General features: G+C 61.1%; 417 protein-coding genes, 20 pseudogenes and 1 riboswitch (2 of these 438 running past the window's edge). Of the genes and pseudogenes, 203 read left to right on the plus strand and 234 right to left on the minus strand.

Going from position 1 to position 455544, the window contains the following annotated elements; all coding sequences use genetic code 11:
• Positions 1-143, plus strand: partial view of a non-homologous end-joining DNA ligase gene (gene ligD, locus AC245Y_RS28735; RefSeq protein ID WP_017996637.1) — the end only. 922 nt of this gene lie to the left of the window's left edge; the window shows 143 of its 1065 coding nt (coding positions 923-1065); its start codon lies off the left edge, out of view; its stop codon occupies positions 141-143.
• A gap of 375 nt (positions 144-518) precedes the next feature.
• Here the strand turns inward: ligD (AC245Y_RS28735) and AC245Y_RS28740 are convergent, their stop codons facing one another.
• The 9 genes from AC245Y_RS28740 to AC245Y_RS28780 are packed head-to-tail and all read right to left on the minus strand — an operon-like array spanning position 519 to position 6148.
• On the minus strand, positions 519-1589 hold the full coding sequence (locus tag AC245Y_RS28740; RefSeq protein ID WP_017996636.1) for a GlxA family transcriptional regulator: 1071 nt from the start codon (positions 1587-1589) through the stop codon (positions 519-521).
• Positions 1590-1591: 2 nt separating this feature from the next.
• Entirely contained in the window at positions 1592-1912 is a 321-nt protein-coding gene (locus tag AC245Y_RS28745; RefSeq protein WP_017996635.1) for a hypothetical protein, read from the minus strand.
• Positions 1909-2634 carry a CbtA family protein gene (locus tag AC245Y_RS28750; protein WP_017996634.1) on the minus strand — a complete coding sequence of 242 codons (726 nt, stop codon included), beginning with the start codon at positions 2632-2634 and terminating at the stop codon, positions 1909-1911. The genes AC245Y_RS28745 and AC245Y_RS28750 overlap by 4 nt, the downstream gene beginning before the upstream one ends.
• Before the next feature lie 11 nt (positions 2635-2645).
• Positions 2646-2834: a CbtB domain-containing protein gene (locus tag AC245Y_RS28755; protein WP_017996633.1), complete on the minus strand. Its 189-nt coding sequence runs from the start codon at positions 2832-2834 to the stop codon at positions 2646-2648.
• Between the two features lie 56 nt (positions 2835-2890).
• A complete protein-coding gene (locus AC245Y_RS28760) occupies positions 2891-3217 on the minus strand; it encodes a nitrile hydratase accessory protein (RefSeq protein WP_012763449.1) in 327 nt (108 codons plus the stop codon).
• 10 nt (positions 3218-3227) lie between these two features.
• The gene (gene nthA / locus AC245Y_RS28765) at positions 3228-3845 is read right to left on the minus strand and encodes a nitrile hydratase subunit alpha (protein ID WP_017996632.1); all 618 of its coding nucleotides are present in this window, start codon (positions 3843-3845) and stop codon (positions 3228-3230) included.
• Positions 3846-3872: 27 nt separating this feature from the next.
• Positions 3873-4613: a nitrile hydratase subunit beta gene (nthB, locus tag AC245Y_RS28770; RefSeq protein ID WP_003554331.1), complete on the minus strand. Its 741-nt coding sequence runs from the start codon at positions 4611-4613 to the stop codon at positions 3873-3875.
• A gap of 29 nt (positions 4614-4642) precedes the next feature.
• Positions 4643-5140: a DUF1097 domain-containing protein gene (locus AC245Y_RS28775; protein ID WP_003554329.1), complete on the minus strand. Its 498-nt coding sequence runs from the start codon at positions 5138-5140 to the stop codon at positions 4643-4645.
• 33 nt (positions 5141-5173) lie between these two features.
• Positions 5174-6148 carry a CobW family GTP-binding protein gene (locus tag AC245Y_RS28780; RefSeq protein ID WP_003554327.1) on the minus strand — a complete coding sequence of 325 codons (975 nt, stop codon included), beginning with the start codon at positions 6146-6148 and terminating at the stop codon, positions 5174-5176.
• 521 nt (positions 6149-6669) lie between these two features.
• Here AC245Y_RS28780 and AC245Y_RS28785 point away from each other — a divergent pair.
• Positions 6670-7056: a DUF983 domain-containing protein gene (locus AC245Y_RS28785; protein WP_003554325.1), complete on the plus strand. Its 387-nt coding sequence runs from the start codon at positions 6670-6672 to the stop codon at positions 7054-7056.
• Positions 7057-7853: 797 nt separating this feature from the next.
• Here AC245Y_RS28785 and AC245Y_RS28790 read toward each other — a convergent pair.
• Positions 7854-8168, minus strand: coding sequence for a BrnA antitoxin family protein (locus AC245Y_RS28790; protein ID WP_003554323.1), 315 nt, complete (start codon positions 8166-8168; stop codon positions 7854-7856).
• Positions 8165-8410, minus strand: coding sequence for a BrnT family toxin (locus AC245Y_RS28795; RefSeq protein WP_003554321.1), 246 nt, complete (start codon positions 8408-8410; stop codon positions 8165-8167). The genes AC245Y_RS28790 and AC245Y_RS28795 overlap by 4 nt, the downstream gene beginning before the upstream one ends.
• A 95-nt stretch (positions 8411-8505) precedes the next feature.
• Between AC245Y_RS28795 and AC245Y_RS28800 the strand changes: the two are divergent.
• A pseudogene (locus AC245Y_RS28800) lies at positions 8506-8578 on the plus strand (spike base protein, RCAP_Rcc01079 family); the annotation flags it as partial.
• 287 nt (positions 8579-8865) lie between these two features.
• On the opposite strand, the gene AC245Y_RS28805 reads toward AC245Y_RS28800, so the two are convergent.
• A complete protein-coding gene (locus AC245Y_RS28805) occupies positions 8866-9075 on the minus strand; it encodes a hypothetical protein (protein ID WP_003554319.1) in 210 nt (69 codons plus the stop codon).
• A gap of 19 nt (positions 9076-9094) precedes the next feature.
• Complete coding sequence (locus AC245Y_RS28810; RefSeq protein WP_017996628.1) at positions 9095-9793, minus strand: SOS response-associated peptidase; 699 nt, start codon at positions 9791-9793, stop codon at positions 9095-9097.
• Positions 9794-10194: 401 nt separating this feature from the next.
• Between AC245Y_RS28810 and AC245Y_RS28815 the strand changes: the two are divergent.
• Positions 10195-10626, plus strand: a pseudogene (locus AC245Y_RS28815) (hypothetical protein); the annotation flags it as partial.
• Between the two features lie 84 nt (positions 10627-10710).
• On the opposite strand, the gene AC245Y_RS28820 reads toward AC245Y_RS28815, so the two are convergent.
• Positions 10711-11037 (minus strand): hypothetical protein, encoded by a 327-nt coding sequence (locus AC245Y_RS28820; protein ID WP_003554317.1) that lies wholly within the window; start codon positions 11035-11037, stop codon positions 10711-10713.
• A gap of 110 nt (positions 11038-11147) precedes the next feature.
• Between AC245Y_RS28820 and AC245Y_RS28825 the strand changes: the two are divergent.
• Positions 11148-11267 (plus strand): annotated as a pseudogene (locus AC245Y_RS28825) (ATP dependent DNA ligase); the annotation flags it as partial.
• Positions 11268-11424: 157 nt separating this feature from the next.
• On the opposite strand, the gene AC245Y_RS28830 reads toward AC245Y_RS28825, so the two are convergent.
• Both AC245Y_RS28830 and AC245Y_RS28835 read right to left on the minus strand, forming a co-directional pair.
• Positions 11425-11664 carry a hypothetical protein gene (locus AC245Y_RS28830; RefSeq protein ID WP_003554314.1) on the minus strand — a complete coding sequence of 80 codons (240 nt, stop codon included), beginning with the start codon at positions 11662-11664 and terminating at the stop codon, positions 11425-11427.
• 198 nt (positions 11665-11862) lie between these two features.
• A complete protein-coding gene (locus AC245Y_RS28835) occupies positions 11863-12111 on the minus strand; it encodes a hypothetical protein (RefSeq protein ID WP_003554311.1) in 249 nt (82 codons plus the stop codon).
• A 135-nt stretch (positions 12112-12246) separates the two neighbouring features.
• Between AC245Y_RS28835 and AC245Y_RS28840 the strand changes: the two are divergent.
• Positions 12247-12470 (plus strand): annotated as a pseudogene (locus AC245Y_RS28840) (spike base protein, RCAP_Rcc01079 family).
• Positions 12470-12733 (plus strand): hypothetical protein, encoded by a 264-nt coding sequence (locus tag AC245Y_RS28845; RefSeq protein ID WP_020487110.1) that lies wholly within the window; start codon positions 12470-12472, stop codon positions 12731-12733. The pseudogene AC245Y_RS28840 and the gene AC245Y_RS28845 overlap by 1 nt, the downstream one beginning before the upstream one ends.
• Positions 12734-13273: 540 nt before the next feature.
• Here AC245Y_RS28845 and AC245Y_RS28850 read toward each other — a convergent pair.
• Genes AC245Y_RS28850 through ku (AC245Y_RS28860) form a run of 3 tightly spaced genes read right to left on the minus strand, consistent with a single transcriptional unit; the run spans position 13274 to position 15629 of the window.
• Positions 13274-13870, minus strand: a complete 597-nt coding sequence (locus tag AC245Y_RS28850) for an SOS response-associated peptidase (protein ID WP_026157636.1) — start codon at positions 13868-13870, stop codon at positions 13274-13276.
• 28 nt (positions 13871-13898) lie between these two features.
• Entirely contained in the window at positions 13899-14726 is an 828-nt protein-coding gene (gene ku, locus AC245Y_RS28855; RefSeq protein WP_017996624.1) for a non-homologous end joining protein Ku, read from the minus strand.
• Between the two features lie 9 nt (positions 14727-14735).
• Entirely contained in the window at positions 14736-15629 is an 894-nt protein-coding gene (ku, locus tag AC245Y_RS28860; RefSeq protein ID WP_017996623.1) for a non-homologous end joining protein Ku, read from the minus strand.
• 76 nt (positions 15630-15705) lie between these two features.
• Between ku (AC245Y_RS28860) and AC245Y_RS28865 the strand changes: the two genes are divergently transcribed.
• From AC245Y_RS28865 to AC245Y_RS28875, 3 genes are all read left to right on the plus strand, one after another.
• Positions 15706-15960 (plus strand): hypothetical protein, encoded by a 255-nt coding sequence (locus AC245Y_RS28865; RefSeq protein WP_017996622.1) that lies wholly within the window; start codon positions 15706-15708, stop codon positions 15958-15960.
• A 354-nt stretch (positions 15961-16314) separates the two neighbouring features.
• A complete protein-coding gene (locus tag AC245Y_RS28870) occupies positions 16315-16629 on the plus strand; it encodes an EamA family transporter (RefSeq protein WP_017996621.1) in 315 nt (104 codons plus the stop codon).
• A gap of 149 nt (positions 16630-16778) precedes the next feature.
• Entirely contained in the window at positions 16779-17528 is a 750-nt protein-coding gene (locus AC245Y_RS28875) for a sulfite exporter TauE/SafE family protein (RefSeq protein ID WP_017996620.1), read from the plus strand.
• 500 nt (positions 17529-18028) lie between these two features.
• Here the strand turns inward: AC245Y_RS28875 and AC245Y_RS28880 are convergent, their stop codons facing one another.
• The 6 genes from AC245Y_RS28880 to AC245Y_RS28905 form a co-directional block, all read right to left on the minus strand.
• Positions 18029-19471 carry a DUF1254 domain-containing protein gene (locus tag AC245Y_RS28880; protein WP_017996618.1) on the minus strand — a complete coding sequence of 481 codons (1443 nt, stop codon included), beginning with the start codon at positions 19469-19471 and terminating at the stop codon, positions 18029-18031.
• A 30-nt stretch (positions 19472-19501) separates the two neighbouring features.
• Complete coding sequence (locus tag AC245Y_RS28885; protein WP_026157635.1) at positions 19502-19879, minus strand: hypothetical protein; 378 nt, start codon at positions 19877-19879, stop codon at positions 19502-19504.
• 113 nt (positions 19880-19992) lie between these two features.
• Positions 19993-21795, minus strand: coding sequence for an adenylate cyclase (locus AC245Y_RS28890; protein WP_012763443.1), 1803 nt, complete (start codon positions 21793-21795; stop codon positions 19993-19995).
• 228 nt (positions 21796-22023) lie between these two features.
• A complete protein-coding gene (locus tag AC245Y_RS28895) occupies positions 22024-23301 on the minus strand; it encodes an alpha/beta hydrolase (protein ID WP_012763442.1) in 1278 nt (425 codons plus the stop codon).
• Positions 23302-23402: 101 nt separating this feature from the next.
• Positions 23403-24419, minus strand: coding sequence for an Lnb N-terminal periplasmic domain-containing protein (locus tag AC245Y_RS28900; protein ID WP_017996617.1), 1017 nt, complete (start codon positions 24417-24419; stop codon positions 23403-23405).
• Between the two features lie 51 nt (positions 24420-24470).
• On the minus strand, positions 24471-24737 hold the full coding sequence (locus AC245Y_RS28905; protein ID WP_012763440.1) for a hypothetical protein: 267 nt from the start codon (positions 24735-24737) through the stop codon (positions 24471-24473).
• Between the two features lie 189 nt (positions 24738-24926).
• Between AC245Y_RS28905 and AC245Y_RS28910 the strand changes: the two genes are divergently transcribed.
• The 9 genes and pseudogenes from AC245Y_RS28910 (at position 24927) to xth (ending at position 31521) form a co-directional block, all read left to right on the plus strand.
• The gene (locus AC245Y_RS28910) at positions 24927-25265 is read left to right on the plus strand and encodes a DUF2147 domain-containing protein (protein ID WP_012763439.1); all 339 of its coding nucleotides are present in this window, start codon (positions 24927-24929) and stop codon (positions 25263-25265) included.
• Positions 25266-25472: 207 nt separating this feature from the next.
• Positions 25473-26990: a DUF1254 domain-containing protein gene (locus AC245Y_RS28915; RefSeq protein WP_026157633.1), complete on the plus strand. Its 1518-nt coding sequence runs from the start codon at positions 25473-25475 to the stop codon at positions 26988-26990.
• A 157-nt stretch (positions 26991-27147) separates the two neighbouring features.
• Complete coding sequence (locus tag AC245Y_RS28920) at positions 27148-27633, plus strand: hypothetical protein (protein ID WP_026157632.1); 486 nt, start codon at positions 27148-27150, stop codon at positions 27631-27633.
• Positions 27634-27782: 149 nt separating this feature from the next.
• Complete coding sequence (locus AC245Y_RS28925) at positions 27783-28205, plus strand: cysteine rich repeat-containing protein (RefSeq protein WP_017996614.1); 423 nt, start codon at positions 27783-27785, stop codon at positions 28203-28205.
• A gap of 24 nt (positions 28206-28229) precedes the next feature.
• Positions 28230-28799, plus strand: coding sequence for an OmpA family protein (locus AC245Y_RS28930; RefSeq protein WP_017996613.1), 570 nt, complete (start codon positions 28230-28232; stop codon positions 28797-28799).
• A gap of 18 nt (positions 28800-28817) precedes the next feature.
• Complete coding sequence (locus AC245Y_RS28935; protein WP_017996612.1) at positions 28818-29504, plus strand: hypothetical protein; 687 nt, start codon at positions 28818-28820, stop codon at positions 29502-29504.
• Positions 29505-29524: 20 nt separating this feature from the next.
• On the plus strand, positions 29525-30247 hold the full coding sequence (locus AC245Y_RS28940; RefSeq protein ID WP_017996611.1) for an LssY C-terminal domain-containing protein: 723 nt from the start codon (positions 29525-29527) through the stop codon (positions 30245-30247).
• Positions 30248-30540: 293 nt separating this feature from the next.
• Positions 30541-30717 carry a DUF3606 domain-containing protein gene (locus AC245Y_RS28945; protein ID WP_003554271.1) on the plus strand — a complete coding sequence of 59 codons (177 nt, stop codon included), beginning with the start codon at positions 30541-30543 and terminating at the stop codon, positions 30715-30717.
• Positions 30718-30720: 3 nt separating this feature from the next.
• A pseudogene (gene xth / locus AC245Y_RS28950) lies at positions 30721-31521 on the plus strand (exodeoxyribonuclease III).
• A gap of 471 nt (positions 31522-31992) precedes the next feature.
• On the opposite strand, the gene AC245Y_RS28955 reads toward xth, so the two are convergent.
• Positions 31993-32205 (minus strand): hypothetical protein, encoded by a 213-nt coding sequence (locus tag AC245Y_RS28955; protein ID WP_003554263.1) that lies wholly within the window; start codon positions 32203-32205, stop codon positions 31993-31995.
• Between the two features lie 202 nt (positions 32206-32407).
• On the opposite strand from AC245Y_RS28955, the gene AC245Y_RS28960 reads away from it, so the two are divergent.
• Entirely contained in the window at positions 32408-32710 is a 303-nt protein-coding gene (locus tag AC245Y_RS28960; RefSeq protein ID WP_128405710.1) for a hypothetical protein, read from the plus strand.
• Positions 32688-33054 (plus strand): annotated as a pseudogene (locus AC245Y_RS28965) (GNAT family N-acetyltransferase); the annotation flags it as partial. The gene AC245Y_RS28960 and the pseudogene AC245Y_RS28965, both read left to right, overlap by 23 nt.
• A 96-nt stretch (positions 33055-33150) precedes the next feature.
• Here the strand turns inward: AC245Y_RS28965 and AC245Y_RS28970 are convergent.
• Entirely contained in the window at positions 33151-33363 is a 213-nt protein-coding gene (locus AC245Y_RS28970; RefSeq protein WP_012763433.1) for a hypothetical protein, read from the minus strand.
• Positions 33364-33983: 620 nt separating this feature from the next.
• Here AC245Y_RS28970 and AC245Y_RS28975 point away from each other — a divergent pair.
• On the plus strand, positions 33984-34247 hold the full coding sequence (locus tag AC245Y_RS28975) for a DUF982 domain-containing protein (protein ID WP_003554259.1): 264 nt from the start codon (positions 33984-33986) through the stop codon (positions 34245-34247).
• 273 nt (positions 34248-34520) lie between these two features.
• On the opposite strand, the gene AC245Y_RS28980 is transcribed toward AC245Y_RS28975, so the two are convergent.
• From AC245Y_RS28980 to AC245Y_RS29000, 5 genes and pseudogenes are all read right to left on the minus strand, one after another.
• Complete coding sequence (locus tag AC245Y_RS28980; RefSeq protein WP_003554257.1) at positions 34521-34775, minus strand: hypothetical protein; 255 nt, start codon at positions 34773-34775, stop codon at positions 34521-34523.
• Positions 34772-35086, minus strand: a complete 315-nt coding sequence (locus AC245Y_RS28985; protein ID WP_003554255.1) for a hypothetical protein — start codon at positions 35084-35086, stop codon at positions 34772-34774. The genes AC245Y_RS28980 and AC245Y_RS28985 overlap by 4 nt, the downstream gene beginning before the upstream one ends.
• A gap of 80 nt (positions 35087-35166) precedes the next feature.
• Entirely contained in the window at positions 35167-35367 is a 201-nt protein-coding gene (locus AC245Y_RS28990; RefSeq protein ID WP_017996609.1) for a hypothetical protein, read from the minus strand.
• A 118-nt stretch (positions 35368-35485) separates the two neighbouring features.
• Positions 35486-35887: a response regulator gene (locus tag AC245Y_RS28995; RefSeq protein ID WP_003554251.1), complete on the minus strand. Its 402-nt coding sequence runs from the start codon at positions 35885-35887 to the stop codon at positions 35486-35488.
• Between the two features lie 97 nt (positions 35888-35984).
• A pseudogene (locus AC245Y_RS29000) lies at positions 35985-36128 on the minus strand (sensor histidine kinase); the annotation flags it as partial.
• 79 nt (positions 36129-36207) lie between these two features.
• Between AC245Y_RS29000 and AC245Y_RS29005 the strand changes: the two are divergent.
• Positions 36208-36628 (plus strand): annotated as a pseudogene (locus AC245Y_RS29005) (ATPase domain-containing protein); the annotation flags it as partial.
• A gap of 64 nt (positions 36629-36692) precedes the next feature.
• Entirely contained in the window at positions 36693-36986 is a 294-nt protein-coding gene (locus AC245Y_RS29010; protein WP_026157629.1) for a DUF982 domain-containing protein, read from the plus strand.
• Between the two features lie 51 nt (positions 36987-37037).
• Here AC245Y_RS29010 and AC245Y_RS29015 read toward each other — a convergent pair whose 3' ends face one another.
• Together AC245Y_RS29015 and AC245Y_RS29020 are read right to left on the minus strand one after the other, a co-directional pair.
• Positions 37038-37463, minus strand: a complete 426-nt coding sequence (locus AC245Y_RS29015; protein WP_003554248.1) for a response regulator — start codon at positions 37461-37463, stop codon at positions 37038-37040.
• Positions 37460-38587, minus strand: coding sequence for a PAS domain-containing protein (locus AC245Y_RS29020; protein WP_017996607.1), 1128 nt, complete (start codon positions 38585-38587; stop codon positions 37460-37462). The genes AC245Y_RS29015 and AC245Y_RS29020 overlap by 4 nt, the downstream gene beginning before the upstream one ends.
• Positions 38588-38788: 201 nt before the next feature.
• On the opposite strand from AC245Y_RS29020, the gene AC245Y_RS29025 reads away from it, so the two are divergent.
• The 5 genes from AC245Y_RS29025 (at position 38789) to AC245Y_RS29045 (ending at position 44561) form a co-directional block, all read left to right on the plus strand.
• Complete coding sequence (locus AC245Y_RS29025; RefSeq protein ID WP_017996606.1) at positions 38789-40255, plus strand: PAS domain S-box protein; 1467 nt, start codon at positions 38789-38791, stop codon at positions 40253-40255.
• Positions 40256-40693: 438 nt separating this feature from the next.
• Positions 40694-41089: a DUF1236 domain-containing protein gene (locus AC245Y_RS29030; protein WP_003554242.1), complete on the plus strand. Its 396-nt coding sequence runs from the start codon at positions 40694-40696 to the stop codon at positions 41087-41089.
• A 99-nt stretch (positions 41090-41188) separates the two neighbouring features.
• Entirely contained in the window at positions 41189-42067 is an 879-nt protein-coding gene (locus tag AC245Y_RS29035; protein ID WP_003554240.1) for a DUF1236 domain-containing protein, read from the plus strand.
• A 763-nt stretch (positions 42068-42830) separates the two neighbouring features.
• Positions 42831-43382, plus strand: a complete 552-nt coding sequence (locus AC245Y_RS29040; protein ID WP_026157628.1) for a hypothetical protein — start codon at positions 42831-42833, stop codon at positions 43380-43382.
• A gap of 477 nt (positions 43383-43859) precedes the next feature.
• Positions 43860-44561 carry a DUF899 family protein gene (locus AC245Y_RS29045; RefSeq protein WP_003554235.1) on the plus strand — a complete coding sequence of 234 codons (702 nt, stop codon included), beginning with the start codon at positions 43860-43862 and terminating at the stop codon, positions 44559-44561.
• 25 nt (positions 44562-44586) lie between these two features.
• On the opposite strand, the gene AC245Y_RS29050 is transcribed toward AC245Y_RS29045, so the two are convergent.
• The 6 genes from AC245Y_RS29050 to hutI all read right to left on the minus strand — a co-directional run bounded on the left by AC245Y_RS29050 (position 44587) and on the right by hutI (position 51288).
• The gene (locus tag AC245Y_RS29050) at positions 44587-45216 is read right to left on the minus strand and encodes a J domain-containing protein (protein ID WP_003554233.1); all 630 of its coding nucleotides are present in this window, start codon (positions 45214-45216) and stop codon (positions 44587-44589) included.
• 175 nt (positions 45217-45391) lie between these two features.
• Positions 45392-45967 carry a HutD/Ves family protein gene (locus AC245Y_RS29055; RefSeq protein ID WP_003554231.1) on the minus strand — a complete coding sequence of 192 codons (576 nt, stop codon included), beginning with the start codon at positions 45965-45967 and terminating at the stop codon, positions 45392-45394.
• A gap of 5 nt (positions 45968-45972) precedes the next feature.
• Positions 45973-47646, minus strand: a complete 1674-nt coding sequence (gene hutU, locus AC245Y_RS29060; RefSeq protein WP_017996604.1) for a urocanate hydratase — start codon at positions 47644-47646, stop codon at positions 45973-45975.
• Positions 47647-47670: 24 nt separating this feature from the next.
• Entirely contained in the window at positions 47671-48492 is an 822-nt protein-coding gene (gene hutG / locus AC245Y_RS29065) for an N-formylglutamate deformylase (protein ID WP_017996603.1), read from the minus strand.
• A gap of 1 nt (position 48493) precedes the next feature.
• Positions 48494-50029: a histidine ammonia-lyase gene (gene hutH / locus AC245Y_RS29070; RefSeq protein WP_017996602.1), complete on the minus strand. Its 1536-nt coding sequence runs from the start codon at positions 50027-50029 to the stop codon at positions 48494-48496.
• Positions 50026-51288: an imidazolonepropionase gene (hutI, locus tag AC245Y_RS29075; protein ID WP_017996601.1), complete on the minus strand. Its 1263-nt coding sequence runs from the start codon at positions 51286-51288 to the stop codon at positions 50026-50028. The genes hutH and hutI overlap by 4 nt, the downstream gene beginning before the upstream one ends.
• A gap of 122 nt (positions 51289-51410) precedes the next feature.
• On the opposite strand from hutI, the gene AC245Y_RS29080 reads away from it, so the two are divergent.
• Both AC245Y_RS29080 and hutC (AC245Y_RS29085) read left to right on the plus strand, forming a co-directional pair.
• Entirely contained in the window at positions 51411-52757 is a 1347-nt protein-coding gene (locus AC245Y_RS29080; protein WP_017996600.1) for a formimidoylglutamate deiminase, read from the plus strand.
• 118 nt (positions 52758-52875) lie between these two features.
• The gene (gene hutC, locus AC245Y_RS29085; protein WP_017996599.1) at positions 52876-53595 is read left to right on the plus strand and encodes a histidine utilization transcriptional repressor HutC; all 720 of its coding nucleotides are present in this window, start codon (positions 52876-52878) and stop codon (positions 53593-53595) included.
• A gap of 321 nt (positions 53596-53916) precedes the next feature.
• Here the strand turns inward: hutC (AC245Y_RS29085) and AC245Y_RS29090 are convergent, their stop codons facing one another.
• The 3 genes from AC245Y_RS29090 to hutC (AC245Y_RS29100) form a co-directional block, all read right to left on the minus strand.
• Entirely contained in the window at positions 53917-54684 is a 768-nt protein-coding gene (locus tag AC245Y_RS29090) for a Crp/Fnr family transcriptional regulator (RefSeq protein WP_020487107.1), read from the minus strand.
• A gap of 109 nt (positions 54685-54793) precedes the next feature.
• Complete coding sequence (locus AC245Y_RS29095; protein ID WP_026157627.1) at positions 54794-55030, minus strand: DUF6894 family protein; 237 nt, start codon at positions 55028-55030, stop codon at positions 54794-54796.
• A gap of 124 nt (positions 55031-55154) precedes the next feature.
• Positions 55155-55910: a histidine utilization transcriptional repressor HutC gene (gene hutC / locus AC245Y_RS29100; RefSeq protein WP_017996595.1), complete on the minus strand. Its 756-nt coding sequence runs from the start codon at positions 55908-55910 to the stop codon at positions 55155-55157.
• Between the two features lie 197 nt (positions 55911-56107).
• Between hutC (AC245Y_RS29100) and AC245Y_RS29105 the strand changes: the two genes are divergently transcribed.
• From AC245Y_RS29105 to AC245Y_RS29125, 5 genes are all read left to right on the plus strand, one after another.
• Complete coding sequence (locus tag AC245Y_RS29105) at positions 56108-56950, plus strand: transporter substrate-binding domain-containing protein (protein WP_012763417.1); 843 nt, start codon at positions 56108-56110, stop codon at positions 56948-56950.
• Positions 56951-57167: 217 nt separating this feature from the next.
• Positions 57168-57893 (plus strand): ABC transporter permease, encoded by a 726-nt coding sequence (locus AC245Y_RS29110; RefSeq protein WP_003554213.1) that lies wholly within the window; start codon positions 57168-57170, stop codon positions 57891-57893.
• Between the two features lie 10 nt (positions 57894-57903).
• Positions 57904-58608, plus strand: a complete 705-nt coding sequence (locus AC245Y_RS29115) for an ABC transporter permease (RefSeq protein ID WP_017996594.1) — start codon at positions 57904-57906, stop codon at positions 58606-58608.
• A 27-nt stretch (positions 58609-58635) separates the two neighbouring features.
• Positions 58636-59412 carry an ABC transporter ATP-binding protein gene (locus AC245Y_RS29120; RefSeq protein ID WP_017996593.1) on the plus strand — a complete coding sequence of 259 codons (777 nt, stop codon included), beginning with the start codon at positions 58636-58638 and terminating at the stop codon, positions 59410-59412.
• Complete coding sequence (locus AC245Y_RS29125) at positions 59409-60896, plus strand: HAL/PAL/TAL family ammonia-lyase (RefSeq protein WP_017996592.1); 1488 nt, start codon at positions 59409-59411, stop codon at positions 60894-60896. Before AC245Y_RS29120 ends, AC245Y_RS29125 begins: the two co-directional genes overlap by 4 nt.
• A 7-nt stretch (positions 60897-60903) precedes the next feature.
• On the opposite strand, the gene AC245Y_RS29130 is transcribed toward AC245Y_RS29125, so the two are convergent.
• Positions 60904-61446: a hypothetical protein gene (locus AC245Y_RS29130; protein WP_017996591.1), complete on the minus strand. Its 543-nt coding sequence runs from the start codon at positions 61444-61446 to the stop codon at positions 60904-60906.
• 702 nt (positions 61447-62148) lie between these two features.
• On the opposite strand from AC245Y_RS29130, the gene AC245Y_RS29135 reads away from it, so the two are divergent.
• Both AC245Y_RS29135 and AC245Y_RS29140 read left to right on the plus strand, forming a co-directional pair.
• Positions 62149-63750, plus strand: a complete 1602-nt coding sequence (locus AC245Y_RS29135) for a DUF1254 domain-containing protein (protein WP_017996590.1) — start codon at positions 62149-62151, stop codon at positions 63748-63750.
• A gap of 294 nt (positions 63751-64044) precedes the next feature.
• The gene (locus AC245Y_RS29140; protein WP_017996589.1) at positions 64045-65697 is read left to right on the plus strand and encodes a DUF1254 domain-containing protein; all 1653 of its coding nucleotides are present in this window, start codon (positions 64045-64047) and stop codon (positions 65695-65697) included.
• Between the two features lie 175 nt (positions 65698-65872).
• Here the strand turns inward: AC245Y_RS29140 and AC245Y_RS29145 are convergent, their stop codons facing one another.
• The 5 genes from AC245Y_RS29145 to AC245Y_RS29165 all read right to left on the minus strand — a co-directional run bounded on the left by AC245Y_RS29145 (position 65873) and on the right by AC245Y_RS29165 (position 72884).
• Complete coding sequence (locus tag AC245Y_RS29145; protein ID WP_032996928.1) at positions 65873-66688, minus strand: hypothetical protein; 816 nt, start codon at positions 66686-66688, stop codon at positions 65873-65875.
• Positions 66689-66888: 200 nt separating this feature from the next.
• A complete protein-coding gene (locus AC245Y_RS29150; protein ID WP_017996587.1) occupies positions 66889-67677 on the minus strand; it encodes a DUF481 domain-containing protein in 789 nt (262 codons plus the stop codon).
• A gap of 90 nt (positions 67678-67767) precedes the next feature.
• A complete protein-coding gene (locus AC245Y_RS29155) occupies positions 67768-70008 on the minus strand; it encodes a tetratricopeptide repeat protein (protein WP_017996586.1) in 2241 nt (746 codons plus the stop codon).
• A gap of 109 nt (positions 70009-70117) precedes the next feature.
• The gene (locus AC245Y_RS29160; protein ID WP_017996585.1) at positions 70118-71128 is read right to left on the minus strand and encodes an HAD family hydrolase; all 1011 of its coding nucleotides are present in this window, start codon (positions 71126-71128) and stop codon (positions 70118-70120) included.
• Between the two features lie 85 nt (positions 71129-71213).
• Complete coding sequence (locus AC245Y_RS29165) at positions 71214-72884, minus strand: arylsulfatase (protein ID WP_012763409.1); 1671 nt, start codon at positions 72882-72884, stop codon at positions 71214-71216.
• 295 nt (positions 72885-73179) lie between these two features.
• Between AC245Y_RS29165 and AC245Y_RS29170 the strand changes: the two genes are divergently transcribed.
• The 9 genes from AC245Y_RS29170 to AC245Y_RS29210 all read left to right on the plus strand — a co-directional run bounded on the left by AC245Y_RS29170 (position 73180) and on the right by AC245Y_RS29210 (position 81914).
• Positions 73180-75075, plus strand: a complete 1896-nt coding sequence (locus AC245Y_RS29170) for a sensor histidine kinase (protein ID WP_017996584.1) — start codon at positions 73180-73182, stop codon at positions 75073-75075.
• Positions 75072-75704 carry a response regulator transcription factor gene (locus tag AC245Y_RS29175; RefSeq protein WP_017996583.1) on the plus strand — a complete coding sequence of 211 codons (633 nt, stop codon included), beginning with the start codon at positions 75072-75074 and terminating at the stop codon, positions 75702-75704. Before AC245Y_RS29170 ends, AC245Y_RS29175 begins: the two co-directional genes overlap by 4 nt.
• Positions 75705-75805: 101 nt before the next feature.
• Complete coding sequence (locus tag AC245Y_RS29180) at positions 75806-76177, plus strand: response regulator transcription factor (protein ID WP_017996582.1); 372 nt, start codon at positions 75806-75808, stop codon at positions 76175-76177.
• 363 nt (positions 76178-76540) lie between these two features.
• The gene (locus AC245Y_RS29185; protein ID WP_017996581.1) at positions 76541-78178 is read left to right on the plus strand and encodes an arylsulfatase; all 1638 of its coding nucleotides are present in this window, start codon (positions 76541-76543) and stop codon (positions 78176-78178) included.
• 56 nt (positions 78179-78234) lie between these two features.
• On the plus strand, positions 78235-78759 hold the full coding sequence (locus AC245Y_RS29190; RefSeq protein ID WP_017996580.1) for a hypothetical protein: 525 nt from the start codon (positions 78235-78237) through the stop codon (positions 78757-78759).
• Positions 78760-78886: 127 nt separating this feature from the next.
• Positions 78887-79834 carry a formylglycine-generating enzyme family protein gene (locus tag AC245Y_RS29195; protein WP_020487106.1) on the plus strand — a complete coding sequence of 316 codons (948 nt, stop codon included), beginning with the start codon at positions 78887-78889 and terminating at the stop codon, positions 79832-79834.
• Between the two features lie 325 nt (positions 79835-80159).
• On the plus strand, positions 80160-80885 hold the full coding sequence (locus tag AC245Y_RS29200; protein WP_017996578.1) for a phosphatase PAP2 family protein: 726 nt from the start codon (positions 80160-80162) through the stop codon (positions 80883-80885).
• Between the two features lie 55 nt (positions 80886-80940).
• Positions 80941-81693, plus strand: a complete 753-nt coding sequence (locus AC245Y_RS29205; protein ID WP_017996577.1) for a COG4280 domain-containing protein — start codon at positions 80941-80943, stop codon at positions 81691-81693.
• Complete coding sequence (locus tag AC245Y_RS29210) at positions 81690-81914, plus strand: hypothetical protein (RefSeq protein WP_017996576.1); 225 nt, start codon at positions 81690-81692, stop codon at positions 81912-81914. Before AC245Y_RS29205 ends, AC245Y_RS29210 begins: the two co-directional genes overlap by 4 nt.
• 10 nt (positions 81915-81924) lie before the next feature.
• Here AC245Y_RS29210 and AC245Y_RS29215 read toward each other — a convergent pair whose 3' ends face one another.
• Positions 81925-83445 (minus strand): mechanosensitive ion channel family protein, encoded by a 1521-nt coding sequence (locus AC245Y_RS29215; protein ID WP_026157624.1) that lies wholly within the window; start codon positions 83443-83445, stop codon positions 81925-81927.
• 361 nt (positions 83446-83806) lie between these two features.
• Here AC245Y_RS29215 and AC245Y_RS29220 point away from each other — a divergent pair, with 361 nt between their 5' ends.
• Positions 83807-84139, plus strand: a complete 333-nt coding sequence (locus AC245Y_RS29220) for a sunset domain-containing protein (protein ID WP_026157623.1) — start codon at positions 83807-83809, stop codon at positions 84137-84139.
• A gap of 337 nt (positions 84140-84476) precedes the next feature.
• Here the strand turns inward: AC245Y_RS29220 and AC245Y_RS29225 are convergent, their stop codons facing one another.
• The 5 genes from AC245Y_RS29225 to AC245Y_RS29245 form a co-directional block, all read right to left on the minus strand.
• Complete coding sequence (locus AC245Y_RS29225) at positions 84477-87038, minus strand: GcvT family protein (protein WP_017996573.1); 2562 nt, start codon at positions 87036-87038, stop codon at positions 84477-84479.
• Between the two features lie 103 nt (positions 87039-87141).
• Positions 87142-87375, minus strand: coding sequence for a hypothetical protein (locus AC245Y_RS29230; protein ID WP_017996572.1), 234 nt, complete (start codon positions 87373-87375; stop codon positions 87142-87144).
• A 33-nt stretch (positions 87376-87408) separates the two neighbouring features.
• Positions 87409-87648, minus strand: a complete 240-nt coding sequence (locus tag AC245Y_RS29235; protein ID WP_003554151.1) for a hypothetical protein — start codon at positions 87646-87648, stop codon at positions 87409-87411.
• Between the two features lie 10 nt (positions 87649-87658).
• Positions 87659-87919 carry a hypothetical protein gene (locus tag AC245Y_RS29240; protein ID WP_032996996.1) on the minus strand — a complete coding sequence of 87 codons (261 nt, stop codon included), beginning with the start codon at positions 87917-87919 and terminating at the stop codon, positions 87659-87661.
• Positions 87920-87922: 3 nt separating this feature from the next.
• On the minus strand, positions 87923-88243 hold the full coding sequence (locus AC245Y_RS29245; RefSeq protein ID WP_003554144.1) for a helix-turn-helix domain-containing protein: 321 nt from the start codon (positions 88241-88243) through the stop codon (positions 87923-87925).
• A gap of 246 nt (positions 88244-88489) precedes the next feature.
• Between AC245Y_RS29245 and AC245Y_RS29250 the strand changes: the two genes are divergently transcribed.
• Positions 88490-89551: a class I SAM-dependent methyltransferase gene (locus tag AC245Y_RS29250; RefSeq protein WP_017996570.1), complete on the plus strand. Its 1062-nt coding sequence runs from the start codon at positions 88490-88492 to the stop codon at positions 89549-89551.
• Between the two features lie 29 nt (positions 89552-89580).
• Here AC245Y_RS29250 and AC245Y_RS29255 read toward each other — a convergent pair whose 3' ends face one another.
• The gene (locus tag AC245Y_RS29255) at positions 89581-90606 is read right to left on the minus strand and encodes an AraC family transcriptional regulator (RefSeq protein WP_017996569.1); all 1026 of its coding nucleotides are present in this window, start codon (positions 90604-90606) and stop codon (positions 89581-89583) included.
• A gap of 60 nt (positions 90607-90666) precedes the next feature.
• Here AC245Y_RS29255 and melA (AC245Y_RS29260) point away from each other — a divergent pair, with 60 nt between their 5' ends.
• The 7 genes from melA (AC245Y_RS29260) (at position 90667) to AC245Y_RS29290 (ending at position 100153) form a co-directional block, all read left to right on the plus strand.
• Positions 90667-92133, plus strand: a complete 1467-nt coding sequence (gene melA / locus AC245Y_RS29260) for an alpha-glucosidase/alpha-galactosidase (RefSeq protein WP_017996568.1) — start codon at positions 90667-90669, stop codon at positions 92131-92133.
• Positions 92134-92257: 124 nt separating this feature from the next.
• Complete coding sequence (locus tag AC245Y_RS29265; protein ID WP_012763388.1) at positions 92258-94345, plus strand: ABC transporter substrate-binding protein; 2088 nt, start codon at positions 92258-92260, stop codon at positions 94343-94345.
• Positions 94346-94463: 118 nt separating this feature from the next.
• Entirely contained in the window at positions 94464-95471 is a 1008-nt protein-coding gene (locus AC245Y_RS29270) for an ABC transporter permease (RefSeq protein ID WP_012763387.1), read from the plus strand.
• Between the two features lies 1 nt (position 95472).
• Positions 95473-96606: an ABC transporter permease gene (locus tag AC245Y_RS29275; RefSeq protein ID WP_017996567.1), complete on the plus strand. Its 1134-nt coding sequence runs from the start codon at positions 95473-95475 to the stop codon at positions 96604-96606.
• A 10-nt stretch (positions 96607-96616) separates the two neighbouring features.
• Positions 96617-98284 (plus strand): ABC transporter ATP-binding protein, encoded by a 1668-nt coding sequence (locus AC245Y_RS29280; protein ID WP_017996566.1) that lies wholly within the window; start codon positions 96617-96619, stop codon positions 98282-98284.
• Positions 98285-98306: 22 nt separating this feature from the next.
• Complete coding sequence (melA, locus tag AC245Y_RS29285; RefSeq protein ID WP_003554125.1) at positions 98307-99677, plus strand: alpha-glucosidase/alpha-galactosidase; 1371 nt, start codon at positions 98307-98309, stop codon at positions 99675-99677.
• A 254-nt stretch (positions 99678-99931) separates the two neighbouring features.
• Positions 99932-100153 (plus strand): hypothetical protein, encoded by a 222-nt coding sequence (locus AC245Y_RS29290; RefSeq protein ID WP_017996565.1) that lies wholly within the window; start codon positions 99932-99934, stop codon positions 100151-100153.
• A gap of 108 nt (positions 100154-100261) precedes the next feature.
• Here AC245Y_RS29290 and AC245Y_RS29295 read toward each other — a convergent pair whose 3' ends face one another.
• Entirely contained in the window at positions 100262-100759 is a 498-nt protein-coding gene (locus AC245Y_RS29295) for a DUF995 domain-containing protein (RefSeq protein WP_026157622.1), read from the minus strand.
• Positions 100760-100827: 68 nt separating this feature from the next.
• Here AC245Y_RS29295 and AC245Y_RS29300 point away from each other — a divergent pair.
• A pseudogene (locus AC245Y_RS29300) lies at positions 100828-101027 on the plus strand (LysR family transcriptional regulator); the annotation flags it as partial.
• Positions 101028-101447: 420 nt separating this feature from the next.
• Here the strand turns inward: AC245Y_RS29300 and AC245Y_RS29305 are convergent.
• Both AC245Y_RS29305 and AC245Y_RS29310 read right to left on the minus strand, forming a co-directional pair.
• Positions 101448-103334, minus strand: a complete 1887-nt coding sequence (locus AC245Y_RS29305; RefSeq protein ID WP_409565702.1) for a potassium transporter Kup — start codon at positions 103332-103334, stop codon at positions 101448-101450.
• A gap of 118 nt (positions 103335-103452) precedes the next feature.
• Positions 103453-103923: a hypothetical protein gene (locus tag AC245Y_RS29310; protein WP_210162549.1), complete on the minus strand. Its 471-nt coding sequence runs from the start codon at positions 103921-103923 to the stop codon at positions 103453-103455.
• Between the two features lie 460 nt (positions 103924-104383).
• Between AC245Y_RS29310 and AC245Y_RS29315 the strand changes: the two genes are divergently transcribed.
• The 4 genes from AC245Y_RS29315 to AC245Y_RS29330 all read left to right on the plus strand — a co-directional run bounded on the left by AC245Y_RS29315 (position 104384) and on the right by AC245Y_RS29330 (position 106659).
• Positions 104384-104833, plus strand: coding sequence for a DUF2383 domain-containing protein (locus AC245Y_RS29315; RefSeq protein ID WP_003554116.1), 450 nt, complete (start codon positions 104384-104386; stop codon positions 104831-104833).
• 150 nt (positions 104834-104983) lie between these two features.
• Positions 104984-105559, plus strand: a complete 576-nt coding sequence (locus tag AC245Y_RS29320; RefSeq protein ID WP_003554114.1) for an alpha-ketoglutarate-dependent dioxygenase AlkB — start codon at positions 104984-104986, stop codon at positions 105557-105559.
• Positions 105560-105895: a hypothetical protein gene (locus AC245Y_RS29325; RefSeq protein ID WP_157628366.1), complete on the plus strand. Its 336-nt coding sequence runs from the start codon at positions 105560-105562 to the stop codon at positions 105893-105895.
• Positions 105895-106659, plus strand: coding sequence for a metallophosphoesterase (locus AC245Y_RS29330; protein ID WP_017996558.1), 765 nt, complete (start codon positions 105895-105897; stop codon positions 106657-106659). The genes AC245Y_RS29325 and AC245Y_RS29330 overlap by 1 nt, the downstream gene beginning before the upstream one ends.
• 867 nt (positions 106660-107526) lie before the next feature.
• On the opposite strand, the gene AC245Y_RS29335 is transcribed toward AC245Y_RS29330, so the two are convergent.
• Positions 107527-109515 (minus strand): AI-2E family transporter, encoded by a 1989-nt coding sequence (locus AC245Y_RS29335; protein ID WP_172643740.1) that lies wholly within the window; start codon positions 109513-109515, stop codon positions 107527-107529.
• A gap of 328 nt (positions 109516-109843) precedes the next feature.
• Between AC245Y_RS29335 and AC245Y_RS29340 the strand changes: the two genes are divergently transcribed.
• Positions 109844-112141 carry a PBP1A family penicillin-binding protein gene (locus tag AC245Y_RS29340; RefSeq protein WP_017996556.1) on the plus strand — a complete coding sequence of 766 codons (2298 nt, stop codon included), beginning with the start codon at positions 109844-109846 and terminating at the stop codon, positions 112139-112141.
• A gap of 766 nt (positions 112142-112907) precedes the next feature.
• On the opposite strand, the gene AC245Y_RS29345 is transcribed toward AC245Y_RS29340, so the two are convergent.
• The 5 genes from AC245Y_RS29345 to AC245Y_RS29365 all read right to left on the minus strand — a co-directional run bounded on the left by AC245Y_RS29345 (position 112908) and on the right by AC245Y_RS29365 (position 121373).
• A complete protein-coding gene (locus AC245Y_RS29345) occupies positions 112908-114203 on the minus strand; it encodes an epoxide hydrolase family protein (protein WP_017996554.1) in 1296 nt (431 codons plus the stop codon).
• Positions 114204-114388: 185 nt separating this feature from the next.
• Positions 114389-117391, minus strand: a complete 3003-nt coding sequence (locus AC245Y_RS29350; RefSeq protein WP_017996553.1) for a PAS domain-containing protein — start codon at positions 117389-117391, stop codon at positions 114389-114391.
• Positions 117392-117529: 138 nt separating this feature from the next.
• A complete protein-coding gene (locus AC245Y_RS29355; protein ID WP_012763370.1) occupies positions 117530-117904 on the minus strand; it encodes a response regulator in 375 nt (124 codons plus the stop codon).
• Positions 117901-120561 carry a PAS domain-containing sensor histidine kinase gene (locus AC245Y_RS29360; protein WP_017996552.1) on the minus strand — a complete coding sequence of 887 codons (2661 nt, stop codon included), beginning with the start codon at positions 120559-120561 and terminating at the stop codon, positions 117901-117903. The genes AC245Y_RS29355 and AC245Y_RS29360 overlap by 4 nt, the downstream gene beginning before the upstream one ends.
• Before the next feature lie 140 nt (positions 120562-120701).
• Positions 120702-121373, minus strand: coding sequence for a response regulator transcription factor (locus AC245Y_RS29365; RefSeq protein WP_026157621.1), 672 nt, complete (start codon positions 121371-121373; stop codon positions 120702-120704).
• Positions 121374-121621: 248 nt separating this feature from the next.
• Between AC245Y_RS29365 and AC245Y_RS29370 the strand changes: the two genes are divergently transcribed.
• Positions 121622-122554 (plus strand): LysR family transcriptional regulator, encoded by a 933-nt coding sequence (locus AC245Y_RS29370; RefSeq protein WP_017996550.1) that lies wholly within the window; start codon positions 121622-121624, stop codon positions 122552-122554.
• A gap of 236 nt (positions 122555-122790) precedes the next feature.
• On the opposite strand, the gene AC245Y_RS29375 is transcribed toward AC245Y_RS29370, so the two are convergent.
• On the minus strand, positions 122791-123459 hold the full coding sequence (locus tag AC245Y_RS29375; protein WP_017996549.1) for a VOC family protein: 669 nt from the start codon (positions 123457-123459) through the stop codon (positions 122791-122793).
• A gap of 214 nt (positions 123460-123673) precedes the next feature.
• Here AC245Y_RS29375 and AC245Y_RS29380 point away from each other — a divergent pair.
• The 4 genes and pseudogenes from AC245Y_RS29380 (at position 123674) to AC245Y_RS29395 (ending at position 127474) form a co-directional block, all read left to right on the plus strand.
• A pseudogene (locus tag AC245Y_RS29380) lies at positions 123674-124917 on the plus strand (epoxide hydrolase family protein).
• A gap of 38 nt (positions 124918-124955) precedes the next feature.
• On the plus strand, positions 124956-125765 hold the full coding sequence (locus AC245Y_RS29385) for an SDR family NAD(P)-dependent oxidoreductase (protein WP_012763364.1): 810 nt from the start codon (positions 124956-124958) through the stop codon (positions 125763-125765).
• Between the two features lie 35 nt (positions 125766-125800).
• Positions 125801-126829, plus strand: coding sequence for a D-cysteine desulfhydrase family protein (locus AC245Y_RS29390; protein ID WP_017996548.1), 1029 nt, complete (start codon positions 125801-125803; stop codon positions 126827-126829).
• Between the two features lie 51 nt (positions 126830-126880).
• On the plus strand, positions 126881-127474 hold the full coding sequence (locus tag AC245Y_RS29395; RefSeq protein WP_017996547.1) for an NADPH-dependent FMN reductase: 594 nt from the start codon (positions 126881-126883) through the stop codon (positions 127472-127474).
• Positions 127475-127528: 54 nt separating this feature from the next.
• Here AC245Y_RS29395 and AC245Y_RS29400 read toward each other — a convergent pair whose 3' ends face one another.
• The 6 genes from AC245Y_RS29400 to AC245Y_RS29425 all read right to left on the minus strand — a co-directional run bounded on the left by AC245Y_RS29400 (position 127529) and on the right by AC245Y_RS29425 (position 132782).
• A complete protein-coding gene (locus AC245Y_RS29400; RefSeq protein ID WP_012763361.1) occupies positions 127529-129076 on the minus strand; it encodes an aldehyde dehydrogenase (NADP(+)) in 1548 nt (515 codons plus the stop codon).
• Positions 129077-129284: 208 nt separating this feature from the next.
• Positions 129285-129920 carry a cysteine hydrolase family protein gene (locus AC245Y_RS29405; RefSeq protein ID WP_012763360.1) on the minus strand — a complete coding sequence of 212 codons (636 nt, stop codon included), beginning with the start codon at positions 129918-129920 and terminating at the stop codon, positions 129285-129287.
• 16 nt (positions 129921-129936) lie between these two features.
• Entirely contained in the window at positions 129937-130485 is a 549-nt protein-coding gene (locus AC245Y_RS29410; RefSeq protein WP_012763359.1) for a hypothetical protein, read from the minus strand.
• An 85-nt stretch (positions 130486-130570) separates the two neighbouring features.
• Positions 130571-131560 (minus strand): enoyl-CoA hydratase/isomerase family protein, encoded by a 990-nt coding sequence (locus AC245Y_RS29415; RefSeq protein WP_017996546.1) that lies wholly within the window; start codon positions 131558-131560, stop codon positions 130571-130573.
• Positions 131557-132063, minus strand: a complete 507-nt coding sequence (locus AC245Y_RS29420; protein WP_017996545.1) for a RidA family protein — start codon at positions 132061-132063, stop codon at positions 131557-131559. The genes AC245Y_RS29415 and AC245Y_RS29420 overlap by 4 nt, the downstream gene beginning before the upstream one ends.
• Positions 132057-132782, minus strand: a complete 726-nt coding sequence (locus AC245Y_RS29425) for an SDR family NAD(P)-dependent oxidoreductase (protein ID WP_012763356.1) — start codon at positions 132780-132782, stop codon at positions 132057-132059. Before AC245Y_RS29425 ends, AC245Y_RS29420 begins: the two co-directional genes overlap by 7 nt.
• A gap of 289 nt (positions 132783-133071) precedes the next feature.
• Here AC245Y_RS29425 and AC245Y_RS29430 point away from each other — a divergent pair, with 289 nt between their 5' ends.
• From AC245Y_RS29430 to AC245Y_RS29440, 3 genes are all read left to right on the plus strand, one after another.
• Positions 133072-134157, plus strand: coding sequence for an NAD(P)H-dependent flavin oxidoreductase (locus AC245Y_RS29430; RefSeq protein ID WP_017996544.1), 1086 nt, complete (start codon positions 133072-133074; stop codon positions 134155-134157).
• Positions 134158-134303: 146 nt separating this feature from the next.
• Complete coding sequence (locus AC245Y_RS29435; protein ID WP_012763354.1) at positions 134304-135530, plus strand: YbfB/YjiJ family MFS transporter; 1227 nt, start codon at positions 134304-134306, stop codon at positions 135528-135530.
• 202 nt (positions 135531-135732) lie between these two features.
• Positions 135733-136194, plus strand: a complete 462-nt coding sequence (locus AC245Y_RS29440; RefSeq protein WP_017996542.1) for a YybH family protein — start codon at positions 135733-135735, stop codon at positions 136192-136194.
• 48 nt (positions 136195-136242) lie between these two features.
• Here the strand turns inward: AC245Y_RS29440 and AC245Y_RS29445 are convergent, their stop codons facing one another.
• The 3 genes from AC245Y_RS29445 to AC245Y_RS29455 form a co-directional block, all read right to left on the minus strand.
• Positions 136243-137280 (minus strand): LLM class flavin-dependent oxidoreductase, encoded by a 1038-nt coding sequence (locus AC245Y_RS29445; RefSeq protein ID WP_017996541.1) that lies wholly within the window; start codon positions 137278-137280, stop codon positions 136243-136245.
• A 164-nt stretch (positions 137281-137444) separates the two neighbouring features.
• On the minus strand, positions 137445-138482 hold the full coding sequence (locus AC245Y_RS29450; RefSeq protein WP_017996540.1) for an alpha/beta fold hydrolase: 1038 nt from the start codon (positions 138480-138482) through the stop codon (positions 137445-137447).
• A gap of 148 nt (positions 138483-138630) precedes the next feature.
• Positions 138631-139299: a response regulator transcription factor gene (locus AC245Y_RS29455; RefSeq protein WP_017996539.1), complete on the minus strand. Its 669-nt coding sequence runs from the start codon at positions 139297-139299 to the stop codon at positions 138631-138633.
• Positions 139300-139548: 249 nt separating this feature from the next.
• Between AC245Y_RS29455 and AC245Y_RS29460 the strand changes: the two genes are divergently transcribed.
• Positions 139549-142389: an ATP-binding protein gene (locus AC245Y_RS29460; protein WP_017996537.1), complete on the plus strand. Its 2841-nt coding sequence runs from the start codon at positions 139549-139551 to the stop codon at positions 142387-142389.
• Between the two features lie 704 nt (positions 142390-143093).
• Here the strand turns inward: AC245Y_RS29460 and AC245Y_RS29465 are convergent.
• The gene (locus tag AC245Y_RS29465) at positions 143094-145385 is read right to left on the minus strand and encodes an FdhF/YdeP family oxidoreductase (RefSeq protein WP_017996535.1); all 2292 of its coding nucleotides are present in this window, start codon (positions 145383-145385) and stop codon (positions 143094-143096) included.
• Positions 145386-146153: 768 nt separating this feature from the next.
• Here AC245Y_RS29465 and AC245Y_RS29470 point away from each other — a divergent pair.
• From AC245Y_RS29470 to AC245Y_RS29515, 10 genes are all read left to right on the plus strand, one after another.
• Positions 146154-146696, plus strand: a complete 543-nt coding sequence (locus AC245Y_RS29470) for a VOC family protein (RefSeq protein WP_017996534.1) — start codon at positions 146154-146156, stop codon at positions 146694-146696.
• 174 nt (positions 146697-146870) lie between these two features.
• The gene (locus tag AC245Y_RS29475) at positions 146871-147584 is read left to right on the plus strand and encodes an SDR family NAD(P)-dependent oxidoreductase (RefSeq protein ID WP_012763344.1); all 714 of its coding nucleotides are present in this window, start codon (positions 146871-146873) and stop codon (positions 147582-147584) included.
• Between the two features lie 70 nt (positions 147585-147654).
• Positions 147655-148287 (plus strand): DsbA family protein, encoded by a 633-nt coding sequence (locus tag AC245Y_RS29480; protein WP_017996532.1) that lies wholly within the window; start codon positions 147655-147657, stop codon positions 148285-148287.
• Between the two features lie 36 nt (positions 148288-148323).
• Entirely contained in the window at positions 148324-148560 is a 237-nt protein-coding gene (locus AC245Y_RS29485) for a tautomerase family protein (protein WP_012763342.1), read from the plus strand.
• Between the two features lie 311 nt (positions 148561-148871).
• Entirely contained in the window at positions 148872-149261 is a 390-nt protein-coding gene (locus tag AC245Y_RS29490; RefSeq protein WP_012763341.1) for a tautomerase family protein, read from the plus strand.
• Between the two features lie 148 nt (positions 149262-149409).
• Entirely contained in the window at positions 149410-150111 is a 702-nt protein-coding gene (locus tag AC245Y_RS29495; protein ID WP_012763340.1) for a type 1 glutamine amidotransferase domain-containing protein, read from the plus strand.
• Between the two features lie 776 nt (positions 150112-150887).
• Positions 150888-152336 carry a hypothetical protein gene (locus AC245Y_RS29500; RefSeq protein ID WP_017996531.1) on the plus strand — a complete coding sequence of 483 codons (1449 nt, stop codon included), beginning with the start codon at positions 150888-150890 and terminating at the stop codon, positions 152334-152336.
• Positions 152314-153138, plus strand: a complete 825-nt coding sequence (locus tag AC245Y_RS29505; RefSeq protein ID WP_003554102.1) for a hypothetical protein — start codon at positions 152314-152316, stop codon at positions 153136-153138. The genes AC245Y_RS29500 and AC245Y_RS29505 overlap by 23 nt, the downstream gene beginning before the upstream one ends.
• Positions 153138-154340, plus strand: a complete 1203-nt coding sequence (locus AC245Y_RS29510) for a membrane protein (protein WP_017996530.1) — start codon at positions 153138-153140, stop codon at positions 154338-154340. Before AC245Y_RS29505 ends, AC245Y_RS29510 begins: the two co-directional genes overlap by 1 nt.
• On the plus strand, positions 154325-155299 hold the full coding sequence (locus AC245Y_RS29515) for an OmpA family protein (protein WP_026157620.1): 975 nt from the start codon (positions 154325-154327) through the stop codon (positions 155297-155299). Before AC245Y_RS29510 ends, AC245Y_RS29515 begins: the two co-directional genes overlap by 16 nt.
• On the opposite strand, the gene AC245Y_RS29520 is transcribed toward AC245Y_RS29515, so the two are convergent.
• The 3 genes from AC245Y_RS29520 to AC245Y_RS29530 form a co-directional block, all read right to left on the minus strand.
• Positions 155300-156043: a thermonuclease family protein gene (locus AC245Y_RS29520; protein WP_017996528.1), complete on the minus strand. Its 744-nt coding sequence runs from the start codon at positions 156041-156043 to the stop codon at positions 155300-155302.
• A 210-nt stretch (positions 156044-156253) separates the two neighbouring features.
• Positions 156254-156559 carry a hypothetical protein gene (locus AC245Y_RS29525; RefSeq protein WP_003548855.1) on the minus strand — a complete coding sequence of 102 codons (306 nt, stop codon included), beginning with the start codon at positions 156557-156559 and terminating at the stop codon, positions 156254-156256.
• Positions 156560-157013: 454 nt separating this feature from the next.
• Positions 157014-157448, minus strand: a complete 435-nt coding sequence (locus tag AC245Y_RS29530) for a hypothetical protein (RefSeq protein ID WP_012763335.1) — start codon at positions 157446-157448, stop codon at positions 157014-157016.
• 206 nt (positions 157449-157654) lie between these two features.
• On the opposite strand from AC245Y_RS29530, the gene AC245Y_RS29535 reads away from it, so the two are divergent.
• Complete coding sequence (locus AC245Y_RS29535; protein ID WP_017996527.1) at positions 157655-158551, plus strand: GGDEF domain-containing protein; 897 nt, start codon at positions 157655-157657, stop codon at positions 158549-158551.
• Positions 158552-158890: 339 nt separating this feature from the next.
• Positions 158891-159811, plus strand: a complete 921-nt coding sequence (locus AC245Y_RS29540; RefSeq protein ID WP_017996526.1) for an ArdC family protein — start codon at positions 158891-158893, stop codon at positions 159809-159811.
• A gap of 43 nt (positions 159812-159854) precedes the next feature.
• Here the strand turns inward: AC245Y_RS29540 and AC245Y_RS29545 are convergent, their stop codons facing one another.
• The gene (locus AC245Y_RS29545; RefSeq protein WP_017996525.1) at positions 159855-160100 is read right to left on the minus strand and encodes a WGR domain-containing protein; all 246 of its coding nucleotides are present in this window, start codon (positions 160098-160100) and stop codon (positions 159855-159857) included.
• Between the two features lie 407 nt (positions 160101-160507).
• Between AC245Y_RS29545 and AC245Y_RS29550 the strand changes: the two genes are divergently transcribed.
• Together AC245Y_RS29550 and AC245Y_RS29555 are read left to right on the plus strand one after the other, a co-directional pair.
• Complete coding sequence (locus AC245Y_RS29550; protein ID WP_017996524.1) at positions 160508-160837, plus strand: helix-turn-helix domain-containing protein; 330 nt, start codon at positions 160508-160510, stop codon at positions 160835-160837.
• Positions 160830-162086 (plus strand): type II toxin-antitoxin system HipA family toxin, encoded by a 1257-nt coding sequence (locus tag AC245Y_RS29555; RefSeq protein ID WP_017996523.1) that lies wholly within the window; start codon positions 160830-160832, stop codon positions 162084-162086. The genes AC245Y_RS29550 and AC245Y_RS29555 overlap by 8 nt, the downstream gene beginning before the upstream one ends.
• Before the next feature lie 184 nt (positions 162087-162270).
• Here AC245Y_RS29555 and AC245Y_RS29560 read toward each other — a convergent pair.
• A pseudogene (locus AC245Y_RS29560) lies at positions 162271-162687 on the minus strand (hypothetical protein); the annotation flags it as partial.
• The gene (locus tag AC245Y_RS29565) at positions 162687-163001 is read right to left on the minus strand and encodes a hypothetical protein (protein ID WP_017996521.1); all 315 of its coding nucleotides are present in this window, start codon (positions 162999-163001) and stop codon (positions 162687-162689) included. The pseudogene AC245Y_RS29560 and the gene AC245Y_RS29565, both read right to left, overlap by 1 nt.
• Positions 163002-163281: 280 nt before the next feature.
• Here AC245Y_RS29565 and traA (AC245Y_RS29570) point away from each other — a divergent pair, with 280 nt between their 5' ends.
• Entirely contained in the window at positions 163282-166581 is a 3300-nt protein-coding gene (traA, locus tag AC245Y_RS29570) for a Ti-type conjugative transfer relaxase TraA (RefSeq protein ID WP_017996520.1), read from the plus strand.
• A gap of 69 nt (positions 166582-166650) precedes the next feature.
• Here traA (AC245Y_RS29570) and AC245Y_RS29575 read toward each other — a convergent pair whose 3' ends face one another.
• From AC245Y_RS29575 to AC245Y_RS29615, 9 genes are all read right to left on the minus strand, one after another.
• Positions 166651-168894, minus strand: a complete 2244-nt coding sequence (locus tag AC245Y_RS29575) for a bifunctional diguanylate cyclase/phosphodiesterase (protein WP_017996519.1) — start codon at positions 168892-168894, stop codon at positions 166651-166653.
• A 148-nt stretch (positions 168895-169042) separates the two neighbouring features.
• The gene (locus AC245Y_RS29580; RefSeq protein WP_017996518.1) at positions 169043-169855 is read right to left on the minus strand and encodes an ABC transporter ATP-binding protein; all 813 of its coding nucleotides are present in this window, start codon (positions 169853-169855) and stop codon (positions 169043-169045) included.
• Positions 169852-170841 (minus strand): ABC transporter ATP-binding protein, encoded by a 990-nt coding sequence (locus AC245Y_RS29585; protein ID WP_003554069.1) that lies wholly within the window; start codon positions 170839-170841, stop codon positions 169852-169854. Before AC245Y_RS29585 ends, AC245Y_RS29580 begins: the two co-directional genes overlap by 4 nt.
• 1 nt (position 170842) lies before the next feature.
• Entirely contained in the window at positions 170843-171700 is an 858-nt protein-coding gene (locus AC245Y_RS29590) for an ABC transporter permease (protein ID WP_003554066.1), read from the minus strand.
• A gap of 3 nt (positions 171701-171703) precedes the next feature.
• A complete protein-coding gene (locus AC245Y_RS29595; protein WP_003554064.1) occupies positions 171704-172708 on the minus strand; it encodes an ABC transporter permease in 1005 nt (334 codons plus the stop codon).
• Between the two features lie 113 nt (positions 172709-172821).
• The gene (locus tag AC245Y_RS29600) at positions 172822-174726 is read right to left on the minus strand and encodes an ABC transporter substrate-binding protein (protein ID WP_017996517.1); all 1905 of its coding nucleotides are present in this window, start codon (positions 174724-174726) and stop codon (positions 172822-172824) included.
• Between the two features lie 203 nt (positions 174727-174929).
• Positions 174930-176438 (minus strand): arabinosylfuranosidase ArfA, encoded by a 1509-nt coding sequence (gene arfA, locus AC245Y_RS29605; protein WP_003554061.1) that lies wholly within the window; start codon positions 176436-176438, stop codon positions 174930-174932.
• A gap of 210 nt (positions 176439-176648) precedes the next feature.
• A complete protein-coding gene (locus AC245Y_RS29610; protein ID WP_017996516.1) occupies positions 176649-177575 on the minus strand; it encodes an ArsR/SmtB family transcription factor in 927 nt (308 codons plus the stop codon).
• A gap of 276 nt (positions 177576-177851) precedes the next feature.
• Positions 177852-178610 carry an IclR family transcriptional regulator gene (locus AC245Y_RS29615; protein WP_003554058.1) on the minus strand — a complete coding sequence of 253 codons (759 nt, stop codon included), beginning with the start codon at positions 178608-178610 and terminating at the stop codon, positions 177852-177854.
• Between the two features lie 157 nt (positions 178611-178767).
• On the opposite strand from AC245Y_RS29615, the gene AC245Y_RS29620 reads away from it, so the two are divergent.
• The 4 genes from AC245Y_RS29620 (at position 178768) to AC245Y_RS29635 (ending at position 181950) form a co-directional block, all read left to right on the plus strand.
• Complete coding sequence (locus AC245Y_RS29620) at positions 178768-179475, plus strand: 3-oxoacid CoA-transferase subunit A (protein ID WP_003554056.1); 708 nt, start codon at positions 178768-178770, stop codon at positions 179473-179475.
• Positions 179472-180176: a 3-oxoacid CoA-transferase subunit B gene (locus tag AC245Y_RS29625; RefSeq protein ID WP_017996514.1), complete on the plus strand. Its 705-nt coding sequence runs from the start codon at positions 179472-179474 to the stop codon at positions 180174-180176. Before AC245Y_RS29620 ends, AC245Y_RS29625 begins: the two co-directional genes overlap by 4 nt.
• Positions 180177-180185: 9 nt before the next feature.
• Positions 180186-181391, plus strand: a complete 1206-nt coding sequence (pcaF, locus tag AC245Y_RS29630) for a 3-oxoadipyl-CoA thiolase (RefSeq protein WP_017996513.1) — start codon at positions 180186-180188, stop codon at positions 181389-181391.
• A 76-nt stretch (positions 181392-181467) separates the two neighbouring features.
• Positions 181468-181950, plus strand: a complete 483-nt coding sequence (locus AC245Y_RS29635) for a GNAT family N-acetyltransferase (RefSeq protein WP_017996512.1) — start codon at positions 181468-181470, stop codon at positions 181948-181950.
• Here AC245Y_RS29635 and AC245Y_RS29640 read toward each other — a convergent pair whose 3' ends face one another.
• On the minus strand, positions 181951-182859 hold the full coding sequence (locus tag AC245Y_RS29640) for a LysR family transcriptional regulator (RefSeq protein ID WP_003554047.1): 909 nt from the start codon (positions 182857-182859) through the stop codon (positions 181951-181953).
• 245 nt (positions 182860-183104) lie between these two features.
• On the opposite strand from AC245Y_RS29640, the gene AC245Y_RS29645 reads away from it, so the two are divergent.
• The 12 genes from AC245Y_RS29645 (at position 183105) to ligD (AC245Y_RS29700) (ending at position 200323) form a co-directional block, all read left to right on the plus strand.
• On the plus strand, positions 183105-184397 hold the full coding sequence (locus AC245Y_RS29645) for an ABC transporter substrate-binding protein (RefSeq protein ID WP_017996511.1): 1293 nt from the start codon (positions 183105-183107) through the stop codon (positions 184395-184397).
• A 2-nt stretch (positions 184398-184399) separates the two neighbouring features.
• Positions 184400-185362 carry a carbohydrate ABC transporter permease gene (locus AC245Y_RS29650; RefSeq protein WP_017996510.1) on the plus strand — a complete coding sequence of 321 codons (963 nt, stop codon included), beginning with the start codon at positions 184400-184402 and terminating at the stop codon, positions 185360-185362.
• The gene (locus AC245Y_RS29655; RefSeq protein ID WP_003554040.1) at positions 185359-186216 is read left to right on the plus strand and encodes a carbohydrate ABC transporter permease; all 858 of its coding nucleotides are present in this window, start codon (positions 185359-185361) and stop codon (positions 186214-186216) included. The genes AC245Y_RS29650 and AC245Y_RS29655 overlap by 4 nt, the downstream gene beginning before the upstream one ends.
• Before the next feature lie 38 nt (positions 186217-186254).
• A complete protein-coding gene (locus AC245Y_RS29660; protein ID WP_003554037.1) occupies positions 186255-187748 on the plus strand; it encodes a sulfatase in 1494 nt (497 codons plus the stop codon).
• A 175-nt stretch (positions 187749-187923) separates the two neighbouring features.
• The gene (locus AC245Y_RS29665) at positions 187924-189138 is read left to right on the plus strand and encodes an MFS transporter (RefSeq protein WP_003554035.1); all 1215 of its coding nucleotides are present in this window, start codon (positions 187924-187926) and stop codon (positions 189136-189138) included.
• Between the two features lie 443 nt (positions 189139-189581).
• A complete protein-coding gene (locus tag AC245Y_RS29670) occupies positions 189582-194213 on the plus strand; it encodes a caspase family protein (protein ID WP_487762872.1) in 4632 nt (1543 codons plus the stop codon).
• Positions 194200-194667: a hypothetical protein gene (locus AC245Y_RS29675; RefSeq protein WP_026157616.1), complete on the plus strand. Its 468-nt coding sequence runs from the start codon at positions 194200-194202 to the stop codon at positions 194665-194667. Before AC245Y_RS29670 ends, AC245Y_RS29675 begins: the two co-directional genes overlap by 14 nt.
• The gene (locus AC245Y_RS29680) at positions 194664-195254 is read left to right on the plus strand and encodes a DUF4760 domain-containing protein (protein WP_017996506.1); all 591 of its coding nucleotides are present in this window, start codon (positions 194664-194666) and stop codon (positions 195252-195254) included. The genes AC245Y_RS29675 and AC245Y_RS29680 overlap by 4 nt, the downstream gene beginning before the upstream one ends.
• Positions 195255-195369: 115 nt before the next feature.
• On the plus strand, positions 195370-196164 hold the full coding sequence (locus AC245Y_RS29685; RefSeq protein WP_012763320.1) for an SDR family NAD(P)-dependent oxidoreductase: 795 nt from the start codon (positions 195370-195372) through the stop codon (positions 196162-196164).
• A gap of 104 nt (positions 196165-196268) precedes the next feature.
• The gene (gene glgX / locus AC245Y_RS29690) at positions 196269-198425 is read left to right on the plus strand and encodes a glycogen debranching protein GlgX (RefSeq protein WP_017996504.1); all 2157 of its coding nucleotides are present in this window, start codon (positions 196269-196271) and stop codon (positions 198423-198425) included.
• Positions 198426-198440: 15 nt separating this feature from the next.
• Positions 198441-199448, plus strand: coding sequence for a DNA topoisomerase IB (locus tag AC245Y_RS29695; RefSeq protein WP_003554023.1), 1008 nt, complete (start codon positions 198441-198443; stop codon positions 199446-199448).
• Positions 199445-200323, plus strand: coding sequence for a non-homologous end-joining DNA ligase (gene ligD, locus AC245Y_RS29700; protein WP_017996503.1), 879 nt, complete (start codon positions 199445-199447; stop codon positions 200321-200323). The genes AC245Y_RS29695 and ligD (AC245Y_RS29700) overlap by 4 nt, the downstream gene beginning before the upstream one ends.
• A 131-nt stretch (positions 200324-200454) precedes the next feature.
• Here ligD (AC245Y_RS29700) and AC245Y_RS29705 read toward each other — a convergent pair whose 3' ends face one another.
• The 3 genes and pseudogenes from AC245Y_RS29705 to AC245Y_RS29715 form a co-directional block, all read right to left on the minus strand.
• The gene (locus tag AC245Y_RS29705; protein ID WP_017996502.1) at positions 200455-201180 is read right to left on the minus strand and encodes a glutathione S-transferase; all 726 of its coding nucleotides are present in this window, start codon (positions 201178-201180) and stop codon (positions 200455-200457) included.
• A 6-nt stretch (positions 201181-201186) separates the two neighbouring features.
• Positions 201187-201477 carry a DUF3175 domain-containing protein gene (locus AC245Y_RS29710; RefSeq protein WP_017996501.1) on the minus strand — a complete coding sequence of 97 codons (291 nt, stop codon included), beginning with the start codon at positions 201475-201477 and terminating at the stop codon, positions 201187-201189.
• Between the two features lie 53 nt (positions 201478-201530).
• Positions 201531-201844 (minus strand): annotated as a pseudogene (locus tag AC245Y_RS29715) (plasmid stabilization protein).
• 134 nt (positions 201845-201978) lie between these two features.
• Here AC245Y_RS29715 and AC245Y_RS29720 point away from each other — a divergent pair.
• Positions 201979-202356, plus strand: a complete 378-nt coding sequence (locus AC245Y_RS29720) for a hypothetical protein (RefSeq protein WP_017996500.1) — start codon at positions 201979-201981, stop codon at positions 202354-202356.
• Positions 202357-202385: 29 nt separating this feature from the next.
• Here the strand turns inward: AC245Y_RS29720 and AC245Y_RS29725 are convergent, their stop codons facing one another.
• The 4 genes from AC245Y_RS29725 to AC245Y_RS29740 form a co-directional block, all read right to left on the minus strand.
• Positions 202386-205103 (minus strand): hybrid sensor histidine kinase/response regulator, encoded by a 2718-nt coding sequence (locus AC245Y_RS29725; protein WP_017996499.1) that lies wholly within the window; start codon positions 205101-205103, stop codon positions 202386-202388.
• Between the two features lie 172 nt (positions 205104-205275).
• On the minus strand, positions 205276-205449 hold the full coding sequence (locus AC245Y_RS29730; RefSeq protein WP_003554009.1) for a hypothetical protein: 174 nt from the start codon (positions 205447-205449) through the stop codon (positions 205276-205278).
• 315 nt (positions 205450-205764) lie between these two features.
• Positions 205765-206019, minus strand: a complete 255-nt coding sequence (locus AC245Y_RS29735; protein ID WP_026157615.1) for a DUF2934 domain-containing protein — start codon at positions 206017-206019, stop codon at positions 205765-205767.
• Positions 206020-206161: 142 nt separating this feature from the next.
• Positions 206162-206803 (minus strand): UdgX family uracil-DNA binding protein, encoded by a 642-nt coding sequence (locus tag AC245Y_RS29740; protein ID WP_003554004.1) that lies wholly within the window; start codon positions 206801-206803, stop codon positions 206162-206164.
• A 161-nt stretch (positions 206804-206964) separates the two neighbouring features.
• Between AC245Y_RS29740 and AC245Y_RS29745 the strand changes: the two genes are divergently transcribed.
• The 3 genes from AC245Y_RS29745 (at position 206965) to AC245Y_RS29755 (ending at position 210438) form a co-directional block, all read left to right on the plus strand.
• Positions 206965-208428, plus strand: coding sequence for a phospholipase D-like domain-containing protein (locus AC245Y_RS29745; RefSeq protein WP_026157614.1), 1464 nt, complete (start codon positions 206965-206967; stop codon positions 208426-208428).
• A gap of 93 nt (positions 208429-208521) precedes the next feature.
• Positions 208522-209337, plus strand: a complete 816-nt coding sequence (locus AC245Y_RS29750) for an endonuclease/exonuclease/phosphatase family protein (protein ID WP_017996496.1) — start codon at positions 208522-208524, stop codon at positions 209335-209337.
• Positions 209338-209547: 210 nt separating this feature from the next.
• Positions 209548-210438, plus strand: a complete 891-nt coding sequence (locus AC245Y_RS29755) for a LysR substrate-binding domain-containing protein (protein ID WP_017996494.1) — start codon at positions 209548-209550, stop codon at positions 210436-210438.
• Between the two features lie 7 nt (positions 210439-210445).
• Here the strand turns inward: AC245Y_RS29755 and AC245Y_RS29760 are convergent, their stop codons facing one another.
• Positions 210446-211351 carry a LysR family transcriptional regulator gene (locus tag AC245Y_RS29760; protein WP_017996493.1) on the minus strand — a complete coding sequence of 302 codons (906 nt, stop codon included), beginning with the start codon at positions 211349-211351 and terminating at the stop codon, positions 210446-210448.
• A gap of 110 nt (positions 211352-211461) precedes the next feature.
• Between AC245Y_RS29760 and AC245Y_RS29765 the strand changes: the two genes are divergently transcribed.
• Positions 211462-212292 carry an SDR family oxidoreductase gene (locus AC245Y_RS29765; RefSeq protein ID WP_012763307.1) on the plus strand — a complete coding sequence of 277 codons (831 nt, stop codon included), beginning with the start codon at positions 211462-211464 and terminating at the stop codon, positions 212290-212292.
• 77 nt (positions 212293-212369) lie between these two features.
• Here the strand turns inward: AC245Y_RS29765 and AC245Y_RS29770 are convergent, their stop codons facing one another.
• Entirely contained in the window at positions 212370-213995 is a 1626-nt protein-coding gene (locus tag AC245Y_RS29770) for a carboxylesterase/lipase family protein (RefSeq protein WP_012763306.1), read from the minus strand.
• Positions 213996-214371: 376 nt separating this feature from the next.
• Positions 214372-214650 (minus strand): hypothetical protein, encoded by a 279-nt coding sequence (locus AC245Y_RS29775; protein WP_026157613.1) that lies wholly within the window; start codon positions 214648-214650, stop codon positions 214372-214374.
• Between the two features lie 221 nt (positions 214651-214871).
• Here AC245Y_RS29775 and AC245Y_RS29780 point away from each other — a divergent pair, with 221 nt between their 5' ends.
• The 8 genes and pseudogenes from AC245Y_RS29780 to pepT all read left to right on the plus strand — a co-directional run bounded on the left by AC245Y_RS29780 (position 214872) and on the right by pepT (position 223148).
• Positions 214872-215594: a FadR/GntR family transcriptional regulator gene (locus tag AC245Y_RS29780; RefSeq protein WP_003553952.1), complete on the plus strand. Its 723-nt coding sequence runs from the start codon at positions 214872-214874 to the stop codon at positions 215592-215594.
• Positions 215591-216763, plus strand: coding sequence for a PLP-dependent transferase (locus AC245Y_RS29785; protein ID WP_017996491.1), 1173 nt, complete (start codon positions 215591-215593; stop codon positions 216761-216763). Before AC245Y_RS29780 ends, AC245Y_RS29785 begins: the two co-directional genes overlap by 4 nt.
• Positions 216764-216798: 35 nt before the next feature.
• Positions 216799-218058, plus strand: coding sequence for an ABC transporter substrate-binding protein (locus AC245Y_RS29790; protein WP_003553948.1), 1260 nt, complete (start codon positions 216799-216801; stop codon positions 218056-218058).
• 97 nt (positions 218059-218155) lie between these two features.
• Positions 218156-219091: a carbohydrate ABC transporter permease gene (locus tag AC245Y_RS29795; protein WP_026157612.1), complete on the plus strand. Its 936-nt coding sequence runs from the start codon at positions 218156-218158 to the stop codon at positions 219089-219091.
• A gap of 4 nt (positions 219092-219095) precedes the next feature.
• A complete protein-coding gene (locus tag AC245Y_RS29800; protein ID WP_003553943.1) occupies positions 219096-219926 on the plus strand; it encodes a carbohydrate ABC transporter permease in 831 nt (276 codons plus the stop codon).
• Positions 219927-219930: 4 nt separating this feature from the next.
• Positions 219931-220989 (plus strand): ABC transporter ATP-binding protein, encoded by a 1059-nt coding sequence (locus AC245Y_RS29805; protein WP_017996489.1) that lies wholly within the window; start codon positions 219931-219933, stop codon positions 220987-220989.
• Between the two features lie 70 nt (positions 220990-221059).
• Positions 221060-221811: pseudogene (locus tag AC245Y_RS29810) on the plus strand (metallophosphoesterase).
• Positions 221812-221915: 104 nt separating this feature from the next.
• Positions 221916-223148 carry a peptidase T gene (pepT, locus tag AC245Y_RS29815; RefSeq protein WP_020487097.1) on the plus strand — a complete coding sequence of 411 codons (1233 nt, stop codon included), beginning with the start codon at positions 221916-221918 and terminating at the stop codon, positions 223146-223148.
• Between the two features lie 55 nt (positions 223149-223203).
• On the opposite strand, the gene AC245Y_RS29820 is transcribed toward pepT, so the two are convergent.
• The 5 genes from AC245Y_RS29820 to AC245Y_RS29840 all read right to left on the minus strand — a co-directional run bounded on the left by AC245Y_RS29820 (position 223204) and on the right by AC245Y_RS29840 (position 228066).
• Complete coding sequence (locus AC245Y_RS29820) at positions 223204-224040, minus strand: cell wall hydrolase (RefSeq protein WP_017996487.1); 837 nt, start codon at positions 224038-224040, stop codon at positions 223204-223206.
• A gap of 221 nt (positions 224041-224261) precedes the next feature.
• Positions 224262-225302, minus strand: coding sequence for a sulfate/molybdate ABC transporter ATP-binding protein (locus tag AC245Y_RS29825; protein WP_017996486.1), 1041 nt, complete (start codon positions 225300-225302; stop codon positions 224262-224264).
• Between the two features lie 10 nt (positions 225303-225312).
• Complete coding sequence (gene cysW, locus AC245Y_RS29830) at positions 225313-226185, minus strand: sulfate ABC transporter permease subunit CysW (protein ID WP_012763299.1); 873 nt, start codon at positions 226183-226185, stop codon at positions 225313-225315.
• Positions 226175-227032 carry a sulfate ABC transporter permease subunit CysT gene (gene cysT, locus AC245Y_RS29835; protein ID WP_003553931.1) on the minus strand — a complete coding sequence of 286 codons (858 nt, stop codon included), beginning with the start codon at positions 227030-227032 and terminating at the stop codon, positions 226175-226177. The genes cysW and cysT overlap by 11 nt, the downstream gene beginning before the upstream one ends.
• Positions 227033-227040: 8 nt before the next feature.
• Positions 227041-228066, minus strand: a complete 1026-nt coding sequence (locus AC245Y_RS29840) for a sulfate ABC transporter substrate-binding protein (protein ID WP_012763298.1) — start codon at positions 228064-228066, stop codon at positions 227041-227043.
• Between the two features lie 360 nt (positions 228067-228426).
• Between AC245Y_RS29840 and AC245Y_RS29845 the strand changes: the two genes are divergently transcribed.
• On the plus strand, positions 228427-229443 hold the full coding sequence (locus AC245Y_RS29845; RefSeq protein ID WP_012763297.1) for a porin: 1017 nt from the start codon (positions 228427-228429) through the stop codon (positions 229441-229443).
• Between the two features lie 115 nt (positions 229444-229558).
• Here the strand turns inward: AC245Y_RS29845 and AC245Y_RS29850 are convergent, their stop codons facing one another.
• From AC245Y_RS29850 to AC245Y_RS29880, 7 genes are all read right to left on the minus strand, one after another.
• Entirely contained in the window at positions 229559-230014 is a 456-nt protein-coding gene (locus AC245Y_RS29850) for a PTS sugar transporter subunit IIA (RefSeq protein WP_003553925.1), read from the minus strand.
• Between the two features lie 56 nt (positions 230015-230070).
• A complete protein-coding gene (locus AC245Y_RS29855; RefSeq protein WP_017996484.1) occupies positions 230071-230763 on the minus strand; it encodes a response regulator transcription factor in 693 nt (230 codons plus the stop codon).
• Positions 230760-233468 (minus strand): sensor histidine kinase, encoded by a 2709-nt coding sequence (locus AC245Y_RS29860; protein WP_017996483.1) that lies wholly within the window; start codon positions 233466-233468, stop codon positions 230760-230762. The genes AC245Y_RS29855 and AC245Y_RS29860 overlap by 4 nt, the downstream gene beginning before the upstream one ends.
• Before the next feature lie 112 nt (positions 233469-233580).
• The gene (kdpC, locus tag AC245Y_RS29865; protein ID WP_003553920.1) at positions 233581-234150 is read right to left on the minus strand and encodes a potassium-transporting ATPase subunit KdpC; all 570 of its coding nucleotides are present in this window, start codon (positions 234148-234150) and stop codon (positions 233581-233583) included.
• Positions 234151-234183: 33 nt separating this feature from the next.
• Positions 234184-236244, minus strand: coding sequence for a potassium-transporting ATPase subunit KdpB (gene kdpB / locus AC245Y_RS29870; RefSeq protein WP_017996482.1), 2061 nt, complete (start codon positions 236242-236244; stop codon positions 234184-234186).
• Positions 236245-236453: 209 nt separating this feature from the next.
• Entirely contained in the window at positions 236454-238157 is a 1704-nt protein-coding gene (gene kdpA, locus AC245Y_RS29875; protein WP_017996480.1) for a potassium-transporting ATPase subunit KdpA, read from the minus strand.
• A 69-nt stretch (positions 238158-238226) separates the two neighbouring features.
• Complete coding sequence (locus AC245Y_RS29880) at positions 238227-238316, minus strand: K(+)-transporting ATPase subunit F (protein WP_003547774.1); 90 nt, start codon at positions 238314-238316, stop codon at positions 238227-238229.
• Between the two features lie 489 nt (positions 238317-238805).
• On the opposite strand from AC245Y_RS29880, the gene AC245Y_RS29885 reads away from it, so the two are divergent.
• Entirely contained in the window at positions 238806-239849 is a 1044-nt protein-coding gene (locus AC245Y_RS29885; protein ID WP_012763290.1) for an NAD(P)-dependent alcohol dehydrogenase, read from the plus strand.
• Between the two features lie 128 nt (positions 239850-239977).
• Here AC245Y_RS29885 and AC245Y_RS29890 read toward each other — a convergent pair whose 3' ends face one another.
• From AC245Y_RS29890 to AC245Y_RS29905, 4 genes are all read right to left on the minus strand, one after another.
• The gene (locus AC245Y_RS29890) at positions 239978-240547 is read right to left on the minus strand and encodes a DedA family protein (protein WP_003553910.1); all 570 of its coding nucleotides are present in this window, start codon (positions 240545-240547) and stop codon (positions 239978-239980) included.
• A 43-nt stretch (positions 240548-240590) separates the two neighbouring features.
• Complete coding sequence (locus AC245Y_RS29895) at positions 240591-241952, minus strand: FAD-containing oxidoreductase (RefSeq protein WP_017996479.1); 1362 nt, start codon at positions 241950-241952, stop codon at positions 240591-240593.
• Positions 241949-242410, minus strand: a complete 462-nt coding sequence (locus tag AC245Y_RS29900) for a DUF4126 family protein (RefSeq protein ID WP_003553906.1) — start codon at positions 242408-242410, stop codon at positions 241949-241951. Before AC245Y_RS29900 ends, AC245Y_RS29895 begins: the two co-directional genes overlap by 4 nt.
• Before the next feature lie 190 nt (positions 242411-242600).
• Positions 242601-243788: an acyl-CoA dehydrogenase gene (locus AC245Y_RS29905; RefSeq protein WP_003553904.1), complete on the minus strand. Its 1188-nt coding sequence runs from the start codon at positions 243786-243788 to the stop codon at positions 242601-242603.
• A gap of 163 nt (positions 243789-243951) precedes the next feature.
• On the opposite strand from AC245Y_RS29905, the gene AC245Y_RS29910 reads away from it, so the two are divergent.
• A complete protein-coding gene (locus AC245Y_RS29910; protein WP_003553902.1) occupies positions 243952-244290 on the plus strand; it encodes a cupin domain-containing protein in 339 nt (112 codons plus the stop codon).
• Here AC245Y_RS29910 and AC245Y_RS29915 read toward each other — a convergent pair whose 3' ends face one another.
• On the minus strand, positions 244291-245244 hold the full coding sequence (locus AC245Y_RS29915) for a LysR family transcriptional regulator (protein WP_003553900.1): 954 nt from the start codon (positions 245242-245244) through the stop codon (positions 244291-244293).
• A 174-nt stretch (positions 245245-245418) separates the two neighbouring features.
• On the opposite strand from AC245Y_RS29915, the gene AC245Y_RS29920 reads away from it, so the two are divergent.
• The 7 genes from AC245Y_RS29920 to mmsB all read left to right on the plus strand — a co-directional run bounded on the left by AC245Y_RS29920 (position 245419) and on the right by mmsB (position 252615).
• Complete coding sequence (locus AC245Y_RS29920; RefSeq protein ID WP_003553898.1) at positions 245419-246624, plus strand: ABC transporter substrate-binding protein; 1206 nt, start codon at positions 245419-245421, stop codon at positions 246622-246624.
• 5 nt (positions 246625-246629) lie between these two features.
• Entirely contained in the window at positions 246630-247412 is a 783-nt protein-coding gene (locus AC245Y_RS29925; RefSeq protein ID WP_017996477.1) for an ABC transporter ATP-binding protein, read from the plus strand.
• Positions 247412-248113 (plus strand): ABC transporter ATP-binding protein, encoded by a 702-nt coding sequence (locus AC245Y_RS29930; RefSeq protein WP_012763272.1) that lies wholly within the window; start codon positions 247412-247414, stop codon positions 248111-248113. The genes AC245Y_RS29925 and AC245Y_RS29930 overlap by 1 nt, the downstream gene beginning before the upstream one ends.
• A 4-nt stretch (positions 248114-248117) precedes the next feature.
• Entirely contained in the window at positions 248118-249005 is an 888-nt protein-coding gene (locus AC245Y_RS29935; RefSeq protein ID WP_003553893.1) for a branched-chain amino acid ABC transporter permease, read from the plus strand.
• A 1-nt stretch (position 249006) separates the two neighbouring features.
• Entirely contained in the window at positions 249007-249996 is a 990-nt protein-coding gene (locus tag AC245Y_RS29940) for a branched-chain amino acid ABC transporter permease (protein ID WP_017996475.1), read from the plus strand.
• Between the two features lie 132 nt (positions 249997-250128).
• Positions 250129-251724: a GMC family oxidoreductase gene (locus tag AC245Y_RS29945; protein WP_003553887.1), complete on the plus strand. Its 1596-nt coding sequence runs from the start codon at positions 250129-250131 to the stop codon at positions 251722-251724.
• Between the two features lie 9 nt (positions 251725-251733).
• On the plus strand, positions 251734-252615 hold the full coding sequence (gene mmsB / locus AC245Y_RS29950) for a 3-hydroxyisobutyrate dehydrogenase (RefSeq protein WP_017996474.1): 882 nt from the start codon (positions 251734-251736) through the stop codon (positions 252613-252615).
• A 7-nt stretch (positions 252616-252622) separates the two neighbouring features.
• On the opposite strand, the gene AC245Y_RS29955 is transcribed toward mmsB, so the two are convergent.
• From AC245Y_RS29955 to AC245Y_RS30020, 14 genes are all read right to left on the minus strand, one after another.
• Entirely contained in the window at positions 252623-253672 is a 1050-nt protein-coding gene (locus AC245Y_RS29955) for a DUF2218 domain-containing protein (RefSeq protein ID WP_017996473.1), read from the minus strand.
• A complete protein-coding gene (gene fhuB, locus AC245Y_RS29960; RefSeq protein WP_026157611.1) occupies positions 253669-255657 on the minus strand; it encodes a Fe(3+)-hydroxamate ABC transporter permease FhuB in 1989 nt (662 codons plus the stop codon). Before fhuB ends, AC245Y_RS29955 begins: the two co-directional genes overlap by 4 nt.
• Positions 255650-256525, minus strand: coding sequence for an ABC transporter substrate-binding protein (locus tag AC245Y_RS29965; protein WP_003553879.1), 876 nt, complete (start codon positions 256523-256525; stop codon positions 255650-255652). The genes fhuB and AC245Y_RS29965 overlap by 8 nt, the downstream gene beginning before the upstream one ends.
• Positions 256526-256528: 3 nt before the next feature.
• Complete coding sequence (locus tag AC245Y_RS29970) at positions 256529-257308, minus strand: ABC transporter ATP-binding protein (RefSeq protein ID WP_017996471.1); 780 nt, start codon at positions 257306-257308, stop codon at positions 256529-256531.
• Positions 257309-257401: 93 nt separating this feature from the next.
• Positions 257402-259561 (minus strand): TonB-dependent siderophore receptor, encoded by a 2160-nt coding sequence (locus AC245Y_RS29975; RefSeq protein ID WP_026157610.1) that lies wholly within the window; start codon positions 259559-259561, stop codon positions 257402-257404.
• 164 nt (positions 259562-259725) lie between these two features.
• The gene (locus AC245Y_RS29980) at positions 259726-260610 is read right to left on the minus strand and encodes a helix-turn-helix domain-containing protein (protein WP_026157609.1); all 885 of its coding nucleotides are present in this window, start codon (positions 260608-260610) and stop codon (positions 259726-259728) included.
• Between the two features lie 125 nt (positions 260611-260735).
• Positions 260736-261494, minus strand: a complete 759-nt coding sequence (locus tag AC245Y_RS29985) for a fumarylacetoacetate hydrolase family protein (protein ID WP_003553872.1) — start codon at positions 261492-261494, stop codon at positions 260736-260738.
• 79 nt (positions 261495-261573) lie between these two features.
• On the minus strand, positions 261574-262953 hold the full coding sequence (locus AC245Y_RS29990; RefSeq protein WP_017996468.1) for an FGGY-family carbohydrate kinase: 1380 nt from the start codon (positions 262951-262953) through the stop codon (positions 261574-261576).
• Entirely contained in the window at positions 262950-263270 is a 321-nt protein-coding gene (gene rhaM / locus AC245Y_RS29995) for an L-rhamnose mutarotase (RefSeq protein ID WP_003553870.1), read from the minus strand. Before rhaM ends, AC245Y_RS29990 begins: the two co-directional genes overlap by 4 nt.
• Positions 263267-264274, minus strand: a complete 1008-nt coding sequence (locus tag AC245Y_RS30000; protein ID WP_017996467.1) for an ABC transporter permease — start codon at positions 264272-264274, stop codon at positions 263267-263269. The genes rhaM and AC245Y_RS30000 overlap by 4 nt, the downstream gene beginning before the upstream one ends.
• On the minus strand, positions 264271-265272 hold the full coding sequence (locus AC245Y_RS30005) for an ABC transporter permease (RefSeq protein ID WP_017996466.1): 1002 nt from the start codon (positions 265270-265272) through the stop codon (positions 264271-264273). Before AC245Y_RS30005 ends, AC245Y_RS30000 begins: the two co-directional genes overlap by 4 nt.
• Before the next feature lie 59 nt (positions 265273-265331).
• On the minus strand, positions 265332-266867 hold the full coding sequence (locus AC245Y_RS30010) for a sugar ABC transporter ATP-binding protein (RefSeq protein WP_020487095.1): 1536 nt from the start codon (positions 266865-266867) through the stop codon (positions 265332-265334).
• A 73-nt stretch (positions 266868-266940) separates the two neighbouring features.
• Positions 266941-267936 carry a rhamnose ABC transporter substrate-binding protein gene (gene rhaS / locus AC245Y_RS30015; RefSeq protein ID WP_026157608.1) on the minus strand — a complete coding sequence of 332 codons (996 nt, stop codon included), beginning with the start codon at positions 267934-267936 and terminating at the stop codon, positions 266941-266943.
• Positions 267937-267984: 48 nt separating this feature from the next.
• The gene (locus AC245Y_RS30020) at positions 267985-268797 is read right to left on the minus strand and encodes a DeoR/GlpR family DNA-binding transcription regulator (protein WP_011655152.1); all 813 of its coding nucleotides are present in this window, start codon (positions 268795-268797) and stop codon (positions 267985-267987) included.
• Between the two features lie 198 nt (positions 268798-268995).
• On the opposite strand from AC245Y_RS30020, the gene AC245Y_RS30025 reads away from it, so the two are divergent.
• Entirely contained in the window at positions 268996-271092 is a 2097-nt protein-coding gene (locus AC245Y_RS30025) for a bifunctional rhamnulose-1-phosphate aldolase/short-chain dehydrogenase (protein WP_012763260.1), read from the plus strand.
• Between the two features lie 44 nt (positions 271093-271136).
• Here AC245Y_RS30025 and AC245Y_RS30030 read toward each other — a convergent pair whose 3' ends face one another.
• Entirely contained in the window at positions 271137-271295 is a 159-nt protein-coding gene (locus AC245Y_RS30030; RefSeq protein WP_003547831.1) for a YqaE/Pmp3 family membrane protein, read from the minus strand.
• 78 nt (positions 271296-271373) lie between these two features.
• On the opposite strand from AC245Y_RS30030, the gene rhaI reads away from it, so the two are divergent.
• The gene (rhaI, locus tag AC245Y_RS30035) at positions 271374-272666 is read left to right on the plus strand and encodes an L-rhamnose catabolism isomerase (RefSeq protein WP_017996463.1); all 1293 of its coding nucleotides are present in this window, start codon (positions 271374-271376) and stop codon (positions 272664-272666) included.
• Positions 272667-272759: 93 nt separating this feature from the next.
• Here the strand turns inward: rhaI and AC245Y_RS30040 are convergent, their stop codons facing one another.
• A complete protein-coding gene (locus AC245Y_RS30040; RefSeq protein WP_017996462.1) occupies positions 272760-273218 on the minus strand; it encodes a carboxymuconolactone decarboxylase family protein in 459 nt (152 codons plus the stop codon).
• 107 nt (positions 273219-273325) lie between these two features.
• Between AC245Y_RS30040 and AC245Y_RS30045 the strand changes: the two genes are divergently transcribed.
• On the plus strand, positions 273326-274195 hold the full coding sequence (locus AC245Y_RS30045; RefSeq protein WP_017996461.1) for a sigma-70 family RNA polymerase sigma factor: 870 nt from the start codon (positions 273326-273328) through the stop codon (positions 274193-274195).
• A gap of 214 nt (positions 274196-274409) precedes the next feature.
• Positions 274410-275618, plus strand: a complete 1209-nt coding sequence (locus AC245Y_RS30050; RefSeq protein WP_003553851.1) for an amidohydrolase/deacetylase family metallohydrolase — start codon at positions 274410-274412, stop codon at positions 275616-275618.
• A gap of 23 nt (positions 275619-275641) precedes the next feature.
• On the opposite strand, the gene AC245Y_RS30055 is transcribed toward AC245Y_RS30050, so the two are convergent.
• The gene (locus AC245Y_RS30055) at positions 275642-276490 is read right to left on the minus strand and encodes an IclR family transcriptional regulator (protein ID WP_017996459.1); all 849 of its coding nucleotides are present in this window, start codon (positions 276488-276490) and stop codon (positions 275642-275644) included.
• Positions 276491-276739: 249 nt separating this feature from the next.
• Here AC245Y_RS30055 and AC245Y_RS30060 point away from each other — a divergent pair, with 249 nt between their 5' ends.
• Complete coding sequence (locus tag AC245Y_RS30060) at positions 276740-277597, plus strand: SDR family oxidoreductase (RefSeq protein ID WP_003553847.1); 858 nt, start codon at positions 276740-276742, stop codon at positions 277595-277597.
• An 82-nt stretch (positions 277598-277679) separates the two neighbouring features.
• Here AC245Y_RS30060 and AC245Y_RS30065 read toward each other — a convergent pair whose 3' ends face one another.
• Positions 277680-277895, minus strand: a complete 216-nt coding sequence (locus AC245Y_RS30065) for a hypothetical protein (RefSeq protein WP_003547846.1) — start codon at positions 277893-277895, stop codon at positions 277680-277682.
• 127 nt (positions 277896-278022) lie between these two features.
• Here AC245Y_RS30065 and AC245Y_RS30070 point away from each other — a divergent pair, with 127 nt between their 5' ends.
• Together AC245Y_RS30070 and AC245Y_RS30075 are read left to right on the plus strand one after the other, a co-directional pair.
• Positions 278023-278646 carry a TetR/AcrR family transcriptional regulator gene (locus AC245Y_RS30070; RefSeq protein WP_003553843.1) on the plus strand — a complete coding sequence of 208 codons (624 nt, stop codon included), beginning with the start codon at positions 278023-278025 and terminating at the stop codon, positions 278644-278646.
• Between the two features lie 82 nt (positions 278647-278728).
• Positions 278729-278917, plus strand: coding sequence for a hypothetical protein (locus AC245Y_RS30075; RefSeq protein ID WP_017996458.1), 189 nt, complete (start codon positions 278729-278731; stop codon positions 278915-278917).
• Positions 278918-278965: 48 nt separating this feature from the next.
• On the opposite strand, the gene AC245Y_RS30080 is transcribed toward AC245Y_RS30075, so the two are convergent.
• The gene (locus AC245Y_RS30080; protein WP_017996457.1) at positions 278966-279406 is read right to left on the minus strand and encodes a DUF1810 domain-containing protein; all 441 of its coding nucleotides are present in this window, start codon (positions 279404-279406) and stop codon (positions 278966-278968) included.
• Between the two features lie 72 nt (positions 279407-279478).
• The gene (locus AC245Y_RS30085; RefSeq protein WP_017996456.1) at positions 279479-279757 is read right to left on the minus strand and encodes a hypothetical protein; all 279 of its coding nucleotides are present in this window, start codon (positions 279755-279757) and stop codon (positions 279479-279481) included.
• A 275-nt stretch (positions 279758-280032) separates the two neighbouring features.
• Here AC245Y_RS30085 and AC245Y_RS30090 point away from each other — a divergent pair, with 275 nt between their 5' ends.
• Together AC245Y_RS30090 and AC245Y_RS30095 are read left to right on the plus strand one after the other, a co-directional pair.
• Positions 280033-281403 carry an amidase gene (locus tag AC245Y_RS30090; protein WP_012763256.1) on the plus strand — a complete coding sequence of 457 codons (1371 nt, stop codon included), beginning with the start codon at positions 280033-280035 and terminating at the stop codon, positions 281401-281403.
• 66 nt (positions 281404-281469) lie between these two features.
• A complete protein-coding gene (locus tag AC245Y_RS30095) occupies positions 281470-282330 on the plus strand; it encodes a sugar phosphate isomerase/epimerase family protein (RefSeq protein ID WP_017996455.1) in 861 nt (286 codons plus the stop codon).
• A 138-nt stretch (positions 282331-282468) separates the two neighbouring features.
• Here the strand turns inward: AC245Y_RS30095 and betC are convergent, their stop codons facing one another.
• Positions 282469-283977, minus strand: a complete 1509-nt coding sequence (betC, locus tag AC245Y_RS30100) for a choline-sulfatase (RefSeq protein WP_017996454.1) — start codon at positions 283975-283977, stop codon at positions 282469-282471.
• A gap of 142 nt (positions 283978-284119) precedes the next feature.
• Here betC and AC245Y_RS30105 point away from each other — a divergent pair, with 142 nt between their 5' ends.
• From AC245Y_RS30105 to AC245Y_RS30115, 3 genes are all read left to right on the plus strand, one after another.
• On the plus strand, positions 284120-285022 hold the full coding sequence (locus tag AC245Y_RS30105; RefSeq protein ID WP_017996453.1) for a choline sulfate utilization transcriptional regulator: 903 nt from the start codon (positions 284120-284122) through the stop codon (positions 285020-285022).
• A 121-nt stretch (positions 285023-285143) separates the two neighbouring features.
• Positions 285144-285347, plus strand: a complete 204-nt coding sequence (locus AC245Y_RS30110) for a hypothetical protein (protein WP_026157607.1) — start codon at positions 285144-285146, stop codon at positions 285345-285347.
• Positions 285348-285446: 99 nt separating this feature from the next.
• Positions 285447-286238, plus strand: a complete 792-nt coding sequence (locus AC245Y_RS30115; RefSeq protein WP_012763251.1) for an HpcH/HpaI aldolase family protein — start codon at positions 285447-285449, stop codon at positions 286236-286238.
• A 3-nt stretch (positions 286239-286241) separates the two neighbouring features.
• Here the strand turns inward: AC245Y_RS30115 and AC245Y_RS30120 are convergent, their stop codons facing one another.
• From AC245Y_RS30120 to AC245Y_RS30210, 19 genes are all read right to left on the minus strand, one after another.
• Positions 286242-286922, minus strand: coding sequence for a spermidine synthase (locus AC245Y_RS30120; RefSeq protein ID WP_017996451.1), 681 nt, complete (start codon positions 286920-286922; stop codon positions 286242-286244).
• A gap of 70 nt (positions 286923-286992) precedes the next feature.
• Positions 286993-287892, minus strand: a complete 900-nt coding sequence (locus tag AC245Y_RS30125; protein ID WP_017996450.1) for an ABC transporter ATP-binding protein — start codon at positions 287890-287892, stop codon at positions 286993-286995.
• Positions 287889-288692 (minus strand): ABC transporter ATP-binding protein, encoded by an 804-nt coding sequence (locus AC245Y_RS30130; protein WP_017996449.1) that lies wholly within the window; start codon positions 288690-288692, stop codon positions 287889-287891. Before AC245Y_RS30130 ends, AC245Y_RS30125 begins: the two co-directional genes overlap by 4 nt.
• Positions 288689-289567, minus strand: coding sequence for an ABC transporter permease (locus AC245Y_RS30135; protein WP_017996448.1), 879 nt, complete (start codon positions 289565-289567; stop codon positions 288689-288691). The genes AC245Y_RS30130 and AC245Y_RS30135 overlap by 4 nt, the downstream gene beginning before the upstream one ends.
• Before the next feature lies 1 nt (position 289568).
• Positions 289569-290546, minus strand: a complete 978-nt coding sequence (locus AC245Y_RS30140) for an ABC transporter permease (protein WP_017996447.1) — start codon at positions 290544-290546, stop codon at positions 289569-289571.
• Between the two features lie 56 nt (positions 290547-290602).
• Positions 290603-292249, minus strand: a complete 1647-nt coding sequence (locus AC245Y_RS30145) for an ABC transporter substrate-binding protein (RefSeq protein WP_017996446.1) — start codon at positions 292247-292249, stop codon at positions 290603-290605.
• Between the two features lie 43 nt (positions 292250-292292).
• Entirely contained in the window at positions 292293-293315 is a 1023-nt protein-coding gene (locus tag AC245Y_RS30150) for a glycoside hydrolase family 3 N-terminal domain-containing protein (RefSeq protein WP_017996445.1), read from the minus strand.
• Between the two features lie 24 nt (positions 293316-293339).
• A complete protein-coding gene (locus AC245Y_RS30155; protein WP_017996444.1) occupies positions 293340-293819 on the minus strand; it encodes a GNAT family N-acetyltransferase in 480 nt (159 codons plus the stop codon).
• A gap of 220 nt (positions 293820-294039) precedes the next feature.
• Positions 294040-294849, minus strand: coding sequence for a bifunctional hydroxymethylpyrimidine kinase/phosphomethylpyrimidine kinase (gene thiD / locus AC245Y_RS30160; protein ID WP_017996443.1), 810 nt, complete (start codon positions 294847-294849; stop codon positions 294040-294042).
• Complete coding sequence (thiE, locus tag AC245Y_RS30165; protein ID WP_017996442.1) at positions 294846-295481, minus strand: thiamine phosphate synthase; 636 nt, start codon at positions 295479-295481, stop codon at positions 294846-294848. Before thiE ends, thiD begins: the two co-directional genes overlap by 4 nt.
• Positions 295478-296281 carry a hydroxyethylthiazole kinase gene (gene thiM, locus AC245Y_RS30170; RefSeq protein ID WP_017996441.1) on the minus strand — a complete coding sequence of 268 codons (804 nt, stop codon included), beginning with the start codon at positions 296279-296281 and terminating at the stop codon, positions 295478-295480. The genes thiE and thiM overlap by 4 nt, the downstream gene beginning before the upstream one ends.
• Before the next feature lie 50 nt (positions 296282-296331).
• Positions 296332-296428, minus strand: a riboswitch (TPP riboswitch).
• Positions 296429-296571: 143 nt separating this feature from the next.
• Positions 296572-298260 (minus strand): ABC transporter ATP-binding protein, encoded by a 1689-nt coding sequence (locus AC245Y_RS30175; protein ID WP_017996440.1) that lies wholly within the window; start codon positions 298258-298260, stop codon positions 296572-296574.
• Positions 298257-299201: an acetamidase/formamidase family protein gene (locus AC245Y_RS30180; RefSeq protein WP_017996439.1), complete on the minus strand. Its 945-nt coding sequence runs from the start codon at positions 299199-299201 to the stop codon at positions 298257-298259. Before AC245Y_RS30180 ends, AC245Y_RS30175 begins: the two co-directional genes overlap by 4 nt.
• A 67-nt stretch (positions 299202-299268) precedes the next feature.
• Complete coding sequence (locus AC245Y_RS30185) at positions 299269-300888, minus strand: ABC transporter substrate-binding protein (protein ID WP_017996438.1); 1620 nt, start codon at positions 300886-300888, stop codon at positions 299269-299271.
• A gap of 25 nt (positions 300889-300913) precedes the next feature.
• Positions 300914-301834 carry an ABC transporter permease gene (locus AC245Y_RS30190; RefSeq protein WP_017996437.1) on the minus strand — a complete coding sequence of 307 codons (921 nt, stop codon included), beginning with the start codon at positions 301832-301834 and terminating at the stop codon, positions 300914-300916.
• Positions 301834-302682 carry an ABC transporter permease gene (locus AC245Y_RS30195; RefSeq protein ID WP_017996436.1) on the minus strand — a complete coding sequence of 283 codons (849 nt, stop codon included), beginning with the start codon at positions 302680-302682 and terminating at the stop codon, positions 301834-301836. Before AC245Y_RS30195 ends, AC245Y_RS30190 begins: the two co-directional genes overlap by 1 nt.
• Complete coding sequence (locus tag AC245Y_RS30200) at positions 302682-303263, minus strand: ANTAR domain-containing response regulator (RefSeq protein WP_017996435.1); 582 nt, start codon at positions 303261-303263, stop codon at positions 302682-302684. Before AC245Y_RS30200 ends, AC245Y_RS30195 begins: the two co-directional genes overlap by 1 nt.
• Positions 303260-304393 (minus strand): transporter substrate-binding protein, encoded by a 1134-nt coding sequence (locus AC245Y_RS30205; protein ID WP_017996434.1) that lies wholly within the window; start codon positions 304391-304393, stop codon positions 303260-303262. The genes AC245Y_RS30200 and AC245Y_RS30205 overlap by 4 nt, the downstream gene beginning before the upstream one ends.
• A 224-nt stretch (positions 304394-304617) precedes the next feature.
• Complete coding sequence (locus AC245Y_RS30210; RefSeq protein WP_017996433.1) at positions 304618-305202, minus strand: DUF1349 domain-containing protein; 585 nt, start codon at positions 305200-305202, stop codon at positions 304618-304620.
• A 228-nt stretch (positions 305203-305430) separates the two neighbouring features.
• Here AC245Y_RS30210 and AC245Y_RS30215 point away from each other — a divergent pair, with 228 nt between their 5' ends.
• From AC245Y_RS30215 to AC245Y_RS30250, 8 genes are all read left to right on the plus strand, one after another.
• Entirely contained in the window at positions 305431-306957 is a 1527-nt protein-coding gene (locus AC245Y_RS30215; protein WP_026157606.1) for an ABC transporter substrate-binding protein, read from the plus strand.
• 80 nt (positions 306958-307037) lie between these two features.
• Positions 307038-307979, plus strand: a complete 942-nt coding sequence (locus tag AC245Y_RS30220; protein ID WP_026157605.1) for an ABC transporter permease — start codon at positions 307038-307040, stop codon at positions 307977-307979.
• Positions 307979-308848 carry an ABC transporter permease gene (locus AC245Y_RS30225; RefSeq protein WP_017996430.1) on the plus strand — a complete coding sequence of 290 codons (870 nt, stop codon included), beginning with the start codon at positions 307979-307981 and terminating at the stop codon, positions 308846-308848. The genes AC245Y_RS30220 and AC245Y_RS30225 overlap by 1 nt, the downstream gene beginning before the upstream one ends.
• A gap of 50 nt (positions 308849-308898) precedes the next feature.
• Positions 308899-309411: a RidA family protein gene (locus AC245Y_RS30230; RefSeq protein WP_017996429.1), complete on the plus strand. Its 513-nt coding sequence runs from the start codon at positions 308899-308901 to the stop codon at positions 309409-309411.
• 68 nt (positions 309412-309479) lie between these two features.
• Complete coding sequence (locus AC245Y_RS30235) at positions 309480-310676, plus strand: aminotransferase class V-fold PLP-dependent enzyme (RefSeq protein ID WP_017996428.1); 1197 nt, start codon at positions 309480-309482, stop codon at positions 310674-310676.
• Positions 310677-310708: 32 nt separating this feature from the next.
• Positions 310709-312544, plus strand: coding sequence for an ABC transporter ATP-binding protein (locus AC245Y_RS30240; RefSeq protein WP_017996427.1), 1836 nt, complete (start codon positions 310709-310711; stop codon positions 312542-312544).
• A gap of 202 nt (positions 312545-312746) precedes the next feature.
• The gene (locus AC245Y_RS30245; RefSeq protein WP_017996426.1) at positions 312747-313565 is read left to right on the plus strand and encodes a bifunctional allantoicase/(S)-ureidoglycine aminohydrolase; all 819 of its coding nucleotides are present in this window, start codon (positions 312747-312749) and stop codon (positions 313563-313565) included.
• Between the two features lie 19 nt (positions 313566-313584).
• A complete protein-coding gene (locus AC245Y_RS30250; RefSeq protein ID WP_012763226.1) occupies positions 313585-314118 on the plus strand; it encodes a GNAT family N-acetyltransferase in 534 nt (177 codons plus the stop codon).
• Positions 314119-314300: 182 nt separating this feature from the next.
• Here AC245Y_RS30250 and AC245Y_RS30255 read toward each other — a convergent pair.
• A pseudogene (locus AC245Y_RS30255) lies at positions 314301-314510 on the minus strand (inorganic diphosphatase); the annotation flags it as partial.
• Between the two features lie 4 nt (positions 314511-314514).
• Between AC245Y_RS30255 and AC245Y_RS30260 the strand changes: the two are divergent.
• Positions 314515-315306: pseudogene (locus AC245Y_RS30260) on the plus strand (SIS domain-containing protein); the annotation flags it as partial.
• 244 nt (positions 315307-315550) lie between these two features.
• On the opposite strand, the gene AC245Y_RS30265 reads toward AC245Y_RS30260, so the two are convergent.
• The gene (locus AC245Y_RS30265) at positions 315551-315811 is read right to left on the minus strand and encodes a helix-turn-helix domain-containing protein (protein ID WP_017996421.1); all 261 of its coding nucleotides are present in this window, start codon (positions 315809-315811) and stop codon (positions 315551-315553) included.
• Positions 315812-315914: 103 nt separating this feature from the next.
• On the opposite strand from AC245Y_RS30265, the gene AC245Y_RS30270 reads away from it, so the two are divergent.
• Entirely contained in the window at positions 315915-316805 is an 891-nt protein-coding gene (locus AC245Y_RS30270) for a LysR family transcriptional regulator (protein ID WP_017996420.1), read from the plus strand.
• 266 nt (positions 316806-317071) lie between these two features.
• Positions 317072-317992 (plus strand): ArdC family protein, encoded by a 921-nt coding sequence (locus AC245Y_RS30275; protein WP_017996419.1) that lies wholly within the window; start codon positions 317072-317074, stop codon positions 317990-317992.
• A gap of 63 nt (positions 317993-318055) precedes the next feature.
• On the opposite strand, the gene AC245Y_RS30280 is transcribed toward AC245Y_RS30275, so the two are convergent.
• The 3 genes from AC245Y_RS30280 to AC245Y_RS30290 all read right to left on the minus strand — a co-directional run bounded on the left by AC245Y_RS30280 (position 318056) and on the right by AC245Y_RS30290 (position 320432).
• Positions 318056-318301 carry a WGR domain-containing protein gene (locus tag AC245Y_RS30280; RefSeq protein ID WP_017996418.1) on the minus strand — a complete coding sequence of 82 codons (246 nt, stop codon included), beginning with the start codon at positions 318299-318301 and terminating at the stop codon, positions 318056-318058.
• 137 nt (positions 318302-318438) lie between these two features.
• Positions 318439-320124, minus strand: coding sequence for a type IV secretory system conjugative DNA transfer family protein (locus AC245Y_RS30285; protein WP_017996417.1), 1686 nt, complete (start codon positions 320122-320124; stop codon positions 318439-318441).
• Complete coding sequence (locus AC245Y_RS30290; protein WP_017996416.1) at positions 320121-320432, minus strand: hypothetical protein; 312 nt, start codon at positions 320430-320432, stop codon at positions 320121-320123. Before AC245Y_RS30290 ends, AC245Y_RS30285 begins: the two co-directional genes overlap by 4 nt.
• Before the next feature lie 286 nt (positions 320433-320718).
• Here AC245Y_RS30290 and traA (AC245Y_RS30295) point away from each other — a divergent pair, with 286 nt between their 5' ends.
• Together traA (AC245Y_RS30295) and AC245Y_RS30300 are read left to right on the plus strand one after the other, a co-directional pair.
• Positions 320719-324015: a Ti-type conjugative transfer relaxase TraA gene (traA, locus tag AC245Y_RS30295; RefSeq protein ID WP_017996415.1), complete on the plus strand. Its 3297-nt coding sequence runs from the start codon at positions 320719-320721 to the stop codon at positions 324013-324015.
• Positions 324016-324278: 263 nt separating this feature from the next.
• Positions 324279-324614: pseudogene (locus AC245Y_RS30300) on the plus strand (methyl-accepting chemotaxis protein); the annotation flags it as partial.
• 170 nt (positions 324615-324784) lie between these two features.
• Here AC245Y_RS30300 and AC245Y_RS30305 read toward each other — a convergent pair.
• Positions 324785-325636 carry a sugar phosphate isomerase/epimerase family protein gene (locus AC245Y_RS30305; protein WP_017996413.1) on the minus strand — a complete coding sequence of 284 codons (852 nt, stop codon included), beginning with the start codon at positions 325634-325636 and terminating at the stop codon, positions 324785-324787.
• 345 nt (positions 325637-325981) lie between these two features.
• Here AC245Y_RS30305 and AC245Y_RS30310 point away from each other — a divergent pair, with 345 nt between their 5' ends.
• From AC245Y_RS30310 to AC245Y_RS30325, 4 genes are read left to right on the plus strand one after another with little or no spacing between them, the layout of a single operon-like run.
• Complete coding sequence (locus AC245Y_RS30310; RefSeq protein WP_012755374.1) at positions 325982-326869, plus strand: sugar phosphate isomerase/epimerase family protein; 888 nt, start codon at positions 325982-325984, stop codon at positions 326867-326869.
• A gap of 59 nt (positions 326870-326928) precedes the next feature.
• Positions 326929-328098 carry a mandelate racemase/muconate lactonizing enzyme family protein gene (locus AC245Y_RS30315; protein ID WP_003562969.1) on the plus strand — a complete coding sequence of 390 codons (1170 nt, stop codon included), beginning with the start codon at positions 326929-326931 and terminating at the stop codon, positions 328096-328098.
• Positions 328099-328100: 2 nt separating this feature from the next.
• Positions 328101-328790, plus strand: coding sequence for a FadR/GntR family transcriptional regulator (locus AC245Y_RS30320; protein ID WP_003562968.1), 690 nt, complete (start codon positions 328101-328103; stop codon positions 328788-328790).
• A gap of 25 nt (positions 328791-328815) precedes the next feature.
• Positions 328816-329790: a hydroxyacid dehydrogenase gene (locus tag AC245Y_RS30325; RefSeq protein WP_017996411.1), complete on the plus strand. Its 975-nt coding sequence runs from the start codon at positions 328816-328818 to the stop codon at positions 329788-329790.
• Between the two features lie 79 nt (positions 329791-329869).
• Here AC245Y_RS30325 and AC245Y_RS30330 read toward each other — a convergent pair whose 3' ends face one another.
• The 7 genes from AC245Y_RS30330 to AC245Y_RS30360 form a co-directional block, all read right to left on the minus strand.
• Positions 329870-330946 (minus strand): ABC transporter ATP-binding protein, encoded by a 1077-nt coding sequence (locus AC245Y_RS30330; RefSeq protein WP_017996410.1) that lies wholly within the window; start codon positions 330944-330946, stop codon positions 329870-329872.
• The gene (locus AC245Y_RS30335) at positions 330946-332055 is read right to left on the minus strand and encodes an ABC transporter ATP-binding protein (RefSeq protein ID WP_012755377.1); all 1110 of its coding nucleotides are present in this window, start codon (positions 332053-332055) and stop codon (positions 330946-330948) included. Before AC245Y_RS30335 ends, AC245Y_RS30330 begins: the two co-directional genes overlap by 1 nt.
• Positions 332052-332255, minus strand: coding sequence for a hypothetical protein (locus AC245Y_RS30340; RefSeq protein ID WP_003562960.1), 204 nt, complete (start codon positions 332253-332255; stop codon positions 332052-332054). Before AC245Y_RS30340 ends, AC245Y_RS30335 begins: the two co-directional genes overlap by 4 nt.
• Complete coding sequence (locus AC245Y_RS30345; protein WP_017996409.1) at positions 332252-333211, minus strand: carbohydrate ABC transporter permease; 960 nt, start codon at positions 333209-333211, stop codon at positions 332252-332254. Before AC245Y_RS30345 ends, AC245Y_RS30340 begins: the two co-directional genes overlap by 4 nt.
• Before the next feature lies 1 nt (position 333212).
• The gene (locus tag AC245Y_RS30350) at positions 333213-334118 is read right to left on the minus strand and encodes a carbohydrate ABC transporter permease (protein ID WP_003562956.1); all 906 of its coding nucleotides are present in this window, start codon (positions 334116-334118) and stop codon (positions 333213-333215) included.
• Positions 334119-334273: 155 nt separating this feature from the next.
• Entirely contained in the window at positions 334274-335584 is a 1311-nt protein-coding gene (locus AC245Y_RS30355) for an ABC transporter substrate-binding protein (RefSeq protein WP_003562954.1), read from the minus strand.
• Between the two features lie 368 nt (positions 335585-335952).
• Positions 335953-336591: a TetR/AcrR family transcriptional regulator gene (locus tag AC245Y_RS30360; protein WP_017996408.1), complete on the minus strand. Its 639-nt coding sequence runs from the start codon at positions 336589-336591 to the stop codon at positions 335953-335955.
• Between the two features lie 99 nt (positions 336592-336690).
• On the opposite strand from AC245Y_RS30360, the gene AC245Y_RS30365 reads away from it, so the two are divergent.
• The 4 genes from AC245Y_RS30365 to AC245Y_RS30380 are packed head-to-tail and all read left to right on the plus strand — an operon-like array spanning position 336691 to position 340402.
• On the plus strand, positions 336691-337887 hold the full coding sequence (locus AC245Y_RS30365) for a Tm-1-like ATP-binding domain-containing protein (RefSeq protein ID WP_003562950.1): 1197 nt from the start codon (positions 336691-336693) through the stop codon (positions 337885-337887).
• An 11-nt stretch (positions 337888-337898) separates the two neighbouring features.
• The gene (locus tag AC245Y_RS30370; RefSeq protein ID WP_003562947.1) at positions 337899-338741 is read left to right on the plus strand and encodes a phosphoenolpyruvate hydrolase family protein; all 843 of its coding nucleotides are present in this window, start codon (positions 337899-337901) and stop codon (positions 338739-338741) included.
• Between the two features lie 24 nt (positions 338742-338765).
• Positions 338766-339179, plus strand: coding sequence for a cupin domain-containing protein (locus AC245Y_RS30375; protein WP_003549741.1), 414 nt, complete (start codon positions 338766-338768; stop codon positions 339177-339179).
• A gap of 32 nt (positions 339180-339211) precedes the next feature.
• Positions 339212-340402, plus strand: a complete 1191-nt coding sequence (locus AC245Y_RS30380; RefSeq protein WP_003562945.1) for a M24 family metallopeptidase — start codon at positions 339212-339214, stop codon at positions 340400-340402.
• Positions 340403-340473: 71 nt separating this feature from the next.
• On the opposite strand, the gene AC245Y_RS30385 is transcribed toward AC245Y_RS30380, so the two are convergent.
• Both AC245Y_RS30385 and AC245Y_RS30390 read right to left on the minus strand, forming a co-directional pair.
• On the minus strand, positions 340474-341067 hold the full coding sequence (locus tag AC245Y_RS30385; protein ID WP_003562944.1) for a DJ-1/PfpI family protein: 594 nt from the start codon (positions 341065-341067) through the stop codon (positions 340474-340476).
• 56 nt (positions 341068-341123) lie between these two features.
• A complete protein-coding gene (locus AC245Y_RS30390; protein WP_003562942.1) occupies positions 341124-341822 on the minus strand; it encodes a GntR family transcriptional regulator in 699 nt (232 codons plus the stop codon).
• A 96-nt stretch (positions 341823-341918) separates the two neighbouring features.
• Here AC245Y_RS30390 and AC245Y_RS30395 point away from each other — a divergent pair, with 96 nt between their 5' ends.
• The 4 genes from AC245Y_RS30395 to AC245Y_RS30410 are packed head-to-tail and all read left to right on the plus strand — an operon-like array spanning position 341919 to position 346541.
• Complete coding sequence (locus AC245Y_RS30395) at positions 341919-342953, plus strand: Ldh family oxidoreductase (RefSeq protein WP_017996407.1); 1035 nt, start codon at positions 341919-341921, stop codon at positions 342951-342953.
• Positions 342950-344179, plus strand: a complete 1230-nt coding sequence (locus AC245Y_RS30400) for an iron-containing alcohol dehydrogenase (protein WP_012755383.1) — start codon at positions 342950-342952, stop codon at positions 344177-344179. Before AC245Y_RS30395 ends, AC245Y_RS30400 begins: the two co-directional genes overlap by 4 nt.
• A gap of 14 nt (positions 344180-344193) precedes the next feature.
• The gene (locus AC245Y_RS30405) at positions 344194-345681 is read left to right on the plus strand and encodes an NAD-dependent succinate-semialdehyde dehydrogenase (RefSeq protein ID WP_017996406.1); all 1488 of its coding nucleotides are present in this window, start codon (positions 344194-344196) and stop codon (positions 345679-345681) included.
• Positions 345682-345692: 11 nt separating this feature from the next.
• Complete coding sequence (locus tag AC245Y_RS30410; RefSeq protein WP_487762873.1) at positions 345693-346541, plus strand: alpha/beta hydrolase; 849 nt, start codon at positions 345693-345695, stop codon at positions 346539-346541.
• Positions 346542-346654: 113 nt separating this feature from the next.
• On the opposite strand, the gene AC245Y_RS30415 is transcribed toward AC245Y_RS30410, so the two are convergent.
• On the minus strand, positions 346655-347980 hold the full coding sequence (locus AC245Y_RS30415) for an NAD(P)/FAD-dependent oxidoreductase (protein ID WP_017996405.1): 1326 nt from the start codon (positions 347978-347980) through the stop codon (positions 346655-346657).
• Between the two features lie 233 nt (positions 347981-348213).
• Here AC245Y_RS30415 and AC245Y_RS30420 point away from each other — a divergent pair, with 233 nt between their 5' ends.
• Complete coding sequence (locus AC245Y_RS30420) at positions 348214-348690, plus strand: Lrp/AsnC family transcriptional regulator (RefSeq protein ID WP_003562931.1); 477 nt, start codon at positions 348214-348216, stop codon at positions 348688-348690.
• Between the two features lie 330 nt (positions 348691-349020).
• On the opposite strand, the gene AC245Y_RS30425 is transcribed toward AC245Y_RS30420, so the two are convergent.
• The 10 genes from AC245Y_RS30425 to ltnD all read right to left on the minus strand — a co-directional run bounded on the left by AC245Y_RS30425 (position 349021) and on the right by ltnD (position 360587).
• On the minus strand, positions 349021-350676 hold the full coding sequence (locus AC245Y_RS30425) for an ABC transporter ATP-binding protein (protein WP_017996403.1): 1656 nt from the start codon (positions 350674-350676) through the stop codon (positions 349021-349023).
• Complete coding sequence (locus AC245Y_RS30430; RefSeq protein WP_003562928.1) at positions 350673-351539, minus strand: ABC transporter permease; 867 nt, start codon at positions 351537-351539, stop codon at positions 350673-350675. Before AC245Y_RS30430 ends, AC245Y_RS30425 begins: the two co-directional genes overlap by 4 nt.
• Positions 351536-352486 carry an ABC transporter permease gene (locus AC245Y_RS30435; protein ID WP_012755388.1) on the minus strand — a complete coding sequence of 317 codons (951 nt, stop codon included), beginning with the start codon at positions 352484-352486 and terminating at the stop codon, positions 351536-351538. The genes AC245Y_RS30430 and AC245Y_RS30435 overlap by 4 nt, the downstream gene beginning before the upstream one ends.
• A gap of 89 nt (positions 352487-352575) precedes the next feature.
• Positions 352576-354186 carry an ABC transporter substrate-binding protein gene (locus AC245Y_RS30440; RefSeq protein ID WP_017996402.1) on the minus strand — a complete coding sequence of 537 codons (1611 nt, stop codon included), beginning with the start codon at positions 354184-354186 and terminating at the stop codon, positions 352576-352578.
• Between the two features lie 63 nt (positions 354187-354249).
• Positions 354250-354963 (minus strand): HAD-IA family hydrolase, encoded by a 714-nt coding sequence (locus AC245Y_RS30445; protein WP_017996401.1) that lies wholly within the window; start codon positions 354961-354963, stop codon positions 354250-354252.
• Between the two features lie 222 nt (positions 354964-355185).
• Positions 355186-356562 (minus strand): aspartate aminotransferase family protein, encoded by a 1377-nt coding sequence (locus tag AC245Y_RS30450; protein ID WP_017996400.1) that lies wholly within the window; start codon positions 356560-356562, stop codon positions 355186-355188.
• 13 nt (positions 356563-356575) lie between these two features.
• Positions 356576-357412 (minus strand): GNAT family N-acetyltransferase, encoded by an 837-nt coding sequence (locus tag AC245Y_RS30455; RefSeq protein WP_003562921.1) that lies wholly within the window; start codon positions 357410-357412, stop codon positions 356576-356578.
• A gap of 155 nt (positions 357413-357567) precedes the next feature.
• Positions 357568-358848, minus strand: coding sequence for a 3-oxo-tetronate kinase (gene otnK / locus AC245Y_RS30460; protein WP_017996398.1), 1281 nt, complete (start codon positions 358846-358848; stop codon positions 357568-357570).
• 3 nt (positions 358849-358851) lie between these two features.
• The gene (gene otnI / locus AC245Y_RS30465) at positions 358852-359628 is read right to left on the minus strand and encodes a 2-oxo-tetronate isomerase (protein ID WP_017996397.1); all 777 of its coding nucleotides are present in this window, start codon (positions 359626-359628) and stop codon (positions 358852-358854) included.
• Between the two features lie 14 nt (positions 359629-359642).
• Positions 359643-360587, minus strand: a complete 945-nt coding sequence (gene ltnD / locus AC245Y_RS30470) for an L-threonate dehydrogenase (RefSeq protein ID WP_017996396.1) — start codon at positions 360585-360587, stop codon at positions 359643-359645.
• Positions 360588-360841: 254 nt separating this feature from the next.
• Between ltnD and AC245Y_RS30475 the strand changes: the two genes are divergently transcribed.
• The 4 genes from AC245Y_RS30475 (at position 360842) to AC245Y_RS30490 (ending at position 364659) form a co-directional block, all read left to right on the plus strand.
• The gene (locus tag AC245Y_RS30475; RefSeq protein ID WP_012755396.1) at positions 360842-361840 is read left to right on the plus strand and encodes a LacI family DNA-binding transcriptional regulator; all 999 of its coding nucleotides are present in this window, start codon (positions 360842-360844) and stop codon (positions 361838-361840) included.
• Positions 361841-361856: 16 nt separating this feature from the next.
• A complete protein-coding gene (gene otnC / locus AC245Y_RS30480; protein ID WP_003562910.1) occupies positions 361857-362531 on the plus strand; it encodes a 3-oxo-tetronate 4-phosphate decarboxylase in 675 nt (224 codons plus the stop codon).
• A gap of 171 nt (positions 362532-362702) precedes the next feature.
• The gene (locus AC245Y_RS30485; RefSeq protein WP_003562909.1) at positions 362703-363371 is read left to right on the plus strand and encodes a haloacid dehalogenase type II; all 669 of its coding nucleotides are present in this window, start codon (positions 362703-362705) and stop codon (positions 363369-363371) included.
• A 13-nt stretch (positions 363372-363384) separates the two neighbouring features.
• Positions 363385-364659 carry an NAD(P)/FAD-dependent oxidoreductase gene (locus AC245Y_RS30490; RefSeq protein ID WP_003562907.1) on the plus strand — a complete coding sequence of 425 codons (1275 nt, stop codon included), beginning with the start codon at positions 363385-363387 and terminating at the stop codon, positions 364657-364659.
• Positions 364660-364722: 63 nt separating this feature from the next.
• Here the strand turns inward: AC245Y_RS30490 and AC245Y_RS30495 are convergent, their stop codons facing one another.
• From AC245Y_RS30495 to argE, 13 genes are all read right to left on the minus strand, one after another.
• Positions 364723-365028, minus strand: coding sequence for a DUF982 domain-containing protein (locus AC245Y_RS30495; protein ID WP_003562905.1), 306 nt, complete (start codon positions 365026-365028; stop codon positions 364723-364725).
• Between the two features lie 77 nt (positions 365029-365105).
• Entirely contained in the window at positions 365106-365354 is a 249-nt protein-coding gene (locus AC245Y_RS30500) for a hypothetical protein (protein ID WP_003562903.1), read from the minus strand.
• A gap of 9 nt (positions 365355-365363) precedes the next feature.
• Positions 365364-366311: a ThiF family adenylyltransferase gene (locus tag AC245Y_RS30505; protein WP_017996394.1), complete on the minus strand. Its 948-nt coding sequence runs from the start codon at positions 366309-366311 to the stop codon at positions 365364-365366.
• A complete protein-coding gene (locus tag AC245Y_RS30510) occupies positions 366308-367891 on the minus strand; it encodes an aKG-HExxH-type peptide beta-hydroxylase (RefSeq protein ID WP_017996393.1) in 1584 nt (527 codons plus the stop codon). The genes AC245Y_RS30505 and AC245Y_RS30510 overlap by 4 nt, the downstream gene beginning before the upstream one ends.
• 104 nt (positions 367892-367995) lie before the next feature.
• Positions 367996-369690 carry a S8 family serine peptidase gene (locus tag AC245Y_RS30515; RefSeq protein WP_017996392.1) on the minus strand — a complete coding sequence of 565 codons (1695 nt, stop codon included), beginning with the start codon at positions 369688-369690 and terminating at the stop codon, positions 367996-367998.
• Positions 369691-369723: 33 nt separating this feature from the next.
• Positions 369724-370752 carry a phosphatase PAP2 family protein gene (locus AC245Y_RS30520; protein ID WP_012755400.1) on the minus strand — a complete coding sequence of 343 codons (1029 nt, stop codon included), beginning with the start codon at positions 370750-370752 and terminating at the stop codon, positions 369724-369726.
• 41 nt (positions 370753-370793) lie between these two features.
• Complete coding sequence (locus tag AC245Y_RS30525; RefSeq protein WP_017996391.1) at positions 370794-372752, minus strand: SARP family transcriptional regulator; 1959 nt, start codon at positions 372750-372752, stop codon at positions 370794-370796.
• 227 nt (positions 372753-372979) lie between these two features.
• A complete protein-coding gene (locus AC245Y_RS30530; protein ID WP_026157604.1) occupies positions 372980-374437 on the minus strand; it encodes an NAD-dependent succinate-semialdehyde dehydrogenase in 1458 nt (485 codons plus the stop codon).
• Positions 374438-374452: 15 nt separating this feature from the next.
• On the minus strand, positions 374453-375496 hold the full coding sequence (locus AC245Y_RS30535; protein WP_017996389.1) for a tartrate dehydrogenase: 1044 nt from the start codon (positions 375494-375496) through the stop codon (positions 374453-374455).
• Positions 375497-375505: 9 nt separating this feature from the next.
• Positions 375506-376969 carry an aldehyde dehydrogenase family protein gene (locus AC245Y_RS30540; protein ID WP_017996388.1) on the minus strand — a complete coding sequence of 488 codons (1464 nt, stop codon included), beginning with the start codon at positions 376967-376969 and terminating at the stop codon, positions 375506-375508.
• 129 nt (positions 376970-377098) lie between these two features.
• Entirely contained in the window at positions 377099-377452 is a 354-nt protein-coding gene (locus AC245Y_RS30545; RefSeq protein ID WP_003562889.1) for a cupin domain-containing protein, read from the minus strand.
• A 25-nt stretch (positions 377453-377477) separates the two neighbouring features.
• On the minus strand, positions 377478-378401 hold the full coding sequence (locus AC245Y_RS30550; RefSeq protein ID WP_017996387.1) for a 2-hydroxyacid dehydrogenase: 924 nt from the start codon (positions 378399-378401) through the stop codon (positions 377478-377480).
• Between the two features lie 26 nt (positions 378402-378427).
• The gene (argE, locus tag AC245Y_RS30555; RefSeq protein ID WP_026157603.1) at positions 378428-379549 is read right to left on the minus strand and encodes an acetylornithine deacetylase; all 1122 of its coding nucleotides are present in this window, start codon (positions 379547-379549) and stop codon (positions 378428-378430) included.
• 330 nt (positions 379550-379879) lie between these two features.
• Between argE and AC245Y_RS30560 the strand changes: the two genes are divergently transcribed.
• On the plus strand, positions 379880-380782 hold the full coding sequence (locus AC245Y_RS30560) for a GNAT family N-acetyltransferase (protein WP_012755406.1): 903 nt from the start codon (positions 379880-379882) through the stop codon (positions 380780-380782).
• 45 nt (positions 380783-380827) lie between these two features.
• On the opposite strand, the gene AC245Y_RS30565 is transcribed toward AC245Y_RS30560, so the two are convergent.
• Positions 380828-381034 (minus strand): hypothetical protein, encoded by a 207-nt coding sequence (locus AC245Y_RS30565; protein ID WP_003562885.1) that lies wholly within the window; start codon positions 381032-381034, stop codon positions 380828-380830.
• Between the two features lie 21 nt (positions 381035-381055).
• Positions 381056-381760, minus strand: a complete 705-nt coding sequence (locus AC245Y_RS30570) for a 5-formyltetrahydrofolate cyclo-ligase (protein ID WP_017996384.1) — start codon at positions 381758-381760, stop codon at positions 381056-381058.
• A 261-nt stretch (positions 381761-382021) separates the two neighbouring features.
• Between AC245Y_RS30570 and AC245Y_RS30575 the strand changes: the two genes are divergently transcribed.
• The gene (locus AC245Y_RS30575; RefSeq protein ID WP_017996383.1) at positions 382022-382300 is read left to right on the plus strand and encodes a hypothetical protein; all 279 of its coding nucleotides are present in this window, start codon (positions 382022-382024) and stop codon (positions 382298-382300) included.
• On the opposite strand, the gene AC245Y_RS30580 is transcribed toward AC245Y_RS30575, so the two are convergent.
• On the minus strand, positions 382273-382584 hold the full coding sequence (locus AC245Y_RS30580; RefSeq protein ID WP_017996382.1) for a hypothetical protein: 312 nt from the start codon (positions 382582-382584) through the stop codon (positions 382273-382275). The two genes, AC245Y_RS30575 and AC245Y_RS30580, sit on opposite strands and share 28 nt — an antisense overlap.
• A 259-nt stretch (positions 382585-382843) precedes the next feature.
• Here AC245Y_RS30580 and AC245Y_RS30585 point away from each other — a divergent pair, with 259 nt between their 5' ends.
• Genes AC245Y_RS30585 through AC245Y_RS30595 form a run of 3 tightly spaced genes read left to right on the plus strand, consistent with a single transcriptional unit; the run spans position 382844 to position 385250 of the window.
• Entirely contained in the window at positions 382844-383749 is a 906-nt protein-coding gene (locus AC245Y_RS30585; protein ID WP_003562882.1) for a LysR family transcriptional regulator, read from the plus strand.
• Positions 383750-383805: 56 nt separating this feature from the next.
• Complete coding sequence (locus tag AC245Y_RS30590) at positions 383806-384936, plus strand: HPP family protein (protein ID WP_017996381.1); 1131 nt, start codon at positions 383806-383808, stop codon at positions 384934-384936.
• Positions 384937-384971: 35 nt separating this feature from the next.
• Complete coding sequence (locus AC245Y_RS30595; protein ID WP_017996380.1) at positions 384972-385250, plus strand: DUF6522 family protein; 279 nt, start codon at positions 384972-384974, stop codon at positions 385248-385250.
• A gap of 55 nt (positions 385251-385305) precedes the next feature.
• Here the strand turns inward: AC245Y_RS30595 and AC245Y_RS30600 are convergent.
• The 4 genes and pseudogenes from AC245Y_RS30600 to AC245Y_RS30615 form a co-directional block, all read right to left on the minus strand.
• Positions 385306-385536: pseudogene (locus AC245Y_RS30600) on the minus strand (hypothetical protein); the annotation flags it as partial.
• A 54-nt stretch (positions 385537-385590) separates the two neighbouring features.
• Positions 385591-387219, minus strand: coding sequence for a chaperonin GroEL (groL, locus tag AC245Y_RS30605; RefSeq protein WP_017996378.1), 1629 nt, complete (start codon positions 387217-387219; stop codon positions 385591-385593).
• A gap of 146 nt (positions 387220-387365) precedes the next feature.
• Complete coding sequence (locus AC245Y_RS30610; protein WP_017996377.1) at positions 387366-387680, minus strand: co-chaperone GroES; 315 nt, start codon at positions 387678-387680, stop codon at positions 387366-387368.
• Positions 387681-387912: 232 nt separating this feature from the next.
• Positions 387913-388113, minus strand: coding sequence for a hypothetical protein (locus AC245Y_RS30615; protein WP_128406107.1), 201 nt, complete (start codon positions 388111-388113; stop codon positions 387913-387915).
• 28 nt (positions 388114-388141) lie between these two features.
• Between AC245Y_RS30615 and AC245Y_RS30620 the strand changes: the two genes are divergently transcribed.
• The 4 genes and pseudogenes from AC245Y_RS30620 to AC245Y_RS30635 all read left to right on the plus strand — a co-directional run bounded on the left by AC245Y_RS30620 (position 388142) and on the right by AC245Y_RS30635 (position 389701).
• Entirely contained in the window at positions 388142-388432 is a 291-nt protein-coding gene (locus AC245Y_RS30620; RefSeq protein WP_003562874.1) for a hypothetical protein, read from the plus strand.
• Positions 388433-388541: 109 nt separating this feature from the next.
• Positions 388542-388898 carry a hypothetical protein gene (locus AC245Y_RS30625; protein ID WP_003562872.1) on the plus strand — a complete coding sequence of 119 codons (357 nt, stop codon included), beginning with the start codon at positions 388542-388544 and terminating at the stop codon, positions 388896-388898.
• Between the two features lie 54 nt (positions 388899-388952).
• The gene (locus tag AC245Y_RS30630; RefSeq protein WP_026157601.1) at positions 388953-389279 is read left to right on the plus strand and encodes a DUF2934 domain-containing protein; all 327 of its coding nucleotides are present in this window, start codon (positions 388953-388955) and stop codon (positions 389277-389279) included.
• 5 nt (positions 389280-389284) lie between these two features.
• Positions 389285-389701: pseudogene (locus AC245Y_RS30635) on the plus strand (HD domain-containing protein).
• A gap of 99 nt (positions 389702-389800) precedes the next feature.
• Here the strand turns inward: AC245Y_RS30635 and AC245Y_RS30640 are convergent.
• Both AC245Y_RS30640 and AC245Y_RS30645 read right to left on the minus strand, forming a co-directional pair.
• Positions 389801-390070 carry a hypothetical protein gene (locus AC245Y_RS30640; RefSeq protein WP_003562868.1) on the minus strand — a complete coding sequence of 90 codons (270 nt, stop codon included), beginning with the start codon at positions 390068-390070 and terminating at the stop codon, positions 389801-389803.
• Positions 390071-390114: 44 nt separating this feature from the next.
• Entirely contained in the window at positions 390115-390378 is a 264-nt protein-coding gene (locus AC245Y_RS30645) for a hypothetical protein (RefSeq protein WP_017996376.1), read from the minus strand.
• 216 nt (positions 390379-390594) lie between these two features.
• Between AC245Y_RS30645 and AC245Y_RS30650 the strand changes: the two genes are divergently transcribed.
• Positions 390595-391101, plus strand: a complete 507-nt coding sequence (locus AC245Y_RS30650; RefSeq protein WP_026157600.1) for an HIT family protein — start codon at positions 390595-390597, stop codon at positions 391099-391101.
• A 47-nt stretch (positions 391102-391148) separates the two neighbouring features.
• Here the strand turns inward: AC245Y_RS30650 and AC245Y_RS30655 are convergent, their stop codons facing one another.
• The 7 genes from AC245Y_RS30655 to AC245Y_RS30685 form a co-directional block, all read right to left on the minus strand.
• On the minus strand, positions 391149-392999 hold the full coding sequence (locus AC245Y_RS30655; RefSeq protein WP_017996374.1) for a DUF2264 domain-containing protein: 1851 nt from the start codon (positions 392997-392999) through the stop codon (positions 391149-391151).
• Positions 393000-393076: 77 nt separating this feature from the next.
• Entirely contained in the window at positions 393077-394351 is a 1275-nt protein-coding gene (locus AC245Y_RS30660) for an ABC transporter substrate-binding protein (protein WP_026157599.1), read from the minus strand.
• A 40-nt stretch (positions 394352-394391) separates the two neighbouring features.
• Positions 394392-395117, minus strand: coding sequence for a DUF624 domain-containing protein (locus tag AC245Y_RS30665; RefSeq protein WP_017996372.1), 726 nt, complete (start codon positions 395115-395117; stop codon positions 394392-394394).
• 20 nt (positions 395118-395137) lie between these two features.
• On the minus strand, positions 395138-396247 hold the full coding sequence (locus AC245Y_RS30670; RefSeq protein WP_017996371.1) for an ABC transporter ATP-binding protein: 1110 nt from the start codon (positions 396245-396247) through the stop codon (positions 395138-395140).
• Positions 396248-396262: 15 nt separating this feature from the next.
• Positions 396263-397435, minus strand: coding sequence for a glycoside hydrolase family 88 protein (locus tag AC245Y_RS30675; RefSeq protein WP_017996370.1), 1173 nt, complete (start codon positions 397433-397435; stop codon positions 396263-396265).
• Between the two features lie 4 nt (positions 397436-397439).
• Complete coding sequence (locus tag AC245Y_RS30680; protein ID WP_003562853.1) at positions 397440-398276, minus strand: carbohydrate ABC transporter permease; 837 nt, start codon at positions 398274-398276, stop codon at positions 397440-397442.
• Complete coding sequence (locus tag AC245Y_RS30685; protein ID WP_017996369.1) at positions 398273-399259, minus strand: carbohydrate ABC transporter permease; 987 nt, start codon at positions 399257-399259, stop codon at positions 398273-398275. The genes AC245Y_RS30680 and AC245Y_RS30685 overlap by 4 nt, the downstream gene beginning before the upstream one ends.
• 133 nt (positions 399260-399392) lie before the next feature.
• Here AC245Y_RS30685 and AC245Y_RS30690 point away from each other — a divergent pair, with 133 nt between their 5' ends.
• Both AC245Y_RS30690 and AC245Y_RS30695 read left to right on the plus strand, forming a co-directional pair.
• Positions 399393-401189, plus strand: a complete 1797-nt coding sequence (locus AC245Y_RS30690; RefSeq protein WP_017996368.1) for a heparinase II/III domain-containing protein — start codon at positions 399393-399395, stop codon at positions 401187-401189.
• Positions 401190-401315: 126 nt separating this feature from the next.
• Positions 401316-402101: a carbohydrate-binding protein gene (locus AC245Y_RS30695; RefSeq protein WP_017996367.1), complete on the plus strand. Its 786-nt coding sequence runs from the start codon at positions 401316-401318 to the stop codon at positions 402099-402101.
• Between the two features lie 30 nt (positions 402102-402131).
• Here AC245Y_RS30695 and AC245Y_RS30700 read toward each other — a convergent pair whose 3' ends face one another.
• Together AC245Y_RS30700 and AC245Y_RS30705 are read right to left on the minus strand one after the other, a co-directional pair.
• Positions 402132-403142 carry a GlxA family transcriptional regulator gene (locus tag AC245Y_RS30700; RefSeq protein WP_012755420.1) on the minus strand — a complete coding sequence of 337 codons (1011 nt, stop codon included), beginning with the start codon at positions 403140-403142 and terminating at the stop codon, positions 402132-402134.
• A complete protein-coding gene (locus tag AC245Y_RS30705; protein WP_017996366.1) occupies positions 403139-403717 on the minus strand; it encodes an isochorismatase family protein in 579 nt (192 codons plus the stop codon). Before AC245Y_RS30705 ends, AC245Y_RS30700 begins: the two co-directional genes overlap by 4 nt.
• Before the next feature lie 157 nt (positions 403718-403874).
• On the opposite strand from AC245Y_RS30705, the gene AC245Y_RS30710 reads away from it, so the two are divergent.
• Positions 403875-404543, plus strand: a complete 669-nt coding sequence (locus AC245Y_RS30710; protein WP_017996365.1) for a response regulator — start codon at positions 403875-403877, stop codon at positions 404541-404543.
• Positions 404533-405936, plus strand: coding sequence for a sensor histidine kinase (locus tag AC245Y_RS30715; RefSeq protein ID WP_017996364.1), 1404 nt, complete (start codon positions 404533-404535; stop codon positions 405934-405936). Before AC245Y_RS30710 ends, AC245Y_RS30715 begins: the two co-directional genes overlap by 11 nt.
• An 80-nt stretch (positions 405937-406016) precedes the next feature.
• Here AC245Y_RS30715 and AC245Y_RS30720 read toward each other — a convergent pair whose 3' ends face one another.
• The 4 genes from AC245Y_RS30720 to AC245Y_RS30735 all read right to left on the minus strand — a co-directional run bounded on the left by AC245Y_RS30720 (position 406017) and on the right by AC245Y_RS30735 (position 409904).
• Positions 406017-406898, minus strand: a complete 882-nt coding sequence (locus tag AC245Y_RS30720) for an ABC transporter permease (RefSeq protein WP_017996363.1) — start codon at positions 406896-406898, stop codon at positions 406017-406019.
• A gap of 11 nt (positions 406899-406909) precedes the next feature.
• Positions 406910-407728, minus strand: coding sequence for an ABC transporter ATP-binding protein (locus AC245Y_RS30725; RefSeq protein ID WP_026157598.1), 819 nt, complete (start codon positions 407726-407728; stop codon positions 406910-406912).
• A 96-nt stretch (positions 407729-407824) separates the two neighbouring features.
• Positions 407825-408838 carry an ABC transporter substrate-binding protein gene (locus AC245Y_RS30730; RefSeq protein WP_017996361.1) on the minus strand — a complete coding sequence of 338 codons (1014 nt, stop codon included), beginning with the start codon at positions 408836-408838 and terminating at the stop codon, positions 407825-407827.
• 337 nt (positions 408839-409175) lie between these two features.
• Positions 409176-409904: a FadR/GntR family transcriptional regulator gene (locus AC245Y_RS30735; RefSeq protein WP_017996360.1), complete on the minus strand. Its 729-nt coding sequence runs from the start codon at positions 409902-409904 to the stop codon at positions 409176-409178.
• 303 nt (positions 409905-410207) lie between these two features.
• On the opposite strand from AC245Y_RS30735, the gene AC245Y_RS30740 reads away from it, so the two are divergent.
• Entirely contained in the window at positions 410208-410468 is a 261-nt protein-coding gene (locus AC245Y_RS30740; RefSeq protein ID WP_012755426.1) for a CopG family ribbon-helix-helix protein, read from the plus strand.
• Positions 410468-410743 (plus strand): type II toxin-antitoxin system RelE/ParE family toxin, encoded by a 276-nt coding sequence (locus AC245Y_RS30745; RefSeq protein ID WP_012755427.1) that lies wholly within the window; start codon positions 410468-410470, stop codon positions 410741-410743. The genes AC245Y_RS30740 and AC245Y_RS30745 overlap by 1 nt, the downstream gene beginning before the upstream one ends.
• Before the next feature lie 6 nt (positions 410744-410749).
• Here the strand turns inward: AC245Y_RS30745 and AC245Y_RS30750 are convergent.
• Positions 410750-411328: pseudogene (locus AC245Y_RS30750) on the minus strand (substrate-binding domain-containing protein); the annotation flags it as partial.
• Positions 411329-411438: 110 nt separating this feature from the next.
• Between AC245Y_RS30750 and AC245Y_RS30755 the strand changes: the two are divergent.
• Both AC245Y_RS30755 and AC245Y_RS30760 read left to right on the plus strand, forming a co-directional pair.
• The gene (locus AC245Y_RS30755; protein ID WP_017996357.1) at positions 411439-412368 is read left to right on the plus strand and encodes a substrate-binding domain-containing protein; all 930 of its coding nucleotides are present in this window, start codon (positions 411439-411441) and stop codon (positions 412366-412368) included.
• A gap of 16 nt (positions 412369-412384) precedes the next feature.
• Positions 412385-414529: a methyl-accepting chemotaxis protein gene (locus AC245Y_RS30760; RefSeq protein WP_012755430.1), complete on the plus strand. Its 2145-nt coding sequence runs from the start codon at positions 412385-412387 to the stop codon at positions 414527-414529.
• A 75-nt stretch (positions 414530-414604) separates the two neighbouring features.
• Here the strand turns inward: AC245Y_RS30760 and AC245Y_RS30765 are convergent, their stop codons facing one another.
• Positions 414605-415867, minus strand: a complete 1263-nt coding sequence (locus tag AC245Y_RS30765) for a DUF3422 domain-containing protein (RefSeq protein WP_012755431.1) — start codon at positions 415865-415867, stop codon at positions 414605-414607.
• On the opposite strand from AC245Y_RS30765, the gene AC245Y_RS30770 reads away from it, so the two are divergent.
• Positions 415866-416081, plus strand: a complete 216-nt coding sequence (locus AC245Y_RS30770) for a hypothetical protein (RefSeq protein WP_017996355.1) — start codon at positions 415866-415868, stop codon at positions 416079-416081. The two genes, AC245Y_RS30765 and AC245Y_RS30770, sit on opposite strands and share 2 nt — an antisense overlap.
• Positions 416082-416089: 8 nt before the next feature.
• On the opposite strand, the gene AC245Y_RS30775 is transcribed toward AC245Y_RS30770, so the two are convergent.
• The 3 genes from AC245Y_RS30775 to AC245Y_RS30785 all read right to left on the minus strand — a co-directional run bounded on the left by AC245Y_RS30775 (position 416090) and on the right by AC245Y_RS30785 (position 419621).
• Entirely contained in the window at positions 416090-417547 is a 1458-nt protein-coding gene (locus tag AC245Y_RS30775) for an MFS transporter (RefSeq protein ID WP_017996354.1), read from the minus strand.
• Between the two features lie 63 nt (positions 417548-417610).
• The gene (locus tag AC245Y_RS30780; protein ID WP_017996353.1) at positions 417611-418456 is read right to left on the minus strand and encodes an alpha/beta fold hydrolase; all 846 of its coding nucleotides are present in this window, start codon (positions 418454-418456) and stop codon (positions 417611-417613) included.
• 4 nt (positions 418457-418460) lie between these two features.
• The gene (locus AC245Y_RS30785) at positions 418461-419621 is read right to left on the minus strand and encodes an FAD-dependent monooxygenase (protein ID WP_012755434.1); all 1161 of its coding nucleotides are present in this window, start codon (positions 419619-419621) and stop codon (positions 418461-418463) included.
• 114 nt (positions 419622-419735) lie between these two features.
• Between AC245Y_RS30785 and AC245Y_RS30790 the strand changes: the two genes are divergently transcribed.
• A complete protein-coding gene (locus tag AC245Y_RS30790; RefSeq protein WP_012755435.1) occupies positions 419736-420659 on the plus strand; it encodes a LysR family transcriptional regulator in 924 nt (307 codons plus the stop codon).
• Positions 420660-420663: 4 nt separating this feature from the next.
• Here the strand turns inward: AC245Y_RS30790 and AC245Y_RS30795 are convergent, their stop codons facing one another.
• Positions 420664-422025, minus strand: coding sequence for an MFS transporter (locus AC245Y_RS30795; protein WP_017996352.1), 1362 nt, complete (start codon positions 422023-422025; stop codon positions 420664-420666).
• A 254-nt stretch (positions 422026-422279) separates the two neighbouring features.
• Positions 422280-423563 (minus strand): ABC transporter substrate-binding protein, encoded by a 1284-nt coding sequence (locus AC245Y_RS30800; protein ID WP_012755437.1) that lies wholly within the window; start codon positions 423561-423563, stop codon positions 422280-422282.
• 191 nt (positions 423564-423754) lie between these two features.
• Between AC245Y_RS30800 and AC245Y_RS30805 the strand changes: the two genes are divergently transcribed.
• Genes AC245Y_RS30805 through AC245Y_RS30830 form a run of 6 tightly spaced genes read left to right on the plus strand, consistent with a single transcriptional unit; the run spans position 423755 to position 431890 of the window.
• Entirely contained in the window at positions 423755-426277 is a 2523-nt protein-coding gene (locus AC245Y_RS30805) for a hypothetical protein (protein ID WP_017996350.1), read from the plus strand.
• A 17-nt stretch (positions 426278-426294) separates the two neighbouring features.
• Positions 426295-427389 carry a beta-galactosidase BglB gene (gene bglB, locus AC245Y_RS30810; protein WP_017996349.1) on the plus strand — a complete coding sequence of 365 codons (1095 nt, stop codon included), beginning with the start codon at positions 426295-426297 and terminating at the stop codon, positions 427387-427389.
• Positions 427386-428750: a polygalacturonase PglB gene (gene pglB, locus AC245Y_RS30815; protein ID WP_017996348.1), complete on the plus strand. Its 1365-nt coding sequence runs from the start codon at positions 427386-427388 to the stop codon at positions 428748-428750. The genes bglB and pglB overlap by 4 nt, the downstream gene beginning before the upstream one ends.
• The gene (locus AC245Y_RS30820) at positions 428738-429844 is read left to right on the plus strand and encodes an ABC transporter ATP-binding protein (RefSeq protein WP_017996347.1); all 1107 of its coding nucleotides are present in this window, start codon (positions 428738-428740) and stop codon (positions 429842-429844) included. Before pglB ends, AC245Y_RS30820 begins: the two co-directional genes overlap by 13 nt.
• A gap of 2 nt (positions 429845-429846) precedes the next feature.
• Positions 429847-430842 carry a carbohydrate ABC transporter permease gene (locus tag AC245Y_RS30825; RefSeq protein ID WP_017996346.1) on the plus strand — a complete coding sequence of 332 codons (996 nt, stop codon included), beginning with the start codon at positions 429847-429849 and terminating at the stop codon, positions 430840-430842.
• Between the two features lies 1 nt (position 430843).
• The gene (locus tag AC245Y_RS30830) at positions 430844-431890 is read left to right on the plus strand and encodes a carbohydrate ABC transporter permease (RefSeq protein WP_012755443.1); all 1047 of its coding nucleotides are present in this window, start codon (positions 430844-430846) and stop codon (positions 431888-431890) included.
• A gap of 279 nt (positions 431891-432169) precedes the next feature.
• Here the strand turns inward: AC245Y_RS30830 and AC245Y_RS30835 are convergent, their stop codons facing one another.
• Complete coding sequence (locus AC245Y_RS30835; RefSeq protein ID WP_017996345.1) at positions 432170-433321, minus strand: ROK family transcriptional regulator; 1152 nt, start codon at positions 433319-433321, stop codon at positions 432170-432172.
• 267 nt (positions 433322-433588) lie between these two features.
• Here AC245Y_RS30835 and AC245Y_RS30840 point away from each other — a divergent pair, with 267 nt between their 5' ends.
• Positions 433589-434620 (plus strand): helix-turn-helix transcriptional regulator, encoded by a 1032-nt coding sequence (locus tag AC245Y_RS30840; protein ID WP_017996344.1) that lies wholly within the window; start codon positions 433589-433591, stop codon positions 434618-434620.
• Between the two features lie 46 nt (positions 434621-434666).
• Here the strand turns inward: AC245Y_RS30840 and AC245Y_RS30845 are convergent, their stop codons facing one another.
• Together AC245Y_RS30845 and AC245Y_RS30850 are read right to left on the minus strand one after the other, a co-directional pair.
• The gene (locus AC245Y_RS30845; protein ID WP_012755446.1) at positions 434667-435746 is read right to left on the minus strand and encodes a LacI family DNA-binding transcriptional regulator; all 1080 of its coding nucleotides are present in this window, start codon (positions 435744-435746) and stop codon (positions 434667-434669) included.
• Between the two features lie 75 nt (positions 435747-435821).
• Positions 435822-436454, minus strand: coding sequence for a TetR/AcrR family transcriptional regulator (locus AC245Y_RS30850; protein WP_012755447.1), 633 nt, complete (start codon positions 436452-436454; stop codon positions 435822-435824).
• 111 nt (positions 436455-436565) lie between these two features.
• Between AC245Y_RS30850 and AC245Y_RS30855 the strand changes: the two genes are divergently transcribed.
• The 5 genes from AC245Y_RS30855 (at position 436566) to AC245Y_RS30875 (ending at position 444642) form a co-directional block, all read left to right on the plus strand.
• Positions 436566-437639 (plus strand): efflux RND transporter periplasmic adaptor subunit, encoded by a 1074-nt coding sequence (locus AC245Y_RS30855; RefSeq protein WP_017996343.1) that lies wholly within the window; start codon positions 436566-436568, stop codon positions 437637-437639.
• Entirely contained in the window at positions 437636-438721 is a 1086-nt protein-coding gene (locus AC245Y_RS30860) for an efflux RND transporter periplasmic adaptor subunit (RefSeq protein ID WP_017996342.1), read from the plus strand. The genes AC245Y_RS30855 and AC245Y_RS30860 overlap by 4 nt, the downstream gene beginning before the upstream one ends.
• Complete coding sequence (locus AC245Y_RS30865; protein WP_017996341.1) at positions 438718-441789, plus strand: efflux RND transporter permease subunit; 3072 nt, start codon at positions 438718-438720, stop codon at positions 441787-441789. The genes AC245Y_RS30860 and AC245Y_RS30865 overlap by 4 nt, the downstream gene beginning before the upstream one ends.
• Before the next feature lie 76 nt (positions 441790-441865).
• Positions 441866-443041: an alpha/beta hydrolase gene (locus AC245Y_RS30870; protein WP_017996340.1), complete on the plus strand. Its 1176-nt coding sequence runs from the start codon at positions 441866-441868 to the stop codon at positions 443039-443041.
• 119 nt (positions 443042-443160) lie between these two features.
• A complete protein-coding gene (locus AC245Y_RS30875; protein WP_026157595.1) occupies positions 443161-444642 on the plus strand; it encodes an NCS1 family nucleobase:cation symporter-1 in 1482 nt (493 codons plus the stop codon).
• 65 nt (positions 444643-444707) lie between these two features.
• Here AC245Y_RS30875 and AC245Y_RS30880 read toward each other — a convergent pair whose 3' ends face one another.
• Entirely contained in the window at positions 444708-446588 is a 1881-nt protein-coding gene (locus tag AC245Y_RS30880; protein WP_017996338.1) for a HAMP domain-containing methyl-accepting chemotaxis protein, read from the minus strand.
• Positions 446589-446715: 127 nt separating this feature from the next.
• Here AC245Y_RS30880 and AC245Y_RS30885 point away from each other — a divergent pair.
• Both AC245Y_RS30885 and AC245Y_RS30890 read left to right on the plus strand, forming a co-directional pair.
• Positions 446716-446911: pseudogene (locus AC245Y_RS30885) on the plus strand (DUF4272 domain-containing protein); the annotation flags it as partial.
• A gap of 151 nt (positions 446912-447062) precedes the next feature.
• Positions 447063-448106: a magnesium and cobalt transport protein CorA gene (locus tag AC245Y_RS30890; protein ID WP_003562777.1), complete on the plus strand. Its 1044-nt coding sequence runs from the start codon at positions 447063-447065 to the stop codon at positions 448104-448106.
• Positions 448107-448265: 159 nt separating this feature from the next.
• On the opposite strand, the gene AC245Y_RS30895 is transcribed toward AC245Y_RS30890, so the two are convergent.
• From AC245Y_RS30895 to AC245Y_RS30905, 3 genes are read right to left on the minus strand one after another with little or no spacing between them, the layout of a single operon-like run.
• Positions 448266-449036 (minus strand): phosphotransferase enzyme family protein, encoded by a 771-nt coding sequence (locus tag AC245Y_RS30895; protein ID WP_017996337.1) that lies wholly within the window; start codon positions 449034-449036, stop codon positions 448266-448268.
• Between the two features lie 21 nt (positions 449037-449057).
• The gene (locus AC245Y_RS30900; protein ID WP_017996336.1) at positions 449058-449939 is read right to left on the minus strand and encodes an MBL fold metallo-hydrolase; all 882 of its coding nucleotides are present in this window, start codon (positions 449937-449939) and stop codon (positions 449058-449060) included.
• Positions 449940-449971: 32 nt separating this feature from the next.
• On the minus strand, positions 449972-450412 hold the full coding sequence (locus AC245Y_RS30905) for a hypothetical protein (RefSeq protein WP_003562771.1): 441 nt from the start codon (positions 450410-450412) through the stop codon (positions 449972-449974).
• 216 nt (positions 450413-450628) lie between these two features.
• On the opposite strand from AC245Y_RS30905, the gene AC245Y_RS30910 reads away from it, so the two are divergent.
• Together AC245Y_RS30910 and treS are read left to right on the plus strand one after the other, a co-directional pair.
• Positions 450629-453853, plus strand: a complete 3225-nt coding sequence (locus tag AC245Y_RS30910; protein WP_020487089.1) for an alpha-1,4-glucan--maltose-1-phosphate maltosyltransferase — start codon at positions 450629-450631, stop codon at positions 453851-453853.
• Positions 453854-455544: the 5' portion of a maltose alpha-D-glucosyltransferase gene (treS, locus tag AC245Y_RS30915; RefSeq protein ID WP_017996334.1), read on the plus strand. The gene runs 1591 nt beyond the window's last position; only the first 1691 of its 3282 coding nucleotides appear in the window; the start codon lies at positions 453854-453856; its stop codon lies off the right edge, out of view. It abuts the gene before it with no gap.

The raw sequence follows: 455544 nt of genomic DNA on the forward strand, positions 1-455544 counted from the left end.
ATCCGAAGATTGTTGCCGAGATTGAATATCGAGCCTGGACCCATGACGGGAAGCTGCGGCATGCGTCGTACAAGGGGCTCCGCGATGTGCAGGACAATGCGATTCCTTACCAACCACGCGGACGCCCGGGCGACCGTGGTTGAGGAATTCGATCCCCTCTGCTTCGAGGACGCGTTGAACGACCTGAACGTTTGCTGCACGACCGGCGATCGGTCCGTTTCCCAAACTCTCCATGTTCCGAATAGTGTTGACGTTCAAGCCGGTCTTCTCTGCGAGCTCTTTCTGCTCAATTTCCGCTGATTAATGACGGGACGAAGAAATTCATCGCTAAACTCCCGGCAATCAACGACACCTACAGCGTGGTGAAGGCCGAATTCATCGCGATGAAGCTGGCAGCCGCCTGCGGGCTTAACCTCCTTAAGCAGAAGGGTTCCTGTCGATGTTCAACGGCGGCGTGAATATCAGCCTGGATTTGAGCTCGATCGGCCCGGACGGAACCGGACGAAGGCGAGCTCGCCTCAAGTGTGTCGGCTTGCGCTCGTTGATGCCTCTTGAGGATGCGAGATTGCTAGTGCGAGGTCCATGGCTATCGTTTGTCGAGCAGGGCGCCGGTCGGAGGCCGGCTGGGAAATGGTTTTGGATGATACCTGGAAACGGCTTCGATAATCGTTCGGGCTCACGCCGATCGTCTTGGTAAAGACCCGCCTCATCGCGTTGACGTCTGCGAACCCGCCGATGGTGGCGATCCTCTGTAGCGGATGGACGGTGTCCTCGAGCAGCCGCCGTGCGGCGTCCGTCCGAGCGGCCGCGACGAAATCGGCCGGCGTGATTCCAAGCTCCTTGCGAAAGACGCGTGCAAAATTACGGATGCTCATTCCAATCTCTTGCGCCAAACTCTCGACGTCGAGGTTGCCGTTCAGATTTGCGAGCACGAACTCCTGAGCCTTCTGTATCAACGTCGTCTCGGACATCTGCCCGACAAGGTGCGCGCTGAACTGCGATTGGCCGCCAGGTCTTTTCATGAACATGACCATGTAACGGGCGACGATCATTGCTACGTCCTTGCCGTGATCCTCTTCAACAAGCGAAAGGGCGAGATCGATGCCGGCGGTGACACCGGCGGCGGTGATAAGCGACCCGTCCCGTACGTAGATGGCATCGGCGTCGAGATCGATCGCCGGATACTCGCGGCTAAACTTCGCCGCGCATTCCCAGTGTGTCGTCACCCGCTTCCCATCGAGAAGCCCGGCTTCGGCAAGCAGGAAAACCCCGGTGCAGATCGAGCCGAACCGCCGAACGCCTGGAACGCGGCGCCGCAGCCATGCAGTGACTTCTGGATCGATCTCGAGAAAAGCAGGGTCTCCGGCGACCAGCAGCGTGTCGATCTCCTCATCTTCGTCGAAGATGGTGCGATCCGCCATGAACCTCAACTGACCGGTTCCGGCGATCGAGCTCGATCCGGTTGACATGACCTGTATATCGTAGGCGCTCATGTCGCCCAGCCTTCGCGCAGCCTCCCAGAAAACTTCAGCAGGGCCGACGATGTCCAGCGACTGCACGCCTGGCGGCGCGAGGATGACAATCCGCATGACTACTCCGCTCCTCGTTGCCCGTCCATTGTCTGGTCATGCAAGATTTCTGCCAGTCCCGTCATGGCTAGCCCGCGCCTGATCTGCCTGCTGTTGAGGTGGAAATTCTGGCCGTCGCCTATGCGATGTTCTTCGATCTTCTCCGTCGCAGCCGCTTGGATGGTCGCCTGGTTCACCGCGTAGAAAGCGATACAGTCCTCCATCAGCGGAGACTTCCGGAGCACGGCGCGAAACGCCCTTCGATGAACGAGGCAGTTCCCGCCGTTACAGGCGGTGAACTGCAACGCGTCGAGGGCCGCGTTCCAAAGCGTGCCGGAGCTCATGCGGTACCTTCAAATCGACGGAAAAGCGCCCCGCTCACGGACCCAAGCAGAGCCCAGAAGACGAGGCTCGTCATCACCGCGGCAGCTACGAACTGATGCTCGAGGGACTCCGGGGCCAGCGGGTGCATTCCTTCCGGTGCGACCGGAGCGCCGATCAGGTGAGGGGCCGCGATGATCGCAATGGCGACGGCTGCCGCCCATGGCTTTCGCTGGAAAGCAATTAGACCGATACCGACTGCTGTAGCCAACGCGGTTCCAATCCACCAGAGCTGACGGTCGGCCAGGGGCGCGGAAGGCGTTCCGGGTAACTCAGGCGGCAGACCTATCAAAGGCGCGAGCATGACGCAGGCGAAACCGGCCAATCCCCACAGCAAGCCGTCGCGCCAGGTGACGGGCTTCCCACGCATTGCGATAAGTCCGCACAGGACCAGGGCGTAGCCGATCGCGGTCAGCATGTTTGCTGCAACCGTGAAGGTCATCCGCTCCAGTCCGTCTGACGGCTCCCAGCCTGCTTCGTTGTGATCGTGATCGGCTTCGTGGGGGTGCGGTGTCGTCATGGGTGAGGCGACTTCCGGTGTTCCCGTGGCTCCGCCGGCCTTCTCATATACCTCGGCCTTGGCGATCAGCTGGCTGGTTCCAGCGAATTGGGCGGCGCTGACGGCGCCGCCGACGATGACGCCCGTAAGGGCCGCCGTGAATACGATCGAGCGAAACAGCGACATGAGATTAAACCTCAGTGGCAGGGAAACGCATTGGCATGACGGGCGTCATGCGCTGCGTTGTGAACGATTTCGATGTGCGAGAACCCGACGAATCCCACGATCACCAGACCGAAGAAGACCGCCGTCGCGGCCTGGAGGATTTTCGCGGCCGACGTCGTGAGGTTTGGCGCCGCGATGGCAGTGGAGGCTGAGATTGACATCCTGATACCTTTCAAGTGTTTGAGTAGAGCGCCAATTTGGCAAGTTTTGACTGGGATCAGGCCGCCAGAGCGGCCACGATCTCTTCAGGGTCGACGACACCAGCTTTCACGATGGCCTTCTCAAGGGCTGTCAGGAACTGGTCGTAGTAATTCCAGCTCGAGCGATCGATGGGATGCGCATCTTCCCAATCCTTGATCGTCGCGATCAGTTCGTCTCGGAAATCGTCCCATTCGAAGGCGCCGCTCTTTGCGAGGGCAAGCGCCATTCCGAACGAGGACCGTTCCCATTGAGAACCGAAGCAGAGGGAACCGTTGGCGCGGGGAGGGTTGTCGGGCTCCCCCATCATTTCCGTAACCGCGAAATGTTCGAACTGGGTCAACATCGCATCCGCCTCAAGCGGCCTTGGCGATGGCGACGCCCATCATGGCTTCGGGGGTTACGAGAGCCTCAAGCTCCGTCTCCGTCAGCCCTTCGGTGCCTGGCGGGCGTTCCGGGATAACGAACCAGCGGATCTGTGCGCTGGAATCCCAGACTTTGATCTCGATGGTCTCCGGCACGGGCAGACCGAACTCGTTTAAGACCGCGCGCGGCTCGCGAGCTGCGCGGCTGCGGAATGTCGGATCCTTATACCAGTACGGCGGCAGCCCCAGGACTGGCCAAGGGTAGCAGGAGCAGAGCGTGCATATGATGAGGTTGTGGACGTCTGCAGAATTGGCGACTGCGCGCATATGTTCGCCCTCCGCGCCCGCCATCCCTTCGGGAAGCTCGAGTTCGGCGATCGCTGCGGGGGTATTGGCCACCAGGCGGTCCTTGAAGGCGGGGTCGAGCCATGCGCGGGCGACGATCTTGGCGCCGTTGAACGGTCCCATCTTCGTTTCGAAGAAATCCAGGATGGTATCGACGGTCTTGTCCGTGATGATGCCTTTCTTGATCAGGAGGGCCTCGAGAGCTTTAACGCGCGCGGCACTGTAGGCTTCGCGATCTTCGCGGTATTTGAAGCGGTCGATCATCTGAGTGTTCTCCTATTGCTTTGCGCGTCAGGCGGCTTGGGCGGCGACGGCGCGTGGGGATTCCACGTAATGGGCGTAGAGATCCGCGTAGAGGCTGAAGTTCGTCTCGGCGTTGGTGGGCCAGAGTTCCTCGGGCTCGAAACGGATGCAGTAGACCGGCATCGCCGCGCCGATCCCGTCCGTTCCCGTGTCACAGAGGTAGACGTAGGCGCCGTCGTAGACAGTCTCGACGGTTCCCGTCTTACCCCGAAGAAAGCCAGGCAGCCTGGTGTGCTCGACCGATGGGACATTCCTGATCGAGACGAGGTCGCCAACGGTGAAATCGAAGGATACCTCCGCCTCGCGCTTGGGGCTGTCGCCTTCGACGAGATATTGAACGACCCGATCGTCGATCGCCTGGTCGCCGGCCGTCGGCACGGGTATCGAGGGATCAGCGTAGTATTCCTCCGTCAGGGCATCGAGTTCCTCGGCGGTGATGTAGCCCTTGTCGATGAAGTAGCCGGAAATGCCGCCGAGCCATTTCTCGTAGTATCGGTATTTGAAGTAGTCGAAGGGGTTGAGAGATTCCGCACCCTTGCGCAGGTCCGCCCAGGTCCAGATGCTTGAGAATGCAGACGGCGTCGCCGGAAGCGAGAGCTGAGAGGACAGGGCCATCATTGCGGTGTGGATACCGAAGATGCGGGTCTCCCATGTCTCCACGAAGACACGTGTTTCCGTGCTGACCGGGCCAAGGCCTTCAAGGCCGCCGAGATAGTGTTGGAGCTTCATCGAAATTTCCTCTTGAGCGATTGGTGTGGCTACGCGGTGGCGGGCTTGGTGGAGAGTAGCGACGTGCCGATTTCCGACAGAAGGCCAAAGGCGCCGCCGAGCAGCATTGCGGCCATGGCGACGAGGGTTGGATGGTTCATTCCTGACGTGACGACAGATGTATTGGTGGCGGCCGTCGTGCCGACCAACGACGCGAAGCCAAATACGATGGCCGGCGGGAAGTTCAGTATCTTGATGGAGGACACCATCACCATGGCCGAGGTACCGAGGCCGACGAGTAAGGCGACAAAGATCGGATGCTGCGGTCCGTATTGGATCACCAGCAGCGTTAGCGACGCGATGATGATACCGGTCCAGTTGGACACGATGCTCTTGACGAGGCCATGCTGCCCGCCGCCGCAGGCATAAAAAGACGCCCATGCAATGAACGTCACCCACACCGGAACAGGAAAGACGGTAGCGGTGATATAGGTGTCTATGGCGCCCAGGACGCCAAGGCTGATCATTGCTGCTACGAGAGGGGGCATGTCGTGTCTCCTTGTGTGAAAGCGGGGAATGGGTCAGGACGCCAGGGCTTGGCGTGGTACGATGCAGCGCTCGAACCCCGCTCGCAGCATCTCCTCGTCAAGGTTGCGACCGATGAAGACGATGTCGCTTGAGCGAATCTCGGACGGTTGCCAGACCTTTCCCGGCCGGCCTTCCAAGGTCATGTGGATGCCATGCAAGACATATCGCCTGGCTTCCCCAGCGAAGCTGAGCACGCCTTTCATCCGAAACAGGTCGGCTCCGATGTCCTGCACCAGGCGGGTCAGCCAGCTATTGAGCGCCACCGGATCGAGAGGCTCTGGCTCGCGGAAAGCTACGCACCCGATAGTTTGATCGTGCTCGTGCTCCTGTTCTTCCAGGATCTGCGGATCGATTTCGAGCACGTTCTTCAAGTCGAACGCGCCGATGCCCACGACATCTTCAAATGCGACGCCGCAATCCTTGGTCGGGATGATCCGGGCCAGGGGATTTCGTCGCCTTAGATCCCGCTCGACTTGTAGAAGATGATCCTCGTCGACGAGATCAACCTTATTCAGCAGCAGGACGTCGGCAAAGCTGATCTGTTCGACTGCTTCTTCTTGCGCGAGTTGTCCTTCTATGTGTCGGGCGTCGACTACGGTGACGATCGCGTCCAGTTCCAATCGGGCGGACAGGACGTCGTCGAGGATGAAGGACTGGATGACGGGCGCCGGATCGGCTAGTCCCGACGTCTCGATGATGAAACGATCGATCTGGCGGCCCGACTGAAGCAGGGCTCTAATCGCCGCGATGAGGTCGTCGCGGACGGTGCAGCAAATGCATCCGTTGTTCAGTTCCACGATCTGATCGTTGGTCTGCACGACAAGTTGGCCGTCGATGCCCACTTCTCCGTATTCGTTGACGATGACGGCGACGCGCTCGCTGCTCTCGAACGAAAGAATCCGATTGAGTAGCGTCGTCTTACCGGCTCCGAGGAAGCCCGTGAGTATGGTGGTTTTCAACTTCGACATGGCTGCCGTCTCCGCGTCTGGCACAGCTTCGCCACTCCCGCGATTGCAGGCCGGCAGAGGGGTCGCTATGCAAGTTTTCGGTGTTACGAAGGGTGAATTGTCCCGATCGCTTGACCGGCATTACAGGTAAACTTGCGAAATTGCGCAATGCGGCGAGGGTTTCAATTTCGGCCAAAGGAATCGCAAAAGCTGCCAAAAAAAGCCGCTTTTTGCGGTTTGCTGATGAAATAATCAGCGTGCCTAAAATACATACAGGTCATGCCCTGGAGATGTTCAAGCGTCGGTGGGCTTAGCCAATTGCTCAAAATTAAGGGCGCGCTGGCAAAACCAATCGACACAGTGAGACGAGCGGACTCCGCTGTTCGTTCCCATGCAAGCTCTCCGGCAACCCTCGGCGGATCGAAGTCCTTCTACGAAATGATCGATTGGAACCCGACGTCCCGCCAAGAGTTCGCTTCTACATTACCGCCTAAGTAGGGGGCACTAACCGCCTTTGACCGCGCGATCGAGGGAATCCGGAGATGAAAACGGAATACGACGAAACGACAGTCCCCGCTTTAACTGGTATCAAAGGGCGTTGCCCACGTTGCCAGCGGGGACATCTGTTCAATGGCCTTCTATCCCTCGCTCCGGCCTGTGAAGTCTGCGGCTTGGACTACTCCTTCGCGGACCCGGCGGACGGGCCGGCATTCTTCGCCATGAGCATCGTCGCGGTTCCCGCGCTTGCCTTTGCTCTATGGCTTCAGTTCACCTTCGACGTTCACCTCTGGGTCCATCTGGTCCTGACGGTTCCACTGACCGGGCTGGCATGCATATTGTTGTTGAGGCCTCTGAAAGGATGGCTGGTCTGCTCGCAGTACTTCCACAAAGCTGAAGAGGGTCGGATCGATCGAGAGTGGGGCAAATGAAGGCGAGCACGATCGCGAACCGCAGGGCTCCGTCGCAAGGTCGGAGTCTACGCTCGCCGTCGCCGCGATCCTCTTGATCGCCTTGGCGGGCTGGATCCTTCTCAGGCCGCACCCAGCGGCCGCACCTGCGAACAGGTTCCTTCTACTTGCCCATCCTCGACATGTTCCTATAACGAGCACAGCCGTGCTCATCGATCTGCTGGCTGGGCAAGAGCAAGAGGAAATCGGCTAATGAGGTCAGCAGTGGCCGGAAGATACTCGATGCTCGCACGAAAATGATAGTCCATCATTCCTGATTGAACTTCCCGCGACTCAGCAGGAGCCCGGCTAGCGAAGTGACTATGATGGCCGCGGCGGCGAATACCGTGCCGGGGCCAGTCAGATGATAGCTGCCAATGAATGTGCTCATTTGAAGAGCGGCACGCGCGGCATCGGCGAAATCGGAGTATCGATGAAGTTGACGCGGTCGTTGCCAGCCACGCCACCCCATGAACCCAGGCTTATCGTCATCACTTTTGATCGGCACTTCGCCGTCGAACGAATCGTGAAGTTTGCGAGCGATCAGCAGATGACCATCCCCTGTCTGGTCAGTACGTCCTATGATTGGGATTCAGGGCTCTTGTCAGAGCCGGCGCGGAAGTCGCCTTCCCTGAAAATCTCGCAGCCGGTCTTGCGCTCGATGATCAATCGCTTTTGCCGTGTGGCCTCACCCAGGAAGAAGCAGGACGGGTTATTACCACCCTTCGCGCCGAGCTCAAGCCTGCATTTGCGGGGCAATGATAAACGGCCGCGGAGTGCTATAGCCCTACCGCCTTCCGCAGTGTCTCATTTATCCGGCTTTGCCAGCCTTCGCCTTTGGCCTTGAAAGCATCGACGACTTCTGGATCGAGCCGAATGCTCACGGCGACCTTAGGATTATTGGACTTAGGCCGGCCGCCCAGGTTCTTCCTGATGGACTCGGCCAACTCGGGAAGGGCTTCGGCAAAAGGTTTGGCCTTGGCCAACTGTTCATCCGTCGCCTCTGGGGCGTCGGGATCGCTGGCGATTTGCCTCTGGATCTTCGCTTCTTCAGCGTCGGAGATTTTCAGAACACTATCTGCGATGCGGGTCATAGGATGCTCCTTTCCTTACGGCTGGCTTTGCGCATGGAGATTACCGAAATGGCTTCAGAGCCGAGGGTGACGAACACGACGGCAATCACGCCATCACGAAAGACACCGATGGCCATGAGGCGTTCGCCTTTGGCCGGGACGACAACGGAGCCTGCAAAGAAAAGCAGATCGAGATCGGCAAAGTCGAGCCCGTGCTTTTCGATATTGGTCCGGCGCTTTGCTTCGTCGTAGGTGATCTTCATGGATATTGTATATACGGAAACAGACCTAATTTTACAATAGGTTCCTGCATATACGGAAACTGGTTCTATATACGGATCTCGCAAGGAAAACTGCAATGGACCCTTCGATTGCTCCGGCCTCGCGGGCCGCCGCGGTGACCCCGAACGATACCGCCATCGCTTCCGCGGAATCGATCAAGCGCCGCCGAAGCGGCAATTTGGAATGGCGTCGACGCAGAATCCCTTCAGCCTCGAGGAGGTTAAGGCTGCGCAGAGGATGCATGACCCGCTACTATTTCGACATGCGTGCTGCAGAAGAGGTAATAACTAAGTGTACGTCTTTGGCAGTATTTGTGAATTTACACTGGAGTTGTCTTTGGTATTGTGCGCCCGGCCGCTCGGCGATGTTGCCTAACCCCAAGCAATCGAACTCCTGTGCGCCGGGCGGTCGTCCGACCTCACATATTCGAATGACGCTATTCTTTATTATCCATCAATTTCTCGGAAAGATGATGCACCAAGGCGTCATGATTCGGTGAACTCTGGAGCGCATCGACAGCCGCAGCGAGGGCGAATTGCCCGCGACAGCTCTGAATGTCGCAATGATGTTGCGAACACCATTCGGTCACCGCATCGACCACAGTTTCGATATCGTGATCGGAAAGGGAGGTTAGCGCTTGAAACATCTTGGTGATCCTTTTCGTTTTAGACAACCTCTATCGCAGCAATCGTCTCTGGCCCGCCTCTTTTGTCATTGTTCAGCCGTCGCGCCACCGGCCACTGGCTCATCAGTGCGGCCGGAAAGGGCTTCATGAGGTCTGCAGGGTCTGGTTCTGTCGATAGCCAGCGGGCATAGTCGTTCCGATGCAGGATAACCGGCATACGATCATGGATCGTCGCCATCATTTCGTTCGGTGCGCAGGTCAAGACGGCGAAGTTGAGGATATCGATGCCTGATGGGTGGCTCCAGATCTCCGAAATACCGGCCAGAGCGAAGGGCAAGCCATCCTTCATGGCGATGGCGTATGGCTGCGACCGACGACCAGTCTCCAACGTCTCCCACTCGAAAAACCCGTTGACAGGTATCAGGCATCGGCGCGCCTGATAGGCGAGACCAAACTTTGCATTCACAGCAATGCCTTCGCACGGCAGATTAGCCGATGGCCTACGTCGGGATGGCTTCATCCAAGACGGTGTGAAATCCCAAATGGCCATCACAAAAGTCGACGCCGAGGCTCCCGGCTTCTGCGCGCTGCCGCTGATGATGATTGGATAAACTTCCTTGGGATAGCCGTTGTAGCGAGGGAAGCGGTCATCCAAGCCATCAACTTCGCCGCGATCAGCAAAGGTGAAATGGCCGATCAGCTCATCTAAGGATGAATCTACAAAAATACGGCGACACACAATGTTCAGTCCCTGTGATAGCCATAGGCTGGCCGCGCGGCGCGGTAGCAGCCACGCTTGCTGCGGCAGCCAGTGTCATGAGCTTCATGCCTTGGACTCCTCTTTGCGGATGCCAATCAACAAATACTGGTGGACTAGTTTCGGCCATCCATCCTGAACCTCAGATGAAAGGCAACGGGGAAAGGGAGGGACGCTCAAACACACCAGTCGTTGCGCCCCTTCTGGTTCCAGGTCGTGGTGAATCCCTCCCGAAGCAACGTCTTTCATGCGCTTCGCAGGGTCCCTGAAACGAGTGTCGCCTTTGTTCATCCCTTCATTCGGTGGGTTTCACCGTTCGCGCCGTAGATGAACAAGGGAGGGTGTCATGGGTTTCGTTGCATCGACCAAGTAATTTAAGCACTATGCACAAACTGCTTCTCTCCGCCGCCGGCTCGGTGGTCGCTGCTTTCCTCATGTCGTCGCCGGCGCATACGTTGACGATGAAGGAGTGCAGCACCAAGTACCAAGCCGCCAAGGCCGACGGCTCTGCCAAAGACGTGAAGCGCAACGAAATCCGCGCAAAGTTCTGTGGCGCCGACGCTGCTGCTGCTGACAAGGCTGACGAAGCAGCGTCACCGCCACAGGCGAGATGGAATCGGCAAAGCCGACGACCGCGGCGCCGAAGTGCGTCAAGTTTCCGAGGGAGATCGATAAGAAATATTCTAGCGAGACGGCCGATAAGCCCGCCTGCAGACCTCCCACCATCCGCCAAGGACGCCGGCACGCTCGGCGAGCTGAAGTGGATCCAGAAGGGCGTCGGCTATTGGAGCCTCGGCCACGCGAGCATCGAGGCGCCGCTGGTTGAGCTCAGGCTCTTTCCCGTTGCGCGACAAGCCAGCCGGCACATAAGCCGCCTGGTGACGAAACCAAAACAGGCGCTATTCCACAGTAAATGTCCCGCCCCCCTTGGAGTATTTCTTACCTCCAAGCGAATTGATCGTTGCACATTTTTCCTTACCGAACTTCTCGCACATCTTATTATCTTTGATGCTCCATGTCCCCTTGTAGGTGGCCTTGTCCCCGTCGACAGTCGCTTCAATCGTCCCGTCTGGTTTATAAGTTGTGACGCCCGATTGCGTCTTTGACTTCCAGTGAATTGGGTGGCCTACCAACTCGCTTTTCAACTGCTCCGCCGTCATGGTTGCGGCATATGCACCGGATGCGAAGGCTAGCATAATGAGGCCAGAAACCGTGATCGCTTTCATCGTGCACTCCCTTCTCCTTAAGCGAATATTGTAGCCGCTATAGAGCACCGGGAATATCCATCCAAAATGCTTATCTCGACATTCAAACCTGCTGGAGCCCGCCCGTCGAGCGCAAGGGAGCGATATTCGTGAAGCCGAAGCTGATCGCCGAGATCGAACACCGGGCGTGGACGGATGACGGAAAGCTGCGGCACGCGTCCTATAAGAGGCTGCGGGAGGAGCAGGAATAACGCGGCGGTTAATAACTTGGGGTGACGTTCAAGAGCTACCGTCCGCAATCGGCACAATGTTTGACAATTCCCATCAGACCCAAGGCAAAAACCATTGTCAAAAAGGAGCTTACCGCCAACGCAATGGGCACAGCGATAAAGAACTTCGCCTTTGGCTTCACCAGGAGAGCGCAGTGGAAGCTTTCAATCGCAACGCGACAGCAAGCCTCCTGAAACCAATCGACTTATCGTAGCGCGCCGGCTCGCTTCGAAGGAGAATGGCCACGAAGATGCACCGCACGCCGTTGTTGAGGATCACGATAACGATGTGGCTGTCGAGCTCGGCATCGTTGCCATTGAGCTTTCTGAAAGACTTTTCTCCTCGTGATTCGGCCACCGTGAAGCGCTTCAGTGACAATGATAGTCACCGGCCTCGTGGTTCGTATGGCTCACCGCCATGAGCGAAAGCGCCGATTGCTGACATAGCGAATACGGTCGCTGCGAGAGCGATTCTAATGATTTTAGCGGTTGAGTTCCCATCCCTTTACTCGCAGTAGCGCGTACGCTTGCAATGGGTTAGGGCGTTTCAACTACAAGTGTATGTGGTAATGGCCCGTCATCTGCAACCATTTGACTTTCCTATTGGGCCGCCCGTGGTCCAGTTTGTGATTTGGGATAGCCGTTCGAGTTCGACGTCCAGTAGCGTTCGGATTTCTTCCGGAGACTGATCGACGAAAACCAGTCTGGCGTTCTCTCTGACCAAAAATAGTTCCGTTTGATGTTTGTCCTCATCGAACCGCATCTGGATCACGGCGTCCATGTTAATCCAGCGAGTAATCGTGCCGTCGGTCAACTTCACGAACATCCCATCCTCCCAAAGGTGGCCACTCCCGAACCGAACCAGAAAATCTAGGGTCGGTTCCAACCATATCCAGGTGGGGAAGGCGAGATGTGAATGCTTCCAAAAGCTGCGTCGCATGCACCGAGTAGGGAGTATTAGTTGGATCCCTCGATTGCTCCGGCCTCTCGGGCTGCCGGGCGATACTGCCATCGTCGGTGCGCGGGCCCGCTATATGGCACGGCCGGCGATATTGCTATCGCGCCGCGTCGAGACATGACCCTGTCATCTTCAAGAGCGTGCCCGCCGGAACGATCCAGCCGGTTCACGCCGCCATCTTGGCGCTGACCGGGATCGCGGCCTCCAACATCATTGCATTATGCTGATGGACAACGGCAACAACGTCTCGCTGAATGAGATCGGGATACTGGGTAGCGCCGCCAAGGTGTCGCAGTCCAACTTCATCACCACCTATCCAGTAGATCAGAAGCCGAGCACCATCTGGCGGCCAATGAGGCAGGCGGAAGCGTGGGAACTATGCGAGTCGCAACCGATTTGGGGGAAGAGTCCGACGATGATGGCTGGATTTGTTGCCATGGGCTTCCCGTCGCAACAGATCGACGGGTTCAAGGCGGCGGCTTCTCTCTGACGGTCAGGGCGAAAGATAGCCGTGATGTATGCCATAGCGAATTGCAATCAAAAAGGAGCCGCCAATTAAGAAGGCGAGCATAAGCGCTTTACGTGTTTCACTCTGTAGCAATTTTGCCCTCCACAAAAGCGGGGAAGTAGGCCTTCCTCGGATTTTGGCAACGAACTTCTGCTGAAAATTCACAACCCGGAGCCACTCCGTGTTCGTCCATAACTGGCGCAAGGTCCTGAAGCGCGCCTGGAGCATCCGCCTCATGGTGCTCGGGCTTCTCTTTTGGCGGCGTTGATGCGGCCCGTCGCGAGGAGATCAAGAGCTTTACGAAAACCGTCGAGATGAAGGGTTGAGCCTTGCGAGTAAGGGGTTGGGAAGGGTCGCACTTGCGGTGTGCCTCGCCGCGTCATCGAGTGGTCAACTCTCGGCCCAGGAGTTCGCGAGGCCGTCGTCCACGCCACCATCGGCGAATGGCTTGGCGATGGATCGACATTCTGGATGGCCTCGGAGATTGCAATGCTGCGCACCTGCATCTCGGTGAGGCGAGCGTCAGTCGCTTCCAGCTCGCACCTGCTCCACCGAGAGACTTCCCGCAGGCAGCGGCTTGAGTAGCTGATCCTGGGGTTTCGACAGCGCCAGCCAGTGTCTCCAATCTTCAGGTTTCAGGATAACAACCTGTCGATTATGGATTGGCGCGACATCCGGGCTCGGCTTCGTCGTGAGCATCGTCATCGACGCCGGCTGATTGCCTTCGCCTTCGCGCCACAGCCCGGCAATAGCGAATATCGCACGGTCGGCGAGCGTAAACCTGTGCTTGGCCTTCGGGTATTTCGTTCCGGTAAACTCGAAGAAGGCCGACGCCGGGATGAGGCAGCGTTTGCTCTGTGAGAAATCCCGGTTTTCCGAGACGAAATTAAAAACCGGTCCGCCTTTGCGTCCGGCAGACGGCGGAAACCCGAACTTGGCGGCGAAGAGTTCGAACTCATCGCCAGATGTCCGGACCACCGGGGCGATATCACCGATTTTGATGTCATCGGCCGTGGGTAGATCGAGTTCAGACTGGTGCGCCGGAATGCGCAGGGCGAGAGACTGCATCATCTCGCAGTACTCTTTCCAGCGAATATGTTGTTCATAGTCATTGCACATAGCGGGACCGCTCGTCAGCCAGGGAGGATTATCGGCCCGCCTTCTTTCGACCTTTAAGGTCGGCTTCGACGCTCTTCTTGAGGGCGTCCATGATGCTGATGACGTTTGATGGCTTCGCGTCGTCGTCTTTTTTACTGTTGGCCGCCTTGGACGATTTGGAGGGCTTTAGAGCCTTCTTCTTGGTCGCTATCAGCTTCAGCAAGCTCTCCTGGATCGGATCGCTGACCATCGAAGGCGACCATTTATCCATGCGCCGCTTGATCATTTGGGTGATGGCAGCGACCGTCGAGGTGTCAGCCTTCTTCTCGATCCCCTGGAAGTACTCCTCCTCAGGGCGAACCTCGTCACCGAAGCGCAGGGTCCAGACAACGATGCCCTCATCGCGCGGTTCTAGGACCACCGCACGTTCTCGCCGGCCGATTACTACCCTCGAGACGCCAAGGACCTTTTCTGCCTTCATCGCATCCCTTATGACGGCAAACGCCTCGTTGCCGATCTTGTCGTTAGGAACGAGGTAGTGGGGTGTTTCAAGGTAGATCCACTCGATACTTTCGCGCGGAACGAACTTTTCGATATCGATCGTCCGCACGGTCTCCAGATCAATTGACTCGAGGTCTTCGTCGGTCAGCAGAACGTAGTCGTTTTCACCGCGCTCGTAGCCTTTGGCTTCGTTTTCATCCTTGACGGGCTTTCCAGTCACGGAATCGACGTAACGGGACAGGACGCGATTGCCGGTCTCTTTGTTGAGCGTGTGGAAACGGACCTTCTCGCTCTCCGATGTCGCCGGGCTCATTGCCACGGGACACGTGACAAGCGAAAGCTTGAGGTAGCCTTTCCAGTATGGACGGGGTGCCATTGTTGTTTCCTAGCTGGCTTTTTTGTGAGTGGTCTTGGCAGCTGTTTTGGGAGCGGCCGCCTTGGTCTTTTTCTTCGCGTTCGCGTTTGCAGCCTTAGTCTTGGATTTGGCAGCGGGCTTGGCGTTCCCCATTCCAGCGCTTTCGCGCAGGGCCTTCAGAAGGTCGTTGGGCTTTGACACCTGAACTGGCTTCGGCTTGGGTAGTGAGCGGCCCTCCGACTTCGCTTTCACCAGATCGGCGAGGGCGGCCTCATAGCGGTCATCGAACGTCGCCGGATCGAAATCACCCTTCTTCGTGCCGATGATGTGCTTGGCGAGGTCGAGCATTTCTCCCTCTACCTTGATCTCCGAGACCTCCTTGAATGCCTCCTTGGACGGCCGCACCTCGTAATCGAAATTGAGTGTCGTCGCGATCAGGCCGCGCCCGTGGGCGCGGATAAGAACGGTGCGCATCCGTCGAAAGAGAACCGTTCTCGCTATCGCGGTGACGCTGGCCTTGCTTAGGGCATCGCGAAGGCCTGCAAATGCGTCTTCTGAGACTTCGTCTGTCGGTACAAGATAGTACGGCTTGTCGAAATAGACATCGTCGACCTCGGAGCAGGAAAGGAACGCCTCGATCTCGAGCATCTTATCGGAATCCGGGATGACGGCGGTCACCTCTTCCGGGTCGATCATGATGTATTCGCCGTTCTCAACCTCGAACCCCTTCACCTGGTTTTCCCGCTCGACAGTCTCCTCCGTCTCGCTGTCCACGAACTCGCGGCGTACGGGGTTCCCGGTTGCCTTGTTGATCGTCCGGAAGGAGATGCGATCCGAGGTCGACGCAGCAGTATAAAGCCCGACGCCGCAGGTGATTTCCCCGACCTTGATGTGGCCTTTCCATTGAGCCCTATGCGCTGCCATGATTTTCCCTCCGGGCGGAACTTTCCAATTAACTTGTCGTTCGGCCTTTCGTTCCGAAACTACGGGGGAGATGTGCATGTCAGCGCCGCATGAAGACCATAGCGAAGCCCTTCAGGACGGAGAGGCGATCCTGCTCAATGCCGTTCTCATGTGGTTTCGGTTTTATGGTGTCCCCTTCGATGAACGGGCAGCCGATGTCTTGTGCGAACGGGCGATGTTGCTCTACGCAGAGGGGCGAGGCCAGCGTTACATAGAAGGTGACCTCATCCGGACGTTTTCAGGTCTGATGGCCATGAGGGTCAACGCTCCGTCTTCGGCTCTAAGCCATTGAGCAATTCGTTTTCGCTGATCCGAACGGTGATGCTATCGTCCCCAATCCTCCGACAAGGCGACTGACGCCATAAAGTCCGATTTCAAAAGCTGCTCGGGATCGTCCGAGTACTATCTCCACTGCTTCACGATATGTCCGGCCAATTCGTGCCACGCGTTTTTTGGCATGTTTTGAAAGCCAGAGTGGCGGTTGAAGGGCAACCCTCGGAAAGCCCGAGCTTCGAAACGCGTCGAGTTGGGCGTAAGTCGACTGATCACCAACCAGGGTGTACGCCGAGATCAAGGACGGGGGACAGTCTCTGATGGACTGATGGTTCGCCCGGCGTTAGACAAGCGCGTCAGCAGGAGTTTACCGATGCGTGTTGCCGTCATCCTCTTCATAGCCGTGTGCCTATTCCTGGCGGGAGCGACTGCTTCGCGCGCATACGTGGGCAACTCTAACTTTTGGCTGCTCGCAACCGCGCTTGTCCTCTATACATTAGGCAATCGTTCGATGATCGCTCTCATGCGGACAAGCGGTCTTTCCCTTGCTATTTCGTTGTCGTCGGTTGCGCAGCTCATCGCCATCAACGCGATCGCCGTGTTGGTTTTCGACGAGCGGCTCGGCTGGCATCAGGCGGTTGGCGTCCTCCTCGGGATAGCATCGGTTACGCTTATGGTGATCGGATGAATGGCTCTCAATTGCGTTTCCTTGACTACGGCGAATGGCAGTCGTGGGGTGGGCTCTTCCGGACGCGCAACGGCGTGCAGCGATTTGACGGCGGTATTTGGACAACGGGCTCGGCCGAACTCAGGCTTGGGTGCTAGGGCGACCTGAACATGTACGATGCAATGCTTCTTTTCCTTGCTGGCCTGTTAGCAGGCAGCATGAATGCGTTGGCGGGCGGCGGGTCATTCGTATCCCTGCCTGCGCTGATATCGGTCGGAGTGCCGTCGGTATCCGCAAACGCGACAAGTACCCTGGCCCTGTTTCCCGGCGGCATGGCGAGCTCGTGGGTCTATCGTGACGGGGTTAGGAGTGTGTGCGGCGTCAAGGTGATGCCCATTGCCATCGTGACGGTGATGGGTGGCGTGGCCGGCAGCATTCTATTGCTGCTAACACCATCGAGGATTTTCGATGGGATCCTGCCATGGCTTTTGCTGGTGGCGACATTGATGCTCGCTGCAGGTCCGAGGCTCAGCGCCCATTTGCAGACGCGGGCACGTCCGAGTATTCTGGCATTCGCAACGGTTCAATTCTTTCTCGGTCTTTATGGCGGCTATTTTGGTGGCGCCGTGGGTCTCATGATGCTTGCGGCATGGAGCGCGCTCGGGGGCGGGGACATCAAGAGCCTGAATCCGACAAGAATGGTGATGGTCACTGCCGCCAACGCCGTCGCCGTCGTCGTCTTCGTACTTGCCGGGGCAATCGTATGGCAGGAGTGCATTCCCATGACGATTGGAGCCGTTATCGGCGGGTGGATCGGAGCGCATATCGGACGAAGGCTGCCATCACCCGTCGTCCGGATGCTAACCCTCGCGGTCGCCTTTTTAACGACCGCGGTGTTCTTTTCGCGAGCTTACCTTTGAGCGAAGGTCCCGTACCCCTCAGGCTCTCAGTCGATAAATTGCAGTTGAAGGAGCCGAATTCCTCCAAAATGCTCAAGGAGTTGGACGAATTGGATCGCGGGAAAGCGTCGATCCAGCGGATGTGATTGAAAACGCACGAACGATCGTCATTGCCGCCGAACATTGAAGGCACGCCGATGAGCTGGTGCCCGGTGTTCGCCTTTCCAAATTCCATGACGTCGCACCACCGTTGAGCCTCCGGTTCCTGCGGCAGCCGCACGAGATCGTCGATCTTCTGCGGTCGCGGAGCCTCCTGAGCGTGAGCAAAGGCAACATCGTTAGGGCCAGAAAGCCCGGCGATCTATTTCAAACTCTTGTCCTTCCGGCTAGTTTTCGAAAGCGAGGACTGGTCTACAGCCCAATTTCATGTCGATGTCCAGCCGGTCAAGGCGCTCCGGCTCGAGGAGCGCCCTGTCGACCCTGCCGCTCGCGGAAAGATTCCAGTCGACGTTCAGCGCTTTCTACGAGACCCGCTTCACGCCGGGCGGCTGCCACGTACCTTTCCCCGCAGGCAGGATCGAAGGCGCCTCCGTCTTTGGCCAGTACAGGCGCATCACGAGATAGATCGTGCCGTCCGGGGCCGGAAGCCAATTGGCTTCCTTGTCCGCTCCGGGGCTGTCCTTCTGGATGTGCAGCGTCAGCGAACCGTCCGCATCCTTCTTCATTCCCGGCAACATCGGAGAGTTGACGAGGTAGCGATTGATCGGGTTCTTGACCAGCAACTGGCTCTTGCCGTCGTACATGGTCACTGACCAGAACGAATGCACTGGCGGCAACTGGCCCGGCGGGAAGGTAATCGTGTACTTGTGCTTGCTGCCGTCGAGCGGCTTTCCGCTCGCATCTGTTCGGGTGAAGGGGTACATGGCCTCTGCTGCATCGTTGCCATAGAGGCCTGCCTTGGCAGCGCCTGAGCGCAGCAACCAATCGCCGTTGTAGAAGGCCTCGTCACCAAGCAGCGAGCTGACGTTCCAGCCGTTGATGGGCTTGTTTCCGCTGGCCAGCCACTTGTCGATCTTGTCGTCACCCTGCTTCATGCCGACCAACAACTCGGCCTTATGCTCAAGCGGCAGATCCTTGAATTCGAGAGTCTTTCCGGGCCCGATGCCGATCCTTGCAAGCTTCGCACGGATGACCTTGTCCCTTGACGTCTCCGGGACGAATTGCAGAGCCACGTCGAGATATTCGAAGAAGTTTTTCTTGATGCCGGCGGTGGTGGCGGGAAGGAACTCGATCGTCGGTGCGGCGGGCGGGGCGGGTTGCTTGAGGAAGGCCGAAAGCGGTTGCGCCTTATAGCCGCTCTGCACCTTTTCCACGTTCGCCATATCTTCGGCGTCGATAAGCTGTGTCCGGAAGTTGGCGAATACGAACGGGGTGCTCGAGGTGAAGACCTGCTTGACGCCGTCGGGCTTCGCGCCTTTCCAGTCGGGTCCGACGACGAGATAGGAACCCGGCTCGGTTCCCGTGGTGCGCGAGCCAATATAACCGAAATTGTAGGTGTTGCCGTCGATAAGCTGGACCGAGTAGTAGCGTTCCTTTTCGACCGTCGGCACCGAGATCACCATTGGTTCAGCACGCAAGTCCAGCCAGAGGATCGAGTAGGGCGTGTCACTGTTCGGCGTGATGATTGCCGTGTCCGCCGGGCTGGCGACCTGATGCATGTTGTTGATGTCGTTAAACGGCGCCTTGAACTGTCCGGAGTTCCTGTCCACGGCGAACTCGTTCATGACCGCATAGTTCATCACGAGCGGCAGGCCGTAGATGAAGCCTTCCTCGGCGATATCCATGGCCTCCAGCAGGCTGGGCCATTCTTCTTTGTTCTGCGCAAGCACCGGGGTAGACTTGGCCGTTGCGGCAACGAGTGCGGCCATCGCAGCGGAGCGGAGCAGATCGCGTTTCGTAAGCATGTGAACGTCCTTTCGGTTCGCGGCGTGCGATCAGGCACGCTGAGGTGACAGGGTAGCGTCATGCGGCCGCGGACATCGAGCGAACAGAGCCGACCTAGTCCTGACCATGAGGAGGTATGCGCCTACTTCGGAAACAGGAACGGTCAGCCCGATTTGGACGCCGTGCCCTTCGGGGCCGTCGTCTGGAGCCGCTGCCCAGTTTCGAAGCTCGCCCGTCAGGCTGATCGGCTGTTCGTTGACCTTGACCAGCTTTCTGATGAGGGAGGCGATGGGATTCGACAGATTCTTGGCGAGATCGGTGCTCGAACCCTGGCCGTAGACCGGCGCCCCCACGCCGAGGGCCGCGGCGACGGCGAGCGTCAGGGACCTCTTCGCCGGCAGGGCGCGGGTCGATGCGGCATTTGCCATTTCTCTCTCTCCATCCGATGCTCAGGCTGGCGGCGAGGCAGTCTGGGTCATGCGCCGCAAGAATGACGGAACGGGCCGGAGGAAGAAACGTATGTTACTGTAGCGTACAGCCTTCACGGGCGATATGAGGCGTCGGAGACCCTGAATTCGGCTTCGATATCAGTCGCGCTGGGCACTGGCAGTCCAGCGCGTCGTAGCGCTGCGATCATGCGCATGCTGTCCTTCGGCGGCAGGTTTCTCTTCCGGTTCTCGGCTACGATGTTGGGCAGATAATCGGGGCGCATTTTCATAAACACCTCGCCCTCGTGCTTCGCTTCTGCCAACAGCCCGGCCTCGGAGTAGATGACCGCCGCAACGCCATGGAAGAGCGGAAATTTCTGCAGGTCGGCTTTACGGATCAGCCGCACCGCCATCTCGTGATCGTCGAGCATGCAGGCGATCAGGGCGCGCGTCCCGAAGTAATATCCAGAGCCGCCCGGATTGAGCTTGATCGCACGATCCAGCAATTCGCCGCCGCGCTTCCATTGCCCCGAGAATGCGACACGCGTTCCGAGCTCCCCCAGGAACTCCGTGTCGTTCGGGTTGGCGGCGAGCGCCGCTTCGCCGACATCGAACGCCTCTTTCGTCTCGTTGTTGAAGAACAGGGCCGTCATGAGCGCCTGCAGGGCGCGCGTGTTGTCGGGCTCGAGCGAGACCGCCCGCCGCGCCGAACTGAGCGCGCGCTCCATCGCGGGACCCTTGTCACTCTGCGGATTGAACTCGAACCGACCCTCGTCGAGTTGGATGATCGAGAGCATCGACCAAGCCGTCGCGTAGGCGGGGAAAAGCGCCACGGCGTTCTGCAGGCAGTCGCGCGCGACCTGATGCTTTTCCGGATTGAGCTCCTCGCGGTATGCGTAGTAGCGCAGGGTGCAGTCATGGACGCTCATATCGTCCGGCGGCGGGTTGGCCGCTATCGATTTCGCGATGATGCCGTAAGGCTGAGCGATCGCCGTCGCCACCTTGCTTGCGACATCCGCCTGAATGAAGAAGAGCTCGTGCGTGTCCAGGTTCTCGTCATAGTCCTGCGACCACAGGATGGATCCGTCGGAGGTGTCGACGAGGCGCACGGTCACACGGACCTTGTCGCCCGCGACGCGAACCCCGCCTGCGACCAGGTAACGGGCGCCAAGTCCTTCGCGCACCTGCGACGCCTCGACACCTGGGGGCAGTGCCTTTGATGTCTCGCGGCCGAAGACGGTAATCTCCTTGAAGCGGGGAAGGGCGGTTAGAAGCTCCTCGGTCAGTCCGGCTGCATAACGTGCAGCCTGCGGGCCGTCGCCGAGGTCCGCGAAAGGTGCGATCACAAGGGTCGGCTCGCCCGGAAGTTGCTCGGCGGAACGACCGGGTGCCGGCCCCTTCAGAACGCCGGCGTAAAAGCCAAGCCCCGCGAAGACGAATGCCACGAGCACGGCCAGCACGGGCCAGGCGAGACGCCGCCACGCGAAAGCCCGGCGCTCGGAGACGTCTTCCTTCAGCGCATCCCCGGCCGCTTCCATCGGCGCCCCATTCCACGTAAAGGTCGGCACATAACCGCCCTTGGGGATGTCGATGCGGATCGGATCGCGCTGGCCTGCGACGAGATAGTAGCGTTCGATGACCCGGCGCAGACGTCCGGCCTCGATGCGAACGACGGGATCTTCCTGAGAGAAGCCCGCGCTTCGGTTGAACACTTCGATCGCGATCGAATACGCCTTGAGGCGCGGTGCCCGGCCTGCAAGCGTCTCCTCGGTGACATATTTCAAGAAGGCAGCGCCACGTCCGGCGCTCGGAAACTCGCCGCTGGACAGAATGCGTTCAAGCTGCGCCCTGACCTCCTCATGGGTCGGACAGGGGCGCTCGGCCCGATCGTCGGGCAAAGGCACCGAGGTTTGCATTGCATCCTCCCCCTCGTCACAGATATGCGCGACAGTTAAAGCTTGTATTCAGATCCCCTTATGCAACCTATTCCCCCAATAGCCCTTCGTCTACCTGAAAGAAGTTTCAAGGCGGATCGCGTATGTGCCAGGCAACCGGTTGGGGACGACGCCGCCGAAGAACAAGGCCCCGGACGGGCATATGACGACGAGCGTGCCAGGCGTTGCGAACTCAAGCGGCGCCTCCCGCTATCGCTGCTTCCGGCATGCCGGGTCGGCCGGCGTCGCCGCGCAGTTCTTGACCGCGATCTTCTGCGTCCCGCCGTCTTGTCCGGTCAGACCGCCGACATGATTGGCGTAGTTGCTGCGAGTATCGGCGTCGAGCACCGCGACCGGGGCGGTCAGTACGAGGCCCGCAGCACTTCCGGCCGCCGCCGCCACGTTCGTCGTCCCCGCAAGGATCGTGTCGCCAAGACCGACCCGGCTGTCGGTCAGGGTCTGCCCTTCGGACAACCGCTGGCCGATGAGCTGGACGACTTGCGGTGATTCCGCGAACTTGCTGTGATTGAGGTCGTCGCTGACCTTGATCTTGGTCAGATCGATCACCGACACCTTGTAGTCGGCGAGTTCGGTCTTGTACGGCGCGGTTTCCGGATCGATCGAACCGAGGCGCGGGATGTTGCCCCAGACCCGCCGCGAGAACGCAAGCGCCTTGTCGTCGCGCGAGACGAAAAGCGTGAATTGCGGATGGGGGTCGCCCATATCCTCGATCTGCGATCGGAAGACGTCCACGTCGACGTCCGGAGCGGCCAGCATGACGTTCTTGAACTTTGCCGGGAGACCGCCGTTGCGGATCGCCATCTGCCGGAGCGCTTCCAGCGCCAGCCAGTTGCCCATCGAGTGGGCCAGCACGTTGACTTCCTTCACGGTGCCGTCTTTGGCGAGATACTGAAACAGGGTCTCGAGCGCGTTGCGCGTGTAGTTGGTGCTCTCGCGGTCATAACCATAGGCGAGCAGGCTGCCGCGCGATGGCCAGGTCACAAGGACCGGCGTGCTGCGGACATTGGAATCGTGGACGATCTGAGCGAAGCGGTAGACACTGTCCTCGAAGCGGTTGTTGAAGCCGTGGATGAAGACCAGGACGCTGTGGTCGCGGTTCCTTCTGACCGAGGCGTTCAGCCAGCCTTTCGCCGCTTCGAGACTAAGCGCGTCGGCCTTCAGCGTGGCGAAGTCGGTCTTCGGATTTGAAGGCAGCCTCTTGGGCCAGGCAACGTCGCCCTCGTTGCGGACCTTGGGCAGCGAAACTCTCATCTGTGCGAAGGACGGCGTGCGGGCGCGCTCGCCCGTGAACATCTCGCCGGAAACAGTCGATCGGGCACGCGTGGTCGCGACCAGCATGTCGACGCGACTGGTATCCGGCACGGTGTCCGCAACGGGGAACAGCACGTTCTTCGGATGTCCGCCGCAGCCCGCGAGCACGACCAGCGCGAGGCATGGAAGAAGTCGCCGGATAGGACCAGCAGTCATCAAACGAAACAAGCTCAAGTCCCCCATCCGCATTCCGGCTACATCCTGACAGGACGGACCATGCCTCAATCCGTGCGTATCCCATCGTATGTTACTGTACGCTACGGCCCAGCGACGACGACCGGGAAGGGCACGCCGAGACGGATCGCCTTCGAGAAGTCGGGCGACAAACCATCCGCCCGCGCCCGCACATCGATCTTGGCAATCTCCCGCAAGCGGTCGAGCGGCATCGAGGTGTCGACGGCTCCCCGGTCATAGGCGTAGTCGGGAAGATAACCATTGACGATCAGTCGCCAGTCGAACGGTACCTTGTCTCCAGCGACCCGCATCAGCTTGGCGACGGTTGTCGCGCAGTTGGTCGTGATCGAGTTGTAGAACTGCGGCGTCCGGGCGAGCGCGTTGGCCTCGGCGACGTACTCGAGCAGCAGGTTGCGCGCCTGCTCGGGAGTGGCTCTCAGCCGGTAGATCTGGACGTCCTCGCCACGCACGTTGGAACGGACGCCGACGACGTCGCGTTCGTCCGCGGCAACAACCACCAGCGGGTCGTTCTTGAAGAGGTCGGCAAGGGGAGAAAACCCGCCGCCGACCTTGTGGCGCACCTCGATCGACCAGGCGAGCTGTTCGCCGCCTTCGAAGCCGAAGCTGAAGATGACATGCGCGATCTTCGGCCCCGCCCAGTATGACATGAACAGGTCGACCGTCCTCACCTTGCTCACATCGTAGGTTCGCGTCGTCCAGCGCTCGGTAAAGTCGGAGTTGCTTCGCCACTCGAAGTCCCGGACATCGGTCAAGGTCAGCGAATTTCCGTCGATGCGACCCGTGACCTGGCGGGCGACGTCAGGAGCCCATGCGGCGTTGGCTTCCGGCTTGATCGAGCTCCACCAGAAGAGAACCAGCGCGAAGGCGACCGCAAATGAAAGGATGGCTCTCCTGCGCAGCCGGCTGGCAAGCGCCGCTACTGTGAGGAGACCGAAGGCGAGGAAGACGCAGGCGCCGATCGCCCGGCCGGCATCGGGCAGGGGCAGGCGATACCAGAACGCCAAGGAGCCCCAGGCTGTCAAAGCCGCCACGATCAGGGCGACCGCGAAGATCAAGATGATCGCCATCAGTCGAGGCATGTTGTTCCTTTCCTGTAGCCGCCGTGCCACCACGACGGGGAGATCGCGACTTCATCGGGCTGCAGGGAATGGCACGACCTTGGCAAGATCCAGCATGGTGTGAATTTCCTTGCCGAGCCAATCCATGAGTTCGAGCGCCTCGGCGTAACGTTCATGTTGCCCCGGGGCCGTCGACGACTCCCAGTCCCGCACGAGCTGGTCCGCGATGGAAAAGTCGTGGCACAGTTCCCGGAAGCTTTCATTGCGGGAGGCGAGCGCTTCGATCTCCAGCGCCTGCTCGGGAAACCTGCGCTTGGCGAACTCCGTGTCATATTGCATTGCATCGCTCCCGCCCAGGCGAGGCGAAGGCTCCCGCACATCCGCGTAGTCGCCGTGAAGATGGCACAGAACCCGGCCGACACCATGTAGGTTACAGTAACACACCGCGAGTTTCTTGCGGTCGGCAGCGCATGTGTGGTCCATTCGGTCACCGGCCCGGCGGCGGGCCAGCCATGCGAGGACCTTACCATGAAGCCCATTCTAGTCTCCGTCGCAGCGCTGCTGATGTCGACCGGACTGGCGAGCGCAGCCGAGCCGATCGTCGGAAACTGGAAGACGACGCTCGGAGACACCGCCGCGATCGAGCCGTGCGGCGGCGGTTTCTGCATCACGCTGAAGAGCGGCAAGCATACCGGCAAGAAGATCGGCGCGTTCGAAGGCAACGGCGGCAGCTATTCCGGCAGGATCACCGACCCCGACGCGAACAAGACCTACGACGGCACCATCAGCGTCTCCGGCGACACGGTTACCCTCAAAGGCTGTGTGATGAAGGTCGTCTGCGAGTCGCAGAAGTGGTCACGCCAATAGTCCGGGGGAACAAGCGGATACGGTAACATACGGGTGTTTCCCCCGTGATCGGCTATCACTGCGGCGGCAATCATTTCCGGCAATCGCTGCCGGAACGGCTTCATCGCCTGGTCGAGTTCGCTGCGCGTCATGCCGCGCGCGCCCGAATGCACACAGATTGGCGACCTCATGAAGAACGGCCGACGGGCGGTCGACAAGGAGAGTGAAATGAAACGCGCGACGAGACAGTTTTACGCTACTGCCGCGGTGCTGCTGATGGGCTGGGGGGCCGCGTACGCCGAAGCACCGAAAACCAAGATGGCGACACCGATACCGGATTCGATCGTCACGCCGGAGAGCGTCGACACCAGGATTGGCAAGCTGAATTTCTTCGACGGCTTTCCGGACGACGCCACTTCGGAGAAGATCTATGACAACCTCGATTTCATGCGCGGCGTTGACGCTTTTCTCAACGCCATGCCGGGTGCCTCCGTCGAAGCCCTACGGGTTGGACTGGCCGGCCAGGGCGCCGACAACAATCAGACCATCCTGATCTTCGAAAATCTCATGGATTCGCATTCGCTGTTCCTGACCGGGAACACCGAAAGCATCTACAATCTCATGTGGCTGGATACCAAGGCCGGTCCGCTGGTCATCGAGACGCCGCCCAACATCCTGGGCATGATCGATAACCACTGGTTCGAATATGTCGGCGATGTCGGCAATGCCGGTCCGGACAAGGGCAAGGGTGGAAAATACCTGCTGTTGCCGCCGGGCTACGAGGGCGTGGTTCCCGAAGGTTATCACGTATTGCGGTCCTCGACCTATGGGAACCTGTTCTTCTGGCGCGGCTTCCTCGAAAACGGCAGCACGACGACGGCCGTCGAAAACACCAGGAAATTCGCCAAGGTCTATCCGCTTTCGGAGGCCGGCAATCCGCCGCCGATGAAGATCGTCAACGTCTCCGGCAAGGAGTTCAACACGATCCATGCCAATAATTTCCATTTCTACGAGGAAGTGAACGACATCGTCCAGTACGAGCCGAACGAAGCCTATCATCCGGAAGTGCTGGGACAGCTCGCGTCCATCGGCATCGTAAAGGGCAAGCCCTTCGCGCCGGATGCGCGGATGAAGAAGATCCTCACCGAAGCCGTGGCCGTCGGCAATGCGACGGCGCGCACCATCACCTTCAAGACGCGCATGAAGGATGCCTATTATTATCCGAACAGTGCCTGGTTCACCGGCTTTGTCGGCGGGAGCTACGAGTTTCTGCTGCAGCCTGGCGTTCGCTATCTGGATGCCCGCGTCCTGTTCCACTACTACGCGACGGGCATCACGCCGGCCATGGCGATAAAGCGCGTCGGCATTGGTTCGCAATATGCCGGCGCAACGACCGACAAGGACGGCAAGCCGTTCGACGGCGGCAAGACTTATAAGATTCACATGCCGCCAAACATTCCCGCAAAGGAATTCTGGTCGTTCGTGGCGTATGACAACCAGACGCGTTCGATGTTGCAGACGGACCGGCAATTCCCCAGCATCGGCAGCGACAAGAAGGACATCGTGATCAACGCGGACTCGTCGGTTGACGTCTGGTTCGGTCCGACGGCGCCGAAAGGCCATGAGGCCAACTGGGTCCAGACAGTGCCGGGCAAGGGTTGGAACGTCCTTCTTCGCCTCTACGGGCCTTTGGAGCCATGGTTCGACAAGACCTGGAAGCCAGGCGAGTTCGAACCTGTCGAGTGACGCTCAAATACGCTATGAACTCCAATGCCGGTCCGACTGGTGTGCCGGATCGGCGCGGCCGGAAAACATGAGTGCGCCGCCGGCATCAGCCGCGCCGCCTTGAGCCTTCTGGCTCGTGCGCATAGCAAGGATCAGCAGGACTGCGGGGAGGCGGAGCTTGACGTCAAGATCAGCGCCATCGGCACCATGGATATACGCGGGTCTCCTCGCAGCTCAGACCGCCGCGGCCCTGACCCTGTTCTGGATTGTGTTCCCCATCTTTCATGGGTTGGTCAACCACCTCGGCGAACGGCAGATGCTCGCTCTCTCGGACCAGGTCGGGATTGGTGCCAGCGCCGCGCTGCTCCATTGCTTCTACTGGATACGGTTGAAATGGGTGCCGGTGACGTCGCCGTTTCACAGCGTCTTCGTGGCGCATCTGCTCTTCTTCGCCAGCCGTGTCAGCTTCTTCTTCGGCGGTGCGCTCTTCTCGGCCATCTTCTTCAGGCATCTGCCGGAACTCGACGCCTTACCGCCATTTGCTCAGGCGTGCGTGAAGAGCGTGTATGTGGCGGCGACGCTGTTCGGACTATTCTGCTACTCGCTGGAACTGGATCGCTTCGGAAAGGCCGTAGAGGACGGGCCGCCGGACCGCGGCCAGTAGCTTCCACATCCCTCGTTGCAGCGACACGTTGAAAGCCGTCTCCTACGGTCCGTGTAACCGTAACATACTTCCCTTCTCACCACCGAAGGCGCACCAGAAGCGTGCGGGGGAGTTTCTCCGACGATCAATCGTTCACGATGGGGGGAAGCATGTCGACGAGAACCAGACTGTTAGGAGGGGCGCTGGTCGCGTTCCTGGCGCTCAGCGGTGCGGCCCGTGCCGACACCATCAGCTTCGCCGACGCGGTGAGCACGCTCGCCAACGACTGCGGATCCGACATCAAGAAGTTCTGCAAGGGCCTGAACCTTGGAAGCGGCCGTATCCAGAACTGCCTCGAGACCCATGCCGCAAAAGTTTCGCCGACCTGTACGTCGACACTGGCGAGCGTCACCTCGTCCATCGGGCAGCGCCTTGCCGCCCAGTCGTCGTTCACCACAATCTGCAAGCACTATGTCGCGCAGTTCTGCAGCGGCGTGGTGGGGGAGGGCAACATTCTTTCCTGCCTGAACAAGGCGACGCGCGTGAACGAAGGCCAGTGCGGCCAGGCCATCACAGACGCCGGCTGGCGGTGAACGATGTTAAAGGGACACAGGATCATGAAGAGCTTTCAACTCGCAACGATTTTTGCCGCCGGACTGCTGCTGGCACCCGGCCACCCGTTCGCGCAGGAACTGAGCGGCCCGCAGGTGGTGCGCACGCTCGACAGATTGCAGGGCGGAGCTCCGGCCATTGACCTCGCGTTGCTCCTGGAAGAAGCGGCGGCGAGTGCAGGCAAGGGCCTCGCCGGGCTTCCCGACTGGCAGAAGCTTTCGAAGCTGTCGCAGCTCATCGTCGAGATCGACTTCGAGAACGACTCCATCGCCATCGAACCGAAATCCTATCGCACCGTCGGCATGATCGCCGACGCCCTGCATCATCCGAACCTGCGGCGCTACAAGTTCCTTGTCGTCGGACACACGAGCTCGACGGGCGACGCCAAGCACAATCTGGACCTCAGTCAGAAGCGGGCGAACGCGATCACGGAGGCGCTGTCGACGACATTTTCCATCGCCCCAGACCGTTTGTTCGCGATCGGCGTCGGCGAGGAGTGGCCCGTGGATCCGTCGAATCCGCAGGCAGCCGACAATCGGCGCGTCCAGCTCGTCAACCTCGGTCTCGTGAAGTAGCAACCAGGAGGATTCTCCATGAAACGCCATATTCGGATCGGCACAGTCGCCGTAGCCTGCCTGGTGTCGTTCGCAGGAGCGGCGTTGGCCGAAGACGCGATCACGGCACCCGCTTCCAAGACCATTGGAGCGACCGCGGCCGCGAAGATGGTGCCGTCGCTCGCCGTCCTCAATTCTGGCGGGGCGACGCTGGCCGACGGCAAGCTGACGATGACGGGGGTCACGGCGAACTCGATCGTGTTCGCCGACCGTCCAGTACGATCGGCCGGACATGTGCTCACGACCGAGTTCATCAAGGAATGGGACGAGGGCAAGGACAGCTTCGCCGTCGACCCGCCGAACGCGACGATCTCTGTCATGAGCAGCGATGGGACGGCTGTCGAAGATGCGGTCGTGGTCCTGACCAAGCCGAAGCTGGACGGCGGCACGCTGACCTTTGACGTCCAGGTTCTCGAGGGCGAACTCGCAAAGGCCAATGGCCCGGCTTCGCTTTTCATCGACATGTTCGTGGCGCGCGCCGGAATGGGGCGCGTCGGCGTGGTTGGCGTGGGTGCGGTCGGCTTCCATGGCGGCTGGTATGCGCACCCGGCGGCCCGCTACGGCGCCGCGGTCGCGACGGGCGCGGCCATCGGTGCCGCGGCGGCCTCCGCGCCATACTATTATCACCCGCCGTGCGGCTACTATCCGTATCCGCCCTGCTACTGAAATCGGAGCGGCATATCGCAATGAGGCAGGGGAGAAGCAGCCGAGGCGGATGGAGGTCGGCCGCGGGCGTTCTCGCCGCCGTCCTCCTGGCCTATCTGCTCGTCTGCTACCTGGTGATGCCGGAGCTTTGGATCTTCCGTGACCGGAGTACGGTTGCCGATTTCAGCCGGATGGTCACGACCACCGGCGACGACATTCCGGGCGATCCAATCAACGTCGGGCTCGTCGGCCCGAAGCAGCAGGTGATCAGGGCCTTCGCCGCCTCGGGCTGGGATCCGGCCGACAGAGTAACATTACTCTCTTCGGTCGAAATCGGCCTGAGCGTGGTGCTCGATCGTCCGGATCTCGATGCGCCCGTCAGTCCGCTGTTCTTCGACGGTCGGAAACAGGATCTGGCATTCGAAAAGCCTGTCGGGCGAAGCGCGGACGAGCGCCACCACATACGTCTCTGGCAAACGGCGACGGTCGGCGCCGACGGCCAGCCGCTGTGGCTGGGCTCCGCCAGCTTCGACCGCGGCGTCGGCGTCAGCCACGACACCGGGCAGATCACCCACCATATCGGACCCGATCTCGACGCCGAGCGCGAGCTGGTGATCGGCGACCTCAAGGGCGCTGGGCAGATCTCCATGACCTACGAGCGCGCAGGCGTCGGTGCGACGAAAGATGGTCGCAACGGTGGCGGCGATCCGTACTTCACCGATGGTCGAATCCTTGTAGGGGTTCTGCCTGATATCGGCCGATAAGGCAGCAGCCTCCGACACTTCGATCGCCATCGTCGACGTCCCCTGCTTCCGCGTTCTTTATCCCCATGACGAGAGGATCGCGGCGACCAAAGCTGCCGGAGAATTTGAGGGCGGCAGCCGCCGGCGGTCTCGATCAGCTTGTCGCGGTCCCAGGATGTGGACGTTGCCGCGTGCGATTTAACGGCATACATGCCTCGAGAATGTGCAGCTCATTGGCGAGACCAGCCTGAACGCCGGAACTTCCTGAATCGGTGTCCGTTTCCCGGTGACCGTTATCATCAGGAGATACGAAAATGGCAACCACTTCGAGGGGCCGTGCTCAGGATCGCGCGAAGGTCGCTGGCGGACAGGATCACGAGGTTCGCTACGAGGCGAAAAAGGAAGGCGTTCCAAAGGAAACGGTCAATAGGGCCGTGAAGAAGGCTGGGAACTCTCGCAAAAAGGTCGAGGCGGAAATCGGCCGGCACTGAGCCGTGAAGCTTGCGACTTACAACGTCAATGGTGTCAACGGCCGCCTCGAAGTCTTGCTGAGGTGGCTTGATGAAGCCAAGCCGGACGTCGTCTGCCTACAGGAGCTGAAGGCCCCGCAAGAGAAGTTCCCGATCAAAGCGATCGAGGCAGCCGGCTATGGGGCGGTTGGCAGGGCCAGAAGTCCTGGAACGGCGTCGCCATCCTCACATGGGGAAGGAGCCGCATCTCACTAGAAAGGGGCTGCCCGGCGAGCCGGAGGACGAGCACAGCCGCTATATTGAAGCGATCGTCGATGGCATCGTAGTCGGTTGCCTGTACTTGCCGAACGGAAACCCCTATCCAGGCCCGAAATTCGACTACAAGCTCCGCTGGTTCCGCCGTCTCCACGACTACGCGGCCGAACTGCTCGAGCTCGGGGTGCCTGTCGTGCTCGTCGGCGACTACAACGTCATGCCCACCGAGTTGGACGTCTACAAACCCGAACGCTGGACGAACGACGCCCTCTTCCGCGTCGAGGTCCGGGAGGCCTACAAGAAGCTTGTCGGGCAGGGTTGGACGGAGGCGCTTCGCCATCTGCATCCAGGCGAGCGCATCTACACGTTCTGGGACTACTTCCGAAACGCATTCGCGCGCGACGCCGGCCTTCGCATCGACCACTTTATCCTAAGTTCGGAGGCAGCCAGACGGCTGACGAAGGCGGAGGTCGACAAGCACGTTCGCGGCTGGGACACAGCAGTGATCACGCCCCAGTATGGATCGAGCTTCAGGACGAGCTCGTCAAGAAGAAGAGGAAGACGAAGTGAGCCATGAAGATTGGTAAGGGAAGGATCCGCTGAAGCTGCCGGAGTCGTCGACAGCTTCGTGGTGAACGGCGCGAGGCAGGCTTGACGTCTTCAATGCGATCGTTGAGCAGGTGGGCCTCCTGCGCGAGGCGCTCGAACGCGATCCTGACCCGCCCGACGACGACGCCGCTCCAGGAGCCCGCAAACGATTGGCCGGGTGACGACGGGACTTGACGCCTGCTTAGTTGAAATCGCCGATCTTCCCGGTCTGGAAGAGTATGACGGGATCGCCTACTTCGCCCACCGCAGGATGTCCCTCCCGTTTCACGACGAGGGCGCCAGCGTGCGTCCTTGCAGCCTCCCTAGCTTCTTCGACAGCCCCTGCCTCTTCCCCGTGGAAAACCGTTTCCCATGCCCGGACCGGCTGCCCACTATCATCGAGATCGAATGCGAATATGCTGATCGAAGTGAACGCTCCGGGCATCGGCGAACTCATGCGGTGCCGCGTTGGGGCTTCTCGACCTGCTCGTCGATTTCCGCCTGCAGCTTCTTTCGGGCGTCGCCTTCGAACTTCGCGCGGACACGTTCCACTTCCTGGTTGGTCGCTTCGATGGGTTGGCCTGAATCGTCCGGAAGGCCGGGACCGCTCTGGGCGATTGTGGAATCCTTCGGGCGGTCATTGAGGCCGTTTGTGGTCTTTGACATCGGAAACTCCTTTCGGGAGCTTAACGACGACGAAGATCTATTGTTCGGCGAGTGACGAAAAAGCTTGCGGAAATCCGGTCTGTCGACACCACCAAAAGCGGCCTACTCTTAAGCCCGCAGAATAAGTAGCCGATGCAAGCCTAAGACGCGCATAGTTGCCGCCTCGCGTATGAGCCCTATAGACGCGACAAGCAGAATTGACTTGCAGATCATGATCGCCATCGTCAGCCATGAATGGCGCTATCGTGAAATCTTGAATGGAGGCTTGCACTCAGTTTGCTTCCGTGAACGTTTAAAACGTCGTCTGGTAGCCGTTTCATTTCACATCATTGGGGGCGCGTTTTATGGCTATGGGCAGACTTCGGATCAGCGCCCGTGTCCAAAGGAAGCTGAAAGGGAGCCTTTGGGCACCCCGCAATACGGCAAGAAGTGGATACAGATTGTCGTATGCGTTTGTGGTGTGATGCTTGAAGGAGAAGGCCATGACCAGCAAAAACGCCACTGATACCCATACCCGCCCCGATGAATGGCCGCGCGCCGGTCGCGGGCCAATCAGGTCAGCAGCGCATCGCGAACTTATGTGGTTTGCGAGGGCGAGCGCGTCGTCGGATACTACTGCCCATCGGGAGCGCTGACGGTCGCGGACGCGCCGGCAGCGATCCGGCGCAACATGCCCGACCCCGGTTCCCATGGCAGTCCTGGCCGTCTGGCTATCGATCGCAACTGGCTGAGAAAAGGAATTGGAGCCGCGCTGTTGCAGGAGGCGTGCAGCGTACCGGATAGGCAGCCCGTATCATGAGGTATCGCGGCCTTCTGGTTCACGCAATCTTCGATGAAGCCAACGCGTTCTAAGAGCATTTTGGATTTGCAGCGTCGCCCGCTTATGCCTGCAATGATCAAGCGGATCTACCCAAGGCCGGGAAACTCACTCCCAGGTCCACGATCTCAGTCAGCAGCATGCACCTGAACGCCGCGGCAGAGCAGTCCCCAAGTCGGGCGTCGTTGGGCCTCCTGGGCGTGAGCTTGCGTCATCGGATCGTTGCCGTCGTCTGGCTCGGGGCCGACAGGCGGCGGAGTCTCCCCAGGGTCTCGCTCAGGTTCGGGATTGCCGATCGGCGGCGCTGGCGGCGGAACGATGGGCTCGTTGGGTACGGACATGGTTTCCTCCTTGCTAACCGGGAGAACTCGCGTGTCTCTCGATTTATTCAAGAGGTGGTGGCGTGAAGAGATGCTTTTCTCGAGCAGCGAACCGATCGCCGCCGACGGGCTCGGGAAATGACCGAGTCCTCGATAGGGAACGGCAAGGGTCCGAGGTCAAAAAAACCAGCGCTCTTGCGGAGAGACGAATAAGACGATCCGAGGATCCTGCACGCAGTATGGTATGCGCGGCTCCATGGCTCGCCAATCGAGATATCGGTGCCGGCTTTGATGATGGTGAACATGGCGACGCAGCAGCGCAGGGGCTGGTCCGAAGGGCAATCGTGGTCATTCTTGGATGAAGGGGTATTTCGATGATGTCGGCGTTCCGGAATGATTCGGGGCGTTCGACTTCCTCGCGAACATGTCGGCGGCCTTGTTGGCTTCAGCATGGCGGGCGAGGAGGCTGGCGAGTTTTACCCTGCCAAGGCCCAAGCTGACGCTGGCGATGCCAAGGCGCCCGAAGCGCGTTTATGTCCTCTCACTTATGCGGCCCGCGAAACGAGCTTTGGCATGCCAGGGGATCACGGAACGGTTCTTGCACGGTTACTAATATGTTTATCGTGGGGAGACCTAACGTCATGAAATGGCACAGATCCGGAGAGTTTAGTCCCTTGATGCTCGTTGTGAATGGGCCGGAAAAGTACAAACTTGTCGCAACCCTTTGGGAGGCCGCCAATATGCTGACGGCCTGCTGGCCCATCGACGATGGTGAAGAGTATCTCACGGCAATTAGGGCGTGCCGGGATGCACTTCATGGGGACGTCTCGGCCGAGGACGCACGAGAAGCGCTGATCCGTGCCGCCGACGAAGCTGGCATTCCGGTGATCACCGTCGTTCACTGAGCTTCGCTGCCGAATGAAATGAGTTCACGGGCGCCTTTCGTGACACAACCCTCTCCGTTCGCTGCATGCGCGGGGTCCATGCCGCTGAACATCACTTTCAGCCCGCGCTCGGCCAGCAGCTCTTTTGGCCTCTCCTTGGTGACAAGTGCCGGCTTCCGTTCCTTCAGTATTCCGCGTACATTCCGCCGGGTCGATGGCAGAAACGAAGGGAGCGCCTTTCCCGCAACCGCATGTTGTGCCCGCCGCATTTTACCGTGTCGCCGTCGCCGATGGTCAAAGATGCGCGGATGATCCGCCCAGCAACCATTGAACGCTATCTCCACGCTCGGCCGCCTCCCGCTTCCGCCCGAGTGCCTGTTCCTGCTCGTATGACTTGTGCGGGAAATGCTCGAAGCACCACCAGCGGGTCGCCCCGGCCGGAGAAGGACTGTTGCCCCAGCCACCCCACTCGGCGCATCCCTTTTCCTCGCAATAGTGGACATGCATTCGCGGCGCTTCCGTCAGTGGCCGTCTGTCGGTGTCGCTCATCTTTCCTCCTGGAGTTGCCAGCCGGCTTTCGGGACCGGCCACCCCTTCTGGGCCGCGCGGAAATCAGCCTCGGCTTCGGCTTTCTTCTTTGCTTCCATGATGCCCGCTGCCCAGACAGTGATGCGCATGCGGCCGGCTTTGAATACGAAGCGCCGTTCGGTCGTTTGCTTGCCTGCCGTGTATCCCGCGCGAAAGCAAGCGCGCGCGGCCGACAGACCAACGCTCTCGCGGAAAGCCCGCGGCTGCGACGACCACCAGTCCCGCAGAGCGGTTTCGAATGACACGGACGTTGGTTGGGGACGGTCAAGCATAGGTGTCAGCCCTGGTCTCGGGTTCGACACCGCGGATCGGCCATCGCAGTCGCTTTCGCTCATGGGTGATCTTGGGCATATCAGTCTCGATGGTAGCTCGGTCGCCAGCCGCGGGCCATGCCCCGGCTCATGGCGCCTTCGGTCAATGCCAACTGCCGGCGAAGGTGACGGATATCTTCCAGAAGGGTGTCTATGGCCGCGTGCGTATCGCCTCTGTGGTAGGCAATCACCTTTGCACGCTCATCGTCTTCCACGGCTTCGCCGATCGACCGCTCTCGCATATCCGTGCTCCGTACTTCGGTTTTCAGAATGGCTGCCGCGGCGCCTTATGTTCTTATTATGTTCTCATCTCCCTGCGAGTCAATAATCAATCTGGGTCAATTGAGTTTTCGCGCGCATTTAGACGGCGGCGACCATCTCTCTCACGGTGCCGACAACCCGACTATGATCATATGGCTTGCTGAAGAACCGGCCTTCGACTGGCAGGACCTCGTCACTTAGGTCATGGTGCCCTGATGTCACGATGATCTTGACAGGGGGCCATCGGTCCCGTACCGCCGCGGCGAGTTTAAGACCATCCATCGATCCTGGCATGTCTATATCGGTGAACATCAGCCGGATCTCTGCGTGGACATTCAGTATTTCTATCGCAGCGTCCGCGTCAGAGGCCTCGAAGACCGTGAACCCCTCATCCTCGAGCGATATCACGATGGCCAGGCGGACGAGAACCTCGTCCTCAACAACAAGAACCGCCGCGCCGATATCAGACACCTCAACGCTCTCCGTTCCGGCCGCCAGCATCTCTGGCATGGCCTCGAGCACGGTAACACTTGGGCGGCGGGAAGGATCCATCCTCCGCTGAAAATCGCCGATAACCCTCAAACGCTCTTCGAATACGCAGCCGCGATGCCGGACCCTTGGCGCTGCACTGAAAGCCTGATGCGGCGAACGTGATGTTCGGCGCCGTGCCTAATAACGAGACCAGTGCTGAGCCCACATAGCGTGTTCCATATCCCTGACGCGTCGGTGGCCGCACCGGCGGGCGCCGCCCGGATATTCTACGGAAGGTGACCACGCCCAAACGAAAAACTCCCTCTGTTGTCAACACCGGATTATAAGGATTGAATGAAATCCTCCGCAGCGGCCTTCCCGCGTCCAATTATATATGCTTCAGGGCGCTCGGGGATCCGGCAAGACGACTGCTGCACTGCGGTTTTTGCGCGCCGGTGTCGAAGTGGCCGAAAGCTGCGCCTACGTGGCGCTGTCGCAGACGGCCGCCGAACTCAACGCCATCGCCTTGTCCCATGGCTGGACGCTCGATGGCATTCGTGTCGAAGAACTCGCGAGGCCTGGCTCGGTCGATGAGGCTGATGAGCGGAGCATCTTCATGACTTCCGATCTCAGGCTGAATGAGAGGCTGCCATCGAGGAACACAAGCCCCGCCGTCTCGTCTATGACTGCTTGCTTGAAATTCGGTTCATCTCTGGAGATTCGCCCCGCTGCCGCCGCGAACTTATTGCCTTCAAGGCACACCAGGCTCAGGCTTGAAGATCCAACTTACCGTTCCCAGATTGTCGGGATCAAAAAGCTTAGAAAGGAGACAGCGATGACAAGCACATTGTTTGACAGACCGCTCTTCGTTAAGCGGGGCCACCACATTCAGGAAGTGGCAAGCCTGGAAGACTTATTCGACCTGCTTGATGAATGGCCGGCGGAAAGACGAGGCATGACCTACGAGGTGCTGGTGAAAGCCTGCCGACTGGCAGCACAAGGGATTTTCCCGTTGAACTCCCTTCGTGAAAATGTTCGGCGGTATCTCATCAAGGAACGGGCTCTCGCAAACATTGACGAACTCCCCCTGGCCAAAGAGGGGGTCATGCCCCGCAGCTTAACCTCCTAGACAGCGGCAATGCACAAATGTCGGGCCCCGGGAATCCAGGTAGGTCCTCGTTTACTTGTTGACAGGCTGGGGCTGGCTATCGTTGGCCAGCACGAGATTTGGCGGTATGTCCGGCCCCTCGTTTCCCGATAGGATGGCGGAGATGTAATTTAACGCGTTTTTCATGCCGTTCATCGTGTAGGGCTTTTCGATCGCGCCAAGCGCATCCACGAAATCGGGCGGCAATCGCTTGATGTTGCCTGTAACGAAGACGTAGGGAATGCCTGCAGCGGCTAAAGAGCGGCCGACTTCGATTCCCGTCGGTCCGTCCATCAGTTGAACGTCGACGAAAGCGAAATCCGGTTTTTGCGCAGCCAGCAGATCGTGCGCTTGTCTGCTATTCATCGCGATGCCCGCGACCTCGTGTCCGGCTGCTTCCACCTCGATTTCAAGCTCCATGGCGAGCAGCATCTCGTCCTCGACGATCATGACTTTCAATTCTCGTTCTCCTGATGTTCGTCGATCAGCAGCATGACCTCGACCACTGTCTTGTCGCCTTCGATCTTGCGTTCGACACTGGCTGCGAGTTGACGGGCCGATGCTTCCAGGAGAAGCCGCCCGAACTCGGCGGCTTCCGCGTCCGGCTCGACGGGAGTCGTCGTGTCCTCGACCCGGATCACAAAGTGGCCGTGCATCCGTTTTACGACGACGTGGATCGCGCCGCCGCCGTCGCTGAGACCCCTGTTGACCGCGTCCACCACGAGCTCGTTGACGATCAGCGACAGGGGTGTCGCCTTGACGGCCGGAACGAGGAGCGGCGCTAGGTCGAGCGTCAGCCGGATGTCATTCCGTCCGACGCCGCTGACAAGGTCGGTGACCAGCTCGCGGATGAAGTCCGCGACGTCGAATCGGGCAACGTCGTCGAGGGTGAAAAGTTTTCGCTGCACGGTACTCAGTGCTTCTACCCTGTTGAGCACCGACATCAGCGTCTGCTTCTTGACCGTGTCCTGCGTGAACCGCGCCTGCAGTTTGACGATCGACGCCATGGTCAGGAGATTGTTTTTGACCCGATGGTCGACTTCGTGGATGAGAAGGGTCTTTGCCAAAAGGGCCGATTTCAGTTCCGCCATATTCCTTGCAACTGCCTCTTCCGCTTGATGTCGGGCCAATGCAAGTTCCGCTTCACGGCTTTTGACGGTTGTGAAATCCAGCTGCGAGGCGAAAAAATAGATGATCCTTCCCTCGTCATCGCGCACCGGACTGATGAAAAGCGCGTTCCAAAAGGTGCTGCCGTCTTTTCGGTAATTGAGGATGTCGACGGAGATGTCTTGGCCTCGCGCGACGCTGTCGCGAATGTAACCTACGCTCCGCCTGTCTGTCTCCGGCCCCTGGAGCAGGCGGCAGTTGCGGCCGATGAGCTCATCATTCGAGTAGCCCGTCATTTTTTCGAAAGCCGCGTTGCAGAAGATGATGGGATTATCATGCTGAGCGGGATCAGTGACGATCATCGGCATGCGCGTCGCCTTGAATGCCGCCGCGAAGGGGTCTTCCTTCACGTGCCTAGCAATCAGCCGGTCGCCGGCGCGGCGAGCCTCTTTGTGATATCGATCGGTATCCTGCATGCGATGTTGATCTAGGTTTGGGAGACTTGACCTAGCGCTTTCCCCCACGGAGTCTAGTGGATTCGCCTCGATTTTTTTTAAGTCGATCTCAATCCGCGATCGCGTCAAGCGACATGTCTCCTGGCCGGTCTTGCTCCCTTTCCACCGTTGACTTGCCGCCCGCGAACTTTCAAGAATGACGAAAAGACCGAGGCCCGTTTCATGCACGAAAGTAATCCCGCTGTGCCCCATCAGGGCGAATTGGCCGCGCTCATCCTCCGCTGTGATTGGGCAAACACCAGCCTCGGGCCGGTTTCGTCGTGGCCGATCCAGCTCAGATGCGCGGTTGATATAGCGCTTCCCTCGCGTGCCCAGATCGTCATGTTCTGCGGCCCAGAATTCATCGCCATATACAATGACGCCTATGCACCGACGATTGGAGCAAAGCATCCGGCGGCGCTGGGAAAGCCGGCAAAGGAAAACTGGGCCGAGCTGTGGGATGATCTGGAGCCGCTGCTGCGCAAGGTTTTGGAGACCGGCGAGACTGTCTTCGCCAAGGACAGGCCTTTCTATATCGAGAGGCATCACAAGCCGGAAACGGTTTATTTCGATATTTCCTATTCGCCGGTATTCGATGAAAACGGCAGGGTCCTGGCGGTCTTTTGCATCGTCAGCGAAACGACGGGTCGGGTCGGCTACGAGGCTAAGCTCAAACGCCTGGCATCAATCATTTCCTCCTCTGAAGACGCAATCCTCGGTATCGATCTCGCCATGATGGTGACCGACTGGAACGATGGAGCCGAAAAGCTCTACGGCTATTCATCCAGCGAAATTCTCGGCCGGTCGGTGACGGTTCTTATTCCAGATAATCGCGTGGACGAGGAGGCGCGCATCATCGCGCGCATCAAGGCCGGGGAGCGTATCGAGACCCATGAGACGATCAGGCGCCATAGGAGCGGAAAACTCTTGGACGTCTCCCTTACGGTATCTCCGATCTATGACGCAGAGGGACGCATCGTTGGCGCCTCGAAAATCGCGAGAGATATTACGGCGCGCAAGGAAGCGGAGCGGGTGCAGGAGGTTCTGATCGCCGAGTTGAACCATAGGGTCAAGAATATCTTGGCGACGGTTGCGGCGATCGCTCGTCAGACATTTGCGGGAGCGCCGGATGCCGAGGCGGCGAGGGCAGCTTTCGACGCCAGGCTCCAAAGCCTGGCGAGAGCGCATGATTTGCTCACCCATGGCAATTGGGAGGCGGCAAGCCTTGGAAATGTGGTTTCCGAGGCGCTGTCAGCGTATCCGGCGGAGCGTCTCGACATTAGCGGGCCGGATCTCAATATCTCGCCCAAAGCAGTGGTCGCGCTGGCGCTCATTGTACATGAGCTGGCCACCAATGCCGCGAAATACGGTGCCTTATCAGCCGAGTCCGGAAAAATCGCAGTGTCATGGAAGTTGGAAGGTTCACCCGACCCGTCGCTCATACTGCTGTGGAGTGAAAGCGGCGGCCCCCCAGTTAAGCCTCCCTTACGGCGGGGGTTCGGGTCGCGCTTGATCGAGGCGATGTCCTCGGGACAGCTCAAGGGCCGTGCAGAACTTGCTTACGACGACGGTGGCCTGCGTTGCCTGATCAGCGCGCCTCTGGATGTGGAATGGGCAGACACCGATCACGAGGTTGCTGCCTCTGCTTAAAAACGGGCGTCCGGTGGCCAGGGGTCCCGGTTGCCGTTGACTGGGACTGGCGCGTATCGCGCCTCGGGCTTCACGCCGCCTTCAGATCCCGACCGGGCGCAATCGGCAGCTTCGCGCGCAGGGGTCGAATTTGGGGCAGGGACAGTGACCTCGAACTGCTGTTCCCGCAAAAGCGCTGCGAACTGTCTTTGGAGTGGGCCTCTCGAATCTTCTCTTTTGCCACCTGCTTTCTAGCCGGCCATGGCATGCCGCCCGAGAACATAGCGAACCCCAATCAAGGACCGGATGCTGCTTCGCTTTCCAACCCAACAGGCTGCCGAGTTCTGCGGGCTAGGACCAAGGTCTGAGGAGGCCCGGTCTGAAGTCCTACTTCTGGAACACTTCCTCCATCCTGCGGTTTGGTCCCCAGCGGAATCAAACATACAAGGAGGAAAACAGATGAAGATCAAGGCACTAGGAATTGCCGCGAGCATCCTGTTGGCATCGACTTCTGCCTTTGCGCAGTCTTCGACGGTGACAGGTGCAGCAGGTGGTGCCGCAACGGGTGCCGTCGTCGGCGGCCCGGTCGGTGCTGCTGTCGGCGGCATCGTTGGCGGTGTGGCGGGTAGCGTCATCGATCCGCCGCCGCAGAAGGTGGTGACCTATGTTCAACAGGCTCCCGCCCCGACCGAGCGCGTCGTGGTGAAGGAGAAAGTCGTCGTCGGACAGCCTCTGCCGGAAACCGTGGTCGTCACGCCCATTCCCGATGACCCGAAGTACGCATACGCTATCGTTAACGATCAGCGTGTGATCGTCGAACCTTCCTCTCGGAAGGTCATCCAGGTCATTCAGTGACCTTCCGGGCGGCTTTGGCCGCCGCTTAACAATCAGGGCAAGCATGCGACGCATGAGAATGCGGGGCGGCATCGCGTGCCCAAACTTTGGAGATTGATCATGAAAAGCAACCATCTCGCCATGCTCGTGGCAGCGTTGTCACTCAGCGTGTCGCCGCTTGCCACGTTGCCAGCAGCAGCCCAGCAGGACACCAAGAGCGGCAGCCAGGCTCAGTCCGGTTCTCAGACGGGCACGGACGCCACTTCGCAGGCCGGCTCCAAGGCCACCGGAACTGGCACCGACTGCACGCCCGACGCGTCGGGTGCCTGCCCGCAAGGCAAGGGCCAATCTTCGCAGCAGAAATCGGACCAGGGTTCGGACATGAAAAAGAGCGCCGAGCAGCCTTCGACCGATAGTTCGACGAGCGGAAGTTCCTCCGGCAAGTCTTCGACGGAAGCCAAGCCCGGATCCCAAGACGCCAGCGGTGGCACCACGACCGAACAGACCCCGGCCGCCAAGTCCGGCAGCACCGATACCAGCGGCTCGGCTAAAGCAGGCACGAAGAGCAGCGCCGAAACCAAGCCCGCGGAGGGCACCGGCAAGGGCGCCACCACGCAAAGCGGCGATGCGTCCAAGCAGTCGACCGACCAGAACACGTCGACGACCAACAAAAGCTCTTCCGAAACCAACGTCAACAACAACGCCACGACGAACAATCAGACGTCCAACACCAAGACCAACGTCAACATTTCCGTTGAACAGCAGACCGAAATTCGCCAGGTGGTGAAAGAGGTTCATGTCGAACCTGTGAAGGAAGTGAACTTCACGGTTTCCGTTGGAACGACGATCCCGAAGAAGGTTCGTCTCGAACCGCTGCCGCCACGCATCGTGAAGATCGTTCCGCAATACGAAAGCTACCGCTTCTTCATCCTTGCGGATGGCCGGATCGTTATTGTCGATCCCGATGCTCTCACGATCGTCTACATCATCGAGGCCTAACACGCGCTTCCCGGCGGCGTCCTTGCGCCGCCGGGGGCCGCAGGAGGGATCAATGATCCACCATGAAGACAAGGGATCGGGACCACCTTTCCCATAGTCGTCATCCTGGTTGCCATTGTCGCCCTTATCGGCGGCCTGGTTCTGTCTTCAGGCCATCAGCCGCCGGCACGAGTTTGAGTCCCCGCCAGTTCGACAGGTCGGTGATCTCATCTCACATGACGGAGGCGACGGCTTGCCGGTGTCTTTTCGCATTTGCGCGCGAGACCGAGCGTCGTGCTCAGCAATCCACTGGCACATCATCTTGTGAAGTAGACCATAGGGTTTAAGGGGCGGCGTCATTCTCGCGACTGCCGAACTGCCAATACCGACGCTGGCGCGCTTCGAGGAATCAAGCATCCAGCCCGTTCCGACTATTTATCGTGGTCCTTGCCGGCCAGGTTTATTCGATGATCTGGCAAAAACGCTGGACCTGAACAGGCAACAGGGCTTTGTGGCAAGGACCGCGGGCGATTTCGCGGAGAATGCCATGCCTGAATGCGTGGGGAAATATGTCAGGGAAGGATATGTCCAGACAGAGACCCATGGGGCGAAGGCGGAACTCATCCCAAACCGCTTGAACGACGCCTAACGGCGCAGAGTTGCTGCCACCAAATCGAAAGTCCACCCGACTACGTGCAAGTGGCACACCGCTTCGTTGCACTTCATCTAGCTTTGCATCAGAGTCATCTGAGTACATGATGAAGCCGTCAAGATGGGGCGATTCATGAAGTGCATTGCTGAACTTTTGATGGGATTGGCGGGAGCGACCTTGGTCGTCATTAGCGCAGTTCACCCGGCGGAAGCTAACAGTGACAATGGCGAAGACCCATCTTGTGAAATCGTCAACCTTGCATACGCGGCAACCATGAACGCTACGCGGTCGAGCGTGACGGCTTATGCCGAGCAGGACGATGGATCTTTAGTGTTTATTGCCGATTTGCGAACCCAGTTAGGTACTAATTATCTGAAAGATTCAACGCGAAAGCAATGGATCCGTTACCCACAGACAAAGTGGGTTCCAGCGGACCGATTTGGTCCAAAAATAACTGACTGTGTATTGAAGGGTGATGAAAGTCACCCGGATCTCGCGGCAAAGCACTATTCAGCTATCCGTCATGAGGCACCGCATGTCTCTAAAGTGGATTTTTGGATTACGCATGACGATGGACGAATTGTAAAAATGCGAATTGGGCCGTGGGGGGTCAAGCTTAAGTCCGGACTAGGAGTAATTGAAATCCGGAAGTTCGATGATGAGGCATTGACCCCTCCGCTTTGATCCGCAGCCGCAACAGAGTTGCGCTTCCATTCGAACGGTATGTCCGATGCTTTTGTCGAAATCCTGAAGCGGAATTACACGCGAATATCAGTTCCACAGGACGCTCAAACAGCGCTCCAATCGCGCCGACGTCCAGTTTCCGTGAAAACCTTAAACCGCTGCGCCGGCACGTCTGAACTGGTGCTATGTGTAAATCATGTAATCGTCATATGTCGAAGCCCCGTTCGGCAACAACATCAACAATCACACGCTGTTCCAGAAGGTGGGGCCATAACGCCGCTTGCGTGCAACCCAACTCCCTCGACAGCGTTGGAGGTAACTATTTCTGCCTTCGAAACCTGTGGCATTTGCTACATTCCGTGAATATTTTCCGTCGGCACTGTCGATTTTCGCCTTGGCCGATCGTCCTTATCACGATGTGCTGGCACCGCGGTCGTGGCTTCAGCACGTCGTCGGGCAACAGAAGGAGCAATTGTCATGGATAATCAGCATCTCGTACCTGCCGCCGTGCTTGCGGCCAAGAACGGCGTCCGGTTCCCAAACGAGAGCGAGGCGTATCGCAGCGCCCGCGACGCGCTGCTGGCCGAAGAGATCGAATTGCGCCGGCACATCGAGCGCGTGGCAAGACAGCGCCGGGCGCTGCCGCCGGGCGGCGAGGTGACGAAAGACTACCGCTTCGAAGGCAGCGACGGGCCGATCTCCTTTAGCGAACTCTTCGCCGACAAGGAGACGCTGATCGTCTACAGCTACATGTTCGGTCCGCAACGCGAGCGCCCGTGCCCGATGTGCACTTCGCTGCTATCGTCCTGGGACGGCGAGGTGCCCGACATTCAGCAGCGCGCAGCCTTGGCCGTCGTCGCCCGCTCGCCGATTGAAAAGCTGCTCGCCTTCAAGAAAGAGCGTGGCTGGCATCACCTGCCGCTTTATTCCGACATGACGGACGATTACAGTCGCGACTATCACGCAATCGGCCAGGATGGCGGCGACGACGCGGCCTTCAACGTTTTCACGCGGCGCGACGGCACCATCCGCCATTTCTGGAGCCAGGAGATGGGCGGGGTGACGGCCGATCCCGGTGAGGATCCGCGCGGGGCGCCCGACCTGATGCCGCTCTGGACCGTCATCGATTCGACGCCCGAAGGCCGGCCGGCGGACTGGTATCCCAAGCTGTCTTATTAAGATCAGCCGCGTCCTACGCCGCCCGTCAGCCGGTGGAGCGGTTTCTGGAGGGCTCGGCCCATTCGATGCTGGTGACCGTGTCATCCGGCAGCGGCGGCGGATCGATGTCGTAGACATAGCCGGAGATCATGTCGGCGGCGCGTTCCGTCGCCTTGATCTTCGCCTCGGTTTCGGCGACCGCCTTGGAGATCGCTTCGATGCGGGCGCGGAACATGTGGGCAAGCACGTCGCGGCCTGACTGTTTTTCGAGCCGTTCCAGATGCAGGCCGATTCGCGAGGCGTGGCGCTCCAGCTCGCTCTTGCTGAAACGCGCCTTGCGCAGTTCTTCGGAAAGGCTGTCCTGCATGACGGCGACGGGATCGAAACTTCCGGGCGCGCGCTCGTCGAGCACCGCGTCGGTGACAAGTTTCTCGATCATCACCAGCGCCTGCAATTCGGCCGCGTCGGCGAATTCGACGTCGTAGCCGGTGTCGTCGTAGACCTTTCGCCGTACCGGATCGAGAAGCAGCCCATAGGCTTTCTGCAGATGGGCAAAGGCGTCCGAATCACCGCCTGAATCGGGGTGGGCAACTTTTGCCAGGCGCCGATAGGCGGCCTTCAACTGCGCCTCGTCCGCATCGCGTTCAACGCCGAGAATATCGTATGGATCCGTCACGCCTGCTCCCTTGCTCCCCGCCACGTTGCGGGCAGTCTAGGTCTTCTTCCGCATCACAAGGGCGAAGTTTAGACCGAAACGAGGAATGACGTCCATGGCCCGAGATGGCGATGGTTTATGCCAATGCTTCGCCAAATCCTAGATTATTTAATGTTTTCAACTCGTTGTTCGAAGATCAGCCTGCGGTGATCGAAGCGAGATAACATGTGGCTTCGCCATCGATTTTTAGCACGGTGGCAGTCGCGTCCTCGATCAGTAGCGCATCGCCGGCCGCGAGCGCGCCGGTCTCGCCGCCCCGGCGGAATGAGAGTGCGCCGAAATGACAAAGCAACAGGCATGTCGAGGGCGAAAGCGGCACGGACTTGCCGCCATCGACGTCGATGCGGATCAGCGTATGGGTAAGCCCGTTGCGGCGCGTCATCACGTTGAGATCGGTGATGGCTCCGTCCTCGAGCCTGGCCGCGACCGGGATATCCGCCGTGAAGGCCAGCGGATCGCTTGCCATTGTCAGAACCACGGGCTTGCTGCCTGCGACATCGAGCACCATGCCGTTGCCATCAAGGATTGCCAGCGTGCGGTCGATGCCAGGAAAGATCGAAAACGGGCCATCCTCTGCGACCGTTGCCATGCTGATGCGCCAGTCGAAGTCATTGATCGACGCGCCGGGCGGAAAGACGGCGATCTCCACCGTCTCTCCCTTGCCGTTTTTCCAGGGCATGCGTTTGTGATCGCCGGCGCGCAGGATCCTCACCGGGCTCAGTTCCCGAGAATGCCGGGCAGGCGCAGGCCCTTTTCCTTGGCGCAATCGATGGCGATCTCGTAACCGGCATCGGCGTGGCGCATGACGCCGGTCGCCGGGTCGTTCCAGAGCACGCGCTCGAGGCGTCTTGCGGCATCGTCCGTGCCGTCGGCGCAAATGACCATGCCGGAATGCTGCGAGAAGCCCATGCCGACGCCGCCGCCGTGATGCAGCGACACCCAGGTGGCGCCCGACGCCGTGTTGAGCAGGGCGTTGAGCAGCGGCCAATCGGAGACGGCGTCGGAACCGTCCTTCATCGCTTCGGTCTCGCGGTTGGGCGAAGCAACGGAGCCTGAGTCCAGATGGTCGCGGCCGATGACGATCGGGGCGGAGAGTTCGCCTGTTCTCACCATCTCGTTGAAGGCGAGGCCGAGCTTGTGACGGTCGCCCAAGCCCACCCAGCAGATGCGCGCCGGCAGGCCCTGGAAGGCGATGCGCTCCCTGGCCATGTCGAGCCAATGATGCAGGTGCTTGTTGTCAGGCAGCAGCTCCTTCACCTTGGCATCGGTCTTGTAGATATCCTCCGGATCGCCGGAAAGGGCCGCCCAGCGGAAGGGGCCGATGCCGCGGCAAAACAGCGGCCGGATATAGGCCGGCACGAAGCCCGGGAAAGCAAAGGCGTTTTCGAGGCCTTCATCCTTGGCGACCTGGCGGATATTGTTGCCATAATCGAGGGTCGGCACGCCGGCGTTCCAGAAGGCGATCATCGCTTCGACATGCTCGCGCATCGAGGCGCGCGCCGCTTTTTCCACGGCCTTCGGATCGGTTTCGCGCTTTGCCTTCCATTCGCCCATCGTCCAGCCCTTCGGCAGGTAGCCGTTGATCGGGTCGTGCGCCGAGGTCTGGTCGGTGACGATATCGGGGCGGATGCCGCGGCGGACCATCGCCGGCAGGATTTCGGCGGCGTTGCCGAGCAGGCCGACGGATTTCGCCTCGCCGGCCTTGGTCCAGCGGTCGATCATCTCAAGCGCTTCATCGAGCGTCTCGGCCTTGGCGTCGACATAGCGGGTGCGCAGGCGGAAATCGATCGAATCGGGATTGCATTCGACGGCAAGGCAGCAGGCGCCGGCCATGACGGCGGCGAGCGGCTGGGCGCCGCCCATGCCGCCGAGCCCGCCGGTCAGGATCCATTTGCCCTTGAGATTGCCGCCGTAGTGCTGGCGGCCGGCCTCGACGAAGGTCTCGTAGGTGCCCTGCACGATGCCCTGGGTGCCGATATAGATCCATGAGCCGGCCGTCATCTGGCCGTACATGGCGAGACCCTTCTTATCCAACTCGTTGAAATGATCCCAGGTCGCCCAATGCGGCACGAGGTTGGAATTGGCGATCAGCACCCGCGGCGCATCCTTATGGGTGCGGAACACGCCGACCGGCTTGCCGGATTGCACGACTAGGGTTTCTTCTTCCGTCAGCGTCTTGAGCGTCGCGACGATGCGGTCGAAATCCTCCCAGGTCCGGGCGGCGCGGCCGATGCCGCCATAGACGACGAGCTCGTTCGGATTTTCGGCGACGTCGGGGTCGAGATTGTTCATCAGCATGCGTAGCGGCGCTTCGGTCATCCAGCTTTTGGCATTGAGATCGTTGCCGTGGGGCGCGCGGATTTCGCGGATATTGTGGCGTGGATTGCTCATGGCGGTTCCCCTGTCGAGAGATCGTTATCGTTTCAGGCCTGGCGCAATCTGTTCGATGCGCACCAGAATGTTCTTGAGATGGACGCGAAGTCTGTCCGCCTTGGCGGCGTCATAGGCAAAGGGCGCCGCCTCGCTCTGCAGATGCGTCGATTGCGCGAGCTCCATCTGGATCGCGTGCACGCCGGTTTCGGGCCGACCATAGTGGCGTGTCGTCCAGCCGCCCTTGAAACGACCGTTGAGCACGCTGTCGTAACCCTCAGCGGCTTCGACGACGGTAAGCGTCGCCTGCTCGATCGCGCTGTCGCACGTCTTGCCCATATCGGTGCCGATATTGAAATCCGGCAGCTTTCCTTCGAACAGGAAGGGAATGTGGGAGCGGATCGAATGGCAGTCGTAGAGGATCGCGACGCCGTGGATTGCTCTCACGCGCTCGATCTCGGCGGCAAGGGCCGCGTGATAAGGAGCATGAAAGTCCCGCAGCCGCGCCGCGATATCGGCCTCGTCGGGTGTGGCGCCTTCCTTCCAGATCGCCTTGCCGTCGAAATCCGTCTGGGGAACGAGGCCGGTGGTGTTCTGGCCGGGGTAGAGGCTGACGCCGGCCGGATCGCGGTTGGCGTCGATCACGTAGCGGTGGAAGGTGGCGCGCACCGTCGTGACATTGTCGAGCAGGCCATCATAGAGCTGGTCAATGTGCCAATCGGTGTCGGCCAGCATCCTGCCATTGTCGTTGAGCCGGTCGGCGATCTCAGGCGGCACCTCGGTGCCGGTATGGGGGAAGCCGAGGATGACGGGGGAGGTGCCTTGGCGACTTTCGCACGGGGCGGAGACTGTTTCCTTGATCGTCATCTCAGCTCTCCAGAACCGGCAAGATCCCAGAGGAAACCGAGGCGTTCAGCGCACCCGTCGCCACCAGTTCGGCAGCGGCGGCGAGGTCGTTTGCCATGTAGCGGTCAACGTCGAGGCTCGCCACCTTGGTGCGGATGACACTGATCGCCTTGCCAAGCACCGGGCTGGTCGACAGCGGCGCGCGCAGTTCGACGCCTTGGGCGGCGGTCAGCGCCTCGATGCCGATGATGCCGAACAGGTTCTCGGTCATGGCGAGCAGGCGACGGGCGCCGTGGCAGGCCATCGAGACATGGTCTTCCTGATTGGCCGAGGTCGGGGTCGAATCGACCGAGGCCGGGTGCGACATCTGCTTGTTTTCGGACATCAGCGCCGCTGACGTCACCTCGGCGATCATCAGGCCGGAGTTCAGGCCCGGCTTCTTGGCGAGAAAGGCCGGCAGGCCGTAGGAGAGGGTCGGATCGACGAGCAGCGCGATGCGGCGCTGCGAAATCGCGCCGATCTCGCAGACGGCGAGCGCGATCTGGTCGGCGGCGAAGGCGACGGGTTCGGCGTGGAAATTGCCGCCGGAGACGACCGAATTGTCCGAAAGCACCAGCGGATTGTCGGTGACCGCGTTGGCCTCGATTTCGAGGGTGCGGGCAACCGAGCGCAGCAGATCAAGGCAGGCACCGTCGACCTGCGGCTGGCAGCGGATGCAATAGGGATCCTGCACGCGCTCGTCGCCCTCGATATGGCTCTGGCGAATGATGGAATTTTCGAGGAGCGCCCGAAGTGCCGCCGCCGTGTCGATCTGGCCCTTATGGCCGCGCAATGTATGAATATCCGGATGAAAGGGCGCCGAAGAGCCCATGGCGGCATCGGTGGACATGGCGCCGGTAATCAGCGCCGCCTGCGCGGCGCGATGGGCGCGGAAGAGGCCGGCAAGTGCCAGCGCCGTCGAGGTCTGGGTGCCGTTGATGAGAGCGAGACCCTCTTTGGCGGCGAGCACCACCGGTTTCAGCCCGGCCTTTTCGAGGGCTTGCGCTCCTGAGAGCCGTTCGCCGGCGAAGAAGGCTTCGGCCTCGCCCATCATCACCGCCGCCATATGGGCAAGGGGCGCAAGATCGCCGGAGGCGCCGACCGAGCCCTTTTCCGGGATCAGCGGAATGACGCCCTTTTCCAGCATAGCTTCGATCAGCCGCACCAGCTCCAGCCGCACGCCCGAGGCGCCGCGTCCGAGCGAGACCAGTTTCAGCGCCATGATCAGCCGCACGATATTGTCGGGCAGCGGCGCGCCGACGCCGCAGCAATGCGACAGAATGAGATTGCGCTGCAAGGTGGTCACATCGGCGCTGTCGATCTTGATCGAGGCGAGTTTGCCGAAGCCGGTATTGATGCCGTAGACCGGCGCGTTGCCGGCGGCGATCTCGGCGATGCGGGCAGCGGCCTTGGCGATCCCCGCATCGAAGGCGGGATCGAGCCTTGCCGGCACACCGGTCCAGTAGATAATTTCCAGATCCTTGAGCGAGACGGAGCCCGGGTGGAGCGTGATGGTCATCGACCGTTCCTTTCGCCCTTGAAGACGCGTGCGTGAAGCGGATTGAAGCCGATGCGGTAGACGAGCTCGGCGAGGCTTTCGATATTCCAGATGGCGAGATCGGCGGATTTGCCGGCTTCGAGTGTTCCCGTCTTGTCGAGCAGACCGAGCGCGCGCGCACCTTCGCGGGTGGCGCCGGCGATGCATTCCTCGACGGTGAGGCCGAAAAGTGTGGCCGACATGTTCATGGTGAGCAACATCGAGGTGAGCGGCGAGGTGCCGGGATTGCAATCGGTGGCGATCGCAATCGGCACGCCTGCCCGCCGCAGCGCCTCTACCGGCGGCTTCTGCTTTTCATGGATGGCGTAGAAGGCGCCGGGGAGCAGCACGGCGACGGTGCCGGCTGCGGCCATCGCCGCAACGCCATCTTCGTCGAGATATTCGAGGTGATCGGCTGACAATGCGCCATAGGAGGCGGCGAGCCTGGCGCCGCCAAGATTGGAGAGCTGCTCGGCATGCAGCTTGACCGGCAGGCCGAGCGCTTTGGCCTTGTCGAAGACGCGGGCGATCTCGGTGGTCGAAAAAGCGATGCCCTCGCAGAAGCCGTCGACGGCATCGGCAAGACCGAGGCCATGCATGTCGTCGAGACCGGGCAGGACGACATCATCGAGATAATCGCCGTTGCGACCCTTATACTCCACGGGCGTCGCATGGGCGCCGAGATAGCTGGTGGCGACGCGGACCGGTCTGATATGGCCGAGCAGGCGGGCGCTCTGCAGCATCTTCACTTCACCGGTCCGGTTCAGCCCGTAGCCGGACTTGATCTCGATCGTCGTCACACCTTCGGTAAGCAGCGTGTCGAGCCGCGGCAGAGCGTGCGCGACAAGCTCCTCGACCGACAGCGCATTGGTTGCCTTCACCGAGGAAACGATGCCGCCGCCAGCGCGTGCGATCTCCTCATAAGTCGCGCCTGCCAGGCGCATTTCGAACTCGCGGGCGCGATTGCCGCCGTGGACGATATGGGTGTGGCAGTCGACGAGACCGGGCGTTACCCAGCGGCCTTCGAGATCGACGATTTCGGAATGTTCGATGGCCGATGCCGGCAGGTCGCTTTCGGCGCCGGCAAAGGCGATGCGACCGTTTTCGATCAGCACGGCGCCCTTTTCGACGATGCCGAGGCCTTCTTTAGCAGACGCCAGCGTGGCCAACCGCGCATTGCGCCACAGCACTGGGTGGGTGTCGGCAGATGGGGCTTCGTCTGAAAAAATGTTCCCGGTCATCAGCTTTGCGCCTTTCCTTATGCCAAAACATGTATATACATAATCGACAGGTGACAAGAGAAATTTTGTGCGCTTTTCTGGAAAAGAAAGATCGGCGGCACGGCAAGAGGAGAGGGAAGGTCATGACCATACTTCACGCAGACACGGCGCTGACGCCGCAGGGTTGGCAGAAGGATGTGCGGCTGACGCTTAAGGCCGGGCGTATTGCGCGGGTCGAAATTGGCACTTCTCCCGAGCCCGGCGACGAACGCCATGCTCTCCTCGTTCCTGCCATGGCGAACCTGCACAGCCACGCCTTCCAGCGGGCGATGGCCGGTCTTGCCGAAGTGCGCGGCCCGGCCAATGACAGCTTCTGGAGCTGGCGCACGGTCATGTACAAGTTTGCCTTGGCGATGACCCCTGAGCATGTCGAGGCGGTCGCGGCCAAGCTTTACGCGGAGATGCTCGAGGCCGGTTTTTCCCGCGTCGGCGAGTTCCACTATCTCCACCACGACAGGGATGGCGGCACCTACGCCAATATCGCCGAGCTTGCCGAACGCATTGGCGCGGCAAGCCAAGAGACCGGTATCGGCCTGACACTGCTGCCGGTCTTCTATGCCCATTCCGGCTTCGGCGGCGCTGCCCCCATCGATGGTCAGCGGCGTTTCATCAATTCGCTCGAAAGCTTCGAAAGGCTGATGGAGGGATGCCGGGCAGTCGCCGGCCGGCTCGACGGCGCCGAACTTGGGCTCGCACCGCACAGCCTGCGGGCGGCGACACCGGAGGAGCTCACAAGGCTGGTGCCGATGGCCGGCGACGGTCCCATCCATATCCATGTCGCCGAGCAGGTGAAGGAGGTCGAGGACTGCATTGCCTGGTCCGGCGCGCGGCCTGTGCAATGGCTGCTCGATCATGCGCCTGTGGATCAGCGATGGTGCCTGATCCACGCGACGCACATGACCGAGGATGAAACGCGGCGGATGGCGAAAAGCGGCGCGATCGCCGGCCTTTGCCCGATCACCGAAGCCAATCTCGGCGACGGCGCCTTTGCCGCGCCGCTTTTCCTCGAAGAGGGCGGGCGTTACGGCATCGGCTCGGATTCCAACGTGCTGATCTCCGTGCCGGAGGAACTGCGCCAGCTCGAATATTCGCAGCGCCTGGCGCTTCGCGCCCGCAACGTCGTCGCAGCACCCGGCGGTTCGACGGCGCTTTCGCTGTTCACACATGCGCTTGCCGGCGGCGGTGCTGCGCTGAAAGCACCGGCGGGTCTTGCTGAGGGCCATCACGCCGATATCGTTTCGCTCGATGCCACGGCCGTTCCCTATCTCGCAGGCGACCAGATCCTCGACCATTGGGTGTTTGCAGGCGGCGTTTCCGTCGACTGCGTCTGGGCGCGCGGCAGCAAACAGGTGGAGGGCGGTCGCCATCTCAGGCGCGATGCCATCGACCGGCGCTTCCTGGCTGTCATGGGTGAACTGCTGGCCGCCTGAAAAAGAGCTTTTCCTGTCCAGGCATTCGAATTAGAGCAATTCCAGCAAGTGTGGAGCGGTTCGCGTCCGGGATTGCGTAAAAACAAAGAGATAGCGGGAGACCAATCGGAACGTGGCGATGAACCAAAGCAAGGATCCCACCTTGCACCAGCGCATCCTCGGCGACATCGAGGGCCGTATCGTCTCGGGCGATTGGCCGCCGGGGTACCGCATTCCCTTCGAGGTCGATCTCGCCACGCAGTATGACTGCTCGCGCATGACGGTGAACAAGGTGCTGACCCAGCTTGCCAAGGCCGGCCTGATCGAGCGCCGCAAGAAGTCCGGCAGCTTCGTCACCCAGCCGCAGGCACAATCGGCCATTCTCGAAATCCACGACATCAAGGCCGAGGTGCGGTCGCTGAACTTGCCCTATTCCTATGCGGTTTCGAAGAAGGTGAGCCGCAAGGCGAAGGCGGACGACAGTCGAAGGCTGGAACTGCCTGTGGCGTCCTCCGTCGTCGAAGTCGTCTGCATCCACAATGCCGGCGCGCGGCCCTTTTGCCTGGAGGAGCGGCTGATCAGTCTTGCGACGGTTCCAGAAGCCGCCGATGCCGATTTCCTGACGACGGCGCCAGGCCCCTGGCTGCTGAACCAAGTGCCGTGGAGCACGGCCGAACATCGGATCCATGCCGTCTCGGCCAATGCCGAAGTGGCCGCAGTCCTGGACATCGCTCGCAATACCGCCTGTCTCGTGGTCGAACGCCGCACCTGGAGCAATGCTGGCCCGGTAACGCATGTGCGGTTCACCTATCCGGGCGATCGCCACGCGTTGGTGGCGCGTTTCACGCCGGCATCGTGATAGAGAGCGCAATCCAACCGGCTGGTGCCCGGTGACGAACCAGCTGGATCCGCCCATGGCCGGCTGTCGGAACTGCTGGGCATGAGGGCCGCCGGCAGCGTCACCGTCCGTCATGTGATCAGCAAGACCCCTAAAAATCAGTGGTACGTCGCGGAGGCGGCCAAAGTCATGCGTTCTTTCCGCCGGGAACGCGATCGGCCGCTGTTGGGTGGCTTGCGCGTCAAGCTCTGGCTGGGCTGGGTGATAATTTGCCGGCATTAGCTGACCGCGGCGGCGGTATCGAGGCGAATGGTCGAGCACAGCGCGGTCGCGGGAGACTGCTCAAAGCATACCGTGAAGGGGATTTCCGTTTGGATGGACGGGAAGTAGCGACGGCCGCGCCGACGTCTCGATCAGCCGCTCGTACTCCTGCTCCGGCACCCCGTAGCAGCCATCGGCGATTTCGATCAGCATGTCGCGATCCAGGATGCGGACGTTGCCGCGTGTCGATTTGATGGCGTAGATGCCCTCAAGGATGTGCAGCTCATCGGTGACGCCCGCCCGCCTGACGCCAAGCATCAGCGCCAGGAATTCGTGCGTCAGTGGCAGATCATTGCCGTCGATACGGTCGTGACACATGAGCAGCCAGCGCGCCAGCCGCTGATGTACGTTGAATTTGGCGGCGGCCAGCGCGCTGTGGGCAAGCTGCAATTCGCAAGTGTGGACATAACGCAGCAACAGTTGCCGCACCTCTGGGTGTTCAAGGATCGGAACAAAATGCTCCGTGGCCACCTGAAGCCCGTGGCCCGGCACCTGCATGAAGGTACTGTTCGGGGTTCGGTCGACGCCCAGCACAACGGGATAACCGGCAATCCCTTCGCGCCCGATGTGGCGGATTTCAACGCTTTTGCCGTCCGAGCTTTCCGCAACCATCGAGGCGAGGCCGCTTTCGATAAAACAGACATGCTCGATCGGCTTGCGCGGCAGCACGAGCGCGTGCTTGACTGGAAGATCGACGGGTTCCAGGAACGGCGCCAGACGCCCGAAGGCTTCCTCCGGAAACCGGCGCAGCAATCTATTCTTGGTCCCGCTCTGCCTGATTATTGTCATGATAGCACCGCTTTGGTGACCAACGCGACGCCACTCCTATGGTTCAGAGAGTTCACGCTCTGTCTGATTTTGACAATAAGGCGGCTTTTCAGCATCGACGCCGATGGACCTAGTTCAACTGAACCGCCGACCGGAAGGGAACGGTTGCGACCAACGAGCCGTCTTCGGTCATGATCTCGAAAGCGTCTCCGTCCGTGGGATCGCCCATGCGGATCCTTTCCGCGACGATTTCGCGGGCGGCGGCCGTTGCTTCCTCGAACGCCAGCTCGGGCGTGGCTAGGTCAATGCCTTCCAGATCTTCATTGAAGACATCGTTCCTGCGGACGTGGAAAAAATACTTCGGCATCGTTTGCTCCATCAAGAAGGCCCCCTAACCTCTCAAGCGGGAAGTTGTTCCTCCCGAACCTGATCGCACCCCTCACTCCCGCCGATGGTATTGCGCGGTCCCATATACAACATCGCGAGCGTTTTCATTCCTCGAACATCTTGCCGCTGCGCGCTTCCAGCCGATAGCGGTGGCCGGGATAGACGAGGCGGGCGGTCGAGACCACCTGTTTCGCCGACCATGTGCGCCGGCGGATCGTCAGGCACGGTTCGGTCTTCATGATGGTCAAGAGCTTGCATTCCCAGGCCTGCGGCATCGCCGCCTCGACGACATGCTCGGAGCCGCTAAGCGGGGCTGAGGCCGTCAGATAGGCGTTCGGCGTCAGCGTCGAAAAATCCTGGTCGAGATATTCAGGCGCGGCCTCCGGATGGACGAAACGGTCCTCGATCTGCACGGGAACGCCGTTTTCGCTGTGGACGATCAACGAGTGGAAAACCGCAGCACCAATCGGCAGTTCGAGTGCGTCGGCAACCTCGGGAGAGGCGGCTTCCTGGGCGAGAACAACGACGGAGGCCTCGTGGACATGACCGCGTTCGGCGATTTCCTCGGCAATGTTGCGGACCTCGAACAGTGCCGAATATCCCTTGCGTTCGGCAACGAAGGAGCCGACGCCCTGGATGCGGACGAGTTCGCCTTCGTTGGCAAGTTCGCGTAAGGCCCGGTTGGCGGTCATCTTGCTGACGCCGAGTTCGACGACCAGCTCGTTTTCCGACGGCACCCGGTATTTCGGCGGCCACTCGCCGCTCTGGATGCGGTCGAGGATCACCTGCTTGACGCCGGCGTAGAGCGGCGTGCTGTCATTTTCCGCCAGCTCGCGCTTCATCTCGCCGGGACGTTTCATTGCCTATTCCTTTTGCACGAATGGAATTCGCCACATAAATCGACTTTCCCACTTGCATAACACAAAATATTTCATATGGTACCATATACAACCTCCCAATCGGTCCTTGAAACAGAAATAGGACGGGAAAGGGCAAGCCGGCGAAGATCGGCCGTGGTGCCGCAAGGTCTGTTTCAACTCCAGAGGAGAATTCATCAATGAAATTCAGCGCAATCCTGTTTTGCGGCGTGGCGGCTTTTTCCGCTTTCGCCGCCCCTGCCTTTTCCAAGGACTGGACGAAGGCGACCATTACGCTCGAAGGTGCTTACGCGCCCTGGAACCTCACCAATGCCGACGGCACGCTTGGCGGCTTCGAACCGGAACTCGCAAAGGTGCTCTGCGAGCGCGCCAAGATCGAGTGCACGCTGGTCGCCTCCGATTGGGATGGCATGATCCCGGCGCTCAACGCCGGCAAATTCGACGTCATCATGGATGCGCTTTCTATCACCGAGGAGCGCAAGCAGGTGATTGGTTTCACCATTCCTTATGCCGCTACTCCTGCTGCCTTCGCCACCGCCAAGGACAGTCCGCTGGCAAAGGCCGCCGGCACCGGCGCCACGATCAAGATGACCCCCGGCCAGACCGGCGTGAAGGAGATCGACGCGCTGAAGGCCGCCTTCAAGGGCAAGACGATCGGCATCCAGGCGGCAACCGTCTATGCCAAGTTCGTCTATGACAATTTCGGCGATATTGCCGAGATCCGCGAATACAAGACCGGCGCCGACCGCGACCTCGACCTGCAGAACGGCCGTATCGACCTTGGCTTCGACGACGCCGTCTATTTCGCCAACGCGTTTAAGGCGGCCAACGACACGCTCGACTTCACCGGCCCCGAGATCGTCGGCTCGATCTGGGGCGAGGGCGAAGGCCTTGGCGTCCGCAAGGCCGATACCGACCTGCGCGACAAGTTCAACGAGGCGATCAAGTCGACGCTTGCCGACGGAACCGTCAAGAACCTGTCGATGAAGTGGTTCCAGGTCGACGTCAGCCCGCAGGAATAAGCGTTTCGGCCTTTCGGCCTCATACAGGTGTCTCCGGCTTTATCGCCGGAGACAGCATGCTCGAACAGGATGTTTTCAGGCCCGGCCGGCCTAAAAGCTGATCCTGTTCTAAAGAAAAGAGTTAGAGCATGATGTCTTCCGAAAGCCGCTCACACTTTTCGGCATCATGCTCTGGTGTCAATCCGCAAAACACTGCCACGGACGGGGAACGGACGATATGGCAAGCTTGGAACTGCTCGGCTTCGGCTCGACCGGATGGGGCGCGCTGCTCATTGCCGCTGCCTTGATGACGCTGGCTGTCACGGCCACAGCGCTGGCGATCGGCGCCGTGCTCGGCGCGATCGTCGCTGCGGCAAAACTCTCCGGTAATCTTGTCCTCGTCACGCTCGGCAACGTCTATACGACTGTGTTTCGCGGCGTGCCCGAGCTGCTGATCATCTATCTCATCTATTTCGGCGGCTCCTCGGCCGTCACCTCGATCGGCCAGGCGATGGGTTACGAAGGTTTCCTCGGCCTGCCCTCCTTTATCGCGGGCGCGCTTGCCGTCGGCATCATCTCCGGCGCCTATCAGGCGGAGGTGTTCCGCGGCGCTTTTCTCGCCATCTCCAAGGGCGAGCTCGAGGCAGCCTCGGCGATCGGCATGCATCGCGGCATGCGCCTTCGCCGCATCATCATGCCGCAGGTGTTTCGCCTCGCCATCCCCGGCCTCGGTAACGTCTGGCAGCTCAGTCTCAAGGATTCGGCGCTGATCTCCGTCACCGGCCTTGCCGAACTGATGCGCACCAGCCAGGTGGCGGCGGGCTCAACCCGGCAATATTTCCTGTTCTTCATCGCCGGCGGCTGCCTCTATTTGCTCCTGACCAGCCTTTCTGACCGCATCTTCAACGGGGCGGAGCGCCGCGCCAATCGCAGCATGCCGGCATCCGCCATGGGCCAGGCGTAAGGGGGCGACAATGGATTTCACCTTCATCGCATCGACCTTGGTCACCCTGCTCAAGGCCGTACCGACGACGCTCATCCTGTTTTCGCTGTCGATTATCACCGGTGGCCTCTTGGCGCTCGTCATCGTCTGGATGCGAACCAGCGGCAACCCGGTGCTGTCAAGCTTCGCCAAGGGTTACATCTTCATCTTCCGCGGCTCGCCGCTGCTGATCCAGATGTTCCTGGTCTTCTACGGTCTCGGCCAGTTCGGCTTCATCCGTTATTCCTTCCTCTGGCCGTTCCTGCGCGAGCCGATGGTCTGCGCCGTGCTGTCGCTGGCGCTCTGCACCGCCGGCTACACGGCGGAGATCTTCCGCGGCGGCATTCGCGCCGTCTCGCCGAAAGAGATCGAGGCGGCGCGCTCTATCGGCATGTCCGGCTTCCTGCTGGTCCGCCGTATCCTGGCGCCGATCGCTTTTCGCCACGCGCTGCCGGCCTATTCCACCGAGATCGTGCTGATGATGAAGTCGACGGCGCTCGCAAGCCTCGTCACCGTCTGGGAGGTCACCGGCGTCGCCCAGCGGCTGATCTCACAGACCTACCGCACGATGGAAGTCTTTCTCTGTGCTGCGATCATCTATCTCGTCCTCAACTTCATCATCCTGCAGGGCATGGCTCTGCTCGAATATTCGCTCTCCCGACACCGCCGCGCGGCCCCGCACGCGCTGAAGGCGTAAGCAGTTTTTGACCCGATTGGAGCACCCATGCCAGGCGTAACCCGACTATCGGTCCGCAATATCCGCAAGAGCTTCGGTACGCACGAGGTGCTGCGCGGCATTTCCCTCGATGCTGAAGACGGCGATGTGATTTCGCTGCTCGGCGCCTCCGGTTCCGGAAAATCGACCTTTCTGCGCTGCATCAACATGCTCGAAACCGCAAGCGACGGCGAGATCTGGGTCGACGGCGAGGAGATCCGCATGGTGCACAAGAACGGCCGGAGCAAGCCGGCCAGCCAGAAGCAGGTGGACCATATTCGCTCCGAACTCGGCATGGTGTTCCAATCCTTCAATCTCTGGTCCCACATGACGATCCTGCAGAACGTCATCGAGGGCCCGATCCACGTGCTGAAGCGGCCGCGGGGCGACTGCATCGCCGAGGCTGAAGCGCTGCTCGAAAAAGTCGGTATCGCCGACAAGCGCCACGCCTATCCCGCCCACCTCTCCGGCGGCCAGCAGCAGCGCGCGGCGATTGCCCGGGCGCTGGCGATGAAGCCGAAGGTGATGCTCTTCGACGAGCCGACTTCGGCGCTCGATCCGGAGCTCGTCGGCGAGGTGCTGCGCGTCATGCGCTCGCTTGCCGAGGAAGGCATGACCATGCTCGTCGTCACCCATGAGATGAGCTTTGCCCGCAACGTCTCGAACCGCGTCGTCTTCATGCGCGAAGGCTTGATCGAAAGCAGCGGCAAGCCGGAGGAAATGTTCACCGGCGGCGCGACCCCCGCCTTCCGCCAGTTCATTGGCCATTTCGGAAGCGGTCAATGACGGTCACCATCGATGCAGGGCTCACCTGGCGCGAAGTCGCGCGCGTTGCGGCCGGGGAAGAGCTTGCGCTGTCGCCCGCCGCCTTTGCACGTGTCGAGCAGGCAAGCCGCATCGTTGCGCGCATCGTCGAGACCGGTGCGCGCGCCTATGGCATCAACACCGGCGTCGGGGCGCTGGCCGATACGGTGGTTGATCGCGCCTCGCAGAGCCTGTTGTCGCGCAGCATCGTGCTCAGCCATGCCTGCGGTGTCGGGCCGTTGCTTGCCGCCCGCGAGGTGCGCGCCATCATCGCCGCTGGGATCGCCAATTTCGCACATGGCCATTCCGGGGTGCGGCGCGAGATCGTCGAGCATCTTGCGGCACTGCTAGAACATGATTGCATTCCGGATGTGCCGTCGAAGGGCTCTGCCGGTTATCTCGTCCACAATGCCCATATTGCCCTTGTTCTGATCGGCGAAGGCAGCGCTCAGTTGGATGGTCGGCGCATGAGCGGCCGAGAGACGCTTGCCGCGATCGGCCTCGAGCCCTTGGTGCTTGGGGCCAAGGAGGGCTTGAGCCTTGTCAACGGCACGGCCTGCGCCACCGGCCTGACCACTGTCGCGCTATCGCGCGCCGAACGGCTGCTCGACTGGGCCGATGCGATCGCAGCACTGACGCTGGAAGCGGCGGGCTGCCAGATCGGCGCCTTCGACGAAGTCGTACTGGCGCTACGCCCATCGGCGGGAATAGAGAACGTAGGAGCGAGCCTGCGCGCGCGGCTTCAGGGCAGCGGTCTTGTCGCCGCCGCCTTCGGCCGGCGCACGCAGGATGCGCTCAGCCTTCGTTCGGTGCCGCATGCCCATGGCGCAGCCCGCGATGTCTTCGACAATTCCGCCCGCGTCGTCGATCAGGAACTTGCTTCGGTGACGGACAATCCGGCTGTCTCGGGCACGCCGGAGCAGCCGATCGTCTCCTCCGAAGCCCATGCGGTCGCCCCGGCCCTTGGGCAGGCGGCCGATAGCCTGGCGATTGCGCTCGCACAGATCGGCGCGATCAGCGAGCGGCGCATGGACCGGCTGGTCAATCCGCTGGTGAGCGGGCTGCCGCCGTTTCTGGCGAGCGATGCCGGCAGCCATTCCGGCTTCATGATCGCCCAATATACCGCCGCCGCCCTCAGCAACGAGAGCCGCCGCCTTGCCGCACCCGCGGCCTTGGACGGCGGGCTGACCTCCGGCCTGCAGGAAGATTTCCTCGCGCATCCGACAGCTGCCGCCGGCAAGCTGCTCGCCGTCATCGACAATGCCGAATATATTCTGGCGATCGAGCTGATGGCCGCTGCCCAGGCACATGATTTCCTGGCGGCGACAGCGCCGCGGGCCGCAGGCACGGATCTCGTCTATCAAGCCGTGCGGGAACGTGTTTTCCATTATCGTGACGAACGGCCGCTCAACGGCGATATCGAGGCTGTGCGCAGCCTGATCCGCGAGACTGCGCCGCCGCTATAGTCGGCTGTCAGAACGGCTGAGTTTCGGAATTCTGCGTTGGCTTTTCGCCGGCCTCGAGACGTTTGAGGCACTGGAGATAAGTCGGGTAGAGCTGCTCCACCCGCGAGAGCGGCAGCGTCCAGTCGCCTTCGTCGCCGGCAAAGGTGATCTGCACGTCAGGCATTCCGGCAAAGGAATTCTTGATGATCTTCTTCAGCCCGGCGCTCCCCTTGCTGGCCAGGCCCCAGAGGCGAAGCGTGTTCTTGTCGAAGAAATCGGCAGCGATTACTTTCGTTACCGTACGATCGGTCAGCGTCACCTCGGTCTTGGTGCCGGCCGGAATGTCCCATGTGGTCTTTGCGACCAGCCAGAATGTCTCGGTCGCGCTCTGGCGGAATTCCATGGTCTTGCCGATCTCGCTGTCCCACAGCAGGCGGCAATAGGGATGCGGGCTCTCGTTGGCGAAGCCGACCGACCATTGTCTGGCGCCGCCTATCCATTCGGTCTCGCCGAAGGCTGAGACCGGCTGCAGGGCGGCTGCCATCAGAACCATCACAGCCGGAATTTTCATCGCTCAAGTCTCCAACGCCATCGGCTCCAGCGATAGCAAAAGAAGGTTGAGCCTTTGCTACTAAGGCGACCGCGTCTTTTCAGACGCGTATTGGACGCCGTCGCTTATGACTTGCTGGTGTTTCGCGATGGGTGCGATACAGCGAAGAATCCTAGATCAGCCCAGTCGAGAGCAGCCATCAATCAGGGGCGGCCCCGACCTTTGGCGTTCCGGGGTCGATAGCAGCGGGCACCGGCGATCGTTGACGCCATAGACCACTCACTTCAACATCGCGCCAAGACGCCCGACATATCATCAAGCCTCAGGTGAAGAACGGGGCCGGAGACGGATATTCGCGGCTATTCGTACATCGCGCTTCCTCGAATGTGCTTCTGATTTCAAGATGCCCTTTAGGGCAATACCCGCGGTGCGGCCAATTTGATAATATTCCGGCGTTGTGGGAGAGATGAAGACCGCGTCAACGGAGCCAGTGAGAAACCTTGGCATCTTCGCGCCCCCGTGGTCAGCGTCGGTATAATTGTCCTGCCTCGCATGGTTATGGCTAGAGCCTGGCGTGCGTATTCGACCGATAATAGACGTCATATTTAGCCTGTCAGCTGAATTGCCGAAGGAGCTGCTCGACGGCGACGAGTACCGGCACGACCTGAGACTTCACGAGCCTTCAAAGCGTTGCCTACCAACGACATCGAATTGGAGAGTGCCATGAAAGCAGAACTGAGAGCCACAGCGCTTTTCGTTGCGCTCGGTGTGTCGATCCCGCTGCACGCCGCCGACGTTCCCCCATCGATCACCACGCCAGACAAGGTTGAAACCCACATTGGCCCTCTTGATTTCAAGGACGGTGCGCCGAGCAAGGCGACGCTGGGTAAAGTCTATGACGCCATGGACTTCGCGAACGCGCAACGGGCGTTTGCCGACACCTTCCAGGGCGTAAGCATACACGCAATACGAAAGGGGCTGCAAAGGGTCGGCGTGAAAGACAATGAGGCGATCATCTTTTCCGAGTTGATGGACGCCAAGTCTTTGTGGCTGACCACCAATGCCGACACGATTTACGCCGTGGGCGCTCTGGATCTCACCAAGGGCCCGATGGTCCTGGAAACCGCTCCGGGTTTTCTTGGAGCTGTCCAGGACTCATGGTTTGGCTGGATCATCGACATTGGCTTGCCTGGGCCGGATCGTGGCGAAGGCGGAAAGTATCTGATCGTCCCTCCGGGCTACGATGGCCCGCTGCCGGAGGGGGGGTTCAATATCGCCCGATCACCGACGAATTTTGTGATGTGGTTTGCACGATCATTTCTCGAAAACCATGGCGATCCCAAGCCGGTGGCCGATACCATGCGGAAGTTCACCAAGATCTATCCCTATGAACCAGGTGGCCTCGGCTCACCCATATCCGAGTTCCTTGCGGGAAAAGGCAAGTTCGGTCGCATCACCCCGGCCGCTCCGGCCGTATTCCATGAAGCGAGCGGCAAAGTGATGAACACCGTCCCGCCGAATGATTTCACCTATTTCGAGATGCTCGACGAGCTTGTGCAGCAGGAGCCAGCCGCATCGCTCGCCCCTGAACTGATGGGCCCCATCGCCGCGATCGGCATCGTCAAGGGCAAGCCTTTCGCGCCTGACGCGAGGATGAAGAAGATTTTGACCGAGGCCGTCACCCAAGCCAACGCCATCTCGCGCAGCCTTTTCATGAACCCTCGCGATCCGGACTGGTTCTACTATCCGGGTTCGACCTGGTTCAACCCGCTGTTCGTTTCCGGCTACCAGTTCGAGACGCCGATCCCCTTGGTCACGAAGGAGGGCGTCAAGCCGTTTCCACCGACGGGCTATCGTCAACTGGAGGCGCGTCGATGGTACTTCTATGGCGTCACGGGCATCACACCGGCCATGGCCATGCGCGTGCCTGGGATTGGCTCGCAATATCTGTTCGCAACACTGGACGCGGACAAGAACTACTTCGACGGCGGCAAGACCTATAAGGTGACCCTTCCAAAGGATATTCCGGAATCGAACTTCTGGTCACTGACGCTCTACGACAACCAGACGCGCTCAATGCTCGATACGCCACAACGGTATCCTCGAGCTGGGAGTCAGACGTACCCATCACCGGCCGCAGAGGTGGCCGCCGACGGCACCACTACCGTGTACTTGGCTCCTGAGCAACCAAAGGACGTAAAGCGTGGAAACTGGATACAAACCGTGCCCGGCAAGGGCTGGTTCGCTATCCTGCGACTCTACAGCCCGCTCGATCCGTTCTTCGAAAAAACCTGGAAGCCGGGCGACATCGCGCCGGTGAATTGACCTAAAGGAAAAACATATGCAGGCGCATCTCCACCCTCGTGTCGGCGGCCGATTGTTGCGGTCGGAAAGCGGACTCCTGGCGCTTGACTTTGTTGGTGGAGACGGGCGCGAGCTTGCCTGGCGAAGACGGATTTGCTGTGACGCCTTTCGCGTCGAGGCTCTGGCATAGTCAAGGCGTGGAAGCACGATCAGCCAGGCCGGCCGTGGGAGGAGCACCTGATGACAGGTCTGGCGAGGAGAAATTGGAAACGGGCTACACGCTACCGCGCGGCCTGTCGTCGAGGAGGAAAACCCGTGAACATCGTCAGAAGGCAGAAAATCATCGCTGCTGCGCTCCTTTGCGCGACCGTCGCGTGGACAGCCACCGCGCAGGAGAGCCTGAAACTGCCCCAGCAGATCGTGACGCCCGACAGCGTCGAAAGCAGCATCGGCACCTTGAAATACAAGGACGGGGCCCCGAGCAAGGAGACGGTGGAGAAGGTCTACGACTATCTCGACCTGATGCATGGCGTCGAAGCCTTCGTGAATGCCTATCAGGGCGCATCCGTGGCGGCCATCTTCAAGGGCTTCGAGGATGCGGGCGTTGCGGACAACACCGCCGTCATCTGGTCCGAGCTGATGGACGCAAAATCTGTGTTCCTTACGGCAAATGCCGACACGGTCTATTTCTGGGTAAACCTGAATGTTGCCGAAGGACCGATCGTCGTCGAGACGCCACCGATGTCTCTCGGCGTGATCGATGACATCTGGTTCCGCTGGGTCACCGATTTCGGGTTGCCCGGCCCGGACCGCGGAGCAGGCGGCCGGTTCCTGCTGGTGCCCCCCGGCTACAAGGGCGACCTGCCGGAAAGCGGATATTTCGTTCACAAGCTGGCAACAACGCGGGCGACGGCGCTTGGCCGCTCGTTCCTCGAGAACAACGATCCCAAACCTACGGTGGAACTGATCAGGAAAACGCTCAAGGTCTATCGCTATGTGCCGGGCGGCTACGGCACCAGCATCGCCTCGGCCCTGGAGGGCAAGGCAACACTGCAGCGCAGCGCCGATCACAAACTGGATTGGTCGTTCCTCAAGCCCCAGGATCCGGTCAAATTCACCGAGGGCACCGGCAAGGCGATGAATACCATTCCGCCCAACGATTTCAGCTATTTCCAGATGATCAATGATCTGGTGCAGAAGGAACCGGCAGAGGCGCTCGATCCGGAGATCATGGGCTCGCTGGCGGCGGTTGGCATCATCAAGGGCAAGCCCTTCGAGCCGGATGCCCGCATGAAGAAAATATTGACCGATGCCGCCGCCATCGGCACGGCCGCAGGCCGCACGCTCAACTGGAATCCGCGAAAGGCCGAAGGATGGTTCTACTATCCCGACTCCGCTTGGATGAACATGCTCTTTGCCGGCGGCTACACCTTTGAGACGCCTCCGCCGGAAGTCAGCGCCGAGGGTATCATCACCCCCAATGCGCCGACCGGCTATCGCACCCTCAATTCGCGCACGGCGATGTTTTTCTATGCGACCGGCATCACCCCCGCGATGATCATGCGGCTGACAGGGGTTGGGTCGCAGTATCTGGGGGCGTTCGTCGACAGCAACGGGGAATATCTTGATGGCAGCAAGACCTATAAAATGACGCTGCCGCAAAACATACCAGCTGAAAAATTCTGGTCCCTGACCCTCTACGACAACCAGACACGTTCGATGCTCGACACGCCGCAGCGCTATCCGCGGGCGGGCAGCCAGACCTATCCGTCTCCGGCCGCTGTGGCTGGCTCCGATGGCTCGACCACGGTTTATTTCGGACCGACAAAACCGGACGGCGTTAGTGACGGCAACTGGATCCAGACCGTTCCGGGAAAAGGGTGGAATACGCTTCTGCGTCTCTACAGCCCGTTGGAGCCATTCTTCACGAAAGAATGGCGGCCGAGCGAGATAGAGGTTGTCCGATAGCATGTGAGTGACTACGAGCCAACGATGCCCTATACGGTTGGTCAGCGTCACCTCGGTCTTGGGGTTGGCCGAAAAGTCCCATGTGGTCTCTGCGACCAGTCACACCGTCGCGCTCTGGCGGAATGCCATGGTCTTGCTGATCTCGCTGTCCCACAGCAGGCCGGCGGCCGCGGATTCATTTCGGAAAGAGGAACGTGACCGCGACGCGAAAGCCAAGTCCCTCCGGGCCATTGTCCGGAGCCGCCGCCCAATATCGCAGGCCCGCCGTCAGGCTGATTGGCTGCTTGTCGACGGTGATGAGCTTGCCGACGGTGACGTTGATCGGCACCGACCAGTCGTTTGTTTTCCAGTCATAGGTGGACTCGGTATTCAGCGAGAAAGTCCAGGCGTCCTTGGTGGTGTAGGAGACGAACGGCTGTATGAAGGTCGAACTCAAGTCCCGACGATCACTCTGACCCGCAAATGACCAGATATGGTTGCCGAGCATCCCGTAGGTCCAGGGACCATCCTGCTTGAGGACGACCGCGGTCGGACCCGCTCCCCATTTGCCGCTTCCGAGAAGTTCATCCGTGGCCGTCGGAAGAAGGAACACGGGTCCTGCACCCCAAACCACGCCACTCTCGGTCGGCTTGGAAGGAGAGAGGAAGAAGCTCTGCAAGGTGTCGCCGAGACCGAATTGCGTGCCGGAGGGTCCGGCGATGTCGTTCTGCCATGTGACCGGCAGGATGGTCCTCGAAATAAGGTTCCAGTCCTCGTTCAGAGAAAACGGAATGACGGGCTGGATGTTCATCGTTGCCTTGTCGCCGTCTTCGGGACCGTAGCCGTGGTCGTAGTTGAACTGGAACGGCACGCTGATGAGCGAGGCGATAGGGTTCGACAGCTTCTTCGCGAGTTCTTCGCTTGACTGAGCGGCTGCCGTATCTGTCCAGACACTGAGCGGCGCGGCAGCCAATACTATCCACGAAGCGATTTTCTTCATCAATGTCTCCATGATCCGATTGAACCCAGTCCGCGAGGCAGGCTTTCTCAGAAGCGAAACGATATCCCCAGGATCGAGCTTGCTGGATACCGAACTGTGAGCCGCTGTTCTTTTCACGGCGGCTCTCTGCTTCCTGGGGGCCGGCTCCTGGAGGACGCCAGGCCATCAAATGGCGAGCATACTGGAAGGATAATAGTTCGCCAGTCCGGGCGTTAGAACCGAATGGCGACCCCGAAGATCGGCCCCTGCTGGACGACGTCGAAGACGAACCCGTCATTGTCGTAATTGACGCCGAGTGCGCGATATCCCGCGACCGCCGAGATGCTGTCGTTGAACTTGTAGCCGAGGCCCAACGCCACGTCCCAGTCGAGATCGGCGCCGCCGGCGCCCACCAGACCCCAACCGGTGAGATAGATTTCCGGCGTGAAGAAGTAGTTTCCTCTGACGCCGGCGACGGCATCGACCCATGTGGCGCTGTCTTCGACATCCACTCCGGCCAGAATGCCGCCATTGAAGGAAATCTCGGTTTTGGCCGACCAGACCTTCATGCCGCCGACCACGTCGAGATGGCCATTTTGGTCTTCGAGCACGGCGTAACCGACGCCAAGAAATCCCGCGAAGGTCTTCGACGTCACATCGACGCTCTCGGCAAGGATGCCGGCAGGTGTATCGGCGTCGGCACCGAGCTTGGTGTAGATCACGTCACCGACGATGCTGAAGCGATCATATCTTGCTTCGCCTGCCGCCATGAAAGCGAAGTCGAGGTTCTGGAGGATATCGCCGAAGTCCGCGTCGACATGAACTTCCGGAAGCCCGAACTGCCCAATATCGCCGGATAAGCCGGCAGCCCAGAAATATGGAGCGAAGGTGAATTCCCAGCCGCTCTGGCTCTCGACTGTTTTTGCTTCCGGCGTGAGCGGCGTGATATCGGCGGCGTTGCCGCCCGACGCTGCAGAAATGCCTGCCAGTAACAGAACGGCACGCAAGTATGTGGCCTTCATGAGAATCCCCCGATCCCGTTTGTCGCCTCGGCACTGCTGTCCCGAGTCGGCACTGTGCAGCGAGAAGTAGATTTGGACAAGCTAAAATACCTATTTTCCGTTGATCGCCTGCTTCAGCTGCCCGATGAGGCTTGAAATCTGCGGGTCCTGCGGCCTCAGTCGCGCCAGATCCTCCGCGTATTTCAGCGCTTCGGGAAAGCGTCGAAGCTTGAGACTGTATTGGAGCGCCAGACCAATGATGTCGGGATCTCCGCCCGTGACCCAGCCACCAAGCCTGTCCAGGGCCTCTCCCGTCCGGCCAGCCGAATCGAGAGCGACGGCAAAGGTCGTCTTGTAGCGGGAGTTCTGCGGATCGAGCCGCACCGCTTCTTCGAGTTCGGCTATCGCCTCGGCCAATGCCTGTTTGCGCACCAGCGACAGCGCATGTCCGTAGCGCAGATCCGCCCGTTCGGGCGCCATCTGGATCGCTTCGGCATAAGTTTGCTCCGACCTCTCGTTCTGGCCGGTGGCGCGGTAGAACTCGGCAAGATTGATGCGCATTCCCTCCAGTGTCGGGTCGAGCGAAATCGCCCGTCGGAAGGCGGCTTCGGCCTCGGCCGTACGCTGCCGGGCGAACAGGAAGAAGCCATAATTGCTTTGTGTTTCCGCGACGTCGGCGTTCGTTTCGACATAGGCGCGCAGGTCCGCGACAGCGGCTTCGAAATTGCCTTGCTGATTGCCGAAGAGGTGCGGAGGAGTGCCGGCGAGTGCATTGGCGGCAGCAACGCGCACCGCACGCGTTTCATCGCCGAGCAGCTTGCCGATCGCATCCAGCCTCTGCTCCGGCGGAATATTGCCTGCCGCTTCCGCTGCACCGAGCCTGACGAGCGGATCTGCATCGGTTGCGGCCGTTCGAATATCGGCTGTGATATCCGCGCCGCCAGTCCCGCTCATTGCGGCGATGGCGCTGCCCCTGACAATTCCTGCTTGCTTTTGGTCGCTGACAAGCGCGCGCAGATCCTCCATCGCGGCCTGATCGCCGTTGGCAGCTCCGGCGAAGGCATGGGCGGTCGACGGGCGTTTGCGCCATTGCGTTCCGTACCATTCGTCCATCGTTTCGGCTGCCCAATCATCGGTTTTGCCGACATGACAGTTCGTGCATGCATTCGGCGTTCCAAGCGTTGCCGACAGGTCGGGCCGGGGGATGACGAAGGAGTGGTCGCGGCGCGGGTCGACCTTCATGTAGGTGCGTTCGGGCATGTGGCAGTTGGCGCATTGTGCTCCAGTCGAACCGGCCTGATGGCGGGTGTGCGCGGGAGTGTCGAACAGCCCGCCCGGATTCTGGTTGGCGAAGCGCTCCGGCTTCGTCTCGGTATGGCATTGCGTGCACAGCGCATTGCCCTCCGCCTTGAGGCCGGCCTCGTGCGGCCGATGACAATCGAGACAGGTCACGCCCGCCCTTGCCATCTTGCTTTGCTGAAACGAGCCATATTCGAAGACCTCGTCGAGTATCTGTCCGTCCGGGAAATAAAGATCCTGCCGAAGCAGGGCGGGTGAGAAATAATCGAGAAAGGGCTTTCCCGGTTGATAACCGTCCAGCAGCTTGGTGCGCCTGGCATGGCAGGCGAAACAGATGCCCGCATCGACTTTCGGTAGAGCTGTATCCGGCTTGACTGAGGATGAGGCGTTGCCCGATTGCGCCGAGGCGACGTGTTTTGCGCCCGGGCCGTGACAGGACTGACAGCCGATGCTGGTGGCGACGTAGGTCGACTTGTATTCGTTCGTCTGCGGTTGAAACTTCGCCTTAGGATCGGTCGAATGACAATCGATACAGGTGCGGTTCCAGCGGTAGAATGGACCTGTCCAATGATAGGTCGATCCGGGTTTGGCCGGGGTGCCGTTTCCGAGCCAGAACCACTGCCGTCTGACCGTATCCCAGGCGATATCGAGAGCCTGCAGCCGTCCGCCTCCGATGTCGACGAGGTACTGCTGCAGAGGTTCGTAGGCGAAGGTATATTTGACTTCGAACTCGGTCTGGCCGCCATCCGCTCCCTCGGTGTTGACGAAGAAGCGGCTGTCGCGGCGAGTGAAGGTGGTGACCACACCGTCATGTTCAAACTTGCTATTGTTGAAATCGCCGCGCACCGTCTCGTCTTTGGCCAGCGCCATGGCCTTCGCATGGTGGGACTTCGAAAAAGCCGCGGCCTGATCGGCGTGGCAGGACGAGCACGTCCTTTCGGCCACGAAACCCTCATGGATCGCTATTCGCGGGTCGGCGGCGGGCGTGGAGGGGGCGTCACTCGCAAGACTGCGCCCGGCAAAGGCGAGCAACAGGAAAAGCAGGAGGGTCATTCCTCTCACCGCTGCTGATCGCACAGACGCTGCCACTCAATCGCTCCCTGTCGACGTTTCAAAAGGTCACGGCGCCATCGTCCAACGCTCCGGCGCTCGGCGCATTCCCCTAGTCCTTGAACACCTGCTTCCAGTCGGCCTTCATGTCGACGACGGTCCAGCCTGCGATTGAGGCGGCATCGAGCGCCTTGTCGAGACGGCCGACTTCGGTATCGCGGTCGTAGGCGTATTCACGCTCCGCGTCGGTATGATGGATCAGCACGCCGAGCCTGGCGGGTCCACCTGCCATGGTCGTCCATTGCAGCATTTGGAGGTCTCCGTCGGAATTGCCGAAGGCGGCAATCGGCCGCCGGCCTATATGCTGGTTGATCCCGACCGGTTTTCCGGCCTTGTCGTCGATGAAATTGACTTCGGGAAGCCGAAACAGGGTCGGCGTGTCGTCCTGCATCCTGAACTCGGTCTTAATCGACGAGCCAATAACCTGCTCTGGTGGGATGCCGTATACCTCTTCCGCCCAGGGCCGCATGAGTTCGATGCCGCCGCCCGAAACGATGAAGGTCTTGAAACCGTTGGCGCGGAGATAGGAGAGAACCTCGATCATCGGCTGGTAGACGAGTTCGGTATATGGCCGCTTGAATTTAGGGTCGCGCGCCGACGCGAACCAATCGGTGACGACCTTCTGGAATTCACTGGTGGTCATTCCCGCATGCGTGGTCATGATGAGCTCGACGAGACCCTTTTCCCCGGATGCCGCCAGCGCCTTCATATCGCCTTCGAGCACCGCCTTGAACGGTTGCGTTTCCTTCCATTCCGGATGCTGCGGAGCAAGCACCTTCACTCGGTCGAGGGCGAACGCAAGCTGCGTATAGATCGGATGTTCGACCCACAGGGTGCCGTCATTATCGAACACGGCGACACGCTCCAGTTCCGGGACGAAGTCGGCTGACCCTGGTTTTGTCACCTTCTCGACAAAGGAGATGATCGATTGCTTCGATGCCGTGTCATTCCACGATGGTAGTGCGCCCGTTTGAGCGACTACCGAGGCCGCGGTAAAAAGGCATGCTGCGGCGGCGAGCGCGACGCAACGGGAAAAATACAGGAAATTACGTGCCGAAAACATCGCAAAGCCTCCATCGATTAACTTGCAGCAATCCTGAGCTCGGAGATATACGGCAGCCCCGGATCGGTCCGGGGCTGCCAAAGACTTAGTTTCCAGTCGGCATAGGAATGCTCACCCCTTCCTTTGCCAAGGATTCTCGGATCCATTGAAAACGACTGTAATCCGATAGCGTAATGGGGCCGTTGTAGGTCAGGCTCTGGGGCTTGCGGGGTGGGTACTCCACGTAAGTGGCCATGATCTTCTTCAATTCTTCGCCCATGACGACGCCCATCCAGGTCCGCTCCGTGAAATTGTTCATGAAAATGTCGTAGCGTTCCTGCGGGTCCTGCCACAGATCGAACACCTGGGGCACCGTGGCGACATACTTCTCCTCACCCTTCCAGCCGAGGTTGGTGTCGACCGCCAGTCCGCCCGTCGAGGCTCCGTTATCCCCGCGGATATTAAAGGCGAACTTGTAGTTGTTGACGCGTATCGCACCGGGCGAGAGCTCGTTTTCAGTAAAGTAAAACCACGACTTGCGTTCCGATTTTCCGGTGCCGAGCAAGATCGGCGACATGTCGTAGCTATCAAATATGATCGGTTTGTCTTCGCGATCCTTGTCAGGAAGCGGAACCGCGCCGACGGCGGCGAATGTCGCCATCAGATCGAGACCACCGACGATGTCGTGGTTCTTGGTGCGGGGTTTGATCTTTCCCGGCCAGACCGCAATCGCAGGAACACGGTTGCCGCCCTCTCGCAAGGTGCCTTTGGTTCCGCGGAACGGGGTGTATCCGGCGTCCGGATAGACGTCCTGCCATGCCCCATTGTCGGTGGTGTAGAAAACCAGCGTGTTGCGGTCCATGCCGGTTTCCCGCAATTTGTCCATGATTCGGCCAATGCGGGTGTCGAGTTCCACGATCGAGTCCGCATACTTCGACTTCGACATGGACTTGTGCTCGAACTCCGGGGCCGGCATGTTCGGCTGGTGAACCTTCATGAAGTTCACGTTGATGAAGAAGGGTTCGTCCGGTGCTTTGGCAGCCTCGTCCAGAAAGCCCAGTGCCGCTTTCTCGACGTAGCCGTCGAAGAACGGAATGCCGACAACGCCCTCCTTACCGTCGATCATGGGTGTGTCGACATATTGGCCATTGACCTTGAATTCTTCGGTCACTGGTCCTCCTGCCTTGGCGGACAAAGCCCCCTTGGTCACCTTCTGGAACATCTCCCGCAGCTTCGGATCCATGTCCGGGAACCAGGTGGGATCGGCATACGTATAGGCATTCAAATGGTAGAGGCCGGCGTACCGCATCTCATCATAACCCTGCGCAGTCGGTAGGGCGTAGTCCGCTTCGCCGAGATGCCATTTGCCGGTGAAATAGGTGTGATAGCCGCCACGTTTCAGCACGGATGCAAGTGTCCATTCGGCCGCGGGCAAGCCACCGCCCTGACCTTGAAAGGCGACAGTCGTCATGCCGCTGCGGTTTGGTATTCGCCCCGTCTGCATGGCCGCACGGCCGGGCGTGCAACTCGGCTGGGCGTAGAAGGAGAAGAAGGTCATGCCGTCTTCAGCAAGCTTGTCGATGTTCGGGGTAGGCATCCCGCGACCTTCACCTCCGCCATAGGGGCCGAGATCACCGTAGCCGGTATCATCCGAAACGATGAACAGGATGTTGGGTTTTCGTTGGGAGTCCTGCGCTTGCAGGGGCGAGGCCGCACACCAAAGAATGGTGGATGAAGCCAGTGCTCCGATGCAGCGGATAAGGATTCTGCTGTTCATTTCAAATCCCTCCGTTGACGTTCTTGAATGACGAAGCCGCTCGCGGCAAAGGCCTGCGATCGCATGCGTCGATTCAACTAGACTGCTTTGAAAACGAAGATCCTGCCGGAACTGTCTCCGGCGGGTTGCGAAACCGGCCGCATCTCTGCCCCGGCGTGCTGAACCCTAGCGAATGCTGCCTTCTCTCGATATTGTACTTTAGGGAATCTTCATGTGTGGCAATCGACAGCAGTGATGCGCAGATGACGACGCAGCGGGAAGCTGTTATTGTCCCCCGGCTTTGGGGGGAAAGCGGATGGGCTTGGGCGAATGGTCAGGTCGATTATGCTGCGCTGCCTTTTTGTTGGCGGTCGTCGCCCTGACTGTGTCCAGTCGTCAGGCAGCAGCCTCCGACACCTCTATTGCCATCATTGACCGGGTTCCCCGCGTCCTCGTCCTCTATCCCTATGACGAGAGGATCGCGGCGACGACCGCTGCTGGAGAGGCGCTGCGGACCCGTTTGCTGCAGGCGACAAACGGCAAGATCGACCTGTTTTCCGAGTTCCTGGATCTCTCGCGGTTTCCGGAAGGTGACCACGTCGCGCGCATGGCACGCTATCTGGGCGAGAAATACGCAGCGCGCCGCCCCGACGTGGTCGTGGCCCTCGGCCGGGAATCGACGAGCTTCTTCGTCGCGAACCGCGGCACGATCGCTCCAGGCGCAAAAATCGTCGCCGCCGGTTTCGGCACCGCCACCGCCGAGAAGATCGACTTGCCCGATGACGTTATCGGAGCCTTCTCGACCTTCGACATTCTGAAGACGGCTGAGATGGCCCGCGGCCTGCAGCCCGATGCGCGCCACCTCTACGTCGTCGGTGGCTCTTCCGACTTCGACCGGAGCTGGCTGACGACGGCCCGCGCGGATTTGAAACAGTTCTCCAAATCCTATGATACGACGACCTATCTGGAAGATCTGACGATCGACGAATTGGTCGAACGTGCTTCCCGCGTACCGCCCGACAGCATCATCCTGGCATTGACGGTCTTTAAGGATCGGGCAGGGCGCAACTTCATTCCGCGCGACGCGATCAGACAGATCGCGTCGACGGCCAGCGCGCCTGTCTACGGCCCTTATGAGACCTACATCGATCATGGCGTCGTCGGCGGCAATACCGTCACATTCGAAGCGCTCGGCCGGACCGTCGGTGACCTCGTCATCGATGCGATTGCCGGCAAGCCGGTATCCGATCTCGAAGCGCCACAGACCTATGTCGCCGATGCCCGGCAACTCAAGCGCTGGGGGCTCGCCGAAAAGGATCTGCCGCCGGGCACGATCCAGATGCACAAGGAGAGGAGTCTCTGGGAGGAACATTGGATCGTGTTGGTGGCGGGGGGCGGCCTCGTGCTGGCGCAGGCCAGCATCATCTCGGTGCTTCTGCTCGAGAGGAGGCGCCGCCGCGACGCCGAGCGCAGCTCGCAGCTTCACCTGCTTGAAGCTGTCCATCTCAACCAGTCCGCGACGGCCGGCGCACTATCCTCGTCGATCGCTCACGAACTGAACCAGCCGCTATCGGCCATCCGAAACAACGCTGAGGCTGCCTCGGTGCTGCTGCGGAGTGCAAACCCGGATCACGGGCTGATCCAGCAGATTCTTCTCGACATCCAGGAGGACGATCAACGCGCAGGCGATATTATCAGCCGGATGAGAGGGTTGCTCAAGAAGAGAAGCGAGATCGATTGGCAGGAGTTCGATCTGAACGATGTCACATCGAGCGCAATCCACATCATTCACGGCGAGGCGGAACGGCGCGGAATTACGCTGACGTCAACCCAGCCGCCCGGTGAACTGCCGGTGCGTGCCGACAAGGTTCACGTGCAGCAGGTCATTCTCAATCTGGCGACCAACGCGATGGACGCCATGCTGGACGCCGTTCCGGCCGGGAGAACTCTTACCTTCGCGACGGGACTGGCAAACGAGAAGGCGGAGCTGCGGGTCTCCGACACCGGAGACGGCATTCCGGAAGAGAGGCTGATCCGCATATTCGAACCGTTCTATACCACCAAGCAGGCGGGGACGGGGCTGGGTCTGTCCATAGCCCGCGCCATTCTCGAGACCTATGGCGGTACCATCCGTGCCGACAACCGCCCCGAGGGAGGCGCGGTCTTTCGCGTGGCCCTGCCTCTCGCCCACAGGGAGGAGCAATCGAGATGAAACCGGTTGTCCATATCGTCGATGACGACAAATCCTACCGGACGGCGACCGCAAGGCTGCTTTCCGCAAACGGCCTCAGGGTCGAAGCCTATGAATCCGGAGATCAGTTTCTTTCCCGCCTTCCCGATTGTGAGCCGGGTTGCGTTCTTCTCGACCTTCAGATGCCTGGCCAGTCCGGCCTGCAGATCCAACGCCGGCTGTGCGAGCTGGCGCCGTTATTTCCGGTCGTGTTCCTGACGGGGGAAGGAGACATCAAGGCAAGCGTCGAGGCGATGAAGGCGGGCGCCAAGGATTTTCTAGAGAAAAGTTCTACCGCAGCGACATTGATGGGGGCGATCGATCGCGCTCTTGTCCAATATGAAAGACAGCGGGCCGAACACGACCGTCTCCAGGGCCAGCGGGCGCTGGTGGCTGGGCTTAGCCCGCGCGAGGCCGAAGTGTTCCGGTTCCTCATTCGCGGCCGTCTCAACAAGCAGATCGCTCATGCGCTCGGCATCTCGGAGCGGACGGTGAAGGTGCATCGCCATCAGGTCATGGAAAAGCTTGGGGTACGTTCGCTGGCCGAGGCCGTGTCGATCGCCGCGAATATCGGTCTGATCGAGGAGGATACGGCATCGTCGCTGGGGTGATCCGATGTCCTTCCCCTTAGGACAATATCAATCGACCTCCATGCGGCCTAATTTGACCGGCAACCGTTAGTCTCTCATAGGTTCGAAAGAGGGGGCATGAGGTGGAGAACCTTCGCCGCACGGTCGCTGTCGTCGACGATGACGCAAGCCTGCGGCGCAGCCTGGGGCGGCTGCTCAACGCCTACGGTTTTCTGGCCATGGAGTTTGCATCCGCCGAGGCCTTTCTCGCTCGCGATCCCAAAGCGGCGATAGACTGCCTTGTCCTTGATATCGACCTCGGTGGCATGTCCGGCATCGATCTGCAACGCAGGCTGAAGGCCGACGGGACAACCCTTCCAGTGATTTTCATCACGGCACTGGAAACCGCCTCCGTGAAGGCAGAGGCGGAAAAGGTGGGATGCGTTGCTTATCTGCAGAAGCAGTTCCCCGGAGCCGCGCTGATTGCGGCCATCAACAAAGCATTGGGATTGTGACCTGAGAGCCGGAGACCAAGCGCTCCCCAGCACGGCGGTCGGCGTCGCATCGGCGGCAGTTTTGCCGACCTTATAATTTATAAAATACGATTATAATCAATAAGTTAACATGCTAAAATCAAGAAAATTGCCGATGTTGATTGCCGATCTTTGTAATTTGCAATTTGAATCTTTAGACATCTATGATGCAGCCGCCCGTGAATTTACAGGCGGCCATTGAGCGGGCTGACAGCTTGGCGCCTAAAATGCCCTGCTCCGGGCAAAGCACACAGACCCTCCCTTAAGTGCAATAGCGCGGGACCGTATTTGCGCTAAATTTTTGGAAGCAGCCAAACAGCCGATAACGTGAACGGGAGCGCCACGATGAGCAGCAAGAGCAACCGGCAAGGTTACAACGCCACCCGTCGCCAAATCCTGCTGGCCGGCGGTTCGGCAATCGCTTTAACGGCATTCTGTCCGATCGCCAGCATTCCGGCGCTTGCCCAGGCAGGAGCAAAGAAACCGAACATCCTTGTGATCTTCGGCGATGACATCGGCTGGTGGAACACCAGCGCTTACAATCGCGGGCAGATGGGATACCAGACGCCAAATATCGACCGTATCGCCGACGAAGGTGCGATGTTCACCGATCTCTACGCTCAGCAATCCTGCACGGCGGGGCGGGCGGCCTTCATCACAGGCCAAAGCTGTTTTCGCACGGGGCTGCTAAAAGTCGGGCTTCCCGGAGCCAAGGAGGGTCTGTCTGAGAAGGATCCGACAATCGCCGAACTGCTCAAGCCACAAGGGTACGTTACCGGCCAGTTCGGCAAGAACCATCTCGGCGATCGCAACGAATTTCTGCCAACCGTCCATGGCTTCGATGAATTCTTTGGCAACCTCTATCACCTCAATGCCGAAGAAGAACCGGAGAACCCCGATTACCCGAAGGATCCACAGTTTCTCGCAAAATTCGGACCGCGTGGCGTGCTGAAATGCAAAGCAAGCGAGACAGACGATCCGACCGAGGATCCGCGTTTCGGAAGAGTGGGCAAGCAGACGATTGAGGATACGGGACCGCTCAATAGAAAACGCATGGAAACCGTTGATGAGGAATTCCTAGGCGCTGCCAAGGACTTCATCGACCGCAGCGCCAAAGCCGACAAACCGTTCTTTTGCTGGTTCAACTCGACCCGGATGCATATCTCCACGCATCTTAAGGCTGAGTCGGAAGGCAAAACGGGCTTGGGGATCGTTGCCGACGGCATGGCCGAATTTGACGGTATGGTTGGCCAGCTGCTCGACCAGCTCGACGATCTTGGAATCGCCGAAAACACCATTGTTGTCTGGACGACCGATAACGGTGCAGAGGTGTTCTCCTGGCCTGACGGGGGCACAACGCCATTCCATGGCGAGAAGAATACGAATTGGGAGGGGGGCTACCGCGTGCCCGGGATGGTGCGCTGGCCGGGCGTTGTCAAACCGGGAACCGAGATTAACGAGATTGTCTCCCACGAAGACTGGCTTCCGACCTTGGTTGCGGCAGCCGGCGAGCCGGACATCGCAGCCAAGCTTCTGAACGGCTATGAAGCGGCCGGCAAGACATTCAACGTGCATCTTGACGGCTACAATCAACGCAAACTGCTTGATGGCACAGGGCCTGGGGCGCGCAAGGAGTATTTTTACTGGACTGATGACGGAAGCCTGGCCGGATTGCGCTACGACCGCTGGAAGCTGGTGTTCATGGAACAACGAGCAGAGGGGTTGGACGTGTGGCAGGATCCTCTGATCACACTGAGATTTCCGAAATTAATAGACCTGCGCGCCGATCCGTTCGAAATTGCCCAGCATGCAGCGGGAGACTATGCAAGATGGCGTGTAGAACATGCCTTCGCGCTGGTTCCGGCCCAGGCATATGTGGCCAAACATCTTCAAACCTATGCAAAATATCCGCCCCGCCAGGCGCCGGGAAGCTTCTCGATGGACCATGTGCTTGAGAAACTCCAGCGGGGTGGCGGACAGTGATCACGCTTTGACGAAAGGCAAGGATGCGCCGTTAATTTTCGGATCGGAAAAGATCAGTGATTGCGAATGAGAACGCGCAAGCGACGAATATTCTCCAACGAGCGAAGCACGAGCTGAAGGAGTACGTCTTCCTCTGTGCCTATCTCTATGTCTGCTTCGCAGCCATCCTCCTCTACAAAATGGCAGTCCTCGGTGGTCAGGGTGTGGAATTTCTTGTGTTCGGCATACCCGCGATCAAGGCCCTCATTCTTGGAAAGTTCATCCTGCTCGGTCATACGATCCGGCTGGGAGAGCGGTCGGGCAGTTCGAAACTCGTCAGCGTCGTGGCCTATAAGGCGACACTCTATCTTTCGCTGATCCTCGTTATGTCGCTTGTTGAAGAGTGCGTCGTTGGGTTGCTCCATGGCCGAACGCTCTCGGTAGTGATCGCAGGTATAGCTAGCCGGCTACCCGAACTCCTGGCCATGAGCGCAATCATGCTGCTGATCTTGATCCCTTATCTGGCATCGAGGGAACTCGGCGCCGCGCTCGGCAGAGGGAGGCTTTGGAGTCTGTTCTTTGAACATCGCGAGGTGCAGTAAGTGCAGACGAAGACCGGCGAAGACGAGTTCTCTTCCAGACGTTGATGACGGCACCCAGCCGGGGGGCGATTGAGTGAACCTCTTCGCGAACGAATGATCTAGTGAAGGTCGAACGTAAGGCGACGCCATGATGGAACCACAGATTGTGAATGCGCGTGCGAGCGGTCGTATGCTCTGGATCCCAGGCGGCGATTTCTTGATGGGCTCTGATCACCACTACGCGGAGGAAGCCCCGGCGCACAGGGTTGGTGTCAAGGGGTTCTGGGTGGACACATGCCCGGTGACGAACCGGGCGTTTTCCGCCTTTGTCGAGGCGACCGGCTATGTCACCACGGCGGAGCGGCCGGTCAAGCCGGCAGATTATCCCGGTGCGATCATGGAGATGCTGGCACCAGCATCGGTCGTTTTCATCAAGCCAAAGTCGCCCGTTGATCTGACGAACCACTACAACTGGTGGAAATATGTGCGCGGAGCAAACTGGCGGCATCCGCGGGGGCCGGCAAGCACGATCAAGGGGTTATTGGAGCACCCGGTTGTCCATGTCGCCTTCGAGGACGCGCAAGCCTATGCAGCCTGGGCCGGCAAGGAACTTCCAACCGAAGCAGAATGGGAGTTTGCCGCACGCGGGGGGCTTGAGGCCGCGGACTACGTCTGGGGCGAGGAAATGTCGCCCGGCGGTCGGCATATGGCCAACACCTGGCAGGGCGAGTTTCCCGTTCAGAACAGTCGGGAGGACGGGTTCGAAGGGACATCTCCCGTGGGAAGTTTTCCGGCCAACGGCTATGGTCTGTTCGATTTGGCCGGCAATGTCTGGGAATGGACGACCGACTGGTATCAAGAGCATGGCATGATCGACAGCCCGTGCTGCACGATTTCGAATCCCGTCGGCGCTGAACTCTCCAACAGCTATGATCCGCGCCAACCGCAGATGAGGATTCCGCGCAAAGTTATGAAGGGCGGCTCACATCTTTGCGCACCCAACTATTGCCGCCGTTACCGCCCCGCCGCGCGCATGGCGCAACCCGTCGATACAGCAACTTGCCATCTAGGCTTCCGATGTATTGCCCGCGGATGATTCAGAAAAGTTCTGCCGGTCCAAGTAGCGCATCCAGGCTCCCAGCCAAAGCGGGAAGGCTATCGTCGGCACAGTGGGCTGATCCTTGCGCAAGACGCTGACGTGAAGGAAATTTCCCTCTTAGTACATTCCATGGGGACTGGGCTCGCCGTCGAAATGCCTTTCCCTATCTCGCGGGTGGTGTCGATGAACCATGGACGGCGGCCTCGCCGAGCGCAAAACTCGCTTCAGGAGCGCCGTTGAATGCAGCTGGGCCTTGAATCCTGAGGTAGCATTGCCAATCTGGCGAGGACCGACATGATGTGAAGGGAGTTCGACGGCAGGCATGACTGAGGTTCAACGACGAGGTTTTTTGACAAGGCTTACCGCCTATGAACCGCTGACGCTGATTACGCTCGCGTCGATCGCAGGCGGACTGTTCGTGCTCCAGCGGCTGACCAGCGAAGTCCTGGAAGGCGAGACCTTTCGCTTCGACGAGGTGATCCTGCTGGCGTTGAGACGCGCGGATGATCTTGCCGTGCCGATCGGCCCCGAGTGGCTGACGCATGCTGTCGACGATATCACCGCGCTCGGCGGCATCACCGTTCTCTCGCTGCTAACGGCTCTGATCACCATCTATCTTCTGTTCGACCGGCGCTGGCCGATCGCCATCTTCGTCTTTTCCTCGGTGTTGACCGGCTGGCTGGCGAGCGCGCTGCTGAAAATCCTCGTTGCCCGGCCGCGTCCTGATATAGTCCCGCATCTGGTCGCGGTGAGCGATCTCAGCTTTCCAAGCGGACATGCGATGGTCTCGGCGGTGACCTATCTGACCCTTGGCGCACTGGTGGCGCGAACGCAGCGTTATCCGTCGACGCGGATCTTCGTCATGGGCGCCGGCGTCTTCCTTGCCGTCATCATCGGCTTGAGCCGGATTTATCTCGGCGTCCATTACCCGACGGACGTCTTCGCCGGATGGTGTGCGGGGGCTTTGTGGGCGCTCGGCTGCTGGTTGATCTCGAAGCGCTTCATTCCGAGCCGCGCCCCTGATGATGTAGCGGAGGGAAAACGGTAAGAAAAGATCGCAGCCAGCCCAATCGTGATCTCCGCCGGCCCAACGGACAAGAACCATGACAACTCTGACAACGATCACCTCGACGGTCACGGCCGCATTTCTCGGCTCTTTCGTCGAGGTCGTTGAGGCCTTCACCATCATCCTCGCCGTCGGCGTCACGCAGAGCTGGCGCCCGGCCTTCATCGGCACCGGTCTTGCGCTCGGTGTTCTGGCCATCCTTGTGCTGGCGCTCGGTCCATTGCTCGGCCTCATTCCGGTCGAGCTGATGCAGTTCGTCATCGGAACCCTGCTCGTTCTCTTCGGCCTGCGCTGGTTGCGCAAGGCGATCCTCAGAGCTTCGGGCTTCATCGCGCTGCACGACGAGGACAAGGCCTTTGCCGCCGAGACGGATAGCCTGAGGCGCCAATCCTCAGAGCGCCGCGCGAATCTCCTGGCGGGCATTGCGGCCTTCAAGGCCGTGCTGCTTGAGGGGATCGAGGTGGTGTTCATCGTCATCGCCACCGGCGCCGGACATGGCATGATCGGCTATGCCAGTCTTGGGGCGGCTGCGGCTTGCCTTTTGGTGCTGATCATCGGCATCTTCGTGCACAAACCGCTTTCGGCGGTTCCGGAGAACAGCCTCAAATTTGTCGTCGGGCTGCTGCTTAGCGCCTTCGGCATATTCTGGGTCGGCGAGGGCATCGGTGCCGATTGGCCGGGCGCCGACCTTTCGCTTCTGGCGATCCTTGCCGTGCTCGCCGTCTTTTCGTTCGCCGCTGTCCGGATGCTGCGCCAGCATTTCAACGCCCATGCCGAGGTCACCGCGTGAGGAATATTCTTAAGGTCGCGTTGAAGGAATTCTTCGGCATGTTCATCGACGACGGCGCGCTGGCGCTGTTGGCGCTGCTGCTGATCGCCGGCGTCGCCGTCCTGGTGAAATTCGCTCATGTCAACGCGCTGCTAGCCGCTGCTCTGCTTCTCTTGGGCTGTTTGCTGATTCTCGCCGAGAGCCTGGCGCGCGCGGCGAGGCAGAAGTTTCAGCGGAAATAGCCTCAGATCGCTATTGCGGCACCTTGAACAGGTGGCGGATACGCGTCACCAGCGAGCCAACCGAGCCGCCGTTCAGCGCGGCCCCTTCGGCCGCGAAGGAATGCTGGCCGGTCTCGATCCGGCGCGAGAGGGTGGCGGCCAGCTCTTCGGCAATGGCGGGCCGGTCGTGCAGCAGCGGTGCCAGGCTTGCCTGCGCGATTTCGTAGACGACGACGAAGGTCAGCGCGCGCAGGCTCGCCGCCTCGCCAATGCCGATCAGCAGTCCGCTTTCGCCGAAATAATCGCCCGGCGCCAGCCGGCCGAGTTCGACTTGCTTGTGGCCTTCCTGCCGTGTCGCGACGAGCGCACCGCTGCGCACGATCATCAGCGACGCAACCGTATCGCCCTGATCGATGAGAACGGAATCCTTCTTGTAGGTCCGCCGCGTCATCGAGGCTGCGAGCGTTTCCTTTTCGTCCTCGGTCAGCGAGGAAAACAGCGGGACGGCGTCGAGAAGCTTGAGCGGCGTCGGCCGGTGCGGCTTTGCCAGCTCCTCCGGCTGCAATTGCTCGGGCGGAGGGCCGGCGGCGTCGAGCGGTCGCGCCAAAGTGAGACCCGCAGCTTTGACATGGCGGTAGATCAGGTCGAATATTTCGTTTTTCGCCGGCCCCGCCTGGCCGATATCCCGGACGCGGAAGGAGAGCTCCACCTCAATTGCGTCCGACGTCAGTGATTTGATCTGCACGCCTGGTTTCGGCTCGGCCAGGATCGAGTCGCTGCTCAAGAGCACAGCGCGCATGACGTCGATGATCGCCGACGGCCCGATTGTCGGCACGACGCGGACCGTCAGCGTCGCGCCGTGACTGCGGTCAGGACTGCTGAGATTGGTCAGCCCGACCTTGGCGAGAAAACTGTTGGGCAGGACGACGAGGTCGTTCGAGCCGTTCAGCAGATGGGTGGAGCGCCAGTTGGTTTCGACGACACGGCCTTCGACGCCGTCATTCAGCACGATCCAGTCGCCGATCGCGTAGGGCCGTCCGAGATTGAGCGCGATGCCCGAAAAGACGTCGCTCAGGGTGCTCTGCATCGCCAGACCGAGAATGACGGCAAGGACGCCAGACGTGGCGATCAGCGTGCCGACGGGAAAGCTGAAGACATAGGCGACCACCGAGAGGATCGCGCCGAGATAGATCAGGCCGATGACCAGATCCTGAACGAGGCGACCTTCGCGCGGTTGGCGCTCGAAGATCAGGAAGACGCGGACGAAGGCGATCAGCGCCCAGGCCGCGTTGATCCACCAGACAACCTTGGCAAGGGCGATGAAGACGCGTTCGAAGGTCGATGCCGTTGTCGGCCCGACCTGGTAGGGCACGATGTCATGATAGAGCAGCAGGACCGTTAGCGCCGCGAAGAAGAACACCTGGCCGGCGAGCCTCCAGCTCGGGAAGGGCCGAAGCGCTATGCGCGTGACGATCGCGCCGACCACGGCCAGCGTCCCGGCCTGGACGACAGGATCGGCAAGCACTCCGGACCATGTGAGAGTTTCAAGCATCGACTGTCCACTTGCCAGAGCATGATGCCGAAAAGGGTGAGCGAATTTCGGACGACATCATGCCTCACTATCGAATTCTACACGCGTCATGATCTATCAGATTCGCTTATTGACGAAACGCCGCGTACGCGGCGGGTGCGTGACATCCCTGTGACGTCGGGACCGATTTTGTAAGATGTAACATCTGTGATGATGCGTGTATCCATTAACGAGCTGAAGCCGGTAGCGGCACCGCCTGCCTCTCGACTGGCCGCTTGAAGCAATCCATACCGGTGCATTTTTAACGATCTGCGCGCAGAGGGATTAACCAGTTATTCAACCAGAGCTTGCGATGGTGCGCAGGATTCGCACTTGATGGCGAATGCCGACCCACCGCTCATTTTCGCCCAGATATACAACCAAGAAATGGCCCCGCCCATGGTTCACGATGGAGGCATTCTATCTCGCGATCATCGGAGCAGGGGTCGCCGGATACCTTGGCGTCGAAGCAACGGCCAAGGGTGCTTCATTTGCCAATCGTGGCGTCGGCTGCACGATCAAAGGCAATGTGAGCATCGGCAGCCACGAGCGCATCTACCATCTGCCAGGCCAAGAGTACTACGAGAAAACCAACATTTCCCCTCAGTATGGGGAGAGGTGGTTTTGCTCGGAGGCTGAAGCCCGCGCTGCAGGCTGGCGTCGCGCAAGAAGATAAGCGTCGGCGACATTGCGTCGAAATATTCTTCGCAGAGTGTCAGGCGGGCAATAATTCTTCCGACAAGCGTAGCCCCAACATGCCGACCTGCTGCGCGACGCGGTCGGAGGCGGTGCCAGCCAAGTCATCCGTGAAGCGAAGCGCGGCTGGTCCGCCAAGTGGCAGCAGTGCAGTGGAGAGATCCAAAAGCTGCGTGGGATGTGGCCGAGGGCAAGGTAAGCGAACTGCCTCGCCAGTCGATTTCGACGAGGCACTTGAAGAGACACGGCAGGAACTGGAGGCTTGCCCGCGGACCGGATGATGGCGCCCCGCTTGGGGCGCCACAAGCGCTTGACTGCTAAGTGCGCGGCTTCAGATTTTCTGGGTCATAGATCGGCTTGTACCCGACGCCGACGACCTCGACCGGATAAGTCTCGGCGAAATACTCGACATTCAGCCTGCGTCCGACCTGGCAATGCGACCATGGCAGATAGGCTAGCGCAATGTTCTTTCCGACCGTCGGGCCGTAGGCGACCGAGGTCGTGTAGGACCGACGGCCAAGCTCGTCGACCAGGACCTCTCCCGTTGCGGGATCGACGACCGGCATGTTGCCGACGGGATAACGCTTCACGCCCGACTTGTCGGTATTCTCGGTCATCACAAGCGTGCAGAGCATGGCCGGCTGGTGCTCGCGCGCCTTGTATTCCAGGTGCTTTGCCTTGCCGCGGAAATCGGCTTCCTTGACCTTCGGACGGGCGAGATCGGCTTCGATCAGGTTGTACTGGGTCAGGAGGTCGCCGTTCTGCAGGCGCAGGCTCTTTTCCATGCGGCGCGAGTTCGCATAGGTTTCGACGCCGAAGGCCATCACGCCGGTCGCGCGCAGCGCGTCCCAGACGGCGAGGCCGTCTTCGTACTTCATGTGCAGTTCCCAGCCCTGCTCGCCGACATAGGAGATGCGGAAGGCGGTGACGGGCTTACCCGCGATTTCGATCGGCTTGATCGCCGCGAAGGCGAAGTTTTCCTGATCGAGCCCGGCCGGATCGGCGACAGTCTTCTTCAGCGTGTCGCGCGCGTTCGGACCCCAGATGCCGATCGTCACGAATTTTTCCGAGACGTCGGTGATGATCACGTCGAGGCCGCGGTCTTCGGCGACCCGCTTCATGTAGTGCAGGTCGCGCGGGCCGGCATCGGCGCCATTGACGAGGCGGCACCGGTCGGCCATGCGGAAGACAGTGAAGTCAGCGCGGACCATGCCTTCGTCGTCGAGGAAGTGGGTGTAAACGCCCTTGCCGATGTTGGCATCGCCGCCGACCTTGGCGGCGCACAGCCATTCCATCAGTTCGACATGGTCAGGTCCCTCGATATCGACCATGTGGAAGTGGCTTAGATTGACGATGCCGCAGTCCTCGCTCATCGCCAGATGCTCGGCATTCGACACGCGCCAGAAATGGCGGCTGTCCCATTCGTTCTCGCGGACCGGGACGCGGTCGGCGTATTTCTCCAGAAGGTGTTCGTTGGCGGCGTAGCCGTGCGCACGCTCCCAGCCGCCAAGTTCCATGAAGTAGCCGCCTAGCTCTTTTTCGCGCTCGTAGAAGGGCGAGCGCTTGGCGTTGCGGCCGGATGCATAGGGTTCGCGGGTGTGAACAGCCGGGAAATAGATCTTCTGGGCGGCTTCGTAGCAGCGACCCTCGATGAACTCTTCCGTCAGCTGATGCGGATAGAAGCGGGCATAGTCGATGCTGTTGTGATCGATTTCAGTCCGGCCATCGGTCATCCAGTCGGCGATCAGCTTGCCGTAGCCCGGGCCGTCCTTGACCCAGATGGCAACGCAGTACCAGAGACCGCGCACCTTCTGGCTCTCGCCGCAGGATGCGCCGCCGCCTGCCGATACTTGCAGCAGGCCGTTGAAGGAGTGACCTTCGTTGTAGCCGAGTTCGCCGAGGATCGGCGTCAGTTCCATGGCGCGCTCGAGCGGCTCGATGATCTGTTCCATCTCGAGGTCGCGCTGCGAAGGCGACAGGCGCGCCTCGTGTTTTTCGAGAATGTCGCGCGGGTGGCACATGCGCGGATTGGTGGCTTCGTAATAGCCCCACTCGATCTGGCCGCCCTCCGTCGTCGCCGGGTCGCCGGTATCGCGCATATAGGCGGAGTTGCCCTGATCGCGCAGCAGCGGGAAGCCGATTTCCTTACCGGTGCCTTCGAATTCGTTATACGGACCGAAGAAGGTGAGCGGGTGGTCGACCGGCATGACCGGCAGGTCTTCGCCGACCATCTCCGCGATCAGGCGCCCCCAGAGGCCGGCACAGACGATGACGTGGTCGGCCATGATCGTGCCGCGATGGGTGACGACGCCCTTGATGCGACCGCCTTCGACAATCAGCGACTTGGCCGGCGTGTTGCCAAACACCTTAAGCTTGCCGGCCTTTTCGGCGGCATCGACCAGCTTGCCGGCAACGGTTTGCGAGCGCGGAATGACGAGGCCGGCATCCGGATCGTAAAGGCCGCCCATCACCTGATCTTCCTCGATAAGCGGGAACTTCTCCTTGATCTCGGAAGGGCTGACATAATGAGCGCGGGTGCCGAAAGCGCGTGCCGAGGATAGCTTGCGCTTGATTTCCTCCATCCAGGCATCGTCGCCGGTGCGGGCCACTTCGAGGCCGCCAATGCGGGCGTAATGGCCCATCTTCTCGTAGAAATCGATCGAATATTGCGTCGTCCAGACCGACAGATAGTCGTGGCTCGTGGTGTAACAGAAGTCCGAGGCATGGGCTGTCGAGCCGATATCGGTCGGTATGCCCGACTTATCGATGCCGACAATATCGTCCCATCCCCGCTCGACGAGATGATGGGCGATGGAGGCGCCGACGATGCCGCCGAGACCGATGATGACGACCTTCGCCTTTTCCGGAAATGCTGCCACGTGCTGTTCCTTCTATTTATCGCACGAATCAAAATACCCTAGCCGCGCTTGACGTACGCTTCGCGCGTGAGATGCAGGAGCCATGCCAGCCTCGTAAGAGGTGTCACATTTGCCGAAGCAGCGGAACCCCCTGACCGCTCAACATGGAAGCTGCGATGAGGGTATTATGCATAAGGCTCATGATCGTCAGTGGTCCTACGCCGCCTAGTAACGGCGTAATTGCGCCAGTGCGCATCGAGGCGGCGAGGCAACCGCCAAACAGCGCCGGCGCCCCGGCGATCCGTCCCGCATCGAACGACCTGAAAAAGACTGGTGAGCATCGGATATGGCTGGCCATTGCAGACAGCCTATCCGCTCGCACGCCCCGGGGTCACGGCGCTGAAATTGCTGCAAGCCGGTCGATGTCGACCAGCACGATGTCCTCGGAAACAGGCTCGCGATTGTGCAGCCGGAACCATTCGGCAGCTTCCCGCACCCGATCTCCATGCGGCGACGGATAGGCGCCAAGTCCGAGAACCCATTCCCGTACGGTCTCGCGCTCCATCCGCCCGGCCCGGTATCGATCGCAGACGGTTTTCGCCGATGCGACCAGATCGTTGATGCTCTTCACGGAATATCCCTCAATGCACGGACGGCTCTTCATCCTCGAGAAACGATCGAATGCCGTCGCGGGCGACGACGGCCAGGAATTCGTCGAAGGCATCCCTGTCGGTCGGAAATGGCTCGTCCCAGCGGATCAGATCTTCCGCTTGCGTGACCACTTCCATCGTCCAGTCTTCATTGCTGCCCGATGTGCGGAAGATATCGACGAGCACGGTGATCCCGTCGTCGGTGAATTCTCCCGCCAGTTCGGAGTGTTCGAGCTTTTCTTTTTTTGCCATCATTCAGCCACCCGCACCGGGCGGTGCGTCGTTTTCGAGATATTCTTCATATTGAACCGTCTCGGTCTCATTCGTGTCGATCGAGGCATCAGCGCGTTTTGCCAGGCGAACGCCCGCACCCCCGCCATTTTCGGGGATGAAAATTACACCCGCGCCTTCCAGGGCGTGCTTCATATCCTGAAGCGTTCGTTCGTAGGGAGAGCGCTTTGCCGCCTCGAAATTAGCGATCGTCGCCTTGGCGACTTTCGACGCCGACGAGAGATCGTCCTGAGACCACGCCAAAAGGGCACGAGCAGCGCGACATTGAGCGGACGATAGGCACAAAACGATAACCTTGCATCAAAAGTGTGATTCTGCCTCGGGCAGATTATATTAAACACGCAATCTCGACACAAGCGATGATGAGTGCCAGGTCCATGGCGGGCGTATTCCGCGTCTGGAAATAGATCCCTGTGCCATTCTTTTGACCGTAAATCCTCCACGCTCGTTCTCGCGAACGACAAGGTTGATTGACTGAATATTATTAAAGTCTAATTTAGCTTACCTTTATCACGCACCCGGGAGGTAACAATGCGTGAGCCGGATATGCAAAAACTCGATGCGCTTGTCGGTCGTCTTGTTGGCGACGTCGGCGCCGCCATGTCAGGTGCCTTGGTCGTGCTTGGCGACCAGGTCGGAATCTACAAGGCGATGGCCGACGGAACGCCGATGAGCGTCCAGGATCTTGCCAAGAAGACGGGGATCAAGGAGCGCTATCTCAGGGAATGGCTGAGCGCCCAGGCGGCGGCCGACTATGTCGCTTACGATGAAAAGACCGATCGTTTCAGCCTGACGCCGGAGCAGGCGATGGTCTTTGGCGAGGAAAACAGCCCGGCCTTCTTCGTCGGCGCCTTCGAGGTCGTGCAATCCATGTGGATGGACGAGCCCAAGGTCGCCGACGCCTTCCGCACGGGGAAGGGTCTCGGCTGGCATGAGCACAGCACCTGCCTGTTTCGGGGAACCGAGCGGTTCTTTCGTCCGGGCTATAACAGCCATCTCGTCAATGAATGGATTCCGGCCCTTGGCGGGGTCGAAGAAAAGCTCAAGGCCGGCGCCAGTGTCGCCGATGTCGGCTGCGGTCATGGGGCATCGACCATCCTGATGGCGCAGGCCTATCCCGCCTCCCGCTTCACCGGCTTCGACTATCACGGCCCGTCGATCGAAAGGGCAAACGCCGCCGCCAAGGAAGCGGGTGTTTCCGACCGTGTGAGCTTCGAGCAGGGCTCGGCGGCGGAATTTCCGGGGCGCGGCTATGATATGGTCGCCATGTTCGATTGCCTTCACGACATGGGCGATCCGGTCGGCGCCGGCCGGCATGTCAAGGACACGCTTGGGCCGAACGGCACGTGGCTCATCGTCGAGCCCTTTGCCCATGACCATCTCAAGGACAATCTCAATCCGGTCGGCCGCGTCTATTACGGCGCGTCGACGATGATCTGCACGCCGGCATCGCTCTCCCAGGAGGTTGGGCTCGGGCTCGGCGCCCAGGCGGGAGAAATGAAGCTTCGAAAGGTCGCGCTCGACGCCGGGTTCACGCATTTCCGTCGCGCCACGGAAACGCCGTTCAACATGGTGTTCGAAGTCCGGGCCTGAAGCCAGGTCCCGCCGATCGGGACGAGCAGCTATCTCAGTTTTCCGATGCTGGCATACATGCCGGTCGTGCGGAATTCGGTCGGGTTTGTGCCGTAGACACGGCGGAAGACCTTGGAAAAATAGTTGGGGTCTTCGAAGCCGCACATGATGGCGACTTCCTTGACCGGCAGAAAGTCGGCCTTGGTCAGAAGCTTGACGGCGCGCTGCAGGCGTTGCTGCAGCACGAATTCGGCCGGCGGCATGCCCTCGCTGTCGGCAAAGCTGCGCGAGAAATGCGCGCGGCTGAGGCCGACGATGCCGGCAAGCTCGCTGACAGGTAGCGACTTTTCGAGATTGGTGTTGATATGGTCGATCACCGGCTGCATCAGGCTGAGCTCGGCGGCGAAGGCCGGCGAACCGAAGACGTCGTCGTAAAGCGCCATCGCCGCTTCATAGGCAATCGCCGACGCGGCACCCGGCGACGTTGCGCCCTTGACCAGGCGCAGGCTGCAATCGGCGAGATGATCGATGGTCGAGGGCTGGAGCTTCAGCACCGGCCCGGCGGTCGACAGCACCATCTGGTGGATGCGCAGCGTTTCCTCGCCATTCATCGAGATCCAGAAATATTCCCATCGGTCGCCCTTCTCCAGCCAGTAGCGATGATTGTGCGGCACAAGAACGAGCAGCGTGTCGCCGCCTTGAAGGCGATAATTGCGGTGCTGGTAGCGCAGCTGGCCGCTGCCGCTGATCGTGTGCTGCAGGACGGTGAAGGGGGTTTGACCGCGCCGGCGGCCGTCCCAGTCATAGCTCTCGTTCTCGCGCACTTCATAGCCGGCGCTGGTCGGCATGGCGTGCAATCGCTGGCGGCCCCGGGGTAGCGAAACCGTCCTCATCGACTGTCCGTTGGCGATCAAATCCTGCAGCACAAAATTACCCCTGAAAGCATAATCCTTCTCTGGTCGCCCTGTCGATTTCGGGCATAATCCCGGCCGACAAGAGGAAGAGACCACGGCCGATAGAGCGGCCGGGAGGAAAAAGGCAGATTTTACGGTGTTTTCAGCCACATGCGTCAGCATGCGGCCTGATCCTCCATAACCTTCTTTTCCTTAGCATTCGATTGGATCGAGGTGAAGATCATGAGTTTCAAAATCGCTATCATCGGTGCGGGCAGCGTCGGTTTCACCAAGAAGCTGTTTACCGATATATTGTGCGTTCCCGAGTTTCGAGACGTCGAATTCGCGCTGACGGATCTCAGCGAACACAATCTCGAAATGATCAAGGCGATCCTCGACCGCGTCGTCGAGGCGAACGGGCTGCCGACGAAGGTGACGGCGACCACCAACCGGCGCCAGGCGCTGGAAGGCGCGCGTTATATTATCAGCTGCGTGCGGGTCGGTGGGCTCGAGGCCTATGCCGACGATATCAGAATCCCGCTGAAATACGGCATCGACCAGTGTGTCGGCGATACGATCTGTGCCGGCGGCATCCTCTATGGCCAGCGCAACATCCCGGTCATTCTCGACTTCTGCAAGGATATCCGCGAGGTCGCCGAGCCCGGCGCGAAATTCCTGAACTATGCCAACCCGATGGCGATGAACACCTGGGCGGCGATCGAATATGGCAAGGTCGATACCGTCGGCCTCTGCCACGGCGTCCAGCATGGCGCCGAACAGATCGCCGAGGTGCTCGGCGCCAAGTCGCTGAGTGAGCTCGACTATATTTGCTCCGGCATCAACCACCAAACCTGGTTCATCGATCTTCGCCTCAACGGCCGGAGGATCGGCAAGGACGAGCTCATCGCCGCCTTCGAGGCGCATCCGGTCTATTCGCAGCAGGAGAAATTGCGCATCGACGTGCTGAAGCGTTTCGGCGTCTATTCCACCGAAAGCAACGGCCATCTCTCGGAATACCTGCCCTGGTACCGCAAGCGGCCGGACGAAATCACCCGCTGGATCGACATGTCCGACTGGATCCACGGCGAGACCGGCGGCTATCTCCGCCATTCCACTGAAACGCGCAACTGGTTCGAGACGGAATATCCGCAATTTTTGGAATCCGCCGCAAAGCCGATCGATCCCGCCAAGCGCTCGAACGAACATGCCAGCCATATCCTCGAGGCGCTGGAGACGAACCGGGTCTATCGCGGCCATTTCAACGTCAAGAACAATGGCGTCATCACCAACCTGCCGTCCGATGCGATCATCGAATCGCCGGGCTTCGTCGATCGCTTCGGCATCAACATGGTCTCCGGCGTCACCCTGCCGGAAGCCTGCGCGGCCACCTGCATCGCCTCGATCAACGTCCAGCGCATGTCGGTGCACGCGGCGATATCAGGCGACGTCGACCTCCTGAAGCTTGCCGTGCTGCACGACCCGCTGGTCGGCGCCGTCTCGACGCCGGAAGAGGTCTGGCAGATGGTCGACGAGATGGTCGTTGCCCAGGCGCGCTGGCTGCCGCAATATGCGCATGCCGTGCCGGCCGCCAAGGAGCGGCTGTCGAAATCGAAGGTGCAGACCCGCGACTGGGCGGGGGCCGCACGCCGCAACGTTCGCTCGATCGAGGAGCTGCGCGCGGAAAAGGCGGCGCTGAAACAGGCCGTCTGATTTTCGTGAAAGATGGGTCGTCATGGGTTTCCGGGAGGGAAATCCATGACGTCAGGCCTGCTTTCATGTCGTTCGAGGAAAAAGGAGCCGCGTGAGCCGTGCTCCGGAACAAGAGGGAGAAACGATGATGAATTTCCGTAACGCAGGCATTCTGGCCGGACTGGCGCTCAGCGTCTCAGCCGCGGCGCTGAATGCATATGCCTCCGAGCCAACCGTTCCGCCGGCGCCGGCGGACTTTCCGGCCGAAGGCAAGATCAACTATGTGGCGCGCGACTCCATCCTGGAGTTCAAGGCGCTGCCCGAATATCACGAGCCCGACTGGGTCACGAAGAATTTCGTCGCCACCGGCAAGCTGCCGCCGGTCAAGGATCGCCTGCCGAAGGAGCCGATGGTCTTCAAGACAGGCAATATGCCCGACGGCATCGGTGTCTACGGCGATACGATGCGTCACGTCATCGGCGGCCGGCCGGAAGGCTGGAACTATGGCGCCGGGCAGACGCAGGGCTGGGGCGGCATCGATATCGGTCTCTCCGAATGCCTGACGCGCACCGCGCCGCTGTTCCAGGTGCAGGCCTCCGACACCGAGCCGCTGCCGAACCTCGCCAAGAGCTGGGATTGGTCGCAAGACGGCCATAAGCTGACCATGCACCTGGTCGAAGGCGCCAAATGGTCCGACGGCGCGCCGTTCAACGCCGACGACATCATGTTCTACTGGGACGACGAAGTCGTCGACCCGAACGTCTCGCCACTCGGCGGCGGCGCCTCGCCGGAAGCTTTCGGCGTGGGAACGACACTGAAGAAGGTCGACGATTACACCGTCGAATGGACCTTCAAGGAGGCCTTCCCGAAGCAATATCTCTATACGATGTCCTACCCGAACTTCTGCCCGGGTCCGTCGCATATCCTGAAGCCGAAGCATCCGAAATATTCGAAGAACACCTACGACCAGTTCAAGAACGCTTTCCCGCCGGAGTTCATGAACATGCCGGTCATGGGCGCCTGGGTGCCGGTGGAATATCGCTCCGACGATATCATCGTCATGCGCCGCAACCCTTACTACTGGAAGGTGGACGAGAAGGGCGATCAGTTGCCCTATCTGAATGAGCTGCACTACAAGCTCTCGACCTGGGCGGACCGCGACGTTCAGGCCGTGGCAGGATCCGCCGATTTCTCCAACCTCGAGCAGCCGGAAAACTTCGTCGCCTCGCTGAAGCGTGCCGCGGAAAAGACCGCACCCGCCCGTCTCGCCTTCGGCCCGCGCCTCATCGGCTACAATCTTCGCATGAACTTCTCCGCCAACGGCTGGGGCAACCCGGACGAGCGCGGTGAGGCGATCCGCGAGCTGAACCGCAACGAGGATTTCCGCAAGGCCGTCACCATGGCGCTCGACCGCAAGGCGATCGGCGACTCGCTGGTCAAGGGGCCGTTCACCGCGATCTATCCCGGCGGGCTCTCCTCCGGCACCAGCTTCTACGACCGCAACTCGACCGTCTACTATCCCTTCGATCTTAAGGGCGCCAAGGAGGAACTCGCCAAGGCCGGCCTCAAGGACACCGACGGCAACGGCGTCGTGAACTTCCCGGCCGGGACGCTCGGCGGCAAGGATGTCGAAATCGTCATGCTGATCAACAATCAGTACACGACCGACAAGAGCCTCGCCGAAGGTGTCGTCGGCCAGATGGAGAAGCTTGGTCTGAAGATCGTCATCAACGCGCTCGACGGCGCCAAGCGTGACGATGCCCACTATGCCGGCCGCTTCGACTGGCTGATCCAGCGCAACACGACGGAACTGTCGTCGGTGGTGCAGAACACCGAACAGCTTGCCCCTGTCGGTCCGCGCACCAGCTGGCACCATCGCGCCGGCAAGGATGATCAGCTTGATCTGATGCCGTTTGAGAAGGAGCTTGTCGATGTCGTCAACAAGTTCAGGACGAGCCAAAGCAACGACGAGCGCGTCGATCTGATGAAGCAGTATCAGAAGATCTCGACGGAGCACGTCAACACCGTTGGCCTGACGGAATATCCGGGCGCCCTGATCGTCAACAAGCGGTTCTCTAACGTGCCCCAGGGTACGCCGATCATGATGTTCAACTGGGCTGAAGATTCGGTTATCCGCGAACGCCTGTGGGTGGCCGCCGACAAGCAGGGCAAATACGAGCTGTTCCCCGAACAGCTGCCTGGCAAGCCCGGCGACAAGGGTCCCATAAACTAGAGCTCCCTCCCAGCTGAAGTGAGCTTCCGGCCGCGCGTGCAGCGCGCGGCCGGGCAAGACCAACAAGCCGGCCGCGCTGACGAGGAGCGACTGGCGGCAAGGAGAAGCGAACCGTCTAATGTTACGATTCCTGCTCGTGCGCATAGCCTCCGCGATCCCCGTTCTCTTCATTCTGAGCGTGGTGACTTTCGCGATCATCCAGGCCCCGCCTGGCGACTACGCCGACTACATCCGCTCCCAGCTGATCAACCAGGGCGGCGCGTCCTATGCGCAGGCCGAAGAGCAGGCGCAGGCTTACCGCGTCGAACACGGCCTCGATAAGCCGCTGGTCGTCCAATACGTCAACTGGATCGGCGGCATCGTGACGCGCGGCGATTTCGGATACAGCATGTTCTATAACAAGCCGGTCGCCGATGTCGTCGGCGAACGCCTGCCGAGGACGCTGCTTCTGGCGCTCGTCTGCCATCTCTTTGCCTCGGTGCTCGGCATCGGTTTCGGCATCTGGGCGGCAACGCGACAGTACAGCTGGATCGACAGCCTGCTATCGGGGATTTCCTTCCTCGGCATGACGGTGCCGCGCTTCCTGATGGCGCTGATCATCGTCTATCTCCTGGTCTTCCAGCTCAATGTTTCCGAGATCGGTAGCTTCTTTTCGCCGCAGTATGGCGGCGCGCCATGGTCCTGGGCGAAATTCGTCGATCTCGTCCACCACGTCTGGCCAGTCGTCGCTATCGCCACCTTCGGCGGGCTGGCCTATAATATGCGTGTCATGCGCGGCAATCTGCTCGATACGCTGAACGCCCAATATGTCGAAACGGCCAAGGCCAAGGGGCTTTCCGGCGCAGCCGTGGTGATGCGCCATGCGGTGCCGAACGCGCTGCACCCGCTGGTGATGTATCAGGGCGTCGTGCTGCCTTACATGCTGACCGGCGAGATCGAGACCGCCATCATCTTCGCGCTGCCGACTGTCGGTCCGGCCATCGTCGGCTCGATGGCGGTCGGCGACGTCTATGTCACCGCCACTTTCATGATGGTGCTGTCGGCCACCCTGATCATCGGCAATATCATCGCCGACATGCTGCTCGCTCTTCTCGATCCGCGTGTCCGCCAATATGGAGGAGCCTGAGATGCTTGCTTTCGACTCTTCCGCGACGCCACCGACAACCGACATCGTGACCAAGCCATCGCGTGGGCATGAAAGCTATATCGCCCTTGTCTGGCGTCGGTTGAGGCGCTCCTGGACCGGCATGGCCGGGCTTGTGCTCGTCGTGCTCTTGATCCTCATGGCGATCTTTGCCGATTTCTTCGCGCCGATGGATCCGAAGGCGACTGATGTCGGCTTCGCGCCGCCACAGGTGATGAGCTTCCACGACAAGGACGGCAATTTCGTCTTCCAGCCGCGCGTCTATGCGCTGTCGGATTCCGAAGAGCTCGATCCGGTCACCTTCCAGCCGATCGTCGGCATCGACTACGACAATCCGCGGCTGCTCAGCTTCTTCGTCAAGGGTGCCGAATACCGGCTTTTCGGCCTGATCCCGGCCAGCCGGCACTTCTTCGGCTCGACCGACGGCCAGCCGGTGCATTTCCTCGGCACCGACAAGTTCGGCCGCGACGTACTGTCGCGCGCCATCATCGGCTCGCGCATTTCGCTGACAATCGCCCTGACGGTCGTCTTCATCGTCACCATCATCGGCACGACCGTCGGCATGGTGTCCGGTTATTTCGGCGGCACCTTCGACGTCTGGCTGCAGCGTTTCGTCGACCTGGTGCTCGCCTTCCCGCAACTGCCGCTCTATCTGGCGCTGACCTCGCTGATCCCGGTGACGGCGCCGACCAACGTCTTCCTTGCCTTCGTCATCGTCGTCATGTCGGCGCTCGGCTGGGCGCAGATGTCGCGCGAGGTGCGTGGCAAGACCTTGGCACTCGCCCGCATCGATTATGTCAGGGCGGCCATGGCCGTTGGCGCCACCGACACGCGCATCATCATGCAGCACATCTTCCCGAATGTGATGAGCCACGTCATCGTCGCGGTGACGCTGCATATACCGAGCGTCGTGCTGTTGGAATCCTTCCTCGGTTTCCTCGGTTTTGCCGTCAAGCCGCCGCTGATCTCCTGGGGGCTGATGCTGCAGGATACGGCGACCTATTCGGTCATCGGCTCCTATCCCTGGATTCTCGCTCCTGTCGGCTTCGTGCTCGTCACCGTCTTCGCGTTCAACGCGCTCGGCGACGGATTGCGCGACGCGGTCGATCCTTATTGAGGAGATTGATATGGCGCTTGCACTGGTCAATTCCTTCGCCCCGCCCGTCCGCCACGATCATGATGGCCGTTCGGACAGGCCGATCATCGACGCCCGCAACGTCGCGGTGAATTTCAAGGTCGAAGACGGCATGGTCGAAGCCGTCAAGGACGTCTCCTTCCAGCTCTATCGCGGCGAGACGATCGCGATCGTCGGCGAATCCGGTTCCGGCAAATCGGTGACGGCGCGAACGGTGATGGGGCTGTTGTCGAAGCGCGCCGTCGTCTCCGAGAAATCGACGGTCGCCTATGACGGCAGCAACATCCTGAAATTTTCCGAGCGGGAGCGCCGCAAGCTGCGCGGCGACCGCATTTCGATGATCTTCCAGGAACCGATGAGCTCGCTGAACCCGATCTATACGATCGGCAGCCAGATCGTCGAAGCGATCCGCGTGCATCGGCGGATCAGCAAGCGGGATGCGCAAAAGCGGGCGCTCGAACTGCTGGAGCATGTGCAGATCCCCGATCCCGCCGCGCGGCTGATGCAATATCCGCATCAGCTTTCGGGCGGCCAGCGCCAGCGCGTGATGATCGCCATGGCGCTTGCCAACGATCCCGACGTGTTGATCGCCGACGAGCCGACGACGGCGCTCGACGTCACCGTGCAGGCGCAGATCCTGAACCTGATCCGCAACCTGCAGAAGGAACTGGGGATGGCCGTCATCCTCATCACCCACGACCTGACCGTGGTGCGGCAGTTTTCCGATTACGTCTATGTGATGCAGTACGGCGAAGTGCGCGAGCACAACACCACCGAAGCCCTGTTTGCCAACCCGCAGGACGCCTATACCAAACATCTGCTTGCCTCCGAGCCGCGGGGCGAGGCCAATCCACTGCCCGAAGGGTCGGATGTCATCCTCGATGCCAAGGGCGTGCGGGTCTCCTTCATGATGCGTCACGGTACCTTTCTCAAGCCGGCGATGCGTGAGCTTGTCGCCGTCGACAGCCTCGACCTGACGCTTCGCCGTCACGAGACGCTGGGGCTGGTGGGCGAATCCGGTTCCGGCAAGACGACGTTCGGCCAGGCGATCCTGCGACTGAACACGCCCGACAGCGGCGAGATCCGCTTCGACAATCAGCCGATCCATGGCCTATCCCGGGCCGAGATGCGGCCCTTGCGCGCCCGCATGCAGGTGGTGTTCCAGGACCCGTTCTCATCGCTCAATCCGCGCATGACGATCGGCCAGATCATCGAGGAGGGGCTGGTCGTCAACCGGCTGGGCGCGACCAAGGCCGAACGGCAGGATCGGGTGCGTGAAGCGCTTGTCGCCGCCGGCATGCCCGGCAATATCCTGTCGCGCTTCCCGCACGAATTTTCCGGGGGCCAGCGCCAGCGCATCGCCATTGCCCGCGCCATTGCGCTGGAGCCGGAATTCATCCTGCTCGACGAGCCGACATCGGCGCTCGACCTTTCCGTCCAGGCGCAGATCATCGAACTCTTGCGCAAGCTGCAGGACGAACGTGGCCTGAGCTACCTCTTCATCTCCCACGATCTCAAGGTCGTGCGCGCGCTCTGCCATCGCGTCATCGTCATGCAGCATGGCAAGATCGTCGAAGAGGGTCCCGTCAACGAAGTTTTATCCCATCCCAAGACCGCTTACACCGAACGGCTCGTCAAGGCCGCTTTCGAGGTAGCATGATTGCCGAATGCCGGAGGTTATAATGGCAAGAAATCCCAAAATCACTTTCATCGGAGCTGGCTCCACCGTCTTCATGAAGAACATCGTCGGTGACGTGCTGCAGCGTCCGGCCCTGTCAGGCGCGACGATCGCCTTGATGGATCTCAACCCGCAGCGGCTGGAAGAAAGCGCCATCGTCGTCAACAAGCTGATCTCGACGCTCGGCGTCAAGGCGAAGGCCGAGACCTATTCTGACCAGCGCAAGGCGCTTTCGGGCGCAGATTTCGTCGTCGTCGCCTTCCAGATCGGCGGCTATGAACCCTGCACGGTCACCGATTTCGAAGTGCCGAAGAAATATGGCCTTCGCCAGACGATCGCCGATACGCTCGGCGTCGGCGGCATCATGCGCGGGCTTCGCACCGTGCCGCATCTCTGGAAGGTCTGCGAGGACATGCTCGCCGTCTGCCCCGAGGCGATCATGTTGCAATATGTCAACCCGATGGCGATCAACACCTGGGCGATATCGGAGAAGTATCCGACCATTCGCCAAGTCGGCCTTTGCCATTCGGTGCAGGGCACGGCGATGGAACTGGCCCACGACCTCGATATTCCCTACGAGGAAATCCGTTACCGGGCGGCCGGCATCAACCACATGGCCTTCTATCTCAAATTCGAGCATCGCCAGGCCGACGGTTCTTACCGCAACCTCTATCCCGATCTCGTGCGCGCCTATCGCGAGGGCAGGGCGCCGAAGCCTGGCTGGAACCCGCGCTGCCCGAACAAGGTGCGCTACGAGATGCTGACGCGGCTCGGCTATTTCGTCACCGAGAGCTCGGAGCATTTCGCCGAATACACGCCCTATTTCATCAAGGAGGGCCGCGACGACCTGATCGAGAAATTCGGCATTCCGCTCGATGAATATCCGAAACGCTGCATCGAGCAGATCGAGCGCTGGAAAGGCCAGGCGGAGGCCTATCGTTCGGCCGACAAGATCGAGGTCAAGCCGTCGAAGGAATATGCCTCCTCGATCATCAACTCGGTCTGGACCGGCGAGCCCTCGGTGATCTACGGCAATGTCCGCAACAATGGCTGCATCACCTCGCTGCCCGCCAATTGCGCCGCCGAGGTGCCCTGCCTCGTCGATGCCTCCGGCATCCAGCCGACCTTCATCGGCGACCTGCCGCCGCAGCTGACGGCTCTGATCCGCACCAATATCAACGTGCAGGAACTGACGGTGCAGGCCCTGATGACGGAAAATCGCGAGCATATCTATCACGCCGCGATGATGGACCCGCATACGGCAGCCGAACTCGACCTCGACCAGATCTGGTCGCTGGTCGACGATCTGCTCGCCACCCACGGCGACTGGCTGCCCGAATGGGCACGCACCGCCCGCAAGGTACAGGCCGCCTGAGCCCCTCTCCCGGGTGAGGCGTCAAGAAGCCCCGCGGTCGCAACAACCGCGGGGCTTTTTCGTGGGATCAGGCGTTAACGGGTCACTCGTTTGTCAGGCTTCTGCTGCATTCCAGAATGCACTTTCCCCAACGTCTTGAGCCCGAAGCGTAAGCCAGTGGCGCCGACATTATCCGCGCGTCGGGTTCTGCAAATTATGGTACTTGAAAGTACTTAAAATGTCCCTATAGTTGAGTCCATGGAGAAAATCGGCCAATGGACTTCGCACTCCTTTTCAACCTGTTCCGGAAGCCCAGGCAGGCCAACGTCACTGACGTCACACTCTGGCACAAGCACGAGACACTCCTGCCGGTACCACTCGTCGACGCCGCCGCCCGAAACCCGTCGGGACAAATATGGCGCCGGCTGAACGGTGTGCAATGGGAATATAAGCAGGACCCCGAAACGATTGAAGAATTCGATGCTCGACAATATTGAGACTAAAGCCCAGCCGTCGCAGATAAATCTGCCACGGTGCAGTTGCAACGGACAGTGCCGCGATAGAGACAGGAGATTCTCCAAGCCGTCGAGGAGAACCATTCTCTGTCATTTCGCTGCGGCTTTGGCCTTGTCGAACATCGGCGTGACCTTGTCACCTTTTGACATTTTTTTCACTTCGCCGTTGTAGATGTCTCCGTCGTACTGGTCATCGCCGGAAATGTTCTTAGTCCAAATCTGCTTGCCGACCCGCCACCAACCCTTGCACGGGCTGTAGACGAATTTGGTCTCGCCACTCTTGTCTTTCCAATTCGAAGTAAAGCAAAAGGTGTTGCCGGTGCCTGTCCACGTGCCTTCCGCATAGCCATACTCACCTTTCTTTTTGCCAACTTTGACGCCTTTGAGCGTCCCATCGGCAAACCAGGTGTAATAGACCAAGCCGTCGCCGACGTCGTACTTGACGGTATGGCCGAGGTATAGATCCTTGACTTCCTGCTCGGACAATTCGACCGCGCTCTTCGGCAATTTCCCTTCATTCTTCGCAAAAGCCGGCGCTGAAAAGACCAACGCCAGTGAGATCACAACAGCAGTAGCGAACTTTTTCACGGCTGATCCTCCTTGCTTGTAATTGAAAACTGCGCCCATTTTGCCCCCGTGTAAATTCGCCCAACGGAGTTAGCGGCGTCTCGGCAGGCCTTGGCATCGGCTTTGCGCCGGAATGGACCGAGGGCCTGCCGAACCGGGCCTTCGAGCTGAAGGCGGTGAGGGGCATCGATTTCCGGATCGGGCTGGCGTCGCCTGGAATAAAGAGGATCCGACTGCCTCGCGTGACGACATCGTCGATATCGCGAGGTCGTTGGCGCGGCCGGGCAGGCGAGGCGAGGGGCACCACGGGTACACCCAAAGCGGAACGGCTTGCCGGGGGCAGTCGGTCCCGGGTTCCGCTCGTTCCCGAGCGGCGCTCCGCTAACCCTCCTGCGGCTACCCTTTTAACCGGTCAAGCCGTGCGCGAACTGGCGCCGGCGCGGACGCGCCTTTGCCTGGTATGCTCATTGTTTGGAGGAGGCGTGCCTGCCGTGGCAGGCACGATCTCAAGAACAAGAAGGGCTGACGGTCGCAAGTTCGGCATTTGGTTCACGACGTGCACGCTATAAACATCGAGCTGTCATTCATGACGTCTATTCCACACGCGTCGCGTGGCGACTTGTCGCGAAGCCTAGATTCCTGGTTTCCGAGCGCTTTCAATCATTCACCCATGGCGCGACGTCGGAGACCTGGTTTCGGAAGCGGCCGGCTAGATGGTGGTTTGCAGGCCGAGTTCCACCACCCGCCCGGTGGGCAGCCCGAAATAATCCGTGGCATTGCTGGCGTTGCGCGAAAGGGCGATGAACAGCCGATCTTGCCAGAAGGGCAGGCCGCCCTTCCTTGATGGAAGGATCGTCCGGCGGGAGAGGAAGAACGAGGTCGACATGATGTCGAATTTCAGGCCGAGCTTTCGCACCAGGACAAGCGCGCGCGGGATGTTGGGCGTCTCCATGTAGCCGAAGGTGACGACGATTCGGCTGAACAGCGGATTGAAACTTTCGAGAAAGATCTTCTCGGTGTCGGGAACGAACGGCGTGGTGGCGGTGACGACGCTCAGGATGACGTTCCGCTCGTGAAGCACCTTGTAGTGCTTCAGACTGTGAAGGAGCGCCGTCGGCGCGCCCTCGACGTCGCTGGTCAGGAAGATCGCGGTTCCTGGCACCGTGGGTGGCTTCTTGCGGGCCAGGTTGTCGATGATCGTCGCGAGCGGAATTTCGTCGGCCTTGGTGCGACTGATGAGGAGCCGTCGCCCTGCTGTCCAGGTCTGCATGATGAGCGCCATGGTGGCGGCGACGGCCACTGGGACCCAGCCGCCGTCGGCGAACTTGGCGATGTTGGCCGCGAGGAAACCGGCGTCGATCAGGGATATCGGGATGATGACGGCGAGGGTCGTTGCCAGTTTCCAACTCCAGATCCGCCGCATGACGACGAACAGCAGTACGGAGGTGATCAGCATCTCGCCGGTGACGGCGATGCCATAGGCGGCCGACAGTCCGCTGGAACTGCGGAAAAACAGGACCAGGGCCGCCACGAAGACGAAGAGCAGCGTGTTCACCCGCGGCATGTAGATCTGCCCCGAATGGGTCTCGGACGTGTGCAGTATCTGCAGGCGGGGAAGCAGGTTGAGATGGATCGCCTGGCGGACGAGCGAGTATGCTCCCGATATCACCGCCTGGCTGGCGATGACCGTCGCCGCCGTCGCGAGGCAGACCATGGGGATCCTGGCCCATTCTGGATGCATGTTGAAGAACGGATGGGCAGCCATCGTGGGATTTGCGAGCACGAAGGCTCCCTGTCCGAAGTAGTTCAGGAGCAGGCTCGGGAAGACGAGCGCGAACCACGCCACGACGATCGGCCGCCGGCCAAAGTGTCCAAGGTCGACATAAAGCGCCTCGGCGCCCGTCACCGCGAGGAAGACCGCGCCGAAGACCGCGACGGCGGAAGCGATGTTGTTGGCGACGTACCAAACGGCGTGGACCGGGTTGATCGCGCCGAGGACCGATGGATCGTCGAGGATGTGGATCGCCCCGCTTACGCCCAGGACGACGAACCACAGCGCCGTTATCGGCCCGAAGACGGCCGCCACGCCACCCGTGCCGAAACGCTGGACGAAGAACAGCGCGGCGATGATCGTCAGCGTGATCGGCACCACCCAGTTCGTAAGAGCGGGTGCCACCACCTGAATGCCCTCGACCGCCGAGAGAACGGAAATCGCCGGCGTGATGATGGCGTCGCCGAGAAACAGCGACGCGCCCGTCACGCCGAGGACAAGCACCCATTTGGGTCGTCCTCTTAGGCTCTCCCGCGCGAGGCTCATCAAAGACAGCGTTCCGCCTTCGCCCCGGTTATCCGCCTTCAGCACGAAGGTCACGTATTTCAGCGTGACGACGATGGTGAGAGCCCAGATGATCAATGAAAGGATGCCGAGGACGTTCTCTTGGTGGGCTCCCGACCCGCCCGTGGCGTGGAGAGCCTCCCTGAACGCGTAGAGCGGGCTCGTCCCGATGTCGCCATAGACGACGCCCAGCGCGGCGAGGACGAGCGAAGGTAGGCCGCCTCTGGTTTCCTCTCCGAGTTCCGGATCCTCGGATCGCATGTGGGTGGAGGTCAAAAGTCATGTCCTGTTTGGTTGCCGGCACTTCGCGAGCCTCGGCGATTCAATTCCATCCCTACGGTGATCGATATCGGAATGGCACTGGTCGGCAGGCCAACGCTTAACACGCCGGCGGGATGCGCGCATCCAGACCCTGGAGGTTATCCCGTGTCAGTGGAAGGCGATAGGAGACGGGTGCGCTCTCCTGCGCGCCGACAAGCGATGAGAACAGCCGCGTCCCTGAGGATTGCTGGTGATCATCGAGGTTTTGGATCAGGTCGGTAACCACCAGTGTCTGGTTTTTCCGGTGAAAGAAGCAAACTTCGCGGAGCCCACCCATGCCCGGCACCTCGATTTGATCGATATCCGCCGTCCAGGGAGCTCTGGATGCGTGGCCAAGATCGCCGTGCCATGAAATACGCGCCTTCTTGGCTTGGCGACGCTGCGCAGGCGAGGCTTCAGGGACGCGTCCCTTCCAGTCTTCACGAACTCCAGTGCGCGCTGTTTGGCGCGACGATAGACGACGGCTGTTTCGGCTGTAGGTATTTGCAAGAGTGACAAGACCGAGCGCGACCGCTACCGTCGCCGCCACCGCACCAAGCGGCGACCAGAGAGGCGGATGATGAGCAGGGTGAAGTAGATCGCGACCCCGCGAACAACGGCGTCCATTGGTTCTCCAAGGGAAAGATAAAAGTCGAGTGCTCCGCGACATCATCGCCGATGCGGGCGAGGTAGGAGCGCAGACCTGGCCGTTGTGTCTGCAGCCCAAAGACGATCTTCGCCTGCGCGGTCGGATCCGCTGGGAAACGTCGACTTCTGGGGACGCCCTCCACGGAGAAGGCTTCAAGAAAGCGCGCATCGATATAAACGACTTGATCGGCCTTAGATGGCCCAAAGGTCACCCTCATTTCGTCTGGGGCGTTCCATGGTGATATCGCGTGAAGCTCGGTCGAGCCTCCCGCCATGGCAAGAACGCGTCTCATCCATCGCGTCAAAGGAACAACAGTCCGCGCAGAGGGTTTGCCCCTCCTCAACAGCAAATGGAGGACGACATGGTAACGATGGTAGGCAATGAATCCGACATCAAGGGTTTGGTCAAGGATCTGATCTATCTCGAGTATGATGCGATCGCCGCGTATGATTCCTGCATCGAGCGTCTCGACGACAAGCAGTTCGCGACAAAGATCACCAGCTTCAAGCAGGACCACTTGCAGCATCTCGAAGTACTCAACGAGATGGCGCGCGAGCTTGGGATCGAGGCACCGACGCGGGGCGACATGAAGGAGATGCTGACGACCGGCAAGATCGCCCTCGCCGATCTGATGGGGGATGCCGCCATTCTCAAGGCAATGAAAACGAATGAAGATGATACCGTGACCGCCTACCAGCGAGCATCACGTCACGAAGACGCCATCCCCGCCTCGAAAGCGTTTTTCATGAAGGCGCACCAGGACGAGGAACGGCATCGTGCCTGGATGGACACGACCGCGAAGGCGTTGTGACACTGCAAGGCTTCAGCGCGATGAAAACCGGTGCCACGACCAGCATCGCCATGTACCACCGTGGGCTCTATATTGAGATGAGGGCGCGGGGAATTCCCTCCGCGCTCCACGAGTTCAATCTCCTTTCTATACGAATTGCCGAAGTTTGTCATGAAACCATCGCAGCAAGGAGACCTGTTTGCCGCATCGGAAGAGGAGCTTCCTGAAGGCTTCCGCTACGACGCTGCCGTTGTTCCGGACTTCGAACAGTCTCGCCTTCTCGAATACGTTTCTTCATTGCCGCTTAAGCCTTTCGATTTCCACGGCTTCGAGGGGAAAAGAAGGGTCGTCTCCTTCGGCTGGAAGTACGACTTCGAGACGGAACGGATGACGCCGGCTGAGAATATCCCCGATATCCTTCTTCCTGTCCGTGCGCTCGCCGCCGGCTTTGCCGGGATCGAGGCCAACCAGCTGCAGCAAGCGCTGGTCACCGAATATGCCCAAGGCGCCCCGATTGGATGGCATAGGGACAAAAAGGTATTTGGCCGGGTTGTCGGTGTGTCGCTCTTGGCCGCATGCACCTTCAGATTGAGACGGCGGGCTGGCGCCAAGTGGGAGCGCTTCTCGCTCAGGGTAGAGCCGGGGTCGGCATATCTCCTGTCGGGGCCGGCCCGAAACGAGTGGGAGCACTCCATTCCGCCGGTCGACACACTTCGCTATTCGATCACATTCCGGGAAATAGACTGATTGATGTTGAGTTGGCGGCCGACAAACGGCGACCGATACGACAGCAAGGTCAAGCAATATCCAAATCTCTTCGTAGTCTTTATCCAGAAGCGGGAGTGCCGATTGGTCGTAGCCGATGAACTTTGCACTGAAGGCTATAAGCATATCGCCAGCAAATTCGATGTGCCTGAAGGCTATGGCGCCATGAGCGTTCTTTCGGGCAGGTCGACGCCTGGCCGCGAGCTCTCGGCTTTCGAGGCTGATGCAGCCGCGTTTGATGCGGTGATCCGGGCACTATATCGAATCGGGGGAAGACTGGACTATGAAGGCGCCATGTTCACCTGCAGGAAAAAATAGTGATCATCACCGAGAGCTTGCCGTCCATTGTCTATGCCATTGCCGACGTCCATGGACGCGCCGATCTTCTCGAGGCCATGCTTGGATACATCGCCGCTGACTCGGATAATCATGATACGAAGCCGGTCGTGATGTTCCTGGGCGATCTGATCGATCGTGGCCCTCACAGTCCAAAGGTCCTGGATCAGGTCTGTTCGACACTCAACCTTTATCCGGGTTCTCGACTAATCCTTGGCAACCACGATTTTTACCTGCGTGAGCTCCTTCGTGGTGCTCTCGCATATGAGGACGCTGTCAACTGGATGGATTGGGGAGGCGTCGCGACATTGAGCGCGTATTCCACTCGCCCAATCCCTGCGTTCGAGAATATCGCTGCAGATATCCGCAGCGTTTTCCCACACCATGTGGACTTGCTGGAAAATGCGCTGTCATTCAAGGAGATCGGGCGCTTCTGCTTTGTTCACGCTGGAATACGTCCCGGCGTTCAGCTCGCAAATCAAAGCGAATACGACTTGCGGTGGATCAGGGCGGGTTTTCTCGACCACATTGATGTTCATGATCACGTCGTTTTACACGGTCACACGATCACTAAGTCTCTTCGACCTGAAGTCTATTCGAATCGCATAGCTTTGGATACCGGAGCGTATCGGACTGGCCGGCTAAGCGCCGCCGTAATCAGGCACGATGAGCTTTCACACTTCCTATGCACCGAACTGACCGAGAGCGGCGCCATCCGAGTCGGCGAGTGGCGCCCATCTAATTGACAAGAGTAGGAGATCGACTGTCGATGTCTCCAATGCGGCCAAGCAATCGAGAGGTCAACGCGAGACGCTGAAACCGACGTCTGGGCCGCTGAGCAAACACGGTCCAAATGGCATACGTGAGCCGCCGAAGGAGAGCTCGACCTGAACGTCTTTGGAGTCCGTCATCCTGGATGCCACATGAGCGGACCAGTACGGCTCATCCGTAAAGAATTCCGCTCTTTGTCTCCAACGGCATCATCCGCCGTCGCCAAGCACGCCGGGCACCACGACGCTTCGACTGGGCGAGCCGCCGTCGATTGCGGGCTCATGAGCGAGCAGGAACCTCACCATCTTTTCGCAGCGGGACGAGCCGATACCTGATGGTCTGAGCGATCCTGGACATGCCACAGGAGAGTGATCACGGCACCCAGGTCGCGGAGAGAAGCTCCACGTCAAAGGGGCGACAATCAAAATCAGAATGAACGATGAACTGATTTTGCCGGGAAAAGTGCGGAGCTCAGTGGCGCCGATGGGCTTAGTAACCGCCAATATCGCCGCGAACTGGGCCAATCCCCTGCGGCTGTGCATAGGTCGTGTTGTCCGATCCACTCGTCGCGCATCCCGAGAGTGTCATGAAGACGATTGCTGCTGCGGCCAAAATATTTTTCAGAGGCACGGCGTTCTCCGATCATGGCAGGCTGCTCAGGCCTCGAGGGCCACGCCGAGGACTCTCCTTTAAATCATCTACAATGGCAAGCGCGCTGGTCAACTGGCGGTAAGTAGCGTCGCTGCCTCTTCAAGCGTCTCCCTGCAAAAGGCTCCAACCCGCGAATGTGCAATTCATGTGATGCTCCATGGCTCTGACCGGCCCCTGAACACCGTTTGCCGCTAAATCCCGGAGCGCGCGGCGGCTATGCCTGTCTTGTTCGAGGACCGCCGGGTACGAATCTTGCGCGCGGTCGTCACCAATGATGGTGGTGCATCGGCGAGTGCCTCGCGGGCAGCCGAGGTCAAGGTTGTGGCAACGAAATCTGCCTCCCCAAGCGCGGGCGGTTGCCTTTCCTTCTGGTTTTCCACCCAAAGGACCGCGCCGACGCGAATGGCTGGGTATATGCGCTTGAACCGACGAACAAGTATGGTGGCGTGCCTTGTCGAGTCCTCATTGAGGAAACAAACTACGATGGCGTTCGATTGTTTCGGAACGAGGCTCATGGCGCGGCGATTGGGGATGTCGGAATGCCTCGCTGCGACCACCTCGGCTCCCTGTACCTGAAGTATCTGGGCAAGCATCGCAGCCGACGCGTCGTCGAGCGGGCCCCTGCCTCCGACGCAAAAGACGGTCTTGCCCCGTCCGTCAGGTAGTTCGCTTTCATCGCCATTCCCTTCCTTGGGGGGGCTGGGTCGACCTGCCGCTTCCTTCTGTTCCTCTTCCTCTTCCTCTTCCTGCTCTTCTTCCTGCGCGATTTCCGCGAGATTCGAGACCAGCGTGATGGCGGTCCCGAACACCTGTTCCATCTGCTCCGCGGTCAAGACGCCTCGACGCCTATCCTTCTCCGCGAGTAGAAGGGCGGGAATGGCAACCTTGCCATAGTAATCCTCCAGATAGTCCTCCTCGAGGAATTCCTCAGCGTAATCGGTCGCCTCATCGGGATCGCCGGCAAGAAGCCGCTGGTATAGCCGCTCCTTGGGATCGAGCACAGGGTCACTACCAAAAACGACCTCAAGGAACTCGAACTGCGGGACATACCGGCCCAACACTGCGAGACACACGGTCAGCGGCGTGGACAGCACAAGACCGACTGGTCCCCACAGCCACGCCCAAAAAATCGCCGCGACGATGATTGCCAGCGGAGAGAGGCCGGTACGAGAACCATAGAGCCAGGGCTCGATGACGTTGTTGCTGGTCAATTCCAGCACAAGGAAGATGGCCCCAACCCAGAGAACAAGGCTCCAGCCAGGGTCAACTGCAAAGGCCAGGAACAGCGGCAGAACCGTCGCGATTACAGGCCCGATATAAGGGACAAATCGAAGGACGATGGCTAGCATCCCCCAGAGCGCTGGATTTGGAATGCCAACCGCCCATAGTCCGAGCGCCAATGGGACACCGTAGGCGCAGTTGACCACCAGCTGCATAAGAAGATACCGCGCGACGCGGCTACCTGCCTCCTGGATGGCTTCTGTTGTGCGATGCAGATCGCCATAGCCAACGAGCCGGATAAAGCGATCGCGAAGCTCTTCCCGCTCTAAAAGCATGAATATTACGACGACGATGATCAAGCCCAATGAAGCGATGGGGCCAAGCAGAGGACCAATCAGGCTAGTAAGCGTTTCAATTGGTCTACTAGGCGCGAATATCTCAACGAGCAAGGGCTCCCTTGGTCTTGATCCGGTACCTGGAGCACCTGGGCGCTGCTCAGCGTTGCTGAGCTCACGACCGACGCTCTCAACGACGGATGTCAGGCGCCGCACAATACCGCTATCCGTTCCACTTTCCTGGAGAGACCGAATTTTTGCTATGATGTTGCCTTGGTAGGCAGGAAGGTTCTGGGCGACTTCGGCTACGTGTCCCGCTACGACAAGCCCGAACAGGACGAGAACAAGAAAAGCGATCACGACGGTGACGATTACCGCCGGAATACGCGGCATCCCAAGCTTTCGAAGACGAGAGGAGATGGGAGCCAACGCGAACGTCAACAGGACTGCGATTGCTAGAGGAAGAAGTACTTCCTTGCCGAAATACAGAATGGCAATAACAGCGAGTACACTCGCGAAGGCAGGCATGCGTGAAGGGGCGGATGGCGAGGTCGAATAGACGCGGCGGGGACCGAGGTCATTTTCCAATTCCGCCTCCGTGATCTTGGCGTCGCTCGAAGACATCGATGTGTCGGTCGCCCTCACCAAGACTTTGGAAATTAGGGCGCAGATCGGCCTCGGCAATGGTGTGACGGACCTCCCTCGACGGGCTTTAGGGCATACGCTCCGAAAAACAGCCCCGCGTCGTTAGGGCTATGTTGCTGATCGCACCTTGCTGCAGGCCAGTTCCTTTCAGCCACTCGTGCTGTTGCGTGCGCTTCTACCGCTGCAGGCAATGGGCGCAGCACCATTCCTGCAATCCCGCTCCGAGCCATTGGGACCTTTTACGGTAGAACACTCGGCATCGCCCGGCTATAAGGTTCAAGCCACGTTGGCCTTTTAGCGGTAACCGATGCCAAATCCTCCCGAATCTTCCGGCGAAAGCCTTGGCAACTCCAGCACGGGTCGCATTCAGCCAGCAGATTCAGCGACGCAAGCGGCCGCCTCGGATCCGCCAGGAATCACCCAAGGCGACAACCCGCAATTCTCCCACGGAACTTTCGTGCAAACTCGACAGGCTGCGAGCAATCTATTACGCGCGCTACGCCACGATTTGGCGGCAAGTTCTGCTTTGGCGAAGACCAAGACGATGGCTTCGTTTTTGACAACGAAGCTAAGGCGGTCGATGCGGCTGGAAACCATATCAGCTCCCGCCAAATGGATGACGACTGCTCTGGCCAAAGCCGGGCGCGGCATTCGCGATCGGGGTTCCAAGCCGCGCGAAAGTCGCCGACGCCGATGGCTTCCGGCGAACTGGTGGAAATTCGCTATGGGGTCGGCCTTGCTTGTCTGCCTCCTCGTATGCAGCGTGCTGTTGTGGGCCCTCAAGGACGTGCCCTGGAGCGAAATCCGGGATGGAACGTTGAAGCCGATCGTGGTGCTGGAAACCGCCGACGGCGCGCCGTTGGTGAGGCAGGGGCCTTACCAAGGGCCTTATGCCCGATACGACCAGTTTCCGCCCAATCTGATCGATGCGGTCCTTTCCATCGAGGATCGCCGATTCATGGATCATTTTGGCATCGATCCCATGGGCATCGGGAGGGCGCTTCTGCGCAACCTGGAGGCTGGCTCGGTGGTGGAGGGGGGCAGCACGATCACCCAGCAACTCATCAAGCTGCAATACCTCGACAGCGATCGAACGATAAAGCGCAAGATACAGGAGGTTGTGATCGCGGTCTGGCTGGAGTGGAAGCTCGGCAAGCGGGAAATCCTGACGCGCTATCTCAATAGCGTCTATCTTGGCGCCGGCGCCACCGGAATGCCCGCCGCCGCACGCATCTATTTCAACAAGGATATTGGGGGCCTCACCCTGTCGGAGTCGGCCATGCTGGCGGGCTTGCTGCGGGCGCCGAGCCAATGGAATCCCATCGACAATTTCGAAGGCGCCCGGCAACGCAGCATGGTCGTTCTCGACGCGATGGCGGCCAATGGCAAGATCACCACGCCACAATTGGAGGAGGCCAAGACGAGCTTCGCCAGGCTGCAACCCACGACGCCCACGCCACGCTCCGGAAGCTGGTTTGCCGATTGGATCTCACCCCAAGCAAGCGAAATCGCCGGCTCCTCGCCCGGTTCGACTGCGGTGCGCACAACGCTGGTGCCCCGGTTGCAGCAAATCGCCGAAAAGGTCGTGAACCGAGCCCTCGACAGTGAAGGAAAGACGGTCGGAGCATCGCAGGCCGCTTTGGTCGCGATGACGCCCGACGGCGCGGTCGTCGCGATGGTTGGCGGCCACGACTACAAGGCGAGTCAGTTCAACCGCGCCGTCACCGCGATGCGCCAGCCGGGTTCCACCTTCAAGCTATTCGTCTATTACGCGGCATTGAAGGCCGGGCTCACCTTGTCCGACCGGGTTCTTGACGCGCCAATCGACATCGACGGCTGGGCACCGGAAAATTCCGGTGGCAACTATCGCGGCTGGGTAACGCTTGCCGAGGCGTTCGCGCGATCGCTCAATGCCGCGTCGGTGGCGCTTGCCGAAGAGGTCGGTCTGGACAATGTGATTGCCGCGGCGCGCGAACTCGGCATCGATGCGCCGCTGCCCAACACACCGTCTCTGGCGCTTGGCACGTCCGAGGTCAATCTGCTCAACCTCACCAGCGCCTATGCGTCCGTCCAACTCGGCAGGGCACCTGTCAGGCCCTGGGGCATCATCGACTTTCAAGCGGCAGGGCAGCCCAAGGCGTTTCGAGTTGGCTCACAAGCAAAGCTGAATGTCGATCTTTCGCCCTACCAGTCGGATCTCATCGGCCTCCTGCAGTTGGTGGTCGAGCGCGGTACTGGACGTGGAGCGGATCCTGGCACGTTCGCGGCCGGCAAGACCGGCACGAGCCAGAACAATCGTGATGCCTGGTTCGTCGGCTTCACGCAAGCGCTGGTCGTTGGGGTCTGGGTTGGCAATGATGATGACACGCCGATGAAGGGCGTGACGGGCGGCACCCTGCCAGCGCATATTTGGCGGGACTTCATGCGCGAGGCGACGGCCGAATCCGCGCTGAGTGGAGTGCAATCGACAGAAGACGCAAACAATGGTCAAGGCGCGCCGCCGTCCTGCAACATCACCGCCTGCTCGCGTGCCTACCGCTCCTTTCGGCCGTCCGATTGTACCTACCAGCCATATTCCGGAGGCCGACGGCTTTGCGAAAAGTGATGCATAGCGAAGCGCTTCCTCGAAAGATTCCTGGACGCCGAGGTCGTTGGCCGATTCCACGAATACCCTGTCGGCGGTACACTCGGCCGCTTGCGGTTGAAAGCTGTCCCGCCCCAACATGGGATGGATCTGGGGAATGGCGATGACCGAGCATGAGATTGACCGATATCACCCGAGCGGCGTCGACCGACGCCACGTCGCCCTTCGGCTGGAGCAGCTTCTGTGTGAGAAGCTTAGAGGAACCACGATGGAGAGGTCCGAGCCACCGCATTTCCGCGCTGCCGCTGCGGATATTCTCCAGTTCGTCGAAAAACGTCACGGTGGATCGGGGGAGGAAGGGGACGTCAACGACGCTTCGCGAACACCGTGTTGACGTGCTCCGACACGCTTTTGAACCGATGGTTCACCCTTGTAAACTCGTCACAGCAGTAGCGGAACCGCCGGACCGGTGGCTTCGAACTGAATACGGCATCGAGCAATGCACGTGCTAGCCCGCGGCATTGGATATCCTTTTCCTGCGGGGCGAGGGCGCTGTTTGACGAAGGTCGCTGGAATTTTCTTTCGGAGAAGACCGAAAACCTGGTCGCTCATTAGTGTCTTCAATGGACTGACGACGATGCTCATGCCCCGGAGCAGAAGTGCAGGAAGCTGAAACATAATGACTTTCCAGAACACACCGGCGGATATTTTCCGCACGGCGCCCGATGATTGGGCGCCGCAGATTAAGATGGCGCGAGGGGTGGGTTCGACTATTTGACCGCTCGACCTAGATTTGGTCGCGCAAAGGCTTGAAAGCTGCCCGCAGCTCCGAGGTAAACAGCTCCGGCTGTTCCCAGGCTGCGAAGTGCCCACCCTTAGGCAGTCGATTGTAGTGGATCAGCTTTGGATATGCTTTTTCGGCCCAGCTTTGCGGCGCCTGGTAGATCTCGTCCGGAAAAGCACTCACGGCGACCGGAATTTTGATGCCACGCGGATCAAAGAAACCGCCAGACGGGAAATGCGCGTTGGCCCAATAGAGGCGCGCTGACGAAATCGCAGTGTTGGTAAGCCAATAAAGGGTGATATTGTCGAGGACGTCGTCCGGCGTAAGGCCTTCATGTTCGCCATCGAAAGACCTTGCGATCATTCGGTAGCTCCGGATATCATGATCCAGCATCCAAGCCGCGAGCCCAATCGGCGAGTCTACGATTCCGTAGAGGGTCTGTGGGCGGTTGTTCATCTCAATCGCGTAGCCAAGCCCATTCTTGTTGAAATCGTCGAGCTGGTCGTAGGCCCGCTTCTCGTCTGCTGTGAGAGTGGAAGGTGGAGTGCCGGCGGCAAGCGCCTTGGTTATTTCGGCAGGGACGGTAGCCGCCATGTTGGTATGGATACCGAGGAGCCCCGCGGGCTCCTGCACCGCCATCAGTTCTGTGACGGCATTCCCCCAATCGCCACCTTGGGCCACATACTTGGCATAACCGAGGCGCTGCATCAGTACAGCCCATGCTTTGGCAATTCGGGGCGGCGTCCACTTGGCATCCCTAGGTTTGGCGGAGAATCCATAGCCCGGCAGGGAAGGAATGACCACATGAAAGGCGTCAGCTTCGGTGCCACCGAAGGCGGTCGGATCGGTGAGGGGTTTTATGATTTTCATCTGTTCGATAACTGATCCGGGCCAGCCATGGGTGATGATGATCGGCAGCGCATTGTCGTGCTTCGATCTGACATGGATGAAGTGGATGTCGAGGCCGTCGATCTCCGTGAGGAACTGCGGGAGGGAATTGATCCGATCCTCGACCTTTCGCCAGTCGTGGGTCTTCCAATGGTTGGCGAGCTTCTTAATCGTGTCGAGCCTGACGCCCTGGCCGTCGTCTGTGACGTTTTCCTCGTCCGGCCAGCGGGTGGCGGCAACGCGTCGATTGAGATCGGCGAGCTGATCCTTGGACGCGGTGAACTTGAAGGGTCGGAGCCCGGATTCGGTACCGGTCGCTGCGAACGCTTTGGGAAAGACTCCGATGGCGCTGGCGGACGCGGCGATCGTAAGCAGTGTTCGACGGGTGACTTTTGGCTCTACTCGGGACATGGCGTCCTCCTTGCTCGTGAGCTGTTATTTTACGAGGAGGAAATTCGCAGTGAAGGAGTTCTGCAACAATTGGACCAAGGTATGGCCGACACCTTGGTATCGGGTGGTTCCTCCGACCGCTCGACTGCCGTGCGGCGATGGACAGGATCACAGCTAGTGCCTGAGCTGAGCAACGGGCCAGGTTTTCAGTGCGAGGCTGCCGTGATGCTTGCCTCTTCGGCCGACGGTACGGAGAAGTGCATGGTGACGCCCGGCCCCTGGTTAGGCTCAGCCCAAAGGCGACCACCATGACTCTCGATGATGGAACGACAGACTGAAAGACCGATCCCCATCCCATTGTTCTTCGTCGTGTAGAAGGCTTCGAAGATCCGCGTCCCTCCGTCTGGGTCGAGACCAATTCCATTGTCGCTAACCGCGACGCTTATCTGCCCATCACCGCCGAGCTGGGTTCGGATCTCGACTAATCTCAGCCGATCCTTCACGCCAGATACCGCGTCAATGGCGTTGCGAAGCAAGTTGTTGATCACTTGTTGAAGTTGGACTCGGTCGCCGTTGACGGGGGGAAGGGAGGTGGCGAAGTGCGTTCGAATAGCGACGCCGTTGCGTCTCTGATCACCTGCAGACAAGGCGACTACCTCACTCACCGCCTCGTTTATATCGACGTCTTCGAATTCGATGTTGCGCTTACTGAATAACGCCCGCAGTCTGGCGATTACCTCGGTGGCACGATTGCCGTCCCTGATCGTGCGCCGCGCCGTCTCAAGGGCCGTTTCTATGTCGGGCGGTGTGGCTGCAAGCATCCGCAGACAGGTGTTCGCGTTCGTGATGATGCCTGACAGTGGCTGGTTCACCTCGTGCGCGATCGCCGCCGACATCTGGCCGAGGCTGAGGATGCTGGTCACTCGCGCAAGCTCTGTGCGCAACCGATCGCGCGCTTCCTCCGTCAAGCGCCTTTGTGTCACGTCTTGGATCGCTCCAAGGCATTCCCGATTTCCATTCCGGTGAATTATAACCTCGCCGATGACGCGAACGTACTTTATGTCGCCGTTGCGGGCGAGAACGCGGACCTCGTATTCCGAGTCCTCGTCGCCTTCGCGTACGGCGCCGATCTTCCCGGCAAAGAGCGCAACGTCGTCCGGGTGTATCCGCTCCGTTATCCGGTCAAACGTCACGACTTCGTCTTTTTCGAATTCGAGGATTCGAAGCCATTCGTCGGACAAGATCAGCTCGTCGGTTTCGACATGCCAGGAGAACGTACCCGTCCTGATCAAGCGCTGGCCTGCAACGAGAAGGGCCTGACTTCTACGCAGTTCATCCTCGGCCTGCTTGCGATCGTCGATGTCAGTCAGTAGTCCATACCATCGGACGATCTTGCCCTCTGCGTCACGAAGTGGCTGTCCTCGCACCTGGAACCATCGGAACACGCCGTCGTGTCTTCGATAACGGCTTTGGTAGTCGTAAGGATTGCCGCTCTTGAGTGCGCCCAGGAAGGTATCGATATTGACTTGCACGTCATCGGGGTGAGTTATGCCGTTCGTTGACCAGTCTTGCACCTCGTCGAGAGAGATTCCGAAGTAGTCCAGTAGCTGTTGGTTGCTCCCGTCGAGCGTTCCATCAGGCTGCGAAAGTATGATCATGCCCGGAACCATGTTGACGATATGGCGGAATTCCCTCTCGCTGTTAGCAAGCGCCACTTCGGCGTGCTTCCGGTCGTCGATATCATTCAGCAGGAAGTACCATCGCACAACGAGGCCCTCGTAGTCGCGCACGGGAGTTCCCCGCACCTGGAACCAACGATAGACGCCGTCGTGCCGACGGAGCCTTTCCACTACCTCGTACGATTGACCAGCGGCGACTGCCTCGGCGAACCTGGCCACGCCCCGGTCACGATCGTCAGGATGAATGATATCGTTGGTCTTCCACTTTTGATGCTCGTTGAAATCATAGCCGAAATATCGCAAGGACTGATCGTTTACGCTCTCCACAGCCCCGTCGGGCCGGAGCACAATGATGAGGCCTGGGATCGAGTTTACGATCAATTGCAGCTCGATCTCGCGCTCGCGCAACGCCTCCACCGCCCTGCGCCCATCATCGATATCAGTCAGCAGACCATACCAGCGGACGATCCCGCCATTATCGTCTTTGACCGGGTGGCCGCGGACCTGGAACCAGCGAAATTCGCCATCATGGCGACGGAAGCGCGTCTCGAAGTCATACGGCTCTCCCGTTTTGAGCGACGCCGTAAATGTCTCGACACAGTGCTGCAGGTCGTCGGGGTGCGTGATACCGTTGGTCGCCCAGTTCACAACCTCCTCCAGGGGCAGTTGGAAGTAGTCGAGAAGCTGTTGATTTGCGCCGTTCAACTGACCTTCGGGCGTAAAGAGCGCGACCATTCCTGCGATAGTGCCGACAATCAAGCGAGACTCTCGTTCACTGTTTGCAAGAGCTACCTCGGCACGTTTTCGGTCATCGATGTCTATCAAAAGATGCAGCCACCGCTGAATCGCACCCGACTGGTCCCGCAGCGGTAGACCAAGTACATTGTGCCACCGATAAATTCCGTCGGCGCGAAGATGGCGGCTCTCAACGTTATAAGACGTGCCCGCCATGTGAGCGGCGATCTGGGCTTCGATGGTTTCCTTCAAGTCATCCGGGTGCACGACCTCCGAAGCCTTCCAGTCCTTTAGATCCGAGAGGCTTAGCCCAAAATAGGAGAGGGTCAGTTGGTTGAGGCCTTCGACTTCCCCAGTCGGTGTTGTCACGGCCACGGGTATCGGGATGCTATCGACGACGAGCTGGAAATCGAGTGCGGCCTGTGACCTTTCCCGTTTTTGAACGACGGGTTCAATATTGGTCGCGACCGCGCACCAATTCACTACGCCGTGGGGAGCGTCTTCCAGAGGTGCCCACTGGATAAGGAAATGGTGAAATTCGCCTGCAGCGTTCCGAAGCCGCGCTTCGATCGTTCCCTGTGTCTCTGCGTGCCTAACGCTCTGCAGATGGGCGGTGACCGCGCCAACGTCGGCCGGGTGCACCGCATCCTCCCAGCGCCAAGACTCTCCGGACGCCGGTCGCAGCCCCGTGAACTCTACCCAGCTTCGGTTGACGAAATCGACTTGGCCATCCTCCAGCATGGTCCATGCCATGCCGGGCAGCGCATCGAAGAATTGAAAGACGTTTATCCCCATCGCCCACTCAAAGCCCACTTTCCGGGCGAGAGCCTACAATATCGATCCTTTGACGGCTACTGCGCGGCACTAGACACTTTAGTACCTACGCGTATGCCGGATTGCGGGGCATCCTACGTCCGCGCCAGCCCCTCTATATCAGTCTATCAATGATGCGAGCCGCAACGCATCCTGAAGGTCGTCGGCGCTGAAGGGCTTGAACAGACAGTCGCAAGCCCCCTCACGTATCAACCTCGACCGCACGTCCTCATCCTTGATCGCCGTTATGAAAATGATTGAAATCCGTCGGCCTCTCCGGTCGAGTTCCTGCTGAAGCTCCGGCCCGGTCATGCCAGGCATTGCCACGTCAAGAATCATGCCGTCGCTGGTTTGTAACGACTTAGAATTCAAAAACGCCTCAGCGGACGAAAAAGCTTCCACGGACAAACCGAACGAGCGGAGAAGATCTGGGAGGGCTTCGCGGACGGATTCGTCGTCGTCGACGACCGAGACATGTCTTTTGCGGCTAGTCATAAATTCCTCTGCATGTCACTTGCCGTCTGGACCGCTGACGGACCGATACTTTCCCCATCGCCGCTCGCAGACGTCGGGACCGAAAATCCTACGGTAGCACCATGGTCAGCGTTTGGTTCGGCCCACAGCCGGCCATGATGATTCTCAATAATCGAACGACTGACAGAGAGGCCGATTCCCATGCCGTCTGGCTTCGTCGTGTAAAAAGCGTCGTAAATTCGGTCCACCCCCTGGGGGTCAAAGCCTACGCCGGTATCCTCGATGTAGAGCCGGATTTCTCGAAGGCCTCCCTCTGTCTTCAAACGAATTCGTCGCGGCCGATCTCCCGCGGCCGGCATCGCCTCGATCGAATTTCGAAGGAGGTTCATGATAACTTGCTGAAGCTGCACCCGAGCGCCGGTCACGCGCGGCAAATCGTTTGCGAAGTTGGCCGTCAATGACGTTTTCGCATGCTGCAGATCGCTCGATATCAGTGCGATGACTTCCTCGGCAATCTCATTAACGTCGACTGCCTCGAGGTTCGGCGGTTTGCGGCTAAACAATTCCCAAAGACGGGCGATCACGTCGGCAGCGCGGTTGGCGTCGCGGATCGTTCGCCGTGCCGTGTCCTTCGCGATATCGAGATTTGGAGGATTCGAAGCCAGAACTCGCAGACAAGTCTCCGCATTGGTCACCAGGCCAGCTAGCGGTTGATTCACCTCGTGAGCAATTGACGCGGTCAACACGCCGAGGCTCGTAACGCGAGTTACGTAGGACAGTTCTGATCGCGCCCGATTGAGCGCATCTTCCGCCTTCCGGCTCTCGGTAACGTCCTGCACGGCGCCGATCAATTCCTGATCCCCATCCCTGTTCCGCTCACTATGCGCAAGCACCCGTACGTATTTTGGCGAGTGGCTCGGCGTTATCAGGGTTATGTCGTAGTCGAAGTCGCCGGCCCCTCTGTTGGCTTGATCGATAACCTGCTCCACGGTAGCTAGACTATCGGGATCCAGACGGGACAGGACGATGTCGAGCGTCACCGGCGTCGTCGGATCGACTTCGAAGATACGATAGGTTTCCGCTGACCAGGTGACTTCGCTTGTGCCAAGATTAAGCAAGAAGCTCCCTGTCTTGCTGAGGCGTTGGGCGTCCGCTAGAAACGCCTCGCTTCTGCGCAGCTTCTCCTCGGCTCGCTTTCGGTCGTCAATATCCGTCAATAGTCCATACCACCGGACGATCTCGCCTTCGGCGTCGCGAAGGGGGAGCCCCCGAAGCTGGAACCATCTCCACGTGCCGTCGTGCCGGAGAAAGCGGGTTTCGTAATCGTATGGTTCTCCCGTGGCGATGGAGCCCATGAAGCTATCGATGCAGGTCTGCAGATCGTCGGGGTGCGTGATACCGTTGCTCGACCAGTCATTCAATTCCGACAGCGGACGCTCGAAATAGTCGAGGATCTGCTGATTGCCGTCGATCAACTGGGCGTCTGGCGAGAAGATTGCTATCATTCCTGCGATGCCGTCGACGATCAAACGAGACTCACGCTCTCGTTCGGCCAGCGCTCGTTCCGCGCGCTTCCGGTCTTCGATGTCGATGTGGGTGCCGTACCACTTGATGATCTTGCCGTCTTCACCCAGGAGCGGCGTCGCGCGAAAGAGAAACCACCTGTATCCGCCATCGGCTCCACGCATTCTTGCTTCGAAATCAGCAGGACGACCCGAAGCAAGAGAAGCGTTCCAGGACTTTGCGAGATGGCTCGCATCCTCCGGGTGAACGACGGATTCCCAACCGGAACCTTCTGCTTGTTCGGCATTCAATCCTGCATACTCCAGCCATCTATCGTTGACGAAGTCGCAGTAGCCATCGGGGCGGCTCGTCCACACGGTGAGTGGCATCGCGTTGACGATGTTCCGAAGCTCCAGTTCGTTGGATCGTAGCGCGTCCTCGGCCTTCCGCCGATCATCGACATCTATATGGAGCGCGTACCAGCGGGCGATGCCGCCGTTTTCATCCGCGAGGGGATAACCGACGATTTGGAACCATCGATATTCGCCGTCGGCGCGCCGGAGCCGTGCCTCGGCCTCGTAGGCCGTGCCTTTGTCGACCGCCTGTTGAATGGCTTTGGTTAACCCCGGCATGTCATCGGGATGGACGACATCACTTCGACCCCAGGAGCGTAGTTCATCAAGCGACCGACCATAGTATTGCAGGAGGTGGCCGTTGATCGCCTCGACGTTTCCGTTCGAATCGAGAACTCCTATGCCGGCCGGAATACTTTCCAAGATAGTCTGATTATCCGATGCCTTCGCGGCGGCGCCGTCTCGCATCTCTGGTCGCGATGCAATGTGCGCCCCCTCGGTCGCCAAGCCGTACCACCTGTCCACCCGGTCGTTTTCGATCAATGGCTTGCAGCGAACATGCAATTCCTGCAACGCGGCGGTGGGGTGACCTATAGGCAATGTGATTTCGAAAGGCTCGCGTCCGGACAGCAGCGCGTCCCACTGCTGTCTCGTGTTCCGCAGGTCTGCGGGAGAGGCGGCTAATGGCCAAACCGTCACCGCTTCGCCAAGCCCGAGGAAATCAATCAAATTGGCGTTCATGAAATCGATGCTGCCGTCCGGGAGGGCGGTAAAAGCCATTCCTGGCAACGCTTCCAGAACCCGAACGAGTTCCACGCTCATATCTATCCTTTTCGCGGGATTGCACCCTCAGGATATCGTGCGTTTTAATCAACCTGCCGTATATTATCCTATGGTATCGGTTGTGCCGTTGTCGCCGGGTTCTACCAAGTTGTGCCGCGCGCCGATCGAGGCTTTACGCTTCAGTGAATTTCGGGTGGCTCCTCCAGCCGAAGGCGCGCGGCCATGTTCACGAGGTCGGGAAGAGTTCGGGCGCACATCTTCCGCATGACTTGGCCGCGATGCGCCTTGACGGTGATCTCGCTGATATCCAACTCGTATGCCACTTGCTTGTTGAGAAGCCCTTTGACCACGCGCACCATGACCTCTCGTTCGCGCTTGGTAAGCGCCTCGTAACACCCTTGCAGCGCAAGCAGGTTGCTATCGTCACGCAACATGGCCGCGCTCTGTTCCAACGCCGAGCTCACGGCCTCCAGGAAAGCAACCGTCTCGATCGGTTTGGTAAGGAAATCCAACGCGCCTCCTTTGAGAGCTTTCACGGTCGTCGGGACGTCGCCGAAACCGGACACGAATATGATCGGCATCCTGCTCCGGCTTATCGTAATCATGCTCTGGAGATCGAGGCCGTTCAGTCCTGGCATATTCACGTCAAGAACCAGGCAGCAGGGAGAGGCCAGAACCGGTGCTTCGAGAAAACTATGCGCGGAGTCGAAAAGCAGGGGTCGCCACCCGGCGGAGCCAATCAGCAGCTCCAGCGATTCTCGCACTGAGATGTCGTCATCAACGACGAAGACTGTCGGTCGATCCTGATCGCCTAGGTTCGAAGTCGTCACCGTGGAGGTCATCCGGTACATGTGCTCTCCCAAAGAGCTGTCCAGGTCGTCGCCAACTTCCCGAAAAATGGTATCACAAAATGTGCGCTTGGCGATAAAATCATCAACTCGCTTAGCAAGCCTGGACAGAATGATCGGTCCAGCGGGGAAGTCCATTGTACGATGGTATCGGGCCTGAAGGGTCGCGCGTCACCTGCTTGTTGGGTAGATGGCCCGTCACCGGCAACTTCGCGCGGCTCGCCGGCGCCTAAAGCGGTCAGGAGCAGATAATGGATCGTATCGATGCAATGAAGGTCTTCGTCACTGCGGTTGAAGAAGGAAGCCTGGCGGGCGCCGCTCGTAGGCTGAAGCGGTCCCCGACTGCGATCAGTCGGGCATTGGGTCTGCTTGAGCAACATGTTGGCGTGGAACTCCTTCACCGAACGACAAGGAGTCTAAAGCTCAGCGAAGCGGGCCAGAGATATGTCGAAGCATGTCGCAGGGTGCTTGTCGATCTCGAGGAGGCGGACATGATCGCCGGCTCAGAGCGATCCTCTCCGCGAGGAACGCTGACAATTTCGGCGCCGCCCATCCTGGGCGAAGAGGTGCTCCGGCCGATCCTCGACAGCTTCCTTCTTGAGAACGCCAACGTCTCCGTTCGGCTTTTGATGCTCGATCGCTTCGTGAACCTGGTCGACGAGGGAGTGGACGTCGCCCTGAGGATCGGAAATCTCGCCGACTCGACCCACATGTCCACGCGCATTGGCGGAGATGTTCGCCGCGTCGTGGTCGCCGCGCCGCAATATCTCGACAGTCGAGCCGCAATCACTGAGCCGTCCGATCTCTCCCGCCACGACTTGATCGCCTTCTCGAACTTCGGCCTCGAATCCTGGAGCTTCGCGCCGGCCAAAGGCACTTCCGTCCCAAGAACCGTTCACTTCACCCCACGCTATCTGGTCAACAGCGTCCGAGCGGCTGCGGCATCGGCCGCCGAAGGAATGGGCGTGACCCGGCTCTATTCGTATCACGTCGCAGAATATGTCCGCGACGGTCGCCTCAGGGTCGTTCTTCATCAGGCGGAGCCACCTGCGCTGCCAGTTCACATCCTGGCCCCTCAAGGACGCGCAGCCGTTCCGAAAGTTCGAACCTTCATCGACTTTGCAGTGCCGCGTCTACGTTCGGAACTTGGACGCATCGCCGCCGAATCCGGAAGCCTCGAATAATTGTGCCGAAACGCGGTTGGCTGTCTGCAGGCAAGCGACGGTTCTCCGCGACGCGCTTCCCAGCTAACCTCCCAGTCACGGTGATGAGCTCGGTACCGGCTCGGTGCTCGTCAACCGAGGCCGACGGACGAGTGTCGCCGGTAGCCAGCGGGAACGCCGGCACGAGAGGACCGGCGTTCTTGCGCAATGGTCGGGGCGGAGATGGTTGCCTGGGGCGCAGGCTTTCGTTCAGGAGGTCACGTCGGCAGGGTTTGGCCAGACTGCTCTTTGACCAGATAGTCGGCGTACCATTCTGGCCACGCCTCGTCGTGCTTGCCGCCGTCGCGCTTCTCATGCTCGCCATGGGCGGCCGCGGCCCTGCGCAGCGCCTCTGCGAGGTCGCCCGCGGATGTGAACGCTGCACCTTTGGTGTCGATGCGACCAGGAAGTCTCGCCGTGACTTCCTGTAGGAGCCAGCCGTTTCCGTCCGGGTCGGAGAAGGAGGCGAAAGAACCGTAGCTCGACCGGGAGGGATGTGGTCCTGGCAGCCGCTGGTCGGCACCCTTGTGATGGAAGACGCCGCCGGCGTCGTGAAAGACGCCGCTCATCTCGGCGCCGCGGGAGGCAAGAGCCGCGTGCGCCATCTCGATGTCGGTAACGACCAAGTGGAGGCCTTGAGCGGAACCGGGTGAGGCGGCCGCCACATTCGATCCGAAAATCATGGAGCAAGGCGATCCTGGAGGGGTCACCTGCACGACGCGAAAACCGTCCTTGCCAGAGACGTCGGCGTCGAGCCTCCAGCCAAGGCCGGTGTAGAAGGACTTGGCGCGATCGACGTCGGACACGGGAATGACGACGACTTCGAGCTTCATGTCGATGTGATCCGCGCGCGCGGATTTGGTTGGGGTGGGTTCTTGGATAGCCATCTCGATCTCCCTGTTAATCGCGGTCACTTTCACCGCGATCGGCACGATGCGCCGTCGCTGTCCCCGATGTCCATTGTCCCAAGGTGTCGATGCGTCGAGCAACGTCGGTAACCGATCCATTGGTATCGCCGATACCTTCGAACAATATCCTCGCCAGCCCTGCCGGACGATCCCTAAGACGCATTCCAACCATTCAGTTTCAACGGAGGACGTCATGTCAGCAAGAGTAGAAACGAGAACCGCACTATCGACGACGCGGCGCCAACTGCTTGCAGTCACAGCCGCGACCGCCGCACTCAGCATTCTCCCCAAGCCCGTCAGGGCGGCGACGGAGGGCGATGCTATCCGCCCCTTCAAGTGCGCAATCCCGCAGGAGGAGGTCGATGAGCTGCGCCGCCGTGTCCGTGCGACACGTTGGCCTGGCAAGGAGACGGTTTCCGACCGTTCGCAAGGCGCGCAGCTTCAAAAGCTAAAGCCGCTCGTGGAGTACTGGGGCAAGGAATACGACTGGCGGCGCGGCGAGAAGAAGCTAAACGCGCATACGCAGTTCATGACCAGGATCGACGGCCTCGACATTCACTTCATTCACGTCAAGTCCAAGCACGCGGACGCCCTGCCGCTGATCATGACGCACGGCTGGCCCGGATCGGTGCTCGAACTCGTCAAGACGATCGGGCCGCTCACCGATCCGACCGCGCACGGCGGCGCCGCGGAGGACGCCTTCCACGTCGTCATACCGTCGATGCCCGGCTACGGCTTCTCGGAAGTCCCAAGCGAAACCGGATGGGGCCCGGACCGCATCGGGCGGGCGTGGCACGTGCTGATGAAGCGGCTCGGCTACGACCGTTATGTGTCGCAGGGCGGGGACTGGGGCGCTGTCGTATCCGACAAGATGGCGGCGCAGGCACCGGACGGACTGCTCGGCATTCACACGAACATGCCGGCGACCGTTCCGCCCGACATTGCAAAGGCGCTCGCCGATGGCGAACCCGCGCCGGCCGGGCTTTCCGAAGACGAGAAGGCCGCCTACGAGCAGATGAACGCGCTGTACACGAAGGGCGCGGGCTACGCTTTGATGATGGTCACGCGTCTCGCCGCCTGGTACTACGACAAGTTCGCCGACTGGACCTATAGCGGCGGCGATCCGGAGAAGTCGCTGAGCAAGGACGAGATGCTCGACGACATCTCTCTCTACTGGTTCACCGGGACGGCCACGTCTGGCGCGCGGCTCTACTGGGAGAACAACGCCAACAACTTCAACGCCGTCGACATCAAGATTCCGGCCGCGATCACCGTCTTTCCCGGCGAGATCTACCAGGCGCCGAAAGCTGGGCCGAGAAGGCGTACCACAACCTCATCTACTACAGCAAAGTCGACAAGGGCGGGCACTTCGCCGCCTGGGAGCAACCGGAGCTTTTCGCATCGGAGCTGCGTGCGGCGTTCAGAACGCTTCGCTGACAAGCATTCCGAATTCACCTCAATCAAGGAGAACCACAATGACAAACTTTCCAAGAGGCACTGCGCTGATCACCGGTGGATCGTCGGGTATCGGCGCGCTCTACGCCGACAGGCTAGCCCGCCGCGGCTACGACCTGATACTGGTGGCGCGCAGCCAGGATGCGCTCGCCCGGATCAGCAAGGATATCGCAAGTTCGACCGGTCGGAACGTAAAGACCGTCCGGGCCGACCTTGGCCAACGGGACGACCTGCTGAAGGTTGAAGGAATCCTTCGGAGCGACCCGTCGATCACCATGCTCGTCAACAATGCCGGGGTCGGCGCGGTCGAACCGTTGCTCATGTCCGACGTCGAGGCGATGGAAAAAATGATTGCGATCAACGTGACGGCTCTGACTCGTCTCGTCTATGCCGTCGCGCCGTCCTTCGTCGCACGTGAGCACGGCACGATCGTCAACATGGCCTCCGCGTTGGGCGTGGCCCCCGAAATCCTCAACGGGGTCTACGGCGCAACGAAGGCGTTCGTCATCGCTTTGACGTTCTCTCTGCAGAAGGAGCTGGCGGAAAAGAACATCCGGATTCAGGCCGTACTTCCCGGCGCGGTGGAGACGCCTTTCTGGGAGGCATCGGGCGGCTCGCTCGACCGCCTGCCCGACCAGATCGTCATGAAGGCCGAAGATGCGGTCGATGCTGCACTCGCCGGTCTCGACATGGGCGAACTGATGACCCTTCCTTCGGTACCCAACATCGACGACTGGAACGCATACGAGGCGGCTCGTCAGAAGCTGATGCCGAACCTTTCTCGCAACGTTCCTGCCCCGCGCTACCGGACGCCGGCGCTAGCGTCCTGACACCGGTACGACAACACTCAAGAAGCGAGGCAGAGATGTCCGACTGGGATCTTTTGAACCGGTTTCCGCGCGTACGCCTGGTGAACGGACCGACGCCGATCCAGCGGCTGGATCGTCTGGAGCAAGTGCTCGGCGAGAGCCGACGAGGCGTCTCGATCTGGGCGAAGAGAGACGATCTGATGGAACTCGGGGGCGGGGGCAACAAGCTCCGCAAGCTTGAATTCCTCATCGGCCAGGCCCGGTCGAAAGGCTGCGATACCCTCGTCGTAACCGGCGGCGTGCAGTCAAATTTCGCCCGTCTGGCCGCGGCCGCCTGCGCCAGAACCGGACTGGCATGCGAGGTCGTTCTGACTAAAATGGTGCCCCGCGGGACCGAGATCTACCAGGCCAGCGGCAACGTCTTGTTGGACCGGGTCTTTGGCGCCCGCGTCCACCTCCTCGGCACCGGCGACGATGCGAGCGCGTTCGCCACGGCCCGCGCGTCGGAGATCGCCGCGGCCGGAGGGAAGGCTTTCGTGGGCACGCTTGGCGGTTCGACGCCGGTCGGAGCTCTGGGCTACGTCGACTGCGCATTCGAAATCGCAGCGCAATCGACTGAGATCGGCATCGCGTTCGACCACGTCGTCATCCCGAACGGTAGTGGCGGCATGCACGCCGGTCTGGCCGTGGGAGATGCCCTGGTCGGAAAAAATCCTTCCAGGATCAGAGCATACACCGTGCTCTCGCCAGCGGAGACATGCGTCGCCGCGACGGTGGAGAAGGTCAATGCGGTCTTCGACCTCCTCGGGAAGAAGGACCGAATTCGAGCTGAGGAGCTGGCGATAGACGGCGCGAAGCTCGGTGGCGGCTACGGCGTGCCGACGTGCGAAATGATTGAAGCGATCAGGCTCGTCGGCCGCTCTGAAGGCCTGCTTCTGGATCCCGTCTACGGAGGGAAAGCCTTTGCCGGCCTGCTGTCCGATATCGAAAACGAAGTCATCGCGCCAGGATCGAACGTCCTGTTCGTCATGACGGGAGGTTCTCCTGGGCTTTATGCCTATGCAGACGCCCTGAGTAGCGACTGATCCTCTCCCAGAGGGTCATTATCATCAACCCGACATAAAATTAGGAATGCCATGCCTACGAAACCTAAGATCGCCATCATCATCGGCTCCACCCGACCGACCCGTTTCGCCGACAAGCCCGCACAGTGGATACTGAAGCAGGCTCAGGCCCGCGACGACATCGACGTCGAAATCGTCGATCTGCGTGACCATCCCCTGCCGTTCTTCGACGAGGTGGCGTCGAACGCCTACGCACCCAGCCAGAGTGCCGAAGCCGTTCGTTGGCAGCACACCGTCGCCCGCTACGACGGGTACATCTTCGTTGTCGCGGAATACAATCGCTCGATCACCGGCGTGCTGAAGAACGCCCTCGACCAGTCCTATGTGGAATGGGCGCGCAAGCCGTTCACTGCGATCGCCTACGGCACCGCGGGCGGGTCGCGCGCACTTGAGCATCTTCGCGGAATCGGCGTCGAGCTGCAGATGGTTTCCACGCATGCGGCCGTTCATATCGGCGGCAGCGACTTCTTCACCGTTTTCTCGATGGGCGGCAACAAGCCGATCGAAGAGATCGAAGCAAACCTCCTGCCATCGGCGAAGACTGCGCTGGACGAGCTGGTCTGGTGGGCGAAGGCCACGATGGCTGCGAAGGCTTCAGAGGTCTAACCTCTGCAAGACAAGGAGCGGGGGCGTGAGCCGCCCCCCTCCAGTTTTTATCTTCTACGCGCGAGGGGCGGCCTTAACATCCTTGAGTGGGGCTGGAAGCAGGCCGACCGGAAAGTCCTGGTAGGAGACTGGGCGCAGGAAACGATAGATCGCCAATGTGCCGACCGACGTCGATCTTCCGTCCGACGTCGCCGGATAAGGTCCGCCATGGACCATCGCCGGGGAGACTTCGACGCCCGTCCCGAAGCCGTTGACGAGGAGCCGGCCGGCGAGAAGTTCCAACTGCGGGATCATCTGCGAGGCCGCATCGACGTCCTTGGCATCCACGTGTAGCGCGATCGTCAACTGTCCTTCCAAGGATTCGACCACTTTACGGAGGTCGTCGTCGTCGTGGCAACGAACGATCAGCCCCGCCGCGCCGAACACCTCTTCCTGGAGCTCTGGATTGGCGAGAAAGTCAGCCGCCGTCGTCTCGAAAAGCGCGGCAGACGCTTGATGAGCCGTTCCGTTTTTCCCCGCAGAGACCTGCGAGACGGGCGGTGAAGACGACAGCCTTGCCACGCCCTTTCGATACGCCTCGCAGATGCCGCCTGTCAGCATGGTCTGAGCCGGCGCTTCGGCCAACGCCGCCGCTGCGCTCTCGATGAAAGCGTCGAGGCCCGCTCCCTCGATGGCGATGATCAAACCAGGATTCGTGCAGAATTGACCGGCGCCGAGGGTCAGCGAAGCCGCGAACGATCTCCCGATTTCCGCGCCCCGGCCCAGCAGTGCGTTTGGATAGAGGATTACGGGGTTGATGCTGCTCATTTCGGCGTAGACGGGTATCGGCTGCTTCCGCTCCGACGCGATCTTCATCAACGCGGTGCCGCCGCGGCGCGAGCCGGTGAAGCCAACTGCGCGTACCCGGTGGTCGGCGACCAGGGTCTGGCCGACCTCGAAGCCTGCGTCGAACAACAGCGCGAAAGTCCCCGACGGGAGCCCGCATGCAGCGACGGCGTCGACGACGGCCTTGCCAACCAGTGCAGAGGTTCCGGGATGGGCGGAGTGCGCCTTGACGATCACCGGACAGCCGGCCGCGAGGGCGGAGGCAGTGTCGCCGCCAGCGACGGAAAAGGCTAGGGGGAAGTTCGACGCCCCGAACACTACGACCGGTCCGAGAGCGATGTTGCGGAGCCGAAGATCAGGCTTCGCCACCGGCTTGCGGTCGGCGTCGGCGGGATCGAAACGCAGTTCCTGGAAAACGCCGTCGCGGACTTCCTTGGCGAAGAGCCGAAGCTGTCCGACCGTTCGGGCGCGCTCTCCTTCGATGCGGCCGCGCGGCAGTCCCGTCTCGTCGATTGCTCGCAGGACGAGTTCGTCCCCGATGGCCAGAATTCCTTCCGCGATCGCTTCCAGGAAGCGGGCCCGATCCTCGAGCGATGTTTCCTTGTAGACCGGGAAGGCGTCCCAAGCCAAAGACGCGGCTTGCTCGACCTGCTCCCTGGTCGCGCCCGCAAAGCTCGGCTCCATGGAGCTGCCGCTGGCTGGGTTGATCGCGGAGAATGTCGCGGCCGCGCCGCGCATGCTCGCGCCGCCGATGAGGAGGTCGCCGGAGAGTGTCATCGTGGATCCTTTCGAAACGAAGAGCCGATACTGTCCTCCACTCATGTGGGAGGCTCGACGCTAACCGTTGGCAGTTGGCTTTGACCTCAAATAGGCGTCGACGCGAGGCCTGCCAACCCTCGGCATGCAAATAGTATTACTTTTCAAATGGAGCTGCATCCGGCAAGCTTGATGCCCCCCGAATGCAAGTAGCCCGTAAAATGGTTGCCTACGCCTCCTGGGTGAGGGCGATCGCCGCTACGGTTTCCTTGGTGTCGATGATGGCGCTGGCATAGCTGGGCAGATTGACCTCCAGTGCCGCATGCATCATTTCCGGCGAATAGTCGGCGACCGCATCCTTAACGACGGTCACGTCGTAGCCAAGTTCGGCGGCGTACCGGACGGTTGCTTCGATGCAGGTGTGGGCCACCAATCCGATCACGATGACACGCTGGATGCCATGCCGCTTCAGCTCGAGATCGAGATCGGTGTTGGCAAAGCCGCTCGAGCACCAATGCTCGGATGCGACGACCTCGCCGGCCACGGGCACGAACTCGGCTCTAAACTCACCGCCCCACGTGCCGAACTCGAAGCTCTTGCGGTGCCAGGCCGCACGCTGGATCGGCGCCACATACTTCCAATTCTCGTAGTCTCCGGCCCGATAGCGATGATGCATCGCGAAAAAGACCCGGAGCTTGGCTTCGCGGGCGGCGGTTAGCACTTCGAGCATGTGCGGCACGCAGTTGTTCGCCTCAGCGACCTCCTTGATCCGGGGCCAGATCTTGCCGCCCTCCGAGATGAAGTCGTTGTAGGGGTCAACCACCAGCAGGCCAGTGTTATTCCGATCAAAGGAAAGTTCTGTCATGATGTTTTCCTTCGGCTCAAGCCGCTTTCGTGGCCGAATTCTTCAGGGCCGCGCGCTCAATGCTCGCCGCGAACAGCGGCGTCTCGCCCTTGTTGTGAGCAATCGACATCGGCTGTCGCTGCGTGCGGAAGAGTTCGAACGGGATGCCCTGGCGATCAAGGAAGGCCATCATCTCGTCGGTCGCGTAGGATTGGACGCGGTTGGTGAATTCGCAGCGGTTCGCATCGAGCTTCTTCACACTCAGTTCCCAGGTGACGTGGATGGTGACCCGGCCGTTCGGCGTAAAGACGTCGGAATCGGAGTCGAGGATGAGATGATCCTTTTCGCCGAGTGTTTCGTGGTAATGCTGGACCATCAGACTGCCGCCGATTGTCTCGACATTTATCGACATCCGCGTGCCGTCGTCCGCTGTCGTGAAGCCCGCTGCGATGTGGGCAGGCGAGCATCCCTGGTATTCCTCTTCCGGCAGGTTAAAACACCATGTCGGAATATCGATCGTCTCGATCGGGGCGTTGATGATGGCCGAAAAGCTGGAATCGACGATCTGGTTTTCAAGGCTGTGCATGAGACTTCTCCTTTGTGGTTGAGTGCGTTGAAGGACGTTGATGCCCGCGCGACCTGCCGAGTCCTTGCGCGGGCACCGCCTCGGCCTACTCGTCGGCCAGAGTTTGCGTGTAGTGTCCGAGCCTGGCCTCGATGTCCGGGTCCTTCTGCAGGCCCATGTCCATCAGGCGTCCGATGTTCTTCTGCGCCGCCGGACGCTGAACCGACGTAATGAAGGCGTCCCAGCCTGCGGCGATCTCGGGGTCGCTCGGAAGGCTCGCGAAGTCGACCAGGCGTTTGGTGTCGGCGATCGCCTGGCGATCAAAGCCAGAGATCCGGGTAGCGAGAGCGTCGACGAACGGATCGAGCTTGTCGTCGTCGAAGGCGCGATTAACGTATCCGTACTTCTCAGCGAGATCGCCATTGATGTCGTCGGAGCCAAGCAGGACCTCCAGCGCTCGACCGCGCCCCATCAGCCGCGGTAGCCGCGCCATCGGGCCGCCGCCGGGGACGAGTGCCGCACCGACCTCCCACTGAGAGAGAATTGCTTTCTGACGGCTCGCGAAGCGCATGTCGCTGGCGAGAGCAAGCTCGCTTCCGACCCCCGTCGCGCGGCCGCGGATCAGCGCGATCGAGACGACTGGCGACTTGCTGATACGGACCAGCATGTCGGGCAGGGGGTGCAAACCGGTCGGGCCAGAAGGGAGGCTGGTGGATTCGGCGAGAGGCGGCGTAAAGTTGTAGTGGGTGAGGAAGAACCCCGGCACAGCGCTGTCGAAGACGACGACTCGAAGATTAGGATCGCTCTCGATTTCGGCCACCACTTTCTCCATCTGAGGGATCGTCTCCGGTCCGAAGATGTTGAAGGGCGGGTTGTCGAAGGTGACGCGCCAGTAGGCGGGCGTCCGCTTATCCACCTTGATCTGTGCATGTTCCCGACCTGGGTCGGCCTTGACCTCTGCAGCACGATCCACTTTCTCGGCGACCTTCGTCTGACCGGAAAGGGCGAGCGCTGGAAGCAGCAGTAGCGCCGCGGCGGTAAGGGCTTTCGACGACATCGCGATGGCGCTTGTCCTGGTTGGTTGTCTGACCTTCATGGTTGGCTCCGTTCTTGAGTTTGTGAGAGGAATGCTGGCCCGATCTCGAAGACCAGTTCGACCTCGACGGGCATTCCAAGCGGTATGCTGGAAACGCCGAGGACGACACGGGGAGGGAGCCGGGCGGGACCGAACACATCGAGCAACAGCTCTGACGCTCCATCGGCGACTTTGGGGTGTTCATGGAAATCGGCGGGGCAGGCGATGTAGACTCCCAGCTTGGCGACCGATCGGATCCTGTCCAGCGTTCCTAGCTGCGACTGCGCGGCGGCTAGACCACTAAGGCAGGCCGCCCGCGCCGCGTCGTAGCCTTCGGCGACGGACAGCTCGCGGCCGACGAGGCCCGTATAGAGTGGCAAATGTCCGGCGACCGGTAGCATGCCGCTTAGGAAAAGCAGCGAGCCGCTTTGGAACGCTTCGACATACGCGCCGAATGGCGTGGGCGCCTTCGGGAGGCATATCGCCAGTTCCTTGATGCGCGCCTCAGCGCTCGCGACTACCATTTGCCCAGATGTGCGCCGTTGTCGACGTGCAGCACCTCCCCGGTGATGTTGGAGGATTCCGTCAGATAGACGACGCCGTCGACGATCTCCTGAACCGCCGTGATAGTCCCCATCGGCGACAAGGATTCGAGGAAGGACCGCGGGTTTTTCGCATGGAGAGGAGTGTCGACCACCCCCGGAGACAGGGCGTTGACGCGGATGTTGTCCTTGGCGAACTCCAGCGCCAGGCTCTTGGTGACGGCGTTGAGGCCGCCCTTGGTGACCATTGGAAGCGACGCGGTCACGCCGGCAATCGGATGGTCCGTCAGGGACGACGTGATCGTCACGACGCTCCCGCCGGACTTCTGGCGCAGCATTTGTCCGATTGCGCGCTGCGTGAAATGGAGGAATCCCTCGACGTTCGTCGCGCACAGGCGCCGGAAATCGTCGATGGTGTATTCGAGGAACGGTTTGGTGAAGAACACTCCGGCATTGTTCACGAGTGCGTCGATCGAGCCGAACTGCTCAATCGCTGCCGCCGCCGCCCGCTCGGCGGTTTTCGGATCCGCGACGTCGCCGCTGATCAGTTCCAATCGCCCCGCACGGTCGAAAAGCGTGCTCTCGCTGATGTTCCGAGAGGTTCCGACGACGTTCCAGCCCTTGTCCAGGAACGTCTTGACGAGTCCGGCTCCGATCCCTTGCGACGCGCCCGTGATGATAACAGTCTTATGCACGCTCATGCCTGCCTCCGTTGTGGCGACGCGGGTACCCTTCGTCCGCCAGGTGGCGGTCGGTCGCTTTGTTCCTCGTGTGATGCGTTGATCCAGCCATCGGCCGGGAGCTTCCCGGCGGTCGCGCCGTCGTCCGCTCTGCCACGACAATCGCGCCGAAAATCGGGCCCCGATATTGTACCAAGGTGTTCCCGATACCTTCGGATTGGGTCGCTCTTCAGGACACCAAGGTCCAATAGACGCGGGTCAGTGGCCGGAGGTATCAGCGTTGCAACGTCACGCATGACAAGGAGTCCACATGACCCGCTGGCCGGATCGCCGAATTCTCGACCTGTTTGGAATCGAGCTTCCCATCATCCAGGCGCCGATGGCCGGAGCCACGACGGTCGAAATGGTCGTCGCCGCGGCCAAGGCCGGCGGTCTGGGATCTCTCCCAAGCGCTCAGTTAAACGTCGAGGGGCTGCGTCAGGCCCTCCATGAGATCCGCGGCGCTACCCACGCGCCTGTGAACGTGAACTTCTTCTCACATGTTTCCCCCGCCGAAGATGTGGCAGCGCAGATGCGATGGAGAGCCCTGCTCGCGCCCTACTTCGTAGACGCAGGACTTGACCCCGCCGCGCCGATCGCCGCGGCGGGCCGTGCACCATTCGACTCTTCGTTTTGCGAGGTGGTCGAGGAGTTGAAACCGGAGGTCGTGAGCTTTCATTTCGGGTTGCCCGAAAAGTCACTGGTGCAGCGTGTGAAGGCGACAGGCGCGAAGATCATATCATCCGCCACGACCGTGGCCGAGGCCGTCTGGCTCGAAAAAAACGGCGTCGACGCGGTCATCGCCATGGGTTTCGAGGCCGGCGGACATCGCGGGAATTTTTTGAGCCAGGACATGACGACACAGGTTGGAATCATGGCGCTCCTGCCCCAGGTGGTCGACGCGGTGCGGGTGCCGGTCATCGCCGCCGGCGGGATCGCCGACGGGAGAGGTGTCGCCGCCGCCCTGATGCTCGGAGCTTCCGCCGTCCAGGTCGGGACAGCCTACCTGTTCTGCCCTGAGGCGAGGATTCCCGCAGTTCAGGCAGAGGCGCTGGCTTCGGCCCGAGACGACAGCACCGCGATAACGAACGTTTTTACCGGCCGTCCAGCGAGAGGCATCGTAAACCGTCTGATGCGCGATCTAGGTCCAATCTCAGATGCCGTGCCCGCATTTCCAACTGCCGGAGGAGCTCTCGTTCCCATCAGAGCAAAAGCCGAGGCGGAGTCGAGGAACGATTTTACGAACCTCTGGTCGGGGCAGGCCTCCCGTCTTGCTTTGAAAGTTGGTGCCGAGGAATTGACGCGAGAGCTCTACCAATCCGCGTTGGACGTTATCGCACGCCGCAGTCCTACCTGACGGCATCCCGCAGATCCTTCCGGATCCCGGCAGACAGCCTGCCGCAGACTGACGGTTCACGCAGACCTCGACCAATCTACCTGAAGGGGAGCAGCCGTCGCGCGAATTCGTGGCGACATATCTCCAATCGAACAAAGGACAGCGTCATGTCTAAACACAGCCCCAGCCCATATGTGGTCGTGCTCGCGGGATCGGCGTCCCTCGCCATCGCCATGGGCGTCGGTCGGTTCGCATTCACTCCAATTCTGCCGATGATGCTACACGACGGCGTCGTTGATCTTTCGCGAGCCGGAGGACTCGCGACTGCCAACTACGTCGGCTACCTGGTCGGTGCATTGGCAGCGATGGCAGTACCCAAGAGGTGGGACCATACCTTCGTCATACGCCTGACACTGGTGGCCACGGTTCTGCTTACGGCTCTGATGTCAGTGCCCTATGCCGAGGCCTGGGTCGCTCTTCGGTTCTTGGCGGGCGTCGCTTCGGCGATCGGATTCGTCTTCACCTCCGGTTGGTGTCTCGCCCAGCTTTCGGGAACCGGCAGCTCGATCGGAAGCGCCATATTCACGGGACCCGGCGCAGGCATCGCCGTGTCCGGGCTGGCCGCCAGCGGGATGACCATTCTCGGGCTGTCCGGCCACACCGCCTGGCTGATATTCGCCGCGATCTCCGCCACGATCAGCGGGATCATCTGGAAGACCTTCGGCGAGAGCGCGAAGCCATCCGACGCCTATTCGGTGGGGGCGCCGACGCGCGCCTCCGGCAAGGTGCCGAAATCGGAAATGCCTCTATTTGCGATCGCATACGGGCTGGCCGGCTTCGGCTACATCGTCACGGCGACCTATCTTCCGGTGATCGCGAAGAACAGCATTCCTGGTTCACCCTTGCTCACCGTCTTCTGGCCGCTTTTCGGGGTCGCGGCAGTCGTCGGATCGCTGCTGGCGGCGCGCGTTCCGCATAGCGCCGACGTGCGGCTCCATCTGATTGCCGCATACCTCGTGCAGGCGGTCGGGGTGGGGCTGTCGGTTATCTGGCAGGACGCTTTCGGTCTTGCACTCAGCAGCGTTCTCGTAGGCCTGCCGTTCACTGCGATCAGCTTCTTCGCCATGAACGAAGTTAGGCGGATCAGATCGAGCCACCACGCGCGTTACATGGGACTGCTGACGGCGGTGTTCGCGATCGGACAGATCATGGGGCCGCCTGCCGTAGGAGTGATCATGAGGCATGTGGTGAACGTAGACGCCGGGTTCGATCTCGCGCTTGCCGTCGCCAGCATCGCGCTCGTAGTCGGCGCCGCGATCTATGTTGCGATGATCCTGCTGTTTCCAAGCGAGCGGAATGCGAGGACCGCAGGGCGCTCGGTCCGTCCCACTTGAAAATCACGCGGTTGTATCTTCTCCGATGCGATCGTCGCGTATCTCCAAATTTATGCTCGACACCATCGTACAATAGAAGGGTTGGTATCGATTGCGCATGCTGCCCTGACGTAGAGACGGGTAAACCAAGTTGGCCAGTACGAGGAGAGTTACATGCTTTCCAAGTGCGTCAGCCACCTTTGAGGAAGTACGGAGAAAATCAATGGACCGGCATCTCACAGAAGTTAACGGCGGCGAGACGGCGCAGGACGATGGAACCGCCTTGGATGCTTTGATACGATTCTATCGAGCCTTCAACGCTGGCGATCTCAAAGGGCTGGAACAGGTCTGGCTCGGCGGCTCGGATCCCAGCATGGACAATCCGATCGGCGGCATCCGCCGCGGTTGGGACCAGATCGCCGACGGGTATTCAAAGCTCTTCAAGGGAAAAACGAAGGTTCAGGTGACCTTCCACGACTTTACGAGCCAGGGCGGCGACGAGTGGCACCTGTTCGTCGGCCGCGAACGCGGAGTATGTCAGACGGCGACAGAGACGCTTGATGTCGCCTTCCGGACGACCCGGTGGTTTGTACGCAAGGACGGCGGTTGGCGACAGCTTCACCATCATGGGTCCGTCGAGGATCCGCAGATGCTGGCTGCCTATCAGAAACTGATCTTCGGTTGAAGAGATGGGGCGCCGGCAAACGTCGGCGCTCCGCGCGACGCGCACCCGCTAGTCGCGAAGCTGTCCACGCACCAAAGGCGCGACGTCGGTTCCCAGCAGCTCGATCGAACGACGCATCGCTTCCGCGTCGAGCGCGGCGGTGCTCATCTGAAAGGTGATGCGAGCAATTCCTCCCAACGTTCTGTTAACATGGGATATCTTGGCAGCCACCGTCTGGGGGCTGCCGACGAGGAACGCGCCACCCGGCCCGCACATATGCTCGAACTGAGCCTGCGTCGGCGGCGGCCAGCCGCGCTCTCTTCCGGCGTCCGTGAACATTTGGAACCAGCCGGGGAAAAACGCTTTCTTTGCGGCCATGTCGGTCTCTCCGACAAAGCCAAGAGCGTGGACGCCTATCCGCTGGTTTTCAGCGGGATGCCCGGCGACGAGCCATGCTCGACGATAGAGCTCGACCAGGGGCAGAAAGCGCTCGAAGCTCCCTCCGATGATGGCCACCATCAGCGGGAGGCCGAGAGTCCCTGCGCGGACGAAGGATTCGGGCGTGCCGCCAGCGCCAAGCCAGATTGGCAATTTGGGCTGATGCGGACGAGGGAAGACACCCTCGCCATTCATCGCAGGACGAAACCGGCCCTGCCACTTGATGTTGGGCTGCTCCCTGATCTTGAGCAGTAGGTCCAGCTTTTCCGCAAACAGCGCATCGTAGTCCCTCAGGTCGAAGCCAAACAGGGGATAGGCCTCCACGGAAGAGCCACGACCGACCACGATCTCCGCTCGTCCGCGGGATATCAGGTCCAGCGTTGCGAACTCCTGGAAAAGCCGGACGGGATCGGAGGCGCTAAGGACGGCGACGGCGCTCGTCAGCCTTATCGACTTGGTGCGCGCCGCCGCTGCGGCAAGTATCACGGCGGGCGCGGAATCAAGCGCGTTTTCCCTGTGGTGTTCGCCCATTCCGAAGACGTCCAGACCGACCTGGTCCGCCAGCTCCACCTCGGAAAGTACGCTCTCCATTCGATCGACGGCCGACTGCAGGCGACCCGTGTCAGAGTCGGGCAGGAGCATCGCAAAACTATCGATACCGATTTCCAAAGTTGAATCCTTTCAAGGAGCTCGCACCCGGAGCCACGGCGTTCTGACGCCTTCCCGGCGGAAGCGCTTCCCATCTCACGACTAGGCGATGCCTCGCCAGTGTGGTTTTTCGGATGGAGATCATCGATTTTTTCGATAATTGAGCGCGTCGGGACCCCGGTTGCTCACGCCCAGGAATCGACATCTCTTACCGCCTTGGCGAACGCCTCGGGCGCCTCCTGCGGCAAATTGTGGCCGATCCCGCCCGCCGCGAGACGGTGTTCGTATTTCGCCTTGAACTTTGCGGCGTAGGCGTTGGGATCCGGATGAGGCGCTCCGTTGGCGTCGCCCTCCATCGTGATCGTCGGCACATGGATCTCGGGACCGGCCGCAAGCCTGGTCTCGAATTCGTCGAACCGTTTTTCACCTTCCGTCAGGCCCAGCCGCCAGCGGTAGTTATGAACGACGATCGAGACGTGATCGGGATTGGTAAATGCTTCTGCACTCCGATCGAAGGTCGTGTCGTCGAACTTCCACTGCGGCGAGGCGAGACGCCAGATCAGCTTGGCGAAGTCGTTCGTATATTTTTCATAGCCGTCGCGACCGCGGTCCGTGGCGAAGTAGAACTGATACCACCACTGAACCTCCGCGGCTGGGGGCAGGGGCGCCTTTCCAGCAGCTTGGTTCCCTATGAGATAGCCGCTGACGGATACTAAACCCCTGCATCGTTCTGGCCAGAGCGCTGCGACGATGTCGGCGGTCCGCGCACCCCAGTCGAACCCGGCGACCGTCGCCTTTTCAATCTTCAAGGCGTCCATCAGCTTGAGGGCGTCGACAGCAAGCGCCGACTGTTGGCCGTTCCGCATAGTGTCATCGGACAGGAATCTAGTGCTGCCGTATCCGCGCAGATGCGGCACGATCACACGATGACCACGCTCCGCGAGCAAAGGCGCCACCCCGGCGAAGGCGTTGATGTCGTAGGGCCAGCCGTGGAACAGCATAACGGGCGAGCCGTCTTCAGGACCGAGCTCGGCGTATCCGACATTCAGGTCTCCGGCGTCGATACGCTTGTCGGCAACCAGGCACATACCCTTGTGCCGTACCGGCCCTTTGATCTGCTCGGCACCTTCGACGCGCCCTGCGAGGATTCCTGCGGCCGTCAGCCCGAGTGCCACTCCGCCAAAGGAGCGGCGTGTCCAGGTCGCGTTGTTTGAGTTGCTCATGGCTGTGTCTCCAAAGATCGCTTGTTGAATGCCTGCCGCACGACAGGCCCTTGCGAGTCCATTTCAGACAGGTGGCAGAAATGCGCTACTGTCCAATGGTGTCGGGTCAGCTACGGCTCGTGCTTAAACATGGAGGCGCTGCGGCGCCTCAGAACGCCGAAAGTTCGTTCGCGACGGAGCCTGACGCGGGGCCGAGCCTTGCGGCCATATACAAAAGGTCAGGAAGTGTTCTGGCGTTCATCTTTCTCATTAGCCGGCCACGATGAGCTTTGACGGTGATCTCGCTAATGTTCAACTTGAAGGCCACCTGCTTGTTCAGCAAGCCTTCCACCACGAACTTCATGACTTGCCGTTCTCGCGGTGTCAGCGTGAGAAAATAGGCTTCCAAACGGTTCGCCTCGTTGAACGCACGAATAGATGCGTTTACCTCCTCCGCAATTACGGCGGGATCATCCTGCTTGGGGAGGAAGGTCACCCGGAATCTGGTTGTGGCAACAGACGTGGCCGGACTGCCGCTAGGGGTGACGACGATGATTGGGCAGTGCACGGCGTAAGAACAAATCAATCGCGCTAGATCTGAAACCGGCAGATCGGCCATGCTTGCGTCAACAAGGATGCAGTTGAAGCGTCCAGATTGGGCACCGCTGAGCAAGTCGTGCGCTGAGGTGAACCGTTGTAGTCGCCGGCCCATGCCCGAAATATGTAGATGCAAATTGGGATCGAATTCGGTCCCGTTATCCAATACGGCGACCAAAGCATCGCTGTAGAGTGTTGTCGCCATTGTCGAGAGATCAGTCGGTTTTTTTGTGGGGAACATGCCATTCGTCCTCATCGATCGTGCACGCGACGTGCTGCGGCTGGGAGATTGTTATGAATGCTTCACGCTGCTCGTAATGAAGGTGCTCCGCGATTTTTAAACCGGCACGCATGCGTTCGCGACTTAAGTGGTGTGAGAGATCCTGAAAAAAGCTGAAGTATTCCCTTACCAGTTGTTGAAGTGCCCTTGGCGCAATCTGCCCCTCTGTGATTTTATCGATGCGGTTGAACCAGATAGATTCGGGTCGCTTTGGGACAGATTGAGATAGGCCTCTTCGAGCACTCCGGATGGGAGCTTGATCTCGAAAAGCGAGAGCTGCGTGCGATGGGCGCTCCGGTACCGCTCGGCAGTCGCGCGTTCGAAATCCTCGAAACACTTGCAGTTTCTTCGGGTAGGATCGTCACGAAAGACGAGCTGATGAAGCGCGTCTGGCCTGGAATGGTCGTCGAGGACAACACCCTCCAGGTTCATATCTCTGCAATAAGGCGCGCGCTTGGAAAGGACCGAGACTTGCTGCGTACCGTGTCCGGTCGCGGATATCGACTACTCGGCGAGTGGACGGAACCCGAAAAGCGGTTTGCCGATCCGACGTCCGCCACGCTCGTGCGGTCGAGCGAACGAGAGGATTTTGTTACTAACATCCCCTCGGCAGCGTCCGAGCTGATCGGCCGTCAGGCTGCAATTTCTCATATCGTGACGCTCATGTCGGCCTATCGAATTGTAACCCTGACGGGACCCGGTGGGATAGGGAAAACCGTGCTCGCGTCCGAAGTCGCCCGCCGCCTGCAGCCGACGATCGATGGGGATGCATTTTTTGTGGAGCTGGTTTCCCTCTCGGATCCAAATCTTGTTCCCACTACACTTGCACAGGCTCTCGATCTGCGCCTTCAAGGCGACGACGTCTCTGCCGAGCTCGTTGCGCGGGCAATTGGTAACCGGAAAATGTTGCTTCTAATCGACAATTGCGAACATGTTGTCGATGCAGCTGCCGAGATGGTCGAGGCGATGCTGCGCGCCTGCCCGAACGTTTCGGTTCTCGCAACGAGTCGGGAACTTCTCAGGATCGAGGGGGAGTTTACATATCGTGTTCCCCCGCTTGATGTGCCCGCGAACGAAAAGGTTGGTGATCCGTTAACGCACAGTGCGGTTCAGTTGTTTGTCGCCCGAACGAGGGCGTTGCAGTCCGACTTTACGACGAGCAGGGACAGGGTCTCGATTATCGCGGGTATTTGCCGGCATCTGGATGGAATTCCCCTGGCCATAGAGTTCGCCGCCGCCCGTGCTGCCACGTTGGGGCTTCAACAGATCGCCGGCCGATTGGATGACCGTTTCGTTCTTCTGACCGGCGGACGCCGTACTGCCTTGCCTCGACACCGCACGCTTCGGGCCGCGCTCGATTGGAGCTATGAACTATTGCCCGAAGGAGAGCGTCGCCTTCTGCACAGTCTCTCCGTATATCCCGCAGGGTTTACCTTGGAGGCCGCGATGGCCGCCAGCGGGGAGGACGAGGAAGAGACCGCACTCGGGCTCTCGAACCTCGTCACGAAATCGTTGGTGACCTTCGACGGAACGGAGGCAGCCCCGCGGTGGCGTCTTCTGGAGACGGTGCGGGTCTATTCGCTGGAAAAGCTTGGAGGGGGCACCGACTATCGAATGACGATGAGGCGGACCACGGCCTTCTTCCATTCGTTATTTCAGCCATTTTCGAGTGAAGACTCGCTGCAGTCGGCAATCGATGGTCTGGGGCCGTATCGCCGAGAGATCGATAATCTCCGAGCCGCTTTGACCTGGGCGCTTTCTCCAGAGGGCGATGGAAAGCTCGGAGCAGGCCTCGCCGCAATTGCCTCCGATTTCTGGACCGCGACCTCGCTCGTGTCCGAGTCAGGCGAATGGGCTAAAAAGGCGCTCTCCTGCCTCGAAGGAGAGGAGGGGGGACGTACGGAACTGGTCCTACAGTGCGCCCTGGGCTTCGCGATGATTTATACGCAGGGTATGAGCGAGCAAGGTAGAGCGGTGCTCGCACGCGCCCTAACACTCGCTGAAACGTTGGATGACCAGGACTACCGGCAACGCGTTACTTGCGCCCTCTGGCTTTTTAGCGCTCGATCGGTGGAGTTGGATGATGCGCTTGTTTACGCGCAAGAATACGGGAAAGGCGCTGGCGGAGGCGATGCGAGGTCACGCGCCACGGCAGCTTGGCTGTCGGGCATCCCGCAGACCTATCAGGCTCACCACGTGGAAGCTCATGACCGACTTGATTGGGCGGCGAGGAATTCGCCGCCCAACAATCGTCGTACGGATATGCTCAGGCTCGGGGCGGACATTCGGACGTCCTCAATGGCTCATGACACCGTCAACTTGATCTCGTTGGGCCGATTGGAGGTGGCTTCTCAAGCATCCGAAGACTCAGTCGATGAAGCCCGTGCAACCAAGCAACCATTCGTATTTTGCGTCGCGTTGGCCTGGGCGTCCGCCTTCGTGTCACTCAGTCTGGACAACGAAGCGCGAGCACGCCACTGGGGCGAAGAACTCACTGCACATGCACTACAGCATGGTCTGAAACCGTTCTACGCAGTTGGCATATGCGTCCGAGGCAGCCTGGCGTCGCGTTCAGGCTCGCCCGCGGAGGGGATCGACGCTCTTCAAGCCGGCATTCGAGACATGCAAGAATCCTCGTATCTACTGTTCTATCCGTTTTTCATGTGTGAACTCGCAGCCGCGTTGCAGGCGGCCGGACGTCTGGACGAGGCGCTCTTGGAGATCGACAGAGCACAGAAATTTTCAGTGGAAAAAAGCTACCGCTGGATAATGCCCGAACTTCTACGAAAGAAAGGCGAGATCATCGCAGCACAAGGTGCGAACGAGAGCTTAGCCGTAGACCTCTTTCGGGAGGCTGGCCTAAGAGCATCCGCTCAAGGCGGTTTGTATTGGGAACTTACAGCGGGCATGAGCTACGCGGAATATCTGGCCAGCCGCGGTGATCTTCGAGCGGCACAAGAAATCCTTCGTCCCGTCTACGAGCGGTTCCGCGAAGGACTGTCTACCCCTCGACTTTTGCAGGCGAAGAGGTTGCTCGGCGCGAAGCAATGAGCTTCGTAGATCTTTGACTGATGCTTCGACGCGGCTTCGAAACTGCACGGCCACGTTGTTGCCCGCTCGCTGACGAAGCCTGGGAATACGAAAGTATTGGCAATACCTATGTGCAACAGCTTCCCTCTCTGCTGGTTGCCATAGTGGGCTCCTAGCCAGGCCGTTTGTCGGCGGGTGTCAGGAGAACACTATGTCTCACAGGAACCGCAAGCCGTCGGGCAGTATCTTCCCAGGCGTCGCAATCTTATTCGCAATGGCAGCTCTGGTTGGCGCCCTGGTGTCGATACAGCGGCCAGCGGCTCCGATCCGCGTCTGGGTACCTGCCCAGTCCGGTGAATCCCGTTTAGGCGGGGAAAAATCGCTCTCTACGTGCTCACCAGTGTGGGCCGGCTGCAATCCGTCGAATCCTGTATAACCTATAGTATCAAGGGCGCCGATATGATGAAGCTGCATTACAGCATGTGCGGGGCAGTGCTAAGCTCGGAGCACGTGTCCATGATGCGTGGTCTGCTCAAGGAGCATTGCGAGAACCGACAGTACGATAGACAAAGCCCCGAAGCCGAGGATGCGGCGAGGGGCCTTCTTTGGTGGTACCAGAACGGAGTGACCGAGCAAGAGAGGCTCAGGCACCTACTCGCGATCAGCGTGGTTCGCGGGTCTTGAGGCAGCCTACAAACTGACGCCTCTAGCCGTCTCGGTGTTTGTCAATCTGCGAGTTTCACCCTGACTGGCACTCCCTTGTAGGACGGCGTACCGGACTGGCGATCGAAGTGTCGGAGCGAGATGACGACGTTCATCTCTGGATAGTAGCCCGCGATGGAACCCTTCGGAATGTCGTAGGCTACCGCCGTGAAACCGCTAACGAGATGGTTGTCATCAACCTCGCCAATGAGCCCTCGGACCTCGATGCGATCGCCGTCCTTAAGGCCTCGACCCGCGAGATCTTCCGCATTCATAAAAACCACGTCGCGCCGACCGAATACGCCGCGATAACGATCGTCCAATCCGTAGATGGTGGTGTTATATTGATCGTGACTTCGAATAGTCGTCAGCATCAAGGCGCCTTCGCTCTCGGCGGGCGTATCCTCGGAGAGACCGGGAGACGGGAGGAACTTCGCCTTTCGCTCAGGCGTGTTCCACCGGCGAAATGAAGCAGCGACGTCAAGTCTAAAGCCGCCCGGTTTGCGCACGCGAGTATTGAATTCGTAGAAGTCGGGAAACACCTCCTCGATCTTGTCGCGGATGTGGTCGTAGTCCGCTACCATGCCCTCCCAGTCTATGCCATATCGGTCACCAAGCGTAGCTCTTGCAATCCCTCCGATGATTGCCGGCTCGGATCGGACAAGTTCGCCAGGTGGGTGAAGAAACCCTCGCGAAGCGTGAACCATGGACATCGAATCCTCGACAGTGACCGCCTGGCGGCCGGATGCCTGGATATCGAGGTCCGTCCGTCCTAGACACGGCAGAACGAGAGTGGTCTTCGCGGTCAGCAGATGGGAACGGTTGAGCTTCGTTGCGATATGGACGGCCAGATCGAGGTTCCGCATTCCCGAGAATGTGGCCCCGGAATCGGACATCGCGACCGCGAGGTTGCCGCCAAGACAGATCAGGGCCTTCGCTCGGCCATCGATGGCGGCCTCAACGGCCTCGATCGCGTTGTGACCTTTGTCGCTCGGCGGGCGAAAACCAAAGGCGCGTTCCATGCCATCGAGTAGCGCCTTGTTGGGAATTTCGGTTATTCCTACCGTCCGATCTCCTTGAACATTGGAGTGGCCTCGGATGGGCGCGATTCCCGCACCCTCTCGACCAATGTTTCCTCGCAGCATCAGGAGGTTCGCGATGTGCTGGACGTTGTACGTGCCCTTGGCGTGCTGTGTGATGCCCATGCCATAACAGACAATTACGTTCCTCGCGTTCGCGTAGACGTCGGCAGCGCTCTCGATGGCCTGCCGGGTTAGGCCACTGATCGCGACTATCTCTTGCCAACTGGTCGCATCGATATCGGCACGTAGGATGTCGAAGCCAGAGGTATGTTCTTCGATGAAGGGCCGATCAAGTATGCCAATGCCGCCTGCAGCGAGACTTGCCGCGTCGCGTTCGAGCACCGCCTTCATCATACCTTTCAAAACGGCCAAATCCCCGCCGACACGGACTTGGTGGTAGGCCGAAGCGATCGGCGTTGAGGACATGGTGACCATCTCTACCGGATCTTGAGGCGCGGCGAACCGCTCAAGCGCGCGCTCCTTCAATGGGTTGAAGACGATGATTGGAACGCCTCGGCGCGCCGCCTCATGCAATGTCGTCATCATGCGCGGATGGTTCGTGCCCGGATTGTGCCCAAAGCTGAAGATCGCGTCCGCATGATCGAAGTCTTCGAGCGTGACGGTTCCCTTGCCGACGCCGATGGATTTCGGAAGCCCCACGCTGGTGGCTTCGTGACACATGTTTGAACAGTCGGGAAAATTGTTGGTGCCATAGGCGCGGACGAATAGCTGATAGAGGAACGCTGCTTCGTTCGAGGCACGGCCGGAGGTGTAGAACTCGGCCTGGTCCGGATCGTCGAGCTTGTTCAACTCGGCTGCGATCAGCGCAAATGCCGCATCCCACGCGATCTGTTCGAAGTGATCGGTGCCTTGGTCGTACCACAACGGCAGAGTCAGGCGGCCGGCGTCTTCGAGCTCATGATCCGTCCACGTCCAAAGCTCGGACCGGCTATGCTGCCTGAAGAACTCGGCGTCGGTTCGCTTCGCGGTGGATTCCCACGTAATCGCCTTGGCGCCGTTTTCGCAGAATTCGAACGACGACGTGTGCTTGGGGTCGGGCCATGCGCAGCCTGGGCAGTCGAATCCCTCCGGCTGGTTGGCCTTGAGTAGAGTTTTGCTGCCTTGCGCGACGATCTGCTGGTGGGCCAGCGTCTTCACGACGGCCTTAAGCGCGTCCCAGCCGCCAGCCGGGTGGTCGTAACGTTCGATTCCATCCGGACGGTTGTTCTTCATGACAGTTCCTTCATCGCTGGTGGTTTGTCTGATAGATATTGGTCGCCAGATCCGCGTGAGCGCACGCGACGCCTGCTTAGGAAGTTCGACTTCAAAAAAAGGCCGTCTCCGGGCGGGTGGAGACGGCCTTGGCGGAGCCTTGGAGGATCCGCGCGCTCCAACAGAGGGGAGGAGTGCTGGAGCGCTGTGCTCCTGAGAGCTTCTCGCCCTGGAGGGGTGGGGCGATGAGTAAAGCTAACTCGTTCACGCAGCCCGCATAAGTGCACTTTGGTATTGGACGTTCGCTGCCTCAAGCGACGGTCGTGAATGCTCGGACAGCTTTACGAGGGACGTTGCTCTGGGTCACGTGCCATTTCGTGCTGGTAAGCAAACCAGCCTGTGGCTTCCCTGTTTCTGACCTTGGTGCGAAGAGCCTCGATCGCGAGGCCGAGGTGTCTGCCTCGTTCGTGCAGTTCTCCTGCGGTGCTGAGTGGAGGCTCGGACGGTTCGGCTATTATTTTCGTGTTTGACATTTGTCTCGCCTGTTCTTGCGGTGCCGCGTTGGGTTTCGTCGCAGCCCTTTGGCGCTACGCAGGGAGGCTCATGATGAATCCCTCGGCTCGACGGGGCTACGGTACGATAGTGTCGTACATCCAACCTACGGCGTCCTGGCCGCTTCCAAGCCGTCGATACCTAAGTGCAATGGCAGGCGTGGTGCGAGTTCATAAGCTTGGGACGCGTGTCGCCACCTTTAGGATCCGTCGGCGACCATCTCAAAGGAGCACTGATATGGATAGCGAACTGAGACCATCCAGCAAGGAAGCCCCGCAGTCCCTCTCGGGAGTTGCGATGACACTCGAGCTTGCGGTGATCGCCGTCTCCGACGTCGACCGAAGCAAACTTTTTTATGCAGCTCTCGGATGGCGTTTCGATATTGATTTTCAAGGCGACGACTACCGCATCGTGCAGTTCACTCCGCCTGGATCTGGATGCTCCGTGATGTTCGGGCAGAATATAATTACGGCCCCCTCTGGTTCATCGCGGGGATTGCACCTGGTCGTTTCGGATCTGCCGGCAGCACGTAGCGATCTCCTATCTCGAGGCGTCGAAACGAGCGAGCCATTTCATGACGTCGGCGGAATTTTTCATCATTCCAACGGCGTGGGCATCACGGCTGGACTAAATCCGGAGCGGAAAAGCTACGCATCGTATTTCATTTTTCATGACCCGGATGGAAACGAGTGGACTGTTCAGGAGATCACGACCCGCCTGCCGGGGCGCAAGGGAGATACCGCATTTACGAAGGAGCTAACTAAGGCGGTGTGGGGATAGCGAGCTGGTCCACGGCCGCCGACGAGCGCGCTAACAATTATGCCGAAAAACGGTTCAGTGACTGCCGCCGCCTGGCAATTCTCCCGATGGTCGACAGCATCTAAATCAATAGCACCGACGCCGAGGGCGACGGGCGGCCCGACAAGGACCGATGCAATTGAAAGGATGTATATCATGAGCAATCAGCAGAAGGTCGCCGTCATCACCGGTGCATCGCAGGGCATTGGTGAAGGTCTGGTCCGCGCCTACCGCGCGCGGAACTACCACGTCGTCGCTACCTCGCGTTCAATCAAACAAGGGTCCGACGATGGCGTACATGCCGTGGCGGGCGACATCTCAAACTCCGAGACCGCAGAGCGCGTCATCCGCGAGGCGATTGACCGTTTCGGTCGGATCGACACGTTGGTGAACAATGCCGGCGTCTTCACTGCCAAGCCGTTCGTCGACTTCACTCAGGAAGATTATGATCTGAACTTCGGCGTGAACGTTTCGGGCTTCTTCCACATTACGCAACGGGCTGCGAGGGAGATGCTCAAGCAGGGCTCCGGCCACATTGTCAGCATCACGACCAGCCTCGTAAACCAGCCGGTGTCGAGCGTCCCCACGGCCCTTGCTTCGCTCACGAAGGGCGGTCTTAACGCCGTCACGAAGGAACTGGCGATCGAGTTCGCCAAGACGGGCGTCCGGGTGAATGCCGTGTCTCCTGGCATCATCAAGACCCCGATGCATGCTCCAGAGACCCACGAATTCCTCTCCGCGCTGCATCCCGTCGGCCACATGGGCGAGATCAGCGACATTGTCGACGCTGTGATCTACCTCGAAGACGCAAGCTTCGTCACTGGAGAGATCCTCCATGTCGACGGTGGCCAGAACGCCGGCCGCTGGTAGGTCTCGAATATCACGCGGGCGCGTGGCGTGGATACGCCGCGCGTTCTGCATGCGAGTGAAAGGAAAGACAATGGAACTTGTACTAGCCGCCGATCCGATGTGCTCGTGGTGCTATGGATTCGGCAAACAGATGGGGCTGCTGCTTGAGCGGCGTCCGGACCTATCCCTGAAGATCCTCCTCGGTGGATTGCGCGCGGGCGCGACCGACGTTCTCGATGACGCGGGCAAACAGTTCAGACTGCACCACTGGGCCAAGGTCGAGGAAGCCAGCGGCGTACCGTTCAACCGAGAAGGCCTTCTTGCCAGACAGGGCTTCGTCTACGACACCGAACCCGTGTGCCGTGCGGTGGTGGCCGCCCGCATTATTAGGCCGGAAGCCGATCTTCTGAGCGTCTTCCGGGCATTCCAGCATGCCTTCTACGTCGACGCGCTCGACACGACGGACGGAGCCACATTGGCTGAGACCGGTTCTCGCGCGCTCGCTGAACTCGGTCATCCCGTCAGCTCGGAGGAATTCCTGGCAGAATGGAATAAGCGTAGCACGATCGAAGAAGCCGCAACGGACTTCGCGACGGTGCGAGGAATGGGTGTTTCAAGCTTCCCGACCTTGTTCTTGAACAAGGCTGGAACTCTCAGCAAGGTCGGCGCTGGGTATGCGCATGTCGACGAACTTGAGAAGCACCTCGCTGCAATGGCCGCCTAGCAGATCGACGAAGTCATCGAACAAGGAGAATAGCAAATGCCCATAGTCACCGTGCAAGTAACCCGTGAGGGCACGACCCCAGATCGCGCGTCGGTAACTCCCGAGGAGAAAGCCGCAATCATCGCTGGCGTCAGCCAGGTCATGCTCGACGTCCTCAACAAGCCGCTGGAGTCGACTTACGTGGTGATCGAGGAAGTCGACTTGGACAACTGGGGCTGGGGCGGCCTTCCAACCGTCCAATATCGGAAGAAGAAGGCTGAAGGCAAAGCCTGACCTCACGGTATTCCAGAGGAAGAATATGCACGCCGCCGGTGATCACCGGCGGCGTGTGCGTTTTTCGCTGCCGGCCGGATCTAACTGAACGCAAGGAGCCGAAGCTCTCAGCTCGGCAAACAGGATGCGGAGCATGCTGCGAGCGAAGTGGGTTCATCCCAGCCAGCCGGCGTGCCTGGTGCTGCGGCAAGGATCCGCCATCGCTTCTCCGTGCCGTCGAGGCGTCGAAAATACCATCGTGCAATAGCCTTGGCCCCCTAGCAGGAGGACAGTTCTCAGCGACACTGTTTTCGGCAATTTTGGAGACACCCATGCCTCTCGTCAAAATCCATATCCTGAAAGGTCGTTCGCCACAGGAGGTCGACGTGCTGCTTGATACCATTCACGACGTCGTCGTAGAGACTTTCGGCGTTCCGCGGAGAGACAGATACCAGATCCTTCAAGAGCACGAGGCGTCGAATATTCGCGCGCTTGACACTGGGCTCGACATCACCCGGACCGAGAAGTTCCTACTGCTCGAAATAACCAGCCGCCCGAGGTCTCGAGATGCCAAGGTGGCCTTCTATTCAAGCCTCACGCGTGCGCTCCAGGCTCGCTGCGACGTGGCGCCATCTGACGTGATGGTCTCTCTGCATATCAACTCGGACGAGGACTGGTCGTTCGGCATGGGCAGCGCGCAGTTCCTGACGGGCGAGCTCTGATAGGCACACACGTCTCGGTCTGGTAGGCCCACCAATACCAAGGTATCGGCGATACTAACGTGCACATGCAAATCCGGCTGATCCAAGACATGCTTCCAGTCGTGCAGCCGATCGGCTGCAAATTCAGAAAAGTGGAAGGAGCCTAAGCATGAAGATCCTCATGGTATTCACCTCGCACGACACCCTCGGAAGTACAGGGCGCAAGACTGGTTTTTGGCTGGAGGAGGGCGCCGCACCGTATTACGTCTTCCGCGATGCAGGCGTCGACTTGACACTCGTGTCCCCCAAAGGCGGTCAACCTCCGATCGATCCGAAGAGCGATCTGCCGGAAAATCAGACGCCCGCCATGACGCGGTTCAAGGCCGACGAGGCCGCGCAGAAGGTTTTTGCGAGCACCAAGAAGCTGAGCGAAGCCCGTTCCGAAGATTTCGACGCCGTCTTTTATCCCGGTGGGCACGGTCCCATGTGGGATCTCGTGGACAACCCGGAGTCCATCAAGCTAATCGAGTCCTTTTACAACTCCAGCAAGCCGGTGGCGGCAGTCTGCCACGCGCCGGCCGTGCTTCACCGCGTCACCTATAGAGGCGCTCCGATCGTCAAGGGAAAGCGGGTGACAGGCTTTACCAATGGCGAAGAGGAGGAAGTGCAACTGACGAAGGTCGTTCCTTTCCTTGTTGAGGACGAGCTCAAACGTCTCGGCGGTCTCTATGAGAAGAAGGCGAACTGGGAGAGCTTCGCTATCACCGACGGCATGTTGATCACTGGGCAGAACCCGGCATCTTCCACCGCGGGTGCGCAGGCCCTCATCAAGCTTCTCACCAGTTTGAAAGCCGGCGCCGTCGTCGCCTAGGCTGATCTTCGGTAAGCGAAAAAGAGGTCGCCAGATGGTGTATCTGCGGCCTCTTTGTGGGCTCGTGGAGGATCAAGTGGAACGGCCAATTCAGGTTTCTGACAAGGTGGCCGGCTTTGGTTTTGAGAAATGCGCGGCCGGCCTGTTGCGTTGCGCCTGTTGGTCGCCAGCGCACGAGTTTGGACGAGCTCTTGAATGCCTGGCCGAGCATGTGAATTGTCGTCACCCTGCTGGGGGCGCTGAGAGGTCGCTCCACGGGTGCGCCCCAAGCGGAACGGCTTGCCGGGGGCAGTCGGTCCTCGTTGCGAGCGGCGCTCCGCTAACCCTGCGGCTACCCTTTTAACCGCTCAAGCCGTGCGCGAACTGGCGCCGGCGCGGACGCGCCTTCGCCTGGTATGCTCATTGTTTGGAGGGGCGCCTTGCCGTGGCCGGCACGGCCGCGCGTTAAGCTTGGGCCTGCGGCAGCGACCGCCCGCCACGATGCTGTTACGGATTTTTGGCGCCACGTGGCCGATCGCGAGCCATTTCGCTCGGTCGCCGGACAAGTGTTTTCGGACCAACAACGATCGACCATCACCGGCGCGGCTTTGAAAAGGACCGCAGACTGGCCGCGATCTGCCGTGGGCGCGAGCATTTCGTGTATGTTTGGAAAAGATCTCGATTAACCGTATGGCTCGATTAGTATCGGCGAAGGAAACGGACGCTGGACCACGTACAACCGCTGCGATATCCAGTTCAGCAGCATCATTTGGTAAACAAACTACTAAAGGTTTCGCGTGCGCTTTGAAGCATTGAACAGGCTCTGGGAGGGCGTTCGGGAATCCAGCCACGACTTTCGTGCCTCGACCGACATCTTCCCTTCGCTCGATATTGACAAGACCAGTTCCACGCTCGATCTGCGGGCAAAGGGTGCCGAGAACGGCAAGCTTAATCGGCCCGCGCCAAGCGCCGCGTCGCCGGACGAGGTCGAGCAGCGGATAGTCTCTCGGATCGAGGAGGAGAAGGCCGCCTCCTATCAGGTCCTCGAGGATCAATTTCAGACCTTCGAGGGTCGCCTGCGCAATCTCGACTTCGAGGGGCAGTTCGGACTGATCCGGCAAGCCAACGCGTCGAGCGTATCCGACTTCAAGGCCGAGGTGGCAAGTGGCGTCGACGAACTGCACGGGCTGCGCCGCGACCTGAAGGCCGCCGAGGACGAGATGTCATCCTTCAAGGCGAAACACAATCTCGACCGCGCCGCGAAGGTTTCGACCGCCGCCGCGCAGGCGTTCAAGATCGCCCTGATCGTTTTCCTCGTGCTCTTCGAGATGATCATGAATGGAAGCTTTCTCGCCAAGGGAAGCGAGCAGGGGATCGTCGGCGGCGTGACGGAGGCGATCGCGTTCGCCGTCCTCAACATCGGATCGGCTCTGCTGTTCTCGGTTTATTGCGTTCGCTTCCTCGTCCATCGATCCCTGTTTTTCAAGCTGCTCGGGTTCTGTGGGCTGGTCGCCTATATCTGCATCGCCCTGGGCATCAATTTAGCCCTGGCGCATTATCGCGAGGTGTCATCGACCGTTCTTTCCGGAGCCGGCGCGGAAGTCATATCGCGGCTCGGAAACGCGCCGCTGGAGCTTGCCGAACTGAATTCCTGGATGCTTTTCGCCGTCGGACTGCTTTTTTCGATCCTGGCCTTCATCGACGGCTGCTACCTAACGGATCCCTATCCGGGTTTTGCCGGCGTGAGGAAGCGGTTGGACAGCGCGCGTGCGAACTACATCGACCGGAAGCTCGAGCTCATCGACAACCTCCGTGACATAAGAGACGATCACAACGCCAAGATCGAGGAGATCGTGCGCGATCTCAGCGGGCGGCGCCAGGAATGCGCGGCCATCATCGCTCACCGGACGCGGACCGTGGGACTGTTTGCGGAGCATCAGAGCAATCTCGAGCGCGCCGCCAACGCGCTGCTGACGATCTATCGCGACGCGAACCGCGCGGGACGGACGGAACCCGAGCCCGGTTATTTTTCCCATCCCTACAAGCTCGAGCGCCTGACACCGGTGCTGCGCACCAGCGAGGAATGGGATGACGCGGTCTTGAGCGGTCGAATTCAGGCGGCTCAGGCGGAACTGTCGGAGCAGATTCGCAGGATCGGTGCCGAGTTCGAAGCCGCTGTCGAAAATTATCACAAGCTGGACAACATATTCCCGGAGGCCGGCCTTGGCGCGATCCAGCAGGCGTAGCCGTAGGCGGGGTGGCAATTCCGTCGGACTGATTGTCGGCGCCATTGCCCTTGGCTTGGTGTCTGTCGCCATTATCGGCGCGTTCGGGTGGCTCAAATACAGGGCAAGCAGCACCGTGGCGGTCGACAAGGCCTCCCTTTGCCCGGTCACCGGCGCGACGTCCGAAACCGCCATCCTGCTTGACGTCACCGATCCCATTTCCGACACGACGGCGCTTGATCTCAAGAACCAGTTTCAGCAAATCGTGGCCAGAGTTCCAGTCGGCGGTGCCATCGATATCTATTCGCTGACCGAGAAGGAAGGCGAGCCGGAGCGTACGTTCCACGGCTGCAATCCGGGCAGCGGCGACCTCGCCGATGAATGGACCAGCAATCCACGACTGATCCAGGACCGTTGGGAAAAGGGCTTTCAAAAGCCCCTCGAGGAAATAGCTGGCAGGCTGGCGTCCGGCAAGGCGGGCGATGCCTCGCCGATTATGGCCGGAATCCAGCGGATCAACCTCGAGGTGTTCTCGAGCCTCCCCGCCGGAACGCCCAGGGCCCTGTTCGTCGCCTCCGACATGATCGAACACACGCCGGCGTTTTCGAACTACCGCGACGGTGTCGCCTATTCGAAATTTCAGAAAAGCGAAGCGCGTGATAAGTTCAGGACATCTCTCGACGGGGTGTCGGTGAAGATCCTCGCGTTTCAGCGTCCAAACCTGAAATTCTCCGCCGAGGAACTGGCCGAATTCTGGAAAGAGTGGATCACAAAGAATAACGGCTACTTCGACGGTTTCATCCGTCTGGAAGGAAAACGCTGATGGCCTCGAGAGAGGTGACAAGATCCGCGATCCGCGACTACGGGCCGCTGGTGCTGTTTGCGCTCACAACCATCGGCGGCATGGTGTTCATCTGGACGGCCAAGCTATGGGGATGGTCGACGGCGGTCGTCACCGTCGTCCCGTTGCTGCTGATGGCGACCTACTTTCTCGCTTCCCTGCTATTGGCGGGCTTCCGGCTGCATAACGAGCAGGCCGGCGACAATCTCTACTACATGGGCTTTCTGTTCACGCTCTCGAGCCTCGGGGTGTCGCTCTATCTATTTGCCGGTGAGACCTCCATCGACACGATCGTGCGAAACTTCGGTATCGCGGTGACGTCGACGATTGCCGGGGTGACGCTCCGGATCCTGTTCAACCAGATGCGTCGCGATCCGTTGGACATCGAGCGCAGTGCCAGGCACGAGCTTGCCGAGATGACCAGGCGCGTCAGAACCGAGCTCGATTCCTCGGCCCGGGAGTTTTCGAACTACCGCAGGGTCAGCAACCAGATGCTGTCGGAGGGGTTCGACGAGATCGCCCGCCAGGCAGAGAAGAACGGCGAAGATATTCGCAAGGCGATCGAATCCCTGTCGAAAGAGGCGATCAAGCCCATTCAAGAGGCGGCGCAGCAGCTTTCGGCCATTATCGAATCCCACAATAAGACCATCAATGACAGCAACAACAACGCGGCGGCGAAACTGACCGAAACCACCGGCCAGCTTTCGACGATCATCGATAAGTTCGGCGGCGCGGTGGAAAGCGTCGGGACACGGCTTGGCGAGATACGTGCCCCGGAAGATGTCATCAAGATCGAACTCACGCCGGTCATCGAGTCCATCAGGGAGATGACCGAGGCCCATTTGAAGCGCATGGAGGCGGATACCGAGCGAGGGCGTTCCTATATCGAGCAGACCAAGGAAGCGCTGCAGCCGCTGCAGACCCTTGAAGAAAAGCTCGACCGTATCGCCAGCGCTCTTGAGAAGCCCCCGACACCGTTGCCGCCTGAAGCAGGCCCGAGCCCGAGCACGTACGCGGACCGTCCTGAGCCGGCCGTTCCGACGGGGGTTTCGGTCTCCGAGGAAACCGCGATCGACTTGGCCAGTCTTGAAGCCTCGCCAGCCAAACCGGTTGAAGTCGATGATAAGCCGCGACCTGCATCAGCGATCGAGCGTAAGAGGTGGTTCAATTGGCAGCGCACATAGCCGAGACCCCGAAGCTCGAGCATAAGGGCTACAATCGCGGCCTCATTCTGGGCCTGACCATGGCCGAATCCATGCTGCTGCTCGTCTTTTGTCTCCTGCTGGTGGCAGCCGCGCTGGTGACTGCCGAAAGGAAAAAGCGATATGAGGCCGAACGGGAGCTGCAGGTCACCGAGCAAAAGCTGGCGGAGCTCAAGAAGGACAATTTCGACGCGACCGCCCGGGTGGTCGAACTTCAGGCCAGGCTTGGAGCCGGCAACCTCTCACCCGTCGATCGGGAGAAGTTCGAGACGGAATGGCGCGAACTGATTTCGGCCCGCCAGGCCGTCGAGCGCTTGCAGAAAAGCGGGGTCGAGATGTCGGAGCTCGAAAAACTGGCCGCGTTGCGGAAAGTCCTGAACGAAAACGGCATAGATCTCGACGCCGCTCCCGCGGAGATCAAAAGGCTTGTCACCGCCAACGCGGCGGCGAAAAGCCCACACGAGTGGCCGCCCATCATCAATCTCAGCGAAGCGGGCGGCTATTATTTCAGGTCAGGCAGCGCCGAGCTGACAAACGAATTTCAGCAGAAACTGGGCACGTCCATCTCCGACCAGATCGCGGATAACCTGTCTCGCTATCAGGTCGACGTCATCGAGGTCATTGGCCATACCGACGAGCAGCCGCTGGCCCGGACAAATTCCAATCTCGACAAAACCTTCATCGATGTCCTGGACAGTAAATTGCCAATCACTGCCCTTGAGCCGGCCGACAACGCCGGTCTGGGACTGGCCCGGGCGATCGCCGTCGCGAATATCCTCAAGGCGAATCCAAAACTGGGGCAAGCAACGGTGCTTCCCATGTCGGCGGCGCAATTGATACTTCCGGGCGATACCGTCACCGTAGGGCAGGCAGGAAATGTCGAGGCCCGGCGACGCATCGAAATCAGGATCCGGAGACGGGCTCAGTCCCTGTCTCCGTGATCAATGGCCCCATTGCGGCGCCCGCCATCCGGCTTTCAGCGCCTGGGCTTCATCACAAAACCAGCGCTCGCCTTTCTTGGTATCGACCTTGGTGCGGTCGTACCAAGGAGACCAAGGCGCATGGTAGATATGGCCGTTCTCGGAGATGTTGCCTTTGATCGGGCAGCCCTTAGGCGCTTGTTGCTCAGCCACGTTCCATCTGTCGGCGCGATAATCCCACGCGGGGATCGTGGAAGCCTGCCAAATCCCCAGGTGCTCGTTGTGGGCCCTTTCCTCGAGTGTGACGTAGTCGGTGGAGTATTTTCGGAATGCCCAGGCGTTGCCCGACGCGACCATTTCGGCATTGATCTCACGCTTTCCGACACGACATACACCCAGCTGTCGTTGATAGATGTCCACTCCGCGATCATCGCAGACGACGTCTCCCGATGCCACCAGTTCCTCCATCGCCGCGATGGCGACCTTGCCGCAGGGCCAATCCCGTCCGGAGAGAGAAGCGCATTTCTGTCCGGCCTCGGGTGCGTCGATTCCGTCGAGCCGAACCGTGATTTGGTCAACAAGGATGGTGTCCCCGTCTATGACCCGCACCGTGGCCGCCGTCGATTCCAGTGGGAATGCCCCGATCGCGAATAGGATGATGACGATCATCCAGCCCGTGTGTCTGAACTTCGTGTTCGCCAATAAGGAGTTGCCTTCTCTGTTCTTCAAAAACGCGTCGCGAGGCGCCCACTTCCTAATTCGCACGCGAAACCCTCATGCCGGCTTAACGCGGGTTTGCCTTCCCGGGAAAGATCAGGAATTCTCCGAGCGTGGCCGATATTTACGCAATGCGAGACATCGCCCATCCCGCTTCAACTCGCGGCGCGACAACGTGAGAACGGGCTCGTTATCCGAGGAAGCCCGTGAAGGGCAAATCCACACCCGCTTGTCACATTGTCCTTGAGCGCGATTTTTTCAGATCCCCGACCCGTCGAGGTTCCGGTCATCGTCGCCCTCCCAGGGTGGGGGTATCGACGTGCGACCAAGGTTGGCCGAAGGCATTGGCATCCAACATTTCAGTTCCGGATCGGCGTATTCGATGATCTGCCCCGGCGAGGAGTCGGATGCCCGCCAGCCTTCTCCCGCGAACTGATCGCCATTCGACCAGTACGCGAGATCGACCTCCGCCGGCCCCTGCTCGGATGGCCGGATCGTGACCAGGATCCGACTACCGTCTTTCGGTGCGCTTGCCATATGGCGCCAACGGTCTGCCTCGTCCATCGTTTCTTCCTCCTGCCTCGCTACAGGAGAATGTCACCTCCCCATCGAAAACGGTCAACTGAAACTTTGCCGAAGCGAGCCATTGACCTGTATGGAAAACAGCGGCCGATCCCGTCGCGGAAACGGGCATTGCCGAGGCCGGAGCAAGGCGACATCGCTGGAGGGTTCGGCGACGCGATTTTGGAGAACGCATCGGATTGCCGTTTTCATGCTCACCGCTGTCGCGGCGACATTGTTCCCCGTTCCACGGATAAGCTGCTGTCGCGCTTCACCATCGCCGCGGCATCCTTGGATCGGATGCCGCGCGAGCGATGTTGGCGACACGTCGTCAGCCCACGGGTGCGAGTGTGGTCGGTTTGAGCTGACGACGTCGGCACGCGTCGAAACGAGGACCAGCCGATGACCCGGCGGCCCTTTCTTCCGAGGCAAGCGACAGCAGCCGCCTTAACCGTGCTTAGCCAAAGAACGCGCGCAGTTGAGCGAAAAACCCACTTGGTTTGGAACCTGACATCTTTCGCAAACGGCGAGCGACGACTGCCGCGCTGACGCGTTCACCGAAATGGCAGAAGCACACGAGATCATGCAATTGCTCGTCGCTGAGTTCGAAGAACCGTTTGGCTTCTCCATAGCTGTCATTTTCCATTCCCGCCGCCCGCAGAATGGGATCAGCGAACGCGACGGAGATGGGCGTGCCGTCATCGCGCAGGGCAAGCCGATCTGAAATCGGCTGATATTCGGTTTCGTGAAGTGTCTTGAGAAACGGTCTGGGGCTGCGTTCGAGACTTTCGGCCCACCGTTCAAGCCGTTCGCGCCGCGTTATTTCGAGGCGCTTGCAGGTCGGGCTGACCGTTGCGATGGTTTTCAACTGATCGAGTGCGTACTGTTCCATTTCGGCCTCCTATCTCCGGAAAAATAGATGGTCCGCCTCCCGAAAACAGCGTCGCTCAGGTCGCGGCCGATGTCCAATCACGATTGAAAACGGACATGTCGTTGACGTTTCCGTAATCACTGGAGGCGCCTTTTACTTGCGGGGCGGCTCTTTTCTCATAGGGTTTCCGCGCCATGTCATGCCAAGGCAACCAGGCAGTGTTCGGTATGGACGAAATTTTCGAGCAGCTTCTGCACCTTTCTGGACGCACAGAGACGCTCATTGCCGTCTACGATGGTCATGACCGGCTGCGGTACGCCAACAGCGCCTTTCGTTCTGTCTATTTCATCGAGCCCGATGAAACTCCACTCTGGCCTGATCTCATGCGGCGCAATTTCGAGCTCGCGCGAGACACTGTCATTCGGACGAGCAATTTCGACGAGTGGCTGCGCTCGACGCAGTCACGCCGCGGCAAGATCGGCTATCGAGCTTTCGAGACGGACCTGTGCGATGGCCGGTGGTTTTGGATGACCGAGGCGGTCCAGAAGAACGGTTGGATGTTGTGCATTGCGAGCGACATCACCAGTTTACGAGTACATGGCAGGACTGTCCGGCAGGATCGGGACCAGGCGATCAAAGCTTCTTACACCGACGAACTCACGGGTGTCGCCAACCGCCGCTTTGTGATGGCACGCGTCGACGACATGCTGACAGCCGCCCGGCACGGAAACAACGGATGCCTTGCCGTATTCGACATCGACAATTTCAAGCACATCAACGATAGGCTTGGTCACCATGCCGGAGATGTCGTCCTGCGCGATTTTGCTCATCGCATTCATCAGAATGTTCGCCGCAACGATTGTTTTGGACGGATCGGCGGAGAAGAGTTCCTTCTCGTGATGCCGGCAACCGGGCCGGAAGACGCCATTGCCGTGGTCGAGTGCATGCTGACGGTGATCCGCTTCTCCCGGCCTCTGCCTGAATCACCCGACTTCAGCTACACCTGCTCCGCCGGTATCGCCGCTTGCGCCTCGTCAGACAGCGCTTCAGAGCTTTATCGACGCGCCGATCAAGCGCTCTACGCTGCCAAGTTGAGCGGACGGGACAGGGTGCGCGCGGCGTAGGGACATGGGCTACGCTTGAAGCTCCGTTTGGCCTGTCTTGCGCGTCAGTCGCTCGGCCGGGGCAATGGCGATCGTCGGGCCGGCCGAGCAAGCCATCGCCGTCGCGTGCAGCCGCGACGCGAGCGATGTGATCCCCTCGCGGATTTGCCATGTCCGCCTGCGTCAAAACCTCCCACCTAGACTTCGGCCTTTTGGTCCTGCCAGGCTCGCGCCGCCGGCAACGGCTTTGCCGTCCTCCACTGCGTTGCGGCCCTGCGGGTGCAGGCAGCGCTTGCAGCCCGGCTTTCGGACCGCCGTAGCAGGTCGCGATGGCCGCGACCTCGAAACGGAGGTTCCAACATGAGCAGGCAACAATCCAATCAACGATCCGATATCCACAGCCGCATCACCAACACGATCATCGCCGATCTCGAACAGGGCGTGCGGCCATGGACCAAACCCTGGACGACGGGACATGCGGCAAGTCGGGTCGGCCGGCCACTGCGCCACAACGGCCAACCCTACACCGGGATCAACGTCCTGCTGCTGTGGTCGCAAGCCATCGCCCGCGGCTTTGCCTCATCTCGCTGGATGACCTTTCGTCAGGCCATCGAACTCGGCGGCGCCGTTCGCAAGGGCGAAACCGGCACGACCGTGGTCTTTGCCAGTTCGTTCATCCGCACCGAGACGACAGACACGGGGACCGAGATCGAACAGGATGTTCCATTCCTCAAGGCCTACACGGTGTTCAACACCGATCAGATCGCCGGTCTTAACGGCCGCTTTGACGACGGCGCACCTCACCAGGATCCGATGAGCCGCATCGGCGATGCCGGCCGCTTTTTTGCCAATACGGGGGCACTGATCCGCCACGGTGGGTCGGCTGCCTATTATGCCGCTCAGCGTGATTACATCCAGATGCCATGCCTGGATGCCTTCAGGGACGATGCGTCTTACGTCGCCATCCTCAGCCACGAGATGACGCACTGGACCGCCGCACCGCAACGGCTTGATCGCGATCTCAGCCGCTACGCGAAAGACCGGAGCGAACGCGCCCGCGAAGAGCTGATTGCCGAACTCGGCAGCGCGTTTCTCTGCGCCGATCTCGGCATCGTTCCAGAGCTTGAACCGCGTCCCGACCACGCCAGCTATCTCGATAGCTGGCTGAAGGTTCTGGCCAACGACAAGCGCGCCATCTTCTCGGCGGCAGCGCATGCGCAGCGGGCCGTCGATTACCTGCATTCCTTGCAGCCGGAGCTCGACGAGGAGGAGGCGGCGTAAGCCGTCTCTTCCTTCACTCAGGCATGAGAGACGCGGATGTCGATCACTGCAGCGGAAGGTAGCCTCGCCACCGCTTCCTGTGCAATAGGGTGAGCAGGAGATCGACGGCTTTTGCCTCGCTATCGAAGACATGGATCTTCTGCTGCCCGCGACTGCCGATGCGTCCCCAGCTGCGCACCAGCGAGGTCTCGCCGAAGAGGTTCGGCTCGATCGACAGCGCATAAAAGCGCGCCATGTTCTTCGATGGATCGATTCGTTCGATGTAGAGACGATAGGGCTGAACTGTCATGTCGGCAGAATCGCAAAGAACGGTTCACTGCGTCCAACGACATTTGTGAATCGATGAGGCCCGATCGATTCATCGGGGTGATGGGACCGCCTGACTCATCGCTCCTGCCTGGCGAACAATCCGGCGAATTTCGGGTCCGAATAATAGCGCGACTTCATCGCAACGATCGGCAGGCGTCAGCAGCGGGCGGGCGACACGCTGCTCGGCAATTTCCGACACAGTGCCGCCGCGTGTTGAACACCACGGTCTACTGGCCAGGCAAATTGGAGGCGGCCCTATCCGTTGAGGTTAAGGAAGGCCTGGCGATGATCTCTAAACATATCGTTTGCTCTAATATGATCCGTAAACAGATCTATTTCGTTGACAACGGGACAAGAAGATATCTATACGTATCAGGGCAATGTCGAATGAAACGCGCAGGTATCATCATGACCCCAGATTCGGCGGCTTTGCTCGAAATCGGGCGGTTATTGAAGAAGGCACGACAGGCCTCGGCAATGACCCAGGAACAGGTCGCCGATTTGGCTGGCATTTCGCGCCCTCGTTATCGCGACATCGAGACGGGGGTCGCCGCGGCTCGCGCGACGACTTTGCTGAATGTCGCCCGCGCGCTCGGCCTGGAAATGATGATGATCCCCCAAGCAATGGTTCCCGCGGTCGAGGCCTTGCTGCGCCCACATGACGACGATGATCTCCCGGCTTTCATCTCCCGCCCCGACGATAACGATCATGGCTAAAATGTTTCAGGCTCCCAACGCCATTCCTTCGCTTGAGGTGCTGCTGAACGATCTGAAGGTCGGCACACTCGTCAGGACGCCTGGAGATTTCAATGCGTTCAGCTTCGATGAAGCTTATCGCGCGACGGGTGGGTTCCCAGTCCTTAGCCTGTCATTCCGGGCGGCGACGGGAGGGTTGCGCAAGGATCCCAAGCCAATTGCCGGCGCCTTGCCGGCGTTCTTCGCCAATCTTCTTCCTGAGGACAAATTGCGCGAGGCGATGGAAAAGCACCACGCAGGTCATGTGCGCGCGGGCAACGATTTTGATCTACTGGCCGCACTCGGTCAGGACCTGCCGGGCGCTGTCCGCGTTGTACCGAGCGGTGGCACGACGGCGGTGATCGAGGACGCGTCGAGGGGCAAGCCGAAAGCCCGGTTTTCACTCGCGGGTGTGCAGATGAAACTCTCGGTGATGAAGAACACTGGCAGGGGTGGTGGCCTAACCTTGCCGATGGGTGACGAGCAGGGCCACTACATCGCAAAGTTTCCTTCGACATCGTTTCCTGGTGTCTCTGAAAACGAGTACGCCAACCTTGCATTGGCTGCAGCGATCGGCATGGAAGTGCCAGAACGCGAGCTTGTCGAGAAGTCCGATTTCGAAGGGATTCCCGAGGAGTTCGACACGCTGTCGGACGGAAAGGTCCTCCTGGTCAAACGCTTCGATCGGGGCGCCGGCGCCGAACGCATCCATATCGAGGATTTCGCCCAGGTCTTCGGCATTTATCCCTCGCGCAAATACGAGGCCGCGGCATACCACGATATAGCCTCCGCCCTCGGTGTCGCCATCTCGCCGACGGCCGCCCTCGAGTTCGTACGCCGTCTGGCCTTCACGGCAATAACCGGCAATGGCGACATGCACCTCAAAAACTGGTCGCTGATCTATCGTGGCAATGGCGACAAGCCGGAGCTCGCGCCGATCTACGATGTCCTGTCGACCGTGCCCTATATTCCCGCCGACGCGATGGCGCTGTCGCTCGGCGGCGAGCGCTCCTTCAAGGCGCTCGTCGCGCAGCGATGGAAGATCTTCGCCAACCGCGCGAGGCTGCCGGAGCCGGCTGTGCTCAAGGCGGTCATCGATGTCGTTGAACGCGTCAACAGGCATTGGTGGAGCCTTCCGGAACGGGCCGTCGTCCCGGGAAAAGTGCTCGAGCGGATCGATGAGCACGTGAAGGTGATGACGCCGGTACTCAGCAGTTGCGCCAATCAATGAGGCTGGAATCACAAGCACGCTGTCATGACGGATCTTCCGCTGCCGCGACTGCGAATGCGTCCAAGACGCGCGCCGATCGGTTCATCGGGGTGATGTGAACCGCCTGGTTCATCTCTCCTGCCTTATCTGTCCTGCTTGCCAAACAATCCGACGAATTCCGGATCGGCATAATAGCGCAACTTCGTCGCAACGATCGGCCGCTGGCCGGCAGGCCACTGCCCGCCTTGGTGAGCGGCGCAATCTCTCTTCGGCCGGCAAAGCGCGCAGACCCATGCGTATCGTCCATCGCCGATCCAAAATGCGTGATCAAGGGAACCGACAACAATCGTATGAGCAGCACGACGGCAAAAAGAATGACCACCCAATCGCCGATATGCCAGATGACGTCACCCCTGTGGCCGGCGAGCATCACGCGTCTGAGGTAGTCGATCCCGAAGTAGACGGTGAAGACGACAAGCAAATAGCCAAATGCACCCATGACAACCGACTTGGCATATCGCAGCGGAAAGGTGATGAACGCGACGATCGCCCAGAGCGGATCACGGGCCGCCATGCGCATCATGTTTGCGAAGGCAATCTTGATCTTGATGGCATGGATCATCATACCGCACTCCCACTGCCGATATTGCCGATAGTCGGCTCATTTGCCTGCGGCTTCAGCAGATCGTCGAACAGATCCCGGTCGCCATCGCGGGTGAGGAACTTTGGCAGTTCCGATCTGAGCCAGGCTGCCAGTCCTCCGCCGATCTGCACCTCGCGATCATTCTCCAGCCGATGCAGCACAAGTGCGCCGATCAACACCTTGCGGCGCGTATCGATGGCGCGTTCCTGTTTGCCGAGCCGGATCTGCAATGTCTTTCGCTGGGCTTCCAGCTGGGCCAGCCGCTCGCCGATGGTTTTGCGTACCACTGTCATTGTCTCCCTTCACGTCGATGAGCGATTGAACCCGCGCCATCAGGACAATGACCGCACACGATCGCATGCGCAGATGCTGCGACGATGGGTGGCATGTCGGCTACCCGCAAATCTGCGCGTGGAAGCGACCGGCTGAACGGCTTACGAGGTCATCGGGCGATTGCCGCGTGCTCCCACCAGTGCCCGAAGGCGCGAAGCGACGAAGGCACAAGGGCGCACTTACGAGTTGCGGGGCAACTCAAAGCGCGGGCCGGCGGCCCGCTAACAAGGGGGACAAGCGATGGCGATCTATCATCTCAGCATGAAGCCGATCGCCCGCAGCGCTGGCCGCAGCGCTGTCGCGTCCGCCGCCTATCGCGCCGCCGAGCGGCTGACCAACGAGCGCGATGGGCTGACCCATGATTTTAGCAACAGGACAGGTGTCGAGCATGCCGAGATCGTCCTGCCGGCTCAGTCTTCCGCCTATTGGGCGATGAAGCGATCGGCCTTGTGGAATGCCGCCGAGCGTGCCGAGAAACGCAGTGACGCCCGGATTGCCCGGGAATTCGAAATCGCCCTGCCACACGAATTGAGTTCCGATCAACGCCTGGTGCTGACGCGGGCCTTTGCCGAAGATCTCGCCAACCGCTATGGCGCTGCCGTCGACTTCGCGATCCATCGGCCGGGCGGGGGCGGAGATATCCGCAACAGCCATGCGCATCTGATGATGACGACGCGCCAGCTGAGGGAAACCGGTCTTGGCGACAAGACGCTGCTCGAGCGGGAGAACAGATGGCTTCTCGCCAATCACCTGCCGCCATCGCAGCTGCAGCTGAAGGATCTCAGACAGGCGTGGGAGCATCTTGCCAACACGCACCTTGAGAGGGCCGGCCTCGATATCCGCATCGATCATCGCTCGCATCTGGAGGCCGGGATCACGATCGAGCCGAGCGAACATGTCGGTGTACATGCCACTCAGATCAATCGGCAGGGTGGGGCAGTCTCGCGCGTCCGCATCTCACCGCAATCGGCCGAGCGAAATGCCGAGACCATCCGGAGGCGCCCCGAAGAGATATTGAAGCTCATCACCAACGAGAAAAGCGTCTTCAACCGCTATGACATTGCCAGGGCTCTGCATCGCACTATCAACGACGATGCGCAGACATTCCAGAACGCCTTTGCATCGGTCATGGCGTCGAAAGCCCTCGTCGAGCTGAAGCCCGACAGTTCAAGCGTTCGCGGCCGCGATGGAGAGGCACGCTATTCGACGGTCGAGATGGTGGCAATCGAGGGCGCGATGGCAACAGCCACTGTTGCGATGAAGACGCGCCAAAACCACGCTGTGGCGAAGCGCTATGTCGATGCTGCTATCGCCGATCAGGACAGATCGATCCAGGCGGGAAATCCTTCACCGGGGCAGGGACTGTCGGCGGAACAGCGCCAGGCGATCGAGCATGTCACAGGGCCAGCTCAGATCGCCGTGGTGATCGGCTTTGCCGGTGCCGGCAAGAGCACGATGCTGGCGGCTGCCCGGCACGCCTGGGAAGCGCAGGGCTATCGCGTTCACGGCGCGGCATTGGCCGGCAAGGCGGCGGAAGGCCTGGAGCAATCGTCGGGGATCTCAAGTCGCACCTTGGCGTCCTGGGAATACTCCTGGCAAGCTGATCGTGGTCGGCTGAATGCCCGCGATGTCTTCGTCATCGACGAGGGCGGCATGGTCGGCAGCCGGCAGCTCGCCCGCTTCGTCGACGAGGTCAAACGGGCCGGCGCCAAGCTCGTCCTGGTCGGCGATCATGAACAGCTTCAGGCGATCGGAGCGGGCGCGCCGTTTCGGGCGATCGCCGAAGCCGTCGGTCATGCGCAGCTTTCGGAAGTGCGACGGCAAAGAACTGATTGGCAAAAGCAGGCATCGATCGACTTTGCCTCGCATCGGACTGCCGACGGGCTTGCTGCCTACCAAGCACATGGCAACATCCAGCTGAAAGCAAACCGCGACGACGTGCTGAAGGCGATCATTGCCGATTACGTCGCTGACCGATCGGCCAATCCCAACGACACGCGCATTGCCATGGCCCATCGACGCGACGACGTCCGTGCCATCAATGCCGGCATTCGTGCTCGGTTGCAGGAGCGCGGTGAGCTGGCAACGGGCAGCAACCCGTCTGACGATAAAGGTGAGGAACTCACCTACCAGACCAACAATGGGAAGCGATCCTTCGCACGCGGCGATCGCATCGTCTTCCTGGAGAACGATCGTGATCTCGCCGTCAAGAATGGCATGTTGGGCGAGGTGATCGCCGTCCAACCGGACGCAATACAGGTTCGGCTTGACGGCAAGGCGCAGACGCAAGATGGACAACGCCAGGTGACCGTACCGGTCAATCGTTACCAATCCTTTGACCACGGCTACGCGACGACGATCCACAAGACGCAAGGCGCTACCGTCGACCGGAGTTTTGTCCTGGCTTCGACGACGATGGACCGGCATCTGACCTACGTGGCGATGACCCGTCATCGCGAGGAGGTGCAGCTCTATGCCAGCCTCGATGCGTTCAAGACTGTGCGCGCCCTGACAGAGACACTGAGCCGCTCAGGCTTGAAGGAGACGACGCTCGACTATACCCATGACTTTGCCAATCGGCGCGGCATGGAGGATCGCCGGGGGCAGGGCGAGAGTGATGTCGCCCCGGCTGCGATCACCAGGGAGGCAGAGCGCATCCCGGACACGGCGGTTCCCAAGCCACTGCAAGAGCCTACACCGCTCGCAGCCCGCAGCATCGCCGATGGCGGCTCTTCGCACCAGGATCCCACTGGCGATGAACGTCGCGATGAACGCGACGATGAACGCCGCGTGCTCGTTGCGGCGGTTAAGACCTATGCGATGAGCGTCGAAGCGGTTGGTCGGTCAAGGGCAATGCCGGCATTCGAACGAGATTGGGCCGCGGCAAAGCAGCTTGCGCCGCAGGTGTTCAACGACGCGCCAGCGGCAATGGACGTGTTGCGCGGCCGCATCCTGGATGAGAATGCAGATCCGGTCGCGCTCGCCAGTCAACTCAGCACTTTGCCCGAGACGATCGGTGCGCTGGCCGGCAAGACCGGCCTGTTCGGAGACAACGCCGAACGCAAACAAGCGCTTTCCCGGATCGATGCGCTGGCTTCACATGTTCGCCAATCCGCCAACAGCTGGCAGCGTCGCCTTGAGGCTGAATGCGGCTCGGAGCGCTGGAAGCGGGAAAAGCAGGACGTCGTCGAGGTTCTGGGGCCGAGCCGCCGGAGTGAGGCGCTGTTGCGCAATCTCGATGATCTGCCTTATACGGACAAGGCAAAGTTCGTCGAGCGACTGGCCGGGACACCGGAGGGGCGTCGAGCGCTTGCCGAGGCAAAGGACATCGTGACTGCGATCGAAATGCGCTTCGGTCGCGCCGATCCCGCAGATCTCGCGGATCAGCTGAAGCGAGTGGGACCGGATCGGGATGGTGACGTCGAGCGGATCCGCCAGGTTGCCCGCCTTGCCGACCGCGGTCATCGTGCGGAGCTCACCCAGCAGATGGAGTTGAAGCGGTCGCTTTCGCGGGGCAAGAGCTTGGGGCTTGGGATGTAGATACAGGCGATTGGCTGCAATAAGTCGAGGATCGACGGAAGATAATCATGCACGGAATGCGGGGCTTGGCTATCGGCCTGCCTCTGTCATTCCTTTGTCCTTCACACAATAAAATTCAATCAACTGCTCCGAGGTCATTGGCCGTGCCAGAGCGTAACCTTGCAATATATGGCAACCGAGATCCTTCAGGATCTTCGCATGGTCCATTGTCTCCACGCCCTCTGCAACGATGTCGATGTTCTGCGATCGGCCGATTTCGATAATGGAGGAGACCAGGCGGCGCTGAGATGGAGACGCGACAATCGGCTTGATAATTTCGCGATCGATCTTCAGTCGTCGCGGCTCAAATCGAAGCAAACTGACAATGCTGGCATGTTCGGTGCCGAAGTCATCGATCTCGATTTCGATGCCAAGCTTTTTGACGGCTGGAATGATCTCTTTGAGAACAGGTTGAAGATCATTGAAGGAGATTGTCTCGAGCAGCTCGAAACACAGGCGACCTTTCGCTATGGGAAGTTCGGACAGCTCGGCAAGCAGATTTGGCTGCGCCAATCGACGCGCTGAAATGTTGACAGAGACACGTGGAATTTGCATTCCCAGACTGTCCCATCTTGTCAGCTCGAATAGGGCCTTTTGCAGGATCAGCCTATCCATGTCGCCGGTGCGCCCCAGTTTTTCCGCAACGTCCAGAAATTTGTCCGGGGCGAGCAGACCTTTTTGCGGGTGATCCCAACGGGCAAGTGTCTCGACGCCGGCAAGGTCCAACGTATTTGCATCGAACTGCGGTTGAAAGAACGCAACGAGTTCATCGCGATCTAGCGCTTGCTTGAATTCGTCCGCCAATTCTTTCGAGTGGATCGCGGCGCTGCGAAGCTCTTCCGTAAAAACCGCCGCGCGGCCGCGACCCGCCTTCTTTGCCTCGTACAAAGCCAAATCGGCATTGAGAAGCAATTGGCCGAGGTCCGGACCGAGAGCACGTTCAGTCTCCCAGGCGACGCCAACGCTTGCACCGACAACACACGCCGCATCGTCGATGATGAGGGGCTGATCGAGCGTATCGACAATTTGTCGTGCCAATGCGGTTGCCTTCGGCTCCGGATCGGCACTCCAACTGGCGAAGATGAACTCATCTCCACCGATCCGAGCCGCTACGTCGTTTGGACCAACCAAATCGGCAAGGCGAGAAGCCGTTGCTTGCAAGACCGCGTCACCGCCAGCATGCCCTCTCGTGTCGTTGATCTCCTTAAATCGATCCAGGTCGATGTGAATGAATATCAGATAATCTTGTGGACGGGGTCTCGGCGGTTGCGAGATCATCCGGTCGACAAATCGTCGATTGGGAAGCCCCGTCAATGCGTCATGCAATGAGAGATGCTCCAGCCTCTGTCGTGCTCGAACGAGCTTTTTCTTGTGAAGGCGAAGCTTTTCGATCGTTCTTTGGCGTGATCCGGTCAGAAAGCCGATCCAGACAATCGGTGCAACGACACATAATGCCAACAGGCTGGCGTAGAACTCAAAAATACCGATCCCATTATTTTGGCCCCATCGCGGTCTTGGGAGTGCGGCGAGGGTCCATCGGCCATAAACCATGTCAACGGATGTCTGAACCGGTTTGCTTGAAAAAGTTGCCAGGCTGCCGAAAAAAACCTGTTTGGGCGAATTCGGCTCCGGTACGGTGCTGATGGCGATCTCAAGCTCGGTCGAAGCAAGGCCACTTTCCTGGTAAAGCTTCGGTATGTCGACTATTCCGGAAAGCAGGCCCCAAAAGACCTGGCTTGTTCCGTTATTGATGTAGACCGGGCACCTGACGACAAAAGCGGTTCCACCTTGGACAAGCTCCACTGGGCCTGTCAGAACGATATTGTGGGTGTTGCGCGCCAGCATCGCGGCAGCCCGTTGCTTCTCATTGTTTCGGTAGTCGAGCCCGATGGCCTTTTCGTTTCCGTTCTCCGGATAAACCCAGCTGACCACCATGTCGGGCGCGGCAGCGAAGCTTCGCAATTGCGAATCGGGTTGCAGGATCTGCGCGGCAAGTTTGGAAAATCCGTTTTGGCCCATCTCTGGATTGACTGCGATGCCGGCCGCCAGCCCCTGCAACAGCTTCACATTGCTATTGAGGTTCGTCTGAAGCCGGGAGGATATGGTAGCAAGCTCGCCGGCAACGATCGAGCGCTCATCGGCAAGCGATCGCTCCAGCCGCCAGTTCGTTGCTACCCAAACGACGATTGCTGCAATAATTGCGGCAAATATTGCGGGAGCGAATGCGCTGGTATGACTTACTGCAGAGCGAGCGAGATTTCTTCGAAACTTCATCGGGTTGCCGGCGTGGATGACAGACCCTCATCCTTGCACGGTTTCTTTAAGGCAACGCTAAACTTGCCAGCGTCCTATAGAGGGAAGCTGCCTATTCGTGCTGGATCCGGTTAACAGACGTAGCATTGCCCGCATCTCCCCGCGCCGCTCACTGTGCCGGGCTGAAATCGGCGGCAAGGACCGCGTCCTTCAGCGCCCGCGAATACTCATGCTGGGGATCATCCAGCACGGCCCGCGCCTGTCCGCGTTCGACGATTTCGCCTTTGCGCATGATGATGATGTTGTCGCTGATGTAATAGGCGGTGGCGAGGTCGTGGGTGATGTAGACGATCGAAAGACCGAGCTCGTTTTTCAGACGGCCAAAGAGATTGACGATCGCCATGCGCAGCGATGCGTCGACCATCGATACCGGTTCATCGGCCACCAGCAGCCGGGGTTGCGGGATCAGCGCCCGGGCGATGGCGACGCGCTGAAGCTGGCCGCCCGACAATTCGTGGGGGAACCGGCCTTTCACTTCTTCCAAAGTCAGGCCGACATGGACCAAGGCGGCATCCGCCATCTTCTCCGCCTGCTCTCGGTCCGGCCGATTTCCCGAGAATGAAAAATTGCGGGCGGTCTCGAAGAGATAACGGTCGACACGTTTCAGCGGATTGAAGGCTTCGAAGGGGTTCTGCAGAACCGGCTGGACCTCTTTCATGAAAGCCTTGCGTTCGGATCGACTATGGATGGCGACGGTCCTGCCGCTGAATTGAAGCTCGCCTTCCGTTGGTTCGGTCTGGCCGAGGATCATCGCCGCGACCGTCGATTTTCCCGAGCCGGATTCTCCAACGATCGACAGGATCTCCGGCTCCGCTCCCAATTCGAAGCTGACGTCCTTGACCGCCGTGATCAGCCGCCGGCCGAGCATGCCGCCCTGCCGGTAGACCTTCGTGACGTGCGAGAGGCTAAGAAGAGCGCTCAAACCTGATCTCCCGTAACGGCAAAACACGCCACGCGCCGCTGCGGCTCGACAGTGACGAGCGGCGGAACCTTCTGCGAGCAGATCTCCATGCGCTTGGGACAGCGCGGATGAAACCGGCAGCCTTCCGGCGGCATGGCGAGGTTAGGCGGACGCCCCTCCAGCGAAGGGCGGGCCGTCGCATCGCCGATGCGCGGCAGGCTGCCGACGAGGTGCTGCGTATAGGGGTGGAGCGGTTTGTTGAAGAGTTTGGCGGTCGGCGCTTCCTCGACAAGACGCCCGGCATAGACAATGCCGATGCGGTCGGAGACCGTCGCGTGAACCCCCATATCATGGGTGACGAACAGGAAGGACGAGCCCATCTCGCGCTGGATCTCGCGGATCATCGACAGCACGTCGCGCTGAACGATGACGTCGAGCGCGGTCGTCGGTTCGTCGGCGATGATGAATTCCGGCGTCAGGATGGTGGCCAGCGCAATGGTCATGCGCTGGCGCATGCCGCCGGAGAGTTCGTGGGGATAGGCATCGAGCAGATGCGGATCCAGCTTCAGCCGCTGCAGATGGGTGGCGACCCTTTCGAGAAAGACCGGGCCGCTGACCTTCATGTGGCGAAAGGCGAAATCGGTGAAGGAATGACGGATCCGGCGCACCGGATTGAGCACATTCATCGAGCCCTGCATGATATAGGACAGATGCTTCCAGCGCAGCGCCAGCCGATCCTCCGGCTTCATCGCATAGATATCCTGGGTGCCGCCGTCGAAATGGAATGTCACTTTCCCGGACACGACCCTCAGCGGCGGCCGGATCGCGCCGGCAATGGTCTTGATCAAGGTCGTCTTGCCGCTGCTCGATTCACCGGCGACGCCATAGACCTCGCCGCGGGCGATGGTCAGGCTGATATCGTCGACGGCGCGCACCTCGCGATCGACGCCGTAGAGGAAGGCACGGTAATAGGCTTTCAGATTCTCAATTTCGACCAAAGGATCCATACTAACTTCCCATCCGGTTCAGCCGGCTGCGCGGATCGTTGTATTCGTTCATCGACATGGACAGCAGGAAGAGCGCCAGGAAGAGGACGACGATGACGGCGACGGGGGCGGCCACCCACCACCATATGCCTGATATCAGCGCCGAATGCGCATTGGCCCAATAGATCATCATGCCCATGGTCGGCGTCTCGATATCGGTGAAGCCGAGCACCGACAGGGTGATCTCCATGCCGATCGACCAGATCATGTTGTTCATCGTGGTGGCAAAGACGATCGGCAGAACATAGGGCAGGTGCTCCTCGACGAGGATCTTGCGCATGCTCATGCCGGAATAGACGCTCTGGGTGGTGAAGGATCTCGTCTTCAGGCTGATCGCCACCGAACGGATGAGGCGTGCATCATAGGACCAGCCGAGCGCGGCCATGATGAGGATCAGCGCCGTCCAGGTCATGCTGTCCTTCAGCACGAAGTAGAACAGGATCAGCAGCGGAAATTGCGGGATGACCATGACGCTGTCGTTGATGGCCATCAGCACCCGGTCGACCGCGCCGCCGGCATAGCCGGCGACGAGGCCGACGACCAGCGAGATGATGCGTGAAATGAAGGCGACGCCGATGCCAAAAAACAGGGTGTTCCTGAGCGCGGTTGTCAGCTGCCAGAAAACGTCCTGGCCGCGCGACGTCGTGCCGAGCCAATATTCTCCATCGGGCGGCATATCGGGCGGCAGAAGATAGATGTCGGTCGCGCCGTAAGGCGAGAAATAGGACACCACTATCAATGCGACGATGACGGCAAAGAGCAGCAGGCCGCAGAGGAATTCCATATTCTGGCGCGCGAGGTCGCGGACGATCGTAAACATGCTCTATTCCACCTTGATGCGCGGGTCGATCAGCGGGCTCAGAATGTCGATGATGAAGACGGCGGCGGCGACGCCGACGATCGACAATGCGCTGAGGCCGAGCACCAGGCTATAGTCGCCGGCATGCACCGCTTCGATCAGCAGGTTGCCAATGCCCGGATAGCCGAAGACGATTTCGGTGATGACCGTGCCGTTGAAGATCGCGCCGAGCGACATGGCAAGCCCGGTGAACTGCGGCACCATGGCATTGCGGGCGATGTAGGAGCGCAGGATCTTTCGCTTCGGAACGCCGCCAAGCTCGGCGAAGACGACGTAATCCTCGGTGATGATGTTGGAAACGAGCGCGCGCATCCCGATCAGCCAGCTGCCGGCACCGACCATGATCAGCGACAAGGCCGGTAGGATCGAGTGTTTCAGGATATCGAAGACCAGGGCAAAGGAGAGGTCCAGATTGGCGTTCATCTCGTAGCCGCCATTGATCGGCAGCACCGGCCAGAGATAGCCGAACACAATCAGAAGCACGAAGGCGAGGATGTAATAGGGAATGGGAAGCAGGGCGATGAAGACGAGGCTGACGGCCTTCAGCACCATGTCCTTGCGGTAATAGCCGGCGAGCGCGCCGATCGCATTGCCGAGCACGAAGGTGATCAGCGTCGATACCGTCATCAGTCCGATTGTCCAGGGCAGGGATCGCAGGATGATGGTGGAAACGGGCGTGGGGAAAGCCGATAGCGAGGGACCGAGATCACCGGTCGCAAGCCGCAGCCAGAAATGCAGGTATTGCTGCCAGATCGAGCCCTCCATGCCGTAAAGCTCGCGAAGCGACTGGCGCATCAGTTCGATCGCATTCGGATCGGACTGCCCCATCTGGGTGATGGCGCCTATGCTTTCTTCGACCGGATCGATCGGGGTCAGGTGGGTGACGAAGAATGTGATGGTCACGCCAAGAAATACAACGAGCAGAAACTGACCGAACCGCTTCAGCACAAAGATCAGATAGGACGTCATAGGGCGGTGGTTCCTCTCTGGTTCCCTTCATCAAGTGGAAAGGATCGACGGACATGCCACATGCCCGTCGATTAGGGGGCCGGCGCGCAACACTCGCGCCGGCGTTGGGAGGATTATTTCGGTTGTGCCGGCTTCAGCTTGACCATCATCAGCCTGGAGTTGGCCCAATTCGGCACCGGATCGGTATAGGGATCAGCGATCGTCGGATAACCGGTCCAATAGGTCGTATCCATCGAGGTGAAGACGTTATACGACATCAGCGGGATCGTCGGCATTTCGCGGGCGACCAGCTTCAGATAATCCTTGCCGAGCTCGACGCCCTTCGGATCGTCGGCGCTGATGCCTCGAATGCTTTCGATGATCTTGTCGAGCTCCGGATTGCTCCAGCGCTGCCAGTTGCGCGGCGGCTGATTGTCACCCTTCTTGGCCACGAACTGCGAATGCCAGCTGTCCAGGAAGAACGACAGGTCGGGATCGCCGCCCCAGGTCTCGACGCTCCAGGCGATCGCAACCTGGAAATCGCCGGGCTGTAGCGCCGTCTGCCAAAGTTTCGCGGCCGGCACGGCTTTGGCGTCGATGCCGAATGCGGCCCATTGCTGTGCGATCAACGTCCCGGCGCGGGTGAAGACCGAGCGTGTGTCGCCTTCCACCGTCATCCGGATCTTGAAGGGCTGTCCATCAGGGGTCAGCCATTTGCCGCCGGATTTCTTGAAGCCTGCCTTCTCCAGCAGTTCGCCGGCAGCCTTCGGATCCGGTTTCCACCAGCCATAGCCGAAGGCACCGCTGATCGCCTCCGGGTCGGTCGGGATCTGGTCCTTGAACTTCGGCTGCTTGCGCAGGATATCGGCGATCTGTTGCCCGACCGTCGGGTCATAAGGCTTGATCTTGCTCTTGCCGGTATCGATCTCGAAATTCTTCAGCCAATCCTGCATCGGCGCCTGGTAGTCCTTCATCGTGGCCGCCGTCGGCGGCACGCCGAGCGCCGAAAGCGTCGCTGCCCCGCGATAGCTCGCCATATCCACCGCCTTGATGTCGATCAGCAGGGCAAGCGCCCAGCGTACATCGGCATTGTCGAAGGGCGGATTCTGGGTGTTGAAGATCACGGCCGGAAGCGTCGGGTCCGGATGGGCGAAGGGGAAACCCGGGAACCAGGTTTCGATCGTCTTGGATTTTTCCTTCAGCGTGAACATGCCCTCGGGCGTGTTGTCGTGAATGATATCGAGATTGTGCTCGAGCTGAGCGATGGTGCGTTTATCCGGCGGGCCGGGATCGGCATAGGTCACATATTTCGGAGCCGGCTCGCCGAAGCGGGCAAGCGATGTGCGCTGCCAGTCGTCGCGCTTCTCCCAGGTATACCACTTGCCCTGGGGGTCGTAGGACTTGAGCTTGTAGGCGCCGAGCGAAACGGGATTGGCGAAATCATAACGAAGCGGATCTTCGACTTTCTCGAAAACATGCTTGGGCATGATCCAGGCGCCGTTCCAGCGAACGGTGAAGATGGCATGGAAGCGCGAATTGGGCTTCTTTAGCTTGAACACCACAGTCGAGGGGTCGGTCGCCTCGACGCTTGCCACCTGCACCGAGAAGGCAGCACTCCAGACCATGCCGGGGTGATCCATCTGCGTCTTCACGGTATAGACCACGTCGTCTGCCGTGAACTCCACGCCGTCGCTCCAGAAGAGCCCCTTGCGCAGTTTCACGGTCATCTCGGTAAAGTCGGCATTGTATTGCGGCTTGTCGGCAGCCAGAGAATTGTCCCAGGTCGCGCCGCCAAGCCCTTGTTCGGGGTCGATATACCAGAGCGTATCCATGGTCAGCTGCTGCAGGCCGGTCGATACGCCGCCGCCGCCATTGACCCAGATGTTGAACCAGCCGGGATTTTTGATCGTCCCTTCCGGATTTTCGACGATGAGCGTCTCCTTGCGCGGCAAGGAGGTGTAGTCATCGGCCTTGGCCGTCGCTGTCAGGCCGAGTGCGGCCAGCGCGACGCCAAATGCGAGCCTCTTCCACTGTTGCATGAACTCCTCCCTAGAAAGCGACGATACGGCGGCCGTAAAGGCACGCATGGGCACGTCGCGGTTGTCGGTTCGCAGAAGCGTCAGGACTTGAACAATCAGGTCCGGGACCTCAGTGAACCATCTCTCCGGCTCCCTGCCTCCTCGCAGCGAGCCGAATATTTTCAGCCGGGGCGTGCCCCCAATGGGCTACCCGGCGGTAGCTGTCACACCGACAGCCGGATGACGTTGTAGGAGAACGGTTTCAGCGCCGCCCGCAGGCGTCCATCCTCGATCTTTCCACTCTCGACGTTGACGGGGGCGACCGTCTTCGGCCGCACCGCCGTATTGACGGCTTCCAGGTCGCCGTGGGTCATCTCCACCTGCTCGACCACCCGGGCATTTCCGAAGCCTTCCAGTCGCACATCGAGATCGAGCGCCGTGCTCGGATGGCGGTTGACGGCAAAGAAGGTCAGCGTCTTGCCGTCTTCGGAATGGACTGCCGATACGTCGAGATAGGGGACGTCGTTCTCCTCGTCGCTGTCATAGGTCGGGCCATCGACGACCAGCTGCAGTGCCGTTCCACGGCCATATCTGGAGGCGTAATAGAACGGGTAATAGATGGTCTGGCGCCACGCCGCACCGCCGTCCTCGGTCATGATCGGGGCAATGACGTTGACGAGCTGCGCGATGCAGGCGATGCGCACCCGGTCGGAACGTCGGATGAAGGTGTTGAGGATGCCGCCGACCTGCAGCACGTCTTCGAAATTATAGATGTCTTCCAAGAGATGCGGCGCATCCGGCCACTCGTCGCGCGCCAAGATCTCCTTGTCCTGCTGGTTGGAATGATACCAGACATTCCATTCGTCGAAGGAAATGCCGATCGTCTTCTTCGAGCGTTTTTTTGCCTTGATGTAGTCGATCACGCCGCCGATCGTGGTGATGTAGCGGTCGAGCTTCGTCGCGCGGGCGAGATAGTTGAGGGTATTTTTCTCGCGGTTGGCAAAATACATATGCAGCGAGATATGGTCGGCGCTGTCATAGCACTGCTCGAGGACCTGGGCTTCCCACTCGGGATAAGTCTTCATGTCGGAATTGGACGAGCCGCAGACCACGAGCTCAAGCGACTTGTCGAAGCCGCGCATGGCTTTGGCCGTCTCATCCGCCAGCCGGCCATATTCATAGGCCGACTTGTGGCCGACCTGCCAGGGGCCATCCATCTCGTTGCCGAGGCACCACAATTTGACATCGTGCGGATTAGACCAGCCGTGCTTGCGGCGCAGATCCGACCAGTAGGTGCCGCCGGGATGATTGCAATATTCGAGGAAATTGCGAGCCGCATCCAGGCCGCGTGATCCGAGATTGACGGCGAGCATCGGCTTGGTATTTGCCTTCTTGCACCAGTCGACGAATTCATTGACGCCGATCTGGTTGGCTTCGCGGGTGCGCCAGGCAAGGTCGAGGCGCACCGGGCGCTCGGCACGCGGGCCGACGCCGTCTTCCCAATTATAGGCCGAGACGAAGTTGCCGCCAGGATAGCGGCAATAGGGCGTGTCGAGATCACGCACCAGATCGAGGACATCCTGGCGGAATCCGTCCTCATCAGCGGTCGGGTGTCCGGGCTCATAAATGCCCCCGTAGATCGCCCTGCCGAGATGCTCGAGAAATGAACTGTAGAGCCTGGAATCAATGGTCGCGATGCGGAAATCGCGGTGAACCACAACGTTCGTCTTCAACGGATCCTCCCGTTTATGTATCAGATATTTTGTTTTCTTGCCTCTAACTTGATATCAGGAATGTTGTTGTGTCAACCAAGTTGCGACTTTAATCATACTAATATGGAGTTCAGAAAAAATTGTTTAATTACAGTTATTTGGGCGCCTTTATCGGCCACCGGAACCGGAAAGAATCGTAATATTTAAATCAAGATTTCCGATTTTTATTTTTCAGACATGCAGTCGCATGATGATATCGCGCCCGTGATTTCCGAAGCTACGCCCGAAAATATTCACGCCGCCAGTATGACCGGCATTTTCGGCGATGCCGACCCGCAGCCGGATCGAGGAGTGCTGGGCAAGCGCGAGGTCGCTGAGCGTGACATTCGAGGCGGCGATACCGTCGATGAAGGTCCCGCGGGTGGAAATCCGCCAGGTCTTCATCATCCCATATTGCGAGCCTTCGAGCTTCCACCATGCCGGCGTGAAGGCGCCGCGCTTGTCGCCGTAGTCGCCGGGCGACGTCCAGGTGCCGATGGCCATGCCGTTGACCCAGAGCGTTATGTCGGACGGCCAGTCCGGATTGGTGCCAGGCACCTCAGACGACAACTCCAGCGAAAACTCGATGGCGCGGATATCCTTGTTTAACACCTTGGCATTGTTGGGGAATTTATATTCCACATAACCCCGGCCGAACCAGACGAGCCCGGCCTGCATGCGCTGCGGGTCGAGAAAATAGTCGGGAACATCGAGCGGGCCGATGACGCTCTCGGTGGAGCAAAGACCACACGGCGCATGGACGTCACAGCTGGTGTAGAGCCCGACCGGCATCTCGACTTCGATGATATTGTTGGCCCTTTGGGCCGCGCTTTCCTCGAAACTGATCAGAATTTCGCTGTAGATCGCCGAGCAGATCTTCTGGTTTCCCTTGCGGGCCTTCGTCAACTGCGAATCGACAAGCCGGGCGTCTTCCAAAATCTGGATCCCGGTGGCGACAGTCGATTGAGGAAGAGAAAGGGCACGTGCGATATCGTTGATATTCATCGGCCCTTTGGCGCAAAGCAACTTGAGCATCTCGAGTCGCGCCGGTGCCGAAAGCGCGCGTATCGCATCATTATTCTCGCCAGCGGCAATCGTCAAAAACGAGCGTTCCATCATTCCTCCACTATTTCCGCTGAAGTGATGTATATCGGAAATTATGATACATCAAGTGGGAGTGCTTGGGTCTCGGCTGATTTTAGATGGTTCAGAATTCTGCGATGCGAGGGACTTAGAGATCCTTCCACGGATTGATGATCTGCAAGCCGAGTCCCTCGAAATCAGACGCATTGCGCGTTGTGAGTGCGCCGCGCGAGACGGCGACGGCTGCGTTCCGCGCATCGAACTGGCGTTGCGGGGTGCGGGGAGCCCGAGGGAAGCCGAGATTGCGGTGGCTCACCGGCGCAGCAGCGGCCGCAACGCGGCCTGTGTTTCCTTCAGCAGCGGCAGATAGCGCTCCTTCATCTCGGCCGCCGGGACGAGGGCGGCCGGCGCGCCGATATTGATCGCCGCGACCGTTTCGCCGCGGTCGTTGTCGACAGGCACCGCGATAGAGCAGAGGCCGATCTCCAGCTCCTGATCGATGATGGCGTAACCGTCAGTGCGGACCCGGCGGAATTCGGTGATGAGGTCCTCCGGATCGGTCTTCGTATTCGGCGTGTTTTGCTTCAGCTCGCTGCGGGCGAGGATGGCGCGCGCCTCGCTCTCGCTAAGGGCTGCGAGCAGCACGCGCCCCATCGAGGCGCAGTAGGCGGGCAGGCGGCTGCCGGGGGTGAGGTTGATCGACATGACGCGGCGTTGCGAGGCGCGGGCGATATAGACGATGTCGGTGCCATCGAGCACCGAGGCCGAGGCGCTCTGGCCGGCCTTTTCCGAGAGAAGATCGAGATGCGGCTGCAGCAGCGCCGGCAGCGGCGTCGCTGCGAGATAGGCATGGCCAAGCCGCAGGATCTTCGGCGTCAGCGTGAAGAACTTGCCGTCATAATCGGCATATCCGAGCTCGGCGAGCGTCAGCAGCGAGCGGCGCACAGTGGCGCGGTCGAGCTCCGTCAGCTTGGCGGCCTCGGCGATGGAAAGCCGCTGTCGCGTTTCGCCGAAAGCTTCGATCACCTTCAGGCCGCGGGCAAAGCCACTGACGAAATCCGTTTCGCGCATGGGTCCAGTCTCCAATGGATTCATCTCAATTTGTGCGATATATGAACAAATGTCAAATATCGCACAAATACGTTGCCGCTTGGCCCGCGGCACTTTATGTCTACGCCAGAGGACGGGATGGGAGTTCCCCGACCGAGTAGCCAAGGAGAGGTCACGCATGGACAAGACAGTCGGGAGCACGGCGGAAGCCGTCTCTGAGATCGGTGATGGCGCGACCGTCATGATCGGTGGTTTTGGTGGCTCGGGCGCCCCGATCGAGCTCATTCATGCCTTGATCGACAAGGGCTCCAAGAACCTCACCGTGATCAACAACAATGCCGGCAACGGGCGCATCGGCATTGCAGCGATGATCGATGCCGGCATGGTCAGAAAGATGATCTGCTCATTCCCGCGTTCGTCGGATCCGCGCGCCTTCACGGATAAATATCTGGCCGGCGAAATTGAGCTCGAGCTGGTGCCGCAGGGAACGCTTGCCGAGCGCATCCGCGCCGGCGGAGCCGGCATCCCGGCTTTCTATACGCCGACCGCCTACGGCACCGAACTGGCCAACGGCAAGGTCATCGCCGAATTCGATGGCCGCCACTATGTGCAGGAACGCTGGTTGAAGGCCGACTTCGCGATCGTCAAGGCTGCGATCGGCGATATCCAGGGCAACCTCACCTACAACAAGGCCGGCCGCAACTTCAATCCGCTGATGTGCATGGCAGCTGCGAAGACCATCGTCCAGGTGTCATCGATCGTGCCGGCCGGCGGCATCGATCCCGAGCAGGTGGTGACACCAGGCATCTTCGTCGACCGCGTCGTCACTGTTTCCAATCCCCAGCAGGAAGAAGAGCTCATTCGAGCCGGAGTGGCCTACGTATGACCATCAACACCCGCCCCATCAACACCCGCGAAGACATCAAGCTTTCCAATGCGCAGATCGCCTGGCGCGCCGCGCAGGATATTGCCGACGGCGCCTATGTGAACCTCGGCATCGGCTTTCCCGAAATGGTCGCCCGCTATCAGCCCCCCGGCCGTCAGGCGATCTTCCACACCGAAAACGGCATCCTGAACTTCGGCGAGCCGCCGGCGGCAGGCGAGGAGGATTGGGACCTGATCAATGCTGGCAAGAAGGCGGTAACGCTGAAGCCGGGTGCCGCCTTCTTCCATCACGCCGACAGCTTCGCCATGGTGCGCGGCGGCCATCTCGACGTCGCGATCCTCGGCGCCTATCAGGTTGCCCAGAGCGGCGACCTTGCCAACTGGCGGGTGGGCAGCAAAGGCGTGCCGGCCGTCGGCGGCGCCATGGACCTGGTGCACGGCGCCAAGCAGGTCTGCGTCATTACCGAGCACGTCACTAAGACAGGCGAGCCGAAACTGGTGGAGACATGCACCTTCCCGCTGACCGGCGTTGCCTGCATCACCCGCGTCTATACCAGCCACGCCGTCGTCGACATCGTCAACGGACGTTTCGTCCTGCGCGAGAAACTGGCCGCGATGTCGCAGGAGGAATTGCAGGCGATGACCGGTGCGCCGCTGCACGTCGAAGGGCCGGTTGTCGACCTTGTCGTCCCGAAACTCTGAGGAAAAGCCATGACCGAAGCCTTTATCTGCGACTATATCAGAACGCCGATCGGCCGTTTCGCCGGCTCGCTCTCCCAGGTGCGGGCCGACGATCTCGGTGCCATCCCGCTGAAGGCACTGATGCAACGAAATGCCGCCGTCGATTGGGAAGCCGTCGACGATGTGATCTTCGGCTGCGCCAACCAGGCGGGTGAGGACAACCGCAATGTCGCGCGCATGTCGGCTCTGCTCGCCGGCCTGCCGATCGCCGTCCCCGGCACGACGATCAACCGGCTCTGCGGCTCCGGCATGGATGCGGTGATCACGGCCGCACGCGCCATCCGCGCGGGCGAAGCCGAGCTGATGATCGCTGGTGGCGTCGAGAGCATGTCACGCGCGCCGTTCGTCATGCCGAAGGCCGAGACGGCCTTTTCACGGGCCGCCGAAATCCATGACACGACGATCGGCTGGCGCTTCGTCAACCCGCTGATGAAGAAGCAGTACGGCGTCGATTCCATGCCGGAGACTGGCGAGAATGTCGCCGAGGACTATCATGTCAGCCGCGAGGATCAGGATGCCTTCGCGGTGCGAAGCCAGGCGAAGGCCGCCGCCGCCCAGGCGAACGGACGGTTGGCGAAGGAGATCACCCCGGTGACCATCTCGCAGCGCAAGGGCGATCCTGTTATCGTCGACAAGGACGAGCATCCGCGCGCAACCACGATCGAAACGCTGGCGAAACTCGCGACACCTTTCAAAAAAGAAGGCGGCACGGTGACAGCAGGCAATGCCTCCGGCGTCAATGACGGGGCGGCGGCGCTGATCGTCGCTTCGGAAGCGGCGGCGCGGAAATACGGCCTGACGCCGATCGCCCGCATCCTCGGCGGCGCGGCTGCCGCCGTTCCGCCAAGGGTGATGGGCGTCGGGCCGATCCCGGCCTCGCGCAAGCTGATGGCACGGCTCGGCATGACCGCGGATCAGTTCGACGTGATCGAACTCAACGAGGCCTTTGCCAGCCAGGGGCTGGCGGTGCTGCGCGCGCTCGGCATTGCCGATGATGATGCGCGGGTGAATCGCAATGGCGGCGCGATCGCGCTCGGCCATCCGCTTGGCATGTCGGGTGCACGCATCACCGGCACGGCCGCCCTCGAGCTTATGCAGACCGGCGGAAAATATTCGCTGTCGACCATGTGCATCGGCGTCGGGCAGGGGATTGCGATAGCACTTGAAAGGGTTTGAGGCCGGGACGCTTCCAGCTTTTGCCGGAGGCTGCCGACCCGTTGCGCGGCGTGCCCGGTTTCGTTAGAGATCGGGCATGCTGATCCGACCCGCAGACAAGAACGATCGAAGCGCCATCTGGAGGATCATCGGTCCGACGATCCGCGCCGGCGAAACCTATGCGCTCGATCGCGATTTGAGCGAAGCTGATGCGCTGGCCTACTGGATGGGACCGGACCGCGAGACCTTCGTCGCCGAAGCGGATGGCGTGATCCTCGGCACCTATTACATCAGGGCCAATCAGGCAGGCGGCGGCCAGCATGTCTGCAATTGCGGCTACATGACCGATGCTGCCGCAAGCGGCCGTGGCGTCGCCCGGCTGATGCATGAGCATTCCCTGGACCATGCCCGCTTGCGTGGCTTTCGCGCCATGCAGTTCAATTTCGTCGTCAGCAGCAACGAACGCGCGGTCGCGCTGTGGCAATCTCTCGGCTTCGATATCGTCGGCCGGCTCCCGGGCGTCTTCCTTCATCCGACGCAGGGCTATGTCGACGCATTGGTGATGTTTCGCACGCTTTGATCACGCAGTTTCAGGAAGCGAGAATTCGGGCAACGCCAACAACGGCATCGAACCACGCACCAAACGCAGGAAATCGCGGACCGGAGATTTTTCGAGCGCGCGCGGAAAGTAGATTGCGCCCGATTCCTGTACGCGGCCGTGGTCCTGGAACATCACCGGTCTGATCCCGAACCCATCGAACAATTTCGCAAAGCCGCTGGAGGCGGCCATCACCAGCGGCGAACCCTGCATGATCAACAGAGCCTGCAACATGGAGTCCACACGAACCGCAAAATCCCGGGTCTGACGCTCGAGTTGACCAGGCCCTTCATCATCTCCGTAACCGGGGCTGATCCAGCGCTGACGCAGAAGATCATCGAGGGTGACGGTCGCCGCTTTGGCCAGGTGATGATCCTTGTGGCAGTAGATGTAGGTCGCCTGTCTTGCCAGCGTTTCGAACTCGACTTGCATGACGGCTTCATATTTGTAGGAGAGCGTTCCGAAGACGAGATCGTAGACGCCGTGCCGCATCCCTTCGAAACGTGTACCGTCATCGGCGATCTCGACGTGGACGACGACACCCGGATGCGTCCGGCTGAAGGCTTTTATGATCCCCGGCAATATGACGAGCCCCCAAAGATCGCCGGTGGCTATGCGAATAACGGCCTTGGCGCGGCCCTGAAGATGTTCGATCTCTTCTTTCGCTTCATCGAGCGCCGGCAATATCCGCACCGCCCGGCTATAAAGGGCTGAACCGTAAACGCTCAATTCGACGCCGGCGCCGGTCCTGTTGAACAGCGGAACGCCGTAGCTGTCTTCGAGTTGCCGGATAGCCCGGGAAAGCGCCGGCTGCGAAATATTCAGCTTCTTGGCGGCACGCGAGATCGATCGCTGGTTTGCCACTTCGACGAATTGGCGTAGCTCCCGCATCCGTCTCCCTCCCTATGCGACTTATGCATAACATATAGCATGTTTGCATTTGACCTCAGCACCATCTGCGCCACATTGTACACAACAATAGTAGACTAATTCGAGCGTGCCAAGAGCTGCGAAAGCCCCTCATGAAAGGGAATTTCGCGCCGATGAGCACGTTCTCGACGGACGCTCTACACAGAAGAATAAGCCTTCGACAAGGAAATCGGGGCGCGGGATGGGGATAGAAGGAGGAGGAACCGATGTTTAAAAATGGCATAGGCCGGCAGTTGATTTTCGCCGCGACGACGGCGGCGTCGATGATTTTTGCGCTCGCTCCATCGGCGGCGCAGGACAAGGTCCAGCTGACGTTTCGTCAATTCGATCCCCCGACCGAAATTCAAGGCCTGATTGCCGCCGTCGAGGCCTGGAACTCTAGTCATCCCGATGTCCAGGTCAAATTGGAGACGATGTCGGGCGGCGACACGCTTGCCCAGTTGGCGCGCGAAATTCCCGCCGGTGCGGGACCGGATGTTCAGCAGCTGGCTTTCGTGTGGACGCGTGATCTCGCGCGATCAAAGCTGCTCCTCGATCTTAGCCCTCTCATCCAATCGAATGCGCCGGGAGCCGGCACCGACGATTTTCTGGCTCTCGACCTCGCCACCCTCGATGGCAAAATCTTCGGCCTGCCATGGACGGCGGATACATTCTCGATGGCCTATCGCCCGGATCTCCTGCAGGCAGCAGGTGTCTCGAACTTTCCCGATAGCTGGGACGATCTTGCGGCAGCTGCCAAGAAGTTGACCACCGAAGGTGGTGGGACCGAACAATACGGTTTCTGCTTCCCCGCAGGCAGCGCACCCGACAGCGGCATGTGGACGCTGGTAAATTATTACCTCTGGAGCAACGGCTCGACCTTGGTCACGGAGGAAAGCCCGGGGAAATGGAAGGTGGCGGTGACGCCGGAGCAACTGGCGGCGGCGATGAACTATTTCAACCAGTTTTTCGTGGACGGAACGGCGCCCGAAAATCTCATCACCGTGAATGCCTGGGGCGATCCCGAGCTGATCGGCGGGCTCGGCCGAGGCGACTGCGCGATCACTTTCTTTCCGCCGCAAACCTTCAGGGCCGCCGAGAAACAATCTGAAAAGCCGCTGCTGACCGCACCGATCCCGAACGGGACGGAAAAGCGCATCTCCCATCTTGGCGGACGTGCGCTGGGCATCAATCCCAACACCAAGCATCAGAAGGAGGCCTGGGAGTTCGTCAAATATCTGGTCGGCCCCGAGACCTTCAAAACCTACAACCAATATCCCTCGCAGAAGTCGCTGCTTTCACAGCTCCAGTTTCCGCCGGCCGAGCAGGGCTATGTGACGATGCTTCCATTGGCGCAGACCTTCGAGCGCTACATCTCTTCCCCGATCAAGGTGTCGAGCATGACAGCGCTCATCAATCGTGAGTTCGGCGCCGTATTCTCCGGGCAGCGCAACCCTGATGAGGCTGCGGATGTCATCATCAAGGAACTCAACGACTTGCTTGCCCGCGGCAAGGGCTGACGATGTCTGTTTCCGCAAACCCGGACGGCGCGCTGGCCAAGCGCACCGAAAGACGAGGATCATTCCGGAGTTGGCATTTCGAGCCTTATGGCCTGGTCATGCCGGCGATGCTCATCCTGGCAATCTTTTTTGCCGGCCCGGCATTCTACAATATCGCGCTCAGCTTTCAGGACCTTAGCCTTTTCGATCTGGGAAAGGAGGGTCGGTGGGTCGGCTTTGCCAACTTCGCCGCCGTCCTCAAGGATGAAGGAATTGCCGGCGCCTTATTCAACACCGCTTTCCTGCTGACATTCGTGACGGTCGTCATTCGATTGGCACTCGGACTTGCGCTGGCGATCCTTCTCAACGCCGAGGTCTTCGCCAGATGGCGCATCGGCTGGCTCGTCCGGTCGCTGGTGCTTGTCCCCTTCGTAACGCCGCCGGTCGTCGCCGTCGCCGCCTGGAAGTGGCTGCTCGATCCCCGCTACGGCGCGGTCAACCAGTTTCTCCTGTCGACGGGGCTCATCGACAGGGGAATTCCGTTCCTTTCCAGGACGTCGACGGTCTGGGGCGCGGTCGAAACGATGTTGATCTGGCGCGAGCTTCCTTTCGTCATCATCACCTTCCTCGCGGCGCTGCAGTCGATTCCGAGGGAACTCAGGGAAGCGGCCCGCATCGACGGCGCGTCCGAGTTTCAGATCCATTTGCGCATCATCCTGCCGATGCTGAAGCCCGTGATCGCGGTCGTCGCGCTGCTGACGACGATCTGGACCTTCAACAATTTCGTCTACGTCTGGCTCGCCACCCGAGGAGGACCGGGCGACTACACCCAGGTTCTGGCAACGAAAATGTATACGGTCTCGTTTGTCGACTATCGCGTCGGCGAGGGTGCCGCCATCGGCGTTCTCATGAGCCTGATGATGTTCGCCTTCGCGCTCGTCTATCTCGGGATTCTCTCCCGCGGGAAACGGGGAGCGTCGTCATGAATGTTTCGATGACGCATAAAGCGCGGCATATCAGGTTCGCCAGGGACCTGATCACCGTCATTCTGGGTATCGGCCTGCTGCTGATTTTGGCGTTCCCCTTCATTTGGGTGGTTCTGATTTCCTTCCGCCCGGACAAGGAAATCTTCACCCGGACGTTTCAGCTGTTCACCAGCGTCACCCTGGAAAACTACTACACCCTCCTTCAGAATTCGCCGTTCCCGAACTACCTCAGAAACAGCCTCGTCGTCTGCACAATCTCGACTGTCGCGGCCGTGACCATCGCGCTGATCACCGCCTATGGTTTTTCGCGCAACCGCGATTTCCGCGGCCGCGGCCTGTTGCTGATCCTGGTGATCTGCACGCAGCTATTTCCCTACGTGATCCTGATCACGCCGCTTTATTCGATGTTTTTCGCCGTCGGGCTGATCAACAATCCGCTGAGCCTGGTTCTGTCCTATACGGCCATGAACCTGCCATTCGCCATCTATCTGCTTCTCGGCTACCTCGACACAATTCCCCAGGATCTCGACGAGGCAGCCAAGCTCGACGGCGCCTCCACGATCCAGATCATCTTCAAGGTCATTTTGCCGATCGCCTGGCCGGGTGTGGTGACGGTCGCGGTCAACGCCTTCGTGTCGGGGTGGGATGAATTTCTGTTTGCCCTGACACTGATGACAGCGGACGAAAACAAGACCGTGCCGGTCGGGCTGGCCGGCTTCTTCGGCGAATACACCACCCAATGGAATCTGGTGATGACGGCATCGGTGATTTCGACGCTGCCCACGCTTGTCCTTTTCATGCTGCTTCAGCGAAAGCTGGTCTCCGATCTCGCGGCCGGTGCGGTGAAGCTGTAGCGGCGTGAAAGCCTCGAACGAACATCGAAGGTCCTTCCATGAACATCATCCTCGTGCTTATCGACAGCGTTAACCGCAATGCTCTTTCGGCCTATGGCGGAACTGAGTTTGCGACACCGAACCTTCAGTCATTTGCGCAAAAGGCCTGGCGTTTTGACAATCACTTCGTCGGCAGCCTGCCCTGCATGCCGGCGCGGCGTGAGATTTTTGCCGGCTTCAGCGGCATGCAATGGCGTCCTTGGGGCCCGCTCGAACCCTTCGACCTTCGTCTGCCGAAACTGCTGGAGAGTGCGGGCTACACCACCGCGATCGTCACCGATCACTATCACTACTGGGAGGAGTCGGCGAACGGCTACATCCAGAGCTTCCAAGGCGCGGAATTCATTCGAGGGCACGAGCTGGATTTCTGGGAACCGCTTGTGCCGGAGGCGGATCTGCCGCGATGGGCGCACAATATCGAGAAATGGCGTCCGGGCTATGGCCATCGCTACTTCTCCAATGTCGCGAACTTCAACGATGAGGCCGATTTCTTTCCCGCCAAGGTGATGACATCAGCCAGCGAATGGCTGGCCAAACCGAAAACCGGAAAGCCGTTTTTTCTGCAGGTCGAGTCCTTCGACGTGCATGAACCCTTCGATGTGCCGGAGCCCTATGCATCGATGTACGGTGACGGTGCGGCGCGCGACCGCTTCACGCTGTGGCCGCCCTATCAGGATGCGGCGCGTCAGGCGGAGTTCATGAGCCAGGCGAGCCCCGAGGAACTGGCTTTCGTTCGCTCCCAGTATGGCGCCAAGCTGACGATGACGGACCGGTGGCTGGGCAAGCTGTTCACAACCCTGGACGAACTTGAGCTCTGGGACGACACGGCTGTTATCGTCACCACCGATCACGGACACGACCTCGGCGAACGCGGCGGCTATGGCAAACAATTCCCGCATTTCGACAGCCACGCAAACATCCCGCTGCTCGTCTGGCACCCCGGCTTCCAAGCCAATGGTGGCGCGATAAAAAATCTGACGTCGACCGTCGACCTCTTCGCGTCGATCCTGGCTATGGCCGGCGTCGAGCCGCCACGACAGACGCATTCGCATTCATTTCTGCCGCTTCTCAAAGGCGAGACCAGCAACGCGCGGAACGCCGTCATATACGGGACATTCGGGCAAGGCATCTGCTGCACCGATGGCGAATGGACGCTGATCCAGCCGCCGGATCGCGAAAAGCCGCTTTACGCCTACTCGACCATGGTGCCCACCACCATCGAGCCGCAGGACAGGCCGGTCGATCATGGCTATTACATCCCCGGTATCGACATGCCGCAATGGAAAATTCCCATCACCCCCGACGGCCCCGGAGACCGGCGGAACCTGGACAGCCAGCCGCTGCTATTTGATCGACGCAATGATCCAGGCCAAAAGCGCGACCTCTGGCAGGATCGGCGCGAAGAGCGAGAACGAATGCTGCATCTTATGCGGCAAGTCGTCGAGCAGTATGGCGCGCCGACCGAACTGTTTCAGAGACTGGGATTGGACTAGTTTCGAGGATCAGAGCGCATTGCCGATAGGGCCATTGCCGGTTCGACACTTAAAAAAGATGTGAGTGCGCTGTCGAAATCGCGGCGGTTCAAACGTCTTGAGATCGCAGGCGCGAAATGCGGTAGGCTTGCCGCATGCGCCGCGATCACTCTGTCGGCATGGAGGTTATGTAGCCATGAGTGTTTCCTATCGTTGGGTCATCGTCGCTGCGGGCGCATTGATGACATGCGTTGCGCTCGGCGCGATGTTCTCGTTGGCGATCTTTCAGGAGCCGATTGCAACGGCGACCGGCTGGTCGCATGTCGGCATAGCAAGCGCGATGACGCTGAACTTCATCGTCATGGGTTTCGGCGGCTTCTTCTGGGGGGCGGCAAGCGACCGCTTCGGCCCGCGCATCGTCGTGATGATCGGGTCCGTGCTGCTCGGCTTGGCGCTGGTCCTGGCGAGCCGGGCCGAAACGCTGCTGCAGTTCCAGCTAACCTACGGCATCCTCGTCGGGCTGGCCGCCAGCACGTTCTTCGCGCCGATGATCGCGGCGACGACCGCCTGGTTCGACGAAAACCGCGGGCTTGCGGTGTCGCTGGTCTCGGCTGGCATGGGCGTCGCGCCGATGACGATCTCACCTTTCGCGCGTTGGTTGATCTCAACCTATGAATGGCGGCCGGCCATGCTGATCATCGGCGTTGCGGCCTGGGTGCTGCTCGTGCCGGCTGCGTTTCTCGTCAGGCGTCCGCCCGCCGAGACTACTGACACCGGAACCGAGTTCGCGGCCGACGGCGCCCGGCCGCAACTGTCGAAGGTCTTTCGATCGCCGCAATTCATCGTGCTTGGCCTGACCTTTTTTGCCTGCTGTGCGGCACATTCCGGGCCGATCTTCCACATGGTGAACTATGCGACGATCTGCGGCGTCGCACCGATGGCGGCCGTCAGCATCTACAGCGTCGAGGGTCTGGCGGGATTGGGCGGCCGGCTGCTCTATGGCAGCCTTGCCGACAGGATCGGGGTGAAGCCGGTGCTGGTCGCCGGCCTGCTCGTGCAGGCGGCGGCCCTTGCGACCTATCTCCTCGTCAGCCAGCTCGGTGAATTCTACGCGCTCGCCATCGTCTTCGGCAGCGCCTATGGGGGTGTGATGCCGCTTTATGCCGTGCTGGCGCGGGAATATTTCGGGCCGCGCATCATCGGCACGGTCTTCGGCGCGGCGACGATGCTCTCCAGCCTCGGCATGGCCTTCGGCCCTCTCATCGGCGGCTGGATATTCGACACCTTCGCCAATTATTCCTGGCTGTTCATCGGCTCCGCGATGGTCGGGCTGGGGGCCGCGGCGATAGCGCTCGCGTTCCCGCCTCTCGCCCGCCAGAAACCACAACCTGCCTTCGGCATGGCGCCGTAACCGGCGCCTTAAAGCCCTCACGAGCAGTATCGAGAGTGGACGTCGGTGAACGCCCACTCAAGGTTTTCGCATCGTCGCGACTTTTGCCGCCAGATCGCCAACACCGCAGGCGGCACATTCGCCTCCACCGTAAAAAATGGACGAGGACCAGCCGGACCGCGATCATTCACATCCGCTGGCTTGTGTGCCATTCTGGATTGCGAAAGAACAAAGCGTTGCAAGGCAAGGAATATACTTGATTCACGCAAAAGTCGAGTTCGTATTGGTGTAGTAGCGGACGATACGGCGACGCGCTCTGCTAGGGCGGTAACGGGTAAGACGCACCAATCCTTAAATATTCACTTGAGGAACCCTCAGTTCTTCGGCAGTATACTCTTTATTAACTTTTGGCTGGGGGCCATGCTGCATCAATGAGGGTAATAGGGATTGCTCTGGCATGTATCATGTTGCTGTCGCAGCCGGCTCTGGCGCAGTCTCCACTCGACATCATCAGGAGCTTGACCGACGGCGTCACACGTGATGCCGCGCCGCCAGATGCTGGTAGCCCACCGTCTAAACCGATACCGACTCTTCAATCACAGCTGACAAGATCGCAAGTGCAACGCCTGCAGCGTGCCCTGGAAGCGCTCGGTTACTATCATGGTCCGATCGACGGAAATGCCGGGGTCGAGACGTGGAGTTCGGTGGTAGCGTGGGCACGCGACCGGGGATGGGAGGCTCCAACAACCCTCCGTGTCGCGCATCTCAATTCTCTTGAAGCTGAACGCGCGCAGGGACAGGTCGCAGAACAGGATCGTCCAGGCTCTGGTCCAGAAGATGGGACTGTTCGTCGCGTTCAATCGGCCCTCTCACGGCTCGGCTACTATTCGGGGCCGGTGAATGGCCAGACAGACCAAGCGACCATGGCTGCCATGGCGGCCTGGGCAGCCGATCGGAGCTGGGAGGCGCCGGCATCGATCCGCGAGGCACATGCCGTCAACATGGAGGAGGAGCTTTCCCATGGGACAGGCCCGGTTGTCGGCGATGCGGCCTTGCCACCGTGGCAGCCGGACGACACGGGGATAGGCAGCAAAATCTGCGCCTCCACCGGCTACAGCAAAGTCTGCCTTCGTCTTGCCTGCGATGCCGAAGCCGGTGTGGTCCTTGATTTCGAAGAGGTAGCGGGCTACTCGACACCGTCGGTCTCGAGCGCGGGTCTGACGGTGGATCGAGGCCCTGAGGCAACGCTTCCCCTCGATGGCATCCGCAAGAGACCGGTCCTCGATGCCGGTCGCGATGCAGCGCTCATCGCCCGCCTTTCCTCCGGGCGGTCGCTGAACCTCAAGTTGGGGACATGGTCGATGTCCTTCGGTCTCGCGCAATTCGGCCCCGAGTACGACCGGGTTGGAAAGGCATGTGCTACCCTCCTCGCCAGGCTTCGTAGCGGCCAGGATCCCTTCCCTGGCCAGTTCTCCCGTCTTGCCGACGAACTGGCCGAGGCCACCGTGTCCGAAGGAACCTGGACCTCGCAGCCGAATACGGATCTTGGCGGCGATGACATTCGACATGGGCTGACCGATCCGCTTCTGCGTGGCCTGAAGGAAGGCGAATGTATCGCGATCTGCTCGGAAACCGACATGTGCCGAGCCTATACGTTCAACCCGAGCGGCGGGGTATGTTTCCTGAAGTCCGCAAAGGGCTCGCCGAAACCCTACGCAGCCGCAAAGAGCGGCGTTTTCGATGGCCGGAAAGCGGGTTTAGCACCTCCACCCACCCGCGGTCCGGGACCGATCGTGGATGGAGCGGTCGGGTGGCACGAGGGCGAGCCGCTGGAAGGCTTCCAGGCCCGCGTGAAAAAAGCTGCTCGCAGGCTCGGCGGGTCATGCGACGAGGAGAAGGAGACGCTCCGGCGCCTGGCCGAAAAATTCCAATGGACACTGCCGCATCAGGGACCGCTCCGCGCCGGAAACAGCTTTGCGATCGAGTGGTCGGGCAACACGCTCGAAGATCGCATACCGGTTTGGTTCATGGTCAAAGCAGAACAGCCCGTCCGTTTTAAAGGCAAGGGGCATGTCGCGTTGGGTCCTGATGCACCCAATCCGTTCGCGATCAAAACCGGTCTCGGCAAGACACGCGCCGTGGTCGCTCTGGCGACGCGCGGCGCCGCGGCGAGTGGTTCAGTTTCAGCCATTCCGCTGCAAGCCGGGCCTTTGAACCTATCCGTCTCATTGGTGGGTTATCTGCGCGCCTGCGAGGAGGAGATCGTTCTGAAGGAAGGGTCCGAGCGGCTCGACATCGCACCGGCGCCCGCCGAGATCGTCCTCAACACCGCCGAGGGCCGCGCGGCGTTCACACATAGCATCGATATCCCTAAATTCTCCCGCCGCATCCTCCTCAACGATACCCGCTTTCTTCTGCTGGATGCGGCAAGCGGGACCGAAATCGTCGAGCGGGCAGGCACACACCTGCAGATCTCGCCAACCCACCGCTTCATCGGCGTCGAGCATAATGGCCGGCTCGACATCGTCGACATGGTCGATGGGCATACGGCCGCGACAGCGGACGCCGGCGACCTTCGCTGGGCGCTCGGCGACAGTGTCGTCTTCACCACACTCGCGCCTTGGGCGGAGGTGAATTTTACCTCCACCTTCGGCGATCACTTGCGCATACGGGAACAGATTACCGGGCCGTCTTGCTGCACGGCGCAACGCGGTCAAACGCGCGTGGCGATCGATCTGGAGAATGCTGCCTACGCCATCTGGGGTGGCGCCGGCTACCGCGTTGGTGCGCTCCAGAACCCGGATTACGCCTCGATCGCGAATTCTTCGGGCGCTTACAGTTCCGAAGGTGGCGAGACAATTCCCCTTCATTTTCATATGTTCTGGTCGCTTGGCATGGTGTCGCCCGTCAGTGTCGCTCGGGAATTCGATGTTGCCGGCGGCTTCAAGACGACCAGTACCTGGGAAGTCTGGGAGGTCGCGGAAGCCGACAGCCGCCGCCCCCGCGATTTTACGGAGAGCCTGTCGCGCACGTTGGCCAAAATTGAGCTTCAGGCAGTCATGATCGATACCGCTGTGGCATCGAACGACCAAGGCTCCACCAGAGCCGGCAACGACACGCCTCTCGCCGCTGCCTTGCCCGAACAACTCTTGCGCCTCGGCGTCGCGCTCGATCCAATGGTCGACGGTGAACGCCTCCTCGCGTCCTACGCCGCGGGTGAAAACAACGCCCTTCACGCGCTTGATCGCGACCAGCGGCTGAAACGATCCGCAGAGGCGATGGGGCGCTTCCGCCGCGAGGCGGAGCGTGCGGGCTGGCGATTCGACTGGGCTCTGCCCGTCGGGGAGGAGGGTCCCATCTCCGACTGTGAACATCTTCTGCTCGGAGAATCCTCAAGCTCGGGGGGCACGGGCTCGCTGTCGGCGCCTCGCGATGTTGTCGAGGTCTCGACCGTCCGCACGTCTCGCGGGGCGGTATGGGTGGCGCGTGCGGAGTGTGTCGCGGGGGCGACGTTCGGGAGCCTCAGGCCCTATGCTGCCCTTTACGTCATGGATATCGCGCGCCCCGCGCCGGCGGCGAGTGCGGCACTTCAGGCGGAAGGCGCATTTTTCTTCGAAAACAATGCCCATCGTCTGTGGTACCAGCACGCTTTTCGTATCAAAGCCAATGACGACCTGCTGCTGACCTATGCGCCCGGCAACGGCGTCATTACCGTGCGTGACCGCGCAACACAGAAGTTCCTCTGGATCGGCGAGAATCTTCCGAATGGCGACCTCCTCGTCGACGCCTGGTTGACGAAAGACCGTCGCCATGCGGTGCAACTTAATTCTGACGGCAACTTCTATATTCACGCCATTCTGGACGATAGGCAGTCGCTTCTGTCCGGGCGCATCGCCGACGACGAGATCGCGGTCTGGACCAGGGACTACTTTTACGACGCGACAGCCGAGGCCGCCGCCCTCATCGATCTGAAGTTTCCCGGTAGGGTTGGACAGTATAGTCTCGACCGGTTCGGCATAGCGCGCCAGGTCCCAGATCTGGCGCGCGCCGTTCTTGATCGAGGGCAGACGCCGCAGGCCGTCGCCGAGGTGGGCGTACCGCCGTCGTTGACAGGCGAGATTGCGCTCGAGGAAAACGGCAGTCGCGTAAGAGCCGTATTGCACTTCGACCCGGCTGAGACGGTGCATATGTCCGTTTTTCAGGACGGTGTTCTGACCGGAACGGTTGATGCAGCCACCATCGGAAATGCAGTGTCGATCGAGAGGCTCAAGGACGCGCGTTGGGTGTCGGTCATCGGATTCAATTCTGCGGGCCTGGCGAGCCTCCCGGTATCGGCTGATCTCGGCGAGCCGCTTGCGCGCCGTGCGGTCACCCGCGCGCTCGTCATCGGCGTGAACACTTACGAGGATGAGCGCCTCCGTTCGCTCAATTACCCTCTGCGCGATGCAGGCACGGTGCTCGAAACGCTGACCGAGCCGCTTGGTAAAGAGCCACCGTTCCGCGGCGATGCAGCGCCGAAGGACAGGCGTGCCACACCCGAGGCCATACTGGAGGCGACGGCGCGACTGCTGGACGGGCTGGTCCGTGGGGACCACGCGGTCCTGTTTCTGGCCGGCCATGGCATGCAGGATCGCAATGGGCGTTTCTATTTCGCGACGTCTGCCACCGATCCAACGGATCTCGAACACACAGCCTTGCCTTTCGACCGGCTGGCCGCGCTGTTCGAAAGGACCGAGGCGCGCATCACCATCCTTCTTGACGCCTGCCACTCCGGCGCCGCGGGGACCGGGGCTTTCACCACCAACGACGATCTCGCCAACAGCCTCGTCGCCCTTAAATCCAATCTCACCATTCTCGCCGCTGCGAAGGGGCGACAGGAGTCGCTTGGGCGGCGGGAGGTCGGCGGCCTGTTCACCAACGCGATCGTTACCGTCCTTGGAAAGGAACGCGATCTTTATGACCACAATCACAATGGTCGCATCGAGGCCTCCGAACTGTATCGCGGCGTCAAGACGCTGGTTTTCGCGGCGAGCGACGGCAAGCAGACACCCTGGATCATCAACAGCCGACTGGTGGGAGACTATGCCCTCTTTTAGATTTCGCGACGCGTATAAAACGGTTGCGGCCCTGGCAGCTGCCATGCTGCTTCTCGCACCTGCCGCCGCCATGCTGCTTCTCGCACCTGCCGCCGCCGGCGCCGCGTGCCTCATTTGTGACGAGGTCGTCGAGCTGGATGAGGTAAGGGCAAAATGCTTCCGTCAGGACTATGAAAAGTTTCTTTCAACCGCCCGGAGCGCGGAAACGAGCAATGCGGAGGTCGATCTCTCCGCCTGCGCCGGGGACGACGGACGCGAACGCCGCGGTCTTGATCGGATGCCCGGGCTATTACCGCCCGGAGGTGAATCCACAGCACGGAACCAGCGCGAGCTACGCTCCGTCTACATCTTCGATGAGGCAGGCCTTGTTTGCCTGAAGCGGTTGCTGGATGGTCACGAAGGCACGATCGATCCGTCGGTGCGGTTCGATCTGGTCGAGAACTGCAAGCCATGAGCCAGCCATCATCCAGGCGGCCGGCCGGCCTCTCTTTCTTCTACGTTTCCGATGCCGGCTGGTCGCTTCTGAGCAGCATTATCACCGTTGTGACCTTCGTCGGCGCGGTGGGGGGAATCTTTTGGGCAGTCTTCGAGTACCGCGAGAACCAGGAGACCGAACGGACGAAATATACGCTCACCCTCATTGAGACCTGGGAAACGCAGGGCTATCGGCAAGCCTATGGTGAACTTCGTGAGTTCTACACGGCGTTCATCGCGACGGTCCCGCCCGCCGACAGGAAGACGGCTGAGACGAGCGGACACGCCAGGGACAACCTGCTGCAGTCCTTCAACCGTCGGATCGCGCAGGAGCCCGCACGCCAGGAGCAGGTCAGGGAGGTCGTCTATTTCTTCAACCGGCTTGGTCTTTGCGTGAGTGCGTCGCTCTGCTCCAAGGAGACAACCGCGGTCTTCTTCAATGATACCGTGCAGTCTTTCCTCGATGCCTATGGTCCTTATATCGAAAGCAGCAAGGAAACATTGCCAGGCCGGGGCGCGACACTTGTCGATCTCTCTCGGGAACTCAATCCCGCTGGTCGGGACTAGGCACCCTGCGAATCTCTCCCTTTCGTGCATTGCCCTTCGCCGATTTCCCCTGATAAGACTTCTCCTAGTCGTTTCATCACCTATGTCCTTGGTTATTCGGGAGGCAATCGTCGCCATGGTCGAACTTGCGCAATCGCTCGCATCCATCAAGCTGCCGGACCTGTCCGGCAAGGCCGTGCTGATCACCGGCGCCTCGACCGGGATCGGCGCGGCGCTGGCCCGCGCCTTTGCGGCTCAAGGGGCCAAGGTCGGCGTGCATTACAATGCCAGCCGCGAACCGGCGGAGAAGCTTGCAGACGAGATCCGGGCTGCCGGCGGCACCGTGCACCTGATCCAGGGCGACGTGTCGAGGGAAGGCGAGACCGAGCGTGTCGTCGAGGAGACGGCGAAGACCTTCGGTCATCTCGACGGGCTCATCAACAATGCCGGCGGCATGCTGGGGCGCAAGCCGACCTCGGAATATACCGACGCCCATTATGCCGCGGTCATGGACCTCAACGCCCGCTCGGTGCTGGCGGCAACACGTGCGGCGCATCCTTGGCTGAAGAAGCAGGGTGGCTTCATCATCAACACCACCTCGATCGCTGCGCGCAATGGCGGCGGCAATGGTGCGATCCTCTATGCGGCGTCCAAGGGCTTCGTTTCGACGATCACGCGCGGCCATGCCAAGGAATTCGTCCCCGACCGGATCCGAGTCAACGCAGTGGCGCCGGGCGTTATCGCCACGCCCTTCCACGAGCGTTATACCAATGACGAGCAGATGGAGCTGCAGCGCAAGTCGATCCCGATGGGCTTCGTCGGCACGTCGGAAGATTGCGTCGGCGCCTATCTCTTCCTCGCCTCGCCGACGCTGTCGGGCTACATCACCGGCCAGATCATCGAGGTCAATGGCGGCCAGCTGATGCCGTGAACGCCTCGATCGGCGGGCAAGATCCTCGCTTTCCCTTTTTAAAAAAGGGAACTTTCGAACCGCCGTGACGTTTCCCGCTTGTTCTTTTCACCAAGCGGGGCACCATGAGCTTTTCATTTTCAGAACTCGACTTCCTCAAGCCGGAGCTGGGAGCGGAGTATACGGGTTCTGGCACCCATTTCGCGGTATTCTCCGCCCATGCGGAACAGATGGAGCTCTGCCTCTTCTCGCCTGACGGAAAGAACGAGATTGCCCGGCTGCCGTTGCCGAAGCGCGAAGGCGACATCTGGTCGGGCTATATCGCCGGCGTCGGCCCGGGCACGGTCTACGGTTATCGCGCCCACGGCCCCTATGACCCGCAGGCCGGCCATCGCTTCAATCCGAACAAGCTCCTGCTCGACCCCTATGCCAAACAGGTGACGGGCGAGCTTAAATGGGATGACGCGCTGTTCGGTTACCAGATCGGCGAAGACGACCTTTCCTTCGACGAGCGTGACAGCGCCCCCTTCATGGTCAAGGGCGTGGTGCAGGATCCGGACTTCGATTGGGCGGGTGAAGAGGCGATCCGCCGTCCCTGGCCCGACACCATCATCTACGAGGCGCATGTGCGCGGCCTGACGATGATCCATCCGAAGGTGCCAGACCGGCTGCGCGGCACCTTTCTCGGCATGTGCAGCGATCCGATCATCGACCATCTCGTCAAGCTCGGCATCTCGGCGATCGAGCTACTGCCGATCCAGTATTTCCTCGACGATCGTTATCTCCTGGAAAAAAACCTACGCAATTATTGGGGCTATCAGACACTCGGCTTCTTCGCGCCGCAATCGCGCTACTTGTCCGGCGACAAGATCACCGAAATCAAGACCATGGTGAAGAAGTTCCATGCCGCCGGCATCGAAGTCATCATGGACGTGGTCTATAACCATACCGCCGAAGGCAGCGAGAAAGGGCCGACGCTGTCCTTCCGCGGGCTCGACAATGCGAGCTATTACATTCTCTCCCCCGACGATCCGCGCCACACCTTCGATACCACGGGGACCGGAAACACCCTGAATGCCGCCAATCCCATGGTGATGCGCATGGTGCTCGACAGCCTGCGCTACTGGGTCGGCGTCATGCATATCGACGGCTTCCGTTTCGACCTTGCCAGCACGCTCGGCCGCCAGGATATGGAATTCGATCGGCAGGGCCTGTTCTTCGGCGCAATCCGCCAGGATCCGATCCTTGCCGGTGTCAAGCTGATCGCCGAGCCCTGGGACGTGGGCGATGGCGGTTATCAGGTTGGCGGCTTTCCACATCCCTTCCGTGAGTGGAACGACAAGTTTCGTGACGACGTGCGTCGCTTTTGGAAGGGCGATGGCGGCATGGTCTCGGAGATCTCGCAACGCATCACCGGCTCGGCGGTACAGTTCAACCACTCGGACCGGGGCGCGACGTCATCGATCAATCTGCTGTCGGCCCATGACGGCTTCACGTTGATGGACACGGTTTCCTTCGACGACAAGCACAATGACGCGAACGGCGAGGAGAACAGGGACGGACATTCGGACAATCATTCGGACAATATGGGTGCCGAAGGCGTGACGGATAACGGGGACATCAACAGCCTTCGGGCGCGGCGGCGCCGCAATCTGATGGCGACGCTGATGCTCTCCCAGGGCGTTCCGATGATCCTTGCCGGCGACGAGCTGGGCAACAGCCAAGGCGGCAACAACAACGCCTATTGCCAGGACAACGAGATCGGCTGGACGGATTGGTCGGGGCTCGACGACCCCTTCCTCGATTTCTGCCGGCAGGCCGTCGCCTTCCGCAAGGCCCATCCCGTCTTGCGGCAGGAGCGGTTCCTGACCGGAGAGACAGCCGACGACGGACGCATCGAGATCGCCTGGTACAAGCCGGACGGCGGTTTCATGGACGATGGAGCCTGGAACGACGACGGTTTGCAGGTACTCGGCGTCTACGTCTCGAGGAGCGTGCATGCACCGGACACCGAGGAGATGGACGACCTGTTCCTCGTCTTCAATGCAGGTGGCGACTGCGAGGTTCACCTACCCGTGGTGAATGGGCTGAAACAGTGGTCGAGGGTTCTCGACACGGGCTCGGAGACGGGTTCTTTCGAGGTGCGCGAACCAGAGAATCCGGTCATCGTCTATGCCCAGAGCGTGGCGGTCTTCGCGCCGAAGGGACAAACCGAGCCGCCGAAAGGCGCGACAAAAGCCGAGCGTCGCCGCTGGTTCCAGTTCGGCCGCAGGAGCAAGTAACGGGTCGCAGAGAACATGAATGCCGAAGCCATCACCGACCTTGGTCTTGTCTATGTCAGCGACACCGAACCAGGCATCCGCAGGCGAAGGAAGGGTAAGGGCTTCAGCTATGTGATGCCCGACGGTACGACGCTTGCCGACGAATTGCAGCGGGCGCGCATAGGCGCGCTCGGTCTGCCCCCAGCCTATGAGAATGTCTGGATCTGCCTCTACGACAACGGCCATTTGCAGGCGACAGGCTTCGATGCGCGCGGGCGCAAGCAATACCGCTACCATAAGGAATGGCAATCCTTCCGAAGTGCGGGAAAATTCCATCAATTGATCGAGTTCGGCCGGGCGCTGCCTCGAATACGCCGCACCGTGCTGCGCCATCTCGATACCGGTGCAGAGGATGTCAATGGCGTGCTTGCGGCTTTGACGACGCTGCTCGACGAGGCGCACCTACGCGTCGGCAATCAGGCCTATGTCAGGGAGAACGGCACCTATGGCGCAACGACGCTGCTAAAACGCCACCTGAAGATCGTCGACGGGCAGATCGAACTGAAATTCCGTGCGAAAGGTGGCAAGCGCGTCCAGCGCAGCCTCAAGCATCCCAGGCTGCAGAAGATCCTGGAGGAGATAGCCGACCTGCCAGGCCGCCAACTCTTCGTCTGGAAGGACGAAAGCGGGACGCTGAAGCCAATCGATTCCGGGCGATTGAACGCCTATCTGGCCGAGATATCCGGCATTCCGATTTCGGCGAAGACCTTTCGCACCTGGGCCGGATCGCTGGCGGCTTTCGGAGCGGCGCGCGAGACGATCCTCGGTGGCGGCCGGCCGACCGTGAAGCAGATGTCGGAGGCCGCGGCCGAGGCGCTACACAACACACCGGCGATCTCGCGCTCGAGCTATATCCATCCCGCGATCATCGCGCTCGCCGGCAACGATCATCCGCTGATCGAGACTGGCAACGAGCCGCTGCGGGGCTTGCGGGCCGAGGAAAACAGGCTACTTGATTTCCTCACAAGCGAGATCGAAGAATGAGCCCCAGACATACGCCGGCATCGGACGTATCCTTGACGCATCCCGACCGGCTCTACTGGCCGGACGAGGGCGTGACCAAGCAGGCGCTGGCGGATTACTACGCGGCGGTCTGGCCATTCATGGAGCCTTATGTCGTCAACCGGCCCTTGGCATTGTTGCGTTTGCCGGACGGCATAAAGGGCCATCAGCGATTTTTCCAGAAACATGCCTGGAAAGGCATGAATCCGCACATCGAGGAGATCGCCGACCCGCAGGATGCGGACGGCGAAAAATTGCTGCGCATCGGCGATTTCAACGGTCTCGTGGCGCTGGTGCAGTCGGCCGTGCTCGAAATTCATCCCTGGGGGGCAACGGCCGACAATTGGGAAAGACCCGATATGGTCACCATGGACCTCGATCCCGGCGAAGACGTGACCTGGAGCGCGGTGATAGCAGCAGCGCTTGAATTGAAGTCGCGGCTGGAAGCCCGCGGCCTGGCTGCCTTCGTCAAGACGTCGGGCGGCAAGGGGCTGCATGTGGTGACGCCGCTTGCGCCGAAGGCCGGCTGGGCCGAGGTGAAGGATTTCGCCCATTCACTGGCCGAAAGCATGTCGGCCGATGCGCCGGACAAATATCTGGCAACCGCGACAAAGGCAAAACGCGGTGGACATATCTACATCGATTATCTCCGCAACGGCCGCGGCAACACGGCGGTCGCGGCCTATTCGACGCGGGCACGATCGGGCGCGCCGGTTTCCATGCCGCTGGATTGGTCAGAATTGAACGAGGTGAGTGGTCCGGCCGCTTTCACGCTCGCCAACGTGCCGCAACGGTTGGAGACCCGGCCGAAGGATCCATGGGGAAATTTCTTCGATGCGGCCGTTCCGCTGGAATGAACGGCTTTTAGTTCGGCTTTAACGGAAGCGCAGAAGCCGCTCTATCCCTTTGCTTTTACGCAGTCCCGTCAAAACCGCTTCGCGCTTTGCCGGGGGAACCGCTTCGCACTTTTCCTGGAATTTCTCTTGTCTCAGCCGGCACCGTCCAGCTCAGGATAATGCCTGAAAATCCCTTCCTCGTTGAAGGCGAGGCGGCGGGCGGAGGCGAGATAGCTGGCGATGTTCGGACGCTTCGCGACCGCGTCATGCAGAGCCAAGAGGCAGGGATATTCCGCCTTGCGCTTCGTCATGGCTTTCGGAAAGGCGTAATTCAGGCCCTCGATTACCTGGAAGAGCGAGAGGTCGACATAGGTCAGCGCATCGCCGACCAGATGGTTGGGGCCTTTCGGGTTCTGTCGCAGCACCCGCTCGAAATAACCGAGGAATTTCGGAATGCGGTCGCGGATGAAGGCGGCCGAGCGGGCTTTTGCCTCTGGCTTCTGGTCCTCGTAATAAAGCGACATGTCGATCGGGTGATGCGTATCATGCGCTTCGGCGACGAAATCGGTGACAGTCAGCTGCAGGCCGTTGACGACATGGCGAAGGCCGTCATCCTCAGGCGCAAGGCCGAGTTTCGGTCCGAGATAAAACAGGATGTTGGCGACATGCGGTATAATAAGGTCGCCGTCCTTCAGGAACGGTGGCGCAAAGGGAATGTGCGTTTCGCTTTCGCTCTCCATCACTTCCATCATGGCGCCGGTGCCGCGCCCGGGCTGGCGGGTAACGTCGATATATGCGGCGCCGACTTCTTCCAGCGCCAACCGCACGAATTCGCCACGGCCTTGAATGCCGTCCCAATAATAAAGCTCGTATGCCATGGCTGCTCAATCCTTCGGTTTACGACCGAAGTCTTTTCGCAGTTCGTCCTTGGCCTTTTCAAGGGTTCCGCGCCGCTTTTTCGTCAGTTGGTCGCCCGCGCGGTTAATGTAGAAGGTCAGCATCGACATGGCAGCGCGATAAGGGCTCGACTTGCGGCGATCACTCTCCTCGGCGGAGTGCTTGACGTAACGGGCAATCTTCCTCGGATCGTCCGATTTGAACACGCCTTCCTTCAGGTCCATCGCATCGCTGCGTTCGGTGACGTCCTGAGACCATTTCTTTTTCGATTTGGCCATGGGTCTAAAACTCCCCGTGTGGCTGGCGGAAAGCCTCCGCTGCCGCATCCTAGTCAATGGTGGCTGTGGTGTTCGTTACGCTTGCGCGTCGCCGCGGCCTTCTTCGCGGAAGCGGAACGTTCCTCCTTCGAGCGTGCGGCGGATGCCGCACCGCCGACGCGGCCGCCCTTTTCGGAGGATTCATGCGTATCCTTCTTGCCGCGGCCGGAACCGGATTTGTTGCCGCCGCCGCTTCCTTGTTGACGGTCGCCCAAGCACGCCGTTCGGCTTCCTTCTCGGAGACGCCGCGATCCTCGTAGCCCTCCTCGATGTGCTCGGCTTTGCGCTTCTGCTTGTCGGTATAGTCGGATTTATCACCTCTCGGCATCTCGGCCTCCTGTGGTTTGCAAAGGGACTGAACCGGTACGGAGCCCAAAAGTTCCCGCCCAGGTCATTGGGCCGAATTCGGAACAAAAGCCAGGTTTATCAGGTTTCCGATGTGCATAAGAAGCAGCCGAGAACATGGAAAAACACATCGTCAAAGCCGATGGAAACGGTGCGATCGACGTGAACGGCCAGGTATCACCGGTCATCTACACCGTCAGCCTCAAGCACGGGAAGGGGCGTTCCTATGAGGTCGACATCCGTTTGATGGCGCCGCGTGACTGGCTGCTACGGAGGGGCTTCAAGCGTGATGCCGTGCTGGTCAGTCAGAGCGGTGCGCGCATTCCCGTCTATCACGACGATGGCAGTTTTCACGATGCTGGCAGCCATCACGATGATGGTCGTCTCGACCCTGCCGACACGATCTCGATCGAGCTGACGGCGCGCGACGACAGTTGCACCAGCGAGGTGGATCTGATGCGGAAATATCCTGAGCTCGACGGCGCCGACGCATAAAGCAAAAGTTGTAGCATATCGTGACTGGCCTATACGCCAGGCCGTTGTTGGACGGCGTTCTTGACCGCCTGGTCGAGCGCTATGCTGCTGAAAGGTTTCGACAGCAGCACCGAGCCGGGGAGATGATTTGCATCCGGCAGGCTGCTGTTGCCGGTGGCAAAGACCAGTCCGACCGAAGGAAAGGCCTCACGCGCCTTCGCGGCAAAGGCCTGACCCGACATGCCGGGCAGGCCGACATCGGCGACGATGATGTCGACGATGGTATGTCGGAGGATTTCCACGCCCCGTTCGCCACTATCAGCCTCGATGACGTCATAGCCGAGATCCTGCAAAAGCTCGGCGGTATCCATGCGGATGAAGGCGTCGTCTTCCACCAGCAACAGCTTCAGCTTTTCACGGGCGACCTCGGGATGTGTGGGAGCGGCCACCGCGGCATCGCTCGCCCCTTGGCGGCGTTGCGTCCTGATAGTAAGCACGTGGCGGATCTTGCGGGCGAGTTCCTCGCGCGTATAGGGTTTGGAGAGCAGTTCGAGGCCGGGATCGAGCCTGCCGCCATGGACGATCGAATTTTCGGTATAGCCCGATGTGTAGAGCACGGCGATGTCAGGCAGACGCTCGCGTGCCATGCGCGCAAGCTCCGGGCTCCGCAACGGCCCGGGCATGACGACATCGGTAAAGAGCAGGTCGATATGGGCGCCGCTTTCGATCACGGTGAGCGCGCTTTGCGCATCCTTGGCCTTCAACACGTAGTAGCCGAGATCCGTCAGCATCTCGACGACAGTCGTGCGCACACCCTCGTCATCCTCGGCGACGAGGATGGTTTCCGTGCCCCCGGTCGCCGGCACGCTGTCGACATTGGTGATGCGATCCTCGCTCTGGAACGAGCGGGGCAGATAGAGCTTGACGGTCGTGCCTTCGCCGATCTCGCTGTAGATCTTCACGTGGCCACCGGACTGCTTGACGAAGCCATAGACCATCGACAGGCCAAGACCGGTACCCTTGCCTTCCGGCTTGGTCGAGAAGAAAGGCTCGAAGGCCTGTTCTATGACCTCCTGCATCATGCCGGATCCGGTATCGGTAACCGCCAGCACGACATATTGGCCGGCGGTGACTTCAGGATGGGTGCGGCTGTAGGTGTCGTCGAGGAAGGCGTTGCCGACCTCGATCGTCAGCTTACCGGGGCCAGCCATCGCGTCTCGGGAGTTGATCGCAAGGTTGAGCAGTGCGTTCTCGATCTGGGTCGGATCGGCAAAGCTGTTCCAGAGCCCACCTGAGACCATGGTCTCGACTTCGATCTCCTCGCCGAGCGCGCGGCGCAGCATGTCGTCCATGCCGGTGACGAGACGGCCAATATTGACGACCTTCGGCTCCAACGGTTGCCGGCGGCCGAAGGCGAGCAACTGGCTTGCCAGCCGCGAGCCGCGTTCGACGGCGGCAAGCGCGTTGGAAATGCGTTCCTTGGCCCGACCGCTCTCTGCCACGTCCTTGCCCAGAAGCTGCAGGTTGCCTGAGATCACCTGCAGCAGATTGTTGAAATCATGGGCAACGCCGCCGGTGAGCTTGCCGATCGATTCCATCTTCTGCGACTGCTGGAGCGCTGCTTCGGCCTGCTGGCGCTCGGCAATCTCGGCCGCGACGCGGACCTCGAGCATTTCATTAAGTTTCCGCAGCTGATCTTCCATATTGCGGCGCTGGTCGATTTCGATTTTGGCGGCACGGAAAAGCCGGATATTGTCGATCGCGACGGCCGATTGGCCGGCGAGACTGACGAGGCTCGCCTCGGCCGCTTGGGAAAAACGGCCGGGCTGGCCGTGGCCGAAGAACAAGCCGCCGATGACGCCGCCGTCGCGTGATTTCACCGGCACGGCAAGATAGCTCCTGACGGGAAGATGGCCCTTCGGCATGCCAGCATGCGGCGCATTCTGCCCGTAGCGCGGGTCGAGCAGGATGTCGTCGGAGCGCATAATGCCTTCGCCGTTGAAGGTCGGCGCGAAGACCTTGGTATTGCGCGGCATCGGGAATTTCTCGAAGTTCTTCCGATCGACACCGGAGAGGGCATAGAGCATGTAGCTGCCACCCTCGCCATCATCGACATTGTAGAAAAAGGCGCCGAATTCCGCGCCGGTCAGCGTCACGCCGGCATCGACGACAATCTGGGTGAGGCGTTCGACACTGGGCTCGGCGGTGATCGCCGCACCCGCCCGGTTGACGACCGCAAGCGCCTCCGATTTTGCACGCAGTTCTTCCAGCGCGCTTTGTTCGCCGCGCTTGGCCGACACCTGGTCGGTAACATCAAGGGCCGCGCAGAGGATGCCGGCGACCCTGCCGTCATCGTCGCGCAGCGGCGTGTATGAGAAGGTGAACCAGGTGTCTTCGGTACGGCCGTCGCGGCGCATCGGGATAAGCAGCTCTTTGAAGAGCTGCGAACTGCCTTCGAGCGTGCTGGTGACGATCGGCGAGAACTGTTCCCAGATATCTGTCCAGACCTCGCGGAAGGGTCGTCCGAGGGCATCGGGATGCCGCTCGGGGAAAACGGGCACATAGGCTTCATTGTAGAGAAAAGCGAGATCCGGACCCCAGGCGACGAATTTGGGCTGGCGGGAATTCAACACCATTTCGGCGACGTGCTTGAGAGAGGCAGGCCAGCTTTCGACCGGACCGAGACCGACGGCGTGGAAATCCGGATGCCGTAACAATTCGCCGATTTCGCCTCCACCTCTCGGCCAGCCGTCCCCGACGCTTCTCATTCAAAATCGCTTCCTTGTCGTCTGCCGCACCGATGTGATCGGTCGGCTCGGGGTCCAGCCCTTCCAAAGCTTCAACATAGAGGCTAACGATGGGAGGAAAAGGGCGCGATCGAAATATCCCTGACTGCCGGGTGTTCAACGCTTTTCGCGGTTTGCGGCGGTGCCCGGGAGGTTATTTTTGATTGAGCTTTTGTGAAGCGACCAAAGCGCGGCCGATGTGGAAGAAGGGCAACTGCGCGGGCGCACGGGGATCGCGGAAAACCAGTCCGACGAGGTTATCGACGACAAGGATGAAGCCAAGGGCGAGACCGAGGTAGAGCAGCGCGGCGACGATGAGGAGCGACATCTCCATCCCTCACACGATCGCGGTCGAAGCGCGGCTGCTGGCTAAAAAGAGGATTTCGGTATGACTGTCCTTCATGGCAACTTCCTCGTTGCGCCATAAACAATCATCGCACCTTCTTGTTCCCGGTTATCGGACGAAGATTCAACTTTTTTCGGAAGCCTCAAAGCTTGCAGCGTCATTCGGCCTCTGTTCACCCCCGCATGGAAGCCCATCGTGGAATCCCTAAAGCAAAACTAATTCAGGCATATGACAAAACGAGATCAAAGGGCGTCGCGACGACGCCCTTTTTAATAGACTTGCTCGGTAATCCAGTGTTCAGGACGCCGTCTTGCGGCTTGCAGCCCGCTTCGGTGCCGGTGTCACGACGCCGTTGGCCTTGCTGCCCGTCACGCTGCGCTTCGCCTTGGGTTTGGCTTCCTTGCCGTTGGAAGACGCAGCAGAGCCCTCGAGCGCGTCGCGCTCGTCTCGTGCCTGTTCCCAATGAATGGAATCTCGCCCTGTCGGATATCCCTCTTCTTCCCAGAGGGTGTATGCACGTTTTTTGATCCACTCTTCCCGAGTTTCTGCCATCGCTGATCTCCAGTCACATGATGCCGTCGTTCGAACGCGATACTGCTCGGATGGTTCCAGAGGAGGGGAGCTCTTTCAAGCGAAATCGCGCCGCAACCGGAAATATTTCGCATCGCAGCATATTAGGGTTGAGAATCGAGGTTTACCGGGGCCGAAACTCCGCGGCCTTGTGCAGATCTGACACGAAATCCCGGCGCTGCTGGTCTCGGTCCGCCTCGTTACGGATGCGCAAGAGATAGGAGGGGTGGATGGTGACCAGAACAGGCGGATGGTTTGTCGGATGCAGGATATGGCCGCGCTCCGGCGTCAGCTTTGCTTTCGGGCCAAGCAACGCATACAGCGCACTTGCACCGAGCGTCACGACGAGCTTCGGCCGCAGGATGTTGAGCTCTGCGCCGAGCCACCAGGCGCACCGCCTGATCTCGCCGGCATTCGGTTTTGCATGCAGCCGCCGTTTGCCGCGCGGCGTGAACTTGAAGTGCTTGACCGCATTGGTGACATAACAGCGTTGACGATCGAGACCGGCCTCTTCGAGGCAGTGATCGAGCAGCCGGCCGGCGGGGCCGACAAAGGGCCTGCCGGTCAAATCCTCCTGGTCCCCCGGCTGCTCGCCAATGAGGACGATCTCGGCTTTCCCGGAGCCTTCGCCGAAGACGATTTGCGTGGCATTCCTGTAGAGATCACAACGGGTGCAGTCTTCGGCCTGATGCCAAAGTTCGGGAATGCTGTCGGCATTCGCGACTTCAAGCGCCCAGGCGGGACCGACATTTGCGGCTATGGTCATGATGGCGACCCTCATCTCCTCGGGATCAATCGATCTGTGCCGGCATTGTTCCCGCGGTGAAGCGGGCGGCGGCGGTAAAATGGTCACGGCATAAAATTTCGCGTCATGAGAGAACAGCGTTGTGATTGATCGCCGGCGTTTCGCGGCTATATTCGCCAGCGATGTTCTATCTCCTGTCGACCTACTGGCCGCATATCCTCTTTGTCGTTTCGATCGCCATGGGGGCTGCCGCGGCGATCCATGCCGCGATGACCAAGGAGGAGGTGCGCGCCGCGATTGGCTGGGTCGGCGTCATCATTCTGTCTCCGATCATCGGCGCGGTGCTCTATGCGATTGCCGGCATCAACCGCGTCCGCCGCAAATCGTTGAGCGTGCGGCGCGACGCGCTGCTGCTTGCGGCCGAATTCGACGAACTCGAGACCTTCGATGCCGAGGCCGAGACGGTGATCAGCCAGTTCGGCCGCCGCTTCGCGGCGCTGCAGACGCTCGGCGACCGGGTGACGCGCAATCCGCTGACTTCAGGCAATACGATCGATGTGCTGGAAACCGGCGACGAGGCCTATGCGGCGATGAAGACCGCCATCGACGAGGCGGCGCGCAGCATCCTGCTCGAAACCTATATTTTCGACCGCGATGCGGTCGGCCTTCGCATCGCCGATGCGCTGATTGCGGCGGCCAGCCGTGGTGTGGAAGTCCGGGTGCTGATCGACGCGGTCGGCGCGCGTTATTCGGTGCCGAGCATTCTCGGCCATCTGAGGGAAGGCGGCGTCACCGTTGCCGTCTTCAACGGCAATGTCATCATGGGTTTACGGCTGCCCTATGCCAATCTGCGCACCCACCGCAAGATCCTGATCGTCGACGGGAAAATCGCGCTGACGGGCGGGATGAACATCAGGGCGGGCTTCAGCGAGGAGGCAACAGGCGAGAGCTTTGCCCACGACACGCACTTCAGCGTCACCGGCCCTGTCGTGGCCGACCTTTTCGACCTCGCCGCCGAAGACTGGCGCTTCTCGACGCAGGAGTTGTTGAACGACGAGCCCTGGCGCATCGAACCGCCGGAGCGCAGTCCCGGCGATCCCATCCTGATGCGCGTCGTCGCCTCCGGCCCGGATCGCAGCGTCGAGACCAACCACAAGATGCTGATGGGCGCCTTTTCCGTGGCGCGCCAGTCGATCCGCATCATGTCGCCCTATTTCCTGCCGGACCGCGAACTCATCAGCGCCCTGGTGACGGCGGCGCGGCGCGGCGTCGAAGTCGATATCGTCGTGCCCGCGCTCAACAACCTCGTGCTGGTCGACCGGGCGATGACGGCGCAGTTCGATCAGATCCTCAAGAATTACTGCCGCATCTGGCGCTCCACCGGCAGCTTCAGCCATTCGAAACTGCTGACGATCGACGGTACCTGGGCCTATGTCGGCTCTTCCAATCTCGATCCGCGGTCGCTGCGGCTGAATTTCGAGGTCGATCTCGAAGTGCTGAACGAGGGCTTCGCCGCCGAGATCGACGAGCACATCGAGGAAACCTTGAAAACCGCGACGCCCGTGACGCTTGAGGGGCTGCAGGCGCGACCCTTCCCGGTGCGGCTGCTTGAGAAGGTGCTATGGCTAGGGTCGCCCTATCTCTGAAGGATTTTTTGTGATCGGACGTGGCAAGTCCGGCTTGCCCGCCTATACTGTTGAGACAAGCCTTTTCGATCAACGGAACAAGTGCGCCTGCCGATGCACGCCAGAAAAGACAGCCTTCCCGCCAGCATTCTCGCCTCGATCAGGAGCAGGAAAAAGCGGCTCGATGCAGCCTATACGGAGGCAAGGCCGCCCAGTGCGGGGACGCTGATCGCCTCCTACAACGTGCACAAGTGCATCGGCACCGACCGCCGCTTCGATCCGGAGCGCACCAGCCGCGTCATCCACGAAATCGGCGCCGACGTGATCGCGTTGCAGGAGGCCGATACGCGCTTTGGCGAGCGCACCGGCATTCTCGATCTCGGGCGGCTGGAGCGGGAAACGGGACTGATCGCGGTCCCGATTGCCGGCATGGCGAAGGCGCATGGCTGGCACGGCAATGTCGTGCTCTTCAAGAAGGGGCTGGTGCATGACGTGCATCAGGTCAAGCTGCCGGGGCTGGAACCGCGCGGCGCGCTGGTTGCCGAGATCGAACTCGAGAAGGGCGGGGTGCTGCGCATCATCGCCGCGCATTTCGGGCTGCTGCGCCACAGCAGAGCCCAGCAGGCCCGCATGCTGGTCGAACTGATCAACGACAGGCACGAGATGCCGACCATCCTGCTCGGCGACCTCAACGAATGGCGGCTCGGCGACCGGTCTTCGCTCAACACCTTTCAATCCGCCTTCGGACCGCTGCCGCCCGCCGTCCCGAGTTTCCCCGCCGGCCTGCCGCTTCTGGCGCTCGACCGCATCATCGCCAACCGCAAGGGGATCATCTCGGAGGTGGAAGCACATGATACGCCGCTCGCGCGTATCGCCTCCGACCACCTGCCGATCAAGGCGCTGATCGATCTGGAACCGGTTGCGGGTTGATGTCATGGCGACAGCGGGTGCTGTCGCCGTTGTCACTTCGGCCGGCGCTTTCACTCAGCCATGGCTGAAACGTCACAAGCCGGATGGCGTTCAACATGATCTCGAATATCCGCTTGCGCATCGATATCTCTCCTTCGCAATCATATGCCGCCCCTTGCCTCGCGCCTTCAAACGAGCTTATCGTCGGCCTCGAATGACTTGAGGTTATGGATGAAGCGCGGACGCCTGCCATTGACCGCTTTGCGGAGTTTCGAGGTCGCCGGCCGCCTCGAGAGCTTCACGCTGGCGGCGCAGGAGCTGTTCATCTCGCAGGCGGCGGTCAGCCGGCAGATCCGCGAGCTGGAGACGTTGCTGGGCGAAGCGCTCTTCGAGCGCCGCCATCGCGGCGTCCATTTGACCGCATCGGGCAACAAGCTGCTGGCGATCCTGACGTCATCCTTCGACCGGATCGACGAATCCCTGGAAGAAATCCGCAGCCGACCGGCGAGGGCAGCGCTGACGATCAGCGTGGAACCTTCCTTCGCGGCGTGCTGGCTCGTTCCCCGCCTGCCGGAGTTTCGCGAACGGCATCCTGAGATCGACGTGACGATCGACGCCGATTCACGCCTGGTCGAGTTCCGAGGCGGACAGGCCGAGATCGCCATCCGCCACAGCGCCAGCGTGACCGCCTGGCCGAGGACGGAGAGCGGGCATCTCGCCGATGTCAGGATGGTGCCGGTCGCGGCACCTGCGCTGCTCAAGGGAGGGCCTGCGATCGACCGCCCGGAAGACATGCTCCGTCATACGCTGTTGCATGAGGAGACCCGCGACGTGTGGTTCCGCTGGTTCGAGATGGCAGGCATCGCCATGCCGGAAATCGCGCGGGGGCCGGTCTATGCCGATGGCGGGCTGGTCATGCAGGCGGTCCTGCGCGGGCAGGGCATAGCACTGATGGACGATATCTTCGCCGAGGAAGAGATCAGGGCGGGCCGGTTGCTTCGCCTGTCCGACCTTGCCGTTGCCCACGGCGCCTACTGGCTGGTCGCGCGCAGTTTTGAACGTCTCGCTCCGCCTGCCTCGTTCTTTGTCCGCTGGATCAACTCCCGGATCGAAACCTTCTGAAGGCGGCCTATCTGCCGTGACGCTCGACCTCGGTCAGCACCGTGATGAAGGCCCGCAAACCCCGCGGCACGTGACGGTGGCCGGGATAATAGAGACAGAGGCCCGGAATGGCAGGACACCAGTCGTCCAGCACCGTGACGAGCGCGCCGCTTTCGAGAAACGGCCGGGCGGTGCGATCCGAGACATAGGCGATGCCGAGCCCCTTTGCCGCCGCCTGCGCCATCAGCTCGACATGGTCGAGCGTCAGCACGCCCGGAACGTCGAGGGCAATCTCGTGGCCGTGTTTTTCGAACTCCCAGCGGAAGAGCTTGCCGCTTGGCAGCCGGAAGCGGATGCAGGCGTGGGTCTTTAATGCGTCCGGTGTCTGCGGCGCCGGATGCGCTGCCAGATAGGCCGGCGAAGCGACGGCAACAAAGCGGGTATCTCCGCCGAATTCCACCGCGATCATATCGAGCGGCACCGCCTCGCGAAGCCTTATGCCGGCATCGAAACCGTCGGCAACGACATCGACGAGCCGATTGTCGGTGACGAGATCGAGCGACATGTCGGGATAGCGGGTGAGAAAGGTCGGGACGGCGGCATCAAGCAGCACCCGCGCGGCGATCTCGCTGGTATTGACCCGCAACGTGCCGCTGGGATGGCCGCGGAATTCGTTGACCTCCTCGAGCGCCAGATCGAAATCCCTGAACAGTGGCGTCAGACGGGTAACGAGGCGCTCGCCGGCCTCCGTCGCCGCCACGCTGCGGGTCGTCCGGTGGAGAAGCCGAACGCCCATATTGGCTTCGAGCGAACGCATCATATGGCTGAGCGTCGAAGGCGACAGGCCCAACTCGTCGGCAGCCTTGCGGAAGCTGCGATGGTTGACGATAGCAGACAAGGCTCTCAGATCGGCAAGGCTCGGCTTGTAATTCATGGCTAGAATTCACCAACTCATGCAGCATTCGACGGATGGAAGCAGGAATAGGCTTATCTATCTTTACCTTCAAGAGCAGCCGCAATGCCGCGGCATGAAAGGTAAAGACAATGGGAAAGACATGGATGATTACTGGCGCCTCCTCCGGTTTCGGGCGCATCATGACCGAAAAATTGCTGGCGCGCGGCGATCGCGTCGCGGCGACAGTGCGCAAGCCGGCAGCGCTCGATGATTTGAAGTCGCATTACGGCGACAACCTCTGGATCGCGACGCTTGACGTCAGCAATGATGGGGCGGTGCGCTCGGTCGTCGACGCCGCTTTTGGAGCGATGGGCCGGATCGACGTCGTCGTCAGCAATGCCGGCTACGGCCTGTTCGGTGCTGCCGAAGAGGTCAGCGACGAACAGATCCGCCATCAGATCGATACCAACCTGGTCGGCTCGATCCAGGTGATCCGGGCAGCATTGCCGCATATGCGGGCGCAGGGCGGCGGCCGCATCCTGCAGGTGTCTTCGGAAGGCGGGCAGATCGCCTATCCGAATTTCAGCCTCTATCACGCGACCAAATGGGGCATCGAAGGCTTCATCGAAGCCGTTTCGCAGGAGGTCGCCCCCTTCGGCATCGAATTCATCATCGCCGAGCCAGGTCCGGCGCGGACCGATTTTGGCCGCGGGCTGGTCGCGCCGCGGCCGATGAAAGCCTATGACGCGACGCCGGCCGGCGACATCCGCCGCGCTATCGCCGACGGCAGGTTCGAGGCCAAGGGTGACCCCGTCAAGATGGCGCAGGCGATGATCGAGGCTGCCGAACAACACTTGGCTCCGAAGCGGCTGGCGCTTGGCGCCGGCAGCTATGCCTCGATCCGCAAGGCGCTGGTCGAGCGGTTGGCTGAACTCGACGCCTTCAAGGAGGTGACGATTTCAGCCGATGTCGATGCCTGATCGGGACCAGCAAATGCGCCGCCGGTGCCGGTTGGTCGATGTCGTCAGGCGCCGTATGTCCCATCCTGCAAATCTCGTTAGAGAGCGCCCGCCGCCTGCAGCAGCTTGCGATCGAGATCGACTGACACGCGGGACTGCTTGTCGAGAACCATGGTCGCCGGCTTGTCGGTTGTGTAGGCCGGCCAGTCGGGCAAGCCCTCGGCGCTCGGCTTGCCGTTGCGCGCGAAGTTGACCCAGGCCTGGCTCACCTTCCTGGAAAGCGCCAGGGCGTCGCTCCCACCACCGGTCGACGTCTTGACCAGAGCGGCGTTCGCAAACACGTAAGGCAGTTCCGAGCAATGCCAGGCCATGGCAATCCCATCCAGGACCGGTGACTCGTAGGCGAACATGTAGGAGTAGACCGGAGCCCCGTTCTGCTTCGCCTTCAGGTCGAGATCACGGATGGCTCCCGGCCGGAAGCGCAGATCCAGGAAATAGGCGTCGGCGATCTTTTTCTCGGGGTAGGCCGCCATGAATGCCTTGCCGACCGCGTCGGATTTGTCGGCGAAGCGCTCCTTCAGCTTGGCCTCGGACTTGTCTTCGTCCCAGTTGTTCTTGTTGTCGGCAAGAAGCTCGCCCGCCTTGTGATTGATCACCGTCTCGAACTCGTTGAGGGTGTTTCCGACCATCAGCGGAATGTCCTTGGCCTGGTCAACCCACTCTGTCCCGACGGGGTTCACCGGAATGTAGTCCCCGTCCTGAACAGGTGCGTAGCGGGCGTCTTTTGCGCCTTGGGCGGTCGCGTCCTTGATGGCCTTGTCGGCCGCGGCAAGGAGATCGTAGTAGTCGACGTCGGCAAGCTTGTCGATTTCCTCAGCCTTGAGACCGAGGTTGGCAAGCGTCAGTTCGGCCACCTTCCGCGAGGATGCCTGATCGACGACGGAATCGCTCCGGGAGCCGCTCTGAACGATGGCCTTCTGGAAGAGGCCCTTCGCCGAAGGCGTCCCCATCAAGGCGCGCACCTTGTAGCCGCCGCCGGACTGGCCGAAAATCGTCACGTTGCCGGGATCGCCGCCGAAGGCCGCGGCATTGTCGTGGACCCACTTCAGCGCGGCGACGAGATCGGTGACGCTGGCATTGCCCGTCCGTTTGTATTTCTCTCCGTAAGCGGAAAGATCGAGGAAGCCGAGCACGTTGAGCCGGTGGTTGAGGGTGACGACGACGACATCACCGTCCTTGCTCAGATTGTGGCCGTCATACGAGGTCAGTTCGATGCCTGAACCATTGGTGAAGCCGCCCCCATGGATCCAGACCATGACCGGCCGTTTCTTTCCGTCGTTGATCGCCGGCGTCCAGATGTTCAGGAACTGGCAGGCTTCGCTCATCGGCAGATAGCGGTGCGGATTGAAGAGTTCGTCGCCGGCCACTTCCTTCATGCGGGGGATAAAGCAGTTCTCGCCATAGGTGACCGCGGGGCGGATGCCTTTCCAGGGCGCGACCTCTTCCGCCGGCATGAAGCGGTCGGCATGTGCATAGGGGACGCCAAGATAGCTAAAGATGCCATCGTCGAGTGCGCCGACGAGACTGCCCTTGTTGGTTTCGACGACCGTCTTGCTCTGCGAAGCAACAAACTCTTCGGCGAGAGCGGGCGCGCCGACAATAGAAGCCGTCATCGCCGATAGCGCGGATATCAAAGTGCAATAATATAGAAACGTCCTTTTCATCAACTTATCCTCTTGTCGTTGATTGTAAGTTCAAAAGTCCGACGGCCGCCATCCCCGGCCGTCGGTGACTAACTAGGTCGGCGCCGACGCTTTTTCACGCCACGGTCAGACTGTTTGCCGGAGAGAGGATCATGCCGGAGGGTTGGACGAGTGTTTCTTGCCGACCGGCCACCAATGAACAGGAGATCTGACGCCGGGCGGGCCGCTTCCACGCGGTTTGGTCCCGCCGGACGTCGAGCGTCTTGAGCATGCCTGACGGAACACCATCGGCGCCTGGGTGGTGGCGATTGGGCAACATTATCCGCACAGGTGATCACACGGCGAGATAAGCCGAGATCCCGCCGCTTGCCAGGACCGCGCTAGCATCCGCCACTTGTCAAAAAGATGACGAAGGGACCACGCCGATTGTTGGGACGGGTGGATTGTGCTCTGGCATCTTGTTTCCTTGCTCACCACCGGCACTCAGGGCCTCGCGCACTTCATCCTCTTCCCAACCCGCCTCGACGGCGGAAGCCACGAGCGTTTCAATTTTCTCGGTTTCCGAGTTGTGCGATATCTCATCGAGGCGGCGTCTGGCGGTCTCGAGACACTGACGAAGGTTCGAAGCGCGGCTGGCGTCGTTACGGTCGTAGCTTGGCGATGCGACGTAGGTCATTTGAAAGCTCCCTGCTGATCGACAGGAACACCTGAAGAGAGAGGCGGTTCCACTGCGTGCCCGCGGTAAGCGCCGCCCTGAAACCATTTCGGAGGTGCAAAGGGAATTGTGGAGTGGCCGGCCGACCAACAAACACCCCTTGACGTCTTTCCATCTTTGAGAAATGCTAAGATGTCAGACCAATTACAGGGGTCGGCTGCCTGACAAGAAAATGGGGAACCATGAAGGCAAATAGCAGCGACAGGCCGGTGATCCGGCCGCTTCCAGTCATGGACCGCGCGCGTCAGGTGACCGATGCGCTAGCGGATTATGTCGAGGAAGCCAGGTTGAAGGCGGGCGATAGGCTTCCGGCCGAGCGCGAGCTGATGGCAGCCCTGGCCGTCGGCCGCTCGACCATTCGCGAGGCGATCCGCCACTTCCAGGCGCTCGGCGTCATCGAGACGCGTAAGGGCAGCGGCACCTATTTGCTGAAACCGGTTTCCAGGGCGACGATCCACATGCCGCTCTCTTTCGACACGGTTCATCTGCGCGACGTGCTGCTGCAGACGCTGGAGGTTCGACGCGGCATCGAATGCGAGGCGGGCATGGTCGCGGCCCGGCGGCGCACGAACACAGACCTCGTCGTCATCGAGGAAAAGCTGGACGCGATGGAGCGGGTGCACTTGGAGAAGGGTACCTCCGGGCCGGAGGATCTGGCCTTCCATCTCGCCGTCTACGACGCCACCCACAATCCGCTGTTTCGCCAGCTTCTCGAGCAGATGCGCGAGACCTTCGAGCGCTTCTGGGAGCATCCGTTCGACCGCCAGGATTTCGCGCGCCGGTCCTTCCCCTTTCACCGCACCCTTTTCGATGCGATCGCTGCCGGGGATCCCGAGGCGGCGCGCGCCGAAACATTGAAAATTCTCGATATCGTCGAGGAAGACATCAAGGAAATGTCCAAATGAGCAACGGCTCTGAACCGTTCGATCTTGCTTCCCTCATCACGGCGCACGACGAAGGCAACTTCGCCGACGCCGTCGTGCCGCCGATTTTCCAGACCTCGCTTTTCACCTTTTCCGATTATGACGACATGATCGCCTCTTATCGCGGCGAGAGGGTGCGGCCGATCTATACGCGCGGCCTGAACCCGACGGTGCGTGCCTTCGAAGAAATGCTCGCCAAGCTCGAAGGTGCCGAGGATGCGCTGGGTTTTGCAAGCGGCATGGCGGCGATCTCATCGGCGGTCTTAAGCTTCGTCGAGCCGGGCGACCGCATCGTTGCCGTCAAGCATGTCTATCCCGATGCCTTTCGCCTGTTCGGCACCATCCTGAAGCGGATGAAGATCGAGGTGACCTATGTCGACGGACGCGACGAGGAGGCGGTCGCCAAGGCGCTGCCCGGCGCCAAACTCTTCTACATGGAAAGCCCGACGAGCTGGGTGATGGAGGCGCATGACGTCGGCGCGCTCGCAGCACTCGCCAGACAACATGGCGCCGTCTCGATGATCGACAACAGCTGGGCAAGCCCGTTCTTCCAGCGGCCGCTGACGCTCGGCGTCGATCTCGTCATCCATTCAGCCTCGAAATATCTCGGCGGCCACAGCGATGTGGTGGCCGGCGTCATCGCCGGCTCGAAGGCGATGATCGCGCGTGTCAAGGCCGAGGCCTATCCCTATCTCGGCGGCAAGCTTTCGCCGTTCGACGCCTGGCTGCTGATCCGCGGGTTGCGCACGCTGCCGCTGCGCATGAAAGCCCACGAGGCATCGGCGCTTGAAATCGCCAGGCGCCTTCAGAAGCTCGGCGTGGTGGAGACGGTCTGCCATCCGGGGCTCGCCAACCGTCTGCCCACTGGCCTCATCGGCACCTCGGGCCTGTTTTCCTTCATATTCCGCGACGGCGTGGATATCCGTGCCTTCGCCGATCACCTCAAGCTCTTCAAACTGGGCGTAAGCTGGGGTGGACATGAAAGCCTGATCGTACCGGGCGAGGTGGTGCTCCAGCAGAAAGCACAGCCGAATTCCGCACATGCCTTCGGCATCCATGCGCGATCCGTACGTCTCCATGTCGGCCTCGAAGGAACCGAGGCTTTGTGGAGAGACATCGAGGAGGCGCTCGCCGCCGCCTCACAATCCTGAAACCCGAGAGAAACCTAATAAGGGGGAACTGAGCCATGAAAAAACTAATAATCTCGACGATCTTTGCTTCGATGATGGCGGGCACGGCCTTTGCCGATACGACGCTCAAGCTTGTCGAAGTCATCACCAGCCCGGAGCGCACCGAAACGCTGAAATCGATCGTCGGCAAGTTCGAAGCCGCCAATCCCGGCACCAAGGTCGACATCATCTCGCTGCCCTGGAACGAGGCGTTCCAGAAGTTCGCGACTATGGTGTCTGCCGGCGACGTGCCCGATGTGATGGAAATGCCCGATACCTGGCTGTCGCTTTATGCCAATAACGGCATGCTCGAGAGCCTGGAGCCCTACCTTGCAAAGTGGGAGCACACCAAGGAGCTGACGCCGCGCGCGCTCGAACTCGGCCGCGACGTCAAGAACACCGCCTATATGCTGCCCTACGGATTCTATCTCAGGGCGATGTTCTACAACAAGAAGCTGCTTGCGGAAGCCGGCGTCGCCGCGCCGCCGAAGACGATGGAAGAATTCACCGCCGCTTCGGAGAAGGTTTCCAAACTGTCCGGCAAATACGGCTACTGCATGCGCGGCGGAGCGGGCGGCCTAAACGGCTGGATGATCTTCGCCGCCTCGATGGCCGGCTCGAACAAGTATTTCAACGACGACGGCACCTCGACGATGAACAGCCCCGGCTGGGCCAAGGGCATCGAATGGATGGTCGATCTCTACAAGAAGGGCTATGCGCCCAAGGACAGCGTCAACTGGGGCTTCAACGAGGTCGTCGCCGGCTTCTATTCTGGCACCTGCGCATTCCTCGATCAGGATCCGGATGCGTTGATCGCCATTGCCGAACGCATGAAGAAGGAGGATTTTGGCGTCATGCCGCTGCCGAAGGGGCCTGACGGCAAGTCCTTCCCGACGATCGGCTATGGCGGCTGGTCGATGTTCACCACCAGCGGCAACAAGGATCTCTCCTGGAAGCTGATCGCCACGCTCGAAGGGCCGGAAGGCAATATCGAGTGGAACAAGCGCATCGGCGCCCTGCCGGCCTATACGGCGGCCGAGAAGGATCCCTTCTACGCCGGTGACCAGTTCAAGGGCTGGTTCGAGGAACTGGCCGACCCGAACACGGTACCAACAGTCATGCCGACCTATCTCGAGGAATTCGCCTTCTTCAAGGATTCGCTGGCGATCAAGACCTCGCAACAGGCGATGCTCGGCGATATCTCGGCGAAGGATCTGGCCGACCAGTGGGCGGAATACCTCACCAAGGCGCAGCAGAAGTTCCTCGCCAAGAAATAAGCGACGGACTGACGGCGGCGGCCTCGAAACAGGCCGCCGCCGCTTTTTTTTGATGACACAGACGGCGCAGAACGCCGCGAACGGGACCTTTTGGCTGATGACCATTTCCGCCGATACGCTCGACATGCGTCGCGACCGCAGACCATGGCTGCGTCGCGTTGCCGATGCTTCGGAGCCCTATCTCTACAGCGCGCCGTCGCTGATCCTGATCATTGCGGTGATGCTGGTGCCGCTGACGGTCGGCATTTCCTACGCCTTCCGCGATATCCAGCTGCTCAATCCGTTTTCCGGCGGCTTCGTCGGGCTCGATCATTTCCGCGAGCTTTCAGGCGACGCCGCCTTCTACGGGGCGCTGCGAAACACGCTATGGTGGACCGGCGCCTCCGTCGTCCTGCAGTTCGTTTTCGGGCTGATCCTGGCGCTGCTGCTTGACAAGCCGTTCAAGGGCCGGGCAATCGCCCAGGCGCTGGTCTTCCTGCCCTGGGCCGTGCCGTCCTTTCTTGCCGGCCTCAACTGGGCCTGGCTGTTCAATCCCGTCATCGGGCCGATCCCGCACTGGCTCTTCGCCCTTGGGCTGATGCATGAGCCGGGCAATATCCTCTCCGATCCCAACTATGCGATGTGGGGGCCGATCGTCGCCAATGTCTGGTGGGGCATTCCCTTCTTCGCCATTACCCTGCTCGCCGCCTTGCAGGCGATCCCGCGCGATCTCTATGAGGCGGCGTCGATCGACGGCGCCGGCTGGTTCCAGCGGTTCCGCTCGATCACCCTGCCGTTTCTGGCGCCAACGATCGCCATCACCGTCCTGCTGCGCACCGTGTGGATTTCCAATTTCGCCGATCTCATCGTCGTCATGACCAATGGCGGGCCGGCAGACCGAACGCAGATCGTCGCCAGCTATATCTTCACGACAGCCTTCAGGCGGCTCGATTTCGGTTATGCCTCGGCGATCGCGCTGGTGCTGCTCGTACTGCTGCTTGCCTATTCGATGCTGATCATCCTGCTCCGACAGACGCTGCTGAACAAGGATTGAGATCATGAGACGATCCGTCATTCCCACCATCGCACACCGTCTGGCGATCCTCTGCTACATCGCCTTCGCGCTCTTTCCGCTGTTCTGGCTGCTCAAGGTCTCGGTGACGCCGAACGACCTGCTCTATAGCGAGGGCGTGCGCATGTGGCCGTCGCGCACGACTTGGGATCATTATGCCTTTGTCCTGCGGCACAGCGCCTTTCCGACCTTCTTCAAGAACAGCCTGATCGTCTCGGCCTCGACGGCCATCACCGTGACCATCTGCGCCTCGCTGTCGGGGTATGCGCTTTCCCGCTTCAATTTCCGGGCAAAATACTGGATTGTCGCTCTGATGCTGCTGACCCAGATGTTCCCGCTGGTCATGCTGGTCGCGCCGATCTTCAAGATCCTGTCGCCGCTGCATCTGACCAACAGCCTGACCGGGCTCGTCATCGTCTACACCGCCTTCAACGTGCCTTTCGCCACGTTCCTGATGCAGTCTTTCTTCGACGGCATCCCAAGGGATCTCGAAGAGGCGGCGAAGATCGACGGCGCGACGCAGTTCACGGCATTTCGCCAGATCATCCTGCCGCTGACGCTGCCGGGGATCGCCGCCACACTCGGTTTCGTCTTCACCGCCGCCTGGAGCGAGCTGCTCTTCGCGCTGATGCTGATCAACGGTAATGACGCGGCGACCTTCCCCGTCGGCCTTCTTACCTTCGTTTCGAAATTCTCGGTGGATTTCGGGCAGATGATGGCGGCGGGCGTCATGGCGCTCATTCCGGCCGGCCTCTTCTTCCTGCTCATCCAGCGCTATCTCGTCCAGGGCCTGACGGCCGGCGCGGTCAAGGGTTAAACAAATGGCATCGATCGATATCCGGAATATCCGCAAAGCCTATGGCCATGTGCAGGTGCTGCACGGCGTCAACCTGGAAATCCAGGACGGCGAATTCGTCGTGCTCGTCGGTCCGTCCGGCTGCGGCAAGTCCACGCTGCTGCGGATGATCGCCGGGCTTGAGGAGGTCACATCAGGCGAGATCCGCATCGCCGGCAATAGGGTCAACGAGTTGCATCCCAAGGACCGCGACATCGCCATGGTGTTCCAGTCCTACGCGCTTTACCCGCATATGAATGTCGCCGGCAATATGAGCTACAGCCTCAGGCTGCGGAAGGTGGCGAAGGAGAAGATTGCAGGCGCGGTCGCCGCGGCTGCCGCAAAGCTCGGCCTCGATCCGTTGCTCGAACGCAGGCCGAAGGCGCTTTCCGGTGGCCAGCGACAGCGCGTCGCCATGGGCCGCGCCATCGTGCGCCAGCCCAAGGCCTTCCTGTTCGATGAACCGCTGTCCAACCTCGATGCGCGCCTGCGCGAACAGATGCGCGCCGAAATCAAGAAACTGCATGGCGACCTGAAGGCGACCTCGATCTACGTGACCCACGACCAGATCGAGGCAATGACGCTGGCGGACCGGATTGTCGCCATGCATGGCGGAGTGGTCCAGCAGGTCGGCGGTCCCCTGGAACTCTACGACCGCCCCGCCAATCTCTTCGTTGCCGGCTTCATCGGCTCGCCTGGGATGAATTTCCTCGAGGCCACCTACGATGCCGGCGGCGTGAAGCTGAAGGACGGCACGATCGTGCCGCTTGCAAAGCCTTTGCCGCTTTCAGACGGCGCAAAGGTGACGCTCGGCATCCGGCCGGAGCATGTGCTGATGAGTGACGGCGGGGCGGGGCTTGCCGCGGATGTGGAACTCGTCGAACCGACAGGCTTCGGCATCATCCTGCACCTTGCCCTGCATGGTCTGCCGTTCAAGATCTTCACGCTGAACCGCGAAGCGCTGAAGGCAGGTCCCAAGGTCAATGTGGCCTTCCCGGCTCAATATCTGCATGTGTTCGACGGCGAGGGAAAACGCGTCGATTGAACGGTTAGGCCGGTAGCCCGATGCTGTCGGTTTCGGCATAGTGTCTCCGGCAGGGGCGGGGAGGCAGAACATGCTCGTTGCGCAGATTTCCGATATCCATGCGGGGCCAGACCTTTCGTCGCTGCGGACGCTGGAGCGAGCGATAGGCTGGCTGAAAACGTTCCGCCCGGATGTGCTTGTTGTCACCGGAGATCTGGTAAACGACCGATGGCGGCACGGCTATCGCCTTGTCGCCGAAAACCTGCGGTCGCTGGACTGCCCCGTCCATCTGTTGCCGGGCAACGGTGACGATGTGCAATTGATGCGCTCCGAACTTGTCGCTGTCGGCACGGGGATCAATGCGACGGGACCGATGCATTTCCGGACAGCCGTCGATGGGCTGACCCTCTTCGGTGTCGATGTGACCGTTGCCGGTCAGAGTTACGGCGACGTCCTGCCGCACCTGCCATGGCTGACGAGCGCGCTTGCGGATGTGACGACGCCCTCCCTTCTCTTCATGCATCAGCCGCCGTTGCGGATCGGCATCGAGGTGCTGGACCAGGTCGGATGCAGAAACGGCAGTGCGCTTCTCAGCACCCTGGAGACGATGCTCAGGCTACCACTGGCGATTCTCTGCGGCCATGTTCACCGATCCGCTTTTGGCCGGCTGGGATCGATGACTGTCCAGACCTGCGGCTCCCTTTGCCCGCCCAATCCGCTTCTGCGGGCGGCCGTGCCGATCTTTCGGTGATCGACGCTCCGTCCTTCCTCATGCATGAGGTCAGCGACGGCAGGCTGGTTTCACATGTGGTCTCGGTTCCGATATTAGACAGGGGCGCATGAAAGGGATTGCACGATCATTCCTCACGTGCTGCGAGCGGAAAAATCTTTTGCCGCATCGCCCATGAGGGCTATATCGTCCGTGTGATCTTGCTGGATTGGATGCCATGACCGACACTGTTCTCGACCGCTTTCTCCGTTATGTCGTTATCGACACGCAATCCGACCCCGCCTCCTCGACGCAGCCGACCACCGGCAAGCAGAAGGATCTCGGCCGCGTTCTGGTCGATGAACTGCTGAAGATCGGCCTTGCGGACGCGCATCTCGATGAACACGGCTATGTCTACGCGACCATTCCGGCCAATAGCGACAAGACGGTGCCGGTCATCTGTTTCTGCTCGCACATGGATACGGCACCCGATTTCAGCGGCACTAATATCAAGCCGCAGATCATCAGGAATTTTGCCGGCGGCGATATCAAGCTTGCCGGCGACACCGGCCGGGTGATCCGCGTCAGCGATCATCCCGAACTGCAGAACCAGATTGGCAATGATATCGTCACGACCGATGGAACGACATTGCTCGGCGCCGACGACAAGGCCGGACTGGCCGAAATCATGACCGCGGCTCAGATACTCGTTGGCAATCCAGATATCAGGCACGGGACGATCAAGATCCTGTTCACGCCCGACGAGGAAGTCGGGCGCGGCGTCAACAAGGTCGACCTGAAGAAACTCGGTGCCGACTTCGCCTATACGATGGACGGCGAGACGGCCGGCCATATCGAGGATGAGACGTTTTCGGCCGACGGCGTCGAGATCAGCATATCAGGTGTGGCGATCCATCCCGGCTTTGCCAAGGACCGCATGGAAAACGCCATCAAAATCGCTGGCGCCATCATCGACCGGCTGCCGAGGGATATTGCCCCCGAGACCACGGAAGGCCAGCAGGGCTTCATCCATCCCACAGGCGTGACCGGTTCGATGGAGAAGTCGTCGCTGAGCTTTATCATCCGTGATTTCACCGACAAGGGTCTCACGGAAAAGGAATCGATGCTCGAAGGCATCGTCAAGGACGTGATGGCTGTCTATCCCGGCTCGACCTATCATTTTGAGGTGAAGGAGCAGTATCGCAACATGAAGGTGGTGCTCGATCGTCACCCGGAGATCGTCGACAACGCGATCGAAGCGGTGCGCCGGGCCGGCATGACGCCGGTGCGCGGCAGCATTCGCGGCGGCACCGATGGCTCGCGTCTTTCCTTCATGGGGCTGCCGTGCCCGAACATCTTCGCCGGCGGCCACGCCTTCCACTCGCCGCTCGAATGGGTGAGCCGCCAGGACATGGAAAAGGCGGTGAAGACGATCGTGGAACTGGCGAGGGTTTGGGAAGAACGCGCCTAAAACAAGTCCAGCAAAAGCGCGCTTCCATCTAACTCATACCGGAACGGCGGTGGGTTCAACCGCCGTTCGCTGGAAGGCTTTCACGCAGCATCACGCTGTCATAGGCGGGCCGGGGGATAGGGATCGCAATGGGCATTCCCGGCTCGGGCTCGACCGATGTTACCGGGGATGTTTCCGGCGCGGTCACCGGCGCCGTGATCCGCATCTGCCCCGTGCTCGCCGTCGCCATGGGGTCTGGAGCCGGGAGAGGAACGGGAACCGCCGAGGGTATCAGGGCCTCGAATTGCGGCGGCAGCATGCTTTCGCCGGGCACATAGTTCATCGCCACCTCGTAGGAGGGCAGCGGCGGCGGCGTTTCAAGCATGCCGTTGGAGTCGCGCTTCTCGTAGAAGGCGTTGCCGCCGGCAACCGTCACATAGTGCATGTTGTCGTAGGGGAATTTCAGCCCATCGGTGTGGAAGAACATCGCGTCCTTCACCGCAGGATGGCGTGCGCCTTTAACAAGGATTGCATCGGCCGCGCTGGCAAGCTCGGTTTCCGCCTGCGGCTTGACTTCGCGCGTCATCACGCCGGGCGCGAACTGCCGTTTCTGGGCCACCACGCCGCAGATCGACGTCGGATAGGCGCCGGAGGTGAGCCTGTTCATGACCACGGTCCCGACAGCCATGTAGCCGTCCTTGTCCGAATGCAGCGATTCGAAATACATCGCGCGCTGCAGGCACTCGCGGTCTTTGGCCGTATAATTGAACGTGACTTTCGCCGCTTGGCCCGGCTTCGTCTTGGTGTTCGCCGCCGTTGCCGCCGGTTTCGATGTCGTCGTGCAGCTTGCAGCTGCCAGTCCCACGAACAAAATCCCGATCAGGGATTTTCCAAAGGAAATCTCCGCCCTCAACGCCAGGTGCCTCCTATGGGATTAGTCCAGCCCTTAATGGTTAAGCGTAAACGTTTTACTCGTCATATGACTGAAATACAAACAACCTTAGATAACAAAAACCTTAAGGGACTCTCGCCAAATACGATTCCGGCGATGGCCTTCTGCATAATCCCCTAAATCGGAATCGATTTAGGGATAAATGGTGCAGGAATTCAAGGTGTTAGCGTCACCAATCCCCATCAGCTGCGGAACAGTTTCCAGCGGGTCGGCTTGAAGGCTACCCGGTTGCGGTCAAGCCTGTCGGCCTCGCTCGGTGGCAATTCGATCTCGATATGCGGGCGATCATTGCCGATATCCAATTCGATATGGCGGGTGCCTGCCACGCGGCGGCTGGAGACCGGCTGGCCGGCGATACAGTTTTCAGCTGATTCGCAAAGCCTGACGTCGTGCGGGCGGAAATAGAGCTGCGCCGCGCCATCCGGCTCGCCTTCGGCATTGAGGCCGAGCGAGCGACCTTCGAAGCGAATGTCGCCGTCTGATATCTCGACCTGCAGGCAGTTCGACTGGCCGATGAAGCCGAAGACGAAGGGAGAATTGGGATTGTCGTAAACCTGGTCCGGCGTGCCCACTTGTTCGATCGCGCCCTGGCTCATGACGACGACGCGGTCGGCAAGCTCCAGCGCCTCATCCTGGTCGTGGGTGACGAAGACTGTGGTATGTCCGGTGCGATCGTGGATATCGCGCAGCCATTTGCGCAGGTCCTTGCGCACCTGGGCGTCGAGCGCGCCGAAGGGTTCGTCGAGCAGCAGCACGTTCGGCTCGACGGCCATGGCGCGGGCGAGCGCCACACGCTGGCGCTGGCCGCCGGAAAGCTGGGCTGGGTAGCGTTTTTCGAGACCCGAAAGCTGGACAAGGTCGAGCAGTTCCAGCGCCCGCCTGCGGATATCGGCCTTCGGCGGCCGCCGCGCACTGTTTCTGACCTTCAGGCCGAAGGAGACGTTTTCGAGCACCGTCATGTAGCGGAAGAGAGCATAGTGCTGGAAGACGAAGCCGATATTGCGCTGCTGCACTGATTTCTTCGAGGCATCCTCGTCGCCGAAGAAGATCAGCCCCTCCGTCGGGCTTTCGAGGCCGGCGATCAGCCGCAGCAATGTCGTCTTGCCGGAGCCCGATGGACCGAGCAGTGCGATCAGCTCGCCGGAGCGGATGTCGAGCGAGACATCGTGCAGCGCCGGAAAACGATCGAATTCCTTGCGAATGTTTTTAACGCGTACTTCCATTCCAAATCCTTCAGTGCCGCCGGCTGGCGGCGATTTCTGCGCTATAGCGCATTTCCAGCAGCGTCTTCAAAACAAGAGTTACGAGCGCGAGCAAGGCCAAAAGCGTGGCGACCGCAAAAGCGCCGGTGAAATTATACTCGTTGTAGAGAATTTCTACCTGCAGCGGCATGGTGTTCGTCTGGCCGCGGATGTGGCCGGATACCACCGAGACGGCGCCGAATTCGCCCATGGCGCGGGCGTTGCAGAGAAGTACGCCGTAGAGCAGTCCCCATTTGATGTTCGGCAGCGTCACGTGCCAGAAGGTCTGCCAGCCGCTGGCGCCGAGCGAAAGCGCTGCCTCCTCGTCGGCCGTTCCCTGTTCCTGCATCAGCGGGATCAGCTCGCGGGCGACGAAGGGGAAGGTGACGAACATGGTGGCGAGGATCAACCCCGGCACGGCGAATAGGATCTTGATGTCGTGAGCGCTGAACCACTGTCCGAGCCAGGTATTGGCGCCGAACAGCAGAACGAAGACCAGGCCCGATATGACGGGCGAGACCGAGAAGGGCAGGTCGATCAGCGTCGTCAGGAAAGCCTTGCCCTTGAACTCGAACTTGGCAATCGCCCAGGCGGCAGCAACCCCGAAGACGAGGTTGAGCGGCACGCTGACGCCGGCAACGATCAGTGTCAGGCGGATCGCCGAGAAGGTCTCGGCGTCCGCGAGCGCCTGGAGGAACGGGCCGGCCCCCTTGCGGAAGGCCTCGACGAAGACGGCTGCGAGCGGCAGAAGCAGGATCAGCAGCAGGAAGACGAGCGAGAGGATGATCAGGCTGAAGCGCGCGATCCTGTTTTCGGTGGTCACCGAACGCAGCTTCGTTGGTTGAGCGGTCGCATCAAGCGCCATAGCCGTACCTCCGCCTGCTCCAGCTCTGGATGAGATTGATGACGAGCAGCATGGCGAACGAGATGATCAGCATGATCGCCGCAATGCCGGTCGCTGCCGCATAATTATACTCTTCGAGCTTGATGATGATCAGCAGCGGCGCGATCTCCGATTTGAACGGCAGGTTGCCGGCGATGAAGATGACCGAGCCGTATTCGCCGACGCCGCGGGCAAAGGCCAGCGCAAAGCCGGTGAGCACGGCGGGCGCCAGCCCCGGCAGCAACACGCGGAAAATCGTCTGGAAGCGATTGGCGCCGAGCGTTGCCGCGGCCTCCTCCACTTCCTTGTCGATCTCCTCCATGACCGGCTGCACGGTACGCACCACGAAGGGCAGGCCGACGAAGATCAGCGCCACGACGATGCCGGTAGGCGTAAAGGCGATCTTGATGCCGAGCGGCGTCAGGAACTGGCCGATCCAGCCGTTCGGCGCATAGAGCGTCGTCAGTGCGATGCCGGCAACGGCGGTCGGCAGCGCGAAGGGCAGGTCGACCATGGCATCGATGATGCGCTTGCCGGGGAAGCGGTAACGCACCAGCACCCAGGCGAGAATGATGCCGAAGACGGCATTGACGATCGCGGCGATGAAGGCGCTGCCGAAGCTTATGCGCAACGCGTTGAGCGTGCGCGGATCGAGCGCGATCGACCAGAATTTCTCCCAGCCGAGCGCGCTCGAGCGGACGGCAAGGCCCGAGAGCGGGATGAGGATCAGAAGGGTGAGCCAGGTCAAGGTAAAGCCGAGCGCCATTCCGAAACCCGGAATGACGCTCGGCCGTTTGAACCGCCACCGCGTGGGGCTATGTGCTTTCATGAAGTCTATTATTGGGCCGGCTTGTAGATTTGGTCAAATACGCCGCCGTCGCCGAAGAATTTAGGCTGTGCGTCCTTCCAGCCGCCGAAGTCGTCGATGGTCGCCAGCGTCAGCTTCGGGAAGCGGGCGATGTCAGCCGGATCGGCGGCTTCCGGCTTGGTCGGCCGATAGTAGTGCTTGGCGGCGATCTTCTGGCCTTCGTCCGAATAGAGGTAGTTGAGATAGGCTTCGGCGACCTTGCGCGTGCCCTTCTTGTCGACATTGCCGTCGACGACGGCGACCGGCGGATCGGCGCGGATGGAGAAGGTCGGTGTTACGATCTCGAACTGGTCGGGACCGAGCTCTTCGAGCGAAAGATAGGCTTCGTTTTCCCAGGCGAGCAGCACATCGCCGAGGCCGCGCTGGACAAAGGTGGTCGTGGCGCCGCGAGCGCCGGTGTCGAGAACCGGGACGTGCTGCAGCAGTTTCGCAACGTATTCCTGCGCCTTGGCTTCGTCGCCGCCATTTGACTGCTTGGCCCATGCCCATGCGGCAAGGAAGTTCCAGCGCGCGCCGCCCGATGTCTTCGGGTTCGGGGTGATCACCTGCACGTCGTCCTTGACCAGGTCTCCCCAATCCTTGATGCCTTTCGGGTTGCCCTTGCGCACGAGGAAGACGATCGTCGACGTATAAGGCGTCGAATTGTTGGGGAACTTGGTCTTCCAGTCGGCCGGGATCTTGCCGGTAGCCTTGGCGATGGCGTCGATATCGCCTTCGAGGGCAAGTGTCACGACATCGGCGTCGAGACCGTCGATGACCGAGCGGGCCTGGGCGCCGGAACCGCCATGCGAAGCCTGGATCGTCAGGGTTTCACCATTGTCCTTTTGCCACTTGGCGGCAAAGGCGGCATTGAAATCCTTATACAATTCGCGGGTCGGATCGTAGGAAACGTTAAGAAGCGTCTGATCTGCGAATGCCGGAGCAATGCTTCCGATCGCGAAGCTGCCTGCCATGACCGCAGCTGCGATGAGCCGGGTGAGCCGTTGTGTCTGCATGGGGAACCCTCCTGTTTTCTGCCTTAACTCTATCAACTCGGTCGTATAATGAAACAAAGGTTCTTCCGGTTCCGGCGTGGCTGTTAGAATGCCATTCCATTTAAGCGGCAATTTGGAAATGGACGTGCCGAAGTTGGCCGCGGCCAATTGGTCGCTGGGCGCTGCCTGCCGTGGGGCCGTGTTTTTTTGGCCACAGTTCCTCCACGAAAACGACATGGTGATGCAGATTTTTGCCAAGATTTTGCCGCGATGACACTTGCGGATTCCTATATGGCTCCCGTGCGGTCGTATTCGCCGACCGCTACGCGGGGGTACCCTTGAAGTGCGCCTCGCATTCCAAACCTGTTAGGGCCATTCAAAATGAATATCAGAACTATCCTTTTTGCCTCCGTTGCCGCCCTTGCCGCGGCCTCCGGAGCCCGCGCAGCCGACGCCATTGTGGCGGCGGAACCCGAGCCCGTGGAATATGTTCGCGTTTGCGACGCCTACGGTACCGGCTATTTTTATATTCCGGGGACGGAAACATGCCTTTCGATCGGCGGTTATATCCGTACCGAAGTGCGCTTCGGTCAGCAGATATCCGGCGATTCCGACGTAGACTTCTGGACTCGTGGTCAGGTCACCTTCCAGACCAAGAACGACACCGAGTACGGTACGCTCACCGGCGTCATCACACTGCGTTACAATGCCGACGATGCCTCCGATCAGGAAGCATTGCTCGATGAAGGCTATCTCGACATTGCCGGTTTCCGCGCCGGTAAGCTGTACAGCTGGTGGGATGACGACATGAGCGGCGAGACCGATACGCTCGCCAGCAACGAGACGACCCACAACTCGATCCGTTATCAGTACGAGAATGGCGCTTTCGCGGCCGGTATCTCGGTCGACGAACTCGAAGAAGTCTACGCCACCAAGCCGGGCGACGGCCCGAACAACTTTGGTGTCGCAGGCCAGGTCTCCTACAAGGCCGGCGCCATCAGCGCTTACCTGCTTGCCGGTTACGACACCGACACCAGCGAAGTCGCTGTCCGCGGTATCGTTTATGCCGACATCGGCCCGGGCACGCTCGGCATTGCCGGCGTATGGGCAAGCGGCGCCAACTACTACTACGAAGAGTCCGAATGGACGATCGCAGCAGAGTATGCCTTGAAGATCAACGACAAGTGGTCGGTCACCCCGGGCTTCCAGTACTTCGAGAACATTGCTCTCGAGGCTGACGGCAACGGTTTCACCGGCGGCAGCGCCTACACGACCGGTGTCACCATCGACTACCAGATCGTCGAAGACCTGCGTTCGAAGCTCAGCGTGCAATATCACGATGAGGACGAAGGCGACGACGAAGTGTTCGGCTTCCTGCGCTTCCAGCGCGATTTCTAAGATAGTCTGATTGCAGACGAGCGGGCGCGGCCTTCGGGCCGCGCCTTTTTTTATGATGCCGAAACGTGTGAGCGGTTTTCGGACGACATCATGCTCCCGCTATTCAATTTGGACGTCATACCCGTGAATCGGCGATGAAATCGGAATAGTATTCGTCGACCGTTCTTGCCTTGCGCATGGCGACAAGCGTGCCGTCCGATTGCAGCCGCCTGGCGATCGCAGAAAGCACGTTCAGATATTCGCCGCGATTGTTTTCCCCGAAGAGCAGCACGAAGGCGATATCCGTCGGGATATCGTCGATCGCCTCGAAATCCAGCGGATGGGCAAAGCGGAGGAGAAGGCCGCGCGGGCTGGTCATGCCGTCGATTGCCGCATGCGGGATGGCGATGCCGTTGCCGATCCCCGTCGAGCCGAGCTTCTCACGCGCTTCGAGCGCCTTCAGGATGGTCTGGCCGTCGACGGAGAAAGCCTTGGCGGCCTTGTCGGCGATGGTCTGCAGCGCGCGCCATTTCGTCGGCGCCGACACGCCGATGAAGGTGTGTTCCGGGCGGATGATGTTGGGAAGGTTCATGTCATTCTCGATACTGTTCGGCTCGATAGTGTTCCGGCAGCGGGAGGGAAGGGAGTTCAATCCGGTTCCCTGAGCCGGTAGCCAACGCCGGTCTCGGTGGTGATATAGTGCGGCTGGTCGGGAATCTGCTCGACCTTTTGCCGCAGCTGCCGGACATAGACGCGCAGATACTGCACATCCGCCGCCGGCCCCCATACCTGCTTTAGAAGAAACTGGTGTGTCAGCACCTTGCCGGCATGCTGGGCGAGCACGCGCAGGATGTCGTATTCCTTCGGCGACAGCTTTATTTCCGCGCCTTCGACCTTGACGATGCGCTTGACGAGATCGATCGACAGCCCGCCGGTCTGGAAGATCGCCTTTTCGCCCTGTTGCTGCAGGCGGTGGCGCAGCGCCACGCGGATGCGGGCGCCGAGTTCGTTGATGCCGAAGGGCTTGGTGACGTAATCGTCGGCGCCGCTTTCCAGCGCCTTGACGATACCGGCCTCGTCGGTGCGGCTGGACAGAATGACGACGGGCATGGAAAGCCCTTCGTCGCGCCACGCCTGCAGCAAGTCGTGGCCTGATGTGTCGGGCAGGCCGAGGTCGAGCACGATGAGGTCGGGCATGTCGTCGGCGACCGACTGCCGGGCGGCGCTGGCGTTCGGCGCCTCGCGCACCTCGTAGCCCTGCGCGGTCAGGCCGACGCGAAGCAGCTTGCGGATCGGAGGCTCGTCGTCGACGACGAGGATCTTGACGGCTGAACCGGTCATCTGAGTTCATCCAGTTTCGGAATGTCGGTGGGTTTCGGCAGGCGGATGGTGAAGACGGCGCCCGGGCGGCCCGTGCGGTTGCCGGCGGTGATCGTGCCGCCCATCGCCTCGATGAAGCCGCGGCAGATGGAAAGGCCAAGCCCGGTGCCGGCGCGCACCTGATCGCCCTTGCGCACGCGGTAGAAGGTGTCGAAGACGCGGGTGAGATCGGCCGGCGGAATGCCCGGGCCCTCGTCCGAAATCTGCACGACGACGTTGTCGGCATCGGACCAGCCCTCGATATGGATCACCGATCCCTCGGGGGCGTATTTCGCGGCATTGTCGAGCAGGTTGAAGATCACCTGCTCGAACAAGACAGGATCGACGCGCACCATCGGCAGGTCGGCGGGAATGCTCATCTCGGCCTTGTGGCCGTCGAGGATCTTTGCGGCACGGCGCAGCGCGCTGCCGACGATGTCTCCGGCATAATGCAGCGCGGAGTTCGGCTCCATCGCGCCGGATTCGATCTTGGTCATGTCGAGCAGGTTGGCGATGAAGCGGTTGAGACGTTCGGATTCGTCGACGACGGTCGACAGCAGGTCGCTGCGATCCTCCTCTGGCATCGAGGCGAAATAATCGCGCAGCGTGCCGGCGGCGCCGAGAATGGCGGCAAGCGGTGTCTTCAGGTCATGCGAGATCGAGGTCAGCAGCGCCGAGCGCAGCCGGTCCGCTTCGGCCCCAAGCCTTGCCCGGTCGACATCGGCGACGAGCTGGATGCGTTCGATGGCAAGGGCCGCCTGGTCGGCGAGCGCATCGAGCAGCCGCTGTTGCTCCGGCGTCAGCAGCGGCCCGTCGCGGCGGTCGCTGTCGAGGCCGATGACGCCGACGGCGGTTCGTCCCGTTCTCAGCGGCACGTAGAGGCGCTTGGCGCCGGGCAGGGTGTCGGCGCCGCGGCCGGCGGCATGATTGTGCTCCCAGGCCCAGCGGGCGGCGGCGATATCGGCATCGTCGAGCGTATCATCCGGCGGATAACCGGCCTTGACGGCGATGCTGCCCTCTTCCGGCAGCAGCAGCACGACGCGGACCTTCAGCATCGAGGCAAGCTGGAAGGCGGTTGCCCAGAGCACGTCATCGAGCGTGCCGGTGCCGGCGAGCTTTTTCGAGAAGAGATAAAGGTCTTCGGTCGTGCGCGCCCGCTGGCGGGCGGCGGCGGCCTGGCGCTGCACGGTTGCGGTCAGGTTGCTGGCGATGATGGCGACGCCCAGGAAGAAGAAGAGCGCAAGTACGCTTTCCGGATCGCTGATCGTCAGCGTGTAGCGCGGCGGCAGGAAGAAGAAGTTGAAGGACAGCGCGCTGAGGATGCAACTGTAAAGGGCCGGCCGCAGGCCGTGGAGGACGGCTGAGGTCAGCACGGCCATCAGAAAGACGAGGGCGAGGTTGCGCACGTCGAGCACCTGGTCGAGCACGACGCCGACGGGGAGCGCGATGGCGACATAACCGGTCGCCAGCAGATAGGCCCTGAGATCCAGTGGCGGCGGGGTGGCCGCCGCCCTCACGCCGCGCGTGGTGGTGCCGTCCTTCTCATTGCCGGAAATGACATGGACGCTGATCTCGCCGGCCCTGCGGATCAGCTCGTCGGTGATCGAGCGGCCCCACCAGTCCCGCCATGTCGGCTTCTTCGGGGCGCCGATGACGATATGGGTGACGTTGTTGGCAGTGGCGTGGCCGACGAGCTCTTCAGCCACCTCGCGACCGGGAAGGGTAATCGCCTCGCCACCGAGCTGCTCGGCGAGGCGCAGCGTCGCGGCGACGGAATCGCGTTCGGCTTCGGTCAGATTGATCGAGCGGTTGGTCTCGATATAGACGGCGGCCCATGGCGCACGCAGCCGCGAGGCCATGCGGGCGGCGTAACGCACCAGCGAAGCGGAACGTGAATGGTGGTCGACCGAAACGAGCACCCGCTCGCCCGCCGCCCATGGGCCGGAAATTGCATGGGCCTGCATATGGGAAAGCAACTGGTCGTCGACGCGCTGGGCGGTCTTGCGCAGCGCAAGTTCTCTGAGCGCCGTCAGGTTGCCAGGCGTGAAATAGTTGGTCAGCGCCCGCTCGGCGGTGCGCGGCATGTAGACCTTGCCGTCATGCAGGCGCTTGATCAGATCATCCGGCGTCAGGTCGATGATCTCGATGTCGTCGGCAAGGTCGATGATCGAGTCCGGCACAGTCTCGCGCACGCGGATGCGGGTGATCTGCGAGACGACGTCGTTCAGGCTTTCGACGTGCTGGATGTTCAGCGTCGTATAGACGTCGATACCGCGATCGAGCAATTCCTTGACGTCGAGATAACGCTTCGGATGGCGGCTGCCCTCGGCATTGGTGTGGGCGAGTTCGTCGACCAGCACGAGATCAGGCCGGCGGGCAAGGATGCCGTCGAGGTCCATTTCCTCGAGCGCCCGGCCCCTGTAGCTGATTTCGACGCGAGGGATGATCTCGAAGCCGGGGATAAGCGCTTCGGTCTCCTTGCGGCCGTGCGTCTCGACGACGCCGATGACGACATCGAGACCGTCGGCGATCTTGGCACGGCCGGAGACGAGCATCTCGTAAGTCTTGCCGACACCGGGTGCGGCTCCGAGAAAGATCTTCAGACGGCCGCGCGTTTCAGCCCGGGCTTTTTCGAGAAGCGCATCGGGCGAGGGCCTGCCGGCCTGGTCGCGATTGTCGTCTGACATGCGTATGGTCTTTCTGCAGATGGCTGCCGAGGACGGGCGCTATATCTTCCTATCCTTCGCCCCTCCGATGAGGGCAGTGATGGGAAGAAAAAGGGCGCCCAGCCTGCCAGGGTCACTCAGTCATAGAAGCATCAAGGCTCTGATTCAACGCCAGAACATTGACCCTGGGTTCGCCGAGAATGCCGAGCTCGCGGTCTTCTACGGCGCCGTCGACCAGCGCCTTGACCTTGGCCTCATCAAGGCTTCGCGCCTTGGCAACACGCGCCACCTGGAAATAGGCAGCCTCTGGCGAGATATGCGGATCGAGGCCGCTGCCCGAAGCGGTGACGAGGTCGGCCGGCACCTCCGCGTTCGGGTTCGTCGCTTTGGCGGCGTTGTAGTCGCCCTTGACGCGGTCGATCAGCTTCTGGCTGGTCGGGCCGAGATTCGAGCCGCTGGAGGCGGCGGCATTGTAGCCGTCGCCGGCGGCCGAAGGACGGCCGTGGAAATATTTGTCGCTGGTGAAGGCCTGGCCGATCAGCATCGAGCCGATCACCTGGCCGTTGTTCCCGATCAGGCTGCCGTTCGCCTGCTTCGGAAAGAGGGCCTGGGCGGCACCGGTCATGGCGAGCGGATAGAGAAGGCCGGTGATGGCGGTGGTGGCAACGATCATGACGACCGCCGGACGAAGTTCTTTCAACATTGTCTTACTCCTTGGAGTGCTTTCAGGCTGCCGTTAGGCAAGGCCGAGGGCTGCGACAGCCATGTCGATCGCCTTGATGCCGATGAAGGGGACGATGATGCCGCCGGCGCCGTAGATCAGCAGGTTGCGCGACAGTAGCGCGCCGGCGCCGATCGGACGGTAGCGGACACCCTTCAGCGACAGCGGGATCAGCGCGATGATGATCAGCGCGTTGAAGATGATCGCCGAGAGGATGGCGCTTTGCGGCGTCGACAGTCCCATGATGTTCAAGACGCCGAGCTGCGGATAGAAGGTCAGGAACATCGCCGGGATGATGGCGAAGTACTTGGCGATGTCGTTGGCGATCGAAAACGTCGTCAGCGCGCCGCGCGTCATCAACAGCTGCTTGCCGATCTCGACGATCTCGATGAGCTTTGTCGGGTCCGAATCGAGATCGACCATGTTGCCGGCCTCGCGGGCAGCGACCGTGCCGGTGTTCATGGCGACGCCGACATCGGCCTGGGCGAGCGCCGGCGCATCGTTGGTTCCGTCGCCGCACATGGCGACGAGCTTGCCCTTCGACTGTTCCTCGCGCATCAGCGCCAGCTTCATCTCCGGCGTTGCTTGGGCAAGGAAGTCGTCGACGCCGGCCTCGGCGGCGATGGCCGCTGCCGTCAGCGGGTTGTCGCCTGTTATCATCACGGTGCGGATGCCCATGCGGCGAAGCTCGGTGAAACGCTCGCGGATGCCGCCCTTGACGATATCCTTCAGCTGGATGACGCCGAGCAGCCTGCCGTCGCGGGCAACGGCGAGCGGCGTGCCGCCGGATTTGGCGACCTCGTCGGAGATCGATTGCAGTTCGCGGACGATCTCGCTGCCGTTTTTCGAGGATGCATCGCCGTTGACATGAGCCAGCACGGCATCGACCGCGCCCTTGCGGATCGAGGCGCCTTCGAGATCGACGCCGCTCATGCGGGTCTGGGCGGTGAAGGGCACGAAGGTTGCCTTCAGGCTTGCCATGTCGCGGCCGCGGATCGCGTATTTCTCCTTGGCGAGCACGACGATGGAGCGGCCTTCCGGCGTTTCGTCGGCAAGCGAGGCGAGCTGGGCGGCATCGGCGAGATCTTGTTCGGAAACGCCGCGGACCGGACGGAAGGTCGTCGCCTGGCGATTGCCGAGGGTGATCGTGCCCGTCTTGTCGAGCAGCAGCGTATCGACGTCGCCGGCGGCTTCGACCGCGCGGCCGGACATGGCGAGCACGTTGAAGCGAACGAGGCGGTCCATGCCGGCGATGCCGATTGCCGACAGCAGCGCGCCGATCGTCGTCGGGATCAGCGTCACGAAGAGGGCGACGAGCACGATGATCGGGATCGAGCCGCCGGCATAGATGGCAAAGCTCGGGATCGTCGCGGTGGCAAGCACGAAGATCAGCGTCATGCCGGCAAGCAGGATGTTGAGCGCGATCTCGTTCGGCGTCTTCTGGCGCTCGGCACCTTCGACGAGCGCGATCATCCGGTCGAGGAAGGTTGAGCCGGCCGCGGCGGTGATGCGCACGCGGATCCAGTCGGACAGCACCTGCGTACCGCCGGTCACCGCCGAGCGGTCGCCGCCGGATTCACGGATGACAGGGGCGGATTCGCCTGTTATCGCCGCTTCGTTGACGGAGGCGACGCCTTCGATGACTTCGCCGTCCGAGGGGATGATGTCGCCTGCATCGACGATCACGACATCGCCGACCTTGAGGCTAGTGCCGGGCACCAACTTGAACTGGGTGCGGTCCGTACCGGTTAGAAGCTTTGCCTGGGTTTCGGTGCGCGCTTTGCGCAGCGAATCCGCCTGCGCCTTGCCGCGGCCTTCGGCGACGGCTTCGGCGAAATTGGCAAACAGCACGGTGAACCAGAGCCAGAGATTGATCTGGAACGAGAAGCCGAGATTGCCGTTGCCCGCCACCAGATCGCGCAGGAAAAGAACGGTGGTCAGTACCGAGACCGTGGCCACGACGAACATGACCGGGTTTCTGGCAAGCGCCCACGGATTGAGCTTCTTGAAAGCGGCCCCCACGGCCGGAATGAGGATGCGAGAATCCATGACGCTCGCGGATTTTGCCTGGCTCATAAGAGACTCCAGCTTTGAAACGAGGATGGCGAACCGGCAGCCGGTCAGCCCTGTAAGATTTTGACGATGGCGGCGATGACGAGGAGGCCTGCCATCATCACCAGGATGATGTCGGAGGCTTGGGGTCTCGGGCCATTCCCTCGTCCCGGCGCACCGGAACGAGGGTGGGAGGCGTTGCGAAGCCTGTGACGGAGGATCATGGCATCACCTCAGAAGGTCTGGCCGGCGATCATGACCAGGTGCTCGACGACAGGGCCAAGGGCGAGCGCCGGGAAGAAGGTCAGGCCGCCGACGATCAGGATCGTGCCGACGAGCAGGCCGACGAACAGCGGACCGTCCGTCGGGAAGGTGCCTGCCGAGGCTGGAACCGACTTTTTGGCGATCAGCGAACCGGCGATGGCAAGCGCCGGGATGATGACCAGGAAGCGGCCCATCAGCATGCCGAGGCCAAGCGTGATATTGTACCAGGGCGTGTTGCCCGTCAGGCCGCCGAAAGCCGAGCCGTTGTTGGCCGCAGCCGAGCTATAGGCATAGAGGATTTCGGAGAAGCCGTGCGGACCGGCGGTCCCGACCGATGCAACCGCACTCGGAAGGACGCTTGCGATTGCGGTGAAGACCAGCATGGCGAGCGGCAGGCAGAGGATGGCGAGAACGGCCATTTTCATTTCTTTCGCCTCGATTTTCTTGCCGAGATATTCCGGCGTGCGGCCAACCATCAGGCCGGCGACGAAGACGGCGACGATGATGAAGAGCAGAATGCCGTAGAAACCCGCGCCGACACCGCCGACGATGACTTCGCCGAGCTGGATGTTGATCAGCGGTACGAGGCCGCCGAGTGCGGTGAAGCTGCCGTGCATCGCATTGACGGCGCCACACGAGGCCGCGGTGGTGATGACCGCAAAGAGCGAGGACAGGGCGACGCCGAAGCGGACTTCCTTGCCTTCCATATTGCCGCCGCCAAGACCGAAAGCATGCATCAGCGGGTTGCCGGCGGCTTCCGCCCAATAGGTGACGCCGACACCGACGATGAACAGGATGCCCATCGTGGCAAGGATCGCCCAACCCTGGCGCTGGTTGCCGACCATGCGGCCGAAGACGTTGGTCAAAGCCGCGCCGATCGCGAAGATCGAGACCATCTGGATGAGATTGGAGATCGCGTCGGGATTTTCGAACGGATGGGCGGAATTGGCATTGAAGAAGCCGCCCCCGTTGGTGCCGAGCATCTTGATCGCAAGCTGCGATGCAACGGGACCGACGGCGATCGTCTGCTGCGCGCCCTCGAGCGTGGTGGCATTGACGTAGGGGCCAAGCGTCTGCGGCACGCCGAGGTAGACGTAGACCAGTGTCAGCACGATGCAGATCGGCAGCAGCACATAGAAGGTTGCCCTCGTCATATCGACCCAGAAATTGCCGACGACCTTGCCCGAAGCGCGCGAGAAGGCGCGGATGAAGGCGAGCGCGATGGCGATGCCCGTCGCCGCAGAGACGAAGTTCTGGACGGTGAAGCCGGCCATCTGGGTCAGATAGGACATCGTGCTTTCGCCGCCGTAGTTCTGCCAGTTGGTGTTGCTGACAAAGCTGACGGCGGTATTGAAGGAAAGCTCGGGCGGGACGGCTGCCATGCCGGCCAGATTATAGGGAAGGCCGGCCTGCAGGCGTTGCAACGCGTAAAGCACGATGACGCCGAGCAGGCTGAAGAGCAGCATGGCGAAGGCATAGGAGGTCCAATGCTGTTCCTCGCCTTCGCTGGTGCCGGCAATGCGGTAAAGCCCCCGTTCGATCGGAACGAGGACCGGTGACAGGAAAGTGCGCTCGCCGTTGAAGACACGCGTCATGTAGCCGCCGAGCGGTTTGACGAGCACGAGGACGATCCCGCAGTAAAGCAGGATCTGAAGCCATCCGTTGAGGGTCATGGAGGTAAACTTTCAATACCCGGCTGCTTCTCGGTCGCGCATGCGCGACCTCAGAAGCGCCAGTTCTCTTCAAAAGCGTTCTGGGCGAAGGAGAGCGTAGGTGAGGTAAACGGTGAGAAACACGGTTACGGCACCGCTCAAGACATAATCGAGGGTCATCGTCGGTTCTCCGGTCAAAGCCTGTCGCAGGCTCGGGTGTAGGCAAAGCACAGCGCGAAGAATATGATCGCGGTGCCGAGTAGAATGATGTCCATCATGATCGTGACTCCTGTTGTTCTTCTTGGAGTCAGACAAGACAAAGGGCGCTGGGAGGCTGCCTTTCATGCTTTCTGGCTGGAGATGATCTTTCGATCTCTCGGACATCAATATGGAGCCGAAGCGCATAAAGGTTCGAGACGGACGACAGGCCATCAATATAAAAATCTTATAAATGCCCCTACGGGGCCGCTCGCCATCGGACCAGCCTGGTGCAGTTTTCGGGCGGGCCGCTGCCGGTGCTGAGCCGCGGCAGATCTGCGTGAGCAGTTTTTCATTTGTTGAGCAAAAGCCTTCTCAATCTGGTTGAATTGGGAAGGCTTCGGGCTTTATAGTCGGCTTCAACGCTGCCCGATGAAACCATGGGCAAGCCACTAGGGAAGGAAACCGACGATGACCAAAGTCCGTGCGCTTGTCCTCGAGCGCCAGCATGAGCTTGCGCTCCGCGATATCGATCTGCCGCTCGAAACCGGCCCCGGCGAGGTAAAGATCAGGATCCACACGGTCGGCGTCTGCGGTTCAGACGTGCATTATTACACGCACGGCAAGATCGGCCCCTTCATCGTCAACGCGCCGATGGTGCTCGGCCATGAGGCGGCGGGCACGGTGGTCGAGGTCGGCGCCGGCGTCACGCATCTGAAAGTCGGCGACCGCGTCTGCATGGAGCCCGGCATTCCCGATCCGAATTCCAAGGCAAGCCGGCTCGGCATGTACAATATCGACCCGGCCGTGACCTTCTGGGCGACCCCGCCGATCCACGGCGTGCTGACGCCGGAGGTCGTGCATCCCGCCAACTACACCTTCAAGCTGCCCGACAATGTCAGCTTCGCCGAAGGCGCCATGGTCGAGCCCTTCGCCGTCGGCATGCAGGCGGCCACCAAGGCGAAGATTACGCCTGGTGATACTGCCGTCGTCCTCGGCGCCGGGCCGATCGGCACGATGGTGGCGATCGCGGCGCTTGCCGGCGGCTGCGCCCGCGCCATCGTCGCCGATCTTGCCCAGCCGAAGCTCGATATCGCCGCGCAGTACCAGGGCGTCATTCCGGTCAATATCCGCGAGAAGAACCTGGCCGAAGAGGTTGCCCGGCTGACCGACGGCTGGGGCGCCGATGTCGTCTTCGAATGCTCCGGCTCGCCGAAGGCCTGGGAGACGATCATGGCGCTGCCGCGCCCAGGCGGCGTCATCGTCGTCGTCGGCCTGCCGGTCAACCCGATCGGCTTCGACGTCTCGACGGCATCCACCAAGGAAATCCGCATCGAGACAGTGTTCCGCTACGCGCATCAGTATGAGCGCTCGATCGCGCTGCTCGGCTCGGGACGCGTGGATCTGAAGCCGCTGATATCAGAGACCTTTAAGTTCGAAGATTCGATCAAGGCGTTTGATCGCGCCGTCGAGGCCCGGCCAAGCGACGTGAAGCTGCAAATCGTGATGGACTAGAGCATGATGATGCCGAAAAGTGTGATCGGTTTTCGGACAACAACATGCTCCAACTATATAATTTAGAACAGGATTCGGGTTTTAGGCCGACCCGGCCTAAAATCATCCTGTTCTAGGACGTCATACCGCTATGAGTGCCTGGCGCTCAGTTTCATCTTGCGAAAGACAAGGGCCGCAGCTGCGACGACAGCCGCGGCTCCGATTGCAATCAGCAGATGACGGTGCAGCGGAAGGTGGCCCAATGTCTGTTGGATGCCGTGCCCGAAGAGATAGCCGAGCGCCGTGAAAAGCTGCCCCCACGCAAACGCGGCCACGGCATTCAGGATGATGAATTTTCCGGTCGCTATTCGCGTTGTCCCGATGACGATCGGGCTGATCGTCCGCAATCCCACCAGGAAACGAAACGCAAGGATGAAGCCGGTCGGATATCTTTCCAGAAGGCGGGTGGCGCGCGCCAGCGCCGGCCTTTCCATCAGCCGGCGCACGAGACCCCATCGAGCCGCATAACGGCCGGCGAAGAACCAGAACTGATCGCCGGCGAAGGATCCTGCCGTTGCCGCGAGCGACGCCGACCAATAGGTCAGCAGTCCGCGGTGGGAAATGACGCCGCCGAGGAAGGCGGCTGTTTCGCCTTCGAAGGCCGCGCCCAGAAATATCGCCAACAGGCCGTAGTGCTCGATCAGCAGTTCGATAGACACTCAGCCCGCCTCCAGCTGTCGATTTCGAAGCATCAATTCATCGCTAAACCGGCTTCAAATCCCCAAGCAGCGTCGGGATCAGCTCCGACACCGTCGGATGGATAGGCACCGACCATTGCAATGCGGGATAGGTCGTTCCTGCATTCATCGCATCGATGATGCCGTGGATCACCTCGTCGCCCTCGATGCCGAGTATCGCCGCGCCGAGGATTTTTTTGGTCTCGGCGTCGGCGATCACCTTCATGAATCCCTTGGTCTCGCCGCGCTCGTTGGCGCGGCCGACGCGGCTCATCGGCCGGGTCGAGATCAGGATCTTGTGTCCCGAGGCGCGCGCCTGCTTCTCCGTCATGCCGACACGGCCAAGCGGCGGGTCGATATAGAGCGCATAGGCCAGGATGCGGCTCGAGAGTTTGCGGTCGTCGCTGTCGAGCAGATTGGCGGCGGCGATCTCGAAATCATTGTAGGAGGTGTGAGTGAAGGCGCCGTGGCCGTTACAGTCGCCGAGCGCCCAGATGCCGTCGACATTGGTGGCAAGCTTGTCGTCGACGGTAATGAAGCCGCGTCCGTCGGTGATGACGCCGGCGGCATCGAGGCCGAGATCGTCGGTGTTCGGTTTGCGGCCGGTGGCAATCAGCACATGGCTCGCATCGATCCTCGCTGAATCGGTGGCGACCGTTATTCCGTCGCTGCTCTTGGAAAAGGCGATGTCGCTGGCGCCGGTATGAATGTCGATGCCCTCCGAGCGCAGGACGTCGGCGATCGCGTCGGATATATCCTCGTCCTCGCGCGATGCGAGCTTCGGACCATGCTCGATAACGCTGACTTCGGCGCCGAAACGGCGATACATCTGCGCGAATTCCAGCCCGATATAACTGCCGCCGATGACGGCCAGATGCCGTGGCAGGGAGTCGAGATCGATGATCGAAGTGCTGGTGAGGTAATCGATATCGTTGATCCCGGGCAGATCGGGGATGACTGGCCGTGCTCCGACATTGAGAAAGATGCGCGGTGCGGTCAGTGTTTCGCCGTTGACGCTGACGGTCTTCGGGTCCTCGAAACGGGCGTGGCCATAGATAACGGTCATGCCGTCCATGCCGGCGAACCAGCCGATCAGGCCGTTGCGGGCGTTCATGGTCACGGTTTCGGCGCGCGCCCTGACCACCTTCATGTCGATGGCGATCTCGCCTGGGATATTGACGCCGTAGGTGGCGCCGTTTCTTGCGACATGGGCGGCGCGGGCGCTGGCGACCAGCGTTTTCGTCGGCATGCAGCCGGCGTTGACGCAGGTGCCGCCGAGGAACTTGCGCTCGATCAGCGCCACCTTCATGCCCTTTTCGACCATCCTTGCGGCAAGAAACGGGCCGGCCTGGCCGGCGCCGATAACGATGGCGTCGAAGCTTTTCATGCGACGGCCCCCACGATCAGCACCGCGCCGATGACGGCGACGGCATCCTCGATGAGAGCGGCCGGCAGATCCTTGCCGAAGGACGCGGCAAGTCTGCCGCGGACGGCGGCGCCACCATATGTGCCGATGACGGCGCCGATCACGCCGGCAATCAGCCCGCCGAAAAGCAGGCTGCTGGCGGCGCCGATCGTGGCGCCGGCCAGCGCGCCGGAGACGATGCGGGCGCCGAACTGCATCGGCACCTTGCGCGACGGCGTGGTCGGCAACTGGTCAGCGATCAGTTCGACGATGGCGAGAAGCGTGAAGATCCACGGCGTCCACTGGTAACCCATGAAGGCAAGCGGCGTCTGCGAGACATCAAACCATCCAAGCGCCGCGCCCCAGGCAACGGCGGCAGGCGCGGTCATCGTGCGAAGCCCGGCAATGACACCAATCAGTAATGCAAGAAGCAGAAACATGCATGATCCCCTTTTTGCCGGCTCTTGCCGTCGTCAGGGAAGGTTGCACATTGTCAGGCGCGTGGCAATTCGCCCTTTCGCGTCAAAGGCTAAGCGCGTCGCGTCAAACCGGAATCATGCGACGCGCTTAGGTCTCTGTTTTATGCACACCGTTGTCCCAAAACCGCTGCACACTTTTGGGCGGCATGTATTAGTTCGCAAAGGCGGCAATGCCGGTGATCGCCCGGCCGATGATCAGCGCGTGGATGTCGTGCGTGCCCTCATAGGTGTTGACCACTTCGAGGTTGACGAGATGACGGGCGATGCCGAATTCGTCGGAGATGCCGTTGCCGCCGAGCATGTCGCGGGCCGCCCGCGCAATCTCCAGCGCCTTGCCGCAGCTGTTGCGCTTCAAGATCGAGGTCAGCTCCACCGGCGGATGGCCTTCCTCCTTCATGCGGCCAAGCCGCAGGCAGCCTTGAAGGCCGAGCGAGATCTCCGCCGCCATGTCGGCGAGCTTCTTCTGGATCAGCTGGTTGGCGGCAAGCGGCCGGCCGAACTGCTTGCGCTCGAGCGTATATTGCCGGGCTCTGGCATAACAATCCTCGGCAGCACCAAGTGCGCCCCAGGCGATGCCGAAACGGGCCGAGTTGAGGCAGGTGAATGGTCCCTTGAGGCCGGTGACATCAGGCAGAAGGTTTTCCTCCGGCACGAAGACCCCGTCCATCACCACTTCGCCTGTTATCGAGGCGCGCAAGCCCACCTTGCCGTGGATGGCGGGAGCCGAAAGCCCTTTCCAGCCCTTTTCGAGGATGAAGCCACGGATGAGGCCGTCCTCGGTCTTTGCCCAGACGACGAAGACATCGGCGATCGGCGCGTTGGAGATCCAGGTCTTCGAGCCGGTGAGGCTGTAGCCGCCGTCGACTTTCTTGGCGCGTGTCGCCATCGAGCCGGGGTCGGAGCCATGATCGGGTTCGGTCAGGCCGAAGCAGCCGATCCATTCGCCGGTGGCGAGTTTCGGCAGGTATTTCAGCTTCTGCGCCTCAGACCCGAAGGTTTCGATCGGCACCATCACCAGTGAGGACTGGACGCTCATCATCGAGCGGTAACCGCTGTCGACCTTTTCGACCTCGCGGGCGATCAGGCCGTAGGCGACGTAACCGAGACCGGCGCCGCCATAATCCGGCGAGATGGTCGGGCCGAGCAGCCCGAGTTCACCCATTTCGCGGAAGATCCCGGGATCGGTCTTTTCATTGCGGAAGGCGTCGAGAACGCGGGGAGCAAGCTTTTCCTGCGCATAGGCATGGGCGGTGTCCTGCACCATGCGCTCTTCGCTGGTCAGTTGCTCTACCAGGCGGAACGGATCGGCCCAGTCGAAAACTTCGCGCGTATGCTGCATGGCGGTGTCTCCTCAGCTTGCCTCGCTCAAGTTGGCCATAGACCCGCCAGCCGACCGCGTCAACAGACGGCGGTCGCGTCGAAAAGACAGGCCCGGCCATCTTTTCAAAAGCGTCGGCATGATCCACTTTGCCCACGATCGATTCTGGAACGAGGAGGCGGAAATGTCGTCAAGCGATCTGTTCGTATCGGCCGAAGGCGCCGAATGGGTCAATCCCGAGCCCGGCGTCGTCAGGCGCATCATGACCTATCTGCCCGAGATGATGCTGGTGGAAGTGGTCTTCGAAAGCGGCGCCGTGGGTGCGGCCCATTCTCATCCGCACATCCAGGCCAGCTACGTCGCCGAAGGCAGTTTCGAAGTGACGATCGACGACCGGACCGAAGTGCTGAAACAGGGCGGCAGCTTCATCGTGCCCCCCAATCTGGTCCACGGCGTCAAGGCGCTGGAAAAGGGCCGGCTGATCGATGCTTTCACCCCGCATCGGACTGAATTCCTGAAGTAGTCAGGTTTCCACCTTTGCCCGGCGCGCCGGGCCGGCAGCGGTGACATAGGGCGGCACGAAGCGCGCATCCTCGCCGCGCACCGCCTCGCGCAGGAAGTCGATGACGGCGCGCACGCGCGGCGCCTGTTTGAGGTCGCGATGACAGGTGATCCAGTAATGGCGCTTGAGGTCGATCTCGTCTGGCAGCACGCGCACGAGTTCGGGATAACGGCTGGCGAAGAAATAAGGCAGGATGCAAAGGCCGAGACCGTTTCTGGTTGCAGTAAGCTGTGCGAAGATGCTGGAGCTCTGGAACTGCGGCTTGATGCGCGGGTGCACATCGCCCAGATAATCCAGGCCCGGCGCGAAAATCATCTCCTCGATATAGCTGACGAAGGGATGGCCGAGCAGGTCCTCACGGCAGCTGATCGGTGCGGCCTTCGCCAGATAGTCGCGCGAGCCATAGATCTGCAGATGATAGTCGGTCAGCTTCTCGGCAAAATACGGCCCGCCCTTCGGCTCATCGAGCACGACGGAAAGATCGGCCTCCTTGCGCGACAGCGACATGATCTGCTGGATCGTCACCAGTTCGAGCGATAGATGCGGATGCTGGGCGGCAAACTGCGGCAGCACGGTTGCGAAGAAGAAGTTGGCAAAACCCTCCGGCGCGCTGAGCCGCACCAGGCCGCGCTGCGCCATCGAGCCGTCGGCGAGGTCGGCGCGCAGCCGCTCGGTCTCCTGTTCCATCCTCTCGGCCGTCTCGACGAAGCGGGTGCCCATGGCGGTCAACACGTAACCGCGCGGATTGCGCTCGAACAGCTTGACCTTGAGGGTGAACTCCAGTCGGTCGATGCGGCGCGAGACGGTGGCATGGCTGGAGCGCAGCTGGCGGGCCGCCGTCGACAGCTGTCCCGTGCGGGCGACGGCTAGAAAAAACTGCAGATCGTCCCAAGTAAACTGCGGTGGATTGTTCATCGCGGTCCCCTCTGTTCAAAAACGAACAGATACTGTTTGGAATTAGTTGTAAATCACCCGTTGCCTCAGGGCGGAATTTCCGTGATCGTAGGGGGAGGGTCCGTCGTTCTGAGGAGTGCGGCTGGCCAAATTTGAACAGATCGGCAATCTGGCCAATCTCTGGGAGGAGATCATATGCGAAAGAATCTCATTGCATCAGTTGCATTTCTGCTTGCAAGCAGCACAGCGGTGCTCGCGCAGAGCGCGACCGACGGCAAGGTCAAGATCGGCATCCTGAACGACCAGTCGGGTGTCTATGCCGATTTCGGCGGCAAGTCCTCCGTCGAAGCCGCCAAGATGGCGGTCGAGGATTTCGGCGGCAAGGTGCTGGATGTTCCGGTCGAGATCGTCGATGCCGACCACCAGAACAAGCCTGATATCGCCTCCAATATCGCCCGCCAATGGTACGATACCGAGCAGGTGGATGCGATCATGGAACTGACGACCTCGTCCGTGGCGCTCGCCGTGCAGGCAATCGCCAAGGAGAAAAAGAAGATCGACATCGTCACGGGTGCTGCGACGACGGATCTGACCGGCAAGGCCTGCTCGCCTTATGGCTTCCACTGGGCCTATGACACCCATGCACTGGCCGTCGGCACCGGTGGCGCGCTCGTCAAGCAGGGCGGCGATAGCTGGTTCTTCCTGACTGCCGACTATGCCTTCGGCTATTCGCTGGAACAGCAGACCAGCGATTATGTCAAGGCAAGCGGCGGCAAGGTGGTCGGCGCCGTCCGCCATCCGCTCTCGACCCAGGACTTCTCGTCCTTCCTGTTGCAGGCGCAATCGTCCGGCGCCAAGGTGATCGGCCTTGCCAATGCCGGCCTCGACACCTCGAACGCCATCAAGCAAGCGGCCGAATTCGGCATCACCCAGGGCGGCCAGCATCTGGCGGCGCTGCTCTTCACGCTCGCCGAAGTCCATGGCCTCGGCCTCGAAGCGGCTCAAGGGTTGACGCTGACGGAAGGGTTTTACTGGAATCGCGACGACGAAAGCCGCGCCTTCGCCAAAAAATTCTTCGCCCGCACCGGCAAGATGCCGAACATGATCCATACGGGCACCTATTCGGCAGTGACGCAATATCTGAAGGCGGTGCAGAAGGCCGGCACCGACGAGACGGAAGCCGTCGCCAAGCAGTTGCATGAACTGCCGGTCGATGACGTCTTCGGCCGCGGCGGCACGGTCGGCGCCAATGGCCGGATGATCCATGACATGTACCTGCTGCAGGTCAAGAAGCCTTCCGAAAGCAAGGAGCCGTGGGATTATTTCAACGTGCTCGCCACCATTCCCGGCAAGGAAGCCTATATCGATCCCGCCAAGAGCGGCTGCGATCTGGTGAAGTAGGCACGATGGCGGTTTCCGCAATTGAAACTCAGGAAAAGCCGCGGGTGGTCTTGTCCGCCCGCGGCCTGCGCCGTGATTTCGGCGGCTTCACCGCCGTCAAGAATGTCGATCTCGACGTGCATGACGCAAGTGTGCATGCGCTGATCGGCCCGAATGGCGCCGGCAAGACGACGGTCTTCAATCTGCTGACGAAGTTCCTGCAGCCGACCTCAGGCACGATCACGCTGATGGGCACCGATATCACCAAGACGTCGCCCGACAAGGTGGCGCGCATGGGGCTGGTCCGCTCTTTCCAGATCTCGGCGGTCTTCCCGCATCTGACCGTTCTCGACAATGTGCGTGTGGCGCTGCAGCGACCGAACAATCTTTCCACGCAGTTCTGGCGGCCGATTTCGGCGCTCGACCGGCTGAATGGGCGCGCCGAGCAATTGCTGGCCAGCGTCGGGCTTTCCAAGGAGCGTGACCATATCGCCGCCGATCTTTCCTATGGCCGCAAGCGCGTGCTGGAGATCGCGACAACGCTGGCGCTGGATCCGAAGGTGCTGCTGCTCGACGAGCCGATGGCCGGCATGGGCCAGGAGGATGTCGGCGTCGTTTCCTCGATCATCCGCGAGGTCGCCCGCGACCGGGCGGTGCTGATGGTCGAACACAATCTCTCCGTCGTCGCCAATATCTGCCAGCACGTCACCGTGCTGCAGCGCGGCGAGATCCTCGCCGCGGGCGATTATGCCACCGTCAGCCAGGATGAGCGCGTACGCGTGGCCTATATGGGCACGGAGGAGCATTGATGGCCACTCTCCTCGAAGTCCAGGGGCTCAATGCCTGGTACGGCGAAAGCCACGTCCTGCACGGCGTCGACATGCGTGTGAACGAAGGCGAGATGATCACCATTCTCGGCCGAAACGGCGTCGGCAAGACGACGACGCTGCGCACCATCACCGGCATTGTGCGTGCCCGGAAGGGCAAGATCAGCTTTGCCGGCAGCGACATGATGCAGGTGCCGCTGCACAAGACGGCTCATCGGGGCATCGGATTCGTGCCGGAGGAGCGCGGCATCTTCTCGACGCTCACCGTTTCGGAAAACCTGCTGCTGCCGCCTGTCGTGGCAGAAGGGGGGATGACGCTCGACGAAATCTACGAGCTCTTTCCCAATCTCTACGAGCGCCGCGGCAGCCCGGGCACCAAACTATCAGGCGGCGAGCAGCAGATGCTGGCGATCGCCCGAATCCTGCGTACCGGCGTCAGGCTGCTCATTCTCGACGAACCGACGGAGGGGCTTGCCCCCGTGATCGTCCAGCGCATCGGCGAGGTGCTGAAGACCCTGAAGGAGCGCGGCATGACGATCCTGCTCGTCGAGCAGAATTTCCGTTTCGCCAGCCGTATTGCCGATCGCTTCTATCTGATGGATCATGGGCAGATGGTGTCGGAATTCCCGGTCGGTGAACTACCGCAGCGCATGGATACGCTGCACAAGGTTCTGGGAGTGTGATCAGATGACGATGATCTTCGGCATTCCCCTGCAGGCGCTGCTCGGCCAGCTGCTGATCGGCCTGATCAACGGCTCGTTCTACGCGCTGCTCAGCCTCGGCCTCGCCATCATCTTCGGCCTTCTGAGAGTGATCAACTTCGCCCATGGCGCGCAATATATGCTCGGCGCCTTCGTCGCCTACCTGCTGCTGACCTATGCCGGCATCGGCTACTGGCCATCGCTGATCCTGGCACCTGTTATCGTCGGCCTTGCCGGTGCAATCATCGAGCGGCTCTTCCTGCGCCGCCTCTACGATCTCGATCCGCTCTACGGCCTGCTCTTCACCTTCGGGCTGGCGCTCGCGGTCGAGGGCACCTTCCGCTATCTCTATGGCTCCTCCGGCCAGCCCTATGCGACGCCGGCAGCGCTCGCCGGCGGCGCCAATCTCGGCTTCATGTTCCTGCCGATCTATCGCGGCTGGGTGGTGGTCGTTTCGCTCGTCGTCTGCCTCGGCACCTGGCTGCTGATCGAGAAGACCAAACTCGGGGCTTACCTGCGTGCCGCTACCGAAAACGCCGTGCTGGTCCAGGTCTTCGGCGTCAACGTGCCGGTGCTCCTGACGCTCACCTACGCGCTCGGGGCGGGTCTTGCCGCCTTTGCCGGCGTGCTGGCGGCGCCGATCTACCAGGTCTCGCCGCTGATGGGCTCGAACATGATCATCGTCGTCTTCGCCGTTGTCGTCGTCGGCGGCATGGGATCGATCATGGGCGCGATCATCACCGGTTATGTGCTCGGCATCGCCGAGGGCCTGACCAAGGTCTTCTATCCCGAGGCGTCCAACATCGTGATCTTCGTCATCATGGCGATCGTGCTTCTCATCAGGCCCGCGGGCCTCTTCGGACGGGATGCTTGACATGGCTGACGTCACCGAAACCATCGAAACGGAAAAAAGCCGTACCGCTCTTTCAGTGCAGGCGGGTTTTCTGCTGGCGGGGCTGCTGATCCTGCTGCTGGCGCCGTTCTTTTTCTATCCGATCTTCCTGATGAAGCTGCTCTGCTTCGCGCTCTTTGCCTGCGCCTTCAACCTGCTGCTCGGCTATACCGGCCTGCTGTCCTTCGGCCACGCCACCTTTTTCGGGGGCGCGGCCTATTTCACCGCATATACAGTGAAGGCATGGGGCCTGCCGCCGGAACTCGGCATCCTGATCGGCGTGGCGGGTGCGGCGTTTCTCGGTCTCGTCATGGGTTTCTTCGCCATCCGCCGCCAGGGCATCTATTTCGCGATGATCACGCTGGCGCTGTCGCAGATGTTCTTCTTCTTCTGCCTGCAGGCGGAGTTCACCGAGGGCGAGGACGGCATCCAGTCGGTGCCGCGCGGCCATCTCTTCGGCTTCATCGATCTGAACAGCTCGACCAACATGTATTATTTCGTGCTGGCTGTTTTCATCATCGGCGTCTTGATCATCTGGCGCTTCATCAACTCGCCTTTCGGCATGATCCTGAAATCGATCCGCGAAAACGAGCAACGGGCGATCTCGCTCGGTTACTCCGTAGCGCGCTACAAGCTCGGCGCCTTCGTCATGTCGGCAGCGCTTGCCGGGCTCGCGGGTGCTGTGAAATCGATCGTCTTCCAGTTTGCGACGCTGACCGACGTCGCCTGGCAGATGTCGGGCGAGGTGATCCTGATGACGCTGCTCGGCGGCATCGGCACGCTGATCGGCCCGCTCTTCGGCGCCGGGCTGGTGGTGGCGCTGGAAAACTACCTCGCCACCTCGGAATTCCCGGTGACGATCATCACTGGCATCGTCTTCATGGTCTGCGTGCTGATCTTCCGCCGCGGCATCATCGGCGAATTCTACGCCTCGCGGCTGGGGCGGAAACTGGGCTTCGTCTATCGCCGCTGAACGGGCGGACCTCTCTCTTTCCGGAAAGAATTACTTTTCCCGGGAAAAGAGACGGGCGGCGGCGCTGCGACTCTCCCTCTCCCCGTGCTGCGGGGAGAGGGAAGCGGCAAGCATCTGGAGTCTCGTCGGGGCATGGATCGTTACGACTACATCATCGTCGGGGCAGGCAGCGCCGGCTGCGTGCTCGCCAACCGGCTGTCTGCCGATGGCCGGAGCCGGGTGCTGCTGCTCGAAGCCGGCGGCAGCGACAACTATCACTGGATCCATATTCCGGTCGGTTATCTCTATTGCATCAACAATCCGCGTACCGACTGGTGCTTCACCACGGCGCCGGAAGCGGGACTGAACGGTCGGGCGCTGAGCTATCCGCGCGGCAAGGTTCTCGGCGGCTGTTCGTCGATCAACGGCATGATCTACATGCGCGGCCAGGCGCGCGATTACGACCTCTGGCGGCAGATGGGCTGCAGCGGCTGGGGTTGGGACGATGTTTTGCCCTTCTTCCGCAAGTCCGAGGATTTTTATCGCGGCGAAGACGAGATGCATGGTGCCGGCGGCGAGTGGCGCATCGAGAAGGCGCGTGTGCGCTGGGCCGTGCTCGATGCCTTTCAGCAGGCGGCCAGGGAAGCGGGCATTCCGGAGACCGCGGATTTCAACCGCGGCAGCAACGAAGGCTCGGGTTATTTCGACGTCAACCAGCGTTCCGGCATTCGCTGGAACACCTCGAAGGCCTTCCTGCGCCCGGTAATGAGGCGCTCCAACCTGACCGTCCTGACCAAGGCGCAGGTTCGGCGGCTGCTGGTGGAGGAAGGCGCCGTTGCCGGCGTCGAATTCCAGCATCGGGGCGTAGCGAAACGCGCCTACGCGGTGAAAGAAACCGTCCTGTCCGCCGGATCGATCGGTTCTCCGCATATCCTGGAACTGTCAGGCATCGGCCGGGGCGAGGTTCTCCAGCGTGCCGGCGTCGATGTCGTCACCGAGGTCAAGGGTGTCGGTGAGAACCTGCAGGACCATCTGCAACTGCGTCTGGCCTACAAGGTGACAGGCGTTCCGACGCTGAACGAGAAGGCGACGAAGCTGATCGGCAAGGCGGCGATCGGGCTCGAATATCTCGTCCGCCGCTCAGGGCCGATGGCGATGGCACCGAGCCAGCTTGGCATCTTCACCCGATCAGGCCCGGACCGGGAAACGCCCGACCTGCAATATCATGTGCAGCCGGTCTCGCTGGAGAAGTTCGGCGATCCCGTCCACCCTTTCCCGGCAATCACCGCGAGTGTCTGCAATCTGAGGCCGGAAAGCCGGGGTTCGGTGCACCTGTCCAGCCCGGATTTTGCCGCCCAGCCGACGATCAGCCCCAAATACCTCTCGACGCAGCGCGATCGTGACATAGCTGTCCGTTCAATACGGTTGACCCGCAGGATCGTCGCGCAGCCTTCATTTGCCCGTTTCAGGCCGGAGGAATTCAAGCCGGGCCCCGCCTATCAGACGGAGGCCGATCTGGAGCGGGCGGCGGGCGAGATCGGCACGACGATCTTCCATCCCGTCGGCACCTGCCGCATGGGCGCCGACAGGGACAGCGTCGTCGATCCTAGGCTGAGATTCCGGGCGCTCGGCAAGCTGAGGATCGCCGACGCCTCGGTGATGCCGTCGATCACCTCGGGCAACACCAATTCGCCGACGATCATGATCGCCGAAAAGGCGGCAGCAATGATCCTCGAAGACAATCGATAGGAGAAGAGCATGGCAAGGATCGCATTCATCGGGCTTGGCAACATGGGTGGGCCGATGGCGGCCAATCTGGTCAAATCAGGTCACGAGGTGCTCGGTTTCGATCTCGCGGCTTCGGTGCTGAAGGCGGCCGAGGAGAGCGGCGTCAAGCCGGCAAGCCATGCCAGCCAGGCGGTCAAGGACGCGGAGATCATCATCACCATGCTGCCGCAGGGCAAACACGTGCTGACCGCCTGGACCGATATCCTGCAGTCCGCCGCGCAAGGGACGCTGGTCATCGATTGCTCGACCATCGATGTCGAGAGCAGCCGCAAGGCGCATGAGATGGCCAAGGCCGCAAGCTGCCTGTCGCTCGACGCCCCGGTCTCCGGCGGCACGGGCGGGGCGACCGCGGGCACGCTGACCTTCATGGCCGGCGGCACGGAAGACGCCTTCGCCAGGGCGAAGCCGATCCTGGAGGCGATGGGAAAGAAGATCATCCATTGCGGCGAGGCCGGCGCCGGCCAGGCGGCGAAGATCTGCAACAACATGATATTGGGCATTTCGATGGTGGGCGTCTGCGAGGCCTTCGTGCTCGCCGAGAAACTTGGTCTCTCGCATCAGGCGCTGTTCGACGTCGCCTCGACCTCGTCGGGCCAGTGCTGGTCGATCAATACCTATTGTCCGGTGCCCGGACCGGTGCCGACCTCGCCGGCGAACAATGACTACAAGCCGGGTTTTGCCGCAGCTCTGATGCTGAAGGATCTCAGGCTTTCGCAGGAGGCGGCGCTGACAAGCGGCGCCTCCACGCCGCTCGGCGCGGAAGCCGCGCAGCTTTATGCGCTCTTCGACAAGCTAGGACATGGCGGAAGGGACTTTTCCGCCATCATCGAGATGTTCCGCGAGAAGGCGTAAGCGCTGATCAGCGCTCCCAATAGGCGCCGATGCTCATCCTCCGGCGGTCATGGCCGCGCTCGGTCTTCAGGAAGTCGCGAATGCGCTTGGCTTCCGCCCTTTCGCAGCCGGCCCATACGAAGGTGTCGGCATCCGCATCGCTGAGCGCGTTCTTGATTGATTTCTCGATCATATCAAGCGTGCCGGCCGGTTTGCCGTTTCGATGCATCCAGGTGACATCGAGAATGCCCGCCGAGGGCAGGGGCTGTTCTTCCGCGACGCTGTCGATTTCAAGAAAGATCGTGAGCCGCCTTCCCTCGGGGATATCGGCGGCGATGCGGGAGATGGCGGGCAGCGCCGTCTCGTCACCGGCAAGGATGATCGACGTTGCGTCGGGAACTCCGCCGCCGCCCGGCCCGAGGGCGCCGGCGATGTCGCCCGGCTTGGCGTTGATCGCCCATTCGGCGCCGGGCATGTTGTCGCCCTCATGCAGGACGAAATCGATCTCCATCTCGCCCCGCTCCACATAGACGCTGCGGATCGTATAGATGCGCACGGTCAGTGCGTCTTCGCCGCTCGCCCAGTGGATGCGGCCATCGGGGCGCAATTGCGGCCACACGGGTGGGCGCCCCTTCGGCGGAATGAGCAGGCGAAAATGCAGACCGCCATCGGCAAAATGCCTGGTGTCGTCGCAGGCGACGGTAACCCGGCGCATATGCGGGGTGATGTTTTTGGCGCCGATGACGCGGATTTCGCGCAGATCGGGCAGGCGGTCCGCCTTTGGAGCATCGGACCAGGTGAGCTCCAGCGTCGCCTCGCCGGCAAAGTCGAACAGGTGTTCGGCAAGGATGGCCCGCACATTCTGCAGCGCTCGCGCACTCCGGCAGGAGAGCTCGATCGCGAGTGCCTGGCCGTCTCGACTTATATCGGCCTTGCCGATCATCGTCTCGACTGTCACGGCGTCGCCGTTTCGGGTGACGGTGCCGTGCTCGACGAAATGTGTGCAGATCTCGTCGAGCATTCTGCCGGGATCGGCGGTGATCGCGATGCCGGATACTGTAAATCGTTCAGCCATCATTGCTGAACCTCCTTTCGCGAAAGCAGCCAGATGAGATAGGGGCCGCCAATCAGGGCGGCGAAGAGGCCGACCGGCACCTGGTAGGGGTAGATGACGACGCGCGACAGCCAGTCCGCCGCCATCAGCACGCCGGCGCCGAGGAGAAGGCTCGCCGTCAGCTGGTGGCCCGGGGCGCGGAAGCCGGCAAGGCGGGCAAGATGCGGCGCAATCAGGCCGGTGAGGCTGAGCGGCCCGACAAGGAATGAGGCGATCGCCGTCATCAGCGCGGCGAGGATGGCAAGCGCCAGTCGGCTTGCCCCGACATGAAGGCCGGCAGCGCGGCTGGGGCCGGCGCCAAGCGGCAGGATCGTCAGCCAGCGGCTGAGGAAGGGCAAGGGCGCCGTCAGCACGACGAGCGAGATGATGGCCGTCCAGGCTTCGAAGGCGCCGGCGCGGTTGGTCGAGCCGGAAAGCCATGTCAGCAGGATATAGCTGCGCATATCGCCCTTTGCGAGCACCATGGTCACGATCGCCATGGCGAAGGAGCCGATGCCGACGCCGGCAAGCAGCATGCGTTCCGGCGAGAATTGGGCGCGGGCTGCTATGGCGATCATTGCAAGGAAGGCTGCCAGCGCGCCGAGCGCCATGGCAAGCAGCATGATGATGGGCGAGGGGAAGCCGAAGAGGAAGAGCGCCACGGTCAGACCTGCACCGGCTCCGCTGCTGACGCCCAGGACCTCGGGGCTGGCGATCGGATTGCCGGTGACGCGCTGCATGATGAAGCCGGCTGCCGCCAGCATGGCGCCGGCCCCGGCCGCCACGATCGTTCGCGGCAGTCGGAAGGGCAGGAGATCGGTCAAGAGCGAGCCGGTCGCGACATGCCAGCCGTCCTCGGCAGGGCCGAGGGTGAGGACGACGGCGAAGATCAGGGCGAGGGCAGTAAAAAGCGCGCCAAGGGCCAGAAGCGGCTTAGCGAGCCTGTTCAGCGCTGCGTTCGACTGGGTGGCAACGGCCGAAACGGAATGCACGCTGGGCAGCAGGCAAAGCAATAAGGGACCGCCGAGCAGGGCGGTTGCGGCTCCCGTCGGCGCAAGGTCGGTAAAGCCGGGGCCGAGGATCTGGGTGAGGCAATCGGTCAGGAACAGCAGGCCGGCGCCCATCAGCGGCGCTGTCAGCATCAGTTTGCCGGTGCTGCGTGCGCCGGCAAGCCTTGCGATGGCCGGAGCTGCGAGCCCGACGAAACCGATGACGCCGACCTCTGATATCACCGAGGCGGCAAGCCAGACGGCGAGTGCGATGATCGCCAGGCGGGTCGAATGCAGGGCAAGGCCGAGGCTCCTGGCGCCGCTGTCGTCGAGGGCAAGGATGCGGAGCGGCCGCACCAGGAGAAGAGCGGCGGCAAAGCCGAGGATAAGCCGGGGCCCGAGCGAGAGTGCGCCGTTCCAATCCTGCTGACTGAGCGAACCGGCGCCCCAGATATAGATCGACATGGCATATTCGCCGCGCGAAAGGATCAGCGTGACGCTGAGGGCGGAGGCGATCAGGCTGACGATCAGGCCGGAGAGTGCCACGGTCACCGGATCGAGCCCGCGCCGCCAGCTCAAAGCCAGCACGATGGCGACAGCCGCGAGCCCGCCGCCGAAGGCGGCCATCTCGCGCGAAAATCCGATGAGCAGGGGCGAGAAGCCCATGGCCGCGGTCATTGCCAGTTCCGCCCCGGAGGCGATGCCGAGCGTGGAGGCATCGGCGATCGGATTGCGCAGGACACGCTGCAACAATGTGCCGGAAAGGCCGAGTGCCGCACCGGCGATCAGTGCCAGCATGGCGCGGGGCATGATGCTGTTCCAGAGCAGCACGCTGTTCAGCATGGCTGCATCGGCATCGCCCTTCGGAACCTCAGGACGCGTTACGATGAGGAGTGCGAAGGCCGTGATGCAGAGTACGGGCAGTAATATCGCCAAGACGGGTGTGCCCGCGCTTCCTGCGGGCTTGGCGCGGCTAACCATTCCATGCATGTTGAAGCCCCTCCGCCAGAAAATCGGCAAAGCGGCCGGCCGCCGGCAGTGCGCCATAGGGATTGATCGAACCGAGCATCAGCACGCGTTTTTCGCGCACGGCCGGCAACGCATTCCAGAAGCTGCTGGTCGCCAGCGTGGCGAGCGCATCGGCCGGGTGTGGCGGGATCATCACGATCCAGGCGTCGGGCAGCGATGCCAATATCTCAATGCCGACGGGAGCGGCGGCCGAGTAGCTGGTCTGAGCCTGCCAGGCATTGGTGAGGCCGACGCGTTTCAGCACCTCGCCGAACATGCTGTCGGAGCCGAAGACGCGGAAATGCCTGGCATCGCCGAGATTGATCGGGATCACCGGCCGCCCGTCACCGGCGGCAAGGAGGGCCCGGTGGCGATCGAGCCTGGCTGCAAGCTCTTCGGTCAACTGTCTGGCGGTGGCAAGCTGCAGGCGCTCGCCGATTGCAAGTGTGGCCTGTTCGGCAAGCGAAAAGGGGCTTTCGCCGGGTTTGTAGATCGCATGGCTTTCCACAGGCGCGACTCCGCGCATGCGTTGGTCTGCCCAGGCATAGAAGTTCGAGTTGAAGATCAGGTCCGGCCGTACAAACCGCAGCACCTCGAAATTCGGCGTGCCGCGCAGGCCAAGATCGGCAGTCGTGGCCGGCACGTCAGGCGTGACCGCCACCTCGCGGAATTGCCGCAGTTCCGTCGCCGCAACGACATTCGCGCCGATTGCCAGCAGCGTTTCAAGCAGCGCCCAATCGAGTGTCGCAACGCGCAAGCCCTCCGCCGCCCGCAAACGCGCGGGGGCGGAGAGCAAGGCCGCCGCACCGGCCAGAAACTGCCTGCGGGAGAAAACAGCCATGGTCTACAACAGATAGCTGACCGGCTCGTTTCGAACCGGATGCGGGAAGACGCCCATGCCGACACCGAAGATCGACTGCAGCGTGTCGGCCTGCATGATTTCGGAGGGCGTGCCCTCGGCAGTGATCCGGCCGCGGTTGAGCGCGATGATCGCGTCGCAATAGCGCGCGGCGAGGTTGATATCGTGTAGCACGATGATGACGGTCAGCCCGCGTTCATGGCTGAGTTCCTTGACCAGCGAGAGAACGCTGGCCTGATGGGCGAGGTCGAGCGCCGACGTCGGCTCGTCGAGCAGCAGGCAGCGGGCGTCCTGGGCGAGCATCATGGCGATCCAGGCGCGCTGGCGTTCGCCGCCGGACATGCTGGCGACGGGACGATCGGCAAAATCCTCGAGCTCGGTGCGGACGATCGCCTCCTCGACCATGTTGCGATCCGTCGCGGTGAAGCGGCCAAGCGTGCCGTGCCAGGGAAAACGGCCGAGCGCCACGAGTTCCCGCACGGTCATCCCGTCGCTCGCCGGCGTGAATTGCGCCATGTAGGCGACGTGCCGGGCAAAGGCCCGGCTGCCCCAGTCACCCGCCGGCTTGCCGTCGAAGGAGATGGCGCCGGACTTCGGCGCGACCTGGCGGGCGATGATCTTCAAAAGCGTGCTCTTGCCGGAACCGTTCGGCCCCACCAGTCCGTAAATGCGGCCGCGCTCAAGCGTCAGGTCGATGCCGGACAGGATGGATTTCGGCCCGATGGCATAATCTATCGCCGACAGGGCAAGGAAAGGCGAAGGCATGGTCTGCTCCAGGTTCGGCGCTGCAACGGGTTCGGGAGGGCAGGCCCTCCCTTTCCCCACAGGTTCCTGCAAAACTAAACTCAGATTGTCAACTTACCACTTCCTGCTGAGCTTGAAGGTGATGGTGCGGGCATCGCCGTAACCGCAGACGGTCAGCCCGCCGCAACCCTTGACATATTCCTTGTCGAAGAGGTTCGCGACGTTGAGCGAGGCGCCCCAGTTTTCCTTCTCATATCGGATCGCAGCGTCGACGAGGGTGGCGGCCGGCACCTTCTCGGTATTGGCCTCATCGGCCCAGGACCAGCCCTGATGGCGGACGCCGGCACCAAAGCTCATGCCCTCGAAAGCTCCTGTCGTCAGCGTGTAGTCGACCCAGAGAGAGGCCGTCACCTTCGGGACGATATAGGGTGAATTGCCGACCAGCGCCGGATTGGCGTCGTTCTCCATCACCTCCATGTCGGTATAGGCAAGCGAAGCGAGAAGCTTCCAGTTCTCGTTGATATTGACCTTGCCCTCGAGTTCGGCGCCGCGCGAAACCACCTCGCCGAGCTGGCTCTGGGCGAAGGTCAGCGGGTTGGTCACCGTGTTGTTGCGCTTGTTGATGTGAAAGACCGAGGCGGTCAGCGAGCCGTCGATGAAGGCCGGCTCATACTTGATGCCGCCTTCGAACTGCTCGCCCTCTTCCGGCTTCAACGCGCCGGAAACACCGGTGCCGACCAGCGGGTTGAAGAAAGTCGCAGCACTGACATAGGGCGTCAAGCCATTGTCGAACTCATAGGCAAGGCCGATGCGGCCGCTGAGCGCGCTGTCGTTGGTGCTGTAGGTCGTGCCGATTACGGCGTCCTGGTCGATATCGACATAGTCGTAGCGGCCGTTGAGCGTCAGCAGCCAGCCATCGCCGAAATGGATCCGATCCTGGGCGTAGACGCCGATCTGGTTCTTGGTGACGACGCCGTCCGCATAGACGAAATTGGCGCCCTGTGTCGTGCCATAGATGGGATCGGTTGCGCTGATCGAATTGGAGCCGCAGCAGGCCTGCCAATTTTCGAGGCGGTAATAGGTGTAGTCGAGCCCGACGAGAAGATTATGCGTGGCGCCGCCGATTTCGGTCTCGCCTTCGAGCCGGTTGTCGATCGAGACGCTATCGACCCCCGAGCGGCCTTCGAAGCCGATGCGCGCCAGCTGGTAGTCCGGACCCGTCGGCACGCCGCCGACCCAGCCGTTCAGGTAGGGGCCGATCTCATGCTTGTCGAGATGGCCGTAGCGCGCATTTTGCGAGAACTTGATGCCATTGTCGAATTCATGCTCGAATTCGTAGCCGATCATTTTCTGCACATAGCTGCCGTTGTCGATGTCGGGCTCGCCATAGAAGGCGTCGCGGTCGATCTTGCCGAAAGGCGCATCCTCGACAGTGCCGACATAAGGGAAGAAGCCGTTGCCGGTATGCACCTGGTCGAGCCCGGCGAGGTAACCCCAGACCGTCAGGCTCGTGCTGTCATCCGGCGAAATGGTGAGCTGCGGCATGATGAAGCCGCGCAGATCCTCGGAAAAATCCGAATAATTGTCGCCGCCGGCAACCTTGCCGGTGATGCGATAGCTCATCGTTCCGCTGGAGCCGACCTTGTCGGAGACATCGAAGCCGGTGAAGGCGTTGCCGTTGCTGTTGATGCCGATCTCGGTATAAAACAGCGGCTCGTCGAGCGGGCGCTTGCGGACGAGATTGACGATGCCGCCGGGGTTTGCTCCGCCGTATAGCACGGAGGCCGGACCCTTCAGCACCTCGACGCGCTCCAGCATGAAGGGATCGAGCTGGAAGCCGCCGAAGCCATAGCTGAACAGCGTCAGATTATCGAAGTAGACGCCGGTCTGCGTCGCGTCGAAGCCGCGGATATAGAACCAGTCGGTATCGCCGTCGTTGCCAAAGGGCTGCGAGGTGACGCCGGGCGTATAAAGCAGCGCCTCGTCGATCTTGTTGGTAATGCCGCGATCGTCCATTTCACGGGTGCCGATGACGGAGACGGATTGCGGGATTTCGTTGAGCGCAGTGTCGCTCTTCGAGCCGGCGGAGGAGTTCTTGGCGACATAGCCCTTGACCGGACTGGTGGCGGTGTCGCCGCCGCCCTGGATGACGATCGGCGCGAGCTCAGTCGAATTCGCTTCCTGCGCCGCGGCGGAGCCCGCGATCAGGCCGGCGATCGCCACTCCTGCCAATAGAATTACCTTGAAATTGAGACCCCTGGTCTGCCCGCGCATATGTCCTACCCCACTCGTGCCGCGCGATACCCGCGTGCGGCGAAGCCCTGAATAAGATGAGTGATTAACTCAGTTTTACCGGGGTGGATTGTCGCGATCGGGGAAAATTGAACGTTTTTGGGCAATTCTCCGCGTTGCAAACAATTGCCCGCCAAGCGTTGCAATCAGGCAACTTGTGCCTTCTTCCAGCTCGCCGGCGTGATGCCGATATGCTTGCGGAAGACGCGGGTAAAATGCGCCTGATCGGCAAAGCCGGTTTCGGCGGCGACTGCGGTCAACGCATTTTCGCTTTCGACAAGCAGCCGCTTTGCCCTGTCGAGCCGGACATTGGTCTGCCATTGATGCGGAGCGATGCCGGTCGAGGCCTTGAAGGCATGGCTGAAATGCGATTGCGACAGGCCTGTCAGGCCGGCGAGTTCCTCGAGGCGGATATTGCGCAGGCAGTTTTCCTCGATGAATTCGGTGGCGCGGCGAAGCTGCCAGGAGGCCAACTTGCTGCGTTTGCGCGGCATTGCCTTGGCAATTTTCAGGACATCGATGATCAGCGCCAATGCCAGGCCGTCGCCATAGAGATCGTGCAACGGCTCCGGATTGAGGCATTCGGCGGCGACCAGCTGTGCCAGCGACAGCAGCCGCTCATCGGAAAACAGAAGCTGCGGGCTTTCGAGACGGCGCGGATCGATATCCTCCATCAGCCGGCGACTGACGGTCTCGGTGTCGAAATGGATGTCGAGGTGGCGCACCGAATGCACGTCGGTCAGATCGGCCCAGACTTCCATGCCGGCCGGCACATAGGAGATCGGCCGTTTCTCGGTGTCCTGGACGGTGCCCTGCTCCTTCGGCGAGAGCTTGATATGCGAATTGCCCGGTCCCCGCTTGTCGAGCATGATGAACAGCCGCGGATCGCGCGAGACGTAATAGCCGCCGGCATAAGAGGCACATTCCACGTCCCAGACATCGGCGACGATGCCGTTCCACAGGCGGCGATGCACGCCGCCGACGACGGAAAAGCCCTGGATCTTGTTTTGCATCCGCGGTTGAAACGTCATTTCCACTTCCGCCTCCGGCGACGCGCCGGAAGTAAACCTTCAATTTGTAATCAAGTTTATTACCGCAGGCCGAACCGGATGGCAATTGCCAATTCCGGCACCAATCCAGGGAAAATCGGGGTCAATCAGACCTTCGATACAGAGAAGCTGAGGCTGCTATTGCCGAGCAGGATGTCGATCTCGCCGGGTTCGGTCAGTTCGATCGCGCCGCTCAACGTGCCCGTCGTGATGAGCGCACCTGATTTCAGCGATGTCTGCGGGCGCAAGCCGTCATTGGCATAATCGACGAGCCAGGTGAGAACGTCGCCCTTCGGATGCTGTGCCGGACCATCATAGATCGTGCGGCCGGCATGGGTGACCTTGAGCGGCGTGCTACCGGCGGTATCGACGACGCTTTTTTCGAGCTTCGGGCCGAGCACATAGCCGCTATTGCCGAGACGGTCGGCGACGAACAGCAGAAACGAAACGTTGCCGCTTTCCTTGACGGCGCTGACCAGCAGCTCGGCGCCGAGATAGACAGCGGAAATCGCCTCGACCACCTCAGTGCGGCTGTAAGGAATGCCGGCGCGGACGGGCAGGTCGCTGCCGAGGCGGACGGCGATCTCGGTCTCGAATTTCAGGCCCGGATACCATGGAATGTCCGCGCCCGAGACGGCTTCGGCATAGGGATGCAGCGGGCCGGTGACCGCCTGGTCCTGCGGCGAGACCGTCACCTTCCAGGCATTGCTGGAAATGCCGCCCGCAGCGGCAAGCAAATCCTGCGCCTCCATCGCCTGATGGAGATCGGTTGGCAGCGCGAAAGCGCTCGTTGCTTCCTGTCGGCCGGCCTGGCGCAGGCTGTGAAGCCGGGTGGCAAGGGCGCGGGGATCGAATGTCTCTGTCATGCTATCTCCTCGACATGATTTTCGAGGTGCCACACTAGCGAGAAGGTTGGGACGAACAAGGCCGCTTTTGGAAAGACTCCTATTCCATCGCCGCATGCCAGCGGGTGCGATAGGCGGTCAGTCCGGGGATATCGGTCGGCGGAACATGCGTCTCGGCACCCGACACTGGCCGGATGCCGGTAAGAAGGGCCGCACCCTGGCTGGTGCCGGTCGAACCCGGAAGGGCCATGACCTCGCGGCCGGTCAGGGCGGCAAGCAGCTTGAGATAGCTCCTATTCAGCGCAAAAGGCCCTTCGACGATAACCGGGCCCTTGGCGCCAATCAGTCCGAGGCAGGCATCGGTCATCAAAGCGAGATAGAGGCAGGCAGCGGCAGAGCGCTCCTCGGGGCTTGCCTCCTCTGCAGCGATCCAGCGGCTTGTCTTTCCCGGGAAAGGCCCTGAACCCGGGGCGATATTCGGCAGCAGCATCATGCCCTTGTCGATGGTCGGGCCGATTGCCGCCTGAGTGTCATTTTCGTCGGCAGGGCCGATCTCGGCCGACAGGATCTCGAATTCCCGCCCACCCATGAAACGCGAGGAGGGGACGGCACGGCCATAGGCATCGACATTGGCGAGCGCATCGCGTTTCGGATCGAGATGATCGAGATCGCCGCCGACGCCGAAATTGATGACCCATGTGCCGGTGGAGACGACGGCGAAGGGTGCCTCTCGATGAACCAGATGCGGCAGCAGCGAGGCATTGGAATCGTGAATGCCGCAATAGACCGGCACGGGGGAGTTGAGGCCGAGCTCCGTGGCGATATCCGGCAGGACCGGGCCGAGTGCATCGAAGGCGGAACGGATCGGCGCCATGAGGTCGCGAATGGCGAGCCTGTCGACGAGCGAGGAATAGCGGCCGGCCTTGGGATTCCAGAGGTCGGTATGACAGCCGAGCGAGGTCAGCTCATTGGCGGCAACACCCGTCAGCCGCGCCGTCCAATATTGCGCATAGGTGAGGATGGTCGCCACCTTAGCGAATTCCTCGGGAAAGGCGCTCTTCTGGTAGTGCAGTTGTGCGCCGACATTGAGACCCATCGCCAGGCGCGGCGAGAAGGTTTCGTCGAAGGAGGGGCGCAGCCGCGTATAGGCGTCGCGGATGTCCTGCGGATATTCGTGTTCATAGTCGATGACAGGCATGGCAAGCGTGCCGTCCCGGCCAAGCAGTGCTGCGGAGGCGCCATGGGTTGTGATCGAAATGGCGTCGAAGCCAGGTTCGCGCGCAAGGCTCTTCAGCGCATCGAGCGCAAAAGACCACAGAGCCTCCACGTCGTAATGCGGATAGAGACCGGTTTTGATCGCGATATTCGGCCGTTTCAACACGGCGATCTCGGCGCCCGTCTCGCTGTCGAGCACGACGACCTTGGCATTGGTCTTGCCGATATCGAGGACTGCGATGCGGCGATAGGAGATGGCGTTCATGGCATATGGAAGACGGTGACCAGATCGCTCTGGACCGGTGAATTATCGGGATTGGTCGCCATGATATCGGCCATGTGCGCCCACCATTTTTTCACGACCGGATGGTCCGGCAGGCTCGCCATCGTGTGGTCGGCCGGCCGCGTCAACACGCCGAACAGGGTGTTGGTTTCGCGGTCGAGATGGATGGAATAGTCGCTGGCCCCTGATTTATGAAGGAGATCGACCAGTTCCGGCCAGATCTCGTCATGCCGCCTGCGGTATTCGGCTTCCATGCCGGGATTGAGCTGCATTTTGAAGGCGTGTTTTTCTAAAGTCATCGGGAGCTCATGACCTTGATGCGACGGGCGATGATCGGGATGGCGATGGTGATGATCAGAAGCAGGCCGATGAAGATCGACATGACGATGCCGGGCACGTTCAGTAGGCCGAGGCCGAAGGTGACGAGACCCATGACGAAGGCGGCGATGACGACGCCGACGATGGTGCCGGAGCCGCCGAGGATCGAGATGCCGCCGAGCACGACCATGGTGACGACCTCGAGTTCCCAGCCCTGGGCGATCGACGGCCGGGTCGAGCCGAGGCGTGAGGTCAGGCAGACGGCGGCAACGCCGCTCATGACGCCGGTCAGCAGGAAGAGGATGAATTTGACGCGCTCGACCGGAATGCCGGAGAAGCGGGCGGCGAAGTCGTTGTTGCCGATCGCATAGACCTGCCGGCCGAAATTCGTCGCATGCAGCAGGATGGCGAAGAGGATCGCCAGCACGATGAAGAGCACGAATTCGAAGGAGAATACCCAGACGACATAGCCCTGGCCGAAATAGGCGAAATCAGCCGGGTATTTGCCATAGGCCTGGTCGCCGAGCACGATATAGGAAATGCCGCGGAAAAGGCTCATCGTGCCGATGGTGACGACGATCGACGGCAGTTTCAGCACCGAGACCAGAACGCCGTTGAAGATGCCGCAGGCAAGGCCGGTGCCGATGCCGATCGCGACGAGGCCTGGTGTGCCGATGCCGACCTGCGCTGCCGCGCCCATTGCCGTCGAGGCGAGCGCGATGATCGCGGCGACCGAGAGGTCGATCTCGCCTGATATGACGAGCAGCGCCATGGCGAAGGCAATCATTGCCTTTTCAGTGAAGTTGAAGGTGGCGTCCGAAAGGTTCCAGGCATCGAGGAAATAGGGCGAAGCCAGCGAATTGAAGATGAAGATCAGCACGGCGACGGCAAAGAGCAGCACTTCCCAGCTCGCGAGGATACGGCGGAAGGGTGTGCCGAGGCGGTCGGGAATGATCCGCTTTTCGTGTGTGGACACGGTGCTCATGCTGCGGCCTCCGTTCTGATCTCGGCTGCGGCGCGGTCGCGCAGGATGATGCGGCCGCGGTTGCGCTCGCGCCTGGCGTTGAAGGCGACGGCGAGAATGATGACGGTTCCGGAGATCGCCATCTGCGTGAAGGGCGAAATGCCGATCACCGGCAGCGCATTCTTGATGACGCCGAGGAAAAGCGCGCCGAGCACGGTGCCGGCGACCGAGCCGACGCCGCCGGCAATCGAAATGCCGCCGATGACGCAGGCCGCAACGCTGTCGAGCTCGAAGCCGTTGGCGATATCGACATAGGCAACAGCATAACGCGACACCCAGAGATAGCTCGCAAGGCCGGCAAGCGCGCCCGACAGAACGAAGGCCAGGAATTTCGTCCAGCCCGTATCGATGCCGGCATAGACGGCCGCGGTCGGATTGCCGCCGGTGGCATAGGCCGAGCGGCCGAACTGGGTGTATCTGAGCAGGACAGACATCAGAAGCACGATGACGATGCCCACCCAGCCAAGAACCGGCAGGCCGAGGATCGGCGTGCGCGGCACCGATAGAAAGACCGGCGTCATCTGGTGAGCATTGACCCACGCTCCACCCGAAAGCACGAAGGCCATGCCGCGATAGATGGTGAGCGTGCCGAGTGTGACGACGATCGGCGGGATTTCCAGCGCCCAGACGAGAAAGCCGTTGATGGCGCCAAGGCAGGCGCCGATGACGATCGCGGCAAGGATCAGCACGACGAGCGGCAGGTCGGGATAGGCGGCATTCATCATCGCGATCGCCATGCCGGTGAAGGCGAGGTTGGCGGCGACCGACAGGTCGATCGATTTCGTCAAGATAACCGTCATCTGCGCCAGCGCCAGGATGATCAGGATCGAGGTATCGTTGAAAATGCCGGCGAGGTTCTCCGGCGTTGCGAAATCGGCAGCGCGCGTCGAAAAGATCGCGATCATCACGACGATGATGAGGAACAGCAGGGTTTCGCGTTTTCTGATCAGTCTTGCCATGCTCTTACCTTAGGAATTCCTGGGCCTTATGAATTGCTGGGCCTTATGCATTGCGGGCCTCATGCATTGCCGGTGGCAGCGCGCACCAGCGCTTCCGGCGACAGCTCGGCGCGGTCGAAAATCCCGGCGGCGAGACCCTCCTTCATCACCAGGACGCGGTCCGACATGCCGATGATTTCAGGCAGTTCGGACGAGACCATGATGATCGACAGGCCCTCGGCGGCGAGTTCGCTGATGAAGCCGTGCACGGCCGCCTTCGAACCGATGTCGATGCCCTTTGTCGGTTCATCGAGGATGATGACCTTCGGTGCCGTCGCCAGCCATTTGCCGATGACGACCTTCTGCTGGTTGCCGCCCGACAGCGTGCCGACCGGGACGGAAAGGGCGGCGGCGCGTAGGTCCAGCCGCTCGGCATATTTGCGGGCAAGCGCGAATTCTTCTGCCGCCCTGAGGAAGCCCCGGCGCGAGGTGCGGGTAAGCGAAGGCAGCGTCATGTTCTGGAAGATCGGCATCGGCAGCGCCAGCCCGTGGCGGCCGCGTTCCTCCGGCACATAGACGATGCCGGCGCGGATCGCGTCCTGCGGCGAATGGATGGTGATCTCGCGGCCTTCGAGCATCATGGTGCCGGAGGCCGGCCTGGTGATGCCGAAGAGCGATTGGGACAGTTCCGAACGCCCGGCGCCGATCAGACCGTAAATGCCGAGAATTTCGCCCTGGCGCAGGGTGAAGGAGATGTCGCGGAATTCGGTGCGGTGGCTGTAGTTGCGGATCTCCAGAACCGGGCCGCCGATGGCGACATCGACCTTCGGAAAAGCATTCTCGACGTCGCGGCCGACCATCATGCGGACGATCTCGTCCTGCGGCGTTTCCTTGAGCCGGCCCTGGCCGACGGCGCGGCCGTCGCGGAAGACGACGAAATCATCGGCGATCTCGTAGACCTCGTCGAACTTGTGGCTGATGAAGAGGATCGCCTTGCCCTTTTCCCTCAGGCCCCGGACGATGCGGAAGAGATCATCGATCTCCTTGCGGGAAAGGGCTGCCGTCGGTTCGTCCATGATGACGATGCGGGCCTCGATCGACAGCGCGCGCGCAATCGCCACCAGGTGGCGCTGCGCGATCGAGAGGTCCTTCAGCCGGATCGTCGGATCGATATTGCTTTCGAGCGCGGTCAGCAGCGCCTTGGCGCGGCTGTTCATCGCCTGCCAGTCGATGGTGCGCAGACGCGTGCGCGGCGCGTGGCCAAGGAAGATATTCTCGGCAACCGTCAGCTCGTCGAACAGCACGGTTTCCTGATGGATGGCGGTGACGCCGGCATCGATTGCGGCCTGGGCGCTGGCAAAGGTCACCGGCTGGCCGTCGACCAGGATCTCGCCTTCGTTCGGCCTGTAAATGCCGGTCAGGATCTTGACCAGCGTCGATTTGCCGGCGCCGTTTTCGCCGATCAGCGCGGTCACCGTGCCGGGATGCAGCGCGATGCTGACATTGTCGAGCGCCTTCACGCCCGGAAAGATCTGGGAGATGCCGCGCATTTCCAGAATGGCGGGCGCATCACCGGTTTTGCTGTCCGTGGCGGTTTGTTGAAAGGCAGCGTTCATCAAGCTTCTACCAGTGTCGAATGAGAATCCCGGCGGCCATCAGGCCGCCGGGCTTTAATGCGGTGGTTCCGGATCAGAAGACCTTGGAGAACTGGTCGATATTCGAAGCATTGTAGACGAAGGGATCGGCCATGGCGGCTTCACCATTGTCGCCGACCTTGATCTTGCCCATGCGGCCGACTTCGATCTCGCTGCCCGGCTTGCCGTCGGTCTCGCCCTTGACGAGGCGATAGGCGATCTGCGTTGCGGAGTAGCCGAGATCGATCGGGTTCCAGATGGCGAATTCCTTCGTGGCGCCCGACTTGATCGCGCCGGCCATTTCGGACGGCAGGCCGAGACCGGTGACGTAGACCTTGCCGACAAGACCCTTGTCTTCGACGACCTTGGAAGCGGCGAGAACGCCGACGGTCGTCGGAGCGACGATGACCTTGATGTTCGGGTTCGCCTTCAAGAGGCCTTCGGCTTCACGATAGGACTTGTCCGAGAGATCGTCGCCATAGACCGTGGTGACGAGGGTGAGGCCCGGGAAATCCTTGAGCTGCTTCTTCATCTGGTCGATCCAGATGTTCTGGTTGGTCGAGGTGGTCGTCGCCGACAAGATGGCGAAGTCACCCTTGCCGCCGTCAAGATGGTCCTTGACGAGCGTCAGGCACATCTTGCCGATCAGTTCGTTGGACGACGGGTTGAGCTGCAGAATACGGCCTTCAGGTGCGACGCCGGAATCCCAGGAGATGACCTTGATGCCGCGCTGTGCAGCCTTCTTCAGCGCCGGAACGAGCGCGTCGGGATCGTTGGCCGAAACGGCGATGGCGCTGACGCCCTGAGCGATCAGCGAGTTGATGACTTCGATCTGGCCTTCGGCCGTCGTCGTCGTCGGACCGGTATAGATGACCTCGACGCCGCCGAGCTCCTTGGCAGCTTCCTGCGCGCCCTTGTTGGCAGCATCGAAGAAGCCGTTGCCGAGCGACTTGACGACGAGACCGATCTTGATGTCGGCAGCACTTGCCGTGCCGGCCATCATGGCGACGGCAAATGCCACGCCGATTGCGAGTTTCTTTGCGAGTTTCATGCTTTCATCCTCCCACTTGATTGACACTCTTCACACCTCCCCGGCGCCTTATGCGACCGACGAGGAATCCTCCTTGATTGCCTGGGCGACCGGGCTCGCGACAATGAGCCTGATGCCGGCATTCTCGATCATCCTGACGGCTTCCTCTGGAATGCCGTCATCGGTGATGATCGTAGACACACGCTCGAGCGGGCATAAAATGAGGCTCGACCGGCGATGGAACTTGCTGGAATCGGCCATGACGACCAGTTCGTCGGCCTGATGCATCAGCTTCTGTTCGCTTTGAATAATCAGCGCGTCGGCTTCCATGATGCCGAGCGGGCCGATGCCCTGCGCGCCGATGAAGAATCGGCGGGCGTAGAAATTGCGAATCGCGTCATTGTCGAAGGGAGAGAGGATCAGGCTCTGCTCGCGATAGATCGCGCCACCTGGCACCGTCACCGTGTTCTTCGAATGTTTGACCAGATGTTCGGCGATCGCGAAAGAATTGGTCATCACCTGCAGGCGGTGCGCCGCCATGAAATGCACCATCTGGAAGGTGGTCGTGCCGCCATTGATGATGATCGCATCGCCCGGATCGCAAAGCTCGACGGCCTGGCGTGCAATTGCGCGCTTCTTATCGATATTGACGGATTCCGAAACGCGGAAGGGACGCCCCGCGAGATTGCCGAGCTGCGGCGGATGTACCGCCTCGGCGCCGCCGCGCACACGCCGGATCTTGCCCTGGACATGGAGAGCCGCGATGTCGCGCCGGATCGTCGCCTCGGAAGCCTCGGTCAGTTCGGAAATATCCTGAACCGTCACGACGGACTTTTCCTGAACGGCGCTGAGAATGATGCGATGGCGTTCGCGTTCGTGCATGGGGCTCCTCCTTCGATCGTTTATTTCGCACATATGACAATGTGTCAATCAAAAACGATCATAAATTTTCATATTGCGCTGCACAATAATCGAATTTGATCGTTTTCGATTGACAACCTCCGTTTTGATGAGCGATACCGTCTGCGAAAAGGGGCGCGAACTTTGCGCTCCGATGATGATTTCATATGGGAGGATGACATGGCGGCGAACGTCCGGCTTTTGGAAAACCGGTGGGATGATGCTTACGCGGCGGGCCTCGATGAGCCTGGCAAGCTGCTCTATCGTTCCAACCTGCTCGGCGCCGACAAGCGCATCACCAATTACGGCGGCGGCAACACCTCGGCGAAGGTGCTGGAAACCGATCCGCTGACCGGCGGCAAGGTGAATGTACTCTGGGTCAAGGGATCGGGCGGCGATGTCGGCACGATCAAGCTCGACGGTTTCGCGACGCTCTACCAGGACAAGCTGGAATCGCTGAAGAGCATCTACAAGGGCGTCGAGGACGAGGACCGCATGGTCGGCTTCCTGCCGCACTGCACCTTCAACCTGAACGCCCGTGCTGCCTCGATCGACACGCCGCTGCATGGTTTCGTGCCTTTCACCCATGTCGACCACATGCATCCCGACGCGATCATCGCGATCGCCGCGTCTAAGAATTCGAAGGAATTGACGCAGCAGATCTTCGGCGACGAGATCGGCTGGCTGCCCTGGCGCCGTCCGGGCTTCCAGCTCGGCCTCGACCTCGGCGCATTCGTCGCCGCAAACCCGAATGCCAAGGGTGTCGTGCTCGAGAGCCACGGCCTCTTCACCTGGGCAAACGATGCCAAGGCCTGCTACGAACTGACGCTCGATATCATCAACAAGGCGATCGTCTGGTTTGCCGAAAAGACCGAAGGCAAGACGATTTTCGGTGGCGCGCTGACACAAAGCCTGCCTGTCGCCGAACGCCGCGCCATCGCCGCCCGGCTGATGCCGGAGATTCGCGGCCGCATCGGCAAGCAGGAGCGCAAGCTCGGGCATTTCGACGATCAGGATGCCGTGCTCGAATTCGTCAATTCCAGCGATCTGCGCCCGCTCGGCGCGCTCGGCACCAGCTGCCCTGACCATTTCCTGCGCACCAAGATCCGTCCGCTGATCGTCGATTTCGACCCGGCCAAGCCCGATGTCGACGCGATCGTTGCCGGTCTCGACAAGGCGCTAGAGGATTACCGCGCCGACTACGCCCGCTATTATAACGACTGCAAGCATGACAATTCGCCCGCCATCCGCGACGCCAATCCCGTCATTTTCCTGGTGCCCGGCGTCGGCATGCTGTCCTTTGCCCGCGACAAGGCGACGGCCCGCATCGCCAGCGAATTCTACGTCAACGCCATCAACGTCATGCGCGGCGCCTCGACGGTCTCCGAATATCAGGGTCTGCCCGAGCAGGAAGCCTTCGATATCGAATATTGGCTGCTTGAAGAGGCCAAGCTGCAGCGCATGCCGAAGCCAAAGAGCCTTGCCGGTCGCGTCGCCTTCGTCACCGGCGGCGCCGGCGGCATCGGTCGGGCGACGGCCGCGCGCCTCGTCGGCGAAGGCGCCTGCGTGGTGCTTGCCGATATCGACCAGACAGCGCTCGAAGGCACCGAAGCCGATTTCGTCAAGAAGTTCGGCGCTGACGCCGTGCGCAGCGTCCGGCTCGACGTCACCAAGGAAGATGCGGTGATCGCCTCCTTCGCGGAAGCCTGCGTCGAATTCGGCGGCATCGACATCCTCGTCTCCAATGCCGGCATTGCCTCCTCCGCGCCGATCGAATTGACCGAGCTTGCGACGTGGAACCGCAATATCGATATTCTGGCGACCGGTTATTTCCTCGTCTCGCGTGAAGCCTTCCGCCTGTTTCGCCGTCAGACGCTCGGCGGCAACGTCATCTTCGTCGCTTCGAAAAACGGTCTTGCCGCCTCGCCGAATGCATCTGCCTATTGCACCGCAAAGGCTGCCGAAATCCATCTGGCCCGCTGCCTGGCGCTGGAAGGCGCGGATGCCGGCATCCGCGTCAACACGGTCAATCCGGACGCGGTCCTGCGCGGTTCGAAGATCTGGAGCGGTGAATGGCGCGAGCAGCGCGCCGCCTCGTCCAAGATCGAGGTGGACGATCTCGAGGAACATTACCGCAAGCGTTCGATGCTGAAACTCAACGTGTTTCCGGAAGATATCGCCGAGGCGATCTATTTCCTCGCCTCGGACCTTTCGGCGAAATCGACCGGCAACATCATCAACGTCGATGCCGGCAACGTGCAGAGTTTTACGCGTTAGAGCGATTCGGTTTTGCGTCCGGACGCGTAAGCAAACGGATAGAGCTATTTCCGGAGGATCACCCATATTGCGTGGATGATCCCCGGCACATAGCCGCAGAGTGTCAGCAATATATTGAGCCAGAAATGCAGGCCGATCCCGACCTGCAAGAATACGCCAAGGGGCGGCAGGATGATCGCAAGAAGAATGCGGACAACGTCCATCGTAGCTCCTTCGTTTGAAGACATGTAAGCGTTTGAACGCGAACCGTGCCCCTATGGTTCGCGACCAGGGAGGAATAGATGACAGATTCCAGGATTGCGCCAGATCTGGTCGCGACTGACAACGACAAGCGGGCAACCGCTCTGAAAGCCGATTACGAGGCACTGGGCGCGACGCTTGCCCGTCGCGGTGTCGATATCGAGGCGGTCACCCGGAAGGTTGCGGAATTCTTTGTTGCCGTTCCCTCCTGGGGCGTCGGCACCGGCGGCACGCGTTTTGCCCGTTTCCCCGGTACCGGCGAGCCGCGCGGCATCTTCGATAAACTCGACGATTGCGCCGTCATCAATCAGCTGACGCAGGCGACCCCGAACGTCTCCCTGCATATTCCCTGGGACAAGGCGGATGCCAGCGAATTGAAGGCCAAGGGTAGCGCGCTCGGCCTTGGCTTCGATGCGATGAATTCGAACACATTTTCCGATGCGCCCGGCCAGGTCCATTCCTATAAATACGGCTCGCTCAGCCACACCGATGCGGCAACACGGGCCCAGGCGGTCGAGCACAATCTCGAATGCATCGAGATCGGCAAGGCGCTCGGCTCCAAGGCATTGACGGTCTGGATCGGCGACGGCTCGAACTTCCCCGGCCAGAGCCATTTCACCAAGGCTTTCGAGCGTTACCTTGCCTCGATGGCGGATATCTACAAGGCGCTGCCCGACGATTGGAAGCTGTTTTCCGAGCACAAGATGTACGAGCCGGCTTTCTATTCCACCATCGTGCAGGATTGGGGCAGCAACTACCTGATCGCCCAGACGCTCGGCCCCAAGGCCTATTGCCTCGTCGATCTCGGCCACCACGCGCCGAATACCAATATCGAGATGATCGTCGCTCGGCTGATCCAGTTCGGCAAGCTCGGCGGCTTCCACTTCAACGATTCCAAATATGGCGATGATGATCTCGACGCCGGCGCGATCGATCCCTACCGGCTGTTCCTCGTCTTCAACGAACTGGTCGACGCCGAGCAGCGCGGCGTCAACGATTTCAACCCGGCCCATATGATCGACCAGTCGCACAATGTCACCGACCCGATCGAAAGCCTGATCAACAGCGCCAACGAAATCCGCCGTGCCTATGCGCAGGCACTGCTCGTCGACCGCAAGGCGCTCTCCGGCTACCAGGACGATAACGACGCGCTGATGGCGTCGGAAACGCTGAAGCGCGCCTATCGCGCCGATGTCGAGCCGATTCTGGCCGAAGCCCGCCGCAGGGCCGGCGGCGCAATCGACCCGATCGCCGTCTACCGCGCCAGCGGTTATCGCAGACAAGTGGCGGCCGAGCGCCCGGCATCCGCTGCCGGCGGCGGCGGCATCATCTGAACGACCGATTGTCTCGCATGGCCTGAAGCCATGCTGAGCGGGATGATGGTTGCCGGCAGCGCAGGCGTGACGCGCTGCCGGCAACCTCGCCGTTTACGGCTTCCATTGCCCCGCGACCTGTCGGGTGGCGACGTTCAGCCGGTTCCAGACATTGATGTTGGCGATGGCGATGACCAGTGCCGCAAGGCTCTTTCCGTCATAATGCCGGGTCGCCTCATCCCAGATATCATCCGGCACCGGATCCGCCCGATCGCTAAGGCGGGTGATCGCCTCCGCCAGCCCAAGCGCGGCGCGTTCAGCATCGCTATAATAGGGGGCGTCGCGCCAGCCAGCGACGGCAAAGAGCCGCTCATCGGTCTCGCCGTGTTTGCGGGCAATGCGCCAATGACCATCGATGCAGACGCTGCAGCCGTTGATCTGGCTGGCGCGCAGATTGACGAGTTCGAGCAGCTTTGGCGAGAGGCCGGTTTCGGTCGGCACCTTGCTGAGTGCATTGAGCGCCTGCATGGCCGCGGGAAGGACGAGGGCGGGATTTCCCATTCTCTCCTGCATGATATGTCTCCTTATACGTTTCGTGTTCGACGATCCGCCGGCGCTGTCACATCGGCCGGGTTTTATGCGTCATGGCCTTGACGGAACGCAGCGGAGGAATGTGACAAATGGACGAGAAAAAATGGCTGACTGAAGAATTCGAGGCGAACAGAGCGCATCTGAGGGCCGCAGCCTTTCGCATGCTCGGCTCGCGCAGCGAGGCGGAGGATGCCGTTCAGGAGGCCTGGCTGCGGCTTAGCCGCACCGATACGACAGGGGTCGGCAATCTCGGCGGCTGGCTGACGACGGTGGTGGCGCGCATCTGCCTCGACATGCTGCGCGCCCGCAAGACCCGGCGCGAGGAGCCGCTGGAGGTGCCCGACCATGGCGGGATCGCCGATCCGGCGAACGATCCCGAGCGCGAAGCCGCCTTCGCCGATTCGGTCGGTCTGGCGCTGCTCGTCGTGCTGCAGACGCTGGCGCCCGCCGAACGTGTCGCCTTCGTGCTTCACGACATGTTCGATCTGCCCTTCGACGAGATCGCGCCGATCATCGGCCGTTCGTCCGCCGCTACCCGCCAGCTTGCAAGCCGCGCCCGCCGCCGGGTGCAGGGGGTGGACGAAGCGCCAGATGTCGATTTCGGCCGTAAGCGGACGATCGCCGAGGCCTTTCTGACGGCCTCGCGCAACGGCGATCTGGAGGGATTGATCGCGGTGCTTGCCCCCGACGTCGTCTTCCGGCCGGATGCGACGGCCGCCCGCCTCGGCACCATTGGCGAAATGCGCGGCGCAACTGACGTGGCCGAAGCCTTCAAGGGTCGGGCGCAGGCAGCCGAAATCGCCATCGTCGGCGGTGAGCTTGGGTTCGTCGTGGAGATCCAGGGCCAGCTCCGCGTCGTCGTGGCGCTGACGATCGCCGATGGCAGGATCGCCGCGATCGACGCCATCGCTGATCCGGAGCACCTGCAAAGGCTCGACTATTCGATCCTTGGGGATTGAAAATAAACGCGAATTTATCGGATCTTCGAGATAGGCGCGCTTCGCAAGGAGCGCGCCGCTGCCATTTTCTCAGCGGTGTCGGCCACGTCATTGTTCTTGACAGCGGCATCCGCGGCTTTATTCTATTATAAAGATTTATATAGCATAACTATGGAATTTTAGATGGAGGACCGAGGAGTAATCCCGGCCCAAGACTTCGAAAGGAATGCATGTCATGCCCGGCGACCAGGCGAAGAAGCCGCTTCTCCTCACCAATGTCAAACCGATGGCTTTCGGTTCTGGCCCATCCGAGGGGGCGACCGACATCCTCGTCAATGCCGACGGCAGGATCGCCGAGATCGGTCCGTCGCTTTCCGTCTCGCAGGATGTGACGCGCATCGACGGCAAAGGCGCCTTCATTTCGCCGGGCTGGGTCGATCTGCACGTGCATATCTGGCACGGCGGCACAGATATTTCCATCCGCCCGTCCGAATGCGGCCTCGAGCGCGGCGTCACTACGCTCGTCGATGCCGGTTCGGCTGGTGAGGCGAATTTCCATGGCTTCCGCGAATATATCATCGAGCCCTCGCGCGAACGCATCAAGGCCTTCCTCAATCTCGGCTCGATCGGCCTCGTGGCCTGCAACCGCGTCGCGGAATTGCGGGATATCCGCGATATCGATCTCGACCGCATCCTCGAAGTCTATGCCGCAAACAGCGAGCACATCGTCGGCATCAAGGTGCGCGCCAGCCATGTCATCACCGGATCCTGGGGCGTCACCCCGGTCAAGCTCGGCAAGAAGATCGCCAAGATCTTGAAAGTGCCGATGATGGTGCATGTCGGCGAGCCGCCGGCGCTCTATGACGAGGTGCTGGAGATCCTCGGCCCCGGCGACGTCGTCACCCACTGCTTCAACGGCAAGGCCGGGTCGAGCATCATGGAAGACGAGGACCTCTTCAATCTCGCCGAGCGCTGCGCCTCAGAAGGCATCCGTCTCGACATCGGCCATGGCGGCGCCTCCTTCTCCTTCAAGGTCGCCGAGGCGGCGATCGCGCGCGGGCTTCTGCCGTTCTCGATCTCGACCGACCTGCACGGCCATTCGATGAACTTCCCGGTCTGGGACCTGGCGACGACGATGTCGAAGCTGCTCAGCGTCGGCATGCCTTTCGACAAGGTGGTGGAAGCCGTCACCCATGCACCGGCATCCGTCATCAAGCTGTCGATGGAGAACCGGCTTGCGGTCGGTTCGCAAGCGGAATTTACTATTTTCGACCTGGTCGATTCCGATCTCGAGGCGACGGATTCCAACGGCGACGTTTCGGTCCTCAATAAGCTGTTCGAGCCGCGCTATGCGGTGATGGGCGCCGATGCCTTTGCCGCCAGCCGCTATGTGCCGCGGGCGCGCAAGCTGGTGCGCCATAGCCACGGCTATTCCTACAGGTAGGATCCGCTGAAGGGCGCAAATGCTTAGCGGTTGCGCCAGCCCATCAGCTTTTCGATCCGTTCCGCTGAACTGCGCACATGGGCCGTATAGTGGTTCTCGTCGGAAAACGCCTTCTGTTCCGGCAGCACGATGGAAATGGTGGCGACGCACTGGCCATCGCGATCGCAGATCGGCGAGGCGATGCAGGCAACCGCGTAGTCGGATTCTCCCGCCTGGATCGAAAGGCGCGATTCGAAGGCCTTGCCGGCGGCTTCCGACAGCGTGCCTGGATCGATCTCGGCGCGGCCGGTCGGTGAAGAGCGGGCGCAGCGCTTGAACAGTTCGATGCGCTCGTCTTCGGCCAGGTGGCCGACGAGCAGGCGGCCGGAGGCCGTCCAGTTCAGCGGCACCCTTGTGCCGACGCGGGACGCCACCTGAAAATGGCTCGGACCGTCGGCCATGGCGAGCACCAGCATATAGTCGCCGTCGCGGCCGCAGACCTGCACGGTTTCGCCGGCCTGGCGGCAGAGATCGTGCATTTCGTGGGTGGCGATGCTCATGAAATCCAGCGACCTGGCATAGGCAAGGCCGTAATGGTAAAGCCGCGCGCCGAGCCAGATCGAGCCGTCGGCCTGGCGCGTCAGCATGTTCTTCTCGACGAGATCGTCGACGATGACGTAAACGGTCGACAGCGGCGCCTTCACCGCCTTGGCGATAGCATAGACGCCGGCGGGCGATCCGGTCTCGTAAAGATGGTCGATTACCTGAAGCGCCCGGTCGATGCCGCTGACGCGCGCGCGACGCGCGGTCTTGCCACCGGTCTCGCCGGCAACACCCTCATCTTCGGAATAAACTGCTGCTGATGTCTTTCCGTCCAATTCAACGCCCCTCATGAAAACGCGACTATGTTACATTACTATGGCATAGCTGTCGCCGTGGCAAATGGCAACATTTCGCGGGTTGCCAGTCGGATTGGGCCGATCAGATGAGGCTCCGTTTTCAATCATCACCGGAAATTTAGGATGCGGCGACGGCCGTGAGCGCGCACAGCGCGAGCGGTTGCTCGAGAAGGTCGTTCCGCCGCGAGACTTGGAACAACAAGCACCAGGCCGAGTTTGATCTCTGAAACTCAGGAGGTCACGATGCCAAATTATCCCACACCGCCTTTCCCGTCCCAGAAGCAGCCGATGCCGGGTTTCACGGCACAGATGGACCCGGTTCCCGACCATGGCGAAAAGAGCTATCGCGGTTCCGAGCGGCTGAAGGGCAAGCGGGCGATCATCACCGGCGGCGATAGCGGCATTGGCCGGGCAGTGGCGATCGCCTATGCCAGGGAGGGTGCCGATCTGCTGCTGTCCTATCTCGACGAGGATGAGGATGCCGATGAGACGAAACGGCTGGTCGAGCAGGCCGGACGCAAGGCTATCCTCGTCAGCGGTGACATCCAGGATCCCGCCCACTGCAGACAGATCGTCGAGACGGCGGTCAAGGAGCTCGGCGGTATCGACATTCTCGTCAACAATGCCGCACATCAGGCAAGCTTCAAGAGCATCGACGAGATCAGTGATGAAGAGTGGGAACTGACCTTCAAGGTCAATATCCATTCGATGTTCTACCTGACCAAGGCGGCCGTTGCCCATATGAAGCCCGGCAGCGCCATCATCAACACGGCTTCGATCAATTCGGACAATCCGAACCCAACGCTGCTTGCCTATGCGACGACCAAGGGCGCGATCCAGAATTTCACCGCCGGCCTTGCTCAGCTTCTGGCCGAGAAAGGCATTCGCGCCAATGCGGTGGCGCCAGGGCCCATCTGGACGCCGCTCATCCCATCGACACTGCCTGAAGAAAGCGTCAGTAACTTCGGCAAGCAGGTGCCGATGAAACGGCCGGGACAGCCGGCCGAGCTTGCCACAGCCTATGTGATGCTGGCCGATCCCTTGTCGAGCTACGTCTCCGGCACGACAATCGCGGTCACCGGCGGCAAGCCGATCCTTTAAAGCGGCAAGGGCCGCCGTCTGGTTATGACGGCAGCCCTCGACGGGGGCAGGGAGAGATCCCCAAGCTGTTTAGGCGGCTTCCTTAGCCGAAGCAGGGCATTGCCGGCAGATTGGCGCGGCTTGCGAGTGCTCCGATCATATTGCCCACCGATGTCGAGCGCGGCTCGCGTTTGCGGGCGGCCGTCTCCAGGAGTTGCTTGAAGTCTTCAAGCTTTACGCCGTCGGCGCGCAACACCATGGCGATCAGGGGGTCGCGAAGGGCTTCGGATATCGTCAGGTCATCTCTGGTCTTTGTCATGGTTGTCCTCCTTTCGTGGGCGGTCGCCCGTGTTCCACTTTCCGCTGCCATGCCCTCGGCATTGACTTTCGCGTTTTGTGGTGTTACCGGTAAGTAACAATGCATTTGTTACCGATCGGTCACATTGATGTCAAGGACTACGTCCTCAAAAAAATCAGAAACTTCGAATGAAATCTCCGCAGCCGTTTTAGAAGATCGCATCCCGCCGCGGGAGCGTATCGTCTCGACCGCCTCGGAGCTTTTCCGCGAGCGCGGCATTCGCGGCATCGGCGTCGATGCCATTGCCGACGCGGCTCTGACCAACAAGATGACGCTCTACCGGCATTTCGGCTCGAAGGACGAACTCGTCTGCGAAACGCTGCGCCGCGCCTCCGAAAAGGCGGGTACCATCTGGCGAGATCTGGAAGCGGCCTATCCCGACAATCCGCGCGCCCAGCTGGATGCCTGGGTGGAACTGCGGGCGCAATGTCTGAACGGTGAGCCCGCCGGCTGCGATCTCGCCAATGCCGCCATCGAGCTGAAGGGCGAGGGCCATCCCGCCCACGAAATGATCGAGCGGCACAAGGCCGAACAGCGTGATCGCCTGGCTGCGCTCTGTTCGGCGGCCGGCGCGCGCGAACCCCAGCTTCTTGCCGATACGTTGACGCTGCTGCTCGAAGGCGCGCGCGTCAGCCGCCAGGCCATGGGCGCTGCCGGCTGCTGCGGTCATTTCGCCAAGGCCTGCCAGGCGGCAATCGCTTCTTTCGCCTGACGACCACAAGTGTGTGGGAGGGGAACCTTACCGCTTCCATGCCGTTTTCACACTAACCCGAGAGCGATGTGGAGGCAGGGAGATGAACTACGTCTATCTCAAACGCCTGTATGCCAAACGCGCCGAGCTTGAGGCCAAGCTGGAGCTCCATGATGCGCGCTATTGTTTCGGCGACGAAGAGGTCGATGACGGCACCGACAGCGATCTGCGTCAGCGGCTGAGCGAAATTTCCGAGGAAATTGCTACGCTGGAGAGCAGGCCGGGCCGATAACTATTTAATTTGCGACAGTATTCAGATTTTAAGCCGACCGGCATAAAATCAGTCGGTGCTGGCACTGAGGATTTTCATCGTTCGATCGTCGAATTTTCCCTGATAAAAATGCTCGATCACTTGGTGGAAGGGCGAACCGTGATCGCTGATCGCGGCAAACAAGGTCATCGACGAGCGCAGCTTGAGGTCGTCGGGTGAACCCAGGATTGCGTGCGCCGATCGGCCGTTCACGGACAGGATCGCCTCGACGCAACGCAGCAGCCGGCTTGAGAGAATAGGATCGGCGAGATAGGCGGCGGCTTCCTCCGCCGAGCGGATCGCATATTTTTCGGCCATCGCCGACGTACCGAGACCGGCGACCTGCGGGAAGATGAACCACATCCAGTGGGAGGTCTTGCGCCCGGCTTTCAGCTCTAAGAGCGCTTGTTCGTAGACGCCGTTCTGGGCGTCTATGAAGCGGTGAAGCTTGAAGTCGATGTCGCCGGCCATGGTCCTTTTCCCTTTTCCTGCTGTCGATGCAGCCTGGGCCAAGGTTTCCACGCCCGGCAATATGTTTTGCTATCAGCAAACCCTCTCAGCGTAAGGGCTGCTGTCGCGGCAATGGCCGTAGGCCGGGTGCGGCGGCATGTTATCGCCGGCCGGGGCGGCAATGGCCGATGTCGTCATCGGGTCCGTATTGCCGGAAGAATATGCGGCAAACCCCGCAAAGCTCAAGAGAACCAGCGCTCCGACCACGACAATGCGCTCGAAGGCTGAAAGTTTCTGGGCGCTGACATGATCTACATAATCGCGCTCGCCTAAACCGGCGGTTTCGTCCTCTTTCGCATGAAGTGTCACCATATCCTGGCGACGGCTTAAAGTTTCACAATCTGTCATTTCAATTACTCCTGCAACACATGCGGCGCCGGTCTCTTTAGGGCAAACTCCCACCCTCGTGCCGAACCGCTTCCGCATGCGAGCAGCATGTGTGTCTTCGATCGTGGCAATTGAAGGGGCGATCTTCAAACGCAGTGTTCAAAAAATCGTACCAATAAATGCAAAATATCGTGAAGCTCTGGTTGACCGGAATGATCCGGGGTAGTCCAGAGAGGAACATCTCTCTTCTGGATAGTCCCATGAGCAAATCCTACGGCGCGATGTCGGTCGCGCAGCTTTCCGTCCTCATTCAAGGTGGCGCGGTCGATCCGGTCGAGGTGACCGAGGCGGTTTTCGATTCCATCGCGCATTATGCCGACAAGGCGGTTTTCACCACATTGCTCGAAAGCCGGGCGATGGAGGAGGCGCGCGCCTCTTCGCGGCGTCTGCGGGAAGGGCGCTCGCTTGGATTGCTGGATGGCATTCCGATTGCCTGGAAGGATCTTTTCGACATGGAAGGCCTGCCGACGACGGCGGGTTCCGTCGTTCTGGCAAAGGATATGCCGGCCAAGCGCGATGCGGCTGTTGTCGCTTTGCTCAGGCAGGCGGGCATGGTCGCCGTCGGACGCACAAATATGAGCGAGTTCGCCTTTTCCGGCCTCGGCATCAATCCGCATTACGGCACGCCGGTAAATCCGCGCGGCACTGATCTTCCACGCATTCCGGGCGGCTCGTCCTCTGGCGCCGGTGTCGTCGTCGCCGCCGGACTGGTTCCGGTCGCCATGGGCACCGATACCGGCGGCTCGGTGCGTATTCCTGCCGCCTTCAACGGTATCGTCGGCTATAAGGCGACGCGCGGTCGCCACGCGATGGCAGGCGTCTATCCGCTGGCAAAGAGCCTGGATTCGCTGGGGCCGCTCTGCCGCAGCGTCAGGGACGCGGTCTGGATCGATGTGGCAATGCGCGGCCTGACGGCGCCTGATGTCGTTGAGCTTCCCCTGCAAGGGCTGGAACTCATCGTGCCTGAAAACATCGTCTTCGACGGAGCGGAACCCGGCGTCGTCGCTGCATTCGAGGCAGCTTTGGAACGTCTTCAAAAGGCCGGCGCTAAGGTTGCCCGTACCGTCATTCCCGCCTTCGACGAGATATTCGAGCTGATGACGAGATATGGTCCGCTGGTGACGGCGGAGGCTTTCGCACTTCACCGCGAACGCTTGGCCGGACCGGATGCGGACAGGATGGACCACCGTGTCGTCATGCGCACCCGTCTCGGAAGCAAGACGACGCTGCCCGATTACCTGGCGATCCTCGATGCGCGCAGCCGCCTGATCGCCGATGTCGAGCGCCTGGTCGGCGACCGGCTGCTCGCCTTTCCGACTGTCGCCCATGTCGCGCCGCCGATCGGGCCGCTGGAGCAGGATGACGAGCTGTTCTTCGCGACGAACAACAAGACGTTGCGCAACACAGCACTTGGCAATTTCCTCGACTGGTGCGGCGTTTCCATTCCCTGCGGCACCGGCGAGGCTGGCATGCCTGTTGGATTGCTGCTTTCGGCCACCACCCATCGCGATGAGGCGCTGCTGGGGATTGCCCTTGCCGCCGAGCCGATCATCCGCGACGATTTTGCCTGAATTGGCAATTGAACCGCCGGGATTTAGTTGCCATTGATGGCATGAGGAGATGCTGGAGGAAGACACGTGCAGGTTTTGCAAAACGGACGTTTCGCGGTTTCGACATGGTCGCTGCATCGGCTGCTTGGCGCCGTTTATGCCTATAGCCCCGATCCCGACAAAAGTGCCGCGCCTAAGGAACCCTATGGTCCCGGTGCTGCGGCGTTGATCGATGTTCCGGCGGCGCTTGCGGCACGCGGCGTCAACCGGCTGGAGGTCTGTTCCTTCCATCTGCCGAGCCTCGACGCCGCCTATATAAGCGAATTTCGCGATGCGATGGCGACCTCGAACGTGCTGTTCCAGACGCTGCTCGTCGAGGACGGTGATCCGAGCCATCCCGAGGCCGCCGAACGCGACGTCAAGTGGATGGCGGGGTGGATCGACATCGCCGCAGCCCTCGGGGCTGAGAGGATGCGCGTCATTGCCGGCAAGCAGAAGCCGACGGAGGAAAATCTTACCCGCGCGGCCCATCATCTGAACTGGTTGGCGGAAAAGGCGGAAGGCAGCGGTGTGCGCGTCGTCGTCGAGAACTGGTTCGACCTGCTGCCGTCGCCGGTCGAAATGAACTGGCTGCTAGACCGGTTGGACGGCAAGGTCGGGCTTAACGGCGACCTCGGCAACTGGGCGGCGCCAGCGAAATATCAGGGCCTTGCCGATATCATGGGCCGGGCGGAAATCTGCCATGCCAAGGCCGACTACGGCGTTGCCGGTCTCGATGCCGAGGATTACCGCACCTGCCTGGAGATGTGCGAGAAGGCCGGTTATGCCGGCCCCTTCACGCTGATCTACGACTCGCCCTTCTTCCCCGATGAATGGGACGGCATCCTGCTGCAAAAGACGTTCATCGAGGATTTCCTGCGCGAGGCGCCGGCGCGCAAGACGGCTTAAATCAGAAGCACTTCTTTCTCATTCCCAGAGCATGATGGCGAAAAGTGTGAGCGGTTTTCGGACGCCATCATGCTCTAACTAGATAATGTAGAACAGGATTCAGAATTTTGGGCCGACCCGGCCTAAAATCATCCTGTTCTAGCGCGGGAACCTTTGGTTTTCCTCCAGCACGTTCAGATCCATGTGATTGCGCATGTAGCGTTCCGAGGCTTTCTGCAGCGGCTGGTAGTCCCATGGATAATAGGCCCCGTTGCGTAGTGCCGCATAGACCACCCAGCGGCGCGCCTGGCTTTCGCGCACGGCTGCATCGAAATCGGAAAGGTTCCAGCGCCGGCCGGCCTGTTCGACAAGCCTTGCCAAGATCTCGGCATGGGCCGGGTCGGCCGCCAGATTGTCGAGTTCTTGCGGATCGGCCTCGAGATTAAACAGCATCGGCGGATCCTTCTCGCAGAGCGAGATCTTGTATCGTCCGTCTCGGATGCAGACGAGCGGCGCCTCGGAACCCTCTGCGGCATATTCCATCGGCACCGGGCTGCGGCTGCCGGTGCCTTCGGCAAGTGCTGCGAGATCCTCGCCCTCGGTCCACGGCTTCAGCGAGGCGATATCGATCCCGGCAAGACCCGCCAGCGTCGGCGTCACGTCGAGTGTGGAGACAGGCTGGTCGATCCGTCTGGGCTTCCAGCCGGGTGCTGCGATCATCAGTGGAACTCGGGCCGATCCTTCGAAGAAGTTCATCTTGAACCAGAGGCCGCGATCACCGAGCATGTCGCCATGGTCGGAGGCAAAGAGGATGATCGTGTTTTCAGCCATGCGGCTCCGTTCGAGGACGCCGAGAATGTCGCCGATCTTGTCGTCGACATAGGAAATATTGGCGAAATAGCCGCGCCTTGCCCGCCTGATCTGCTCATCGCTGATGTCGAAGGCGTCGTGATCGCAGGCTTTCATCAGACGCTGCGAATGCGGGTCCTGCCGCTCGAAGGCAATCGGCGCAACCGAAGGGTCTAGTGCCGGGCAATCCTCATAGAGGTCCCAGAATTTGCGGCGGGCAACATAGGGATCGTGCGGATGGGTGAAACTGACGGTCAGGCACCAGGGGCGCTCGTCATGGCCGCGCGAGAGATCGAACAACTTGCGGGTGGCATGGTAGGCGACCTCGTCGTCATACTCCATCTGGTTGGTGATCTCGGCAATGCCGGCGCCGGTGACCGAACCCAGATTGTGATACCACCAGTCTATGCGCTCGCCGGGCTTGCCATAATCGGGCGTCCAGCCGAAGTCGGCCGGGTAGATGTCCGTCGTCAGGCGCTCCTCGAAGCCATGCAACTGGTCGGGGCCGACGAAATGCATCTTGCCGGACAGCGCCGTCTGGTATCCGGCAGCGCGCAGATGATGCGCATAGGTCGGAATGTCGGAGGCAAACTCCGCCGCATTGTCATAGACGCGGGTTCGGCTCGGCAACTGCCCGGACATGAAGGAGGCCCGCGCCGGTGCGCAGAGCGGGCTTGCCGTATAGGCGTTGGTAAAACGTACGGAGCGCTCCGCCAATGATTTCAGATGCGGCGTATGCAGAAAATCGGCGGGGCCATCGGGAAAGAAAGTGCCATTCAACTGATCGACCATCAGGATGAGGATATTCGGATGCGCCATGTGACATTGTCTCCTATGGTCTCAAAGGCCGGGACGATCTTGCTGGAAGGGGACGTCCCTTGCTATTTGCAGATCTTATCAAAGCCAGTATCATAGTGCCTGTAAAGCTGGCTTTTTTCGATGGCTGCCAAAAGGAATTTTTATGCCAGACCGCCGGCCTGAGCTGGGATGGATGCGCATCTTTACGGAGGTCGCAGGGCTCGGCAGCTTTTCGGCCGCGGCGGCAGGTCTCGGTCTTACGCAGCCTGCTGTCAGTTATCAGATTCGGCGGCTGGAAGAGCAGTTCGGCGTCGCCCTGCTGCGCCGCCAGCACCGCGGCGTCGAGTTGACCGCGGAGGGAGAGCGGCTTTTCCAGGTCGCCGCCAAGACGGTCGGTGATATCGATGCCCTGGCGCGCAGTTTCCGCACTGAGGCTCAAAGGCCGGTGGTCAGGCTGAGAACCGACTATGCCTTTTCAGCGCTTTGGCTGATCCCGCGCATGCACGGCTTTCGCCTGCTTCACCCCGAAACGGATCTACAGATCGTCGCGACCCAAAGGCTTGAACCCGGCTTTCGTGACGACGCGGATGTGGTGGTGGTTTTCGGCACCAAAGCGGAATTCGGCGCCATCGGATCGCTTCTGCTGCAGGAAAAGGTCGTGCCCGTCTGTACGCGAGGCTTTCTCGATCGCAACGGTCCGTTCGACGATCCGCAGCAGCTTGCCAAAGCGATCCTGATTCATCTCGACTCGCCGATGCCATCGCCCTGGTTCGATTGGCGAAGTTATCTCGCCGAATTCTCCGTTACTCGCGATCTCCATGCCGGCCGCGGTGATGTCAGTTTCAACACCTACTCGCTGGTCGTCCAGGCCGCTCTCAGCGAACAGGGCGTGGCGATCGGCTGGATGGGGCTGGTCGATACGCTTCTCTCCACACATATGCTGGTGGAAGCCGGGCCGCCGCTCGAGGCCTGGGACCGCGGTTACTGGCTGATACCGCCGCGATCGGCAAATGTTGATAGCGAGAGGCTCAGCACCTGGCTGGTGGATGAAGTCGGCAGGACATGACATTCGGACGGAGGCTGGCGCGTCATTGCATCGGGAATATGTTCGCGCTCAAGGAGAGAAGCCTTGTCATGACCGATGCCGATCGACATTGTGGCATCGATTCATAGGGAAGGGCCGAAGCATGTTGCGAACCGTCGGATACGCCGTTGGACTGCTCCTGATCCTCCTCGGGCTGATCTGGATCGCCCAGGGAAGCGGTTATTTTCCCTATCCCGCGTCCAGTTTCATGATCAACCAAAGCATCTGGATCCTCTGGGGAGGCATCATGGCTGCGGCGGGGATTGCCGTGACGGTCATTATTTCACGGCTGCGCCGGAGAGGATAAGCCGGCAACCGTGCATAGCTTTGAGGGAATTCGACATTGAAGAGTTCCTCGAGGTGAAATATCTGGCCGCTGGCGGCCTGTCGAATTGAGGAGAATGGCATGAGCGCAGCTGAAATCGACGGCTTTGCGGACCGGATCAGGCACCACCGAGGCGGCATGATCTCCGCCTGGATCGGTATTCCCGACGCCACGCTCGCCAATCACCTGGCGCAGGAGGCCTTCGACGCCATCGTGCTGGATATGCAGCACGGCATGTGGGACATGCCCTCGGCCGCGAACGCCGTTGCCCAGGTTCGGCTTGCCGGCAAGCCGGCGCTGGCGCGCATACCGGTCGGTGATTTCGCGTCCGCCTCGCGCCTGCTCGATGCCGGCGCCTCCGGCATCATCGCGCCGATGATCAATTCGGCCGAAGACGCGCAAGCCTTCGTCAAGGCCACCAAATACCCGCCTCTCGGGGAACGCAGCTGGGGACCGTCCCTGGCGCTGAACCATACAGGCCTGTCGGCCGATGATTATCTGAAGAACGCCAATGCGCTTACCGTCGCCATTGCCATGATCGAGACCCGGGCAGCCCTTGAGGCGATTGACGACATCCTTGGCGTTGCCGGTATCGATGGCATTTTCATCGGTCCTTCCGACCTTTCGATCGCACTCTCGAACGGCGACCAGGTGGCGCCGAACGCCGCCGAGATCGACAGCGCCATGCAGCATGCGGTTTCACGCTGCCGCGCCCATGGCAAAGTCGCCTGCGCCTTTGCCGGCGACGGCGAGCGGGCCGGTGAACTGCTGAAGTTCGGTTTCGATCTGGTCATTGCCGGTGCCGAGACAGCGCAGCTGCGCTCCGGCGCCCGCCGCGCCATCAATGCCGCCCGCAGGATCGCTTCGGCTTGAACGTCATTTCACCGGCTTGACGGCCAGCCAGATGACGTGGCGGGCGCCGCCGCGTTTGCCGTTGGCGCGCGTGTTGACCGCATCGACGGCAAACCCGCTGCCCTTGAGACGCCGCGTGAAATCGGGGTCCGGACCGGACGACCAGACGGCGAGCACGCCGCCGGGGCGCAACGCGTCGCTGGCGGCGCGAAGGCCGGCAAAATCGTAGAGCCGGTCGTTGGATTTGCGGGTCAGGCCGTCAGGGCCGTTATCGACATCGAGCAGAATGGCGTCATAGGCAGCCTTGCCGGCGCGGATCGCCTCGCCGACATCGCCCTGATGGATGCCGACGCGCCGATCGTCGAGACAGCCTTTGAAGACCTCGGCCATCGGCCCGCGGGCCCAGGCGATCACGGCCGGCACCAGTTCGGCGACGATGACGCCGGCATCTTCGGGAAGGACGGCAAGAGCGGCGCGCAGGGTGAAACCCATGCCGAGCCCGCCGATCAGGATCCGCGGCTTCGGATGCGACTTGATCCGATCCCAGGACAGGGTCGCCAGCGCTTCCTCCGAGCCGCTGAGGCGGCTGTTCATCAGCTCGTTGGCGCCAAGCATGATCGAGAACTCGCTGCCGCGCTGCTTCAGCCGCAATTCGCCGTTCTCACCGGGAATGGTCGCGGAATCGAGCTGGATCCAGGGCAGCATGACGGCTTCGCCTCGCATGAAAGGAAGCGTCCCCTAGCATAGGGCAGGCGACGAGGCCAGCAAGCCGGCCTCAGATCATCCGCATGAAATGATCCTGCTCGAATTCGACGATGTCGTCCTGCGGCACGGCCGAACGGCGGCGGATGTCCTCTACCTCGTCGGGCCTCAGCCGGGCCTTCGGGTCGTCGAAGCGGACCTCGGGATCGGGTACGGCCGAGAGCAGCAGACGGGTATAGGGATGCAGCGGATTGTCGATCACCTTGGCGACGTTGCCCCATTCGACGATCTGGCCGGCATACATCACGGCGATGTCCTCGGCGACATAACGGGCGGTGGCGATATCATGGGTGATGTAGAGCAGGCCGAGATTCATCTCCTGCTTCATCTCGTTCAACAGGTTCAGCACACCGAGGCGCACCGAGACGTCAAGCATCGAGGTCGGCTCGTCGGCGACGATCACCTCCGGCTTGACGGCCAAGGCACGAGCGATGTTGACGCGCTGGCGCTGACCGCCGGAGAGCTCGTGCGGATATTTCGGCGCGACGAGATCGGGATCGAGCCTGACGCGTTGAAGCAGTTCGCGGACCGCAACGTCGATCTCGGCCCCCTTGATCTCCGGGCGGTGCAGCTTCAGCGGCCGCCGGAGATGATGGGCGATGGTGTGGGCGGGGTTCAGCGAGGCGAAGGGGTCCTGGAAGATCATCTGCACCGAGCGGCGGTAGCGGGCGATCTCGGCGGATTTGGCGGCCTCGACAGGGCGGCCCTTGTAGAGAACCTGGCCCGATGTCGGCAGATATTCGCGCATCGCCATGCGGGCGCAGGTGGTCTTGCCGCTGCCGGATTCACCGACCAGCGCCAGTGCCCGGCCGGCATGCAGCGAAAACGAGATGGCGCGCGCCGCATGCACGGCCGCGGAGCCGTGACCGAAGGTCTTCGTCACCTGGTCGAGTGCGAGAATGGCGTCCGTCATAACAGCACTCCTCCATGCAGCGAGGGGAAGGAGGCCCAGAGCTTCTTCGTGTAGTCATGCCTGGGCGTCCTGTAGATCGCCTCGGCCGTGTTCTGCTCCACCAGTTGGCCTGCGAGCATGATGCCGATACGGTCGCAGAATTGCACCATCAGCCCGAGATCATGGGTGATGAACAGCACGGAAAAGCCGAAGCTGCGGCGCAGTTCGTTGATGCGCTGCAGGATTTCGCGCTGGACGACGACGTCGAGCGCTGTCGTCGGTTCGTCCATGACGACGAGCTTCGGATCGAGCGCCATGCAGATGGCGATGACGATACGTTGGCGCATGCCGCCGGAAAACTGGTGCGGATAGTCGCGCATGCGATCCGGCGCGATATCGACGAGTGTCAGCATCTCGGCGGTGCGGTCGCGGGCTGCAGCACGGCTCATGCCCTTGTGGGTGCGCAGCATGTCGTAGAACTGCGTCTCGATGCGCAGCACCGGGTTCAGCGAGTTCATGGCGCTCTGGAACACCATCGCAACCTCGCGCCAGCGAAACGCGCTGAGCGCCTGGCGGTCGAGGCCGAGCACGTCGCGGCCGTCGAGCAGGATGCGGCTCTCTTTGCGGATCAGCGCCGGCGGCTTGTGCAGGCGGCTGATGGCAAAAGCGATGGTGCTCTTGCCGCAGCCGGATTCGCCGGCAAGGCCGAAGACCTCGCCGGGCGCGACATCGAAGCTGACGTCGTCGACGGCGCGGAAATCCTTCTCCTCGCCGATATAATCGATGGTGAGGTTCCTCACCGAAAGCAGCGGCTGCGTCACAGGCGGCCCTCCCCTGTTCGAACGAGCAGGGACCAGCGCTTCAGGTGATTGCCGGTGCGCAGCCGCGGATTGGCGATCTCGTCGACGGCGAAGTTCAAGAGCGACATGCCGATACCGAGGAAGGCGAGCGCGAAGCACGGGGTGAGAATATCCCACCAGGCGCCGACCGAAAGGGCCGAAGCCTTCTGCGCATTGTAGAGCATGGTGCCCCAGGAGATCGCTCTCGGATCGCCGAGGCCGAGGAACTCGAGCGTCGCTTCGGTGATGATCGCGAAGATGACGCTGCCGATGAAATTGATGCCGACGATTGAAATCACGTTGGGAAAGATCTCGAATGTCATGATGCGCCATTGCGGCTCACCCATCATCTCGGCCGATTTGACGAAATCCTTCTGCTTGACGGAGAGCGTTTCGGCGCGGGTGACGCGTGCACCCCATGCCCAGGAGGTGGCGCCGAGGATGAGGGCGATGACGAGGGGGCTTGCCTGGCCGATGAAAGCGGCGAGCACGAGCAGCAGCGGTAGGTTCGGAACGACCAGCACCATATTGGTGAAGAAGCTGATGATCTCGTCGGTCTTGCCGCCGCGATAGCCGGAGATGATGCCGAGTGCGGTGCCGACGAGCGTGATCAGCAGGCCGGCGCCGAAGCCGACGGCAAGCGAAGTGCGGGCGCCGTAGATCAGTCGGGCAAAGACATCCTGGCCGATGCGGGTGGTGCCGAGGATATGATCGAGCGACGGCGACTGGTGCGGTCGTCCGGTGCGGGCGGCGGGATCGTAGTGTGTCAGCAGCGGTGCTGCGATCGCGACGAGGACGATGAAGGCGATGATGGCAAGCCCGATCAGCGCCTTGCGATTTCGAAGCAGGGTCTTCATCTCACGCTCCCTTCAGCCGCGGGTCAAGCAGCACATAGCTGACGTCGACGATAAAATTGGCGATCAGCATGGTCGCGGTCATGATGAGGAGCTGGCCCTGGATGACGGGATAGTCGCGGGCGAGGATCGCCTGGTATAGAATATTGCCAAGGCCGGGATAGTTATAGACCACTTCCGTTACCAGGGAGCCGCCGAGGATGGTGCCGATGGCGATGGCAAGGCTGGAGACGGTCGGCAGCAGGGCGTTGCGCGCCGCGTACCATAGCATCACATGCCGGTCGGAAAGGCCCTTGGCGCGGGCCATGATGATATAATCCTCGCCGAGCAGGTTGATCATGTTGTTGCGCATGGTGACGGTGAAGCCGCCGATCAGCACGGTGCAGAGCGTCACCATCGGCAGGATGCCGTGATAGGCGAGGCTGCCGATATATTGCAGGCTGAAGGCCGGATCGAGCGATGGGTCGGCGGCATAACCGTTCGGAAACCAGCCGAGCGTGAAGCCGAAAATGAAGAGCACGATCAGCGAGGTGACGACGGCCGGCACCGAGGTGGCGAAGATCGCGCCGACGGAGACGATGACATCGAACGTGCTGCCGCGGCGCCAGGCGGCGACGATGCCGAGAAAGGTGCCGAGCGCGAAGCTGACAATCGTCGCCGTGCCCATCAGGCCGACGGTCCAGACGAGTGCATGGCCGAGCACCGAGGTGACCGGCAGCGGAAAATACTTGATCGAGCGGCCGAGATCGCCGGTGAAGATGCTGCCGAGATAGGTGAGGTATTGTTGCCAGAGCGGACCGTCGACGAAGCCGAAGGTAAGCTTCAGCGCCTGCAGGCTTTCCGGCGGCAATTCGGTGCCGGCGCTGGAAAACATGATCTGCACGGGATCGCCCGGCATCAGCCGCGGCAGGAAGAAATTGATTGTCGCTGCCGCGATGAAGGCTGCCATGTAGAAGACGAGGCGGCGAAGCAGGAAAGCCATGGGAACTCCGTCGTGACGGAAGCGGCGCTTTACGCCGCTCCCGAGGATTGCGATGCTTACTTCACCGGCTCGAGGGCCAGCAGGTTCAGCAGGCGTGCCGGATTGGTCCGCGAGATCGACGGATTGACGAAGGGGTTTTCCTTGGTCGACCAGCCGGTGAAGCGCTTGGTGTTGTACTGATACCAGTTCGGATTGTTGAACACCGGAATGACAGGCATGTTTTCGGCGACGATGCGTTGCGCCTTGTTCATCGCGTCCTTCTGCTTGGCAAGGTCGGCGGTATGGGTGAACTCGGTGACGAGTTTCTCGACCTCCGGGTTGAACCAGCGCTGCGCGGTGAAGCGGGTCTTGCCCTTATCCGAAGCACTGAAAGCGCGCTTGTAGGGGTAATAGGGCGAGGCCGATGCCGGCAGGCTGTTGATCGCCGCATCGAAGGTGCCGTTGATGAGGTTGCCGGTCCAGACTGCTTCCTCCGGCGTTTCGATCTTGGCGTCGATGCCGACCGCCTGCATGCCCTCGACCGCGAGGTTGACGGTGTCGATCCAGTCCGTCCAGGCGCTGGGGACGATGATCGAGAAGGAGATCTTGGTGCCGTCGGGATTGTCGCGGAAGCCGTCGCCGTCCTTGTCGTTGTAGCCCGCCTCGTCGAGCAAGGCCTTGGCAGCATCGGCATCATAGGTCGCGAACTTGCCGAAGTCGGCCTTGACGGACGGGTCCGCCCAGCTCTTGTAAAGCTCGCCCATCAGGCCGGGGTCTTCGTTCAGCGTCGGATAGCCGTAGCCTGCGACGTCGATCATCGTCTTGCGGTCGAGTGCCATCGAGACGGCACGGCGGAACTTCAGGTCGTTGAAGGCCTTCTTGTTGTTCTCGTTCGCCGTTTCCAGGTTGAACAGGAAGGCGACCATGCTGCTTGGCGAATACCAGTAGTGGAAATGCGCCGGATCCTTGGAAACATAGACATTGTCGATATCGGGAATGAAGGAGACGCCCCAGTCGAGCGTGCCGTCGGCCGTTGCCGTCAGCATCTGATTGTTGTCGGCAAGCTGCGGGAAGCGCATGCAATCGACCTTCAGGTGCTCGTTGTCCCAGTAATTCGGGTTGCGACACTGGTCGTAGGTCTGGCCGGTGAAGCGCGGCACTTCCGTCAGCGGGCCGCTGCCAACAGGGGTCTCGTTGGCGAAGGTCACCGGATCAGCGACGTCCTTCCACACATGTTCCGGAACGATCGGCAATTGCGAGATCTGCTCGGCCGCAAGCGAGCTCGGATTGGCGAGCGTGAAGCGCACCGTCTGGCCGTCGACGGCCTTGATATCGGTGATGAAGGTCCAGATGCTGACGAAGTCGAGCGCCGGAAATTTCTTCAGGTAATCATAGGTGAACTTGACGTCGGCTGCGGTCAGCGGCTTACCGTCCGACCATTTCAGGTTCGGGCGCAGCTTGAAATCGATGCTCTTCAGGTCGTCGGAGAGCTTGAAGCTTTCGGCCAGGCGATAGACCGGCTTGTTGCTGTCGAAGCGATTGAAGACGACCAGCGGCTCGTAGATGAAGTCGAGCGTGGACTGGCGCGACGAGGTCTGGTTGAACGGATTGAAGTTGCGGACCCAGGTCGTCGCCGGTTCGATATTCACTGTGAGGATCGTTTGCGCCATGGCAGATCCCGAAAGCAGCGTTAGTGCGGCGGCGGCAAGAAGATATTTTTTCATGTCTTATTCCCCTTTTCTTATGCGGTGAGAGATGAGGTGCCGGTCAGGAGACCAACGCGCTTGCAAACATGTCTTCGACTTCCGCATGGGCGGCGCGGACATCGATCTTGAGATTGCCGAGGCGGGCCTTGCCGGCGGCGATGCGCTTGAGGGCGGCTTCCGTCAGCGGGCGGGCGGCCTTGGCGGCGGCTTCGCTTTCCGGAATGTCGCCGTGGCTGTGGAGCGCAATGTCGTAACCTGCGTCGAGCACCTGTTTGACGCGTTCCGGCAGGGTGCCGGAGAGCGACTGCATGAAGATGCAGTCGGAAATCAGCACGCCCTCATAGCCCATGTCGTTGCGGATCACGTCGTGCATAACAGGCGAGACCGACGCCGGCAGCTCAGCGTCATAGGCCGAGTAGACGACATGGGCGACCATGGCCCAGGGCGTATCCTTCAGTGCCACGAAGGGCTTGAAGTCGGTGGCGGTGAGCGTCTCACGGCTGGCATTGACGACCGGACGCTCCTTGTGGGAGTCGAGCGTCGCCCGGCCATGGCCGGGAATATGTTTGATGACAGGCATGTTGCCGGTCTCGAGCAGGCCATCGACCACCTCGCGGCCGAGGGCAGCGACGAAATCGGGATCAGGGGCGAAGGAGCGGGCGCCGATGACCGCACTCGTCGTCTCGAAGACGAGGTCGAGAACGGGCGAGCAGCCGCTGGAAAGGCCGAGTTCCGTCATCATCGCGCCCATGGCCTGGGAGGAAAGGCGCAGTGCTTTTTTGCCGAGATCGAAATCGCGGCGTGCAAGTTCGGAAAACTGGCCGAAACTGCGGAAGAGCGGCCAGGGGCCGGCATCGAGATGCTGAACGCGGCCGCCTTCCTGGTCGGTGAAGACAGGCGCGTCGTCGCGGCCGACGGCTTCGCGGAAGCGGTCGATCAGGCGCCTCGTCTGCTCCGGCTCGCGCTGATTGCGCCGGCCGACGAAGAGGCCGAGCGGATTGGTTTCGCGAAAGAGGGCGAATTCATCATCCGAAATAGTGGGATTCGGAAGGCCGACGAAAAGGGCGAGCGGGGTCGAGGACAATTCTGTAACTCCGGGATCAGATGGTCATTTCGGCGTGCTTCTCAGCATGCCTTCGTAGATGCCCTTGTCGGGGGCGGGGATGATGGTTGCACCTGCGGTCCTGGCGTAGAAATCGACCGGGCCGGCATCGCCGATGAAGGCATAGGCGTGGCCGAGCGTCTTCATGGTCTGAAGGCAGGCGGAAAAGAGGGCGAGCCCGATGCCCTTGCCGCGGGCGTCGGGATCGACGCCGGTCGGGCCGAAGAAGCCGCGCGCCGTCGTGTCATAGCAGGCAAAGCCCAGGAGCTTGCCGTTTTCGACTGATATCAGGCAGGCAACGGGCTGGCGGGAGAAGGCGACCGCGACTTCGCTTGCCCAGTTCTCGCTGAACCGTTCGCGAACCCAGCTGACGATAAGATGCAGTTCCGGGGGGAGGGCCGGACGGATGGAGACGCCGACATCGCCGGCTTTGCGTTTCAGGTCGGCGAGCTCAGTGGAATATAGGCTCACAAGCAGGTCTGGCACCCGTCACTCCTCCAGTTATTCCGTTATTGCGGAACATATCCCCTTTTAGTGTCATAGACTTGGCTATCTGGCCGGGCTTGTCAACAAGGTTTTTCAAACGGCCAAAGGCGCGACCCGCCGCCGCCCTCCGCGGTTTCGACGCAAAGTAGGTGCCGGACACAAAAACGGCCCGGGAAGGCCGGGCCGTTGTCGATTGGCGGAATATTGGTGGAACGAGCGCCTATTCGCCGTCTTCCCAAAGCGCATGAAAATGCTGCACCGGGCCGTGGCCGGAGCCGACGCTTAGGTGTCCGGCAGCGGCGACCGCGCCGGCGAGATACTCCTTGGCGATGGCGACGGCCTCTTGCGCCGAGGCGCCCTTGGCGAGCTCGGCCGTCAGGGCGCTGGAGAGCGTACAGCCGGTGCCATGGGTGTTCTTGGTCGGCACGCGCCTGGCTTCGAACCAGTGCAGGCCGGCGGCAGTGGCAAGCACGTCAGGGCTCTCGTCGCTGTCGAGATGGCCGCCCTTGACCAGCACTGCGGCCGGTCCAAGCGCCCGCAAGCGCTCGGCCTGCGCCGCCATCTCCGCCCGGTTTGTCGCGACCGGCTGGTGCAGTAGGGCGGCGGCTTCGGGCAGGTTCGGGGTCAGCAGCGTGGCAAGCGGCAGCAGCCGGCGGGTCAGTACGTCGACCGCTTCGGGCGCGAGCAGAGCGGCTCCACCCTTGGCGATCATGACCGGGTCGATAACGATCGGAATGTCGCGGTGGTCAGTCAGCGCACCGGCAACGGCTTCGGCGATGCCAGCATTGGCGATCATGCCGATCTTGACGGCGTCGACGCGGACATCGGCAAAGACGGCATTGATCTGGTCGGCGACGAATTGCGGCGGCACCAGATGCACGCCGCTGACGCCTTGCGTGTTCTGCGCCGTCAGCGCGGTCAGCACCGCCATGCCGTAGACGCCGCGGGCGGAAAAAGCCTTGAGATCCGCCTGGATGCCGGCGCCGCCGGAGGGATCGGAGCCGGCGATCGAGAGAACGTTGCGGATCATGCGCGGGCCTTTCGGATTTCTGCAGCGATGCGGCGCGTGGCCGCTTCGGGGTCGGGCGTGCCGCAGATGGCGGAGACAACGGCAAGCCCGCTGGCGCCGGCGGCGAACACCTGGGCGACATGATCCGCCTTGAGCCCGCCGATAGCGACGGACGGCACCGGCGAGGCCTTCACCAGCCTTGCAAGGCCGTCAAAGCCGATCGGCTGCTTGTGGTCGGCCTTGGTCGGCGTCGCAAACACTGGCCCGACGCCCGTGTAGTCGACGAGATCAGGGTCGACCGCGTTCGCAAGCGCCTCGCTCTCGACCGACAGGCCAAGGATCATGTCGGGGCCGATCATCGTCCGCGCTCTCATCGCATCCATGTCCTCCTGGCCGATATGCAACCCGTCAGCGCCGATGGCGATGGCCGCCTCGACATCGTCGTTGACGATGAGGAGGGCGCCGGTTCCATCCAATGCCTGTTTCAGGGCGCGGCCGGTCTCGATCATCCCGATGGTGCCGGCATGTTTGACGCGCAGTTGCACCATGGTGGCGCCGCCGGCAATGGCAAGGCGCGCAGTTTCGACCATGCCGATCCCGGCGCAAAGATCGGGGTCGAGGACGAGATAGAGCGAAAGGTCGAAAGCCTTCATGCCGCTGATATCCTTGCCCTGGCGTCAAGCGTTTCGGCGTCGAGCGCGGCCAGCGCATCGAGGAAGCGCCAGGAGAAGGAGCCGGGCCCGGCCGCTCCAAGTGCGGCCTCCTCGCCGGCGATGGCGAAGGTTGCAAGTGCCGCAACCGTCGCGCCGAAGATATCCTCAGGTGCCGTCGCGGCAAAGGCGCCGACGAGGCAGGTGAGCGAGCAGCCGAGCGCTGTGACCTGCGGCATCAAGGCCGATCCGCCTTCGATGCGCACGGCCCGCTCGCCGTCGGTGACGAAATCAACCGCGCCGGTAACGGCAACGACCGCCCGCTGCAGCTCAGCGAGCCATCGCGCCGAACCTTCCGCCTGTTCGACCGGGTCGCGGCTGTCGACGCCCTGGCCGCGGCTCTCTCCGCCGGCCAGCGCTATAATTTCGGAAGCGTTGCCGCGGATGATGGTCGGACGCAGCGCCAGGAGGTCGGCGACGGCGTTACGGCGGAAAGCCGTCGCATAATGCGCGACCGGATCGAGCACCCAGGGTTTGCCGGCGGATGTCGCCGCCTTCGCCGCTGCCTGCATGCCGTCGATCCATTGCGTCGACAGCGTGCCGATATTGATGGTCAGCGCACTGGCGATCCCGGCGAACTCGCCGGCTTCTTCAGCGGCATGCACCATGGCGGGCGAGGCGCCTGATGCAAGCAGAACATTTGCGGCAATGTTCATGGCGACGTAATTGGTGATGCACTGAACGAGCGGCGGCTTCTCGCGCATCGCCTTCAGCATCGCTCCGGGTGTGGTCTTGGTCTGCATATGGCCCCTTTCAGGCGGGGGCGGGCACGGGGCGGTTCGTGCGGGCGATGCCGCGACCCCGAGCGACTCCCTCCGCCGGCATTATCCGGTTCAGGTTCGAAGGGTGCTTCTCAGCCCGTCTGTCGACGGGCGCCCCTGTCTCTCATCGCGCTCTTTTTCGCAGAGAACGGGGCTGATGTCACCCCGAAAATGACAATCCTGCGACCGACGCGGCGCGCGTCTCTTTTACGAAACGCGGTCAGCCGACGAGGCGCTCCTCGTCGACATTTTAGTCAGTCTCAAACCTTCAATCACGCATGCGCTTCCTTGCCGCGATAGACCTCCGGATCGGGGATCGGAACCGCGGCGATCAGCGCGCGGGTGTAGTCATCTCTCGGGTTTTCGAAGATATCCCGCCGTGTGCCGGTTTCGATGATGCGGCCGGCGCGCATGACGGCGACGTTGTGCGACATGCGCTCGACCACCGCCATGTCGTGGGAGATGAAGAGATAGGCGAGCCCCATCGTCTCCTGCAGTTCGAGCAGCAGGTCGAGCACCCGGGCGCGGACCGAGACGTCAAGCGCTGCGACGCTCTCGTCGGCGACGATCAGCTTCGGCTCCAGTGCCAGGGCCCGGGCAATACAGATGCGCTGGCGCTGGCCGCCTGAGAATTCGTGCGGATAGCGCGTCGCCGCATCGGGTGTCAGGCCGACCCGCCGCAGCAGTTCGGCGACGCGGTCCTGCCGTTCGCTGTGGTTGCCGATGCCGTGGATGAGCATCGGTTCGCCGATCGCCTTGCCGACGGCCATGCGCGGATCGAGCGAGGCATAGGGATCCTGGAAGATCATCTGCGCCGAGCGGCGCACGGGCCGCATCTCGCGCTGGCTGAGGCCGGCGATATTGCGGCCGTCGATCAGGACATTGCCCTTGAAGGGGATGAGACCGAGCACGGCCTTGCCCGTCGTCGATTTGCCGGAGCCGCTTTCGCCGACGAGGCCGAGCGTTTCGCCCGGCAGGATATCGATGGAAACGCCTTCGACGGCTGCAACCGGCGGCTTGCCCTTGAAAAACCGGCTTGCGGCACTGCCATAGGTGACGGTGAGGTCGCGCACGTTCAGAACCGGCGTGCGGTCCGGATGCAGCGTCTCGACGGCGCGCTGCGTGATGCGCGGCGGACGGTCGGTGCCGGCAAGCGCGCCGAGCCGCGGGACGGCGGCGAGCAATTGCTGGGTATAGGCCTCCTTCGGTCGTTGGAAGATGGCGAGCGCCGTTCCCTGCTCGACGATCCTGCCATTCTGCATGATGACGACGCGGTCGGCCATTTCGGCGACGACGCCCATGTCATGGGTGATCAGGATGATCGAGGCGCCGAATTCGCGCTTCAACTCGCGCATCAGTCTGAGGATCTGCGCCTGCACGGTGACGTCGAGTGCCGTCGTCGGCTCGTCGGCGATCAGCACCTTCGGCCGGCAGGAGAGCGCCATGGCGATCATCACCCGTTGGCGCATGCCGCCGGACAGCTCGTGCGGATATTGCTTCAGCCGCCGGGCCGGCTCGGTGATCTGCACTGCATCGAGCATCTTCAGCGCCACCGCCTCAGCATTGTTGCTGCCCTGGTGCGCGCGGATTGCCTCGGTCAGCTGGTTGCCGACCGACATGACCGGGTTGAGCGAGGTCATCGGCTCCTGGAACACCATGGCGATATCGCCACCGCGCACGCTGCGCATCGCCCGGTCGGAAAGCGTGAGCAGGTCGCGCTCGCCAAGCAGCACGCTGCCGGAGGCGACCCGCAGCGAGGCTTTCGGCAAGAGCCCCATGATCGACAGCGAGGTGACCGACTTCCCCGAGCCGGATTCGCCGGCGATGCAGAGCGTTTCGCCGCTTGCAAGCTCGAAGCTGACATCCTCGAGCACCGGCTTGCGGCCTTCGGGGGTGCGGGCATCAACGCTCAGATTGCGAAGGCTGAGCACCGGTGCCGCGGCGGGCATGGCTTCGTTCACGAGAACACGATCCTCGGGAAGTAGAAGGAAACCACCCAGTTCGGCTGGTCGACGATCTCGCTGATGCGCAGATCGCCGCAGACGGAGCAGAGCAGATAGGCATCGACGGCGCTCATGCCGTGTTCGGCGCCGAGAAGATCGATCATGCGCATGACGCTTTCGCGCGCCCCGGTCATCAGGTCAGGGCCGATGCCTGTCGTGACCTCGTAACCGGCGCCGTCGAGATGGCGGGTCACCGGTTCGGTCGTGGTGAAGCGCGGCGTCTGCAGCTTGGCGTCCTTGACGAGCTCGATCGTCGCTTCGACGTTCATCTGGCTTTCGATCGCCGTGCCGCAGACTTCGCCATCGCCCTGCGCGGCATGGGTGTCGCCTATCGAAAACAGCGCGCCGTCGACCTCGACGGGCAGGTAGAGCGTCACCCCCGCCGTCAGGTCGCGGATGTCCATGTTGCCGCCGACGCGACGTGGGGGAACGACGGAGTGGGTGCCGGGCTCGGCGGGGGCGACGCCGATCGTGCCGGCAAAGGGCTTCAGCGGCACGCGGCCGCCCGGACCATAAAGAGCGGGCACCATGCTGTTGGCGTCATAAGACCAGACGTGCAGCGCCGGATCCTTGAATTGGTCGGCAAGCAGGCCGAAGCCTGGAATATTGGCCGTCCAACCGACGCCCGACGGAATGAATTTGCGTAGCGTCACCTTCACCGCATCGCCGGGTTTGGCGCCTTCGATATAGACCGGGCCGGAGACCGGGTTGATCTTGCCGAAATCGAGCGCGTTCAGCGTTTCGAGCGTCGCGTCGCTTCCGAGCTGGCCACCCGATGAATCCATGCAATCGAAGTGGATCGTCTCGCCGGGCTTGGCGACGACGGCGGGGGTGAAATCCTTGTTCCAGCCGAAATTATGCTGGGCGCGGTGGATCGTGTGGGTGCAGGCGATGCACATGTCATGTCTCCCTCGATTTTATGACGCCTTCCCGGCCGGGACCGGGAAGGCTTTGTTTCTTCAGGGCTTATTGCTTGACGTAGATCGCGTCGTAATTGATGACGCGGGTCGGATCGATGTAGATATTGTCAGCACCGCCCATGCGCAGCGACTTGGCGACGACGCGGCGTTCGTTGATGACGGGAATCCACGGCGCATCGGCCATGATGTCGGTGAAGATCTTGCCCCAGGCGGCGGTGCGCTCGGCTGCCTTTGCCGGATCGGACATGGAGTCGGCGGCAACGGCGCGCTTGTCGAGATCGCCGTTGCAATACCATGACCAGTTCCAGCCGCCCGGAACCGCGCCGGCGCAGCCGAGGATCGGGCCATAGAAGTTGGACGGATCCGGGAAGTCGGCGATCCAGGCCATGCCGCCCGACCAGATCATCGGCGCTTCGCCTTCCGTGCCGCCGGCCGAGATGACGTTTGCCTGGGCGAGCGCCCGGACTTCGGCCTTGACGCCGACGGCGGCCAGGTCCTGCTGGATTGCCTGGGCGATACGCGGCTGCGGATCGGTGTTGGTGGAGTAAAGCACGGTCTCGAAGCCGTCGGGATAGCCGGCTTCGGCAAGCAGCGCCTTGGCCTTCGCCACGTCATAGGCATAGCCGGTGAAGGCCTTGTCGTAGCCCGGCATCAGCGGCGGCAGCGGCTGGTTGGCAGGCGTTGCGCGGCCGTTGAGGATGCGGGTGATGCGGTCCTTGTTGATCGCCATGTTCAGGGCCTGGCGAACCTTGACGTTGTCGAAAGGCTTCACCTTGGTGTTCAGTGTGATGTAGCCGGTGTGCAGCTGTTCGCCGTCGACGATCATCTGTGCGCCTTCGGCCGAATTCTTGATTTCGAGGAACTTTGCCGGCGGAATGCCGTCGCCGGCAATATCGACCTCGCCCTTCTGCAGGCGCAAGAGCGCCACCAGCGGCTCCTGGCCGACCTCGACCTTGAAGCTGTCGATATAGGGAACCCCCTTGACGAAATAATCCTTGTTGCGCTCGAAAACGAGCTGCTGGCCGATCGTCCAGTCCTTCAGGATGAAGGTGCCGGAGCCGACCGGCTTCTTGCCGAAGTCGCCGGCGGCCGCCTCGACGGCTTCCTTCGGCACGACCGAGGCGAAGTTGATGGCAAGCACGTGCAGGAAGGTGGCGTCTGGGCGCGAGAGGTTGAAGATGACGGTGCTATCGTCAGGCGTATCGATGCCGGAGAGCGTCGTCGTCTTGCCGCCGGTTTCATCCTCGAAGCCCTTGATCGCGCCGAAGAAGCCGGCGCCGGGGCCTTGCGTCTTCGGGTCGACGGCGCGTTCGATCGAATATTTCACGTCGGAGGCGACCACCTCGCGGCCGTTCGAGAACTTCACGCCCTTGTGCAGCTTGAAGGTATAGGTCAAGCCGTCGGGCGAAACGGTGAAGCTTTCGGCAAGCGAGGGAACTGGGTTCGGCGTGCCGGGCGTATAGTCCATCAGGCGGGAATAGAGGCTCTTGATCATCGACCAGTTGACCCAGTCGTAGCCGATCGCCGGGTCGAGCGTGGTGATGTCGTCCTTGTAGGTGACGACGATATCGCCGCCCTGCTTGGGCGTTTCATCAGCCATGACGGACAATGGAGCGAGCGCCACCATCGTTGCCATGGTCGTCTGTTGCAGCCAGCGTTTGAACATCTTGGTTCCCCTTCTTTGGTTGCTGTCAGCGTGTGCGGATGCGCGGATCGATGACCGGCGCGACGAGGTCGGCAAGCAGATTGCCGATGATGATGGCAAGTGCCGAGGTCAGCGTGACGCCCATGATGATCGGGATGTCGACCTGCTGGATCGCCTGCCAGGCGAGCTGGCCGATGCCGGGCCAGCCATAGACCGCCTCGACCACGACCACGCCGCCCATGAACTGACCGATATCGATGCCGATCATGGCGATGATCGGCAGTACGGCGTTGGGCAGTGCGTGGCGCAGGATGACGCGTCTCGAGGAAAGGCCCTTGGCGCGCGCCGTGCGGACATAATCCTGGTTCAGCACGTCGATCATCGACGAGCGCACCATGCGGGCGTACCAGCCGGCGCCGCAGATGCCGAGTGTGACAGCAGGCAGGACGAGATGCGAGAAGCTGCCGTAGCCACTCATCGGAAACCAGCCGAGCGTTGCCGCCAGCAGATAGAGCAGCAGCAGGGCGACGAGGAATTGCGGTGCGGAGGTGCCGACAAAGGAGGCCATCATCACCAGCCGGTCGATGAAGCCGCCGCGGCGCACGGCGGCGATGGTGCCGAGCGTCAGGCCAAGCACCACCTCGACGAAGATGCCGGCAAGCATCAGCGTCAGTGTTGCCGGCAGTCGCGCGGCAATCAGCGTCCAGACATCGGTTTTCTGCGCATAGGAGCGGCCGAGATTGCCATGCAGCAGATTGCCGAGATAGGTGCCGAACTGGACCAGCAGCGGCTGGTCGAGGCCGAGCTCATGGCGGATGTTGGCGACCGTCTGGGCCGTGGCGCTGCGGCCGGCGATCATGCGGGCCGGGTCGGCCGGAAGGGCGTAGAGCAGCACGAAGGTGATCGCCGCGACACCGAGCAGGATTAGAGCCGCCTGCGCCAGCCTGCGGAGCATGAGTGACGCCATCAGCCCCTCCCGCGCTGGGTCGGGTCGAGAATGTCGCGCAGCGCGTCGCCGACCAGATTGAAGGAAAGCGCCGTCAGAAGGATGATCGCGCCCGGAATGAAGACCAGCCAGGGGGCGGCCTGGAAATAGCTCTGGCTCTCGAAGATGATATTGCCCCAGGAGGGCTGCGGTGGCTGGACGCCGACGCCGAGGAAGGAGAGTGTGGCCTCGAGCAGCACGGTGGTGGCGATGCCGAGCGTGCCCCAGACGATTGCCGTCGGCACAAGATGCGGCAGGATATGCATGAAGAGCACGCGCATATGGCCGGCGCCGAGCGAGCGCTCGGCCATGATGAAATCGCGCTCCACCAGGCCGCGAGTCTCGGTATAGACGATGCGGGCGACCTGCACCCAGTTGACCAGCGCGATCACCATGGCGACGATCCAGAGACTCGGCTTCAGCAATGCGGCGAGCACGATGGCGAGCAGCAGCGCCGGAAAGGCCATCATCAGATCGGTGAAGCGCATCAGGATGTTGCCCGGCAGTCCGCGGAGATAACCGGCGACGATGCCGACGAAGAGGCCGATCGCCACCGCGATGCCGTTGGCGACAAGGCCAATGATCAGCGAGGTGCGGGCGCCGAAAAGCAGGCGCGAGAAGAGGTCGCGGCCGAGCGTGTCGGTGCCCAGCAGATAGGGCCCGCCCGGCGGTAGCGGCGCGCCTTCGAGCGACAGGCCGTCAAACATCTGCTCGTCTGGACTGAACGGCGCGATCCACGGCGCAGCAATCGCGAGCCCGATGACGAGCGTGACGACGATCAGGCCGAAGAGAGCCGTCGGCTGGCGGATCATCTGTTTCAAGACATGCATCAGCCGGCCTCCGGCAGGGGTTCGGCACCCGCCAGGATGAAGGCTGATATCTGCTCCATCGGCAGGCGGCGGCGCATGGCGCAATTGCGCAGGATTGCGTAAGCGCTCTCCTCGTCGATGCCGTGTGCGGCCTGAAGCTTTTCGACGGCGGCATGAACGAGCGGCCGCAGCCGGACGCGCTCTTCAAGATATTGCAGTTTTTCCGCCGTCGCCTTGCGCTCCTGATGAATGGAGACGGCCATGACAAGCGCTGGATAGACGGCCGATGTGGCGATCGGCTTGGCGATGATCGCGCCGGCACCCTGTCCGAGTGCCCAGGCGATGCGGCCGGGGGCTTCCGAACCAAGCAAGGCGACGACGGGGCAAGCAGGCGTTTCGCCGTTCCAGGGCAGCAGATCGTCCCAACCCTGGTCGGCATCGACGATGACGAGATCGGGCAGTGCCGCAGCCGAGAGCGGCGCCCATTGCAGCGTTGCATGGATGCCGAGCAGGCGAAGCTGGCGGATCAGCTTTTCGGTGTTGCCGTCCTCGCGATGCAGGACCATCGCCTGCCAGCCGGTGAAATTGGGTGTCTCTCTCATGACACCACCCTTAGCCGTGGAAAGGCCTGGCGGTTGCGGCCGGTCAGATAGGGGTCGGCGGCGAGCGGCGGCCGTGAGGCGACGACATCGAAGCCGTTGTCGGCGTTGATCCGGCCGAGATGGAAGGGCAGGGCGGCATGATTGGTCTCCCGGTCGATCGAAAGCGCGCCGAACAGGGTCGGCCAGGATCTATTGTAGAGCTCGCGCCGGACGGCGTCGGGCTCGTCACCGCCGGCAGCGACGATCGCGTCGACGCAGAGCCGGACGGCCGTATAGGCGCTGGCAAAGACGCTGGAGACACGACGCTCGGCGCCGTGACGCTCGGTGACACGGGCCTTGAAGGCGGCATTTTCGGGGGTCGTGATACTGTCGAAATAGGAAGCGGCGCAAAGCTGGCCGGCAGCAGCGCCGGCGGCGATATCGTCGAGCTCGCATTCCATCAGGTCGCAGCTCACGACCGGGCAGTTTTCCGCGCGGAAGGCCGGGTCGCGATCACCGAGGGCCTTGATCGCCTCCAGGAAGGCGTAGCTCGAGGGGCCGATCAGATTGTTGAGGATGAAGCTCGGGCGGCGTTGTGCGATCTCGGCGACAATGCGCTCGACGGCGGTCTCCTCAAGCGGAAGATAGCGTTCGCCAAGTATTTCGCCGCCGGCATTGGTAATCAGTTCGCGGGCGAGCCGGTTCATCTCCCAGCCCCAGACATAGTTGGCGCCGACGAGATAGGGCCTTGCGCCGAAACGCGGGATCAGGTGCTCGAAAAGCGGCAGCAGATGCTGGTTCGGGCAGCCGCCGACATAGATGACGTTCTCGTTGGCCTCGAAACCTTCATAGGGGCACATGTACCAGAGCAGGCCGTCATGTTTCTCGACGAGCGGGATGACTTCCTTGCGTGCCGCAGAGGTGATCGTTCCGACGATATGGCGGCAGCCGGCGCGCAGAAGATGGCGCGCGCCATCGAGATAGGCGGCAAGATCGGCATGCGGATCGAAGAAGACGGGTTCGATCGCCAGCCCTTCGACGCCAGCATATTCGGCCATCGCGAAATCGGCGCCGTCGCGCGCGTCGCGGCCCATCGAGCCGTAAGGCCCGGTGGTCGAATAGAGGATGCCGATTTTCAGCGCGTCATTCATGAGGTGACCACATCAAAAACCCCACGACGCTGGTCCCATCGAGCGATGAGGCGTCATGGGGCGAAACTGCCCAGAGACTATCGGAGTCATGTCAATGCGGCAGGCCTTTTGCCTAATCCGCAGGCTTGAGTAAAATACAGGCAGCTTGTCTTTGTCAAGTGTGCTGCGCTGCACTCGCGGTCATTTGATCTTGGTCTCTCGGTAGAGCCGCAAAGAACGCTCTTCTAGCTCAAATCATGCAGATCCTTGGCAGTCGCCGGCCCAATCGAGAATTCGCAAAAGCGGACTGCCAATCCGCTGCGCTCCGGCGTGCAGGCCGTGGGTCCGACCTCGTAGTGATCGGCAGCCGGGAAGGGGGCGAGCCGCAGCAGCGGCCAGAAACTGCCATCGCGCGAAGCCTGGATGCGCATCGCGCCATTGGCGACGGTGACGCGGATATAGAAATCCTCGAGTTCCTTGAAAGGCTGGGCCACGGACCAGTCGGACCTGCCATCGGTGACGACGGTGCTGAGGAAGGGTTCGCCGTCGGTGAACTCGACGCCCGTCTTCACCCAGCGTTTTTCGTCGATGCGCACCATCAGGCCTGCCTGGTCGTAGAGCGTGCGGAATTCGCCCTGAACGCGGATTTGCGCAGTGAAGCCGTCGGCCGTGGGAAAGGCGAGGAAATGGCCGCTGTCGCGGGTGAAGCCGTAATGGGTCTCCCGCCAGAAATCGGTTTTTTCGTCGGTCGTCAGGGTGAGGCCGGCGTCGGTCGCCTGCCATTGAGCCGGCTCGTTCAGCCATTTGCCGTCGTTGAAATCGATGCTCATCCTGTTCTCCCGTTCCGTTGAAAGTCTCACCGCAGGGCGATTGGCTCATCTTGGCATAATGCCCGGTCTTGTTGCAGGCTGGCGCAGCCGAAGATTGTGTGTTTTTCCGGCGTCCCGATATCCGCCGAGGGCATAATCCGTCGCTCGTGCTTGACAGGATCGATCCATCTCCTATTCTGTTACAAAAAGATGAGTTACATAATTGTGGAACTAAACGGGAGACCTCACATGAAAACACTGGTCGCATTCCTTCTTGGCACTGCGCTCGTCGCCCTGCCTTCGACACTTCTTGCCCAGGAAAAAGGCGGCGTCATCAATGTCGCGACGATCGGCGAGCCGCCGACGCTCGATCCGATGTCGTCGACGGCCGATCTGGTCGGCATCGTCACGCAGCACATTTTCGAAACGCTCTACACCTTCGACAAGAGCTGGAACGTTACGCCGCTTCTCGCCGAAAGCCTGCCAGAGATCAGCGCCGACGGCAAAACCTATACGATCAAGCTCAGGACCGGCATCAAGTTCCACGACAATACCGATATGACCTCGGAAGATGTCGTCGCCTCGCTTGGCCGCTGGATGAAGATCGCCTCGCGCGGCAAGCAGGTGGCCGGCTTCATCGATAAGGTCACCGCCGTCGATCCGGCAACCGTCACGATCACGCTGAAGCAGCCCTATGCGCCGCTGACCTCGCTGCTCGCCTTCAACAATTCGGCCGCCATCATCATCCCATCCGAGAAGCAGGACGAGCCGATGAAGGACTTCATCGGCACCGGTCCCTACATGCTGAAGGAGCGCAAGGCCGACCAGTATATCCAGCTTGTCCGCTTCGATGGCTACAAGTCACGTGAAGGCGACAGCGATGGCTATGGCGGCGCCCGCCACCAGTATCTCGATGAGATCCGCTTCGTGCCGGTGCCGGATCCGAACACCCGCGTCGAGGCTGCCGTTTCCGGCCAGTACGACTACGTCGACTCGATCCCGGTTGAATCCTACGACAAGCTGAAGGCCTCCACCGCCTCGCAGCCGATCATCCTGAAGCCCTTCGGTTATCCCGTCTTCGTCTTCAATACGAAGGAAGGTATTGCTGGGAATGTCGAGGTCCGAAAGGCGATCCGCCAGGCGCTCAGCATGGAAGACATGCTGGCCGCGGCTTTCGGCAGCACGGATTTCTACGCGCTCGACGGCGCCATCTATCCAAAGACCTTTGCCTGGTCGACGGATGCCGGCGTCGAGGGCGCCTATAACGCCGCCGATCCGGAAGGGGCTGCCGCCGCCGCCAAGAAGGCCGGCTACAACGGCGAACCGATCCGTATCCTGACCAGCCGCCAGTATGAGTTCCACTATAAGATGGCGCAGGTCGCCGCCGAATATCTGAAGCTTGCCGGCTTCACTGTCGATATGCAGGTTGTGGACTGGGCGACGCTGACGCAGCGCCGCACCGATCCGAAGCTCTGGGATATCTACATCACCCATAGCCCCTTCCTGCCGGAGCCTGCCCTGATCGGCTCGCTCTCGACCAGCTCGCCGGGCTGGTGGGATACGCCGGCCCGCAAGGCTGCCGTCGATGCCTTCACCTCGGAAGTCGATCCGAAGAAGCGCGTGGCGCTCTGGGCCGATGTTCAGAAGGCGATCTATGCCGACGCACCCTTCATGAAGATCGGCGACTTCAACGCCGTTTCGGCGGAATCGACCAAGCTCGAAGGCGTCGATCCGGCTCCGTGGCCGTATTTCTGGAATGCTTCGATCAAGAAGTAAGCATCGCCACCGATACCGGCTATCCCTGGTCGGTATCGGTCTTCTTTTTCGTAGCATCTGCAAGGGTTTGCCAGGTATTCATGATACGCTACATCCTCCAGCGCCTGTTCGGCATGATCGTCGTGATGTTTCTCGTCGTCACGATCGTCTTCGTCATCGTGCGCGTGACCCCGGGAGATCCGGCCGCCGTCATGCTCGGGCCGGATGCGACGCCGCAGGATATTGCCGACCTCAGGGCTCGCCTCGGCCTCGATCAGTCGCTAGGCCTGCAATATGTCTATTATATCGGCCAGATGCTGAGAGGTGATCTCGGCCAGTCGATCTTCCTCAACATGCCGGTCACCTCGGCCTTGCTCGACCGGGCCGAGCCGACCTTCTTCCTGACTTTGTTTTCGCTCGCAATCGCCAGCATCATCGCCCTGCCGATCGGCATCTATGCCGCTTATCGGCGCGGCTCCTTCATCGATCAGACGGCAACGACGCTCGCGATGTTTGCCGCCAGCATTCCGAGCTTTTGGCTCGGCCTGATCCTGATGCAGTTCTTCGCCGTCAGGCTCAATCTCTTCCCGGTCTCGGGTTATGGCGGTCCGGGCTCGACCTTCTTCGAGCGCATGTATCACCTGACGCTGCCTGCCTTTGCGCTCGGCATCGTCTCCTCGGCGCTGATCCTGCGTTTCACCCGCGCGTCGATGCTCGATGTGCTCGGCGACGATTATATCCGTACCGCCCGCGCCAAGGGATTGATCGAGCGACGGGTGATCCTCAAGCACGCGCTGAAGAATGCGCTGATCCCGATCCTGACGGTGATCGGCCTGACGGCAGCGGTGCTGATTTCAGGCGCCGTCGTCACCGAGACCGTGTTCGGCCTGCCTGGTGTCGGCAATCTCGTCGTCTCCGCGGTTCTGCGCCGCGACTATCCCGTCATCCAGGGGGCGCTGCTCGTCATCGCCGCTCTCTACGTGCTGATCAATTTTGCGATCGACATGCTCTATCTGTTGATCGATCCGAGGGTGCGCTACTGATGGCCGATATCGCAATCAAGCCCGTCGAAGGTGAGGGCAGCAAATTCGCCAGGCGCCTGCTGAAACGCAAGACGGTCGCCTGCGGCCTGCTGATCCTGACGATCTTCGTGCTTCTGGCGGTCTTTGCACCTGTTGTCGCGCCCTATTCGCCGTCGAAGCTTTCCATCGTCAACCGGCTGAAGCCGCCGAGCGGCATGTTCTTCTTCGGCACCGACGAGTTCGGCCGCGACGTCTTTTCGCGTACGATCTTCGCCGGCCGCCTGTCGCTGCTCGTCGGTGTTGCGGTCGTGACCTTGTCAGCCGTGATCGGCGTGACGCTCGGTCTGCTTGCCGGCTTCTTCCAGAAGCTCGATACGCCGATCGCCCGGCTGATCGATGCGATGATGGCGTTTCCCGATATTCTGCTGGCGATTGCGCTCGTCGCCGCCCTCGGGCCGTCGTTGACGACTGTGATCATCGCGCTGTCGATCGTCTATGCGCCACGCCTTGCCCGGATCGTGCGCGCTTCGACGCTGGTCATTCGTGAACTCCCCTATGTCGAGGCGGCGAGGGCGCTCGGCATCTCGACCTTCCATATCATGACGCGGCATGTCCTGCGCAATCTGCTGTCGCCGATCCTCGTGCAGGCGACGTTCCTCTTTGCCAGCGCGATGCTTGCCGAAGCCGGCCTGTCCTTCCTCGGCCTCGGCGTCAGCCCCGAAATCCCGACCTGGGGAACGATGATCGCCGCCGGCCGGCAGTATATCGGCCAGGCCGACTGGATGACGCTGTTTCCGGGTGTCGCCATCATCCTCTCCGTGCTGTCGCTGCAGATGGTCGGCGATGGCCTTAGGGACATGCTCGATCCAAGACTGCGCAAGGATCTTTAATCCGCCGACCAAGCGTCGGCCCAATCGAAATTCGCCAAATCGAAAATTGCATGACAGGAGTTTGCGTGAATCAGTTTCCCACCGCCGCCGGCAAGGTCGAGAACTCGCCTTACGAACGGCTTGCCGCCCTCGGCATTGCGCTGCCGCCGCCGCCGCCGCCGATCGCCAATTTCGTCACGCACGTAATCGAAGGCAATATGCTCTACCTCTCCGGCCAGGGACCGCGTGAGGCCGACGGTTTCATGCATGCCGGCAAGGTCGGCGGTGGAGTCAGTATCGACGAGGCCTACGGCCATGCGCGGCTGACGGGCATCAACCTGCTTGCCGTCATGCAGGATGCGCTTGGCGATCTCGCCCGGGTCAAGCGGGTGGTGAAATTGCTCGGCATGGTCAATGCCGTGCCTGAGTTCGAAGATCATCCGAGCGTCATTAACGGCTGCTCGGATCTGCTGATTGAAGTCTTCGGGCCGGCCGGCGAACATGCCCGCTCGGCCGTCGGCTTCGGCTCGCTGCCCGGCAACATCACCGTCGAGATCGAGGCAATCGTCGCCTTGCACGGCTGACGGGAACTCGACACACTTGATCGACCGCCCCATGTTTCGTTTTTCGACCCAGAATCCTGGAGATCTCCATGTCCACTGATATCCGCCCGTCGCTTGGCCTTCGCCCTGTCATCAATGTATCGGGCACGATGACCAGCCTCGGCGCCTCGATCGTCGTTCCAGAAGCGATCAGCGCGATGGCATCGATCCTGCCGCATTTCGTCGAGATCAACGACCTGCAGCGCAAGGCAAGCGGCGTCATCGGCCGGCTGACCGGCGGCGAGGCGGGCTTCGTCACCGCCTCCTGCTCGGCCGGCATTTCGCTGGCTGTTGCCGGCGCGATCACCGGCAACAATCTGCTGGCGATCGAGAGGTTGCCGGATGTCGTGCCGGAGAAGAACGAAGTGCTGGTGCAGATGGGCCATGTGGTCAGCTACGGCGCCCCGGTCGACCAGGCGATCCGACTTGCCGGCGGCAAGGTCGTGCTTGTCGGGCAAGCGACATCAACGCATCGCTTCCACATGGAAAACGCCATCACCGACAAGACCGCGGCTGCCGTCTATGTCGTCTCCCACCATGTCGTCGATTACGGCCTTTTGAACCTCAAGGAATTCGTCGAGATCGCCCATGCCAAGGGCGTGCCCGTCATCGTCGATGCCGCCTCGGAATATGATCTCAGGATTTTCCTGGAGCAGGGGGCCGATATCGCCCTTTACTCCGGCCACAAATTCCTCGGCGGTCCGACTTCGGGCATCGTTGCCGGCAGGAAGGAGCTGGTGCGCCATGCCTTCCTGCAGAATATGGGCATCGGCCGCGGCATGAAGGTCGGCAAGGAGAGCATCTTCGGCGTCATGGCGGCACTCGAAGCCTGGGAAAACCGTGACCATGCCGGCATCCGGGAACGCGAGACCGGCTATCTCAACTTGTGGAAGCGCACGCTCGACGGCCGCCCTGGCCTTACCGCGCTGATCGAGCCCGATCCGACCCACAATCCGCTCGAGCGGCTGCGCCTGATCATCGATCCCGAGCAAGCCCATATCACCGCCTGGGATCTGGCCGATGCGCTTGCCAAGGGCAGCCCGCCGATCATCGTGCGCGATCATGAGGTGGAGCACCGCTATTTTTATCTCGACCCCTGCAACCTGCACCCCGGCGAGGAGACGGTCGTCGCGGAGCGCCTGGCGCAGGAACTCGACAAGGCGCGCGCGTCCAATGAGATCATCGCAACGCCGATCGAGAACCGTAGCAGGCACCGCTTCGACGGTGCGCTGCGCTGGCCGGATTGAATCGCCGCTTACCTGTCGCAAGAGGAACCACCATGGCAAGTGCCCAAACCCAACCGATCCAGACGACGACCGACGTTCTTTCCGTCGAAGGTCTGACGACATCCTTCATGGTGGACGGCGTCTGGAAACCGGTCGTGCGCGATGTGTCTTTCACGGTGGCGCCAGCGGAAACGGTGGCGATTGTCGGCGAATCCGGCTCGGGCAAGAGCGTCACCTCGCTCTCGATCATGCGGCTGCTGCAGGCGGATACGAGCCGTGTCGAGGGCCGCGTCATGCTCGGCGGACGCGACCTTCTGGCCTTGCCGGAAAATGCCATGCGGCAGGTTCGCGGCAACGAGGTGGCGATGATCTTCCAGGAGCCGATGACATCGCTCAATCCGCTCTTCACCATCGGCGACCAGATTTCCGAAGCGCTGCTCTGCCATTCCGACATGAGCAAAACCGATGCGAAGGCGGAGACGATCCGGCTCTTGGAAAAGGTCCGCATCCCCTCGGCCGCCTCGCGCTTCGGCGAATATCCGCACCGTTTTTCCGGCGGCATGCGCCAGCGGGTGATGATCGCCATGGCGCTCGCCAGCCGGCCGAAACTGCTGATCGCCGACGAGCCGACGACGGCGCTCGACGTCACCATCCAGGGCCAGATCCTCGATCTCATCAAGATGCTGCAGGACGAGGAGGGAACCTCCGTTCTGTTCATCACCCATGACATGGGTGTCGTCGCCGAGATCGCCGACAGGACGGTGGTGATGTATCGCGGCGAACAGGTGGAAAGCGGCGCCACCGCCGATATCTTCCACCGCGGCAAACATCCCTATACCAGAGCGCTACTATCCGCCGTGCCGGTGCTCGGCTCGATGCAGGGCAGGCAAAGGCCGCTGCGCTTTCCCGTGGTCAACACCGCAACGGGTGAATCCGACATTCCCGTCGAGGTCACCGATACGGTGGCAGCGACGCCGGTCCTGCAGGTGAAGAACCTCACCAAGCGTTTCGATATTCATTCCGGTCTGTTCGGCCGGCTGACCAGCCGGGTGCACGCAGTGGAAAACGTTTCCTTCGACCTTCATGCCGGCGAGACGCTGTCGCTCGTCGGCGAATCCGGCTGCGGCAAATCGACGACCGGCCGCGCCATCATGCGGCTCATTGAGCCGCAGGCCGGTTCCGTTCTCGTCGAGGGCAGGGAGGTGCTCGGCCTCGACAGGAAGGATCTGCGCGAGATGCGCAAATCCGTGCAGATGATCTTCCAGGATCCCTTTGCCAGCCTCAATCCGCGCATGACGGTCGGTGCTGCGATCGCCGAACCCTATCTCGAACACAGGATGGGCAATTCGAAACAGGCAAAAGACGTCGTCGCCGATCTGCTGGTGAAGGTCGGTCTGTCGGCGGATATGGCAGCGCGCTACCCGCATGAATTTTCCGGCGGCCAGCGCCAGCGCATCTGCATTGCGCGCGCGCTTGCCTTGCAGCCGAAGGTCATCGTCGCCGACGAAAGCGTCTCGGCGCTCGACGTCTCGATCAAGGCGCAAGTCATCAACCTGATGCTCGACCTGCAGCAGAGCCTCAACCTTGCCTTCCTGTTCATCTCGCACGATATGGCGGTGGTCGAGCGCGTCAGCCACCGGGTGGCGGTGATGTATCTCGGCGAGATCGTCGAGATCGGCCCGCGGGCCGCGGTCTTCGAAAATCCGCAACATCCCTATACGAAGAAACTCATTGCGGCAGTGCCCGTGCCGGATCCGGACCGTCGCCACGAAAAGCGGATGGTGGCGAATGACGAGATCAAGAGCCCGATGCGCCCGGTCGATTATCAGCCCGCGAGCACGTCTTATCGCGAAGTCGGGCCGGGCCATCTGGTCATGGCCGATCGGTAAGCCATAACGCGCCCGTCTTTTCGTGACGCCTGAAGATCGCGCTGTAACATCCTGAATTGCTGTCTAGTTTATCCTGAGGCCTGGTCCGATTTCAGGAATTATGCAGTCCGTCAGTTGGCTCCGCTCGGCCCATTGGGAGTTGCCTAACGTGCAAACGGCGCATAAAGCAGATGCATAACCAAATGCCGCGAAGCCTGGACCGATGAACAGAGATTATTATTCCAAACTCGGCGGATTGCCGCCGCAAACCGAGCTGCTTTCCAGCAAGGCCGTCTTCACCACAGCCTATGCGGTTATCCCACGCAGCGTCATGACGGATATTGTCACCAGCGTCCTTCCGCATTGGACGGGGACACGGGCATGGGTTCTCTCCCGGCCGCTCTCCGGCTTCTCCGAGACCTTCTCGCAATATGTCATGGAAATTCAGCCGGGCGGCGGAAGCGACCGGCCAGAGCCCGACAAGCGGGCGGAAGCGGTCCTGTTCGTCGTCGAAGGCGAGATGACAGTGGAACTCGAAGGCGTCAGCCATGCGCTTCGCGCCGGTTCCTTCGCCTATATTCCGGCGGGTTCCGTCTGGCGCCTGAAAAACGGCGGCTCGACTGCGGCAAAATTCCACTGGATTCGAAAGGCATTTCAGGAGGTCGAGGGGCTGGAGCCGCCGCCGGCGATTGTCACGCATGAGGACCAGCACCCAATCTCGGCAATGCCCGATACCGATGGACGCTGGGGGACGACCCGGTTCATCGATCCGGCCGATGTCCGCTACGACATGCACGTGAATATCGTGACTCTGGAGCCGGGCGCCGTGATCCCCTTCATGGAAACCCATGTCATGGAGCATGGTCTCTATGTGCTGGAGGGCAAAGCCGTTTATCGGCTGAACCAGGATTGGGTCGAGGTCGAGGCCGGCGACTTCATGTGGCTGCGCTCCTTCTGCCCGCAGGCATGTTACGCCGGTGGCCCCGGCCGGTTCCGCTACCTGCTCTACAAGGACGTCAACCGTCACATGACGCTCTGGTAGGAGCTAATGGTGAGAGACGATGCAGCTCGAAACTGAACGCCTGATTTTGAGACCCTGGCAACAACAGGATCGCAAGCCCTTCGCTGCGATCAATGCCGAGCCCGACGTCGTCCGATATCTCAACCCTCTGACCGACGAACAGTCGAATGCGATGCTCGACCGCATCGACCTTCACTTCGAGGATCATGGCTGGGGGTTCTGGGCGCTGGAGGAAAAGGCAAGCGGCGCGTTGATCGGCATGTGCGGCCTCGCTAAGGTTTCACCTGCTTTGCCATTTGCCCCGGCAGTCGAAATCGGTTGGCGGCTTTCAGCGTCTCGGCACGGCGCCGGCTATGCGCGCGAGGCCGCGGAACGGTCTCTCGACTTTGCATTCAACGAGCTGAAGCTTGACCGCATCGTCAGCTTCACGGTGCCCGCAAACAGCAATTCCTGGGGTTTGATGAGACGGCTAGGGATGAACCGGATCGGTGAATTCGATCATCCCAATCTGGCCGAGGGGCATCCGTTGCGCCGTCACGTGCTCTATGAACTGCGATCACCAAACGATATTTGAAAGCCGGATCTCAGGGCGCCCCCGGCGGAGTTTCCCAGGAAACTGGAGTGAGGTAGTTAATTGATGCAATCTATAATTGTAAAAGTGGCATAATCTATCTTATGGAACCATAATGAGGTTGCCTCCGGTCCAAGGCCGCGCAAAGACTGGGCGCCACCTTATTTGGCTCTTTCGATTGGCGATTACGTTTGCGAATTGTAGCGGCCGACCGCATCGCTAATCATCTTCTTTGCGACATTGACGTCCTGCCAGCTGGCTATCTTCACCCACTTGCCGGGCTCCAGATCTTTGTAGTGCGAAAAGAAGTGCTCGATCTGCTTCACAAAGATTTCCGGCAGGTCGGTGTAGTTCTCAACCTTGTCGTAGCAGCGCGGCAACTTCGCCACCGGCACCGGCACCGAGCTCAAACTTGGTCGCGGCGCAGCCATCGCGATCTCGCAATCTGGAAAAAGCCCCGACATTGTCGCCCTGGCGGAAACAGCCACGCGCGCGGGCGCCACATCGATCGCTCTGACGAACACGCTCCCCTCACCGCTTGCGAACGCCTGCAAACATTCCCTCAACATTCTAGCCGGTCCGGAAAATGCGGTCGCCGCCACCAAGTCTTATGTGAACTCCGTCGTCGCAGGCCTTGCGGTGCTGGCTGAGTGGACCGGGGATTCTGCGCTTAAGCGGGCGGTGGCGGATTTACCGAGGCACTTTGCCGCCGCTGCGAAACTTGATTGGCGGGAATTTGCCGCCGACGCCGATGAAGCCGAATCCATCTACGTGCTGGGTCGCGGCCCGGGGTTGGCGATCGCCAACGAAGCGGCATTGAAGTTCAAGGAAACGACCGGGATTCATGCCGAAGCCTTTTCCGCGGCCGAAGTCCTGCACGGACCGCTCGCAATCGTCGGCACGCGTTTCCCGATACTGGCGCTTGCTGCTCGCGATGCTGCGGAGGGTTCCATAGCAGCCGTGGCTGACGAACTGGTTGCCAAAGGCGCTTTCGTCCACATCACGTCGACACTTGGGACAAAGGCAAAGCCGCTCCCCTTCGTCGAGACCGGCCACGCAATCACCGATGCACTGGTGCTGATTCTGCCATTTTACGTGTTCGTCGAAGCCTGGTCACGTTCGCGAGGTCACAATCCGGATGCACCCGCAAACCTGAAGAAGGTTACGGAAACCCGATCAGTTCAAAACTGAATAAAGAACGCTCGGATCTTCGACAGCATGGAATGGCATGACGATGCCGTCCTCGTTGTCGGGCCAGAATCGATAGACGTTTCGTGGCAGTTCCATAAATCTGCTTACACCTCAAAAACTAGGCGTGGGAGCAGCATAGGATGGCGGTCGCACAGGGTAGGGTGAAGGTCGCCGGTTCGTTTCTCAAGACGCTCAAATTTGAATCTGGGGAGCTAAAGGATAGCATCTGCCGCGCCACTGGATTTTAAAGCGAGCGGCGGCCACGCCGTAAATTCTGCGGTTGTTGCTCGCCCATCGCCGGTTTGACGAACAGTTCAAGAATGTCGCATCCGAGGACGCTCGCGATCTTTCCGAGAGAATCAATTCCGAGGTTCACCCGCTTCCGCTCGATTTGAGAAATCGAGACCCGCTCTAATCCTGCTTCGAGCGCTAGGCGCTCTTGAGACAGCCCGCGTTTAACTCGAAGTTTCTTCACATTCCAAGCTAGCAGATCACGGGGCGTCATCTGCCCACCTGATCATTACGATGAGAATTAAATAACTGGCTATTCTATACGAAAAACGATATTCTTGCCTGGGTTACGGCGCGAAGATCGAAAGAAAATCTGCATGGAACTACGCCAGCTCTCCTACTTCGTCGCGGTGGCCGAGGAACTGCATTTCGGCCGGGCGGCGGCCAAGGTCCGCATCGCCCAGCCAGCGCTCTCCAACCATGTGCAGGCGCTGGAGCGCGAACTCGGCTGTGCGCTGTTCATCCGCTCGACCCGGCGGGTGGAACTGACGCGGGCAGGGGAGATCTTCCACGAGCGCTGCGTCGGGATCCTCAGCGAGGTCGATCTGAGTGCCGAGATCACCAGGGCGGTGGCCGGCAAGACGATAAGGCAGATCAGGATCGGCACCGTCTATCCGGCGACCACCGGCGTGCTGCCGGCGTTCCTTGGAAAGATCGCCCGCAAGTACCCGGATATCTGTATTCATATATCAAGCGGCAACACTGGCGACATCATCCGCGGCCTGGAGAACGGCCAGATCAATCTCGGCTTCATCAGGCCGGTGGAAAACATCGGCTCGTTGCGCTTCTCCTCGATCGCCCATGAACGATATCTGCTGGCGGTGGCGAGGAGCAACCCACTGGCGGAGCGGGCGGAGATTTCCATCGACGATCTACGTTCGGAAAGGATCATCGCCTTCAACCGCAAGAACCTGTCCTACACCGAGCGGTACTTCAACGAGAAGTTCGAGGAATACGATCTGACCCGCAACATCGCTTATAGCTGCGACGACACCTATTCGCTGGTGTCGCTGGTTTCTGCCGGCCTTGGCATCGGCTTTGCGCCGGAATGGACCGAGGGCCTGCCGAACCGGGCCTTCGAGCTGAAGGCGGTCAGAGGCATCGACTTCAGGATCGGGCTCGGTGTCGCCTGGAATAAAGAAGATCCAACCGCCTCGCGTGACGACATTGTCGATATCGCCCGCTCACTGGCACGGCCGAGCAGGTAAACGATCTGCGCTTCGGTCAGCTGTGAGGCGAGCGATGTGATCCCCTCGCGGATTTGCCACGTCTGCCTCTGTCAAAACCCCCCACCTAGACTTCGACCATCGCGTCCTGCCCCGGCTTTTGGTCCTGCCAGGCTCGCGCCGCCGGCAACGGCTTTGCCGTCCTCCACTGCGTTGCGGCCCCGCGGGTGCAGGCAGCGCTTGCAGCCCGGCTTTCGGACCGCCGTAGCAGGTCGCGATGGCCGCGACCTCGAAACGGAGGTTTAGACATGAGCAGGCAGCAATCCAACCAACGAACCGATATCCACAGCCGCATCACCAACACGATCATCGCCGATCTCGAACGGGGCGTGCGGCCATGGACCAAACCCTGGACGACGGGACATGCGGCAAGTGAGGTCAGCCGGCCACTGCGCCACAACGGCCAACCCTATTCCGGGATCAACGTCCTGCTGCTGTGGTCGCAAGCCATCGCCCGCGGCTTTGCCTCATCACGCTGGATGACGTTCCGCCAGGCAATCGAACTCGGCGGCGCGGTGCGCAAGGGCGAAACCGGCACGACCGTGGTCTTTGCCAGTTCGTTCATCCGCACCGAGGCGACAGACACGGGCAGCGAGATCGAACAGGATGTTCCATTCCTCAAGGCCTACACGGTGTTCAACGCCGATCAGATCGCCGGTCTTAACGGCCGCTTTGATGAGATCGCACCTCTCCAGGATCCGATAAGCCGGATCGGCGATGCCGGCCGCTTCTTTGCCAATACCGGCGCGCTGATCCGCCACGGAGGATCGGCTGCCTATTATGCCGCTCAGCGTGATTACATCCAGATGCCATGCCTGGATGCCTTCAGGGACGATGCTTCCTATGTCGCCGTCCTCAGCCACGAGATCACGCACTGGACCGCCGCACCGCGACGGCTGGATCGCGATCTCAGCCGCTACGCCAAAGACAGGAGCGATCGCGCCCGCGAAGAGCTGATTGCCGAACTCGGCAGCGCGTTTCTCTGCGCCGATCTCGGCATCGTTCCCGAGCTCGAACCACGCCCCGACCACGCCAGCTATCTCGATGGCTGGCTGAAGGTTCTGGCCAACGACAAGCGTGCCATCTTCTCGGCGGCAGCACATGCGCAGCGCGCCGTCGACTATCTGCATTCCTTGCAGCCGGAAATCGACGAGGAGGAGGCGGCGTAAGCCGTCTCTTCCTCCTCTCAACTGTCTCCTCTTTCGCTCAGGCATGAGAGACGCGGACGCCGATCACTGCAGGACCCGATAGCCTCGCGACCGCTTCCTGCGCAAAAGGCTGAGCAGGAGATCGACGGCTTTTGCCTCGCTGTCGAAGACATGGATCTTCTGCTGCCCGCGACTGCCGATGCGTCCCCAGCTGCGCACCAGCGAGGTCTCGCCGAAGAGGTTCGGCTCGATCGACAGCGCATAAAAGCGAGCCATGTTCTTCGATGGATCGATGCGTTCGATGTAGAGACGATAGGGCTGAACTGTCATGCCGGCAGAATCGCAAAGACCAGGCGGCGGCGTCCAACGACATTTGTGAATCGGTTAGGCCCGATCGATTCATCGGGGTGATGGGACCGCCTGGTTCATCGCTCCTGCCTTTTCTCTCCTGGCTTATCTGTCCTGCCTTATCTCTCGTGCTTGGCAAACAATCCGGCAAATTCCGGATCGGCATAATAGCGCAACTTCGTCGCAACGATCGGCCGCTGACCGGCGATGAACAGCAGCTCGGTTTCGGCATGCATGTTGCGCACTTCGTCGGGCGTCAGCAGAGGGCGACCGACATGCTGCTCGGCAAAGGAGAGGCCGGTCTTTTCCGAATCGAGCGCGCGTGCCGCCGTGTTGAAGACGACCGTCTCCTGGCCAAGCAGATCGGATACCAGACGGGCGCTGTCGTGATCGTTGACGCCGAACACCTGCAGCACGCCGGCGTTGGACAGAAACGTGCCGGCGCGCTGGCCATAGGTGGCGCGCAGTTGATGAATGTCCTGGACGATCGGCCAGAGTTGCACACCGTAACCTGCCATCAGTCCCATGGCCCGTTCGATCGGTGCCAGATGACCAAGGGCGGCGAACTCGTCGAGCAGATAGAGAACAGGTGGCGCAGATGGTTGCGGCGAGGGTGGCGTTCGCGCCATCTCGGTCAGGCTCTGGGCCACCAGCAAACGCAGCCAACGCGAGTAGGCCGCAAGCCTGTCTGGCGGCAAGACCAGGAACACGGTCGCCTTGTCTGCCTTGAGGTCACCGAACCGAAAATCCGACCGTGACAGCACCTCGGTCATGCGCGGACTGTCGAGAAAGTGCGTATGTCGCTGGGCTGCCGACAGCACACCGCTAGCTTCGCGATCCGACTTGCCAAGATGCCGATTGGCAGCCCGGGCAATCAGTCCGTTGATCGCACCAGTCCCCTGCATCTCATGAAGCAGATTCTGGAATGCCGCCGGCGCCATCGTCAGATCGCGCCGGAGCGCCGAGAGATTGCGCTGGTCGTTTGGCGCGCTGGCAACGATATGAAGAAGCAATCCAGCGATCAGCGCCTTGGCTTCCTCGTTCCAATGGGCGTCACCTGAAAGACCAGGTTCGTCGAACACCAGCGCGTCGGCCAAGGTGGAGACGTCTTCGGCAACATCGATGCCGGCAGGATTAAAACCGTCCATCGGATTGAAGGCTGCCGTTGGTCTGCCGGTGATGCCGAACGGATCGAGGATATGAACCGGCCCGAACTTCTCTCGCGCATCACCGGCGATGATCGCGTTCTCGCCTTTCGGATCGATGCAGATGATCGAGCGGTCGGCGGTCAGAAGGTTCGGGATGATGGTGCCGACACCCTTGCCGCTGCGCGTCGGCGCCATGGTCAGAAGATGAGCAGGCCCGTCATATCGCAGCAAGCGAGCCGAACCCGGCGCGCGGCCGATCAGCAATCCGCCTTCTGCCTTTGTCAGCGGCGCGATCTCTCGTGTACCTGCGAACCGAGCCGTGCCGTGCGTGTCGGCGTCGCTCGCAGTGCCAAAATGCGTGATCAACGGGGTCGACAACAGTCGAATGAGCAGCGCGACGGCAAAGGCCATCACCACCCAATCGCCGATATGCCAGATGACGTCACCTCTGTGGCCCCCGAGGATCACGCGTCTGAGGTAGTCGATCCCGAAGTAGACGGTGAACACGACAAGCAAATAGCCAAATGCACCCATGACAACCGACTTGGCATATCGCAGCGGAAACGTGATGAACGCGACGATCGCCCAGAGCGGATCACGGGCCGCCATGCGCATCATGTTTGCCAAGGCAATCTTGATCTTGATGGCAAGGATCATGATGCCGCACTCCCACTGCCGATATTGCCGAGCGACGGCTCATTTGCCTGCGGCTTCAGCAGATCGTCGAACAGGTCCCGATCGCCATCGCGGGTGAGGAACTTTGGCAGTTCCGATCTGAGCCAGGCTGCCAGTCCTCCGCCGATCTGCACATCGCGATCATTCTCCAGCCGATGCAGCACAAGTGCGCCGATCAACACCTTGCGGCGCGTATCGATGGCGCGTTCCTGTTGGCCGAGACGGATCTGCAACGTCTTTCGCTGGGCCTCGAGCTGCGCCAGCCGTTCGCCGATGGATTTACGTGCCACTGTCGTTGTCTCCCTTCTCGTCGATGAGCGATTGAACCCACGGCACCAGGACAAATGACCGCACACGATCGCATGCGCAGATGCTGCAGCGATGGGTGCATGTCGGCTACTCGCAAATCTGCGCGTGGAAGCGACGGGCTGAACGGCTTACGAGGTCATCGGGAGATTGCCGCGTGCTCCCACCAGTGCCCGAAGGCGCGAAGCGACGAAGGCACAAGGGCGCACTTACGAGTTGCCGGGCAACTCAAAGCGCGGGCCGGCAGCCCGCTAACAAAGGGGACAAGCGATGGCGATCTATCATCTCAGCATGAAGCCGATCGCCCGCAGCGCTGGCCGCAGCGCTGTCGCGTCCGCCGCCTATCGTGCGGCCGAGCGGCTGACGAACGAGCGTGATGGGCTGACCCATGATTTTAGCAACAGGAAAGGTGTCGAGCATGCCGAGATCGTCTTGCCGACTGGGTCTTCCTCCTATTGGGCGATGAAGCGATCGGCCTTGTGGAATGCTGCCGAGCGTGCCGAGAAACGCAGCGACGCCCGTATTGCACGGGAATTCGAAATCGCGCTCCCACACGAATTGACGCCGGATCAACGCCTGGTGCTGACGCGGGCCTTTGCCGAGGATCTGGCCAATCGTTATGGCGCCGCCGTCGACTTCGCGATCCATCGGCCGGGTGAGGGAAGCGATATCCGCAACAGCCACGCGCATCTGATGATGACGACGCGTGAGGTGAGGGAAACCGGTCTTGGCGACAAGACGCTGCTCGAGCGGGAAAACAGATGGCTTCTCGCCAATCACCTGCCGCCATCGCAGCTGCAGCTGAAGGATCTCAGACAGGCGTGGGAGCATCTTGCCAACACGCACCTTGAGAGGGCCGGCCTCGATATCCGTATCGACAACCGCTCGCATCTGGAGGCCGGGATCACGATCGAGCCGAGCGAACATGTCGGTGTGCATGCCACTCAGATCAATCGGCAGGGTGGCGAAGTCTCACGCGTCCGCATCTCACCGCAATCGGCCGAGCGCAATGCCGAGACCATTCGCCGGCGCCCTGAAGAGATCTTGAAGCTGATCACCAACGAGAAAAGCGTCTTCAACCGCTATGACATTGCCAGGGCCCTGCATCGCACTATCAATGACGATGCGCAGACCTTCCAGAACGCCTTTGCATCGGTCATGGCGTCGAAGGCACTTGTCGAGCTCAGACCCGACAGTTCAACCGTTCGCGGCCGTGATGGAGAGGCACGTTATTCGACGGTCGAGATGGTGGCGATCGAAGGTGCGATGGCAACAGCCACTGTTGCGATGAAGACGCGCCAAAACCACGGTGTGGCGAAGCGCAATGTCGATGCTGCGATCGCCGAACAGGACAGATCGATCCAGGCGGGAAATCCTTCACCGGGGCAGGGGCTGTCGGCGGAACAGCGCCAGGCGATCGAGCATGTCACAGGGCCAGCTCAGATCGCCGTGGTGATCGGTTTTGCCGGTGCCGGCAAGAGCACGATGCTGGCAGCTGCCCGCCAGGCCTGGGAAGCGCAGGGCTATCGCGTTCATGGCGCGGCGTTGGCCGGCAAGGCCGCGGAAGGCCTGGAGCAATCGTCGGGGATCGCCAGCCGCACATTGGCGTCGTGGGAATACAGCTGGCAGGCTGATCGGGGTCGGCTGAATGCTCGTGACGTGTTCGTCATCGACGAGGGCGGCATGGTCGGAAGCCGGCAGCTCGCCCGCTTCGTCGACGAGGTCAGACGGGCCGGCGCCAAGCTCGTCCTGGTCGGCGATCATGAACAGCTTCAGGCGATCGGAGCGGGCGCGCCGTTTCGGGCGATTGCCGAAGCCGTCGGCCATGCGCAATTGTCGGAAGTGCGCCGGCAAAGAACCGATTGGCAAAAGCAGGCTTCGATCGACTTCGCATCTCACCGGACTGCCGACGGGCTTGCTGCCTACCAAGCACATGGCAACATCCAGCTGAAAGCAAACCGCGACGACGTGCTGAAGGCGATCATTGCCGATTACGTCGCTGACCGATCGGCCAATCCCAACGACACGCGCATTGCCATGGCCCATCGGCGTGACGACGTCCGTGCCATCAATGCCGGCATTCGCTCTCGGTTGCAGGAGCGCGGTGAGCTCTCAAGAAGCACCGGCACCTCGGATGATCGTGGTGAGGAACTCACCTACCAGACCAGCAATGGGAAGCGATCCTTTGCGCGCGGCGATCGCATCGTCTTCCTGGAGAACGATCGTGATCTCGGCGTCAAGAATGGCATGTTGGGCGAGGTGATCGCCGTCCAACCGGACGCAATACAGGTTCGGCTTGACGGCAAGGCGCAGACGCAAGATGGGCAACGCCAGGTGACCGTACCGGTCAATCGTTACCAATCCTTTGACCACGGCTACGCGACGACGATCCACAAGACGCAAGGCGCTACCGTCGACCGGAGTTTTGTCCTGGCGTCGACGACGATGGACCGGCATCTGACCTACGTGGCGATGACCCGTCATCGCGAGGAGGTGCAGCTCTATGCCAGCCTCGATGCGTTCAAGACTGTGCGATCCCTGACAGAGACACTGAGCCGCTCAGGCGTCAAGGAGACGACGCTTGACTATACCCATGACTTTGCCAATCGGCGCGGCATGGAGGATCGCCGGGGGCAGGGCGAGAGCGAGGTCGCACCTGCGGTAATCACCAAGGAGGCGGAGCGCATCGCGGACACGACGGTTCCCAAGCCAATGCAAGAACCACGGCCGCCGACACCGCTCGCGGCCCGCAGCATCGCCGATGGCGGCTCTTCGCACCAGGATCCCACTGGCGATGAACGTGACGATGAACGCCGCGTCCTCGTTGCGGCCGTGAAGACTTATGCGATGAGCGTCGAAGAGGTTGGACGGTCAAGGGCAATGCCGGCATTCGACCGAGATTGGGCCGCGGCAAAGCAGCTCGCGCCGCAGGTGTTCAAAGACGCGCCAGCGGCCATGGACGTGTTGCGCGGCCGCATCCTGGATGAGAATGCAGATCCGGTCGCGCTTGCCAGTCAACTCAGCACTTTGCCCGAGACGATCGGCGCGCTCGCCGGCAAGACCGGCCTGTTCGGAGACAACGCCGAACGCAAACAAGCGCTTTCGCGGATCGATGCGCTGGCTTCACATGTTCGCCAATCCGCCAACACCTGGCAGCGTCGCCTTGCGGCTGAATGCGGCTCGGAGCGCTGGAAGCGGGAAAAGCAGGACGGGGTCGAGGTTCTGGGGCCGAGCCGCCGGAGTGAGGCGCTGCTGCGCCAGCTCGACGATCTCCCCTATAGCGACAAGGCAAAGTTCGTCGAACGACTGGCCGGGACACCGGAGGGCCGTCGAGCGCTTGCCGAGGCAAAGGACATCGTGACTGCGATCGAAACGCGCTTCGGTCGCGCCGATCCCTCAGATCTCGCGGATCAGCTGAAGCGAGTGGGACCGGATCGGGATGGTGACGTCGAGCGTATCCGCCAGGTTGCTCGCCTTGCCGATCGTAGTCATCGTGCGGAGCTCACCCGGCAGATGGAGTTGAAGCGGTCGCTGAAGCGGGGCAAGTCCTTGGGGCTTGGGATGTAGATGTTTGGGTCGGACCAGGGATTTCGAGGAGGCTCAAGCTACCTCTCAGAGACTCTGGGCTTGCATCCTCAGCGTTGGGGTTTGAGCTTCATCGCTCCCCTGCCAGAGCGCTTCTGCTGGTCCACACCGCGACGACCGAGGAATTGCGGGCGATCCCGAAGCCTATTGCTTGAATTGGCTGCTGGAGGAGGTGTCGATGTCGATTAACACGGCGGCTGCCGGCGGCAATGCAAGCCTTATTGCCATCAGCTGAGTAACAAGACGCATCGCAGGTCGGCATAGGCGTCCAACTCGTCGAGGAGACCGGCCAGGCGCTTTCATCCATCATGGAACACTTCACCTCGATCAATGGGCTGGTGCAAGTCATCTCGTCTTCGACGACCACGCAATACAAGGGGATCGACGAGGTCAACAATGCCGTTCGTGATGTCGAACACATCACCCAGCACAATGCCGCCATGGTGGAGGAAAACACCTCGGAGATTCATCGGCTCCGGCATCAGGTGGAAGTGTTGAACGAAAGAATCTCCCACTTTCAGACCACCGATATCCGCAAGGCATCGCCCGCCGCCCGCCCGCCGATGTCCCTGGTTTCCTGACGGGATGTCTCCTGAGCGGACGCCTTCGGAAATCTCTTCGATTTGCAAGGGAATCGGGCCGCTCGATGAGAGCAGGCAGAAGGTGATTGCTCAGGCGTAAGGCGTGGCCTGCCAGTGCAGCGTTCAGCCCGATGGTTCCCTGATCGACCGCGGCGAGAATCGGTTGGTATTCATGCCGCCGCGTGCCATCCATCGCGGATATGGCGGTAGCCTTCGCGATAGACCGCTTCCGGTGTCTCGGAAAAGTCGCGCCAGACCTTTGTCGCGGCGGCGAGTTCCTTGAGTGCCCGACCGAAGGCCTCGATTGTCAGCCACCCATCATAGCCGCTCGCGCGTAGCGCCCGGAACGTCTCCGCCCAGGGAATGTTGCCGCGCCCGGGTACGCCGCGGTCGTTCTCCGAAATGTGGACATGCACGATGCGGTCACTGTTTCGCATGAACGCGCCAATGGGATCGGCTTCTTCGATATTGCTGTGGAACGTGTCGTACATGGCGCGGATATGCGGATGTCCGACCGCGTCGATATGGGCCGCAAGATCGTCCATCGTGTTGAACAGGTAGCATTCGAAGCGGTTCAGCGCCTCAAGCCCGATCGTGATGCCATGCTTTGCTGCATGATCGCCGATCGCGCGTTGCGAGTAAACCGAGCGCTTGAGTTCCGCGGCGCTCGGCCCGCTGCCGGAAAATTTGCCGAGCGTCGAATGCAGCGGGCCGCTCAGCATCGTCGCGCCGAGCGCATCGCTGCAGTCGATGGCCCATTTCATGTAGTCGATGCCGCGCCTGCGGGTCGCGTTGTCGGCGGCGATCAGGTTCATCTGCGGATCGCCCATGGCGGAAACGGCGGTCCGTTCCAGGCCGATCCGGTCAAGTATGTCCGCCAGCCGATGGTAGTCGTCGGGTGTGCCCGAAAAGATCGGGATCTCGACACCGTCAAACCCCGTGTCCTTGATATCGCGTAACAGTGCCTCGTGTTTCCGGCCGACACTTGTCGTCCAGAGGAACATGCACATGCCGATCTTCATCTCCCCTCCACTTGGCCTGCGGCCACTCCGAGATGCTTTCAACGTCCTATCACTTTTCCAGATCTGGTCATACCAAATCTTCGAATCTGGTCAAGCCAGTTTATTACGCGCTTGGGGTGCCCGATTCGTACGTAAGCGAGAAATTCGAGATTAAATACCGACCGGCTAAAGAAATATCGACCTTCTGGCTCCGTCTTGCAGAGGTTCAAGAATTGAGCTAGAGCTTTAAAATAACGAGAATTGGCCAAACCAGATTGCCGAGGATGGCGAGAGCGGCCAACGATAACACAACATTTTGCCGCCCGATTGGCGGTGGACCGTGCTGCAACTATCTGGGAGGACCTCATGCATCTTTCGACACATAACTGGATGCGGGCCGAGCCGCTCGCCGTCACGCTGAAGCGCATCAAGAAATATGGCTACGAAAGCATCGAGATATCCGGCGAGCCGGCGCAGTACGACGTCAACGAGACGCGGGCGCTGCTGAAAGAGCATGGCATCCGCTGCTGGGGCGCCGTTACGCTGACGCTCGGCGAGCGCAATCTTGCCGCCAGGGATGAAGGCCAGCGCGCCAGGTCGGTGGACTATGTCAAGAGCGTCATCACCATGGTCAGCGAACTCGAGGGCGAGATCGTCACCCTAGTGCCGGCGACCGTCGGCAAGGTGGTGCCGGATGGCACCGAGGAGGAAGAGTGGACATGGGTGGTGGACGCTACCAAGGAGTGTTTTGCCCATGCTCAGAAGAGGGGCGTGCGCATTGCCGTCGAGCCACTCAACCGTTTCGAGACCTATTTCTTCAACCGTGCCGCCCAAGCGCTGGCGCTCGCCGATGCCGTCAGCCCCGAATGCGGGGTTTGCCTTGATGCCTTCCACCTGAACATCGAGGAGGAAGACATGTATGAAGCGATCCGGCTCGCTGGAAAGCGCCTGTTCGATTTCCACGTCGCCGATAACAATCGTTTTGCCGCCGGCCTCGGACAGCTCGACTGGCCGAAGATCATCGGCACGCTGAAGGAGATCGGGTACGACGGCGCCGTCACCAACGAATTCGTCGCTCCGGTCGACCGCACGCCGGCCTCAAAATATCCGGACATGGTCGAGCGCAACCCCGTCGATATTCCCCCGGAGCAACTGAAATTTATCCAGGACCACGGCTCGAGTCTTCTCACTGAGAAGTTCTACGACGATCAGATGCGGATCACCGCCGAGACGATCCTGCCGCTGATCAAGTAACGAACGGAAAGACAAATGCCCTGCGGCTCGCGGGCCGTGAGGGGCAGGGGATCCGAGACATGCGCATCAAGACCGTAGAGGCCTGGTGGATTAAAATTCCCATCGAGGCGAGCCGTCAGCACCGCAGCGACTTCGGCCGTCTGACGACCTTCGATAGTGCGATCCTGCGGATCGAAACGGACGACGGCATCGTTGGCTGGGGAGAGGGCAAGAATGCCGCGGGCAGTTCGGGCACCTATGGCACGCTGGTCCACATGCTCAATCACGAGATTGGGCCGAAGCTCATCGACCGCGATCCCGCCGACATCTCCACCATTTGGGAGATGCTCTATAATGGCGTACGCCACGAGACGGCGGCGAGTTCGGGTCACGCCATGCCCGAGATCGCGCGGCGCGGCCTTTCCGTCGCGGCGATCAGCGCGGTCGACATAGCGCTCTGGGACATTCTCGGCAAGTCGCTCGGCGTCCCCGTCTGGAAGCTGCTGGGTGGGCGCAAGGCGGACAGGTTGCCCGCCTATGCCTCGGGCGGTTGGGAGAGCGTGGACCGGATCGGCGAACAGCTCCGGTCCTATGTCGCGGCCGGTGGTTTCAAGTCGGTCAAGATGCGTGTCGGTGCGATGGATCGTGCGCTGCATGTCTCGGCATCGCGCGTGCGGGCGGCTCGCAAGGCAATCGGCCCCGACGTCGACCTGATGGTCGATGCGCACGGCACTTATACTGTTGCGGAGGCAAAGCGCTTCATCCAGATGGTCGCCGATTGCGACCTCGCCTGGTTCGAGGAGCCGGTGATAGCGGATGACAAGCCGGGCATGGCGGAGGTGCGCGCGGCTGGGAACGTGCCGATCGCTGCGGGCGAGAGCGAGGCGACGCGTTTCGCTTTCCGAGATCTTGCCATGCTTCGGGCCGCCGACATATTCCAGCCGGATCCCGCCTTCTGCGGCGGCATTACGGAGGCGATGCGCATCAGTTCGCTCGCCAGCGCCTTCAACCTCCGTTTCGCGCCGCATCTATGGGCCGGCGCGCCCTGCTTCTTCTCCGGCCTGCACTTGTGCGCGGCCTCTCCGGCAAGCTTCATCATCGAATATTCGCTCGGCGCCAATCCGATGATCCACGATCTTGTCGAGGACACTGTGTCGGTGAAGGACGGTATGGTAGAGATCCCGGACAGGCCTGGCCTGGGCTTCACGATCAATCAGCGGGTCCTGGAGACTCACGCGCAAAGACAGTGACGATGAAAGAAAACTCCCTCCTCTCCGATCTCGCAGCCCACCTGTTCTCGAACTCGAGCGGCAACGGCCGTACGCCTTCGGAGCGAGAGCTTGCGGAGCATTTCGGCGTCAGCCGGGGCCAGGTTCGCGAGGCACTGGCCATTCTTGAGGCAATGCGCATCGTCGAGCGCCGGGCCAAGTCGGGTATTTATCTGACGACCACGGAGGCGAGCGTGGAGGCAATGGCACTCTTTGCCCGCGCCGGCGTACCACTTGACCCTATCCTGATCTACGAGACCGTGGAGCTTCGCAAGATCCATGAGATCAAGGCCGCGGAACTCGCATGCAATCGGGCGACGGAGGAGAATTACCAGCACTTGCGCGATATCCTCGCCGCGTCGGAGGCGAAGCTTGCCGCCGGCGAGGGGCTGGCGCGCGAGGACCGGGATTTTCATTTGGAGATCGTCCGGGCCACCAAAAATAGCGTCTTCCATCGGGTGTGCAGCGTCTATTACGTCATGGGCGAGCACCGCCTGCCGATCTATTTTGCCGACGCCGCCCGCAGCCGGCGCTCGCATGAGGAGCATATCCGCATCTACGAGGCGCTGCTTGCCCGAGACGGCAATCTCGCCCAGGCGCTGATGAGCGCGCATCTTCAAGGTGCGGAAAGCTATTGGAAGGGCCTTATCGGCGGTCCAGCGACGGCAGCTTGATAGGCGTAACCGGCGGGGAGGGCCGATGAGCTTCATCTTTTCCACACATCCCCTGCACCCTGCGGCCAGGTCCATGCTCGAGGCTGCGGGTGATCTGCGCGTCGCTTCCGCGCCCGATCCCGAAACATTGCTGCGAGAAGGCCGCGGCGCGGGCATCCTCGTCATACGAGCGCCGATCCCGCCGGCCTTCTTCGAGGATGCGCCGGCGCTTCGCGCGGCGATCCGCCATGGTGCCGGGCTCGACATGGTGCCGATGGATGCAGCGACCCGCGCCGGCGTGCTTGTCGCCAATGTCCCGGGCGCCAATGCCTCGACTGTCGCCGAGCACGTCTTCCTTGTGACACTGGCCCTGCTTCGGCGCTTCCGCCTGATGGACCGCGAACTGCGTCAGAACGGCTGGGTGGCGGGCCGCGCCCGATCGGACGCGGCCGTCGACCTCGCCGGCCGCACCATCGGCATCGTCGGCATGGGCAATGTCGGCAAGGCGATCTTCAAGATCGCGAAGTTCGGCTTCGGCTTGGAGGTGGTGGCCACGAGCCGGTCGCCGGAAAGCGTGCCGGACGGCGTGCGTTTCCTGACGATCGATGAGCTTGTAGCGACGGCCGACATCGTGGTGCTCTGCTGCCCGCTGACGCCGGAGACGACCGGCTTGCTCAACGCCGGTCGCATCCGGCGCATGAAGCCCGCGGCCATTCTGGTCAACGTCTCGCGCGGCCCGGTGATCGATGATGCGGCGTTGGTCGAGGCGCTGCGCGATGGTCGCGTCGGCGGAGCCGCGCTCGACGTCTTCGCAACGCAGCCGCTGCCGCTCGACCATCCCTATTTCGGCTTTGACAACGTCATCGTCACGCCGCATCTGGCTGGTCTGACGGAAGAGAGCATGATGCGCATGGGAACAGGCGCGGCGAGCGAAGCCCTGCGCGTCATCAAGGGCGACTTGCCCGTCAATTTGTGCAATCCCGAAGTGGTAGAACACTACCGCCGGCGCTTTCCCGCATAGCGCCTCGTCGCGACAACTCGAAACGCTCGCTGCCCCTGCCGTGCCGCCGAGGCCGCTGGCATCCTTCGGACCGATCAGGTCAGCCCGCGTGCCGCAGGCTTACACCGCTTCCGGCGTCAAACAGCACGACCTTTTCCGGATTCCACGAAAAGCGAACCTCATCCTCGATCCGAAGCGCCGTCTGTGTCGGCACGGTCGCGTGGATGAACCTCTCGCCGGTGCGCAGCGTCACGATCTTTTCGACACCGTGATTTTCCACGTCGTGGACCCGTGCTTCGCCGGGCGCGCCGCTGTCGAGAAAAATGTCCTCGGGACGGATGCCGAAGGTGAGCGGGCGACCGTCTGTCGCGATCCCGTGTCCTTTCCCGAGGGGCAGCCGGTAGCCCTCGCTCGCCACTGCTTCGCCGCCGGCAAGCGTGCCGGCGATCAGGTTCATCGGCGGCGAGCCGACCGCGCGCGCGACGAAGGTGTTGACCGGGTTTCCGTAGATCTCCTGCGGCGTACCCGTCTGCACCAGTTGACCATTGTTCAGGACGCCGATCTTGTCGCCCATCGACATGGCCTCTATCTGGTCGTGAGTGACGAAGAGGAAGGTCGCGCCGAGGTTCATCTGCAGGTTTTTCAGCTCGGTGCGAAGTGCTTCGCGAAGCTTCGCGTCGAGCGCCGAAAGCGGTTCGTCCATCAAGAAGACCCGCGGTTTGCGCACGATGGCCCGGCCGATCGATACGCGCTGCATCTCGCCTCCCGACAGCCGGTCCGTCTTGCGGTCGAGCAGATGCTCGATGCGCAGGGTCTTTGCAACGCGGTCGACGCGCTCCTTGATTTCTCCGGGCTCAACGCGACGGATACGGGATTTCAATGGAAATTCCAGGTTCTCCCGTACCGTATAGCGCGGGTAAAGTGAATATTGCTGGAGCACAAGGGCCACATCGCGCTCCGCGGCACCCCAGTCGGCAACGTCCTGCCCGTCGATGAAGACCTGGCCTGCGGTCGGCTTTTCGAGACCGGCGATCAGGCGCAGCGTCGTCGTCTTGCCGGCGCCGGTCTGCCCGAGCAGCACGAAGAACTCGCCGTCAGCAATGTCGATGTTCAGGTTTTTCAGCGCCGTGTGGTTGCCGAAGGTCTTGGTGATGCCCTTGAGTTCGATATGCGCCATCAGAGTCTGATCCCCAGCGACGAGCCGGTCGCGGTGTTGAAGAAATGTGCCTGGGCGGGGTCGATGCGCGCCCAGACGGCTTCGCCGGGACCAGGCACGAAACCGCTCTTGGTGCGTGCCCTGATCATCTGGCGACCGACCTTCAGGTCCACGATGTCGTGCGAGCCGAGAGGCTCGATGATATGCGCCTCGACCGGCATGAAGCCCTCGCGGGCCTCCCGTGAAACAAGCACGCCCTCGGGCCGGACCCCGAGTGTCAGCTTGCCGTTCTCGGCTCTTGCGTCAGAGAGGCGGTTGGCCAGCACGGCGGGGAACTCGAAGCCAGTCGTCCCGTCGCCAATCTGCACGCTGGTATGGCTGCCCGTTTCGCTTATAGTCGCCGGCGCCATGTTCATGACCGGGCTTCCGACGAACTGGGCGACGAACGTGTTGGCGGGTTGCGCGTAAACCTCTTCCGGCGTGCCGACCTGCTGAAGGATGCCCTCGTGCATGATGACGATGCGGTCGGCGAGCGACATGGCCTCCACCTGGTCATGCGTCACGTAGATGGTGGTTGAACCCTGCTTGATATGCAAACGCTTGATTTCCGCCCGCATCTCCTCGCGCAGCTTCGCGTCGAGCGCACCGATCGGCTCGTCCATCAGCATGGCCTTTGGCCGCCGCACCAGCGCACGGCCGATTGCGACCCGCTGCATGTCGCCGCCTGACAGCGCCGAAGGCTTGCGGGCCAGCAGACCGGCGATGCGCAGCACACCGGCGATCTCGCGGACCGACGCATCGACATCGGCACGGCTCATCCGGGTAGCGCGGAGCGGGAAGGCGATGTTCTCGTAGACCGTCATGTGCGGATAGAGCGAGAAGGATTGGAACACCATGGCGATGTCCCTGCCGGACGCCTTGATATGCTGCACCGGCTGCCCGTCGATCAGAATGTCGCCTTCGTCGATCGTTTCCAGCCCCGCGACGGCGCGCAATGTCGTCGTCTTTCCGCAGCCCGATTGTCCAAGGAGCACGATGAATTCATTGTCGGCGATGGCGAGATTAAGGTCTTTGATGACCTGGACGGCACCGAAATATTTCTGAATTCCGCGAAGTTCGATCTGCGTCATGAATGGTTGCCTTCGTCTGGTTGCGCGTCCCGCGGGATTTTGGTCGTCACCATGAAGGCGATCAGTCCGACGAGCGTCATCGTCATGCCGTAGCGATGCAGAAACAGGTTCCAGGGCTGGCAGAGCGCGATAATGCCGAGGATCATCAGATACTGTGAAGCGGGTTCGAGATATTTCTGGTTCAAGGCGCGGAAAGTCATTTGCGGATCGCTCCGAAGCTCATGCCGCGCAGGAGATGGTTCCTGAGCAGGAAGGTGAAGATGGCGACCGGTAGCAGGAACAGGAACGTGCCGGCCGCAATGACCGTCCAATCCGGCAGGCCTGAGCCGACCTGGCTCGGGATGAAGGGTGGAGCCGTTTGCGCGCGTCGGTTGGTCATAATTAGCGCAAATGCATATTCGTTCCAGGCCGTGATGAAGCAGAAGACCGCGGTCGCGGCGATTCCGGTCGCTGCTTCCGGGATGACGATCTTGAAAAAGGCCTCCATCCGCGTGTAGCCGTCGACGAGCGCGGCCTCCTCGTATTCCTTCGGGATCTCGTCGATGAAGCCCTTCATCAGCCAGACGGAAAAGGAAAGGTTGAAGGCGGTGTAGAGGATGATGAGGCCCCAATGCGTGTCGTTGAGGCCGACGACGCGGTACATGAGGAACATCGGGATTGCCACGACGACGGGCGGCAGCATGCGCGTCGACAGGATGAAGAAGAGAAGGTCTGCCTCCCCCTTCACTTTGAAGCGCGAGAAGCCGTAGGCTGTGAAGGTTCCCATGCCGACGGCCAGCACCGTGGACGTGACGGCGACGATCAGCGAGTTCATGAAGCGGTTCGGATAGCCGGAGGGCTGCACCTCGCCGCGGCCGGAGCGAACGATCTTCTCGCCGCCGTCGAACACCATCCGCTCCCACCAGGGGGCGGCGGCATATTCTTCAGGGCTCGGCGCCCCGCGCAGTTGCGAGCGCTTGGTGAAGAGCTTCACGAAGGGCGAGAGTTCCGGCTCGAAGAGCACCGTCGGCGGAATGGTGGTGGCAAGGTTGCGCGGCTTGAAGGCCGTCGAGGTGATCCAATAGATCGGCGCCAGGAAGATCAGCGTGATGACCAGTACGGCGGCGATCGCCACCCGGTTCAGCGCGCGTTCGGAGCGGGTTTGGACGGCAGCCATCTCAGCGCTCCTTCACTTTGTTGAGGTACTTGACGTAGATGTTGGTGATGGCGAGAACCATGATCAGGACGATGTAGGCGAGTGCGCAGGAGCGCCCAGTCTGCCATTCCTGGAAGGCCATCTTGTAGAGCCGGATGGAGATCACCTCGGTCGTCGGTTGGCTGGTCAGGATGTACGCGAGGTCGAAGGTCTTGAAGGCCTCCATCGTGCGGAAGATGATTGCGATCATCAGGATCGGCGCCACCAGCGGCAGCGTGATGCGGAAGAATGTATAAAACGGCCCCGCCCGGTCGATCGCCGCTGCCTCGTAGAGATGCTTTGGCACGGCCGAAAGGCCGGCAAGCGACAGCAGCATCACGAAGGGCGACCACATCCAGATGTCCGTGATTGCGACCGCATAGAGCGCCATGTCCGGATTCGACAGCCACTCGAAGGAGCCGAGGCCGAGTGCGTAGTTGATGATGCCGAAGGACGGGTCGTAGAGCAGCTTCCAGAAGAGGCCGACCACTGCCATCGAGAGCATCATCGGCAGCAACAGCAGCGTCGTCAAAAGACCCTTCAGCGGGATATCGCGGTTGAGCAGCATCGCGGTGCCGAAGCCGACGATCACCTGCCCCGTCACAGAGACGATCACATATTTCGCGGTGATGGCGAAATTCGACCAGATGAAAGGATCGTTCAGCAACTCGCGGTAGTTCTGCAGGCCGACGAAGTTGGCCGGCGCGTTCGACGAAGCGCGAAAGTCGGTGAAGGAATAGCCGAGCGAATAGATCAGCGGAAAGATGTTGAAGACGATCAGGAACAGGATCGTCGGAATGATGAAGAGATTGCGAATCCGGATGTCGCTCATGCCGCGGGATGCGGCACGCGATTTCGTGTCCAGCGATGTCATGACTGCGGTGGCCAATCCTCTCCTCCTCCGAGAGTTCGGCGCCGGATGCCGGAACGGCATCACGATGCGCGAAGTGAATTCCGGGCGCCGCGCCCTCTTGAGCCGCGCCTTCAACGCGGAGATGCAGAATGAAATGGGAGGGGCCGCGGCCCCTCCGCTGAGCGCGCTTGCTACTTGTGGCGTCCGTATTTCGCGAACGTCGCGTTCCAGTCCGCTGCCAGGGATTCGAGCGCTTCCTTCGCCGTGCCTTGGCCGGCAGTGACGAAGGGATAAATGCGCTGGTTCATCTGGATCAGCAGTTCGGCATATTCAGGCGTTGCCCAGAAGTCCTTCACCTTGAACATCGTCTCGTAGAAGGCCTTGTTATAGGGTGTCGCGTTCTGAAACTCCGGCGATTCAAGCACCTTGGCGCTTGCCGTATAGCCGCCGAGTTCGGCCCAGCGCTTCTGGGTCTCGTCCTTGATGAACCATTCGAGGAATTTCATCGCCTCTTCCTGGTTTTTTGAGTAGGAGATGACCGATATGCCTTGGCCGCCGAGCGCTGCGAATTGCTCGCCGTTTGGGCCCGCCGGATTGGCAAAGAAGCCGGTAACCTTGGCGTTCGGGTTGGACGCCTCGTTCACCAGGGCCGGGAAGAAGGCGAAGTAGTTCATGCTCATCGCCGCCAGGTTCTCAGTGATCGCCTGGTTGTTCTCGACGAAGAAGGACTTGGCCCAGCCCGGTGGCGTAAAGCCGTAGAGCTCGCGATAAAGCTCGAGCGCCTTGACGTTCTTCTCGGAATTGATGATGCCGTCGACCTTGTAGCTCTGGTAGTCGCCGAGTTCGCCTCCAAACGAGAAGATCGCGTTCTCGACACCCATGACGAGACCGTCATAAGAGTTGTCGGTGTAGATGGCGATTCCGTATCGCTTCTGGTCTGGACGGTGGAAGAACTCGGCGATGTCACGCATCTCGGCCCATGTCTTCGGCGGTGCGAGATCGTAGCCGTATTTGGCCTTGAACGCCTCCATCTCCTTGGGGTCTTCGAACCAGTCCTTGCGGTAGGACCAGCCGACGGCGTCGCCTTCGGCCGGAACCGACCAGTACTTTTTCGAGTTCGACGGATATTCGGCGTAGTATTTCACCGTTGCCGGGGCCATCACCTGGGTCAGATTGTGCTTGGTAAAGAAGTCGGTCAGATCGACGTAATGGCCGGCTTCTGACGCTGCCCCGATCCACTGACTGTCGCCGACGACCATGTCATAGGCTGAACCCTTGGCGTTGAACTCGGTGAAGGCCTTGGTCTGGAAGTCGGCCCACGGCGTGGTCTCGACCGTGACCTTGACGCCGGTTTGAGCCTCGTATTCGTTGACGAGTTCCTGAAGGTAGTTTGCCGGATCCCACTCGGCCCAGAAGATGGTCAGTTCCTGGGCCTGTGCGGATGTTCCGCACGCCCACATCAATCCGACACCGGCCAACAGACCGGTCATAGTTTTGCGCATAACGTTTCCTCCCATTTATGCACGCCTCCCGCTTCATCGCGGGCCTCCCGATCTGGCTTCCCGATCCTCCTGGGTGGTGTTCGTGCTGGGGGTCCTCCTCGACCCCTAGCTCGTTTCAGATCTCAAGCCTGAATGTCATTAACTTGATCTGGTATTACCAAATGCCATTATCGTCAAGCGCAACCTGGGAGACCTCTCGTCAAAGGCTCGTCTTCAGGCTTTCGCTGTCATTCCCCTGTAATTCCGGGCCTGCCGACGCAGTCGTGGCGGGCCGCCTCACATTCATCATCGCCGATCCGGACCACAATACAAGAACATATTACTGCCACTGGTCTAACCAGTTGTGCGCCAAGTCTGGGCGCGCCACGTTATGCCCCGCTCTCTGCCTGCCGTAATGCGGTATCGACAAGAGCCCTGGCGGCCCACTCGGCAACAGACTGCGCGCCTTCCGAGGTCAGGCCCCATATATCCTTCAATACGATCAGCACCTCGACGCCGAAGACAAGCGAAAGCGCCTGTGCAAGGCGTTCCCGGGATTCGGGCGGCACAGTGCCCTGCAGGGGGGCCGTGACGCTCTTCAGCAGGTCGACCCGGTGGCCGCGCTTGAACAGCGGCTCGTTGCCGAGCGTGCCCGCCTGGCGCTGCGCCCACTGGTCCAGCGAAAGTTTCAGCGCCGCCTTGAAGGTGGCCTCGAACTCATCGATGCGCGGCATTGCAGTCGCCAAGAGGTCGGCAACGCGAGTGCGTGCGTCCGGACTATCCGATGACCAACTGAGTATCGGCCCCAGAGCCTCATCCACCACGGCATGCACGAGCACGGCCTGGCTCGGAAAGTAACGGTAGGCCGTCGCACGCGAGACTTCGGCTGCCTCGGCGACTTCACTTACCGACGGCGTGATGCCGGACTGCATGAGCCGCGTAGCCGTTTCGAGCATCAGTTTTCGCGTTCGGGCACGCGGGCCTCGCTCGGTCCTGGCTGTTTCGTTCTGTTGACGTGAGACATCCATGTCTTTATGATACGCACGTCTCACAAATTTGCAAGGGCCCGTCGCTTTGTCCCAACGTGAGATATGCCGGGAGGAAATCCACCCGGTCTCGGAGGGGAAATGAAGCAGATCTACGTGGTCGGCACGGCCGACACGAAGGGCGAGGAGCTTGCCTATCTTGCCGCTTGCATCGAAGCGGCGGGCGGCGGTGTTGTCCGCGTTGACGTCGGCATAGGCGAGCCTGCGACCGCCGTCGATGTGAAGGCCGACGCAGTGGCGGCGTGCCATCCGGACGGGGCTGGAGCCGTTCTTGCCAGCGGGGACCGCGGAAGTGCGGTCGCGGCGATGGGCATTGCTTTCGCGCGCTTCCTTGTGGAGCGCCAGGACATCGCCGGCGTCATCGGTATAGGTGGAGGCGGAGGCACTTCGATCATTACCGCAGGCATGCGCCAATTGCCGCTCGGTCTGCCAAAGATCATGGTCTCGACGCTCGCATCCGGCGATGTGGCTCCCTTTGTCGATGTTTCAGACATCGTGATGATGCCTTCGGTCACGGACATGGCGGGCCTGAACCGGCTGAGCCGCGTCATCCTTCACAACGCCGCTCAGGCGATCACCGCCATGACCCACCGCCCGGCTGAGGTGACTGCATCCAAACCGGCCCTCGGGCTTACCATGTTCGGCGTTACCACACCTGCCGTATCGGCCATGGTCGAGCGCCTCCGAGCAGATTATGATTGCCTGGTCTTCCACGCCACAGGCACGGGCGGGCGGGCGATGGAGAAGCTTGCCGACAGCGAGCTCATCTCTGGCGTGCTCGACATCACGACGACCGAGGTCTGCGACCTGCTTTTCGGCGGCGTCCTGCCGGCCACCTCGGACCGTTTCGGCGCCATTGCTCGCAAAGGCTTGCCCTATATCGGTTCGGTTGGTGCGCTCGACATGGTGAACTTCTGGGCGCCGGCGACCGTTCCGGAGCGTTATTCCGGTCGGCTGTTTTACCAGCACAACCCGAACGTCACCTTGATGCGCACGACGCTGGCCGAATGCGCGCAGATTGGTCGCTGGATCGGCGACAAGCTCAATCTCTGCCACGGCCCCCTACGCTTCCTCATTCCCGAAAAGGGTGTTTCGGCCCTCGACATCGAAGGCGGTGCGTTCTTCGATCCGCAAGCCGACGCCGCGCTTTTCGCCGCGCTCGAGGCGACGGTGAAGCCGACGGCGTCGCGACGTATTATTCGCCTGCCGCTCCATATCAACGACCCAGATTTCGCCGAGGCCGCCGTCGCGGCCTATCGTGACATCGCCAACCCCTGAGAGACAAATCGATGCCAGTCATACCGCGCAACACCATCCTCGAAAAATTTCACGGCATGATCGCAGCCGGCGTGCCGATCGTCGGGGGCGGGGCCGGCACGGGCATCTCCGCCAAGGCCGAGGAGGCAGGCGGCATCGATCTCATCATTATCTACAATTCCGGGCGCTACCGCATGGCGGGGCGCGGTTCGGCCGCCGGACTGCTCGCCTATGGCAATGCCAACGAGATCGTCAAGGACATGGCGCTCGAAGTGTTGCCGGTCGTGAAAAAGACCCCGGTACTCGCCGGCGTCAATGGCACGGACCCCTTCGTGCTGATGCCGCGCTTCCTCGCCGACCTCAAGGCAATGGGCTTTTCCGGCGTACAGAACTTCCCCACAATCGGTCTCTTCGACGGCCGGATGCGGCAGAGTTTCGAGGAGACAGGCATGAGCTACAATCTGGAGGTCGAGATGATCGCCACCGCCCACGGGCTCGACCTGCTGACGACACCCTATGTCTTCAACGAGAGCGAGGCTGTCGCCATGACGGTCGCCGGCGCCGACATCATTGTGGCGCATATGGGCGTGACAACCGGCGGCACGATCGGGGCCACCTCCGGCAAGTCGCTCGATGACTGCATCGATGAGATCACCGCGATCGCCAAGGCAGCGCGTTCCGTGCGCGACGATGTCATTGTGCTCTGCCATGGCGGGCCGATCTCGATGCCGGAGGATGCGCGCTACGTTCTCGAGCGTTGCCCTGGCTGCCACGGCTTTTATGGCGCAAGCTCGATGGAGCGCCTGCCGGCAGAGGCGGCAATTCGTAAGCAGACGGAAGATTTCAAGGCGCTCGCCATCGGCGCGGTCGTCTGAGCAAGGACGTGGAGGAGCCGTTTCATGGTAAAGGACAAGTACTTCATCTATCCTAAGGATGTGAGCGCCTTCGGCTTCGACTGGGGCAAGCTGTCGCTGACCGTGGCGCCCGAGGTCAACGGCGCCAGTCGCTTTTCGGGCGGTGTCGTCGAACTGCCAAGCGGCGAAGGCCATTCCCGCCACAATCATCCTGGCGCGGAGGAAATCATTTTTGTGATTTCCGGCGAGGGCGAGCAAATGGTCGAGGACGAGACGGGTAATCCGATCACGAGGAAGGTCGCCAGCGGCTGCACGATCTATGTTCCCGAAAGTCGCTTCCATTCGACGAAGAACACTGGCGGCGGGCCAATGCTCCTCTTCGTGGTCTACTCACCGGCGGGGCCGGAGCTTGCGCTTCGCGACTTGCCGGACTTCCGCCTGCTGCCGCCGGGCTTTTGAGGCGTCGCATCCATTTTCTGGGAGGAAAGACAATGAACGACAATGCAGGGCAAACAAGGCAGGCCGCCGTGACGCCGTTCGATACGGCCAAGCTCGACCGTCTCATGGAGGTAGCCGGTATCGACGTCATCGTCGCCACCTCCAAACACAACACGCAATATCTCATGGGCGGCTACAAGTTCATCTTCTTCGCGGCCATGGATGCGATCGGGCATAGCCGGTATCTGCCGATGGTGATTTATGAGAAAGGCGCGCCCGATCACTCCGCCTATGTGGGCAACCGCATGGAGGGCGCAGAACACCAGAATAATCCGTTCTGGACGCCTGCCGTGCATACGGCGAGCTGGGGCACGCAGGATGCCGCCGGGCTCGCCGTCGAGCACCTGAAGAAAATCGGCAAGACCGGTGGGCGCATTGGCATCGAGCCAGCCTTCCTGCCATCCGACGCCCGCGACCTGCTTGCCGATCGGCTGGATGGCGCCCGATTTGTCGATGCCACGCATGTGTTGGAGCGGTTAAGGGCGGTCAAGACGCCAGATGAACTGGCAAAGCTGAGACGCGCCTCCGAACTGATCACCGACTCGATGCTGGCGACGGTCGCGGCGGCCCGCGCCGGTTCGACGAAGATGGAGATCATCGAGCAGCTGCGCCGGGAGGAAACGAACCGCGGCCTGCACTTCGAATATTGCCTGCTGACGCTCGGCTCCAGCCACAACCGCGCGGGCTCGCCGCAAGCTTGGGTCGAGGGTGAGATCCTGTCGATCGATTCCGGCGGCAACTATCACGGATATATCGGTGACCTGTGCCGCATGGGTGTGCTCGGCGAGCCGGATGCGGAGCTGGAGGATCTTCTGGCCGAAGTCGAATGCATCCAGCAAGCGGCCTTCGCCAATGTCAGGGCAGGGGCTGCGGGCAGGGAGATGATCGTGGCAGCGGAGGCCGAGCTCAAGGCCTCGCCGTCAGCGGCCTTCACCGACTTTTTCTGCCATGGCATGGGCCTCATCGCCCACGAAGCGCCATTCCTCATGACGAACCACCCCGTCACCTATGATGGCATCGATGCCGACAAGCCGCTGGAAGCCGGGAGCGTGATCTCGGTCGAGACGACGATGCTTCACCCAAAGCGCGGATTCATCAAGTTGGAGGATACGCTCGCCATCACCGATGGCGGCTATGAAATGTTCGGCGAGCGTGGCCGCGGCTGGAACCGCGGCGGAGCGTGATTGCTGGCCCAACCGCAAACAAGGCCCGGCAGATGTCACCTGCCGGGCCTTCTGTTATTTGGTCCGTCGTCTCAGGTGTGGTGAATCTCCGTTCCCAGCACCTTCAGGCATTCGCGGATAAAGGCGGCGAGCGCCGTCCAGCCCTTGGCTGAAACCATCGTGCCATCGACATAGGCTTCGGTTGGCGAGAGGTCGATATAGGTCCCGCCCGCCAGGGTGACTTCGGGTTCGCAGGCCCCAAGTGCACCCACCTTCTTGCCGCGAACGACACCGTCGACCGCGATCAGGATCTGAACCCCGTGGCAGATGGTGAAGATCGGCTTCTTCTGCTCGTGGAAATGACGCACCATTGCCTGCACCCGCTTGTCGGTGCGGATATATTCCGGTCCGCGCCCGCCGGCGCAGTAGACGGCATGATACTGGTCGAGCTGGTTCTCGGCCTCGGAAAACGTCTTGTTGATGGTGACGTTGTGCCCGAGTTTTTCGGTGTAGGTCTGGTCTCCCTCGAAATCGTGCAGCGACGTCCTGAGGATGTCGCCGGCCTTCTTGTCCGGGCACACGACGTGCACCGTGTGGCCGACCGCCTCCATCGCCTGCTGATAGACGAAGATTTCGTACTCCTCGGTGAAATCGCCGGTGAGCATCAGGATTTTCTTGCCTGGCATGGGTTCTCCTCCTCGTTGTCAGGTCGGGCAGGCTCGTCCTTGCCCGGCGCGGTTGCTCAGACTTCGTCGAATGCCGGCAACAGCCGGTCGCGCGAATGTTCGATATGAATGCGCATTGCGTTCGCAGCCGCGCCCGGGTCGCGCGCCGCAAAGGCATCGAGCAGCGTCTGATGCTCGGCGAGCGCCTCCTCGGTGACGCGGCGATGAAACATCAGGCGGAAGATATGGAAATGCGTGTGCTGGAATGTCAGCATCTCGCGGATCAACTCGTTGCCGGCAAATTCCATGATCCGGTCGTGAAAGATGGCGTCCTGGCGCGCGAAGGCCGAATAGTTCGCTCGTTCGTCCCTGTTGTCGCTGCGTGTCATCACGCCCGCGGCCTCGGTGAGAATGGCCAGCTTTTCGTCGTTCATCGCCTCGGCTGCCTTCGCAGCGCCGGCAGGTTCCAACAGCAGACGCAGTTCATAGAGCTCGTCGAAACGGTGGCGCGTGATCTGCGGCGCGGCACGATAGCCAACGAGATGCTGCTTGACGACGAGGCCTTCGCCTTCAAGCCGCCCGAGGGCTTCACGGATCGGCGTATGGGAGACGTTGAACTCCTTGACCAGGTTGTCGACCGTGATGCGCGTCCCCGGCGCAATCTTCAACGACATGAGCTGGTTGAAAATTGCCTCGTAGACGTCGCCCGCCAGGCTGTTGGCGCGCGGTATCTGGGTTGTGCCCGTTGAGGGTTCCTTCGGTCTCGTCGAAATCATCCGCTGCCTTGCCTCTTGACAGGTCCAATCGCTAGCACGATGCTGCGGCTAAGACAATCCTATATCCTATACGATTTAATATAGGGAGGAAAAATCATGCGTCTATCCGAAGCGGCAGCGCTTGCGCTTGCCACCCGACTGCTCGAAGAGCATGGCGCACCGCGTGACCATGCGGCCCTGCAGGCTCGCGTCCTGGTGACGGCGGAGATGAAGGGGCACCCGTCGCATGGCCTGTACCGGCTTCCGCGGCTGGTCGAACGGATCGAGGCCGGGGTCATTGACCCGCAGACGAAAGGCACACAGCGCTGGCGCGCGGATGCGGTGCTGGAGGTGGAGGGGGCGTCGGGACTTGGCCCCGTCGTCGCCATGGCCGCGATCGAGCGGCTATCGCCTCACATTGCGGATCTTGGCATCGGCCTTGTCGCCGTGCGCAACGCCAACCATCTCGGCATGCTCGCGCATTATGTGGAGGCCATCGCCGCAATGGGTTTCGTCGGCATCGCGCTCTCGTCGAGCGAGGCGCTGGTCCATCCCTTCGGCGGTACCCGGGCCATGCTCGGCACCAATCCCATCGCTATCGCCGTGCCGACGGCCGAGGAACCGCTCGTGCTCGACCTGGCCACCAGCCTCGTGCCGATGGGCAGCATCCATCATCACGCGGCGACCGGCAGGCCCATTCCCGAGGGATGGGCGCGCGATGCGGCCGGTAACCCGACGACCGATCCGGGGCGTGCGAAGGCCGGCGCGACTGCGCCCTTCGGCGACGCGAAGGGTTACGGGCTCGGCATCGCCATGGAGCTGCTGGTGGCAGCTCTTGCCGGCTCGGCGCTCGCGCCGGATGCGCGCGGCACGCTCGACAGCCAGTCGCCATGCAACAAGGGCGACGTCTTCATCTTGATCGAGCCCAGTCTGGCGCCGGGACTGCCGGCGCGACTGTCGACCTATCTCGATGCCGTGCGCGCTTCACCACCCGCCAGCGCCGGCAAACCGGTTCTCGTCCCGGGCGACCGTGCCCGCCGGCGGCGAGCGGCGGCAAGCCGCAACGGGTTCGAGATCGACCAGCGCCTGTGGGAAGACCTCAACGCGCTTTCGCACCCCCGCATTCTGGCCTTCGAGGGACAAAGATCATGAGCCTGTTTGCCGCCTTGAGGCTGCCGCGGGAAATTCTGTTTGGCGTCGGCCAGCGCCATGCGCTCGCGAGCGTCGCCAGCAGAACCGGCCGGCGCGCACTCGTCTGCACGGATGCGCGTTTTTCCGCAACACCGGTCTTCGCGGAAATGATCGCCGCGCTTGAAGCAGCCGGCATTGTCGTGCTGGTTCATGACCAGACGCTGCCGGACGTGCCGCAAGAAACTGTCGCGGTTTGCGTTGAGGCCGCGCGCGGCTTTGAGCCCGATATGGTGATCGGCATCGGTGGCGGCAGCTGCCTCGACATGGCGAAATGCGCTTCGCTCCTGCTCGCGCACGGCGGCGCGCTCGCCGATTACTACGGTGAGTTCAAGGTGCCGGCGCCCGTCCTGCCGGTCATCGCCGTGCCGACGACGGCAGGCACAGGCTCAGAGGCGACGCCGGTCGCGGTTGTTTCCGATCCTGACCGTACCCTGAAGGTTGGCATTTCCAGCCCTTATCTCATCGCCACAACGGCGATCTGCGACCCGGAACTGACCTTGTCCTGCCCGCCCGGGCTCACGGCGATTGCCGGTGCGGATGCGTTGACGCATGCCATCGAAGCCTTCACGGCCATGCGCCGCCCCGGCGATCCTGAACTCGCGCAGCAGCATGTCTTCATCGGCAAGAGCGATCTCTCCGACCAGTTCGCGCTGCATGCCATCCGGCTCCTCAGCCGGAGCCTGGAAAAGGCCTTCGTCGACGGCTCCGACATCGATGCGCGCGCCGATGTGATGATGGGTGCGCTCGCAGCCGGCTGCGCCTTCGGAACGGCGGGTACCGCTGCGGCCCATGCGGTGCAATATCCGGTCGGTGCCTTGACCCATACGCCGCACGGCCTCGGGGTTGCGACCATGCTGCCCTATGTGATGACATATAATCGCCGCGTCGCGGGCGCGGACATCGCCATTGTCGGTAGGGCGCTCGGCCTCGATCCGACCGGAGTGGAGGACGACGAGACGCTTGCCGATGCCGCGATCGGCGAGGTGAGCCGCCTCTTCGCCGCGATCGGCATCTCGCCGACGCTTGCCGGGCTCGGCCTTCCGGAAGACCGGATCGACTGGGCCGCAGAGCAGGCGCTCGGCATCGGCCGGCTGATCAAGAATAACCCCCGCTCCTTCGATGCGGCCGCCATGCGCGGCCTGGTGCGCGCCGCCTATGACGGCGACCTGGCCGCTTCCGCCCTCTGACCTGGGAAACCATCATGAACGTCAACCAGCATTCTTCGCATCCAGACCACGATCCCTTCGAGCTCGGCGCGTTCTCCCGCGGCCTCTATATTGGCGGCGCCTGGCGGCCTGCGGCGGGCGAGGGTCGGATCGAGGTGATCGACCCCTCGACCGAGGCGGTCATTGCTGCCGTGCCGGATGCGACCCTTGCGGATGCGGCAGCGGCCGTGGAGGCCGCCGCAAGCGCCGCGGAAAGCTGGCGCGAGACGCCGCCTAGAAAGCGTTCCGAGATCCTGCGCCGCTGCTTCGAACTTATGGTGGAGCGCTCCGAAACGCTTGCCCGGCTCATTTCGCTCGAGAACGGGAAGGCGTTGCGCGACGCGCGCGCCGAGGTGGCCTATGCGGCGGACTTCTTTCGTTGGAACGCCGAGGAGGCGGTGCGGATCTCTGGTGAGTTCGGCCTTGCCCCGGCCGGCGGAAACCGCATCGTCGTCGATTACCAGCCTATCGGCATCTGCGTTCTCATCACACCGTGGAATTTCCCGGCCGCGATGGCGACCCGCAAGATCGCGCCTGCCCTTGCGGCAGGCTGCACCGTCATCTTGAAGCCGGCGAGCGAGACGCCGCTGACGGCCTATGCACTTGCGGCTCTCTACGAGGAGGCTGGCGTGCCGCCGGGCGTCGTGAACGTGATGACAACATCGACGCCAGGCCCCGTCATCGCCGCCATGCTGGCCGACCCGCGGGTGCGAAAACTCTCCTTCACAGGCTCGACCGGCGTCGGCCGCATGCTTCTGGCGGAAGCGGCGAAAAATGTCATCTCCTGTTCCATGGAACTCGGGGGCAACGCCCCGTTCGTTGTTTTCGACGATGCGGACATTGACGCGGCGATCGAGGGTCTGATGGTCGCGAAAATGCGCAATGCGGGTGAGGCCTGCACGGCGGCAAACCGCATTTATATCCAGTACGGTATCCACGATGCCTTCGCCGAAAAATTTACCCAACGCATGGCCGCCCTCAACGTAGGCTCGGGTGTGGATGCGGATACGGAATGCGGTCCGATGATCACGCGCAAGGCGGTGGAGAAGATCGAGCGCCTTGTTGAGGACGCCATTTCGCGGGGAGCGCGTGTCCTCTGCGGCGGACGATCATTGGCAGGCCGCGGCTTTTTTTATCGGCCGACGGTGCTTGTCGATGTTTCCCCGGCCTCCGATATGGGCTGCGAGGAGATTTTCGGTCCCGTCGCGCCGCTCTACCGTTTCGAGAGCGAGGCAGAAGTCATCGCTGCCGCCAACGATACGGAATATGGCCTCGCCGCCTACATCTATACCCGCGACATTGGCCGCGGCATGCGCGTCGCCTCCAAGATCGAGGCCGGCATGATCGCGCTCAATCGTGGACTGGTCTCCGATCCCGCCGCTCCCTTTGGCGGTGTGAAACAGAGCGGCCTTGGACGTGAAGGAGGGCAGCATCACGGTATCGCCGAGTTCATGGAAGCCAAGTACATTGCGACAAGTTTCTGAGGGAGGAACCTGTGGCCGCCGATCCGTTCCGCATTCGTGACCATGTCGCAGATTTCGACGCGATCGTTGACGATATCCGAGCTCGCAGCCTTGCAACGCGGCGCACTGTCGCCATGGAGGCCAACATCGCCTACGGGGATAGGCCTGGCGAGACGCTCGATATCTTCCTGCCAAACAGCGCCGGCTCGGACATGCCGATCCACATGTTCATCCATGGCGGCTATTGGCGGATGTTTTCCAAGGAGGACTATTCCTGCGTCGCTGAAACGATCACCGGCGCCGGCGCGGTCGCAGCCATCGTCGATTATTCGTTGATGCCCACGGCGAGAATGGACGCCCTGGTTGGTCAGGTCCTGAAGGCCAAGGCTTTTCTGCTGGCGCATGCCGATCGTTTTGGCGCCACGTCAAAGCGGTTTTCCGTCAGCCACCACTCCGCCGGTGCACATCTTGCAACCTTTCTCTTTCATCGCTCAGCGCCTTCGGGGGTCGTCGCTGCTTTCCTGCTTGGCGGGCTATACGATCTGGAACCCCTGCAGACGTCTTTCCTGCGGGACGAGATCGCGCTGAGCGACGAGGAGGTGCGACGGTTTACGCCCATGCGTCATGAGCACGATCCTGCAACGCGTGTCGCCATCATGACCGGCGAACAGGAAACTGGTCCGTTCAAAATTCAGGCAAATGCCTTCAGGGGCATTCTTGCCGCCCAAGGGCTTGACGTGCGGGCATCGCAGGTCGCAGACGGCAATCACATGAGCACGGTGCGCGATCTCGCTGTCCTCGGCACGCCTGTGGCGGCAGCATTGCGCGCCTTGATTGCCAATAATGCCAGTGAGGAACCGAAGCGACACACCTTCCCTTGACCGCCGGTTTTTCGTGATCGTGGCGATCGAAGCGCGACGCATCGGCTCCTATGGCCGGTACCAAAGTCGTGCCGATCCGCGTCGTCGAACGCTGCGCAAAGGCCGACCGTGTCCTAAAAATCGGCCACTTTGCCCCAGGCGGATCCACCGAAGCGGTCGGGGTGGTAGGGTCTCGGATCAACGATCGGCTCATCGCCGGTGACGATATCGGCAATCAGATGACCGGCGCCCGGCCCGATGCCGAAGCCGTGGCCGCTGAAGCCTGCAGCAAGGATGAAACCGGGCAAGGTGGCGATCTCGCCGATCCCCGGCACGCCGTCCGGCGTGCTGTCGATATAGCCTGCCCAGGCCGCGCTGATGGCGGTTTTCTTCAAGGCGGGCAGAAGCTCGAGTGCCCGCGAATGCGTAAGCGCAATGGTAGCCTCGTCGACAGTCGGGTCGAGGATGCGCATGCGCTCCATTGGCGTCGGCCTGTCGAGCCGCCAGCGGGCCAGAGACTCGTGGCCGGAGCGAAAGCCCTCCAGCCCGCCTGGTGCGAGACTGCGCCAGCGCCGGGCGAACATCGGCAGGAATTGCCGCGCGAAGCGGAACTGCTGTGGCGTCGGATCGACACGGGCGCGGCCGCTGATCGCGAGCGTGTGACCACCATCGCGGCGCCGCGTTACCGAAACGGCTGATGTATGCAGCGCATCCGGCAGGCTGCTTGGGCCTGGAGATACGGAGAGGATCGAGGAGCGTATCGAGGCTTGCGGAAATCGAATGCCGAGCTGACGACAGAAGGAGGAGGCCCAGGCACCACCGGCGAGGACAGCGATCTTTGTCCGGATCGTGCCATGCTCGGTGACGACGCCCGAGAGCCTGCCGCCTTCGACGTCGAGGCCGCGGGCTGCACAGGACTGATGCACCGTGCCGCCGAGTTTCAGGATCGCACGGGCGACCGCCGGCGCAGCGCTCGCCGGATCGGCGGTGCCGTCGGTCGGCGAAAACACCCCGCCTTTCCATGAAGAGCCGGTGGCACGCCCGCGTTCGGTCGCCTCGGCGCTGCTTAGCATATGTGTCGTGACACCGACCGAGCGGGCGAAATCGCGCCAGCGGGCCCAACCGGACAGTTCCTCGTCGCTGTTGCTGAGATAGAAAAGACCGCAACGACGGAACCCGGTATCCTCCCCGGTCTCAGTGGCGAAGCGCTCCCAAAGGTCGAGGCTCTTCGTCGACATCGGCAGTTCGCGGGCGTCGCGGTTCTGCTGGCGGCACCAGCCCCAGTTGCGGCTCGATTGTTCGGCGCCGATCAGACCCTTCTCGACGAGGGCCACCTTCAATCCGCGCCGGGCGAGATAATAGGCCGTGAAAACGCCGACGATGCCGCCGCCGATGACCACGACATCAGCGGTGGAAGGCAGTTCCGGCGTGGTGTCGACGCGATTGAGCGGTGCGGGCATGGGAGAGTCTCCGTTTTAAGCGTAGTGTAGCGGATCCGACGCCACGGCTTTGCCGGAGATCGGTTGGTGGCAGCAGAAGATTCCGTGTCGGGAGCATGCCAGCAGTCGTTTGTGCTTCGGCCTGTCCTGCAACGCGATCGACAGGCCAACGTCATGTGTTAAGGTTGGTGCCGGCAAGCAGCAGCATAATCTGCTGCGTGATTGGCGATCTCGAGCAAATGAGGGCGTGTGAGATGAAACTCGACCGGATCGACGTAAAAATTCTCTACGAACTGCAGAAGAACGGCCGCGTCACCAATGTGGAACTCGCCGAACTGGTCAATCTTTCGCCAAGCCCCTGCCTGATGCGGGTGAAGAAGCTGCAGTCGGAGGGATATATCGAAGGTTATTCGGCTCAGATCAACGTCAGCAAACTGGGGCAGACGCTGACCGTGTTCACCGAGATCACCCTGAAAAACCACCGGCAGATCGACTTCGCCCGCTTCCTGGCGGCGATCGAGAAGGTCGACCAGGTGATCGAATGCCACCTGGTTTCGGGCGGCTACGATTATATGCTGAAATTCGTCACTGCCGGGATAGACGAATACCAGACGATCATGGAGCGGCTGACCGACCTGGACGTCGGCATCGACAAATATTTCAGCTTCGTTGTCCTGAAATCGCCGATTATCAAGGCTCACATGCCGCTCACCACCTTATTTCCGCATTAGAGCCTTTCAGCAAAACTGCGCAGTTTTTGCGTCACTCATCAGTCCTGCGCGGATACAGGTTCTCGCTGTCGCAGGTTGTTCTCCCCATAAGGATAAGCTTCTACTGGTTGGAAGGACTTGCGACAAAATTTCGGCCTTACCTTCCAAAGCCATGTTCGCTGCCACTTGCTGGGCTCCTGCCGCGGAGTCGAGGCTTTCCAGCACGACCTGACCCGGTGGGCGCTTGATCTGGCAAGCGCCCAACTCTTGGTTTCGAGGAGGGCAGAGCAGTTTGCTGCCTAATTTCTTGAAGCAAATCCGACCTGAGAAATTTTGCAGTAGAATCGGCGCTCAATGCCGGCAGTAGGCCCGCACCAGTTCCGGATCCTGCTGGAGCCCGTCGAGCCAGGCCGGATCGAGCGTCGGCACCGACGAGAAGAGCAGTTGCGAATAGGGGTGTTGCGGTGCCTTCACCGTCAGGGATGTGATTTCCTCGACCTTGCGGCCGCCATACATCACGACGATCTCGTCGCAGATCGCCTCCACCACCGAGAGGTCGTGGCTGATGAAGATGTAGGAGAGGCCGAGTTCGCGCTGCAATTCCTTGAGCAGGTCGATGACCGCGGCGGCGACCACCGTGTCGAGCGCCGAGGTGATCTCATCGCAGAGGATCAGCTTCGGATCGGCGGCGAGTGCCCGGGCGAAGTTGACGCGCTGCTTCTGCCCGCCCGAGAGTTCGCCCGGCCGGCGATGGCGCAGGTTGCGGGGCAGACGTACCATGTCGAGCAGCTGATCGATCCGGGCGTTCCGCGCCTTTCGATCCATGCGGTGGTAAAAGACCAAAGGTCTGTCGAGGATGTCCTCTACCGATTTTGCCGGGTTGAGTGCGGTATCGGCATATTGGAAGACGATCTGCATCTCGCGCAACTCATCACGCGAGCGCTCGCGCGCGTTGCGATGCAGTTCCGTGCCGTCGAAGACGATCTTGCCGACCGCCGCCGGCAGGATGCCGGCGATTGTGCGGGCGAGCGTCGACTTGCCGCAACCGGATTCGCCGATAATACCGAGATTGCGGCCTCTTTCCACCTTCAGGCTCACATGCTCGACCGCGCGAACGAGCGGCAGGCCATCGGCCTGGCGCTGCCCATAGCCCGCGACAAGACCTTCGATGCTCAGCAGGGGAGCCGTCGCGGGTTCGGCGGGGCCAGTTGCGCCACGCGGTTTCGGTTCGAAGGCTGCGAGCAGCTCCCTGGTATAGGGATGCTTGGCATTGTTGAGGATTTCGTCTGTGGTGCCAGTTTCCTGGGTCTCTCCGCCTTTCAAGACCACGATGCGGTCGGCGATCTGGGCGACGACGGCAAGGTCGTGCGAGACATAAACGCCAGCGATGCCGCCCTTTTTCATGACCGATTTGAAAGCGCGCAGCACTTCGATCTGGGTCGTGACGTCGAGCGCCGTCGTCGGCTCGTCGAAGATGACGAGGGTCGGGTCGCCGATCAGCGCCATGGCGGCCGCCAGACGTTGCAGCTGGCCGCCGGAAACCTGGTGCGGATAACGGTTGCCGATCGTCTCGGGCTCCGGCAGGGACAGCGCCCGGAAGAGCTCGACGGCCCGGGCCCGCGCATCATCAGGCGACATCAGCTGGTGAATACGCGTGACTTCGATCACTTGGTCCATGATCGATGTGGCCGGGTTGAACGCGGCAGCCGCCGATTGCGGGACATAGGCGACTTCGGTGCCGCGCACCTTGGCGCGCTGCTTCTCGCTGAGCGTGACCATGTCCTTGCCGCCGACCGAAACGCTGCCGCCGGAGATACGACAGCCCGCACGGGTATGGCCCATCAGGGTCAGGGCGATGGTTGTCTTGCCCGAGCCGCTCTCGCCGATCAGCGCAACGATCTCGCCCTCGGCAACATCGAGGCTGACACCCTTGATGATTTCGACGCGTCGGCCGGAATCGGTGGTGGCCTCGACCTTCAGGTCACGGATTTCGATGAAATTGCTCATGACGTGCTCCGGTCGCGAATTTTCTGCGGCAGGTTGTCGATCAGCAGGTTGACGCTGATCGTCAGGCTGGCGATGGCAAGCGAGGGAAACATCACCGCCGGCGCACCGAATGGCAGGCCGCCGATGTTCTCACGTACGAGCGCACCCCAATCGGCATAGGGCGGCTGGACGCCAAGGCCGAGGAAGGAAAGCCCGGAGAGCAGCAGAACGATGAAGACGAAGCGGATGCCGAGATCGGCAAGCACCGGCCCGACGATGTTGGGCAGGATTTCCGAGCGAATGAGATAGAGGGTGCTTTCGCCGCGGATGCGCGCGACCGTGATAAAATCCATCGCATTGATGTTGACGGCGAGCGCCCGGGCGAAGCGATAAGCGCCTGGGATGTAGATCACCGACAGCGTCATGATCAGCACCGGGACCGACGAGCCGACGGCAGCGACGACCACCAGGCCGAACAACTTGCTCGGGATGGAGTTGAGGGCGTCGAGGAAGCGGCTGAGGATCGTGTCCAGCCAGCCGCCGGCGACCGCTGCGATCATGCCGAGCACGACGCCGCTGAAGCAGGCGATCGTTACCGCAGCGAGCGAGATACCGACTGTATAGCGCGCGCCCATCAGAATCCGCGAGAGCATGTCGCGGCCGAGATAATCGGAGCCGAGCCAGAGTTCCCGACTCATCGGGCCGAAATAGTCGAGATCGATAATCTCGCCGACGGGGTAGGGGATGACCCATGGCGCGAAGATCGCAACGAGCGCCCATGAGAGGATCACAGTGAAGCCAATCGCGCCGACGATGTTGAAGCGATAGCCAAACCGGGTTCCGGACAGCCGGCCGGAGGTGGTTTCGGAACTGGTCATGGTCATCGGAGCCTCGGATTGGAAAGGATGGCGATGATATCGGCGATGGTGATCAGGAGCAGATAACCCAGGCAGAAAATCATCGCGCAGCTCTGGATCAGCGGCAGGTCGCGGGTGGCGACGGCATCCAGCATCAGCTTGGCGATACCGGGATAGTTGAAAATGGTCTCGACGATGATGACGCCTCCAAGCAAATAGGACAGCGAAAGCGCAACGGCATTGACGATCGGGCCGAGCGCATTCGGCAGTGCATGGCGAAAAACGATGCGCGGGCGGGAAGCGCCCTTGAGCAATGCCATCTCGACATAGGGTGTGTTGAGCGTCTCGATTACAGCCGCGCGCGTCATGCGGATCATCTGGGCCGAGACGACGAAGGTGAGGGTGATCACCGGCATGGCATAGACGCGCAACAGATCGGTCAGACTGTGGACCTCATTGGCGAAAGACAGCGCCGGCAGCCATTTCAGATAGACGGCGAAGATGAGCGCGGCGGAGGTCGCGACCATGAACTCCGGCACGGAGATGACGCCGATGGTGATCACGGTGACGATCCGGTCGTAAAGGGTGCCGCGCAGCATCGCCGCGGTGATCCCGAGCGTCAGCGCAATCGGCACGGAGAACAGCGCGGTGACGCCGGCAAGTTTCAGCGTATTGACGAAGCGGCCCGCAATGAGAGCGGCGACCGGCATTTCGTTGGCATAGGACGTGCCGAGATCGCCCTGCAGCAATCCGACGATCCAGCGCAGGAAACGAAAGAGCGCTGGTTCGTCGAGATGCATGGCCTTGCGCAGGCCTTCGACGGCTTCCGGCGTGGCGGCTTGGCCGAGCAGGATCGTCGCCGTATCTCCCGGCAACAGCGTTGTCGCGAAGAAGACGGCGAAGGAGACGATCACCAGGGTGATCACGGCGACGAACAATCTGCTCAGTACAAGGGATAAGACCTGGCGGTTCACGGGCGTCTTCCCTTTGCGTTCGAGTTAAGTTCCATCAATGCAGATGGAGGAACTGGGGCGCGGCTGCAGCCCCAGTCTCCTTTGCCGTATCAGGCTTCAAGCCAGACATATTCCGCAAAAGCATATCCCATCTGGCCGCCAAGCGGGTTGGCTTCCAGGCCCTTGAGCTTGGCTGTCGTGGCATCGACGTTCGAGATATAGGCCGGAATGATAGTGCCGGCTTCCTGGGCGACCATGCCCTGCATCTCGTTATAGATCGTCTTGCGCTTGTGTTGATCGAGAGAGCCGCGCGCCTCGATCAGCATCTTGTCGAACTTCTCCGACTTGTACTGGCTTTCGTTCCACGGAGCGTCCGAGGTGTAGAGCAGGGAGAAGAGGATATCAGGGGTCGGACGCGGGTTGATATTGCCGAAGTGGATCGGCGCCTTGAGCCAGTAATTGTCCCAGTAACCGTCGGAAGGTACCCGCTGGACGTCGAGCTTCATGCCGATTTCGGCGCCGGCCGCCTGGATGATCATGGCCACGTCGATCGAGGAAGCCGCCGCATCGGAGGCGATGATCGGGATGGATTGGCCAAGCACACCGGCCTTGTCGAAGTGGAACTTCGCCTTGTCGGGATCGAAGGCCCGCGCTTTCAGCTCTGCGTCATGATAGAAATTCGCAGGCGAAACGGGTTGGTCGTTGCCAACTTCGCCGAGACCGCGCAGCGCCGCTTTGACGATCTGTTCGCGGTTGACGAGATACTTCATGCCCTCGACGAAATCCCGCTTGTTGCCGGGCTCCATATCCAGTCGCATGTTGAGATTGGTGTAGTTGCCGGAGGTGGTCTTCGACAAGGTGAAGCCGTCGCCCTGGGTCTCGACGAGGCGCATCGAGCGCGGATTGATCGAGGCTGCGAGGTGGATGTCGCCCGAAAGCAGCGCGTTAACGCGGGCATTGTCGTCGCTGATGGCGAAATATTCGAAGGAATCGACGTTCGGGCCGGATTTCCAGTAATTCTTGTTCTTGATCCCGACCGAGCGAACGCCCGGCTCGAAGACTTCCTTGACGAACGCGCCGGTGCCGTTGGCCTTGGTGAAATCGGTCGTGCCGTCGGCGACGATCATGAAGTGATGCATCGACAGAATGGTCGGCAGGTCGGCATTCGGGCTGGCGAGCGTGATCTCGACGGTTTGTTTGTCGACCGCCTTGAAGCCGGTCATCTGGGCGGCGATCTTGGCGACCTTCGAGCCGACGGATGGGTCGAGATGGCGCTTCAGCGAGAAAACTACGTCATCGGCGGTCAGCGGCTTGCCGTCATGGAAAGTAACGCCGTTCTTCAGCTTGACCGTCCAGGTCTTCGCATCCTTGGACTCGATCGCGTCGGCAAGCTCCATCTGCGGCGTGCCTGATTTGTCGAGGAAGGTAAGGCGGTTATAGAAGGAGCAGCACCGGACATAGTCGGTGGAGAGCGACGCCTTGGCGGGGTCGAGCGTATCGGCCGTCGAGGACGACCAGCCGGCCGCCTTGAGCGTACCTCCGGAAACGGGCGTGGCGGCGAGCGCCTTGCCGGCGCGGCCAAGCACGAGCCCGCCGGCAGACAGCGCCACACCGCCCGCAAGCATCATATGCAGCAATTCGCGACGGGTGGCGCCACGGCGGATGGCGCTTTCGACCATGGCGTCGTCGGATCTGGTCCAATTGGTGATCTTGTCGTTCATCTCATTCCCCTTTTCTTGTGTGGCGGGCTGCCCGTTGCGGGCAGGCCCGATCTGCTTTCAAAGTCAGGCGCGGGCGGCAGCCACGGCATCGGCAAGGCCGGCCATGGAGGTGAAATGGTAATCGGGTTTGGTGAACTCGGCCGGTTCGATCGTGCCGCCGTAACCCTTCTCGGCATGTCGCCGCTCGATCCAGCAATTGGTCAGCCCGAGTTTCCGGGAAATCCCGATATCGTGGTACTGGCTCTGGGCGACATGCAGGATGTCGTCCTTCGAATGCCCTTGCGAGGCGACGTAGTCGAATACCTTCTCGAAGAAGGCGGGATCGGGTTTCTCAGTCCCGGTATCATCCGCGGTGAAGGCGGCATAAAAGGGATTGCCAAGCTCTTTCTCGAAGAAATCGAATGCCCAGCGGCGGGCATTGGTCATTGCAACAAGGCGGTAATGCCTAGCAAGACTGGCCAGCGCTGCGGCGCTGTCTGCAAAACCCTTCCAGCTCTTCGCCGAGTCCCGCAGCCGTTCGCCATATTTTTGCTCAGTGGGCAGGCCGAGCTTCGGCGCGATCGCGAGGTAGACGCGCGCAAGGTCGTCGGGAAAAAGATCGGCGTCTTCGGAGTAGCGGGCTGCCCGGTAGAGGCTAAGGGCCTGCTCACCGTCGATTTCAGTCCCCGCCTCGGTGGCAATCTCGGCAAGGCAGGCCTTGAGACCGCCCTCGAAGTCGATAAGCGTGCCGACGACGTCGAAGGTCATGTATTTGAATTCCGAAAGGCTCTTGCTCACGTGAATTCCCCAGTGTTCGGCTCCTGTCGGAGCGCGGCTTCTCGAAGAAGAAAATTCTGTTCCGCTGGCGGGGTCATTGTCCCGCTCTTGTATGGGAAGGCCGCATCTGCCGGGATCCAGGCCTTTCGTTGACTTCAGTTTGTCACCTGCACTGCGCCGGATTCGCCGAATAGACGTCACAAGGCGGCACAAAATACCGAATCTGACCGTTTCCCGATATTCTCAGGCCTGCAGCGCCCGACGCACATCCGGGTCCTCCAGCGTCTCGTCCAGCGTGATGCGGGTGCGCTCGACGATCGCGTCTATCTCCGTTTCGGTGCAGCAGAGCGGCGGCGCATAGCCGAGCACACCATTGCCGAACGCGCGGATGACGAGGCCGTTTTCCCAGGCGCGATCGAAGATGCGGCGGGCAGGTTCGGCGGATGCCGGCAACGGCGTCTTGTTCACCTTGTCGACCACGAGCTCGACGGCGGCCAGCATGCCGCGGCCGCGGACATCGCCGACGAGCGGATGATCCCTCAGCGACTCCAGTCCCCGCATCAGCCGCGCACCGGCCCTGACGCCATTTTCGAGAAGGCCATTTTCGTAAAGCCTCAGGACTTCGAGGCCGACCGCGGCGCTGACGGGATGGGCCGAATAGGTGTAGCCATGGCCGACGGCGGCAGCACCGGCGCCCTCGGCAATCGTTTCATAGACGTGATCGGCCATCAAGACAGCGCCCATGGGGACGTAGCCGGAGGTGAGGCCCTTGGCGGTCGTCATGAAATCGGGCACGATCTCATCCTCGGTGCAGGCAAAAAGCGGGCCGGTGCGGCCAAAGCCGGTGATCACCTCGTCCGCGACGAAAAGGATGTCGTGCGCGCGGCAGAATTCGCGCATGGCTTTCATCCAGCCTTTCGGCGGCACCAGAACGCCGCCCGAGCCCTGGATCGGCTCGACATAGAAGGCGGCAACGCGTTCCGGCCCGATCGCCTCGACCTTGCTTCTCAGCGCCGCAAGCGAGGCGTCGATGATTGCCTGCGGATTGTCGCCCACCGGGTTGCGATAGGCGTAGTGAGACGGAATCTTATGCTGCCAATCGAATGGAACGCCGAAGCCGGCATGGAAGGCAGGCAGCGCGGTCAGACCCGCGCCGACCGTCGAGGAACCATGATAGCCCTGTTCGACGGAGATGAACTGATCGCGCTGAGGCTGTCCACGGGCATGCCAATAGTAGCGGATGAAGCGGACCGTGCTGTCCACTGCATCGGAGCCGCCGAGCGTGAAATAGACATGGTTGAGATCGCCAGGAGCGCGGTCGGCGAGTTCGCCGGCAAGCCGGATCGCGGGCTCGGAGCCGAGGCCGAAATAGGCCGTCGCATAGGGAAGCTCGCGCATCTGCCGGGCCGCTGCCTCGACGATGCTCTCGTGGCCGTAACCGGCATTGACGCACCAGAGGCCGGCGAAGCCGTCGATCAGCTGCTTGCCAGAGGCGTCGGTGACCGTCGCGCCCTTGGCCGAGGCCAGCACGCGCACGCCGAGCTTTTCGTGGCCGCGGTAGGAGGCGACCGGATGGATGAGGTGAGCGCGATCGAGTTCGATGAGGGAATTGCTGTACATGGAGATCTCCGGATCAGCCGAGCGCCTGGCTGGCGAGGGCAAAGGTGGTGACGGCCGGGTCGGCAGCTTGGCGAACCAACGGCTTTTCCATCGTGATTCCGCCGCCGACATGAGCGAGCCCCTGTTCGGCGAGCCATGGGGAAAGCCCGGTCTCATCAGTGGTGTCGACCCTGAGGAACCGTCCGGACCGTCTGGCGATGAAATGTTCGATGAGTTTTCGGGCCTCGCCGAGGTTGGCGGCCACGACGGGTCCGATCACTTCGCCGCGGCCGAAGGGACGCAGGCACGCAAAGCCGGAAACGCGGCCATCGCGGCGAATGACGGCGAATGCGCCGATCCCGGCGAAATAAGAGAGCAGCCCTTCGCGATCGGCGCCGAAGGCACGGCGATCGAGTGCCGCGATAGCAGCGAGGTCGGCGTCGGTGGCGGCTTGCGTTTCCGCCGGCACGGCGATGTCTCCGGCAAGGCCCTGATGTTGCGCCACGGTTCCCGTCTCGTGGAAACCAAGCTTCTGGTAGAGCGGCAGGCCTGCCGTCGTCGCCACCAGCCTCAGCGGCCGGTCTCCGGCGGCCAGCAATGCGGCGTCCATGAGCTTGCGGCCGAGACCCCTGCCGCGCATCGTCTCGTCGACGATGACCATGTTGATCGTCGCACAATCTCTCTTGTAAGGCGTGACGAGGACGGTGCCGACGACCTTGCCGTCCTCGACCGCAACCATCCCGTTGCTCAAGGCGAGCGCCAGCTGCCAGTCTTCGGTCCGATGCGGCCAGCCCGCCTGCCTTGAGAGCGCAACGGCGGCTTCCAGATGGTCGGGGCCGAACGGGACGATTTCGATCTGACTTGTTTGCATGGCGGCGTCCTTCATGTCGTGCCCGCCAGTCTGCCGGAGCGCCGGCGGGCAGATCGTCTGAAGGCCGTGGTTCAAGCAGTATCTTATGGCTTTGCTATCATCGGCGGCCGCATCTTATGCTAGAACCGACCGATATTCGTCGGATCCCGGGTCTGTCAATGCATCATCGCCAGCGCTGCCGTAAAGAAATCCTCGCCTCCGAAGTTTCCTGATTTCAACGCCAGCAGCATGTCGCCCTGGGCATTGCCGACTGTGCGCAGCACCGGAACACCGGGCGCAATCTCCGGGCCGATCAGAAAAGCCGGAATGGCGAGCCGGTCGACGGCCGCGCCAGAGGTTTCGCCGCCGGCGACCACAAGGCGCCGCACGCCTCTCTCCACCAGTTCGGCTGTGATGATCGATGTCGCGGTCTCGATCGCGTGGCCGGATGCCTCTCGTCCATGGAGCGATTGCAGCCGAGACACGGTTGCAGGCGCAGCACTCGCGGCGATGACGACGGGGCCGGCGGAGATGCGGTCTCCGGCCCAGGTAATCGCCGCGGCGATCTCATCCGGACCGGCAAGCAGCCGCTCAGGGTCGAGCCGCAGGACGGGCATCGATCGTTCGGCGATGTCGAGCTGGCGGAGCGTCGCCTTCGAGCAGCTGCCGGCAACGATCGCGGAAAGCCCGCCCACCGGGCGAATGGCGTCCTCCGTCGTTGCGCCGCCGGAGGAAATCCGACCGGAGCGGACGAGCGCGCGGGCAAGGCCGAGGCCGAGGCCGGACGCACCGGTGGACACCGGCATTTCCAACGCAATCTCGCCGAGCGTTTCCAGATCGCGTTCGAAAATCGCATCGGCGATAACAGCGGTGACGCCTGCGGTGCGAAAGGAATCGAGCCTCATTTTGACGGCGCCGGGTCCGGCGCCGATGGTCGTGAGATCGACCAGCCCGACAGCATTGCGCGATTGTCGGGTGAGCACCCGAACGAGATTGGCGTCATGCATCGGATTGAGGGGGTGATCCTTGAGCGGGCTTTCATTCAGCGGCTGTCCGCCGACGAAGAGATGGCCAAGATAGACGGTGCGTCCCGTTTCCGGAAAGGCGGGCGTCACCAGCACGACGCCGCCGCCCGCCGCCTCCCTCAAGGCTTCGGTGACCGGACCGATATTGCCGGCATCGGTGGAATCGAATGTCGAGCAGATCTTGTAGAGCACATGGCCGGCACCCCGCTGGCGCAGCCATCGCTCAGCGCTGATGGCAGCCGTCACGGCGTCCGAGGCCGAGACGGAGCGGATCTTCAGGGAAACGACCACGGCGTCGACATCCGGTAGTGCCAGCGACGGGTCGGGAATGCCGACCGTCTGTACCGTGCGCAGACCGTTCTTCGTCAGGGTGTTGGCGAGGTCGGATGCGCCCGTATAGTCGTCAGCGATTGATCCGAGGAAAATAGCCATCGTCTAGCTCCGTGCAAAAGGTTTGAACCAGCCAAGACCGTCGAGAGTGTGGTCGCGCGGAATGTATTCGCAGCCGACGAAACCGTCGTAAGCCAGGCGGTCGATTTCGCCGAACAGATAGGGATAGTTCAACTCCTCCCCATCCGGCTCATTGCGTGACGGCACACTGGCGATCTGGATATGGCCGGTGATCGGCAGCAGGCGTCGCAATGCCATGGTGACGTCGCCATGGATGATCTGACGGTGATAGATGTCGAACTGCAGCTTCAGGTTCGGCAGACCGGATTCGGCAATCAGCCGTTCGGCGGCGCCGAAGTCGTTGAGGAAATATCCAGGCATGTTTCGCCCGTTGATCGGCTCGAGCAGCAGATCGATGCCTTTTTCCGCAAGCCGCTCTGCAGCATAGGTGACGGAGCGCCGATAACAGGAGGAGGCGCCTTCGTCATGATGGTCGGCGATGCCTGCCATCAGGTGCAACCGTCTGACCCCGGTCGCCTCCGCATAGTCCAATGCCCGCTCGACATCGGCTTTCAGCGCATCGAAGCGTCCGGGAAGGGCCGCGATGCCCCGCTCGCCGGATGCCCAGTCGCCTGGCGGCAGATTGAAGAGGGCCTGCTGCAGATTGTTGCGGTCAAGCCGTTCGGCGATCGCCTCGGGCGCGGCTTCATAGGGAAAGAGGTATTCGACGGCGGCAAAGCCTGCATCGGCTGCGGCGTCGAAGCGGTCGAGGAACGCCCATTCGTTGAACATCATCGTCAGGTTGGCGGCGAAAACCGGCATGTCGAGCGTTCCTTTTACAGGCTCTGCAGCCCTTTGGTGGAACCGGGCAATTCAGCGCCCGAAAGCTTGGCGTAGAGCCGCGCGAGCGAGGAATCGTCGTCACGGCCCATGCCCGCCCCGGAGGCGGCAAGATACATCTGCAAGGCTGCTGCCGCGAGCGGTACCGGGTAACGCTCAGAGCGGGCCATGTCTTGGACGATACCGAGATCCTTGACGAAAATCTCGATGCTGCTGAGCGGAGTATAGTCTCCGGCCAGCACATGCGGCACGCGGTTTTCGAACATCCAGGAATTGCCGGCCGACGCGGTGATCACCTCATAGACCTTGTCGAGGTCGAGGCCCTGCTTGGCGGCAAAGGTTATCGCCTCACAGGCGGCCGCGATGTGCACGCCGGCGAGAAGCTGGTTGATCATCTTGAAGGCAGCACCTTTTCCGGCCTCGTCGCCAAGCTCGTAGACCTTGGCGGCCATGGCATCGAGACCCGGACGCGCGGTGTCGAAGGCCTGTCTGGAGCCGGAGGCCATGATCGTCAGTTCGCCCCGCGCCGCCTTGGCCGCGCCGCCTGAAATCGGCGCGTCGAGGTAATGCAGGCCGAGAGCCTCCACCCGCCCGGCCAGATCGCGCGCGACGGCGGGATCCATGGTGGCCGACGAGATGAAGACGGCGCCGGGCTTCATTGTGCTCGCGACGCCTTGAGGCCCGAACATCACGGCCTCGGTCTGCGCGCCGTTGACGACCACGGAGACGACAATGTCGGCGTCCTTTGCCGCAGCGGCAGGGGTCGCCGCCCCACGTCCGCCGTCGGCGATGAAGCGGTCTACTGCCGCCGGCATGATGTCATATCCAACGACGTCGAGACCTGCGCGCTTCATCGACCGGGCCATTCCAAGCCCCATGGAGCCAAGACCGATGACGGCTGCGAGAACGGCCGAGCCCGAGTTTTCAGCAAGCGGTGGCATGAGCAGGTTCTCCAGTCTTGTGAGAAAAGGTCTGCGCCTCCGGGTGTCAGGTCTGGGAGGGCAGAAGGTACGTCAGTCGCACGTTGGCAGCGCTGCCAATTTCATTAGAGCATTTTGGCAGCGTTGCCAACTCCAAATGGTAGCGCTGCCAAAAAAGTCTTGCTTCTTGTCGGGAGCGATGAAACAGGTGATGGGGAAGTGGCCATCGGCGGACAGGCCGGGCAACCAGGCCGCAAGCTGGGTCAGACGTAGTGATGGAATTCAAACATCAGCCGACGGTAACGCTTGCCGAAGTCGCGGAAACCGCCGGTGTCGGCGAGAGCACGGTGTCGCGCGTGCTGCGCAACCATGGTTCGTTTTCCGACAAGACGCGCGAGCGGGTGATGGCCGCCGTCGAGCAACTGGGCTATGTGCCGAACCGGATCGCGGGAACGCTTGCCTCCACCGGTTCGCGTCTTGTCGCCTTCGTCATTCCCTCTTTGTCCAACATCGTCTTTCCCGATGTGCTGCGCGGTGCCAGTGCCGTTCTGGAGGAAAACCGGTATCAGGCGGTTTTCTCGGTGACCGACTATGATCCGGGCAAGGAAGAAGCGCTCGCCGCTGCGATGCTTGCCTGGCGGCCGGCGGCGGTCATGCTGGCGGGGTGCGAGCATAGCGAGGGCACGGTGAAGATGCTGCGCGCCAGCGGGTGCCGGGTCGTCGAACTGCTGGATCTGGACGGTGATGCTCTCGATATCGCCGTCGGCTTCTCGAACCGCGCGGCCGGGCGGGAGAGCGCTGCCTTCCTGCTCAAGCGGGGGTATCGCCGGATCGGCTATGTCGGTCACGACCTGAACCGCGATACCCGTGCCGGCAAGCGTTTTTCCAGCTTTTGTGAAACGCTCGGCGCGCATGACGCCCCGCTCGTCGCCCGTGAAATTCTCGCCGGCGCTTCATCCGTGGAAAACGGCAGGCTGGGGCTGGAGCGGCTGCTTGCCCGGACGAGGGATCTCGATGCGGTTTATTTCTCCAACGACGACATGGCGCTGGGCGGCTATTTTCATTGTCTGGCCGAGGGGATAGCGATCCCCTCGAAGCTCGCCATTTTCGGCTATAACGGCCTCGATATCGGCCGGGCAACACCGCAACCCTTATCGACCATCCGAACGCCGCGTGTCGCGACCGGACAGATGGCCGCGCAGTTGGTCGTCACGAATGCGCCGCCGCAGGCCGTCGATCTCGGCTTTGAACTGATCGAAGGGGCAACCGCGTAATATTGGAGGAACTGTCATGTCCGACGCGCGCCTGCGTGAGGAAATCTGCCGATACGGCCGCTCGCTGTTCGAGCGCGGGCTGACGCCTGGTTCATCGGGCAACATATCGTTGCGGCTGGAGGATGGCGGCTGGCTGGTCACGCCGACCAACGCCTCGCTCGGCTTTCTCGACCCGGCACGGATCTCCAGGCTCGATGCCGAAGGCAGGCTCCTGTCCGGCGACAAGCCGACCAAGGAGATCCCGCTACACACTGCCCTCTATGATACGCGCGGCAGTGCCCGCGCCATCGTCCATCTTCACTCCACCCACGCGGTGGCACTGACCATGCTGCCGGAGATCGATCCGCGCGCCGCCCTGCCGCCGATGACGCCGTATTATCTGATGCGCGCCGGCGAAACCGCGCTGGTGCCCTATTATCGTCCCGGCGATCCGGCGGTGGCCGACGCGATCCGCGGACTGGCGGGCAAGTATTCGTCAGTGCTTCTGGCCAATCACGGACCTGTTGTTGCCGGCGACAGCCTGGAAGCGGCGGTCTTTGCGACCGAGGAACTGGAGGAAACGGCGAAGCTCTATCTGCTGTTGCGCAACCTCAATCCCCGTTTCCTCAGCCCGGCGCAGGTGGCCGATCTCGTCAACACCTTCGGCCTCGACCTTCCGTCGCATCACGATGATGATCACGACGGCGATTGAAGGCGTCACTCCGCCGGCCGTTGACGGCGGGCAGGCGCACAACCTTCTGCCAAACCCTGCTTTCGATACGATAGATTCTGCTTCCGATGGCGGCAATTCAGGCGAGCTGTGGGTGAAGCGGTCCCTATGATTGTGACACGTCCCCAGTTCCGATCGCTCAAGGATACTCAAATGACGACGTTCCGTCCGAAATACATCACCTTCGACTGCTACGGCACGCTGACCAACTTTCAGATGGCGGAGGCGGCACGCGATCTCTACGGCGAAGAGCTCGACGAGCCACGCATGGCGGAGTTCATCAAGAATTTCGCTGCCTATCGCCTCGACGAGATCATGGGCGACTGGAAACCCTATGCCGAGGTGGTGCACAATTCGCTCGAGCGGACATGCAAGCGCAACGGCGTGACATTTCGCGACGAAGCCGCCCGGATGGTCTATGAGCGGGTTCCGACCTGGGGGCCACATTCAGACGTCCCGGCCGGTCTCGCCAAGGTCGCCAAGGAAATCCCCTTGGTCATCCTCTCCAACGCCATGAATTCGCAGATCATGTCGAACGTTGAAAAACTGGGCGCGCCCTTCCACGCGGTCTATACCGCCGAGCAGGCGCAGTCCTACAAGCCACGCTTCAAGGGCTTCGAATATATGCTCGATATGCTGGGCTGCGGGCCGGAAGACGTGCTGCATTGCTCGTCCTCCTTCCGCTATGACCTGATGTCGGCCCACGACCTCGGCATCAAGAACAAGGTTTGGGTCAATCGTGGCCACGAGCCGGCCAATCCCTATTACGGCTATGTCGAAATTCCCGATATCTCGGGCCTGCCTGGCGTCGTCGGGCTCTGACGGAGAGACGCGGATGTGGTTCGAATCCTACTGGCACGACACGGCACCAGCCTTTGCCGGCGGCGCTCAGGGCCCCGTCGAAGGACATTATGACGTCGCCATCATCGGCGCCGGCTTCACCGGGCTTGCCGCGGCGCGCCAGCTTGCAAAGGCCGGCGTCAAGGTCGTCGTGCTGGAGGCTGAACGGGTCGGCTGGGGGGCATCGGGGCGCAATGGCGGCCATCTCAACAACGGGCTCGCCCACAGTTTCCTGTCTGCCAAATCAGCACTCGGCGTGGAGCGGGCCGTCGCCCTCTACAAGGCGTTCGACGATTCCATCGACACGATCGAGGCGATTATCGCCGAAGAGGAGATCGACTGCAGTTTCCGCCGCGCCGGCAAGCTGAAGCTTGCCTCCAAGCCGCAGCATTTCGACGCCATTGCCCGCAATTTCGAGGCTGTTCACAGAGAAGTCGATCCCGACACGGCACTTCTGACGGCGAGTGACCTGAAAAGCGAGGTTGGGTCGCCCTTCCATGGCGCCATGCTCTCGAAGAAAAGCGCGATGATGCATATGGGCTGCTATGTCGTGGGGCTCGCCACGGCGGCCGCGCGTCACGGCGCGACCATCTTCGAAAAGGCGGCCGTGACCGCCCACCGGCAGGGCAACGGCCGCCACAGCCTGACGACGGCACGCGGTACCGTCACCGCAGACCACGTGCTGGTCGCGACAGGCGCCTATACGCCGTCGCTTTTTAATTATTTCCGCCGCCGGATTATTTCCGTCGGCAGCTTTCTGATCGCCACCCGTCCGCTGACCGACGCCGAAATCGCCGCTACGATGCCGGGCAACCGGACCTGCGTGACGTCGATGAACATCGGTAATTATTTCCGGCTATCGCCGGACAAACGGCTGATCTTCGGCGGCCGTGCGCGATTTTCCGCCACGTCGGATCAGCGCTCGGACGCAAGGAGCGGCGATATTCTGCGCGCCAGCCTTGCTGAAATCTTCCCGCAGCTTGCCGGCGTCGAAATCGACTATTGCTGGGGCGGGCTCGTCGACATGACGAAGGACCGCTATCCGCGCGCCGGCTATGTCGACGGTGTCTGGTATGCCATGGGCTATTCCGGCCACGGCGCCCAGCTCTCCACCCATCTCGGCATGATCATGGCCGACGCCATCCTCGGCAAGGCCGACCTTAATCCGATCAAGGGGCTCGACTGGCCCGCCGTCCCCGGCCATTTCGGCAAGCCGTGGTTCCTGCCGCTCGTCGGGCTCTATTACAAGACGCTCGATCGCTTCCAGTAACGGGCCGGATCAGTCCGATTGCCACTGTTCTAGGATTGCGATGAGCGCCCGCGCGGCGGTTAACTACCTGGCCTCGCTGACGGGATAAATCCTGAAAATCCCAAGGCGGTTATCAGTCGTGATCGCTGCAATACCCGCCTCATATGCGGCGCGGACGATTGCCTCATGCAATTTCTCAGGCTCGCTCTCTCCGGTAAGGACCTCCAAACAGATGCTCACCGCCGTGAGAAATTCCTCACCGTCGTCGGTGGGCCATTCCTTCAGCAACAGTTGGGCAGCCTCGCGAGCGGTATGGATCACCTTGCGATCTTTCCCTTCCGCAAAAACCAGAATTATCGTTGGGAAACTTTTGAACATATCGAATCTCATTGCCCCCTGAACTCCGCGGGACGGCCAGTGCCAATGCCGGGCCATGGTTTCGGACCGGGATTGGCCACACATGCTCGTCAACCATCTTCGGTGTCGTTTCGACAATCACGTCGCCTTTCTTCCCTTTGGTGGGAAGCAAGCTTGGCTTTTAGCTCGCGGGCTGCCGCCTCAAGAAGTCGCTTGAATTCTTCGGAGGTTACGCCATCCGCGCGCATCACCATGGCGATCAGTGGATCACCAAGAGCTTCGGTTATCGTCAGCTCATCGTTCTTTCCGGCAGTTGCCCCAACGGAGCAATGATATTCCGAGGAAAATAGCGCGATCATGGACATACCTTACATTCGGGTTCTTTGGAGAGAGCGCAGCTTGGCCTGGTCGCCTTTGAGGTCCAATATCCATTGGCGTCCCCGGGCGAGCGAGTGTCTCGAAAGGCATTTTTGGACAATCTGCGACACGGCAAGGCCGGCGACCAATGGGCTGTCGACGGTAGCCTGCGGCGCGCGTAAGCCGTCGTCGGCCGTGACTTGGGTAGCGCAATGGCAGACGGAACATGCGTCCTCATGCACCAAGGCCAAAGGCCCTGCCATGCAATAGTTTGCAGAGCGGCCCAGATGCAGATGAGGCGGCAGGCCGGCTTCCAATGCCAGGCAGGCTGACAGGAGATCTTGGGTTGGACGAGAATCGCCGCCGGCGAGGATGAGGAACGGGTTATTGGCGTAGTTTGCGATTAACCGCAGCGCCGAGGCGCCTTCCGCAAATTCCGGCAGCGCGAAGACAGTGGCCGAGAAACCCGCGGCCAGATGGGTCGCCAGCCTGTCCGTCTTCAGCCGGCCGAGATCAGCCTCGCATGCCCATGGGAGATGGTTCAAGTCGTTCTCATCGATACGATCCGCATCCACGAGAAGGAAACGACGCGCGCCGAGGGCCGCGAGCTGGATGGCGATCTGCGAGCCCAAGCCGCCGCATCCGATGATGACGAAGTCGATGTCGCCAAACAGTGCGATGTCGCGTTGCCGATGGCAAAGAGGCGCCAGGAAGGGGTCGTGATGATCGACTGCGGCGGGATCATATTCGTCCGTCGCCGGCATATCTGGAGCCTCCAACGAGACGACGAATGCAGGCCTGGTAACATGGGGGCTCTGTTCCTCGACAGAATCGGCACTATTGCCGGTGAACAGAGCCCCCCGGCCGCCCCGCCCCAGGCTGTGGGTGACAAGGTTCGGGAAGTCGACGGATACGCTGGCAGCCGCCGATAATCGTTTGGACCGATAATTGACCATCACATCGCCTCCATCTCGCGGGGCGCAACTCCGCGGATCGTCGCGGCGTAGTGACCGTAATCCTCGCCCATCGCATAATCGGGTGTCTTCACAATCACGTGGAATTTGCCGTCGTACCACAGGCTGACATTGTCGCCGCTGTCATCGATCTCTCGCCGGCCCATCCGAGGATCGATCGGCTCCTTGCCGCGCAGCAGCATCTGTCCGATATCCCAGGCTTGGCGATCGAGAACTCGCTGGCGCTCGGCAAGATGCGCCTGCCGGTGCGCAATGGGTTCTTCGGCAAGCAACTGGCTGACGAGGAACAAGATCCGACTACTCCAGGAAGGAATGGCGGCGATGTCTGGGAGGTCGAGGAGGACATCGCCGCCGAGACGTTCGATCCCTTTCCGAGCGATGTCGATAAGCGGGACTTGCCGCGCGGCATAGGCGATTATGAATGCCGCTTTCCGGGAGCGGCGCTTAGGATCCGCCTCGGTGGATAGGCATGCCATGCGCAAGGCGCACTCCCAGGGAATGGTGTAGGCCGTATGCAGGATGCTCTCGAGCGTCTGTAGGTCCTTCTTGTATGGGGAAACATATTGGAACTCGCCGGGCAGGGATGCCGCCGCCGAGGTCGTATAGAACCCGAGCAGGATATTCCCCGCCTCATGAAGCAGTTGGGCCGCTGTCGCGGCATGATCGCCGGCGCGTAATCTCTCGCTGGAAAGGACGATGAGCGCGCTGCCCGGCAATTCGTTCGAACTCGAAAAGGAGCACTGCGGTTCGCGCCGCACGCCAACGTAAAGCGTGTGCAGGCCGGCGATCAGACGCTGATGGCCATACTCGTCCAAGTCCGCGATCAATGCGAAGGCCTTCTCCAGATGGTCGGCGATTCGATCCAATTGCGCATCGTCGGAGATCGGAAAGCCGGGCCGGGGATAGTCCGGCATGCATCGGCGCAGGAGGGCTTGCATGATACGGCTACGCGCCGGACTTTCGATGTGCATGAGGCCGATGCCGCAAGAGAGCCGGCACGCTGTCTGACGTTCGAGTTCAAGATCCGATGCGATCAGATCCGGCTGCAGATAGCGGCCGACAACCTGCACATCGGGGCGGGCTGCCTGCCATTCCAGACTGCGCGCGAGCGCATCCATCCAGGCCGCAAGTACGGATGAACGGTAAGGGTCGGCGCGGACCGGTCCGGCAACCGCTGGCGGAAGCTCCGGCAGGCGAGTGTATCGGCCATCTGCAAGGTCGGGGAAATAGCCTGACAGTGCCTCTACCCCAGCCGAACAACCGGCGAGCTTCGAAGCCGCCGCAAGCGTGCGGCCATATTCGAAGCGTCGCTTCAAAAGGTTGCGTGTTGCCACGCGCTGGAGGGAGACGGAACTTGCCATCAGGGGATTGCGCTTGAGCAGGAGGCGCGCCTCATCTGCCAACTGTTGTATGCGGGACGCGGACATCGGCAGCCTCCGAGAGTTTGTCTTCGGGCGGATCAAGGTTGCATCTCGGGCAAAAATGCCGGAGTTCGGGACGGCTTTGCCCGGCATCGGAACGTTGCGCGTCGTCGGTTGAGAGGCACTATTCCCCAAGGGCGTCATTGGCCCGCCAGTTTGGCGTTAAAAATCCGTAAAAATGACGTAAACAAAGAAAAAGCCTCCAAGATCGAGGAGGCTTAGAATTCTGGATAACGCAGCCGCAGCAGTCAGATCGCCAGAGCGGCCTCAACCGCCGCCCGCGCATTCGGCAGGCCCGACCCGAAGAAATAGACCGCGTCGAGAGCGTCCTCGCTTTCGGCGTTCATGCAATCTGCCGTCAGTTGTCTCGTTCCGGGTGCGACAATGGCGTCCAGGCGAGAGGCGGCTTTCAGAATTGACTTGACTTGAGGCCCCGAGAGGCGGTCACCGGGATTGTGGCGGCTTTTGTGGGCACGCTGTATCAGAGCGCATAACCCGCCCACCTGCGCCGACGCGCCTGATGTGCCCCCGAAGGGGGTGTAGTATCCGCCCCCGATGCCCGGATTGGTACCGAACGGCACGATGGCCGACCACGGATCGGAGCCATGATTATAACCGAAAATCCCCGGCAGGTCCGTCGTCAGCAGCGAGAAGTGCGAATAGTAGTATTCCCGCGTTCGAAAAGCGCTGTAGTCGTGCTGCGCGGCAAATGGAGAAAGCCGGTCGAGGCGCAACTGATGCCTGTTGAAGACCTCCCCGTCGTCAGAGGGGGAGACAACCGTCAATCCTTCGCCGTAATTGCTGTAGCCCGAACGGAAACCTTCGACGGTAACGGCTCCAACTGCAATGATGCCGTTGTTGTCGGCGGCAAGACTAGCCGGATAGATCAGCTGGCTCTCGCCACTGTTTCCTGCGGCGCAGACGATCGGGATGTGCCGGCTGATGGCGAGGATGAGTTGTTTGAGGACATGCCATGGGCGATCGGGATTAGAGCCTTTCTGCGCTGCCTTCGGCTCCAGTTCAGGCCCACCCTGATCCGCAACGGCAATGCGCGTGAACAGATTGGCGGCATCCTGGTTTTTCCATAATTCCAGGTCGGCCTTCAGTTCGTTCTTCGGGTCAACGATACTGTGTTTCGGGTCAGGCAGACCGCGCGGCAAGACGATCACGTCTGCTTTCTGAAGATAGGCATAAAGGAAGGCAGCAATGAACTGCCTGACATCGTCTTCGAAGGAGGTTCTGATCGAGATGAGCCTTGAGAAAGGATCAACGCCGAAATAGGGGATGACGTTGCGATTGCCGCTCGTGCGCAGCTCGTCGCCATTCCCGTAGAAGGCTCCTTCCGGCGGAAGGCTTGGCGTGCCTTCTTCCGCAACAACGGCGGGTTCGCCGACGATCAGCCCAGCGCAACAAGTACCATGCGACGCAAACAGCGATTCCGGATTGTAGAGCCGCCGGAGAACACCCTCCGACGCGGCGTATTCGGCAACCAGATCACCGAGATAGTCCCGGTCGTCGTTCGAAAGGCCGATATTGCCGAGCGGAGCGATGTCGAGCCCGGCAAAGAAGGCATGCCTTTCCTCGCGGTCGAAGGATGTGGTCGTCTCGAGAATTTCGAGCACGCGTGCGCCGTAACGATGGGTCGTCAAATCGATTGACGCCTCCCGGTCAAGCCGGGTTGCCAGATTGGGATGATCCGGAGATACGCCGACATCGATCAGCGCGACCCGCGCGGGTCGCAGCGGGCCGGCGGAAGCGATGGCATCCCAGACCGTGCCGGTGATGAGGGGATCGGAGAGCGCGCGTGCGGAGCTCGCATCGGGCGCTGGAGGCGCCGGTGGAGCCGATCCGTATTCCGCGTCGACTACGCCAAGAGCAGTCAGGTGCCAGAGGTAATAGTAGTTGATCGGCGAGGGCTCAGGCATTTGTGTTTGATCCGTCATGGTTGTCACCCTGTTGAGCAGCAGCTGGAGAATTCAGACCCATTCGTCGTGTACGGCCGCGAACAAAGGACCGAACGCGTCGTGGAGGTAGGGAGCGAAGCGTCGGGCGAGATCTCGCCCCGCCTGCGTGTCGCTCGGATAGTGCAGGCCGGCCCATTCGCGATTTTCGGCGACGTTCTGGGCGATGCGGGCAAGCTCGTCGGTGGCCGGATGTTCCGGCAGGATTGTTGAGAACGCGAAGGCGATCGAAAAGCACTGGAACGAATGGTTGCTGGGATAGGACTCGTGGACGGGCACGGCCAGCAACGGCCGCAGCAGGGGCTCGAACTGGTTTGGCCGCTGCCGGTTGAACTGGCTCTTGTAGATCAGTCCGACATATTCGCAGGCCGTCAGGATCGCCTGAAAAAGGCCTTCCGTCTGCTCAAAACCGCCGAGATCCTCGATATACAATGCGCGGGTGAATTCCCCCACGGAGATGGTCGACTCGATTTGAATATCGGGCAGGCGCCGCATGCGTTCGCGGTCGCGGCGTTGCATAGAGAGCAGTACCGTCGTTTCGAGGCGGGTATAATCCGGGCCGGGTGGCGGAAGTATATCCAGCATTTCCCAGGTGAAGCGCCGCGCCGCGGTATAGGCGTTGCGTGACGGCTGCTGGTGCAGCCTGCGCAGCTCGAAGGAGGGGATAAGCTGCGACACGCCGAGGCTGCCGCCGTCCATCGTCGACTTGTTCTTGTTCTTGTTCTTATTTTTGTTCTTGTTTTTGTTCAGCGACGCCTTGTTGAGCACCGACTTGTTCGCCACGCTCTTGTTGAGAACCGAGGCTACGGCCATCGTCGCCATCATCGGCCCGGCCAGAAGCGCTGCATCTTCACCGGTGCCGGGGAGCAGCGCAGGTTCGGAGGCTGCATCCGGTGCAGCCGGCGACGCACCGGCGAGAGGATCAGCACCGGTATCGTCCCTGGGTTCGCATGGAAGGACCGTATCCGGCTCAATCCTGAATTTATAACTGTTTAGAAATAAAACTAATTTTGATTGCGATTCGTGGGCAGTGTCCGCTTCCATGGCAGCCTCCTTGCGCGATGATGTGAAGAATTGTCCGGGGTTCAGCGCAGCTTGGCGCCGGCCTTGAGCAGGCCGTCGATCAGGATCTGCCCGCCGCCTGTGTCAAGCAGCGGATAGCCGCTGCCGCGGAAGGCGTCGATGGAGAAACCGCCCTCGACTGCCTCAAGACGCTGCAGGTAATGCCGCGCGCCGCCGAGATCGTTGGAATGGGCATGACTGGAGGCAAGATAGCGCAGCAGGCTGTTGAAGTTCGGCCGTGCCCGCAGGGCTTCTTCGCCTGCAGATATGGCTGCGGCATGATCGCCTGCAAGCGCTGCCGCAATGCATTTGGTCGTATCGAAGTAATATTTATGCGGGCTGTAGACGCCGAGCTCTTGTACCCAACGCGCCATCGCCACCGCCTTGTCGGGCTGGCCTGCATAGCAGTGCAGCATCGCGTAGAGGTCCCAACCGAGCGGCAGGGCCGGATTCAGGCGGATCGATTTTTCGAACAGGTTGGCCGCATAGTCGTATTCGCCGAACAGGAACGAATGGACGTGGCCGACGAGCGCGAGCGACACGGAATTCTGCGGATCGAGTTCCAGCGCCTTGCGTGCATAGGCCTGGGCTTCCTCGATCAGATGGGCATCCAGCGCGTTGAAACGCTGGCCGACCTGGAAAGTCCGAATGAATGACAGCCAGGCAAAAGTCGATGATCGCGGCTGATACTGGATCTGTTCTTCCAGGCGCCGTTCCGCGTTGTCGAGGTCGTCGCGCGACAGCCGAAAGATCGCATTGACGGCGTCGATCAGGAGACCGTCTTGCGACAATCTGCTGTCGGTTGCCTGGATCTCCTCGAAATAGGCCAGTTGATCGACTGCCTGGCTGATCAGCGCAGCGGCGATGCCGAACTCGCCGCGCTCGAACTGCGTGCGGTTGATTGCCTGACTTCCCAGCCAATGAATGCGGTTGTTGATCAGGTGCTTCATCACCAGTTCGATCAGCACCATGTCACCATCAAACGTCAGGCGAAGCTGAAGGCATAGGGGAAGGCTGATTTGCTGTTCACTCTCTTCAATATGCGGCGAGGTGAACGAGAGGTCGGTGACGCCAAAGCCCAGCCCATCGATGATGGCTTTTGCAATGAGGTTTTGGAACCGTGTCGCAGCAATTTGCCCGCCCTCGCCGGCACCCACCACGATGGGGGACAGAAGAGCCATCATCCATCGCCAGTCACCGCCAACCCGCCGCCCAGAGGGACCGCTGCTGGCGATATCCACGGGTGGTTTGCCTGTTCTCGACGTATCCGGGGCGCCAGTTAACGGCAGCAGGGCGGAATGTTTGGCGATATCGCGGCTCGGCTGCTGTCGCGGCTCGAAGACGTCGTGGACTTGTCCTTCATCGAGACGGCGATACCAGTTTTGCCTTTCCAGCGCCAACCAGTCCTCGAATTCAGGATCGCGGATGTCGATACCTTCGAGCAATTCGTCGGTGACTTGATCCGCAGACCGCTCCGTCCGAACCACCAGGTCGATATCGAGCGCCAGTCGGTCCATATCCAGCCAAACGGTATTCTTATCCGCAATCAAGAGATCACGTGCCGGCCCCAGACTCTTATGAATGTCCAAAAGCGCCTGGCGTAGACTGGCTGCCGCCTGGTCGTCGGAGCGATCGCTCCATAACTTGTCCCTAAGCCAGATTCTCGAGCGCGAGCCCCGGGTGGACAATGCAAGCATTGCCAAAAGTGCCTGTGCCTTTTTGGATTTCGGAGCAACCGACCGCCCCCCGGCGTCCACAAGGGCAAAGGGCCCGAGCAGGAACATCCGAAACGGATATTGCTCCTTGTTCATGCGATCCACCGGCCCCGCCCCCGCTGCCTCCGATACGCTCGTTTGGCGGCCGGAAAACCTGGCATCCAGGGGCCAGTCTGCCACAACTTCGGCTCCTGGCAAGCAACCGGGAAGGGAAACCGGGATTGCGAAATGTAAATCTATGCTATGGCGATGATCGAACTGAAGCATAACCGGTTGAAATCCCTCTGCGTAACTTCGCAAACCGGCCGTAGCATCCTGCCGTCAAAGCAGCGTCAAAGAAATGTTGTTTGGGCACCGTAATTTTGCGGGCATCCGCCAAAGGCTGCGGAGTACTTAGAACGATGTGTCGGTGTTGCTCCAGCGGGAGCATCGACCGTGGCTCCCGATCATCCAGCGCCGGGATGATGTCCCGGCGCTCTTTTGTTTTCCTTTAGTTAGGCGAGACCGCCGATGTGGAAGCTCTTCATTTCGAGATATTCCTCGATGCCGCACTGCGCGCCCTCGCGGCCAAGACCGGATTGTTTGACGCCGCCGAAGGGAGCCACCTCGGTCGAGATCGCCCCTGTGTTCAGGCCGACCATCCCGAATTCGAGGGCTTCGGCGACACGCCAGGAGCGTTTCAGGCTCCCGGTGTAGAAATAGGCCGCAAGCCCGAAGGGCGTGGCGTTGGCAATGCGGATCGCCTCTTCCTCGTGGTCGAAACGGAAAAGCGGGGCAACGGGTCCGAAGGTCTCTTCGCTGGCAAGCTGCATCTCGGTCGTCGCACCGCCGAGCACCATCGGCACCGCATATTGGTCGCCTTCAGGCACGGAATCTGCGGTGGCGAGGATGCTTGCTCCCTTTTCCACCGCATCGTCGACATGACGCTTGATCTTGTCGATCGCCGCCTTGTTGATCATCGGCCCGATATCCGTGCCTGCATCCGTGCCGGCCCCGACCTTCATGGCCGATACGCGCGCGGAAAGTTTGGCGGCAAAGGCCTCATAGACGCCCGACTGGACGAGAAGCCGGTTGGCGCAGACGCAGGTCTGCCCGCCATTGCGGAATTTCGAGGCAATTGCGCCTTCCACGGCCAGATCAAGATCGGCATCGTCGAAGACGATGAAGGGCGCGTTGCCGCCGAGTTCGAGGCTGAGCCGCTTGATGCTGTCGGCCGCGCCGCGCATCAGCAGCGAGCCGACGCGGGTCGAGCCGGTGAAAGAGATCTTGCGAACGGTCTGGTTCGCCATCAGTTCGTCGCCGATGCCGGCCGGCATGCCGGTGACGATATTGATCACGCCCTTGGGGATGCCGGCGCGCTCCGCCAATACGCCGAGCGCCAGCGCCGAATAAGGGGTGAGGTCCGATGGCTTGACGACGACGGCGCAGCCTGCTGCGAGCGCCGGCCCGACCTTGCGGGTGATCATCGCATTCGGAAAATTCCACGGCGTGATGATCGCCGATACGCCGACGGGCTCCTTCAGAACGACGATCCGCCGGTCCGCTGTCGGCGAGGGAATGGTCGTCCCGCCGATACGGCGCGCCTCCTCGGAGAACCACTTGATGAAGGAGGCGCCGTAGCGGATTTCGCCGCGCGCTTCCGTCAGTGGCTTGCCCTGCTCTCGGGTGAGGATCAGCGCCAGATCCTCGATATTGTCGAGCATCAGATCATGCCAGGCTTCCAGCAATGCGCCGCGCTCGGCATTGGTCTTTGCGCGCCATGGACCGAAGGCCTTTTCCGCCGCCGCGATTGCCGCCCTCGTATCGGCTCCATCCATGTCGGGCACCGTGCCCAGCACATGTTGCGTCGCCGGATCGATGACCTCGATCGTGCGCCCGGTTTCAGCTCCGTGCCATTCTCCGTCGATCAGCCCCTGCTGACGAAGCAGGTTGCTATCCCTTAATCCGTTCATTCTGTTCTCCATTGATCAACCAAGTGCCGAAAGCACCGATGCCGTGATCGCGTCGGTCTTGTCCTTGCCGGGAATTGCGCCGATGCCGCGTGCCGTCGTCGCCTCGATAGCGGCCATCACCTTCGCTGCGGCAGCCGCTTCTCCCAAATGCTCCAGCATCATCGCGCCCGACCAGATGGCGGCGATCGGATTGGCGATGCCGAGATCAGCGATATCGGGCGCGGAGCCGTGGACGGGTTCGAACATCGACGGCGCCGAGCGATCGGGATTGATGTTGGCGGAGGCGGCAAAGCCAAGCCCGCCCTGGATGGCGGCGCCGAGGTCGGTCAGGATATCGCCGAACAGGTTGGAGGCGACCACGACGTCGAGACTATCAGGCGCCATGACCATACGCGCAGCCATGGCGTCGATATGGTAGCTGGTCACCTCGATATCGGGATATTCCGCTGAAAGCTTCTGGGTGATTTCGTCCCAGAAGACCATCGAATATTTCTGGGCGTTGGACTTCGTCACCGAGGCAAGCTTGCCGCGTCGCGTCCGCGCCTGCTCGAAGCCGAAACGCAGGATGCGCTCGACCCCCGTGCGGGTGAAGATCGAGGTCTCGACCGCCACTTCATTGTCGGTGCCCTGGTGGACGCGGCCACCGGCGCCGGAATATTCGCCTTCGGTATTTTCACGAATGCAGAGGATGTCGAAACCATCGGACCGCAACGGCCCCTGCACACCCGGCAGCAGCCGGTGCGGGCGGATATTGGCATACTGCACGAAAGCCTTGCGGATCGGCAGCAGAAGCCCATGCAACGACACCGAATCCGGCACTTTACGAGGCCAGCCGACGGCGCCGAGCAGGATGGCATCGAAGGACCGGAGCGTCTCGATGCCATCGGCGGGCATCATGCTGCCGTTCTCCAGATAGTAGTCGCAGGACCAGGGATAGCTGGTTGCATCAAGAGAAAATCCGTTCAGGCGAGCTGTTTTTTCAAGCACGGCCCAGGCTGCTGCCGTCACGTCGCGGCCGATGCCGTCTCCGGGCAGAAGGGCGATCTTGTAGGTTTTCATCGCAGGTCCTCACAGGCTGATGAGCACACTCTTGCTCTTGCGGTTGGCGAGATAGGCATCGCGGCCGAGATCCTTGCCGATGCCGGACTGCTTATAGCCGCCGGTCGGCAGGATATGGTCGCGTGAACGGCCGTAGCGATTGACCCAGATGGTGCCAGCCTGAAGGCGGCGGGTCACGCGGATGGCACGCGAGAGATCGCGGGTGAAGAGGCCGGCGGCAAGCCCATAGGCCGGATGGTCGGCGAGCCTCAGCGCCTCCTCCTCGTCCTCGAAGGTCTGAATGGTCAGCACCGGTCCAAAAATTTCCTCAAGAACCGCCGGCGATGTTGCGGTCACGCCCGAAATCAGGGTCGGTGCGTAGAAATAACCTTCGCGGTCGAGCCGGCGGCCACCGGTGAGGCATTCGGCGCCGTCGTCGATAGCGGCACGGATGATGCCGTCCATGCGGGCGATCTGTCGTTCGGAGATGACCGGCGAATAATCGGTCGCCTCGTCCCAGGTGGGGCCGGGGCGGATGGCCGCCAGCCTCTCGATAAGCGCAGCTGCCAGCGCGTCCGCCACCTTCGCCTCGACGATGAGGCGGGATCCGCAAACGCAGGCCTGACCGGCGTTGGAGAGAATGCTGCCGGCGATTGCGCCCGCCGCAAGCTCGAGATCGGCATCGGCGAAAACCAGCTGCGGGCTCTTGCCGCCGAGTTCGAGCGTCATCGGCTTGACACCGGTGCGGGCGATATTGGTCATGATCGCCGAGCCGGCCGCGGTCGAACCGGTGAAACTGACCTTGGAGATGCCTGGATGTCCGGTGATCGCATTTCCGGTGGTCGGGCCGTCGCCGAGCACGATGTTGACGAGACCGGCCGGCAGGCCGGCCCGCACCGAAAGTTCGGCGAGATAGAGCGTCGAAAACGGCGTCATTTCCGATGGTTTCAGCACCACCGCATTGCCCGCCGCCAGCGCCGGGCCGAGCTTCCAGCCGGCCATGGACAAGGGAAAATTCCAGGGTGTGATGGCGCCGACGACGCCATAGGGTTCCGTCATGATCATGCCGACGTTCGCATCGTCAGTCGGGACGAGGTCGCCGCCTTCCTTGTCGGCGAATTCAGCAAAGAAACGGATCTGTTCGGCGGTGACGGCGATATCGCCGGCGACGAGATGGCCGACTGGCCGTGTCGAGGAAAGCGCTTCGAGCCTGGCGAGGGTCTCCGCCTCGGCTTCGATCAAGTCCGCCCAGCGCTGCAGCGCCGCGGTGCGCTCGCGTGGCCGTATGCCACCCCAATTGCTCGTCTTCAATGCGGTCCTGGCGGTCTCGACAGCCTGATCGACAAGGGCCTCGTCGGCCAGCGGGCAGCCGGCATAGGCCTTGCCGTCGGATGGACGATGCATGTCGATGACGGCTTCGGCCGGAACCAGCCGGCCGCCGATGAAATGTCCGACGGGCAGGGAAATCGTGTTCGGATCGAAGCTGAGTGTCATCGCATGTCCTCGGGGTGGGCTGAGACAAGCCTAACTGGCGAAGGCGAGCAGCATGCGTCGACCGGGGATGCCGCAGCGGCGAAAAATTGCGTTTTCGTCGCTGCGGCAGTCAAATCTACGGCGTCGGCATCACGACACGGTGACGTAGATCTTGCGCACCGTCTCGATCGTCTTCCAGACGCCAACAAAGCCCGGCTTCATGACGAAGCTGTCGCCGGCCTTGTAGACCACCGGTTCACCGCCTTCCGGAGTGAGTTCGACCAGGCCGGAAAGGATATGGCAGAACTCGAAGGTCTCGCCCTTGATCGAGCGCGTCTCGCCGGGTGTCGCTTCCCAGACGCCGCTATGAACGGTCTCGCCGCGGGCAGCGTCCTGCGCCCAGGTCTTGAAGGCAGGACTGCCCGAGATCAACCGTTCGGGGAGGGGGCCGGATTCGCGCGGCGCGAAGGATGGGTCGGTGTCGATCGTCTTGAGGAGGAACATGATTTTGCTTTCCTAGGTTGAGAACTCAGTAGCCGCGGTTGCGATCGACCAGGCCGATCGGATCGAGGCCCGCTTGGTGCCGTTTGATGTTGCCGATGACGGCCACTGCCGCGGTTTCAGGCTGGGTGACGCTCGCAATGTGCGGCGTCAGCAGGATCTTCGGATGGTTCCAGAAGGCGTCATCCGCGGGAAGCGGTTCCGGATCGGTGACGTCGACGACGGCGCCGGAGAGATGCCCAGCATCGAGCGCGTCAATGAGCGCCTGATGGTCGAGCTGAGGGCCGCGGCCGACATGGACGAGTGCGGCGCCGGCCGGCAGTCCGGCGAAGAGTTCGGCATTCAGGAAGCCCCGCGTCTCATCCGTCAGCGGCAGCAGGCAGACGAGAATGTCGGTGGTTGCAAGCAGAATATCGAGGCCGTCGCGGCCGCTCAGGCATCGGATGCCGTCGATCTCGCGGGGGCTGCGGCTCCATCCCGAAAGCGGAAAGCGGAAGGGCTGCAACCGTTCGAGCACGGCGCTGCCAAGCATGCCGAGGCCAAGCACGCCGATGCGGCGTTCCGAGGCCTGCCTGGAAGCGATCGTCTGCCAGGTCCGGCGCCGCTGCTGGTCGAGATAGGCCGGCAAGTCGCGATGGAGCGCAAGCACCGCCAGCGTCACATATTCCTGCATCATCCTGACGATGCCGTCTTCGACCATGCGCACCACCTTCACCGACGCCGGCACCGCATCGATATGGAACTGGTCGATGCCGGCGCCGATCGAAAACAGGATTTCGAGATTGCGATAGCGGGCGAGATCCTCCGGTACGGTCCAGGTGATGAGGAAGCGTACGGCGTCGGGTTTGACCGACTTGGGATCCATGGAGAAGGCAATGTCGGGCAGTTCGCGCGCGAAGGCTTCGGCGAATATCGCGCCGCGCTTCGCATCGGAATTGAAGAGGAAGGTCATGGCGTCTGCTCCTTGATCCGATGTCATCAGGCGCAGCGGCGGCCAAGCGCCTCGACCATCGCCTGGCAGGCGAGCAGTTCGCCGGTGAGGATGAATTCGTCCGGCTTGTGGGCGCGGCCGATGTCGCCCGGTCCGCAGATGATCGCATCGATGCCGGCGCGCTGGAAAAGTCCGGCCTCGGTGCCGTAGCTGACGGCGGCGAGCGGCTCGATGCCGGTCAGTTCGCTAAGCAGGGCCGCAAGCGGCGCATCGGCGGCAAGCGAAAGCGCCGGATAGGCGCTGAGTTCGCGCCAGTCTATCTGGAAGCCAAGCTGCGATAGTCCCTCGGCCGATGCCCGCAGTGGCGCCAGCAACGTAATCGGATCGACGCCGGAAATAGCCCGCGCTTCGAACTCGGCCTCGCAGCTGTCGGGAATGATGTTGACCGCCTGGCCGCCCTTCAGCGTGCCGACCTGAAGCGAGGAGTAGGGCGGTTCGAAGACAGGCTGATACGGGCCGCGCGTGAGCCGTTCGGCTTCGGCGCGAGCGCAAGCCAGAATATCGGTGATGGCATGGATTGCGTTCAGTCCCTGGTCCGGACGCGAGGAATGGCCGGACCGGCCCCTGACCGTCAGTCGGGCGGCGGCCTTGCCCTTGTGGGCGCGGATTGCCCGCATGCCGCTCGGCTCGCCGATGATCGCGCCAAGCGGGGTTGCACAGAGCTCCGGCAGGCGCGCGATCATGTGCGGCACGCCGCGGCAGCCGGCCTCCTCGTCATAGGAAAAGGCAAGGTGGACGGGCTGGCGAAGCGGTGAGGCCACCAGCGCCGGAACGGCCGCGAGAACGGCGGCCAGGAAGCCTTTCATGTCGGTAGCGCCGCGACCGTAGAGGATGTCCGCTTCAGCCCGCAATCGGAACGGATCGCTGGTCCAGCCGCCTCCAGCGGCGGGAACCACGTCCATATGGCCGGAGAGAATATAGCCCGGCGTTTCCTTCGGGCCGATCGTGGCGAAGAGGTTCGACCGGTCGCCCTCCGGGCCGGGAAGCTCGGTGACGACGGCGCCGTGGCTTTGCAGGTAGTGCCGGATCCACGCCACGATCTCGCCGTTCGGCGTGCCGACGACGGAGGGGAAGCCAACGAGCCTTTCGAGAATTTCAATGGCCTGCATCGGCGACCTCACAAACATGCTGCTTGCCGAGACGGCGGCCATGCCGCCGGCGGAAACGACAATTCGGCCCAGCGAGATGTGAGAGGTGTTTGCAACTGGACTGAGGGGGGGGACATTTCCGGGCTCTCACAGTGAACAGCGACTCCGGCCGCTGGATCTGTCAATGAGTCTAGCGGGAGACGCAGGCGTTACTTGCCGAAAGCGCATCGGGATTTGGTCGATTGTTGTGTTTGCGCAGGCTTCACCAGTGAATTGTATCGAACGATCTGTTCTAGTCTGGACGGAGAAGTTTCCGGGCGCAGACTTGGCCAATGCGGCAGGAGGGCGGGAGTGAGTGAACTGATATCCGAATCCAGGTTCGTCGATAGTTTCGAGACGCATATCGCCGGGATCGACAGCGTTGCTCTCGACCAGTTGCACGCACTTTCGATGACCGTCGCCTGGCCGCATCGCGGCGAGGATTGGCAGTTCCTGCGGGAGTTCGGCCAGGGCATCGTGGCGATCGATGAAATCGGCCGTATCCTGGGCTCTGCCATGTGGTTTCCCTATGACGCGCAATTTGCCACGGTCGGTATGGTCATCACCTCGCCGCGTCTTCAAACCAATGGCGCCGGGCAATGGCTGATGGGACACGCGCTTACTCAGGTCGCCGGGCGGAACCTCGGGCTGAATGCGACGCGCGCAGCGCGCCGCCTTTATCGGTCCTTGAACTTTGTTCGGGAGGCGCTGGTCTTTCAATGCCAAGGCGAAGCGATGTCGCCGCCGGATGTAGAGCTGCCGTCCGGTGCCGCAATACGGGCAGTGGAGGCTGGCGATCTGGAAGCGATCGCCGAATTGGATTGTGTGGCTTTCGGCACGGATCGCAAACTGCTGTTGGCCCGGCTCATGGCGAATTCCAAGGGCATCGTGTTGACCCGCGCGGGCCGGATCGAGGCTTTCTCGCTTTGCCGGCGGTTCGGGCGTGGCCATGTCATCGGTCCTGTTGTGGCGCGCAGTGACGCCGACGCGATCGCCGTCGTCCGCCCGCATGCGGCCGAACGCGCAGGTGCGTTCCTGCGCCTCGATACACGCGAGCAGGGCGGAGCCTTTTCCGATTTCCTCTCCCGCTGCGGTCTTCCTGTCTACGATATCGTGACGACCATGTCGCTCGGTGGCGCTTGGCTTCCGGTTGCCGGACGCGCAACTGCGCCCGAGCCGAAGACCTATGCACTCGTCAGCCAGGCACTCGGTTGACGCAAACCCGCACGGGCGCCCGACGCAAACCGGCCTTCGCGTGGATTAGGCGCCGGGACAGACGGGGAGGCAGGTCAGAGCCTGCTGGCGTTCGAGTTCGGGCCGGAACGAGCGGTATTGCCAGAAACCCTCCGGGCTTTCCCGCCGATACACTGTCTCGAGCCAGAACACCGAGTCATCGATCGGCAAGACAGGATGCCACGCATACCACTGCGACCAGATCTTTCGTGCCGGTTTCCCGTCCATGATCATCGCTCATCTCCTCATCATCGGCTAATCCTGGAACATCCGCGCGGCAACGGAGCCGTTGCCTTTGCGAAAGCGGATTTCGACGTCGGTTACGATCGCATCCATCGGGATGTCATGGTCCTGAGGACGGATGGTCTCGATCTCCTGGAAGTCGAAACCAACGCCGATCGCGAAAGGCCGGGGATGGAGAGCGGCCAGCGTTCGATCGAAATAACCGCCTCCGAAACCGAGCCGGTAACATTGCGCATCGAATCCGACGACCGGGGCGATGACGATATCGGGCCGGCGCTCTTCGCCTTGAAGCGGAACCGGGATGTTCAGGATGCCCCGTGTCAGTTCTTCGCCGACGCACCACGAGCGGAAGCTGAGGGGCTTCCTTTTTTCCGTCACCACCGGCAACAGGCAAGTGGCGCCGCAAGCTGCCGCAGACTGCATCCAGCCGCGGAGGTCCGGCTCGCCCAGAAACGGCCAGTAGAGGCTTACACTGCGGCCGGCGATCTTCGGCAGCAGCCGATCCAGATGATGACGGATAAGAGATGTTCGTTGCTCGCGCTCATTCGCGCCGAGCAGCGTCCGGCAGTCTATCAGGCGACGGCGTTGTTCCTTCCGCCACTCCCGGACGACTTCGGGCTCCGGTTCGAGCCCCATGTAAGCCGGATCAACCTCATGAATGAAGCAGGCCGGTGAGGAAAAGCCATCGGCATTGTTTTTCATGGCATCGTCACTCATGGAGCGTTTCTTTTCTGTTCGTCGCCCCTCAATCCGTGTTCAACGTTAGAGAATAACAGTGCGGTACTATTCTTCAATAGAGATTGTTTTTCGCGTGGCCTGAAATCTCTCTCGCCGGAGGGAGGGCTTCAGCCGCCGTGGCGGAAATCCAGGAATATTGCTCTCTCTGCGCCAAGCCGTGACGCTCTCACTCAGGTTATCTTGATAATAGGTCGTAATACGATATTATCAAGATCGCCCGATTGTCGAGGAGCGAGCTTTATGGAAAACCGACTTCATCCCGCAACGCGCTGCCCCACGCCCTTCCCTCGTGATGAGGCTTTCGAAAAACTGCGGCAAAGAGTTCACGCCTTGCTCGAGAATGCGGAAGCAAGTCGTTGGGAGCTTTTGCGCACGGAATGGCTGTACGATGTGGTGCTGCTGACGAATGACTTTCGTCTCTGGATGCAGCGTCTCGATAAGGGCTTCGGTACCGCCAACAGGACTGCATTATCCCGTGAAAGCGGGATGCCTCAGGTGATCGCACGTAGCCCGAGATAGGCCGCCAAACTGACGGCGGAGAGGGCGATTGTCAGCCTGGGTCTCGCATCGTCGAACATCGCCGCCAGCGCAAGGCCGAGCATCAGGATGACGGATTTTGCCCAAAGCTCCTGATCGGAGACGGTGAAAGCGATTGCTGCCAGAAAGACGGCGTTGGCGACGATGGTCACGGGGGCGGATTTCTGGGCGAGATCGCCGCCTGGGAAGTACGGCATTAAAAAACGGCGCATGCTCAAGCCTGAAGCGACGCTCAGAAGAAGACAGGTCAAGACAAGTTGCAACATAGGACGTCGCCGATCGATCCGCAGATAGCCCTATGCATGCAAACCTCATGCCAGCCTCAAACCCTCAAAACGTCGTCCGATAGAGGCAATGTCGCGGCTTGCATGGCTATTTCCTCGGCGTCGCGACCCTTTTTTCGGCAATCGCTCGTCTGCTTGGGCTCATGTTTCTCGTCCAATGCCGAAACCGGCTTGAGCTGGAGCAATGATTTTTATATAGAGAATTATCTGTCGTCTTAATTCCGGAAACGAGATCTTTTCATTGGACCTTTCATCGATCGAGATATTCCTCGCCGTTGTCAGCGACCGCAGCGTGACGAAGGCTGCCAAGGCCGTAGGGCGGGTGCCATCGAATGTGACGACGCGCATCCAGCAACTGGAGGAGGACCTCGGCGTTTCCCTCTTCAGCCGTGATGGCAAGAAGATGACGTTGACGCGGGAGGGGGAGACGTTTTTCGCCTATGCCAACCGGCTTATGGCGCTTGCGCTCGAAGCGCGCCAGGCCGTGCGGCCTCTCGCCCCATCGGGGACGTTGCGGGTCGGCACTATGGAGAGCACGGCGGCAAGCAGGCTGCCGGCGGCGCTGATGCAATTCAATCAGATGTGGCCCGATGTGTCGCTTCAGCTGACGATGGGGGCGTCCCGCGATCTGACCCGCGATGTTCTCTCTGATGCGCTGGATTGTGCGCTGATTGCCCGCCTGCCGAAGACGATGCGCGAGGAAGACTCGAGCTTCGATGCCGAACTCAAGGCGCTCGAAATGGAGCTGACCTTCGTCGAAGACCTGTTGATCGTGTTGCCATCCGGGCATCCCTCCATCAAATCCGCCGCCGACCTGCGTGTCGGGTCGCTCGCCGCTTTGGAGCCTGGCTGCACCTATCGCAGGATCGCCGAAAACTGGGCGCGTAAATCGAGCGCGCTGCCGACGAGCGAACTCGGTTCATACCACGCGATCCTGGCGAGCGTTGCGACCGGGAACACGGCGGGTGTCATGCCCCGATCGGTCCTTGACCTCATGCACTGGCCGACACCGGTCCAGACCCATCAGCTCGGTGCTGTCGAGACGCTGCTCGTCTATCGCAAGAATGATCGCCCCAGCGCGTTCAACGCGTTCCACGAAGTTCTCAGCGCGACAAAGGGCAGAGATGTCAGGCTGACAACAAACTAGTTCGCACGCCCCTCTCCTTCGCCGCCAGATAATCCTCGCTTAAAATTGGTCTTGTCATGCAGTATCCCGTTTCCCCGAAGGTGGGATCGAGCCGCCTCCTCCGCTTCCGTTTGTTCTCACCCATATTGGCGGGAGCGACTCTACGAGAGCGATTGATTGCATGTCTCGGCGCTTTGCTGGCCATTGGTTTCACCGGCGTCATCAGCGGCTATCTGTTCGGGCAGGGGCCGCATCTTCCCTTGATCGTCGCGCCGATGGGGGCGTCCGCAGTGCTTCTTTTCGCGGTGCCTGCAAGCCCGCTGGCGCAGCCATGGTCGATCATCGGCGGCAATACGATTTCCGCTCTGATGGGGATCATTGCCGCCTATTTCATTCGTGATCCGATCATCGCGACCGGTGTCGGCGTTTCGCTTGCCATCGGCGCGATGTCCTTCACGCGGTGCCTTCATCCGCCAGGAGGAGCCGCCGCACTGACCGCCGTGCTCGGCGGCCCTGTCGTTGCCGGTTGGGGATTTCTCTTTCCCTTCGTGCCCGTCGCCTTGAACTCCTGCATTCTCGTCGGCCTTGGCCTGCTGTTCCACAAGCTTTCCAAGCGGAATTATCCGCACGTCGTTCCGAAACCCGTGGAGAACACCCATCAGACGATCGACCTGCCATCGGCGGTGCGGGTGGGTTTTCGCGAGGAGGATGTCGACGCGGCCCTCGAAGCGCTTGACGAAACCTTCGATATCGACCGGGCAGACCTCGGCCGGCTGCTGCAGCAGGTTGAGTTGCAAGCGGCGATCCGCTCAACCGACAAGATCAGCTGTGCCGATATCATGTCGCGTGACGTGATCGCCATTGGCGAAGCTTCGGAACCGGATGCCGCACGGCATCTGCTCTTGAAGCATAATATCCGCACGCTGCCGGTTAAGGACCCCGAAGGCCGCCTCGTCGGCGCTGTCGGCTTGCGGGAATTGTCGATGAGCACCGAGACCATCGCGCATGCGATCTCGAGGCCGGCGGTGGCCAGACCTTCCGATGCCGCTCTGTCGCTATTGCCCGTTCTGACGGACGGCCGCACGCATGCCGTCATCATCGTCGACGACGATTACCGCATCCTCGGCCTGATATCGCAAACGGATCTGCTGAGCGCAGTAGCGCGGCTGCTGCCAAAGGAAGACAATGCAATTCCGGCGGTGGCCTGAGCGGTCGGCGTGGGACGAAGCTGGAGAAAAAGTCGGTGCTGATCGAGCGCGATTCAAATGGTGATTTCATCCTGGAATCATCCGAACTGGCGCAGCGGTTTGGGCTGTCGCTCGCCGATCTTCGCCGCCACATTCGCCATGGCTCCGTCGTCAGCTCCGTGGAAATCGGCACGGCTGAACACGAGGGGACGAAACGGGTGTCGCTTCGCCTCGGCAACAGGCTTTGGCGAGCCATTTTGAACGATGAAAATGAAGTGCAGCAGGAGCAGATGACCGTTCTTCGGGGTAAATCCTCCGGAGGGCATCCGCGCTAACACCATCACATCTCTGTTCCGCGCGGCTTACTACGCAGGCGCGGCATTTCCTACCGTCGCTCGTTTCGAAGAGGCCGCGGGCCGCCTCGACCATCGACTGCAGGTGATCGGGGTCACGCACGCCCTGCCGGTAAAGCTCGATGATGATGCTCGCCGTTCGTTCGGCTTCGTCGCTGTCCTTTTCCAGCTGGTACTCGGATCTGATCTTGTCGAAGACCCGCTGGCAGATTTCGAGATCGCGGGAGTCCAGCGGTGCCTGCGATCGGGTTTTGATCGTTTGAACCATCTCTATTCCCTCAGATAAGGCCCGCCCAGCGAGGCCGGCGGGCCGGCAAGCGCCTTAGAAGTCCATACCGGGGCCGGCGGGCATTGGCGGTGGCGCGTCCTTCTTGGGTTTCTCGGCGATCATAGCTTCCGTCGTGACGAGAAGACCGGCGATGGAGGCCGCATCCTGCAGCGCGGTGCGAACCACCTTGGCCGGATCGATGACGCCCTGCGCATAGAGGTCGCCATATTCGCCCGTCTGAGCGTTCCAGCCGTAGGAGAACTCGCTTTTCTCGCGCAGCTTGCCGACGATGACCGAGCCTTCCGCTCCGGCGTTTTCGGCGATCTGGCGAGCCGGTGCCTCGACTGCGCGGCGAACGATGTCGACGCCGACGCGCTGGTCGCCATTGGCGGTTTTGACATTGTCGAGCGCCTTGACGGCGCGCAGCAGCGCCACGCCGCCACCAGGCAGAATGCCTTCCTGAACGGCAGCGCGGGTTGCATGAAGCGCGTCGTCGACGCGGTCCTTCTTTTCCTTCACTTCGACTTCCGTCGAGCCGCCGACACGGATGACGGCAACGCCGCCGGCGAGCTTGGCAAGACGTTCCTGCAGCTTCTCGCGGTCATAGTCCGACGTGGTTTCTTCGATCTGGGCCCTGATCTGGGCAACGCGGCCTTCGATGTCGGACTTGGCGCCTGACCCATCGACGATCGTGGTGTTTTCCTTCTCGATCGAAACCTTCTTGGCCCGGCCGAGCATATCGAGCGTGACGGATTCGAGCTTGATGCCGAGATCTTCGGAGATGACGGTGCCGGCGGTCAGGATGGCGATGTCTTCGAGCATTGCCTTGCGGCGGTCACCGAAGCCAGGAGCCTTGACGGCGGCGATCTTCAGGCCGCCGCGCAGCTTGTTGACGACGAGCGTTGCCAGGGCTTCGCCTTCGACGTCTTCAGCGATGATGAGCAGCGGCTTGCTGGATTGGACGACAGCTTCGAGAACCGGCAGCATCGGCTGCAGGTTCGAGAGCTTCTTCTCATGGATGAGGATATAAGGGTCTTCAAACTCGACCCGCATCTTGTCGGCATTGGTGACGAAGTAGGGGCTGAGATAGCCGCGGTCGAACTGCATGCCTTCGACGACTTCGAGTTCCGTTTCGGCGGTCTTGGCTTCTTCAACGGTGATGACGCCATCATTGCCGACCCTTTCCATGGCTTCCGCCAAAAAGCGGCCGATTTCGGCATCGCCATTGGCGGAGATCGTGCCGACCTGGGCGATTTCGGAATTGTTGGAGATCTTTCGGGCATTGGCCTTCAGTTCCGCGACGATGGCGCCGACCGCAAGATCGATGCCGCGTTTCAGGTCCATCGGGTTCATGCCTGAGGTAACCGCCTTGGCGCCCTCCTTGACGATCGCCTGGGCCAGTACCGTTGCCGTCGTGGTGCCGTCGCCGGCGATGTCGCTGGTCTTCGAGGCGACTTCGCGGACCATCTGGGCGCCCATGTTCTCGAACTTGTCTTCGAGTTCGATTTCCTTGGCAACCGAAACGCCGTCCTTGGTGATGCGCGGGGCGCCGAAAGATCGTTCGATCACGACGTTGCGGCCTTTCGGGCCGAGGGTCGCCTTCACGGCGTTGGCCAGGATGTCGACGCCACGCAGCATCTTCTCGCGGGCTTCGGTGCTGAATTTGATTTCTTTAGCAGCCATGTCCTCACTCCTTCATAGGCGGCCAGAGTTCCAGGAAAAGTACGACGCGGATTCCTTTCGGATTGCGTCAGAAATTAAAGGTTGGAGCGATTCTGCGTTTCCATGAAAAGCTGAAGCGCTCCGGCCTTGACTGATGTCCGCAGATCTCAGGCGGCCTGCTTCTTTTCACCTTGCGGTTCGATGATGCCCATCACGTCGCTTTCCTTCATGATCAGCATGTCTTCGCCATTGATCTTGATCTCGGTGCCCGACCATTTGCCGAACAGGATGCGATCGCCGGGCTTGACGTCGAGCGCCTGGATCTGGCCGGCGTCGTTGCGCGCGCCAGGGCCAACGGCGATGACCTCGCCTTCCTGCGGTTTTTCCTTGGCGGTGTCGGGAATGATGATGCCGCCCTTGGTCTTTTCCTCTGAATCGACCCGGTGGACGAGAATGCGGTCATGAAGCGGTCGGAACGACATGTCTTTCCTCCATCGACAAACAGTGATGACGTTGTTCCCTTGGAGAATGATGCCGAAAAGTGTGCGCGGTTTTCGGACGACATCAAGCTCTAACTCTTAGATTAGAACAGGATTCAGATTTTAGGCCGAGCAGGCCTAAAGTCATCCTGTTCTAACCGGACCGAATGACCAATCCGGGCGGGTGCTCGCGCGCGCGCCTTGCGAGAATGATTTGGTTCGATGGTTCTACAATTCAAGAGGTGATGGAAGAAAAATTGGCACTCTCTGCCGGTGAGTGCCAACGCTCGGCAGGGAACAGAAAATCGGCTCCCGCGTTCGAATAATGAAGGCGACGGCGTGGTGCCGGAGGCGAGTTCGAGCAGGATTGAGGCTTGAATCCGGATTTCGGCATTCCCAAATCTTTGGTGATCGAGGCTTTCTTAAGCTCGGTCATCGTCCCACGTCTTTTTGGAGTGAGTGACATGGAAGAGAAGACCAATATCATCAAAGACCTCAGTATCGAGGAACGCGAGGAAATCCTCGTCGATATCGCTCGTACGCTGGAGGACACGGCGCGCGAGGCCTTTGTCGAAGGAAATACGCATTTTGCGGCACTCTCCAACAACATGGCTGAAGCGATCCGCGTCAATGCCGATGAACTCGCCCGTGACGATCCTGAGAATGCCGAGTTGGTATTGCAGCAGGCAGCGGCGATGATCTCGCAATTCGAAGCCGTGCACCCCTATCGGATGGTGAGCATGGCTGTCCATTGACTGCCGGCGGCGTGGCCCCGCCTGGATCGCCCGCTCAAATCAATCACCACTCACGCGGAACTCTCACTGCCTGCGAAGGTTATTGGATCACAATATCGAAAGGTGATCCATGACGACTTTCAAATCCAGCGTGCCGCCTGAGAGCGGCACAGACGACGCGCGGTCCGCCGATACAGAACGGGCCGAGACCGATCGCAAAAGGGCATTGGAAACTGCCCGGCGCAACGCGAGGACGGCATTAGATCGCAATAGCGGCACGGAAACCCCAAGCCTGAAGCTTGCAAGGGAATATCTCAGCCTCGGCGGCCACCGCCGCTCCAAGATCGACGACAATATCACCGATGTCCGCCAATGGGATGAGGACCCGCCGGAGGCCGAACGGTTCTGGAAGGAACGGGTGGAGACGCTTCCAAAGGATCAACGCAAACAGGTGGAGGATTTTCTTCCAACCATCAACACGCCCTGAAAGGCGGCCGGGCCGCTCTTCGGAGGGCTCATCCTAATGCGCTTGGAGGAGATCATGGCCATAGACAAGCACGAGCAGATACGCCAGCGCGCCTACGAAATCTGGGAGGCCGAGGGCCACCCCGATGGCGCTGACGAGCGCCATTGGCTGCAAGCCTGCGACGAACTGGCCGGCGAGGATGAGCATGAGACGCTGCAGGACCTGCTCGATGAAGACGACAGGGACGATGCGGCGCTGCTTCAAGGCGCCGGTGAGAGCGGCGACTTCGATCGGCCACGAGCGAGGCCGGTCCAAACAGCCGTGGCTCCGGTCCCTGACGTCGAGATGACGACGGGCGAAAAGCCTTTCCGGCGGAAAGTGAAGAAGACCGAAGGGCCGTGATCGCCATGCAGCATCTCGACCATGCCATCCAGATCGCTCTTACGGCCCATAAAGGCCAGGCGGACAAGACCGGCCGGCCATTCTTCGAGCACTGCCAGCGGGTAGCGCTTCTGGTTTCCGGCGACGAGACATGAACGGTCGCCTACATTCATGATGTGGTCGAGAAGGGCAGCGGGTGGACGCTCGACAGGCTGAGAGAAGAAGGCTTTCCGCCGGCGATCATCTCCGCGGTGAATGCTTTGACACGGCGGCCAGATGAGCCGGATGACGACTTCGTCAGACGTGCGGCATCAAACCCGCTGGCCCTGTCCGTCAAACAGGCCGATCTTGAAGACAATCTCCGGCAGGCCGAACAGAGCGGCAAGAAAACGGAAAAATACCAGCGCGGCCTGGATCTTTTGCGCGACATCAGGAGCGGATAATAGGAACTCGGACAAATTTGCAGTCGCTAGCCATTGCCATCAGGGTCGGCAATCGGCCGAGCGCACACTACCCGCCTGCATGTCATGCACTGAGAGCGGTCACGCCTTGTTGGTAAACCACACCGTCGGCGCGCCGAGCACGCCTCCCGTGCGCATCGCCGTCTTCAATTCGTCCAGCTTGCTGAATGCTTGCGCCGCTTCAAGCGTGGCGAACTCGTGGGTGACGGTAATATCGTTCGGGTTGTCGATTGCTCGATAAACGGCCTGCGCCGTCACCCCATTGGCCTTCTGCACCGGCGAAAAGGTATCATATATCTTGCGCCAAGCGGCGTAGTCGGAGACCTCGTGCCGCACGAATAATGTCGTCATGTCATCCTCCCGCGTTGCATTTCCAAGACTCGTTAAGACGTGTGTTACGATTGAACGAGGAACATCATGGTTTCGGGCAAGACGCCATCACTCGCCATCGCATCGGCCGCTGCCTTGGTCTGCATGAAGGCCATCAACTTTTCCATGTCTGCAACGTCCATGACCAAGCCGACGCGGTTGGAGCTTTGAGGGTCCGTAAACGTGCGAATGTTCGTGACGCCGTTGGGTTCCAATACTTGTTTGCGGATTGGTGAAGCGAGCCAGTGTTTCGTGTCGTTAACGTCGTGACAGATCATTATGGTAGGCATTGCGTCCTCCTCCCAAGATTTCGGAAACTGAAAGCTGAGTATGCTGCTGCGCTTTGCCGGATTTCATTACAGCAATGTTGTGAAGAGTGGGTTTTTCTTATTCATTAGTTGAAGATGTAAATATAACTATTGAGTAATCCGAAAATATTATGTTCTTCAGCCGGTTTGCCGCGCCAAAATTCCGGAAGTTTGCGACCGCCATTGGAGAGGTTCAGAATCATCGAACGCCAACCATTTGATCTCGAGGCCTATGTGCACGACATCGGAACAACACCATGCTTTATCTGCGGCTTGGTCAGGGACGACCCCGCCTTCTTTCATCATCGCGTTTTTGAAGACGATGAGACGATCATTTTCCTGAGCAAATATCCCACTCTACCGGGCTATTGCCTCGTCTGTCCGAAGGAGCACCGTGAGGATCTGGCGCGGGACATGTCGACGGATGAATATCTTCGACTACAGGAGAAGGTGCATGTCTTGTCGCGCGCCCTCAAAAGCGTGTTCGACGCCGAGCGAATTTACGTGCTTTCGCTCGGCAGCCAACAAGCCAACAGCCACTTGCATTTTCATGTCGTTCCCTTGCCTTCAGGTGTGCCTCTTGAAAAGCAGCAATACCATGCACTGATGGCGGAGCACGGGGTTCTGCAGATCCCTGACGATCAAATGGCCCAGCTGGCGCAGCGCATTGGTGAAGCATACCGGTTCGAGTTCACCGCACGATAATCAACCGTCGGGCCCGCGGTCGAAACCCGGAAGCCGGTGCCTCCAAGCTACATCCCGAGGGCGAATGCCGGTACCCGTACGCCTTTCTCGCGGAAGAGCCGCTCTACCTCGGCGAGGCGAGGACAGGCTGGCGTATTATCGAGCGCTTTTGCCCAGTTCTCACGGCTGGGCAGGGCCATCGCGGCGGTCACCAGCACGATGGTACCTGCGCCGATGTTGCCGCGCAGCTGCGGCAGTAGGGTCTTGGCGTGGATGAGATTGGTGTTCGGGATCGGGCTCATCGCATGGCCGGCCCTTGGATTGGGCGATAGATCGACGATGGCGCTGACGTCGGTCTGCCCGTACCAGACAGCCCGGCCATCCCTTGCATCGGAGCGGTCGGCATTGAAATCCGCGCGCTCGATCGCAAAACCGCCCTCGATGGTGCTGAGTGTGCGTGGCGTGGCGATGCGGTGAATGCGGATGTGCCACGGATTTTCAGGAAGCAGCCAGGTTTCGATAGTGACATCGCTCCAGGGGCGCCAGCGCGAATAGAGCAGGTCGCCTGCGATCAACGCCTCTTCGAGGGTTTCGCGCATGCGGAAATGGACGCCGTCGTCGGAGAGGCCGAGCATGCCGTCGAAGCTTGCGGCGGAGAAATTCCGGTCGTCGGCTTCGACGTTGAAGGCGTAGCGGGTGGAATAGACGAATTTCGAATATTTCTCGTTTGCGCCGAGCATCTTGTCGTGCTGCTGCCCTGAGGAGAGCACGACCACGTTTCCCGGCGTGTGCATGGCGACCATTCCCGCCGGCTTCAACGCAACCGGCTCCGGAAATTCCGGCTGCGGCGCCTCCTCGGCCGCCCAGAAGGGATGATCCCCCGGAAGGGCGAGCGGCAGGAAGAATTTCAGCGCCCAATAGGGCGAGCCGGGAGAGTTGTAGCTCTCGCTCATGAAGAGGTTCGGATAGCCATAGCCGACCGAAAGAACGCCGTCGCGATCGGCAATCGGCATCGCCGCCCACCAGCGGATATGGCGCATGTAATAGCCCTTGATCTCGGCCCAGGGCAGGGCTTCGACACCGGCAAAGGCAAGCGCGCCCCAGAAACCTCCCGCCGCGAAGCGGTAGGTCTGGCTGCGGCCGAAGGCAAGGGCTGCCCCATCCGGGCCGAACCAGTGGCGGATATCGCTGGCGAAGATCTCGGCGCGATCGCGGAAACGATCCTTGCGCGCCTCGTCGCCCTTGGCCAGGACGGCATAGATCATTCCGTAGAAATGCATGGCAAAGGGAATGTAATGATCGACCCGCCGAACCGGCCCGTCGCGATACCAGCCTTCTCCGAGGTCGAAGGCCTCCAGTTCGTCGAGATAGGCGAGGGTTTTCCGGTGATCGAACGCCACGCCCACGCGTTCCAACCCGAGATCGATGAGCACACGGAAGAATTTCCAGTTATTGTCGATGAATTCCAACTCGCGCGCTCGAAGAAGATAGGCAGCGACCGTCTTCTTCTCGCCGTCGTTGAGCGGTTCCCAGATGTGCTCGGGCACGAGCGCCAGGGCGAAGCCGACCGCGGCGAGCTCGACCAGCCGCTGATTGCGGTCGGCAAGATCGCCCCAATATTCGGGATGAGCAGGATTGGTGCCGTTTGCCAGCCCGCGGCGATAGAGGTCCCAATGCGGAAACGCGCCGCCGCCGGCAACGAGCGGAACGATCCCCCAGAGCGGCCGCGCAAATCCCTCCAGATCCGCCGCCGCCCGATCGAAAATCGCGCCGGCTGCGCCGAGGCGCACACGGGCGCCGCCTTCGGAAAAATACGGCAGCAGCGGCTCGAAGAGATCGGTGACTGCCTTGGCGAGGTCGTCGCGTGTCTTCAGGGGATTGCCGAAAAGCGGATTGGCCCGGGCGGGATCATATATCATTGTCAGGCTCGAAATTCATGAAAAACAGGATCGGCCGCGGGCAGATATTGCCCGCGGCCGTCGAAATTTCTGGACGCCTACTTGATCGCCTTCACGCCTTCGGTCATTTCCTTCAGCCCGTCATCGACGGAGGTGCTGTCAGTCATGATCGCGTCATGCACCCGGTTGAGTACGACCTCGATCTTGGCGGCGTTCGGGTTGACCGCCATCTCCAGGTAGGCTTTCGACGGCTTCAGCGCCTCCTTGCTGGCCGCATCCTCAGGAAATCCGGGTGTTGCCGCGATCTTGGCGCTGACATCATCCGTCTTGAGCGCAGGGAAGGTGCCTGTCGACGCGATAACTGCTGCGCCCTCAGGACCGGTGACAAACTTGATGAAATCGAGCGCGGCATCCTTGTGGTCGGAATTGGCGTTGACCGCCAGGCCGGAAATCTGCGCAGCGGTCGTGCCGGTTGCCACACCGTCGGGATGCGGGAACTTGACGATGCCCCAGTTCCTGCTCTTCGATTCACCCGATTTCACCTTGGTGATCTGGGTGCCGACGAACCAGGTTCCCATCGGCAGCATGCCGATCGTGCCATTGAAGAAGAGCGCCGAATAATGTGTGTTCGACGTCTTCAGGAAGGCATAGGAGGGAATCGCGCCATCCTTCTGCAGGGTCAGCGCCCTCTCGTACCAGGGCTTCAGGAAGCCGTAGTCGCCGTCGACAAGCGTGTGTTTTCCGTCGAGGATGGCAGGCAATTGAACGGTTGACCGCCAGGTATGCAGAAGCGCGCCATAGGTCTTGTTGGTGCCCATGCCGCCCGAAAGCTTCTCGGCGGTCTCGTCGAACTGCGCCCAGGTCATGTCATTGGTGGGGTAGGGGACGCCTGCTTTGTCGAATATATCCTTGTTGTAATAGACGACCCAGAAGTCGGAGCGGAACGGCAGGGAGTAGATCTTGCCATCGATGGTCAGTTCCTCGATCAGGCCGCCAAAGGGAGCCGAGTCGATCTTCTGATCCTTAACGAAGCCGCTGAGATCGGCGATGTTACCGGCGCGCACCAGATTGGTGTAGCCCGGCACATCCTTGATGGTGACGATGTCGATGTCCTTGGAGCCGCCGGTCAGCTGCGTCGAGATCATCTGCTGGTAGTCTTGCGAGCCGAGGTCCATCGGCTCGAACTTCACGTTGGGGTGTTTGGCCTGATAGGCCTCGATCAGAGGCTTGTAATAGGCGGTCTTGTCCCAATCCCACAAAGCCCATTTGAGCGTCACGGCGTCCTGGGCAAACGCTGCCCCGGTCGTCATCGCCGCCAAGGTGAATCCTGCCACGGCAAGTTTCACCGTCCCCCCGAATTTATCCAAATACATTCCCGTTCTCCTTCCCTGGATCATCTCTGGATCAGTTATTCTATGAAGCGTCTCGTCGATGCGGTTCGCTGTGCGGCTGTGTTGCGTTTGGCAGGTCTAGAACCGTCACCGCCGCCCGATGGACGCCGAATGCGACGGCGAACATTCCGAGTGAAAAATTGAAGGTTGCCGGCATGAACACCGAAACCGGATAGAAGAGGACATGCGCCAGCCAGAGGCCGGCGGTAAAGGCGAGTGCGGCGAGCGCCGGGAGCGGACGGATGACGGAGGCGAGCGCGGCGAGGCGCAGCAACCTCAGAGCCGGTAGATCGCGCATCACCATCAGAACGATGAGATGGCAGGCGAGAACCGCGATGAAAGCGGTGGCGACGAGGGCGATCGTCAGCGGTGCGCTGAGCAACAGATTGTTGCGCGCGCCTGCGGCATAGGTGACGATCGCATAGATGCCGATCGCGAGGGCGCCGCCCAACGCCAGGCCCCAACCGGTGGCGCGCCAGAAGTAGCGCAGAAAAGCTTCCGTGAAGTCCCTGAGCAGATAGGTGTTGCGATCTTCCACAACGGCGACCGAGACCCGGGCCATGGCGGCGAGCGCTGCCGGCAGCGTCACGACGAAGAGGGCGGACAGGATGAAGAGGATGTTCAGCTTAACCATCTCCCACCACTCGCGGACGAGGATCTCGGCGAACAGGGCAAGGCCGGTCCTCTTCGGCGCATCCTTCGGAATGCCCGGTCCCTCCCTCGTCCACATGTCCCGCAACCACTGCATTGCCGTCTCCCGCAGGCGTCTCAGTATAGAATCGAGCGTTCCGTTTCCTTGTCGAACAGCTGCGTATTGGTCATATCGGCGACCAGCACCGCCTCCTCGCCGATATCAGGCCGGTAGCGCGGCGAGACGCGGGCGATCAGATTGCGACCGCCTGCTACCATGTTCAGGTGCACTTCCGATCCCATCGGTTCGGCAAGTTCCACGACCGCCTTGAGAGGCGCCAGGTTCTCGGGCGCGATGTCGGCCGGCGGCAGCTCGTGGAAATTCTCCGGACGGATGCCAAGCACCAGTTCGCGGCCCTCGTAGGGGGCGATCCTGCTTTTGTCGAAATGGGCAGGCAGCGGCAGTTCCCGGCCGTCGAAGACGGCGACGTAGCCGTCGCCCCGGCGCAGAATGGTCGAGGGCAGCATGTTCATCTGCGGCGCGCCGATGAAGCCGGCAACGAACATGTTGACGGGGCGGTCATAGAGGTTCTGCGGCGTATCCACCTGCTGGATGTGCCCGTCCTTCATGACGACGATCCGGTCCGCCATGGTCATAGCCTCGACCTGGTCATGGGTGACGTAGATGAAGGTGGCGTTGAGGCGCTTGTGCAGCTTGGTGATTTCCGAGCGCATCGTGCCGCGCAGCTTGGCGTCGAGATTGGAAAGCGGCTCGTCGAGAAGGAAGACGGCCGGATTGCGCACCATGGCGCGGCCGAGCGCGACGCGCTGGCGCTGCCCGCCCGAAAGCGCCTTCGGCTTGCGGTTCAGGAGATGGCTGATGTCGAGGATCCTGGCGGCGTCCTGCACCTGGGCATCGATGAAGTCGCGCGACACCTTCCTGAGCTGCAAACCGAAAGCCATGTTCTTGTAGACGGTCATATGCGGATAGAGCGCATAATTCTGGAACACCATGGCGATATCCCGATCCTTGGAAGGGACGTCGTTCATGACGTCGCCGCCGATCTTGAGCTCTCCACCCGATATTTCCTCGAGGCCGGCGATCATCCGTAGCGTCGTCGATTTGCCGCAGCCCGACGGGCCGACCAGAATGATGAATTCCTTGTCTGCGATCTCAAGGTCGATGTCGTGGACGACGGTGAGCGCACCGTAGCTCTTGTTCAGCTCTTTAAGCGAAATGCTGGCCATCGAGTTCTCCTGAATTCACCAATAGGAAGACCAGTTGCGCGAAAGGCGCGTCAAAGCTTCCATGTAATAATAATCTCCCCAGGAGACGCATTCATCGACGCCCTCGCCCCGGCAGGTGTTGAACGGCGATTTCTTCGAATAGGTGGCGTGCAGCACCAGGCCGTTGGAGACGGTGGGATCCTTGACCGCATAATGATCCGCAAGGCTCTTCATCATGCGGCGCGCCAGCGTGCGATAGCGTGAGGCCGGTTCCGGTTCGACGAGATCGGCCATCTCCAGAAGGCCGCAGGCGGCGATCGAGGCCGACGAGCTGTCGCGCGGCTCGCCATCGCCATCCGAAAAGACGAGATCCCAATAGGGCACCATGTCGGCCGGCAGCCGGTTGAGATAGAAGGCAAGCAACCTGTCGAAGGTTTGGCGATATTTCTCGATCCGCTCATAGCGATAGGAGAGCGCCATGCCAGCGATTGCCCAGGCCTGTCCGCGCGCCCAGGCGCTATCGTCTTTGTAACCCTGTTTGGTGGCGCCGCGCACCGGCGCTCCGGTGACCGGGTCCAGATAGAAGGTGTGATAGGTAGAGTCATCCGGCCGAACCGAGTTGGCGAGCGTGGTGCGGGCGTGAATGAGCGCGATCTCGCGGTATTTCGGATCGCCGGTCTCGCGGCTTGCCCAGTAGAGAAGCGGCAGGTTCAGCAGGCAGTCGATGATGTAGCGGTATTCCTCCGCCTTGCCCTTGCGGCCCCAGGCCTGGATGAACTGACCGACGGGCTGGAAGCGCTCGATCAGCTGGTCGGCGGCCAGGATGGCGGCCCTGCGGCCATCCTCGTCTCCGACGAGCTTCCAGGCGGCGATGCAAGAGGGCGAATAGAGAAAGCCCATGTCGTGATGATCGGTCTCGATGCGGTTCACGATCCGATGCAGGAATGACTGGACTTGGACCTGCGCGGCATCGCGGAAAACCGCCTCGCCGCTGTGCTCGAAAGCGAGCCACAGCTCGCCGGGCCAGAAGCCCGCTGTCCATTGGTCGTTCGCCACTGCGGGATAGAAATTTCCGACGCTCGAATGGTTCTGCGAGGCATGGGTGAATTGGGGGAGGTTGCGCCTGATCTGCTCGACGGCAAGATCGAGCGCGGCTTTGACCTCCGGATCGGTGATCGGCTGTGGGGCGACGGACGAGACGGCGTTCATGGATTTAACCCTTCAGTCCCGTCGAGGCTATGCCCTCGACGAAGAAACGCTGGAGAGAGAGGAATACGACGAGAACCGGAATGAGGGCGACAACGGAGGCAGCCATGATGAGCCCGTATTCGGCCGAATATTGCGAGATGAACATACGCAGGCCGATCTGGACGGTCTTCAGCTCGGTCTTGGTCAGGTAGATCATCGGCCCGAGAAAATCGTTCCAGGTGGTGACGAAAGTGAAGATCGTCAGCGTCGAGAGTGCGGGCTTCGACAGCGGCAGCATGATACGCGCCCAGATCTGGTACTCGTTCATGCCGTCGATGCGAGCCGCCTCGCAGAGCTCGGTCGGGATCGACATGTAGAACTGCCGCATCAGGAAGACACCGAAGGCGGTGAAGGCCTGCAGGCAGATCAGCGCCAGATGGGTGTTGTTGAGGCCGAATTCACGCATCAGCAGGAATTGCGGCACCATATAGACCTGCCAGGGCATGGCGATGGTGGCGATGTAACCGAGAAACAGGGTGTTCTTGTAGGGGAAATTCAGCTTGGCAAACGCGTAGGCCGCAAAGCTGGAGGTCAAAAGCTGCAGCAGCGTGACGATGATCGTCAGCTTCGACGTGTTGTAGATGAAGAGCGCGAGCGGGATCTTCGTCCAGATATCGACGTAGTTATGCCATTGCGGCTCGGACGGTATCCACTCGATCGGGAAGGCGAACACGTCGCGGCTGAGCTTCAGCGATGCCGAAAGCATCCAGGCAAACGGCATCAGCATGATGAGCGTGACTGCGATGACGATGGCGTAGATCGCGACCGATCTGACGGTCACCTTGCGTCCTGCGATCCTCATTCACCATCCTCCCTCTGGCGCCGGAACTGGAAGACGGTGACCGCGAGCACGAGGAAGAACAGAACGAGCGCAACCATGCTGGAATAGCCGAGATCCCAGGAAATGAAGGCCTCGTTGTAGATGTGGTAGACGAGGACGAGCGTCGAGGTGCCAGGCCCGCCCTGGGTGATCATGTAGATCTGGTCGAACACCTTGAAGGACTGGATCGTCAGCATCACTGTGACGAAGAAGGTCGTCGGCCCGAGCTGCGGCACAGTGACATGGATGAACTTCTGCCAGGAATTGGCGCCATCGAGATCGGCGGCCTCATAGAGCTCCGAATTAATACCCTGCAGGCCGGCCAGATAGATGACCATGTAATAGCCCATGTTCTTCCAGATGCCGAAGAGGATCACCGTCACCATCGCCCAGTGGCGATCGGCAGCCCATCCCGGCATGTTCTTGGGATCGAGGCCGAGCGTGTAGAGGATCATGTTCACCGGTCCCATCTCGGGATTGAAGATCATGTTCCAGACGACCGCGACGGCCACCAGCGAGGCGACATAGGGGAAGAACATCGCCGTACGGAAGAAATCGCGCCCCGCGATCTTTTGATTGAGGAGAACGGCGAGGCCGAGCGCGCAGATGAGCGTCGCCGGCACGGAAGCGACCGTATAGATCACCGTGTTCCAGAACGCCGCGATAAAGGCCTTGTCCTCGAAGAGCCGCCAGAAATTATCCAGCCCGGCGAATGTGATCGCATTCGAGCCGTCCCAATGCATGAAGGCGAGCACGAAGGCGAACAGGATCGGGCCGAGCGTGAAGACGGCAAAGCCGATGAAATTCGGCGCAATGAAGGAATAGGCGACGAGCGCGCTGCGGATCCTGCGCTGCCGCTTGGACAAGACCGCGACTTTTCGGCTTGGGATTGCCGGAGCGCCATCCGTCGCGATGACCGAATTCGATAGGGACACCGATGCCTCCTCTTCCTCCCGCAACCACATAGCACATATCGGGTATTGGTCAAACAAGTTCTGGATAGGTCATACGAATGTTATAGAAAGCGCGAAATACATATGATAGGTGAGCATGCAGAGACCAAACGACCATCGATGCTTTTCCGGTACGGGGAGGGACATGTTCAGCGAGATTTCAGGGGAGCTGCCGGATGTGCTGGGCGATTTTATGCCCGGGGCGGTCGGCTCCGATCGCCTCAGATGGAGCACTGTGCCGCAAGCGCTACGGGAACTGGTCATTGGCGAGGCCGAAGAGACGGTTGCGCGCGCCTGGCCGCTGATTGCGGCCTCGGATTACCGGGAGTTCACCGAAACCGGCAACCGCGCGCGCTTCGAGGAGCTTTATTTCACACGCCGCCGGATGCTCAACAATCTGGTGCTCGGCGAACTCGTCGAAGGCGGCGCGCGCTTCCTGCGGAAGATCGTCGACGGCATCTTCCTGATCGTGGAGGAGAGCGGCTGGCAGCTGCCGGCGCATAACGCCTATGAACGAAGCGGCGCGCGCCTGCCGCTTCCCGACAATTCGCAGCCTGTCGTCGATCTCTTCGCCGCCGAAACAGCCGCCCTGCTTGCCACCGTCGTCGCATTGTTTCGCGACGAACTCGACGGCATCAGCCCCGAGATTACGGCACGCGTGGAGCGCGAGATCGAGATCCGAATCCTCTCGCCCTATCTCGGCCGGCATTTCTGGTGGATGGGCCGCGGCGAAGAGCGGATGAACAACTGGACGGCATGGATAAGCCAGAACGTCCTGTTGACGGTCTTCTCCCTGAACACCGATCAGCCCACGCGTCACGCCGTCGTTAGAAAGGCGCTCGGCAGCCTCGACGCCTTCCTGAAGGATTATGCCGAGGACGGGGCCTGCGAGGAGGGTGTGCTCTATTACCGCCACGCCGCGCTCTGCCTGCATGGTGCGTTGACCATCCTGGACGCCGTGGCGGCCGGCCTGTTCGCCGGGGTCTGGCAGCAGCCGAAGATCCGCAACATGGCTGAATATATTGCCCATATGCATGTGGCCGGCCGCTACTATTTCAATTTCGCGGATTCCTCCGCGGTGGTCGAACCCTGCAGCGCGCGGGAATACCTGTTCGGACAGGCGGTCGGCTCTGAGATGCTGGCTGAGTTCGCCGCAGCCGACAGAGCCGCTTCCAACAATTCGCATATGCCCGGGGAATGGAACCTCTGGTATCGCGTGCAGGAACTGCTGGCCGGCCCGACGCTTCCCGCTGCCGCCCCGCCGCATCCTGCATCCCAGCGCGATATCTTCTATCCCGGCATCGGACTGTTCATCGCCCGCGACGAGCAGTTTTCGCTTGCCGTCAAGGGCGGCAACAATGGCGAGGGCCACAATCACAACGATGTCGGGAGCGTGACGCTCTACAAGAGGGGACGTCCGTTCCTGATCGATGTCGGCGTCGAGACCTATACCGCAAAAACCTTTTCGGCGCGGCGCTACGAGATATGGACGATGCAGTCGGCGTTCCACAACCTGCCGACATTTGCAGGCGTCATGCAGTCGGCCGGCGAAGCTTTTGGCGCGCGCGATGTCGAGGTCGGGTTTGACGAAGGGAGCGCGCGCATAGCGCTCGATATTTCAGACGCCTATCCCCCTGAAGCGCAGTTGCACAGCTATCGGCGCGTTGTTTCCCTGCTGCGCGGCCGCCATGTCGAGATCGTCGACACCTATGACGGCGGCAAGCCGGCGGTCCTGTCGCTGATGACATGCCTGGCGCCGACCGTCGGCCCGGACAGGATCGATCTCGCCGATCTCGGCAGCATTTTCGTCGAGGGCGCCGGCGAGATCGAAATCGACGAGATCGTCGTGGAGGACGCCCGGCTGAGATCGGCCTGGCCCGAGAAAATCTACCGGTTGCGCCTGCCGTTTGCCGGCAGGCTGCTGAGATTGCGGATCGTCTAGAACAGGATGATTTCAGGCCGGGTCGGCTTAAAAATCTGAATCCTGTTCTAAAATTAAAGAGTTAGAGCATGATGTCGTCCGAAAATCGCTCACGCTTTTCGGCATCATGCTCTGGGGAGGGCGAGCATGGAATTGACGCTGAAGATCGTGGATGCCGGTGGGGCGGTGCTGGCGAGTTCCATCGGCCGGGACGAGACGTTCCTGGTCTATCGCCAGAGCTATCGCGAAGGCGATCGCGTGGTCGTGGAGGTCTCCGAGCCCGGACATGTCTTCCTCTCCCTTGATGGCGCGGTCCAGCCCGGCCTGGTCTATATGAAGGAATGCGCCTATTCGCTCGCCGTGCCCTTCGGCGATAAGCGCAAGCCCTATTCGCCGAATGCCTTCAGGGGCGATATCCACCGGCTTTCAGCGCGAAGCACACGCCCTGACGAGATCGTCCATCGGCGCAATCTCGCCCTCAACCCCTGGGACGATCACGCCAATCGGGCTCTGTTTCCGCATGCGCGCGCCAACGTCGAGACCCGCGGCGAAGCGGTCTTTGCCGCGCGCAACGCGATCGATGGCGAGAAGGCCAACGATGATCACGGCTTCTGGCCCTATACGAGCTGGGGCATCAATCGCGATCCGCAAGCAGCACTGACGGTGGAATTCGGTAGGCCGGTCAGGATCGACGAGATCGTTTTCTATCTCCGGGCCGACTTTCCGCATGATTCCTGGTGGGAAAAGGCCAGCGTCACCTTCTCGAATGGCAAGACCTCCTGTTTTTCGCTGGTGAAATCGGGTGTTGCGCAGGGCTTTACCATAGAACCCTGCATCGTCGAATGGGTGGAACTGCACGGTCTGATCAAGGCCGAAGACGCCTCGCCCTATCCGGCGCTGACCCAGATCGAAATCTGGGGAGTCGAGGTGTAGGGCATCGGCCCGTCCGTCCTTCCTCTTGTGCTATGAGCCTGTAGGTAGCCTCGACCGTGCCGCACTCGGTGGGCCGTCATTCAGACGGTTCCAGGCGCGGCGGAGTTGCCGCGCCGAGCCGAAGCCGGCGCGCATCGCGACAGCCTCCATGTCCAGCCGTGAACCGGCGAGCATCTCGCGGGCAAGAGCCACGCGCATACGGTTGACGAAATCCGTCACGCTCATGCCCGTCTGCTCGTTGAACAGCCGTGAAAGGTTGCGCGGGCTGGCGCCGCTGAGGCGGGCGAGCGACACCACCGACCAATCCTCAGACGGGTTGGCGGCCACGGCATCCTGTGCACGGTGAATGACCGGGTGGATATGGTTGCGACCTTCGAGCCAGGGTGAAAGCTGCGGATCCGATCCGCCGCGCCTGAGATAGACGACAAGATATCGTGCCACCGCAAGCGCACACGCGTGCCCGGCCGCTTCGGCAACGATATGCAGCATGAGGTCTATGCCGGCGGTGATGCCGGCGCTGGTGAGGCGATCTCCATCCTCGACATAGAGCCGGTTGTCCCGGACGCGCGCGGTGGGAGCGAGCCTCGCCAGATCCTCTATGCAGCCATGATGGGTGGTGCAATCGCGGCCATCGAGCATGCCTGCCTCGGCAGCGAGCAATGCGCCCGAGCAGATCGAGACCAGACGAATTCCCGGGCGAATGGCGTGCCTCAGCCATGCGACGATGGCAGCCTGGTCGGCGCGCTCCTGTTCGTTCCCTGGCGCGCTGTTTTTCATCGGGGCATCGGCGCTGCCGGCAATGATGACAAGCGCGGTATCGGGCAAGCTCTCCGGCAATGCGGCGACTCCCGTAACGGCAAGGCCGATCGAACTGCCGACCGTCGCCGATGGGCCGATATAGGCGACGGTAAAGCGCACTGTGCACTGTTCGAGGTTCGCCTTGCGCAGCACTTCGATGGGGCCGGCGACGTCGAGCAGCAGCACGCGCGGCGGCACGACGACGAAGACCGGAATATCGAAGGGCTGCGCGGCGTCCGTCATGCGGCGAGTGACTTTCCACGCCCCGCCAGGGCCTGGTCGACGGTCGCGATCCGAGCAAACCGGCCCGACAGGACCAATTCGGTCCGGTCCCGGATTTCCTTGGCGCTCCAAGTGCGTCCTGTGGCGTCGGTCATCGGGAAGGTCAGCGTCGCTTCGCCGACATAGTCGACTTGATAGCCGAGATCGGAGGCATGACGGGTCGTGGTCTCGCAGCACTGTTCGGTGCGGATGCCGGAGACGAGGATACGACGGACGCCGTTCTCGGTCAGCCACACGTCGAGACCGGAACCGACCAGGGCGCTATGGCGCCTCTTCCTGAACGTCGCCTTGGGGGCGATCCTGAGCGGAGCGAGTGTGCTGACGAACCCGGATGCTTCCGAAAACGGGCCGTTTTCATCGACATGGAAGATTTGGATGATGGGTATCCCATCGGCTTCCGCGCCGTCGATCAGAGCCTGCTGACGATCGATATAGGCGGAGGCGAGGTTTTCATCCCAGTAATCGCGGTGTCTGAAAGACTCCTGGGCGTCGATAACGAGAAGGACAGTATCATGGCCGGACATTTTTTGCTCCATCCAGATTGATTATGAAGTCATATTCGGCGATTTGAAGACAGAGGAAAATGCGCGCGCCGGACAAATAACGGACAATTCGCGCCATGGACGCCAGGCCTCGGCGGAGGAAATCGGGTCGCGCTTCCGCCAGACCGTCCGCACATGCTAAGGAGGTCGGATGAGACTGCTTGTGGTGGAGGACAACAAGGATCTGGCGGCCTGGCTGGGCAAAGCCCTGCGACAGGCGCAATATGCTATCGACATTGCCCATGACGGCGAGGACGCCGAGCATTTGCTCAAGGTGGCTGAGTATTCGGCGATGATCCTCGATCTTGCTCTGCCCAAACTTGACGGGTTAACGCTTTTAAAGCGATTGCGGCAGTCCGGGAGCAAGCTGCCGGTCATCATCTTGACCGCGAATGCCAGCCTGGACGGCCGTGTGGCGGGGCTCGACAGCGGCGCCGACGACTATCTCGCCAAGCCCTTCGAAATCGCCGAGCTCGAAGCGAGGATCCGTGCGGTGGTCCGCCGCGGCCAGGATCGGGCTTCGTCGGAAATCACCGTCGGCAACCTGCTTTTTTCCGGTGGGACGCGGCAGTTTTTCGTCGCAGGCGAGCCGCTGCAATTGACGCCGCGCGAATATGCCGTTCTCGAGCAGCTCGTCATGAAGCATGGCATCACGGTTTCGAAATCCGCGCTTTCTGAAAGCGTCTTCGGTTTCGACGACGAGGCGGATGCGAGCGCCATCGAAATCTACGTCCACAGGCTGCGAAAGAAACTGGAGAGCAGTTCGGTTCAGATTGCGACGTTGCGCGGGCTCGGTTATCTCCTCCGACATGTCCAGTAGCCTCGTTACAAAGGTCGGCGCGGCGATCGCGCGGCTCAGCCACAGCTTGAGGGTACAATTGCTCTGCTGGGTGCTGATGACCCTGTTCGGCGCGATCGGCTTCAATCTTTACGACAGCTTCTGGACGGCGGATGCGACGGCAAAGCTGGTGACGGATCGAACACTTCTGGCCTCGGCCCGCGTCATTGCCGAGGCCGTCCGCGTCGACGAGGGCGGCAATGTCCAGGTGGACGTGCCGCCTTCCGCGCTGGAGATGTTTGATACAGGCTTCGGCGACCGGGTATCTTACCAGGTGATCACCGCGTGGGGCAGTCTGGTCAGCGGCTTTCCCGACTTGCCGTTGCCGGCCGTCCAGCGGGCAGGCGCCGATCGCGCGTTCCATGGTGCCGATGTGCGTGTCATGATGCTCGACCATCCTGTCGTCGGCCTGCCCGATGACGGCACGATCTCCGTGACCGTCGCCGTTACGCATAACAGCCAGTATGCGATGCGACGGCAATTGTGGCTTTCGGACTTTTCGAAGCAGTTCGTGCTCGTCTTCGTCGCGAGCCTGGTGACCATCCTCGGGCTTCAACGGGGTCTGGCGCCCGCTCTGAGACTGCGGGACGCCGTGCGCCAGCGCGGCCGCCATCGTCTTGATCCGCTGCCGCCGGAAATGGTGCAGAGCGAACTGCAGCCGCTCGTCCATGCCCTGAACGACCATATGGAGCGCGTCCAGAACCAGATGGCCGCGCAGCGACGGTTCGTATCGAATGCCGCGCATCAGCTCCGAACGCCGCTCGCGCTGATTTCGACGCAGGCGAGCGTGGCGGCCCGGGAAGCTGATCCGGCTCGCCGTGACGAGGCGCTTGTCGCCCTTCGCACCAGCACGAAGCAGATTTCGCGTCTCGCCAGCCAGCTTCTTACCTTGTCGCGGGCCGAGCCCGGAAGCCGGCGCCCGCGCAGCGATGCGACAGACCTCAGCAAGGCTGCCCGCGAGATCCTGGAAGCGCATGCCGAAGAGGCGCTCAGGCGCAACATCGACGTCGGTCTGGAAGCGGTCCGCCCGGTCATTGTCGACGGCGACGCGACGATGTTGCGCGAGATGTTGGTCAACCTCATAGACAACGCGATCCGCTATACCCGCCCGAATGGACGGGTGACCGTCGCCGTCGGGCAGGCGGACGGCAATGCCGTCGTGACCGTCGAGGACAACGGGCCGGGTATTCCGAGCGGGGAGCGCGAGCAGGTTTTCGAACGGTTCTACCGGATCATGGGGACCGAAGCTGAGGGGAGCGGTCTGGGGTTGTCGATCGTTCGGGAGGTTGTCGAAGGTGCAGGAGGTTCAGTCTCGCTCGATGATGCGGAAGGCGGCGGCGGGCTCATCGTGACGGTACGGCTTGCGCTCGCTTAAACTCGAGCGCGTCAAATGAAGAAGGCCGGGCATGGCACCCGGCCTTCTTCTCTATCTGCCTTGGGAGGAGGCCGATTTGATCACTGGGTATCGAGGTGCTGTTGCGGACGCCATTTCGCCAGACGGTTCTCGATCAATGTCATGATGTATTCGGCAAAAAGCGTGACGACCATGACCAGGAGGATTGCCGCGAACATGCCGGCGGCATCGAACGTACCCTTGGCGATCGAGATGAGCTGACCAATCCCGAAGCGGGCGCCGACGAATTCGCCGACGATCGCGCCGACGATCGCGAAACCGAAGGACACATGCAGACTGGCGAAGATCCAGCTCATCGCCGAGGGAATGATCACCGTGCGGGTGACCTGCCAGTCCGAGGCGCCGAGGATGCGGGCATTGGCGATCATATTACGGTCGGCCTCGCGCACGCCTTGGAACGCGTTTGCGAATACCACGAAGAATACCATGATGAAGGCGAGAGCAACCTTGGAGGGCAGGCCGAGACCCATGATCATGATGAAGATGGGGGCGAGAACGACGCGCGGTATCGAGTTGATCGCCTTGATATAAACGGAGAAAATGTCCGACAGGAAGCGGTTGCGGCCAAGACCGATGCCGACGACGACGCCGGTGATCGAACCCGCGAAGAATCCGATCAAGGCCTCCTCCATCGTCACCCATAGATTATACCAGAGCGAACCTTCCGTGGTGCCTTCGGTTGCCCATTCGTAGAGGCGCTGAACGACGCCGCTCGGGCTCGAATAGAAGAACGGATCGATCCACTGCATGTTGGAAGACAGTTCCCACATGCCGATCACGAAGACCAGGATGGCGATCTGCCAGAAGCGCACCAGCGTCTTGCGCTGGCGCATCGCCTTCAGCGCCGACGCCTCGATTTCCGTGTCCGACGTGCCGGGCCGAAACATGGTGGCCGAACCGGCCTCAAGAGTGGTGTGTGCCATGATATCCTCCCTCAGGCCGCTTCGCTCGCGCGGCGGTAGCTGGTCTCGACCTCTTCGCGGAGGTCCTCCCAGATCGTCTTGCAGTAGTCGATGAAGTTCTGCTCGTAGCGGATTTCCGACACGACGCGCGGACGGGGGAGATCGATCGTGTAGACCGACTTGACCGTCGCGGGGCCGGCGGTCAAGACATAGACCTTGTCGGCAAGGGCGACAGCTTCTTCGAGGTCGTGGGTGACGAACACCACCGAGGCCTTGCGCTCGGCCCACAGTTTCAAGAGCTCTTCGTGCATGACGGTGCGGGTCTGCACGTCGAGAGCCGAAAACGGCTCGTCCATCAGCAGGATTTCCGGCTCGTTGATGAAGGTCTGTGCCAGCGAGACGCGTTTGCGCATGCCGCCTGACAGCTGGTGGGGATAATGATGGAGAAACTTCGAAAGGCCGACACGGGCGAGCCAGTCGCGTGCGCTCTTTTCTGCCTCGGCGCGCGACTTGCCTCGAAACAGCGGACCGGCCATGACGTTGTCGATGACGTTCTTCCAGGGAAAGAGCGCGTCGGTCTGGAATGCGAAGCCGACACGCGGGTCAATGCCGGTGATCGGGCCGCCCATCAGCCGGACTTCACCGGCGCTGGGGCGGGCGAGACCCGTCACAAGATTGAGCGTCGTCGATTTACCACATCCGGTGGGGCCGACGACGGCTACGAACTCTCCGCGGGCGACCGTCATGTTGAAATCGCGCAAGGCCGTCAGGGACTTGCCGGTCGGCGAGACGAAGCGGCGGCTGACGTTGATCAGCTCGATCGCCGGGATCTCGTTCTTGTCATGTTGCATGATGATACCTGAGGCGTGCTTTGGGCGCGTGCACGCAATGCCCATGGATCGATCGGGAGGGTCGCTTCCGGTTGGGACCGGAAGCGACGCGACGCCTTACTTGACGTTCTTGACGAATTCCGTCGTGTAGGTCTTGGCAAGGTCGATCTGCTTGCCCTTGACGTTCTTGGAGAACTCAGAGAGCACGGCAAGCACGGTTTTCGGACCGTCTTCCGGCATGACGCCATCCGGTGTGAACATGCCCTTGCCCTCGTCGAGAGCCTTGATGTAGCCGTCCTTGTCGCCGACGTAGAAGTCCTTCGGCATCTTGTCCGCGATCTCGGCGGCTGAATGCGTGTTGATGTAGCGCAGCGTCTTGACGAAGGCGTTGGCGAGCTTCTGTGCCTCTTCCTTGTGCGCGTCGACCCAGGAGGTTTCCAGGTAGAGCGAGGCGGCCGGATAGGTGCCGCCGAGCGCCTGACGGGTCGCCTCGACCGTGCGCATATCGACGAGCACGCTCGCCTCGCCGGTCTTGATCATGCGCGAAATCGTCGGCTCGGTCGTCATGCCGGCCTGGATCTGATCCTGTTGCATGGCGGCGATGAAGGTGCCGCCGGCGCCGACTGGAATTGTCACGACATCACCGGGCTTGAGGCCGGCCTTCGAGGCCATGAAGAGGGTCAGGAAATTGGTGGACGAGCCGAGACCGGTGACGCCGAGGCTCTTGCCCTTGAAATCGGCCGGCGACTTGATGTCAGGATACTTGCTCGAGACCATCTCGACCTCGCCCGGCGCCTGGCTGAACTGGACGATGGATTCGACGAATTTGCCTTTGGCCTGCAGATCCACGCAATGGTCGTAGAAGCCGACCACACCCTGGACGGCGCCCGCCAGAAGCTGGTTTTCGGCATCGACGCCGGCAGCTTCGTTCAGCAGCTCGACGTCGAGACCCTCGTCCTTGAAGTATCCGAGCGATTCGGCAAGCTTGGCGGGCAGATAGATCTGCTTCTCATAACCACCGACCATGATGGTGATCTTGTCGGCCGCATGTGCGGCGCTGGTCGTGAAAGATGCTGCGGCGAGAAGCGTCGAAAAAGCGACGGTGTGAAAAAGGCTGCGTGAAGAACGCATGGAAATCTCCTCCTGTGTTTGGCTGGCATCGTCGTCTCGCCACCTTGACCGTGTCTCCTCCACGATGCCGCTCCTTCCTATGACGTCGAAGCTTTCAACTAGCTTTCAGTCGCGGACGGGCAGGCAGCCCGTCCCATCCCGCCCATGCACCACCCGTCGCAGAGCGCGGGAGCAATGAGCGCGCCTGCATTTCTTAAGCCGGATGCGCTGTCCCTTCCATCGGCAGCGTTCAGCCTTTTCGGTAGCCGCTCCAACATGAAAATCGTGAGACGACTTGTCCGCGGCCGTCATGGTCATCTGATGATCGGCTGGAACGTGTGAGCTCTTGGATCAGATGTCAGCTCGTAAAGCTTCGCAGATCTCTCAGCAGGTTGCGATACCTGGCCTGGCTGCCGACCAGATGGTCGCGCATGGCGTTGCGGGCGGCCTCATCGTCTCTGTCCGAGATGGCGACGACGATTGCCTCGTGCTCCCTGTGGATCAGCTTTCGATAGGCCGTCTGTTCGGCCGTCCTCGTTTCCGGAACGAGTCTCGACTGCGGGATGATCGCCGAACCCTGGGACTCCAGGAACTGCCTGAACAGCGGATTGTTCGTGGCTTCGGCGATTGCGGCATGGAGCTCCAGATCCGCATCGCGAATGGATTGGTCGCTCTCGATGCATTGGAGGATTTTCCGATGACATTCGAATATCGCCTCCTCCTGCGCAGGCGAGCGGCGCAAGGCTGCGAGGCCTGCCGCCTCGATTTCGACAGGTGTCCTGATCTCAAGTACCTCAAGATCGGAGGCGACGCGGGCTTTGTCGACTTTCCGCGCGGAGAGCGCCGGATCAGCACCGAGTACGAAAATCCCAGCCCCCTGGCGCACCTCGACAAGCCCGTCGGAGCGAAGTGCGGCCACGGCCTCGCGCACGACCGTCCGGCTGACGCCATGTGTTTCGGTCAACTCATGTTCACTCGGAAGCTTGTCGCCGACGGAATACTGGCCGCTCAATATGGCTTGCCGGAGGCTTTCGCCGACCTGTGTGACCAGCGACCCGGAGCCTTTACTGCGATCCTTCATCTGCATAGCCACGCCTGACCCCGCCTCGGCTCTGATCCGAATGCCACCCAAACTCACGGCACCCGAAATTTGCGATTCATCACACATGTATGACAAATTTGATGGTCTTTCAATGGACGAGCGGCGCCTGCGCTTTGTTCCTTGACTGTTTTTGCGATCCGACGAAAATTCGGCACTGCGCTTTCTCTCAAAACTCTCGATGCTGCGTTAGCTTACTGCCATGCCGCGACTTTACTTCGCCATGTACATGCGACTGGATATAATCAAAATTAATCGCTACGATTAGAAATGATTGACGAGGAGTTTTCGATGGAGACCAAGGTTCTGACTGCTCATGTTCCGCTCCCGCTTGCGCAAAAGGTCGATCAACTCGCGTCGCGGCTCGAACGTTCGCGTGGCTGGATCGTCAAGCAGGCTCTCATGGCATGGATCGACCAGGAGGAGGAGCGCCGGCGTTTGACGCTCGAGGCGTTGGCCGACGTCGATGATGGTAACGTTATCGAGCACCAGTCTGTTCAAGCCTGGGCCGATAGCCTCGATAGCGACGAGCCGATCTCTTTGCCTCGGTGATGGAGATCAAGTGGACGAGCAAAGCGGTCTCGGACGTCTCCCGCTTGTACGACTTTCTCACTCCGGTCGACCGGCAAGCGGCGGTCCGAACCGTGCGGGCACTGACGGCAGCGCCTGCACGGCTGCTTGAGCAGCCGCGCCTCGGCGAGCGGCTCGAGGAGTTCGATCCTCGAGAGGTCCGCCGTATTCTCGTCGGCCGTTACGAGCTGCGCTATGAAATCCAGCAGTCGATGATCTATGTCTTGCGCCTTTGGCATACGCGTGAGGACAGGTAGAAGCACTCACAACCGCCTGGTCGACTCCCCGCGGACGAATCTCGGCGTCAGGATGAGGTCTTGCGGCGGTGCTGCGGCGCCCTCCGGGCTTGCTATTCTTGCCAGCAGACGCTGTCCCGCCAGCTCGCCGAGCTTCTGCGCATCCTGCACCACCATGGTGATGCGAGGCGTGATGACATTGCTCCAGGGCACGTCGTCGACCATCGCCAGCGACACGTCGTCAGGGCAGCGGAAACCCATCTCCTGCATCACCTGCAGCGCTGCGAGGCCCGTCATGTTGTTGGCGCCGATGATGGCGGTCGGTCGGTCGCGGCGGATCAAGAGGCGCATCGCCTGCGCATGGCCGCCGGTTCTGGTGTAGCCGCCTTCGACGACCAGCGAAGGATCGATGTCCACACCGGCGCCGGCCATCGTGTTCATGAAACCCTTCAGACGCTCGTCGGCAGTGTGCAGGCCGCTCGGCCCGGAGATGAAGCCGATCCGTCTGTGGCCGAGCTGCAGCAGATGTCCCGTCAGGATGGTGGTGGTCAGCGGGTTGTCGGAACCGACAAAATCACGCTCGGCGCCTTCCACCTTCTGGTCGAATTGCCACCGCAATCATATCCTGGCGCTTAACCTTTTTCTTCCGGCCGAAAAGTAAAATTTAACCAAAATTTGAAATAACCCTTTCAGATCCGAATTGTGCAGGGGAATTCATGAAAACGGCCACGCTTGCATCCATCGCCTTGGCGATATCGATCTCTGCTGTCCATGCCCAGACGATCGGGGTTTCGATGTCCGGTCTCGACAAATTCAGGACGGCGCTTCTAAACGGCGTTGTCTCGCATGGGCAGACGATATCCGGCCTCAAACTCGTCACCGAGAATGCCAATGGCGACAAGGAGCTCCAGAAGCAGCAGGTGCAGAAGCTCATTGCCGACAAGGTCGACGCGATCATCCTTGCCGTCTCCGATGGCGACCTCGGGCCGCAAATGACCAAGATGGCGGCAGATGCCGGCATTCCACTGGTGTACATCAACAACGTTCCTTCCAACCTGCTGGACCTGCCTGACAATCAGGTGGTGGTCGCCTCCAACGAGAAGGAATCCGGAACGCTGGAGACCAAGCAGGTCTGCGCGCTCCTTAAAGGCAAAGGCCGCGTCGTCGTGCTGATGGGCGAACCATTCCACGCCGCCGCGCGTGCCCGCACCCAGGATATATCAGACGTCATTGCCACCCCGGATTGCAGGGGCCTTCAGATCGTCGAGCGGCAGGCGGCCTATTGGTCGAGCGATTATGCCGACCAGCAGATGCAGGAATGGCTGTCGGCCGGCGTCAAGTTCGACGCGGTCATCGCCAACAATGACGAGATGGCGCTCGGCGCGATCCGGGCCATGAAGAAGGCCGGCATACCGATGAAAAATGTCGTCGTCGCCGGCGTCGACGCGACCGACGACGCGCTCGCAGCGATGGTCGCCGGCGATCTCGACGTGACCATTCTCCAGAGCGCCGTCGGGCAGGGCGCTGCCGCTGTCGACGCTGCCGTCAAGCTGATCCGCAAAGAGAAGGTGCCGCGCGAAAACAACGTTCCCTTCGAACTCGTCACACCTGAGAACATTGCCACCTATCTGCCGAAGAGCCAGTGAGCATAAGAGGATTATGATGTTGCATTTCTGGAATAAATTCGGCATTCGCGCACAGATCACCTCCGGCTTCGTGCCGCTGATCCTGTTGATGAGCCTGCTCACGGTCAGCGCGATCTCCGGCATGAACGGGCTCGCCTCGATCTTCTCTTCCTATCGCGCCACGGCCGGCCAAAGTCTCGCCATCTCGGACTACAGCGACCAGCTGAACGAGATTCAGATGTCGGCGGAAGCCTTCCGCTCCACGCCGACGCAGGATGTCGTCGATCGCTTCCGCGCCGGCGTGAAAGCGTTCGACGCCGACGACCCGCGTTTTGCCGGCAACAAGGACCTGCAGTCCGGCCTTGCGGCGATCCGCCAGGACATCGCCACCTATGGCAAGGCTTTCGAACAGATCGTCGCGCTGCAGGCCAGGCGTGATGCCTTGATCTCCAAGGTCACCGAATTCGGCCCCTGGACCAGTATTGCGCTCAACGATGTCGTGCGCAGCGCCTGGCGCCAGAACGATGTGGCCCTGCTGCAGATGACCGCGGCGACACTGGAGGCCTTGAACCGCAGCCTTTATTTCTCCGAACGCTTCGTGCACTCCGATGATTTTGCAGCCTATGACACGGCGCAGGCAGCACTGGCCGAAGCGGTCGCGCTCAACGAAGCGGCTGCGAAAGCCGCAAAGAACGAGCTGCAGAAGAAGCGCCTGATGGGCGCCGGCCAGCTGATGCAGAATTACACCGCCCGTCTCGGCGACATGAAGGACGTGCTGCAGGCCTCGGGCAACATCCGCCAGACGCAGCTCAGCGTGCTCGCGCCGAAAATCTCAGGCGGCTTCAAGGATCTGCAGGCGACGGTAACGGGCGCGCAGAAGACCCTTGATGGTTCGGTGGACGCAACGGTTGCCTCCGCGACCAGCACGACGCTTGTTATCAGCGGGCTGCTGATCGTCATCGGCCTCGTCCTTTCCTATTTCGTCGGCCGGTTGATTTCCTCGGCGGTGCGCAACATGGCGCAGTCCATGGAGCAGCTTGCCCGCGGCGAGGAAGGGATCGTGATAACGGGCGTCGAACATCGCCACGAGCTGGGGGCCATGGCGCGTTCGCTGAAGGTTTTCCAGGAAACGGGGCGCGCCAAGCTGATTGCGGAAGCCAATGCCGACCGCGCCCGCCTGGCGGCCGAAGAAGAGCGGCTCCGCCAGGAGGCCGAGCGGCTCAGCGACGCGCAGGTGATGGAGCATGCCTTCCGCCAGATCTCTGTCGGGCTGGACGCACTCTCGAAGGGCGACCTCACTGTCCGCGTCGGCGAAGTCGACCATCGCTATGTCAGGATCCGGGATCATTTCAACAATTCGGTCGCAAGCCTCGAAGAGGCGGTTGACGCCGTCATTCGCGCGGTCGGCACCATCCGCTCCGGTCTTGCGGAAATCTCCACCGCCTCCAACGATCTCGCCCGCCGCACCGAGCAGCAGGCAGCCTCGCTGGAGGAGACTGTCGCGGCGCTGGGTGAAGTGACCCGCGGCGTCAATGGAACGGCGGAGGGCGCAAGCCGCGCCCAGGGTGTTGTGGCAACCGCCCGCACCAATGCTGAAAAGGGCGGAGAGATCGTTGCTCGCGCCATCGATGCGATGACGGAAATTCAAAATTCGTCGTCCAAGATCGGCAACATCATCAGTGTCATCGACGAGATCGCCTTCCAGACCAACCTGCTGGCGCTGAATGCCGGCGTGGAAGCGGCGCGCGCCGGCGAGGCAGGCAAGGGCTTTGCCGTCGTCGCCCAGGAAGTCCGCGAGCTCGCCCAGCGCTCCGCCAACGCGGCAAGGGAGATCAAACAGCTGATCTCTACATCCTCGGCGCAGGTCAAGACCGGCGTCCAGCTGGTGGGCGAATCCGGCCTTTCGCTCGAACAGATCGTCGAGCAGGTCACCGCCATGAATGCGACCGTGGCCGAGATCGCCGTTGCCGCCCGCGAACAGGCGACAAGCCTGCGCGAGGTCTCGGCTGCCGGCGACCAGATGGACAAGGTGACGCAGCAGAACGCCGCGATGGTCGAAGAGACCACGGCGGCCGCGCAGAGCCTGACACATGAAACCGAAAGCCTTGCCGAACTGCTGCGGCGGTTCAGGACGGGTAGCGGCCGGGCATCGGAACATCGCCACTACGCGATGGCATCCTGACGTCCTGCCGATGCAGGCAAGAAAACGCCGCCGCCGCGAAAGGGCGGCGGTGAGCGGTCATCGGCCAGCGTCGCCTCAATGGCTCTCTGATGCGGGACCGTGAGAGTGGCCGGCAATGCTCTTGCGAACATGGCGAACTGCCGTCCAGACGGCGAAGAGCACGAGCGGGATGGCGCCGAGAACGGCGAGCTTTGCGATGTGCGGATCGACGCCCAGTTCGGAGATGCTTTCCAGGCAGATCTTTGCGAGGCCAACGGTGTAATAGGTGATGGCGATGACGGAGAAGCCTTCGACCGCCTGCTGGATATGCACCTGGATGCGCGCCCGCTCTTCCATTGATGTCAGGAGTGAGGCGTTCTGATCTTCGAGCTGAACCTGCACGGTGGTTCTGAGCAGGTCTCCGGCCAGGCTCACACGTTCGGCCAGTTCATCGAGGCGGCGTTCGGCGGCGTGAACCGCACGGACGGCCGGCTGAAAGCGCCGGTCGATGAAGGTGCCGATCCGCTGGCGCTGCTCGACGCGCTCCTCGCGCAGCTCCGACGATCTGCTTGCGACGATCTCGGCATAGGCTTTCGTCGCGCCGAAGCGGTGACGAGCGAGAGCGGAGAAATTGAGCACATCCGACGAGAGCTTGGTGACCTCGGAAAGCAGGGCCTTGTCGACTTTGACCGCACTCTGCATATGCGAGATCAGCAGGTCGAGGCGCCGGTCGAAGACGAAAAGCTTCGACACCGTCTCGCGTGCCATCGGCAACGCCAGCAACGCCATCATCCGGTACGTCTCGATCTCCAGGAAACGCCTGACCATGCGGCCGGTGCGATAGGCGTTGAGATTGCGGTTGAAGAACAGGAATTCGACGAAACCGCTATCGGTCAGCCGGAAGTTCGAATGCACTTCCGCGTCGCCGCCGCCGACTTGTGAAGCGACATAGTCGAGCTTCGGTTTTTCCGGACCTTGCCCGTCCTTTTCGTCCCGCACCAGCACGCGGACGGCTGCGATGATTTTCCCGTCGATCTGACGGCAGCAGGCCTGAAAGGCTTCCGGCGGATTGCTGCCGGGTTCGGCCGATGCGGGAACGACGAAAGTCAGGGTGAGGAACTCGGTATGCGCCTCCCACTTCAGCCGGCCGTCGCCGATGCGGCCGATGCCGTGGTTGCCCTCGCGGGTCGTGGAGACATCTTCCAGTCCCGGCAGGGAAGTTGGTATCTGAGGAGGGGCATTCTCGCCGACGATGGCGACGTGCCACACATCCGTGTCGCCATCGAAGTAAAGCGACGGCCGCGCGTGGAGCTCGTTGTGAAGTTCCCTTCGCAGCGGATGCTCGGAGCCCATCGGCATGGAAATGCACCTCTATACGGTAGACAGTCGCTGGATCGCCGGATGTAAGCGGGTTGCCGGCATGTGTGAGTTGACCATGGCGCCTGCGAGCCGGCGAAGGCTGACAACGCCTATAGCCTCTCCCGAACCGCATGTCACCATAAAGGGCAACGATGTCGGCGGCGTGCGCGACATCGTTGCCCTATTGCTCGATTGTCACCCGCTGAACTGGTGATGCTGACCTTACGATGAGGTTTCTTCCAGTCGACGTCCCCCGGTCTCGATCATTCCGATAGCCGCAACCGCACCGATGGCGGCGACGATCGCGAACATCATGAACACCGAATTGATGCCCTGCGTCCCCATCATATAACCGACCGTGGTCGGCCCGACGGCCGAGGCTATGCGCAGCCATGATGTCGCAAGACCCGTTCCGATAGCGCGCATCCGCGTCGGATAGATCTCCGGCGTGTACAGATACAAAACCGCATTGATCGACCCGACAACGCCATAGGCAAGCGTTGCCAGCACGATCAACGACCAGAGCTGGCCTGCGCCACCGGCAGCCAAAGCGGTCAACAGTGCCGCGCCGACCAGGAAGGATACAATGGCCCAAGTTCTTCGACCGATGCGGTCGATGCAGAAAGCGCAAACCAGAAGGATGGCGACCTGGGCGACATTGGTCATCGACGCCGCCCGGAGAGCGCTTCCGAGCTCGAGCTTGTAGACGGTGTGATAGAGTGTTGGCATCCAGTTGTTGAGGCTGTTGGCGACGAAGAACGAACTCGCCCAAAGGACCCAGGCGATCAACGTCCTGGCGCGGAAGCGTGGAGACAGCAGCTCGCTCCAGCGGCTTCTCGGCTGCCGGGCGACCTGTGCGGGGGCGGGCGCTGCAGCCGGCGCTTCAGGCGCCGATTGCGGCTCCTGTTGATAGTCGAGGTTTGCCTTTCTTGCGCTCGCCTCAGCCTGGCGGATGATCGCTTCCGCTTCGTCCAGGCGTTGCTGGCCGATCAACCAGCGCGGCGATTCCGGCAGCCGATAAAGCAGATAGGCGATGACGAGACCGGGAATGCCGCCGATGAAGAACAGCGATGTCCATCCGAGGATCGGCACGAGCAAGGTCCCAACCTGGCCGGTGATCATCAGCCCGACCGGAAAGATCATCTCATACAGCATGAAATAGCGGCCGCGTCCCTTCGCCCGCAAAAGTTCGCTGATATAGGTGGCGGCGACCGGCATTTCTCCTCCGACGCCAATACCCTGGATCAGCCGGCACAGGAAAAGCATCTGAAAATTGCCGGTGAGCGCGCAGGCCAGGCCCATGACCGACATCAGCGCTGTGGCCGCTGCCGCCATGGGGACGCGGCCGAAACTTTCGGCAAGACGGCTGAAAAGCAGGGCGCCGAGCAATTGGCCGATGTAGCTGGCGGCGATCATCCAGCCGATCTGGGCCGGAGAAAGCTCCCATAGCTTGATCAGGATCGGAAGGACGAATGCCAGCGAAAGGGCATCGAAGGCATCGAGAAACGTGGCGCTCCCCATGACGATCCGCGCCCGGCGGTGCCAGGGTGTAAAGGGAATGGCTTCGAAACGGGCAGCCAGCGCTGCGGCGCGACCGCTGTCGGATGCCGGGCTCGGATCGCGGGCCTCAAGCCCATCTGCGGTCGCGGATGCGGCCAGCGTAATTGTGTTGTCGTGCATTCTATCCTCCCAGATTCAGCACCTTGATGATGGCCGGCGCCTTCGTAGCGCCGGCATTGGGCGTTAGCCGTTGGTCCGCTTGAACAGCGATCGGATCGCATCGGCGATCTGGTCGGGGCATTCGATCGGCGTCAGATGCCGCGCGGCGGGCAAGACGGTGAGGGATGCGCCCGGAATGGCCGCAGCGAGATCTCGGGCCGTCTCGACGGGGGTGGCGTAATCTTCCTCGCCGACGACCACCGAAACAGGAAACAGGAAACCTCCCAGATGCCGGCGCAGATCGGCATCGCCGAGCATGGCGCAGGTCGCGGCATAGGCATCGATATCGTTGGCGGTAAAGACCGACATGGCATGCTGAACCTGCGCCGGATGATCCATCCGGAATCGATCGCCGAACCAGCGCGTTGCCTGAAACTCGGCCATCGATGCCAGCCCTTCGCTGCGAGCCTTTGCCGCCCGGGCCCGCCATTCCGTGGGCGCGTTGGCACCATACCAGGCGGTGGTATCGATCAGCAGCATGGCGCGCACCAGCTCGGGGTGCCGCGCCGCGAAGGTCTGCGCCACGCAACCGCCCATGGAGCAGCCCGCAACGACGGCGTCACTCCACCCGAGTTCTCCCATCAGGTCGGCGATATCGTCGCCGAACCGCTCGACATCGTAGGGACCGGCAGGCTTGTCGCTCCTGCCATGGCCACGGCAGTCCATCGTGACGATATCCGCATCCTCCAGCCGCCCGACAACCCGATCCCAGACACTGGCGTCGAGCGCCAGTGAATGGATCAGAACGACGCGCGGCCCACCCGGCCGTCCACTGCGTCTATAAGCAAGGCCGATACCATCGGACGTTCTCGCATAGGCGACGCCGGAAGCCGTCTCGCGCGCATTTGCTGCACTGTTGGACATCGACATTCCCTTATCCGGCAAGCGCCATATCGTTTTCCCCCACGAGCGGCACGTTCCACGCATCGTAGCCATAGAGCCAGGAGGTGTCTTCGTTGCCCCCCGACATCCAGGTATTGGCGCTCGAAATCGCCTGGATGCGTGAGGTGCGCGGCTTGCGGTTTGCCTCGTAGCGGCGGAACGCGCCTTCGATGTCGTCATTGTCGACGCCGGCAAGGCACCGCGCCAGCACTGCCGCGTCCTCGATCGAGGTCGCAGCTCCTTGCGCCATATAGGGCGTCATCGGGTGGCAGGCGTCGCCGAGAAGCACCACGCGTCCGTCGCTCCAGCGCGCCAGAGGTTCACGTTCGAGGATTGCCCACTTGTGACAGTCCGGGCATGCATTGAGAACCATCTGCACTTCCGGATGGAAGCCTTCATAGGCGGTGCGCAATTCCTTCACGTCGCCCTTGGCGGACCAGGATTCCGAGGTCAGCCAGTCAGCAGGCTCAGGCACGCTGGTGACGAAGTAGAGCGAGCTGCGGTCTGCGGCGGTGTAGTAGATGACGATGTGGCGATCGACACCCCACCACTTCGTTCTGGACGCCTGGATCTCGCCGCCGTTCATCAGGCTCGCGTCGAAGACCGCGCGGTAGGCGATCCGGCCCTTGTGGATCGGTTTGTCAGGGCCGACGACGATGTCGCGAACCAGCGAATGCACGCCATCAGCGCCGATCACCGCATCGGCATCCGCCTTCGTGCCGTCGGCGAAAGAGAGCGTCACGCCGCCCTTCGTCTGATCCAGGCCGACGAGCTTCTTGCCGAGGTGAACGATCTCCGGCGGCAGCACGGAATAAAGCGCTTCATGCAGGTCGGCCCGGTGCATGCAGAGAAAGGGCGCGCCGTAAAGGCTTTCCGGCATCGGAAGCTCGCGCTTGATCTCACCGGTATCCCAGACGCGGTTGAGATGAGAATAGGGCTCGAACGCAAGTTTCTGAAGCCTGTCGAGAACGCCGATACCGCGCAGGACGCGCGACGAATTCGGCAGCATCTGGATGCCGGCGCCGATGCGGGCAAATTTCGGTGCCTGCTCGTAGACATTCACGTCGATACCGACCTGGCGAAGGGTCGCCGCGGCGGCGAGACCACCCATGCCGGCACCAACGATCGCGATTTTCGGTTTACTTCCAGCCATGCGATTTTCCTCCCTTGGCAATCAAGATGGCGCTAGTCGTAATCCGGCATCTATAGTATGTAAAATATTTATATAATTCATGCATGGAACCTTTTAAGTTTATGTTGGAAGCCGATGGAATTGAGACACCTCCGCTATTTCGTGGCCGTCGCAGAAGAGGGGAGCATCTCGCGAGCTGCCGCGCGTCTCAACATCCAGCAGCCGCCGCTTGGTCAGCAGATCCGCGATCTTGAATACGAGCTTGGCCTTTCCCTCTTTGATCGGCATCCGAAGAAGATCGTGCTCAACGCTGCCGGCGCGGTTTTTCTTGCCGACGCCCGCGACATTCTGAAGCGCGCCGGTCAGGCAGTCGAAAATGTCCGCCGCTACCACAAAGGCGAGGCTGGCCAGTTGTCCGTCGGCTTTACGAGTTCCGCGTCGCTGCATGTTCTGGCGCCGAAGCTGCTGCAGCAGTTCCGTCTTTCCTATCCGCTCGTGAAAATCGCCGTCGAAGAAAGCGAGACCTACGAACTCATTCTCGCCTTGCAGGAGGGCCGTATCGATGCAGCGTTGCTGCACATCGACGCAAATCGATTTCCGGATCTGGCGAGCACGGTGCTTTCCGAAGAGGACATGATCGTCGCCATCCCTCTTGGTCATCCCCTTGCGGATGAACGCCTCGGTCCGATCACGCTGAAAATGCTGGAGGGGCAGGACGTGGTCGTTTACCGGCGACCCGACGGCCCAGGCATATTCGAGCGTATCTTGCAGTCCCTCGATCGTGCAGGCGTGACGCCTGCGATCGTCGACGAAGTCTATCGCATCGTCGCAGCGATCAACCTCGTTGCAGGCGGTCGCGGCGTCACGATCGTTCCAACCTCCATGCAGGTCCTCCATCCGGAGGCCATTGCCTATCGCGCGCTCGCTCCCGGCCAACTTTCACCCTTGCCGCTCTGCATCGCTTACCGGCGTGATCTGAAACTCTCCATCGTGCGGAATTTCGTTGCGCTGACGAAGGACATCGCCGCCGTTCCGCCGCATATGCGTGATCGTGCCTGACCGTTCAGAGCAAGCGCCAGGCAGCGAGGCTTCCAAGCAGTTGCGTGCTGCCGCCGACCGACATCGCGACGATGAAGGCCGTTTCTGCTTCTCCCAAAAAGGCGAAGATCGCTCCCAGTAAGGCGACGCCTATCGTCGCCCCGACCATGCGGGCAACATTGATCAGGGCGCTCGCCGTGCCGGCGCGATCGGCCGCCACGGTTGAAACCGCGACCGCCGTCAGAGGCCCCGTCGCCATGCCCATCCCGACCCCGGTCAGCAACAATCCGACCTCTTCGGCAATGAACCAATCGGCCAGAAAGGATGAGCCGAGCAGAAGGTTGCCCAAACCCATCAGCGCCAGTCCCGCCGATATGGTGCGTTTCTTCCCCAGGCGCTCCGAGATCGAACCGGAGAAGGGTGAGATCGCGATGAAGCTGATGGCCATTGGCAGCAGAGACAGCCCGACCTCCACCGAGGCCAGGCGTCGAAGGCTGAGGGAGGCGAGTGGAAAGAGAAAGAGCGTGCCATACATGCCGAACGTCATTGCCGCCGTTCCGGCCATCGCACCGCGAAACTGCCTGCCCGAAAACATCGAGATCGGAACCAGAGCCGTCTGCTCCAGGCGCTTTTCGACGATGATGAAGAGCAGCAGAAGCAGGGCGCCGGCGATGGCCAGGAGGGCCGTCCACAAAGGCGGCAGATGCAATGATTCGATCGCCGTGAGGGTAAGAACGGTGAGGGATGCTATCCCCAGCAACTGACCCGGCATGTCGAAGGACCGGCCTTGCCGATCGGCGCTTTCCGGAACGAAAAACCGTGCCGCCGCCGCCGCGATCAGCGCGATGGGGATGACGACGAAGAAGACGGATCGCCAGCCGAAATCACGGATGAGGAAGCCGCCGAGGCTTGGGCCGATCGCAAGCGACATTCCATTGCAGCCGGCCCAGATCCCGAGCGCTCGGGCACGGACCTTCTCATCCCGGTAGATGACCCGGATCAGCGAAAGCGAAGCGGGCAGCAGGAGGGCGGAGCCGAAGCCGGTCAAGGCTCTCGCGGCGATGAGGATCGCGATGGTCGAGGCGAATGCGCAGCCAAGGCTCGCCAGCGCCAAGACAGCGCAGCCGATCACGAACATCAGACGTCGGCCGTAAAGATCGGCGAACAAGCCGCCGCTGATGAGAAGTGCTGCGTAAACGAGATTGTAGGCGTCGACGACCCATTGCAGCTCGGTGACGGAGGCTTTGAGATCGAGTCCGATTGGCTGAACCGCCAGATTAACGACCGATGTATCGACCTGCGCCACGATCACGCCGAGGCAGAGAATGGCGAGAGAGGCCGGCTTCAACTGTGCGTAAGCCCTGGAGTTTTGTTCGATTGAATTCATGACGCTGCCTTTCCATTACAGCGCCGCGCGTCATTTTAGACGCTCAAAGGACGCTGTAACATTTTGAATTGCCGCGATAATTTTATCGCTAAGCCAATTCCGGAAGGAATTATGCAGTAGGAAACGTAACGTCGTTCAGGCCATCGACAATTCGAAAAGCATCGAAGTGTTCGAGAAAAAACGAAAAAGCCACGGCCCTGTTGCGAGGCCGTGGCTGCTGCGTGCGCGCATTTTGCGGGACAACGCGTGACCGGTTACTTGGCGGCGAGCGCCTGGTTGACCTTGTCGACGTCGGCATTCATCGCCTTGAAGGTCTCGTCGAGGGAAAGCTCGCCGACGATCAGCTGGCTCATCCTCTGGACGATGAGCTGATAGATGGCGGAGGATCCCTTGAGACGTTCCAGGTCCCGGGCTGCCTGCGGCACGCTATTGCGGCTTCCGAGGAAGACGGCCATCGCCTCCTTGGCATTCTTGCTCTCAAGCTTGTATTGCGGGTCCTTGATGTCGGCGCCCGTCAGGACGACGTAATTTTCAGCGATTTCACGCTGGACCTTTTCAGAGCCGAGGAACTCGATGAACGCGGCCACGGCCTCGGGAGACTTGGTGCGCTTGAAGCCAACGATCGCGGTGCCACCGGGCATCGCATAGCAGCCGGCATCGCCGCAGGGCGCGCTGATCGCCGTCCAGTCGAAGGCGTCGCCGATCTTCTTCTGGAACGGATTGACCATCCAGTTGCCGGCGAGATAGGTCACGACGTTGCCGTTGACGAACTCGTCACCCATGTTCTTGTACTGGGTTCCCCCGGCAGCACCCCACATTTCCTTCGGGAAGGAGCCGTCCTTCGTCCAACCGTAGAGATCCGTGACGTAGCGCTTGGCGGCATCGTCGGGGAAGAAGAACTTGCCGTCCTTGACGTAGTTCGAACCGTAGGAGAATGCCGCGCCGGAAAAGCGGTGGCCCGAGCGGTCCATCGTGAAGGGGATCTGAGCGCCGGTCGCCTTGGCGACGCGCGCCGAGGCTTCGACGATATCCTTCAGCGTGGCGGTGGGCTTGGGAAGCGGTTCGCCGGCCTGTTCGAACAGCGTCTTGTTGACGAAGGGCAGGTTGAAGGTCTGCGAGGCGATATAGCCGTTGATCGACTGCGGATCGTTGACGCCGGGGAAGCGAAGCGTGTTCAGGCTGTCGCCGTGCAGCTTGGCGAAGCCATCCGGGTCCTTCATGTAGGGACGCATGTCGAGGTAATAGGGCGCAAGCTGCCAGTCGGTGATCTTGGCGATGTCAGGGCCCTCGCCGACGGCAAGCTGCACCGGCAGCTGCTTGGCGACCGCATCATAGCCCGAAGAGACGAAGTTGACCTTGACGTCGGGATTCGCCGTCTCGAATTCCTTGCTGAGCGCTTCCATGCGCTCGACGTAAGCCTGGTCGTCGTCGGTGAACAGAAAGGTGATTGTCTTGGTTTGCGCCATGGCCGCGCCGGCCCATGCGAAAGAAACGGTTGCCAACGCCAGTGCGACGGCCCCTGAGAGATAGGTTTTCATTTTCATCCTCCCATGAAAACATTTTCATCAATCGCGGCCTCAGCCATCGATAAATCAATTTCATATACTTGACATTCGTTGCGTCAAGCTATTTTCTGCGGCAATAGCGATGTTTTTGGGCATTTTTCAAAAATGGCGCGCACAAATAACCTAATGAAAATATTTTCATAGGATTGCGGAGGAGGCGGTCTGTGAAAACGGAATGCATCAAGCAGCCGGGCGAGATGGCGCCAGCATACAGTGTGGCCACGGGCCAGACGATCACGGCATGGGCCGTTTCCGGCCTCATCGCCAGCTATTCTCCCGGCGAGCCCGCGCCGGCCGAAGATCGCGTAAACTATCGTTTCATCAACGGTTTCGTCGATGTCGGAGATCTGCCCTGCCGCAAGGCCTTTTGGTCGACCATGGTCGGGCGGCCGCTATTGCCCGACACCGCCTGGCCGACCGAAAGCCTCAATCTTCCCGGCTCGAACCGTCGCGTCGAGTTCACCGGCTTCTGGCACGTACCGACGCATCTCAGGCGATGGCTGAAGGGCACGTTCAGAACGGAGACCGCGCGAACGCTCAATCTCAGACTGAAGACCTGCGGCGGCGTTCGCATATGGGTCAACGGACAGGAGGCGGTGCGCTTCGAACCCTTCAAGCGCAACACCGAGAGCGCAACCGACATAAGGCTGGCGCTGGACGCCGGCGACAACCAGATCCTCGTCCATACCGAAGACTTGGCCGAGCGTGACACGACGTGGTTCTTCGAGCTCGAGATGCTGGACGAGGAGCCGCTCTGCGTGCTGCTGCCCGTATCGCTGGATCAGGATGAGGTCCGCGAGCTGGAAGCCCTTGCTCGCGGCGTCCGTCCGGCTCGCGACGTCTTCGTCAATCAGCCGCTGGAGATCATCTTCGGCACAGCGCCCGAACGCGATCTGCCGGTAGAGATCAAGGTCGTCGGTCATGGTCACGAGCGGCCCGTTCTCGCGCATTCCCGATTGACGCTCAAGGCCCATCAGAGCAGCCTAACGGCCGACGATATCTGCGGCATTCCGGACGGTTATCACGGCGTCCACATGACGATCGGCTCCGGCACGGGCTCGGTCACGCGCGTCATCGATGCCGCTTTCATGAGCAGCATTTCGCCGTTGTCGGCCGAGGCGTCGCTCGCCGCCCGCAAGCGGCAGGCGCTGGAATACAGCGCCCGCTTCGGCGCGAACCGCGTCGGGCGCCTCATTGCGATGATGGAAACCGGTCACCACGACCAGGAAAGCTTCGACCGCATCATCGAGGCGACGCTCGCCTCCATCGATGCGCGGGAGGATTGCTCGGATTTCATCATGGTGCCGCTCTTGTGGCTGCTCGGCGCCTATGCCGACCGGATGCCCGATGCAGTGATCGCTCGCATCCGGCATTCCGCCCGCTCCTACCGTTACTGGGTCGACGAGCCGGGCAACGACGCGATGTGGTTCTGGAGCGAGAACCATGTGCTCTGCTTTCATACCAGCCAGCTGCTGGCCGGACTTCTTTTGCCCGACGAGGTGTTTTCGGCCTCGGGCCGCACGGGGCGGCAGCAGGCGGAACTTGCCGGCGAGCGGCTCGGCCGCTGGTTCGACAGCGTCGAAGCCCATGGGTTGGCGGAGTGGAACTCGGCGGCCTATTACCCGATCGATTTCATCGGCCTGCTGGCGCTGGAGCGCTGGGCTGAGGCGGCCGTTGCCCAGCGCGCCCGCGCCCAGATCGATCTCATCTTCCGCATGATCGCCCTTCACACGCTCGCAGGCGTTCCGGCCGGATCGCAGGGCCGTGCCTACGACAAGGAGTTGCGCGCCGGCCCGCTGACCGAGCTTGCGCCCTTCGCCCAGGTCGCCTTCGGAACCGGCTGGCTGAACAATGGTGTGGCGGCATTGACCATGTTCTGCGCCGGCAGCTATGAGCCGCCCGCCGATCTGGCCGAACTTGCGCCGCTCACCCGATCAAGAAGCGTCGAGGCGCGCTACAGCCAGGGCCTCGAGAGCGGAAAACTCGTGCTGTTCAAGAACGAGGCGGCGCAGCTTTCGACGGTCGTCGATCACAAGACCGGCCAGAAGGGGCACCAGCAGCATGTGCTCGACATCCGGCTGGCCGGCCATCCGATGGCGAGGCTGTGGGTCAACCATCCCGGCGAGGACGACCCCTGGGGCAATCAAAGGCCGTCCTATTGGGCCGGCAACGGCATCCTGCCGCGCGTTGCCCAGCATCGCGACGTTGCCCTCCTGATCGAGGACACAAGCGACGCACGCCACGCATGGACGCACGCCTATATCGGCCGCGACGGGCTGGACGATCTCATCATCGAAGACAAGTGGCTCATCGCGCGATCGGGCCGGGGATTTTCCGCCCTCTGGGCGTCGAACGGCCTGGAGCTGATCACCGACGGCCCGACCGCCGGCCGCGAGGCGCGCTCCTACGGGCAGCTTTGCGGCTGGGCTGGTATCGTCGGATGCGGCAACGACGATGCCTTCAAGGCGTTCGTCGAACGCCTGGGCCAGACGACGGTTTCCTTCGATCCCGGGCTTCGGCGTCTCTCTCTGACGCCGCCGGGCGGCCCGGCGATCGACCTCTCCTACGCCGATGGTCTTTCGATCGGCGGCGAGGCGAGGCCCTTCACCCACGATCAGCCGCAACCGATCCTCACCTACGACAGTGCTGCCTCCGGCGCCGGCACTGACGGGCCGTTCTACTCCTGAAAACATAGGTCTCCAGCATGAACACAACATCTGTCGATAACGCCGCCCTCCTGACGACGATTGATCGCGTGGCAACGGCTTTCAGCCGGCTCAGAGGCATCAAGGAAGGTCTCGTGACGGGAAATTCGGCCTCCGGAATCCAGTTCGACGAGTGGGACTGGGAAGTCGGCGTCGGTCTTTACGGCTTCCTGCGCCGCGCCATTTCCACCAATGATCAAAAAGCGCTGCAGGAACTCGTCGCCTGGTATGCCGGCCAGATTGAACGCGGCCTGCCGCCGCGCCAAATCAACAGCACGGCGCCGATGCTGCCGCTTGCGATCCTGGTCCAGCATGTCGACCGTCCCGACTTTCGCGCGCTCGTCGAGGACTGGGCCGAATGGCTCGTCAAGGAACTGCCGAAGACCGAGGACGGCGGCTTTCAGCACGTCGTCAAGGAGCGCCTCAACGACGGCGAATTGTGGGACGATACGCTGTTCATGGCCTGCCTGTTTCTCGCCCGCGCCGGCGTTCTCTGCGAGCGCAGCGAGTGGATCGACGAGGCCGTCTATCAGTTCGTGATCCACACCCGCTATCTCTCCGATCCGGTCAGCGGGCTCTGGTATCACGGCTGGACCTTCAACGGACGGCACAATTTTGCCAATGCCTTCTGGGCGCGCGGCAATGCCTGGGTCACCGTCGCCATCCCCGAGCTCTTCGACCTCGTTCCGACGCTCGGGGAGAAGGACCGGCGTTTTCTGTCGAACGTCCTCGTCAGCCAGGTGCGCTCCTTGAAAGCATACCAGCGGCCGGACGGCATGTTCACGACGCTTCTCGACGATCCGTCGTCGCCGCTGGAAACCTCGGCCACGGCGGGCATTGCCTACGGCATATTGCGCGCCATCGATGCCGGCATTCTCGACAAGGACGACAGGGCCTATGCGGAGCGCGCGCTTGCGGCGGTGCTGGCGCAGATCGATGAAGAAGGCGTCGTCCACGGCGTCTCGGACGGCACGCCGATGGGTCATGACCTCGATTTCTACAAGCGCATCCCCAACGTGCCGACGCCTTATGGCCAGGCGCTGACCATGCTGCTGCTGACGGAAGTCTTTCTCGAGAACGGCCAGCGCCAATGAGCCCCGTGTCTCTTGTCGCGATCGAGCCGGCGCAGAGCGACGATACGGTCCGTCTGCAAGCGGCCATCGACGGCCTGTCGGCTTCAGGCGGCGGACGCGTTGAGCTCATGGCCGGCATCCATGTCTGCCGCGGGCTCCAGCTCAGATCCGGCGTCGACCTTCATCTGGCCGCCGGTGCGATCCTGCGTCCCGTTCCGGATTACGCGGCCTATGCGCAGACGACCGTTTCGGTGATCGCCGAAAAATCCGACCGCGGCATGATCGTCGCCAAGGATGCGCGGCGGATCAGCCTGACGGGGGCGGGGCGCATCGAAGCCGGTTGTGACAGCTTCATCGTGGGAGACGACGAGACGGTGGGAACCTTCATCCCGGCCGAATTTCGTCCCCGCGTCGTCGTCTTCGAGGGCTGCGACGAGGTCGAGATCAGCTCCGTCCATATTTGCCGCTCGCCGATGTGGACGCTGCACTTCGTCAACTGCACCGATGTTGCGGTCAGGAACGTGATCATCGACAACGACCGCCGCCTTCCCAACACGGACGGGATCGTGCTGGATGCCTGTCGCGGCGCCGTTATCGAGGATTGCCGGATATCGACGGCCGACGACGGCATATGCCTGAAGACGAGCATCGGTCCTGACCGTGTCGCCATCGGGCGGTGCGAGAATATTCTCGTCCGCCGCTGCTCCGTCCAGAGTCTCAGCTGCGCGCTGAAGATCGGCACGGAAACGCATGGAGACGTCACCAATGTCGTGTTCGAGGATTGCAACGTCTCATCCTCCAACAGGGCGCTCGGCATATTTTCCCGCGACGGCGGCCGGATATCGAACGTAAGGTTTTCGAGAATTGCGGTAGAGTGCCGCGAGACCCCCGATGGTTTCTGGGGCTCGGGGGAGGCGCTGACCGTCAATGTCGTCGACCGTGTTACGGAACGCGCGGCAGGCGCCATCGAAAATCTCATCGTCGAGGACATCACCGGCCGGATGGAGGGGGCGATCACCGTCATTTCGACCTCGCCGGCCGGCATCCGCAACGCATCGCTGGCACGCATCGCCATCGATCAGCAGCCGGGGCAGCTCGGCACTGCGCGATCCTACGACCTGCGTCCAACGAACGCCGACCTTTCCCCGACAGCCGATGGCGGCGGCCGCGCCAATGCCTGGACCCGCGGGTCAGACGGGCGGGTAATCGGTCTTGAGCACTATCCGGGAGGAATGCCGGCCGTCTACGTGGCTGATGTCACCGGGATCTTGATGAACGAGGTGCGGATCACAAGGCCGACACCGCTGCCGCAAGGCTGGAACAAAAACGACGCCGTCTTCGAAACGGCGGCACCTGATGGGAGTGGGGCATGGCAGAACTGAAACTTTCCAACGTCAACAAATCGTATGGCTCGGTCAAAGTCCTGCATGACGTCGAACTCGATATCACGGACGGCGAGTTCGTCGTCTTCGTCGGGCCGTCGGGATGCGGCAAGTCGACCCTGCTGCGTGTCATTGCCGGCCTCGAAGAGGTGACGGAGGGCGCAATCGCGATCGGGGGCCGCGATGTCAGCGCGCTCTCGCCGGCCGAGCGCAAGATCGCAATGGTCTTCCAGTCCTACGCGCTCTATCCGCATATGAGCGTTCGCAAAAACCTCGCTTTCGGCCTGGAGAACCTGAAGTTCAAGCGTGCCGAGATCGAGGCGCGGATTGCCGAGGCCGCCAGGATGCTGGCGATCGAGCCCTACCTGGACCGACGCCCGAAGCAGCTTTCGGGCGGCCAGCGCCAGCGCGTGGCGATCGGCCGGGCTATCGTGCGCGAACCGGACATTTTTCTCTTCGACGAGCCGCTGTCGAATCTCGACGCGGCGCTGCGCGTTCAGACCCGCGCCGAGATCACCAAGCTCCACCGCGAGATCAAGACGACGATGATTTATGTCACGCATGACCAGGTCGAGGCGATGACGATGGCCGACAAGATCGTCGTGCTGCGCGCCGGGCGGGTCGAGCAGGTCGGCGCGCCGCTGGACCTGTTCGATAGCCCACGCAATCTCTTCGTCGCCGGCTTCCTCGGCTCGCCGCGCATGAACATCATCAAGGGCAAGGTCGCTGGCATCGAGGAAGGCGGCGTCGTCATCGATGTCGGCAATGGTGGCAAGGTCGTCAGCGATGTCGATCCCGCCGGAATTGCGGTCGGACAGGCTGTTCTCGCCGGCATCCGGCCCGCGCATTTTTCACGCTCCAGCGAGCAGGGCCTGCCGTTCATCGTCCAGTATCACGAGGGCCTCGGTACGGAGACCTATGTCTATGGCAATCTTGCAGGCCATGACGAGCAGATCATCATTCACGAGGCCGGCCATTTCGCGCCGGCGCCTGGTGATCGCATCCTGATCGATGCCGCCCCGGGGCGGGTTCATCTGTTCGATCCCGAAAGCGGCCTGGCTTTTGCCCGGCGGCCCGGACAGGGGAGGCGCTGAACATGGCGGCGCTCAAGGCAGGTGCATTGCTGTCCCAGGCAGGGGAAACGGCGATGAGAGTGGTCGAAGCCCCGATAAATGTGATCGAGCGCATCTTCGGCCGCAAGCGTATGCCATGGCTGTTCCTGGCGCCGAACCTCGTTCTGTTCGCCATCTTCACGTTCCTTCCGATCGCGATCGCGGTCGGTTACGCCTTCACCGGTGGCACCAATCTATTCGTGTCGGAGCGGCCTTTCGTCGGCCTGGACAATTTCCGCACGCTGCTTTCCTGCGGCAATTATCTGCAGCCGGGAACCTGCCAGGAATCGCTGTTCTGGACGGCTGTGTGGAATACGCTCTGGTTCGTGGCCTTCAATGTCGTCGCCACATTGCTCGTGGCGCTGATCACGGCGCTGATCCTCAATCGGGCGATCGTGGCGCGCGGCTTCTTCAGGGCGATGTTCTTCTATCCTGTCTTGCTGTCGCCCGTCGTCATCGGCCTGATCTGGAAATGGTTCCTCGATCGCAACGGGCTGCTGAACGCCTTCTTCCAGATGATCGGCGTTCCCCCTGAGATCTTCCTGCTCAACGTCGGCTGGTCGCGCTTCTTCGTCGTCGTGGTGTCGGTCTGGTTCCACATGGGCTTTTACACGCTCATCCTCTTGGCCGGCCTCCAGGCCATCCCGAAGGAGCTCTACGAGGCTGCCTCCATCGATGCCGCCTCGCCGCGCCGCACGCTGTTCAGGATCACACTGCCCCTGCTGGCCCCGAACCTCTTAGTCGTGTTCATTCTTCTGATGATCAAATCCGTCCAGATCTTCGACGAGGCCTGGGTTCTGACCAATGGCGGCGGTCCGGGCACGGCCAACAGCTTCATCGTCCAATATATCTACCAGATGGCATTCGGCAGCGATCTTCGCCTCTTCGGACTGGCTTCCGCCGCATCGGTTCTCATGGGGCTGGTGCTTCTGGTTCTCACCCTCATACAGCTGCGTTTCGGCAAGCGAATGGAGTCCTGAGATGAACCCGATCAGCTTTTTCAAGCGCACACGCCGGGCCGGACGCATCGATATCACCGACATATTGTCGTGGGTCTGGCTGATCGGCGGAACCTTCGTCGTGCTCGTTCCCGTCATCTGGGCCGGCCTCTCCTCGCTGAAGCCGGCCGCCGAGATCACCCGATTTCCGCCAACGCTGCTTCCTCGGGCCGCCGTCGAGCAGACCGTACCCGGCTTCGACAAACCGCTCAGCCTCTGGAAGGTCACCATCGACGGTCAGATGCGCGAAATGGCCATGGTCCGCCGCATCGGCCTCAAGGCCCAAATGGTTGATCCCGCAAATCCGGGACAGCCCGTCAGCGTCGACGTCAAGGGGCTGACGCCGGTGCAGAAGCTGACGATCGCCACGCAGAATTACACCGATCCGCTGACGCGCTTCAACTTCCTGACCTTCCTCAAGAATTCGGTGTTCGTCACCTTCGTCGCAACGCTGCTGACGCTGATCGTCAACGCCATGGCGGCATTTGCCCTGTCGAAATACAAATTTGCAGGGGATACGACGGTCTTCGTCATCATCATTTCAACGCTGATGATTCCGCTCGCCGTCGTCATGGTGCCGGCCTATCTCGTCATCGTCGGGGTCGGGCTTGCCGATAACCTCTGGGGCGTCATCCTGCCGACGGTCGCCTCTCCGACCGCCGTCTTCCTGCTGCGGCAATATATGCTGACCATACCCGACGAGCTGATAGAGGCGGCGCGCGTCGATGCGGCGAGCGAATTCTGCATCTTCTGGCGCATCATCCTGCCGCTGACGGCGCCGGCTCTCGCGGTGCTGGCGATATTTTCCGTGCTCTGGCGATGGAACGACTTCCTCTGGCCGCTCATCGTCCTCAACAGCCGCGAGAATTTCACCCTGCAGGTCGGTCTGAATGCGTTCCAGGGCGAGTTCTCGGTGCAGTGGCACTATATCCTGGCGATGACGTTCCTCAGCCTGCTGCCTGTCACCATCGTTTTCCTGTTCCTGCAGAAGTACATCACCACGGGCATCGCCGGAACAGGGATGAAGTGAACGGCAAGGCGTGGAGATAGAGATCTCCTCACAATCGCCGAACGACCCATACCACGCCTACCTCCCGGCTGAAGCGCGTCGCAATGAACCTGGTTCATGCGGCGCGTTTCGGTCGTTGTCTTTGTGCGTGACTCCCAAGGCCGTTGCTCATACTGAGGGAGGTTCGCCGCGGCAAGCGTAGCGCTTGCCACCGAGGCCAGCCGCCCCGGCGACCTGGTAGGCCGCCGTTTTTGGGCTATGCCGACATCGATTTCAAAGTGCGACGGCGTCCTGCACACGTCACAAAACGGTTTCGAAGAGCGGGATCAAGGCCGCGCCGATTGCGCCGGGGGCATCGATTATCTGCGCCACATCAAGCCTGGGGACGTCGCGTAAAATGCCATGCCGAGGCAGATTGTTGAATTCGGTCCGTTCGATCAGCATTCTCGCGAGTGAGTGCGGAAGCTCGCCGCCGAGGACGATCAATGCCGGGTCGAATATTGCGCAGATCGCATTGATGGCTCGATTGTGGGCCGGCGTGACGCGGTCGACCCACTCGCCAACGCCATCCCAGTCCATCAGGTCCTCGTTCTTCAGGTCCCTCAGGGTCAAGTTCATGCGCCCTTTGGCACGAAGATGTTCAAGCAGGACGCCGAGTGCAGGGCGTTCCTCGTAGTCCTGACGCCCGAAGAGAACGGAAAATTCGCCGGCGTTGCCGAAATTGCCGCGAAACGGCATGCCTCCGGAAACCAGGCCGCCGCCATAGCCATGAAGATGGGCGATGTAGGCGAAATCTGCGACATCGCGGCCAACGCCGAAAATGGCTTCCGCCAAGGCTGCGGTCCTGGCGACATTGTCTGCCCAGACCGGCAGGCCAAGTTGCTTTCCAAGCAAAGGTGCCAGGTCGATCAACGACCAATGAGCGAGCGGCAAGGGGCAATTGAAGGCCGTCTCCAGCATGCGGTGGCCGGCGACGGCCAGACCGACGCCGAGGACATCACGCCGTTTGGCGCCCCGGCGGGCAAGAATGTCTTCGACCGCCGCTTCGATCCGCTCCATTTCATCGGATAGCGAGGAGCCCGCCTGTGGAATTTCCATGTTTTCCATTGGTTCGCCGAAACCCATGAGGCAAAGGCCGATCGAACCGACATTCACGGAGATGCCCAGGGTTAAACACCAGTCTTTGCGAAGGGTCAGCTCCGGGCTGGGCGGTCCCGGCCGCCGGGTTTCCGAATGGGAAAAGACGAGCATTCCTCGCTCATGAAGCCGCGCGACGATCCTGTGCAACGATTGCTGGGTGAGATCGAGCGGCTCTGTCAGGTCGGAGCGTTCGATCCCCGGAGACTTCCAGATCAGCCGCAACAGGTCGCGCTCGTTGCGGGAAGCCACGCGCATCGGTTGTGTGTCTCGCAAAAAATGCGCGGCAACATGGTCTAGCGGATCATACTTCATTTTCGGTTCATTTTGATTTACACTGTGAGTGTGAACCACATTGGGAGGGCATTCTGCTTCTGTCAAACAAGGAATTCGATCCCCGCTTTGCCGGCCCTGCTTACCTCATCGAGATTGGCCAAGCCAGTCAGGCCGACGGCCTTTCAAAGGGGATCGTGTCCGAGCGTTTGGAAGGCCACGATATCGGCGTTGCGGGTCTCGAACGAGATGGAGCGCCTGATCGGCGGTTAGCGGGGCGGGGTGTGGAGAGGGAAAGAACCAAGTTGCATGATATCGTGGAGATCCGAAAATACGGCGCGCGCGCCCGAGCCTGAGGCATCCGAGTTTGCGCCAACGCATGAAGGCACTGACTTCGAGTCGATGGTTCGAGCCTATTCGGCGGGCTACGGGGTGTTTGGCGCCAAGCCGCTGAGCAACGATCGGGCCTTTGCCTGGGCCGCGGACTTGCGAACAAGTGAGGCATTTACGGTGCTTCATTCGGTTTATCAGAGTTCCTGGACAAGTCGGACGCTCGATGAGACGCCGCAACACCTTGCGTTTTACATTCCGCACTCGGGATCCTTCCGGCTGTCCATTGGAAAGACCGTGGTTGAAAGTGGGCCTGGTCGTCTCCTCATGGCCAACAACCACGAAGCTGGCGATCGTCTCATCCTAGGCGGCCCGCACTGGTCGGACGCCCTCTTTCTGGACTGGAAAGTTGTGAGGCGAATGCTCGTTTCACTGGTGGAAATGCCGATCCTCGACTCGCTTGACCTTGAGCCGGTTGTGGATCTCGCAACGCCGTCGGGCCAGCTTATCGGCAGCCTGGTGCAGACGATCGTGCAGGGCATGCGCAATGGCGGTCCACTTCTGTCTTCACCTCTGGCCTTGGCGGCGATGAGCGAAACGCTTGCTAACCTCGTGATCCGTTTTGGCCGCCACCGTCTTTCCGACCATTTGGAAAAACAGAAAGTTTGTTTGATCGCGCCGTGGCATGTCCGGCGTGCTATTGACTATATGCACGCCAACATCGCAGAGCCCCTCACCATGACGATGGTTGCCGATGGTGTCGGTGTTTCACTTCGCGCGCTGCAAACGGGTTTCAGGGCCTTCCGGGGAACTTCACCGGGCGGTTACTTGCGCACGATCAGGCTGCAAGCAGCCCGCGACCAATTGCGGGATCCAATGAATCAGCGATCCGTCCGCGAAATCTGCGCGACGTGGGGTTTTTCTCATGCCGGCAGGTTCTCGATCGTCTACCGCAGCGCCTTTGGAGAAAGCCCGCGCGATACGCGCCTGCAGGCTGAGCGCTTGCGATGAGCAAGGACGCCGAAAAGTGCGAACGGTTTTCGGACAACATCATGCTCTAGGAGCGCGGTGCCGCGATACTGCCGCGCAGGACGAGATGGCATCCGAGTTCCAGGCGATGGGCCGGCCGCTGCGGATCGTTGGCGATCAGCCTCTGTTCGATGAGTGCCAAAGCGGCAGCGCCGAGCTTGTCTGTGGGAACGCTGACCGTCGAAAGCGGCGGGCGGCTGAATTCGCCGGGGACGATGTCGTCGAACCCCAGCACTGATATCGCTTCCGGCACGCGTATGTCGCGATCGGCCAATGCCTTCAGGCAGCCGAGCGCCAGATTGTCGGCCGCGCAGAAGACGGCGGTCGCGCCTTTCATCGTGGGATCGCGGTCGAGCAGCGCGTTGATGGCTGCCTCGCCGTGCCTCGGCTCATATCCCTCGGCCTCGACGATCATGCCATCCGGCACCGGAAGCTGCGCGGCGAAATAAGCATCGGAGAAGCCGTCATATCGGCGCTGGATCGTCGTGCGGCCCTTCCATGTCAGGTGCAGGATACGGCGATGCCCAAGCGCCAGCAGGTGCTCGATGCCGAGCCGCGCCCCGAAGCGGTTTTCCGGGGTGACCGTATCGACCAGCATGGCAGGGTCTTCGCCGTTGACGATGACAACAGGCATATCAGGCGAGGCGAGGCTTCGAATCAGTTCCGGCTGATCGTCGTTCAGAACCACAATGCCGTCGGCACGTTCCAAGAGCGCGATCTGCCTGACCTGAGCGCCGTCAATGCGCCGGCCGGTGCTGACGAAGGGTACGATCCTGATGCCGCGGCGTTCGCACTCCCTGCGAAGACCGTTGAGGATCGTCCAGCTCACCAGATTGAGGTCGCTCTCGGGCGCGGCATCGTCGGGAATGGCGAGAAGCAGGACGCGCAAGGTCGCGATCGTCGCCTTCTTCCTTCGGCGGTCGAGGTAACCCAGGCGTTTGGCCGAATCCAGAACCCTTTCGCGCACCTCGATCGTCAGCGGCGCGGTTCCGTTGAGCGCGTGCGAGGCCGTGCTCAGCGACACGTCCGCGTCGCGCGCGACATCCTTGAGATTGACTTTGCGTTCCACTGTTTCCGTCGCGAATTGAGGGCGTGCCTTCGAAGGCATAGCTAACTCAATGTTTTTACATAAAAACTTGAGAAAAGCTACGTGCCTGGCGCGGTATTTTTCGCCATTCCGCGATCAGTGAGGTTTGGCCAGCAGGCCATTGAGCAGCAGGTCGAAATAAGCCTGCAGGAAGGCCTCCTTGTTGGGAGTGGGCACGCGGCGGTCGTCGAATATCAGCCGCAGAACTGTCGTCGTCAGGATGGGCGCGACCACGATTTCGGAGAATTCCACCGGAATTTCGCGAAACTCCCCCGACGCCACACCCTCCAGAATGAGAGCGTCGACCTTGGCGATGATCGGCTCAATAAACTGGTCGTGATGGCGGTCGATCAGGTCGGGGAACCGGTGTCCTTCGGCAATGACCAGCCGCGTCAGCTCGCGGGTCGTGCGATCCTCGGCGATTTGTTCGTAGAGCAGGCCGAGAATGGAAATCAGCCGGTCGGTGACGCTGCCGCTGAGGCCCTCCGTGATCCCCAGCAGTTCCTGAAACGGCACGGAGAAGTGGTTGATCATGGCTTCGAAAAGCTTCTCCTTCGTCTCGAAGTAGACATACACCGTACCCTTGGTGACGCCGACCCTGTCGGCGATGTCTTCGACTCTCGTGCCTGTGAAACCGCATCTGACGAATTCCTCGAAGGCGGCATCGAGAATCTGGATGGGCCGCAGCGCCTTTTGTTCAGAGCGTGTGAGCTTCTTCTGGGCTGTCATTTTCTGATCCTCCAACCTGTTGCGTGCGCTCTCTCCCTGCGACGCAAAGTTTCATTGACTAATCGGTCAGTCAATTATATAGCAGCTGCCGTTGAGAGCAAGAGGTCAACTATGAGAACCATTCTGGTCGCCGCAGCGATCATATGCGCCATCGGTCTCGGATCATGCAGCGATGCGGGCGGGCCGACTGAGCCAACCTCACGGGAGGTCGGCACCGTCGTCGCCAAGTCTGAGCCGTTGGTTCAGGGCGGCGCAATCACCGGAGAAGTGCGGGCGCGCGTTCAGACCGATCTGTCCTTCCGCGTCAGCGGCAAGATCATCGAGCGGCTGGTGGAAGTCGGACAATCCGTGAAGGCGGGGCAGCTCCTCGCGCGGATCGATCCGGAAGAGCAGAAGGCCGACCTGGGTGTGGCGGCCGCCAATCTTCAGTCGGCCGAGGCGCAGCAAACTCAGGCGCAGCTCGCTTACGACCGCCAGCAGAGCCTGTTTCGAACCCAGGTAACGACGCGTGCGGCACTCGATCAGGCGCAGGAGGCGCTTCTGACCGCGCAGGCATCGACGAAGTCGGCGCAGGCGCTGTTGGAAACCGCTCAGGACACCTTGTCTTACACGGAGCTGAAGGCAGACGCCGACGGTGTGATCACTGCCCGCAATGCCGAGGTCGGGCAGGTGGCGCAGGCCGCCCAGGTCGTCTTCACGCTTGCCCATGACGGCGACAGGGATGCCGTCTTTGAGGTGGTCGAAAGCGCGTTCCTGCGCCCGATCGACGGCGACGGGACCGTGACGCTTCTGTCGGACCCGACGCAGAAGATCGCCGCGAAGGTTCGCGAAATTTCGCCGACAATCGATTCTTCCACCGGAACCATCAAGGTCAAGGTCGCGATATCGAGCGACGCTCCGATCCCTCTCGGCGCACCCGTCGTCGGAAGATTCAATTACGTCTCGCAGGACGTCATCCAGCTTCCCTGGTCGGCCATGACGTCCAAGGGCGGCAATCCGGCCGTCTGGATCGTCGATCCCGCATCGTCTGCGGTGTCGGCAAGGGCGGTGGATGTCGCCGGCTATGAGACTGGCAGCTTCATCGTGAAGTCAGGCGTGTCTGAACGAGACATCGTGGTGACGGACGGGACCAAGTTCCTCGGGCCGGGTGAAATCGTGTCTTATGTCAAGGAAGCTTCCAAGTGAGTATTCGTCTCAAAATAGTCGCTCTGATGATGGGTACGGCCCTGATCTCCTCCTGCGCGCCGCAGGATGAGAAGAAGGGGGAAGCGCCCCGTCCCGTGCTGTCGATGACAGTCAAGCCGACGTCGGCCTCGAGCTTGAGCCTGACCGGTACGATCGAGCCGACGATCGAGACCGAACTCGGCTTCCGGATTCTCGGGCGGATGATCGCCCGCAACGTCAATGTCGGCGATCTCGTCAAGAAGGATGACGTCGTTGCCGCCATCGATCCGCTGGCGTTGGAGCTTGCCGTGCGCAACGCCCAGTCGGACGTGGAAAACAGCGACGCCCAGCTCAGGAACGCGGTGACCACAGAGCAGCGCCAACGCGCGCTGCTGGAGTCGCGCTCAGGCACCGAAGCCTCGCTCGAAGAGGCGGAACAGGCAAGGCGGACGGCGGCGGCCGCCGTCGCCAAGGCGCAGGCCAACCTCGACAAGGCCAAAGAGCAGCTCGGCTATGCGCAGCTTCGGGCGGAATTCGACGGGGTGGTGACGGCGACCTCGGCTGAGGTCGGACAGGTGGTGTCGGCCGGCCAGACGGTCGTGACCATCGCACGGCCGGACAAGCGCGACGCCGTGGTTGACGTGCCCCAGGCCGCCGCCCAGAAACTGAAGATCGGCGCGCCCTTCGAGGTGACGCTGCAGCTCGATTCAACCATCCGCACGTCGGGGACCGTGCGCGAAATAGCACCGGAGGCGGAGACCTCTACCCGCACGAGCCGGACCAAGATCGCGCTCACCAATTCGCCCGAAGCCTTCAGGCTCGGCTCGGTCATCACAGCCTCGGCAACCATTGCCGCCGATCCGCAGATCGTCCTGCCTTCCTCGGCAATCCTTGTCGGTAGCGACGGCCCGAGCGTCTGGATCGTCGATGCGGCGGCTAGGAAGGTATCGCTTCGCCGCGTGCAGATCGACGGCGACGCCGAAGACGGCGGCACCGTGCGCGTTACCGAGGGGCTCGCCCCCGGAGAAAGGGTGATCGTGGCAGGTGTGCATAAACTTGAAGATGGCCAGGCCATCCGGATCGACCAGGAGATCAGCCAGTGAAGTCCTTCAACCTCTCCGACTGGGCGCTCGAACACCGTTCGCTCGTCTGGTACTTCATGATCGTCTTCATTCTCGCAGGCGCCTTCTCCTACGTGAAGCTCGGCCGTGAAGAAGACCCGAACTTCACGATCAAGACGATGGTGATCACCGCCCAGTGGCCCGGCGCCTCCGCCGAAGAAGTGACGCGGCAGGTGACCGACAGGATCGAGAAGAAGCTCCAGGAACTGGAATCGCTTGATTACACCAAGAGCGAGACCGTTGCCGGCCAGACAACCGTCTTCGTCGAGCTGCTGCCGACGACCAAGGCAAAGGATGTCGCTCCCACCTGGCTGCGCATCCGCAACATGATCGCCGACATCAAGGGCGATTTCCCGACCGGCGTCGTCGGTCCCTTCTTCAACGATCGCTTCGGCGACGTCTTCGGAAACATCTACGCCTTCACCAGCGACGGCCTTACCCAGCGGCAGCTTCGCGATCTCGTGGAAAACGCCCGCTCCGAGGTCCTGACCGTGCCCAACGTCGGCAAGGTCGATGTGGTCGGTGCCCAGGACGAGGCGATCTATCTCGAATTCTCCACGCGCCAGATCGCAGCGCTCGGGATCGACCAGCAGTCGGTCATCCAGACTCTGCAGGCGCAGAATGCCGTCACGCAGTCCGGCTTTGTCGACGCCGGGCCGGAGCGCATCGCATTGCGGGTGAGTGGACAGTTCACCTCCGAAGACAGTCTGAGATCGATCAATCTTCGGATAAACGACCGCTTCTTTCCGCTGACCGACGTCGCCACGATCAAACGTGGCTACGTGGATCCGCCGTCGGCGCTGTTCCGGTTCAACGGCGAGCCTGCGATCGGGCTTGCGATCGGCATGAAGCAGGGCGCCAATCTTCTGGAGTTCGGCGAGGGGCTCGACGCGCAGATGAAACGCGTCGTCGCCGATCTCCCGATCGGCGTGGACGTTCACCGTGTCTCCGATCAGCCGGCCGTCGTCGACGAAGCGGTGTCCGGATTTACCCGCGCGCTCTTCGAAGCGATTGCCATCGTCCTCATCATCAGCTTCATTAGCCTCGGTCTTCGCGCCGGCATGGTGGTGGCGATCTCAATTCCTCTCGTCCTGGCGATCACCTTCGTGGTGATGGAATATTCCGGCATTTCGCTTCAGCGCATCTCGCTCGGCGCGCTCATCATCGCGCTCGGGCTGCTTGTCGACGACGCCATGATCGCCGTCGAGATGATGGTGGCCCGCCTGGAGGCGGGCGACGATCTCAGGAAAGCCGCCACCCATGTTTATACATCGACCGCCTTCCCGATGCTGACGGGGACGCTCGTCACCGTTGCGGGCTTTATTCCGATCGGTCTCAACGACAGCGCGGCGGGCGAATTCACCTTCACGCTTTTCGTCGTCATCGCGGTTTCGCTGATCGTTTCCTGGGTAGTGGCGGTGCTGTTTACGCCGCTTCTCGGCGTCACGATCCTGCCGAAGACCACGAAATCGCATTATGAGAAGAAGGGCCGCTTTGCCTCCATCTTCTCCTGGCTTCTAGGGCTTGCGATGCGCTGGCGCTGGGTCACCATCATCCTGACGGTCGGCGTCTTCGGCCTTTCCGTCGGCGGCATGGGGCTGGTACAGCAGCAGTTCTTTCCCAATTCGGACAGGCCGGAGCTCATTATCGACTGGAACCTCCCCCACAACAGTTCGATCGCCGAAACCAACAGGCAGATGGCGAGATTCGAAAAAGAGATGCTGGCCGACAACAAGGATATCGATCATTGGACGACCTATGTCGGCCAAGGGGCGCCGCGCTTCATCCTGTCCTTCGACGTGCAGACGCCCAACGTGTCGTTCGGGCAGACGATCATCGTCACCAAGGGGCTCGACGTGCGTGACAAGGTGCGGGCGGAACTGCAGGGCTATCTGACGAAAACCTTCCCCGGCACCGATGCCTTCGTGAAGCTTCTCGACATCGGTCCGCCGGTCGGCAAGCCGGTCCAGTACCGGATCAGCGGCCCCGATATTCAAAAGGTCCGCGATCTCTCCCAGCAATTTGCCGGCGTCATGGGATCACACCCGCTTCTGACGAACATGGTGCTGGACTGGAACGAGCCCTCTCGCGTGGTGAAGGTCGATGTGCTCCAGGACAAGGCGCGCCAGCTCGGCGTATCCTCCGAAGACATTGCCACCGCCCTCAACGGCATCGTCGAAGGCTCGACGGCCACCCAGGTTCGAGACGGCATCTACCTGGTCAACGTCATCGGTCGCGCCAGGGCATCCGAGCGCGATTCCATCCAGACGCTGCAGAACCTGCAGCTCTCCACCTCCAACGGCAAGGTCGTGCCGCTCTCCGCCGTAGCCAATTTCCGCTACGAGCTCGAACAGCCGACCATCTGGCGTCGCGACAGGCAACCCACCATAACGGTCAAGGCTGCCGTCGTCGGTCCGACGCAACCGGCCACGATCGTCGACCAACTGAGGCCGAAGGTCGAAGAATTCCAGAAAGGCCTTCCAGTGGGATACAAGGTGGAAGTGGGCGGCGCGGTCGAATCCAGCGCCGAGGCTCAGGGGCCGATCGCGGCGGTGGCTCCGCTGATGCTGTTTGCGATGGCGACGATCCTGATGATCCAGCTGCAAAGCTTCAGCCGCCTCTTCCTGGTGTTCGCCGTCGCGCCGACCGCTCTGATCGGCGTCGTCGCGGCGCTGCTTCTCAGCAATGCCCCCATTGGCTTCGTCGCGATCCTCGGCGTGCTTGCGCTGATCGGCATCCTGATCCGAAACTCCGTCATCCTGGTCGTCCAAATCGAGCATTTGCGCAGCGAAGGAATGGCGCCATGGCAGGCGGTCGTGGAAGCCACCGAACACCGCATGCGGCCGATCATGCTGACGGCCGCAGCAGCCACACTGGCGCTGATCCCGATCTCGCGCGAGATCTTCTGGGGGCCGATGGCCTACGCCATGATGGGCGGCATCGTCGTCGGAACCGCGCTCACCCTGCTGTTCCTGCCTGCGCTCTACGTCGCGTGGTTCAGGATTCCGAGGGATGAAGGCGTTCAGGCCGAAGCCGCGGCAAAGGCATGAGCATGGGCTTCGACGTCCATCGCATGCGGCCGCCGCGGCGGCCGCTGCATGTCCTGGTTTCCGAGGAGAGAGCTCGATGACGGAACAGCGTTTGAATGGGTTTCCGATGGGAGCCAAGGCGATGCTGGTCGCGATCGGCCTGGCGATGCTCGCCGGTTGCGCCACGAGACCATCGCCTGATGTGTTGAACCCGGTCCGTCTGCCGGTTCATCTCCCAGGTCATCTGAATGCATCGCTTCATTCCGATGAAGCCGCTGCGAACCACGTAAACGTGCTCGCTGCGACAAACAGGAGCCCCGACACTGCGCGCGGTGGGTTCGGGAGCGCGTGGGCTGACAATCTCACCTACGAGCAATATGCGTTTTCGGTCCCTCCCAACCGGAAGGACACCGCGATCACATATCCGACCGCGAGACCGGATCCCGAACGGCAATTTGCCGTCATCGGGCGCAAGCAGCTTGCAAAGGCGGCCTTCGTGCAGGCAGCGCTGGGCTCCGTTCAGTCCGACGGCACTGTCGGCATCTTCGTCCATGGCTATAACTATAGCTATCAGGAGGCGCTGTTTCGCACCGCGCAGATCGCTGCGGACGCCAATATTCCGGGCTCTCCGATTCTGTTTTCGTGGCCTTCGGCCGCTGCCGTCGCCGGCTATGTCGCCGACCGCGATGCGGCGCTGTCCTCGCGTAGCGACCTCGATTCGCTTATCACCTCGCTCTCGGCTTCAGGAAAGGTGAAACGCGTCATCCTTTTCGGACACAGCATGGGCGGATTCCTGGTCATGGAGACAGTGCGTGAGCTCAAACTGCAGCATCGCGACGACGTCATCGGTAAACTGGCGGTGATCCTCGCCGCCCCTGACATCGACGTCGATGTTTTCCGGTCGCAGTTGAAGGATATCGGGCGGATGCCGATCCCAATATCCCTTCTCGTTTCGAAGGACGACAGGGCGCTGGTGGCCTCGAGCTTCATAGCCGGAGAGCGGGCGCGGGTCGGACGCCTCGATATCGACGATCCCGTCATCAGGGAGGCTGCCTTGAAGGAAAGGCTTCGGGTCATCGACATCACGTCGATCCAGGCGTCCGACGGGATGGGGCGCTACGCATCGCTCGCCAAGTTCGGCGCGCAGCTTGCCTCCTTCGAAAGTGGGAAGCGTTCGACCGCCGGGGAGGTTGGCGCCTATGTCTTCGATGCCGCCGGCGCCGCGGTCGCAAGTCCATTTCGTCTGGCCGGACGTGTCGTCGGCTCGCAATGAACAGACCGAGGTAAGAGCCGCGCCTCTGGCTAATCCTGAGGCATCGTCAAGAGATGTGCATAATGTGACTATTAAATTGTCAGCTGCACAAATGAAGAGCAGACTTCCGCCTGTGGTCGATTTGGCCTCAAGGATATGGGAGGGCATTCAAGAGCGTACGAAATCCGTCTCCCTCGTTATACAACGAGGATCTTGCACCCGCCGAGGAGCGTAAATGGGGTGCATTCAGCATCTTTAACGTCTGGACATCAGACGTCCATAGCCTATGGGGCTACTATCTGGCGGCGAGCCTGTTCCTGCTGTGCGGCAGCTTCGTCAATTTCGTCATCGCCATCGGTCTCGGATCTCTGGTCATCTTCTGCCTGATGAGCCTGGTCGGCAATGCCGGCGTGCGCACCGGCGTCCCCTTTCCGGTTCTGGCGCGCGCCTCCTTCGGCACATTCGGGGCGAATGTTCCGGCATTGGTCCGGGCGGTGGTCGCCTGCTTCTGGTATGGGGCGCAGACTGCCGCCGCATCCGGCGCAATCGTTGCCTTGCTGATCCGTAACGAGAGCCTGCTCGCCTTTCACCAGAACAGCCACCTGCTCGGCCACTCGACGCTTGAGGTCATTTGCTACGTCATCGTCTGGAGTCTTCAGTTGCTGATCATTCAGCGTGGGATGGAAACGGTTCGCAAGTTCCAGGATTGGGCCGGTCCGGCCGTCTGGATCATGATGTTGATGCTCGCGGTCTATCTGGTCGTCAAGTCAGGCACTTTCTCCTTCGGGTCCGAAATCCCGCGCGATGTGCTGATCGAAAAGACCAAGGATGCGGGCGTGCCAGGCGAGCCTGGTTCGATTGCAGCCCTTGCTGCCGTAGCCGCCACCTGGATCACTTATTTCGCAGCGCTCTACCTGAATTTCTGCGATTTTTCGCGCTACGCAACGAGCGAAAAGGCGCTCAAAAAGGGCAATCTTTGGGGGCTTCCGATCAACCTCCTGGCGTTCTGCCTCGTCGCAGGCGTGACGACCACCGCCGCCTTCACCGTCTACGGAGAGGTGCTGCTGCATCCGGAACAGATATCGGCGAAATTCGACAGCTGGTTCCTGGCGCTGCTGGCCGCGCTGACATTCGCGATCGCAACGCTCGGCATCAACGTCGTGGCGAATTTCGTGTCGCCGGCCTTCGACTTTTCCAATGTCTTCCCACGCCAGATCAACTTCAAACGCGGGGGATATATCGCCGCCCTGATCGCCCTCGTGTTGTACCCGTTTGCTCCATGGGAGACGGGTGCTGCGCATTTCGTCAATTTCATCGGATCGACGATGGGGCCGATCTTCGGCATCATGATGGTGGATTACTATCTCATCCGGAGAAGCCAGCTGAACGTCGAGGCGCTCTATCACGAGAATGGCGAGTTCCGGTTCCAGAGCGGATGGCACGGCAATGCCTTCATCGCATTTGCGGTGGGCGTGCTGTTCTCCTCGATCCTGCCGACCTTCACCACCATCCTTCCGGACTGGTGGGGAACCTACGGTTGGTTCTTCGGCGTCGCCATCGGCGGAGCGATCTACTTCGTGTTGAGAATGGGCGCGCGGCGTAATCCGGCCTTCGCGTCCTGACAGAATGAAAGGCGCCCGGCAATTGCCGGGCGCCTTTCATGTCGGATTTCCTGCTGCGGCCTGTTTCAGCGCCGAGCGGCAACCGCATGCATGGCCGGACGGGCCGTGGGCTGCGCCATCGTTCTCGCCGTCGAACGAAGGGCCGAGGACTGACTGACCGCATCGTCGAGCCTGAACTGGGCGATGAGTTCGCGAAGCTTCTGGGCTTCCTGCGCGAGCGAATCGGATGCCGCAGTCGACTGTTGCACCATGGTGGCGTTCTGCTGCGTGGTCTGGTCCATCCGGTTGACCGCGACGTTGACTTCGCTGAGTCCGATGGACTGCTCTTTCGCAGAGGTGGCGATCGAATCCATATGGTGATTGATCTGGGTGATGAAGCCGCCGATGGTCTTCAAGGCCTGGCCGGTATCGCGCACCAGCTTGACCCCGCCTTCCACCTCCTTCGAGGAGTTCTGGATCAGGCCCTTGATTTCCTTGGCAGCACTTGCCGAACGCTGGGCAAGTTCGCGCACTTCCTGTGCGACGACGGCGAAGCCCTTGCCGGCCTCGCCGGCTCTTGCCGCTTCCACGCCGGCATTCAACGCAAGAAGGTTGGTCTGGAACGCGATTTCGTCGATGACGCTGATGATGTTGGAAATCTGCTGTGACGAGGTTTCGATGCGTTCCATAGCCTCTTCGGCGTGGGAAACGACCTCCGCGGAGACCCCGGCGCTGCGATTTGCCTCCGTGGCCACCGTGCGCGTCTCTTCGGTTCGCTTGCTGGAGTTTGACACGTTCGCCGTGATCTCCTCCAGTGCGGCGGCCGTCTCTTCGAGCGAAGCCGCCTGTTGCTCCGTGCGCTTTGCAAGATCGCTTGCCCCGGAGGAAATTTCCCGCGTGCCTCCGTCGATCGTGCCGATGCTGTCGGAAATTGCTCTCAGAGTCGCGCCGAGCTGGGTGACGGACTGGTTGAAATCATGGCGAAGCGCCTCGAAGTCGGGCGCGAAGGTCTCGTTGAGCTGGAAGGCGAGATCGCCTCCTGCAAGCCGTTTCAAACCGGCGGCAAGACCCGAGGTAGCGATGCGTAGCCGCTCCGAGGCGTCAGCTTCCGCCTGCTGCTGGGCGGCAAGACGATCGGCCTCCGCCCTGTTGCGGTTTTCGTCGGCTTCGATTGCCATCCGCTTGTTGGTGATCGCGGCCTGGCGGAAGATTTCCACTGCTCCCGCCATCGATCCGATTTCGTCGGCGCGGTCGGCATACGGAATCACCGATCCGGTATCTCCCTCGGCCAGCCGCCGCATCGCGGCGGTGATGCCGGTAACCGGATTGGCAATGCCGGCCAGCACGAAGACGACGGCGCCGAGAACGAGCAATCCGGCAAAGCCGATCGCGGCAAACAGTTCGAATTCTATCGAGGCGAAGGCCTCCTTGCTGAGTTCGGCGGCCTTGTTGCTGCCGCTGACGTTCAGTTCGACCAGGGCTGCCGTGGCTTCCTTGAGCTTATCCGAATAGGAGCGCATCTCGCCCCCCAGATATTGCCCGGCTTCTTCGGTCTTGTTGGCCCGGGAAAGGACGAGCAGTTGCGAGCTGCTGGTGATATAGCCACCAACGCTCTCCTTTATCGTCTTGATCAATTCGCGCTCGTGGTCGGATGACGCCAGCGAAAGATAGGCGTCTACCGATTTGCCAACCGAATCTTCGGCGACTTTGATGGCGTCTTCGCGCGTTTTCTTTTCTGCATCCGACTGCGCGATGATGTGATCGCGGTAGGCGAGGCGCAAATTCGTCATGGCGAGATTGATCGCCTGCGACGCCTGCACGCTCGGTAGCCAGTTGGTCGCAATTTCTTCGGTGGAGCCGTTCGTCTTTTGAAGACCGTCGACTGCGAGATAGGCGACAAGCCCGAAAAGAAGAGCTATGCCGGTGAAAATCAACAGCAAACTCGATTTTATGTTTGGACGACGCATTGAAAGTCCCCATCGAACGTCCGGCTTCGTACCGGATTGGCCCAAGGACTTTTGTATCGAAAAAAATTTAACGATTTGTTCCGTATGTAAAAACGTCGTTTACCAGTTTTCCGGAAAGCCGCTGTCGCCTTCGATTGCGAACACGCTGCGTGAACTGGGGACGGACGGACTGATGCGCCGTGCCAAGCTGCGCCCGCACAAAGAGCTGCTCGACGCTGCCGACCTCATTTACCGCTACGAGAGGGCAGCAACGCCACTACGCCCTCAACTGGCTGATTGGTTACATGGACCAGGATTGGGACGATATTTCCACAGACACGTGATGCCGCCTCGCGGCATGTTAACCCGATTAGACCCCCGCGCCGACGCGGTGATGCATGTTTTACGAAATAGCATTATGATCGGTCGAGCGCCTGACCGGCGGAGGGGCTGGCTGCGGATATGTGATCCGCGCGGAATGGAGGACGGCAGGATTTGGAACGTCTGAAGGATCTGGATAGTGCTCTCGCGCGAGAAGGTGGCGGTTCCACATCGCCTCCGTATGAACGGCCCGGCGTCGTGGCTGCCGCCGTTTACCAGCATGGGCAACGCATTCGCGACATCAGGATAGAAGAGGCCGGCGAGTGGCGAAGCCGGGAGAATGCCATCGTCTGGATCGGCCTGCACGAGCCGGATGAAGTGCTGCTGCATCAGGTCCAGGCCGAGTTTAATCTCCATGCCTTGGCGATCGAGGACGCGGCACAGCCGCACCAGCGCCCGAAGCTGGAGATTTACGGGGACGCTATGTTCATCGTCGCCCGGACCGCCCATATGAAGGATGACGAAATCATCTTCGGCGAAACGCATTTGTTTGTCGGTCGCGGTTATGTCGTCTCCGTTCGCCACGGGGATTCGTCTTCCTATCTGGCGGTGCGGCAGCGGTGCGAGGCCACGCCGGCAGCACTGGCCCACGGCGAGAATTATATTCTCTATTCCATCCTCGATTTCATCGTCGACAACTACATGCCTGTCATCGAGGTTGTGCAGGAGGAGGTCGAGAAGCTCGAGGATCTGGTGCTGCGCGAACAGCTGGAAAAGTCCGACATCGAGCGGCTTTACCTGCTGCGGCGCAAGCTGCTGCGGCTGCGCAATGCCGTGGTGCCGCTCGTGGACGTCTGCCGGCGGTACGAGCACATCGATCTACCCGGCATGGACCCGACGCTGCAGTCGCTGTTTCGCGATGTGACCGATCACGTGCGCCGGGTTCAGGAAGATATCGATGCGTTGCGCGAGGTCCTTGCCTTCGCCTTCGAGGCCAGCGTGATGATCGGCCAGACGGAGCAGACGGCGATCGCCCGCAAGCTCGCCGCCTGGGCGGCAATCCTCGCCGTTCCCACCGCGATCGCCGGTATCTACGGGATGAACTTCAGCGATATGCCGGAACTGAAAACCCAGTACGGCTATTTCGTCGTACTCGGCGTCATCGTCACCTTGTGCCTGGGCCTCTTCGGTTTCTTCCGTCGGAAGAAGTGGCTCTAAAGCGCGTCGCGACCTTTCAGATTCGCTCTTCGCGCTTTAGGTCTTTGTTATTGCGCATGTCATTATCGCAAAACCGCCGCACATTGCGCGACATCCTCTAGATATGTGACGCAGGGGGCGGGTATGCGGCAGACGGACATCCTGCTTGGCAAAGGCGCGTCAGCACAGGGCGTTTAGCAGTCGATCCCGATGCCTTCTGATATAGTCGATATCGCTCAAATACAGCCGGGCGTCTCCTGCAGCCGCGTCCTCCACGAATGTCTCATCTCCGGCCACGGCATTTACCAGCATGAAATCGACGAGCGCCTGAAGCCGCCGGCAGATCATCTCGGGGAGCTGGAGCCGGTCTTCCCCTGTCGCCCCATATGCCGTGCAGAAGATTTCCGCCCGGCGCAACTGATCGTCGAGGCCGAAGGTCACGTGCGGATTGGCGGGATCGGAAAGCGGCGCCCAGCGGTAAACCGAATAGGCCAGATCCCATAAGCGCGGTGCCGGATGGGCTGTATCGAAATCGATGATCCCGACAGCCTCATCGTCTGCCGTAGCAATGTTGTAGGGCGCATAATCTCCATGGCATACGATCTCGCACGGTTCCCGCGGCGGCAGCATCCATGTCTGGATCTCGCGGTCCGATTCGAGAAACCCTTGAGATGCCGAATGAAAATCGCGCAGGAGCTTGGCTGCGGAAAGCAGCATGCGCTCCGATCCGACAAACCGGTCGCCCAAATCTTCGCAGACGCGCCCGCTGACATAACTGACGACTTCCTGGTTCCCGGCTATCTCCACAGGATCCGGCGCTCCCAGAAAGCCTCTGCTCCTGAGATGGCGCAAAAACCGGTGCACCGTCGGCGTCCATGCGCCGGAAGGCCTGATCACGGTGTTGCCGTCACGCCAGATCTGCCCGGCTCGTCCGCCCTCCAATGGTTCCATTTTTGGCCTCCTGAAGTCTCTCTAGGCGAATTTCAGTTTTTCGAGATGGGCCTGAACCGTCGCGCCAAGGTTTGTCTCATGGAACTGCCGATAGAATGCCGCCGTGTCGGAAGCCATTCCGTCGGGGATGAGGACGAAGTCTTCCAACCGCAGGCCGCTTGAACTGCCGAGTTGCGGGTCCGCCAGCTGGCTCTCGCTCATACTGCCGACCCGATCGGCCAAGGCTTGGAAATAGGCGAGGTTGTCATCCACCGCCGAAGGGGAGTGCGTCCGGCCGTGCGCAGGGATGACCAGTCTTGCATTGAGGTCACGGATCCGCTCGAGCGAGGAACGGATCAAGCGAAGGTCGCCTGCATTTTTGCTCCAGACTTCGGGGATCGGGTATTCCACTGCGTCGACGGCCAGGCAGACGCGAAGTTCCGGAATCCATACGGCGATATGGTCGGGCGTGTGTCCCGCTGTATGAATGAGCTCCAGCGTCAGATCGCCGCCGTTGAGGGTCATAGAGGCGGAGAAGGTGATATCGGGACCGATAAGGTCGAGGTTCCGAAACCTCGACTCCTGGCTCGCCTTGTCCCTCAGGACCTCGCGTGCGGAAGGGGCGCGCAAACGGTCGAGCGCGGCGGCATGCGCGATAATGGGCGCGCGCCCGGCAATGGCGGCATTTCCCCAGAAATGATCCCAATCCATGTGCGAATTGACGACGATCAGCGGACGAGCGTTCGTCTGTGCCTCGAGCAGGTTCAGTGCCGCCATGCAGAGTTCGGGCGTTCCGAGCGTATCGATCAGCACATTGAACCTCTCGGTCCGGACGAACACGGCATCAACTTCGTCCCCCGCCCTGACGATCACGATACGATCATCGAGTTCGGGATATGAACACAACTCCACCGATGGATTCATGTCTGGTCGCCTCTATTGCAATCGCAGTGATTTCATTCGGATACATCAAGTCCCGTTCGGGCGCCTGCTCTTTCAGAGGGTGCCGAGCTTCCCGCCTGAATTGGCTTCCGCTCTACCGGAACATGGACATTCCAACGTCTCATCACGGTGTTCGGCACCGCGGCAGTGCATGTGACCATCACGCTCAATTTCGAGCGGCCATTACTCTTCGGCGTCCACCGTGTTTCGAGCGGGACTGCACATCGGGGAACCAGCGTCTTCAGGTTCGGCTCCAGCACGTCCCATTGCGGATGCCCCTTGGCGTTCTCGTGCGCAATGAAGCGCTTGGCCTCCTCGCGGATTTCGAACAGGCCATGGGTGTGCTCAGTGGAGCGATCGGTCTCGATGCTCCAGGAAGCGAGGCACAGCGCGCAAGCCGACAGGGCGGCGCTAAGGAGTGTCGATCGAAGCAATGGTGTGCCGTGAGCCGCCATGGCTCACCCTTCCGGGAAGCGGAAGACTATCCAAAGACGGCACGAAACTTCAAGGCCCATCTGCGGAAGCGGCGCCTTTGTTGCGCGAATGGAGCGCGTCCCATCGATCCTGCGCGAGTGCAGCCGGCGATGTCTGGTGCATCGTCACTGGAACTTTCGGTGGAACAACCTCCGGCAACAGAAGTTTGCCTTCAAAGCAAACTCGAGCGGCGGCCGATGTCATTCTCTCCAAACCAGGGTGTGTTGAGCACCCCACCCCGGATCTATTATGTCAATCCACTCCTTCTTCAGGGTATCGATGCATGGCGCGAGGTTTTCGACCATGCGGCGGATACCGGTTTTGACCGCGTACTGACGGCACCTCTCTTCGACCGGGGCGGGGAGCGCAGCATCTTTGCCTCCCAGGATCTGAAGCGCCTTGATCCGCAACTGTCGCTCGGAAGCGCGGTCGAAAATGGGGTGGGACGCCTAGCGGAGGCCGCCCGTAAGAGCGGCGTCGCCTTGATGATGGACCTGATGCTCGACGGCAAGGCCCGGGATCTCAAGGTGGGCTTTCACCCTGTCGATCCGAGACGCTCGCCATTGGATCCGGCAGAGCCGATGACTGCGATGGAGGCGGAGTCTCAATCCCGGCTGTTGGAAGAATGGACAGAACGGCTGCGGGGGCTGGCCGGTCTTGGCCTCTCCGGCTATCGGGCGCTCGGGATCGATCGCATTGGGCCGGCGGTTTTCAAATCGCTGATTTCGGCGGTGCGCGAGAAGACGGACGCGCAATTCCTTGCCTGGACGCCCGGCACTGATTTCGGCGTGAGGGACGCGGTCAAGAATACAGGCTTCGATGGATGTTTTTCATCGATGGCCTGGTGGGATTTTGACGAGAGATGGTTCATCGAAGAACACCGGGTCCAGAAGCCGCTCGGCTGGCAGATCGCTTTTCCGGAACCGCCCTTCGGCAGGCGTATCGCCCACGGAACCGAGAGCCGCGAAATCCTCGAACGGCGCGCCGTTAGGGCGCTACGCCTTGCCGCCTCGCTCGGCGGCGGCCTGATGGTTCCGATGGGCTTCGAATATGGCGCAGCCACGCCGCTCGATCCGACCCATGGGAATGGAACGGGTTTGCGGGGACTGCGCCATGATCTGGCTTTCGATATCTCCTCCGAAATTCGCCTTGCGAACACCGAGATCAGCAAGGAACCCCATGCACTTGCCTCATCGCTTCGGCTCATCCGCAACGCCAACGGACCGGTCTCGGCGCTGCTGCAATCGGCGGCGGAAGACCCTCGCAGCGCCGAAAATGTGCGGTTCATCCTGCTCAACAGGGACCTTCGCAAAAGTGCGCCCGCTCCGGTAACAGCACTGCGCGAAGCGGGCTCCGGTTTCCTTCCCGTCGCAGCCGACGGCACGGTTCTGCGGCTGCGGGCAGGGGAGACCCTTGTCGTCGAAGGCAAGGCGCCGGCGCCGATCACATCGCGGCCAATCCTCGACGTCGCGCAGGCGATAGCTTCACCCCGACTCGCCATCGAAAATATCCTGCCGCGGGTCGACGACGGGCGCTTTCCTGTCAAACGGGTGGTCGGCGACATCCTCACCGTCGAGGCCGATATATTCGCCGACGGCCACGACCCGATCGCCGTGGTCCTGCTCTGGCGGCCGCTCGATGCGGCGGACTGGAACGAGACGGAGATGCAGCTGGTCGAAAACGACCGCTGGCGCGCCGAATTCCTGCTGGAGCGCATCGGACGCTATGAGTTTGCCGTCGAGGCATGGAAGAACCCGTTTGCGATCTTTCGCTACGAGTTGACAAAGAAGAACGATGCCAGGCTGGACCTGAAGCTCGAACTCCAGGAGGGATTGAACCTCATCCGCTCGGCTGAGGTGCATGCCGGCGCAACGCTCAATGCCGAATTGAAGGCCCTTGGTGATAGTCTCGAAGGGGCGTCCGATACCGAGCGCACGGCGATACTGCTCGATGCCGGAACATCCGAATTGATGAACAAGGCGGACAACAGGCCGTTTCGGCTTCGCTCGACGGCAAGCGCCGTCGATGCCGAACGCAAGGAGGCCGCCTTTGCCAGCTGGTACCAGATCTTCCCGCGCTCGCAGAGCGGCGATCCGGACCGGCACGGCACCTTCGACGACGTCATCCCGCGACTGCCCGCCATCCGCGACATGGGCTTCGACGTGCTCTATTTCCCACCGATTCATCCGATCGGCTCGACCAACCGGAAAGGTCGCAACAACACCCTGAAAGCTGCGCCGGGCGACCCCGGAAGTCCCTATGCCATCGGCTCCGAGGACGGCGGCCATGACGCCATCCATCCCGAGCTCGGCGAGTTCGAGGATTTCCGCCGGCTGGTCGAGGAAGCCGGCCGGCATGGCCTGGAGATTGCTCTCGACCTCGCGATCCAGGCGTCGCCGGATCACCCCTGGCTGAAGGAGCATCCCGGCTGGTTCGACTGGCGCCCCGACGGCACGATCAAATATGCTGAAAACCCGCCCAAGAAATACGAGGACATCGTCAACGTCGATTTCTACACGAAAGACGCGCTGCCTTCATTATGGGTGGAGCTCAGGGATGTCGTCCAGCTTTGGGTGAACCAGGGCGTCAAGCTGTTTCGCGTCGACAATCCGCACACAAAGCCATTTCCGTTCTGGGAATGGCTGATCGGCGATATCAGGGGCCGTCATCCCGACGTCGTCTTCCTGTCGGAAGCCTTCACCAAGCCGAAGGTGATGTACCGCCTGGCAAAGATCGGCTTCTCCCAATCCTATACCTACTTCACCTGGCGCAATGCCAAGTGGGAGCTCGAGCAATATATGCGGGAGCTGACCGAGACGGCGCCGAAGGAATTCTTCCGCCCGCATTTCTTCGTCAACACGCATGATATCAATCCGGATTTCCTGCAGAACGCGCCGCGCCCGGCCTTTCTGATCCGCGCAGCACTTGCCGCTACCCTGTCGGGATTGTGGGGCGTTTATAACGGTTTCGAACTTTGCGAGGGGCGTCCCGATGCCAAGCGCAAGGAGTATGCCGACAGCGAGAAATACGAAATCCGCGCCTGGGACTACGATCGGCCGGGCAATATCATCGCCGAAATCAGGACGCTCAATCGCATCCGCAACGAAAACACCGCGCTGCATTCGCATCTCGGGCTGACGCTGCTGAATGCGCGAAATGACAATATCCTGTTTTTCGAGAAGGCGAGCCGTGCCCGCGACAATGTCCTGCTGATCGCCATCAGCCTCGATCCCCACAATTTCCAGCAGAGCGACGTCGAGCTGCCGCTCTGGCAGTGGTCGCTGGGCGACGGCGGCACGCTGGATGTCGAAGATCTGATCGGCGGGCATCGTTTCAAGTGGACCGGCAAATGGCAGAGCATCAGTCTCAATCCTGAGGTCCTGCCCTATGCGATCTGGCGTATTCGCTCAACGGAGGCATGAATGGACACGATGAATGCAGATAGCGCGTCGCAGCCGCTCTGGTACAAGGATGCAATCATCTACCAGCTGCACATCAAGTCGTTCTACGACGCCAATGGTGACGGGGTCGGCGACTTTGCCGGCTTGCACCAGAAGCTCGATCACATCGCAGCCCTCGGCGTCAATGCCATCTGGCTTTTGCCTTTCTTTCCCTCTCCGCGTCGAGACGACGGCTACGACATCGCCGACTATGGCAGCGTCAGCCCCGATTACGGGACGGTGGAGGATTTCCGGGCTTTCGTCGACGCCGCCCACCAGCGCAATATCCGCGTCATCATCGAGCTCGTCATCAACCACACTTCCGATCAGCATCCCTGGTTCCAGCGCGCCCGCCAGGCGCCGGCAGGCTCGCCCGAGCGCGACTTCTATGTCTGGTCCGATACCGATCAGAAATTTCCGGAAACGCGCATTATTTTCATCGATACGGAAAAATCCAACTGGACATGGGACGCGGTCGCCGGCGCCTACTACTGGCACCGCTTCTATTCCCATCAACCCGACCTCAATTTCGACAGCCCTCTCGTCATGGAGGAATTGCTGAGGGTGATGCGTTTCTGGCTGGAAACCGGCATCGACGGGTTTCGTCTCGACGCTATACCTTACCTCGTCGAGCGCGAGGGGACGATCAACGAAAATCTGCCGGAAACCCACGCAATCCTCAAACGCATACGCGCCGCGCTCGATGCCACCCATCCCGGCGTGATGCTGCTTGCCGAGGCCAATCAATGGCCGGAGGACACGCGCGAATATTTCGGAGACGGCGACGAATGCCACATGGCCTTCCACTTTCCGCTGATGCCGCGCATGTATATGGCGATCGCCAAGGAGGACCGGTTTCCGATCACCGATATCCTGCGCCAGACGCCGGAGATTCCCGACAACTGCCAATGGGCGATCTTCCTTCGCAACCACGACGAGCTGACGCTTGAAATGGTGACCGACGCCGAGCGGGATTATCTCTGGGAGACCTATGCATCCGACAAACGTGCCCGCATCAATCTCGGCATAAGGCGGCGCCTAGCGCCGTTGATGGAGCGCGACCGCCGGCGGATCGAGCTGATGAACGCGCTTCTTCTGTCGATGCCGGGAACGCCAGTGATCTATTATGGCGACGAGATCGGCATGGGCGACAATATCTATCTCGGCGACCGGGATGGGGTGAGGACGCCGATGCAATGGTCTCCGGACCGCAATGGAGGTTTCTCCAGGGCAGATCCGGCGCGTCTCGTCCTGCCGCCCGTCGCTGACCCGCTCTACGGTTTCGAGGCCGTCAACGTCGAGGCGCAGAGCACGGACGCGCATTCGCTGCTCAATTGGACGCGCAGAATGTTGGCGTTGCGCGGCAGGCATCCGGCCTTCGGACGTGGCACGCTGCGGTTTCTTTCACCGGAAAATCGCAAGATCCTTGCCTATCTCAGGGAGTATGAAGGCGAGGTATTGCTTTGTGTTGCAAGTCTCTCGCGCCTGCCCCAGGCCGTCGAACTCGACTTGTCGAGCTTCGAGGGGCGCGTGCCCATTGAACTGACCGGCATGTCGCCGTTTCCGCCGATCGGCCAGTTGACCTATCTTCTGACCCTGCCGCCCTACGGTTTCTTCTGGTTCCAGCTGACGGCTGATGCCGACCCGCCGGCGTGGCGCACCGCCCCGCCCGA

The organism is Rhizobium sp. SRDI943 (assembly GCF_057653695.1).

Excerpts from the sequence above, each read along its gene's own strand:
- AC245Y_RS29270 (WP_012763387.1), top strand. The coding sequence starts at position 94,464 with ATGTTACGATTCCTGCTCGTGCGCATAGCCTCCGCGATCCCCGTTCTC.
- AC245Y_RS30045 (WP_017996461.1), top strand. The coding sequence starts at position 273,326 with ATGGACGAGAAAAAATGGCTGACTGAAGAATTCGAGGCGAACAGAGCG.
- AC245Y_RS28955 (WP_003554263.1), bottom strand. The coding sequence starts at position 32,205 with ATGTCAAAGACCACAAACGGCCTCAATGACCGCCCGAAGGATTCCACA.
- AC245Y_RS30375 (WP_003549741.1), top strand. The coding sequence starts at position 338,766 with ATGGTAAAGGACAAGTACTTCATCTATCCTAAGGATGTGAGCGCCTTC.
- AC245Y_RS28890 (WP_012763443.1), bottom strand. The coding sequence starts at position 21,795 with ATGCAAACCTCGGTGCCTTTGCCCGACGATCGGGCCGAGCGCCCCTGT.
- AC245Y_RS29535 (WP_017996527.1), top strand. The coding sequence starts at position 157,655 with ATGGACGAAATTTTCGAGCAGCTTCTGCACCTTTCTGGACGCACAGAG.
- AC245Y_RS29135 (WP_017996590.1), top strand. The coding sequence starts at position 62,149 with ATGAAAGCAGAACTGAGAGCCACAGCGCTTTTCGTTGCGCTCGGTGTG.
- AC245Y_RS30535 (WP_017996389.1), bottom strand. The coding sequence starts at position 375,496 with ATGAAAACCTACAAGATCGCCCTTCTGCCCGGAGACGGCATCGGCCGC.
- AC245Y_RS30415 (WP_017996405.1), bottom strand. The coding sequence starts at position 347,980 with ATGCCCGCACCGCTCAATCGCGTCGACACCACGCCGGAACTGCCTTCC.
- AC245Y_RS29825 (WP_017996486.1), bottom strand. The coding sequence starts at position 225,302 with ATGGAAGTACGCGTTAAAAACATTCGCAAGGAATTCGATCGTTTTCCG.
- argE (WP_026157603.1), bottom strand. The coding sequence starts at position 379,549 with ATGCAGGCCATTGAAATTCTCGAAAGGCTCGTTGGCTTCCCCTCCGTC.
- AC245Y_RS30645 (WP_017996376.1), bottom strand. The coding sequence starts at position 390,378 with ATGCCTACCATAATGATCTGTCACGACGTTAACGACACGAAACACTGG.
- AC245Y_RS29965 (WP_003553879.1), bottom strand. The coding sequence starts at position 256,525 with ATGGCTGTTTTCTCCCGCAGGCAGTTTCTGGCCGGTGCGGCGGCCTTG.
- AC245Y_RS28975 (WP_003554259.1), top strand. The coding sequence starts at position 33,984 with ATGAAATGGCACAGATCCGGAGAGTTTAGTCCCTTGATGCTCGTTGTG.
- AC245Y_RS29685 (WP_012763320.1), top strand. The coding sequence starts at position 195,370 with ATGGTCGAACTTGCGCAATCGCTCGCATCCATCAAGCTGCCGGACCTG.
- AC245Y_RS29885 (WP_012763290.1), top strand. The coding sequence starts at position 238,806 with ATGACCAAAGTCCGTGCGCTTGTCCTCGAGCGCCAGCATGAGCTTGCG.
- AC245Y_RS29255 (WP_017996569.1), bottom strand. The coding sequence starts at position 90,606 with ATGCTGACGCATGTGGCTGAAAACACCGTAAAATCTGCCTTTTTCCTC.
- AC245Y_RS30330 (WP_017996410.1), bottom strand. The coding sequence starts at position 330,946 with ATGGCGCATATCGAACTCAAGGGCATCACCAAGACCTTCGGCAACCAC.
- AC245Y_RS30105 (WP_017996453.1), top strand. The coding sequence starts at position 284,120 with ATGCCAGACCGCCGGCCTGAGCTGGGATGGATGCGCATCTTTACGGAG.
- kdpA (WP_017996480.1), bottom strand. The coding sequence starts at position 238,157 with ATGACCCTCAACGGATGGCTTCAGATCCTGCTTTACTGCGGGATCGTC.
- AC245Y_RS29040 (WP_026157628.1), top strand. The coding sequence starts at position 42,831 with ATGAAGTGCATTGCTGAACTTTTGATGGGATTGGCGGGAGCGACCTTG.
- AC245Y_RS29145 (WP_032996928.1), bottom strand. The coding sequence starts at position 66,688 with ATGGAGACATTGATGAAGAAAATCGCTTCGTGGATAGTATTGGCTGCC.
- AC245Y_RS30010 (WP_020487095.1), bottom strand. The coding sequence starts at position 266,867 with ATGAACGCTGCCTTTCAACAAACCGCCACGGACAGCAAAACCGGTGAT.
- fhuB (WP_026157611.1), bottom strand. The coding sequence starts at position 255,657 with ATGGTTAGCCGCGCCAAGCCCGCAGGAAGCGCGGGCACACCCGTCTTG.
- AC245Y_RS29390 (WP_017996548.1), top strand. The coding sequence starts at position 125,801 with ATGTCCGACTGGGATCTTTTGAACCGGTTTCCGCGCGTACGCCTGGTG.
- AC245Y_RS29590 (WP_003554066.1), bottom strand. The coding sequence starts at position 171,700 with ATGTTTACGATCGTCCGCGACCTCGCGCGCCAGAATATGGAATTCCTC.
- AC245Y_RS28750 (WP_017996634.1), bottom strand. The coding sequence starts at position 2,634 with ATGTCGCTGTTTCGCTCGATCGTATTCACGGCGGCCCTTACGGGCGTC.
- AC245Y_RS30550 (WP_017996387.1), bottom strand. The coding sequence starts at position 378,401 with ATGACCTTCCTCTTCAATTCCGATGCGAAGCGCGGCGCGATATTCGCC.
- AC245Y_RS29365 (WP_026157621.1), bottom strand. The coding sequence starts at position 121,373 with ATGTACCGGATGACCTCCACGGTGACGACTTCGAACCTAGGCGATCAG.
- AC245Y_RS29710 (WP_017996501.1), bottom strand. The coding sequence starts at position 201,477 with ATGGCCAAATCGAAAAAGAAATGGTCTCAGGACGTCACCGAACGCAGC.
- AC245Y_RS30280 (WP_017996418.1), bottom strand. The coding sequence starts at position 318,301 with ATGACAGTTCAGCCCTATCGTCTCTACATCGAACGCATCGATCCATCG.
- AC245Y_RS30030 (WP_003547831.1), bottom strand. The coding sequence starts at position 271,295 with ATGGACGTTGTCCGCATTCTTCTTGCGATCATCCTGCCGCCCCTTGGC.
- ku (WP_017996623.1), bottom strand. The coding sequence starts at position 15,629 with ATGGCAGCGCATAGGGCTCAATGGAAAGGCCACATCAAGGTCGGGGAA.
- AC245Y_RS29655 (WP_003554040.1), top strand. The coding sequence starts at position 185,359 with ATGAATGTTTCGATGACGCATAAAGCGCGGCATATCAGGTTCGCCAGG.
- thiD (WP_017996443.1), bottom strand. The coding sequence starts at position 294,849 with ATGATCCGCAACGTTCTCTCGATCGCCGGCTCCGATCCCTCCGGCGGC.
- cysW (WP_012763299.1), bottom strand. The coding sequence starts at position 226,185 with ATGGCGCTTGATGCGACCGCTCAACCAACGAAGCTGCGTTCGGTGACC.
- AC245Y_RS29925 (WP_017996477.1), top strand. The coding sequence starts at position 246,630 with ATGGCGGTTTCCGCAATTGAAACTCAGGAAAAGCCGCGGGTGGTCTTG.
- AC245Y_RS29905 (WP_003553904.1), bottom strand. The coding sequence starts at position 243,788 with ATGCAGCATACGCGCGAAGTTTTCGACTGGGCCGATCCGTTCCGCCTG.
- AC245Y_RS29750 (WP_017996496.1), top strand. The coding sequence starts at position 208,522 with ATGCACGCCAGAAAAGACAGCCTTCCCGCCAGCATTCTCGCCTCGATC.
- AC245Y_RS29175 (WP_017996583.1), top strand. The coding sequence starts at position 75,072 with ATGAAACCGGTTGTCCATATCGTCGATGACGACAAATCCTACCGGACG.
- AC245Y_RS30305 (WP_017996413.1), bottom strand. The coding sequence starts at position 325,636 with ATGAAGATCGGCATGTGCATGTTCCTCTGGACGACAAGTGTCGGCCGG.
- AC245Y_RS29575 (WP_017996519.1), bottom strand. The coding sequence starts at position 168,894 with ATGAAGTTTCGAAGAAATCTCGCTCGCTCTGCAGTAAGTCATACCAGC.
- kdpC (WP_003553920.1), bottom strand. The coding sequence starts at position 234,150 with ATGTTGAAAGAACTTCGTCCGGCGGTCGTCATGATCGTTGCCACCACC.
- AC245Y_RS29900 (WP_003553906.1), bottom strand. The coding sequence starts at position 242,410 with ATGTTTCTGCTTCTTGCATTACTGATTGGTGTCATTGCCGGGCTTCGC.
- ku (WP_017996624.1), bottom strand. The coding sequence starts at position 14,726 with ATGGCACCCCGTCCATACTGGAAAGGCTACCTCAAGCTTTCGCTTGTC.
- AC245Y_RS29305 (WP_409565702.1), bottom strand. The coding sequence starts at position 103,334 with ATGCGATCCGAGGATCCGGAACTCGGAGAGGAAACCAGAGGCGGCCTA.
- AC245Y_RS28940 (WP_017996611.1), top strand. The coding sequence starts at position 29,525 with ATGAGGCAGGGGAGAAGCAGCCGAGGCGGATGGAGGTCGGCCGCGGGC.
- AC245Y_RS30070 (WP_003553843.1), top strand. The coding sequence starts at position 278,023 with ATGTCAAGGACTACGTCCTCAAAAAAATCAGAAACTTCGAATGAAATC.
- glgX (WP_017996504.1), top strand. The coding sequence starts at position 196,269 with ATGAGCTTTTCATTTTCAGAACTCGACTTCCTCAAGCCGGAGCTGGGA.
- AC245Y_RS29970 (WP_017996471.1), bottom strand. The coding sequence starts at position 257,308 with ATGCCTTCGCCTTTCCTTGCCCTGTCGGCGATAGATTATGCCATCGGG.
- hutI (WP_017996601.1), bottom strand. The coding sequence starts at position 51,288 with ATGACCGGGAACATTTTTTCAGACGAAGCCCCATCTGCCGACACCCAC.
- AC245Y_RS30715 (WP_017996364.1), top strand. The coding sequence starts at position 404,533 with ATGTCCAGTAGCCTCGTTACAAAGGTCGGCGCGGCGATCGCGCGGCTC.
- AC245Y_RS30225 (WP_017996430.1), top strand. The coding sequence starts at position 307,979 with ATGGCCGATATCGCAATCAAGCCCGTCGAAGGTGAGGGCAGCAAATTC.
- AC245Y_RS29425 (WP_012763356.1), bottom strand. The coding sequence starts at position 132,782 with ATGAGCGTGCATAAGACTGTTATCATCACGGGCGCGTCGCAAGGGATC.
- AC245Y_RS30040 (WP_017996462.1), bottom strand. The coding sequence starts at position 273,218 with ATGCAGGAGAGAATGGGAAATCCCGCCCTCGTCCTTCCCGCGGCCATG.
- AC245Y_RS30670 (WP_017996371.1), bottom strand. The coding sequence starts at position 396,247 with ATGGCCAGCATTTCGCTTAAAGAGCTGAACAAGAGCTACGGTGCGCTC.
- AC245Y_RS29335 (WP_172643740.1), bottom strand. The coding sequence starts at position 109,515 with ATGTCTTCGAGCGACGCCAAGATCACGGAGGCGGAATTGGAAAATGAC.
- AC245Y_RS30690 (WP_017996368.1), top strand. The coding sequence starts at position 399,393 with ATGTTCAGCGAGATTTCAGGGGAGCTGCCGGATGTGCTGGGCGATTTT.
- AC245Y_RS29935 (WP_003553893.1), top strand. The coding sequence starts at position 248,118 with ATGACGATGATCTTCGGCATTCCCCTGCAGGCGCTGCTCGGCCAGCTG.
- AC245Y_RS29090 (WP_020487107.1), bottom strand. The coding sequence starts at position 54,684 with ATGACAATAATCAGGCAGAGCGGGACCAAGAATAGATTGCTGCGCCGG.
- AC245Y_RS30205 (WP_017996434.1), bottom strand. The coding sequence starts at position 304,393 with ATGAATGACGCGCTGAAAATCGGCATCCTCTATTCGACCACCGGGCCT.
- AC245Y_RS30655 (WP_017996374.1), bottom strand. The coding sequence starts at position 392,999 with ATGATATATGATCCCGCCCGGGCCAATCCGCTTTTCGGCAATCCCCTG.
- AC245Y_RS29030 (WP_003554242.1), top strand. The coding sequence starts at position 40,694 with ATGAAGATCAAGGCACTAGGAATTGCCGCGAGCATCCTGTTGGCATCG.
- AC245Y_RS30665 (WP_017996372.1), bottom strand. The coding sequence starts at position 395,117 with ATGCAGTGGTTGCGGGACATGTGGACGAGGGAGGGACCGGGCATTCCG.
- cysT (WP_003553931.1), bottom strand. The coding sequence starts at position 227,032 with ATGAAAGCACATAGCCCCACGCGGTGGCGGTTCAAACGGCCGAGCGTC.
- AC245Y_RS30385 (WP_003562944.1), bottom strand. The coding sequence starts at position 341,067 with ATGCCAGGCAAGAAAATCCTGATGCTCACCGGCGATTTCACCGAGGAG.
- AC245Y_RS30200 (WP_017996435.1), bottom strand. The coding sequence starts at position 303,263 with ATGAGAGAGACACCCAATTTCACCGGCTGGCAGGCGATGGTCCTGCAT.
- AC245Y_RS30525 (WP_017996391.1), bottom strand. The coding sequence starts at position 372,752 with ATGCTTCAGTTCGATCATCGCCATAGCATAGATTTACATTTCGCAATC.
- AC245Y_RS28745 (WP_017996635.1), bottom strand. The coding sequence starts at position 1,912 with ATGAGCTCCGGCACGCTTTGGAACGCGGCCCTCGACGCGTTGCAGTTC.
- AC245Y_RS30215 (WP_026157606.1), top strand. The coding sequence starts at position 305,431 with ATGAAAACACTGGTCGCATTCCTTCTTGGCACTGCGCTCGTCGCCCTG.
- pcaF (WP_017996513.1), top strand. The coding sequence starts at position 180,186 with ATGACCGAAGCCTTTATCTGCGACTATATCAGAACGCCGATCGGCCGT.
- AC245Y_RS29640 (WP_003554047.1), bottom strand. The coding sequence starts at position 182,859 with ATGCGGGAGCTACGCCAATTCGTCGAAGTGGCAAACCAGCGATCGATC.
- AC245Y_RS29555 (WP_017996523.1), top strand. The coding sequence starts at position 160,830 with ATGGCTAAAATGTTTCAGGCTCCCAACGCCATTCCTTCGCTTGAGGTG.
- AC245Y_RS28820 (WP_003554317.1), bottom strand. The coding sequence starts at position 11,037 with ATGAAAGCGATCACGGTTTCTGGCCTCATTATGCTAGCCTTCGCATCC.
- AC245Y_RS30735 (WP_017996360.1), bottom strand. The coding sequence starts at position 409,904 with ATGCAGATGAAGGATCGCAGTAAAGGCTCCGGGTCGCTGGTCACACAG.
- AC245Y_RS30450 (WP_017996400.1), bottom strand. The coding sequence starts at position 356,562 with ATGTACAGCAATTCCCTCATCGAACTCGATCGCGCTCACCTCATCCAT.
- AC245Y_RS28895 (WP_012763442.1), bottom strand. The coding sequence starts at position 23,301 with ATGACTGCTGGTCCTATCCGGCGACTTCTTCCATGCCTCGCGCTGGTC.
- AC245Y_RS30575 (WP_017996383.1), top strand. The coding sequence starts at position 382,022 with ATGGAAAACCGACTTCATCCCGCAACGCGCTGCCCCACGCCCTTCCCT.
- AC245Y_RS29880 (WP_003547774.1), bottom strand. The coding sequence starts at position 238,316 with ATGACCCTCGATTATGTCTTGAGCGGTGCCGTAACCGTGTTTCTCACC.
- AC245Y_RS28925 (WP_017996614.1), top strand. The coding sequence starts at position 27,783 with ATGTCGACGAGAACCAGACTGTTAGGAGGGGCGCTGGTCGCGTTCCTG.
- AC245Y_RS30840 (WP_017996344.1), top strand. The coding sequence starts at position 433,589 with ATGATATCGTGGAGATCCGAAAATACGGCGCGCGCGCCCGAGCCTGAG.
- AC245Y_RS29290 (WP_017996565.1), top strand. The coding sequence starts at position 99,932 with ATGGACTTCGCACTCCTTTTCAACCTGTTCCGGAAGCCCAGGCAGGCC.
- AC245Y_RS29240 (WP_032996996.1), bottom strand. The coding sequence starts at position 87,919 with ATGGCAAAAAAAGAAAAGCTCGAACACTCCGAACTGGCGGGAGAATTC.
- AC245Y_RS29615 (WP_003554058.1), bottom strand. The coding sequence starts at position 178,610 with ATGCGCGAAACGGATTTCGTCAGTGGCTTTGCCCGCGGCCTGAAGGTG.
- AC245Y_RS30850 (WP_012755447.1), bottom strand. The coding sequence starts at position 436,454 with ATGACAGCCCAGAAGAAGCTCACACGCTCTGAACAAAAGGCGCTGCGG.
- AC245Y_RS30620 (WP_003562874.1), top strand. The coding sequence starts at position 388,142 with ATGGAAGAGAAGACCAATATCATCAAAGACCTCAGTATCGAGGAACGC.
- AC245Y_RS28785 (WP_003554325.1), top strand. The coding sequence starts at position 6,670 with ATGAAAACGGAATACGACGAAACGACAGTCCCCGCTTTAACTGGTATC.
- AC245Y_RS30565 (WP_003562885.1), bottom strand. The coding sequence starts at position 381,034 with ATGATCATGGACGGGAAACCGGCACGAAAGATCTGGTCGCAGTGGTAT.
- AC245Y_RS28980 (WP_003554257.1), bottom strand. The coding sequence starts at position 34,775 with ATGAGCGACACCGACAGACGGCCACTGACGGAAGCGCCGCGAATGCAT.
- AC245Y_RS30475 (WP_012755396.1), top strand. The coding sequence starts at position 360,842 with ATGGAATTCAAACATCAGCCGACGGTAACGCTTGCCGAAGTCGCGGAA.
- AC245Y_RS29540 (WP_017996526.1), top strand. The coding sequence starts at position 158,891 with ATGAGCAGGCAACAATCCAATCAACGATCCGATATCCACAGCCGCATC.
- AC245Y_RS29920 (WP_003553898.1), top strand. The coding sequence starts at position 245,419 with ATGCGAAAGAATCTCATTGCATCAGTTGCATTTCTGCTTGCAAGCAGC.
- AC245Y_RS30830 (WP_012755443.1), top strand. The coding sequence starts at position 430,844 with ATGAACCCGATCAGCTTTTTCAAGCGCACACGCCGGGCCGGACGCATC.
- AC245Y_RS30345 (WP_017996409.1), bottom strand. The coding sequence starts at position 333,211 with ATGGCTGCCGTCCAAACCCGCTCCGAACGCGCGCTGAACCGGGTGGCG.
- melA (WP_003554125.1), top strand. The coding sequence starts at position 98,307 with ATGGCAAGAAATCCCAAAATCACTTTCATCGGAGCTGGCTCCACCGTC.
- AC245Y_RS30515 (WP_017996392.1), bottom strand. The coding sequence starts at position 369,690 with ATGACGGATCAAACACAAATGCCTGAGCCCTCGCCGATCAACTACTAT.
- AC245Y_RS29665 (WP_003554035.1), top strand. The coding sequence starts at position 187,924 with ATGAGTGTTTCCTATCGTTGGGTCATCGTCGCTGCGGGCGCATTGATG.
- AC245Y_RS29565 (WP_017996521.1), bottom strand. The coding sequence starts at position 163,001 with ATGACAGTGGTACGCAAAACCATCGGCGAGCGGCTGGCCCAGCTGGAA.
- AC245Y_RS29855 (WP_017996484.1), bottom strand. The coding sequence starts at position 230,763 with ATGACCGGTTCAGCCGTCAAGATCCTCGTCGTCGACGACGAGCCTCCG.
- AC245Y_RS29990 (WP_017996468.1), bottom strand. The coding sequence starts at position 262,953 with ATGAACGCCATCTCCTATCGCCGCATCGCAGTCCTCGATATCGGCAAG.
- AC245Y_RS30325 (WP_017996411.1), top strand. The coding sequence starts at position 328,816 with ATGAGCTTCATCTTTTCCACACATCCCCTGCACCCTGCGGCCAGGTCC.
- AC245Y_RS29315 (WP_003554116.1), top strand. The coding sequence starts at position 104,384 with ATGGTAACGATGGTAGGCAATGAATCCGACATCAAGGGTTTGGTCAAG.
- AC245Y_RS30090 (WP_012763256.1), top strand. The coding sequence starts at position 280,033 with ATGAGCAAATCCTACGGCGCGATGTCGGTCGCGCAGCTTTCCGTCCTC.
- AC245Y_RS28880 (WP_017996618.1), bottom strand. The coding sequence starts at position 19,471 with ATGCTTACGAAACGCGATCTGCTCCGCTCCGCTGCGATGGCCGCACTC.
- AC245Y_RS29185 (WP_017996581.1), top strand. The coding sequence starts at position 76,541 with ATGAGCAGCAAGAGCAACCGGCAAGGTTACAACGCCACCCGTCGCCAA.
- traA (WP_017996520.1), top strand. The coding sequence starts at position 163,282 with ATGGCGATCTATCATCTCAGCATGAAGCCGATCGCCCGCAGCGCTGGC.
- AC245Y_RS30755 (WP_017996357.1), top strand. The coding sequence starts at position 411,439 with ATGAAAACGGCCACGCTTGCATCCATCGCCTTGGCGATATCGATCTCT.
- hutH (WP_017996602.1), bottom strand. The coding sequence starts at position 50,029 with ATGACCATCACGCTCCACCCGGGCTCCGTCTCGCTCAAGGATCTGGAA.
- AC245Y_RS30240 (WP_017996427.1), top strand. The coding sequence starts at position 310,709 with ATGGCAAGTGCCCAAACCCAACCGATCCAGACGACGACCGACGTTCTT.
- AC245Y_RS30615 (WP_128406107.1), bottom strand. The coding sequence starts at position 388,113 with ATGACCGAGCTTAAGAAAGCCTCGATCACCAAAGATTTGGGAATGCCG.
- AC245Y_RS30405 (WP_017996406.1), top strand. The coding sequence starts at position 344,194 with ATGAACGTCAACCAGCATTCTTCGCATCCAGACCACGATCCCTTCGAG.
- AC245Y_RS30125 (WP_017996450.1), bottom strand. The coding sequence starts at position 287,892 with ATGACGGACGCCATTCTCGCACTCGACCAGGTGACGAAGACCTTCGGT.
- AC245Y_RS28935 (WP_017996612.1), top strand. The coding sequence starts at position 28,818 with ATGAAACGCCATATTCGGATCGGCACAGTCGCCGTAGCCTGCCTGGTG.
- AC245Y_RS30115 (WP_012763251.1), top strand. The coding sequence starts at position 285,447 with ATGAGCGCAGCTGAAATCGACGGCTTTGCGGACCGGATCAGGCACCAC.
- ligD (WP_017996503.1), top strand. The coding sequence starts at position 199,445 with ATGAGCCCCAGACATACGCCGGCATCGGACGTATCCTTGACGCATCCC.
- AC245Y_RS30590 (WP_017996381.1), top strand. The coding sequence starts at position 383,806 with ATGCAGTATCCCGTTTCCCCGAAGGTGGGATCGAGCCGCCTCCTCCGC.
- AC245Y_RS28780 (WP_003554327.1), bottom strand. The coding sequence starts at position 6,148 with ATGTCGAAGTTGAAAACCACCATACTCACGGGCTTCCTCGGAGCCGGT.
- AC245Y_RS29360 (WP_017996552.1), bottom strand. The coding sequence starts at position 120,561 with ATGAGCGTGGAACTCGTTCGGGTTCTGGAAGCGTTGCCAGGAATGGCT.
- AC245Y_RS30230 (WP_017996429.1), top strand. The coding sequence starts at position 308,899 with ATGACAGGAGTTTGCGTGAATCAGTTTCCCACCGCCGCCGGCAAGGTC.
- AC245Y_RS30545 (WP_003562889.1), bottom strand. The coding sequence starts at position 377,452 with ATGTTCCTCCTCAAGACGATCGACACCGACCCATCCTTCGCGCCGCGC.
- AC245Y_RS29525 (WP_003548855.1), bottom strand. The coding sequence starts at position 156,559 with ATGGACGAGGCAGACCGTTGGCGCCATATGGCAAGCGCACCGAAAGAC.
- AC245Y_RS29600 (WP_017996517.1), bottom strand. The coding sequence starts at position 174,726 with ATGCAACAGTGGAAGAGGCTCGCATTTGGCGTCGCGCTGGCCGCACTC.
- AC245Y_RS30725 (WP_026157598.1), bottom strand. The coding sequence starts at position 407,728 with ATGCAACATGACAAGAACGAGATCCCGGCGATCGAGCTGATCAACGTC.
- AC245Y_RS29530 (WP_012763335.1), bottom strand. The coding sequence starts at position 157,448 with ATGGAACAGTACGCACTCGATCAGTTGAAAACCATCGCAACGGTCAGC.
- AC245Y_RS29760 (WP_017996493.1), bottom strand. The coding sequence starts at position 211,351 with ATGAATTACAAGCCGAGCCTTGCCGATCTGAGAGCCTTGTCTGCTATC.
- mmsB (WP_017996474.1), top strand. The coding sequence starts at position 251,734 with ATGGCAAGGATCGCATTCATCGGGCTTGGCAACATGGGTGGGCCGATG.
- AC245Y_RS30580 (WP_017996382.1), bottom strand. The coding sequence starts at position 382,584 with ATGTTGCAACTTGTCTTGACCTGTCTTCTTCTGAGCGTCGCTTCAGGC.
- AC245Y_RS29795 (WP_026157612.1), top strand. The coding sequence starts at position 218,156 with ATGACCATTTCCGCCGATACGCTCGACATGCGTCGCGACCGCAGACCA.
- AC245Y_RS30355 (WP_003562954.1), bottom strand. The coding sequence starts at position 335,584 with ATGCGCAAAACTATGACCGGTCTGTTGGCCGGTGTCGGATTGATGTGG.
- AC245Y_RS28835 (WP_003554311.1), bottom strand. The coding sequence starts at position 12,111 with ATGTTCGTGAAGTTGACCGACGGCACGATTACTCGCTGGATTAACATG.
- AC245Y_RS29080 (WP_017996600.1), top strand. The coding sequence starts at position 51,411 with ATGACCATACTTCACGCAGACACGGCGCTGACGCCGCAGGGTTGGCAG.
- otnK (WP_017996398.1), bottom strand. The coding sequence starts at position 358,848 with ATGGCTATTTTCCTCGGATCAATCGCTGACGACTATACGGGCGCATCC.
- AC245Y_RS28805 (WP_003554319.1), bottom strand. The coding sequence starts at position 9,075 with ATGTTTCAAGCGCTAACCTCCCTTTCCGATCACGATATCGAAACTGTG.
- AC245Y_RS29115 (WP_017996594.1), top strand. The coding sequence starts at position 57,904 with ATGGATTTCACCTTCATCGCATCGACCTTGGTCACCCTGCTCAAGGCC.
- AC245Y_RS30265 (WP_017996421.1), bottom strand. The coding sequence starts at position 315,811 with ATGACGCCCCGTGATCTGCTAGCTTGGAATGTGAAGAAACTTCGAGTT.
- AC245Y_RS29470 (WP_017996534.1), top strand. The coding sequence starts at position 146,154 with ATGGATAGCGAACTGAGACCATCCAGCAAGGAAGCCCCGCAGTCCCTC.
- AC245Y_RS30895 (WP_017996337.1), bottom strand. The coding sequence starts at position 449,036 with ATGGAACCATTGGAGGGCGGACGAGCCGGGCAGATCTGGCGTGACGGC.
- AC245Y_RS29550 (WP_017996524.1), top strand. The coding sequence starts at position 160,508 with ATGAAACGCGCAGGTATCATCATGACCCCAGATTCGGCGGCTTTGCTC.
- AC245Y_RS29945 (WP_003553887.1), top strand. The coding sequence starts at position 250,129 with ATGGATCGTTACGACTACATCATCGTCGGGGCAGGCAGCGCCGGCTGC.
- AC245Y_RS28970 (WP_012763433.1), bottom strand. The coding sequence starts at position 33,363 with ATGTCCGTACCCAACGAGCCCATCGTTCCGCCGCCAGCGCCGCCGATC.
- hutC (WP_017996599.1), top strand. The coding sequence starts at position 52,876 with ATGAACCAAAGCAAGGATCCCACCTTGCACCAGCGCATCCTCGGCGAC.
- AC245Y_RS29475 (WP_012763344.1), top strand. The coding sequence starts at position 146,871 with ATGAGCAATCAGCAGAAGGTCGCCGTCATCACCGGTGCATCGCAGGGC.
- AC245Y_RS30720 (WP_017996363.1), bottom strand. The coding sequence starts at position 406,898 with ATGGCACACACCACTCTTGAGGCCGGTTCGGCCACCATGTTTCGGCCC.
- pepT (WP_020487097.1), top strand. The coding sequence starts at position 221,916 with ATGACCGACACTGTTCTCGACCGCTTTCTCCGTTATGTCGTTATCGAC.
- AC245Y_RS30485 (WP_003562909.1), top strand. The coding sequence starts at position 362,703 with ATGACGACGTTCCGTCCGAAATACATCACCTTCGACTGCTACGGCACG.
- AC245Y_RS30780 (WP_017996353.1), bottom strand. The coding sequence starts at position 418,456 with ATGTCGATGTCCAACAGTGCAGCAAATGCGCGCGAGACGGCTTCCGGC.
- AC245Y_RS30790 (WP_012755435.1), top strand. The coding sequence starts at position 419,736 with ATGGAATTGAGACACCTCCGCTATTTCGTGGCCGTCGCAGAAGAGGGG.
- AC245Y_RS30910 (WP_020487089.1), top strand. The coding sequence starts at position 450,629 with ATGTCATTCTCTCCAAACCAGGGTGTGTTGAGCACCCCACCCCGGATC.
- AC245Y_RS30490 (WP_003562907.1), top strand. The coding sequence starts at position 363,385 with ATGTGGTTCGAATCCTACTGGCACGACACGGCACCAGCCTTTGCCGGC.
- AC245Y_RS30270 (WP_017996420.1), top strand. The coding sequence starts at position 315,915 with ATGGAACTACGCCAGCTCTCCTACTTCGTCGCGGTGGCCGAGGAACTG.
- AC245Y_RS30855 (WP_017996343.1), top strand. The coding sequence starts at position 436,566 with ATGAGAACCATTCTGGTCGCCGCAGCGATCATATGCGCCATCGGTCTC.
- AC245Y_RS29930 (WP_012763272.1), top strand. The coding sequence starts at position 247,412 with ATGGCCACTCTCCTCGAAGTCCAGGGGCTCAATGCCTGGTACGGCGAA.
- AC245Y_RS28755 (WP_017996633.1), bottom strand. The coding sequence starts at position 2,834 with ATGTCAATCTCAGCCTCCACTGCCATCGCGGCGCCAAACCTCACGACG.
- AC245Y_RS29705 (WP_017996502.1), bottom strand. The coding sequence starts at position 201,180 with ATGGCATACGAGCTTTATTATTGGGACGGCATTCAAGGCCGTGGCGAA.
- AC245Y_RS29720 (WP_017996500.1), top strand. The coding sequence starts at position 201,979 with ATGGAAAAACACATCGTCAAAGCCGATGGAAACGGTGCGATCGACGTG.
- AC245Y_RS29660 (WP_003554037.1), top strand. The coding sequence starts at position 186,255 with ATGAACATCATCCTCGTGCTTATCGACAGCGTTAACCGCAATGCTCTT.
- AC245Y_RS30140 (WP_017996447.1), bottom strand. The coding sequence starts at position 290,546 with ATGGCTTTCCTGCTTCGCCGCCTCGTCTTCTACATGGCAGCCTTCATC.
- AC245Y_RS28740 (WP_017996636.1), bottom strand. The coding sequence starts at position 1,589 with ATGCGGATTGTCATCCTCGCGCCGCCAGGCGTGCAGTCGCTGGACATC.
- AC245Y_RS29620 (WP_003554056.1), top strand. The coding sequence starts at position 178,768 with ATGGACAAGACAGTCGGGAGCACGGCGGAAGCCGTCTCTGAGATCGGT.
- AC245Y_RS30370 (WP_003562947.1), top strand. The coding sequence starts at position 337,899 with ATGCCAGTCATACCGCGCAACACCATCCTCGAAAAATTTCACGGCATG.
- AC245Y_RS29105 (WP_012763417.1), top strand. The coding sequence starts at position 56,108 with ATGAAATTCAGCGCAATCCTGTTTTGCGGCGTGGCGGCTTTTTCCGCT.
- AC245Y_RS30050 (WP_003553851.1), top strand. The coding sequence starts at position 274,410 with ATGCCCGGCGACCAGGCGAAGAAGCCGCTTCTCCTCACCAATGTCAAA.
- AC245Y_RS29770 (WP_012763306.1), bottom strand. The coding sequence starts at position 213,995 with ATGAAAAGGACGTTTCTATATTATTGCACTTTGATATCCGCGCTATCG.
- AC245Y_RS30440 (WP_017996402.1), bottom strand. The coding sequence starts at position 354,186 with ATGAACGACAAGATCACCAATTGGACCAGATCCGACGACGCCATGGTC.
- AC245Y_RS29895 (WP_017996479.1), bottom strand. The coding sequence starts at position 241,952 with ATGAAAAGCTTCGACGCCATCGTTATCGGCGCCGGCCAGGCCGGCCCG.
- AC245Y_RS28790 (WP_003554323.1), bottom strand. The coding sequence starts at position 8,168 with ATGACCCGCATCGCAGATAGTGTTCTGAAAATCTCCGACGCTGAAGAA.
- thiM (WP_017996441.1), bottom strand. The coding sequence starts at position 296,281 with ATGCAGACCAAGACCACACCCGGAGCGATGCTGAAGGCGATGCGCGAG.
- AC245Y_RS30220 (WP_026157605.1), top strand. The coding sequence starts at position 307,038 with ATGATACGCTACATCCTCCAGCGCCTGTTCGGCATGATCGTCGTGATG.
- AC245Y_RS30570 (WP_017996384.1), bottom strand. The coding sequence starts at position 381,760 with ATGAGTGACGATGCCATGAAAAACAATGCCGATGGCTTTTCCTCACCG.
- AC245Y_RS29385 (WP_012763364.1), top strand. The coding sequence starts at position 124,956 with ATGACAAACTTTCCAAGAGGCACTGCGCTGATCACCGGTGGATCGTCG.
- AC245Y_RS29230 (WP_017996572.1), bottom strand. The coding sequence starts at position 87,375 with ATGGCCAGCCATATCCGATGCTCACCAGTCTTTTTCAGGTCGTTCGAT.
- AC245Y_RS30250 (WP_012763226.1), top strand. The coding sequence starts at position 313,585 with ATGCAGCTCGAAACTGAACGCCTGATTTTGAGACCCTGGCAACAACAG.
- AC245Y_RS29740 (WP_003554004.1), bottom strand. The coding sequence starts at position 206,803 with ATGACCATAGCCGCAAATGTCGGTCCCGCCTGGGCGCTTGAAGTCGCG.
- nthB (WP_003554331.1), bottom strand. The coding sequence starts at position 4,613 with ATGAAGCTCCAACACTATCTCGGCGGCCTTGAAGGCCTTGGCCCGGTC.
- AC245Y_RS29985 (WP_003553872.1), bottom strand. The coding sequence starts at position 261,494 with ATGACAGAGACATTCGATCCCCGCGCCCTTGCCACCCGGCTTCACAGC.
- AC245Y_RS30705 (WP_017996366.1), bottom strand. The coding sequence starts at position 403,717 with ATGGAGCAAAAAATGTCCGGCCATGATACTGTCCTTCTCGTTATCGAC.
- AC245Y_RS30075 (WP_017996458.1), top strand. The coding sequence starts at position 278,729 with ATGAACTACGTCTATCTCAAACGCCTGTATGCCAAACGCGCCGAGCTT.
- AC245Y_RS30800 (WP_012755437.1), bottom strand. The coding sequence starts at position 423,563 with ATGAAAACCTATCTCTCAGGGGCCGTCGCACTGGCGTTGGCAACCGTT.
- AC245Y_RS30320 (WP_003562968.1), top strand. The coding sequence starts at position 328,101 with ATGAAAGAAAACTCCCTCCTCTCCGATCTCGCAGCCCACCTGTTCTCG.
- AC245Y_RS29585 (WP_003554069.1), bottom strand. The coding sequence starts at position 170,841 with ATGGATCCTTTGGTCGAAATTGAGAATCTGAAAGCCTATTACCGTGCC.
- AC245Y_RS30180 (WP_017996439.1), bottom strand. The coding sequence starts at position 299,201 with ATGTGCATCGCCTGCACCCACACGATCCACCGCGCCCAGCATAATTTC.
- AC245Y_RS29545 (WP_017996525.1), bottom strand. The coding sequence starts at position 160,100 with ATGACAGTTCAGCCCTATCGTCTCTACATCGAACGAATCGATCCATCG.
- AC245Y_RS28985 (WP_003554255.1), bottom strand. The coding sequence starts at position 35,086 with ATGCTTGACCGTCCCCAACCAACGTCCGTGTCATTCGAAACCGCTCTG.
- AC245Y_RS29455 (WP_017996539.1), bottom strand. The coding sequence starts at position 139,299 with ATGTTCCCCACAAAAAAACCGACTGATCTCTCGACAATGGCGACAACA.
- AC245Y_RS29195 (WP_020487106.1), top strand. The coding sequence starts at position 78,887 with ATGATGGAACCACAGATTGTGAATGCGCGTGCGAGCGGTCGTATGCTC.
- AC245Y_RS29775 (WP_026157613.1), bottom strand. The coding sequence starts at position 214,650 with ATGACCTACGTCGCATCGCCAAGCTACGACCGTAACGACGCCAGCCGC.
- AC245Y_RS28870 (WP_017996621.1), top strand. The coding sequence starts at position 16,315 with ATGCGTGTTGCCGTCATCCTCTTCATAGCCGTGTGCCTATTCCTGGCG.
- AC245Y_RS28885 (WP_026157635.1), bottom strand. The coding sequence starts at position 19,879 with ATGGCAAATGCCGCATCGACCCGCGCCCTGCCGGCGAAGAGGTCCCTG.
- AC245Y_RS29340 (WP_017996556.1), top strand. The coding sequence starts at position 109,844 with ATGCCAAATCCTCCCGAATCTTCCGGCGAAAGCCTTGGCAACTCCAGC.
- AC245Y_RS30080 (WP_017996457.1), bottom strand. The coding sequence starts at position 279,406 with ATGGCCGGCGACATCGACTTCAAGCTTCACCGCTTCATAGACGCCCAG.
- kdpB (WP_017996482.1), bottom strand. The coding sequence starts at position 236,244 with ATGAGCCAGGCAAAATCCGCGAGCGTCATGGATTCTCGCATCCTCATT.
- AC245Y_RS29130 (WP_017996591.1), bottom strand. The coding sequence starts at position 61,446 with ATGAAAATTCCGGCTGTGATGGTTCTGATGGCAGCCGCCCTGCAGCCG.
- bglB (WP_017996349.1), top strand. The coding sequence starts at position 426,295 with ATGAACACAACATCTGTCGATAACGCCGCCCTCCTGACGACGATTGAT.
- AC245Y_RS30110 (WP_026157607.1), top strand. The coding sequence starts at position 285,144 with ATGTTGCGAACCGTCGGATACGCCGTTGGACTGCTCCTGATCCTCCTC.
- otnI (WP_017996397.1), bottom strand. The coding sequence starts at position 359,628 with ATGCCGGTTTTCGCCGCCAACCTGACGATGATGTTCAACGAATGGGCG.
- AC245Y_RS29110 (WP_003554213.1), top strand. The coding sequence starts at position 57,168 with ATGGCAAGCTTGGAACTGCTCGGCTTCGGCTCGACCGGATGGGGCGCG.
- AC245Y_RS30310 (WP_012755374.1), top strand. The coding sequence starts at position 325,982 with ATGCATCTTTCGACACATAACTGGATGCGGGCCGAGCCGCTCGCCGTC.
- AC245Y_RS29450 (WP_017996540.1), bottom strand. The coding sequence starts at position 138,482 with ATGAGCAACTCAAACAACGCGACCTGGACACGCCGCTCCTTTGGCGGA.
- AC245Y_RS30365 (WP_003562950.1), top strand. The coding sequence starts at position 336,691 with ATGAAGCAGATCTACGTGGTCGGCACGGCCGACACGAAGGGCGAGGAG.
- rhaM (WP_003553870.1), bottom strand. The coding sequence starts at position 263,270 with ATGACTTTAGAAAAACACGCCTTCAAAATGCAGCTCAATCCCGGCATG.
- hutU (WP_017996604.1), bottom strand. The coding sequence starts at position 47,646 with ATGAGCAATCCACGCCACAATATCCGCGAAATCCGCGCGCCCCACGGC.
- AC245Y_RS29495 (WP_012763340.1), top strand. The coding sequence starts at position 149,410 with ATGAAGATCCTCATGGTATTCACCTCGCACGACACCCTCGGAAGTACA.
- AC245Y_RS29735 (WP_026157615.1), bottom strand. The coding sequence starts at position 206,019 with ATGGCAGAAACTCGGGAAGAGTGGATCAAAAAACGTGCATACACCCTC.
- betC (WP_017996454.1), bottom strand. The coding sequence starts at position 283,977 with ATGGCGCATCCGAATATCCTCATCCTGATGGTCGATCAGTTGAATGGC.
- AC245Y_RS30195 (WP_017996436.1), bottom strand. The coding sequence starts at position 302,682 with ATGCATGTCTTGAAACAGATGATCCGCCAGCCGACGGCTCTCTTCGGC.
- AC245Y_RS30495 (WP_003562905.1), bottom strand. The coding sequence starts at position 365,028 with ATGAGATTCGATATGTTCAAAAGTTTCCCAACGATAATTCTGGTTTTT.
- AC245Y_RS30695 (WP_017996367.1), top strand. The coding sequence starts at position 401,316 with ATGGAATTGACGCTGAAGATCGTGGATGCCGGTGGGGCGGTGCTGGCG.
- pglB (WP_017996348.1), top strand. The coding sequence starts at position 427,386 with ATGAGCCCCGTGTCTCTTGTCGCGATCGAGCCGGCGCAGAGCGACGAT.
- AC245Y_RS30520 (WP_012755400.1), bottom strand. The coding sequence starts at position 370,752 with ATGGAAGCGGACACTGCCCACGAATCGCAATCAAAATTAGTTTTATTT.
- AC245Y_RS30185 (WP_017996438.1), bottom strand. The coding sequence starts at position 300,888 with ATGTTCAAACGCTGGCTGCAACAGACGACCATGGCAACGATGGTGGCG.
- AC245Y_RS30530 (WP_026157604.1), bottom strand. The coding sequence starts at position 374,437 with ATGAACGGATTAAGGGATAGCAACCTGCTTCGTCAGCAGGGGCTGATC.
- AC245Y_RS30760 (WP_012755430.1), top strand. The coding sequence starts at position 412,385 with ATGTTGCATTTCTGGAATAAATTCGGCATTCGCGCACAGATCACCTCC.
- AC245Y_RS29910 (WP_003553902.1), top strand. The coding sequence starts at position 243,952 with ATGTCGTCAAGCGATCTGTTCGTATCGGCCGAAGGCGCCGAATGGGTC.
- AC245Y_RS30420 (WP_003562931.1), top strand. The coding sequence starts at position 348,214 with ATGAAACTCGACCGGATCGACGTAAAAATTCTCTACGAACTGCAGAAG.
- AC245Y_RS29975 (WP_026157610.1), bottom strand. The coding sequence starts at position 259,561 with ATGCGCGGGCAGACCAGGGGTCTCAATTTCAAGGTAATTCTATTGGCA.
- AC245Y_RS29625 (WP_017996514.1), top strand. The coding sequence starts at position 179,472 with ATGACCATCAACACCCGCCCCATCAACACCCGCGAAGACATCAAGCTT.
- AC245Y_RS30275 (WP_017996419.1), top strand. The coding sequence starts at position 317,072 with ATGAGCAGGCAGCAATCCAACCAACGAACCGATATCCACAGCCGCATC.
- AC245Y_RS29025 (WP_017996606.1), top strand. The coding sequence starts at position 38,789 with ATGCACGAAAGTAATCCCGCTGTGCCCCATCAGGGCGAATTGGCCGCG.
- AC245Y_RS30675 (WP_017996370.1), bottom strand. The coding sequence starts at position 397,435 with ATGAACGCCGTCTCGTCCGTCGCCCCACAGCCGATCACCGATCCGGAG.
- AC245Y_RS30825 (WP_017996346.1), top strand. The coding sequence starts at position 429,847 with ATGGCGGCGCTCAAGGCAGGTGCATTGCTGTCCCAGGCAGGGGAAACG.
- AC245Y_RS30235 (WP_017996428.1), top strand. The coding sequence starts at position 309,480 with ATGTCCACTGATATCCGCCCGTCGCTTGGCCTTCGCCCTGTCATCAAT.
- hutG (WP_017996603.1), bottom strand. The coding sequence starts at position 48,492 with ATGACGATCAAGGAAACAGTCTCCGCCCCGTGCGAAAGTCGCCAAGGC.
- AC245Y_RS29150 (WP_017996587.1), bottom strand. The coding sequence starts at position 67,677 with ATGAAGGCCACATACTTGCGTGCCGTTCTGTTACTGGCAGGCATTTCT.
- AC245Y_RS30660 (WP_026157599.1), bottom strand. The coding sequence starts at position 394,351 with ATGTATTTGGATAAATTCGGGGGGACGGTGAAACTTGCCGTGGCAGGA.
- AC245Y_RS30455 (WP_003562921.1), bottom strand. The coding sequence starts at position 357,412 with ATGCAAACAAGTCAGATCGAAATCGTCCCGTTCGGCCCCGACCATCTG.
- AC245Y_RS28865 (WP_017996622.1), top strand. The coding sequence starts at position 15,706 with ATGTCAGCGCCGCATGAAGACCATAGCGAAGCCCTTCAGGACGGAGAG.
- AC245Y_RS30775 (WP_017996354.1), bottom strand. The coding sequence starts at position 417,547 with ATGCACGACAACACAATTACGCTGGCCGCATCCGCGACCGCAGATGGG.
- AC245Y_RS30680 (WP_003562853.1), bottom strand. The coding sequence starts at position 398,276 with ATGAGGATCGCAGGACGCAAGGTGACCGTCAGATCGGTCGCGATCTAC.
- AC245Y_RS28760 (WP_012763449.1), bottom strand. The coding sequence starts at position 3,217 with ATGTTGACCCAGTTCGAACATTTCGCGGTTACGGAAATGATGGGGGAG.
- AC245Y_RS30730 (WP_017996361.1), bottom strand. The coding sequence starts at position 408,838 with ATGCGTTCTTCACGCAGCCTTTTTCACACCGTCGCTTTTTCGACGCTT.
- AC245Y_RS29850 (WP_003553925.1), bottom strand. The coding sequence starts at position 230,014 with ATGAACCTTCCCAACATCATCCGCCCGGAACACACCTTCATCGGCGTG.
- AC245Y_RS30390 (WP_003562942.1), bottom strand. The coding sequence starts at position 341,822 with ATGATTTCGACGAGACCGAAGGAACCCTCAACGGGCACAACCCAGATA.
- AC245Y_RS30765 (WP_012755431.1), bottom strand. The coding sequence starts at position 415,867 with ATGCCGATGGGCTCCGAGCATCCGCTGCGAAGGGAACTTCACAACGAG.
- AC245Y_RS29435 (WP_012763354.1), top strand. The coding sequence starts at position 134,304 with ATGTCTAAACACAGCCCCAGCCCATATGTGGTCGTGCTCGCGGGATCG.
- AC245Y_RS29635 (WP_017996512.1), top strand. The coding sequence starts at position 181,468 with ATGCTGATCCGACCCGCAGACAAGAACGATCGAAGCGCCATCTGGAGG.
- AC245Y_RS30340 (WP_003562960.1), bottom strand. The coding sequence starts at position 332,255 with ATGACTTTCCGCGCCTTGAACCAGAAATATCTCGAACCCGCTTCACAG.
- AC245Y_RS30190 (WP_017996437.1), bottom strand. The coding sequence starts at position 301,834 with ATGGCGTCACTCATGCTCCGCAGGCTGGCGCAGGCGGCTCTAATCCTG.
- AC245Y_RS30315 (WP_003562969.1), top strand. The coding sequence starts at position 326,929 with ATGCGCATCAAGACCGTAGAGGCCTGGTGGATTAAAATTCCCATCGAG.
- AC245Y_RS29220 (WP_026157623.1), top strand. The coding sequence starts at position 83,807 with ATGCCGACCCACCGCTCATTTTCGCCCAGATATACAACCAAGAAATGG.
- AC245Y_RS29465 (WP_017996535.1), bottom strand. The coding sequence starts at position 145,385 with ATGAAGAACAACCGTCCGGATGGAATCGAACGTTACGACCACCCGGCT.
- AC245Y_RS29485 (WP_012763342.1), top strand. The coding sequence starts at position 148,324 with ATGCCCATAGTCACCGTGCAAGTAACCCGTGAGGGCACGACCCCAGAT.
- AC245Y_RS29355 (WP_012763370.1), bottom strand. The coding sequence starts at position 117,904 with ATGACTAGCCGCAAAAGACATGTCTCGGTCGTCGACGACGACGAATCC.
- AC245Y_RS29610 (WP_017996516.1), bottom strand. The coding sequence starts at position 177,575 with ATGATGGAACGCTCGTTTTTGACGATTGCCGCTGGCGAGAATAATGAT.
- AC245Y_RS30835 (WP_017996345.1), bottom strand. The coding sequence starts at position 433,321 with ATGAAGTATGATCCGCTAGACCATGTTGCCGCGCATTTTTTGCGAGAC.
- AC245Y_RS30540 (WP_017996388.1), bottom strand. The coding sequence starts at position 376,969 with ATGACACTCAGCTTCGATCCGAACACGATTTCCCTGCCCGTCGGACAT.
- AC245Y_RS30880 (WP_017996338.1), bottom strand. The coding sequence starts at position 446,588 with ATGCGTCGTCCAAACATAAAATCGAGTTTGCTGTTGATTTTCACCGGC.
- AC245Y_RS29440 (WP_017996542.1), top strand. The coding sequence starts at position 135,733 with ATGGACCGGCATCTCACAGAAGTTAACGGCGGCGAGACGGCGCAGGAC.
- AC245Y_RS28795 (WP_003554321.1), bottom strand. The coding sequence starts at position 8,410 with ATGAAGATCACCTACGACGAAGCAAAGCGCCGGACCAATATCGAAAAG.
- AC245Y_RS28900 (WP_017996617.1), bottom strand. The coding sequence starts at position 24,419 with ATGCCTCGACTGATGGCGATCATCTTGATCTTCGCGGTCGCCCTGATC.
- AC245Y_RS30900 (WP_017996336.1), bottom strand. The coding sequence starts at position 449,939 with ATGAATCCATCGGTGGAGTTGTGTTCATATCCCGAACTCGATGATCGT.
- AC245Y_RS30360 (WP_017996408.1), bottom strand. The coding sequence starts at position 336,591 with ATGGATGTCTCACGTCAACAGAACGAAACAGCCAGGACCGAGCGAGGC.
- AC245Y_RS30685 (WP_017996369.1), bottom strand. The coding sequence starts at position 399,259 with ATGTGGTTGCGGGAGGAAGAGGAGGCATCGGTGTCCCTATCGAATTCG.
- AC245Y_RS30395 (WP_017996407.1), top strand. The coding sequence starts at position 341,919 with ATGCGTCTATCCGAAGCGGCAGCGCTTGCGCTTGCCACCCGACTGCTC.
- AC245Y_RS29170 (WP_017996584.1), top strand. The coding sequence starts at position 73,180 with ATGGGCTTGGGCGAATGGTCAGGTCGATTATGCTGCGCTGCCTTTTTG.
- AC245Y_RS29250 (WP_017996570.1), top strand. The coding sequence starts at position 88,490 with ATGCGTGAGCCGGATATGCAAAAACTCGATGCGCTTGTCGGTCGTCTT.
- AC245Y_RS28875 (WP_017996620.1), top strand. The coding sequence starts at position 16,779 with ATGTACGATGCAATGCTTCTTTTCCTTGCTGGCCTGTTAGCAGGCAGC.
- AC245Y_RS30425 (WP_017996403.1), bottom strand. The coding sequence starts at position 350,676 with ATGAGCAATTTCATCGAAATCCGTGACCTGAAGGTCGAGGCCACCACC.
- AC245Y_RS29765 (WP_012763307.1), top strand. The coding sequence starts at position 211,462 with ATGGGAAAGACATGGATGATTACTGGCGCCTCCTCCGGTTTCGGGCGC.
- AC245Y_RS29035 (WP_003554240.1), top strand. The coding sequence starts at position 41,189 with ATGAAAAGCAACCATCTCGCCATGCTCGTGGCAGCGTTGTCACTCAGC.
- ltnD (WP_017996396.1), bottom strand. The coding sequence starts at position 360,587 with ATGCCACCGCTTGCTGAAAACTCGGGCTCGGCCGTTCTCGCAGCCGTC.
- AC245Y_RS29980 (WP_026157609.1), bottom strand. The coding sequence starts at position 260,610 with ATGACGTTTCAACCGCGGATGCAAAACAAGATCCAGGGCTTTTCCGTC.
- AC245Y_RS29095 (WP_026157627.1), bottom strand. The coding sequence starts at position 55,030 with ATGCCGAAGTATTTTTTCCACGTCCGCAGGAACGATGTCTTCAATGAA.
- AC245Y_RS29650 (WP_017996510.1), top strand. The coding sequence starts at position 184,400 with ATGTCTGTTTCCGCAAACCCGGACGGCGCGCTGGCCAAGCGCACCGAA.
- AC245Y_RS29405 (WP_012763360.1), bottom strand. The coding sequence starts at position 129,920 with ATGACAGAACTTTCCTTTGATCGGAATAACACTGGCCTGCTGGTGGTT.
- groL (WP_017996378.1), bottom strand. The coding sequence starts at position 387,219 with ATGGCTGCTAAAGAAATCAAATTCAGCACCGAAGCCCGCGAGAAGATG.
- AC245Y_RS30710 (WP_017996365.1), top strand. The coding sequence starts at position 403,875 with ATGAGACTGCTTGTGGTGGAGGACAACAAGGATCTGGCGGCCTGGCTG.
- AC245Y_RS29415 (WP_017996546.1), bottom strand. The coding sequence starts at position 131,560 with ATGAAGGTCAGACAACCAACCAGGACAAGCGCCATCGCGATGTCGTCG.
- AC245Y_RS29020 (WP_017996607.1), bottom strand. The coding sequence starts at position 38,587 with ATGCAGGATACCGATCGATATCACAAAGAGGCTCGCCGCGCCGGCGAC.
- AC245Y_RS29155 (WP_017996586.1), bottom strand. The coding sequence starts at position 70,008 with ATGACCCTCCTGCTTTTCCTGTTGCTCGCCTTTGCCGGGCGCAGTCTT.
- AC245Y_RS29670 (WP_487762872.1), top strand. The coding sequence starts at position 189,582 with ATGTTGCTGTCGCAGCCGGCTCTGGCGCAGTCTCCACTCGACATCATC.
- AC245Y_RS29790 (WP_003553948.1), top strand. The coding sequence starts at position 216,799 with ATGAAAAAACTAATAATCTCGACGATCTTTGCTTCGATGATGGCGGGC.
- AC245Y_RS29510 (WP_017996530.1), top strand. The coding sequence starts at position 153,138 with ATGGCCTCGAGAGAGGTGACAAGATCCGCGATCCGCGACTACGGGCCG.
- AC245Y_RS28845 (WP_020487110.1), top strand. The coding sequence starts at position 12,470 with ATGGACAACGGCAACAACGTCTCGCTGAATGAGATCGGGATACTGGGT.
- AC245Y_RS29730 (WP_003554009.1), bottom strand. The coding sequence starts at position 205,449 with ATGTCGCTCCTCATCGTCGCCGCGCTGCTCTACCTCGGTCTCGCCCTT.
- AC245Y_RS30610 (WP_017996377.1), bottom strand. The coding sequence starts at position 387,680 with ATGTCGTTCCGACCGCTTCATGACCGCATTCTCGTCCACCGGGTCGAT.
- AC245Y_RS30625 (WP_003562872.1), top strand. The coding sequence starts at position 388,542 with ATGACGACTTTCAAATCCAGCGTGCCGCCTGAGAGCGGCACAGACGAC.
- AC245Y_RS28850 (WP_026157636.1), bottom strand. The coding sequence starts at position 13,870 with ATGTGCAATGACTATGAACAACATATTCGCTGGAAAGAGTACTGCGAG.
- AC245Y_RS30135 (WP_017996448.1), bottom strand. The coding sequence starts at position 289,567 with ATGAAGACCCTGCTTCGAAATCGCAAGGCGCTGATCGGGCTTGCCATC.
- AC245Y_RS30055 (WP_017996459.1), bottom strand. The coding sequence starts at position 276,490 with ATGAGGGGCGTTGAATTGGACGGAAAGACATCAGCAGCAGTTTATTCC.
- AC245Y_RS30430 (WP_003562928.1), bottom strand. The coding sequence starts at position 351,539 with ATGACCATGACCAGTTCCGAAACCACCTCCGGCCGGCTGTCCGGAACC.
- AC245Y_RS30380 (WP_003562945.1), top strand. The coding sequence starts at position 339,212 with ATGAACGACAATGCAGGGCAAACAAGGCAGGCCGCCGTGACGCCGTTC.
- AC245Y_RS29860 (WP_017996483.1), bottom strand. The coding sequence starts at position 233,468 with ATGTCAGACGACAATCGCGACCAGGCCGGCAGGCCCTCGCCCGATGCG.
- AC245Y_RS29345 (WP_017996554.1), bottom strand. The coding sequence starts at position 114,203 with ATGTCCCGAGTAGAGCCAAAAGTCACCCGTCGAACACTGCTTACGATC.
- AC245Y_RS29010 (WP_026157629.1), top strand. The coding sequence starts at position 36,693 with ATGACAAGCACATTGTTTGACAGACCGCTCTTCGTTAAGCGGGGCCAC.
- AC245Y_RS30845 (WP_012755446.1), bottom strand. The coding sequence starts at position 435,746 with ATGCCTTCGAAGGCACGCCCTCAATTCGCGACGGAAACAGTGGAACGC.
- AC245Y_RS28930 (WP_017996613.1), top strand. The coding sequence starts at position 28,230 with ATGAAGAGCTTTCAACTCGCAACGATTTTTGCCGCCGGACTGCTGCTG.
- AC245Y_RS29780 (WP_003553952.1), top strand. The coding sequence starts at position 214,872 with ATGAAGGCAAATAGCAGCGACAGGCCGGTGATCCGGCCGCTTCCAGTC.
- AC245Y_RS30085 (WP_017996456.1), bottom strand. The coding sequence starts at position 279,757 with ATGGTGACACTTCATGCGAAAGAGGACGAAACCGCCGGTTTAGGCGAG.
- AC245Y_RS30210 (WP_017996433.1), bottom strand. The coding sequence starts at position 305,202 with ATGAGCATCGATTTCAACGACGGCAAATGGCTGAACGAGCCGGCTCAA.
- AC245Y_RS29745 (WP_026157614.1), top strand. The coding sequence starts at position 206,965 with ATGTTCTATCTCCTGTCGACCTACTGGCCGCATATCCTCTTTGTCGTT.
- AC245Y_RS28990 (WP_017996609.1), bottom strand. The coding sequence starts at position 35,367 with ATGCGAGAGCGGTCGATCGGCGAAGCCGTGGAAGACGATGAGCGTGCA.
- AC245Y_RS29940 (WP_017996475.1), top strand. The coding sequence starts at position 249,007 with ATGGCTGACGTCACCGAAACCATCGAAACGGAAAAAAGCCGTACCGCT.
- AC245Y_RS29645 (WP_017996511.1), top strand. The coding sequence starts at position 183,105 with ATGTTTAAAAATGGCATAGGCCGGCAGTTGATTTTCGCCGCGACGACG.
- AC245Y_RS30020 (WP_011655152.1), bottom strand. The coding sequence starts at position 268,797 with ATGCACGAACGCGAACGCCATCGCATCATTCTCAGCGCCGTTCAGGAA.
- hutC (WP_017996595.1), bottom strand. The coding sequence starts at position 55,910 with ATGAAACGTCCCGGCGAGATGAAGCGCGAGCTGGCGGAAAATGACAGC.
- AC245Y_RS29275 (WP_017996567.1), top strand. The coding sequence starts at position 95,473 with ATGCTTGCTTTCGACTCTTCCGCGACGCCACCGACAACCGACATCGTG.
- AC245Y_RS29680 (WP_017996506.1), top strand. The coding sequence starts at position 194,664 with ATGAGCCAGCCATCATCCAGGCGGCCGGCCGGCCTCTCTTTCTTCTAC.
- AC245Y_RS29595 (WP_003554064.1), bottom strand. The coding sequence starts at position 172,708 with ATGACGTCCTATCTGATCTTTGTGCTGAAGCGGTTCGGTCAGTTTCTG.
- AC245Y_RS29045 (WP_003554235.1), top strand. The coding sequence starts at position 43,860 with ATGGATAATCAGCATCTCGTACCTGCCGCCGTGCTTGCGGCCAAGAAC.
- AC245Y_RS28945 (WP_003554271.1), top strand. The coding sequence starts at position 30,541 with ATGGCAACCACTTCGAGGGGCCGTGCTCAGGATCGCGCGAAGGTCGCT.
- AC245Y_RS30025 (WP_012763260.1), top strand. The coding sequence starts at position 268,996 with ATGGCGGCGAACGTCCGGCTTTTGGAAAACCGGTGGGATGATGCTTAC.
- AC245Y_RS30905 (WP_003562771.1), bottom strand. The coding sequence starts at position 450,412 with ATGGCGGCTCACGGCACACCATTGCTTCGATCGACACTCCTTAGCGCC.
- AC245Y_RS30245 (WP_017996426.1), top strand. The coding sequence starts at position 312,747 with ATGAACAGAGATTATTATTCCAAACTCGGCGGATTGCCGCCGCAAACC.
- AC245Y_RS29165 (WP_012763409.1), bottom strand. The coding sequence starts at position 72,884 with ATGAACAGCAGAATCCTTATCCGCTGCATCGGAGCACTGGCTTCATCC.
- AC245Y_RS29265 (WP_012763388.1), top strand. The coding sequence starts at position 92,258 with ATGATGAATTTCCGTAACGCAGGCATTCTGGCCGGACTGGCGCTCAGC.
- AC245Y_RS28915 (WP_026157633.1), top strand. The coding sequence starts at position 25,473 with ATGAAACGCGCGACGAGACAGTTTTACGCTACTGCCGCGGTGCTGCTG.
- AC245Y_RS29480 (WP_017996532.1), top strand. The coding sequence starts at position 147,655 with ATGGAACTTGTACTAGCCGCCGATCCGATGTGCTCGTGGTGCTATGGA.
- AC245Y_RS30745 (WP_012755427.1), top strand. The coding sequence starts at position 410,468 with ATGGAGATCAAGTGGACGAGCAAAGCGGTCTCGGACGTCTCCCGCTTG.
- rhaS (WP_026157608.1), bottom strand. The coding sequence starts at position 267,936 with ATGAAACTCGCAAAGAAACTCGCAATCGGCGTGGCATTTGCCGTCGCC.
- AC245Y_RS30700 (WP_012755420.1), bottom strand. The coding sequence starts at position 403,142 with ATGACGGACGCCGCGCAGCCCTTCGATATTCCGGTCTTCGTCGTCGTG.
- AC245Y_RS30060 (WP_003553847.1), top strand. The coding sequence starts at position 276,740 with ATGCCAAATTATCCCACACCGCCTTTCCCGTCCCAGAAGCAGCCGATG.
- AC245Y_RS29370 (WP_017996550.1), top strand. The coding sequence starts at position 121,622 with ATGGATCGTATCGATGCAATGAAGGTCTTCGTCACTGCGGTTGAAGAA.
- AC245Y_RS30795 (WP_017996352.1), bottom strand. The coding sequence starts at position 422,025 with ATGAATTCAATCGAACAAAACTCCAGGGCTTACGCACAGTTGAAGCCG.
- traA (WP_017996415.1), top strand. The coding sequence starts at position 320,719 with ATGGCGATCTATCATCTCAGCATGAAGCCGATCGCCCGCAGCGCTGGC.
- melA (WP_017996568.1), top strand. The coding sequence starts at position 90,667 with ATGAGTTTCAAAATCGCTATCATCGGTGCGGGCAGCGTCGGTTTCACC.
- AC245Y_RS29490 (WP_012763341.1), top strand. The coding sequence starts at position 148,872 with ATGCCTCTCGTCAAAATCCATATCCTGAAAGGTCGTTCGCCACAGGAG.
- AC245Y_RS29430 (WP_017996544.1), top strand. The coding sequence starts at position 133,072 with ATGACCCGCTGGCCGGATCGCCGAATTCTCGACCTGTTTGGAATCGAG.
- AC245Y_RS30510 (WP_017996393.1), bottom strand. The coding sequence starts at position 367,891 with ATGACGCCCTTGGGGAATAGTGCCTCTCAACCGACGACGCGCAACGTT.
- AC245Y_RS29915 (WP_003553900.1), bottom strand. The coding sequence starts at position 245,244 with ATGAACAATCCACCGCAGTTTACTTGGGACGATCTGCAGTTTTTTCTA.
- AC245Y_RS29395 (WP_017996547.1), top strand. The coding sequence starts at position 126,881 with ATGCCTACGAAACCTAAGATCGCCATCATCATCGGCTCCACCCGACCG.
- AC245Y_RS29840 (WP_012763298.1), bottom strand. The coding sequence starts at position 228,066 with ATGCAGACACAACGGCTCACCCGGCTCATCGCAGCTGCGGTCATGGCA.
- AC245Y_RS30630 (WP_026157601.1), top strand. The coding sequence starts at position 388,953 with ATGGCCATAGACAAGCACGAGCAGATACGCCAGCGCGCCTACGAAATC.
- AC245Y_RS30740 (WP_012755426.1), top strand. The coding sequence starts at position 410,208 with ATGGAGACCAAGGTTCTGACTGCTCATGTTCCGCTCCCGCTTGCGCAA.
- AC245Y_RS29755 (WP_017996494.1), top strand. The coding sequence starts at position 209,548 with ATGAAGCGCGGACGCCTGCCATTGACCGCTTTGCGGAGTTTCGAGGTC.
- thiE (WP_017996442.1), bottom strand. The coding sequence starts at position 295,481 with ATGAAGGCTTTCGACCTTTCGCTCTATCTCGTCCTCGACCCCGATCTT.
- AC245Y_RS30500 (WP_003562903.1), bottom strand. The coding sequence starts at position 365,354 with ATGATCGCGCTATTTTCCTCGGAATATCATTGCTCCGTTGGGGCAACT.
- AC245Y_RS29400 (WP_012763361.1), bottom strand. The coding sequence starts at position 129,076 with ATGACACTCTCCGGCGACCTCCTCATCGGCGGCGCGAGCATGCGCGGC.
- AC245Y_RS29280 (WP_017996566.1), top strand. The coding sequence starts at position 96,617 with ATGGCGCTTGCACTGGTCAATTCCTTCGCCCCGCCCGTCCGCCACGAT.
- AC245Y_RS30285 (WP_017996417.1), bottom strand. The coding sequence starts at position 320,124 with ATGATCCTTGCCATCAAGATCAAGATTGCCTTGGCAAACATGATGCGC.
- AC245Y_RS29215 (WP_026157624.1), bottom strand. The coding sequence starts at position 83,445 with ATGCTTGAAACTCTCACATGGTCCGGAGTGCTTGCCGATCCTGTCGTC.
- AC245Y_RS29125 (WP_017996592.1), top strand. The coding sequence starts at position 59,409 with ATGACGGTCACCATCGATGCAGGGCTCACCTGGCGCGAAGTCGCGCGC.
- AC245Y_RS30785 (WP_012755434.1), bottom strand. The coding sequence starts at position 419,621 with ATGGCTGGAAGTAAACCGAAAATCGCGATCGTTGGTGCCGGCATGGGT.
- AC245Y_RS29955 (WP_017996473.1), bottom strand. The coding sequence starts at position 253,672 with ATGATGGCTGAACGATTTACAGTATCCGGCATCGCGATCACCGCCGAT.
- AC245Y_RS29320 (WP_003554114.1), top strand. The coding sequence starts at position 104,984 with ATGAAACCATCGCAGCAAGGAGACCTGTTTGCCGCATCGGAAGAGGAG.
- AC245Y_RS29120 (WP_017996593.1), top strand. The coding sequence starts at position 58,636 with ATGCCAGGCGTAACCCGACTATCGGTCCGCAATATCCGCAAGAGCTTC.
- AC245Y_RS28995 (WP_003554251.1), bottom strand. The coding sequence starts at position 35,887 with ATGCTGGCGGCCGGAACGGAGAGCGTTGAGGTGTCTGATATCGGCGCG.
- AC245Y_RS30000 (WP_017996467.1), bottom strand. The coding sequence starts at position 264,274 with ATGAGCACCGTGTCCACACACGAAAAGCGGATCATTCCCGACCGCCTC.
- AC245Y_RS29420 (WP_017996545.1), bottom strand. The coding sequence starts at position 132,063 with ATGGTAGTCGCGAGCGCTGAGGCGCGCATCAAGGAACTGGCGATATGC.
- AC245Y_RS28910 (WP_012763439.1), top strand. The coding sequence starts at position 24,927 with ATGAAGCCCATTCTAGTCTCCGTCGCAGCGCTGCTGATGTCGACCGGA.
- AC245Y_RS30335 (WP_012755377.1), bottom strand. The coding sequence starts at position 332,055 with ATGACGCAGATCGAACTTCGCGGAATTCAGAAATATTTCGGTGCCGTC.
- AC245Y_RS29200 (WP_017996578.1), top strand. The coding sequence starts at position 80,160 with ATGACTGAGGTTCAACGACGAGGTTTTTTGACAAGGCTTACCGCCTAT.
- AC245Y_RS30005 (WP_017996466.1), bottom strand. The coding sequence starts at position 265,272 with ATGGCAAGACTGATCAGAAAACGCGAAACCCTGCTGTTCCTCATCATC.
- AC245Y_RS29695 (WP_003554023.1), top strand. The coding sequence starts at position 198,441 with ATGAATGCCGAAGCCATCACCGACCTTGGTCTTGTCTATGTCAGCGAC.
- AC245Y_RS29160 (WP_017996585.1), bottom strand. The coding sequence starts at position 71,128 with ATGTTTTCGGCACGTAATTTCCTGTATTTTTCCCGTTGCGTCGCGCTC.
- AC245Y_RS30870 (WP_017996340.1), top strand. The coding sequence starts at position 441,866 with ATGACGGAACAGCGTTTGAATGGGTTTCCGATGGGAGCCAAGGCGATG.
- AC245Y_RS29800 (WP_003553943.1), top strand. The coding sequence starts at position 219,096 with ATGAGACGATCCGTCATTCCCACCATCGCACACCGTCTGGCGATCCTC.
- AC245Y_RS29375 (WP_017996549.1), bottom strand. The coding sequence starts at position 123,459 with ATGGCTATCCAAGAACCCACCCCAACCAAATCCGCGCGCGCGGATCAC.
- AC245Y_RS29845 (WP_012763297.1), top strand. The coding sequence starts at position 228,427 with ATGAATATCAGAACTATCCTTTTTGCCTCCGTTGCCGCCCTTGCCGCG.
- AC245Y_RS29350 (WP_017996553.1), bottom strand. The coding sequence starts at position 117,391 with ATGGGGATAAACGTCTTTCAATTCTTCGATGCGCTGCCCGGCATGGCA.
- AC245Y_RS30145 (WP_017996446.1), bottom strand. The coding sequence starts at position 292,249 with ATGAAAAAATATCTTCTTGCCGCCGCCGCACTAACGCTGCTTTCGGGA.
- rhaI (WP_017996463.1), top strand. The coding sequence starts at position 271,374 with ATGACAGATTCCAGGATTGCGCCAGATCTGGTCGCGACTGACAACGAC.
- otnC (WP_003562910.1), top strand. The coding sequence starts at position 361,857 with ATGTCCGACGCGCGCCTGCGTGAGGAAATCTGCCGATACGGCCGCTCG.
- AC245Y_RS30640 (WP_003562868.1), bottom strand. The coding sequence starts at position 390,070 with ATGACGACATTATTCGTGCGGCACGAGGTCTCCGACTACGCCGCTTGG.
- nthA (WP_017996632.1), bottom strand. The coding sequence starts at position 3,845 with ATGATCGACCGCTTCAAATACCGCGAAGATCGCGAAGCCTACAGTGCC.
- AC245Y_RS30770 (WP_017996355.1), top strand. The coding sequence starts at position 415,866 with ATGGAAATGCACCTCTATACGGTAGACAGTCGCTGGATCGCCGGATGT.
- AC245Y_RS30820 (WP_017996347.1), top strand. The coding sequence starts at position 428,738 with ATGGCAGAACTGAAACTTTCCAACGTCAACAAATCGTATGGCTCGGTC.
- AC245Y_RS30120 (WP_017996451.1), bottom strand. The coding sequence starts at position 286,922 with ATGCTGCCCTGGATCCAGCTCGATTCCGCGACCATTCCCGGTGAGAAC.
- AC245Y_RS29805 (WP_017996489.1), top strand. The coding sequence starts at position 219,931 with ATGGCATCGATCGATATCCGGAATATCCGCAAAGCCTATGGCCATGTG.
- AC245Y_RS28775 (WP_003554329.1), bottom strand. The coding sequence starts at position 5,140 with ATGCCCCCTCTCGTAGCAGCAATGATCAGCCTTGGCGTCCTGGGCGCC.
- AC245Y_RS30065 (WP_003547846.1), bottom strand. The coding sequence starts at position 277,895 with ATGACAAAGACCAGAGATGACCTGACGATATCCGAAGCCCTTCGCGAC.
- AC245Y_RS29205 (WP_017996577.1), top strand. The coding sequence starts at position 80,941 with ATGACAACTCTGACAACGATCACCTCGACGGTCACGGCCGCATTTCTC.
- AC245Y_RS28905 (WP_012763440.1), bottom strand. The coding sequence starts at position 24,737 with ATGCAATATGACACGGAGTTCGCCAAGCGCAGGTTTCCCGAGCAGGCG.
- AC245Y_RS29785 (WP_017996491.1), top strand. The coding sequence starts at position 215,591 with ATGAGCAACGGCTCTGAACCGTTCGATCTTGCTTCCCTCATCACGGCG.
- AC245Y_RS29725 (WP_017996499.1), bottom strand. The coding sequence starts at position 205,103 with ATGAGAAGCGTCGGGGACGGCTGGCCGAGAGGTGGAGGCGAAATCGGC.
- AC245Y_RS30400 (WP_012755383.1), top strand. The coding sequence starts at position 342,950 with ATGAGCCTGTTTGCCGCCTTGAGGCTGCCGCGGGAAATTCTGTTTGGC.
- AC245Y_RS29675 (WP_026157616.1), top strand. The coding sequence starts at position 194,200 with ATGCCCTCTTTTAGATTTCGCGACGCGTATAAAACGGTTGCGGCCCTG.
- AC245Y_RS29410 (WP_012763359.1), bottom strand. The coding sequence starts at position 130,485 with ATGCACAGCCTTGAAAACCAGATCGTCGATTCCAGCTTTTCGGCCATC.